This window comes from Dactylosporangium sp. CA-139066, from assembly GCF_050936175.1.
Taxonomy (GTDB): domain Bacteria; phylum Actinomycetota; class Actinomycetes; order Mycobacteriales; family Micromonosporaceae; genus Dactylosporangium.
In genome coordinates this window covers 9,076,223-9,534,298 of the sequence record NZ_JBNJNH010000001.1, presented here as the reverse complement: position 1 = coordinate 9,534,298, position 458,076 = coordinate 9,076,223, and the positions used below count along the sequence as shown (strand labels likewise).

Sequence of the window (458,076 nt, the reverse complement as noted above, 5' to 3'; positions counted from 1 at the left end):
CGGCCCCGGCCAGCCGTCGATGGCGCCCGGCCCGTGGCTGCGCCCGGTCGCGATGTCCACCGCGCCGAGCAGCACGAGATCGTCGAGGCCGCCGTAGTCGAGCACGATCCGGTTGGCCGGGTAGATGATCTCGAACAGCACCGTCCGGCCGGGCGGGGGCGTGAAGCGTCCGGCGTACCGCGAAAGCCACACCTTCGTCGCGTGCCGTGCCTGCTCGGAGTCGAACGAGCCGCGGGTCGCCACCGCGAACCCGTCCGGCGTCGGGAACAGCACGCCGAGCGAGCCGTCGGCCTTGTCCGTCACCGACACCAGCCCCTCGAGGTCGAGCTCCGGCGCGCCCGGCTGCCCGTGGTTGAAGAACTTCGCGAACGGCCGCGCCAGCACCCGCCCGTCGGTGGACACGACGAGCCCGCGGCACGCCAGCGTCGCCGCGTTCCACACGTTCTCGTACTGCGTCTTCTCGGTGTAGTTGTGGATCAGCAGCGGCAGGGACGGGTGGCGCTGGGTGCGGATGTACCCGCCGCCGACCATGTCGGCCAGCAGCTTCGGGTCGCAGAGTTCGTCGATGTGGAGGCTCATAGCGCGGTACAGCGTAGGTGAGCCGCGCTCGCGATCGCGACGTGATAATGGCCGGGAATGCGGGCGGGGGAGGGGGCGTTACAGACACCGGTCGAGGTGCCGTGACACGAGCATGGCAGACTTGACCGACGGCCAACTCAGGTTCCGGTTCACGTCCGAGTGCGGGCGACCCGGCGACCGACTGATCGAAAGGACCGCGGCCATGAAGCCGGACATCCACCCGGAGTACGCGACCACGCAGGTCACCTGCTCCTGCGGCAACTCCTTCACCACCCGTAGCACCGCCAAGGGCGGTCAGATCCACGTGGAGACGTGCTCCGTCTGCCACCCGTTCTACACGGGCAAGCAGCGCGTGCTCGACACCGCGGGCCGGGTCGCGAAGTTCCAGCAGAAGTACGCGAAGGTCCAGGCCAAGAAGGCCGGCAAGTAGCTGCGCTTCCGGCGCCCGCACCGCCCCTCCCCGGGTCGGTGCGGGCGCCGTCTCTGTTTCCCGGTCTGAAAGCGTCGTTGGCGCTCGCTTCGCTCGGGCGCGCCGGGGGGTTCCCACCCCGGACCCCCCATGCTCGCTCCGCTCACATCAAGCTACTGCCCTTCGTGACTAAGGATCTGCGATGAGCACCGACACCCGGCTCGCGACGCTGCTGGCGGAGTACCAGGAGCTGGAACAGAAGCTCGCCGACCCCGGCATCCACGCCGACCAGGCGCTGGCCCGCAAGACCGGGCGGCGCTTCGCCGAGCTGTCGCCGATCGCGAAGACGGCCGGCGAGCTGGAGCAGGCGCGCGACGACCTCTCCGCCGCGCGCGAGCTGGCGGCCGAGGACCCGGCGTTCGGCGGGGAGGCCGACGAGCTCGAGGCGCGCATCCCGCAGCTGGAGGAGCGCCTCGCCGAGCTGCTCGCCCCGCGCGACCCCAACGACGCCAAGGACGTCATCCTCGAGGTCAAGGCCGGCGAGGGCGGCGAGGAGTCGGCGCTGTTCGCCGGGGATCTGCTGCGGATGTACCTCCGCTACGCCGAGCGCCACGGCTGGGTCACCGAGGTCCTCGACTCGCAGGAGTCCGACCTGGGCGGCTTCAAGGACGTCGCCGTCGCCATCAAGACGCGGGGCATCCCCGACGGCGGCAACGGCGTCTGGTCGCGGCTGAAGTGGGAGGGCGGCGTCCACCGCGTGCAGCGGGTGCCGGCCACCGAGTCGCAGGGCCGCATCCACACCTCCGCCGCCGGCGTGCTCGTCACGCCCGAGGCCGAGGAGACCGGCGAGATCGAGGTCGACCCCAACGACCTGCGGGTGGACGTGTTCCGCTCCTCCGGGCCGGGCGGGCAGAGCGTCAACACGACCGACTCCGCCGTACGGATCACGCACCTGCCGACCGGGATCGTCGTGTCCTGCCAGAACGAGCGGTCGCAGCTGCAGAACAAGGACCGCGCGATGCGGATGCTGCGCGCCAAGCTCGTGGCCCTGGCCGAGGAGCAGGCGGCCGCGGCGGCCGGCGACGCGCGACGTTCCCAGGTGCGCACGGTCGATCGGTCGGAGCGCATCCGGACGTACAACTTCCCGCAGAATCGCATTTCCGACCATCGGATTGGTTACACGGCGTACAACCTGGACCTGGCCCTCGGCGGTGACCTCGACGGCGTCCTGGATGCCCTGGCCGAGGCCGACCGCAAGGCCCGCCTCGCGGGTGAGGAGCAGCTCAGCCGAGGGTGATGGGCGTCTAACGCAGACGTCACATTCCGGAAACGGTGCGGGGGCACGCTTGTACCGGGTAGCGTTTCGTGCCGAACGACTTGCACCCAACGTGATCGCCGACACTCCGGGAGGGGTTCGCCATGCCGTCGTCGTCACCCGTCGACATCTCCGCCGGGCCGCGCGCCGTCGTCGCTACCGCCGCGGATTTGATCTACAAGGTGGGTCGCTCGGTGCTCGGTGCCGAGCGCATGCCGACGGCGAAGGCGAACGCTTGGGCGGCGGTTTGTGCGGATCAGGAGCGTGCTCGCATTCGCGAGGAGAACGCTCGCATTCTGCTGTCTCGCTGATCTCGCATCGGCGGCGCGCTGAGGCCGCATCTGCGAGCGTGGCGACGTCGCTTCTCGCGCATTGCGCGACCGTAGGTCGGTCGTGACGCCCGCGAAGACGCCGCCGACCAGGTTGCCGACCGCCGCGTCAACGGGGTCGTAGCCCGGCTCCCTGCGTATTGCCGCGTTGCCTCGCAGTGCATCGCGCGCCCGTGTGCGCAAGCCCTTGAGAGGGGCCTCGTGTGCGCGGCCTTCGCGCGGATTTGTCCCCTGACAGGGTATAAATCCGACAAGTCGTGGCGCGCCAGCGCCCGACTTGTCGCAAAAGTCCACGGACCGAAAGCCAGCGAACACAGTCGAGTCAGGAAGCTGCGCGAGGGCGCGGCGTCTTCGCGCTCAGCATCGCGTGGTCGGCCGCCTCGAAGGCCTCCGCCACGCTCTGGAAGTCCTCGCCCGACAACCCCGCCCAGCCGATCGTCACGCCCACCGGCGTGCCCGGCACCATCGACTGCCAGTCCTCGGCGGCGACCGCGGTGACGATGCGGCGGGAGATCTCGCGGGCCTCGCCCGGCGACGTCGTGGGCAGGACGACGACGAACTCGTCGCCGCCGTACCGCGCGACGAAGTCGCCCTTGCGCATCACGCGGTTGAGGACGGCGGCGACTCGTTGCAGTACCAGATCGCCCGAAAGGTGGCCGTGGACGGTATTGACCTGCTTGAAGCCGTCGAGGTCGCACACGCCCAGGGCTGCGTGGCCGCCGGCGGCGACCAGCTTCGTGATGTGCTCCTCGAGGTAGCGGCGGTTCGGCAGGCCGGTCAGCGGGTCGGTCTGGGCCTCGCCGCGGTGGAAGTCGACCTTGCGCACGAGGTCCTCGTGGTCGAGCAGCGCCGCGATGCCCTCGACGAACAGGTCCCGCAACAGGTCGAGCTGCGCATTGGCGGCCCGGTAGGCGGCGCGGTCCGCGTGGTACGCCGAGCGGTAGTCGGCCGCGCCCAGAAACGCGAGCGCGCGCAGGCGGTGCAGCTCGGCGGCGCCCAGCGAGTCCTCGTTGACCTGCGCGGTTTCGAGGCGCGCGACGGCCTCGATCGGGCGGCGCTCGGCGATCGCCTGGCACGCCAGGCCGAGGGTGCGCAGGTCGCCGGCGCGGGTGGAGAGGCCGGCCGACTCGAGCAGCGGCCACGGGTCGATGTCGGGGGCGGGCGCGCCGAGCGTGCCGAGGCGGACGAGGGCGTACCCCATCGCGCCGCGCGCCACTGGGCGCAGCCGGTCGACCTCGTCGTCGCGGATGCGCCGCTCGAGGTCGGTGGCGATGTCGCGCAGAATGCGCACGCAGCCCTCGCTGTCGCCGCGGTGGTCGAGGTCGACGGCGAGGCGCAGCCGGATCTGCGGCGCGGCGAAGTCGGTGCTGGCCGTCGGCACGCCGGCCTTCTGGGCCACCTGGCGGGCGCGCTCCATGGCGGCGTTGGCGTGGCCGTGGAAGCCGGTGTACGAGTACGCCATCGCGAGGTTGTGCCAGCCCCACGCCGTCGTCTCGTCGGTGAGCTCGACGGCGCCGAGGGCGCGCGAGCCGTGCACGAGGGCGCGCACGCAATCGTCGAGCGTGCCCGTGCGCAGGGCGACGATGGCGGCCAGGGCCTGCAGCTCGCCGTACTGCCCGGGGTCCTGCACCTGGCGGGCGGCGGCCAGGCCGGCGTCGACGGCGCCCGCGTACTCGTCGGTGCGGCCCAGGTTGAGCAGCGCGATCAGGCGCAGCTTCAGCGCCTCGACCCGGTCGTGCGGCGACTGGTCGCCCTCCAGCACCCGCTCGACCACGGCCATCGCCTCGCCGATGTGGTCGTCGAAGAGAAGCCGGCGGGCGCGCGTCAATTCCGACGTGCGGTCGCCAACCGCCATCCGGACCCCCTTCCAGCGCGCCTCATGATTATGAGGTGCACCGACTCGAAGATGACACGCCGGAACGCTCGTTGCCCACGCTTTCGTCGGTGATCGCGGCCGCGGCCGCCGCGCTCGACCGGGCCGGGGTCGGCTCACCGCGGGTCGACGCCGAACTGCTCGCCGCGCATGTGCTCGGCGTCACGCGCGCCCGGCTGCTCACCGCCTCGGCCGGCCGCGAGCAGATCGCCGAGATCCGGCGCCTGGTCGCCCGCCGCGCCGAGCGGATCCCGCTGCAGCACCTCACCGGCACCGCGCCGTTCTACGGGCTGGAGCTCGCGGTCGGCCCCGGGGTGTTCGTCCCGCGGTTCGAGACGGAGCTGCTCGTGGAGTGGGCGCTGGCGCGCCTCGGCTCCGCCGGGCGCGTCGTGGACCTGTGCTCCGGGTCCGGGGCCATCGCCCTGGCCGTCGCCACGCAGCGTCCCGGGCTGCAGGTGTACTGCGTGGAGCGCTCGAAATCCGCCCTCACCTGGCTGCGGGGCAACGTCGAGCGCGTCGCCCCGCGCGTGCGGGTCATCGAGGCCGACGTGTCCGACGATGCGGTGCTGGCCGACATTGCGGGTACCGCCGACATGGTTTTGTGCAATCCGCCCTATGTCCCGGAGACGGCCGACGTCGACGTGGAGGTGGCGCAGCACGATCCGCACGAGGCGGTCTTCGCCGGCGGCGACGGCCTGGACCTGATGCCCGCCGTCGCGCGCGCGGCCGCCCGCCTGCTGCGCCCCGGCGGCGAGCTGGCCGTCGAGCACGACGACACCCAGGGCGCATCGCTGCCCGACCTGCTGCGCGCGACGGGCGACTTCGACGAGATCGCGGACCACCGCGACCTGGCCGGCCGCCCCCGCTTCGCCACCGCCCGCCGGACCGGCGGCACGGCCTGGCAAGATGGCTCCCCGTGATGCTTTACGACTGCAGCCGGCTCGCCGAGCGCGAGCGCGGCATCGCCGCGGCGATCGAGGCCGTCGGCCGCGGTGACCTGATCGTGATGCCGACCGACACCGTGTACGGCATCGGCGCCGACGCGTTCAAGTCCTGGTCGGTGACCGCGCTCAACAACGCCAAGGGCCGCACCACGCCCGTGCCCGTCCTCGTCGGCTCCCGGCACACCCTCGACGGCCTCGTGTTCGGCCTGCCGCAGGCCGCGCGCGACCTGGTCGACGCCTTCTGGCCCGGCGCGCTGACGATCGTGGTCGAGCACGCCCCGAGCCTGCAGTGGGACCTGGGCAGCACTGACGGCACGGTCGCCGTACGGATGCCGCTGCACCCGATCGCGCTCGAGGTCCTGCGCGAGACCGGCCCGATGGCGGTGTCCTCGGCGAACAAGCACGGCCAGCCGCCGGCGGAGACCGCGGCCGAGGCGCGCGAGCAGCTGGGGTACTCCGTGAGCGTGTACCTCGAGGGCGGCCCCTGCCCCGAGCCCGTCGCCAGCACGATCATCTCGGTCGTCGGCGGCGAGCACCGTGTGCTGCGCACCGGCGCGATCCCGATCGAGAAGCTCCGCGAGGTCGTCCCGGACCTCGTCGCGCTCGAGGACTGATGTCCCCGTTCAGCGTCCTGTGCGTCTGCATGGGCAACATCTGCCGCTCGCCGATGGCCGAGCGCCTGCTCGTCGCGGACGCGCTGGCGCTCGGCGCGGGCCCGGACGTGCTGTACGTCCACGGCGCCGGCACCGGCGGCTGGCACGCCGGCGAGCCGATGGACCGCCAGGCGGCCCGGCAGGTGGAGGCCCGCGGCGGCGACGCGACGGGCTTCCGCGCGCGCAAGCTCCTGGCCGAGCACGTGGAGGCGTCGGACCTGATCCTGACGGCCACCATCGAGCAGGTGGACTTCGTCGTCGCCCTGTGCCCGGACGCGGCCGCGCGCACGTTCGTCTTCGGCGAGTTCGGCCGCCTGATCCGCGACGTCGACCTCCCGCCGGGTCTTTCGGACCCGTACGAGCGCGGCGTCGCCCTGGTCGAGGCGGCCGACGCGGCCCGGTCGGGGGAGCGCCCGCGCGAGTCGGACGAGCTGGACGACCCGTGGGGCCGCCCGGACGCCTACTTCAGCCGCGTGGCCGACGAGATCCACGCCACGACGAAGCCCTTGGCCGAGGCGCTGTTCCGGCGCTGAGACTTTGGGGCACGAAAAATCCCGCCGCTCCGCAGCAGGATTTTTCGGACTTATCATCATTTAGCGGGTCGGGGCCTGCCGCGCACCTCCTGGGTACGGTGGCAACCGGTCCGGTCTGGCCTGCTCGCTGAGCGAAAGGTGTCGTCGACGCCACTGCGTCAGCGAACCTCGGGCGGTGGCAACGAGCAGCGGGCTGTGCCGCCAATGTCAAGGTCGGCTGCCCGGAACGGCGTCACCATCGCGGTCGCCCACGGCCCAGTCGTCGCCGTCGCGCCCGTCGGTCCCACCCTCGGAGCCGCCATGGCCGAGCCTGAGCTGTGGCCGAGCCGGGAGTTGCGGTCGAGTTGGGCGAACGCACAAGCAATATCGCCAAGAACCGCGCTGACCGGGCGCCGACCTGCTAAATCATGAAATGTCGGATTTATCCGGTCTAGCGAAGCGGCCGGATAAATCCGTTCAAAGCACCTGCTACCGCTCGGCCGTGCGGGCGATGTTCCGAGCCATGCCGCCGAAGACGAAAGCGTGGAACGGGGCGACCGCCCACCAGTAGAAGTGCCCGGCCAGGCCGCGGGGCAGGAACACCGCCCGCTGCTCGTACACCGTTCGCCCGCGCGCATCCGAGGCCGCGCGCATCTCCAGCCAGGCGCGGCCCGGCAGCTTCATCTCCGCCCGCAGGCGCAGCAGCGAACCCGGCACGATCTCCTCCACGCGCCAGAAGTCGAGGGCCTCGCCGACGTACAGGCGGGACGGGTCGCGGCGGCCGCGGCGCAGGCCGACGCCGCCGGCGAGACGGTCCAGCCAGCCGCGGATCGACCATGCCAGGGGGAAGGAGTGCCAGCCGTTCTCGCCGCCGATCGCCTCGATGACGCGCCACAGGCGCTCCGGCGGCGCGCTGACGCTGCGGGTGCGCTCGTCGCGGTACACCGTGCCGCCCGACCAGGACGGATCGCTCGGCAGCGGATCGCTCGGGGCGCCGGCGAGGGTCGCGTTGGCCCAGCGCGTCTCGACGTCGGCGTTGCGGATCCTGCGCAGGGCCAGGGTGACGGCCAGGTCGAAGCCGGTCAGGCCGTCGTGCGGGTCCGGGACGTACTCGGCGATGTCGTGCTCGTGGCAGACCGCCTCGTGGATGAGGCTGCCGACGAGCGGGCGGGCGATGCGGTTCGGCACCGGCGTGACGAGGCCGACCCAGTGCGAGGACAGCCAGGGGCTGAGCGCGCGGGTCGGGACGAGGATGCGGCGGCGCAGGCCGGCGACCCGGGCGTACCGCTGCATGAGCTCGGCGTAGGTGAGCACGTCCGGGCCGCCGATGTCGAAGGCGCGGTTGACCGGCGGCGGGAAGACCGAGGCCGCCGAGACCAGGTACCGCAGCACGTCCCGGACGGCGATCGGCTGAATGCGGTTGTGCACCCAGGCCGGGGTCACCATGACGGGGAGGCGCTCGGTGAGGTACCGCAGCATCTCGAACGACGCGGACCCCGACCCGATGATGACCGCGGCTCGGAACACGACGGCCGGGACGGCGCAGCGCAGGAAGATGTCGCCGACCTCGCCCCGGGAGCGAAGGTGCGCGGACGCGTGGCCGGCCGGGACCGGGCCGCCGAGGTAGACGATCCGCTCGACCCCGGCCGCCTCGCAGGCGATGGCGAAGTTCAGCGCGCTGAGCCGGTCGACGTCCTCGAAGGCGTCCTGGCCGAGCGCGTGCACGAGGTAGTACGCGACCTCGATCCCGCGCAGGGCCTCGACCAGGCCTGCGTCCTCGGCCACGTCGCCCTCGGCGATCTCCACCTTCGGCGCCCACGGCACGTCGCGCAGCCGGCGGGCGTCGCGGGTCAGGCAGCGCACCTCGTGGCCGGCCGCGAGCAGGCGCGGGACGAGGCGGCCGCCGACGTACCCGGTCGCGCCGGTCACGAGACATCGCATGACTTCATGCTTACCCTGCGCAATCGGCCCCTAGACTCGTTTCATGGGCGACACGTACTGGGGACCCGACTTCCAGGCGCTGCGGGACACCGACCCGGAGATCGCCGACGTCGTCCTCGGCGAGCTCGGCCGCCTGCGCGGCGGCCTGCAGCTGATCGCGAGCGAAAACCTCACCTCGCCCGCCGTGCTGGCGGTCCTCGGCTCGACCCTCACGAACAAGTACGCCGAGGGGTACCCCGGCCGGCGCTACTACGGCGGCTGCGCCGAGGTCGACCGGGCCGAGACGCTCGGCATCGAGCGGGCCCGCACGCTCTTCGGCGCCGAGCACGCCAACCTGCAGCCCCACAGCGGGGCGAGCGCCAACCTGGCCGCCTACGCCGCGCTGCTCATGCCGGGCGACACGGTGCTGGCGATGGAGCTGCCGCACGGCGGGCACCTCACCCACGGCAGCAGGGTCAACTTCTCCGGCAAGTGGTTCACCACGGTCGGGTACCCGGTGCGCAAGGAAGACGAGCTCATCGACTACGACGAGGTCCGCGAGCTGGCCGTGGCGCACCGGCCCAAGATGATCATCTGCGGCGCGACGGCGTACCCCCGGCTCATCGACTTCGCGCGCTTCCGCGAGATCGCCGACGAGGTCGGGGCCTACCTCATGGTCGACGCGGCACACTTCATCGGGCTCGTCGCCGGCAAGGCGATCCCGTCGCCCGTGCCGCACGCCGACGTGGTGTGCGCCACCACGCACAAGGTGCTGCGCGGTCCCCGCGGCGGCATGATCCTCTGCCGGGAGAACCTCGCCCAGCGCATCGACAAGGCGGTGTTCCCGTTCACGCAGGGCGGCCCGCTCATGCACGCCGTCGCCGCGAAGGCGGTCGCGCTCAAGGAGGCCTCCCAGCCGGCGTACGCCGACTACGCGCGCCAGGTCGTGGCCAACGCGCGGGCGCTGGCCGAGGCGATGGCGGCCGAGGGCATGCGGCCCGTCTCCGGCGGCACCGACACCCACCTGGCCCTCATCGACCTGCGGGCGCTGCAGATCACGGGGCGCGAGGCGGAGGAGCGCTGCGACGCCTCGGGCATAACCCTGAACAAGAACGCCATCCCGTACGACCCGGAGAAACCGATGACCGCATCGGGCATCCGCGTCGGCACGCCGTCGGTGACCACGCAGGGCATGAAGGAGCCCGAGATGCGTGAGATCGCCGCGCTGATCGCCGGCGCGATCCGCGGCGAGGACGTCTCGGCCCGGGTGGCGGACCTCGTGGGCGGCTTCCCCGCGTATCCTTGTCCGTCATGACCCAAAGGCCGGCCACCTCGTGACCGAGCGACTGCGCCACCTGCCCACCACGCTGGGCATCACCGGTGTGGTGCTCGTGGTCTCGGTCGTCATCGCCGCGCTGGCCGGCGGCGTCACGCCCGCCCTGGGTGCGGCCGCCGGCGTGGGCCTGGTGCTCGTCAGCCACCTGGTGTCCAACCTGGTGGTGGCGTGGGTCGACATGGTCGCGCGGCACATGCTGTTGCCCGTGGTCCTGATGACGTACGCCGTGAAGTTCGCCGCGTTCGGCATGGTCATGTTCCGCGTGAACCAGGCGCAGTGGCCCGGACTGTTCGCGCTGGGCGTCACCGTCATCGCCGCGACGATCGCGTGGATCAGCGCGCAGCTGTACTGGATTCTCCACGCCAAGATCTACTACGTGGACGTCTAACACACGTTCTTGCGCGGCTCGCTCGTGCGGCTGCCCTTGGTGGTGCCGCTCTGGTCCTGCGCCGACCACTGCACCGCCGTGCGCCAGGTCGCGTTCGCGCACGCGACGCCGGCGGTGTGGCGGCGCGCGCTCGCCGGCCGTTCGCTCGTGGTGTCGGCGCCGGCCGAGGTGTACGCCTGACTGGCCACCGTCGTCCACTGCTTGCCGTCGGGGGAGCGCTGCAGCTGCACGGTCAGCGTCAACTGCTGCGGACCGGGCCGGTCGCACAGCACCTCGCCGGTCGCCACGACCCGGCCGCCCTGCTTCTGCGGCCGGTGCGGTGATACGGAGCACTTCGATCCGGCCTTGCGTATGCCGTCACGCACCGCGTCCGAACCCGACTGGGTCTTGGTCACCGCGAGGGCGGCGACGATGAGAAGAAACGCGACCGCGATGTTGCGCATTGTGATCACCTCGGCCACGGACTGTTATGCTCCAGCGATAGCTAACCGGGCAGAGGGGACCATGCGCAACATTCATTCACGCGTGAGTCGTGTAGTTGACGCCTTCCACCCCGGCGGCGTAGTAACGTCTTTGGCCGCCGGTTGATGGCCCCGAGAGACGGATGAACCCCCGCGCGTCGAGCACGCGGGGGTCGAGTTACTGGTGGGAAAGCCCGGCTGATATCGTCACGGCGTCATGGCGGACAAACAGCAAGAGAAGCGGCCGGACCCCGGCGCCAACGCTGGCTGGTCCGCCCTTGGCACGCTTCTGGGCGGCGTCGTCGCATGGGGCGGCATCGGCTACGCGCTGGACTGGTGGCTCCACATCCCACGCCACCTCGGACTGCTCGTCGGCATGATCGTCGGCATCGCCGGAAGCTTGTACATCGTCATGAAGCGGTTTGGTTGAGCGCGTGAAGGGTGGATCGGTGGGTCAGCCGACTTTCCTCGCTGAGGGGTTCCCTCCTGGCGTCAAGGATTTCGACTTTCAGAGCTGGATCCCGTCCCTGCGGGACTCCGAGTGGGGCCTCGCTTTCACCAAGATCACCTTCATGGTGTGGCTGGCCGTCGCCCTGATCATCATCTTCTTCCTGGTCACCTACCGCAGCCCGAAGCTCGTGCCGGACAAGAAGCAGTGGTTCGCCGAGTCGATCTACGGCTTCGTCCGGGAGGGCGTGGCCAAGGACGTCATCGGGCATGAGGGCCTGCGCTTCGCGCCCTACCTGACGACGCTCTTCCTCTTCATCGCGGTCACGAACGTCTTCGCGATCATCCCGCTGTTCCAGATCTCGCCGAACGCGCACATCGCGTTTCCGATCATCCTCGGCGTGATCAGCTACGTGATGTTCATCTATCTTGGCATCAAGAAGCACGGCGCCGCGAAGTACTTCCGGACCAACCTGTTCATGCCGGGCATCCCCTGGCCGCTGTACTTCCTCATCACGCCGATCGAGTTCATCTCGACGTTCCTGACGCGCCCGGTCACGCTGGCCGTCCGTCTCTTCGCCAACATGTTCGCCGGCCACCTGATGCTGCTGGTCTTCACGCTCGGTGGTGTGGCGATGCTGGGCAGCGCGAACGTCTTCGTGATGGGCCTGTCGGTCTTCTCGTTCCTGATGGCGATCGTCATGACCTTCTTCGAGGTCATGGTCATCTTCCTGCAGGCGTACGTCTTCGCGATGCTGACCGCCAGCTACATCCAGGGCGCCATCGCCGAAGACCACTGAGATCCGAACTTTTCAATCAGCTTCACCAATTGTTCAACCCCGTCGTCACGCGTGACAGTCACGCGCGATCCTCAGGAGGAAACACATCATGGATCTTGCTGCGGTTTCCGGGCAGCTCGGTGCGGTCGGCTACGGTCTCGCCGCCATCGGCCCCGGCATCGGCGTCGGCATCATCTTCGCCGCCTACATCCAGGCGAGCGCCCGTCAGCCTGAGTCGGCCGGTGCCAACCGGACCTGGCTCATCTTCGGCTTCGCCGTCGTCGAGGCGCTCGCGCTGTTCGGCCTCGTGCTCGCGTTCGCGCTTACGTAAGTCTTCTCTGGCATCCATCTAGAGACCGGACAGGAGGTGCGCACATGAACAAGATCCTTGCCGCGGACGAGGGAGGCGGCAACGTCATCCTCCCGCACGTGCCCGAGATCATCGTCGGCACGATCGCCTTCGCGTTGCTGTGCTTCGTGCTGCTGAAGTTCGTCTTCCCCCGTATGGAGGCGACCTTCCAGGCGCGGGTCCACGCGATCGAGGGCGGCATCAAGCGCGCCGAGGCGGCGCAGGCGGAGGCGAACCAGCTCCTCGAGCAGTACAAGGAGCAGCTCGCCGAGGCCCGCACCGAGGCGGCCCGCATCCGCGACGAGGCGCGCGCCGACGCCACGGGCATTCGCGAGGACATCCTCGCCAAGGCCCGCGAGGAGAGCGACCGCATCATCGCCGCGGGGCGCGACGCCCTGCAGACCGAGCGCCAGCAGATTGTGCGCCAGCTGCGGGCCGAGATCGGCTCGCTCGCGGTCGACCTCGCCGGTCGCATCGTCGGCGAGTCGCTCGAGGATGAGGCTCGCCGCCGAGGCACCGTGGAGCGGTTCCTCGAGGAGATCGGCGACGCCGACGCGGCCGGTGCCGCGGGGCGGCGCTGATGGAGGGCACCAACCGCGAGGCCTACGGGGCCGCTGCCGACAAGCTCGCCGAGTTCTCGGCGAGCGCTGACGTTGCGGGGATCTCGAAGGTCGCGGAGGAGATCCTCGCGGTGGCCGGCCTGCTGCGCCGCGAGCCGCGGCTGCGCCGGGCGCTGGCCGACCCCGGCCGCCCCGGCGCGGAGCGCTCGGAGCTGATCAGCTCGATCCTGACCGGCAAGGTCGGGGCCGAGACGGTCGGCCTGGTCGCCGCGCTGGTGTCCGGCCGCTGGTCCGGCCCCGGCGCGCTGCTGGACGGCACCGAGCGGCTCGGCGTCGACGCGCTGCTGGCCGCGGCGGACCGCGGCGGCGAGCTGGCCGACGTGGAGGACGAGCTCTTCCGCTTCAGCCAGATCGTGTCGGGCGACCCCCGCCTGGCCGGCGCGCTCGGCGACTCCACCACGCCGGTCGCCTCGCGCACCGAGCTGGTCACGGATCTGCTCAAGGGCAAGGCCAAGGCGACCACGCTCAGCCTCGCCCAGCTCGCGGTCGCCGGGTTCGGCGGCCGCGGCTTCGACAGCTCGCTGAACCGCCTCGTCGAGCTGGCCGCCGCCAAGCGGGACCGGTCGGTGGCGCACGTGACCACCGCGGTGCCGCTGACCGACGCCGAGGAGGAGCGCCTGGCCGCTCGCCTGGCCGAACTGTACGGTCGAGGGGTATCCCTCAAGGTCGACGTCGATCCGCGCATCATCGGTGGCATGCGGGTCCAGGTCGGCGCAGACCTGTACGACGGCACGGTGTCCCGTCGTCTCGCCGAGGCGAAGACGGCGCTCGGAAAGTAGCTTGGTGTGAGCGGAGCGAGCATGCGGGGTCCGGGGTGGGAAACCTCCGGCGCGCCCGAGCGAAGCGAGCGCCAACAACGCTTTCAGCCAATTTCCCCGAAGCTTTGTTACTCCAGATAGAAGGTTGAGGATGGCCGAGCTGACCATCTCCTCGGACGACATTCGGGGCGCGCTCGAGCGCTACGTCTCGTCCGTTGACTCAAAGATCTCCCGCGAGGAGGTCGGCGTCGTCTCGTACGCCGGCGACGGTATCGCCCAGGTCGAGGGTCTGCCCTCGACGATGGCCAACGAGCTGCTCGAGTTCGAGGACGGCACGCTCGGCGTTTCGCTCAACCTCGACGTCCGCGAGATCGGCGTCGTCGTCCTCGGCAAGTTCGAGGGCATCGAGGAGGGCCAGCAGGTCAAGCGGACCGGCCGCGTCCTCTCGGTCCCGGTCGGCGACGCCTTCCTGGGCCGCGTGGTCAACCCGCTCGGCCAGCCGATCGACGACCGCGGCGACATCCCCAACGAGGGCTTCCGCGAGCTCGAGCTGCAGGCGCCGAACGTCATGGCCCGCCAGCCCGTCAAGGAGCCGCTGCAGACCGGCATCAAGGCGATCGACGCCATGACCGCCATCGGCCGCGGCCAGCGCCAGCTGATCATCGGTGACCGCAAGACCGGCAAGACCACGGTCGCGCTGGACACGATCATCAACCAGCGGGACAACTGGAAGTCCGGCGACCCGAAGAAGCAGGTCCGCTGCATCTACGTCGCGATCGGCCAGAAGGCGACCACCATCGCCGCCATCAAGGGGACCCTGGAAGAGCAGGGCGCCATGGAGTACACGACCATCGTGGCCTCCCCGGCGGACGACCCGGCCGGCTTCAAGTACCTCGCCCCCTACACCGGTTCGTCCATCGGGCAGCACTGGATGTACGGCGGCAAGCACGTCCTGATCGTGTTCGACGACCTGACGAAGCAGGCCGAGGCGTACCGCGCCATCTCCCTGCTGCTGCGCCGCCCGCCGGGCCGTGAGGCCTACCCGGGCGACGTCTTCTACTTGCACTCCCGCCTGCTGGAGCGCTGCGCGAAGCTCTCCGACGAGCTCGGCGGCGGCTCGATGACCGGCCTGCCGATCATCGAGACCAAGGCCAACGACATCTCGGCCTACATCCCGACCAACGTCATCTCGATCACCGACGGCCAGGTCTTCCTGGAGTCCGACCTGTTCAACCAGGGCGTCCGGCCGGCGATCAACGTCGGTACGTCGGTGTCCCGGGTCGGCGGTTCGGCCCAGGTCAAGGGCATGAAGGACGTCGCCGGCCGCCTGCGGCTGGACCTGGCGCAGTACCGCGAGCTCGAGGCGTTCTCCGCGTTCGCCTCCGACCTCGACAAGGCGTCCCGCGCCCAGCTGGACAAGGGCGCCCGCCTGGTCGAGCTGCTCAAGCAGCCGCAGTACTCGCCGTTCTCGGTCGAGGAGGAGATCGTCTCGGTGTGGGCCGGCACGACGGGCCAGCTCGACAGCGTCCCGGTCTCCGACATCCGCCGCTTCGAGACGGAGTTCCTGCAGCACCTGCGCACCAGCCGCAAGGAGTTGCTGGACGCGATCGCCGAGACCAAGAAGCTCGAGGAGAGCACGATCGACGGCCTGACCAAGGAGATCGCGCACTTCAAGGAGGTCTTCTCCGCGAAGGGCGCCGACCTGAAGGTCAACGAAGCGCCGGCGAAGCCGTTCGAGGGTGAGTCGCAGCGCGAGACCGTCACCCGCCAGGTCCGGAAGTCGGGCTGACGCATGGCCGGTCAGGTACAGGCACTGCGCCGTCGGATCCGAACGGTCAAGTCGACCAAGAAGATCACGAAGGCGCAGGAGCTCGTCGCCACGAGCCGCATCGGCAAGGCGCAGGAGCGGGTTGCCGCCGCGCTGCCCTACGCCGAGGCGATCACGGGCGTGCTGACGGCGCTGGCCAGCAACGCGAACGTCGATCACCCGCTGCTGGTGCCGCGCACCCCGGTCCGCCGGGCCGGGGTCCTGGTGATCACCAGCGACCGCGGGCTCTGCGGCGGCTACAACGCCAACGCGCTGCGCACCGCCGAGCAGTTGATCGCCCGGCTGCGCCAGGACGGCAAGCAGGTCGCGCTCTACGTCGCCGGTCGTAAGGGTGTGGCGTACTACCGCTTCCGCGGCCGCGAGATCGCCGGGAGCTGGACGGGCTTCTCCGAGCAGCCGCGGTACGACAACGCGTCCGAGATCGGCGAGACCCTGATCCAGGCGTTCGTCAACGGCGCCGACGACTCGGTCGACGGCCCCGGCCCCGACGGCATCCTCGGCATCGACGAGCTCCACATGGTCCACACGCAGTTCCGCTCCCTGATGACCCAGACCCCGATCGGCCGGATCGTCGCGCCGATGGAGGTCGAGGAGCATGAGGTCAGCGGGCCGCTGCCGGCCTACGAGTTCGAGCCGGAGGCTGAGGAACTGCTCGAGGCCCTGTTGCCGAAGTACATCAACACGCGGATCTTCGCCGCGCTGCTGGACTCGGCGGCCAGTGAGTCGGCCGCGCGCCGGCGGGCCATGAAGAGCGCCTCCGACAACGCCGACGACCTGCTCAAGCGGTACACCCGCGAGATGAACTCCGCGCGGCAGGCGGCGATCACCCAGGAAATCAGCGAGATCGTCGGCGGCGCCAACGCGCTGGCGGCGGCGGGAAGTGATGTGTGATGACTGCACCAGCAGACACGAAGACCGCGGTCGGCCGCGTGGTCCGGGTCATCGGCCCGGTCGTCGACGCCGAGTTCCCGCGTGACGCCATGCCCGACATCTACAACGCGCTCCACGTCGACGTGACCCTCTCCGGGGGCACCAAGACGCTGACGCTCGAGGTTGCCCAGCACCTCGGCGACAACATGGTGCGCGCCATCTCCATGCAGCCGACCGACGGCCTGGTCCGCGGTACCGAGGTTCGCGACACCGGCGCCGGCATCTCGGTGCCCGTCGGCGAGGTGACCAAGGGCCACGTGTTCAACGCCCTCGGCCAGGTGCTCAACGCCGACGAGTCGACGCTGCAGATCAAGGACCGCTGGGAGATCCACCGCTCAGCGCCCGCCTTCGCCGAGCTCGAGCCGAAGACCGAGATGCTGGAGACCGGCATCAAGGTGCTCGACCTGCTCGCGCCCTACGTGCGCGGTGGCAAGATCGGCCTGTTCGGCGGCGCCGGCGTGGGCAAGACGGTGCTCATCCAGGAGATGATCACCCGTGTTGCCCGCAACTTCGGTGGTACGTCGGTGTTCGCCGGCGTCGGCGAGCGCACCCGTGAGGGCAACGACCTCATCCTGGAGATGGCCGAGGGTGGCGTTCTGGACAAGACCGCTCTGGTCTTCGGCCAGATGGACGAGCCGCCGGGCACCCGTCTGCGGGTGGCGCTGTCCGCGCTGACCATGGCGGAGTACTTCCGCGATGTGCAGAACCAGGAGGTGCTGCTCTTCATCGACAACATCTTCCGGTTCACCCAGGCCGGCTCCGAGGTGTCGACGCTGCTGGGCCGCATGCCCAGCGCCGTCGGTTACCAGCCGACCCTGGCCGACGAGATGGGCCTGCTGCAGGAGCGCATCACCTCCGTGCGGGGCAAGGCCATCACCTCGCTCCAGGCGATCTACGTGCCCGCCGACGACTACACCGACCCGGCGCCGGCCACCACGTTCGCCCACCTGGACGCGACCACCAACCTCGAGCGGTCGATCTCGGACAAGGGCATCTACCCGGCCGTCGACCCGCTGGCGTCCTCCTCGCGCATTCTCGCGCCGGAGTTCGTCGGCATCGAGCACTACACGGTCGCCCGCGAGGTGCAGCGGATCCTGCAGAAGTACAAGGACCTGCAGGACATCATCGCCATCCTCGGCATGGACGAGCTGTCCGAAGAGGACAAGGTGACGGTCAACCGGGCCCGGCGCATCGAGCGGTTCCTGTCGCAGAACACCTACGCCGCCGAGCAGTTCACGAGCATCCCGGGCTCGACGGTGCCGGTCAAGGAGACGATCGAGGCGTTCAAGAAGATCAGCGAGGGCGAGTACGACCACTTCCCCGAGCAGGCGTTCTTCATGTGCGGTGGCCTCGACGACCTCGAGAAGAAGGCGCACGAGCTGATGAAGGACTGACCTTCGTCGGTACTTCGAAAGGGCGCGCCATCCGGATGGTTGGCGCGCCCTTTCCGTTCTGCCCAGCTGAAATTTTCGGCAAAGCGCTTCATGAGGCGGTGACGTGCGTCACGCTCTGAAGTGTCCATCGGACGATCCGGCGCACGCCGTCGCGGACTTGTATCGCCACTTGTGCCAACGTGGCGAGGCCCACTGCTCGGCACGTCGGATCATTGACTAGACTCGGCCAAACCGAATCGCGCACACGAGGAGTAACTAGCGTGGCGAGGCAGCTGCACGTCGAGCTCGTAGCCGTCGAGGAGAAAGTCTGGTCCGGCGACGCGGACATGGTCGTGGCGCGCACGACCGAGGGTGAGCTTGGCGTGCTTTACGGCCACACGCCGCTCCTCGGCCAGCTCGCCGAGGAGGGCCAGGTCCGCATCAAGCAGAGCGGCGGCTCCGAGATCGCCTACGACGTGGCCGGCGGGTTCATCTCCGTCACCGGCACCGGGGTGACCGTCCTCGCCGAGAGCTGCGCCCCCGCATCCTCCTCCGCAGCGCACTGACGGCAGGGCGGCGAAGGTGAGGATCGTCGAGTACATCGGCATCGCGGTCCTCATCCTGCTCGCCGCCCTCGCGGTGCTGTTCCTGCGCCGCCTGGTGATCGCCCGCCAGGGTGGCACGATCGAGCTGGGCGTGCGCCTGAGCACCATCGTCCCCGGCCGCGGCTGGTCCGCCGGCCTCGCCCGCTTCTCGGGCGACGAGCTGCGATGGTATCGAATCTTCAGCTTCTGGCCGGGCCCGCGCCGCGTGTTGTCGCGCCGCGGGCTCGCTGTCGATCGCCGCCGCACGCCCGACGCGGCGGAGCTGCTCGTCCTGCCGCCCGACTGGGTGATCGTGCGCTGTATCAGCCGGCAGGCGCCCGTCGAGATCGCGATGGCCGAGCGGGCGCTGACCGGCTTCCTGTCCTGGGTCGAGGCGGCGCCCCCGGGTGAGTCCACCCCGGAGACGCGCCCCTACCGCTACCGTGCGGGCTGATCCCCGCCGCCGGGGACCCATTTCACGTCGCCGTCCGGGTTGGCCGTGCGGCAGAGGATGAACAGCAGGTCGGACAGGCGGTTGAGGTACTGCAGCGCCAACTCGTTCGTCCGCCGCTCGTCGACCTCCCACAGCGCCCAGCCGCTGCGCTCCGCCCGCCGGCTCACCGTGCGGGCCACGTGTAGCAGGGCCGCGCCTGGGGTACCGCCGGGCAGGATGAAGGAGTCCAGCTTGGGCAGCGTCTCGTTGAACTCGTCACACCAGTGCTCCAGCCGCTCCACCTGCGCCGCCGTCACCCGCAGCGGCGGGTGGGCCGGCTCCTCGACGATCGGGTTGCACAGGTCCGCGCCCACGTCGAACAGGTCGTTCTGGACCACCCGCAGGACCGCCGCGACCCGCTCGTCCAGCGCCCCCAGCGCCAGCGCCACGCCGATCGCGGCGTTGGTCTCGTCGACGTCGGCGTACGCAATGATGCGCGGGTCCGTCTTGGACACCCGCGAAAAGTCGCCCAATCCCGTCGTGCCGGTATCGCCGGTCTTCGTGTAGATCCGCGTGAGGTGAATGGCCATGGTTTTCACGGTACGGAATCCCCCTACGATGGCGGACGTGGACGTGATCCGTGTTATGGGCGGGGCCCGGCTCGCCGGTGACGTATCCGTGGTCGGCGCCAAGAACTCGGCGCTGAAACTGATGGCGGCAGCCCTGCTGGCCACCGGTCGCACCACGCTGACGAACGTGCCGCGCATCACCGACATCGCCATCATGGCCGAGGTGCTGCGCCGGCTCGGCTGCGACGTCGAGCAGGACGACGACCGCGTCATCATCGACGTGCCGGACGAGCTCGGCACCGAGGCCGACTACGACCTGGTGCGCCGCCTGCGCGCCTCCATCTGCGTGCTCGGCCCGCTGCTGGCCCGCCGCGGCCACGTCCGCGTCGCCCACCCCGGCGGCGACGCGATCGGCTCCCGCGGCCTCGACATGCACGTCGAGGGCCTGCGCCGGATGGGCGCCGACATCTCGGGCGAGCACGGCTTCGTCATCGCCACGGCCCCGAAGCTGCACGGCGCCACGATCTGGCTCGACTTCCCGTCGGTCGGCGCCACCGAGAACCTGCTGATGGCCGCGGTCCTGGCCAACGGCCGTACCGAGATCGACAACGCCGCCCGCGAGCCGGAGATCGTCGACATCTGCCGCATGCTCACGGACATGGGCGCCGACATCCAGGGCGCGGGCTCGTCCCGCCTCGTGATCCAGGGCGTCCCGGAGCTGCGCCCCGTCAAGCACCGCACGGTCGGCGACCGCATCGTGGCCGGCACGTGGGCCTTCGCCGCCGCGATGACCCGCGGCGACGTCACGGTCCACGGCATCGACCCGGCGTTCCTGGAGATCGCCCTCGACAAGGTGGTCACCGCGGGCGGCGAGGTCACCACGACCCCCGACTCGTTCCGCGTGGTCATGCCGGCCCGCCCGAAGGCCGTCGACGTGGTGACGCTGCCGTTCCCCGGCTTCGCCACGGACCTGCTGCCCATGGCGGTCGGCCTGGCGTCGGTGAGCGAGGGCTCCTCGCTGGTGACCGAGAACATCTTCGACGGCCGCTTCATGTTCATCAACGAGATGTCCCGCCTGGGCGCGGACATCCGCACCGACGGCCACCACGCCGTGGTCCGCGGCAAGGACCGCCTGTCGGGCGCCCCGGTGACCGCCACGGACATCCGCGCGGGCGCCGGCCTGGCGATCGCGGGCCTGTGCGCGGACGGCATCACGGAGATCCGCCACGTGCACCACATCGACCGCGGCTACCCAAGCTTCGAGTCGGACCTGCGCGCGCTGGGCGTGGAGGTCTCGCGCGCCGCGGCCCCGCCGGACCAGTTCGACTTCTGAGGTCGGGGGGCGCGCGTGCCCCCGCCTCGGCGCTCTGCCGGTCGAACGAAAAGTCGGGCGCTCCGCGCCACGACTTTTCGAACTTATGCCCCGGCGGGAGAAATTTCCGTTACGCCCGTTTGTCATGGAGGCGGCGCGTGACGCGGCACCGGGCACGCTGCCGTGCGCGGGTGCGAGGCGGGCCACGGTGCGGCGCGGGCCGTGGTGCGGCGCGGGCCATGGTGCGGCGCGCGGAGCGTGGCGCGCGGGCGCGGAGCGTAGCGCGGACGCGACGTGGCGCGGGCGCGGCGGCGGCGTGGCGCGCGGGCGCGGGGCGTGGCGCGCGGGCGTGGCGCGCGGGCGTGGCGCGGGCGCGACGTGGCGCGTGGCGCGGGCGCGGCGGCGGCGTGGCGCGCGGGCGCGAGGCGTGAGCCACCCCCGCTTTCATGGAGCTTCTTGATCATGGTCTGATGGCCGTGGGGAGGAAGATCCGTGGCACCACCGAAGAAATATCCCGACGAGCTGCGGCAGCGTGCTGTGCGCCTGTATCGGGAGTCGGATCCGAAGCCGGTGATCCGGCGGCTGGCAGCGCAGCTCAACGTGCATCACGAGGCGCTGCGGCACTGGATCCGCCGGGCCGAGGCCGAGGCCGGTGAGCGCACCGACCAGCCCACCAGCGATCTGGTGGAAGAGAACCGCAGGTTGGCGCGGGAGAACCTTGAGCTGCGGCGGGCGAACGAGATCCTGAAGGCGGCGAGCGCGTATTTCGCCTCGGAGCTCGACCCGACCCGGCGACGGTCATGACGTTCATCGACGAACATTCGGACCGCTTCGCGGTCGCGCTCCTGTTACGGGTCCTGCAGATTAGTTCTTCCACCTACTACGCCTGGCTGCGTCAGGCCGTCCAGCCGTGTGACCGAGATCTGGTCGACCGCGGGCTGCTGTCCAACATCTACGAGATCTGGACTGCCTCGGGCTGCACCTACGGCGCGGACCGGGTCCACCGGCAGCTGCGCCGCGACGGCATCCGCGTCGGCCGCAAACGTGTGGAACGGCTGATGGCGGACCAGGGCTGGCAGGGGGCGTTCCTGCGCCGCGGCTGGCGCGGTGGTTCCACCCGTCAGGACCCGCGGGCGACGCCAGCGCCCGATCTGGTCAACCGCCAGTTCACCGCGACCGGCCCGAACCGGTTGTGGGTCGCTGACGCCACCCGCATCCGCTGCGGCGAGGGCGTGTTCTGGCTGGCCGCGGTCCGTGACGCGTTCTCCAACCGGATCGTCGGATGGAAGGCCGGCGACCGCTGCGACACCGATCTGATCCTCGGCGCCCTCGAGTACGGCATCTGGTCCCGCGATGTGCGCGACGGTCAGCTGATTCACCACTCCGACCGCGGGTCGAACTACACGTCGTTCCGGTTTACGCAACGCCTGTCCGACAACGGGATCCTGCCGTCGATGGGCTCGGTCGGCGACAGCTACGACAACGCGCTGATGGAGAACTTCTGGTCCACCCTGAAGATCGAACTCGTCTACCGCACCTCATGGCGCACCCGGGACGAGGCCGAGAACGCGATCTTCGCCTACATCGACGGCTGGTACAACACCCGCCGCATCCAACGCGACCTCGACTACCACAGCCCCGACGAATACGAGACCGCCTGGCACCGCCAAGCGGAGCCAGACAACCTCACCCCTGCACCAACCGGAGGCAGGTAACCACCGCTCCATCAAAGCGGGGGAAGCTCAGCGTGGCGCGGGCGCGACGTGGCGCGGGCGCGGGGCGTGGCGCGCGGGCGTGGCGCGGGCGCGACGTGGCGCGTGGCGCGGGCGCGGCGGCGGCGCGGCGCGCGGGCGCGAGGCGTGGCGCGCGGGCGCGAGGCGTGGCGCGGGCGTGGCGCGGGCGCGACGTGGCGCGGGCGCGGGGCGTGGCGCGCGGGCGTGGCGCGGGCGCGACGTGGCGCGTGGCGCGGGCGCGGCGGCGGCGCGGCGCGCGGGCGCGAGGCGTGGCGCGCGGGCGCGAGGCGTGGCGCGGGCGTGGCGCGGGCGCGACGTGGCGCGTGGCGCGGGCGCGGCGGCGGCGTGGCGCGCGGCGCGGGGCGTGGTGCGGCGTGCGGGCGCGGCGCGGGGGCGTGGTGCGGCGCGAGGCAGGACGCGGCGCGGGGCGTGGTGCGGCGTGCGGGCGCGGCGCGGGGGCGTGGTGCGGCGCGCGAGCGGGGGTGCGGCGCGCGGGCGCGGGCGCGGCGCGAGGCAGGACGCGGGGCGTGGTGCGCGGGGCGAGGCGGCGGCGCGGTGCGGCACGACGCATGGCGCGGGGCGCGGCGCGCGGGGGCACGGGCGACGAGCGTCGAGGCGCTGCGCGAGCTGCGCCAGACCCTCGGCTCGCTGTGCGGCGCGCGGGTGCGAGGCGGAGGTGCGGCGCGGCGGGCTGCTGGCCGAATTACACACTCTAAGCCGATTTAAGAGTCGTCGGGCGAAAAATCCGACAAGTCGTGGCGCGGAGCGCCCGACTTGTCGCAAAAGCCGAGCCGCCGCTAACCGAGAGTGCGTGCTGCCGACAACTACGAGCTGATCAGGCGGCGAGCGCGGTCCAGCTCGTCGGCGAAGACCAGGATGCGCACCATGCCGTCCGGGCCGGTGGCCAGGGTGGCGCGGACGCCGGCGGTGCGGAGGCGATTGCGTACCTCGCGGGCGAAGGCCAGGTCGCCCACCATCGACACCGTGCGCAGCAAGCCGTAGTCCGTTGCGGGTGGTGGGGCCGGCGTCAGGGGGCTGCCGTATTTCAGCAGGCGGATGATGAGCAGCAGCGCGGCCAGGGCGCCGGCCGACGCGGCCCAACCCGCAAGGTACATGAGGGGCACATTTCACAGTCTGCCACCAGTTGATCACCTTTCGGTGGCGGATAAGGTCAACAGCAATTCACGACGGCGTGGAAGGGAACGGGACGAGCATGGCGGGTCGGCTGGCGGTCATCGGGGCGGGGCTCATGGGATCTGGGATTGCCCAGGTCGCGGCGCAGGCCGGGTGGGAGGTGACGCTGCGGGACCTGAACGACGAAGCCGTGCAGCGCGGGCTCACCGGCATCCGGGGGAGCCTGGAGAAGTTCGCGAGCAAGGGCGTCATCGCGGCGGAGGACGTCGACGCGGCGCTCGCGCGGATCACGCCGACCACCGAGCTCGACGCGGCGGCGGAGGCGGACATCGTGGTCGAGGCGGTGTTCGAGCGGCTCGACGTCAAGCACGAAGTCTTCCGGGCGCTGGACAAGATCTGCAAGGCGGATGCGGTACTCGCGACGAACACCTCGGCGATCCCGGTGACCCAGATCGCGACGGCGACCGAGCGGCCGGAGCAGGTGGTCGGGACGCACTTCTTCTCGCCGGTACCCGTGATGAAGCTCTGCGAGCTCGTGCGCGGCTACAAGACGAGCGACGCCGCGCTCGCCACCGCGCGGGCGTTCGCCGAGGAGATCGGCAAGACCTGCATCGTGGTCAACCGCGACGTCGCCGGGTTCGTCACCACGCGGCTGATCGCGGCGCTGGTCGTCGAGGCCGTCAAGCTCGTGGAGAGCGGTGTGGTCAGCGCCGAGGACCTCGACCTGGCGTGCAAGCTCGGGTTCGGGCACGCGATGGGGCCGCTGGCGACGACGGACCTGACCGGGGTCGACGTGCTGTACCACGCGGCCAAGAACATCCACACCGACACCGACGACCCGAAGTTCTTCCCGCCGGAGCTGCTGGCCCGCATGGTCATCGCCGGGGATCTCGGGCGCAAGAGCGGCAAGGGCTTCTACACGTACTCGTGAACCTCCACCGCCGCGGCCACGACCGGCAGCGCGGCGGGGACAGTGAACGCGAACCGGCTGCCGCCGCCGGGGTTGTCGGACACCGAGATCGTACCGCCGTGGCGGTCCACGATGCGGCGGCAGATGGCCAGGCCGAGGCCGGTGCCGCCGTACGACTGGCCGGTGTGCGCGCGGTGGAACGACTCGAACACGTGCGGCTTGTCCGCGTCGGGGATGCCGATCCCGCGGTCGGCGACCTCGACGCGGACCCAGCCGGGGCCGGCCGGCTGGGCGCTGATGTCGATCTTCGGCACGCGGCCGGGCTGCACGTACTTCAGCGCGTTGCCGACGAGGTTGTCGAGCACGTGGCGCAGCATCGCCGGGTCGGCCAGGACGCGGGGGAGCGTGCCGACGTACACGTCGGGCGGCACCCGCAGGTGGTTGACCCGCTCGGCGACGACGTCGTCGACGAGGCCGGCCAGGTCGACCTCGGTGGTCTTCAGCGCGGCGTCGCGCGCGGTCACGTACGCCAGCAGGTCGTCGATCAGCCGCTGCATCCGCACGACGCCGGCGCCGACCCGGTCGAGGCTCTCCGCGGCATGTTCAGGGCGATCCGGCAGGGCGTCGCGGGCCATCTCGGCGTGGGCGCCGATGACGGTCAGCGGGTTCTTGAGGTCGTGGGCGACGATCCCGGCGAACGCGGTCAGGTCGGCCTCGCGCGCGCGGGCCTCGGTGATGTCGTGGAACACCGCGATCGCCCCGCGCCGGCCGCCGGCGTCCAGGGGGCGGCCGCTCACCGACAGGAAGACCCCCTCGGGTCGCTCCGGGTTGCGGATGACCATCTCGACGCGGTCGGTCGACTCGCCGGCCAGGGCGCGCACCAGCGGCAGCTCCTCGGTCGGGAACGCGGTGACGCCGTCAGGCCGGAAGATGCCGTAGTGCTGCTGCCAGTGCTCGGCGCCGTTGACGTCCAGGGCGCCCAGCATCTCCCGGGCCGCCGGGTTGTGCACCAGGAACGCGCCCTGCTCGTCGACCACCCCGACGCCGTCGCTGATCCGCTCCAGGATGCCGTTGAGCAGCGTCACCTGGTGGTAGGCGGTGCGCTCGGCCGCGCGCAGCCCGGCGGTGGCGGCCACGACCCGCGCCTCGGCCCGGCCGCGGGCGCCCGCGAGCGCCCACAGCATCGCGCACACCAGCAGCGTCAGCATGGTGCCGCCGAGCCCGACGACGAACGGCAGCTCGGGCGCGGAGCCGCCGAGGCGCGCCGAGTCGGCGGCCACGACCAGGCGCCACTGCCGGTTGGCGATCGGCACGCGCACGGTGCGCGACATGTCCGGCCGGCCGCCCTGCGCCAGCGCGGCGACCCGGCTCTCCTGGCCCCCGCCGTTCTGCGCCCACAGCTCGGCGTCGGCCTGGCCCTGCGTGGCCCGGCTGAGCACGCCGCCGACGAAGTCCTGCCCGCGCAGGCCGAGCACGACCCAGCCCTTGAACTCCCGGTGCCCGCCGGCGTCCGGGGCGCCGTAGGAGGGTGTGGCGAGCACGAAGGAGAGCTGCTGGGACTCCGGCGGCATGGTGCGGTCGCGCAGCAGCACGTACGTGTCGGAGACGGCCGGGTTGCCGGAGCGGCGCGACTCGTACAGCGCCGCGGTCGGCTCGGCGGCCTGGGCGAGGTCGGTACCGGCCGGGAGCCCCGGGGTGTTGTCGAGGGGCCGGCTGAAGATGGTGTACAGGTGTTCGCGCCCGGCGCCGTCGGGCTTCAGCTGCAGGCCGGCCAGGCCCCGCTCGCGCCAGTACTGCTGGACCGCCGGCGTCTGCGCATCGTCCGCCGCGACCAGGAAGACCAGCGAGGTGGCCCCGACCAGCCCGGCGTCGCTCAGGGGCGCGGTGGTGGCCTGGAAGTCGTCGTAGGTGAGGTCGGTGTGCGTGCCGACGGCGGCGGCGATGGTGCGCAGGGTGTCGAGGTACCGGTGGATCTCGGCCCGCACGGAGGCCTCGGACAGGCCGGCGGCGCGGTCGAGGACGGCCGTGGCACGCTCACGCTGGCCGTCGTGGATGGCGCTGGCGGCCTGCCACGACGCGCCCAGCCCGAGGGCGAGCACGAGCGCGATCGCCAGCGCGCCGGCCACGCCGACCTGCCGGACCGCCTTGTGGAGCCGACCCGTCACCCAACTCTGTTCGGCAGGAGGACGCGGCCGTTGAGGGTCTTGCCACTACGGACGTCGGGATTCCTCGTGGGAAGAACGGACTGGCAAACGCAACTGGCGCTCGCTTCGCTCGGGCGCGCCGGGGGGTTCCCACCCCGGACCCCCCATGCTCGCTTCGCTCACACGAAATCCCGGTGTGCACGGACCCGAGCCATGGAATGGCTCTTAGTCTCTTTCGGTCCACCGGAACGTGAGCAGGCACAGCACCAGACCCGCCACGATCCAGCCGCCGAGCACCAGCGCGATCGTCCCGTGCTGCCAGGCGTGCGACGGCTCCTGGGCGGCGAAGCTGTCCGGCAGGAACACCGAGCGCATGCCCTGGGTCATCCACTTCAGCGGGAAGACCGAGGCGATGCCCTGCATCCAGCTCGGGAGGTCGGAGTACTGGAAGAACACGCCCGAGATGAACTGCAGCACGATCGCGACCGGGGTGACGACCGCGGGGCCGCTGCGGCCGGAGCGGGCCAGCGACGAGAACGCGATCCCGCACAGCGTGCACGCGCTGATGCCCAGCAGCGCCACCCAGGCGAACGTCAGCCACTTCTCGCCGGTCGAGGGCAGCTTCACGCCGAAGAACAGCGCGGCCACGGTGACCAGCAGGACCGTCTCGACCAGGCCGATGGCCAGGACCATGACGACCTTGCCGATGAAGTACGCCGCGCGGGGCATCGGCGTGCCGCGCAGCCGCTTGAGGATGCCCTTCTCGCGCTCCATCGGGATCTGGATCGCCAGGCTCTGGAAGCCGGTCGACAGCAGGCCGGCGGCGATCATGCCGGCCGCGAAGTACTGCGTGAACGTCACGCCCGTGGCGATCTCGCCGCCGAAGACCGCGCCGAACACGGTAAGCAGGATCAGCGGGAACGCGAGGGTGAACACCACCGACTCGCGGCTGCGCAGGAACTGCTTGATCTCCAGGCCGCCGCGCAGGAGGCCGAGCCGCAGCGTGTTCATTCGCCGGCGCCGATCATCCGCAGGTACACATCCTCGAGGCTGGGTCGGGTGACGGTGAGGCCCGGCACCTCGCCGCCGAACTGCTGGGCGAGGCGGGCGACGAGCGCGGTCGGGGCCTCGGTGCGCTCCGCCGCCGGGCCGTCGGGGCCGGTCCAGCTCACCGTGGCGCCGCCCTGGCCGCGGCCGCCCAGGGCCTCGGGTGTGTCGAGCGCGATGAGCCGGCCGCCGGCGAGGACGCCGACGCGGTCGGCGAGCGCCTCCGCCTCGTCCAGGTAGTGCGTGGTCAGCAGGATCGTGGTGCCGGCGTGGGCGAGGTCGCGGATGAGGCCCCAGAACTCGCGCCGGGCCTCCGGGTCGAAGCCCGTGGTCGGCTCGTCCAGGAAGAGCAGCTCCGGCCGGCCGATGATGCCCAGCGCCACGTCGAGGCGGCGCTTCTGGCCGCCCGACAGCGTCCGGGTGCGGTCGTTCTGCTTCTCGGCCAGGCCCACCCGCGCGACGATCTCGTCGGGGTCGGCGGCGCCCGGGTAGTAGGTGGCGAAGTGGTGCACGACCTCGCGCGCGGTCAGGTCGTCGAACTCGCCGGTGCTCTGCAGCACCACGCCGACCCGGGCGCGCCAGGCCGCGTCGGCCTGCTGCGGGTCGGCGCCGAGCACCTTGACGTCGCCGGACGTGCGCTTGCGGAAGCCCTCGAGGATCTCCACCGTCGTGGTCTTCCCGGCGCCGTTGGGGCCGAGGAGCGCAAACACCTCGCCGGCCCGGACGTCGAGGTCGACGCCGTCGACGGCGACATGCTTGCCGTAAGCCTTGTGTAGCCCGCGCACGGTGATCGCATCCGTCACGGCGACCACTATAGGCGGTGACAACTTTCACCGCGGCACCCTAGTTACCGTTCAGTAAGGTGCTCGTATGAGGCTCCCCGAGCGCGACCGCCCGTGGGTCATGCGCACCTACGCCGGCCACTCATCGGCCGCCGCGTCCAACGCACTCTTCCGTCGCAACCTGGCCAAGGGCCAGACCGGCCTGTCGGTCGCCTTCGACCTGCCGACGCAGACCGGCTATGACCCGGACGCCGAGCTGGCTCGCGGCGAGGTCGGGCGCGTCGGGGTGCCGGTCGCCCACCTCGGGGACATGCGGACCCTGTTCGACGGCATCGACCTCGCCCGGGCCAACACCTCGATGACCATCAACGCCACGGCGATGTGGCTCCTGGGGTTGTACGTCACGTGCGCCGCCGAGCAGGGCGTGCCGATCGAGCGGCTGGCCGGCACCACGCAGAACGACATCGTCAAGGAGTACCTGTCCCGGGGCACCCACATCTTCCCGCCCGGCCCGTCACTTCGCCTGACCGCCGACACCATCGCGTGGACGGTCGCCAACTGCCCGAAGTGGAACCCGGTCAACATTTGCTCGTACCACCTGCAGGAGGCCGGCGCCACCCCGGTGCAGGAGGTCGCGTTCGCGCTGGCCACCGCGATCGCGGTGCTCGACGCGGTGCGCGACTGCGGCCAGGTCGCGCCCGAGCGCTTCGGCGACGTTGTCGCGCGGATCTCGTTCTTCGTCAACGCCTCGGTGCGCTTCGTCGAGGAGACGGCGAAGATGCGCGCGTTCACGGTGCTCTGGGACCGGCTGACGCTGGAGCGCTACGGCGTCTCCGCGCGCTTCCGCTACGGCGTCCAGGTCAACTCGCTCGGGCTCACCGAGGCGCAGCCGGAGAACAACGTCCAGCGCATCGTGCTGGAGATGCTCGGCGTGACGCTCTCGCGCGACGCGCGGGCCCGGGCCGTGCAGCTGCCGGCCTGGAACGAGGCGCTCGGCCTGCCCCGGCCGTGGGACCAGCAGTGGTCGCTGCGCATGCAGCAGGTGCTGGCGTTCGAGTCGGACCTGCTGGAGTACCCGGACCTGTTCGAGGGCTCGAAGGTCATGGACGCGCTCGTGGCCGGCATCGTGGACGGCGCCACCGCCGAGCTCGAGCGGGTCCTCGAGATGGGCGGGGTGGTCGCCGCGGTCGAGTCCGGGTACCTCAAGAGCGCCCTGGTCGGCTCCCTCGCCGAGCGCCGCGCCCGCATGGAGCGCGGCGACGACGTCGTCGTGGGCGTCAACACGTTCACCGAGACCGAGCCGTCGCCGCTCAACAGCGCCGGCGCCATCGAGCAGATCGACCCCGCCGTGGAGCAGGCCGCCGCCGACTCGGTGCGCCGCTGGCGGGCCGGGCGCGGCGACGTGACCGCGGCCCTGGCCGGGCTGCGGGCCGCGGCCGAGGGCACCGGCAACCTCATGGCGGCGACGCTGGAGTGCGTCCGGGCCGGCGTGACCACGGGGGAGTGGGCCGGGCAGCTGCGGGAGGTGTTCGGCGAGTACCGCGCGCCGACCGGCCTGGGCGGCGCGGTCCCGGCGTCCGCCGGAAATCTGGAGCGGGTCCGCGCGCGGGTCCGGCAGACCGCCGACGACCTCGGCACCGGCCGGCTGCGCATGCTCGTGGGCAAGCCCGGCCTCGACGGGCACTCCAACGGCGCGGAGCAGATCGCCGTGCGGGCTCGCGACGCCGGCTTCGAGGTCGTCTACCAGGGCATCCGGTTGACGCCGGCGCAGATCGTGGCGGCCGCGGTCGAGGAGGACGTCGACCTGGTCGGGCTGTCCGTCCTCTCGGGCTCACACCTGGCGGCCGTCGCGTCGGTCCTGCGGGGCCTGCGCGCCGAGGGCCTCGGCGACCTGCCGGTGGTCGTCGGCGGCATCATCCCTCCCGACGATGCCGCCGCGCTGCGCGAGTCCGGCGTGGCGCGGGTCTTCACGCCGAAGGACTTCGCCATCACGGACGTGGTCGACGAGCTCGTGACCGTCGTCCGTGAGGCCCACCGTCTCTAATTCGGTCTCCACCCCTGTGCGGCCGCCCACTTCGCGGCCGCCTTCTCCTCCTTGCGGCGCTTGCGGCGGCGCATCAGCCAGCCGAAGCCGACGAACATCAGCAGCAGGAACAGCAGCACGATGACCGGCAGCACGATCGCCACCACCGACAGGGTGGCGCTCACCACGTCCTCGATCGTGCTGGCCACCGGCGCCCCGAAGCCGACCGTCGTGGCGTTGATGACCGGCCGCGACGCCGCCTTCATGCCGTGCACGCCGAGCGATATCAGCCCGCCGACGACTATGGGCACCCATTGATGGCTGCTGAAGAACGAGCCCGGATCGGTCACCGTCACCGTCTCGGAGCTCGACGCCGCGCCGAACGCGAGCCCGCCCGCGGTCGGGCGCACGAAGGTCTGGATGACGTCGTTGACGTGGTCGATCATCGGCACCTTGTCGGCGACGAACTCGATGGCCAGCAGCACCGCGACGATCGCCAGCGTCCAGCCGTTCTCCATCCACGCCCAGTTGGAGGGCAGGGTGATGAGGTCGGTGTATCGGGCGAGCAGGCCGATCGCCAGCAACGGGATATATGCGTTGAGGCCGGCCGATGTGGCGAGGCCGAGACCCGTCAATGACTCCAACACCCCTAAAGCATGACATCGAGGCGCCAGTCGCACCGGTTAGGCTGTCGGCCGTGCGTCTCGTCATCGCCAAGTGCTCGGTCGATTACATCGGCCGGCTCACGGCCCACCTCCCGCCCGCGACCCGCCTGCTGCTCATCAAGGCCGACGGCTCGATCTCGATCCACGCCGACGACCGGGCGTACAAGCCGCTGAACTGGATGAGCCCCCCGTGCCGCCTCGAGGAGGCGGAGGGCCAGTGGCGCGTGGTCAACAAGTCGGGCGAGGAGCTGCGGATCACGATCGAGGAGATCCTCCACGACACCAGCCACGAGCTGGGCGTGGACCCCGGCCTGGTCAAGGACGGGGTCGAGGCTCACCTGCAGGAGCTGCTGGCCGCGGCGCCGGAGACCCTCGGCGCCGGCTTCACGCTGGTCCGCCGCGAGTACATGACCGCGATCGGCCCGGTCGACCTCCTGTGCCGCGACGGCGCCGGCGCCACGGTCGCCGTCGAGATCAAGCGCCGCGGCGAGATCGACGGCGTTGAGCAGCTCACGCGGTACCTGGAACTGCTCGGCCGCGACCCGCTGCTGGCCCCCGTGTCCGGCATCTTCGCCGCTCAGGAGATCAAGCCCCAGGCCCGCGTCCTGGCCGAGGACCGCGGCATCCGCTGCGTGGTCCTGGACTACAACGCCCTGCGCGGCGTGCAGAAGGACGAGCTGACGCTGTTCTAGGTCGCCTCTCCCGGGCGCATCCACTGGTCGAGGTTCCGCCTCGGCCGCCGGACCACCAGGTCGCCGCCCCCGTGCAGCCGCCCGGACACCTCCACCCGGAGGGACACGGGCGTGCCGTCGTCGGGCTCGGTCCCCATGCCCGTGACGCTATTGAGACCGGGGCCGCGCGGGTATCCGCTTGGACGCACGCCCGGGTGGGCCTAGCCCCACACCCGGTGCAGCGCCGCCCGCAGCCGCATCGGCGGGTGGGACAGCCAGGTGCGCCGCCCCAGCCGCTTCGGCAGCTGCCGCCGGCGCCGCAGCGTGGCGACGACCGCCAGGTGATCGGCCGCCCACGCCCGCAGCGCGGCGCCACCCACCTGCCGCACGGCGAACCGGTCGCACGCGGCCTCGGCCCACCACCGCCAGGCGATCGCGAGGGCCGGCGCCCCGATCCCGGCGACCAGCATCGCCCGCGGATCGAAGCTGAGCATGACCCCGGTGAGCAGCCCCAGCCCGAGCAGCCCGGTGACGATCCGCCCCCGGCTGTCCCGCCGCGCGAGGTGCGCGACCTCGTGCCACAGCACGAACCGCACCCGCTGCGCGTCGTGGTCGGTGTGCTCGGATACGAAGATCCACGCCCGCCGCCCGCGCCGGTAGCAGCGATCGGTGGCGAACCCGCCCCCGACCCGCACCTCGAGCGAGCGCAGGCCGAGCCGCTCGAGCAGCGGGCCGGCGTCCGCCGGCAGCGGCACCACCGGCGCCGGGTTCGTGGCCAGCCTGCGGGTCGCCCCGCGTACGCGCACCGCCGCGACCCCCAGCGCCACGACGACCGCCCCGCCGCCGCCGGCCAGGATGATCTCGGGCCCGGCGGTGTCCCAGGCGATGGCGAGCACGATCGCGTACAGCCCCGCCATGAGCGCCACCCGCCCGGCGAGCCCGGCCACCCAGGCCCGGCGCCGCACCTTGCCCGCGCCGCGCACCACCTCCGCGAGCGCCGCCTCGGCATGGCTGGGCACGCTCTCGGGGCAGCACGCGTCGTGGTCGCCGCTCGCGAGCCCGGCCGGGTCGGCGCCGGCGGCCCGCAGCGCCCCGGCCCCTTTCGCGGTCCCCAGGACGCCGTCGAGCAGGTCGATGCTCGTCACGTACCGCCGCCCGTTCGCCGTCGCGCGCCGCGCCGCGGCCTCGATCGCCTCCCGCGCGTCCTCGGCGAATGAAACGTTCTGCGCCCCGTGCGCACCCTGGACCGGCGGCCGCAGCGCCTCGGCAAACGCCCCGAGCGCGTGGCGCGCGCCCCCTTCGGCCCCGGCGAGCCCGGCGAGCAGCAGCGCCCCGTCGATCCGGTCGGCCCCGCTCGCCCACGCGCGCTGCGCCGCCAGCCGCACGGCCTCCCCAGCCGCCCCGCTCAGCCGCATGGTGCCGGATCATCCCACACGGCCGAGGAAGGCCCTACCTGCTGCGGCCGTGTACCAGCCGGACCACGCGCAGGATCTGCTGGATGGTCTTCTCGGTCCGGTCGAACGTCGTGGCCGCGAGCACCGAGGGGCCCCGCCGCTTCACGATCGACTTGGGCCGGGCGAACTCGCGCAGCCCGTCGGCGCCGTGAATCCGGCCGAACCCGGAGTTGCCCACCCCGCCGAACGGCAGCGCCGGCATCCCCGCGAAGGTCAGCGTCGAGTTCACCGACGTCATCCCGGAGCGGACCTGCCGCGCCAGGTCGAGGCCGCCCGACTTGGAGAAGATGGCGCCGCCCAGGCCGTAGCCCGTGCTGTTGGCGAGCCGGACCGCCTCCGCGGCGTCGCGTACGCGCGCGACGGTGAGCGTGGGGCCGAACGTCTCCTCCTGCACCGCGGCCGAGTCCTCCGGCACGTCGACGAGGATCGTCGGGTTCACGAAGGGCGGCTGGACGGCCTCCGCGCCGCCGAGGACGGCGCGGCCGCCGCGGGTGAGGGCGTCCTCGATGTGGCGCCGGATGACGTCGATCTGCGAGGGCATCGTGATCGGCCCGATGTCGTCCGAGGCCGCCGGGCCGACGTTGAGCTTGGCCGCCCGCGCCACGATGCGGTTGAGGAACTCGTCGTACACGGGCTCCGCCACGTAGACGCGCTCGATGCCCACGCACGTCTGGCCGGCGTTGGTGAGGCCGCCCCACACGCAGGCCGAGGCGGCGGCGTCGAGGTCGGCGTCGGCGGCGACGATCATCGCGTCCTTGCCGCCGCACTCCAGCAGCACGGGCGTGAGCGACTCGGCCGCCGCGGCCATGACCTTCTTGCCCGTGGCCGTCGACCCGGTGAACGCGATCTTGTCCACCCCGCTGCGGCACAGTGCGGCGCCGACGTCGCCGAGGCCGTGGACGATCTGCAGGACCGGGTGCTCCGGGACGATCTCGGCGAAGCGGTCGACGAACCACTGCCCGACCGCCGGGGTGTACTCGCTGGGCTTGAACACCACCGCATTGCCCGCCGCCAGGGCGTAGGCGATCGAGCCCATCGGGGTGAGGATCGGGTAGTTCCACGGCCCGATCACGCCGATCACGCCGAACGGCAGGTACTCCAGGTACGACGCGTGCTCCTTGAGCAGGATCGAGCTGCCCACCCGGCGCCGGCCCAGCACCTTGCGCGCGTGCTGTGCGGCCCACGCGATGTGGTCGACCGCCGCGATCGCCTCCACCAGGGCGTCCGCCCGGGGCTTGCCGCCCTCGCGGTGCATGAGCGCGGCGAGTTCGTCAAGGCGGTTGGTGAGCACGCTGCGGTACGCCAGCAGGCGCCGCCGCCGCCCGGAAAACCCGAGCCCGGCCCACCACGCGGCCGCGTCCCGCCCCCGGGCCACGGCCTCGGTGAGATGATCGGTGGAGGCGATCGGGAAGCGGCCGACCTCCTCTCCCGTGGCGGGGTTGGTCGAGATCAGCGAGCCCTCGTCGATGGCGGGGACGCCGGGAGTTCGCGTGGCGGTCATGGCGCGAGTCTAAACCCGGAAATTACTCACGAGTAGATGTCGAATGACCGTGCGCCGCTGCGACCGTTGGGCACATCGACGACAGGAGGAACCCATCGTGAAGACCGAGAAGCTGTCCGTGCCCGGCGCCACGCTGTACTACGAGGTGCGCGGCTCCGGCCCGGTGCTGCTGCTGATCTGCGGCGGCATCTACGACGCCGAGGGCTTCGCGGCCCTGGCCGACGAGATGGCCGCCGACCACACCGTGGTCACCTACGACCGGCGCGGCGTCTCGCGCAGCCCGCTGGCCGGGCCGCCGGCCGAGGTGAACGTCGAGGAGCAGGCCGACGACGCGTACCGGCTGCTGGGCGCGGTCGGCGTCACCGAGGACGACCCGGCCGACGTGTTCGGCAACAGCTCCGGCGCCGAGATCGCGCTCGAGCTGGCCGCCCGGTATCCGGGCATGGTGCGCACCGTGGTCGCGCACGAGCCGCCCGTGTTCGAGCTGCTGCCCGACTTCGACCACTGGCGTTCGGTGATGGCGCAGGTGGCCGAGGTGTACCGCACCGCCGGCGTCGGCGCCGCACTGGGCACGTTCGGCGCGGCGATGGGCGGGAACGCCGACAGCAGGGGCGCGCCGCCGTCGCCGGAGTTCGCCGCCCGGATGCAGGGGAACCTGGAGACGTTCGTGGCGTACGAGATCCCGGGCTTCGGGGCCTTCGTGCCCGATCTGGACGGATTGCGATCGAGCACGGTGCGCATCGTGCCGGCCGTCGGCGCGGCGAGCACGGGGGAGCCGCCCAACCGGGCCGGCCTCGAGCTCGCCACGCGCCTGGAGACGACCGCCGAGGTGTTCCCCGGCGGCCACGGCGGCTTCGGCGACGGCGCCCCCTTCGGCGCCCGCCTCCGCGAGGTCCTCGGCTGATCCCGGAGGCCCTCGGCTACGAGGCGTGCTCCTTGATGATGCGTTCGGCCACGGCGAGGGGATCGGCCAGCCGCCCCTCGTCGTGCGCGTCGAGCCAGCGCTGCTGACCCGGGAAGAAGACGCCCGAGGCCGCGGCCCGGCGGATGTTCTCCTGCATGCGGGTGTCCATCTGGCCGGGGTCGATGTTGGCGATGCTGATCCGCTCGTCGCCCTTCACCTGCGAGGCGACGACGTCGAAGAAGGTCTCGCCGGCGGCCTTGGTGGTGCAGTACAGCGCCCAGCCGTCGATGATGCGGTGCGCCGCGCCCGAGGAGATGAACAGGATGCGGACCTTGGCGTCCGCGGGCGCGGCGCGCAGGAACGCGTTGGTCAGCACGATCGGTGCGGTGAGGTTGACGGCGATCGCGTTGGTGATGGCCTCGGTGGTGAGCCGGCCGACGGCGCCGATCGGGTCGACGACGGCGGCGTTGTGGATGAGCACGACCTCGTCGGCGTCGCGCAGGAACGCGCGCAGCGTGTCGTAGTCGGGCAGCCAGTGCGCGTCGGCGATGTCGGTGGAGAACAACGTGACGTCGACGGGCCGGTCGTCGCGCAGCTGCTGCTGCTCGGGGGTGAAGTGGCGGCCGACCGCCAGGATGCGATCGCCGCGGGCGTTGGACACATCGAAGAGGGCGGCGCCCAGACCGCGGGACACTCCAGTGATCACGACGGCACGCATGCGGTCACTCTATTCCTGTTCGAACCGCATAGGTATTGGCCTGTCGGGACCTCATTCAGATCGCCTGTGTGCCGGGCACGGATGGTCCCTTCGGTGCCCCGGCCTGACCAGGGCACGATTCGCCGAGCTTGCCGGCGATCGCGCCGAGCGCGTCGGCCAGGGCCTCGGTCTGGGCCGCGTCGAGGTGGTCGAAGATGAGCCGGCGCACGTCGGCGACGTGGGCCGGTGCGACCGCCGCGGCGAACTCGCGGCCGGCCTCGGTGATCCGGGCGATGCTGACCCGGCCGTCGCAGGCGTCGCCGGCGATCTCGACGTACCCGAGGTCGAGGAGCTTGCGCATCCGGTGGCTCAGCCGGCTCGGCGACATGTTCATCTGCCCGGCGAGGTCGGACAGGCGCAGCCCCTCGCCGGCGTTGCTCAGCGCGGAGAGGAGCCCGTACTCGACGTGGACGAGGCCGTGCGGGCGGAACGTCCGCTCGAGCTCCGGGAAGCCCACGAGCACGACGGCCAGCAGCGACATCCAAGCGCGGTACTCGGTGTCGTCCAGCCATCGTGGCTCGTCGGTCATGCCATCCATGTTGCCTTGATCTTGTCGGCCGGGGCCAACGACGCGTCCGATACGCGTCAGAAGCGCCCGATCGCAATGACGACGGCGATGGCGCCGAGGATCACGTTGAGGCCGATGACGTTGTACTCCTTGCTGCGCGTGTGGTCACCGATCGCCAGCACCATGATGATCGCCAGCCCGACGGCGGCCAGCGGGGTCAGGATCGTGGCGATCCCGGTCGCCCAGGGCAGGATCAGCCCGAGGCCGCCGAGGATCTCCATCGCGCCGATGAACTTCACGGTGCCGGCCGAGCGGCGGGTCACCCATGTCATGGTCCCCGCGAGTTTCTCCTTGGGCTGCGTCGTCTTCATGATCCCGGCGAGGATGAACGCGGCGCCGAGCAGGCCCTGCAGTACCCACAGGAAGATGTTCATGATGGCCTCCTAATACTTTAACCTTCAAGTTCCACGGATGACGGTACCGACGAGAAACTTGAAGCGTCAAGTACTGCCGAAGTCCCGACCGGCGGGTGATGGGGGCCCACCCCCGGCGCGCCCACCGTGGCCGCATGGAGACGTTGCAGCGTCGGTCCCCGTGGGTCACCGGCTTCGCGGTGTTCGCCGGCAGCATGATGCTCGTCATCGGCATCTTCCAGATCGTCGTCGGGCTGACGGCGATCTTCGAGCGCACCTTCTACGTGCTGGCCGAGAACTACATCTTCGGGTTCAACGTGGGCACCTGGGGCTGGATCCACCTCGCCCTCGGGGTGCTGGTCGCGGTCGGCGGCGGCGCCGTGCTGGCCGGGCAGCTGTGGGGGAGAGTCCTCGGCATCATCCTGGCGTCGCTGAGCGCGGTGGCCAACTTCCTGTTCCTGCCGTACTACCCACTGTGGTCGATGCTCATCATCGCCGCCGACGTGGCGGTCATCTGGGCACTCACGCGGTATGGCCGCGACGAGGCCGTCCTGCGGTAGAGGTGTGTGGGCCGGCCACATGTGACCGGCCCACAACCGATGCGACCATGCGGTGATGCACGTCACCACCCACGGGACCGAGTCCGGCCCGCCCGTACTGCTCATCCATGGCAACTGCTCGTCCTCGGGCTTCTGGGAGCCCCTCGTGCGTCACCTGCCGCCGCACTGGCGGATCGCGGCGCCGGACCTGCGCGGGTACGGCGACAGCCCCGCCCTCGGCGTGGACGCCACCCGCGGCCTGCGCGACTTCGCCGACGACGTGGCGCCGCTGCTGCGGGCGATGGCGGAGGAGTCGGGCCGGCCGGTCACCGTCGTCGGCCACTCGCTCGGCGGCGGCGTCGCGATGCAGCTGCTGCTGGACCAGCCCGAGGCCATCGGCGCGCTGGTGCTGGAGGCGCCGGTCTCGCCGTACGGCTTCGGCGGCACCCGCGACCTGGACGGCACGCCGACCACGCCCGACTACGCCGGGACCGGCGGCGGCTCGGCGAACCCCGACTTCGTGCGCCTGCTCGCCGCCAAGGACCGCGGCACGGACGACCAGGCCAGCCCGCGCAACGTCATGCGCGCGTTCTACGCCGCCCCCGGCTTCGACTTCGGCGCGGACGAGGAACTGCTCCTCGACACGATGCTCTCGACGGCCGTCGCGGAAGACCAATACCCCGGCGGCGGTACCCCCAGTGAGAACTGGCCCGGCATGGCCCCCGGCGAGCGGGGCGTGCTCAACACGCTGTCGCCGCGCTACCTCAACCTGACCGGCATCGTCGACGTCCCGGTCAAGCCGCCGATCACCTGGATCCGCGGCGACCAGGACGCGATCGTCTCCGACAGCTCCTTCTTCGACCTGGCCCAGCTGGGCAAGCTCGGCCTGGTCCCGGGCTGGCCGGGCGACGAGGACTGCCCGCCCCAGCCGATGGTCGGACAGACCAGAGCGGTGCTGCAGCGGTACGCCGAGCAGGGCGGCTCCTTCCGCGAAGTCGTCTACGAGGGCGTGGGCCACAGCCCGCACATCGAGCGCCCCGAGCAGTTCGCGGCCGTCCTGCGCGAGATCGTCGGCGACTGATTCCCCGGAAGTGCGGCGGGACCGGGTCTGCGGCACAGTGGTCGGTGTGGATCCGACCGACAGCAGCGGCCTGGTCTCGCTCATCTCCGCCGTCGCCGTCGTGGCCGGCGTCTTCGGCGTGCTCATCCCCATGCTCCCCGGCCTGCTGCTGTGCTGGGCCGGCATCCTGGTCTGGGCGGTGTTCGGCGGCCACGGCGCGACCGGCTGGGCGGTGGCCGCGGCGGCCACGGTGGTGCTGGCCCTGGGCTTCGGCGCCAAGTACCTGGTCCCCGGCCGCAACCTCAAGCGCGCCGGCGTCTCCAACTTCACCCTGCTGCTCGGCGGCCTGTGCGGCATCGTGGGCTTCTTCGTCGTACCGGTCATCGGCCTCGTCCTGGGCTTCGTCCTCGGTATCTTCCTGGTCGAGCTGGCCCGCCGCCGCGACGGCGCGCAGGCCTGGCAGTCCACGAAGCACGCCCTGAAGGCCGCGGGCCTGTCCACGCTCATCGAGCTGGCCACCGCCCTGCTCATGACCGCGATCTGGCTCGCCGGCGTCTGGCTGGCGTAGCGCCGGCTTTCGCGACCCTCTCCTTTCTCCCATCCGTCCTTCACCCGACCGAAAATGTCGTACCCCTCTGGCACAGTGACGACATGGAGATGGGTCGCCACATCGACGCCCTTGAGCGAGCCGGCCTCGATTTCGTCGACGCCGCCGAGAAGGCCGGTTTCGACGCCCAGGTTCCGACATGCCCGGAGTGGACGGTCCGCGAGCTGGTCCACCACGTCGGCTACGTCCACCGCTGGGCGGCCGCCTACGTCCGCGACGCCCGCACCACGGTCCTGTCCGACGAGGAGGAGGAGATCGCGGTCGGCCCGATGCCGCCCGACGAGGACCTCATCGACTGGTTCCAGACCGGCCACACGTCCCTGGTCGACCTGCTGCGCACCGCGCCCCCGTCCACGCCCTGCTGGCACTTCCTCCCCGCCGACTCCCCGCTCGGCTTCTGGGCCCGCCGCCAGGCCCACGAGACCACCATCCACCGCGCCGACCTGCAGGGCGCAATCGGCGACATCGCCGGCGTCGACGCCGACCTCGGCATCGACGGCATCGACGAGCTGCTGATGGGCTTCTACGGCACCCGCGGCGGCCGCCTTCGCTGCGACCGCCCATGCACGCTGGCCGTCCACGTCACCGACGGCGCCCGCGCCGAGGGCCCGCACTCGTGGACGGTCACGATGTCCGCGAAGGGCGCGTCGCTGTCCCGCGGCGCTTCAACGGCGACGGACTGCACGCTGCGCGGGGCCGCCAGCGACCTGTATTTGGCACTGTGGAACCGCCGCACCACTTCAGACCTGGACGTGGACGGCGACGTGTCCGTCTTGGGGGTGTGGCGGGAGCGGGCGACGATTCGCTGGACGTGAGCGGTTGGTTCTTTTCTCCGGGGGGTGGGGGGCCGGGGGGAAGTGTGCTCTCTCTGCTGGGCGGTGTTTGGGTAGTGGTTGCGGTCGTGGGTCCTGTTGCGGCTCGTCGTGCGGTTTGATGGCGGTGTTTGGGTAGTGGTTGCGGTCGTGGGTCCTGTTGCGGCTCGTCGTGCGGTTTGATGGCGGTGTTTGGGTAGTGGTTGCGGTCGTGGGTCCTGTTGCGGCTCGTCGTGGGGTTTGATGGCGGTGTCCGGGCATTTGGTTCCGGTCGTAGGGCTCGTTGCGGGCCGCTGGGGCTATTGGCGCCTCGCGTCGATGGAAGCTGGTTCGGGACCGTAAGAAAGCCGCGGACCGTGAGCCGGATTTGGCCCCACCGCCTACGGTCTGGGCCACCGACTGATGACCCGCGCGGTCCCGGCGGCGGCAGGCGGCCCGGAGGAATGTCCGGTGGGCAACGACGGACCCGGACCACGCTTATACGGTTAGCGGGCTGCCGGAGGCGCCCGCCACCATCGGCCGAGCGTTGTTTGTCAGCCCCTCGTCCAAGTGAATCCGCGGTCTTGCCACAACGGCCCGCAGCGACCGCGCACCCATGGACGGAGCACGTTGCCTCGGCCGTGTAAGAGCAATCGACCGACCAGTGCCACGTCTCCATTCATGAGGAATATGCGGTGGCCTCGCGTAGTGCATTTTCGAACCAACCTGCGGCGGCGAAGGACGCCTATTCTCGCTGCCATCCGGTCGCCGCGGTGTCGCATCGACCGGTCGGCGCGCTCGTGGCGGTGCCGATCGACGGTTTTCGGCATCGTTCGGTCGAGCGGCATCCTGCGCCTGCTGCGGCACGGACTCGAGGTCGTCCGGGCCGGTGTCGGCCACGAGGCGTTCGGCCTGCTCAGGTGCCATCTCCGGCGGCGCCGGCTCGTGAAGCGAACCGTCCGGCTGATCGTCTGACGCGGCCGCCAACCGGGCGCGTGCGTGGGCGTGGCGCAGCTGTTCGGCATGTCGGCGGGCCAAGCCCCAGGCTCGCTGCCGCGCATGTTCCCGACGGAACCGTTTCACCCAAGGGAGAATAACGACGCGACCTCTTCCGGTCGCGCATGGCAGCCAATTCAGTGCCGGTGAACAACTGCAGCTGCGTGTGTCCTGAACGTGGAGGAGGTTCGGTAGGTCGAGCTTTGGAAGCGGTGCTGCACGGAAGATGAAGGTTGTTGGCCCTTCGGAGTCGCCCGGCGGCGGGAGGCTTCAAACCACCTCATGCTGCGTTGGCTGAAGACCGTCGTGGTGAGCGATGAGGAAAAGGCGCCCGAGAGGTGTCAGGTAGGGATCAGGAAGACGAACGTAAGTGAATCGTTGCTGACGTGTCGAAACAATTACAGACGACATCGAAACCGGGGTGTGCAGCTGATCCCGGGATGAGCCTGGCGGGTGTGCCGCTTTCTGGCCAGGCGGTGTCCGGCATGGAGACGACGTGAGCCTGGTCTGCGGCTTCCGTGTGGAACAGGAGAAGGCGTGCCCGGATACGCCGTGCTCGTGCGGGCAGGGGAGAGGGAGTGTCCCAAGCGGCGACACCGTAAGGGATCGAGTACCGATGCCGGGTGCGCTGGCGGACCGGCCCGTAGTAGTGGTGAGGGCCCTGTAATGGGGCTGGAGCGAAGGGGCCGGGTTGTCCGTGGCTGGTCTGTCCGATCAACCGGATGTTCTCCGGAAGGAGTCGCGTGGGCGAGCTGAAAGCAGCAGACAAGCCGTTTCAGATTTCGAAGCGGGCAGTCTGGGAGGCGTGGGAGAAGGTCAAGGCGAACAAGGGCGCGCCCGGTGTGGACGGACAGACGATCGAGCAGTTCGAGGCGGATCTGAAGAACAACCTGTACAAGATCTGGAATCGGATGTCCTCGGGGTCGTACTTCCCACCACCGGTGCGTGCGGTGGAGATCGAAAAGGCGCATGGGGGCGGCACGAGAATCCTTGGCGTGCCGGCCGTGTCGGATCGCGTCGCGCAGACGGTTGTGGCTATGGAGTTGGAGCGGAAGGTCGAACGGGTCTTCCACCCGGATTCCTATGGCTATCGGCCAGGGCGCTCCGCACTCGACGCCGTGGCTACCTGCCGGACACGGTGCTGGAAGACGGACTGGGTGATCGATCTGGACATCCGCAAGTTCTTCGACAGCGTGCCGTGGGACCTGGTTGTCAAGGCTGTCGAGGCGAACACCGACCTGCCGTGGGTGGTGCTGTATGTCAAACGGTGGTTGCATGCACCGCTGGCACTACCCGACGGGTCGTTGCAAGCCAGAGACCGGGGAACTCCACAGGGGTCCGCGGTCTCACCTGTGCTGGCGAATATGGTCCTGCACTATGCGTTCGACATCTGGATGGCCCGGCAGTTCCCCGGCGTCACCTTCGAACGCTATGTGGACGACGCGGTAGTGCACTGCGTCAGCCAGGCTCAGGCACGGCATGTGCTGGCGGCGCTGCAGGAACGGATGCGTGAGGTCGGCTTGGAACTGCATCCGGACAAGACCAGGATCGTGTACTGCAAGGACAGCAACCGGCGCGGCTCCTACGAGCACACCGCGTTCACGTTCCTCGGGTACACGTTCCGAGGTCGGGAAGTACGGCCCAAGACCGGCAAGCGGTTCACCGGGTTCAACCCGGCGATCAGCAGCGACGCCTTGAAGAGGATCAGTCGTCAGGTGCGGTCCTGGCGGCTGCATCGGCACACCCAGATCTCCGAAACGGACCTCGCAGCATGGGTCAACCCCAAGGTGCGAGGCTGGATGCAGTACTACGGCGCCTTCTACCGTTCAGCGCTGTATCCCCTCCTGACGCGTATCAACGCCTACGTGATGCGCTGGCTCCGCAAGAAGCACAAACGGCTGCGCGAACGAAAGAGAGCACAGGAAGCCTGGACCCGAGCCGTCACCACAAGGCCCCGGTTCTTCGCCCACTGGGCTTGGGTGAACACCGTTCCCGCGGTCTGGTGACCAGGGCAACAAGAGCCGTATAACGAGAGATCGTTACGTACGGTTCTGTGAGAGCCGGGGGCTGAAATGCCCCCGGCTACTCGACCGCATAAACTCATTGTCCCAAAACCCCGCCGCAACCGCTGACCCGACCAATATTCGCAATCTCAGATGGTGCACAACGGGCTTACTCAGGGGAGAGCAGGTTCGACAAGGACTTGGCTAGGAGGGCGACCCGGCGGTCGTCGTCGTGGGTAAGGCGGCGCAAGGTGGGCAGCGCGATGGTGCCCGGCATCTCGGCGAGGGCCTGGGTCAGGCGGATCCGGGACGGTGGGTCCGCGGTGGAGAGTTCGTCGACCAGTGCGCTCATGATCCGGTCCGCCCACGTCGGGTCCCGGGCCAGGGTGCCCAGGAGTTCGGCGGCCTCGACGTCGTTCGTGCCCTCGACCACCATGGCGAGCAGCGTCGGCACTGCCTCGGTCACGCCGCGGGCGGCCAGGGCGAGCGCGGCGGGGCGGCGGATCGTCGGGTCCGGGTCCTCGAGTGCTTCGGTGAGTCGCGCGGTTGCCTCGTTGTCGGGGAGTTCGGCCAAGGCCAGGACCGCGCGCCGGCGGACCTCGGGGTCGGTGGCGGTCAGGCCCGAAGCGAGGCTTGGCACGACGTCGCCGCCGGCCCGGGCGAGGGCCCAGCGCAGGGCGCCGGCGACATTCGGATCCGATTCGGTGAGGACGGCTCGGGCGATCAGGTCGGCGGGGACCGACGTGGGCTCGCCGGAGGCCAGGACGGCCTGCTGGCGGCGAGCGGCGTTCGGCGATGCCAGGCCGTGCAGGAGCTCCACGATGCGGGCGACGTCCGGCCAGCCGGCGGGCTCGGCCGCGCCGACCGTGCGGAGGCGTTCGAGGAGCTCCTGCTCCCGGTGGAGGCGTTCCTCGCTGCGGCGGATGAGGTCGCCGACCAGCGTGGACGGGGCGAAGCCGGGGTCGTCCAGCGTGCGGGCGATCTGGCGCAGCGACAGGCCCAGGGACCGCAGGCCCTCCACGTAGAAGATCCGCCGGACGTCCTCGACGGTGTACTCCCGGTACCCTCCCACGGTCCGGCCCGTCGGGCGGACCAGGCCGAGGGAGTCGTAGTGCCGCAGCATCCGGGCGCTCACCCCCGAGCGGCGCGCGACCTCGCCGATCAGCACGTCGTGGTCTCCGAGCGGTCGGGGCCGAGCGCGGCGACCCGTCTCGCCTCGTGGACGGCGAGGTCGAACGCGGCGTCCGGGTCGCGCACGAGGCGCTGCGTGGCGGCGGCGTGCGCGCGCACCGGCGGCGGGCCGTCGGTCAGCGCCGCGGCCAGGACCGGCTCGACCACGTCGCCGAGGGCGACGAGGGCGCGGCTCAGGCTCAGCTGTACCTCCCGGTCGCCGCGGCCGAGCTGGGTGGCCAGCTCCGCGGCCAGCGCGGCCCGCTCGCCGTCGGGCACGAGCACCACGGCGGTGCGCCAGGCGGCCCGCGCGACCTCGTCGTCGGCGTCGCGCAGCAGCGAACGCGTGATCGCGGGCCACGCGGTGCCGTCGCCGATCTTGGACAGCGTGTGCAGCGCCTGGCTGCGGGCCTGTGGCCGCTCGGAACGCAGCGCCTCGCGCAGCTTCGGGATCGTGACCTGCGGCGGGAGGCGGGTCAGCGCCCACGTCAGCATGTCGCGCACGAAGAAGTCCGGCTCGACCGCGCACCGGGCCACGAGCGCGTCGGCGAACGCGGGCTCCGGGTGCGTGCCGATCGCCAGGGCCGCCTTCAGCCGGGTCGAGGCGCTCCCGGCGGCCAGCGCGTCGAGCTGTGGGTACGAGTTCATGGCAAACCACCTCCGAACGCCAGTCAAAGCCTTGTCACAGTGACAATGTCAAGGCGCCGAGGTCACGCGAGGCCCGCGTACCAGCGGCGGTGTACCCACGGTTCGACGGCGAGCACGCCGGTCGCGGCCAGGATCGCGCAGCCGGCGGTGATGAGGTCGCGGGCCGTCCAGGCGGCGGCGAGCCCGGCCGCGACGGTGACCCAGGGGCGCACAACGGTCAGCGGGCCGAGGCCCAGCAGGATGAGGATCGTCGCCGGGCGCCGGGGCAGGACCAGGTAGCCGACGCTGGACGCCAGCGTGACGGCGGCGAAGGGGCCGATGACCCACAGCATGGCGGAGCCGGCGCGGGTGAGGTCGGCGTAGCGGGCGGCCGGGTCGGGCGCGGCGGCCAGCGCCGCGCCGCGGATGAGGGCCAGGGCGCCGAGCACGGCCGCGCCGGCGGCGAGCCCGCGCCGCATTGCGGCGACGTAGTAGCCGCGCCTGCGGATGCGGCCGTTGCGGCCGGTCGCGGCGCGGTACCCGGCCAGCAGCCCGTCGACGGCGGCGATCGAGGCGAGCAGCGCCGGTACGGCGACCCTCACCATGGCCGCGGCGCCGGCCGGGCCTCGCCGACCAGGTGGCGCGCGGCCGGCCCGAGGGCGGCTCGCAGCGCCGGCGCGTCCTGCGGCCGGACGCCCAGGATCGGCCGGATCGAGGCGCAGAACGGGTTGCTGTGGTGGGTGGGGCGGTAGAGCAGCGGCACCAGGCCGGAGGCCGACCCGGCGGCGGTCACGAGGTCGTGGTCGGCGTGGGCGCGGCGGGCCGAGGCGACGCCGTCGTGGCGGCCCAGTGGCTCGCGCAGTGCGGCCGCGATCCGCGCGCCGCGCCGGTCACCGGCCGCGCGAAGCGCCGCGATCACCTCGTCGCGCCGCACCGGCAGCCGCGCCCCGGTCGTCACGTCGTGACGGACGACGAGATCGGAGATCTCCAGGATCGGCACGCGAGTACGGTACCGGGCTGACCGGCGTGGCGACGGGCCTCGACCGGGCGCGGCGCGACCTGGGTGACGGCGCGGCCCTAGGCCTCTTCCGGGATCGGGGCGCTGCCGCCCCGGCGCAGCAGCGTGGACGGCAGGCGGCGCAGCTGGTCGCGGGGGACCACCAGCGGGACGTAGACCAGCAGGCCCACCGTGCCGCCGGCCAGGAGCTGGACCACCGGGTAGGGCCCGGTGAAGTGGGCCACCACGGCCGCCACGGCGGCGGCCAGAACGGTGGACAGCAACGGGCGGACCAGGGGCGGGCCCATCGGGCGCAGCGCCACCTTCGCGCGCTGCAGGGCTATCGCCGTCAGGGGTACGCCGACCAGCAGGCCTATGCCGGTCTGGGCGATCGCGGCGCCGTTGATGCCCAGCGACTCCGTGGCGATCCACAGCGCGGGGACCAGGGCGATCGACCAGCCGAGGTAGATCCACAGCGTGGACCGGGTGGCGCCGGCGCCCATCAGGGCGTCCATGGCCAGGCCGGTGACCATGCGCACGAATGTCAGGCCCACCAGCAGCATCAGGGCCGGGCCGGCCGGGGACCACTTGCCGCCGTAGAGCAGGGTGACGAGCGGGGTGGCCAGTACCGACATCAGCGCGATGATGGGGGCGACCACGCTCACCAGCATGGGTATGTACTTGTGGACGCCCTGGGCCAGGGCTCTGTCGTCCGTCTCGGAGAGGCGGGAGAAGCCGGCCACCGAGACGTACCGGATGGCGGTGCCCAGGATCGTCTGCGCCCACATCGACATGTTGAACGCCAGCACGTAGAAGCCCAGCTGCTCCTGGCCGCTGATGCGCCCGACGATGGCCAGCTGGACGTTCATCACGATCGCCTCGATGCCGAGGCTCACGGCCAGGGGGAAGCCGTACTTGAGCAGCTTCTTGGCGATCTCGCGGTTGTAGCCGAAGCGCAGCGGGACCTTCGCGAAGATGGTCGTCAGGAGGCCGCCGACGACGGCGCCCGCGACCTGGCCCCAGGCGAACGCGTACGCGTGGGCGCCGGCGATCGCGAGCCAGATCGAGACCACGATCTGGAAGCCGAGGCCGACCGTATTCGCGATGATCATTTTGTCTTGCCGGAACTCGCGCATCAGCGCCGCGCTGCGGACCGCGGTCAGGCCGTCGATGACGATGACGACGGTCAGCAGGCGCACGACTCCCACGGCGTCGGCCTCGCCCGAGAAGGCCGAATAGGCGGGGGCCGTGACGTAGAAGATGCCGTAGACGACGACGCCGAAGACGGCGGCCAAGGTGGCCGCCGTCGGCGCCATGTCCTCCAGCTTGCCGCGCCACTGGACCACGGCGGCGATCAGGCCGACATCGTTGATGTGCATGAGCACGGCGAGGGCCGCGGTGGCGATGCCGAAGGTGCCGTAGTCCGACGGTTCCAGCAGGCGGGCCAGCACGAGGCCCATCGCGAACGAACCGACCTTGGCGCCCAGGGTGCCGACCAGGCTCCACTTCAGGCCGCGTCCAGCCTTGTCGCCGATCTCGGTCTGGATCAGCTGGATTTCTTCGGTATTGGTCACTCAGCAGCTCTCTGCACCGGGATCTTGTTGGGATCCGCTCCGCCGCCGCTGCCCTCCTCGATCTTCTCGAGCCACGCTTCACGCCAGTAAGGGGTGATGGCGCGAGGGCAGTTTGCGTTCAACGCACCCTCGCATATGACGCCCTCCAGAACAAGGCAAGGGCTCTTCATGTGGATCATTCGACCCGTGTTCTCATCCACGATGTGGTCGATCCGGCGGGCGATTCGGGCCGTTCGGCCACACTGCCTGGCCATCTCGGCATCGAAACCCATACCCCGGTTGAGGAGCTGCTCGTTCAGCGTGGGCTCGATCTCCTTGCGGGACAGCACCCGCACGAGGTCGCCGGGCTGCAGTCCCTTGTGGACGTCCGGGGTCTTGCCGACCGCGCGGCCCTTCAGGAAGCCCCAGTGGCGGCCGCCGCGGTGGCGGGCCCACTTGGGCAGGACCTTGGCGCTGAGGCCCTGGAACCGGTTGTACATGCCGGCGCCGACCGCCCGCATCGACCACAGCACGCCGACGTTGCCGGTGCGCACGTCGGTGACGAACTGGCCCAGCTGCATGAGCGGAAGCACCTCGGGCGCGGAGCGCAGCAGCTCGGTGGCCTGGCACTTGTAGCGCTCGGCGCCGTCCTCGAAGCGCGGGCCCCGGGCGTTGAGCGTGATGAGCGGCAGCAGCCGGGCGTCCTCGGGCGCCTCGGCGGTGACCTGAGGCTCGCCGTCGGCGACCTTCTTCAGCCACGCCGTCTTCCAGAAGATCATGCATGCGGCCTGGCACCCGCCGTGCGCGCCGCCGTCGCAGCGCACGCCCTCCAGGTGCACCGCGTTGTCCATTTTGCGGATGCCTGAGCGGGTGAGCGTGTCGCAGGTCTTGTGGGCCGATTTGTACACCCGTAGCCGCTGTCCGCAGTACCTCAGCATTTCGGGCATGAATTGCAGCGACTCGTATTCGCCGTTGGCGTCGAGAGTGGCGAGAATCTCCTCCTGGCTGAGCACCTCGACCAGGTCGCCGGCCCGCAGGTTCAGCGGTTCGCGCTGGACCGATGTTTGCGTGTGCAAGGTCAGACCGCCTCCGTCAGTGGCCCGCGGCCCGCGCCGCGGTAGCCCTACCGAACTCACCCTCTAATCACCCCGGCATCCGTTACGGGAGGCCGACTTGCGACCATCGCCGTCTGCCTCCGGCGCCCGGGCCCGCGGCAGCTTACTCGCTGGAGTTGATTCGTCACGATGAAGCCCGCCGCCGGCCTCGCCGTTGATACCGAACGGGTCCCGCGTCCTCCGGAAAAAACGACATTCCGCGCCGCGGACGACTGATGTCCGGCCGTTATCCGACACTGGACGGGCGTACTCTACGCACGGAAGAACCGCCCTCCGAGAATATGACAAATTTATGACGGAGTTGCCAGTCTTCCGGTCCGCCCGGCCGTCGGCTAGGTTCTCCGCGGTTCTCGGGATCCGCCAAAACCGGCACATGGGGGTCTGGTGACTGCGCAAAAACGCCCATTCCACTTCATCACGTCCATGCCGCGCCTCACGATGCCGTTGCCCGGCTGGCGCGATCGGGTCCGGCGAATCGAGGACCTGGGATTTCACACCGTCGCGATCGCCGATCATGTCGGCGACGGCTGGTCGCTGGACCCTATGACGATGATGACGATCGCCGCGGAGGCGACGACCACGCTGCGTGTCTCCACGATTGTGCTGTGCAACGACTTCTACCATCCGTTCTTCCTCCACCGCTCGATCAGCAACCTGGACATGCTCTCGGAAGGCCGGGTGACGCTGGGGCTCGGTGCCGGGTGGCGGCCGGATGACTATGCGGTTACCGGGCTGAGGTTCGACCCGGCGCCGGTGCGCATCGCCCGGCTCGCCGAGTCGATCGCCGTCCTCAAGGGCCTCTTCTCCGGCGAGCGCTTCACGTTCGAGGGTGAGCATTTCCACATCACCGACGCCCTGGGCGCGCCCCGGCCGGTCCAGGCGCCGCACCCGCCGATCATGATCGGCGGCGGCGGGCGGCGCATGCTTCAGCTGGCCGGCCAGGAGGCCGACATCGTCGGCATCAACCCGCCGCGGCTGAGCGACCGCGCCACCCCGGAGGAGATGGCGCGGGAGATCTCGGCGGCCGGCCTGCGTGACAAGGCCGACATCGCGCTCGCGGCGGCGGCCGCGGCCGGGCGCGACCCCGAGGCCGTGCTGTTGCAGACAAACCTGCTCGAGCTCCGGCTGAGCGACGGGGCCGGCGGCACCGCGAGCCGCTCGACCTCCGATCTGGTCAACTGGCTGCCCGAGGCGGCGCTGGAGAAGTCGCCGCTGGTCGTCCACGGTGACGTGGAGCGCTGCGTCGATGCCCTGCTGGAGCTGCGCGAGACGACCGGGATCACCGAGATCCATGTCGGTCGCGATCCCGAGGGGGTCGCGGAAATCGTCAAACGCCTGGCCTAGATCGGCCTTAATGGAAATATAAGGCGGCACACAACTGCGGCTAACTGCGATATCGAAGATCAGCGCTGCGCAATCATGTCGGCACTTCCCGCAGTCGAGAATGCGGGTATGGTGGTCCGCGGCCTTCACCAATCGAGCCCAAAGCGCGAATGGGACAAGGAGCAGCGATGCACAGAACGTTACGGTTCGCCACGGCCGCCGCGGCGTGCGGGATTCTCATCACGAGCCTCGCGGCCTGCAAGGACGGCCTGGCCACGGCGGGCGGTGGCGCGACACCACCTCCCTCGGCGTCCGCCGAGGCCTCGGCCGGCGCCGGGATCGGTGCCGGTGCGTCGGCGAGCCCGTCGGCCCCGGCGAGCGCCTCGGCCAGCCCGACGCCGAAGAAGCCGACGACGTCCGCGCCGCCCGGTGGCGGTGGCGGTGGCGGGGACAGCACCGGTGGCCCACGCACGTCGGGCAAGCCCGACGCGAGCAGCACGGGCGTGCGGCCGGGCACGCAGCTGACCGTGGTCAACGGTGACCAGACCTACTCGACCGACGGCCAGGTCATCAGCGGCAAGGACTTCCACGGCTTCGTCAAGGTCACCGGCAAGAACATCCGGTTTGTGAACTGCATCTTCCGCGGGCGCGCCACCAGCAGCAACGCCGCGCTGCTGGACACCAACCGCGGCACCGGCACGGTCGTGGAGGACTCCGAGTTCGTGCCGTCCAACCCGTCCGCGACGATCAACGGCATCGACGCCAACAACGTGAGCGTCTACCGGGCCAACATCCACGGCAGCGTCGACGGCGTGCAGACCGGCAGCAACGTGCTGATCCAGGACTCCTACATCCACGACATGCACTGGTTCGCCAGCGACCCCAACCAGGGTGGCGGGCCGACGCACAACGACGGCGTGCAGGGCTTCCTGGGCGACAGCAACGTGGTGCTGCGGCACAACAACATCGACATGTCCACGACCAAGGACGGCAACGCCGCCTTCCAGGACTCGGCCAAGAACTCGCGGGTCGAGGACAACTGGCTCGACGGCGGCGGCTGCACGCTGAACTTCTCCCACGTGAACGCCCCGCTGGGCGGGATCGCGATCGTGAACAACCGGTTCGGCCGGCACTCGGGTTACGTCAACTGCCCGATTTTGGTGAGTACGCAGGTGACGCTGAGCGCAATTTCAGGAAATGTCTGGGCCGACAACGGCCAGCCAATTCCGGCGCCGCAGCGCCACGATTAAGCGCGACCTAAAGAATGCGAAGGGCCCCGCGGGACGACCGCGGGGCCCTTCGTTTGTCACGTGGAATCAGTAGGCGCCGGTGCCCCGGATCACCGCGGTCGCCGTGCGGGCCAGGATGCGCAGGTCCAGCAGCGGCGACCAGTTGTCGACGTAGTTGAGGTCCAGGCGGACCGACTCCTGCCAGGACAGCTCCGAGCGGCCGGAGACCTGCCACAGGCCGGTCATGCCCGGCTTGACCAGCAGCCGCCGGCGCACGTCGTCGTCGTAGCCGGCGACCTCCCGCGGCAGCGGCGGGCGCGGGCCCACCATCGACATCGTGCCGTTGATGACGTTGAGCAGCTGCGGCAGCTCGTCCAGCGAGGTGCGGCGCAGGATCGCGCCGACCTTGGTCACCCGCGGGTCGCGCTTCATCTTGAACAGCACGCCGTCGGCGCCGTGCTGGTTGAGGTGCTCGATCTCGTCCCGCTTCTTGTCCGCGTCCTTGACCATGGTGCGGAACTTGTAGCAGGTGAACTCCTTGCCCCTGGTCCCGACGCGGGTCTGGCGGAACAGGGCCGGGCCGGGCGTCGTCGTGCGGATCATGATCGCCATGACGAGCATGAACGGGCCGGCCAGGATCAGCAGGAGCGTGGCCATGAGCCGGTCGAGCGCGTTCTTGATGGCGCGCTGCGGGCCGGTCAGGATCGGCGCCCGCACGTGCAGCAGCGGGCCGCCGCCGCTCGGGAGCACCGCGACCCGCTCCGGGGCCACCTCGGGCAGGGCCGGGGCGACCAGGAGCTCGATCTCGTTGTCGGACAGCTCCCACGCCAGCCGCCGCATCGCGTAGGGGTCCAGCTCCAGCGGCAGCGCGACGAGGACCGCGGTGCAGCCGGCGCCGAGCGCGGTGCCGGCGACGTCCTTCAGGTCGCCGTACACCGGAATCGAATGCGCGGTGATCTTGCGCGCGTCGTCGAGGTCGGTGATGCAGGCGCCGGCGACGCGCAGCCCGTAGGAGCGGTCGCGCCGCAGCGCGGTCAGCAGCCCGACGACGGAGTCCGCGCCGCCCACGAGCAGCGTGCGCTGCCGCACGTACTCCCGTTGCAGCGTGCTCAGCATGGCCACGGTGGCGTAGCGGCCGGCGATGGTCAGCACCGTCGCGACCGGCACCGCCACGATGAGCGGCTTGAGCAGGTACAGCATGTCGAACAGGACGCAGACCGGAGCGACGACGGCGACGGCGACGACGGCGGCGCGGAGGGTCCGGTAGATCATGCCGGTGCGGTTCTCGAGGAACCACCGGTCGTACATGCGGCAGCTCGCGAGCAGAGCCAGCCAGAACAGCGCGAAACCGGTCACGGAGTACGCCGGCGGGACACCCTCACCGGGGGCGACGAACGCGCCGCCCATCAGGTCCGCGGCCATGAACAGTACGACGGTCGTGATGGCGATCGTGACGGCCAGCACATCGCCGAGGAAGGCGACGAGCAGGTTGCGCCCGGTCGACCTGAGCTGGCGCCGCTGGACTCCAGGGAACGCCGCCATCACCGCGGTCTCGACCGTGGCCGAATCCGCCAGAACCATCCCAACCCCCTTACGTGCCCTGCTCAGATCCACTTATCGAAGGTGAAATGTGGTGACGCACGCCGTCGCGACAGCCGGTGCGCGGTCGACCCCCGGCGGTAAGGTACCGAGGAAGTCGCATAGCCGGTACCGTCGTGCCGCATTCCCGACGTGGCTGAAGGTGCTATTGACACCGCCCGTGCAGGACCTTTGCCGGAACCGTCGTCCAATAAGGGAAAAAAGGACAAGACGCCGCGACTGAATCCCGATCGCCATCCGCCGTGCGCGGTTAACTTCCGGGGTAATCACGCTGTGTCGCCTTAATAGAGTTCTATGGTGGACCTAAAGATCGCAAAGTGATGATCGGCAATGCCACCTGGGGGGTCCGGCCAGGCCGGGCGCATGATCACTGTAAGCACCCTCATGATCACCGTCCGTTCAGCGTTCGTCACGCAGTGCGTTGCCTTAAACCGAGCGTCGCCGTCAAGCCGGGTCACCGGGCCGCACTGGCTCTTTGCGCTTCCACCTTGTTACCGCCTGCCCGCCGAATGGTCCAACGGGGGCAATAGAGCAAGGGATGTTTGAATGCATGAGCACAAATTGCTGGCCGGGCTTTGCTGCGCCGCCTTTGGGAGGATAGCAGCGTCCGGCCAGGTGGCGGCAGGTGGACCCGAGGCAACTTCGTGTCCAGATTCTACGTTTTAGCAGCTCCCACCGCCCGATGGTCGGGATCTGAATCGACCCCGCGGCGGACTTCTGGCGGTACTTTCGGCCAAATCACCCGCGCCGCCGGTACTATCCCGGGCGTGGGAGCAGCTCGTGAGAGCAGTGGTAGCAGAACAGCGCCCGTCGTCAGCATCGTCACCGTCTCGCACAACGCCCGGGAGAGCCTGCTCAAGGGCCTGGCCGCCCTGCAGGCGGGCACCGAGGTGCCGGCCGAGCTGATCGTCGTGGACAACGGGTCGACCGACAACACGGCGGCCGCGGTGCGCCACGCCTTCCGCGGGGTGTCCCTGGTGCGCCGGGAGGCGCCGCTGCACCCGCTGGCCGCGGCCAACCTCGGCGCGGCACAGGCCGGCGCGCCCTGGCTGTTACTGCTGGACCCCGGACTCGAGCCGGTCGGCGACGCGATCCGGACCCTGCTCGAGTACGCCGGCGGCCACCCCGAGTGCCGCCTCTACACCGGGCGCACGATGCGCGACGGCTCCGACGACGGCCGCACGGTCGAGGGCACGCCGACGTTCTGGGGCACGGCGTGCGTGGCGGCGAGCCTGCCGTTCGATCCGGAGCGACTGCCCGGGCTCGACCGCGCCATCGGCGGCGAGGTGCCGGCGCTCACGCCGCGGATGCTGCTCGCCGAGCGCGGCCTGTGGGATGACCTCGGCGGCTTCGACGAGCGCCTGCCGGCGGCCGACCTGTCGGTCCGCGCCCGAGCCTTCGGCGCCCGCCCGGTCCTGGTCCCCGACGCGCAGATGGCGTCCCTGACCCCCGCCCCGGCCGCGCGCCGCGTCACCATCGCCGGACTGGCCGAGCGGATGGCGTTCGCACACCGGCACTGGGCGCCGGGCCGGGCCCGGGCCGCCGGCTGGCTGCTCATCGCCGCCGCCCTGGCCCGCTCGTCCACCGGCGAGCCGTGGCGCTCCGCGTGGCAGGACCGGGCCTGGCTGTCCACGATGGACACCGATGTCCCGGTCGCCGCGCCGCACCTGCCGACGCAGCCGTTGCGGTCGGCGCCGGACGCGACGCAGCCGTTGCGGTCGGCGCCGGACGCGACGCAGCCGTTGCGGTCGGCGCCGGACGCCACGCCCCTGTCGAAGGCTCAGCCGTAGCGCGGCGCGCTGCGCGAACGCTGGACGTTGGGGCCGCGCCGGTCGCGGGCCCGCCAGCAGCCGGTGTGCCAGTGCCGCCGGTCGGTCAGGTCGCCGCGCTCGTCGGCCGGCCACGCCACCACGTGGGGCACGCCCGGCGCGATCTCCTGGTCGCAGCCCGGGCACCGGTAGGCCTTGGTCGCCGCCCCGGCCGGGATGTTGCTGACCTGCCACTCGCCGTCGCTCCACGCCTGCACGGCGCCGACGCCCCGCTTGATGCGCTCGAGGTCGAGCGGCGGCGGATCGTCGTCGCGCTTGGGGTGGTTACGCCGGGGTGACACCCTTCAAGCCTATCGGCGCAATCGGCGCAAAGCCTATGGCGGCTTTCAGCGCTTCGAATAGTCGCGGAAACCGCGGCCGACCTTCCGGCCCAGGTAGCCGGCGGTCACCAGGTGCTCCAGCAGGGGAGCGGGGGCGAAGCCGGGCTCGCGCAGCTCCAGGTAGAGCTCCCGCTGGATCGCCAGCGACACGTCCAGCCCGATGACGTCGAGCAGCTCGAACGGCCCCATCGGGTAGCCGCAGCCGAGCTTCATCGCGTTGTCGATGTCGTCGGCCGTCGAGTAGGAGGCCTCGACCATCTTGACGGCGTCGTTGAGGTACGGGAACAGCAGCGCGTTGACCACGAACCCGGACCGGTCGGCGCACACCACCGCGTGCTTGGCCAGCGCCCGGCAGAGCGCCGTGGCCGTGGCCACCGTCGCGTCGGAGGTGCGGATCGTGCGCACCACCTCGACCAGCCCCATGACCGGGGCCGGGTTGAAGAAGTGCAGGCCCACCACGTCGGCCGGGCGCTCGGTGGCCACCGCGAGCTCGATCACCGGCAGGCTCGAGGTCGTCGTGGCCAGCACCACGCCCGGCTTGCAGATCTCGTCCAGCGAGGCGAACAGCGCCTTCTTGACCGACAGCTCCTCCACGACGGCCTCGACGACGAGGTCGACGTCGGTGAGGTGCTCGATCGTGGCCGACCAGGTCACCCGGCCGACGGCGGCGTCGCGGTCGGCCTCCGTGAGCTTGCCGCGCACGACCCCCTTGTTCAGCGACGTCTTGAGCGCCTCGCAGGTGCGCCCGGACTGCTCGGCGCCGCGGGTCACCGAGACCACCTCGAGGCCGGCCCGGGCGAAGACCTCGATGATGCCGGTGGCCATGGTGCCGGAGCCGACGACGCCGACCTTCGCGATGGTGCGGGCCGCGTCCGCCGCCTCGGCGTCGGGCCGCGGCGTGGCCTCGTCGGCCACCACGACCGGCGAGCCGGGCTTCTCGTAGGTGTAGAAGCCGCGGCCGGACTTCCGGCCGAGCAGGCCCGCGGTCACCATCTGCTTGATGAGCGGCACCGGGGCGTGCCGGCGGTCGCGGCCGCCGCGGCGGTACATCGTGTCGAGGATCTCGTAGGCGGTGTCGAGCCCGATGAGGTCCATGAGCGCGAGCGGCCCCATCGGCAGCCCGCACCCCAGCTTCATGGCGGCGTCGATGTCCTCGCGGGTGGCGTACTTCGCCTCGAGCATCGACACGGCCTGGTTGAGGTAGCCGAACAGCAGCGCGTTGGCGATGAACCCGGCCCGGTCGTTGATCGTGACGTCGACTTTGCCCAGCCGGGCGCACAGCGCCTCGATGTCGGTGACGACGTCCTCGGCGGTGACGACCGTGCGCACGACCTCGACCAGCTTCATCACCGGCGCCGGGTTGAAGAAGTGCATGCCGACGACCTGGTTGGGCCGGCTCGTGGCGACCGAGATCTCGGTCACCGACAGGCTGGAGGTGTTGGTGGCGAGGATCGCCTCGGGCTTGCACACGCGGTCGAGCTCGGCGAAGAGGCGCTGCTTGAGGTCGAGGTGCTCGGGCACGGCCTCGATGACGAGGTCCGCGCCGGGCAGCGCGTCCAGGCCCACGGCGAAGGTGACCCGGCTCAGCAGGGCGTCGCGCTCCTGCTCGGAGAGCTTGCCCTTGCGCACGGCGCGCTCGACCGAGCCGCGCAGCGTCGCCTCGCCGCGCTCCAGGGCGCCGGCGCTCACCTCGACGGCGGTGACGGCGACCCCGTTGCGGGCGAAGACCTCGACGATCCCGGCGCCCATCGTGCCCAGGCCGACCACGCCAACCGATGCAAACTCGCGCGCCATCGCACGGACCTCCCAAACGACCGCTCAAGTTACCGGCGAGTCTGCCATGCCGGAACCGGTCGGTCCCCCAAGGTGTGGGGAACTCCTCGCCCTCTACCGCGTGGGCGTCTTGTTGTTGTCGAGGAACCAGCGCGTGGTCGAGGTGCGCACCTCGCGGGCCGGGTGGGTGAGCCGCCAGACCGTGCCGCACATGCCGCAGGTCAGCGCCAGGATCATCGTGTAGGTGCTGAACGCCCACGAGTCGAACGTGCCGGCCACGACGATGGCGATGAGCTGCGTGGAGATCAGTGCCGCGCAGAGGTGCTTGTCCTCGGGCGTGCTCGAGCGCCGGAACGCCAGGAACGCCAGCACGATGCCGGTCAGGTGCAGCAGGGCCAGTGCCGCCGCGCCCACGTAGCCGTTCTGGATGAGCGTGGCCAGCCACTGGTTGTCGAGGATCTGGTACTGCGGCGGCACCCACGTCCCGGTCCCGCGCCCGAACCACGGCCGCTGGTTGATGTAGTGGAACGCCAGCGGATAGCGGTCCGCGCGCACCGTGAAGGCGGGGTTGCTGTCGGGGCTGTCGAACAGGTTGGTCAGGGTGCGCAGCAGGCCCGGGCTGGCCCCGCCGATGACGGCGAGCATGGCGCCGGCCATGACGAGGATGTTGTACCGCGTCCGCCAGGTCCAGATCGGGATGAGCACGATCAGCATCAGCAGGACGGCGAGAATGCCCGTGCGCGAGATGGTGACCGCGTTGCCGCCGGCGAGCATCACGGCCGCGATCGCGGCGATCATCCGGCGCCGCTTGGTGCCCGCGTGCAGGGCGAAGCTCAGCGCGAAGGGCAGGATCAGCGACATCGTGGCGGCGAACTCGATGTAGTGCGTGGTGGTGGACGCCACCCGCACGCCGCCGCCGCGCGCCTCGAAGCCCAGCGCGTCCCAGTGGGCCTGCAGGCCGGGGATGATGATGTACTGCGTGACGTCGATCTTCGTGACGTACTGCGCGATGCCGATGGCGCCGATGATCGCGCCGCAGACCACGAGGACCTTGAGCACGCCGCGCAGGCGGATCCAGTTGGGTATGCCGTCGGCCGCGGTGAGCATGATGCCGGCGAAGATGCCGTACACCAGAATCGTGCGGTCGGAGTTGTTCGCCTCGATGGACGTGAGCCCGCGCATGAAGCCCACGGCGTAGGAGATCAGGGCCGACACCAGCAGCCCCATGAGGGCCCAGCGCATCGGCTGCGGACCGGTCATCGACAGCGTCGGGGTGAACCGGGCCAGCGTCCACCACAGGAACAGCAGCATGCCCATGACGAGCCCGGGCCGGCCGATACCGGTCAACCCGGGCAGCACGTACCGGAACGGCACGAGCAGGACCAGCGCGATCGTCAGGCTGAGCAGCGCCGCCGCGTCGATGCGGCCGACGCGCAGCCGCGTGACGTACGTCCGACCAGAGACGAACGACGGCTCGAAGTCGGCGGCGTGGTAGTCAGCGAATGAGGAGGTCACTGGGGTTCAGTTGGACTTGCCGCGCTTGGCCGTCGGCTTCGGGGGCATCGCGGACAGCGGCAGCACGACCGTCGAGTCGGCGTCGGGGACCCCGCCCTTGTCGGCGCGGTCGCGGCCGTCCCAGTTGGCCGGCCGCTGATACTCGACCGTCAGCCCGGCGTCGCCCGCGGCCTGCCCGGCCGCGGCGCCGGCCACGACGGGCACCTGCCGCGGCGCGGTGCCGCGCGAGCTCGCCGCGCCGTTGACGCCCCGGTCGCCGCGCCCGGCGTCGGTCGGCAGCGGGGACGTGGTGGACGAGTCCAGGTCGTCGTCGTCGAGCTGCTGGCGGCGGCGGGTGTTGCGGCGGCGCAGCCAGGCGTCGGCGCCGACGGTGGCGCCGGCGGTGAGCAGGATGCCGGCCGCGGCCACGGCGATGAGCGCGCGCTTGACCTTCGACGTCGACTTCTTCACGTTGCCGCCGAGGTCGAGCCGCTTGACGGTGATCAGGTTGCCGTCGGTGACGGCGAGCGAGGTCTGCAGGCGGGCGACGCTGTCGGTGAAGATCGTGACGAGCTTCTCCGCGGTGTCGCGGGCCTGGCGGGCCGAGGTACCCGTGATCTCGAAGGTCACCAGCGGCGAGTTGGAGTTCATGGTGACCGTGTAGGTCTCGGCGTAGCCGGTGCGCTTGAACTCGTCGATGATGCTCTGGTCCTGCGCCTGGACGATGGCGGCGTTGCCCAGCGTCTGCAGGCCCTGCCCGAGCCAGGGGTTGAGCTTGTCCTGCCCGATCTGTGCCTGCTCCGGGTTGGTCGCCTTGATGGCGGCCGGCGGCACGAGTTGGACGTAGGCGGTAGCCACGTAGTCGGGCTTCACCTGACTGACCGTCACGCCGGTGATCACGGCGGACAGCAGCAGCAACGGCAACGCGATCTGCCAACGTCGCACGAGCAGCTTTGTGATGTCCCAGAAGTCCAACGTCGTCCTCTCGATGACCGCGCCGCTTCGTGCTGCTACCCCGGGTTTCCGGCTTAACCCCCGAATTTTCGCTAACAGTGTCCGTTCACCGGTGCTGCACGGCAAGAACGGGGCATGCTCGGGGTTGGTCGCGTGCTCGACACCATACTGCCTTGCCGCGAGCGCGCGAATGGCCCTTCGGCTGGGCGAACCCTGTGAATTAAGCTCATGTCGGGTTGCTGACAAACCTTCGTCCGATCAACCGATTACCCGTTCACCGGCCCGCGGACCACGATCGCGTCGGCCCTAGCGGGGCTTTGCGCGCAGACCGCGCCAGGGCAACAAGTCCATTGGAGGGATCCGCCGGTATGCCGACTTCGGTCGTCAACATCACCGTGCACGGAATCGGCCCGACCTGCAGGACGCTCGACCCCGGCGAAGAAGGAACCTGGGTGCGCGTCGACCAGTACGAGCGGGTTCTCGACGCGGCGGTCGGCCGGGACGACGTGCGGATCACATTCGACGACGGCAACGCCTCCGACGTCGAGGTCGGCCTGCCAAAGCTGGTCGAGCGGGGCCTCAAGGCGCAGTTCTTCGTGCTGGCCGGCGAGTTCGGCAAGCCGGGCCGGGTGTCCGTCGACGGCGTCCGGGAGCTGCTCGCCGCGGGGATGTCCGTCGGCTCGCACGGCTGGGCGCACCGCGACTGGCGGCGCATCACCGACGAGCAGGCCCAGGAGGAGCTCGACGACGCGCACCGGGTGATTGGCGAGCTCACCGGCGAGCCCGTGACCGAGGTGGCCGTACCGTTCGGCTCCTACGACCGGATCGTGCTCAACCGGCTGCGCAAGGCCGGCGTGCGCCGCGTCTACACCAGCGACGGCGGCCGCGCGGCCGTCGGGCGGTGGCTGCAGCCGCGCAACAGCATCCGCCACGACCTTGATCCCGAGTGGATCCGCAACGTGTTCGACGGGAGAACGTCGCCGAAGCTCATCGCGCGCCGTATCGCCGCGCGTAATGTCAAACGACTTCGTGGAGCACCGTGACCAGCATCGCGATCGTCATCGTGACCTACAACAGCGCCGAGGTCCTGCAAGGCTGCCTGGCTTCCCTGCCCTCCGAGGGCGTCGACATCACGCGGGTCGTGGTCGTCGACAACAACTCCCGCGACGACTCCGTCGCGATCGCGCTCGCCGCCGCGGACCGGCTGCCGATCCGCTCGGTGCAGACCGGGCGCAACGCCGGCTACGCCGCGGCCGTGAACGCCGGCGTCGCCACGCTCACCGACGAGAAGTACGACGCGATCTGGGTCATGAACCCGGACACCCGGCTGCGCCCGGACACGCTGCGCATTCTTGCCGAAGCGCTGCGCGAGCCCCGGCGGGGCATCGCCGTGCCGAAGATCCTCAACCCGAACGGCACGCTGCAGCCGTCGCTGCGGCGCATGCCGACGGTCGGGCGCGCCCTGGCCGAGGCGGTCGTCGGCGCCCGGGCCGGGCGGATGCGCATCGGCGAGCTGATCACCGACCCGCGCGAGTACGAGCGGGCCCACGCCGCCGTCTGGGCGACCGGCGCGGCGATGCTGCTGTCGGCCGACATGGTCCGTGAGATCGGCGGCTGGGACGAGTCGCTGCTGCTCTACAGCGAGGAGACCGAGTACGCGCTGCGCGCCGCCGACAACGGCTGGTCGCTGTGGTTCGACCCGGGGGCCGTCGTGGAGCACATCGGCGGCGACTCGGGCACCAACCCGAAGCTCGCGGCCCTGCTCGTGGTGAACAAGGTCCGGCTGTTCAAGCGGCGCCACGCGCTGCCGGTCGCGGGCGCGTACTACGCCGCGGTGATGCTCGGCGAGGGCGTGCGCGCCCTGCAGGGCCGGCGCACGTCCCGCGCGACGGTGGCCGCCCTCATGCACCCCAACCGCCCGCCGACCCTCGGAGACTGACATGAGCGGTACGAAGCGAAGCGGAGTGGCCGCGAAAGATAGGCACAGCTTTGGCTCAGGCCGGCGCCGGAGCGCAGCGGAGGCGGCGGCATGAGCGGTACGGAGCGAAGCGGAGTGGCCGCGAAAGGTAGGCACAGCTTTGGCTCAGGCCGGCGCCGGAGCGCAGCGGAGGCGGCGGCATGAGCGGTACGGAGCGAAGCGGAGTGGCCGCGAAAGATAGGCACAGCTTTGGCTCAGGCCGGCGCCGGAGCGCAGCGGAGGCGGCGGCATGAGCGGTACGGCATTCGACGCCCTCACCCAGGAGGAGCTGGACGCCTGGCACAAGCTGCGGGCGAACAACCCGCTGCTGGACAGCCCGTACTTCCACCCCGGGTTCGCCGCCGCGGTACACCAGGCCGGCAACCCGGTGCAGGTCCACGTCGGTCGCGGCCCGACCGGCGAGGTGGAGAGCCTGTTCCCCGTGCACCGCGACGGCGCCGTCCTGCGCCCGGTCGGCTGGCCCGGCGCCGACTTCCAAGGCCCGATTCTGGCCCCCGGCACCCGGTTCGACCCGGCCCGGCTGCTCGGCGGCGGCGTGAGCACGCTGGAGTTCGACCACCTGCTCGAGCTCGCCGACGACTTCCAGCCCTGGATCACCGGCAGCCGGCCGTCGCCGTACGTCGACACGACCGGGGGCCTGGACGGGTACCTCGCCCGGGCCTCGAAGTCCGGCAAGGACAACATGGGCCAGGCCCGCCGGCGCACCGCGAAGGCCGAGCGCGAGATCGGGCCGATCCGCTTCGTCGCCGACTCGCTCGACGAGGGCGACCTCGCCAAGGTGATCGAGCTCAAGCGCGGCCAGTACGCGGCCACCGGCGCCAAGGACTACTTCGCCGAGGACGGCCGCCGTTCGCTCATGACCGACCTGCTGCGCACCCGCGGCACCGACTTCGCCGGGATCCTCTCGACGTTGTACGCCGGCGACCAGCTGCTCGCCGCGCACTTCGGGATTCGTTCGGGCGCGGTGCTGCACTGGTGGTTCCCGGTGTACGACCCGGCCCACGCCGGCCTCGCGCCCGGCTGGATGCTGCTGCGCGAGCTCGTCATGGCCGCCCCGCAGCTCGGCTTCGCGCGGATCGACCTGGGCCGGGGTGACGACGAGTACAAGCGGCGGGCGAAAACCGGTGAGACCCCGGTCGCGCAGGGCATGGTGACCCGCAGTTCGGCCCGGCGCGCGTTGCGGGCCGCCCGCGAGTCACTCGTCACGGCGGCCAAGGACTCGCCGCTCGGGCCGCAGTTGCGCCGCGTGGTGCGCAAGCTTCGAACCATCAAGCGCTAGCCGCGTTCAACCCTGGGGAGCGACGAGAGCATGGCCGGTAGAAGTGCCCTCATCCTGGTCGAGAACCTGTCCGTGCCGTTCGACCGGCGCGTGTGGCAGGAGAGCCTCGCGCTGCGCGACGCGGGCTGGGAGGTGAACGTCATCTGCCCCCAGGGCACCAAGCGCGACACCGAGCCCTATGCGGAGATCGACGGGATCCGGATCCATCGGTACCCCCTGGAGCCGGCGACCGGCGGCCCCGTCGGCTACGTCAAGGAGTACGGCAACGCGCTGCGCCACACCCTGCGCCTGGCCAAGAAGGTCGGCCCGGTCGACGTCGTGCACGCCTGCAACCCGCCGGACATCCTCTACGTCGTGGCCAACCGGCTGAAGAAGCAGTACGGCTCGCGGTTCGTCTTCGACCAGCACGACCTGGTGCCGGAGCTGTACCTGTCCCGGTTCAACCGCGGCAAGGACCTGCTCTACCGCGGCGTGCTGCGGGCCGAGAAGGCCACCTACGCCGCCGCCGACGTCGTCATCGCGACCAACGAGAGCTACCGCGAGGCGGCGCTGACCCGCGGCGGCAAGCGCCCCGACCAGGTGTTCGTGGTGCGCAGCGCGCCGGTCGTCGAGCGCTTCCACATGGTGCCGCCCGACGAGTCCATCAAGAAGGGCAAGCCCTACCTGCTGTGCTACCTCGGCGTGATGGGCCCGCAGGACGGCGTCGACTACGCGCTGCGCGCCCTGGCCAAGCTGCGCGACGAGGTCGGGCGCACCGACTGGCACGCCGCGTTCGTCGGCGCCGGTGACACGTTCGAGCAGATGCAGGAGCTGGCCCGGGAGCTCGGGCTGGCCGAGATGGTCACGTTCACCGGGCGCATCCCGGACGAGGACCTGCTGCGGTACCTCTCCACCGCCGACGTCTGCCTCTCGCCCGACCCGCTGAACCCGCTCAACGACGTCTCCACGATGAACAAGATCATGGAGTACATGGCGATGTCGCGGCCGATCGTGTCGTTCGAGCTGCGCGAGGCGCGCGTCTCGGCCGGCGAGGCCGCCCTCTACGCGCCGGCCAACGACGAGTCGGAGTTCGCCAAGCTGACCTCGTACCTGCTGGACAACCCGGACGAGCGTCGGCGCATGGGGGAGCTGGGCCGGCAGCGGGTCAGCGGCCCGCTGTCGTGGGAGGTCTCGAAGGCCGCGCTGGTCGCGGCCTACGAGAAGGCGGTCGAGGGCAAGGCCCCGGCGTCAGGCATCCCCGCCCAGCGCAGGGCTGGTGCGGGTGCTGGCGTCGCTGCCCCAGCCGGCGCGGTCCCGGCGCAGTCGGCTCACGGTGCGGTCCAGGACCAGCACGCTCAGGTAGGCGGTGGCGTCGACGGGGCTCACGCTGCGGCGGCGCACCAGGCGGGCCAGGGTGCCCAGGCCCATGCGGGACTCGCCGGCCGGGGCGGCGCCGCGGAGGGCGGCCAGCTGCCGGTTGCCCCGCCGCACGCGGACCCGCCGGTTGAGATGCGCGGCGACGGTCCGGGCCGGTCGTACCAGTGAGCGCGCCTCGGCCACCACGACCCGCTCGTGCGGGGCGAAGCTGGCGTGCACCCAGCCGTCGTCGGAGATCACATCGGGCATCGGGAAGACCCGGCCGTGACCCTCTTCGGTGAGGACGTAGACGCCGGCGCCGGCCAGCGCGCGGGTCGGGGCGATCATGCGGTCGTGCACGCGGTGCACCCGGCCGATGAGCGGCCCGACCTCGCTGAGGTCGAAGTGCGGCACGGGGGAGCAGGCCAGCACGCCGGGGCGGGCGCAAGCGGCCACCAGCGCGCGCACCGAGGCGGCGGACAGCTCGACGTCGGCGTCGAGGTACACCCGGGGGAACGTGCGGCAGGCCGCGTCGCCCAGCCGCAGCGCCGGCACCTTGCCCGGCACCTCGGACTCGATCACTCGCACGCCGGGCACCCGGCGGGCCGCATCCGCGGTCCCGTCGGTGCAGGCGTTCGGCACCACGATGACCTCGAATTCGCCGGGCTCGGTCCCTTCGAGCAGGCGGCGCAGGTTGTGCTCGATCACGGCCGCCTCGTTGTGGGCGGGGATGACGATGCTGACCACCGGAACAAGATAGCGGCCAAGCGCCCGCATCCGATCGGAGTATGTGTGTCATGACCGAACTGGCCGTCATCACCCCGACGTACCGGCCGGATGCCGAGCTGTTCGACCTCCTGCACGCCTCCGTGCTCGAGCACACGCCGGCCGACACGGTGCACCACGTGTTCGTCTCCGAGGCCGACCTGGCGCTGTTCGGCAAGTACGAGGGGCCCCGCTGCCGGGTGCGGGTGAACACGTCGATGCTGCCCCGGCGGTACCGCCCGGTGCCCGGGATGAACTACCACGTGAACCTGCGCCGCCCGTGGCCGCCGGTGCGCGGCTGGATCATGCAGCAGACCATCAAGCTCGCCGCGGCCGGCGAGATCGACGCCGACCTGGTGCTGATGGCCGACTCGGACGTGGTGTTCGTGCGCCCGACAACCGCGGACCGCTTCCAGGTCGGCGGGCGGCGCTGGCTGTACCGCGAGGACGGCGGCGTCACCGCGGACATGGAGCGCCACGTCATCTGGCACCGCGTGGCCCGGGAGCTCTTCGGCCTGCCGCCGGCGCCGCCCCCGCCGCTGCCCGACTACGTGAGCCCGCTCAACGCGTGGGAGCCCGAGGTGGTCCGCGCGATGCAGCGGCACATCGAGAAGGTGACCGGGCGCAACTGGCTGGACGTGTTCAACGGCCAGCTGCACATCTCCGAGTTCATCCTGTACGGCGTGTTCGTCGACGAGGTGCTGCACGCGGGCCGGGAGAAGCTCCCGTCGGACATCACCATCTGCCACAACAACTGGCAGCGCTCGCCGCTGAGCGTCGACGAGGCGGTGAAGTTCGCCGGCGAGCTCGGCCCGGACGCGGTGGCCATGATGATCTCGGCGAAGTCCTCGACGCCGCTGGAGCCGCGCCTGGCCGCGATCAAGCGCGTCGGCGAGGTCGTGGCCGGGTCCTAGCGGGCCCGGGCCCTCGGCGCCTCAGCGGCGCCCGAGGGCCAGCCGGACCAGCTTGCGCGACTTGTGTGAGATGGTGCGCTGCTCGCGGTACATGTACATCCGGCTGACCGCGGCCCGCGCCTCGCGCCGCTGCTGGGCGGTGAGCCCGGGCGCGACGGCGACCCACTGCAGCAGTTCGCGGTACTGCAGCGTGTTGGAGAACTTCGACTGCCACGACGGCACGCCCAGCCGGCGGGCCAGCAGGCCGATCTTCTCGATCTTCGTGTGCCGGTGCGCGAGCACCTCGTTCACGTGCCCCCACGGGCCGGCCATCGCGAGCTTGGCCGCGTAGACCTCGTCCTCGCGCAGCATGTTGCGCCGCGGGATGGCCACGATCGGCTCCCGCCGCATCATGGAGTACAGCGGGTCGATGTACATGGGGCTGGTGTTGAGCAGGCGCAGCATCTCGCGCAGCCGCACGATCGGGTCGTCGGAGCCGAGCTCGGTGGCGTGGTACGGCGACGAGGAGATGCTGCCGTCCTGCGCCTCGTAGGAGATCTGCGTGCTGACGAGGATCAGCCGCGGGTCGGCCTCGAAGACCGCGACGCACTTGGCCGCGAAGCCGGGCTCGAGCGCGTCGTCGTCGCCGATCCAGCGGAAGTAGGTGCCGTTCGCGTTGGCCGCGACGAACATGAAGTTGCGCAGGATGCCGACGTCCTCGGGCTGGCGGTGGTAGGCGATGCGCTCGTCGGCGCGGGCCAGCTCGCGGCAGACCTCCTCCGTGTCGTCCGTCGAGGCGTTGTCGGAGATGACCAGTTGCAGGCTGGGATAGTCCTGCGACAGCACCGACTTGACGACCTTCTCGATGTCGCGGCCGGCGTTGCGGACCGGGAGCCCGATCGAGACGAGTGGCGACGCAGCGTTCGTCATGAGACCTTCCGATTCGGTCCTGGGTCGTCTTCGGTCCTGGGTCGTCGCCTGCCGTGGCGAGCACGCCCAACCTACCAATGCCACCCGGCCCGGGCGACGGGCCGAAGGGTCAGAAGACAGGCGAAAGACGCGGAGCCGCCGTGTGCTCCGCGCCTTTCGTGGCCGTTCAGCCCTGGCAGGGCAGGTCTTTGGTGGGTCCGACGATGTTGTAGTTGTCGTCGATCTGCACCAGCTTGTTGCCCTCCCACTGGATCGAGCCGCAGTCGGCCTCGACCGGCCCGTAGATCCAGGAGTGGTCGACCAGGGAGTTGTTCTTCACGATGACCGTGCCGTGGGCGTTCTTCACCTGGATGCTGTAGGTGCCGCCCATGACCAGGTTGTTGGTGACCGTCAGGTCGACCGTGCCCTTGTCCACGATGAAGATCGGGGCGGTGACGTCCTTGGCGTCGCGCTGGTCGATGACCGTGTTGTTGAGCGTCAGGCCCTTGCCCGTCATGTACGTCTGGATGCCGTCCGAGTGGTCGCCCGGGTTCGAGCACAGGTGGACGTACGAGCTCTGGATGTTGATGTTGTTGCCCGAGGCGCGGAACCCGTCGCCGTGCCCGCGGATGATCACGCGGGTGGCGGTGAAGTCCGACTCGCCGATGCCGGGCGCGCCGACGCAGCCGGTGGCCGGGCCGACCGTGCTGTCGGAGATGCTGAACGAATAGTCCTTGCCGGCGTATTCATCGATGATGCCGCCATCGATCTGGCTGTTCGTAATCTTGACGTTGAACGCCGTGATCAGCAGGTCGCCCTTGATGTGCACCTTGTCCAGGACGGTGCCGTCCTTTTGGACACGATAATTGTTGCCGTCGATGTTTCCGGCGAGTTCGGTCAGCTGCGTGCCCTTCGGCAGGCCGACGTTCGCGGGAGTCGGCCGGGCGCCGGCCTGGGTGCTGCCGGAGTTGGGCGGTTTCGTGGTGGTCTTCGAGCTAGAAGGCTTTGCGCTCGGCGAGGCGGACGGCGATACGGACGCCTGCGCGGAGGTCGATACCGCGGCGGACCCCTCGGAGGACGGGTCGGGCTGTCCGCTGGCGCTGCCGTGCCCGGAGGCCTGTCCGGGGCCTTGGATCTTGCAACTCGCGAGCATCAACGCTGCTGCGGCTACCGCGATGAGTGCCGTGGCAACGCCGAGCCGGTGGGCTCTGCGCTTCCGGTCGATCACGGTCGAAACGCTCCATTTCTGGCGATGTCGTCGGACTGCGGGCGATCCATTTTCGCGCCCCGGTCATGCTACCGTGCCGCCCGAAAGGAATGCCCACTTGTCTTGAGAATGCGGCACAAATGCATTCCGACCTGCGCTTATGTTTCTTTGGTAATTCTTAAGTCATTAAAGATCCTCGAAATGATAGGCAAATTGCCGCCAGATAGCACGGGGCCCGCCCTGCCGCAGCAGAACGGGCCCCGGCCATCCGCCGTTACGCCGGCGGGTGGAAGAGCACGCCGTTGCCGCTGCGCAGCGACGGCTGGTTGAGCGAGTACTGCAGGGCCACCGTGCCGGCCTGGTTCTCGATGCCGACGGTCGCCGAACCGCCCTGCTCGAACGTGGTGCCGTCGATGTCGGTCCAGTTGACGGCGAAGTCGCCGTTCTCCGTGAACACGATCTCGAACGACATCCGGGCGCTGGCGTTGTCGTAGAAGCGGACATTGCGCCATTCCACGACGAACTGCCGGTTGGGGGCGGTTCCGGTCAGCGAGGTGCGGACCGAGGCCGACGAGTCGATCAGCAGGTCGTCCCACAGCGGGTAGATCGCCGCGTTCGCCTTGCCGCCCGCCGCCGCCGACGGGATCGCACCGTGGTTCCAGGCCGAGCCGCCCGGCGACACGAACGTCAGCACGCCGTTGGTGTCGGCCCAGCAGGACGTGTACGACGTCCCGTAGAACTTCACCGGGAACGGCAGGGTGATCTGCTGCGTGGCGTCGTCGCCGTTGAGGGTGAGCACCGTCTGGTCGGCCCGGATGAACGTCCGGGCGCCCGGCGTGGCCGTGTAGCCGAACGAGTCGGTCAGCGCGATCGACAGGTTCAGCGTGGTCGTGCCGGAGGCCGCCACCGTGGCGCTGCCGCTGGTGGTCTGGCCGCCGGGCGCGGTCGCCGTGACCGTGTAGGTGCCCGCCGCGAGGCCGGCCACGGTGTACGTCCCGTCCGCCCCGGTCGTCGCGGTCGCGCCGCCCGGGCTCAGGGCGATCCGGGTGCCGGGGAGCTTGGCGCTGCCCCCGTTCACCGAGACCGAGCCGGTCACCGTGCCGCCCGTGGGGGGCGGCGCCGAGGCCGGCGGGTGGAAGAGCACGCCGTTGCCGGTGCGCAGGTTGGGCTGGTTGAGCGAGTACTGCACCGCCACCGTGCCGGCCTGGTTCTCGATGCCGACGGTGGAGGTGGAGCCCTGCTCCATCGCCACCTGGTCGATGTTGTTCCAGGCGACCGCGATGTCGTTGTTCTCGTACAGCACCGTCTCGAACGAGACCCGGGCGTTGGCGTTGTCGTAGAACCGGTTGTTGCGCCACTCGATGACGAACTGCCGGTTCGGCGCCGTGCCGGTCACCGCGGTGCGCACGCTGGCCGAGGCGTCGACGAGGAAGTCCGACCACATCGGGTACACCGCCGCGTTCACCTTGCCCGAGGCCGCCGCGGACGGGATCGCCGAGTGGTTCCAGGCCGAGCCGCTGGGCTGCACGAACGACATCGCGCCGTTGGTGTCGACCCAGGCGTTGCTGTACGTGGTGCCGTAGAACGTCACCGGGAACGGCAGCGCGACCTGCTGGTACGCGTCGTCACCGGTGAGTGTCAGCACCGTCTGGTCGGCCGGGATCCAGGTGCGGGCCCCGGCGGTGCAGGTGTAGCCGAACGAGTCGCCGCACGGCGGCGCGCTGCTGTTGTAGGTGGCCGTGTACGTCGCCGGGGTCGTCGGTGCGGTGATGACGTGGGTCTGCGCCCCGCTGTCCGACCAGGAGCCGTACGTGTACGTCGAGCCGGCCAGCGTCTGCGGCGTCGGCGCCGAGATCGAGTTGGACGAGCCCTGGATGACCGTCAGGTTGAACGGCGTCGTGTAGCTCGTCGAGCCGACCGTCAGCTGCAGCCCGTTCGGGTTGCTGGTGAAGCCCAGGCTCACCGTCTTGGGCTGCACCGAGACGCTGGACGTGCCGGTGAGGCCGCCGGAGTCCGTGGCCGTCAGGCGGAACTCCAGGTATGACGGGTACTCGTGGTCCGGCGCGGTGATCGTGCCGCCGGCCACCCCGGTGAACGTGTTCAGCGGGTGCTCGTGGCAGTTCGTCGGCGTGAAGCAGTGGTGCAGGATGACGTTCCAGGTGAGCGCCGAGGCCGGCAGCGTGCCGTCCTGCGGGTCGGTCGCGTGGCCCGAGAACGTGATCTGGTCGCCCACCGCCCAGGTGGCCGTGGCCGCCGGGGAGTCGATGAACGCGGTCGGCCCGTCGTTGCCGACGGTGATCGGGATCGTCTTCGTGCCGGTGGCACCCGTCGTGTCCGTCACCGTCAGCTTGGCGGTATATGTCCCGAGGGCGGTATAGGTGAAGTTCGCCGTCGGGCCGGTCGCGTCCGTGGTGCCGTCGTTGGTGAAGTCCCAGGCGTACTGCAGCAGGCCCTGGTCGGCCGGGTCGGCGTCGGAGGACGTGCTGCCGTTGAACGAGACCGCCAGCGGGGCGCTGCCCTGGCTGGGCGTGGCCGTGAAGTCGGCGACCGGCGGCTGGTTGTTCGGGTAGTAGCGGATGCGCCGGATCGTGCCGTTGAGGCTGGCGTAGTACAGCTCGCCGCCCGGGCCCATGGCCAGGTCGACCGGGGCGCTGGCGCCGCCGTCGAACGTGATGATGTTGTTCGGGTCGGGCAGGCCGCCGGCGCCGGGCATCATCGCCCAGATGCAGTTGCGGCTGTAGTCGGCGAAGAACAGCCCGCCGTTGTAGGCCGCCGGGTACGAGCCGCCGGAGGTCGGGGCGAAGGCCAGGCCGGAGATCGAGGAGCCGCCGGACGGGCAGCTCTCGTTGGCCACGACCTTGGCGCCGTGGTTGTAGGTGTAGTACGGCGCGGTCTGCCCGGCGCCCGCGTAGAGGCTCTCGCACAGCGTCAGGTCGGCGCTGTCGTAGCCGCTCTGCCGGGCGTTGCCCTCGTAGCAGGGCCACCCGAAGTTCGTCGGCCCGGTGGTCGGCGTGACCACCCGGTCGATCTCCTCCCAGGTGTTCCAGCCCACGTCGCCGGCCCACACCTCGTTGGTGCCCGGGCGGATCGTGAAGCGGAACGGGTTGCGCAGGCCGTGCGCGACGATCCGCCGGGCGTTGGCGTCGGGCGAGGCGGCCAGCGGGTTGGTCGGCAGGGCGGCGCCGGTGGCCGGGTCGAGGCGCAGGATCGAGCCGTTGAGGCCGGTCGGGTCGCCCGTGGAGCGCACGTCCTGGGAGCGCAGCGCGCCGCCCTCGGCGGTCGGCGGGGTCATGGCGTCGTTCGGCGGGTCGCCGCACGGGTTCTTCGGCGAGCCGAGCTGGCCGTAGTCCACGACGTCGAAGCTGGCGCCGTCGCCGCCGGAGACGTAGAGCGCGCCGTCGGCGCCGAACTTCAGGTCGCCGATGGAGTGGCTCGGGTACTGCTGGCACCAGTCGGAGATGAGCGGCTGCTCGGTGCCGGTCATGTGGTTGCCGGAGGCGGTCAGCTTGGACAGCCGCGCCGAGACCACGCAGGCGCCGCCGTTGGCGTTCGCGCAGACGTCGTTGTAGACGGGCGCGGTCTGGCCGAGCGGGGCGTCGTAGGTGTAGAGCACGTAGACCGAGGGGTCGGTCGGGAAGTTGGGGGCCAGCGCGAGACCGAGAAGGCCGCGGTCCCACTGGTTGTGCACGGACACGGACAAATCGGCGAAGACGTCCGGCGTCGGGTCGGCGAGGTTGTCGTACACCTTGATGGCCCCGCCCTTTTCGGCCACGAAGATGCGGCCGTCGGGCGAGAACTCGATGTTGGTCGGCTGCGTGAGCCCGCTGAACACGATCTGTTCCTGGAACCCGGAGGGTAAGGCCGCGGTCGCGGCCTGACTCCCGGCGATCGGCGTGATGACCGCGGCGACCAGGCTCGCGACCAATGCCGACCGTAACGCGCGTCGCGTCCGCGACATGCGGTCCTCCATTGTGGAGAAAAGGGATGGCGGCCCGGATCCCGTACATATTGGGGAATGAGGATGGATGGGTGCGTGGCCGCGATGTTGGTGGGGACAGACTAGCCACGAACGACACATGAAGATATGTCGACTTCCTGACGCGAAAAGGCCCCGCACCCTCGCCGTGATGCGAGAATGCGGGGCCTTTGTTGAACGCTCGTCCTCAGGCGATGAGGATTTCGGCGGTGACGCCGAGATCGGCCAGGGATTTGGCGATTTCTTCCTTGTACGCCGGGTTGGTGATGACGACCGCTTTGGGCTGCAGCGAGGTGAGTGTCGAGGGCGGGTCGACCCGGTGCCCGGTGACCGGCAGGAACCGTCCCCATTTGCGCGGGTTGAGGTCCACCACGGCGGAAAGCGCGAGCTCGCGGTCGGCGAGGGTCAGGAACTGCACGCCGCGCGAGCCGGCGCCCCACAGCACCGGCCGCGCGCCCTCGGCGTCGAGGCGCGCGATGGTGTCCCGCCACTTCGTGCGCTCGGCGTGGTGGCGCTCGCTGAAGCCGGCGATCGCGGCCAGCTGCTTGTCCCGCGCGCGCAGCGACGGCAGCTCGCCGGTGTGTGCGGCGTGGCCGCCGGCGCGCGGCCGGTTGGCCGAGACCTCGATGTAGCGGAACATGCCGGAGAACAGCGTGCCGGTCGACTCCACCGTCCAGCCCGCGCGGCCGAAGATCGTGGCCAGCGAGTAGGCGTCGAAGTACGACACGTGCGGGTAGATGACCTCCCAGCCGGCGGTGGCGAGGTCGTAGACCGCGTCGGGGACCTCGACGTAGCCGAACACCTCGCGCCCCTGGGCCTGCTCGCGCAGGTCGACGAGGAACTCGTAGGGGTCGTCGATGTGCTCGAACCAGTGCCGGGACGTGAAGAAGTCGTACCGCGGCAGGCCGCTGCCGCGCGGGGCGAAGTCGCTGTGGAAGGTCACGTCGCCCTGCTCGCCGACCTCGCCGGCGTACATGGCGTCGTAGCCGACCCCGGTCGCGCCACTCACGTGGGTGAGCTCGCGTAGGAACTCTCCCTGGCCGCAGCCGATGTCCACCACCAGCTTGCCGCCCAGGTCATAGCGTTCGTTCAGTGACTCGACCAGTTCGGCCGAGAACTTCTGGAACGCGGGCGAGAAATGCAGGTTGGTGTCCATTGTGGTGTCGTAGACGAGCTTCTCCGGCTCGAATGCGATGTTGCGCACGTAGGCGCAGCGCGGGCAGGCCGCCAGGTGCATGCGGCCCACGCCGGAGGCCACGGCGTCGCCGTGCGCCTCCCAGTGCACGCCGCACAGCACCGGGATGTCGCCCAGGTCGGCGAACGGCACCAGCCGGTCCTCGCCGCAGGCGTCGCAGAGGCGGCCGGCTTCGGCGAGGCCCATGTCGCTGGGCCCGGTCACGGGTTGGTCCAGCGCAGGTTGCTGTCGAGCCGCCCGGCCGCCATGAGCGACTGGATCCGCTTGATGCGCTGGTGCTTCTCGCTCTTGAAGTCCTCGATGGTGAGGCCGTGACGGCGATAGTTCTCGACCAGCTGCTCGACGCCGAGCTTGACGTTCCACTTCGGCTGGAACTCGGGGATCTCGCGCTCGATCAGGTCGCACGTGACCCGGTAGTTGCGCAGGTCCGTCCCGGCGCCCTCGGCGAACGTCGGCTCGCTGCCCGGCACCGCCTCGGCGACCAGGTTGGCCACGTCGCGGATCAGGTAGTTCTCACTGGTGCGGCCGATGTTGTAGGCCTTGCCGTGCACCCGGCCGCGGTCGACCTCAATCAGGGCCAGGAACGCGGCGGAGATGTCCTCGATGTGGATGAGCGGCCGCCACGCCATGCCGTCGGAGAGCAGCACGACCTTGCCGGTCAGCACCGCGTGCGCGACGAAGTCGTTGACGGCCAGGTCGCCGCGCAGCCGCGGGGAGAAGCCGTAGGCGGTGGAGTTGCGCAGGAACGTCGGCGAGAAGTCGTCGTCGGCGAGCTCCAGCAGGCCCTGCTCGGACAGGATCTTCGACTCGCCGTAGGGCGTGACCGGGTTGAAGCCGGCCGTCTCGTCCAACGGCGTGTCGTCGTCGCCCTTGCCGTACAGCGAGCAGGACGAGGAGAACAGGAAGCGCTGCACGCCGGCCGCCTTGGCCGCCCTCGCCAGCCGCACCGTCGAGCGGTGGTTGATGTTGTACGTCAGGTCCGGGTCGAGGTTGCCGAGCGGGTCGTTGCTCAGCGCCGCAAGGTGGATCACCGCGTCGAAGCCGGTCACGTGCTCCGGCTCCACGTCGCGCAGGTCTACCCGAAGCGTCTTGACCTCCTCGGGCGCCGGGCCGATCACACAGTCGGCGAACAGGCCGGTGTCGAGGCCCACCACCTCGTGCCCCGCTTCGCGGAGTATCGGCACCAGCACGCTGCCGATGTATCCGTCGTGGCCGGTGACGAGTACGCGCATGAGCTGGCTCCTGAAAGCTCGCGTGGAAGTGCTGTGTCGGACTTTTTACTTTGTCGTTTACCGCCGTGCGGAGGTTCCGGCTAGTTTTCTGGTCGGCCGGTCGGATGTTCAGAGATCTGTTCTAAGCTTGCGCGTCGCCGGCGGCGGGTTGGTTCACCGGCCAGCAGCCTAGCGCCAACAACTCAGTAGGGGGAACGTATGTCCGCTGTCTCGTGCCGGCTGTGTGGGGCCGATCTCACCGAGACGTTCGTCGACCTGGGGATGTCCCCGCTCTGTGAGAGCTACGTCCCGGCCGACAAGGTCGATGCGGCCGAGACATTCTACCCTCTCCACGTGCGCATCTGCGCGGAGTGTCTGCTGGTGCAGCTTCCGGCATATGTCGCGGGGGAGGACATCTTCTCCGACTACCTCTACTTCTCGTCGTACTCGACCTCGTGGGTCGAGCACGCCCGCCGTTACGCCGTGGCCATGATCGAGCGGCTCGGCCTAACGGCGGACAGTCTGGTCGCCGAAGTGGCCAGTAATGACGGGTACCTTCTGCAGCACTTCGTGGCCGCCGGTATTCCGGTGATCGGCGTCGAGCCCGCCGGAAATGTCGCCGAGGTCGCTCGCGAAAAGGGTGTCCGTACGGAAGTGTGTTTCCTCGGGCCGGAAACGGGTACGGCCGTCGCCGAGCAATACGGGCGGGCCGATCTGGTGGCCGCGAACAACGTCTACGCGCATATTCCGGACATCATCGGCTTCTCGCAGGGCCTGGCCAACCTCGTCAAGCCCGAGGGCCTGGTGACGCTGGAGTTCCCGCACCTGCTGCGCCTCATCGAGCGGCGGCAGTACGACACCATCTACCACGAGCACTACCAGTACCTGTCGCTGCTGACCGCCTCGCGCGCGCTGGCCAGGGGCGGCCTCACCGTCGTCGATGTCGAGGAGCTGTCCACGCACGGCGGTTCGCTGCGGGTGCACGCCAGGCACACCGACCACGCCGGCGAGCCCTCGCTCGCGGTCAAGGCGCTGCTGGAGACCGAGGCGGCGGCCGGCCTGCACACGTTCGAGGGCCACCTCGGCTTCGCCGACGAGGTCTTCACGATCAAGCGGGACCTGCTGACGTTCCTCATGCAGGCGCGGGCCGACGGCAAGCGGGTCGTCGGCTACGGCGCCCCCGGCAAGGGCAACACGCTGCTCAACCACTGCGGCATCCGCGAGGACCTGCTCGAGTACACGGTCGATCGCTCGCCGCACAAACAGGGCATGTTCCTGCCGGGCACGCACATCCCGATCTACGCGCCGGAGCGCATCGCCGCGGACCGGCCCGACTACGTCCTGGTCCTGCCGTGGAACCTGCGCACCGAGATCAGCGCGCAGCTGTCCTACGTCAAGGACTGGGGCGGCAAGCTGGTGTACCCGATCCCGGCTCTCGAGGTAGAGGGGTAATCCCGCCCATGAAGGTCGTACTGTTCTGCGGTGGCCTCGGCATGCGCATGCGCGAGGGGACGAGCAACGTGCCCAAGCCGATGGCCCTGATCGGCGACCGGCCGCTGCTGTGGCACGTCATGCGGTACTACGCGCACTTCGGACACACCGACTTCATTCTGGCCCTCGGCTACGGCGCCGCGGTCGTCAAGGACTACTTCCTGCACTACGACGAGACGCTGTCCAACGACTTCACGCTCACCGGCGGCGACCGCGACGTCCAGCTGTTCTCCACCGACATCACCGGCTGGAACATCACGTTCATCGACACCGGCCTCAAGGCCTCGATCGGCGAGCGGCTCATGCGCGTGCGCAAGTACGTCGAGGACGAGCCGATGTTCCTGGCCAACTACGCCGACACGCTCACCGACGCGCCGCTGCCCGAGATGGTGGAGCGGTTCCGCAACTCGCAGGCGACGGTGAGCATGCTCGCCGTTCCCACCGTCTCCACCCACCACGTGGTGGAGATGGACGCCGACGGGTCGGTCGCCCGAGTCCGCGACTTCCGCGAGCTCATGACGTGGGAGAACGGCGGCTACTTCATCATGCGCCCGGAGATCTTCGACGCCCTGCGCGACGGCGAGGACATGGTGCCGCACGCCTTCGACCGGCTCATCCCCGAGCGGCGGCTGCTGGCCCAGCGGTACGACGGGTTCTGGCGCGCGGTCGACACCTTCAAGGACCGCGCGGAGATGGAAGAGGCGTTCAACGGCGGCAACTGCCCGTGGATGCTGTGGGACACCATGCGGGGCCCGGCGAAGTGATCGGATTCTCCCTCGCCGGCGTGCGGTCCGTGGTCGCCCTGGGTGCTCACCCCGACGACCTGGAGATCGCCGCCGGCGGCCTGCTGCTCTCGCTGCCCGAGGGCGTCTCGGTCGACTACGTGCTGGCCACCGGCGTCCCGGCGCGGCAGGCGGAGGCCCGCGCGGCCGCGTCGGCGTTCCTGGCCCACGCCGGGTCCCTCACGTTCCACCTCCACGACCTGCCCGACGGCCGGCTCCCGGCGCACTGGAACGAGACCAAGGAGATCGTCGAGGCCGCCGCCCGCCTGGGCACGCCCGACCTCATCCTGGCCCCGTCCACCGACGACGCCCACCAGGACCACCGGCTGCTGGCCGAGCTCGCCTCGACGGCGTTTCGCAACTCGCTGGTCCTGCACTACGAGATCCCGAAGTGGGACGGCGACCTCTCGCGGCGCAACGTCTACGTCCCGCTGACCCCGGACCAGGGCCGGCGCAAGGTCGAGCTGCTGCACACGCACTTCCCGTCGCAGAAGGCCCGCGACTGGTGGGACGACGAGGTCTTCCTCGGCCTGGCCCGCATCCGCGGGATGGAGTGCCGGGCGCACTACGCCGAGGCGTACACGGTGACGAAGTCCCTCCTTACGTTCTGAATCCGCCCTCCGTTCAGCCCATCTCTTCCGTCAGACCTTTCCGTACGATTGCGCCCGCGCAAGGCATCTCCACCGGATCCATTCGAGAGGGAAACCGTGGTGGCAGCCCCAGAATTCGCCCTTCCGAAGTGGCTCCTCGTGCCCGGCGCGGCGCTGTTCACGGCGTCGATGGCGGGGTTCTTCGGCATCGCCCGCGTGCTCGGCCTGGACGACTACGACCTCCAGGTGTACCTGATGGGCGGCAACGCCTACCGGCACGGCCAGCCCGTCTACGACCAGGTGATGCACAGCGACTACGGGTCCGGGTACTTCACCTACCCGCCGATCACGGTCCTCGTGTTCGGCCCGCTGTCGTACCTGTCGCTCTCGAAGGCCCACGCGATCATCCTGGTCCTCGCGGTCGCCGCGCTGGTCTCGATCGTCTGGCTGACGATGCGCATGATCGGCGCCCGCCCCGGCGCCGGCCTGATCGGCGCGACGCTGGCCATCGCCGGCGCCGTCGTGTGGCTGCAGCCGGTGTACGACACGCTGGTCCAGGGCCAGATCAACCTCTTCATCGTCTTCCTGGTGATCGCCGACTTCGCCTTCGACGGCCGGCGCCGCTGGCCCACTGGCGTGCTGATCGGCGTCGCCGCCGCGGTGAAGATCGTGCCGGGCATCTTCATCCTGTACCTGCTGCTCAACCGCCGCTTCCGGGCGGCGGTCACGGCCGGCGTCACGTGGGCCGTGCTCACCGCGCTCGCGTTCGCCGCGGCCTGGTCGGACTCGGTGCAGTTCTGGTTCCGCGGCACGTTCGCGGACTCGACGCGCGTGGCCAGCCCGCTGACCCCCGGCTCGGTCTACAACCAGTCGATCCACGGCATCACGGTGCGCCTGTTCGGCCAGCACGGCGGGGACCTCGCCTGGTTCCCGCTGGCCGCGATCGTCGGCATCGGCGGCCTGGCCCTCGCGATCGTCGCCAGCCGCGCCGCCGGCCAGCTCGCCGGCGTGCTCATGTGCGCGCTGACCGGGCTGCTCGTCTCGCCGTTGACCTGGCATGAGCATTGGGTGTACATCGTGCCGGTCCTGATCTGGCTCGGCGACGTCGCCCGCCGGCTCAGCCGGACCGCCCCCGTGCTGGCCGGCGCGCTGCCCGCCCTGCCCGGCCTGCCGTTCATGATGTGGCCGCAGCCGATCGGCGGCCCCGGCCAGGTCGGGCCGGCGTCGATCCTCAGCCCGGCCCGTAACCTGTGGGAGGACAAGGGCAACCACAACCCGGTGGTGTTCCTGGCCGGCACCGCGTACGTCGCCGTGGGCCTGCTGGTCATGCTGGTCACCGCCTGGGTCCTGCGCCACGACTTCCGCGGCGGCCGCCCCCGGCCCGCGGTCGGGGGCACGGCCGGGGTGCCCGAGGCCCGCGCCGCCGCCCCCGACGGCCGCGAAACTTCTCGGGTCTAGGGAGAGCTGCGATGGTCGCAACGAAGGTCGGCTTCGCCTGCATCTGGGACGAGCCGGACCCGGTGAAAACCTGGTCGTACACGCCGTGGAGCCTCCGCGAGGCCCTGCGCGCGCAGGCCGACGTCGTCGACGTCGGGGTCCGGATCCCGCCCCTGGCCCGCAAGGCGCTCAAGGCGATGCACGCCCGCCGCCGCGACGGCCGCTGGGTCTCGACGTGGGAGCTCTCGCCGATCACCGACGCCTACATCCACCGGGCGATCGCCGGCCGGGCAAGCGCCGAGAACTGCGACGCGGTGCTGCAGATCGCCGACCTGGCGATCATCGACCGCCCGTACTTCCTCTACCAGGACCTGAGCTTCGACCTCCTGCTCAGGCTGGCCGAGGACGAGGCCGTGGCGTACGGCTCGCTCAACCGCGACGAGATGCTGCGCTGCCGCGACCGCCAGCAGAAGCTGTACGAGAAGGCGAGCGGGGTGCTCGCGATGAGCGGCTGGCTCGCCCGCAGCCTCGTCGAGGACACCGGCCTGCCGCCCGAGAAGGTCCACATCGTCCACCCCGGCCGCTCGTCGGTCGTCTCAGGCGGCGAGCTGCCGGTCCGCTCCGGCCCGCGCCGGCGCCTGCTCATCGTCGGCACCGACTTCATCCGCAAGGGCGGCGAGCTCGTGGTGGCCGCCCTGGCCCGGCTGCGCAAGGAGGTCGACCCCGAGATCACGCTGACGGTGGTCGGCCCGCGCTCCTGGCCGCTGCCGGGCGACGTGCCCGACGGCGTCGACTTCGTCGGCCCGAAGCCGCGCGAGGAGGTCGGCGCGCTGTTCGACAGCCACGACCTGTTCGTGATGCCGAGCCGCAAGGAGGCGTTCGGCATCGTCTTCGCCGAGGCGATCGCCCGCGGGCTGCCGTGCATCGGCCGCAACGCCTTCGCCATGCCGGAGATCATCGAGCCCGGCCTGACCGGCGCCCTCGTCGACGGCGACGACCCGGACGCCCTGGCCGCCACGATCGCCGCGACGCTGGCCGACGACGCGCTGTACGCGAAGTGCCGCGACCGCGCGGAGTGGGTCGGCTCGCACTTCAGCTGGCAGCAGTCGGCGGCGGACGCCCTGGCCGCGATCCACTCCGTCGTGCCCGCCGCCTGACCTCGCATCGCACATGGGCCCGGCCGGCGCCGGGCCCATTCCCATGTCACGTCGGCGTTCGACGCTGTTCCCGATCGGCCGGACCGCGCGCGCTTCGTGTGCGACGGCTGAACGGCCGCGCAAGGGCCCGTGTGTCGCAGTGGCTGAGCTGCGCGGCGCGGCGGCTGGGCGCGCGCGGGGGCTTGCCTGCCGCGGCGGCCGGCGTCGGGTGCGGCCGCCGCGTGGGGGAGGGGCCGAGGGTCAGCGGGTGCCGTTGGCCTCGACAGTGACCTTGCCCTTGCCGTTGGCCGGGGCGGCCGCGGCCGACAGCTCCTGGTTGAGCTCGGCCAGCCGGGCGTCCGCGGCCGCCACCTGGGTGGTCAGCTCGGTCTCCAGCTCGCGCAGCTTGGTCAGCTGGCCGGAGAGCTCGGCCTCCTGCTCGCGCAGGGCCTTGAGGCGCTCCTCGGCCTCGGCCGCCGCCTTGGCCCTGTCCGCCTCTTCCTTCGCAGCGCTCATGGCGATCGTGCGCTCGGTCGCCGACTCCGCGTCCGCCTCAAGCGTCTCGATCCGGGCCTTGAGCTCCTCGGCCTCGGCCCGCAGCTGCTCGCTCTCGGCCCGCAGCTTTGCGGCCTCGGCGGCCTCCGTGCGCAGCTTCTCGGCGTCCTTCTGCAGCTTCTCGGCGTCGGCGCGCAGCTTGTCGGCCTCGTCGGCCTTCGTGCGCAGGGCCGACGTCTCCGTCTCCAGGGTCTCAACGCGGGCCTTCAGGGCGTCGGCCTCCGCGCGGGCGCTTTCGGCCTCCGCCCGGGCCTTCTCGGCCTCGGCGCGGGCCTTCTCGGCCTCCGCCCGGGCCTTCTCCGCCTCGGCCGTGGCGTTGGCCTTGACCGCCTCGGCCTCCGACACGGCGGCGGCGCGAACGCTCTCGGCCTCGGTCGCCGCGCTCGCGCGCAGGTCGTCGGCCTCGGTCGCGGCGGTGGCGCGCAGGCCGTCGGCCTCGGTCACCGCGGCCGCGCGCAGCTCGTCGGCCTCCGACTTCGCCAGGGCGCGCAGGCGCTCGGTCTCGGCGGCCGCGGCGGCGCGCTGCTCGGCCAGCTCGGCTTCGTGGGCGGCGCGCAGGTCGGCGAGCTCCTGCTCCAGCGTCGCGCGGTGCTCGGCGACCTGGGCCTCGGCCGCCTGCTTGGCCGCGCCGGTCTCCGCCTCGAGGCGCTGGCGGGCCTGCTCGGCGGCCTCGGCGGCGGCCCGCTCGGCCTGCGCGATGGCGGCCTCGGCGGCCTCCCGGGCCTGGGCGGTCACCGCGTCGGCGGCCTGCTGAGCCTGGGCGGCCACGGTCGCGGCGTGCTGCTGAGCCTGCGCGGCGACCGCCTCGGCGGCCTCCTGCGCCTTCGCGGCGACCGCGGCGGCGGCCTGCTGGGCCTGCGCGGTCAGCGTGTCGGCCTCGTGCTTGGCCTGGGCGGTGAGCTGGGCGGCCTGCTCCTGGGCCTGGGCCACGATCGCGGCGGCGTGCGACTGGGCGCCGGCCGTCTCCTGCTCGGCAGCGGCGCGCAGGCCGTGGGCGTGCTGTTCGGCGTCGGCCCGTACGGCGGCGGCGTGCTGCTCGGCGGCCGTGCGCACCGAGTGAGCGTGCTCCTCGGCCTGGGCCCGGGCCTGCTCGAGCTGGGCGGTGGTGGCCTGGGCGATGCGCTGCGACTCGTCGTGCGCCTCGGCGACGATGCGCTCGGCCTCGCCGCGGGCCTGGGCGGCGCGCTCCTCGATGCCGCGGGCCTCGGCGTCCAGCGCCGAGCGGCGGTGCGAGACGGCGCGCTCCTCCTCGGCGCGGCGGGCGGCGAGCGCGAGCTCGAAGTCCTCGTTGGCCTTGGCGGCCCGGCTGCGGGCCTCGGCCAGCAGCCGCTCGGCCTCGGCGCGCAGGCCGGCGATCTCCTGCACGGCGCTCGCGCGGATGTCGGCGGCCTGGTCCTCGGCGAGGCCGAGGATCTGCTCGACGCGCGGGCCGAGGTGGCGGTAGGAGAGCGTCTCGCCGCGGGCCGGCGCGTGGCGGCGCAGGTCGGCGAGCTCCATCTGCAGGTCCTGCACCTGCGAGGCGAGGGCCTGGACCTGGCCCCAGACCTCCTCGTTCTCGAGCCTCAGCGCGGCGATCTCGTTCTCGGACTGCGTCCAGTACTTGTCGACCTGATCTCGCCGGTAGCCCCGGATCGCGGTCTCGAAGTCGGGTTCCGAGGACACGCCGGTGCCCGCGCTGAAAAGGTCGCCGCCGTCTGACATGACACCCATCCTCACACGCAACGTCCCGCCCCGCGCAATTACACCCTGCGCGTGACGGGACGTGCGATAGAACTCCCCGTGAATGATTCGAGAAGCGGCACGTCGCCGCGGCTCGACCGACTTACGTCAGGCCGAAACCTTCTCGCCGTCGCCCGACTTGCCCTTCTTACCGTCGCCGCCACCCTGCGCGGGGGCGACCGACGGCATGATTCCGGCCAGGCCCGAGAGCATCTGCCCGAGCTGCGAGGTGACCGCGTCCTTCTGGCGGGTGAGGTCCTCGACCTCGCGCCGGGCGCGCTGCGTGGTCTCCTCGGCCTCGGCGCGGGCCTCGCTGAGCACCCGGTGGGCCTCGGCGCGGGCCTCGTTGACCGTCTTGTCGGCCAGGTTCTTCGCCTTGTCGACCGTCTCGGCGGCGGCGCGCTCGGACTCGACGCGGCGGGTCTCGGCGCGCTGCTCGATCTCCTTGGCCCGGTCCTCGGCGGCCCGGGCGCGCCCCTCGGCCTCGGTGACGAGCTTCTGGGTCGCGGCGACGGCGGAGGCGTGGCGGGCGGACTCGTCGCGCTCGGCCTTCTCCTGCCGCTCGGCGATCTCCAGGGCGAGGGACTGCAGGTCCTTGTCGCGCTTGTCGCGGGCGTCGGTGAGCAGCTTGGTCGCCTCGGCGCGCTTCTCCTCGGCCTCGCGGGCGGCCTTGGCCCGCAGCTGGGTGATCTCGCGCTCGGCGGTGGCCCGCAGCGTCGCGACCTCGCGCTCGACGGTCGCCTTGAGCTCGGCGACCTCGTGCGCGGTGGCGGTGCGCAGCTGCTTGGTCTCGCGCTCGGCGTCGGCGCGCAGCGTGTCGGCCTCGCGCCGGGCCTGCACCCGGACCTCGGCGGCCTCCCGCTCGGCGGCGGTGCGCAGGTTGCCCGCCTCGCGCTCGGCCGTGGCCTTCATCGCGGCGGACTCGGCGCGGGCCTTGTCCGTGATCTCGCGGGCCTCCAGCCGGGCCGCGGAGATGATGCCCTCGGACTCGCGCTTGGCCTCGCCCCGGTGGTCGTTGGCCTGCTCCTCGGCCAGGCGCAGGATCTGCTCGACCCGCGTGCCCAGGCCCGACAGCGTCGGCCGGTTGTTCTCTTCCAGCTGCTTGTTGGTGTCGCTGAGCTTCTGCTCCATCGTGCCGAGGCGCTGCTCGGCCTGGCGGATGCGCCGCTGCGACTCGGCGAGTCGGCCCTCGGCCTCTTCGCGGGCCTGGTTGGCCTGCTGCAGCTGCGCATTGAGGCGCTGCAACTTGCTGTCGACCTGCTGGCGGTCATAGCCGCGCAGGACGACGCTCAGCTCTTCGTGATCCGAGCTGTTTTGGAAGAAGTCTACCGAGGACTGCTGCTGGGGCATTGGCACATACTTGCAGACCACCCGGGGGCTTTCGCAAGGGTGGAACGGCTAACTTCCGCGCGGTACGCATGGTCAACTTCGCCTGGCCAGGACACGCCACGTTTTTGTCATGCTTTATGGGCGTGTCGCATGACCTTCCGTATGCCGGAAACAGCCGTGCCGGGGAGGTCACCACGGCGTGACCGCCCCGGCACGGGGTTCGCGGGGGCCCCGTTACTGGTCGCGGAACCGGTTGATCGCCTGCTCGTGGCGGGCGCGCAACTGCGGGTCACGGACCCCGAGGCCCTCGGCCGGGGCCAGGCCCAGGACGCCGACCTTGCCCTGATGGGCGTTGCGGTGGACGTCGTGCGCCGCCTGTCCGGTCTGCTCCAGGGGGTACACCTTGGAAAGCGTCGGATGGATGCGACCGCGCGCGATCAACCGGTTGGCCTCCCACGCCTCGCGATAGTTCGCGAAGTGACTGCCGACGATGCGTTTGAGGTTCATCCAGAGGTACCGGTTGTCGTACTGATGCACGAATCCCGATGTCGACGCGCACGTGACGATCGTGCCGCCGCGCTTGGCCACGAACACGCTGGCGCCGAACGTCTCCCGGCCCGGGTGCTCGAAGACGATGTCGGGGTCCTCGCCGCCGGTGAGCGAGCGGATCTCGGCCCCGAAGCGCTTCCACTCCGACGGGTCCTGGGTCTCCTCGTCCTTCCAGAAGCGGTACGACGACCGGTCGATCACCAGCTCGGCGCCCATCGCCCGGCACAGGCCGGCCTTCTGCGGGCTGGAGACGACGCAGACCGGCGTCGCGCCCCCGTTGAGCGCGAACTGCACCGCGTAGGAGCCCAGGCCACCGGAGGCGCCCCAGATGAGCACGATGTCGCCCTGCTTCATCTGCGCCCCGTGGTGGGAGACGAGCTGCCGGTAGGCGGTCGAGTTGACCAGGCCCGGGCAGGCCGCCTCCTCCCACGACAGGTGGGCCGGCTTCGGCATGAGCTGGTTGGCCTTGACCAGGGCGAGCTCGGCCAGCCCGCCGTAGTTGGTCTCGAAACCCCAGATCCGCTGCTGGGGGTCGAGCATGGTGTCGTCGTGGCCGGCGGCGTCCTCGAGCTCGACGCTGAGGCAGTGTGCGACCACCTCGTCGCCGGGCTTCCACTTGCTCACCCCGGGCCCGACCCGCAGCACCACGCCCGCCGCGTCCGAGCCGACCACGTGGTACGGCAGGTCGTGCCGCTTGCTGAGCGAGTTCAACCGGCCGTACCGCTGCAGGAACCCGAACGTCGAGACCGGCTCGAAGATCGAGGTCCACACCGTGTTGTAGTTCACGGCGCTGCCCATCACGGCGATGAGGGCCTCGCCGGGCCCGACCTCGGGGGTGGGCACCTCCTGCACGTGCAGGGACTTGCGCGGGTCCTTCTCCCGGGTGGCGAGCCCGTCGAACATGCCGGCCTCGTCGGCCCGCACGACCACGCCCCGGTAGCTGGCGGGCACCGGCAGGTCCGCCACCGCGCGGAGCTCGGCCGCCGGGTCCGAGGCCCCTTCCGCCTGCATGATCGCGTCGAGGATGTACTGCATCGCTGGCGCTCCTAACGTCCGGAAGAGGATCGCCGCGGCGGAGGCGGGCGACCATGGGGGCCGGCAACACATCTCGATGCCCCGGGCCGGACGTTACTGAACGGTAGCTTAATCGGGAATCGGGCTGTGAAGAACTGCACTGGGCTGCACGAGCTCCACCAGCACGCCCCCCGCGTCCTTCGGGTGCACGAAGTTCACCCGGGAGTTGGAGGTACCGCGCTTCGGCTCGTCGTACAGCAGCCGCACACCCCTTTCACGCAGCGCCGCGCAGGCCGCGTCGATGTCCGTCACCCGGTAGGCGAGCTGCTGGATGCCCGGCCCGTTGCGGTCCAGGAACTTGGCGATCGTCGAGGCCGGCGACAGCGGCGCGAGCAGCTGCAGGCACCCGCCGTCGGGGTCGGACCCGACCGCGAGCATCGCCTCGCGCACCCCCTGCTCCTCGTTGACCTCCTCGTGCACGCTGCGCATCCCGAACAGGCGGCCGTAGAACGCGATGGCCTCGTCGAGGTCCGCGACGGCGACCCCGACGTGGTCGATGCGCTCGATGCCGATCGGCGGTGACATTTCCAACTTCGGGCCCGAGGTCTCCATAGCGATAGTCTGAACTTACTCAGCGTTCAGTTGCTTGTGAAAGTTCTCTCGGAGGATCCCGATGACCCAGTCCGTGATCGTCAACGGCGCCCGCACGCCGATGGGGCGGCTGCTCGGCGCGCTCAAGGACTTCCCGGCGACCAAGCTGGGTGAGATCGCCATCCGGGCCGCGCTCGAGCGCTCGGGCGTCGCGCCCGAGCAGGTGCAGTACGTGATCATGGGTCAGGTCCTGCAGGCCGGCAACGGGCAGATCCCCGCCCGCCAGGCCGCCGTCGGCGCCGGCATCCCGATGTCCGTGCCCGCGCTCACGATCAACAAGGTGTGCCTGTCCGGCCTGGACGCCATCGCGCTGGCCGACCAGCTCATCCGGGCGGGTGAGTTCGACATCGTCGTGGCCGGCGGCATGGAGTCGATGACCAACGCGCCGCACCTGCTCATGGGGCAGCGGCAGGGGTACAAGTACGGCGACGTGGTCATCAGGGACCACATGGCCCTCGACGGCCTCACCGACGCCTACGACCAGGTGTCGATGGGTGAGTCGACCGAGCGGCACGTCGCCCGGCTCGGCATCAGCCGGGAGGCCCAGGACGCCTTCGGCGCCGCGAGCCACCAGCGGGCCGCCGCGGCGCAGAAGAACGGCCACTTCGCCGAGGAGATCGTCCCCGTCGAGATCCCGCAGAAGAAGGGTGACCCGCTGCTGGTCACCGACGACGAGCAGATCCGCCCGGAGACGACGGTGGAGAGCCTGGCCAAGCTGCGCCCGGCGTTCACCAAGGACGGCACGATCACCGCCGCGACCTCCTCGCCGATCTCCGACGGCGCCTGCGCCGTGGTCGTGATGAGCCGCGCGAAGGCCGAGGAGCTGGGGCTGACCTGGCTGGCCGAGATCGGCGCCCACGGCAACGTCGCCGGCCCGGACAACTCGCTGACCAGCCAGCCGTCCAACGCGATCAAGCACGCCCTGAGCAAGGCCGGGCTCGCCGCGTCCGACCTCGACCTGGTCGAGATCAACGAGGCGTTCGCCGCGGTCGGCGTGCAGTCCACCGCCGACCTGGGCATCGACCCGGCGATCGTCAACGTCAACGGCGGCGCGATCGCCCTGGGCCACCCGATCGGCATGAGCGGCGCCCGGCTCGCGCTCACCCTGGCGCTGGAGCTGCGCCGGCGCGGCGGCGGCCTCGGCGCGGCCGCCCTGTGCGGGGGCGGCGGGCAGGGCGACGCGCTCCTGCTGCGGGTGCCCAGGCAGTGACCCAGCGCCCGCCGGCGCTGCGCCGCTCCCGGGACGTGCCCGCGCTCGTCGGCGCCGCCCGGGAGGGCGACGCGCGGGCGGTCGCGCGCCTGATCAGCCTGGTCGAGGACGGTGACGAGGCGCTGCCGCGGATCGCGGCGGCCCTCGCGCCGCATACCGGCGAGGCCGCCGTCGTCGGCCTCACCGGTTCGCCCGGCGTGGGCAAGTCGACGACCACCAACGAGCTGGTCCGGGCGTTGCGCAAGGCCGGCCGGCGCGTGGGCGTGCTCGCCGTCGACCCGTCCAGCCCGTTCACCGGCGGCGCCATCCTCGGCGACCGGGTGCGGATGCAGGACCACGCGACCGACCCGGGGGTGTACATCCGTTCGATGTCCAGCCGCGGGCACCTCGGCGGGCTCTCGGCGGCCACCCCGCAGGCCGCGCGGGTGCTCGAGGGCGCCGGCTGCGACCCCGTCGTGGTCGAGACCGTCGGCGTCGGGCAGGCCGAGGTCGAGATCGCCGGGCTCGCCGACACCACGGTGGTGCTGCTGGCCCCGGGCATGGGCGACTCCGTCCAGGCCGCCAAGGCCGGCGTGCTCGAGATCGCCGACATCTTCGTCGTGAACAAGGCCGACCGCGACGGGGCCGACGCGACGTACCGCGACATCACGGGCATGATCGGCCTCGGCGAGCGCGCCCCGGGCGAGTGGCGCCCGCGCGTGGTGCGCTGCGTCGCTTCCCGCGGCGAGGGCATCGACGAGCTGCTCGAGGCGATCGACGCGCACCGGGCGTACCTGCGCGACTCCGGCGAGCTGACCGCGCGCCGCCGGCGCCGCGCGGAGGCCGAGATCGAGGCGATCGCCCTGGGCACGCTGCGCGCCCGGATGCAGGATCTGCGCAGCGGAACCACGCTGCGTGACCTGGCCGGGGAAGTGGCGGAGGGCCGCACCGACCCTTACGCAGCGGCGGAAGCCCTCCTGGCCGACCTCCGCTAAGGTCTGCGGGTCAGTTTCTCCAAACCCGCCAAATTCCGGCTACACCAGCACCAGGGAGCTCACATTGACGGCCTGGACCGTCATGCTGCGCGGCATCCGGTACCGGGCCGGTCGGTCGTTCGTGGTCTTTCTCATCGCCGTCACGGCGACCACGGCGGCCGTCCTCGCACCCGCGTACAGCCGGGCCGCGCAGCAGTCCGTCCTCACCGACGGCCTGTCCGCCGCGTCCACCGACGCGACCGGGCTGACCGTCGGCGCGAAGGGCGGTAAGGACAGCGCCGCCTTCATGGACCTCGCCGAGATCCGGCTGGCCATGAACGCGGCCCTCGACAAGGACAAGTTTCTCGACGAACGCCTCGACCGCCCGGTCGCGGCCATCGACACGGAGGTCACCTACGCCGGCGCGACCGGCCGCCTCGCGTTCCGCCAGGACGTGTGCTCGCAGCTCGACCTCGACGGCGCCTGCCCGAACGAGGCGGGCGAGGTCGCGGTCAGCAAGCGCACCGCGGCCGCGCACAGCCTCAAGACCGGCGACACCCTCACCGTGCACCTCGGCCCGGCCGGCGCCGGCCGGGACAAGAGCTTCAAGATCAGCGGCCTGTACTCCCCGAAGGACGCCAACGCCGCGTACTGGGGCCGCACCGCCTACTTCAGCGCCGGCGCCGACGGCGAGGGGGAGCGGGCCGACTCCCTGTTCAGCCTCACCGAGGACGACCTGCGCGCGGAGGCGTCGGCGACGCTGTCGACGCGGCTGGAGTACCCGCTGCTGACCGGCCGGGTCCACCTCGACGACGTCGCGCCGCTGCGCCAGAGCCTGCAGACCCTCGGCGACCGTATGCGCGGCCACGAGCTCGAGGTCACCACCACCCTGCCGGCGGTCCTGCACGACATCGACACCGACCAGAGCGCGATTGCGCGCACGGCGCCCGTCATTGCCGTACCGCTGCTGCTGCTGTGCTGGTTTGTGCTCTTCCTGCTCGTGGCGTCCCTCACCGAGGAGCGCGCGCCCGAGATCGCGCTGGCCAAGCTGCGGGGGTACGCGTCCGGGCGGGCGGCCCGCTTCGGCCTCGGCGAGGTGGTCCTGCTGACCGCCGCCGCCGTGCCGGTGGGCCTGGCCGCCGGGCTCGGGCTGGTCCAGCTCGCCGCGGACGCGCTGCTCGCGCCCGGCACCGGCGTGGAAGTGCGCTGGCCGGTGTTCGCCGCGGCCGGCGTCGCGTTCGCGGCCGGGATCGTCGCGGCCGCGCTCGCCGCCCGCCAGACGCTCGCCCGCCCGGTCCTCGGCCTGCTGCGCCGCGTGCCCGAGCGCGGCGGCTGGAAGGCCGGCGTCGTCGAGGGCATCGTCGTGGCGCTCGCCGCGGCCAGCCTGGTCGCCGCCGTGAGCGACCGCACGTCGCCGCTGGCCCTGCTCGCCCCGCCGCTGCTGGCCATGGTGCTCGGCATCGGCGCGGCCCGGCTGCTCGGGATGTGGTCGGCCGCCCGGCTGCGCATCGCGCGCCGCCGCGGCCGCATCGTGCCGCTGCTGTCCGCCGCGCAGCTGTCGCGGCGCCCGGGCGGGCAGCGCCTCGTCGTGGTCGTCACCGTCGCCGTCGCGCTGCTGTCCTTCGCCGCCACCGCGTGGGACGTCGCCGCGCGGGCGCGCGCGGACGCCGCCGAGGACGCGCTGGGGGCCGACCGGGTGTACACCGTCAACGCCGCCCACCCCGACGCGCTCGAGGCCGCCGTGGCCAAGGCCGACCCGGGCGGCCACGCGATGGCCGTCGTCCGCGCGAGCCAGCGCTTCGACAACGCCCCGATCGAGCTGCTCGGCGTCCAGGCCGACCGGCTGGCCGCCGTCGCCGAGTGGCGCGGGCACTCCCGCGACCAGCTCGACGCCGTCGCCGGCCGGCTGCACCCGAGCGCGGCCGACCCGCTGCGCCTCGGCCGGGACCTCGCCGTCGAGGCGACCGTCGACGTCCTGCCGGCCAGGCCGGCCCTGCGCCTGGCCGCGGTCGTGGCCAACCCGGGCCAGCCGCCGCGCACCGTCACCCTCGGCGCGCTGGCCAAGGGCACCCGCAGCTACCACGCGGCCCTGCCCGGCTGCACCGCCGACTGCCGGCTCATCGGCCTCGCGGTCGGCCGCGCCGCCGGCGGCAGCGACCCGTACGCGATCACCGTCGCCGTCCGGAGCCTGACCACCGACGGCGGCGCGCTCGTACCGGGCTTCGACCTCGCCGGGCGCTGGCAGGCCCGGCGGCCCGCGAGCGGCGACGCCACGGTCACCGTGCACGCGGGCCCGGCGCTGGGCATCGACGTGTCCGGCGCCGACCCGGCCGACGCGGTCGTCGACCACGTCGACACGCCCGAAGCCCTGCCGGCCGTCCTCGCCGGCGGCGCGCCGACCGACGACGCGAAGGCCGCGAGCTTCAGCCTGCCCGGCTTCTCGGAGCAGCCGCAGCCGTTCCTGGTCGCCGGCCGCACCGACAGCCTGCCCCGGGCCGGCCGGCGCGCGGTCATGTTCGACCTGGACTACGCCACCCGCATGGCCGAGCGCACCGCGAGCCTCGCCGACAACGGCAACCTGCGCTACGAGGTGTGGGCCGCCGCCGGCGCCCCGTCCGACCTCGCCGCGCGGCTGGGCCAGCTCGGCATCCAGGTCCTCAAGAGCGAGTCCCGGCAGCAGTACACCGACCAGCTCGCCCGCCGCGCCCCCGCGCTCGGCCTGTGGCTGTACCTGCTGGCCGGGGGCGCGGCGATCCTGCTCGCGCTCGGCGTGGTCCTGCTCACCGCCTACGTCGGCGTCCGCGCCCGCCTCTACGAGCTCGCCGCGCTGCGGGTCGCCGGGGTGCGGGCCGGCCAGCTGCGCCGGGCGCTGTTCCGGGAGTACCGCGCCCTGCTCGGCCTGCCGCTCGTGGTGGGCCTCGCCGCCGGCATCGTCGGCGCCCTGGTGATGCTGCCGGGCGTGCCGCTGGTGACCGTCGGAGAGCCGGCCGGATCGTTCTCGTACGAGCCGTCGCTCGGCGCCCTGCCGATCGCCCTCGCGGCGACCGTGCTCGGCTTCGCGGTGGTCGTGCTTCTGGTGCTGCGCCTGCTGGGTCGTGCGCGATGAGTCTTTCGATCATGTGCCGCGGCCTGGTGTACATCTACCGCCTCGAGGGCTACGACGTCGTCGCGCTCTCCGGCGTCGACCTGGACATCTCGGCCGGCGAGTCGGTCGCGCTGCTCGGCCCGTCCGGCTCGGGCAAGTCGACGCTGCTGTCGCTGCTCGCCGGGCTCCTGCCACCGTCCGCCGGCCGGCTCATGGTCGGCGACCACGACCTGGTGCGCGCCACCCCCGGCGAGCTGCAGGCCCTCCGCGCCACGGATGTGGGTGTCGTACTGCAGGGTGCCTCGCGCAACCTCCTGCCGTACCTGACCGCGGAGCAGAACGTGCGCTTCGCCCAGCGCGGCGTCCCCGGCGACCGCCGCCGCGACCTGCCGGACCCCCGCGAGGTGCTCTCGATGGTCGGTCTGTCGGGGCGGGGACGCAACCGGCAGCGCCCGCAGCGACTCTCTCCTGGTGAGCGCCAGCGGTTGGCGCTCGCCGTGGGGCTGGCCGGACGGCCGGGCCTGCTGCTCGCGGACGAGCCGACCAGCCAGCTCGACACCCGGGCGCGCGACGAGGTGCTCACGGCCCTCGACGCGGTCCGCCGGGCGGGCACGACCGTCGTGGTCGTGACCCACGACCCGGACGTCGGCCTGCGCATGGGTCGCACCGTCACCATCCGCGACGGCCGGGTCGGCGCCGAGGGCCGGCGAGGAGAGGACTACGCGGTGATCGGTCGCGACGGTACGGTGCACCTGCCGCAGGATGTGCTGCGCATGCTGCCGCCCGGAACGCTGGTGGGCGTCGAGCCCCAGCCCGACGGCACGGTGCTGCTGGTCCCCGCTCGAGCCAATGTGGAGGGTGCTTCGTGAAGACGCTGACGGTCGACGGGGTCACGGTCGCGTACGAGCGGGACCGCCCCGTCCTGCGCGACGTGTCGGTCGTGGTGTCCCCGGGCCAGATCCTGGCCGTCACCGGCCCTTCGGGCGCGGGCAAGACGACGCTGCTGTGGGCGATGGCCGGCCTGCTGCGCCCCGCCGCGGGCGTCGTGTCGGTCGACAGCACGCCGCTGCGCGACCGCGACCACGCCGTGGCCGAGCGCGTGGTACTCATCCCGCAGGACAACGGCCTGGCCGCGATCCTGACGGCCCAGGAGAACATCCAGGTCGCCATGATCGCCGGCGGCGCCGCCCCCGCGGACGCCCGCCGCGCCACCGTCTCCTCCTTGGAGCGCCTCGGCCTGGCCGGCCAGGCGGACCAGCTCGTCGAGGAGCTCTCCGGCGGCCAGCAGCAGCGCACGGCGATCGCCCGCGGACTGGCGCTGCACGGCGCCGTGCTCCTGGCCGACGAGGTGACGAGCGAGCTGGACGCCACGAACCGGCAGCGGGTGATGGAGCTGCTGCAGGACGAGGCCCGGCGCGGCGCCGCGGTCGTCTTCGCCACCCACGACCCGGAGGCCGCCGCGGCTTGCGATCGCGAGCTGCACCTGTCGGACGGCGCGGCCCAGCTCGTGCGCGGCTGAACCTTCCGGCCGCTCGCTGCGCTCGTCCTCGCAGTGTTGGTGCTCTGAGCGCATCCGGCGCCGCCGCGCACGTACGGCGGCGTCGGATGCTGTTACCGCTGCTTTATGCGAAATGTCCAGGCACTTCGTGCCGGACATTTCGCATTTATACCCTGACAGGCGATAAATCGGGCGCCCGGCCACCTCTACCAGCAGGTTCTGCCCGTGCGCCTCCAGCGCCACCTCCGCGTCGACGTCATGGGTGAGCGCACGCCCATCGGCAGGCTCGGCTCGCTGGTTGACGGGCTTCGGCACTCCGCGGCGACGCGGCTGGGCCGCGCTGACGGCATGGTGCCTGGGACGGGCCGCTCCTTCGGCCGGTGCCCGCGGCGTCGCGGCCGGGCCACGGGCTGACGGCATGGTGCCTGGGACGGGCCGCTCCGGCGGCCGGTGCCCGTGGCGTCGCGGCCGGGCCACGGGCTGACGGCATGGTGCCCGGGGCGGGCGGAACGTTCCGGCGGCTGGCTTGACCGAAGGCCGCGACCGCGCCGACAAGGCGGGTTCCCGACGCCGACTCGACGGTCGTGCCGCCGCGCCCGGCAGGTGCGCACAACGATAAGTCGGGCACTCCGTGCCACGACTTATCGGATATTTCGCCTGTCGGGGCATAAGTCCGATAAGTCGTGGCGCGCCAGCGCCCGACTTATCGAAATGAGCACTGTGTCCGGTTGAGGGAGAAGCGCGTATTGTGACGATGATCGATGTGCGTGTGAACGGGGAGGAAGTGGCATGAAACTGCGTCGGCATCTGCTCATCGTGGCCGCGGGGGCTGCGGTCGTCATCGGCAGCGTGGTCGCGGTACCGGCGGCGTCCGCGGCGGCCGCGCCGAGCACGCTGCCCGCCGGTCAGTACACGCTCAGCGCCGACTACCACAAGTACGACGCGCTCAACAGCGCGCTCGTCGCCAAGCTCGGTACCGCGCCCGTGCACACCGTCATGGACAACGCCAACCACGATCGGACGGGGATCACCGACTCGCTGGGGATCGCGGGGTACCAGACCGGGTTCCGCTTCGACGACGGCGACAACGGTGACTGCGCCAACTACCCGCAGGGGATCACCACCAGCCGCGACGCGATCGGCACCGCGAACAGCGGCAACTACGACGGACACCAGCTGGTGCTCGTCAGCTGGTACACCAAGGACGGCTGTGACGGCGCCTCCGCCCGCAGCCGGATCACGCTGGTCGACTGGGATGCGACGTACCCGAACAAGTACCGCAAGATCCTGCTCGTCGAGGCGACCGGCACGACGGCCGCGCCGAGCTTCCGGGACGTCGTGATTCATGCCGGTGGGGTTTCGTGGTACGGCGACTACCTCTACGTCGCCGACACCGCCCACGGCATGCGGGTGTTCGACATGCGCAAGATCCTCAAGACGGACACGGGCGGGACCGCCGGGCAGATCGGGCGGCAGAGCGACGGCGCGACGTACTACGCGCACAACTACGCCTACGTCCTGCCCCAGGTCGGCACGGTCACCGCGGCCACCACCTCCGGCACGGCGCTGGCCTGGTCGTCGATCTCGCTGGACCGGGTCAGCAAGTCGATCGTGATGGTGGAGTACACCTGCGCGTCCGGATGCACCGACTACCCGAACCGCGCGCCGCGGGCCGTGCGCTTCCCCTTCGCCGCCGGCGCCACGACGTTCGCGGCCGCGACGACGGCCTCGCAGGCGCTGCAGCTGCCCTGGTACAAGCTCAACGGCGTCGCCTCGCACAACGGGCGCTGGTGGTTCAACTCCTCGGGATCCAAGCAGCTGTACTACTGGACGCCCGCCGACGGCGCCCACACGTACGGCTGGGTGGGCGGCGGCGAGAGCCTCAGCTACTGGGAGGACGACGCGAACCCGGACCTGCTCTGGTCACTGCAGGAGACGGTCGGGCACCGCAACGTGTTCGCCGTGACTCAGGCGACCTACGGCGCCTGAACGGAGGGTCCCCACCGTGGCGCGGCGCGAGTACGCTGCGGGCGTTTTGAGACCTGGGGACGGGAGAACGACGATGACGCAAGTTGACGACCCCGACATGACCGGCGACGCGCTCGCCGTGGTCGAGCCGGCCTCCACCACGACGTCGGCGCAGGCCGTCGTGCCGGCGCAGGCGGGGGCGCCCGAGCAGGAGCACTCGCGGCTGGACGAGGCGGCCGAGAAGGTCACCACGTTCGCGGCCGGCGCCGCCGACAAGGTCGGCGAGTTCGCCAGCAACACCGCGGCCGCGTCCGGGCGCATCGCCTCGCAGGTGGTCGACCGGCTGCGCAACAACGCGGAGCTGGCCGCCGAGCGCGGCACCACGACCATCGCCGACGAGGTGGTCGAGAAGGTCGCGGGCATCGCGGCGCGCGAGGTCCCCGGCGTGTACGACCTGGGCGGCGACGTTGCGCGGGTGTTCGCGGCGGTGCGCGACCGGATCGGGCTGGGCGACAGCGATGGCGAGTCCTCGAACCGGGGCGTGTCCGTGCGCCTCGAGGGCCGCAACGCGACGGTGCGGGTGACGCTGGTGATCGAGTACGGCTTCGTCGTGTACTCGGTCGCCGAGAAGGTGCGGGCCAAGGTCATCAGCTCGGTGGAGAACCTGCTGGGGCTCGAGGTGACCGCGGTGGACATCGTCGTCGACGACGTGCACGTGGACGAGAAGGACAAGGAGCGCCCGGGCAACGGCGAGGCCCGCGCCGCGGACTACCAATAAAACCCGAGAAAATACGAAATTGGCGATATGTCCGGCGCGCCAGCGCCGGACATATCGGGCAAGACGGCACTGGGCCGAGCCGGGCCAGGCCGGGTCGGGACGAGCCGGGCCGGGACGGGCCTGGACGAGCCGGGCCGGGACGGGCCTGGACGAGCCGGGCCAAGCCGGGCCGGGCCAAGCCGGGACGGGCCAAGCCGGGACGGGCCAAGCCGGGACGAGCCGGGCCGGGACGAGCCGGGCCGGGACGAGCCGGGCCGGGCCGAGCCGGGCCGGGCCGGGCCGTGGCGTGCCGAGGTGGGACGAGTCGGGCCAGGCCGGGGCTGGCGGCGCGCGGCCTTAGCGATCGTTCAGGTGACGGTTAGCATCTAAGGGACGGACATACACCGCCGCACCCGGAGGAGCGCCGACACCTATGGACGCCCACGAGATCGCCGAGGGGCGCGCGCGCTGGCAGCGCCGCTTCGACGAGGCCCGCAAGCGCGGCGCCGACTTCACCACGCTGTCCGGGACCCCGGTCGAGCCCGTGTACGGGCCGCCGGAAGGGGCCGACGTCCCCGGGTTCGAGCGTATCGGCTGGCCGGGCGAGTATCCGTACACCCGGGGGCTGCACTCGACCGGGTACCGCGGCCGCACGTGGACGATCCGGCAGTTCTCCGGGTTCGGCAATGCGCGGCAGACCAACGAGCGATACAAGATGCTGCTCGGCGCGGGCGGCGGCGGGCTCTCGGTGGCCTTCGACATGCCCACCCTCATGGGGCGCGACTCCGACGACCCGCAGTCGCTGGGCGAGGTCGGGCACTGCGGCGTGGCCATCGACTCCGCGGCCGACATGGACGTGCTCTTCGACGGCATCCCGCTCGCCGACGTGACGACCAGCATGACGATCTCCGGGCCGGCCGTTCCGGTCTTCTGCATGTACCTCGTAGCCGCCGAGCGCCAGGGCGCCGACCTCGGGCGGCTCGACGGCACGCTGCAGACGGACATCTTCAAGGAGTACATCGCGCAGAAGGAGTGGCTCTTCCCGCCCGAGCCGCACCTGCGCCTGATCGGCGACCTCATGGAGTACACCGGGCGGAACATCCCCCGCTACAAGCCGCTGTCGGTGTCCGGGTACCACATCCGCGAGGCCGGGGCGACGGCCGCGCAGGAGCTCGCGTTCACGCTGGCCGACGGCTTCGGCTACGTCGAGCTCGGGCAGTCGCGCGGGCTGGACGTCAACGCGTTCGCGCCCGGGCTGAGCTTCTTCTTCGACGCGCACATCGACTTCTTCGAGGAGATCGCCAAGTTCCGCGCGGCGCGGCGCATCTGGGCCCGCTGGCTGCGCGACGTCTACGGCGCGACCAGCGAGAAGGCGCTCTGGCTGCGCTTCCACACGCAGACGGCCGGGGTCTCGCTGACCGCCCAGCAGCCGTACAACAACGTGGTCCGCACCGCCGTCGAGGCCCTCGCCGCCGTGCTCGGGGGCACCAACTCCCTGCACACCAACGCGCTGGACGAGACGCTGGCGCTGCCGACCGACGAGGCGGCCGAGATCGCGCTGCGCACCCAGCAGGTGCTCATGGAGGAGACCGGCGTCACGAACGTCGCCGACCCGCTCGGCGGGGCCTGGTTCGTCGAGGCGCTGACCGACCGCATCGAGGCCGAGGCCGAGGCGGTCTTCGCCCGGATCCGCGAGATGGGCGGCGACGGGACGATCACCAGCGGCATCCTGCGCGGGATCGAGGACGGCTGGTTCATGTCCGAGATCGCCGACAGCGCGTTCGCGTACCAGCAGGCGCTGGAGAAGGGCGACAAGCGCGTCGTCGGGGTCAACGTGCACACCGGCTCGATCACCCGCGACCTGGACATCCTGCGCGTGTCGCACGAGGTCGAGGCCGAGCAGAACAGGCTGCTCGCGGCCCGCCGCGCCGGGCGGGACAACGCCGCGGTCAAGGAGCGGCTGGAGCGCATGGTCGCCGCGGCGAAGAACGGCGACAACATGATCCCGTCCATGCTCGACGCGTGCCGGGCCGAGGCGACCCTGGGCGAGATCTGCGGGGCGCTCAAGGACGAGTGGGGCATCTATCGCGAGCCCGCCCGGTTCTAGTAAGACGGGCGTTATCCAACCGCAATACAGCTCGGCAACCGGTCCCCTCCCTCGCTGGTCTACCTAGGACGACCTTGACCACGGGGAGGGGCCTTGCTCGCACTCGTGCTCGCAGCGTTGCGAGCCCGGCGCGCCCAGGCGCTGACGTTGCTGCTGCTCAGCACGCTGGCCGCGGCCGCTGCGGCGGCGTCGCCCTGGTATGTGCTGGCCTCAACGGAGCGCATCGCGAACCGGCACGTGCAGAGCGCGCCGATCGGGGAGCGATCGCTCGAGACTCTCGGCGAGGGGCCCGTCGAGGGCGGCTCGATCGAGGCGCAGCTGGCCGCCGAGGCGGACCGGACGCAGCGGATCGTCGGGCTGTCCGGCTTCACCACCTACACCGAGGCCTTCCTGCCCGGCCAGGCCGTCATGCCCCCGGCGGACGACCCGGCCAAGACCGGCGCCCCGCACAGCACCGACTCGCCGCTCACGCTGCGCACCGACGCCTGCAACCACGCCTCGATCGAGGGCAGCTGCCCCAGCGCGGCCGGCGAGGTCGCCGTGAGCTACCGCACCGCCCGCTGGCTGCAGGTGCAGCCGGGCGCCACGGTGCTGTACGCCAACTCCGGCCTGCCCAAGCCCATGGTGCTCAAGGTCGTCGGCATCTACCGCCCGGACGACCCCAACGACCCGTTCTGGAGCAGCAACGACCAGCTCGTCGCCAAGTCGCTGCCGACCAGCGCCGACCCGGGGATCACCGAGCCGGTCGACGACGCGATGCTCACCGCGCCGGCGACCTTCGACAAGGGGCTGACGATCCCGGTCCGCACCGTCGTCGACATGGTGGCCGGGCCGACGCTGCTCGTCGACAACGCCCCCGACGAGGTCCGCGACCGGCTCAACGCGGCCACCGTGGAGGCCGGCAACAACCGGCTCACGCTCAACACCCAGCTGCAGTCGACCATCGACAAGGTCGAGCGGGACCGGCGGCTGATCTCGCTCGGCGTGCCGGTAGGCGCCTTCCAGCTGCTGGTGCTGTGCTGGTTCGCGCTGTATCTGGCGGTGAAGTACACCGGCGAGGAACGGCGACCCGACATCGGCCTGGTGAAGCTGCGCGGCGCCACGCGGGCGCGCACCTGGGCGCTGGTGAGCGGGCAGAGCGCCCTGCCGATGCTGGTCGGCGCGGTGCTGGGCCTCCCCGTCGGGTACGCCGCCGCAACCGCCGTCTCCGGCTCCATCCACGACGCCACGGTCAACGAGCAGGCGGCGACGCTGTCCGCCGGCGCGGCCGCGCTGGCCGTGCTCGGCGCACTGCTCGCCGCGATGCTGGCCGAGCGGCGCTCGCTCGCCTCCAGCGTCTCCGAGCTGCTGCGCCAGGGCTCGGCCCGCTCCCGCATCTGGCGCGACCTGTTCGACCTGCTCCTCGTCGCGCTCGCGGTGGCCGCCGTCTACCAGGTCAAGCACCGGGCGGCCGGGGACGCCGCCGGCCTCGCGCTGCTCGCGCCCGGGCTCGCCGCCCTCGCCTTCGCGCTGGTCGCGGCGCGGCTCATCACGTTCACGGCGAGCCGGGCCGTCGAGGGGGCGCTGCGCCACGGCCACCCCGCCCGCGCGCTCACCGCGATCTACCTGGCCCGCCGGCCCGGCGTGCACCGCCTGGCCGCGCTGATGATCGTGACCGTCGCCCTGCTGTGCACCTCCGCGCTGACCTGGAGCGCCGGGCGCGACGCCGGCCGGGCCCGGGCCGAGCTCGAGGTCGGCGCCGACCGGGTGCTCTCCGTGCGGGCCGAAAACCGGCTCGCCCTGCTCAACGCGGTGCGCGCGGCCGACCCGGGCGGCCACAGCGCGATGGCGGTGGTCGAGTCGGTGCGCTCGGGCAACGACCGGGTGCTGCTCGTCGACAGCCCGCGCCTGGCGCAGGTGGCGACGTGGCGCCCGGAGTACGGGGCGAGCGCCGCCGCCACCGCCGCGCTGCTGCACCCCGAGGCCCCGAAGGCCGTCGCCGTCACCGGCGCCACGCTCGAGCTCGACGTCACCAACCACTACACGGTGCTCGACAAGGACCGGCTGGTGTACCTCGACGTCGTGCTCGCCGACCCGAAGGGGGTCCGGCTGACCGCCCGCCTCGGCCCGCTCGCCGAGGGCCGCCACGCGCTGTCGGCGCAGGTCCCGGCGTGCGCGACCGCGCCCGGCTGCCGGCTCAGCTCGCTGCAGATCATGCAGACCACGCTCGCCAAGCAGACGTTCTTCGCCTCGCGGCCCGGGGTCGAGGTGACCGTGCACGGCATGACCCAGGGCGGCGGCTCGGCCGTGCTGGGCCCGGACCTGCTCGGCGACCGCACCCGATGGCGGCTCGGCGTCAACGGCAGCCCGCCCAACCTCATCGTCACCCCGGTCGCCGACGGGCTGAAGCTCACCGTCGCGCCGGTGCGCCCCGGCGGCGCCGCCGACCCCGGCGTGTACCCGCTGGACAGCCCCGCCCCGCTGCCCACCATCCGGGCCACGAAGCTGCAGCCGCGGCTCGTCGGCGACCAGCGGGTCAGCTACGGCTCGATCTCGATCTCCGAGTCGATCGCCGGCACCGCGCTGCGGCTGCCGCGCCTCGGCGACAAGGGCGTGCTGCTCGACCTCGAGTACGCCGACCGGCTGGGCGCCGACTTCGGCGCCGGCGAGTCGCTGCAGGTGTGGCTCAGCAAGGGCGCGCCGGCCGACATGACGAAGCGGCTGCAGGACCAGGGGCTGATCGTGCTCGGCGACGAGTCGACGGCCGGCGTCGCCGACCTCTACGCCTCGTTCGGCCCGCCGCTCACCCTGCAGTTCATGCTGCTCTCGGCGATCGTCGGGGTCATCCTCGCGATCGGCTCGGCGAGCGTGGTGGCCGCCGTGGAGCGCCGGCCGCGGGCCCGCGAACTCGGCGCGCTGCGGGCCCAGGGCGCGCCGGCCCGCCTGGTCAAGCGGGTGAGCATCGAGGGCTACCTCGTGCTGGCCGGCGCGTCCCTGCTCTTCGGGCTGATACTCGCCGCGCTCATCCGCGCCTACATCGGCGACGTCCTTCCCTACTTCGCCGACGGTTGGAGCGCACCGTGAGCGGTCCGGAGCGGAGCGGCGCCCGGTCTGGGTCGATCGGCGCGAAGCCTCATCGAGCCAGACTGGGTGTCGGGGCCGCTCACCATGGGCACAGTTCGGCGATCGCGCCGACACCGGAGCTTGCGGAGGTGGCGGCGTGATCGGGCTGGTCCTGTCGATGGTGCGGGCCCGGCCCGGGCAGGCATTGACGGCCTTCCTGCTGGCCATGTTCGCCATGGCCGCCGCGGTCAGCGCGCCCGTGTACTCGGCGACGGCCGACCGCTCCGTCGTGCGCAGCGAGGTCGCCGCGGCGGCGCCGGCCGAGCGGGTCGTGCAGGCCCGCCTGACCCAGCCGTCGCCCGGCGACCACGACTTCGAGAACCTCGTGCCGCAGATCTTCAGCGGCGGCGGCTTCGCGAGCGTGTTCAGCGCCGAGTACGACCTCGTCATCAACCCGAACGACCCGAAGATCTCCAAGATCGCGCCGCGGTTCGTGTACCGCGACGACGTCTGCGCCCACCTGCACTTCACCGCCGGCCGGTGCTTCGTCAGCGAGACCGAGATCGTGCTGAGCGCCGCGGCCGTCCAGCAGCTCGGGCTGCACATCGGCGACACCTTCGAGGCCGCCTTCGCCGCCACCGACCCGCAGGGCGCCGACTTCGTGGAGGCCGGCCCGCGGGTCACGCTCACCCTGGTCGGGGCCTTCGAACCGAAGAACAAGTCCGAGCAGTACTGGTCCGACGCCGACTACTTCAACACCCGCCCGACCGCGCGTCTGACCACCGAGCCCGCCTTCGCCTCGCGGCTGACGATGGAGGCGTTCCAGCACGGCCCCGAGAAGCAGGCGCTGGACGTCGTCATCGACGGCTCGGCGATCACCCGCGAGTCGCTGGACGGCATCAACGCCTCGGTGCAGAGCGGCAAGGACAAGCTGCAGGCGCTGCCCGGCCACGCGGCCGTGCACACCGAGCTGCCGGCCCTGCTCACCCGGATCAACGGCGACCGTGACCTGGTCGCCGAGGTCGTTCCGGTCGCCGCGGTACCGCTGGTGCTGCTGTGCTGGTTCGTGCTCTTCATCGCCGTGGCCGCCGCGACCCAGGAGCGGCGCGGCGAGCTCGGCCTCTTCTCGCTGCGCGGCGTGACCACCCCGCGGCGCTGGTGGCTCGCGGCCGGGGAGAGCATCGTGCCGATCCTCGGCGGCGCCGTGGTCGGCTTCGTCCTCGGCCACTACCTCGTCCGGCTCGCCGCCTGGGTCCTGCTGAGCTCCTCCGGCGACGTGACGCTCACGGCCGGGCTCAACTGGTGGTCGCTCGCCGCGCTCGGCGGCGCGCTCGTCGCCGCCCTGCTGGCCCAGCGCGCCGAGCTCGCCAAGCGCACCGTCGACCTTCTGCGCAACGTGCCCAGCCGGGTCTCGCGCTGGGGCGCGCCGGTGTTCGAGGTCGTCGTCGTGGTCCTCGCGATCGTCGCCGTCGTGCAGCTGCGCCGGGGCGGGGGCGGGCTGACCGGCTTCGCGCTGTTCGCCCCGTCCGCGATCGTCATCGCCGTCGCGCTGGTGGCCGCCCGGGCCGTGCTGCCGATCGCCGAGCGGGCCGGCCGGCGGGCCATGCGCCGCGGCCGGATCGGGCCCACGCTCGCCGCCTACGCGCTCTCGCGCCGCCCCGGCACCCAGCGCGTGCTGGCGCTGTTCGTCGTCGCCATCGGCCTGCTCGTGTTCGCCTCGACGGCGGCCAGCGCCTCCGCCGACGCCCGCAACCGGCGCGCCCGCGTCGAGCTCGGCGCCTCGCGGGTGCTGTCCGTCGAGCCGATGAGCCGCGCCTCGCTGCTGGCCCGGGTCCGCTCGATCGACCCGGACGGGAAGTTTGCGATGGCGACCGTGATGCTGCCGGTCTCCGAGGACACCGCCGTGCCGCCGATGATGGCCGTGGACAGCCGGGCCCTCGCCGCCACCGCGCTCTGGGACGACCCGAAGCTGCCGGCCGGGAAGGCGGCCGAGCTGCTGCGCCCCGACACCGGCCGCGAGACGATCGAGGTCGACAACAAGGAACTGTCCCTGGACGTCACCATCGACTCGCTCGTCGACGCGTTCCGGGTGCACTGGGTCGCGGTCGTGATCCCCTCCGACGGCTCCGACCCCGGCGAGGTCGACCTCGGCGCCGTGCAGACCGGCCGGCACACGTACACGCGCAACCTGCCGATGTGCGTGAACAAATGCCGGCTCGCGGCCCTGGCGATGCAGCAGCCGGAGGGGCGCGGCTTCGACGTGACCATGACGCTGCACAGCCTCAGCCAGCACGGCGCCAAGGTCGTCGACGAGGAGGCGTTCGCCGACACCGACGGCTGGCGCACCCCGGAGTCGCCCGGGCCCAAGCTGCTCGTGCCGACCCTCACCCGGGCCGCCGACGGGCTGCGGGCCGAGATCAGCGGGTACAAGGGCGCCGACGTGGCCGTGCGGATCATGCCGACCGACGCGCCCTCGCCGCTGCCTGTGATCATGGCCCGCACGGCCGGCATCGGGGACCACATGACCGGCCTCGACGCGACCCGCCAGTCGATCACCATCGCGGGCGAGGTCGACACGGTGCCGAAGCTGGCGTACGGCGGCGGGCTGGTCGACATGGAGTACGCGGAGCGGCTGGCGACCGACGGGGGCGACGCGGAGTACCCGCAGATCTTCCTCGGGCCGAATGCCCCGCCGGACATCCTCGACAAGGTCCGGGCGGCCGGCCTGACGGTCACGGGCGACCGGGCCGTCGGCCCGCTGCGCGAGGCCCTCGAGGAGCAGGGCCCGGCCGTCGCGCTGCGCTTCCACGAGCTCGCCGGCGCCCTTGCGGTCGTGCTCGCCATCGGCGCGCTGTGGCTGGTCGCCGGCCTCGACCGGCTGCGCCGGGCCGGGGAGCTGCGCGCGCTGCGGGCCCAGGGCGTGGCCCGCCGCGACGCCGGCGCCAACGGCTACCTGATCCTGGTCGTCACGGCGGCCGTGCTGGCGCCGTTCGCGGCCCTGGCCAGCTGGCTGCTGGTGCGGGAGTATCTTCCGGTGTTCAGCGACGACCCGCACGGCTTCCAGGCCTCCTACTGGCCGTCGCCCGGGCCGGTCGCCGCCGCCTGGGCCGCGGCCGCGATCGTGCTCGGCGGCGCCGCCGTCGTGGCCGGCGCCCGGCTGCGGGCGGCAACCACCCAGCGAAAGGGACGGGGACGATGAACGGATTGGCGGTCGCCTGCCGGCGGGTCGTGCACATCTACCGCGCCGAGGCCGGCGACGTCGTCGCCCTCGCCGGTGTCGACCTCTCGATCGGGCCGGGGGAGACCCTCGCCCTCGTCGGGCCGTCGGGCTCGGGCAAGTCCACGCTCATCGCCCTGCTCGCCGGCCTCATGCGGCCCTCCGCCGGACGGGTCAACATCGGGACGTACGACATGGGCAAGCTCTCCGACGGCGAGATCGCCCGGCTGCGCGGCACCGAGATCGGCGTGGTGCTGCAGGGCGCCGCGCGCAACCTGCTGCCGTATGCGTCGCTGCACCGCAACATCTGGCTCGCCCAGCGGCGGGCCGCGCGCACCGAGGGCATCAAGCTCGACGACCCCGACCGCATCCTGGACCTGGTCGGCCTGCCCGGGCTGGGCCGGGCCCGCATCGAGGAGCTGGCCCCCGGCGCCCGGCAGCGGGCCGCCCTCGCGGTGGGCATCGCGGCCGGCCCCGGCCTGCTGCTCGTCGACGAGCCGACCAGCCAGCTCGACACGCACGGCCGCGACGAGGTGCTCGAGGCCCTCGAGACCGTCAACCGCGAGCGCAACACCACGATCGTCGTCGTCACCCACGACAGCGAGGTCGGCACCCGGCTGGGCCGCGCGGTGACCATCCGCGACGGGCGGGTCGGCGCCGAGGGCCGCGACGGCCAGGACTTCGCGGTGGTCGCGGGCGACGGCACGGTACAGCTGCCGCCCGAGGTTCTTGGCGACTTCCCGCCCGGAACGCTGTTCACCGTCGAGCACATCGACGGGGCCGTGACGCTGGTGGCGGGTGGATCCGACCGATCACTTGCGGCAGACCACATGGGGCACGTGCAAAACTAGGCCCATGAGCGACCCACGCCAGTCTCAGTCGATCTTCACCCGCGGGGCGGTGGACCTCGGCGCCCTGGCCCGCAGCAATGCGGCCGCAGCGCAGCGCGCCAGCCAGCCAGCCCCCGCGGCATCAGCCGGCGACCATGTGATCGACGTCACGGAGGCGTCGTTCCAGGACGACGTCATCCAGCGCTCGCTGACCGTGCCGGTGGTTCTCGACTTCTATGTCGACATGAGCGCGCCGCACCAGCAGTTCTCTCCGCTGCTGGAGAAGCTGGCCGCCGAGGGCGACGGCGCGTGGGTGCTCGCCCGGGTCGACATCGAGGCCAACCCGCGCCTCGCGCAGATGTTCCGGATCCAGAACATCCCGTTCGTGGTGGCGATCGTCGGCGGCCAGCCCGTCGACGCGTTCAACCAGATGCTGCCCGAGCCGCACCTGCGCCAGTGGATCGACGCGGTGCTCAAGGCGGCCGGCGTCGAGGTCGAGCACCCCGAGGACCCGCGCCTGCTCGCGGCCGACGACGCGATGGCCGACGGCGACCTGGACGCCGCCGAGGCGGCCTACCGCAAGATCCTCGCCGAGACGCCCAACGACGCGGTCGCCGAGTCCGGCCTCGCGCAGGTCGGGCTGCTGCGCCGCACCGAGGGTCTCGACCCGGCCGTCGTGCTCAGCGCCGCCTCGGCCGCGCCCGACGACATCCCGGCCCAGCTGCTGGCGGCCGACGTCGAGGTGCTGACCGGCGAGGCCGAACAGGCGTACACCCGCCTGGTCGACCTCATCCGCCGCACGCCGGGCGACGACCGCGAGACCGTGCGCAAGCACCTCGTCTCGCTGTTCACCGTCGCCGGCCCGGACGACCCCGCGGTCGCCAAGGCCCGCCGGGCACTGGCGAGCGCGCTCTTCTGACGGCGCCCGCATTGCGCCGCATCGCCGTCGTCGACGCGCCGAGCAACCTGGGGTTACGGCCACCGACCGCCACCTCGGTGCCCGGCTGCGCCAAGGCGCCCGGCGCGCTGCGCGACCACAACCTGCTCACGCGCCTGGGCGCGCGCGACGCGGGCTGCGTCACCCCGCCGCGGTACGACCCGGCGGGGTGGCAGCCCGGCGACGGCGTGGCCCAGTCCGCCGAGATCGCCGCCTTCGTGCGCCGCCTGGCCGACCGGATCGGGACCATCCTCGCCTCGGGTGACTTCCCGCTCGTCCTCGGCGGCGACTGCTCCATCCTGCTCGGCGCCGGGCTGGCCATGCGCCGCCACCAGAACGAGGCCGGCGGCCGCATCGGCCTGATCTACGTCGACGGCCACTCCGACTTCCGCCACGAGGGCAACGCCTCCTACGTCGGCGCCGCCGCGGGCGAGGCCCTGGCCCTGGCGACCGGCCGCGGCCAGGCCAACCTCTCCTCGATCGAGCAGCGCCGGCCGTACTTCCGCGACGTCGACGTCGCGCTGCTGGGCATTCGCACCCACGACGAGTACCGCCTGGACCTGCAGGCCGCGGGCATCGTCGCGCGGGCCGTGCCGGAACTGCGCTCGGACGGCGCGGCGCGCTCCGCCCAGTGGGCCCGCGACCAGCTCCGCGACTGCGCCGGCTTCTGGGTCCACATCGACGTCGACGTGCTCGACCCCGCCGTGATGCCGGCGGTGGACGCCCCCGATGTCGGCGGCATCGCCTACCGCGAGCTGGAGATCCTGCTCAGCGGCCTGGTGTCGGACCCGCGCTGCCTGGGCGCCCAGGTGACGGTCTTCGACCCGGACTACGACCCCGACGGCCAGTACGCGGCCGAGGTCACGGACGTCCTCGTCGCCGGGCTGGAGCCGTTGATCACGTCGTCGGCCCTGGTCGCGGCGTCGCCGGACCCGGTGATCTCGGCGCCGCCGTTCGCCGCCCCGGTGTCGGCGCCGCCGATCTCGGCCCCGCCGCTGATCACCCCGCGGGTTCCGAGCCCAGCGCTGCCTCCGGAGGCGCCGCTTCCTCCGGCGGCGGCCGGACTTCGGGTGCTCGAGCCGTTGGAGAGTGACCCCTCGCCGGAGGATGACCTTTCGGCGTCCGCGCCGTTCGAGGATGAGGCCGACGCTGCGCCGCCGGCCCCGTCCGCCGTCGAGACCGAGGCGCCGCGGGCCGGGCTGACCGCGTATTCCCGGGCGATCCTGGGTGCGCGCCTACCGGAAATTTCGGAAATGTCGGATATGGCGGCGACCGTGGATGCGGCGGCCGAGCCCGAGGACGAGGTCGTCGAGACTGTCGCCGAGGCCGTTGACGACGCCGTCGATGACGCACCTGAGATGCCGGCCGAGACGGAAGTCCACGCCCCTGAGATGCCGGCCGAGACGGAAGTCCACGCCCCTGAGATGCCGGCCGAGACGGAAGTCCACGCCCCTGAGGTGGCGGCTGCGACGGAAGCCGACGTCCTTGATGTGTCAGCTGCGACGGAAGCCGACGTCACCGAGGTGGCGCCTGTGACGGAAGCGGGCGCCGACGAGGGGGACGAGCGCGGCGACGGGCGGCCCAGCTGGCTTCGCGGGCGGGGGCGGCGGTCGGCGGGCCTGTCGCTCGAGTCGCTGCCGCGGGACTCGATGGGCCCCGGCGGGCTGCGGCCCGCGGGAGGGAGCGACGCGTCCCCGTTCGTGCCGGCGCAGGGCAGCCGGCGCGGGCCGGGGAGGCTCGCCCGCCCGGCCGACTCGCCCGAGTCGCCGCTGACCGATGTCGTGCCGGCGGCGCGGACGCCGGTCGAGGAAGAAGAGACGACGAGCTAAGGGCACAAACGCGGCGGCCGGCCCGGGGCGAGGACCCCGGGCCGGCCGTTTGTGCGCGTGCGGAGGATCAGCCGGTGGTCTGGAAGAACTTGCCGGCGATCGGGACCGCGGCCGCGGTCGAGGCGCCGCCGTTCTCGACGAAGACGCAGAAGGCGATGTCTCCGCGGTACCCCATGAACCACGAGTGGGTGTGGGCCGGGTTGTTGTCGTACTCGGCCGTGCCGGTCTTGCCCCGCAGGTCGCCCGGCAGGTCCTTCAGCTGGCTCGCCGTGCCGTCCGTGACGACCTGGCGCATCATCGCGCGCAGCGCGTCCAGCGACGCCGGGTTGAGCTGCGGGCCGTCCGGCGCGGGACTCTTCGGGGCCGGCTCCAGGACCAGCTGCGGCTGCTTCCACTGGCCGCGCGCGACCGCCGCCGCGGCGCCGGCCATCACGACCGGGGAGACCAGGTTGGTGCCCTGGCCGAAGGCGGCCGCGGCCTGCTCGGCCTTCGAGCCGTTCACCGACACCTTGCCGGAGAACACGTCCGCGCCGAGGTCCCAGGGGACGCCGATGCCGAGGCTGGCCGCCGTCTTGCCGAGGCCGTCCGGGGCCAGCTGCGGTGCGAGGGAGGCGAAGGCCGTGTTGCAGGACTTCGCGAAGTCGGTGCGCAGCGGTACGTTGCCGAGCTCCTCGTCGTGGGAGTTCTTGAAGGTGCGGCCGTCGACCGTGAGGTTCTTCGGGCAGGCCACCATGCTCTCGCCGGTCATGCCCTTGTCCAGCACGCCCAGCGCGGTGACGGTCTTGAGCATCGAGCCGGGCGGGGTCTGGCCGGTCAGCGCGAAGTTGTTCGGGGCCGCGCCCGGGCCGTTGGCCACCGCCACGATCGAGTTGGTGCTGACGCGGATCGCGACGAGGGCGGAGCGGCGGGTCTCGCCGGCCAGGGCCTGCTCGGCGGCGTTCTGCAGGTTGACGTCGAGGGTGAGCTTGATCTGCGTGCCGGCCGTCGGGTCGGTCGCGAAGAGCTCCTTGTCCGGCGTGCCGGTGGGCATGGGCACGACGACCTTCACGCCGGCCTTGCCCTGCAGGTCGGAGTCGTAGCGCTGCTGGAGCCCGGACAGGCCGACGACGTCGCCGATCTTGTACTTGCCCGGGTTCTTGTCCATGATCTCCTTCGTCACCTCGCCGGTCGTGCCCAGCAGCGCCCGGGCGAACTGCGCCGAGGGGGCGAGGGACTGGGTCGAGTTCCGGGTGATGACGCCGGGCGTGGAGTTCAGCTTGTTGGCGATCCCGTCGTACACCTCCTTGCGCAGCGTGATGATCTGCACGAAGGCGTCGGGCTTGGCGTTCTTGACCTGGTCCGGCAGGCCGCTGAGGTCGACCGCGACATTGGCCTGCTTGAAGGCGTCTGTCAGATTCTTGACGACGATGTTGATGTCGGTGATCGACCGGGGCTGGACGCCGACGATCACGACGGGCTTGCTGCTCACGATCGGCTGGCCGGAGCCGTCGAGGATGCTGCCGCGCGGGCCGGCGCTCTTGCGCACCGAGAGCTTGTCGGTGGCCTCCAGCTGCGGGTTGATGGTCTTCGCGCCGAAGATGACCGTCCACTGCTTGTCGACGCGCTTGGCGTCGACCGTCGTGTCGTACTCCCACGTCGAGTCCGCCACCGGCCACGCCACGTGCACGACGGCGCTGCTGTTGTCGTCCTTGACCACGGGCGAGCCCTTGAGGGTCAGCTTCGGCGGCGCCGCCGCCAGATCGCCCGACACCGTCGTCAGCAGCTTCTGCGCGGCGTCGCCGGTGAGGGCTTTACCGTCCGTACCAAGGAACTTCAGGCCCGCGATGTTGCCCTTCTCCCAGGCCCCGAGGAAGGTCTTGAACGAGTCGTCCGGCGGCTTGCTGGAACACGCGGGCAGCGTGCCGAGCAGCGCCAGGGCGGCGGCGAGGGCGGTGACGCGACGGAGTGAAACGGCCATGTGGGCGATTCTGCGCTATGAAAGCACCGATCTGCACGTCACAAGATCGCATAAGTAGGACAATTCTGTACGCCGTGGCCGGGTTGATCGGGTATTCGACGATGGTGAACCGGACGGCAAACGCTGATCCCCCAAGCACGTGCGGAGCCGCGCGGACGTCTTAGGCTGAGGCAGGACAACCCACAACGTGGTGGGCGAGGGGAGAACAACCGATGAACCGGCCAGGGGCAACCCCGGTGAAGGACGACGCACGAGGCTTACACGGCGCTCGGACCCCAGACGCGGCGGCCGAGGATGATGAGCTGGAGCAGGTAGTGCCCAACGCGGAGCACCTGGTGGCGGAGGCGGTCGTGCTGGCCGCCGCCCAGGATGCCGACCCCGAACTGGTGGCCGCCTATTGGCGCCTGGTTCCCGACGAGGAGCTGGCCGCCTGCAACGTCGCGAAGATGGTGGAGGCGACCAAGTCGCACCTGGAGCTGGCGCAGCAGCGAACGCCCGGGGAGCTCAAGCTCCGGCTCGGGCTGAGCGTCACCGGCGGCACCTCGGTGGAGATCGTCACCGATGACATGCCGTTCCTGGTCGACTCGGTGACCAGCGCCCTGTCCTCGCGCAACATCGACGTCAATCTGCTGGTCCACCCCCTGGTCGTGCTGCGCCGGGCCCCGCTGGGGGCGCTGGAGGAGATCCACGCCGGGGTCGAGCCGGAGGACGCGATCGCCGGGGACATCGTCGAGAGCTGGATCCGCATCGAGGTCGACCGCATCCGCGACGAGGCCGAGCTCGAGGAGCTGCGCACCGACCTGACCCGCGTGCTGACCGACGTGCGCGAGGCGGTCGAGGACTGGCCGAAGATGCGCACGCAGGCCCTCGCGCTGGCCGACGAGCTCGGCAGCGCGCAGCTGCCGGTGCCCGACAAGGACATCACGGACTCCGTCGAGCTGCTGCGCTGGCTCGTGGACGACCACTTCACCTTCCTGGGCTTCCGGCAGTACCGGCTGATCAAGGGTGAGGACGGCGAGGAGCTGCTGCAGGCGGTGCTCGGCTCGGGCCTGGGCATCCTGCGCGCCGACCAGGTCAAGCCGCGGGTGCTGTCGTCGATGACGGCGGAGGCCTACGCCAAGGCGCTCGAGAAACGGCTGCTCATCATCACCAAGGCCAACTCCCGGGCCACCGTGCACCGCTCGGCGTACCTGGACTACATCGGCTTCAAGCAGTTCGACCACGAGGGCAACGTCGTGGGGGAGAAGCGCTTCCTCGGGCTGTTCTCCTCGGCGGCGTATCGCACCAGCGTGCGCGACCTGCCGGTGGTCAAGCGCAAGGTCGCGGAGGTGGTCGAGCGCTCGGGGCTGTCGCCGCGCTCCCACTCCGGCAAGGACCTGATGGAGACGCTGGAGACCTACCCGCGCGACGAGCTGTTCCAGATCAGCACCGAGGAGCTGTACCACTCGGCCATGGGCGTGCTGCGCATGGCCGGGCGCCGCCAGCTCAAGCTGTTCCTGCGCCGCGACGCCTACGGCCGGTTCATCTCCTGCCTGGTGTACCTCCCGCGGGACCGGTTCACCACGGCCAACCGGCTGCGCATCCAGCAGATCCTGCTCGCCGAGCTCAACGGCGTCGGCGTGGACTACACGACCCGGGTGAGCGAGTCGAAGTTCGCCCGCGTGCACTTCATCGTGCGCACCGAGCCCGGCAACCCGCCCGGCGACATCGACGTCGAGGACCTGACCGAGCGCCTGTCCGAGGCGACCCGCCTGTGGGACGACGACTTCCGGCTGGTGCTGGAGCGCAAGCTCAACGACGAGCACCAGGCGAAGGTGCTGTACCAGCGCTACGGCGCGGCGATCTCGGAGACGTACAAGGACGAGCACACGCCCTATGAGGCGGTCAAGGACGTCGCCAAGCTCGAGCTGCTCGACGAGCCCGGGCAGCTGGTCATGCACGTGTACCGCCGGCGCCAGGACGAGTCCGACATCCGCTTCAAGGTGTTCCGGTACGGCGAGCCCATGATCCTCTCGGCCGTCCTGCCGGTGCTGCACTCCCTCGGCGTGCAGGTCACGGACGAGCGGCCCTACGAGATCGTCCGCTCGGACGGCACGATCTACCTGTACGACTTCGGCCTGCAGCTGCCGCCGGACTCCCGCGCGATCGTCGACGTGCGCCCCCACCTGGAGAACGCGTTCTCGGCGACGTGGCGCGGCGAGGCCGAGGTCGACAACTTCAACACCCTGGTGCTCAAGGCCGGCCTCACCTGGCGCGAGGTCGTCGTGCTGCGCGCCTACGCCAAGTACCTGCGCCAGGCCGGCACGGTGTTCTCCCAGGACTACATGGAGACGACGCTGCTGGCGTACCCGGCGATCGCCTCCAAGCTCGTCGCGCTCTTCGCGGCCCGGTTCGACCCCCGGCTGCAGTTGTCCGAGGCGACCCGCTCGGTGCAGTCCAAGGAGCTGGTCGCGGCCATCAACGCCGACCTCGACCAGGTCACGAGCCTCGACCAGGACCGGATCCTGCGTTCGTTCCTGCACCTGATCCAGGCGACGCTGCGCACGTCGTTCTTCCAGCGCGGTGACGGTGGGCGGCCCAAGTCGTACACCGCCTTCAAGCTCGACCCGCAGTCCATCCCGGATCTGCCGGCGCCGCGCCCGCGGTTCGAGATTTTCGTGTACTCGCCGAGGTTCGAGGGCGTGCACCTGCGCTTCGGCGCCGTCGCCCGCGGCGGCCTGCGCTGGTCCGACCGGCGCGAGGACTTCCGCACCGAGATCCTGGGGCTGGTCAAGGCGCAGATGGTGAAGAACGCCGTCATCGTGCCGACCGGCGCCAAGGGCGGGTTCGTGCTCAAGCAGAACGCGGGGGACCGCGACGAGGCGGTGGCCTGCTACCAGCTGTTCATTTCCGCCCTGCTCGATGTCACCGACAACCTCGACGGGGGCAAGGTTGTCGCCCCGCCGGACGTGGTGCGTCACGACCCCGACGACCCGTATCTGGTGGTCGCGGCGGACAAGGGCACGGCGACGTTCTCCGACATCGCCAACGAGATCTCGGTGCGGTACGGGTTCTGGCTCGGCGACGCGTTCGCTTCGGGTGGCTCGGCGGGGTACGACCACAAGAAGATGGGCATCACCGCGAAGGGCGCGTGGGAGTCGGTCAAGCGGCACTTCCGTGAGCTCGGCGTCGACACGCAGACGACCGAGTTCACCGTGGTCGGCGTCGGGGACATGTCCGGCGACGTGTTCGGCAACGGCATGCTGCTCTCGCCGCACATCCGCCTGGTCGCGGCGTTCGACCACCGGCACATCTTCATCGACCCGGCGCCGGACGCCGCCGTCTCCTTCGAGGAGCGGTCGCGGTTGTTCAACCTGCCGCGCTCGTCGTGGGACGACTACGACCGCTCGAAGATCTCGGCCGGCGGCGGCGTGTTCCCCCGCACGGCCAAGTCGATCGCGCTGTCCGACGAGGCCCGGGCGGCGCTGGGCATCACCACCGACGGCCCGCTCGCCCCGAACGACGTCATGCACGCCATCCTCGCCGCGCCGGTGGACCTGTTCTGGAACGGCGGCATCGGCACCTACGTCAAGTCGACCGGCGAGTCGCACGCCGACGTGGGCGACAAGGCCAACGACTACATCCGGGTCAACGGCCGGGAGCTGCGGGCCAAGGTCGTCGGCGAGGGCGGCAACCTGGGCCTGACCCAGGCGGGCCGCATCGAGTACGCGCTGAACGGCGGCCGCATCGCCACCGACTTCATCGACAACTCGGCCGGCGTCGACTGCTCCGACCACGAGGTCAACATCAAGATCCTGCTCGACCGCGCGGTCGCCGCCGGCGACCTCGAGCCGGCCGAGCGCAACCCGCTGCTGGCCGAGATGACCGACGAGGTCGGCGAGCTGGTCCTGCGCGACAACTACGACCAGGCCACGGCCCTGGGCAACGCGCGGGCGCAGTCGCGGTCGCTGCTGCCCGTACACAAGCGGCTCATTGCGGATCTTGAACGCCGCGGCCAGCTGGACCGTGCGCTGGAGGGCCTGCCCACCGACGAGCAGCTCGACGAGCGCGCGGCGATCGGCGTCGGCCTGACCTCGCCCGAGTTCGCCGTCCTGCTCTCCTACGTCAAGATCGTGCTCGAGCACGAGATCCTCGACTCGGACCTGCCGGACGAGGACTGGACCAACGAGGTCCTGGTGGCGTACTTCCCGACGGCCCTGCGCGAGCGGTTCGTCGAGGCGATGGCCGAGCACCCGCTGCGCCGCGAGATCGTCACCACCGCGGTCGTCAACGAGGCGGTCAACCGCGGCGGCACGTCGTTCTTCCACCGCGCCTCGGAGGAGACCGGCGCCGGCGCCGCCGACGTGCTGCGCGCCTCCGTCGTCATCCGCGAGGTCTACGGCCTGGGCGAACTGCGCCGGGCGGTGGAGTCGCTCGACAACCGCATCCCGACCCAGTCCCAGACGGCGGTCTACCTCGAGATGCGCCGCCTGCTCGACCGGGCGGTGCGCTGGCTGGTCTCCAACCGCCGCCTGCCGATCGACGTGCCCGGCGAGATCGCCCGCCTGCGACCAGGCATCGCCCGCCTGCTGCCGCAGCTGGACACCCTCTTCCGCGGCCGCGAGCGCGAGGCGCTGCACGCCAACGCGGAGGGCCTGCGCGAGCTGGGCCTGCCGGAGGAGATCGCCGACATCACGACCCGCATCATGTACGGCTTCGGCGTCCTCGACATCGTCGAGGTGGCCTCGGCCACGGGCCGCGACGTCAGCGAGGTGGCCACGGTGTACTACCTGCTGTCGGAGCGCTTCCGCGTCGACGACCTGCTGTCGCGGATCTCGGCCCTGCCGCGCGAGGACCGCTGGCAGACGCTGGCCCGGATGGCGCTGCGGTACGACCTGTACGCCGCGCTGGCCGCCCTCACGGCCGAGGTGCTCAACGCCACGTCACCGGAGGCGGACCCGGAGGCCCGCGTCCACGAGTGGGAGCAGAGCAACGCGACGTCGATCGCGCGCACGCGCAACGCGATCGGCGAGTTCGGCGAGTCGCCGGGCGACCTGGCCGCGATCTCGGTCCTGCTCCGCCAGATCCGCACGCTGGTCCGCGCTTCGGCCGCGTAGTTCCGCTCGACCCTGGCTCGGGTCCGGCTCCCTCATTGCGGGCAGCCGGACCCGAGCCGGCGTTTGTTGGGCGCGACATGTCGGGCGCTCCGCGCCCGACATGTCGGATTTATACCCCGTCAGGCGGAAAATGATGATAAATCATCGTGTAAGCGTCCGAGGTGCACGATGTTATGGCCTGACGTTATGGCCCGACCGACGTCGGCTAGCGGTGAACCGCTACCGCGGGCACGCCGCCTGGATGCGTGTCGGGGCACGCTCAGTGGGGCTGGCGCTGGATGTGCCGCGTGGGTGCAGTGAGCGGTCGGTTGGGGCACCCTCAGTCGGACCGGCTTTAGGGATGCCGCGGCGTGCGTTGAGCGGACGATTGCGGCGCGCTCAGCTGAACCGGTGACGCTTCGCTCCACGATCATGCGGTTTGCCGGGGTGGAATCGCATGATCGTGGAGCGAAAAGTGCACTCAGGCGGCCAGGCCGAGGGTCTCGGCGGCGGCGCGGCCGTTGGCGTGGCTCGCGCCCCAGGTGGTGATGAACGCCCGCGCGCCGCTCGGCCGCCACGACGACGGCCAGCCCATCTCGACCACCGTGACCGCGTGCGTCGTGGCCAGCTCCTCGACCAGCGCCCGCGCGCCCGTCAGCCGGTGCACGTTGCGGCCGACGACCACGATCGGCCGCGCGCCCGCCCGGGCGCGCAGCTCGGCCGGGTCGGCCTTGGCGGCGACGACGCGCAGCTGCTCGGTGCCGTTGATGTGCGGCCCCAGGCCCCACGGCACCCGCCCGGCGGCGATCGACGACTCGGACTCCAGCTGTACGACGAGCGGCGCCCCGCCCCGCTCGTGGGTGCCCTCGATGCGCACCGCGCCCAGCGCCGCCGGGTAGCCGAGGCCCGGCTCCTCCCGATCGGTGCGCGAGCCGCTGCGGGTCCACGCCGAGAGTTCGGCGACCCGGCCCACGGCCTCCTCGAGGCGGGCGAGTGGCAGCCGCCCGTCCCGTACCGCGGCCACGATCTCCTCGGCGCAGGCGTTCGTGATGTCCTCGTCGATGTCGGCGCCGATGCACAGCAGGTCGGCGCCCGCGTTCAGGGCGAGCACGGCGCCGGCCGGGATGCCGCCGGCGTAGCGGGCCGCGCCGAGCATCTCCAGGGCGTCGGTGACGACCACGCCGGTGAAGCCCAGGTCGCGGCGCAGCAGGTCGACGAGGACGGCGCGGCTGAACGTGGCGGGGGCGTCGCCGGTCAGGGCCGGCACGCGGATGTGCGCGGTCATGATCGACTTGGCGCCGGCCTCGATCGCGGCGACGAACGGCGGCAGCTCCCGGCCGCGCAGCAGGGCGGCGTCGATGTCGACGGTGGGCAGCTCCAGGTGCGAGTCGGCCAGCGTCGCGCCGTGGCCGGGGAAGTGCTTGGCGCACGCCGCGACGCCCGCGCCCTGCAGGCCGAGGACGGCGGCGGCGGTGTGCGTGGCGACGGCGATCGGGTCGGCGCCGAAGCTGCGCGTACCGATGATGGGGTTGTCGTCGGCCGTGTTCACGTCGACGGTGGGCGCCAGGTTGAGGTTGATGCCCAGCTGGTCGAGCTCGGCGCCGATGGTGCGGTACACCCTGCGGGTGACGGCGGGGTCACCCAGGGCGCCGAGCGCCGCGTTGCCCGGGTAGGGGCTGCCGCTGCGGTGCGCCAGCCGTGTGACGTCGCCACCCTCCTCGTCGATGGCGATCAGCACGCCGTCGCGCGCCGCGTGCAGGCTCCGCGTCAGTGCGGCGAGCTGCTCGCGCTCGACGATGTTGAACCCGAACAGCAGGTGTCCGGCCATCCCCTCGGCGAGGAGATCCACGGCCCACGTCGGGGCCTGCTCTCCTCTGAAGGCGCCCAGCAGCGTCCCCAGGGCCAGCCGGCGGAGTCCGGGATCGGTCGACACGATGTTCCCCCCTCAGCACGGACGCGTCCGCCGCATCGGCCGACGGCGTCGTCGAGGCCGGATGCTGCACACTCGTCCGATGCGCTATCCACGATCGTAAGAGCTTTTTGACCGGTTGTGCGTAGGCCGAGTGGGTGGTCCGACCGTACGCTTTCCCAATAGGTTGCTTGTGGCACGCTAATAGGAAAGTTTCCTAAATACTAGGGGTCTTTGTCACGATGAGTTCCGCCCGACTTCCAGGCACGCCCCGACTGCTGCGCGCCCTCAACGACCGAGCCGCCCTGGAGCTGCTACTGAGCCGCGGCCCGCTGACCCGAGCCCAGCTCGGCGAGCTGACCGGCCTGTCCAAGGTCACCGCATCGCAGCTGGTGGAGCGGCTGGAGGAGCGCGGCCTGGTCGCCCGCGTGGGCGAGCAGGCCGGCGGCCGCGGCCCCAACGCGCAGATGTACGCGGTGGTACCCGCCACGGCGTACGTCGTCGGCGTCGACGCCGGCCCGGCCCACGTCGTGGCCGGCGTGGCGGACATCACGGGCAACATCGTGGGCCGCACCGACGTGGCCATCGGCGACGGCGACGACCCGGTCAAGGTCGTCCACGCCGCGGTGATCGAGGCCGCCTCGGCCGCCGGCGCCCCGATCGAGCGCCTCCGCCGCATCGTGCTCGGCACGCCCGGCCTGGTCGACCCGAAGAGCGGCGAGATCACCTTCGCCTGGGACCTCCCGCGCTGGCACCGCGGCCTGCTCACGGCGCTGCGCGAGGACCTCGACCGCCCGGTCGTCTTCGAGAACGACGTCAACCTGGCCGCGATCGCCGAGCAGCACAGCGGCGCCGCGATCGGCGCGCAGGACTTCGTGCTGGTCTGGCTCGACCGCGGTGTCGGCACGGCCGTCGTCCTCGGCGGCCGCCTGCACCGCGGCAGCGTCGGGGCGGCGGGGGAGATCGGCTACCTGCCGGTCGCCGGCACCCAGGTGAGCCGCGACGCCTCCCGCCGCTCGAAGAGCGGATTCCGCACGCTGGTGGACGCGGCGGCCGTGCGCTCCATCGCCAAGACCCACGGCTTCAAGGCGGCCGGCGCCGCGGACGCGGTGCGCGCCGCGATCGCCGCCGGCACCGCGGGCAGCCCGTTCCTGGACGAGCTGGCCCGCCGCATCTCCCTGGGCGTGGCCTCGGTCGGCCTGGTCCTCGACCCGGAGCTGGTGGTCCTGGCCGGCGAGATCGGCCAGGCGGGCGGCGCCGATCTGGCCCAGCGTGTACAGCATGAGGTCGCCGCCATCGCCGTGGTCTCCCCGCGGGTGGTGCCGACGGAGGTGGCATCGGAGCCGGTGCTGAACGGCGCGATCCTGACGGGTCTGGACGCGGTACGCGAGGAGGTCTTCGGCTCCACCGCGTGAAACTTCCACGGCGCGCGAAGGTTGGCACACCGCGTTCATCGCAGCACGGGAGCCGGCGTGCGGTCGCCTCGTCGGCGCAAGCGCGCGGGGTCGGGCGAGAGCCCCGGGGTGTGGAGCCGTGGGTCATTGGCGAGGATGCGTTCCGGGGATGGCCGCGGTCGGGCCGGATGCGGACCGTACGGTTCGGGCGGCCTTGTCGCCGGACGGTCTCCAACGCCAGGTTTCGCAGCGTTTCTCATGTCACGTCCGGTGCACCGCCGTTTCATGCCGATTTATCGCCCGCCGACGTATAAATCCGACAAGTCGTGGCGCGGAGCGCCCGACTTGTCGCAGACGCCCCCCGACAAGAGCGATCAGCGGGCGTCGCGGCGGCGCATCGAGACGAACGAGGCCAGCGCCACGACCGCCACGACCGCGGCGATCACCAGGCCGCCCTGCTCCCAGCTGCCCGAGAAGCCGGCCTTCGGCACGCAGCCCGTGCGGCACGAGGCCACGTCGGCGTCGAAGGTGAAGCTCTTCGTGAGCCAGGCGGCGATGTAGCTGGACAGGCGGTACTGCTGCGAATAGTCGACGGTCTGGATGACGCTGAAGAGGACCAGGGTGCCGAGCTCGTACACCAGCAGGTACGCCATGCCGACGCCCAGAGCCGTGGACGTGTGGCGGCCCAGGGAGGCGATGGAGAAGCCGAGGGTCGTGCCGGCCAGCGCCAGCAGCACGACGCGCACGGCCGTGAGCAGCAGCGAGCCGAACTCCGGGGCCGTCATCTGGCTCACCGTGCCGTTGCCCGCGGCCACGAGCATGAAGGCGCCGGTCCAGACCCCGAGGTACACCACGGAAATGAGGCCGACGCCCGCGCAGGCGGCGAGGAGCTTGGCGGCCAGGACCGAGGTGCGGCGGGGGGCCCACAGCAGCAGGTTGGCCATGCCGCCCGAGCTCCACTCGACGCCCACGAACGAGGCGCCGAGCACGAAGCCGGACACCGTCAGGACGATCGCGGCGGTGTAGAACAGCGACGGCCACTGGCGGTGGAACGAGAAGCCGTAGTCGAGCATCGACTCGGGCGTGGGGCGCGGGCCGTAGTCGCAGCCGCGCGGGAAGCGCTCGCCGGGGCCGGCGGTGTCGGTGCCGGACTGGACGTTGGAGCAGTGCTCGACGTTGTGGTCCCAGATGTCGGCGGCCGACGCGGCGTTCACGCGGGCCGACTCGATCTCGGCTGGGGTCGGGGTGCTGCGGGTGAGGGTGAAGCCGAACGTCAGCAGCGCCAGCAGGGTGGCGATGAGGATCAGGGTGACCAGCGTGACGCGGCGGCTGAACAGGCGCGACCACTCGGCGGCGAAAAGGCGGGTCATACCGATTGCTCCTCGTCTGACCAGTCCGAGTCGTCGACGGGGCGGAACGCGCCGCCGCGCGGGGCGCCGCCGGTGAGGCTCAGGAAGGCGTCCTCGAGCTGGGCGACCGGGGCGAGCTCGCGCACCCACAGGCCGTTGACGCCGAGGGCGTGCGACACCCACGAGGCGTCGGCGAGGTCGTGGACGATGAGGTGGTCGCCGGCCACGCTGACTTCGGCGCCCGCGCCGGTGAGGATCTCGGCGGCGCGGTGGTGGTCGTCGACGCGCACGCGGTAGGCGCCCTTGTCGGCGACGGCGAGCACCTGCGACACCGGGCCGGCGCCGACGGTGCGGCCGCGGGAGATGATCGTGACGGAGTCGCAGATCTGCTGGATCTCGGCCAGGATGTGGCTGGAGATCACCACCGTCATCCCGCGGTCGGCCTGGCGGCGCAGCAGGTCGCGCATCTCGCGGATGCCCGCCGGGTCGAGGCCGTTGTTGGGCTCGTCGAGGATGAGCAGCTCGGGGTCCTTGAGCAGCGCGGAGGCGACCGCGAGGCGCTGGCGCATGCCCAGGGAGTAGGAGCGGACCTGGTCCTCGGCGCGGTCGGCCAGCCCGACCTGGTTGAGCACGGTCCCGATCCGGTCCTTCGGCACGCCGCCGGCCTTCGCCAGCAGTGAGAGGGTTTTGTACCCCGTGAAGTTCCCGAAGAACGCCGGCGCCTCGACGATCGCGCCGACGCGGGGCGCGACGTCGGCCTGGCGGCGCGGGACGGGCTCGCCGAGGATCCGCATCTCGCCGCCGTCGGCGCGCAGCAGCCCGAGCAGGGTCTTGAGCGTGGTCGACTTGCCGGAGCCGTTCGGGCCGAGGAAGCCGTGGATCTGGCCGGGCTCGACGAGCATGTCGAGCCGGTCGATCGCGGCGCGCGGTTTGCCGAACACGCTCTGGTAGGTCTTCACCAGACCGCGTATCTCCAATGCCGGTGTCATCCCCGCGCACAATACGGCCTAGGTCACCCGCGCGGGGCCCCGCCAGTCATCGATGAACCGGCCGTGGTTGGATTGGCACGTGTCAGATGACCTTGTCATCGCGGTGGAGAATGCGACGGTCACCCGCAACCGCAGCGACCTGATCCGTTCGGTGAGCTGGCAGGTCGAGCTCGACGAGCGCTGGGTGATCCTCGGGCCCAACGGCGCGGGCAAGACGACACTGCTCAACCTGGCCGGCGCGCGCATGTTCCCGACGCGCGGCTCGGTCTCCGTCCTCGGCGAGCGCCTCGGGCGCACCAACGTCGCCGAGCTCAGGACCCGCCTCGGCTTCACCTCCAACGGGCTGGCGCTGCCGCCCGACGAGACGGCCCGCGACATCGTGCTCACCGCCTCCTGGGCGGTCGTCGGGCGTTTCCGGGAGCGGTACGACACGATGGACGACGGCCGCGCCCTGGCCCTGCTCGACCAGTTCGGCGTCGCGCACCTCGCCGACCGGACCTACGGCACCCTGTCGGAGGGCGAGCGCAAGCGGGTGCAGATCGCCCGCGCGCTCATGACCGACCCGGAACTGCTGCTGCTCGACGAGCCGACGGCCGGCCTCGACCTCGGCGCCCGCGAGGACCTGGTGCGCCGCCTGGCCGCCCTCGCCGCCGACCCGGACGCGCCCGCGCTGGTGCTCGTCACGCACCACGTCGAGGAGATCCCGCCGGGATTCACCAACGCCATGCTGATGCGCGACGGCGGTGTGGTGGCCCAGGGGCTGCTCCGGGACACCATCACCGCCGAAAACCTGTCCGAGACGTTCGGTATGCCGCTGCGCGTGTCGACGATCGACGACCGCTATCACGCGCAGGCCGCTTAGACGCCCTTGAAGTCCGGCTTGCGCTTCTCGACGAACGCGGCCATGCCCTCCTGCTTGTCCTCGGTGGCGAACAGCGCCGCGAAGAGCTGGCTCTCCAGCCGCAGGCCCGAGGCGAGGTCCATGTCGAGGCCGCCGTCGACGGCGAGCTTCGCCGCGCGCAGGGCCTGCGCCGGGCCGTTGACGTAGGGGCGCACGAGGGCGAGGGCGGCCTCGTAGACCTGCTCCCGCGGTACCACCTTGTCCACCAGGCCCATCGCGAGCGCCTCGGCGGCGGGCACGAAGCGGCCCGTCATGACGAGGTCCTTGGCGCGGGCCGGGCCGACGAGGCGGGCCAGCCGCTGGGTGCCGCCGGCGCCCGGGATGATGCCCAGCGTGATCTCCGGCTGGCCCAGCGTCGCGTCCTCGGCGGCGACGCGCCAGTCCGCGGTCAGCGCCAGCTCGCAGCCGCCCCCGAGCGCGTAGCCGGTGACCGCCGCGACGACGGGCTTCGGGATGCGCGCGACGGCGTCGAAGGCGCTCGTGAGCGCGGCCGCGCGGGCGGCCATCGCGGCGTAGCCCATGCCGGCCATCTCCTTGATGTCGGCGCCCGCGGCGAACACCTTCTCGCCGCCGTAGAGCACCACCGCGCGCACGTCCTCGCGCTCGGTCGCCTCCTGCGCCGCGGCCCGCAACTCCTCCTGCACCTGGATGTTCAGGGCGTTCATCGGCGGGCGGTCCAGGCGGATCGTCCCGATGCCATCGGCGACCTCCAGCCTCACCAGCGGGCTACTCACCGTTTTCACCGGGTCCACAGTGTCTCCTCAACGTCGTTGTCGTTGCCTGGAGCCTATTCGGCGGTACGGTGAGAGGCGCCATGGCCACCACGTACTACCGCGACAACGTGGTGCACATCAGCTCCGGCGGTGTGCGCGTCGCTGAAGCTTGGTACCCGCTGGAAACCCTCACATACATCTGGCACGAGCGCACCGGGCGGCTGCGCCACGGCGCATACATGCTCGCCACCCGCGGCGGCGCCGTGCTGCTCGTCATCGGCCTGCTCATCGCCGCCGGCGTCTTCGCGCGCCGCATCGACATCACCGGCGAGCAGCGCACCATGTACATCGCCGGCGGCATCCTCGCCGTCATCGTCATCGGCGGCATCGTCGCGTTCAGCCTCGAAGGCCTGCTGGACCTGCTCGACCGGGCCCACGACCACGGCAAGGGCGTGCACGAGATCTGGGTGCGCACCGCCGCGGGGGACTCGATGATCTATTCCACAACGGACTCGCCCAAATTCGGGCAGATCTATCGAGCGCTCCAGCGGGCGGTCGAGCAGTCCGCCTAGACTGCGCGGCATGGTGGCCCTGGGCGTCGACTTCGGCACGTCGCACACGGTTGCGGTGGCCCGCTGGCCCGACGGCCGCGCCCGCCCGCTCCTGTTCGACGGCTCGCCGCTGCTGCCCTCCGCCGTGTCGCTGGACCCCAACGGCCTCGTCGTGGGCCGCGACGCCGTGCACAGCGCCCGCCGGGCGCCGGAGCGCTTCGAGCCCAACCCGAAGCGGCGCATCGACGACGGCTCGGTGCTGCTCGGCCCGCGCGACGTGCCCGTGCAGGAGATGATGACCGCGGTCTTCCAGCGGGTGCTGGCCGAGTTCACCCGCACCGCGGGCGGCGCCCCGGACGCGGTGACCGTCACCCACCCCGCCGGCTGGGCCGCCACGCGGCGCAACACGCTCCAGGATGCGGTACGCCGATCCGGCCTCCCCCGCGCCGCCCTCGTCCCCGAGCCGGTCGCCGCCGCAACCTACTTCGTGCGTGTCCTGCGCAACATGGTGCCCGTCGGCTCGTCCGTCGTCGTGTACGACCTCGGCGCGGGCACCTTCGACGGCAGCGTCGTCGCCCGCACCGCGGCCGGCTTCGAGGTCCTCGCCGTCGGCGGCCGCGACGACCTCGGCGGCCTGGACTTCGACGAGCTCGTGGTCGCGATGATCGGCCGCGCGGTGCCGGCCGACGGCTGGGCGCGGGTGACCGCCGACCCGCGGGCCGCCCGCCAGCTGCGCGACGAGGCGCGCGAGGCCAAGGAGCGGCTCTCGCGGGCGGCGTCGGCGACCGTGATGGTGCCGCTGCTGGACGTGGACGTGCCGCTCACCCGCGAGGAGTTCGACGCCGCCGCCCGCCCGCTCGTGGAGCGCTCGGTGCGCAGCCTGGCCGAGACGCTGCGCCTGTCGCGGCTCACGCCGGACCGCATCGCCGGGATCTTCCTGGTCGGCGGGGCGAGCCAGATGCCCCTGGTCGCCACCGAGCTGCACCGCGAGTTCGGGCGGCCGCCGGTGACGATCGAGCAGCCGGAGATGGTGGTGGCCGAGGGCGCGGTGCTGGTCGGCAAGGCGGTGCGGGTCAAGGCGGGCCGCCCGGTCGCGCCGGCGCCGCCCGCGTTGCCGGCCCCGGCGGTCGCGGCGCCGCAGCCGGCGTTGCCCGTCCCGGCGGTCCCGATGCTGCCAGGACCGGTGCCGCCGGCGCCCGGCCTGTCGGTCTCGGGGCCGCCGGTGTCGCCCGCCCCGCCGCGGACCGGCCCGCTGAGCCCGCCGGTGCCGCGCCGGCCGGTCTCGCCGCCGCCGGTCTACTTCCCGCCGCCGCCACAGGTCGTGTACGTGCCGGCGCCGCAGATGGTCATGGCGCCGCGGCCCCTGTCCCTGGGGCCGTGGTCGATCCGGTGGCCGGCGGGATTCATGACGACCTACGGGATCCTGCTGTACATGCTGATGGCCCTGCTGCTGTTCATGGCGATCGTCATCAAGTCGGATCCGGCCTCGGCCGCGCAGAACCTGTCCATGACCCCCGAGGACGCGGCCACCGACTGCTTCGAGTGGGCGGGCATCTGCGCGGTGCTGGCCACGCTGCTGCTGCACGGCGCGATCCGGGCGCGGCGGGCGGCCGGGGGCCACCACTGGTACCCCCTGGCGCTGTGCGTCATCGTCGCGGTGAGCAACGCGGCGCTGATCCGGCCGAGCGAGCATTACTGGCCGTGGGTGTTCGTCCCGGCCGTCATCTTCGGGGCCTCGAGCGCGGCGCTGCTGCTGCCCGCCTCGCGGCGATGGATGCGGCGCCCGCCCAAGCCGCGCCGGCCCAAGCCGCCCCCGCCCGGGCTGGTGCCTTCCGCCTAGACTTCGGGGCATGCCTACGCCAGCGATCCGGCTCGGGGTCGACTTCGGCACCTCGAACACCGTCGCGGTCGTGCGATGGCCGGACGGTCGCTCGCGGCCCCTGCTCTTCGACGGCTCCCCGCTGCTGCCCTCGTCCGTCTACGCGGAGCCCAGCGGCGCGATCATCGTCGGCCGCGACGCCGTGCACAGCGCCCGCCTCGAGCCGGCCCGCTTCGAGCCCAACCCGAAGCGGCGCATCGACGACGGCACGGTGCTGCTCGGCGACCGCGAGATCCCGGTCAACGAGCTGATCGCCGCGGTGCTGCGCCGGGTCCGCGAGGAGTTCACCCGCACCGTCCCCGGCGTCGAGCCCGAGGTGACCGTGACCGTGCCGGCGTCGTGGGGCGCCACCCGGCGCCTGGCGATCGCCGACGCCGCCGCGACGGCCGGGCTGGGCCGGGTGCGCCTCGTGCCCGAGCCGGTGGCCGCCGCCGCGTACTTCACCCAGGTCCTCGGCCACGACGTGCGCGTCGGGAAGGTCGTGGTGGTGTACGACTTCGGGGCCGGCACCTTCGACGCGAGCGTGGTGGCGCGCACCGACGGCGGCTTCGAGGCCCTCGCGGTCGACGGGCGCGACGACATCGGCGGCGTCGACGTCGACAACGCCGTCGTCAAGCACATCGGCACCCTGGTCGAGCCGCGGGCGCCGCAGGAGTGGGCGCGGCTGATGAGCCCCCAGTCCGTCGAGGACCGCCGGCACCGCCGCCTGCTGTGGGACGACGCGCGGGTGGCGAAGGAGCGCCTGTCGCGCCAACCCGCGTCGGACATGACGATCCCGCTGCTCAACGTGGACGTACACCTGACGCGGGAGGAGCTCGAAGCCCTCGCCCTGCCGATGATCAAGCAGACGGTGCGCGTGACCGAGGGCGTGATGCGCTGGGCGCAGCTGCCCGACGACGCCATCGCCGGCGTGTTCCTGGTCGGCGGGTCCAGCCGGATGCCCCTGGTGGCGACGCTGCTGCACCGCGAGCTGCGCCGGGCCCCGGTCGCGATCGAGCAGCCGGAGCTGGTCGTCGCCGAGGGCAGCATGCTGGCCGGCTCGACGGTGGACCCGACCGGCGGCCCGCCCGCGCCCGGGCCGCTGACCGGCGCGCTGCCGCAGGTGACCGGCCTGTCCTGGCAGCCCGGGCCGCCGGCGCCCGGCCCCGTGTCCCCGGCCTCCGGGCCGGTTTCCGCGCCGCCCGCCGAGGTCTTCACGATGCCGCCCGCGGGCGGGTTCAACCCCACGCCCGTGTCGTCGCCCCCGGGCGGCGGCCCGCTGTGGCCCGAGAGTCCCGGCCCGGCGTTCCCCGTCTCGGCCCCTCCGCCCGTGCATCCGGTGTCCGCGCCGCCTCCGATCTCGTCGCCTCCGGTCTCGTCGCCGCCGGTGTCCGCGCCGCCTCCGGTCTCCTCGCCGCCGGTGTCGTCGCCGCCCATCTCCTCGCCGCCCATCCCATCCCCTCCCGTCTCGTCGCCGCCGGTGTCCGCGCCGCCGAACCGGCCCGCGCGCCAGGGCCGGGTGTTCGTGTCCGGCGGGGTGCCCGAGGCATCCACGCGCTACGACGAGTACGGCCAGGCGTTCCGGACCGACAACGCGCCGCCCAAGCCGGCGCCCGTCCGGCCGTCGCCGCCGCCCCCGGTCCCGGCGCCGGCCCCCACGCGACCGTCGGCGGCCACGAAGGTGTACGACGGCTCGCGCCCGCGTCGCAGCCCGGCCGGCCGTTTCATGCTCACCCTGCTGGTGCTCGTGCTGATCGTGGTGACGCCGCTGGCGGCCGGGTGCGTGTCGTACCGGCTGACGACCGACCGCTGGCCGCAGCCGGTCGCGAACTGGCTCGGCTCCGGTAATCCGTGAGTGTGTCTCCGGTCACCCGCGCCGGAGAACGTGAGTAGGATTCGCGCATGACGACGATCGACGGGCACGGCGGGGACCTGGCGCTGGCGGCGCTGCGTGGGTTCGGGGTCACCGAGATGTTCACGCTCTCCGGCGGCCACGTCTTCCCGCTGTACGACGCGGCGAAGAAGGCCGGCGTGCGCATCGTCGACGTGCGCCACGAGCAGTCCGCGGTGTTCGCCGCGGAGGCGGTCGCCAAGCTGCAGCGCCGCCCGGGCCTGGCCGTGCTCACCGCCGGGCCGGGCGTCACCAACGGCGTGTCCGGGCTGACCAGCGCGATGTTCAACGGCGCACCGGTGGTCGTGCTCGGCGGCCGGGCGCCGCAGTTCCGCTGGGGCTCGGGCAGCCTGCAGGAGATGGACCACCTGCCGGTCGTGCGCGCCGTCACCAAGCACGCCGAGACGATCTTCGCCACCGACGAGGTCTACGCGCGGATGCGCGCCGCGGCCCTGACCGCGCTCACCCCGCACCGCGGACCGGTCTTCGTCGACCTGCCCCTCGAGGTGGTCTTCTCGACCGCGGACGGGATCGTGGAGGAGCCTGCTCCCGGTGTACCGCTGGAGGAACCCGATCCGGACGAGGTCCACCGCGCCGTCAGCCTCCTGGCCGCGGCCCAGCGGCCGGTCATCGTCGCCGGATCGGACGTCTGGGCCGGCGACGCCACCGCCGCGCTGCGGGAGGCCGCCGAGGCGCTGCGCATCCCCGTGTTCGCCAACGGCATGGGGCGCGGCACGCTGCCGCCCGATCATCCCCTCGCGTTCGCGCGGGCGCGCAAGCCCGCGTTCGGCGGCGCCGACGTCGTGGCCGTCATCGGCACGCCGCTGGACTTCCGGCTCGGCTTCGGCGACTTCGGCGGCGCGCAGGTCGTGCACGTCACCGACGCGGCCGCGCAGCGGGCCGGGCACGTCACCCCGGCCGCGGCGCCGACCGGCGACCTGCGGCTGGTCCTGACGGCCTTCGCGGCGTACGGCGGCCTCGTCGCCGACCACGAGGAGTGGATCGCCACGCTGCGCGCGGCGGAGAACGCGGCGAGGGCCAAGGAGACCGAGGCGCTCGAGGCCGACACCGACCCGATCAAGCCCGGCCGCGTCTACGGCGAGCTGCGCAAGGTGCTGGCCGAGGACGCGGTCACCATCGGCGACGGCGGCGACTTCGTCTCCTACGCCGGCAAGTACCTCGAGCCGGCCCGGCCGGGCACCTGGCTCGACCCGGGGCCGTACGGCTGCCTCGGCACCGGCATGGGCTACGCGATGGGGGCCCGGATCACGTACCCGGACCGCCAGATCTGCGTCCTCATGGGCGACGGCGCGGCCGGGTTCTCGCTCATGGACGTCGAGTCGCTCGTGCGCCAGCAGCTGCCGGTCGTCATCGTGGTCGGCAACAACGGCATCTGGGGCCTGGAGAAGCACCCGATGCGCCAGATCTACGGCTACGACCTGGCGGCCGACCTGCAGCCCGGGCTGCGCTACGACGATGTCGTCAAGGCGCTCGGGGGCGCGGGCGAGACGGTGGAGAAGCCCGGCGATCTCGCGGGGGCGCTGGGGCGCGCATTCGCCTCGGGCGTGCCGTACCTGGTGAATGTGCTCACCGATCCGGAGGACGCCTACCCCCGCTCGTCGAATCTGGCCTGAGCACCACCTTGTGGGTGGTTGGGCCGGGAACCTTGTGGGTGGGTCTGTGCGGTAACGCCCGGGGGTCTACTCCAGGCCGAGCAGGCGGGGCAGTTCGCCGATCGAGCCGATCACCTCGTTGGCGCCGGCGGCCTGCAGCGCCGCCCGGTCGCCCGCGCCGGTCAGGACGCCGACGAGCAGGCCCGCGCCCGCGCGCTGGCCGGCGATGAGGTCCAGCGGCGTGTCGCCGACGACGAGCATCCGGCGCACGTCCTCGACGCCGAGCTTGAGCGCCGAGACGAGCATGAAGTCCGGGAAGGGCCGGCCGCGGCCGGCGTCGGCGGGGGAGAGCACCAGGTCGACCTGGCCCCACCAGCCGAGCGCGTCGATGATCGCCTCCTGCGTGGCGCGGGCGAACCCGGTCGTCAGCGCCACCTTGATGCCGCTGGCGCGCAGCGTCTTGATCGCCTCTATGGCGCCGGGGATCGGCAGCACGGCGCCCTCGTCGACGAGCAGCCCGTACGCCTCCTCGAACGTCTCGTTGGCGGCCTGGGCGCGCTGCTCGTCGCCGTCCAGCAGCAGCCGGAACACCTCGATCCGGCTCTGCCCCATCGTCTTGCGCACGACGGCGAGCATGCGCTCGTATTGCGGGGTGCCCGGGGCCACGCCCTCTCCGGCGAAGGCCACCGTGAAGGCCTGCTCGACCAGGCCGTCATCACGCACCGTAGTGCCTGCCATGTCAATGCAGGCCAGTTGCCACGCGGTCATCCCGCGATGGGAGCACGGCCAGAAGACCGGAGAGTGAACGGCACAAAACCGTCAGAAGGCACCCGCTCGGCGCAGTGCGCGGGGTCGTCCGTCGGGGTCGTGCACGAAGCGGTAGAGCACTCCCGACCACCGGCGCGTCCACCACCGGAGCGTGGGCGCCTCGTACGGCCGGAGCCGACCGGACGGGCGCGGGCCACGGGATCCGTCGTCGTACCAGGATTGCAGGCCGGCCGCCGAGCGCTCAAATGCATCGATGAATGTTGCCGGATCGTCATCATCGAGATCGATGCCTGTGTGCTCCAGCGCGAGCCGGCGACGCAAACGGCGCGCGTAGCCGCCGGACGGGTCCGCGACCGCGCAGGTGAGCTCCGAGTCGTGCGTCCACGACCGCAGCGACACGTTGTCGGAGCCGATCGTCGCCCACGCATCGTCGATGATGCAGACCTTGGCGTGCACGTAGATCGGCGTGCCCTGCGCGTTCTCCGGCGCGTAGACGTGCACGCGGTCGCCGCCGGCCGCGCGCAGCATCGCCAGGGCGCGCTCCCGGCCGTACAGCTGTGGGGTCCCGCCGATTCGCCCGGGCGCGTCGGGGTATCGGGGCACGAGCGCCACCAGGTGCAGCGTGGGCGTGGCCCGAAGCGCGTCGGCGAAGCAGCTCGCGACCTGCGGTGACCACAGGTACTGGTCCTCGATGTACACCAGCCGCCGCGCCCGCCCGACGGCCTTGCGGTAGCCGCGGGCGACGCTGCGCTCGCCGTCGGGGGCGAACGGGTACGGGCCGGTGCGCAGGTGCGGGTACGTCCGCAGCAGCTGCACGGCGAGGTCACCGGCCGGCGGCGGGTCCGGCAGCTGCGGCGGCAGCGGGTCGGCGTGCAGGTCCTCGTGCTCCAGCCGGTCGTGCAGCCAGAACAGCGGGTTGCGCGACAGGGGCGTCGGGTCTTCCCAGCGCTCCCGGAACGTGGCCTCGACCTGCCCGACGACCGGCCCGCGCAGCTCGAGCTGGATGTCGTGCCACGGCGGGCGCGGCCCGTACACCGGCGCCATCGAGATGGCCTGCGCGTCGCCCTCGTGGGCGCCGGAGTCGCCGCGCCCGTGGCACAGGTCGATCCCGCCGACGAACGCGACGTCGAGCTCGGGCCGGCCCGGGTGGCGCAGGACGATGAACTTCTGGTGGTGCGAGCCGCCCGCGCGCACGCGCATGTCGCGCAGGCACTCGCCGCCGGCCGCCTCGATCTCCTCGCCGAGGTGCTGGTTCTCCTGCTCGTTGAACCGCAGCCGGTCCAGGTGCGAGCGCCACACCAGGCCCTTGACCACGACGCCGCGGCGGGCGGCCTCGCACAGCACCGCGGAGATCTCGGTGCCGGGGCCGTCGAGGCGCTGGTCGGGGTCGCCGCGCCAGTCGGTGAACAGCAGCAGGTCGCCGCGGCGCAGGCGGCGCACGGCCGGCAGCAGCGCGTCGTAGTACGTGCGGCCGTCGATGAGCGGCCGTGCGGCGTTGCCCTCGGTCCACGGCGCGAGCCTGGTGTGTGAGTTGCCGCGCTCCCGGGCGTCGAGGAACCAGTCGGTGAGGTGGCTCACGGCGCGGTCCGGCTCAGCGCGGTCCGGCTCGTGGCGTTCTGGTCCGGGGCTTCGCGGTTTGGGGCGTCCCGGTTCGGGGTCTCGGGGTTCGGGCTGTCGCCGGTGTCGCGGTTCGGCCGGAGGACCCACCACGCGGCGGCCGTCCACAGGGCCGCCAGGACGCAGCTGCCGACGATGTCGGTTGGGTGGTGCATGCCGCGGTACATCCGCGCCACCGCCACCCACAGCGGCATCACGACGGCCGCGGCGACCAGCAGCCAGCGCCACCACGCGCGGGTGTGCCCCAGCACGAGGACGGCCGCGACCGCCCACACGCAGATCGTCGCCGCGACGTGCCCGGACGGGAAGCTCGACGTCGGCAGCTTCCCGTCGAGGTTCGGCACGTCGGGCCGGGCGCGCCCGGTGATCGCGGCCGCGGCCAGGAACAGCGTCAGCTCCCCGAACATGACGACGGCCAGGAACACCACGGGGCGCCAGCGGCGTGTGACGGCGAGCGCGACCGCGCCGATGGCCAGCCCGATCGCGAGGATCGCGTGGGTGTTGCCGACGGTGCCGCCGAGGGAGCCGATCCGGTCCATCGCGGCCGAGCGGTGCGCGGCGAACCAGTGCGGGATCGTGTGGTCGCCGAGCACGTTGCCGTTGCCGTGCCGGTAGTGGGCCAGCGGCAGGCCGAGCGCCACGAGCGCGCCGAAGGTGAACACCCACGCGGCCACGAGCCCGGCCGCGGGCGCGACGTAGCGCTGTTTCGGCTCCGGCCGCGGGTGCTCCGTCAGGTGCAGCTCGGGCGCCGACTCCGGCTCGAGGCCCTCCTCCAGCGGGTGGGTGACGCGGCGCCCCTGCTCGTGCCGTGCCAGCTCGAACGCGGCCGCGCACAGCCCGACCCAGGCCGCGCCCAGCGACCAGCCGCCGATCACGTCGGACACGAAGTGCACGCCCAGCGCGAGGCGGCTGAAGCCGATGAGCACCACGAGCGTGCCCACGCCGATCAGGGCCGGGCGGCGCCACGCGGGGCGCAGCGCCGGCAGGAACACCAGCAGCAGCGCGGTGTAGCAGATGAAGGAGTTGAGGGAGTGGCCGCTGGGGAAGCTGTTGCCGCCCCCGTGCGCGACCGGCTGCTCGACGACGGGGCGCAGCCGGCCCACCGCCAGCTTGAGCGACGGGTCCAGGATGAGGCCGCCGAGGGCGGCGGCCAGGAGGAAGGCGCCCAGGCGGTACCGCCGCCGGAACACCAGCACCGTCGCGCCGATGCCGACGAGCCAGCCGAGGACGCCGAAGCTGCCCAGCCGGCTGATGCCGCCCATGAGCGCGACCAGGAAACGGCTCGGGGCGATGACCGCGTTCAGGTCGTTCGCCACGCCCCGATCGAGCGACTCCATCGGCACCCATCGCACCCGTACGGCGATCACCAGGGCCGTGAACACCAGCGCCGCAGCGCCGAAACCACCCATGCGCCACAGCGTGGCTCTGTCACCCTTCACGTTTGCCGTCATGCCCAAACTGGGGATTGCCAGAACATGACGAACAACGATCTCCTGAAGTGGCTGACGCGGGTCGGCTTCGTCGGCTACGGGCTGTTGCACCTCGCGCTGGCCTGGGTGGCCGCGCAGATCGCCCTCGGCCAGAACAGCGTGGAGGGCGACCAGTCCGGCGCCTTCCAGAAGCTCGCCACGCAGCCGTTCGGCGAGCTCCTGCTGTGGTTCGTCATCGTGTGCCTCGTCGCGCTGGCCGTCTGGCAGGCGATCCTGGCCGTATGGGGCCACCGCGAGTCGCATGGGCGCGACCGCGTGATGGAGCGCGTCTTCTCGGGCGCCCGCGTGATCGTCTACTGCGTCCTCGCCTGGACGGCCGGCAAGGTCGTGGTCGGCGCGCCGTCGTCCAGCGCGCAGCAACAGCAGCAGGCGGCGGCCGGCATCATGGCCAAGCCGGCGGGGGTGTGGCTGGTGGGGCTCGTGGGCCTCGCGGTGCTCGGGTTCGGCCTGGGCATGATGTGGTACGGCTGGAAGCGCAAGTTCGCGCGCAAGCTCGCCGTCGCGCAGGCCCACGCGCGCACGGCGGCGGTGCGGGCCGGGCAGATCGGCTACGTGGCGAAGGGGGCGGCGTTCGGCATCGTGGGGTACCTGCTGGTGGACGCGGCGGTCACCAACGACCCGCAGAAGTCACGCGGGCTGGACGCGGCGCTGCACACGCTGGCCGGGCAGCCGTTCGGGAAGTTTCTGCTGCTGGCGGTCGCGCTGGGCGTCGCCGCCTTCGGGGTCTACTGCTTCTTCCAGGCCCGGTACCGCAAGGTCGGCACATGACGCGCTCTGGCCGGTTTTGTTGGAGGCTGTCTCGGCTTTCTGGGGGCGGCTTCGTGACGCGCTTCGCTGGTGTCGGCATTTTGGGGGCTGCTTCGTGACGAGGTCGGCTGTGATCATCAACCCGGCGAAGGTCGTTGACCTCGACGAGCGGCGCCGTGAGCTCTGCGCCGCGCTGGCGGAGGCCGGCTGGCCCGAGCCGCTGTGGCTGCCCACGACGCCCGAGGACCCGGGCTGCGGCATGGCCCGCGAGGCCGCCGCGGCCGGCGCGGAGGTGGTGCTCGTCTGCGGCGGCGACGGCACCGTGATGGCCGTCGCCGGCGAGCTGGCCGGCACCGACGTCGCGGTCGCGCTCGTCCCGTCCGGCACCGGCAACCTGCTCGCCGCCAACCTCGGCATCCCGCGCACGGTGCCCGAGGCGGTCGCGGTCGCCGTGTCCGGCGTGCGGCGGCGCATCGACGTCGGCGAGGTCGAGGGCGCCGGCGTGTTCACGGTGATGGCCGGCATCGGCTTCGACGCCGCCATGGTCGAGCAGACCCCCGACGAGGCCAAGCGCCGCTTCGGCGTGGCCGCGTACGTCGCGTCCGGGCTGCGCAATCTCACCCGCCGCCGCATGTCGGTGCGCATCCGCCTCGACGGCGGCCGGTGGCACCACCGCACGGCCAGCACGGTGCTCGTGGCCAACGTGGGCCGGCTGCAGGGCGGCATCCCGCTGCTGCCCGGCGCCGAGCCGGACGACGGCCTGCTCGACGTGGCGGTGCTCGCGCCGAGCCACCTGTCGGACTGGGTGCGCCTGGCCGGCGGGGTGATGCTGGGCCGCGGGGGAGCGTCGCACGGCCTGGAGACATTCCGCGCCCGCGCGGTGGAGATCCTCGCGACCCGCGACGAGCCCCGCGAGCTGGACGGCGACGCGATCGCGGCCGAACGGCGTCTGGCCGCCCGCGTACGCCCGGGCGCGCTCATCGTCTGCGTCCCGCGGGTCTGACCCTTTGCCTCCGGCGCCGGTGGCGCTCCTTCCGCGCTATGTGCCGGGGTTCTCGTCGTCGCGGCGTTTCAGGTCTTCCTCCCAGCGGCGCAGCAGCTCAGCGTCGTTGCGCGACTGGGTCGTGTCGATGCCCCGGAGGAAGTCGGGGTCGTCGTCGGGGGCGGTCACCCGGCGGCGGCTGCGGCCACCGGCGATCACCCCCGCCCGCTGCTCGAGCGAGATGGGGCGCCCGGCGAAGAACCACGCCACCGGGCCGATGATCGGCACGAGCAGGATCAGCAGGAGCCAGACGGGCCTGGGCAGCCCGCGGATGTCCTCGCGCTCCGAGGACAGGCAGTCGATCAGTGCGATCAGCGTTGCGACCAGCACGATCAGGAAGGGCAGTGCGCGTCCCATGGCGCCATCATGACTCAGCGAAGGGGGTCATGACATCAGCAACAGGGTGGCCATCACGCAGTACAGCAGAATGAGCGTGACCAGCGCGGGCAGCGATCGCCCGACGGGGGTGGTGACCGAGGTCAGGCGGCGGCGGACGAGCCACACCACGGCGGCCCAGATGAGCGCGACGGCGGCGAGGGCGGCGGCGGCCGGCGCGCCTGTCAGGTGTACGGCGGCCAGGCGCGCCAGCAGCAGCGCGACCACGGTCACCGAGATCAGCGTGCGCCGCCACGACAGCTGGGTGCGCTCCAGCTGCGCGCCCGGTGGCGGCGGTCGCTCGCTCACAGCAGCGTCGCGATCAGCAGCGCGGCCGCGCCGAGGGTGACGACGAGGGCGAGAATGGCCGGGAAGCGCGACGGCGGCAGCGCCTCACCCAGCCGCATCGCCCGCTCGCTGCGGGCCCAGTGATCGACCGCGCGGATCGCCACCAGCCCCCCGAGCGCGAGCAGTGACACCCCGATCACGATGCGCAGCCGGTGCTCGGGCAGGAACTGCGCGACCGCGAGCCCGCCGCCGATCAGCGCCAGCGCGGTGCGCAGCCAGGCCAGGAACGTGCGCTCGTTGGCCAGCGAGAACCGGTAGTCGGGCGTGCTGCCGACCGAGCGCACCTCGTCGGGATCGAACCAGAGCCGGACCGTCGACCACATCGACATGAACTGTCATACCCCCTCAGTACAGTCGCCTCGTGCTCCGAACGACGCTCGCCGGACTGCGTGCTCACAAGGTACGACTTGTGCTGACCGCGGTCGCCGTCATGATCGGTGTGGGATTCCTCGCCGGCACGCTCGTCTACGGCGACACCGCGCGCACGGCGTTCTACGACGACCTCGCCCGCGCCGCCCGCAACGTCGACGCGTCGGCCGGCCCCGAGCGCCTGCCGTTCGGCGACCGCGGCTCCGGCTTCGCCGAAACGTCGCGCCGCCTGCCCTTCGACGCCCTCGACAAGGTCCGTGCGGCGCCCGGCGTCGCCCGCGCCGACGGCCGGCTGGCCGAGCGCCTGTCGATGCTCGACGGCCGCGGCGGCCTGATCGCCAACTTCGGCCGCCCGGGCTGGGCGGTGTCGACCCCGTCCGACCCGGCGCTGTCGATGTTCGACACGTCGGCCGGCCGCCTGCCGGCGCGCGACGGCGAGATCGCGATCGACGCCACCACGTTCGACGCCTACGCCTTCCACCTGGGCGACACCGTGTCGGTCATCGGCCCGGACGCCCGCCCGGTCCCGTTGACCCTGGTCGGCACGTTCGACCTGGGCGCCAACAAGCGCTTCGCGGGCCACAGCGTGGCCGCGCTGACCCCCGCCGACATGCGCACCGTCGCCGGTGCCACCGGTTACGCCGAGATCGTCGCCACGGCCGCGCCCGGCGTGAGCGAGTCGCGGATGGCCGCCACGATGCGCGCGAGCCTGGGCGGCACCGCCCACGTCCTGTCCGGCGACGCGCTGCGCCGGGTGTATGCGGTGGCGGCCGCGAAGTACGTCGACGGCTTCCTGGTCGTGCTCTTCGCCTTCGGCCTGGTCGCGCTGGCCGTCTCCGTCTTCGTCATCGCCAACACGTTCGCGATCCTGGTCGCCCAGCGCGTCCGCGAGCTCGCCCTGCTGCGCTGCGTCGGCGCGTCGCGCCGCCAGCTGTTCGGCTCGGTCGTGCTCGAGGCCCTGGTCGTCGGCGTCGTGGCCTCCACGGGCGGCCTGCTGGCCAGCGCCGCCGTCGGCTGGGTCCTCCTCGTCGGCCGCGACGCGCTCGGCCACGCGGTGCGCATCGACCGCCTCGTCGTGTCCCCGTCCACGATCGTCGTCGGCCTGACCGCCGGCACCGTGGCCACCGCGCTCGCCTCGCTGCTGCCGGCCCTGACCGCGAGCCGCGTCCCGCCGATGGCCGCCCTCAGCAACGCCCCGCTGGAGGCCGCGGTCCCGGCCCACCGCCGCCGCCGGCTGTCGGCCGCGTGGCTGCTGGCCGCCGTGGGCGCCGCCGTGACCGCCGCCGGCACGCGCGCCCCCGGCTTCCTGGGCGTCCCCGTCGTCTTCACGGGCGCCATCGCCCTGTTCGCCGCCGCGGTCGCCGCCGGCCCCTTCGTGATCGGCCGCCTCACGGCCTGGGCGGGCTGGCTGCCGTCCCGCCTCTTCGGCGCCCCCGCCCGCCTGGCCGTCGCCGGCGCCCGCCGCAACCCGAAGCGCGTCGCCGCCACGACCGGCGCCCTCGCGGTCGGCCTGGCCCTGATGAGCCTGTTCGCGGTGCTGCTGGGCACGACCCGCGAGCAGTCCGAGCGCGAGCTGGACGAGAACTTCTCCGTCGACTACGTCGTGACCCGCGCCCTGGAGCCCGGCCCGCAGGGCCCGGAGATCCCGCCGCCCGTCCTGGACGCCCTGCACGCCCGCCCGGAGTTCGCCGCCGTGGCCGGTGCCCGCAGCCGCGACGCCGACGTGGCCGCCCGCCGCGGCGAGGTCTGGTCCATGGAGCCCGGCGCCCTGGACACCTCGCTGCGCCCCGAGGTCATGTCCGGCTCCCTATCGTCGTTCGGCCCCGGCACCGCGGCCGTGAAGATCCCCTTCGCCGCCGGCGCCGCCCTGAAGGTCGGCTCCAGCCTGGTCCTCCACCCCCGCTCGGGCCCGCCGCTCACCCTGCGCGTGGTGGCCCTCTACGACGACGCCCCCACCCCGGGCGAGGTCCTGCTGGACTGGTCCGACTACGCCAAGGCCTTCGGCCCCGCCCAGCCCGACTCCGTCCTGGTCAAGGCCGCCGAGGGCGTCACACCGGAGACGTCGCGCGCCGCCGTCGACGACGCCGTGCGCCAGGACCCCCGCCTCCAGGTCGCCAGCCAGGCCGAGTGGCGCGAACGCCTCACCGAAACCCTGGACCGCCAGCTGCTGGTCTTCTCGGCCCTGCTGGGCATGTCGATCGTGATCGCCCTGACCGGCATCGCCAACACCCTCGCCCTGTCGGTCCTGGAGCGCACCCGCGAGTCGGCCCTGCTGCGCGCCCTGGGCCTGTCCCGCCCTCAACTGCGCGCCACCCTGATCCTGGAGGCGATGCTGATGTCCGCCGTCGGCGCCACGGCCGGCACCGCTCTGGGCGTCCTGACGGGCGCCGCGGCCGCCGTCGGCCTCATCCGCCAGTACGGCCACGGCCACCCGGTCGTGCCGGTCGCGCAGATCGCGCTGTACGCACTGCTGGCGACGTGCGCGGCGGCCCTGGCCGCCCTGCCCCCGTCCCGCCGCGCAACGCGCACGGCCATCTCATCGGCCATGACCGCGGACTAGCTCCGCCCCCTACTCCCGCCCCGCCCTGCTTCCGCCCCGCCCTGCTTCCGCCCCGCCCTGCTTCCGCCCCGCCCTGCTTCCGCCCCGCCCTGCTTCCGCCCCGCACGGCCATTTCGCGAGCCCTGACCGCGGCCTGGTTTCGCTGGCTGCGCCCGCTCCGCTTTCCGGCTCACCGTGCGCCACGCACGGCCATTTTCGCCGGCCATGACTGCGGAGTAGTTCCGCCGCCGGCTCTGCCCGCCCTGCTGCCGCCCCGCTCTGCTGCCGCCCCGCTCTGCTGCCGCCCCGCCCTGCTGCTGCCGCCGCCGCCCGCCGCGCACGGTCATTTCGCCGGCCCTGGCCTCGGAACTGCCTGGTCGGCCCGCCGGCTTGCCTTCGGCCCGCTGCACGCCGCCCACGGCCATTTCGTCGGCCCTGGCCCCGGTGTGGTTCCGTCGGCCCGGCCGGGCCTGGGTTCTGCCCGTGCGCGCCGCGTACGGCGATTTCGCCGGCCCCGGCCGCGGGGTATCGCCAGCCAGGGCCAGCCTGCGCCCGGCTCGCTGTGCGTCGCGCACGGCCACTTCTTCGGCTATTGTCCGCGGACCAGCCGGGCAGCCGCAGGCGCCGGCGTCTGAGGCTGCCCAACCGCGTGCGCGCCGCTTGCGTGCCTGCACCAAACCTCCGATCCCGTCCTCACGGCCCGCGCCCCGCGCCCGCGCTGTGCCGGCGCCACGCCCGTGCCTGCGCCAGCGTCGTGCCCGGCCCGCGCCCCGCGCCCGCGCCGCGTGCCGCGCCCGCTCCGTGCCTGCGCCCCGCGCCCGCGCCCGCGTCGCGCCCTGCGCCTCGCGCCGCGCCCTGCCCGCGCCCCGCGCCCGCGCCGCGCGCCCGCGCCGCTCGCCGCGCCCGCTCCGTGCCTGCGCCCCGCGCCCGCGCCCGCGTCGCGCCGTGCGCCTCGCGCCGCGCCCTGCCTGCGCCCCGCGCCCGCGCCCGCGTCGCGCCTCGCCGCCGCGCCCTGCCTGCGCCCCGCGCCCGCGCCGCGCGCCCGCTCCGCGCCCCGCGCCCGCTCCGCGCCCCCGCGCCCGCTCCGCGCCCCCGCGCCCGCTCCGCGCCCCGCGCCCGCTCCGCGCCCCGCGCCCGCTCCGCGCCCCCGCGCCCGCTCCGTGCCTGCGCCCCGCGCCCGCGCCCGCGCCTGCGCCCGCGCCCGCGCCCGCGCCCGCGTCGCGCCTCGCGCCGCGCCCTGCCCGCGCCCTGCGCCCGCGTCGCGCCTCGCGCCGCGCCCTGCCTGCGCCCCGCGCCCGCGCCTGCGCCCGCGCCTGCGCCCGCGCCCGCGCCCGCGTCGCGCCTCGCGCCGCGCCCTGCCCGCGCCCTGCGCCCGCGTCGCGCCTCGCGCCGCGCCCTGCCTGCGCCCCGCGCCCGCGCCTGCGCCCGCGCCTGCGCCGGCGCCCGCGCCCGCGTCGCGCCTCGCGCCGCGCCCGCGCCCTGCGCCCGCGTCGCGCCTCGCGCCGCGCCCTGCCTGCGCCCCGCGCCCGCGCCGCGCGCCGCGCCCGCGCCGCGCCCCGCGCCCGCTCCGTGCCTGCGCCCCGCGCCCGCGCCCGCGTCGCGCCTCGCGCCGCGCCCTGCCCGCGCCCTGCGCCCGCGTCGCGCCTCGCGCCGCGCCCTGCCCGCGCCCTGCGCCCGCGTCGCGCCTCGCGCCGCGCCCTGCCCGCGCCCTGCGCCCGCGTCGCGCCTCGCGCCGCGCCCTGCCTGCGCCCCGCGCCCGCGCCGCGCGCCGCGCCCGCGCCGCGCCCCGCGCCCGCTCCGTGCCCTGCCCGCGCCCCGCGCCCGCGCCCGCCGCCCGCGTCGCGCCGCGCCCTGCCCGCCCCCCGCGCCCGCGCCCGCGTCGTGCCTCGCGCCGCGCCCTGCTTGCGCCCCGCGCCCGCGCCGCGCCCCGCGCCCGCGCCGCGCCCCGCGCCCGCGCCGCGCCCCGCGCCCGCGCCGCGCCCCGCGCCCGCTCCGTGCCTGCGCCCCGCGCCCGCGCCCGCGTCGCTCTGAGCTTCCCCCGCTTTGATGGAGCGGTGGTTACCTGCCTCCGGTTGGTGCAGGGGTGAGGTTGTCTGGCTCCGCTTGGCGGTGCCAGGCGGTCTCGTATTCGTCGGGGCTGTGGTAGTCGAGGTCGCGTTGGATGCGGCGGGTGTTGTACCAGCCGTCGATGTAGGCGAAGATCGCGTTCTCGGCCTCGTCCCGGGTGCGCCATGAGGTGCGGTAGACGAGTTCGATCTTCAGGGTGGACCAGAAGTTCTCCATCAGCGCGTTGTCGTAGCTGTCGCCGACCGAGCCCATCGACGGCAGGATCCCGTTGTCGGACAGGCGTTGCGTAAACCGGAACGACGTGTAGTTCGACCCGCGGTCGGAGTGGTGAATCAGCTGACCGTCGCGCACATCGCGGGACCAGATGCCGTACTCGAGGGCGCCGAGGATCAGATCGGTGTCGCAGCGGTCGCCGGCCTTCCATCCGACGATCCGGTTGGAGAACGCGTCACGGACCGCGGCCAGCCAGAACACGCCCTCGCCGCAGCGGATGCGGGTGGCGTCAGCGACCCACAACCGGTTCGGGCCGGTCGCGGTGAACTGGCGGTTGACCAGATCGGGCGCTGGCGTCGCCCGCGGGTCCTGACGGGTGGAACCACCGCGCCAGCCGCGGCGCAGGAACGCCCCCTGCCAGCCCTGGTCCGCCATCAGCCGTTCCACACGTTTGCGGCCGACGCGGATGCCGTCGCGGCGCAGCTGCCGGTGGACCCGGTCCGCGCCGTAGGTGCAGCCCGAGGCAGTCCAGATCTCGTAGATGTTGGACAGCAGCCCGCGGTCGACCAGATCTCGGTCACACGGCTGGACGGCCTGACGCAGCCAGGCGTAGTAGGTGGAAGAACTAATCTGCAGGACCCGTAACAGGAGCGCGACCGCGAAGCGGTCCGAATGTTCGTCGATGAACGTCATGACCGTCGCCGGGTCGGGTCGAGCTCCGAGGCGAAATACGCGCTCGCCGCCTTCAGGATCTCGTTCGCCCGCCGCAGCTCAAGGTTCTCCCGCGCCAACCTGCGGTTCTCTTCCACCAGATCGCTGGTGGGCTGGTCGGTGCGCTCACCGGCCTCGGCCTCGGCCCGGCGGATCCAGTGCCGCAGCGCCTCGTGATGCACGTTGAGCTGCGCTGCCAGCCGCCGGATCACCGGCTTCGGATCCGACTCCCGATACAGGCGCACAGCACGCTGCCGCAGCTCGTCGGGATATTTCTTCGGTGGTGCCACGGATCTTCCTCCCCACGGCCATCAGACCATGATCAAGAAGCTCCATGAAAGCGGGGGTGGCTCACGCCTCGCGTCGCGCCCTGCCCGCGCCCCGCGCCCGCGCCGCGCGCCGCGCCCTGCCCGCGCCCCGCGCCCGCGCCGCGCGCCGCGCCCTGCCCGCGCCCCGCGCCCGCGCCGCGCGCCGCGCCCTGCCCGCGCCCCGCGCCCGCGCCGCGCCCCGCGCCCGCGCCGCGCGCCGCGCCCTGCCCGCGCCCCGCGCCCGCGCCGCGCCTGGCGCCGTGCCTGCGCCTGGCGCCGAGCTCTGCGCCGCGCCCGCGCCCGAACCGTGCCCGCTCGCTGCGCCGTGCCTGCTCAGCAAGGTCGCCGCCGAGCCTGTGGAAAGCCGCCTCCGCGCGCTGGCTGCCGTCAGCCGATATTGCGCCTGGCCGCCGATACTTCGGGCATGCGGCATCGGCGAGATGGGCGGAGGGGGTCAGGGGGAGTCGGCGTGGAACCAAAGCTCGCGGATCGTGTTCGAGACGCACGACTCGCGGAGGTGGCCGCAGGTGCATAAGTGATCGTCCGGAGCCTCGCGCCTGCGGTGTGTGACCTTTTCCGCAGCGTGCTGGGCGACGGCGGCGGACAGCGGCCTCAGCGGCTCGGCTATCCCGGATTTTTGCGACATTTCACCCACCTCCGAGGTTTAGAGTGCGCCGGGTCGTGACACTTTTCACCGCCACGGCGAACCTACTGCCCAGTAACCTTTGGGAGGCGCACCTGTTGCGGAGCCCGTTGCGTCGTAACGTGAAGCGCAAGTCGCCAGCGATGGCGCGGTGACTGTCAAGCAGGAGGACCTCGGACCACGATGAAGATCGTCGTACTCGTCAAGCAGGTGCCGGACTCCGGCGCGGAGCGCAACCTGCGCAGTGACGACAACACCGTCGACCGCGCGTCGGCGAACAATGTGATCAACGAGATGGACGAGTACGCCATCGAGGAGGCCCTGCGCCTCCAGGAGGCGCACGGCGGCGAGGTCGTCGTCCTGACCGTCGGGCCCGACCGCGCCACGGAGTCCATCCGCAAGGCGCTGTCGATGGGGCCCGACTCGGCCGTCCACGTCGTCGACGACGCGCTGCACGGCTCGTGCGCCGTGGCCACCTCGAAGGTGCTCGCCGCGGCGATCGCCCAGCAGAACGCCGACGTGATCCTCTGCGGCGCCGAGTCGACCGACGGCCGCGTCCAGGTCATGCCGCACATGATCGCCGAGCGCCTCGGCATCGCGGCGCTGACCGGCGCCCGGAAGCTCACCGTCGACGGCTCGCAGCTCACCATCGAGCGGCAGACCGACGAGGGCTTCGAGGTCGTCACCGCGGCCACCCCGGCGGTCGTGAGCGTGTGGGACACGATCAACGACCCGCGGTACCCCTCCTTCAAGGGGATCATGGCGGCCAAGAAGAAGCCCCTCCAGACGCTCTCGCTGTCGGACCTGGGCATCGCGGCCGGCGAGGTCGGCTCCGACGGGGCGACCAGCGCCGTCGTCGAGCACAACAAGCGGCCGCCGCGCCAGGCCGGCAACAAGATCGACGCGGGTGACGACGGCGGCGCGAAGCTCGTCGAGTACCTCGCCTCCGAGAAGTTCGTGTAAGGGGAGTCGGAAACCATGGCTGAAGTACTGGTCGTCGTCGAGGCCTCCTCGCAGGGCGTGGTCAAGAAGGTCACGCTCGAGATGCTCACCCTCGCCCGCAAGCTGGGCGGGGACGTCGCCGCGGTCGTGCTCGGCGGCTCCGCCGAGGCCCTGAGCGAGAAGCTCGGCGAGTACGGCGCAACCAAGATCTACGCCGCCGCCGGCGCGGACCTCGACGAGTACCTGGTCGCGCCCAAGGCCACCGTCCTGGCCGGTCTCATCCAGCGCGTCTCGCCGTCGGCGGTCCTGCTCGCCTCCACGCAGGAGGGCAAGGAGATCGCGGCGCGCGTCGCGGTCAAGCTCGACAACGGCGTGCTGACCGACGTGGTCGCGCTCGAGGCCGACGGTACGGCGACCCAGGTCGTCTTCGCCGGCTCCACGATCGTGAAGTCCAAGGTCACCAAGGGCCTGCCGATCGTGACCGTGCGGCCCAACTCGCTCACCCCGGCCCCCGCGCCGGCCACCCCGGCCGTCGAGGCGGTCGAGGTCGCCGTCGAGGACCGCGACAAGCTGGCCAAGGTCGTCGAGCGCAAGGTCGAGGCCAAGGGCGCCCGCCCGGAGCTCTCCGAGGCGTCCGTGGTCGTCTCCGGCGGCCGCGGCGTCGGCAGCGCCGACAACTTCAAGCTGGTCGAGGAGCTGGCCGACCTCCTCGGCGGCGCCGTGGGCGCGTCCCGCGCGGCCGTCGACTCCGGCTTCTACCCGCACCAGTTCCAGGTCGGCCAGACCGGCAAGACCGTGTCCCCGCAGCTGTACGTCGCGCTCGGCATCTCCGGCGCCATCCAGCACCGCGCCGGCATGCAGACCTCGAAGACGATCGTCGCGGTCAACAAGGACCCCGAGGCCCCGATCTTCGAGCTCGCCGACTTCGGCGTCGTCGGCGACCTGTTCAAGGTCGTCCCGCAGGCCGCCGAGGAGATCCGCAAGCGCAAGTAGGCGCCGCCGTGAGGGCGCCCGCCCGGCAGCGTGCTGCGCCGGCGGGCGCCCTATGGCAGCCGCCCCCGCAGCACGCTGCGCCCGGAGTGCCCGGCGTCGCCGTCGTGGGGCTCGACCGAGATGTCGACGATGTGGTACTTCGATAGGTCCACCGTCGCGGGCACCGCCAGCGCCAGGTCCGGCCCCGCGCCCAGCAGCCCGAGCGCCGAGACCCGCCGGGTCGGGTTGCTGTCGTCGATGAGCCACGCCTCGTAGTCCGCGCCGATCTGCACGGGCATCCCCTCCGCGCGCACGACGACGCGCCGCTGCCCGTCGATGACGCGCACGCACGCGTAACCCGACGCCCCGACCGGTGTCCCCGGCAGGGCTTCCAGGGGTACACGCGAATCCTGCGCACGGCAGTCGGACGCCGCGTCGCTCGCGCCACCGCGCCCACCGGCCAGCCGCGCGGCGACCCCGGCCCCGGCCAGGCCGGCCAGGACCGCGGCGGCGGCCGCGACGAGCGCCGTGCGCCCCCATCGGCGCCTCCGCGCGCCGCCCGGCGGCGCGGGCGCCGGCTCCACGGCCTCGAGCAGGCCCGGGCGCGGTGGCGGGGGATCGCTGTGCAGGCTGACCGCGGGCGGCGGCTCGCCCCGCCCGGACGCGGCCAGCTCCGCGCGGACGCGCCGCCACACGTGCTCCGGCGGCGGCGGGAGGTCGCGCAGGCGCTGCGTCTGCCGGCCGAGGCCCGCGACGTGCTGCAGCGAGTCCACGTCCGCGCGGCATTGCTCGCACGCGTCCAGATGGCCGGTCTCGTGCTGGTCGAGGGCGTCCTCACCGAGCGCCAGGAGTACCAGCCGCTCGGGCTCCAGGTGCGGCACCGTCCACCTCCCATCGGCTGCGCAGCCTCGCCATCCCGCGCCGCAGGTGGCTCTTGACCGTGCCCAGGGGCAGCCCGGTGAGCGCGGCGATCTGCGGGTGGGTCAGGTCGTCGTAGAACGCCAACTCCAGCACGCGCCGCTGCTCGGCGGGCAGCCGGGCCATCTCGTCGGCCAGCACGAGGCGGTCGACGATGTGGTCCGGTGGCGCGTCGCCGGCGCCGTGGCGGGCCGGGCCGGCCATCCGGCGTACCGAATCGGCAATCCGGTCGTCCCGCGCGGAAGCGCGGATCTGGTCCACGACCTTGCGCCGGGCGATGCCGAGCAGCCACCCGAGCATGGAGCCGCGGGCCGGGTCGAACCCCTCGCGCCCGAGCCACGCCGCGACGAATGTCGCCTGCGTCACGTCCTCGGCGTCGGCGACGCCCGCGACCCCGCGCAGCGCGAGGTGGAACACCGCCGGGCCGAACCGCTCGTACGCCATGCGCAGGGCGCGCTCGTCCCCGGCCCGGAACAGCTCGATGAAGCCGTCCTCGCCGTCGTCGCCGCGCGGGCGCCCGGTGGTCACCGGCGCCGCCCGCCCGAACGCCGCGATCCCCACCATCGCACGGCCACGTCCTGAAGCTAGTGCAGTCGAATCGAACCCGTCCGACCTAGCATTCGGTGCGCAGGGCCCGCGCGGATGCGCGTCGGGGCGTTCCCATACGACGGATCAACCCGGGGTGGTGCCCCTTACCACCCCGTGGGAGTTTCCGCAGATTGCGAGAATGATCGGGGAAGGCCGCACGCGGTCACCGGCCGTGACGGCGCGCACGCCGGGGCGCTATGGTCATCACGGTCCCGACCTCGATTCTTCCGGATCGATGGCCCGCCCGCGTCCGCGCCGCGTGCGCCCGGGTCGGTCACGCGCGGTGTGCCCGCACCCGGTGCGCGCGGTCGCGCACACCACCCGCCGCCCCACCGGAGGGGAGGTAAGGAGCGCCCGGCCGTTAGGCTTGGCCCCGATGCCGTACCTCGACCACGCCGCCACCACGCCGATGCTCCCGGAGGCGCTCGACGCCTACGTCGCGATCGCGCGCGAAGTCGGCAACGCCTCGTCGCTGCACGCCCCCGGCCGCCTCGCGCGCCGCCACGTGGAGGAGGCCCGCGAACGCGTCGCCGCCGCGCTGGTCGCCCGCCCGTCGGAGGTGATCTTCACCGGCGGCGGCACCGAGAGCGACAACCTGGCCGTCAAGGGCATCTTCTGGTCCCGCCGCGCCGCCGAGCCGGGCCGCAACCGCGTCGTGGCCAGCTCGGTCGAGCACCACGCCGTCCTGGACTCGGTCGCCTGGCTGGAGACCCACGAGCGCGCCGCCGTCACGTGGCTGCCGGTCGACGCCGCCGGCCGCATCCACCCGGAGGCCCTGGCGGAGGCCCTGGCGGCCGACGACGTGGCGGTGGCCACGGTGATGTGGGCCAACAACGAGGTTGGCACCATCCAGCCCGTGGCCGAGCTGGCCGAGCTGGCCGCCGGGTCGCGCGTGCCGTTCCACACCGACGCCGTCCAGGCGATCGGCCAGGTCCCCGTCGACTTCGCCGCCAGCGGCGCCGCCGCCCTCACCGTGAGCGGCCACAAGCTCGGCGGCCCCATCGGCGCGGGCGCGCTGCTGCTGGCCCGCGACGTCGGCTGCACCCCGCTGGCCCACGGCGGCGGCCAGGAGCGCGACGTGCGCTCCGGCACCCTCGACGTCCCCGCCATCGTCGCCTTCGCGGTGGCGCTCGAGCTGTCGGTGAAGACGCAGCGCGAGTCCGCCGAGCGCATCGCCCGTCTCCGCGATGCCCTGGTCACCCGCGTCTGCGCGGCCGTACCGGAGGCCATCCTCAACGGCGACCCCACCGACCGCCTCCCCGGCAACGCCCATTTCTCGTTCCCCGGCTGCGAGGGTGACGCGCTGCTGCTGCTCCTGGACGCCCAGGACATCGCCTGCTCGACGGGTTCGGCCTGCTCGGCGGGCGTGGCCCAGCCCTCCCACGTCCTGCTGGCGATGGGCGCCGACGACGCCCGCGCCCGCTCGTCGCTGCGGTTCACGCTCGGGCACACCTCGGACATGGCGGACGTGGACGCCCTGGTCGCCGCGCTCCCGGGCGCGGTCGAGCGGGCCCGGCGGGCCTCGACGAAGAGTCGCTGACGCGATTTTTCGGCCTTCGGCCGTTGAGATTTGTCCTGGCTCGGGTCCGTGCAACGTACGACCGTTGTTCCCACCAGACACCGGTCGGCGCTGGAGCGCCTCCCTGCGGCGTCCGCGGTGCCAAGACCGCAGCCGCCCCCATTGCGGCGGCCTTCGGAAGGGCTCCGTGGGAGCGCTACCAGGCCGGGTGAGCTGCTGATGAGGCACGCCGAACGTGGTCGGCCGTCGGGGTGAAGCCGTTAGGGTGAATTAGCACCGACCGCGGCCAATATTGCCTGCTAGACGCGCCGACGATTTGGTTACGGCAATTCTTTAGCGGTTTTCGTACCGCTTAACTCGGCCGCTCACCCTATGTTTGCGCCGTGCCAGTCGAAACCCCTTTTGTGGATGAGGCCACCGACGTCATTGCCGTTGTTGACTCTTCGTCGCCGGTGTTCGTCGATGCCTCCGGTCGTCGCGGGCGGCGAATCAGAGTCGTATTCGGCATGCTCGGCGCGGCCACGCTGGTGTACGGGGCGCTGGTTGCCACGAGCCTTGCCGGCGGTCCGCTGAAGCCGCAGCAGCTGCTGCCGTTCCCCGATCTGGCGAACAATTTGCCGGTGCTCGACCCGCAGCCCACGCCCAAGCCGGGGGCGAAGAATACGCCGACGGCGAATCGGCCGGCGGGCTCGGGCGCCAAGAAGATCAACAATGGGGCCACGTCTCCGAGCGCCTCCGCGTCGAGCGTTCCCGTGGCGACCACGACGCCGGCCGCCGAGGCGAGCAGCGCCGCGCCGCATCCGTCGACGTCGGCGTCGAAGCCGCCGGAGACGCCGCAGCCCTCCGCGCAGCCGTCCGGGTCGGCGACGCCGGGGCCCACGAAGTCCCCGGGCAACACCGAGGGCACGACCGGCACGGCCCTGCCGGGTCCGTCGGCGTCCGCCACGCCGTCGCGCCTGGCGGGCACCGTGCCGGTCGGCGACACCTCGGTCACGCGACCGGGCGCGTCACCGATTGGTATCAATCAATCCGCCCCGGGCGAGACCGCGAGCGTGAGCGCGGCGTGACCCGGCGGGAGAAGACCGCGAAGAAACGGTTCTCGTACGCCCGCCTCGTCTTCGGCTCCGTCCTGCTGAGCATGCTCGCGGGCGTGCTGTTCGTCGAGGCGTACGTGAACGCCGAGTTCCACCCCGACCACAGCGACAGCGTCGGCCAGCAGACGCACGTGCCGCAGAACGTCATCGACGGCGGCCCGATCATCGAAACGCGCAACGGGGTGACCCACTCGTACGGCCTGCCCGACAAGACCATCGCGCTCACGTTCGACGACGGGCCAGACCCGCAGTGGACTCCGCGCATCATGGAGGTCCTGCGCCGGCACAACGTCAACGCGACGTTCTTCGTCGTGGGCACCCAGGTGACCCGGCACGCCGACATCGTCGCCGAGCTCGCGCAGGGCGGCGACGAGATCGGCATCCACAGCTTCACGCACCCGCGCCTGGACAACCTGTCGCCGTGGCAGCGCGAGCTCGAGTACTCCCAGACCCAGCTCGCAGTCATCCGCGCCACCGGGCGCAAGTCGGCGCTGCTGCGGCTGCCCTACTCGTCCAGCGCGAACGCCATCGACGACGCGAACTGGCCGCTGATCCAGGAGGCCGGCCGGCTCGGGTACCTGTCGATCATGACCGACACGGACAGCCGCGACTGGAGCAAGCCGGGCGTGGACGCGATCGTGCGCGGCGCGACCCCCGAGGGCACCAGCGGCTCGATCGTGCTCATGCACGACGCCGGCGGCGACCGCTCGGAGACCGTCGCGGCGCTGGACCGCTTCATCCCGATGATGCAGCAGCGCGGGTACACCTTCACCACCGTCTCCGGCGGCCTGGCCAAGGCGCTCGCGGGCCGCGACATCGCCGTGGAGGCGGCGGCCGGCCCGGCCGACCGGCGCCGCGCCATCGCGCTCGTCACCGCCGTGTCGGTCGCCGACTGGATCATGGAACTGCTGCGGATCCTGTTCCTGATCGTTGGGATCCTCACGATCGGGCGCACGGCCGCGCTGTTCCTGCTCGCCGGCCGCCACGCCCGCAAGCGCCGCGCGAAGTCGTGGCAGTGGGGCCCGCCGGTCGAGGAGCCGGTGTCGGTCATCGTGCCCGCCTACAACGAGAAGGAGGGCATCGAGGCGGCCGTGCGCTCCCTCGCGGGCGGCGACCACCCCGGCGGGATCGAGGTCGTGGTCGTCGACGACGGCTCCACCGACGACACCGCCGCGATCGTGGAGGCCATGGGCCTGCCCAACGTGCGCGTCGTGCGCATCCCCAACGGCGGCAAGCCCAACGCCCTCAACGTCGGCGTCGCCCTGGCCAAGCACGACCTCATCGTCATGGTCGACGGCGACACCGTGTTCGAGCCGGACTCGCTGCGCCACCTCGTCCAGCCGTTCGCCGACCCCACCGTCGGCGCGGTCGCCGGCAACGTGAAGGTCGGCAACCGCAAGTCGATCGTCGCGCGGTGGCAGCACATCGAGTACGTCATCGGCTTCAACCTCGACCGCCGCCTCTACGACCTGCTGCAGATCATGCCGACGATCCCCGGCGCCATCGGCGCATTCCGCCGCCAGGCGCTGCGCGACATCGGCGGCATCAGCCACGACACCCTGGCCGAGGACACCGACGCGACGATGGCGCTGTGCCGGACCGGCTGGCGCGTGGTCTACGAGGAGCGCGCCCGCGCGTGGACGGAGGCCCCGAGCACCCTGCGGCAGTTGTGGCTGCAGCGGTACCGCTGGAGCTACGGCACCATGCAGGCGATGTGGAAGCACCGGCGCTCCCTCGTCGACAGCGGCCCGTCCGGGCGCTTCGGCCGGATCGGACTGCCGTTCATCGCCTTCTTCAGCATCGCCCTGCCGCTGCTGGCCCCGCTCATCGACATCCTGTTCGTGTACGGCCTGTTCTTCTCCAGCTGGAAGATCACCACGATCGCGTGGCTGGCGATGTTCGCCATGCAGCTGGTGACCGCGATCGTCGCGTTCCGCCTGGACAAGGAGCGCCTGCGCCCGCTGTGGGTGCTGCCGTTGCAGCAGTTCGTGTACCGGCAGCTGATGTACATCGTGCTGATCCAGTCGATGGGTACCGCGCTGACCGGCGCCCGGCTGCGCTGGCACAAGCTGCACCGCGCCGGCTCCGCGGGCGCGAACGCCCCGATCCCGGCCCAGCCCGTGTCAACGCCCACGCCCGCCCCGCCCACGTCCGCCTCGTCCGCGCTTGCGTCGCCGCCTGCGTCGTCGTCCGCGTCGGCGCCGCTTTCGTCGTCGCCCGGGTCGTCGTCCGCGTCGTCGTCGCTTGCGTCGCCCGGCTCTTCGTCCGCGTCGTCGACGCTCGGGTCGCCGTCCGCGTCCTCGCCGGTCGGGTTTTCGCCCGCGGCCGGGCGCGCGGGCACCGGCACGGCCGCGCATCCGAACGGGACGGACGAGGTCGGCTTCAGCTGGCACGAGGCCGGCGGGGACGAGTTCGACGATGCGCGCGCGGGCGCGCACGCGATCGACGGGCCGCGTGCCGGCAGGCTCAACGGGCCACACGCGATCCGGTTCGACGGGCCACATGCGGGCCGGTTCGACGGGCCGCGCGCGAGCCGGTTCGACGGGTCTCGTGCGGTGAGATACGACGGCGCGGCCGGGCCGGACGGGGCGCGCGGGGGCCGGTTCGACGGCGCGGCCGAGCTTGAGGGGCCGCGGGCGGCCAGGCCCGGCGGTGCGGAAGCGGCCGAGCCTGACGGGGCGCGCGCGGGCGCGTCCGGGCGCGGCGAGGGCCATGCGGCGGGCGGGATGACGCGCGGGGTGGCGCAGGTGCCGCACGCCTCCGCGCCCGAGCATCGGGTCTCCGAGCACACCGCCGTGCTCTACGCCGTCTCGCGCAGCAGGCTGCTGCGCTCCTCCAGCTCCACCGACGACGAGGAGGGTTCCTGAGTGCGCCGTACGTCCCTGCGCCGCCACCTCGGCATCGCGGTCTTCGTGATCGCCTCGCTCGCGCTCGCGTCGCTGACTACGCGCGGGCCCGGCCACGCCGCCGGGGAGACGCCCGCCGAGCAGACGGCGGCGCACGCCTCGCCGGCGACGGGCGTCACTGCCGCGCAGCCGGCCGCGAGCGCCTCGGCGGCGGCCAGCCCCGACGGCCGGCGCGCCGCGCGGGTGGGCCCGAACCACACGGTCCGCGGCGACCTGTCCGACCCGCAGAAGAAGGACATCGCGATGCGCCTCGTGTCCAGCGCGGAGAACTCGACGCTGGACTGGTCGGCGCAGTACGCCTACATCGAGGACATCCACGACGGCCGCGGGTACACGGGCGGCATCGTCGGCTTCTGCAGCGGTACCGGGGACATGCGCGCCGTCGTGGACCGGTACACGGCGGCGGTGCCTCGTAACCGCCTCGCCGCGTACCTGCCGGCGCTCAAGCGGGTCAACGGCAGCGCCTCGCACGCCGGCCTGGACCCGAACTTCACCACGGACTGGCGCGCGGCCGCGGCCGACCCGGCGTTCCGCGCGGCCCAGGACACCGAGCGCGACCGCATGTACTTCAACCCGGCCCTGAGCCAGGCCAAGCAGGACGGCCTGCGCATCCTGGGCCAGTTCATCTACTACGACGCGATCGTCATGCACGGCGCCAACGGCCTGGCCAAGCTGCGGCGCACCGCGGCCGCGCAGTCCCCGCCCCCGTCCCGCGGCGGCGACGAGGCCGCGTACCTCGAGGCCTTCCTGAACGCCCGCGTGGACCTGATGGCGTCCGAGCGCGGCCACAGCGACGGGAGCCGCATCAACGACGAGCAGCGCGTCTTCCTGGCCGCGCGCAACTTCGACCTCGACCCGCCGCTGCGCTGGAAGGTCTACGGCGACTCGTACGAGATTGCAGCCTGATCCGCAGCCGCCGCGCCCGCGCGCCTGGACGACGTTCGCCGTTCAGGCACCGCGCGTGCGCTGCTGCCACGGCGCGGCGCGGCGCGGCCGCGCGTCCGAGCAGGCGTTCTCGCTTGCGGTGCGTCCGGGCCGCGCTGAGGCCATGAAGCGAGCGCGGAGCCGAGGGAGCCCGTGCGATCGCGGGTGGGTGGCGCGGCCGCAGGCCGCGCGGGCTTGGCACCGCGGACCTGGCAGGGAGGCGCCCCGGCGCCGACCGGTGTCTGGTGGGAACAACGGTCGTAACTTGCACGGACCCGAGCCAGGGAAGATCTCCGGCGAAACCCGGGAGGTACGCGCGGAGGCCGGCCCGGACGCGCGCCCGGACGCGCGCCCGAACGCGCGCCCGGGGGCGCGGCGCGGCGCGCCGGTAGGCTGGTGGGGTGAGAGTGCTGGCGGCGATGTCCGGTGGGGTCGACTCGGCGGTTGCGGCCGCGCGGGCGGTGGCGGCCGGGCATGACGTGACCGGGGTGCACCTCGCGCTCGCGCGGAACCCGCAGACGTACCGCACGGGCGCGCGCGGGTGCTGCACGCTCGAGGACGCGCGCGATGCGCGGCGGGCGGCGGACGTGATCGGGATCCCGTTCTACGTGTGGGACATGGCCGAGCAGTTCCATGAGGACGTGGTGGATGACTTCGTCGCGGAGTACGCGGCGGGGCGGACGCCGAATCCGTGCCTGCGGTGCAACGAGAAGATCAAGTTCGCGGCCGTGCTGGATCGGGCGGTGGCGCTCGGGTTCGATGCGGTGGTCACCGGCCATCATGCGCGCCTCGGCGGGGACGGGCTGTTGCGGCGCAGCGTCGACCTGGGCAAGGACCAGTCGTACGTGCTCGCGGTGCTGACGCGCGAGCAGCTGGACCGGGCGATGTTTCCGCTCGGCGACTCGACCAAGGCCGAGGTGCGCGCGGAGGCGGCGGGGCGCGGGCTGGCCGTCGCCGACAAGCCCGACAGCCACGACATCTGCTTCATCGCCGACGGCGACACCAAGCGCTTCCTCGCGGAGCGGCTCGGGCGCGCGCCGGGCGACATCGTCGACGCGACGACGGGGGCGGTGATCGGGCGGCACGAGGGGGCGTATGCGTACACCGTCGGGCAGCGCCGCGGGCTCGACCTGCGGGTGTCGGCGCCCGACCGCAGCCCGCGCTACGTGCTGTCGATCACGCCGGTGACCAATACCGTGACCGTGGGGCCCGCGGCCGCGCTGGACGTGACGACGGTGGTCGCGGAGCGGCCGGTGTGGACGGTGCCGGTGGACGGTGACGTCGCGTGCCAGGTGCAGATGCGCGCGCACGGCGAGACGCTGCCCGCGACCGTGCGCCAGCAGGACGGGCGCCTCGTGGCGTCGCTCGGGCGGCCCGCGCGCGGGATCGCGACCGGGCAGGCGATCGTGTGCTACGAGCCCTCGCCGGACGGCGACATCGTGCTCGGCTCGGCCACGATCGCGCAGACCTCCTAGACACCGTGACCACGTAACGGAGCGGACGTGACTGCATTTCCCTGGCCGGTCGGGGCGGCGACCGGCATCGGCTCCATGCCCGGCACCGACGTCGCCGAGGCGCAGCGCATCGTGCTCGGCGAGCTTCCGGACCTGCCGCACCTGCCGGAGCTGCCGGCGCGCGGACCCGGGGCGGACATGATCGGGCGCGGGGGCGCGTTCCTGGTCGAGCTGCCGATCGAGCTGTACGCCGCGCGGTGGCGCGTCGCGTCGCGGCCCGGGCACGACCTGCGCGTCACGCGCGACCTGCTCGAACGCGACCTGGACACGATGACGGAGCAGGCGGGGGAGTACGCCGGGCTGTTCAAGGTCCAGGTGCCGGGGCCGTGGACGCTCGCCGCCTCGCTCGGGCTGCCGATCGGCGGGCAGGTGCTGCGGGACCCGGGCGCCTGCCGCGACCTGGCGGAGTCGCTGGCCGACGGCGTGCGCGCGCACGTCGCCGAGGTGCGGGCGCGGCTGCCGCACGCCACCGTGCTGCTGCAGCTCGACGAGCCGTCGCTGCCGGCGGTGCTGGCGGGGCGGGTGCCGACCGAGAGCGGGTTCGGGACGCTGCGGGCCGTGGACCCGGCCGTCGCGCGGACGGCGCTGTCGGGGGTCATCGCCGCGGCCGGCGTCGAGGTGGTCGTGCATTGTTGTGCCGCTTCGGTACCGCTGCAGCTTCTGCGGGAGGCCGGCGCCCGCGCGGTCGCCCTGGACCTGGCGCTGGTGCGCGACCTGGACGCGCTCGGGGAGCAGCTCGACGACGGGCTGGGGTTGTTCGCGGGGGTGTCCGGGCGTACGGCGGCGGACCTGGCCGGGCAGGTCCGGGACCTGTGGCGCAAGCTGGGTTTTCCGCTCAAGTCGATGGCCGAGCAGGTGGTGGTGACGCCGCCGTGCGGGCTGCCGGAGACGGCGAACGTGCGGGCGGCGCTGACCGCGGTGCGGGAGGCGGGGCGGCGGCTGACGGACGACGCCGAGTAGCCGGCCGGGCCGTCCGTGGGGCCGCCGGACGCCACGGGACGTCGTCCGCACGGCTGAGCGGCGAAGGTCAAGTAGCCCGTTTTTTGTCGTACCCCCGCGGTAAGTTCACAGCCATGACCGACGCAGAGACCGAGCCGACGATCGAGGCGCGTGAGCGGCACGCCGAGCTTTCCCGAGAGCTCGACGAGCACCAGTATCGCTACTACGTGCTGCAGTCGCCGGCGGTGGACGACTCGGTCTACGACCGGCTCATGCGGGAGCTCGAGGCGATCGAGGCCCAGTTCCCGGCGCTGGTCACGCCCGACTCGCCGAGCCAGCGGGTCGGCGGCTCGTTCTCGACCGACTTCGCCTCGGTCACGCACCGGGAGCGGATGCTCAGCCTGGACAACGCCCTCGACGAGGCCGAGCTGGACGCCTGGGCCGAGCGGGTGACGCGCGACGCCGGGAGCCCGCCGAAGTTCCTGTGCGAGCTGAAGATCGACGGGCTGGCGCTCAACCTGACGTACGAGAAGGGGCGGCTCACCCGGGCGGCGACCCGCGGCGACGGGCGCACCGGCGAGGACATCACGCTCAACGCCCGCACGATCCGCGAGATCCCCGAGCACCTGGCCGGCGACCACGTGCCCGACCTGCTCGAGGTGCGCGGCGAGGTGTTCTTCACGCTGGAGGGGTTCCAGGAGGTCAACGCGGCGCAGGTGGAGGCGGGGGAGCGGCCGTTCGCCAACCCGCGCAACGCGGCCAGCGGGAGCCTGCGCCAGAAGGACCCGCACATCACCGCGGGGCGGCCGATGCGGATGCTGGTGCACGGGTTCGGGGCCCGGCAGGGGTTCAACCCGGCGAGCCAGTCCGAGGCGTATGAGCTGATGCACAGCTGGGGGCTGCCGACCTCCCTGCGGTATCGCGTGTGTGACGACCTGGCGGGCGTGAAGGCCTACATCGAGGAGTACGGGGAGAAGCGCCACAAGCTCGAGCACGAGATCGACGGCGTGGTCGTGAAGATCGACCAGATGTCGATCCAGCGGCGGCTCGGCTCGACGAGCAAGGCGCCGCGGTGGGCGATCGCGTTCAAGTACCCGCCCGAGGAGGCGATGACCAAGCTCATTGACGTGCAGGTCAACGTGGGGCGCACCGGGCGGGTCACGCCGTTCGCGGTGATGGAGCCGGTGTTCGTCGGCGGCGTGACGGTGCGGCAGGCGACCCTGCACAACGCCCAGGAGGTCGTGCGCAAGGGCGTGCTCATCGGCGACACGGTCGTCATCCGGCGGGCCGGCGAGGTGATCCCCGAGGTACTCGGGCCGGTCGCCGACCGCCGCGACGGCACCGAGCGGGAGTTCGTGATGCCGACGCACTGCCCGTCCTGTGGCACGGAGCTCGCCCCGGAGAAGCAGAGCGACGTCGACATCCGCTGCCCCAATGCCCGGTTCTGCCCGTCGCAGCTGCGCGAGCGGCTCACCGCCCTCGCCGCGCGCGGCGGCCTGGACATCGAGGCGCTCGGGCAGGAGTCGGCCAATGCGCTGCTCGAGTCGGTCATCCCCAACGAGAGCGAGCTGTTCGACATCGACGCCGAGCGCCTGGCGCGGTCGCCGTTCTTCGTCAACCAGAACGGGTCGCTGACCGCCAACGCGCTGAGCCTGCTGGCCAACCTGGAGGAGGCCAAGCAGCGGCCGCTGTGGCGGGTCCTGGTCGCCCTGTCCATCCGGCACGTCGGGCCGACGGCCGCGCAGGCGCTGGCCATCTCGCTGCTGTCGATGGACGCGATCGCCAACGCCACGACCGAGGAGCTCGTCGCCGTCGAAGGGGTCGGGCCGACGATCGCGCGGGCGGTGCACGACTGGTTCGCCGTCGACTGGCACCGGGAGTGGGTCGAGCGGTGGGCCCGGGCCGGGGTCCGGATGGAGGAGGAGCGGGTCGACACCGGGCCGCGGCCGCTTGAGGGCGTGACGGTGGTGGTGACGGGGTCGCTGGAGCGGTACTCGCGGGATGAGGCGACCGAGGCGGTGACGTCGCGCGGGGGCAAGGTCAGCGGGTCGGTGTCGAAGAAGACGAGCTTCGTGGTGGTGGGGGAGTCGCCGGGGTCGAAGGCTGAGAAGGCGGCGGCGTTGAAGGTGCCGGTGCTTGATGAGGCGGGGTTTGAGGTGTTGCTCAGTTCGGGGGTTGAGGCGGCTCGTGAGGCGGCGCAGGTCGTCGAGGAGTAGGCCGTCGCTGGGGTTAAGAGCTGGGGGGCCGGGGGGCAGGGGTGCGCCTCTTTGCGCCTTGTGGGGGCAGGGGTTGAGGTCTCGTGGTCAGGTGCGGGCCGTCGTTGGTTTGTCGAGCGCTGTGGGGGGAGGGGTTGAGGTCTTGTGGTTGGCTGCGGGGCCGTCGTTGGTTTTGTCGAGCGGCGGCTAGCTCTGCAGACGTCGGAGAGTAACCGAGTAAGTTTGCTCGCGTAGTTGTTACTGTGGTCAATGTCTGGGCGCTACGTACGGTTCGCCATCGGTTACGCGGCAAGGATATTCAAGCTGATCTGTCCACTGTGGCATCGCCCGGTCGGTTGATTAGCGTGGCGTTTCTGCATCGATTCGGCATCCTTTCCTGACTTCTCCCGTGGTGAGGGGCAGGCTCGCTATGCGTCCGAAACGATGTCGTGCGGCCCGCCTGCGGGGGGAGGCCCGCGCCGATCATGGGAAGCGGGTCCGGATGGAGCAGAGCGCGCTGCGCAACACCGCGCCGCCTCGGCATCGTCATCGGTTCTTCGCGTACGTCGCGGTCGTCATCGCGCTCGCCGTGGTCATGCTCGTCATGAGCGTGCTGCACGAAGGGGTGCCGGGGCGCACGGACGCGGTGTTCTGGGTGTTCGCCGCGCTCGCCGTCGTCGCCGACACGCCGCCGTTCGTGCAGGGCGGGCGCGACGAGTCGATGCCCACGTTTCCGTCGGTGTGCTTCACGTTCGCGATCCTGATCGCGTTCGGGTGCGCGTCCGCGGTGCTGGTGCAGGTCGTGGCCGTGGTCGTGGCCGCCGTGTGGTTCAAGCATGCGCTGTGGCGGGCGGCGTTCAACGGGGCGCAGTACATGCTGTCGTTCCTCGCCGCGGGGTCGCTGCTGGCGCCGGAGAAGCCGGCGCCGCTGGAGGGGGCCGGCGCGCTGCTGGTGCTCGCCGCGATCGCCGTGTGGTTCGTGGTCAACAACCTGCTCGTGTCGACCGCCGTGTGGCTGCGGTTCGGGGGCGGCTGGCGCGACGGGCTCTGGCGGGCCCTGGTCGCCGACGCGCTGCCGACCGGGGCGCTGCTGCTGGCCGCGCCGGGGCTGGTCGCGACCGCGCGGGTCAACGTGTGGCTGGCGCCGCTGGCGCTGGTGACGCTGTTCGCGGTACGCCGGATGACCAAGCTCTCCGGGCAGCGCGCCCGGTCGGGCCGGCTCGACCCGCTCACGGGGCTGGCGAACCGCAAGGGGCTGGAGCGCGAGGTCGCGCAGACGCTGCACGAGCACGCCGAGCGGGCGGAGGGCGGGGTGGCCGAGCGGCGCCTCGCCCTGCTGCTGCTGGACCTGGACGGCTTCAAGCAGGTCAACGACGCGCTCGGACACCGGGTCGGGGACCGGCTGCTGATCGAGGTGGGACGGCGGCTGACGGCGGCCGCGGGCGCCTCCGGGGCCGACAACCTCGTCGGGCGGCTGGGCGGAGACGAGTTCGCGGTGGTGGTACCGCATCTTCGTGACACCGCCGACGCGCGGCGCTGCGCGGCCGAGATCATGTCGGCGCTGAGCGAGCCGGTCCTGCTGGACGAGCTGCCGATCGACGTCGGGGCGTCGGTCGGGGTGGCCGTGTACCCGGAGCACGGCACCGACTTCGCCGAGCTGATGCAGCATGCGGACGTCGCGATGTACGACGCGAAAGGCCGCGGCGACAACCTCGCCGTCTATGCGCCCGAGTCCGACCACAACACCCCCGAGCGGCTCAGCCTGCTCGCGGATCTGCGCCGGGCGCTGGAGTCGGGGACGGCCGGCGGCATCGAGCTGTACTACCAGCCGCAGGTCGAGCTGGCCACGGGCACCATGGTGGGCGTGGAGGCGCTGCTGCGCTGGCGGCACCCGCAGCGCGGGCCGATCGACCCCGAGGAGCTCATCCGCGTCGCCGAGCACAGCCCGGTGATGCGCCTGCTGACCCTGCGCATCGTCGACGAGGCCATCGGGCAGCTCGCGGCCTGGCGCAGCACGACGCCGGCGGCCGAGGGCGTGCGCGTCGCCGTGAATGTGAGCGTGCGCGACCTGCACACCGGCGAGATCGCCGAGCGCATCGCGGCGCGGCTCAACCAGACCGGCGTCGACCCGTCGCGGCTCGAGCTGGAGATCACCGAGAGCGCGCTCATGGCCGACCCGCGCCGCGTCCTCGCGACGCTGGCCAAGCTCGAGAAGCTCGGCGTCGCGATCGCGCTGGACGACTTCGGCACCGGGTACTCCTCGATGCTGCACCTGCGCCGCCTGCCGCTGGCCGAGGTGAAGATCGACCGCTCGTTCGTCCTCGGCGTGGCCACCGACCCCGACGACGCCGCGATCGTGCGCTCCATGATCGATCTCGCGCGGGCGCTCGGGCTGCGCGTCGTCGCGGAAGGCGTCGAGGACGAGCGGACCTGGCGGATGCTCGTCGAGGCCGGTTGCGACGTGGCCCAGGGCTGGTACTTCGCCCGCCCCATGCCCCCGGATCGCCTGCTCGACTGGCTGTCGAAGACTGCCGCACGGCCCGTCATCAGCACGAAATAGACTCGTCGGGTCGACGCCGGCATGTCACGCTGCGTCGAAGCCGACGACCTGAAGGAGCAGCGCCGAATGGCCACGATTTCCCGCGAGGAGGTGGCGCATCTCGCCCGCCTCGCGCGGCTCGCCGTCACCGATGAAGAACTCGACACCTTCGCCGGGCAGCTCGACGTGATCCTGCAGGCCGTCGCCCAGGTGGGCGAGGTCGCCGCCGCCGACGTGCCGCCGACCTCGCACTCCGTGCCGCTCACCAACGTGTACCGCGACGACGTCGTCGTGCCCGGCCTGGAGCGCGCGGACGCGCTCGCCGGCGCGCCCGACGCCGAGGAGAACCGCTTCCGCGTCCCGCGGATCCTGGACGAGGAGGCCTGAGCCATGACCGACCTGACGAAGCTCTCCGCGGCCGAGCTCGGCCGCCGCCTGGCCGCCAAGGACGTCTCCGCCGTCGAGGTCGCCACCGCGCACCTGGACCGCATCGAGGCCGTCGAAGGCAAGGTCCACGCGTTCCTCTACGTCGACCGCGACGGGGCCCTGGAGGCCGCCCGCGCCGCCGACGCGCGCATCGCCAAGGGCGAGGCCGCGGGCCCGCTCGACGGCGTGCCGATCGGCGTCAAGGACGTCATCACCACCCGCGGCGTGCCGACGACCGCCGGCTCGAAGATCCTCGAGGGCTGGCGCCCGCCGTACGACGCGACGATCACGACCCGCCTGCGCGAGGCCGGCCTGGTCATGGTCGGCAAGACCAACATGGACGAGTTCGCGATGGGCTCCTCCACGGAGTACTCGGCCTACGGCCCGACGTACAACCCCTGGGACACCACGCGCATCCCCGGCGGCTCCGGCGGCGGCTCGGCGGCCGCGGTCGCCGCCTACGAGGCCCCGCTGGCGATCGGCACGGACACCGGCGGGTCGATCCGCCAGCCGGCCGCCGTCACCGGCACCGTGGGCGCCAAGCCGACCTACGGCGGCACGTCGCGGTACGGCCTCATCGCCTTCTCCTCGTCCCTGGACACGCCCGGCCCCTGCGCGCGGACCGTCGAGGACGCGGCGCTGCTGCACGCGGTCATCGGCGGGCACGACCCGCGCGACTCGACCTCGATCCCGCAGCCGGTGCCCGACGTGGTCGGCGCGGCCCGCCTGGGCGCGAGCGGCGACCTGAGCGGCGTGCGCCTCGGCCTGGTGAAGGAGTTCGCGGGCGAGGGCGCGGAGCCCGGCGTCGCCGCGGCGTACCGCGAGTCGATCGACGCCCTCGTCAAACTCGGCGCCGACGTCGTCGAGGTGTCCTGCCCGAGCTTCAAGTTCGCGCTGCCGGCGTACTACCTCATCGCCCCCAGCGAGTGCTCGTCCAACCTCGCCCGCTTCGACGGCGTGCGCTACGGCCTGCGCACCGGCGACGACGGCAAGCACTCCCTGGAAGAGGTCATGTCGCTGACCCGGGACGCGGGCTTCGGCCCGGAGGTCAAGCGGCGCATCATCCTCGGCACGTACGCGCTCTCGGCCGGGTACTACGACGCGTACTACGGCCAGGCACAGAAGGTGCGCACGCTCATCACGCAGGACTTCACCAAGGCGTTCGAGGCCGCCGACGTGCTCGTCGCGCCGACCACGCCGTTCGTGGCGTTCCCGCTCGGCTCCCGCACGTCGGACCCGTACCAGATGTACCTCGCGGACCTGTACACGATCCCGTCGAACCTCTACGGCGGCCCCGCGATCTCGGTCCCGGCCGGCCTGTCCGAGGGGCTGCCGGTGGGCCTGCAGATCATGGCGCCGACGATGGCCGACGACCGGATGTACAGGGTGGCGGCCGCGCTGGAGTCAGCGCTGCCGCCACTCACCCCGCCGGCGCTGTGAGGACGCCGGGGCTGGGCTCAGCCCCGGCTGCCCTGCCGCCACGAGAACGGGCCGGGCAGGTCCACGCGGTTCTTGCGGCTGCGGGAGTTCCACGACCACGGGCCCAGCTTGAAGCTCCACGAGGAAAAGCCTTCCTGCGTGAAGTGGAAAATGAACGGGCCGAACTTCTTGCTCTTCCGGAACTGCACGGGCATGGTGTCGCTCCTCTCCAGGTGAGCGATGAATACCCAATGTCGTGCGTTGATACACCAAGGCTGAAAGCAGGCAGAAGACAATGAGCACCGTGACTTACCTGTCGTACGAGGAGGCGGTGGCCCGGTTCGAGCCGGTCATCGGCCTGGAGACGCACGTCGAGCTCGGCACCAACACGAAGATGTTCTGCGGCTGCCCGACCACCTTCGGCGCCGAGCCCAACACCCAGGTCTGCCCGGTGTGCCTGGGCCTGCCCGGCGCGCTGCCGGTGGCCAACCGCGCCGCGATCGAGGCGACGATCCGCATCGGCCTCGCGCTGAACTGCTCGATCGCGCCGTGGGGCCGCTTCGCGCGCAAGAACTACTTCTACCCCGACATGCCGAAGAACTTCCAGATCAGCCAGTACGACGAGCCGCTGTGCGTTGACGGGTACCTCGACGTCGAGCTCGACGGCGAGCTCGTGCGCATCGGCATCGAGCGGGTGCACCTGGAGGAGGACACCGGCAAGACGCTGCACGTCGGCGGCGCGACCGGGCGCATCCACGGCGCGACCGAGTCCCTTGTGGACTACAACCGGGCCGGCATCCCGCTCGTCGAGATCGTCACCAAGCCGGTGCCGGGCACGGGCGCCCGCGCGCCCGAGGTCGCCCGCGCGTACGTCACCGAACTGCGCGACGTCATCCGCACCCTCGACGTCTCCGACGTGCGCATGGAGCAGGGCTCGATGCGCTGCGACGTCAACACTTCGCTCAACCGGCCGGGCGCGGAATGGGGCACCCGCACCGAGACGAAGAACGTCAACTCGCTGCGCTCCGTCGAGCGCGCCGTGCGCTCCGAGATCATCCGCCAGGCCGGCGTGCTCGAGGCCGGCGGCACGATCATCCAGGAGACCCGGCACTTCCACGAGGACACCGGCGAGACCACGTCCGGGCGCAGCAAGGAGACCGCGACCGACTACCGGTACTTCCCCGAGCCCGACCTCGTGCCCCTCGCCCCGTCCGCGGAGTGGATCGCCGAGCTCAAGGCCGCGCTGCCCGAGCTGCCGCGGGTGCGCCGCGCCCGGCTGCAGTCCGAGTGGGGCTTCTCCGACCTCGACATGCAGTCGGTCGTCAACGCCGGCGCCGTCGAGCTGATCTCGGCCACCGTCGAGGCCGGCGCGAGCGCCGCGACCGCGCGCAAGTGGTGGCTCGGCGAGCTCGCCCGCCGCGCCAACGAGACCGAGACCGAGCTCGATGCCCTGGGCGTGACCCCGGGCGCGGTCGCGGAGCTGCAGGGCCTCGTCGACGCGGGCAAGATCAACGACAAGCTCGCGCGCGTCGTGCTCGAGGGCGTCATCGCCGGCGAGGGCTCGCCGAGCGAGGTCGTGGCCGCGCGCGGCCTGGAGGTCGTCTCGGACGAGGGCGCGCTGACCGCCGCCGTCGACGACGCGATCGCCGCCAACCCGGACATCGCGGCCAAGATCCGTGACGGCAAGGTCGCGGCCGCGGGGGCGCTGGTCGGCGCGGTGATGAAGGCCACCGGAGGCAAGGCCGACGCGAAGACGGTCCGCGAACTGATCATTGCGCGGCTTTCATAAGAGCCATTCCATGGCTCGGGTCCGTGCAACTTGCGGAACGTTCCTCCCGCGAGGAATCCCGACGTCCGTGGTGGCAAGAGCACGTCGGGGTTTGATGTGAGCGAAGCGAGCATGGGGGGTCCGGGGTGGGAACCCTCCGGCGCGCCCGAGCGAAGCGAGCGCCAGTTGCGTTTGCCAGCCTAAGAACGCGACGGCTCCGGCTCCGGCTCCGGCGTCGACGGCGTCTCTGACGGCGTCGGGGTGGGAGTCGGGGCCGACTTCGTGTCCGGCTGCACCAGGTGGCGCTGGAGCGACACCTCGGTCAGCCCGGTACCGCCGACCTGGATGTCGTCGTAGGCCGACAGGTGGCGCTGCTGGTCGAAGTACAAAATGGAAAGCGCCAGCGGCAAGGGCTTCGTGCTCTCGAGGCCGCGCAGGCCCGCGCCGCCCGTCGAGCCCTCCACCATCAGCAGGGTGCGCTCCGTGGGGGCCTTCGGGGCCGGCGACGCGGACGTCGACGTCGAGGGCGACGGCGAGGTGATCTGGACCGGCAGCGGCAGCGGCGCGGCCGCCTGGTTGGCGTCCAGCCGCTTGACCTGGCGCTCGTGCAGGTGCCCGGCCAGCACCAGCGGGCACACCCCGGCCAGCTCCTGCGCGGCGACCGGGTCGTGGACGAGCGCGACGTCGACCGGCTTGTCGCTGGAGCGGATCTTCGCCGCCAGCGTGTCGCCCGAGGCCACCACCTGCCGGTGCTGCTCCTCGTTGGTCGGGTCCGTCGACTTGTCCGGGGTGAAGCGCGGGTCGCCGATCCCGGCGAACGTCAGGCCCTTCACCGTCACGATCTTGTCGTCGAGCACGATCGCGTTCGGCTGCCGCGCGACCGCGGCCGCGGTGACCGCCGAGTCGTGGTTGCCGCGGATGTAGATGTAGGGGACCTTGAGATCGCTGATGACGTTGACGTACGACGCCTCGGGCTCCGTGCCCCAGTCGTTGATGTCGCCGGTGTCGACGATCATGTCGATGTCGAACTGGTCCGCGACCGAGCGCACCACGCCCCACGCCGCCGGGTTGAGGTGCATGTCGGAGATGTGCAGCACCTTCGTGGCGCTCGTGTTCGGCTCGTACACCGGCAGCGACGAGATCGTGCCGTAGAGCTTGCTGACGTTGAGCACGAGCTTCTGCAGCTGCGCCCGGTACTCCTCGTAGCGGTTGGCGATGCGCTGCGCGTCACCGATGATCGCCGGGGCGTTGACGAGCAGGCCGCGGTACGTGGGCTCCGTGATCGCCGCCGGCTTGAACGTCAGCAGCGTCGCCGCGCCGGTCGAGGCGAGCACCCCGACCACCACGACGCCCGCGATCGCCGTCTCCCGCCGGGCCCGGAAGACCAGCAGGACCAGGATCATGCCGCCGAGGATGCCGCACCCGGCCGTCTGCATCGCCAGCCGCCGCACGCCGAGGTTGAGCTGGTCGACCGCGTCGTGGCTGATCTGCTCGAGGTTGCCGGACTTCGCCGCGAACGCGCGGGTGCGCGCCTCGTCCAGCGACTCCAGCCGGATCCGCAGGTGCGCCGGCCCGTCGTGGGAGTCCAGCTCCAGCGAGCCCAGCGGCGGGATCTCGACCGACGTGTCGCCGGAGAGCGACGGGGTCAGCGACAGCTGCGCGCGGAACGGCCCGATGTCCTGCGTCGTGGTGCCGCCCAGCTGCACGCCGACGAGCATCCCGATCACCGCCACGACGCCGACCAGTATCCCGTGCAGCACGCGCCGCAGCCGCGGGTGCCGCGGCAGCACCCGCGCGCCCGTGGGATGGTGGCGCCGCCCGGCGGCCATGACGACGGCGCGGCGCTGGGCTCGTCGGGAGGCCAGCGCGGCGCGGCGGCGAAACGGCGAGATCAACTCTTGCCGGCCTCACCGACGTCGGAGATGACGAGGCGCAGGATCTTGTCGTCGTCGGGCTTCGGGTCCCCGCGCCCGTCCTTGTTCGACGTCGACACCCACAGGCTCCCGTCGGGCGCGACCGCGGCCGCGCGCAGCCGCCCGTACTCGTCCTTGAGCAACGGCGCGGGCGCGCCGAGCAGCGTGCCGTTGGCGGTGGTCTGCATGACGTACAGCCGCGCGCCCTTGAGGCAGGACGTGACGAGGTAGCCGCTGAGGTACGCCAGCCCGGAACACGACGCGTCGGACGTCTTCCAGGTCTGGATCGGGTTGGTGTACTTCGGGTCCGAGCCCTTGCCCTCGACGGCGGGCCAGCCGTAGTTCTTCCCGGCCTCGATCACGTTGAGCTCATCCTGGTCGCTCGCGCCGTACTCCATCGCGTACAGGCGCCCCTTGGCGTCGAAGGCCAACCCTTGCACGTTGCGATGTCCGTAGCTGTACACCGCGGTTCCGAACGGGTTACCGGGCGCCGGCTTGCCGTCGGTGGTGATCCGCAGGATCTTCCCGCCGAGGCTGTTGAGGTCCTGCGCGTTCTCGGGCTTGTTGGCGTCCCCGGTCGCGACGTACAGGAACCCGTCCGGCCCGAACTTGAGCTGCCCGCCGTCGTGGATCTCGGCTTTCGGGATGCCGGTCAGGATCGGCGTGACGGGCTGCCCGAGCGTGAGCTTGGCGACCCGGTTGTCGTCCTGCGCGGTGTAGTACACGTACACGGTTTTGTCCGTCTCGTACTGCGGCGAAACCGCGATCCCGAGCAGTCCCCCCTCGCCTGCGGGGGAAGCCGCGTCGATCTTCTGCAGCTCGGCCACCAGCAGCCCGTCCGACGTCTGCTCCTTGCCGACCTTGAGCAGCCGCTTGCTGTCGCGCTCCGTCACCAGGGCGGAACCGTCCGGCAGGAACGCGATCCCCCACGGCACCGCGAGCCCCTTGGCCACCACGGTCACCGAGACCTCCGCCCCGCCGTCCTCGCTGGACCCGGAGCTCGAGGGCGACGGATAGGGCGACATCTTGGGCGGCTGCCCGAGCTGGTCGGGCGGCGGCGGCCCGAACGAGCACCCGCCGAGGGCGAGTACGAGGCCGGCCGCGCAGAGTGCGGCCAGCTTCCGGCTTCCATACCGGCGTGCGAAACGGTGCGTCCGGGCGCTCACCGGCCCAAGCGTAGCGTTGCCGACCACGACACCATCTTTTCCCACGGCCGCCCCGTCCCGTCCCACTTCACCGCGCGCGTCGCGCGCGGTCTTCCGGTTTCTTTTTCGTGCAGGTCCCTGTTTCTTTTCGTGCAGATCCCTGCGCGTCCGCGCCGGTTCCTCTCGTTTTTCTCTCGTTGCGCCGCTTCGTCATGCGCTCCCGCGCGCTTCGTCATGCGCTCCCGCGCGCTTCGTCATGCGCTCCCGCGCGCTTCGTCATGCGCTCCCGCGCGCTCCGTCGTGCGCTCCCGCGCGCTTCGTCATGCGCTCCCGCGCGCGGCGTCGCGCGTTCTTAAGTGGCGTCGCGTGCTCCCCGCGGTCGGCGTGGCCGCCTGGCGCCTGGGCGCGGGCCGGCGGCGTTGCGCGCTCCCGCGCCCGGCGTTGTGCGCTCGCGGGCGGTCCCGTGCGTCCCTGCGCGGCGTTGTGCGCTCCCGCGCGGCGTTGTGTGGTCGCGGGCGGCATCGTGCGCTCCCGGGCGGCGTTGTGCGCTTCCGCGCGGCGTGTGCGCTGCCGGGCGGCGTTGTGCGCTCCCGCGCGGCGTGTGCGCTCCCGGGCGGCGTTGTGCGCTGCCGGGCGGCGTTGTGCGCTGCCGGGCGGCGTTGTGCGCTGCCGGGCGGCGTTGTGCGCTGCCGGGCGGCGTTGTGCGCTCCCGCGCGGCGTGTGCGCTCCCGCGCGGCGTTGTGTGCTCGCGGGCGGGGTCGTGCGCTCCCGCGCGGCGTTGTGTGGTCGCGGGCGGCGTCGTGCGCTCCCGGGCGGTGGCCGTTCGTCCCGCCTCGGTTCCCCTCCCGCGCGTTTCTCCCGGATCTCCGGGCGGCATCATCGACGCATGGTGAAGATCTGGGTCGCGCACGACACCGGCTTGGACCCGCTGCGCGCGCAGGCGCCCGCGGAGGCCGTCGTCGAGGTCATGCCTTCGCCCGAGGAGCTCCCGTCCGACCCGGCCGGCGTGGCATTCTGGGTGCCGCCGTTCCTCGCGAAGCCCGAGGTCACCGAGCTGACCGAGCGGATGCCGGACCTGCGCGTCGTGCAGCTGCTGAGCGCGGGCGCGGACGCGTGGGTCGGCCGCCTCCCCGCCGAGGTGACCCTGTGCGACGCGCGCGGCGTCCACGACTCGTCCACCGCCGAGTGGGTCGTCGGCGTCATGCTCTCCTACGTGCGCGACCTGCCGCTGTTCGCGCGGGCGCAGGAGCGGGGCGAATGGGCGTACCGCCGGACGGACGAACTGGCCGGCAAACGCGTCCTCATCGTCGGCTCCGGCTCGATCGGCCGCGCCGTCGAGGCTCGTTTGGCCCCGTTCGAGGTGACGGTGACGCGCGTGGCGAGGCGCCCCCGCGCAGGCGTGCACGGCGTGGACGAGCTGCCGGCCCTGCTGCCCGACGCCGACGTGGTCGTCCTGCTGGTACCGCTCACCCCGCAGACCCGCGCCCTGGCCGACGCCTCGTTCCTGTCCCGCCTGCGCGACGGCGCCCTGCTCGTCAACGCCGCCCGCGGCCCGGTGGTGGACACGGCCGCGGTCACCGCCGAGGCTCTCACCGGCCGTATCGGCTTCGCCACCGACGTCACCGACCCCGAGCCGCTACCGCCCGACCACGCCCTGTGGCGCCTCCCGAACGTCCTGATCACCCCGCACGTGGCCGGCTCCGTCCCGGCGGTGTTCCGCCGCGGCTACGCCTTGGCTGCCGCGCAACTGCGCCGCTTCCTGGCGAACGAGCCCCTCGACAACGTCGTGACCGACGGCTACTGACCGCTCACGCGGCACTCTCGCACCTCCGCACGTCGCGCCGCTCACGCTCCCGGGCGCAGCGTCGCCCTTGCCTTCGCGCCCGCGCCGCGCCTTCGCGCCCGCGCCGTGCCTCCGCGCCCGCGCCCGCGCCGTGCCTCCGCGCCCGCGCCGTGCCTCCGCGCCCGCGCCGTGCCTCCGCGCCCGCGCCGTGCCTCCGCGCCCGCGCCGTGCCTCCGCGCCCGCGCCGTGCCTCCGCGCCCGCGCCGTGCCTCCGCGCGTTCGTGTGCTGCGCGTCCGTGCCCATGTGCTGCGTCCCGGGCGCCGTCGCGCCTCCGGGCGGGTGTGCTGCGCCTCCGCGCGTACGGGACGCCTCGGCGCTACTGGGCGGCCGGCTGCTCTTCTTCGGCGTCGGCGATCTCGGCCTCGGCTTCGGCGTCGGTGCGCTCGGTCTGCGGGTCCTGGCCGCTGGCCTTCACGACGCGGGGGAGGTCGGCGGGGCGGACGGCGTCCAAGGGGACCAGCGCGCCGTTGGCCAGGCGGGCCTGGACCGTGTGGCCGTTCGAGACCAGGCCGTCGACCGCGGTCCACGGGACGGTGCGGCTGCCGAGCAGGGCGCGGACCGTGAAGCCCCGCTGGTCGACGTCGGTGCCGGCCCGCCAGGCCCAGATGGCGATGGCGAGGGGCGCCAGGAGTACAAGCAGAAACCAGACACTCTCGGCGAGCAGCGGGACCGCGCCGATCACGGTGATGCCGGCGGCTACGGCTAGGGCGGCGCTGCGCCGGAATTTAACCTTGACCTGGTTGCTCACCCCGCCATCCTCCCACCTTTCGAGGAACTGCCTCCGGGCGGCGTGGCGGGCATACTGAGCGCCGTGGGGGATGAGAACTGGTGTCCGAGACGGCCCGGCCGCCTCTCGCTAGCACCGCCGCCCGGGGTTACGCTCGGTGCCGTGTTTGACGAGATCGCTCCCGGTCATGGCGGTTTGCCGGGCGATCTGCGGCGATATGTCGAGTTCGCGGGCTTCCGGCCGTGGCGGGAGGCTGGGGCTTGACCACCACATTCCGCCGCGACGCGCCTGTCTCCTCCTGGGCCGCCGGCGTCAAGAGCGGTCGGCGCGTCAGCGTGCGCCCGACCGGCATCGTGGCGGGTGCGATCCTCGTCGCGGCGGTGCTGGCCGCCCTGGTCGTGGCCGGTTGGGGCATCAAGGAGCTCAGCATCCTGTGGGGCGCGGCCGCGATCGCCGCGCTCGCCGGTGTGGTGGTGCTCACGCTGCGCGGTTTCCCACTCTTCGCCATCCTCACGATCATTGCGGGCGCGGTCGCCTGGGGCGCGGCCACGCGCGGTCGCCTGCCGGACAGCTGGTTCGACATCCTCGGCGTCCTGGGGTTCATCGGGACAAATCTGGCATTTGTGGTACCGCTGGCCGGATCTTTCCTCGCCGCCCTCCTTCTTGACGCGCGCCGGGTCGCGCGCCTGTCCATCGACGAGTCCGTGAGCGGCCGCCGGTGGTGGGGCAAGCCCGACGACCACCTGCCGCGCCTGAAGGAGCTCGAGGCGATCCCGAGCGCGCGCTTCTTCGCGCTGGGCGAGGGCGGCTGCACTCACCTGGTCGCGGCCGGTCGCCGCGTGGCCCTGTTCCTGCCCACCGTCTGGCCCCACGGCGAGTTCACGATGGACGCCGCCGGCCAGGTACTGCGCGGCGGCCGCCTGTTCGTCCCCGGCTCGGAGGACGTGGACGGCCTGGCCGCCGAGGTACACACGTGGCGCGAGCAGCTCACCAAGATCGGCGGCCTCGTCCGCGGATATCTGGTGGTCGCCCCCTCGCGCGACGACGCCGCCGAGGACCTCGTGATCTCGGTGGCCCCCGGCGAGCACCTGCACCTGGTCCACGCCAACGAGATGACCGAGGCCGCGGGTCGCTGGCTGGCCGCCGAGCCGTACCGCGTCGACCTCCACGTCATGGAACGCCTCCTGTTCCTCGCGGAGGGCAACAAACTCCCGGAGCCCTTGCCTTCACCGCGTACGTTCGCCAGGGAGGCTTCCGACCCATCGCCCGGACGCACCCCGACGGACGCCGCATTCGCCGCGGCGGCCGGCGAGGACCCCGCACCAACGGCGCCCGTCAGCCCGGGCGCCACCAGCACCGCAACGCCCACGACGACCTGGCGCCCGGGCAACGGCACGATGCGCGCACGCCTGGGCCGCCTGGCCCGGGCCGGCTCCGCCGCGAAGCCCGACCCGCTCGACGACCCCGCCGAGCAGGGCGCCCCCGACTCCCCGGAAGCTGCGTTGCCCACAAATTACGACGACATCGACCCGTACGGCCCGCCACCGAGCACCGAGTGGCCCCCGCCGCCGAGCCGCCGCGACGCCGCCCCGAACTCATGGGACCGCGCCCATGACGGCTCGCGCTCGGACGCGTGGGAAACCCGCAGCCGGGACGGGCGCGACGGCGCCCGCGCGGACGCCTGGGACGCCTCGGGCCCGGACGCCTGGGACCCTTCGCGGCCGGACGCCCGCGACAGCCGCCGCTCGGACGCGTGGGACGCCCCGCGCTCGGACGCCCGCGACGCCGGTCGTTCGGAAGCGTGGGACTCCGGGCGCTCGGACGCCCGCGACCCGGGTCGTTCGGAAGCGTGGGACTCGGGGCGCTCGGACGCCCGCGACGCCGGTCGTTCCGACGCGTGGGACTCCGGGCGCTCGGAGGCGTGGGATTCCTCACGCCCGGACCGGCGCGATGCCCGCCGTCCGGACTCGTGGGACGACTCGCGCTCGGATGCGTTCCGCGCGGAGGCGCCCCGCGGTGATTCGGACCGCAACGACTTCGGCCGCCGTGACAGTCCGGACCCGTCCGACTCGGGCGCGAGCGACTCGTGGGAGGCCCGTACGACCCGCGAGCTGGTCGGCAACTGGGACAACGAGTCGGCGAGCCAGATTGCGGCGTGGGCGGCCGAGGGCGGTACGCCGGAGTCGGCACCGGGCGACGCGCCGCGGGCCGGGCGCGGACGCGCGGACGCGGAGCGGCCCTCGGAGCGCCTGTCCTGGGCGAACTCGGCCGATGACGCCGCGGCGGGCTCCGACGACCGGTTCCGGTGGAGCAGCGCGGCCGATGACTTCCCGGTGACGTACGAGGCGGGTACCTGGCCCAGCGCCTCCTCGGCGCCCGCCGATGACGATGCGGGCGCTCGTCGCCGGTCCTGGACGGAGCCGGGCGAGGCCGCCGTGGACTCGATCGGCAGCGGTGACACGTGGCGCCCGGCCGCCGGGCGTGCATCGGAGTCGCGGACGCCGAGCCAGGCTCCTGAGTCGTGGACGCCCTCCGCGGCGCCCGAGCGTCCGGCGGCGTCGTGGACGCCGGCCCCGGCCTCCGAGCGTGCGCCTGAGTCGTGGACGCCTGGCCTGGCGTCCGAGCGTCCGGCGGCGTCGTGGACGCCCGCCCCGGCGTCCGAGCGTGCCTCCGAGTCGTGGACGCCGGCCCCGGCGTCCGAGCGTGGTCCCGAGTCGTGGACGCCTGGCTTGGCGTCCGAGCGTGCGCCTGAGTCGTGGACGCCTGGCCTGGCGTCCGAGCGTGCCACGGCGTCGTGGACGCCCGCGCCGGCTCCCGAGCGTGCTGCGGAGCCCTGGACCTCGGCTGCCGCCTCCGAGCGGGGCTCGGAGGCGTCCGGCTTGAGCGGTGAGCGCGGCACTGAGGCGTGGGCGTCCGGCTCGAGCGGTGAGCGGGGCACTGAGGCGTGGGCGGCGGGCTCCGTCGGTGAGCCGCGGGGTGACGCGTGGACGCCGGCGGCGGGGGCTGAGGGGCGGGTCGATCCGTGGACCGCCTCCGCGGCCGAGGCGTCGGGCTCCGGGCGTGGGTCTGCGGAGCCGGGGGGCGAGTCGTGGCGGGGTTCGTACGCGGGTGCGGGCGAGCGCGAGTCGCGCGGCGCCTCGGCCGCTCCCGGGCGGGAGTCCTGGCCTACCTCGCCGGCGCCCGGGCGCGAGTCCTGGGGCGGCTCGGCGGCGGCTGAGCGGCCGCAGGAACCGACACGGGACGTCGGGCGGCGGCGGCCCGAGGATCTGCCGGTGGCGGGGCAGCGGCCCTCCTGGGGCGGCAGCCTCTTCGACAAGGACGCGCCCGAACTCGTGGCGCAGCCGCTTGAGCTGCGGCGGTCGTGGGACTCGGATCCCGAGTCGCGGTCGGTGCGGCGGCGGGACCGGGCCGAGCAGGACATGGCGCCGCAGGACCGAGCCGCGCCGGACCGGGGCGGACCGGACCAGGCGGCGCAGGCGCAGGGGCGCGCGGTGCAGGATCGGGGGCCGGACGGCTGGGGTCCGCAGGAGCGTGCGCCGCAGGAACGAGGACAGCAGGGCTGGGGGCAACCGGACCGCGGCTCGCAGGACTGGGGCCAGCAGGACCGGGGCCAGCAGGACTGGCGCGGCCAGCAGGACCGGGGCCAGCAGGACTGGCGCGGCCAGCAGGGGCGGGGCCAGCAGGAGCGGCCCCAGCAGGACGGGGGCCAGCAGGACTGGCGCGGCCAGCAGGAGCGGCCCCGGCAGGACCAGGGACAGCAGGGGTGGGCCCAGCAAGAGCGTGGCCAGCAGGACCGTACGCGGCAGAGCGGTCAGGCGATGGAGCGTGATCAGCCGACCACGGCCTGGGCGAGTGTGCCGAGCAACCGCGACCCGGGCGGGCGAGGCCCGCGCGACGACGCGGCCGCGGACCGTGAGCGGATGGCGGGGGAACGGGACCGGGCCTTCGGTGACCGTGGGGGCTACCGCGCGGGTGCGGGCGGCGAGGGACGCACGGAGGCGTGGCCCCGTGGGTCCGAGGCGCGCGAGCAGCCGGCTGGCGCCCCGCCGGAAGATGCCTGGTGGGACGCGCCGCCCGGGGCGCAGCCGCAGCCGGGCGAGAGTGCCGAGAAGCCCAAGCGTTCCCGGTGGGGGCGGAACAAGGACAAGGACAAGGACAAGGACGCCGCGAAGGGCAGGGTGCCGGACGCGCCGGCCGGCGACGACTGGGCGGCGGGTGCGGCCGAGCGGGGCGAATGGGCGACCGAGCCGACCAGCCGGTGGGACCGGAACGCGGATCGCGACGGTGTAGGTGCCGGTGCGGATCACAACCGGCGCGGACCGCAGGGGCCGGCCGGCTATCCGCAGGCTGGGTACCCGCAGGCCGGCCAGCCGCAGCCGGGTCAGCCGCAGGCGGGTCAGCCGGCGTTCGGCGGGCAGGCGGGGCGCGGGGGCGAGGACAGCTGGGACCGCGGGGGCGCCGGAACCGGTGAGCGGATTCCGGAGCAGCGTAAGCGGGACGCCGGGGCGTTCGACGACCTCGCGCCGCTCGAGCTCAACCTCGACGAAGAGCCGAAGGCCGAGAAGTCGCGGCGGTTCCTGCGGCGTAAGTGAGGACGCTGGAGAAGGGGCGCCCCGGGGAAACGGGGCGCCCCTTCACAGTCGGCGCTCAGTGCCAGCCGGGCATCGGGTAGGCCGAGAGCAGTTCCCGCACCTCGCCGGCGATGGTGTCCAGGGCCGGTGTGTCGTCCTTGATCGCGGCGTCCACCGCGCGGGAGATCCAGTCGGCGACCTGGGGCATCTGGGCCTCCGTGAGGCCGCGGGTGGTCAGGGCCGGAGTGCCCAGGCGCACGCCCGAGGGGTCGAAGGGCTTGCGGGTGTCGTACGGCACGGTGTTGTAGTTCGTCTCGATGCCCGCGCGGTCCAGGGCCCTCGCGGCCGGCTTGCCGCCGATCGACTTGCTGGTCAGGTCCAGCAGGATCAGGTGGTTGTCGGTGCCGCCCGACACCAGGTCGAAGCCGCGCTCCGTCAGGGCCGCGGCGAGGGCGCGGGCGTTGGCGACGGTCTGGTGGGCGTACGCGCGGAAGGCCGGCGTCGACGCCTCGCCCAGGGCCACGGCGATGCCCGCCGTGGTGTGGTTGTGCGGGCCGCCCTGCAGGCCGGGGAAGACCGCCTTGTCGATGGCCTTGGCGTGTGGCTCGTCGCACATGAGCATCGCGCCGCGGGGGCCGCGCAGCGTCTTGTGCGTCGTGGTCGAGATGACCTCGGCGTGGCCGACCGGGGACGGGTGGGCGCCGCCGGCGATCAGGCCCGCGATGTGGGCGATGTCCGCCACGAGCACGGCGCCGGCCTCGCGGGCGATCTCGGCGAAGCGCGGGAAGTCGATGGTACGCGGGATTGCCGTACCGCCGCAGAAAAGGATCTTCGGGCGTTCGCGGAGGGCGATGTCGCGCACCTCGTCGAAGTCGATGCGGCCGTCGGAGCGGCGGACCGTGTACTGCACCGGGCGGAACCACGCGCCCGTCGCCGACACCGGCCAGCCGTGGGTCAGGTGGCCGCCCATCGGCAGGGCCATGCCCATGACGGTGTCGCCGGGCTTGGCCAGGGCCATGTACACGGCGAGGTTGGCCGGGGAGCCCGAGTACGGCTGGACGTTGGCGTGGTCGACGCCGAACACCGAGCGGGCGCGGGCGATCGCCAGCTCCTCGAGCGGGTCGATGAAGCGCTGGCCCTCGTAGTAGCGCTTGCCGGGGTAGCCCTCGGAGTACTTGTTGGTGAGGACGGAGCCGGTCGCCTCGAGCACGGCCTCGGAGACGTAGTTCTCCGAGGCGATCATCCGGAGAGTGTCGTGCTGGCGTTGCGCCTCGGCGCGGATGAGATCGAAGACCTGGGGGTCATGCATGCGCAGCCTCCTGATACGCCGGGGCACCCAGGCGCGCGGTGCCCGCGATCGGAAGCTCCCCGGTGGTCGGTTCCACCTTGATGTGCGCCAGTCGCGGTGACTGACGCACATCGTAGTCGAAACTCAGGGCACGCGGCGGTAAGCCCCGTCACTGGCCGACGTGGCCATCGACGCGTACGCGCGCAGCGCCGCCGAGACGGGGCGCTCCCGGTCGGCCGGGGTGTACGGGCGGTCGCGCTTCTCCTGGGCGATGCGCCGGGCGGTGAGCTCGTCGTCGGGGACCCGCAGCTCGATCGAGCGGGCCGGGATGTCGATCTCGATCGGGTCGCCGTCCTCGACGAGGGCGATGAGGCCGCCGCCCGCCGCCTCCGGGCTGATGTGGCCGATGGAGAGGCCCGAGGTACCGCCGGAGAAACGCCCGTCGGTGATGAGCGCGCACGCGCGGCCGAGGCCGCGGCCCTTGAGGAACGAGGTGGGGTACAGCATCTCCTGCATCCCCGGGCCGCCCTTGGGGCCCTCGTAGCGGATCACCACGACGTCGCCGGCGACGACCTGCTTGGCGAGGATGCCGTCGACGGCCGACTCCTGCGACTCGAAGACCTTGGCGCGGCCGGAGAAGCGCAGGTTCTCCTCCGGGACGCCGGCCGTCTTGACGACGCAGCCGTCGGGCGCGAGGTTGCCGAAGAGGATGGCGAGGCCGCCGTCGGCGGTGTACGCGTGCTCGACGCTGCGGATGCACCCGCCCTCGGCGTCCGTGTCCAGCGAGCTCCACCGGTTCGTCGTCGAGAACGGCTCCGTGGTCCGGACCCCGCCCGGCGCGGCGTGGAACAGCTCGAGCGCCGCCTCGGACGGCGCGGCGCCGCGGATGTCCCAGGTGTCGATCCACTCGCGGAACGTCGCGGAGTGCACGGAGGAGACGGACTCGTCCAGCAGGCCGCCGCGGGACAGCTCACCGAGGATCGCCGGGATTCCGCCGGCCCGGTGCACATCCTCCATGTGGTACTTCTGCGTGTTGGGCGCCACCTTGGCCAGGCACGGCACGCGGCGCGAGATCGCGTCGATGTCGGCCACGGAGAAGTCGAGCTCGGCCTCGCGGGCGGCGGCCAGCAGGTGCAGCACGGTGTTGGTGGAGCCGCCCATCGCGACGTCCAGCGCCACCGCGTTCTCGAAGGCGGGTCGAGAGGCGATCGCGCGGGGCAGGACCGAGGCGTCGTCCTGCTCGTAGTACCGCCGGCAAAGCTCGACGATCAGGGAGCCGGCGCGCTCGAAGAGCCCGCGGCGCAGGGCGTGGGTGGCCAGGGCCGAGCCGTTGCCGGGCAGGGCCAGGCCGATGGCCTCGGTCAGGCAGTTCATGGAGTTGGCGGTGAACATGCCGGAACACGAGCCGCACGTCGGGCAGGCGGAGCGCTCGATCTGGCCGAGCTGCTCGTCCGTGACGGCCTCGTTGGCGGAGGCGATCATCGCGTCGATGAGGTCGAGCTTGGCGTCCTTCTCGTGGACGATGCCCTCGATCGCGATGGTCTTGCCGGCTTCCATGGGGCCGCCGGAGACGAAGACGGTGGGGATGTTGAGGCGGAGGGCGGCGAGCAGCATGCCGGGCGTGATCTTGTCGCAGTTGGAGATGCACACGAGGGCATCGGCGCAGTGGGCCTGCACCATGTACTCGACGGCGTCGGCGATGAGCTCGCGACTGGGCAGCGAGTAGAGCATCCCGCCGTGGCCCATGGCGATGCCGTCGTCGACGGCGATGGTGTTGAACTCCTTGGCGACCCCACCCGCTTCGGCAACCGCGTCGGCGACGATCATGCCGAGGTTGCGAAGGTGGACGTGGCCCGGCACGAACTGCGTGAAACTGTTGGCGATGGCGACGATCGGCTTGCCGAAGTCGGAGTCGGTCATGCCGGTGGCGCGCCACAGGGCGCGGGCGCCGGCCATGTTGCGACCAGAAGTGGATGTCTTGGACCGCAGCTCGGGCATACCTGCGAGTCTGACACGTTCCGCATGCTGGGATCGGTTGACTCAGGCGATGAGATGCGTCAGAGTGGGCTCATGTCGTCGAGGTCGCTCCGAGTACTTATCATCTAGCGCGCCGACGCCTGCCGTCAGCGCGCTAGCCCCTCGTGCCGAGCACGTGGGGTTTTTTCATGTCCGGAGCCTTTGAAATACGACACCTTCGAGCGAAAGTGCGAAAGCGATGACGAGACCCACGCCAGAAGTCCTCGCCCACCGAGCGCATCCCACGCCGCCGGCGGCCGACAAGAAGCCCGCGCCGAACACTCAGGCGGAGCTGCTCACCGGGGCGCAGGTACTCGTCCGCTCGCTCGAGGCGCTCGGCGCCGACGTCGTGTTCGGCATTCCCGGCGGCGCGATCCTCCCGGCGTACGACCCGCTGTTCGACTCCGAGAACGTCCGGCACATCCTGGTCCGCCACGAGCAGGGCGCCGGCCACGCCGCGACCGGCTACGCGCAGGCGACCGGCAAGGTCGGCGTCTGCATGGCCACCTCCGGCCCGGGCGCGACCAACCTGGTCACCCCGATCGCCGACGCCTACATGGACTCCGTCGCCATGGTCGCGATCACCGGCCAGGTCGCGTCGGCGTCCATCGGTACCGACGCCTTCCAGGAGGCGGACATCGCCGGCATCACGCTGCCGATCACCAAGCACAACTACCTGGTCAAGAGCGGCGAGGAGCTGCCGCGGGTGCTCGCCGAGGCGTTCCACCTGGCCGGCACCGGCCGGCCGGGCCCGGTCCTGGTCGACATCCCCAAAGACGTGCTGCAGAAGCAGACGACGTTCAAATGGCCGCCGGTGCTGGAGCTGCCGGGGTACCACCCGACGCTGCACCCGCACGGCAAGCAGATCCGCGAGGCCGCCCGGCTGATCGCCGGCGCCAAGCGGCCGGTGCTGTACGTCGGCGGCGGCGTCATCAAGGCCCACGCCTCCGAGGTCCTGCTCAAGCTGGCCGAGCTGACCGGCGCGCCGGTCGTCACCACGCTCATGGCCCGCGGCGCGTTCCCCGACTCCCACCCGCAGCACCTGGGCATGCCGGGCATGCACGGCAGCGTCGGCGCCGTCTACGCGCTGCAGAAGTCGGACCTGCTGATCTGCCTCGGCGCCCGCTTCGACGACCGCGTGACCGGCGAGCTGTCCACGTTCGCGCCCAACGCGCAGGTCATCCACGCCGACATCGACCCGGCCGAGATCGGCAAGAACCGCACCGCCGACGTGCCGATCGTGGGCGACGCCAAGCACGTCATCGAGGAGCTCATCGCCGCGGTGAGCGCCGAGCAGGCGGCCGGGCACCGCCAGCCGCTCAAGGACTGGTGGGCGACGCTGGACGACATCCGCGGCCGCTACCCCCTCGGCTACGAGGAGCCGGCCGACGGGACGCTGTCGCCGCAGTACGTCATCGAGCGCATCGGCAAGATCGTCGGCCCGGACGCCATCTACACCGCCGGCGTCGGCCAGCACCAGATGTGGGCGGCGCAGTTCATCCAGTACGAGCACCCCGCCACCTGGCTCAACTCCGGCGGCCTCGGCACGATGGGCTACGCGGTCCCGGCCGCGATGGGCGCCAAGGTCGGCATGCCGCACAAGACGGTGTGGGCGATCGACGGCGACGGCTGCTTCCAGATGACCAACCAGGAGCTCGCCACCTGCGCGCTGGAGGGCATCCCGATCAAGGTCGCCGTCATCAACAACGGCAACCTCGGCATGGTCCGGCAGTGGCAGACTTTGTTCTACGACCAGCGGTACTCCAACACCGAGCTCGGCACCCACAAGCACCGCATCCCGGACTTCGTGAAGCTCGCCGACGCGCTGGGCTGTGTCGGGCTGCGCTGCGAGACCAAGCGCGACGTCGACGCCACGATCGAGGCCGCCATGAGGGTCACCGACCAGCCCGTCGTCGTCGACTTCGTGGTCGGCAAGGATGCGATGGTGTGGCCGATGGTCGCGGCCGGCACGAGCAACGACGAGATCATGTTCGCGCGGGGCGTCCGCCCCGCGTTCGACCAGGACGACGTGTAGGAGTCGAGGAAGATCATGGCCAAGCACACGCTCTCCGTCCTGGTGGAGAACAAGCCCGGCATACTGGCCCGCGTCGCCGGCCTGTTCGCCCGGCGTGGCTTCAACATCGACTCCCTGGCCGTCGGCGAGACCGAGCACCCCGAGGTCTCCCGGATGACGATCGTGGTCAACGCGGACGAATCGCCGCTGGAACAGGTCACCAAGCAGCTCAACAAGCTCGTGCAGGTCCTGAAGATCGTCGAACTCGACACCACCGCCAGCGTCCAGCGCGAGCTGCTGCTGGTGAAGGTGCGCGCGGAACGCCCGGTGCGCTCGCAGGTCCTCGAGACCGTGAACCTGTTCCGGGCCCGCGTGGTCGACGTCGCCGCCGACGCCCTCACCATCGAGGCGACCGGCACGTCGGAAAAGCTGGACGCGCTGCTTCGTGATCTGGAGCCGTTCGGTATCAAGGAAATGGTCCAGTCCGGCGTCGTGGCCATCGGCCGCGGTTCGCGCTCCATCACGACCGGTCCGGCGCTCCGCGCCGCTTCATAACGAGGCGCTTCGCGCCGACTCCTTAAGACCCTTTGAAAGGAAAGACACAATGCCCGCCGAGGTGTACTACGACGACGACGCCGACCTGTCGTTGATCCAGGCCAAGAAGGTCGCGGTGCTGGGTTACGGCAGCCAGGGCCACGCGCACGCGCTGTCCCTGCGTGACTCCGGCGTCGACGTCCGCATCGGCCTGCCCGAGGGCTCCAAGAGCCGCGCCAAGGCCGAGGAGCAGGGCCTGCGCGTCCTCACCCCCGGCGAGGCGGCCGCCGAGGCGGACGTGATCATGATCCTCGCGCCCGACACCGTGCAGCGCTCGCTCTACGCCGAGCACGTGGCCCCGAACCTGACCGCCGGCAAGGCGCTCTTCTTCGGCCACGGCCTCAACATCCGCTTCGGGCTCATCACGCCCCCCGCGGACGTGGACGTGTGCATGGTCGCCCCGAAGGGCCCGGGCCACCTGGTCCGCCGTCAGTTCGTCGACGGCAAGGGCGTGCCCTGCCTGGTGGCGATCGAGCAGGACGCGACCGGCAACGCGCTGCAGCTGGCGCTGGCCTACGCGGCCGGCATCGGCGGCACCCGCGCCGGCGTGATCCGCACCACGTTCAAGGAGGAGACCGAGACCGACCTGTTCGGCGAGCAGGCCGTCCTCTGCGGCGGCGCGTCGGCGCTGGTCCAGACCGGTTTCGAGGTGCTCACCGAGGCGGGCTACGCCCCGGAGATCGCCTACTTCGAGTGCCTGCACGAGCTCAAGCTGATCGTGGACCTGATGTACGAGGGCGGCATCGCCCGCATGCGCTACAGCGTCTCCGACACCGCCGAGTACGGCGACTACACCCGCGGCCCGCGCGTCATCGACGCCCGGGTCAAGGAGGAGATGAAGCGCATCCTGGGCGAGATCCAGTCGGGCGAGTTCGCCCGCGAGCTGATCGCCGAGGACGACGCCGGCCGCCCGAACTTCACCAAGTACCGCGAGCAGGGCGCCGCCCACCCGATCGAGGAGACCGGCAAGAAGCTGCGCTCGATGATGAGCTGGGTCGACCGGCCCATCACCGAGACCGCCTGATCGCACGCCAAAAGCCCCCGGCCGTACGCGCCGGGGGCTTTTCTTTCAGCTCATGCGCTCGGCGTTGGCATGGATGGCGTCCCGGATGTACTGCGCCAGCCCCGGCCGGTCGGTGTCGTAGTTGGCCGTGAACCGGGGATCGGCGACGTACATGTCGCCGAGGCCGCGGTGCATGTCGAGCGGGCAGTCGTAGAACCAGCGGCTGATGTGCTGCCGGTGCGCCTCGGCCAGGTCCATGGCGGTGACCGAGTCGGCCGCCTCGCCGGAGGCGAACGCGTCGCCGAAGCGGGCGGTGTTCTCGGCGGCCTCGCTCTTGATCCGCGCCCAGTCGTCCTTCGTGTAGGACGAGGTGCGCCGGGCGGACTCCTTGTAGGCGTCGGTGTCCCCCCAGCGCTGCCGGGCCTCGTCCTCGTACTGGTCGGGGTTGAATTCCCCGAAGAGCTCCCGCTTGTCGTCGGGTGAAAGGTTCATCGTCATGCCCTCAAGCGTGGAGTCTCCAGCGGCTGGAGAGTCAACGCCTTGGACGGAAAAATCCAGACGCTGACGCGTCCGGATTTTTCCGACTTATCACCATAAAGCGGGGCCTCGGGCGGCCCCGGCGGCCTGGGGAGTGGCCGCCGGGGCCGCGGGCTTCCTGATCCGCGCGCGCGATCAGGAACGGACGTAGTCCTTGGCGTCGCCCTCGTACTGCGGCGCGTCGTAGTCCTTGGCGTCCGCGTCGTAGTCCTTGGCGTCCGCGTTGTAGTCCTTCGCGTCCGCGTCGTAGTGCTGCTCGGCGTCCACGTTGTAGTCCTTGGCGTCCGCGTCGTAGTCCTTGGCGTCCGCGTCGTAGTGCTGCTCGGCGTCCGCGTTGTAGTCCTTGGCGTCCGCGTCGTAGTGCTGCTCGGCGTCCGCGTAGTCGTGCGGCTCGTGGGCCTCGTAGCCGTGGACCTGCTCCTCGATGCGCTCGATCGCGTCGTGGATCTTGTCCTCGTACGACTCGTAGCCGGGCGCCTCGTGGCTCGGCTGCTCGTAAACCTCGTGGCCGGGCTGCTCGTAGGCGTTCTCGTGGCCGGCGTCGTAGCCGCCGTCGTCGTACTCGCTCATCCGTTCGCTCCTCGCCGGTTTTGGAAGGTGTCGCTGACGCCGGGAGACACGGGCGGGATGGAGGAGCGGGTTCAGCGCCGTCAAGAGTGTGACACCCGGACGAGTGGCATGTGATCGCGCTCACGTCTTCGCGGTCCTGGGACGTTGCAGCGGCGGGCCTACCATCGCCTGAAGGACCGACCGCCCGGTCCCCGCAGCGTTTCCCGCGTGCGTGGCGGGCAGTGTCGCGCGCCCCGCAGCCAGGGCGGATCGCAGCCAACCGAAGCCCGGAAGTCGAGGACGCATATGACCCTCCCTCCTGACCGCCCGGTAGTGCTCATCGCCGAAGAGCTGGCCCCATCCGCTCTCGAGGTGCTCGCCGACGACTACGACGTCCGCCACATCGACGGCACCGACCGCCCCGCCCTGCTCGCCGCGCTCACCGACGCCAGCGCCGTGATCGTGCGCAGCGCCACCCAGATCGACGCCGAGGCGGTCGCCGCCGCGCCCCGGCTCAAGGTCGTCGCGCGTGCCGGCGTCGGCCTCGACAACGTCGACGTGCCGGCCGCCACCGCGCGCGGCGTCATGGTCGTCAACGCCCCGACGTCCAACATCGTCTCCGCCGCCGAGCAGGCCGTCGCGCTGCTGCTCGCCGTCGCCCGCAACACGGCCGCCGCGTCGGCCGCGCTCAAGGCGGGGGAGTGGAAGCGTTCGAAGTACACCGGCGTGGAGCTGTCCGGCAAGACAGTCGGCGTCGTCGGGCTCGGCCGCATCGGCGTGCTGTTCGCCCAGCGCATGGCCGCTTTCGGTGTACGTCTCGTCGCCTACGACCCCTACATCCAGCCGGCGCGGGCGGCGGCACTGGGCGTACGGCTGCTGGGGTTGGACGAACTGCTGCGGGAGAGCGACTTCATCTCGATCCACCTGCCCAAGACCCCGGAGACCGTCGGCATCATCGGCGTGCGCGAGCTGGGCCTGGTCAAGCCCGGCGTGCGCATCATCAACGCGGCCCGCGGCGGGCTCATCGACGAGCAGGCCCTGGCCGACGCGATCGCGGACGGGCGGGTCGCCGGCGCCGGCGTCGACGTGTTCGCGAAGGAGCCGTGCGTCGCCTCGCCGCTGTTCGCCTTCGACAGCGTCGTCGCCACCCCGCACCTGGGCGCCTCCACCATCGAGGCGCAGGACAAGGCCGGCCTGGCCGTGGCCCGCAGCGTCAAGCTGGCCCTCGACGGCGAGTTCGTCCCGGACGCCGTCAACGTGCAGGCCGGCGGCGTGGTCGCCGAGGAGGTACGCCCCCTGCTGCCCCTGGCCGAGCGGCTCGGCTCGGTGTTCACCGCGGTCGCGGGCGGCATCGCGTCGGCGGTGACCGTCGAGGTGCACGGCGAGGTGGCCAAGCACGATGTGTCGGTCCTCAAGCTGGCCGCGACCAAGGGCCTCTTCGGCGGCGTCGTCGCCGAGCAGGTCACCTACGTCAACGCACCCCATCTGGCAGCGGATCGAGGCGTCGAGGTGGCCCTTGCGGTCTTCACCGAATCGTCCGACCAGCCCAACCTGGTGACCGTGCGTGGAGCGCTGCCGGACGGGCGGGTAGCCTCGGTGTCCGGGACGTATGTCGCCGGGCCGCGCGAGGCGCTGAAGCTGACCGAGATCGACGGTTTCAGCCTGGAGCTCGCGGCGGAGGGTGTACTGCTGTTCTTCCGCTACGCCGACCGCCCCGGCGTGGTGGGCACGGTGGGGTCGATACTGGGTTCGGCGGGGGTCAACATCGCGGCGATGCAGGTCGCCCGGCGCGAGGCCGGCGGGGAGGCGCTCATGACGCTGACCGTTGACACGGCCGTGGCGGCGGACCTGCTCGGCGAGGCCCAGCAGGCCATCGGCGCCACGGCGGCAAGCACGGCGGATCTGTCCGCCGACTAGGGACTTTCCTCTCACGAGGGCGGGGAGCGTGGCGGCGCTCCCCGCCCTCATTCTGTAAGCGTCATTGGCGCCTCGCTTCGCTCGGGGCGCGCCGGGGGGGGTTCCCACCCCGGACCCCCCATGCTCGCTACGCTCCCACTGGCAAGCGCAACTGGCGCTCGCTCCGCTCGGGCGCGCCGGGGGGTTCCCACCCCGGACCCCCCATGCTCGCTACGCTCCCACTGGCAAGCGCAACTGGCGCTCGCTTCGCTCGGGCGCGCCGGGGGGTTCCCACCCCGGACCCCCATGCTCGCTACGCTCGCACAGGGCGGGAACGGCGCTGTTGCTCGTTACGCTCGCACTGAGCCGGGAACGCCGCGTTGCTCGCATCACTCACACCGAATGCTCTCCAGTGGTTCCCATTGGGCGGGACGCGCGTCCACGGAATAGGACGGCGGCGTACCGTTGACGGGTCTACGAAAGGGGCCAGTGGTGGCGAAGATCGCGGTTGTGGCCGGTGACGGCATCGGCACGGAGGTCGTGGCGCAGGCGCTCAAGGTGCTGCGCGTCGTCCTGCCGGGCGTCGAGACGACCGACTACGACCTGGGCGCCGCCCGCTACAACCGCACCGGCGAAGTCCTGCCCGACAGCGTGCTGCAGGAGCTGAGCGGCCACGACGCCATCCTCCTGGGCGCGGTCGGCGACCCGAGCGTGCCGCCGGGCGTGCTCGAGCGCGGCCTGCTGCTGAAGCTGCGCTTCGACTTCGACCAGTACGTCAACCTGCGCCCCTCCCGCCTCTGGCCGGGCACCACCAGCCCCCTCGCGGGCGTGAAGCCGGGCGAGATCGACCTCGTCGTCGTGCGCGAGGGCACCGAGGGCCTGTACGTCGGCGCCGGCGGCAACCTGCACCCGGGCACCGCCGCCGAGGTCGCCACCGAGGAGAGCCTCAACACCCGCCACGGCGTCGAGCGGGTCATCCGCGACGCGTTCGCCCGCGCGGCGAAGCGCCCGCGCCGCAAGGTGACGCTGGTGCACAAGACCAACGTGCTGACCCACGCGGGCGGCCTGTGGGCGCGGACGTTCAACGCCGTCAAGGCCGAGTTCCCCGACATCGAGACCGAGTACCAGCACGTCGACGCGGCGGCCATGTTCCTGGTCAGCAACCCGCAGCGCTACGACGTCGTCGTCACCGACAACCTCTTCGGTGACATCCTCACCGACATCGCCGCCGCCGTCACCGGCGGCATCGGCCTCGCCGCGAGCGGTTCGATCAACCCCGAGCGGGCGTTCCCGTCGATGTTCGAGCCCGTGCACGGCTCGGCCCCGGACATCGCGGGCAAGGGCCTCGCCGACCCGTCGGCCGCCGTGCTGTCCACCGCGCTGCTGCTCGACCACCTCGGGCACCCCGAGGCGGCGGCGCGCGTGACCGAGGCGGTCGGTGCCGAGGTGGCCGCGCGCACCCCGGGTGCCGCGCTGTCCACCGACGCGATCGGTGACCGTCTCGCCGCCGCGGTGGCGTAGGGATCCCTGGTCCGCGGCTGCGATTGAACGTCCGTTCGGGTAAGTTTGCGGCACGGCCCGCGGCGTAAGCGTGCCGGCGCAACCGATTGTGGAGGCATGCATGAACGGCGGTGAAACGCTCGATTTCGAGATTCGTCCGAACCCTCAGCCCGTAGCCGCCGCGGAGCGGTCTGCGCTGATGGCCAACCCGGGGTTCGGGCGGGTCTTCACCGACCACATGGTCACCGTGCGCTACGCCGAGGGCAAGGGCTGGTATGACGCCCGCGTCGAGGCCCGCGCCCCGATCCCCATGGATCCGGCGACCGCGGTTCTGCACTACGCCCAGGAGATCTTCGAGGGGCTGAAGGCCTACCGGGCCGCCGACGGCGGGGTCACCATGTTCCGGCCCGACGCCAACGCCGCCCGGTTCCGGGCGTCCGCGCAGCGCCTGGCGATGGCTCCGGTACCGCAAGGCTTGTTCCTCGACTCGCTCGAGGCCCTCATCCGGATCGACCGCGACTGGGTGCCCGACGACCCCGAGGGCAGCCTCTACCTGCGCCCGTTCCAGTACGCCAGCGAGGTCTTCCTCGGCGTCAAGCCGTCGTCGGAGTACCTCTTCCTGATCATCGCCTCGCCGGTCGGCAGCTACTTCAAGGGCGGCGTGCAGCCGGTCAGCGTCTGGGTCTCGCGTGACTACACCCGCGCGGCGCCCGGCGGCACCGGCGCGGCGAAGTGCGGCGGCAACTACGCCGCCAGCCTCGTGGCGCAGGCCGAGGCCATCGAGCACGGCTGCGACCAGGTCGTCTTCCTCGACGCCGCGCAGCAGCGCTACGTCGAGGAGCTCGGCGGCATGAACGTGTTCTACGTCTTCGACGACGGCTCGATCACCACGCCGCCGCTGACCGGCACGATCCTGCCCGGCATCACCCGGGAGTCCGTGATGCGGCTGGCCGCGGACCGGGGGTTCACCGTGCGGGAGGAGCAGTATTCGTACGACCAGTGGCGCGCCGACGCCGCGAGCGGCCGCCTGCGGGAGGCGTTCGCGTGCGGGACGGCGGCCGTAATCACCCCGATCGGCACGGTCCGCGACGCCGAGGGGGAGTTCACGGTCGGCGACGGCAAGGCCGGCGAGGTGACGATGGGGCTGCGGGAGCAGCTGGTGACGATCCAGCGTGGCACCGCCCCCGACCCGTACGGCTGGGTCCACCGCGTCCTGTAACCGCTGTACATCCCGGGCCCGGCTTTTGCGTGTGTCTTCGCGCGGAAGGCCGGGCCCGAACTTTTTGCGCGGTTGCCGACGGCCGGTTTGGCGGTTTGTGTATTGGCGGTCTGTAACCGTTTCTTCACAAAGCGGCGTGAGCTGTCCGCGGGGCGTGGATTCTGACAGACCGGATATTTCGCTTTCGTCGGGCTTCAGGCCGACCAGCGGCCCAGGTTGGCGCCGCGCCCCGCACCCGTCCGGGAGGGGCGCGGCGCCGGTCTGTCATACGCGAGCTGCAGCGCCTCCTCGGCCAGCTGTGCGTCCGGGCACGGCCAGAACGCCTTGCACTCGCAGAAGTTGTCGGTCCTCGGGCGGTGCGCGTCGTGCAGGGCCCGCGCGACGCGCCACAGCATCGGGTCGGCGCAGCCGAGCGGCGGGTCGACCGGCGGCTCGCTCGGCTCCAGCGGCACTGGGTCGATCATCTTGCCCCCACTTTGGTCCGGGACGATGTCCTGAGCGCAACGGTAGCCGCCGGCCGCCCGTGGGCGCAGACCTGCTGTGCGCAAATTGCACGGTCGAGTTACCGGTCGGCCCGGCTGTGGCGGTGAGTCGCTGGAAATCGCCGGACGGGGTATAAATCCGACATGTCGTGGCGCGGAGCGCCCGACATGTCGGGCTGGGCGCGGGCGCTGCTGGGCGCGGGCGCTGCTGGGCGCGGGCGCTGCTGGGCGCGGGCGCTGCTGGGCGCGGGCGCTGCTGGGCGCGGGCGCTGCTGGGCGCGGGCGCTGCTGGGCGCGGGCGCTGCTGGGCGCGGGCGCTGCTGGGCGCGGGCGCTGCTGGGCGCGGGCGCTGCTGGGCGCGGGCGCTGCTGGGCGCGGGCGCTGCTGGGCGCGGGCGCTGCTGGGCGCGGGCGCCCGTTGCGCGGAGCGCCCGAGATGCCGGGCTGCGCGCGGATGCCGCTGGGCGCGGACGCCCGTGGCACGGAGCGCCCGACGTGTCGCGCTGGGCGTGGGCGCTGCTGGGTGCGGGCGCCCGTGGCGCGGAGTGGCCGACATGTCGCGCTGGGTGCGGGCGCTGCTGGGCGCGGGCGCCGGTGGGCGCGGAGCGCCCGACATGTCGGGCTGGGCGCGGACGCCGCAGGCCCGGGAGTCACGGATCGCGCCCACGACGGACGTCGCGGTAGCTCTGTGCAAAAAATGGTCTGGAAATGCGTACGGGTGCCGGAGCCGCCACTCCGACACCCGTACAAGAGGAAAGCTCCTAGTAGGAAGCCGCCTCTGCATCGAGGGTTACCGCCAGCGCGTGAACAACCGCGGCGACGCGCAACACCTCGTCGATCGACTCCCGGGACACCCCTGCACCGCGAGCCGATCTTTCGTGCGATTCCAGGCACACCCCGCACCCGGTGATCGCGGATACTGCAATGGACCACGCCTCGACGTCGGCGGTGCCGACCCCGGGCGCGGAGGTCACCTGGCGGCGCAGGCGCGCGGGCAGGTGCTGGTAGGCCTCGTCACCGATCAGGTGCTTGGCGCGGAAGTAGACGTTGTGGATCGCCATGCGCGAGGCGACCGCCTTGGCGGCCTCGACGGCCTCCGGCTTGAGGTGCGTGCCGGCCTCGTCGGCGATGTTGCGGATCACCAAGGCGCTGCGGGTCGTCATCGCGCAGGCCAGCGCGGCGCCCCACAGTCGCTGCTCGTCCAGCAGGTCGCCGGCGAGCACCGAGTCGAGGTTGAGCTCGAGGTCGCGTGCGTAGGCCGGCAGGGCCGCCTTCAGCGTCGCCATGGACATCGGAACTCACCCCCTCACCAACGGTGATCGGAGCCCCGCACGGTGCGGCGCTCCCTTGACCGACTCCAACCTTGCCGTGTCCTCGTTACAGGGACGTGACGAACAGGGTGAATCGTGAAGCAGATCACCCCGGATCTCAAAATCCGGAATCACGTGTCACGAGACGGTCGTGCGTGGCAAGCTACCGAACGTGACTCGGCTCATTATTGGCCCCTAGCGCGCCCAGCATCCCTCCGCTGGCCGCGCAGACCTCTCGCATTTCGCGAGGGGTCTTTTTGTTGGTCCCGCCGAGCTTCCGCCCTCTTCCCGCCATTAGGAGCAACCATGCAGGTGTACGACACGACGCTGCGCGACGGGGCCCAGCGCGAGGCGATCAGCTACTCCGTCGTCGACAAGCTCGCCGTCGCGCGGCTGCTCGACGAGTTCGGCGTCGGCTTCATCGAGGGCGGCTGGCCAGGGGCGATGCCGAAGGACACCGAGTTCTTCCGCAGAGCCCGCACCGAGCTCGACCTCAAGCATGCCGTCTTCGTGGCGTTCGGCTCCACCCGCAAAGCCGGCGTCCGCGCGCAGGACGACCCCCAGATCCGCGCCCTGCTCGACGCCGAGACGCCCGCCGTGACGCTCGTGGCCAAGTCCGACCTGCGCCATGTCGAGCGCGCGCTGCGGACCACGCCCGAGGAGAACCTGGCGATGGTCCGCGACAGCGTCGCGTACTTCGTCGGCGAGGGGCGCCGCGTCTTCCTCGACTGCGAGCACTTCTTCGACGGGTACCGGTTCAACCCGGAGTACACCGCCGGCGTCGTCGCGGCCGCCCTCGAGGCCGGCGCGGAGGCGGCCGTGCTGTGCGACACCAACGGCGGCATGCTGCCGTCGCTGATCACCCGGGCGATCACCGAGGTACGCGAGCGGCTCGCCGTCGCGCTCGGCATCACGCCCGAGGACGCGGTCGCCCGCCTCGGCATCCACTGTCAGAACGACACCTCGTGCGCGGTCGCGAACACCGTCGCCGCCGTCGAGGCCGGCGTGCCGCACTTCCAGTGCACCGCCAACGGCTACGGCGAGCGCCCCGGCAACGCCGACCTGTTCGCCGTCGTCGCCAACCTCCAGCTCAAGCTCGGTATGCCGGTCCTACCGGACGGGTGCATCGAGCAGATGGTGCGCGTCGCGCATTCCATCGCCGAGATCGCCAACATCGCACCCGACACCCACCAGGCCTACGTCGGGTCGTCAGCGTTCGCTCACAAGGCGGGCCTGCACGCGAGCGCGATCAAAGTGGATCCGCTGCTGTACAACCACATCGACCCGGTCGTCGTGGGCAACGACATGCGGATCCTCGTCACCGAGATGGCCGGCCGGGCCAGCATCGAGCTCAAGGCGCGCGAGCTCGGTGTCGACCTGGCCGGCAATCCCGACGCCCTGTCCCGGGTCACGAACCGGGTCAAGGAGCTCGAGGCCCGCGGCTGGTCGTTCGAGGCCGCCGACGCCTCGTTCGAGCTGCTGGCCCGCGCCGAGCTCGCCGAGGGCGCGCTGCCCAAGCCGTTCGCGCTGGAGTCGTACCGGGTCCTGGTCGAGCACCGCGAGGACGGCGCCGTGGTCTCCGAGGCGACCGTGAAGGTGCGCGTCCGCGGGGAGCGGGTCATCGCCACCGCCGAGGGCAACGGCCCGGTCAACGCCCTCGACGAGGCGCTGCGCGTCGCCCTCACGCGCCACTACCCGGAGCTCGGCCGCTTCCAGCTCGCCGACTACAAGGTCCGCATCCTCGAGGGCAGCCACGGCACGGGCGCGGTCACCCGCGTGCTCGTGGAGACCCACGCGACCGGCACCGACTGGACCACCGTCGGGGTGCACGAGAACGTCGTGGAGGCCAGCTGGCAGGCGCTCGTCGACGCCCTCAGCTACGGGCTGGCGCATCAGGTGCGGGTCTGAACGTGTGAAAGGGGGCCCGCGGGCCCCCTTTTTCCTGCCTTGCTACGGGCATTTGTTCTGTTTGTACGCCGCGAGCGCCGCCGGGTCGGGCTCGAAGCGCCAGGTCCCGTTCTGGTACTTCACGGTGCTCGACCCGGTCGTCGCCGCCCCGCCCGCCGGGGTGTGCGACCACTTGATCGTCGCGGTCTTGTCGTCGACCGGCGTCACGCCCGTGACCTGATACTGACCCTGCTGCCCCGTGCAGGTCGCCACCAGGTCGATGTACGCGTCCTTGCCGATCGCCGTCTTGGCGCTGTCAGTCCACAAGTCGTAGGCCCCGGCCCAGTCGCCCTCCGACAGGTTGTCGAACACCTGCTCGGCCGCCACCTGCGCCGACTGCACGTCTTGCGGCTGTGCGGTCACCTCCACCGTTGGCCGATCGGACGCCGACTCGGACTTGTTGTCCGCCTTGTCGTCCGAGCAGCCGGCCGCGCCCAGGATGAGCGGCGCCACGGCGATGGCAAGCGCGAGGCCGCGGAACGTTCGTGTCACCCATCTGCTCCAACGTGGTTCCGTTTCGGGCGGGGGCCCGATCCGTACGTGAAGGTACTCCCGGCCAACGAACCGCGCATAGCCGGAGGTACGCCTTCGCCCGGCTTCCGCCGTTGGCCCTTTTTCGGCGTTTTCGCCGTGGTCTACTGGGCTTTCGGCAGGACCAGTTCCGCGAACACCGCCTTGTGGTCGCTGTTCGGCATGAGGTGTACCGACACCTTGCGCACGCCCACCCGCTTGTCCGCCACCACGTGGTCGAGCGTCACGCCCGGGATGAACCACCGCTCGTCGTACGGCCAGGAGGCCTCGAACCCGGCCCCCACCACGTCGGCCGCGTCCCGGTACCCCTTGTCCAGCACCGCCCGGAACTTCTCGTGGTCCAGCGTCGCGTTGAAGTCCCCGATGAGCAGGTTCACGGCCCCGCCGGGCGTGGCCGCGGGCTCCTGCACGATGTCGCGCTCCCAGCACCCGGCCCCGCGCGAGTTGGACGGCGCGCACGGATGCACCGACTCCACCCGCACGTCGACGGCCCCCGGCACCCGCACCGCCGCCTGCGCCTGCCCGAAGCTCGACGGGAACTCGCGGTACCCGAGATCCGACACCGGGAACCGGCTGTACACCGCCGACCCTGTCACGCCCGGCCGCGGGTACGACACCGCGTTGGGCAACACGGCCTCCAGCCCGGTCTGCGCGAGCGCGGCCTTGGCCTCCGCCGTGTACTCCTGGAACGCCACCAGATCCACGTCGTACTGCTTGACCAGGTCCACGATCGTCTTCGGGTCCGCCCCGCCCATGAGCATGTTCACGCTCATGACCCGGATGACGGTCCCCCCGTCCGGCTCCGTGCCGGAGTCCGAGATCCACCGCGGCAGCACACAGGCCGCGAGCGCGATCGTCGCCACCGCCGTGACCACGGCGGGCCACAGCCGCTTGGTCAGGACGGCCACCACCAGCGGCACCAGCGACGCGGCCGCGACATATGGTGTGAAGGCGATAAGTTGTACCGCGGGAAAGCCGCTGTCCAGCCCCAGCACACGAGCGGCAGCCCAGATCACGAACGGCACGGCCATGAGCCAGACCACGGCCGACCACCAGCGCCGCCGTCGCCGGGGCGGCTTCGCAGGCAGCAACGGCAGGGTGTCCTCCGTGGTGACCATCCCGCCAGGGTATGCGACCCGTGCAACCGTTCTGTGACTTGTCGTCCTCGTCGCCCGCGGGTGATGTTTCGGTGGCCGCGGTTTGCGTTACTGGTTGTGGTTTGCCTTGCTGGCAGGGGTTGCGCCACTGGCCGTACTTGCCTTGGTAGCCGCATTTGCCTCGCTGGCGGCGGTTTGCCTGTTGGCCGCGGCTTGCGTCGCTTGGGTGCGGCTCGCGGTTGTTGGGCGCGGCTCAGGCTTGTTGGCCGTGGTTCGCGGCGTGCCTACGTGGCGGGCGCCCTCGCGCCGCGCCCTCGCGCCGTCGCCGTTCCGCGCCCTCGCGCGCCCCGCGCCGCGCCCTCGCGTCCGCGCCCGCGCCCGAGGCCGCGCCCCGGCGCCGTGCCACCGCGCCCCCGCGCCTCCCGCGCCCCCGCGCCTCCCGCGCCCCCGCGCCTCCCGCGCCCCCGCGCCTCCCGCGCCCCCGCGCCTCCTGCGCCGGCGCCCCGCGCCGCGCCCTTGCGTCCGCGCCCCGCGCCGCGCCCTCGCGTCCGCGCCCCCGCGCCTCCCGCGCCGGCGCCCCGCGCCGCGCCCTCGCGTCCGCGCCCGCGCCCGGGCCGCGCCCCGGCGCCGTGCCACCGCGCCCTCCGCGCCCGCGCCCTCCGCGCCCGCGCCGCGCCCTCCGCGCCCGCGCCCTCGCGCCCGCGCCCTCGCGCCCGCGCCCCCGCGCCGCGCCCTTGCCCCGCGCCCCGCCCCGGCGCCGTGCCGCCGCGCCCGCGCCCCCGCGCCCTCCGCGCCCGCGCCCCCGCGCCGCGCCCTCGCGCCCGCGCCCCCGCGCCGCGCCCTCGCCCCGCGCCCCGGCGCCGTGCCGCCGCGCCCGCGCCCCCGCGCCCTCCGCGCCCGCGCCCCGCGCCGCGCCCTCGCGCCCGCGCCCCCGCGCCGCGCCCTCGCGGCCCCACCCGCGCGGACGCGGGCGTGGCCGTTCGGCCAGCGCAGAAGAGCCGCACGACGCGCCCGTGTACCACTAGGCTCGGCTTCCGTGTACCCGGTGATCGCGCGGATCGGCCCAGTAGCGATCCTGTCCCACGACGTGTTCGTGGCGCTCGGCATCGGGGTCGCCGCGCTCGTGCTGCTGTGGGAGATCCGCCGCCGCAACGCACAGGACGAGCGGCTCTGGTACGTGCTGGCCGGCGCCCTCGTCGGCGGCGCGCTCCTGGCCCGCCTGGGCACCTGGGCGCAGCACCTCGACCTCAGGGACAACGCGCCGTTGCTGGAGCAGTGGGCGTACGGCAACCGCAGCATCCTCTCGGGGCTCCTCGGCGCCTATCTGGGCGCGCTGCTCGGCAAACGGATCAGCGGCTACCCGCACAAGACCGGCAACCTGTTCGCCCCCGCCGTCGCCGCGGGCATGGCGGTCGGCCGCATCGGCTGCTTCCTCGCCGAGCCGCCGGGCACCCCGACGAGCCTGCCGTGGGGCATCCGGCTCGACGCCGCGCACGCCGCGGCCATGCACGTGCCGGCCGGCGTGCCGCTGCACCCCTCGTTCGCGTACGAAATCCTCTTCCACCTCGCGGCCTCCGCGACCCTGCTCGCCCTGCGCGGGCGCGTCACCGCGCCCGGGCGTCTCTTCACGCTCTACCTCGCCGCGTACGCCGCGTTCCGCTTCGGCGTCGAGTTCGTCCGCGGCAACGAGGTCGTGTGGGCGGGCCTGACCCGTTCCCAGCTGTTCCTGCTCGCCCTGTTGCCGCTGACCGCGACCCGCTTCGCGTGGCGCCACGCGCGCGGTCGCGCCCGCGACCGTAAGGTCCCGAACGAAGCGCAGGCCGCCACGTGAGGCCCCGAACGCCCCCGCGACCGGAACGTGGGGGCCCGAACGAAGCGCAGGCCGCCACGTGAGGCCCCGAACGACCCCGCGACCGGAACGTGGGGGCCCGAACGAAAACCGTGAGGTCCCGAACGAATTGGAGGAGCTGAGGTGAGCTTGCCGCCCCAGCAAGGCTGGACCGTCCCGCCACCGCCCGGCCCTGAGCGCCCGATCCGCACGCGACGTGTGTTCGCCGGCATCGGCTTCGCGTTCCTCGGCCAGGTCGTCGCGATCCTCCTCGGCGTCCTGGCGGTGTACATCGGCGGCCAGAGCAGCAACTCCGAGAACGCCCTCATCGGCGTGTACCTCGAGATCCTGCTGCAGGTCCTGCTGTTCATCGCCTGCCTCATCGTCGGCATCGTGTGGATCGCGCGCCGCGACCGCGGCATCGGCCTCGGAATACTTATCGGCTGGGGCGTCACCGTCCTGGTCTTCCCCGTCGTCGGCATCGGCGTGTGCCTGGCCCTCGTCAACCAAGGACAGCTATGACCTCCGGAATGCAGCTGCGCGGCGACCGCATCCACCGCTACGTCAACGCGTTCTGCCCGGCCTGCGCGACCGAGGCGCCGGACCGTCCACTGCAGAACGTCCAGCGCCTCTCCGGCTGGCTCGCCGAACGGGACGGCCGGATCTGGCTCGAGCGCGGGTGCCCGAGCCACGGCCTCGTCCGCACCCTCTATGACGAGGAGCCGGAGATTCTGCGGTACCTCGAACAGTGGACCGCCCCCACGAAGACCCACGTCCCCGACGTGGCCGGCAACTTCGCCCCCGTCCCGTCCGCGTACCTGGCGGGCCTGCCCGAGATGCAGACGCAGCACACCTGCATCCTGCTCGCCGACCTCACCGACAGCTGCAACCTGCGCTGCCCGACGTGCTTCACGGACTCGTCGCCGGCGGTGGAGGGCGCGGTACCCCTGGCCGACGTCCTCGCCAGCGTGGACACGAAGCTGGAGCGCGAGAACGGCCGCATCGACGTGCTCATGCTCTCCGGCGGCGAACCGACCCTCTACCCGTGGCTGGAACAGCTCCTCGACGAGGTCTCCGCGCGCAACGTCATCCGCATCCTCATCAACTCCAACGGGGTGCGCATCGCCCGCGACGACGCGCTGCTGGACCTGCTCACCCGGCACCGGGAGCGGGTGGAGGTCTACCTGCAGTACGACGGCGTCTCCGAGCGCGCCGCCCGCCACCACCGCGGCGCCGACCTGCGCCGCCTCAAGGACCAGGCCGTCGAACGCCTCTCCGCGCGCGGCATCTTCACCACCCTGACGATGACCTGCGCGCTGGGCGTCAACGACGACGAGATCGGCGCCGTGATCAAGCGCGCCCTCGACACCCCGTACGTCGGCGGTGTCTCCCTGCAGCCCCAGTTCGGCTCGGGCCGTTCGGGCCCGATCGACCCCATGAACCGCCTGACCCACACGGGCGTCCTGGCGCGCCTCGGCCCCCAGACCGGCGACCTGGTCACCTGGCGCGACCTCACCGCCCTGCCGTGCTCCCACCCGCACTGCTGCTCGGTCGGCTACATGCTGCGCGACGACGCGGGCCAGTGGCGGTCGATGACGGCCCTGATCGGCCACGACCGCCTCCTGTCGTTCCTGGATCTCGCCCCGGACCTGGTGGCCAACCGCATCGCCGACATCCAGCTCCCCGCCGCTCTGCGCACCGCGGTGAAGGACTCTCTGCTGGGCCTGCTGTCCGAGCAGTCGTCCCTGTCCCACCCGGACGTGGGCTCCCTGTGGCGCGACATCTGCGAGAACTGCGACCTCGGCATCTCCACCCTCACGACCCTGGTGTCGTCCTCGCTCCCGGGCGGCCGCAACCGCCTGCGCAAGATGCTCGGCGAGCGCGTCAAGCGCATCACCGTGAAGCCCTTCATGGATCTGCACACGATGATCGAGGAACGCCTCCTGCAGTGCTGCGTCCACGTAGCCACGCGCCGCGAGGACGCGCCGGCCCCGCAACACCAGTGCGCCCCGTTCTGCGCCGTCCAGGCCTGGCCGGCCCTGTCCGCCCAGCGCCTGCCCCGCGCGACGCGCCCGCTCCTGCCCCTGTCCCCACGCGCCGCCACCGCGGAGGCCACCCCGTGACGACCCCACCCACTCCGCCGGGTGCGGCCGCGCCGGCCGCCTCGGCCCCGTACGACCCGCTCCGCCTGTGCATCTACGCCACGATCGCCGCCCTGGCGTGGCTCCTGGGCCCGGTCGCGGTCGTCGGCTTCGCGTTGCTCGGCTTCGCCGGCTACGTGCGCGCCCGCCGCAAGGGCCTGACCCGTTCGAAGTGCGTCCTGCGCGACACCCGCCTGGTCCTGGCGTATCTGGCCGTCCTGGCACTGGCCGGCACTGCCGCGATCGCGTGGCGCATCTACGCCTTGTTCACCTAAGCCCGCGCCCGCGCCTCCGCGCCCGCGCCCGCGCCTCCGCGCCCGCGCCCGCGCCTCCGCGCCCGCGCCCGCGCCTCCGCGCCCGCGCCTCCGCGCCCGCGCCTCCGCGCCCGCGTCCAGCCGCGCGCGGCGCGGAAACGGTCCATGCGCCACACGGCAATCCACGCTGGCCCCCGCGCGACGGCAGGTCTACGGTTGGCTGCCGTGAGTGACCTCCCGCCCGCGCTGGACCTGGGTCCGAACGGTTCGCCGAAACCGGAGAAACCGGCCGCCCAGCTGCCCGGCTGGCTCCGCCGCACGGAGGCGGAGCAGCGCTGGCCCGCCGCTCTCGCCATCGCGGTCGCCATCTTCATTCACCTGGTCCTGCCGCCCGACCTGGCGCCGCACCCACGCTGGATGCTCCCGGGCCTCGAGAGCGCCCTGCTGATCAGCATCGTTGCGGTCAACCCGCTGCGGATCAACCGCCGGACCCGCATCGCGCGCCCGCTGAGCATCGGCCTCGCGGCCCTGCTGACCGTCGTCACCGCCTGGTCGGTCGGCCTGCTGGTGCGCGCCCTGTTCGCCCAGACCCACGGCGAGGTACCGCCCGCCCATCTCCTGCTCTGGGGCGCCGCGATCTGGCTCACGAACGTCATCGTGTTCGCCCTGTGGTTCTGGGAGGGCGACCGCGGAGGCCCCGGCGCCCGCGCGGACGGGGAATCCCCGCACCCCGACTTCCTCTTCACCCAGATGCAGGTCCCCGAGCTGGCGCACCACGACTGGGAACCCGGCTTCTTTGACTACTTCTACCTGGCCTTCACCAACGCGACCGCGTTCAGCCCGACCGACACCCTGCCGATGTCGGCGTGGGCGAAAATGCTGATGGTCGCCGAATCGGTCATCTCGCTGGTGACGGTGCTCCTGGTGGTGGCCCGCGCGGTCAACGTCATCGGCGGCTGATCGCCGAGCATGAGGAACGAGATGCCGCAGCCGTACCTGCACGACCATGTCACCTGCGTTGCCGCCCCCGCGACGTGGCTGTCGCCTCCCTCCGGCCAGCTGAGCGGCGGCGTGGACGGCCTCTACGTGGAGGACCGCCGCGTCCTGTCACGCCTCGTGGTCACGGTGTCCGCCGTGGAGCCGGCGCCGCTCGCAACACACCGCACGGGTGCCGCCTCAGCCATTTTTTCCTCGGTACCGCAACAGCCTCCCCCCACCGGCAGCCCCGCCCTCACCCTCTTGCGTCGCCGCCTCGCCGAGCCGTCCGGCGGCACGGAGAGCATCACCCTGTCCAACGCCTCCCACGCCGAGATCACGGTCGACTTGGAGGTACACGCCGCCACCGACTTCGCCCCCCTGGGCGACATCCGAAACGCCCGCCCCCACGCCCCCGAGCGCGACACCCCCGCGACCGAGCCGCCGGAGGTCCTCGACTGGCGCTCGCCCGACGGGATGTCCGTACGCATCCAAACAACCCCACCGGCCGCGATCACCGCGCATACCGAAACGCCCGACCGCGCGGGCAGGCGCCCGGCCGCGAAGCCGGAGCCGGATGCCCGCGCGGGCGCGGCTGCCAACACGGAGCCGGATGCCGGCGCGGAGGCAAGCACGGAGGCCGAGGCCGGCAGCAGTGCCGAGCCGATGGCCGGGGCCGAGGCGACGCTGCGCTGGCGGGTCACCGTGCCCGCGCGCGGCAGCTGGACCGCCGAACTGCGCATCACCCGCACGGACCGGCCGCCGATCGCGCGCCCGAAGCGGTTCAGCACCCTCCGCGTAGCGGCCGACGACCGCCGCCTGGACGCGCTCGTGCGCGCGAGCGTCCAGGACCTCGACGCGCTGCGCCGCACCGACGGCGCGGAGGCGTACTACGCCGCCGGCAGCCCCTGGTACCTGACCTTGTTCGGCCGCGACGCCCTCTGGTCCGCCCGCCTCGCCCTGCCGCTCGGCCACGACATCGCGGCCGGCACCCTGCGCGCCCTGGCGGCCCGTCAGGGTGCCCGGCACGACCCGGAGACGGAGGAGGAGCCGGGCCGCATCCTGCACGAGGTCCGCCACGCCGGCACCGGGCACACGTTCCCGCCCGTCTACTACGGCACCGTCGACGCGACGCCGCTGTTCCTCAGCCTCGTCGCCGACGCCTACCGATGGGGCATGCCGGCGGCGACCGTGCGTGCGCTCATGCCCAACGTGTGGCGGGCCATGGAGTGGCTGACGCGCCATGACGGCTTCGTCTCGTACGTCACCACCGGCGCCGGCCTCACCAACCAGGGCTGGAAGGACTCCGGCGACGCCGTCCAGCACGCCGACGGCCGCCCCGCGCGGGGCCCGGTCGCGCTGTGCGAGGTCCAGGCCTATTCGTACCGCGCCGCCCTGGACGCCGCGTGGCTGCTCGAACAGTTCCCCGACGCCGCGAGCGACGTGGCGCCCGGCGATGCTGGCGAGGGGGCGTACGACGCGGCCGGCGAAGCGAAGCGATGGCGCGAGTGGGCGCACGACCTCGCCGACCGCTTCCGCGCGCGGTTCTGGACACCCGGCGGCTACCCGGCGATCGCGCTTGACGGCGCGGGCGAACCGGTCGACCTCCTCGCCTCCAACATGGGTCACCTGCTCGGCACCGGGCTGCTCACGCCGGAAGAGAGTGCCGCCGTGGCCGAGCGCCTCGCCGGGCTTCGCTCGCCGTTCGGGGTGCGTACGGTCTCGGCGGCGTCGGCGGGGTACAACTTCCTGGCCTATCACCTCGGCTCCGTCTGGCCGAACGACAACGCGATCGCCTTGCTCGGTCTGGCGCGCGACGGGCACCAGGTGGAGGCGTCGGCCGTCATCGCGGCGCTGCTGGCCGCGGCCGAGCGGTTCGACTACCGCCTTCCCGAGCTGTACGGCGGGGACGACCTGGCCACCCCGTACCCGACGGCGTGCCGGCCCCAGGCGTGGTCTGCCGCGGCCGGGCCGGCGATCCTGACCGCGCTGCTCGGGCTCGAGGTCGACGTGCCCGCGGGCCGCATCACGTTCGCGCCGCTCGCCCCGTCGCCGGTCGGCGCGTTCCGGGTGCGCGGGCTCAAGGTCGCCGACGGCGAGCTCGACGTGAGCGTCACCGCGGCCGGCGAGCTCACGATCCACAATGGACCCGTCGGCGTGACGTTCCACAACGCCGACGGCTCGCCGGCCCGCATCGCCCGCCCGAGCTAGCGGCGGCCCTGAGCGACCCGCGCGGGCGCGGGACCGTACACGGTGACATCGACGCCGCCGGGCCGGCCGGCGCCCCCGCGCGGCACCGCAGATGCCGCGGCGGCGGTCGGCTGGACTAGCCGGCGCTACCGCGCGGGGGCGTCAGGCGCAGCACGGTCCCGCTGCCGTCGTCGCTGATCAGCAGCGTCCCGTCGGTGTCCACCGCGGCATCGACGGGACGGCCCCACCACTTGCCGTCCGGGTCAACGAAGCCGGTCGCCAGGTCCACCGGGTCGCCCGGCCCGGACGCGGTCCACGGGACGTACAACACCTTGTATCCGGCCGGCTTCGTACGGTTCCACGATCCGTGCAGCGGCACGATCGCCGCCCCGTTGAAGAACGTCAGGCCCAGCGGGGCGCTGTGCGGCGGCAGGCCCAGGTCGATCGGGTCGGCCTTGGCGCAGTCGGCTTTCTGCCCGTCGCGGTTGAGCTCGTAGTCGCGCAGGAACGGCATGTTGCGCAGGCCGTTGTCGCTGTTGGGGTTGCAGAACGGCCAGCCGTAGAAGCCGCCGTCGCGGACCTTGATGAACTCCTCCGGCGGGTAGTCGTCGACGAACTGCGCCATCCGCTTGCCCTTGTCGGACTGGCCGTCGCCGTCGACGTCGCGGTCGTCCGGCACGAGGGTGTTGTCGCGGTTGTTGACGACGATCCACAGCTCGTCGGTGCCGGGGCGGAACGCGAGGCCCTCCGCGTTGCGGATGCCGCGGGCCAGGAGGTGCCGCGCGGCGTTGGTGCCCGTCGCGGCGTACGTGTAGATCGTGGCCCGTTGCGGGTCGCTGACGGTGTCCTGCACGCAGGCGTTGCAGGTGGAGGCGATCGACACGTACAGCGTCTCGCCGCGCACCGCGATGTTCTTGAGCACGTGCGCGTACGTCCCGTGCAGCTCGGGCGTGCTGGTGTCGGGCAGCCCGTCGACCACGACCTGGCCGTCGTGGGCCTTGAGGTCGCCGTTGGCGTAGGGGTAGCGCACCACGCGGTTGGACTCGGCGATGAAGAGGTACATCTGGCCGTTCAACGGCGCGAACACCATGTCGTGCGGCTGGCGCAGGCCGCCGGCGAACTCCGTGACCGCGCCCGCGCGCACGAGCTGCACCGTGCCGGCGCCCGGCTGCGACACGAGCAGGTCGCCGCTGGGCGTCAGCGTCATGAAGCGCGCCTTGTCGATGCGGGCGTAGACCGACGCGGTCCAGCCGGCCGGCAACTGGAGGTACCGTTCGCGATCAAACGGCGCGGACGCGAGCGCGGGTGGCACGTCCACCTTGACCCGGGTCGGCTGGCCGAGCCCCGGCGCCGGCGAGGCGGACGGCGGCGCACTCTGCGGCCGCGCGGGGGCGGACTGTGCCGGGCCCGTCGGCTCGTCCGTGCACGCCGCGAGGGTCAGCGAGCAGGCCATCAGCGTTGCCCAAAGCTTGCGCATGGCGCCGACGGTACCCTCCGTAAGCTTGAGCGGTGCAGCTCATCGTTCTGGACCGGCCGACCTGGGAGGCGCGCCGCGCCGCCCACGAGGCGCGGGTGGACGCCTGGATCGAGCCGCACCTCGCCCGACGCCGGCTCGGGCGCAAGCATCCGGTCGAGGACTTCCTGTTCACGTACTACTCGTACCGGCCCGCGCAGCTGCGCCGCTGGCACCCGGGCGCGGGCGTCGCGCTCGCCGAATCGGGCACGGAGGCGGCGACGGTGCCGCCGCAGCGCGCGGACGCGATCGCGTGGATACGTGAGCTGCTCGCCGCCACCGCCGCGCGGTCGCCGCACCTGGGCTGCTTCGGCCTGCACGAGTGGGCGATGGTGTACCGCCAGAGCCAGGACGAGATCCGGCACAACGCCTGGCCGTTGCGCCTGGGCGCGCGCGGCACGGACGCGGTCGTCGAGGCCAGCCGCATCCGCTGCAGTCACTTCGACGCGTTCCGCTTCTACACCGCGCCCGCGCGGCCGCTGAACCTGCTGCAGCCGACCCGGGAGACCCAGGTGGCCAACGAGCAGCCGGGCTGCCTGCACGCCAACATGGACCTGTACAAGCACGCGTACAAGCTCGCCCCGCTCGTGCCGGCCGAGCTCGTCGCCGACTGCTTCGAGCTCGCCCGCGACATCCGCACGCTGGACATGCAGGCCTCGCCCTACGACCTGGCCGACCTCGGCTACGAGCCGGTGCGCATCGAGACCGCCGAGGGGCGGGCGCGATACGTCGAGGCACAGCGATCCTTCGCCGAGCGGGGAGCGCCGCTGCGCGGGCGCCTTCTCGCCGAGTGCGACAGGCTCCTGGAGGCCGTGCGCAACTGACCGCAGGGTGGAGCCCGGGCGCGCGCGCCTAGTGTATAAGTCGGTTTCATGTTGCGGCGGGGACTCGGGCGCGGGGAGTGGCGATGAGCGAGGTACGGCGGCGGCTGGGCCCCCTGCTGGGGATGTGGGACATGACCGCCACCGTGAACGGCCGGGTGACGATGCGGGGGTGGACGAGCTTTGCGTGGGCCGACGAGGGCGAGTTCCTCGTGCAGCGCGCGGACGCGGACCCGCCGGGGGAGGACGTGCCCAAGGAATGGGTCGACAACTCGCCGTTCCCGACCACGTCGGTCATCGGCTTCGATGACGGCAGCAAGACCTTCACGATGCTGTACTCCGACGCGCGCGGCGTCCTGCGCGTGTACGGGATGGACCTCGACGCCGGCGTCTGGCGCATCTGGCGCGCGGCCGAGGGCTTCAACCAGCGCTTCAGCGGCACCGTCGCGGCCGACGGCAAGCGCATCGCCGCCTACTGGGAGATGTCGAAGGACGGCATCCAGTGGGCCAAGGACTTCGACCTGACGTACACGCGCGGCTGAGGGGCGTCACAGCAACTCTTAGCCTCGCCACAGCATCACCCAGTACGTTCCGCTGAGACGGGGGCGCCCGCGCGTGGGGCCGGCCGAGCCAGCGGAAGGAAGCCATCATGATCGAGGCTGTCGGCCTCACGAAACGCTACGGCGAACGGGTCGCCGTCGACCGGCTGTCGTTCATGGTCCGCCCCGGTCTGGTCACCGGGTTCCTCGGCCCGAACGGGGCGGGCAAGTCGACCACGATGCGCATGATCCTGGGCCTGGACGCGCCCAGCGCCGGCGCCGTCACGGTCAACGGCCGCCCGTTCGCCACCCTCGACAACCCGATGCGCGAGATCGGCGCGCTGCTGGACGCCAAGGCCATCCACGGCGGGCGCAGCGCGTACCACCACCTGCTGTGCCTGGCCCAGAGCAACAACCTGCCGCGCCGCCGCGTCGACGAGGTCCTCGAGATCGTCGGCCTCACCGGCGTCGCGCGGAAGCGCTCCAAGGGCTTCTCGCTCGGCATGGGCCAGCGCCTCGGCATCGCCGGCGCGCTGCTCGGCGACCCGAAGGTGCTCATGTTCGACGAGCCGGTCAACGGCCTCGATCCCGAGGGCATCCTGTGGATCCGCAACCTGATGCGCTCCCTGGCCGCCGAGGGCCGCACCGTGCTCGTCTCCAGCCACCTCATGTCGGAGATGGAGCACACCGCCGACCACCTGCTCGTGATCGGACGGGGCCGAATGATCGCGGACTGCACGGTGCGCGAGTTCATCGACCGCAACTCGGCGCTCGCCGTGCGCGCGCGGACGCCCGACGCCGCCCGCCTCGCGGCCCTCGTCACCGGCGCCGGCGGCAAGGTCGCGCCCGAGCCCGACGGTGCGCTGCTCATCACGGAGCTGCCGCTCCCGCGCGTCGGCGACCTCGCGTTCGACCACGGCATCCGCCTGCACGAGCTCGCGCCGCTGCAGGCGTCCCTGGAGCAGGCATTCATGGAGTTGACCAAGGACAGCGTGGAGTACCACGCCGCCATTCCCGGAGAAAAGCCATGACGGATTTGGTACTTGCACGAGCCGGCCTTCCCGGCATGCTGCGCTCGGAGTGGACGAAGCTGCGCACCGTGCGCTCCACCGTGTGGTCGGTCGTCGCGATGGCCGGCATCGCGCTCGGGCTGATGTCCGTCATCGCCTGGGCGGTGATGCGCCAGTGGTCGACTGCCGACCCCGGGAGCCAGAGCTACCTGCGCGAGCACCCGATCGAGATCGTCATCGCCCGCCCCGTCTTCATCGCCCAGCTCGTGGTCGCGGTGCTCGGCGTGATGGCGATCTCGGCCGAGTACACGACCGGCATGATCCGATCCACCCTGCAGGGCCAGCCGCGCCGGCTGACCGTCCTGGCCGCGAAGATCCTGGTGTTCGCGGCGCTCATGCTCGTCGTCGGCGAGCTGCTGTCCTTCGCCGCCTTCTTCCTCGGCCGGGCCATCATCGCCGAGCACATCCCGGTCTCCCTGAGCGACCCGGGCGTGACGCGCTCCGTCATCGGGGCCGGCCTGTTCATGGCGATGCTGGGCCTGTTCTCGCTGGCGTTCGGCGCCATCATCCGCCACACCGCAGGCGCCATCACCGCCGTGCTCGGCCTGGTCCTGATCGTGTCGCAGTTGACGGGGCTGCTGCCCGGGAGCTGGGGCGCCCACGTCAACGCCTGGATGCCGACGAACGCCGGCCAGCGCATCTTCGAGCCGACGCTGCCCCCGGACGCGCTGCTCACGCAGTGGCAGGGCTTCGCGGTCTTCGGCGGCTGGACGGTGCTGCTGCTGGCCGTGGCCGCGTACCTGTTCAAGACCCGCGACGCCTGATCCGGGGCCCATCGCTCGGGCGGCGGCACGTGCCCCGCCCGGGCGCGGCGTCGGCCCGGGCGCGGCGTCGGCCCGGGCGCGGCGTCGGCCCGGGCGCGGCGTCGGCCCGGGCGCGGCGTCGGCCCGGGCGCGGCGTCGGCACGGGCGCGCCGTCGGCCCGGGCGCGGCGTTCAGTGCCCCGTCTGCGCGATGCGGGCCACTTCGGCGGCGCAGCCCCACGACAGGGTCACGCCGGCGCCGCCGTGGCCGTACGCGTGGACGAGGCGGGTGCCGCCCGGGAGCGCCACGGGATCGGCCTCCACGCGAGGCCCGCCGTGCCGCGCCGGGCGCAGCCCCGCCGCCTCCCACAGCGGCCGCGCCCCGGCGAGCTCCGGCACCAGCTCGGCGCAGCGGCGCAGGATCGCCTCGGTCGTGGCCAGGTCCGGCGCTTCGTTCCAGTCGTCCGGCTGGAACGTCCCGCCCAGGACGACGTCGCGGGAGCGCGGATGCACGTACGTCATGCCGTCCGGATGCTCCTCGTCACGCACCGACGTCACCAGGCCCGGGTTGGCCACGCCGACGACCTGGCCCCGGGCCGGGAAGACCGCCGCGTCGCCCGCGAGGACGCGCGCCGCGAGCCCGGTCGCGTTGACCAGCGTCGCCGCCCGGCCGCCCAGCTCGGTCAGCGCACCGACGCGCGCGGCCGTGACCGTGCCGCCGAGCTCGCGGACGCGGTCGGCGAGCCACGGCAGGTACACCGGCATCTCCACCGAAGGCACGGTGAACCGCCACTCGCCCGGGTGCGCCGCGAAGTCCGGCACGGCGGGGGACCACCACGGCGCGCCGGCCGGGGAGCGGACGATCATCCGGGTCGGGCGGGGCGCGACGCCCGGCGCGCCGGCGGCCGCCTGCGCCATGAGCTCGTCGTAGGTCTCGTGCGCCCACGCGAGGACGCGGGGATCGGCCTCGGTGCGGGTCGGGTACCAGACCGCCGCGGCCAGCCGGGACACCGTCCGGGCCGGCTCGTCGGCCGTCACGACCCGCACCCGGGCGCCGCCCTCCAGCAGCCGCACCGCGCAGGTCAGCCCGATCACGCCCGCACCCAGCACGATCACGTCGTCCATGCGTCCAGGCAACCAGCCGCCGGGTCGGATGTCCAAGCGCGCGGGCGCCCGCGCGACGTAGCGGCGGGTGCGCCGGCGGCCGAGCGGTGCCGGCCACCGCCGACGCCGGCGTTCAGTCGCGGACGAACGTGAGCAGGTCGGCGTTGAAGGCCGCCTCGTAGGCGCCGACGATCCCGTGGGAGGCGCCCGGGTACACCTTGAGCGTCGCGTCCTTGAGCAGCTGCACCGTCTTGAGCGCGGCGGCCTGGATCGGCACGATCTGGTCGTCGTCGCCGTGCCCGACGAAGACCGGGATGTCGATCCGCTTCAGGTCCTCGGTGAAGTCCACCTCCGAAAACTCCCGGACGCAGTCGTAGGCGGCCTTCAGCCCGGCCGCCATGCTCTGCAGCCAGAACTCGTCGCGCTTGCCCTGCGACACCGTGCTGCCCGGCCGGTTGGCGCCGTAGAACGGCAGGCTCAGGTCGCGGTAGTACTGCGAGCGATCCGCCGCCAGGCCCGCGCGGATGCGGTCGAACACCGAACGCGGCGACCCCTCGGGGTTGGCCTCGGTCTTGAGCATCAGCGGCGGTACGGCGCCGATGAGCATCGCCTTCGACACGCGCGACGTCCCGTGGCGGCCGAGGTACCGGGTGACCTCGCCCCCGCCGGTGGAGTGCCCGACCAGCACCGCGTTGCTCAGCCCCAGCGTGTCGAGCAGCTCGGAGAGGTCGTCGGCGTACGTGTCCATGTCATTGCCGTTCCACGTCTGCGTGGACCGGCCGTGCCCGCGGCGGTCGTGGGCGATCGCGCGGTAGCCGTTCGAGGCGAGCAGCATCAGCTGGTCGTCCCAGGCGTCGGCATTGAGCGGCCAGCCGTGGCTGAACACGACGGGCCGGCCCGACCCCCAGTCCTTGTAGAAGATCTGGGCACCGTCGGACGTGGTGATGAATGGCATGGCGCCTCCTCGCGGCTCGGTGCTGGTCCCGGTTGCGGCCGGTTCGCGCTGGGCTGCCTGACCGCGATGGGCCGAGATAAACCCGCCCGCGCGGGAATCGGCGCGCTCGCGCCCGGTCGCGGCGTACAGCGGGTGATCCGGGCGGATGATTCGCGCTCAGGCCAGCGCTCGCGCTGTCGCCTCGCGCGCCGTCGCCCCGCGCGTCGTCGGCGCGGAGGCCCCACCGCGGACCGTCGCCTCCGCGCGGTGGCGCCCTCGAGCGCCGTCGGCCCCGCGCGCCGTCGCCGACCGCGCGCCGTTGCCCTCGCGCGGAGGCCCCGCCGCCAGCGTCGCCCTCGCGCGGTGGCGCCCTCGAGCGCCGTCGTCACCGCGGGGCGTCGTCTCTGCGCCGTGGCACCCGGGCGCCGTCGCCTCCGCGCGGATGTCTCACCGCGGCCGTCGCCTCCGCGCGGTGGCCGCTCGTGCGGAGGTGTTTCGCCCAGGTGAACGCCGTCGGCGGGCCTGCGCGCGGGGGCGCCTCAAAGGGGGCGTAACCCTACCTTAAAAGAGAGCGCTCCATTGACCAATATTCATAAAGGTTATTTACTGTTAACAATCCTTCCTTTACATTGGGCGGCATCACCCCCACCGCTGGAAGGAGCGATTGGATGCGCAAAGCGATCGCTGCGGTACCCCTGACGCTGGCCGCCGTGGCCGCCGCACTGCTGGTGACGGCGTCCCCGGCGTCGGCGCACGGGTACATCTCCTCACCACCCAGCCGCCAGGCGATGTGTGCCCAGGGCCGCGTCGCCAACTGCGGCGAGATCGTCTACGAACCGCAGAGCGTCGAGGGCCCGAAGGGCCTGACGAGCTGCAGTGGCGGCAACAGCCGGTTCGCGGAGCTGGACGACCCGAACAAGGGTTGGCCGGCCACCTCGGTCGGCGACACCGTCACGTTCACGTGGGTGTTCACCGCCCGCCACGCCACGACGAACTTCGAGTACTTCATCGGCGGCACCCGCATCGCCAACATCGACGGCGGCGGCCGGCAGCCCGACGCCACCGTGTCGCACACGGTGAGCCTCGGCGGGCGCACCGGACGCCTCCTGGTGCTGGCGCGCTGGAACATCGCGGACACCGGCAACGCGTTCTACTCGTGCGTCGACCTGCAGGTCGGCGGTGGCGGGGGCAACCCCAACCCGACGCCCACGCAGCCGTCGCCGACGCCGACGCGCCCGAGCCCGTCGCCGACCGTCACCCCGACGACGCAGCCGCCGACGGGCACCACCACCTGGGCCGCCGGTACCGCGTACAAGGTCGGCGACCGTGTCACCTACAACGGCGTGACCTACCAGTGCCGCCAGGCGCACACCGCGATCCCCGGCTGGGAGCCGCCCAACGTCCCGGCTCTGTGGCTGCGCGTCTGACCCTCGGTACCGCTGAATGAGCGGTGGCGTCCCGATCGCCGGGACGCCACCGCGCGCAAGGAGACCCCCGGACATGAAACGCTTCGCGTTCCTTCTCGCGGCGTTCCTGCTGGCGGGCTGCGCCGCCGCCCCGGCCCAGCCCGCCCCCGCAGGCACCGCACAACGCGTCTTCAACGACACCGACGTCATGTTCAGCCAGATGATGGCCGCCCATCACAGCCAGGCGCTGGAGATGGTCCGCCTGGCCCGGACGAAGGCGGTACGCGAGGACGTGCGCACCCTCGCGGCCGCGATCGACGTCACGGAGACCGACGAGCTCAAGACGATGCAGGTCTGGCTCGAGTCGTGGGGCCAGCCCCCGGCCGCCGACCCATCCGCGCACGCCGGCCACGGCGGCGCGCACGGCACGAGCCCCGACGACATCAAGGCGCTCGGCGCCAGCAGCGGCAAGGACTTCGAGACCAAGTTCCTCAACATGTTCATCGCCCACCAGCACAACGCGATCGAGATCGCCCGGCTGGAGACCGGCACGGGCGTGAACCCCGGCGCGTTGGACCTGGCCAAGCGCATCGACGAGTCACGGACCGCCGAGATCCAGCAGATGCTTCGGTACCTCGACCAGCCCGCCTGACCCGCCCCCGCGCCCGCCTCGTTCGCGCGTCCGCACCCCGCCCGTCGACCCACCGGCGCCCGCCCGCGCCCGTGCGCCCGCCCGCGCCCGTGCGCCCGCCCGCGCCCGTGCGTCCGCCCGCGCCCGTGCGTCCGTGCGTCCGCCTGCGTTTGGGCAGCCGCTCGCGCCATGGCGCCCGCCGGGGCCTCCGCCCGGCGGGTGCCCGTCCGCGCCTCCGCGCGCCCGTGCGTCCGCCCGCGCCCGTGCGTCCGCGCGTCCGCCCGTGTTTGGGCAGCCGCTCGCGCCATGGCGCCCGCCGGAGCCTCCGCCCGGCGGGTGCCCGCCCGCGCCTCCGCGCGCCCATGCGAGCGCTTCGACTCCGTCCATCAGGTCGTGCGAGCGGTCGTGGCCAGGCCGGGAGTGAGCGCCTTGGACCCACCGCGCTTGTCGGCCTTGGGGGAGCGGCCAACCGGACCGGTCCGGCCTTGTTCGGCGGCGAAGCCTCTATCGTTCGGCGACGAACGGATGCCGGACGGCGACCCGCTTCGACACGATCCCGCGGCCGGCGGTGGACGGTGTGGCACCGTGGGGAGCCGCGCCGGACCGAGCGCATCCGAGCGTCGGGCCGGGCGGTAGGGAAGCGGAGCGCGATCAAGGAGGCGGGATGGGCGACAGGTTGCGGAACTGGGCCGGGAACATCGAGTTCGGGGCGGCGCGGGTGCATCGGCCCGAGACGGTCGAGCAGGTGCAGGAGATCGTGGCGAGCGCGGAGCGGGTGCGGGCGCTCGGTACCGGGCACTCGTTCAACCCGATCGCGGACACGCCGGGCGACCTGATCAGCGTTGCGGGGCTGCCGGCCGACATCCGCATCGACGAGGCGCGGGGGACGGTCAGCGTCGGGGGCGGGGTGCGGTACGGGGATCTGGCGCGGGTGCTGGACGCCGAAGGGTACGCGCTGCACAACCTCGGGTCGCTGCCGCACATCTCCGTCGCGGGCGCGGTCGCGACCGGCACGCACGGGTCCGGCGTCGGGCTCGGGAACCTCGCGACGGCCGTGGCGGGGGTCGAGATCGTCGCCGGCGGGGGAGAGCTGGTGTCGCTCAGGCGCGGGGACGCGGACTTCCCGGGGGCCGTGGTCGCGCTCGGGGCCCTCGGCGTCGTGGTGCGGGTGACGCTGGACGTCGTGCCGGCGTACCGGATGAGCCAGCACGTCTTCGAGCACCTCCCGCGCGCGCAGCTCGACGCGCACTGGGACGAGATCGCGGCGGCGGCGTACAGCGTGAGCCTGTTCACCAGCTGGGCGGGGGACACGGTCGACCAGGTGTGGCTCAAGCGGCGCGTCGGCGACGCGCCCGCGCCCGGCGAGTTGTTCGGGGCCAAACCGGCCGGCGGGGCGCGGCATCCGATCGCGAGCATGTCGCCGGTGCACTGCACGGAGCAGGGTGGCGCGCCCGGGCCGTGGCACGAGCGGCTGCCGCACTTCCGGCTCGACTTCACGCCCAGCAGCGGGGAGGAGCTGCAGACGGAGTACTTCGTGGCGCGCGCGGACGCGCCCGCGGCGTTTGCGGCCGTGGAGCGGGTGCGTGACCTGGTCGTGCCGGCGCTGCAGATCTCCGAGATCCGCACCGTCGCGGCGGACGAGCTGTGGCTCAGCCCGCACTACGGGCGCGACAGCGTGGCGCTGCACTTCACGTGGGTACCGGATAATGATCTTGTTCTTGGGGCGGTTGAGGCGTTGGAGGAGCAGCTCGCGCCGCTGGGGGCGCGGCCGCACTGGGGCAAGGTGTTCCGGCACGCGCCGCGCTACCCGCGCGGTGGCGACTTCGCCGCCCTCGCCGCGCGGATGGACCCGCGGGGCGCGTTCCGCAACGCGTTCGTGGAGCGCTACGTGGGGGCGGAGTAGATTTCCCCCGTGCGTATCGCTCGTTTCGCCCACAACAGTGGCATGTCGTTCGGGGTCGTCGAGGGTGAGCCGTCGGCCGGGCTCACCGGCCTGACCGTCGCCGAGATCGAGGGTCACCCGTTCGGGGACATACGGTTCACGGGGCAGCGCTGGGCCCTGGCCGACGTGAGGCTGCTCTCGCCGATCCTGCCCAGCAAGGTGGTGTGCGTCGGGCGCAACTACGCCGACCACGCGGCCGAGCTCGGCAACGACGTGCCGAAGGAGCCGCTGCTCTTCCTCAAGCCGTCCACGTCGATCATCGGCCCCAACGACGCGATCCGGCTGCCCCCGCAGTCGCAGCAGGTCGAGCACGAGGCCGAGCTCGCCGTCGTGATCGGGGTCACCGGCGCGCGCCGGGTCGACCGCGCGGGCGCGGCGGCGGCCATCTTCGGGTACACCTGCGCCAACGACGTCACCGCGCGCGACCTGCAGCGCAAGGACGTGCAGTTCACGCGCGCGAAGGGGTTCGACTCGTTCTGCCCGATCGGCCCGTGGATCGTCACCGGCGTGGACGTCGGCGACGTCGAGGTGCGCTGCGAGGTCAACGAGGAGGTCCGCCAGCTCGGGCGCACCAAGGACATGGTCTTCGACGTACCGACGCTGGTGTCATATGTGTCACACGTCATGACGCTCCTGCCCGGCGACGTGATCCTCACCGGCACCCCGGCGGGAGTCTCCCCGTTGGTGGCCGGAGACGAGGTCGTGGTCTCGATCGAGGGCATCGGCGCGCTCAGCAACAGGGTCCTGACCTTGGAATAGGCGTGTTGCCGACAACCGATTTGGCTAGGGAGGGGACCTCCGGTAAAGTTCTCTTCCGGCGCGGTAAGCGCCAATGGGGTATGGGGTAATTGGCAGCCCGACTGATTCTGGCTCAGTTAGTCTAGGTTCGAGTCCTGGTACCCCAGCACTGCAGCAAGATCGCGGTGCTGTAGAGTTCCACCGCACGTCGCAGTACTGGGGCCCCGTCGTCTAGCGGCCCAGGACGCCGCCCTCTCAAGGCGGTAGCGCCGGTTCGAATCCGGTCGGGGCTACCATGCAAGGCCGCACCTCTCGGGGTGCGGCCTTTCTGCTTGGTGCCTCCTGCGGCGTTATCCGACCGCTCGCAGGGAGCCGCCGGCCACCGCGCCGCCCGCCACGTACACGGCCGCGCTCGCGGTGCTGATCATGAACGTGTCGTCGCCGTGTGGTTCTCGAACAGCTCCGGGTCGTCGGTAACGGTGACCACGGCCGGACGCGCCGGCGTCCCCGCAGAGGCCGCCGAGAGCGCCCAGGACGTCCGATGGGGCGGCGCCGGTGCCCAGGGGAGGCTACTGAGCCCAATGAGCCGCACGTGGGCGTCGAGACCGTCGTCGCCGTAGGGTCCAGCCTCCTGCGTGGTATGTCCGGTGTGGACGTGGTTGTGCCTCCCCGCGCGATGCAACCGAGGTCGAAACGGGGAAGCGCGCGGCAGATCGGAAAAACGACGCCTCGGATCGGCTCGACGGTCGCGCCCGCGCCGGTGAGGCCCGCGCGGGCGCGCCGCCGACTGTCACAGCTGGGTGGCGATCCCCAGCAGCGCCGCGATGAACACGAACAGGCCGATCATCGCGGTCATGCAGCCGCCGCGGCCGCCGCCGCCGCTCGACTGCGCCGGCGGCGGCAGCTGCGGCTCCTGGGGCTGCTCCGGCGCGGCCGGCGACTCCGGCGCGTCGGGCCTGCTCGGGCCGTGGTCCGAGGCAGGGGTCGACGGGTGGTGGCTTTCCTCCGAGCCGTCCGGCTCGGGGCTGTGAGGAATGGACGAACTGGGCACTGGCGTTCCTTCCAGCCGATGCGCTCCGGGACCGCGCCCCGGATCCGCCGATGCAGTACGCGTCCGCGCCCGGGTCGCCCCGGGCGCTCCGGACGGCACATTCCGCAGATCGTAAGCGCGTCCCCGCAGGGCGCAACCCGTTCGGCGACCGCACCGCCTCGTCGCGGTCAGGTCGCTGTGGGGGCTACAGACCCGACAGGCGCTGCCCCGCGCGCACGACCGCCATCGCGTGCCGATCGCCCGGGCGCCGGCCCAGGCGCTCGATCGGCCCCGAGACGCTGATCGCCGCGATGACCCGCCCCGTGCGGTCGCGGATCGGCGCCGACACGCTCGCCACGCCCGGCTCGCGCTCGGCCACGCTCTGGGCCCAGCCGCGGCGGCGCACCTCGGCCAGCGTGCGCCCGGTGAACTTGCACCGCGGCAGCAGCGGCATCACGGCCTCGGGCGGCTCCCACGCGAGAAGCACCTGCGCGGCCGAGCCGGCCGTCATCGGCAGCACCGCGCCGATCGGCACCGTGTCGCGAAGCCCGCTGGCCCGCTCGGCCGCGGCCACGCACAGCCGCTCGTCGGCCCGGCGCAGGTACAGCTGCGCGCTCTCGCCCGTCGCGTCGCGCAGCGCGGTCAGCATCGGCTCGGCGGCGGTCAGCAGGACGTCCGGTGCGGCGTTGGCGAGCTCGCCCAGCCGCGGGCCCGGGCGCCAGCGGCCCTGGGCGTCACGAACAAGTAAGCGGTGGATTTCCAACGCCTGCGCCAGGCGGTGTGCGGTGGCGCGCGGAAGCTTGGTCCGCTCCACCAATTCCGCCAGGCTGGCGCCGTCGACGCAGGCGGCAAGGATGACAACCGCCTTGTCGAGCACGCCGACACCGCTCATACTGTGTCCCACAGACCGAAACATACCTCCCAAATTTTAGGATGTCCAGATGGTGGGAGAAGCCCAACAGCAGCCGCGTACGCTGGCGGAGAAGGTGTGGGACGCGCACGTCGTGCGGGCCGCCGCCGGTGAGCCCGACCTGCTTTACATCGACCTGCACCTGCTGCACGAGGTCACCAGCCCGCAGGCGTTCGACGGCCTGCGCATGTCCGGGCGCCCCGTGCGCCGGCCCGACCTCACGATCGCGACGGAAGACCACAACACGCCGACCGACAACCTGCTGACGATCAGCGACCCGGTCTCGCGCACGCAGATCGAGACGCTGCGGCGCAACACCGAGGAGTTCGGGATCCGGCTGCACCCGCTGGGCGACGCCCAGCAGGGCGTCGTCCACGTCATGGGACCGCAGCTGGGCCTCACCCAGCCGGGCATGACCATCGTGTGCGGCGACTCGCACACCTCCACGCACGGCGCGTTCGGCGCCCTCGCGTTCGGCATCGGCACGTCCGAGGTCGAGCACGTCCTGGCGACGCAGACGCTGTCCCAGGCGCGCCCGCGCACGATGGCGGTCAACGTCGTCGGCGACCTCGGCCCGGGCGTCACCGCCAAGGACCTGGTGCTGGCGCTCATCTCCCAGGTGGGCACGGGCGGCGGGCGCGGGCACGTTGTGGAGTACCGCGGCCCCGCGATCGAGAAGCTGTCCATGGAGGGTCGGATGACCATCTCCAACATGTCGATCGAATGGGGCGCCAAGGCCGGCATGATCGCGCCGGACGAGACCACGTTCGCCTACATCGAGGGCCGGCAGTACGCCCCGAAGGGTGAGGACTGGGATCGCGCGAAGGAGTACTGGCGCAGCCTGGGCACCGACGAGGGCGCCAAGTTCGACACCGAGGTGACGCTGGACATCTCGCAGCTCACCCCGTTCGTCACCTGGGGCACCAACCCCGGCCAGGGTGCGCCGCTGGGCGGCTTCGTGCCCAGCCCGGACGACTTCGTCGAGAGCGCCGAGCGCGTCGCGGCGCAGAAGGCGCTGGAGTACATGGCGCTGACCCCGGGCACCGCGCTGCGGGACGTCGCGATCGACGTGGTGTTCCTCGGCTCCTGCACCAACGGCCGGCTCGAGGACCTGCGCGCCGCGGCCGAGGTCCTGCGCGGGCGCAAGGTCGCCGACAGCGTACGGATGCTGGTGGTGCCGGGCTCCGCGTCCGTGCGCGTGGCCGCGGAGGAGGAGGGCCTCGACCAGGTCTTCACCGACGCCGGCGCGGAGTGGCGCTTCGCCGGCTGTTCCATGTGCCTGGGCATGAACCCGGACACGCTCAAGCCGGGCGAGCGCTCCGCCTCGACGTCCAACCGCAACTTCGAGGGGCGCCAGGGCCGCGGCGGTCGCACCCACCTGGTTTCGCCGCCGGTTGCCGCCGCGACCGCCGTTGCCGGTCATCTCGCCGCCCCCGCCGACCTGAACTAAAAGGGACACGAACATCATGGAGAAGTTCACCGTCCACACCGGCACGGCGGTTCCGCTGCGCCGGTCCAACGTGGACACCGACCAGATCATCCCCGCCGTCTACCTCAAGCGCGTCACCCGCACCGGGTTCGCCGACGGGCTGTTCAACGCCTGGCGTTCCGACCCCGAATTCGTGCTCAACAATCCGGCGTACGAGGGCGCCTCGATCCTCGTCGCGGGGCCCGAGTTCGGCACCGGATCCTCGCGTGAGCACGCCGTTTGGGCGCTGACGGACTATGGATTCCGGGTGGTTGTCGCGCCGCGTTTCGGCGACATCTTCCGGGGCAACTCGCTCAAGGCCGGCCTGCTGCCGGTCGAGCTCGACCTCGAAAACGTCGAGACCCTGTGGTCCGCGATCGAGGCTGACCCGAAGCTTGCGGTAACGGTCGACCTCGAGGCCCGCCAGTTGCGCGCGGCCGGCCACGAATGGGCCTTCCCACTGGACGATTTCAGTCGCTGGCGGCTGCTGGAAGGCCTCGACGACATCGGTCTCACCCTTCGCCACGAGGACGCTATCAGCGCCTTCGAACAAGGCCGTCCGGAGTGGACACCCGTCGTTCACTAGCCCTCGCAGGGCGTCTCGATGAGCCGTCGGTCAAATCCGTTACTCCACAACGATTTCTTTTCCGTCATATGTTTGTATCCTGTGTGCGTTGGGATACCTTGCCCACAGGGACTTCAATTCTGGTACGGGAGGAAACGTGAACAAGGCCGAGCTCATCGAGGCGCTCAGCGCTCGCCTGGGCGACAAGAAGTCGGCAAACGCGGCGCTGGACGCGGTGCTGGCCGAGATCCAGGCCGCCGTGACCAAGGGCGACAAGGTCGCCATCACCGGTTTTGGCGTGTTCGAGAAGCGCGTCCGTGGTGCGAGAACCGCCCGCAACCCGCGCACCGGTGAAGCGGTGAAGGTGAAGAAGACGTCGGTTCCCGCGTTCCGCGCCGGCGCCAGCTTCCGCGAGATGGTCGCCAGCGGCAAGGTGCCGAAGGTTGCCGCCGCGGCCAAGAAGACCGCAGCGACGAAGGCCACGACGGCGAAGGCGACGACCGCCAAGGCCACCACGGCGAAGGCAGCGGCGACGAAGGCCGCTCCGGCCAAGGCCGCGACCAAGACCGCCCCGGCCAAGGCCGCCGCCACCAAGGCCGCGCCCGCCAAGAAGACCGCCGCCAAGACGACGCGCGCCGCGGCGTCGTCGACGGCTCGCAAGACGACGACGGCGGCCGCCGCCGCCAAGACCACCACCGCCGCGAAGAAGGCGCCGGCCAAGAAGGCCGCCGCCAAGTAAGGCAGGCTACGAAAAGGGCGGCGCCGCGAATCGCGGCGCCGCCCTTTTCGCATTTCTCCGTGGCTACTGCACCGTCATCGGCACGAGGCGGTCCCAGCCGGCGAGGCGGCCCTCCGAGAAGCACAGCACCCAGCCGGTGCCCTTGCGGGTATGGAAATTGAAATCGGCGCGCTTCGTCAGCGCCACCATCAGCGGCGGCATGAGCTTGCCCTGGCTGCACACCACCGTCGTGCCGCCGCGCCGGGCCAGCGCCACCAGCGCCGCCGCGGCGGGATCAGGCGCCTGCAGTTCGTCGAACGTCGCATCGGCCTCGACCGGCAGCCCCAGCGGCTCCACGGTCTGCCGGCAGCGCCTGGGGGTGGCCGACACCACCCGGTCGGGCCGCAGCAGCGTCAGCAGGCCGTTCAGGGCCTGCGCGTCGCGTTCCCCGGACGGCTCCAGGGGCCGCTCGGCGTCCGGGCCGGCCCAGTCGCGCCGCCTGCCCGCCTTCGCGTGGCGAACCAGCGCCACCACGCCCGTCACCGGCGGCAGGGCCAGGAACGCCCGCACGACGCCGCGGTCGTGCGCGTAGCTCAGCAGCGCCTGCGCGTCCGCGGCCGGTACCCACCGCGCCTCCTCGATCTCGTCGTCGGGCGGCCGGGGCGCCCAGGCGGCCGCGCGCATCGACCAGTAGTCGACGCTCTTCTCCACGCCCGGCTCGCCGGTGAGGTACCGGACCGACGGCAGCCGCAGCTGCGGCACCGCCTCCACCGACGTCTCCTCGTAGACCTCGCGCACGGCGGCGGCCAGCTCGTGCTCGCCCGGGTCGAGCTTGCCCTTGGGCAGGGACCAGTCGTTGTACCGCGGGCGGTGCACCAGCACGATCTCCGGCGCCCCGCCCTCGCTGCGCCGCCACACCACGCCGCCGGCCGCGCGGACCACCGAGTTCACTTCAGCCATGCGATGTTCTTATCCTCCACGACCGCCTGCCACACGGCCGGGAACTCGGCGCGGGCGCGCGTGACCGCCGCCCGCTCGCGTTCGAACAACCGCCCCGCGGTCACGGCCAGGGCCACGTCGCCGGGCTCGGTCGCCGCCGCGCCGACCCAGGCGTCCGCGGCGATCGCCGCGTCCTGATGCTCGCCGAGCACACCCTGCGCCCGTGCGATGGCCTTTGCCAGCTGTACCGCGTCGGGGCCCACGACCGCCGCAACCGCGTCGGCGGCGTAGCGGGCCCGCTTGGCCCGCTTGCGGACCTCGTGCCAGTCGTCGTCGGGCAGGTCGGGGGTGAGCCCGCCCGCGCCCGGCGCGCCGCCCCCGCCGAACGCCAGCTTCCGCCACGGCTTGCGCACGATGCCCGGCAGGACCCGGTCGGCCCGCTCCCGCGCCAGCGGCGACAGTCGAGGCGCCTGCACGGCGGCGACGAGCGAGTCGAGCAGCTTCACGTATCGCCGCGAGTGCAGCGCCGCGTCCAGGGTGACCAGCGCCTGCGCCTGCTGCGAGGCCAGCGCCGCGTCGATGCGCTCGACCGCCTCCCGGTCCGGCGGCGACAGTGGGTCGACCGCGGCCGTGCGGTACAGCCGGGCGCGCAGCACCTCGACGTCCCGCGCGCCGCCGAGCGCCGCGGCGAGCCAGGCCAGCTCCGCGCGCAGCCGCGCCGTCCATTCCGGCTCCAGCAGCGCCTGGAACGTCTGCAGGTCGCTGCGCAGCCGGCGGGTGCCGACCCGCATCTGGTGCACCGGGGTGTCGCCGTTGGGCATCAGCTCGCGCAGCCGCGCGAACGGGTCGTGCTTGAAGATGCGCGCCACGTCGCGGCGGATCGCCTCGGTCACGATGTCGCCGGCGCGCGCCTTGCGCTGCAGCGGCGCGGGCGCGACCAGGACCGCCGGCTCCAGCGGCCCCATCGCCCGCACGTGCTTGGGCACGAAGTCGCCCACCTGCGCGCCCGCGCGCAGCAGCAGGCGCTCGATCTTGTCCAGCGTCTTCGTCTCCCCGCCGACGCGCTCGACCTCGATCTCCCGGAAGCTGGAAGCGACGCGGCGGCCGTCCATGACGCTCACCGCGTCGTCGGCCACCTCCGCCAGCACGTTGCCGTCGCGGTCGGTCACGTCGTAGACGGTGCGCGACGTGCGCAGCACCGCCGCCGGCAGCAGGGTGCGCCCGCGCCGGTACGCCGTGACCAGGTCCAGCAGGTCCTCCGGCACGACGCCCGCGCCCGCCGACGGGCGGGAGTGCTCATGGCGCACGCCGGGCCTCGAGGACGGCAGCTTCACCGTCCAGACGCGCGACCGGGCGTCGCTGGTGCGGTACCGAAGCGAAACCCCATGCCGGGCGAGCAGCCGCTCGGTGGTGTCGTAGTAGGTCGCCCGCAACGACACCGGGCCCCGGACGCTCACCCTTCCGGCGGCGCCGAGGTCCGGCATGGTGAATCCGTCGTCGACCAGGTACTTGCGCTCTTCCTCCAGCATCCAGCCACCTTCGACGTTGGACCGGCTACTCAACCCGGTCGACAATGCGGCGCAGCAGCGCCTCCTGCGCGTTCTTGCCCGGACGCCGGTGCCAATCGCCGTTGCCCGACAGCTCGAACGCGCCCGTATCGTCGCTCATCATCAGGGCGAGCACGCGATGCAGTTCCTCGGTCGAGGCCGGGTCGGTCACCTGGACCAGCGCCTCCACGCGGCGGTCCAGGTTGCGGTGCATGAGATCCGCCGAGCCGATCCAGTACTCCGCGCGGGCGCCGTGCCCGAAGCGGAACACCCGCGAGTGCTCGAGGAACCGGCCCAGGATCGATCGGACCCGAATGTTCTCGGACAGGTCCGGCACGCCCGGGCGCAGCGCGCAGATGCCGCGCACGATCAGGTCGACGTTCGTGCCCGCGCGGCTCGCCCGGTACAGCGAGTCGATGATCTCCTCGTCGACCAGCGAGTTCACCTTGATCTGGACCAGGCCGTCGGCGCCGTACGCGACCTCGCGCTCGATCCGCTCGATGATCCCGCGCCGTACGCCGTGCGGGGCGACCAGCAGCCGGCGGTACGACGTCTGGCGGCTGTAGCCGGTGAGCACGTTGAACAGGTCGGTCAGGTCGGCGCCCACCTCCGGGTCGGCGGTCAGCAGGCCGTAGTCCTCGTACAGCCGCGCCGTCTTCGGGTGGTAGTTGCCGGTGCCGATGTGGCAGTACCGCCGGATGTGGTTGCCCTCCTGGCGCACCACCAGGGCCGTCTTCGTGTGCGTCTTGAGGCCCACGAGGCCGTAGACGACGTGGCAGCCGGCGCGCTCCAGCGTCCGCGCCCAGCCGATGTTCGCCTTCTCGTCGAAGCGCGCCTTGACCTCGACGAGCACCACCACCTGCTTGCCCGCCTCGGCCGCGTCGACGAGCGCGTCGACGATCGGCGAGTCGCCACTGGTGCGGTACAGCGTCAGCTTGATCGCCAGTACGTTCGGATCGGCGGCGGCCTGCTCGATGAAGCGCTGCACGCTCGTGGAGAACGAGTGGTACGGGTGGTGCACGAGGATGTCGTGGTCGCGCAACCGCGCGAACACGCTGCGCGGCGTCTCGCCCTCGGCGAAGTGGGGGTGCGTCGCGGGCACGAACGGCGGGTCCTTCAGGTCCGGACGATCGACGCCGTTGTACACCTCCCACAGCGCCGTCAGGTCCAGCCACCCCGGCACGCGCAGCACGTCGTGGGAGTCCATGTCCAGCTCGCGGACGAGCAGCTCCAGCACGTGGTCGGAGATCGACGCGGCCACCTCCAGCCGCACCGGCGGCCCGAAGCGCCTCCGCGCGAGCTCCCGCTCCAGCGCCTGCAGCAGGTCCTCGTCGCGGTCCTCGTCGAGCTCCACCTCGGCGTTGCGGGTCACCCGGAACAGGTGGTGCTCGACCACCTGCATGCCGGAGAACAGCTGCCCGAGGTGCGCGGCGATCAGCTCCTCGACCGGCAGGAAGCGCATGACGCGCGCACCGTCGCGCGCGGCGTGCAGCGCGAAGAACCGCGGCACGTTGTTCGGCACCTTGATCCGCGCGAACAGCTCCGGCCCGCCGTCCTTCTCCCGCACCACGACGGCCAGGTTCAGCGAGAGCCCCGAGATGTACGGGAACGGGTGCGCCGGGTCCACCGCCAGCGGCGTGAGCACCGGGAAGATCTGCTCGCGGAACGACGCGCGCATCCGCTCCCGCTCGGCCGGGTCGAGCTCCGTCCAGCGAACGATGTGGATGTTCTCCTCGGCCATCGCCGGCGCGATCTCCTCGGCGAAGACCCGCGACTGCCGCGACATCAGCGCGGTCGTGCGCTCCGCGATCTGCTCCAGCTGCTCCGTCGGCGGCTGGAACCCCGGCCGCCGCACGGGCAGGCCGGTCTGCAGCCGCCGCTTCAGCCCCGCGACGCGCACCATGTAGAACTCGTCGAGGTTGCTGGCGAAGATGGCGAGGAACTTGGCCCGCTCCAGCAGCGGCGTGCCCGCGTCCTCGGCCAGCGTCAGCACCCGCGCGTTGAAGTCGAGCCAGGACAGCTCGCGGTTGAGATACCGGTCTTCCGGGAGCGGTTTCTCCTCATCCTGTACCCGCAGATCGCCCTCTTCGGACCCGAACCACCCGGCACTCTGGTTCGCGATGGCGGCCTCAAGGTCACCGACAGGCGCGCCCGCGCGGTCTGCGGCGTGCTCGGCGGCGCCGGCCCCTTCGGCCGCCGCGTCCGCGTCCTTGATCACCGCGTCGGTTTGCCCGGCGGCGGCCGGCGCCTCCGCCCGCTGTGGGGCCGGGCTCGTGGGGGCGGCCTGGGCGGCGTTTACGGCCGCATCATGCCCGTCCGCCGGGACCGCGCCGGCTACCTGGCCGTTCGTTGAGCTGGTGGTCCGCGCCGTGGCTCCGTTGACGCCGGTCGTCGGCGGCTTGGTCGCCGATCGCGCGGGGGCGGCCTTCGCCGGCTCGCCGGTCTTGGCAGGCGTAGCGGCGTTGGCGGGCGTCGCGGACTTGGCAGGCGTAGCGGCCTTGGCCGGGGCGGCGGCTTTCGAGGGGGCTGTGGCCTTCGCTGGGTTCGCGGGCCTGGCGGCGGGCCCGCTTCCGGCCGGCGCGTCGGCGGTCGGCCCGCTCGTCGTCGGCTGGGCCGCGGCGGGCTTGGTGCCCGTCGCCTTCGCCGGGGCGGCCTTCGTCGCCGTCGGCTTGGCTTCCGCAGGCTTCGCGGTCTCCGGAGCCTGCGTGCTCCCGGCCGGCGTTGCGTCACCGCCCGTCTCGTCCGCCGGAGCGGCTCCCGCGGGCGTCACGTCGCCGGCTGCGGGCTCCCGATCAGCAGCTGGCGAGTCCGCGGGCAGCTGGTCCGCGGGCTCGGGCGGCGTCGCGGCGGCGGACGATTTCGTTGGGCTCTTCTGCGCGGGCACCCGCTCTGGCGTCCGCGTCGTGTCTGCCGTGGCCTCGTTCACCGTGACCTCGCTCACCGTGGCTCCGTCGGCCGCTGTGGACCGCGCGACCTTTGTGGCCCGACGCGCCCGCGCCGGAGTCCCGTTCTCGCTGGACCTCGTCGTCTTGGGCGGCGAACTTGCCGGATCGGACCGCTGGGCGGCGCTGCGCGGGCGGCTACGACCGGGCTTGCTCTCGTCCACCGGATCATCATGGCCTGTTTGTGCCGGTCTGAACATGAACTTCCCGCTGCCTGGCCCTCACGGAAGGGTCGGGAGTGTGACCTTCGTGATCGTGCCCACATCGTCGTGGTCGAGCCGCACCCGCTGGCCGAGCCGCAGGTGGCGCAGCCCGGATGCGTCGAACGCCGCCGCCGGGAACGAAATCTCGACCCCGTCGTCGAGCAGCACCGTGCCCGTACGACTCTCCTCGTCGAACGTCGCGACCGTGCCCTGCATGCCGATCACGCTACCGTGCAGATGACTTGTCCGGTATGTGCGCCGAGGCCCAAACGCGCCGCGGCATCGAGATCGGCCGCGGTGTCTACGTCGCGACGCAGGCTCGGCCACGCTCCGTCGAGCTGCACCGCGCCCGAGCTCAGGTGCGCCGCGGCCGAGCCGGGGCCGAACAGCGGCGTGAGTGGCTGGCCGGCCGGCGCGGCGAGCAGCACCGTGCCGGTGCCCTCGAGATCGGGCACGAACGCCCGCTGACCCGTCCGCGTGGCCGCGAGCAGCGCGGACTCAAGGTCTTCGGGGCGCATGGCCGGCAGGTCCGCGGTCAGCGCGACCACCGAGAACGCGTCCTCGCGCGCGGCGTCGGTCCACGTCGCGTCCGTGCGTGCCACATAAGCCTGCGCGACGTCGGCGCCGGCTACGTCCATCGGCGCCGCGTCCCCGCGCGTAGCGTCCGCCTGGGTCGCGTCCTCGCGCGTCCCGCCTGCGTGGGCGGCGTCCGCGCGCTCGGAAAGCGCCTCGTGTCCGTGGGCGCCTCGCTCGCCGCGCGTGCCGGGCGCCGCCGGGTCCGCCCGGTCGCGGCGCGACGTGGCGGTGTGCTGGGCCGCCTGGGCGCCGTAGGCCAGGGCGGCGTTGAGGCCGGCGGCCGGGGCGTCGGGCAGGCATAGGGCGCCCAGCTCGGTCAACTCCGCGCACACGGCCGGGTCATCACAGATCACGACGACACGGGCGACCGCGCGGCACGCGAGCGCGGCGGCTACCGTGTCGCGTGCCATGGCCAGGACCAGGTCGGGGTGTACGGCCTCGGGCACGGCGCCGCGCAGGCGCGTCTTGGCCGCTCGCAGGGGCTTGACCGGCACCACGGCAACCCAGGAGGCCGGTCGCTCGGAAGCCGTCGGCTGGGGCGTCGACTGGCCGTGGCAGTGCATGAGCCATCCTGACACGGCCACCCGGCGCCCGGCAGTGGCATGATTCGCAGCAGAACCGTGAGGGGAGGGTGAGATGGTGCGCCGGAGGCTCGGCTTCTGGCGGCGTTTCGCCGTCATGACCGTCAAGCCCGCGATCCAGGTGCTGACCCGTCGCACCTGGCGAGGCATGGAACACATCCCGGCCGAGGGTGGGGTGATCATTGTGGTCAACCACATCTCCCACGCGGACCCGCTGACCGTCGCGCACTACATCTACGACGCGGGGCGGTGGCCCTCGTTCCTGGCCAAGTCCAGCCTGTTCGAGGTGCCGGTGCTGGGGTACCTGCTCAAGGCGGTCCACCAGATCCCGGTGCGCCGCGGGACCACCGACGCGGTCAAGGCGCTCGAGGCCGCCCGGGAGGGCGTGCGCGCGGGCGAGGCCGTGGTCATCTACCCGGAGGGCACCACGTCGCGCGAGCCCGACCTGTGGCCGATGCGCGGCAAAACCGGCGCGGCCCGGCTGTGGCTGGACACTCGCGCGCCCGTGATCCCGATCGTCATGTGGGGGCCGGAGCGGATCTACGACCCGCGGACGAAGAAGCTCAAGCTGTTCCCGCGCGCGATGATCACGATCCAGACGGGCGAGCCGATGGACCTGTCGGCCTGGGCGGACGCGCAGCCGACGGCGCAGACCCTGGGGGAGATCACCGAGCACATCATGCTGCATCTGCGCGACATGCTGGCGGAGATCCGCGGCGGTACTCCACCGCCGCTGTGGACCCCGAAGCGCCCGACGGAGCGATCCGAAGAGCAGGCGGCATGAGCATTCAGCGCGCGGCGGTCCTCGGCGCCGGCTCGTGGGGCACGGCGTTCGCGAAGGTGCTGGCCGACGCCGGCACCCCCGCCGTCACCATCTGGTCGCGCCGGCCCGAGCTGGCCGCCTCGATCCGCGATCAGCATCAGAACCCGGACTACCTGCCGGCCCTGTGGCTCCCGGGCGCTGTCACCGCCACGTCCGACGCGCACGAGGCGATCGACGGCGCCGACCTCGTCGTCCTCGCCGTCCCGTCGCAGACGCTGCGCGCCAACCTTTCGGCCTGGAGCGGCGCGATCGGCGCGGACACCACCCTGGTGAGCCTGATGAAGGGCATCGAGCTCGACACGCTCAAGCGGATGAGCGAGGTGATCGTCGAGGTCGCCGACGTCGAGCCGGACCGCGTCGTCGTGGTCACCGGGCCCAACCTGGCGCCCGAGATCGCCGCCGAGCAGATCGCCGGCACGGTCGTGGCCTGCCGCGACATCCGCCGGGCCGAGCTGGTCCAGCGGGCGATCAGCACGCGGTACCTCCGGCCGTACACGAACGACGACGTCGTCGGCTGCGAGCTCGGCGGCGCCGTCAAGAACGCGATCGCCCTGGCCTACGGCATGGCCTCGGCCCTCGGCTTCGGCGACAACACCAAGGCGACCCTGATCACGCGCGGCCTCGCGGAGACCTCCCGCCTGGGCGCGGCGCTGGGCGCCAACCCGATGACGTTCGCCGGCCTGGCCGGGCTCGGCGACCTCATCGCGACGTGCTCGTCGCCGCTGTCGCGCAACCGCACGTTCGGCGAGCGCCTCGGCCGCGGCGAGACCCTCGAGCACGCCCAGGCGGCGACCCGCCAGACCGCCGAGGGCGTCAAGAGCTGCCTGTCGATCCGTGACCTCGCACACAGCGTCGGCGTCGAGATGCCGATCACGGAGCAGGTCGAGCAGGTCTGCCACGAGGGCGTCGACACGCTCAAGGCCATTGCCGCGCTCATGGCGAGGGAGACGAAGCCGGAGCGCCCGGGCGTCCCCTCGACCGGCCAGTGACCTTCAACGGCCCCGGCTCGGACGCACCCGCGGACCGGCCGGCCCCCGACGTAGCCCCGGACGAGCGCGCGGAGGCGGCAGCGGCGCCGTCCGGCGCGGCCGCAGACGTGCCCTCGGAGGCGCCCGGCACCGTCGCCGGCCAAGGCTCGGACGGGCGCGGGGGCGGCCCCGCAGGTGCCCCTGAGCCGGCCGCAGCGGCGCGCGGAGACGGGACCCGCGTGGTGCATGCCGGCGTGCCCGCGCCGGTCGCGGGGGAGCCGTTCCTGCCGTCGCCGGTGTTCGTCGCGCCGTACCACCTCGATCCGGTCGCCGGGCCGCAGGCGGGCGTGGACGGGTACGGGCGGACGGACAACCGGACGTACCGGATGCTGGAGCAGGCCATCGGCGAGCTGGAGGGCGGCGAGTGCGTCGTCTTCGCCTCCGGGATGGCGGCGATCACGGCGGTGCTGCTGGCCACGCTGCGCAGCGGCGACGCCGTGGTGCTTCCCGCCGACGGGTACTTCCTGACGCGGGCCTTCGCCGGCGAGCACCTGCCCGGGCGCGGGATCGAGGTGCGCACGATGCGGACCGCCGGGCCGTACCCGGACTTCGGCGGCGTCCGCCTCCTGCTGCTCGAGACCCCGTCCAACCCCGGCCTTGACGTGTGTGACGTTGCCGACCTTGCCGCGCGGGCGCACGCGGCCGGGGGCCTCGTCGCGGTCGACAACACCACGCCGACGCCGCTCGGGCAAAGGCCCCTGGACCTCGGCGCGGACTTCTCGGTCGCGTCGGCCACCAAGGCGCTCACCGGGCATTCCGACATGCTGCTGGGCTACGTGTGCGCGCGGGACCCGGAGCTCGTGGCGACGATCCGCACCTGGCGCGCGCGGACGGGCGGCGTGCCGGGGCCGTTCGAGGCGTGGCTGGCCCACCGCTCGCTCGGCACGCTGGACCTGCGCCTCGCCCGGCAGACGGCGAACGCGGCGGCCGTGGCGGAGGTGCTGGCCGGCCATCCGGCGGTCGCGTCCGTGCGGTGGCCCGGTCGCCCGGGCGACCCCGCGTACGCGGCGGCGGCCCGCCAGATGCGCCGCGTCCCCGGCGTCGTGACGTTCACCCTGGCTGGCAAGCCGGCCGTGGACCGCTTCCTCGCCGCGTCCGAGCTGGTGTTCGCCGCGACGTCGTTCGGCGGGCTGCACACCTCGGCGGACCGGCGGGCGCAGTGGGGTGACGACGCGCCCGAGGGCCTGGTGCGTCTCTCGTGCGGCGTGGAGGACACGGCCGACCTGGTCGCGGACGTTCGCCGCGCGCTGGACGCCGCGTCGGGCTGACGCGCCCGCGCCCTGCGCCTGCTCGACATCCAGCTGGCTCGGCTGCCCGTGGGCAGGGGCAAGGGCGCGAATGACAGAGTGCATGGTTGATGTCACTGCGCGCGGACGGTCCGAGCGATGCGGCTTCAAGCAGGTCGCGCGCATCCGCGCGGAGGCGGAGTTGTCCCCCGTTCAGGTGCGAACGGGGCGGCCGCTCAGCAGTGGACCGGGCCCGGTGCCGTGGCGGGCACGGTGGCGACGATCGGCGCTGAAAGATTCACGAGCCAGGAGCCGTCGGCGGCCTTGGGTACCACCACGCGGAGCGCCACCTCGCGGTCGACCGTGTGCCAGACGGTCTCGCCGGAGCGTTCCTCGGGGTACCAGCAGACGTTCGACAGGCCGAGCAGTTGGGCGTCCGGGGGGATCGTGGCCTGTGCTACGCCGCACGAGAGCACGATCGCCGGGTCGCCGAACGCGGCGTTCTGCTCCGCGCCGGCGGTGACGGGGCGGCGGGCGAGGCCGCCGAGTGCGTCCGGGAGCTTCGCCACCAAGGCCCGGCACACGGTGGCCGGGCTCGGGGCGAGCTGGGGCGCCTCAGCGGGTACCGCTGCCGCGCTTGGCTTGTCGGCATGGCCCGGGAAGCCACCCAGGCCCCAGAATGCGACCAGGCCGGCCAACAGCGCGACGGGCAGGGCCGCGAAGGTGGCGATCCGGCCGGGGCTGGGGGCCGGGCGGGTGGTGTCGACGGTCACTACAAGTGCACCACCGAGCACGTGACGGTGCGGGTGATGCCGGGCACGAGCTGGACCTTCGACACGATGAGCTGGCCCAGTTCGTCGATGCTGCGGGCCTCCGTGAGCACGACGACGTCGTAGGGGCCAGTGACCGCGTCCACGCGCACCACCCCGCCGAGGCCGTGGATGGCCGTGGCGACGTCGCGTGCCTTGCCGACCTCTGTTTGGATCAGGATGTAGGCCTGTACCACGACACGACTCCCTCCCTGCCGTACGAGCGCTGACCAGGCGTCAACCTACCGCAAGAATGGAACCGGCAAATCAACCGCCGTGCGTGATCATGCCATGACGCGCGGCTTCGGCGACACTATCGAGCATCAGGTTGGAGGACGGGTGACCGTAGCAACCGCCGGGGAGTTCGGGCTCATCTCGCGGGTGACGGCTCGGCTCGGGGCGGCGTCGCCCTTTGTTCTGCTCGGACCGGGGGACGACGGTGCGCTCGTCGCGGCCCCGGACGCGCGCGTCGTGGCGAGCACCGACGTCCTCGTGGACGGGCGGCATTTCCGCCGCGACTGGTCCAGTGCGCGCGACGTGGGCCACCGCGCGGCCGCGGCAAACCTCGCCGACATCGCCGCCATGGGCGCGCGGCCCACCGCGCTGCTGGTGGCTCTCTGCGCTCCGGCAAACCTGCAGATCTCGTGGGCCGAGGAGTTGGCCGACGGCCTAGCCGCGGAGGCGGCGAAGACCGGCGCGTCGGTTGTGGGCGGGGACACATCCTCGAGCCCGACGCTGACGATCGCGGTGACGGCGCTCGGCGATCTCGAGGGGCGGGCGCCGCTGCTGCGCTCGGGCGCGCGCCCGGGCGACGTCGTGGCCGTCGCGGGGCGTATCGGGCACGCCGCGGCCGGGTACACGATCCTGTCGCGCGGGTTCCGCTCGCCGAAGCTGCTCGTGGACGCGCACCGCCGGCCCGAGGTGCCGTACCACCTGGGCCCGGTCGCGGCGCGGATGGGCGCGACGTCCATGATCGACGTGTCCGACGGGCTGCTCGCCGACCTCGGCCACATCGCGACGGCCAGCGGCGTCGGCATCGATCTGCGGCGCGACGCGTTCAGCGTGCCCGAGCCGATGGTCGCGGCCGCGACCGCGCTGGGCGTCGACCCGTACGGCTGGATCCTTGCCGGCGGCGACGACCACGCCCTCGCCGCCACCTTCCCGGAGGGCACTGAGCTGCCGGCCGAGTGGCTCGTTGTGGGGTCCGTGGTACCGGCCAGTTTGTTCACGGTGGGTGACGGTGTGACGGTGGACGGGCGCAGGTACACGGGCGCCGCCCCCGGCTGGGATCACTTCCGGTGACGGTTTCCCGCCGAAGCAGTAAGGGCCGTTCGGGCCCGTACCCTTTACGCTCGTGACCCAGTTCGACATCCGAATGACCCGCTACGGCTCGCGGGTCGCCACCGAGCTCACCACCGCCGCGCTCGCCGATCTGAGCGAGCGGTACGGCGGCGAGGGGGACTCCACCCCGATCCAGCCCGGCGAGTTCGACCCGCCCGAGGGGGCGTTCCTCGTGGCGTACGTGGAGGACCACGTGCCGGCCGGGTGCGCCGGCTTCCGCACCCTCGCCGAGGACGAGACGACGGCGGAGCTCAAGCGCATGTACGTGGTGCCCCAGTTCCGCGGTCGCGGCCTCGCGAAGGCCCTCCTGGCGGCCGTGGAGGACGCGGCGCGGCAGGCGGGCCGCAAGCGGCTGTGGCTGGAGACGGGGACCGCACAGCCCGAGGCGATCGCGCTCTACGAGGGCAGCGGATATGCGCGGATTGCGGATTTCGGGCATTACAAGGGGTACCCGGACGTGCGCTCGTTCGGTCGTGATCTCTGAGCGTTGCTTTTCCGGGGCGGCGCGCGCCCGGGCGCCGAGGGGGCGGCGTCGGTGCGCGTGCCTACCGGCGCACGGCAAAAGGCCCCGTGACCTGGTCACGGGGCCTTTGCGCTGGCTGAATCAGCCGCGGACGACCTTGCCGGCCTTGAGGCAGGACGTGCAGACCTGCATCTTCCGCGTGGTGCCGCCACCGGCCGGGGTGCGCACCGTCTGAATGTTGGGGTTCCAACGGCGGTTGGTCCGCCGGTGCGAGTGGGACACGTTGTGGCCGAAGCCCGGTCCCTTGCCGCAGACGTCGCACACGCTAGCCACGGGGATCTCCTGGGATTGATTGCAGTCTCGGGTCGGAACGGAACCGCACCGCGGATCTCGTTCCAGGCGTCCCCGGCCGGGTGAGCGGCGGGCAACCCCGCAAGGTTACCTGATGCCGGCCCGGGACACCCAATCGGCCCTGTCGGGGGCGCATCGGTGGGGAATGACGGCGCTCACGGTTAGGCTCTGGCGCGTGCCAGACAGCGTGGACGCCGCCATCGTCCGCCGGTGGTGTGTCACCGGCCTGGGCGCGCTGCGGCGCCATCAGGCGGAGATCGACGCGCTCAATGTGTACCCGGTCCCGGACGGGGACACCGGCACCAACCTCGTGTTGACCATGGCCGCCGCGGTGCAGTCGCTGGGCGACCGCTCGGGCGCGCCGGCCGACGGCGCGGACGCGGTGGTGGTCAGCGGCGCGGGCGCGGTGGCTAGCGGCGCGGACGCGGTGGTGGTCAGCGGCGCGGGCGCGGTGGCTAGCGGCGCGGACGCGGTGGTGGTCAGCGGCGCGGACGCGGTGGCTAGCGGCGCGGACGCGGTGGTGGTCAGCGGCGCGGGCGCGGTGGCTAGCGGCGCGGGCGCGGTGGTCGGCGGCCCGGACGCGTCGGTCGGCGGCCCGGACGGGTCGGTCGGTGGCGCGGCGGCGGTGGTTGGCGGTCGAGGCGCGCTGGCCGAAGGTCCGGATGCGGTGGTTGGCGGCGCGGGTGCGGCGGCCGATGGTGCGGCGGCGGGCGACGGTGCGGGCGTGGCGGGCGGGGGCGCGGCGGCCGGAGGCGCGAGCTCGGGCGCGGACGATTTGGGTGGCGTGCTGCGCGACGTGGCCCAGGGGGCATTGCTGGGGGCGCGGGGTAACTCGGGGATCATCCTGGCGCAGCTGTTCAAGGGGCTCGCCGGTGCGCTGGGCGGCGTGGTCGCCGCCGACGGGCAAGATCTGGCCCGGGCCCTGGACGAGGCGGCCAAGGCGGCCTACCGCGCGGTCGCGGCGCCGGTCGAGGGCACGGTGCTGTCCGTCGGTGCGGCTGCCGCTCGGGCGGCGCTCGCCGCCGCCTCCGCGCCCGACGACGGGGCGGGCGACGCGTCCGGGCGTGATCGCGGCGCGAGTGATGGCACCGCGGGCCGAGACGTGGTCGCGGTGGCACGGGCGGCCGCCGAGGCGGCGCGCGTCGCGCTCGCGCGGACGCCTGAGCAGCTGCCTGCCCTGGCCCGGGCCGGCGTCGTCGATGCCGGTGGCCGCGGCCTGGTCGTGCTGCTCGACGCCCTGGTGGAGACCCTGACCGGCGAGGCGCCGCCCGACATGACGACCGGGGCCGCGAGGCCGGCCCCTGGGCTACCGGGCGGGAGCATGGAGCGGGAGGCGGGCTCGGACGCGTACGGGTACGAGGTGCAGTACCTGCTGCGGGCGGCCGCCGGCGCGGTCGACGAGCTGCGCCGCGTCCTCGCGGGGCTCGGGGACTCCCTCGTCGTTGTGGGGGAGGAGCCCGTCTGGCACGTCCACGTGCACGTCAACGACGTCGGGGCGGCTATTGAGGCCGGGGTTGAAGCGGGGCGGCCGAGCAGGATCACCGTCACGCGGTTCGCCGATCAGGTGGCAGCGCTCGCCAGCGCGGACGTAGCGGCCGTGGGCGCGGCAGACGCAGACGCAGGCGTGGCGCGGGCGGGCGCGGCAGGGGCGGGCGCGGCGGGCGTGCGCTTGGCGGCAGCGGCAGACGGCGCCCGAGACTCGTTCGACGAGGTGCGGGTCGGCGGCGCACGCGGCGACGAGGCGCGGCACGGAGACGAGGCATGGACTGACGCGCCGCGGGACGGCGAGGCGTGGGACCGGAACGTGGTTCGGATCGAGCAGAGCGCCGCGGGGGCGTCCCGGAACGCGGCCGACGGGTCGGACGACGCGACAGAGCGGGCCGTTGTCGTCGTGTGCAGCGGACCCGGGCTGGCCGAGCTGCTCGCGGCCGAAGGCGCCACCGTCCTGACCGGCAGCCCGTCGACCGGGGAGATTCTGGCGGCGATTCGCCGTACCGGGGCGGGGCGTGTCGTCGTGCTGCCCAACGACTCGAACGTCCTCGCCGTCGCCTCCGCCGCGGCGGCCGAGGCGCGGGCGGAGGGCATCCGCGCGGGGGTGGTGCCGACCCGCTCGCCGGTGCAGGCGCTCGCGGCGATGGCCGTGCGCGACGCGGCGCGGCGGTTCGAGGACGACGTGATCGCGATGGCCGAGGCGGCCGCGCGGTGCCGGTCGGCCGAGGTCACGATCGCCGGGCGGGAGGCGCTGACCGTGGCCGGGCGGTGCCAGCCGGGCGACGTGCTCGCGATCGTCGACGGGGAGGTCAACCTCATCGGGCAGGACCTGTCGCGGACCGCCGTCGGGCTGCTGGACCGGATGCTCGGGGGCGGCGGGGAGCTGGTCACCCTGATCGTCGGGCGGGGCGCCCCGGCGGGGCTGAGCGACACCCTGCGCGAACACGTCGAGGGGGCGTGGCCGTTCGTCGAGGTGCAGTGTTACGAAGGGGGCCAGCCGCACTACCCGCTGCTGGTGGGCGTGGAATAGATGTAAATCAGACCGGGGGAAGATAGGTCGAGTGGCCGACATCGACATGACGACGCCGTTGTCCAAGGTGCTCGGGGGCAACGGGGCGAAGCTCCTCGCCGAGCACCTGGACCTGCACACCGTGGGCGACCTGGTGTACCACTTCCCGCGCCGTTATGAGGAGCGCGGCGAGCACACCGACATCCGGGCGCTGGAGATCGACACCGACGTGACGGTGTTCGGGCAGGTCAAACGCGTCAGCTCGCGGCAGTTCCAGCAGCAGCGCGGTGCCGCGCGGGGCAAGCGCGGGTCGTTGGTCGAGGCGGTCATCGGCGACGACAGCGGCGGCGAGATCAGCGTCACGTTCTTCAACCAGCCGTGGCGGGAGAACCAGCTGCGACCGGGCCGGTGGGGGCTGTTCTCCGGCAAGGTCGGGCGGTTCAACAACAAGCTGCAGCTCAACCAGCCCGACTACGTCCTGCTCGACGCCGGCGAGGGCGAGGAGGCGGTCGAGGAGTTCGCGGGGGCGATCATCCCGGTGTACCCGGCGACCGCGCGCGTGCCGACCTGGCGCATCGCGGCGGCGGTGCGCACCGTGCTCGACGTCCTGCCGGTCACGCCGGACCACGTGCCGGCCACGACGCGGGCGAGCCGGCGGCTGACGCCGCTGGACAAGGCGCTGCGCGAGATCCACCGGCCCGAGTCGCAGCAGTCCCTGGCGATGGCGCGGCGGCGGCTCAAGTGGGACGAGGCGTTCGCGCTGCAGCTGACCTTGGTGCAGCGCAAGAAGCGGGCCGAGGACTGGCCGGCGGTGCCGCGCCCGCGCCGCGACGACGGGCTGCTGGCCGCGTTCGACGCGGGGCTGCCGTACGAGCTGACGCGGGGGCAGCGCGACGTCGGCGAGGAGGTCGCGGCCGACCTGGCGCGGGCGCACCCGATGCACCGGCTGCTGCAGGGCGAGGTCGGGTCCGGCAAGACGCTGTGCGCGCTGCGCGCCATGCTGCAGGTCGTCGACGCCGGCGGCCAGGCGGCGATGCTCGCCCCGACCGAGGTTCTGGCCGCCCAGCACTACCGCAACGTGATGGACCTGCTCGGCGGCATGGCGCGGGCGGGCGAGCTCGACGCCGCGCCCGAGGCCACCCGGGTGTCGCTGCTGACCGGCTCGCTGGGCGCGGCCGCGCGGCGCCGGGTGCTGGAGGAGATCCGCAGCGGTACCGCGGGCATCGTGGTCGGCACCCACGCCCTGCTCTACGAGGGCGTCGACTTCGCCGACCTCGGCCTCGTGGTCGTCGACGAGCAGCACCGCTTCGGCGTCGAGCAGCGCGACGCCCTGCGCACCAAGGCCGACCAGCCGCCGCATGTGCTGGTGATGACGGCCACCCCGATCCCGCGCACGGTCGCGATGACCGTGTTCGGCGACCTGGAGACGTCGGTGCTCAGCCAGCTGCCGCGCGGCCGCTCCCCGATTGCCTCTCACGTCGTACCCGTCACCGAGAAGCCGGCGTTCCTGGATCGGGCGTGGCGGCGGCTGCGCGAGGAGGTCGCGAAGGGCCACCAGGCGTACATCGTGTGCCCGCGCATCGGCGACGCGAAGTCCGACGGCGAGGACGTGCCGCCGGTCGGCGACGACGGGCGCCGGCCCCCGGTCGCGGTGCTCGACGTCGCGCCGCAGCTCGAGGAGGGGCCGCTGCACGGGCTGCGCATCGGGGTGCTGCACGGGCGCCTGCCCGCCGACGAGAAGGACGCCGTGATGCGCTCGTTCGCCGCCGGCCAGATCGACGCGCTCGTCGCGACCACGGTGATCGAGGTCGGGGTCGACGTACCGAACTCGACCATGATGATGATCCTCGACGCCGACCGCTTCGGCGTCTCGCAGCTGCACCAGCTGCGCGGGCGCGTGGGCCGGGGCAGCGCGCCCGGGCTGTGCCTTCTGGTCACGGAGTCGGGCGAGGGCACGTCCGCGCGGGCGCGCCTGGACGCGGTCGCCTCCACCACCGACGGGTTCAAGCTCGCCGAGCTCGACCTGGAGCAGCGCCGCGAGGGCGACGTGCTCGGCGCCGCCCAGTCCGGTCACCGCTCGCACCTGCGGCTGCTGTCGCTGCAGCGCGACTCGGAGCTCATCGGCGAGGCGCGCGCGGAGGCTATCGAGCTGATCGACGAGGACCGCGAGCTGGAGCGGCACCCGCTGCTGGCCGCGATGATCGCGCGGCTGGTCGACGAGGAGCGGGCGGAGTACCTGGAGAAAGGCTGAGCGCCGCACGTCCGGCTCCTCGCGGCCGGCGGGTGAGGGTGCCCACTCGATGCGTCAGCCGAGGGCTGATCCGCCCAAAATGGCCGATTTGACCGCCCTGACGTAGCGTGATCGACCACGCAGCGTAGTCGGATCCGGTATGCGTCCGGATTGGTGGATGGCACCGTATTGTCGGAATGTGCAGTGATGCGACTCACTTCCGGCCGCCCGACAGGCCTCCGCCGGTCGATGGACATCGCTTCCGCGGTACCGCCGACCGAGCGCCCGACGCGCCGCGGGCGGCTTCTACCCTGGTCTGCGTGACGCGAATCGTGGCGGGGGTGCTGGGTGGGCGGCGGCTGACGGTGCCGCCCGGGCAGGGCACCCGGCCCACGTCCGACCGGGTCCGGGAGGCGCTGTTCAGCACCCTGGACAACCAGCTCGACCTCGACGGTGCCCGCTTCGCCGACCTGTACGCGGGCTCGGGCGCGGTCGGGCTCGAGGCGTGCTCGCGCGGGGCGTCGCACGTGCTGCTCGCCGAGGCCGACGCCAAGGCGGCGCGCGTCATTCGCGGCAACGTCGCGGCGCTCGGGGTCGGCGACCGGGTGCGGGTGGTGGCCGACAAGGTCGAGCGTCTGGTCGCGGGGGAGCCCGACGAGGCGTACGACGCGGTGTTCATTGACCCGCCCTACGCGATGACCGACGAGCGCGTCCGCGCGGTCCTGGAGGCGCTGGCGCAGCGCTGGCTGGCCCCGGACGCCGTCGTGGTGGTGGAGCGCTCCAGTCGCGGCGCCCCGATGGCCTGGCCCGAGGGGCTGCGGCCGCTGGCCGAACGGCGCTACGGCGAGACGGCGCTGTGGTATGCCCGACGCGATCAGGACGGCTCACGCAACGGCTGAGGATTCCTTTGGTACGGTCCCCGCTCATGAGGCTTGGGCTGGTGCAATGAGGCGCGCGGTCTGTCCGGGTTCGTTCGATCCGGTCACGAACGGGCACCTGGACATCGTGGGTCGGGCATCGCAGATGTTCGATGAGGTCGTCGTCGCGGTGCTGATCAATCAGAGCAAGGCGGGGCTGTTCACCGTCGACGAGCGGCTGGAGATGCTCGCGGCCGTGAGCGCGCCGTACAGCAACGTCCGCGTCGACGCCTTCCAGGGCCTGCTGGTGGACTTCTGCCGGTCGAACGAGATCACCGCGATCGTCAAGGGCGTGCGGGTGGCCGGCGACTTCGACTACGAGCTGCAGATGGCCCAGATGAACTACGGCCTCAGCGGGATCGAGACGCTGTTCATGCCGACCAACCCGAAGTACTCCTTCGTCTCCTCGAGCCTCATCAAAGAGGTCGCGAAGTGGGGCGGCGACGTTTCACCACATGTACCCGATCTCGTGGCGAATCGGCTGCAGGAGCGGTTCGCCTCGGCGCGAAAGTAGATGCAAAACCCGAGTGGCGATGGAGCGGCATCGCACTTTGAGCCGCATGATGGTTACGTCGTTCGACGTTGGGAACAGGAGTGACCGCAGGTGGATCCGCTCGAGAGCATCGACCAGATCATCGCGCTGGTTGAGGGTGCACGGTCGGCGCCGATGTCGCGGAGCAACTTCGTGTTCGACCGCGCCGACATGATCAATCTGCTCGACCAGTTGCGCGCCGACCTGCCGGGGGAGCTGCGCCGGGCGACCGCGCTGCTCGACGAGCGGGACAAGATCGTCGACGCGGGGCGGCGCGAGGCGGAGCGGATCATCGCCGAGGCCGAGGCCGAGCACACGCGGCTCGTGTCGATCAACGAGATCGTCGTGTCGGCCGAGCACGAGGCCTCACGCATGATCAACGAGGCCCGGGCGGAGACGCAGCGGCTGCGCGACGAGGTCGACGACTACGTCGACACGGCGCTGGCCAACTTCGAGCAGTTCCTGACCCGCTCCCTCGCGTCGATCGAGCGTGGCCGGGACAAGATGCACGCGCTGCGCGAGATCGGCTCGTTCACCCCCTCCGGCGAGGACGACCGGCCGCTGCCCTTCTGAGAACCGCGCTAAAGTGGGGGCGATTCGACGGAAGATCTGCCGCTCGGGTAGCCTAGTCCGTCGGCCCTGCCTGGCCGGAGTCTTACGATGCCACATCAACAGCACCCGCACCTGGATCCCCGGTCGCCGCTGGTCCTCGAGACGAGAGACCTCCCACGCCGACCGGGCGCTCTGCATGCGGTCTCGCGGAAGGTGCCGGCACCCGAGGACCTCGGCCTGGAGCTGATCGGCGTGCCCCAGGGCGCCGAGCTCGACCTCCAGCTACGCATGGAGTCGGTTTCCGAAGGCGTTCTCGTCTCCGGCACCGTCACCGGCCCGCTGGTGGGCGAGTGCGGGCGCTGCCTACGCCCGATCAGCGACACGCTGGACGTCCCGCTCCAAGAGTTCTATGCCTACGAGCACAGCACGACGGACGAGACGACGGACGAGGACGAGGTCGGACGGCTGCAGGGAGACCTGATCGACCTGGAGCCGGCACTGCGGGACGCGGTGGTGCTCTCCCTGGCTGCCAACCCCGTGTGCCGTGAAGACTGCCCAGGTTTGTGCCCCGATTGCGGGGTGCCGCTCGACGAACTGCCCGAGGGTCACAACCACGAGCAGCTCGACCCGCGCTGGGCCGCCCTGTCCCAGATCAAGACGTCAGAGGAGTAGGTCCCGTGGCCGTTCCCAAGCGGAAGATGTCGCGCAGCAACACCCGGTCGCGCCGGAGCCAGTGGAAGGCCGTCGCGGTCTCCACCCAGCCGTGCCCGCAGTGCCGCTCGCCCAAGCTGCCCCACGCGGCTTGCACGGTCTGCGGCACGTACAACGGCCGCCAGGTCATCGAGGTCTGACCACCGGATCCGGGTGACGCGATCCGACCGATCGCCGCACGGCGGGGAGTCCCCGTCCGGCGTCGCGCGGATCGCCGTCGACCTCCTCGGCGGGGATGGGGCTCCCGCCGTCGTGGTTGACGGCGCTCTGCGCGCATGCAGCGCCGATCCAGACCTCCACCTCGTCCTCGTCGGGCCGCGCGAAGCGGCCGGCGAGGTCATCGGCGCGCTCGCGGTCTCCGACCGTGGGCGCGTCAGTGTCATCACCGTCGACTCCGCCATCGGCATGGCCGAGTCGCCGCTGCGTAACATCCGCCGCGAGACGACGGTGCGCGCGGCCGCGGAGGCCGTCTACACCGGCCGCGCGGACGCGATGGTGTCCGCCGGGTCCAGCGGCGCCGCCGTCGCCGCCTCCGCGCACGTGCTCGGCCGCCTGCGCGGCGTGCGCCGGCCCGGGCTGGCCGCGCAGCTGCCGACCCCCAACGGCACCGTGCTGCTCGTCGACGTCGGCGTGACGCTCGACGCGACCATGCTCGAGCTCGTCCAGCACGCCGTGCTCGGCACCGCGTTCGCCGCCGTCGCGCTCGGGATCGAGCGCCCGCGCGTCGGGCTGCTGTCCATCGGCAGCGAGCCCGGCAAGGGCGACCGCCTGCGCCGGGCCGTGTCGATCGCGCTGTCCGACATCCCGCTGCCGGCCGGTGGGCGCTACGTCGGGCTCGTGGAGGGCTTCGACGTGCCGCGCGGAGGGCCGGCCGATGTCGTGGTCACCGATGGGTTCACCGGCAATGTGCTGCTCAAGGGCATTGAGGGTGCCCTGACCGGGCGTCCGTCGGACAGATCGGAAATGTCCGGAATCGGAAATGGAGCTTCGCGGCCGCTGCGCGATGCAGCGGCCGCGTCCGGCGAAACGCGCCCGGACGCGGCCGCGGATCCGGCGCAACGGGATGCAACCGCCGACCGGTCGCGCTGGGACGTAGCGCGCCAGGATGCGGCGGCCGACCCGGAGCCGCGCGATCAGGCATCACGGCACGAGACGACCGCGAACGACGGGGCGCGCCGAGACGAGGCGGCCGCGACCGGGCCGGCGCGCCGCGACGGGGGCACCGCGACCGCGCGGGTGCGCCGCCACGAGGCCGCCGCCGTCCTCCTGGGCGTCGCCGGCGACGTCGTCGTCTGCCACGGCTCCGCCGGTGGGGCCGAGGTCGCCGACGGCATCGCCCTCGCCGCACGACTGCACCGCGACCGCATCACCCCGGCGGTCGCCGCCCTCGCCGACGATCTGCTGACCGAACTCTCCTCGGCCGGCGGGCTCACCATCCGTGACGCACTGGGAGAGCGCTCGTGAAGAACCAGAACCATCTCGAGGCCGCGTTCGGCGTCGAGTTCGACCCGGAGATGCTGAAGCGGGCGCTGACCCACCGTTCGTACGCGTACGAGAACGGCGGCCTGCCCACCAACGAACGGCTGGAGTTCCTCGGCGACGCGGTGCTCGGCGTGGTGATCACCACCGCGCTGTTCCAGAACCACCCGAAGCTGGCCGAGGGGCAGCTGGCGAAGCTGCGCGCCAGCGTCGTGAACATGCGCGCCCTCGCGGACGTCGCGCGCCGCCTCGGCCCCAACGGCATCGGGCCGTTCCTGCTGCTGGGCAAGGGCGAGGAGGCGACCGGGGGCCGCGACAAGGCGAGCATCCTCGCCGACACGCTCGAGGCGCTCATCGGCGCGATCTACCTGCAGTACGGCCTGGAGACCACCGCCAAGGTCATCCACAAGCTGTTCGACGGCCTGATGGAGGAGGCCGCGCTGCGCGGCGCCGGCCTGGACTGGAAGACCAGCCTGCAGGAGCTGACCGCCGGGCGCGGCCTCGGCGTGCCCGAGTACCGCATCGACGAGGAGGGGCCCGACCACGCCAAGCGGTTCACCGCCTGGGTGATCGTGGCCAAGCGCCGCTACGGGGGCGAGCAGGGCGGCAGCAAGAAGGAGGCCGAGCAGCGGGCCGCAGAGGCCGCCTGGCGCGAGTTGTCGGGCGTGCAGCCCGAGACCGCGGCTGTCGCCGGATCGGCCGCCACCGTCGCCCAGGAAGCCCCACACGACGACGCCGCCGCCGAAGCCCCCGGGCCGCGCGCCGGCGCGACCTCATCACGCGCGGACGCCTCCGCGTCCATCCCCGCAACGCCGCGCGCCGAGGCCGTCGCCGGCACCCCGGCGACGCCACGCCCGGACGCGTCCGCCGGCACCCCGGCGACGCCGCGCGCGGACGCGACCGCCGACACCCCCGCCACGAACGAGACCGCCGAGGAACCGCCCGCCGATGACGACGATGACCCCGGTCAATGAACAGACGCAGCGCGGGCGCACCACGCTGGTCGCGTTCCCCCTAGGCCTGTACGCCCTGAGCCGTCTGCTGCAGCTGGCGTACCTGTGGTGGATGGCCCCCGACGACAAGATCCGGGACCGGCTGCTCGCCTGGGACGGCGGGCACTTCGTGCGCGTGGCCCAGGAGGGGTACCCGACCGGCTACAGCTTCGACGCCGAGGGCAACCTCACGGGCAACGGCCTGGCGTTCTTCCCCGCCTACCCGATGCTGGTGCGCCTCGTGCACTACGTCACGCGCCTCGACTACGGCACGGCCGCCATCACCGTGTCGTGGCTGGCCGGAGCCGCGGCCGCGGTCCTGCTGTGCGCACTGTTCTCGCGGTTGTACGACGAACGCGTCGGCCTGGTACTCACCGCGCTGTTCTGCGTGCAGCCGATGTCGATGGTCCTGTCGATGGGGTACTCGGAGTCGCTGTTCACGGCGCTCGTCGCCGGCATGCTGCTGTGTGCGCACCGCGGCGACTGGCTGTACGCCGGTCTGCTCGGGCTCGGCGCCGGCCTGACCCGTCCCACGGGCGCGGCCGCGGCGATCGCGCTCGCCGTCGCGGCCGGCATCACCGTCTACCGCACCCGCACCCGCGCGGGCGCGGGTCGCACCGGCGACTCTGCGCAGGACGGGGGCGAGGAGGCGGGCACTACGCGTACAACTGCGGCTTGGAAACCCATCCTCGCGGCCGCGGTGGCCCTCGCGGGGGTGCCCGCCTATCTGCTGTGGGTCGGGTTGCGCGTGGGCGACCTGGGCGCGTGGTTCGACATCCAGACCGCCGGCTGGGGCACCACGTTCGACTACGGCGCGTCCAGCCTGCTGTTCGTGCGCGACGCGCTCAAGGGCGGCGACGGCTGGATCCAGGTCAGCGTCGCGTGGATGCTCATAGGTACCGTCATCCTCGCCGTGGTCGCGCTGAGCCGGCGCGTCTGGGCGCCGCTGGCGGTGTACGGCGTCATCGTGCTCGTGCTGGTCCTCGGCCAGGCCGGCTACTACCACTCCAAGCCGCGGCTGCTCGTGCCGGCGCTGCTGATCCTCGTGCCGCCCGCGGTCGCGCTCGGTCGCGCGCGCCCGCGCACGGCGGCGCTGGTCGTGGCGGGCGTCGGCGCGTTCGGGCTGTGGTACGGCTCGTATCTCATCACCGTCTGGCACTACGCGATCTAGAGGGAGACATGCCCGAGCTGCCCGAGGTCGAGACCGTCCGGCGCGGCCTGGACAAGTGGGTGTCCGGCCGGCGCATCGCCACCGTCGAGGTGCTGCACCCGCGCGCGGTCCGCCGCCACCTGCCCGGCGCCGAGCACTTCGCGGGCGTCCTCGCGGGACGTCGCGTGGGCGCGGTCATGCGCCGCGGCAAGTACCTGTGGCTGCCCCTGGACGACGAGGACGCCCTCGTCGGCCACCTGGGCATGTCCGGGCAGCTGCTGATGCAGCCCGCGGACGCGGCGGACGAGACGCACCTGCGCATCCGCTTCACGTTCGACGACGACGGGCCGCAGTTGCGCTTCGTCGACCAGCGCACGTTCGGCGGCCTCGCGGTCTCCGCGGGCGGCGCGGTGCTGCCGGCCGAGCTCGCCCACATCGCGCTGGACCCGGTCGACCCGCTGTTCGTCGACGACGCGTTCATCGAGCGGATGCGCCGGCGGCGCACCGAGGTGAAGCGGGCGCTGCTCGACCAGACGCTGCTCTCCGGCGTCGGCAACATCTATGCGGACGAGGCGCTGTGGCGGGCCCGCCTGCACGGGGCGCGTGACACGTCGCAGCTTTCCCGGCCGGCGGTACGCCGCCTGCTCGGGCACGTGCGCGACGTGCTCAACGAGGCGATCGGCCAGGGCGGCACCAGCTTCGACGCGCTCTACGTCAACGTCAACGGCGAGAGCGGCTACTTCGAGCGGTCGCTGAACGCCTACGGGCGCGAGGGCCTGCCCTGCAACCGGTGCGGCGCCCCGATCCGCCGGGAGGCGTTCATGAACCGGTCCTCGTACTCCTGCCCGCGCTGCCAGCCGCGGCCCCGTCTCGCACCACGCTGAGCTGCCGGTACGGGCGCGGTCGCCGAGGCGCCGGGGTCGGCTTGCCGACCTCCTCGGCCCCGCCGAGCTCGGCGAGGCCCGGCACGAGGCCGCACCAGGCCGGCAGGTCGGTGTAGGGGTCGGGCGCGCCCAGGTCGGTGACGAGCCCGAAGCCGGCGCCGCGGCTGACCTGCAGCCGGGCCGCCTCGTCGAGCTCCCACGGCGGCACGGCGTGCACCAGGTGCCCGTCGCCCGGGCGCGCGCCCTCGCCGGACCAGCGCCGGTACTCCCGCCAGCTGCCGTCGAACACGCACACCGGCAGGCCCAGCTCGCGGTACGCGTCGTCGGGCGGCTCGCCGGGGTTCAGCACCACGTCGGGCAGCCCGGCCCGCGCGGCCGCCTGCGCGATGACCGCGACCGGGCCGATCGCGTAGGGGCTGGCGGGCGTGCGGTCCAGGAAGACGCCGCGCACGGGGTAGCCGGCCCAGCGGTACACGTCCGCGCGGATGTCCGCGACCGGGCGCGTGCCGCAGTCGACGTCGACGTAGCCGAGCAGCAGCACGCCGGCCGCGTCCAGGCGCGTCATGGCCGCGGTCCAGATCGGGTCGCGGCCGCTGCCGGGCCCGCCCGCGACGTCGACGACGACGGTGAACGCCGGACCGTGTGCCGCGACGATCTCCCATGCGTGTGGCCGGGCCAGCGGATGCGCCCGCAGTGGCAGGAGCGTCGGAACCCGGTCCACGACCGGACTAACGATGCTGGGCCCCCTCAAGCACGGCCGGTGTCCACCGTCCAGTAGGGCGTGCGGCCGCGCATCGCGGCCCCGACACCGATCGATGTGATGCCGCAGTCCAGCAGCTTGTCCTGCGCGTCGCCGTGCATCCAGTGCTTGACGACGTCGCCGGCGTCGCCGCCCTTGGCGGTCAGCTCGTCCGCGAAGCCGGTGAACCCGGCGGCGCGGACGCGCCCGGCCGCGTCGCTGCCGTCGCTGCCGCGGCTGCCGGTGAAGTCCCTCGCCGCCATGTCTGCGGCGTGCGTCCGCGCGGCCCCGCGCAGCCGGTTGTCGACCTTGAGCGCCTCGCACTTCTTCTTGCGCCGCTCGCCGTTGATCAGCTGCACGACGCGGTCCTCGTAGCCGGTGTTGAAGCTCGCGGCGACGAGGGTGGTCTGGGCCGTGGTCGGTGTGGCGGATGTCACTGGCGGGGCGCTCGACGCCGCGGCGGGCGCGCTGGACGGGGCGGCCTGCGGCTGCGCGGCCGGGGGAGCGGCGCGCTCGGCGTTGGAGGTGCCGCCGCCGGCGGTCAGGGACGGCACGACCACCGCGCCGAGGCCGAACAGCACCAGCACGCCGGCGACGATCGCGGCGATTCCTGTGGGGCCGAGCCGGTCGACCAGGCGCCGGGCGGCCAGGCCTCCCGGCAGACGTCCGGTATCGAGGCCGGGCGGCGGTGCCGTCATCGCACTCTCCCGGTCGTGTCGGTCCCCAGAATTCTCGGACAAGACGCTACTTTGCAGTGGCGCCGTCGGGCAACCGGTGGCACACTGCCACGATCGGCGCGGCGGTGCGGATCACGCACCCGGGTGAGTGAGAACACCCTGGCCAGGACGTTTGGCGTGCCGGTTGGCTTGACTAAGTCGCGCCCCGGAAGGAACATGGAGGGGTCGCCAGTCGCGCCCAATCATGCCCTTGTGTTTCGGTTTCGGGTGCTGGGCGCGCGTTTGCCGGAGTCGACCGGCTGCGCTTAACAAGGAGACGATATGGCTAAGGCCCTCTTCGGCCACGTAGGCAGCGCGCCCGACCGGCGCCTTGTCGACGAGGTCACCCAACTGCGCGCCAAGGTTCGGGCGCTCGAGTTCGAGGTCGTTCGGCTCCGCGCCGAGAATGACCGGCTCGCGGCGGCTGCTTCAGAGGCGGACCAGCTGGTCCGGCTCGCCGAGCCGGCAATGGCCTGAAACTCTCAGGTCATCGCGTTAGCGCAGAACTGCACAGTAAACCCGCGCGCCGACATCCAATGGGTCTCGGCGCGCAGTCATGTAACGACCCGGTTGTCCGGTTGGTTGCGCGAGTGGCCTGAGTGGCCTCCAGTGGGCGCTGTGCCCACGACACGCGCATTATGGTGTGCGGTGCTGCAGGGCCGGGTACTCTCCCGGCGGTAGCCTGCCCGGTAAGACACCTCGACAACCGTGGAGATCCGTGCACCTCAAGACCTTGACGGCCAAGGGCTTCAAGTCCTTCGCGTCCACGACCACGCTGAGGCTCGAACCGGGCATCACCTGCGTGGTCGGGCCAAACGGCTCCGGCAAGTCCAACGTGGTCGACGCGATCGCCTGGGTGCTCGGCGAACAGGGTGCCAAGGCCCTGCGCGGCGGCAAGATGGAGGACGTCATCTTCGCCGGGACGGCGAGCCGGGCCCCGCTGGGACGCGCCGAGGTCACGCTCACCATCGACAATACCGACGGTGCGTTGCCAATTGACTACACTGAGGTATCGATCACACGACGGATGTTCCGCTCGGGTGAAAGCGAGTACGAGATCAACGGCAACTCCTGCCGCCTGCTCGACATCCAGGAGCTGCTGTCCGACTCCGGCATCGGCCGTGAGATGCACGTCATCGTCGGGCAGAACCGCCTCGACGGCGTCCTGCACGCCCGCCCCGAGGACCGCCGCGCCTTCATCGAGGAGGCGGCCGGGGTACTGAAGCATCGCAAGCGCAAAGAGAAGGCCATCCGCAAGCTCGAGGCGATGGCGGCCAACCTCAACCGGCTCGGCGACCTGACCACCGAGCTGCGCCGCCAGCTCAAGCCGCTCGGGCGCCAGGCCGAGGTGGCCCGCCGAGCCGCCGGCATCCAGGCCGACCTGCGCGACGCCCGGCTGCGACTGCTCGCCGACGACCTCGCTACGCTGCGTGAGACCCTCGACCGCGAGATCGCTGACGAGACCGCGCTGCGCGCGCGCCGCGAGGAGGTCGAGGCCGAGGTCGAGGCGATCAACGAGCGCCTCGCCGCCCTCGAGGCCGAGCACGCCGCCGACGCGCCCGCGCTGGCCGAGGCGCAGGACACCTGGTACCAGCTGTCCACCCTCCAGGAGCGCTACCGCTCGCTGCACCAGCTGGCCGCCGAGCGCCACCGCAACCTCTCCGCCGCGCCGGTCGAGGAGCGGGCCGGCCGCGACCCCGACCAGCTCACCGCCGAGGCCGACAAGGTCCGCGAGCAGGAGGAGGAGCTGCGCGCCGCGCTCGAGGCCAGCCAGGAGCGCCTCGCCGAGGCCGTCGAGCGCCGCCAGGACCTCGAGCGCCGCCTGGCCTTCGCCGAGAAGGCCATCGTCGCCGCGCACAAGGCCATCGCCGATCGCCGCGAGGGCCTCGCCAAGCTCGCCGGCCAGGTCGAGTCCGCGCGCTCCCGCACGACCGCCGCCGCGGACGAGATCGAGCGTCTTGCGGTACAGCTGGCTGAGGCCGAGGCCCGCTCGGAGGCCGCGCAGGGTCTTTATGACGAGGCGAGCGCGGGCGCGTCCGTCGCCGACAACGCCAACGCCGACCTCGAGATGCGCCACCAGGAGGCGACGCGCGAGCTCGAGGCGATCAACAACGAGGTCCGCCAGCACAGCGACGCCGAGCGCGCCGCCGAGAAGGACGCCGCACAGTGGAAGGCCCGCGAGGAGGCCCTCGCCATGGGCCTGCGGCGCAAGGACGGCGCCGGCACCCTCCTGGCCCGCGCGGACCGCGTCCCCGGCCTGCTCGGCAGCGTCGCGGCGCTGCTGTCGGTCGAGACCGGCCACGAGGCCGCGCTCGCCGCCGCGCTGGGCGCCCTCGCCGACGCGGTCGCGGTCTCCGGCGTCGAGGGCGCGGTCGCGGCCGTCGAGATGCTCAAGCAGGACGACGCGGGCCGCGCCGCACTGCTCATCGCCTCCGCGCCGATGCTCGACGCGCCGCCGGTCGAGCGCGTGCCGCTGCCCCCGGGCGCGGCGTGGGCCATGGACCTCGTCCGCGCCCCCGAGGAGCTGCGCCCCGCGCTGGAGCGCGCCCTCGGCGACGTCGTGTTCGCCCCCGACCTCGCGACCGCGCGGCGCATCGTCTCCTACGCCCCCGCGCTGCGCGCGGTCACGCCCGAGGGCGACGTCATCGGCGCGTACGCCGCGGCCGGTGGCTCCGGCAAGCAGCACAGCTTCATCGAGGTCCAGGCCGCCGTCGAGGAGGCCCGGCAGCAGAAGGTCGACGCCGAGCGGCGCGTCGCCGAGGCGCGGGAGCTGCTCGCCCTGGCCCGCAACTCGGCCGCCGGGGCCAAGCAGGTCGTCGCCGAGACCGCCGCGGCCAAGAAGGAGGCCGACAGCGTCCGCAACGCGGCCGCGCGGCGCCTCGCCGAGCTCGGGGCCGCCGCCAAGTCCGCCCGCGCGGAGGTGGAGCGGCATGCCGCCGCCAAGGCCAAGGCCGAGGCGGCCCGCGAGTCGGGCCTGGCCAGCCTGACCGAGCTCGAGGAGCGCCTGGCGCTCGCCGAGGAGACGCCGATCGACGAGGACCCGTCGACGCTGGAGCGCGACGATCTCGCCGGTGAGGTACCGCTGGCTCGGCAGCAGGAGATGGAGGTCCGCCTCGCCGTGCGCACCGCGGAGGAGCGCGTCGGCGCCCTCGCCGGCCGCGCGGACGCGCTGCTGCGCCAGGCCGCGGCCGAGCGCGCCGCCCGGGAGCGCGCCGCGGCCCGCAAGGCCACCCGCGCCCGCGGCGCCCGCGTCGCCGAGGCGGTCGTCAACGGGGCCGCGTTCGCCCTGGAGCGCCTCTCGGAGTCCATCGCCGAGGCCCAGGAGACCCGCGACACCCTCGCCGCCACGCGCGCCGAGCGCGAGACCGCGCTCACCGACGTGCGCGGGCGCGCCAAGCACTTCACCGCCGAGCTGGAGCGACTCACCAGCGCCGTGCACCGCGACGAGGTCGCCCGCGCCGAGCAGCGCATGCGCATCGAGCAGCTCGAGGCCCGCTCAGCCGAGGAGTTCGGCCTGGACGCCGACACGCTCGTCGCCGAGTACGGCCCGCACCTGCCGGTGCCGCCGACCGCGCCCGAGCTCGCCGCCGCGGAGGCCGACGGCCGCCCCGCCCCCGAGCCGGTGCCGTTCGACCGCGCGACGCAGGAGAAGCGCTCCGCCAAGGCCGAGCGCGAGCTCAACCTGCTGGGCAAGGTCAACCCCCTCGCCCTGGAGGAGTTCGCGGCGATGGAGGAGCGCTACAAGTTCCTCTCCGACCAGCTCGAGGACCTCAAGGCGACCCGGCGCGACCTGCTCACGGTCGTCAAGGACGTCGACGACCGCATCCTCGAGGTCTTCACCAGCGCGTACCACGACACCGCGCGCGAGTTCGAGCAGGTCTTCTCCGTGCTCTTCCCGGGCGGCGAGGGCCGCCTCGTGCTCACCGACCCCGACGACATGCTCACCACGGGCATCGAGGTCGAGGCACGCCCGCCAGGCAAGAAGATCAAGCGCCTGTCGCTGCTGTCCGGCGGCGAGCGCTCCCTGACCGCCGTCGCCCTGCTCTGCGCGATCTTCCGCGCCCGCCCCAGCCCGTTCTACATCATGGACGAGGTCGAGGCCGCCCTGGACGACGTCAACCTGGGCCGCCTCATCACCCTCTTCGAGCAGCTGCGGGAGCGCAGCCAGCTCATCATCATCACCCACCAGAAGCGCACGATGGAGGTCGCAGACGCCCTCTACGGCGTCACCATGCGCGCCGGCGTCACCGAGGTCATCTCCCAGCGCCTGCGGACGGAAGAGGCGGCGTGAGCTCCAGCCAGCGGCCGACGGCCCTGCTCGTCGACTTCGACGGCGTCCTGCGCACCTTCGACGCGTCGATCAATGCCAAGATCGAGCAGCGGTACGGCCTGGAGCCCGGCACGGTCCTCGAAACGGCGCTCGAGTGGGATCGCCTCCTGCCGGCGATCACGGGCCGCATCACGCGCGCCGAGTGGCTCGCGACCGTCGCGGACACCCTGGCCGACCGCGTGGGCGGCCCGCAGCGCGCCGCCGAGCTCATGGACGAGTGGGTGGTGTACCCGGGCGCCATCGACCCGCAGGTCCTGCGCTTCGTCCGCGACGTGCGCGCCGCCGGCCACCCGGTCGCCGTCGCCACCAACTCGACCGCGGAGTTCCGCGACGTGCTGGAGTCGTTCGGCCTCACCGACGAGTTCGACGCGGTCGCCAACTCCGCCGAGCTCGGCGTGCACAAGCCGGCCAAGGAGTACTTCGCCGCGGCCTGCGCCCTGCTGGCGACCCCGCCGTCGCGCTGCATGCTGGTCGACGACATCGACCGCATGATCCGCGGCGCCCGCGCGGCGGGCCTGACCGCGTACCGCTACGAGCCCGGCGACGACCTTTCCTACCCGCGCCGCGCCTTCGGGCTGCCGTCGGCTGCTTAGAGGCTGGCCTCGACGGCCTGAACGACCTCGTCGGCCTTCGGCTGCGTCCGCGGCCCGAACCGCGCCGCCACCGTGCCGTCACCCGCGATGAGGAACTTCTCGAAGTTCCACCGGATGTCGCCGGTGTGTCCTTCGTCATCGGCAACGGGCGTCAGCAGCTGGTACAGCGGGTGCCGCCCCTCCCCGTTGACCTCGATCTTCTCCGTCATGGGGAACGTCACGCCGTAGGTGGTGCTGCAGAACTCGGCGATCTCCTCGGAGGTGCCCGGCTCCTGCCCGCCGAACTGGTTGCACGGCACGCCGAGGACGGAGAACCCACGCTCCGAGTACTGCTCGTGCAGCGCCTCAAGCTCGCTGTACTGCGGCGTCAGGCCGCACCGTGAGGCCACGTTGACGACCAGCACGGGGCGGCCGCGGAACTGGCCGAGGTCGAGCGGCTTGCCCTGCAGGTCGGCGATTTCGACGTCGTAAAAGCTCATGCCAGCGATCGTATGCCCGCGAGGTGGCCGCGACGTTGCGCGCTCCCGCGCCTCATGCCTCGGCGCCTCCGTGCGTCGTGCTACGCCTCCGCGTGCCGCTCCCGTGCCTCTGCGCGCCGCTTCCGAACCTCCGCGCGCTCCCGAGCCTCGGCGCGCCGCTCCCGCCCTCCATGCGTGGGCTGCCTCCGCGCGCGGGCTGTGCCTCCGCGCGTTGTGCTGGCGTCCGGGCGTTTCGGGCGGCTACTGCTCTCCGCGCCTGCGCGGTCTCCGTCGCGGTTCAGCGCCCCCGCGCGGTGTTGCGGTCGCGGCCGCGCGGACGGCCTAAGCCTGGATCCACCGATCGGTGCTGGAGCGCTCGCGTCGTGAGGCATTGCATCGATATGTGCTGATTGAGTTGGTTGGTGGGTGTGATGGACCCGCCGGGCGCTCCGGCGTGCTCCGTGGCGATGGTGGGGCCCGAGGTGGGCGGTTGGTCCGGGTCAGGCTGTGGCGGGTGGTGCGTGGACTCGGTCGAAGAGGGTCTGCCAGGGCTGCTGCCAGGGCCAGTGGGTGGGCAGGTGCAGGATGAGGCGGCGGGCTCGACGGGCCAGCCGGGCCGGGATGGTGATCAGCTGCCGGCGGATGGTGGCGGCCCGGGCGGTGGCGTAGCGGGGGCTGGTCAGGCAGCCGGCGGCGCGGAGCAGGTTGTGGCTCATCGCGGCCAGGGTCAGCCAGGCGGCGTTGGCGGCGAACCGGCCCGAAGGCAGATGCGCGAGGGGTCCGTCGATGAGGTCGGCGAAGACCTGCTCGACGATGGCGTGACCGCGGTGAGTCAGATCAGCATCCACTGTGGATTCCGTGGTGTCGGTGAGAAATGCGTGATACCGCCACAGCGGGAACAACGCCTCCTGACCTTCGGGTGCGGGGTTGCGTTCCTTGACCCGGCGCACGACAAGCCGGGCGGTGATCTTGTAGCGGGTGGACTCGAACGCGGTATAGACCGTTTCGGCGACCTCGGCCTCGGAGATCCAGCCTCCGGTCTCCTCGTCGAACACCGCGCCGGGGTAGCGCACCGGGGTCCACGCGGTCTCGTCGATGCTGGCGATCGCGGCGCGGAGCTTGGGGTTGGACTGCAGGGTGAGCGAGAAGTTCACTCCGGCGTTGCGGCAGGCGGCGGCCACCGGGCCGGAGCCGAACGCCGAGTCGGCACGGACCAGGATCCGGCCGGTGGCGCCGCACGCCCGCGCGGTCGCGATCGCTTGGCGGATGAGGGATGCCGCGCCGCGGGCGGAGCCGGCGTTGCCGCCACGCAGCCGGGTCGTGGCGATCACCGGCGCCGCCGTGGTGGTGCTGATCGTGGCCACCAGCGGGGACAGACCGCGCAGTCGCGCGCTGTAGCCGCCGACCTTGGCGTGGCCGAACGCCGCGCCCTGCTTGGCGTGGCCGTAGACCCGCCGCAGCAACGAGTCCACGTCGACGTACGCCTGCCTGCCCGCGCCGGGCAGCAACGGCGTCGCCGCGGCGAGGGCGGCCAGCAGGTCCCGGGCCGCGGCCTCCAGCTGCAGGGCGTGGCCCCAGGTGAAGAACCGCAGGAACGACCCCAGCGTCGAGGGCGCGGACACCCCGGCGAACAGCGTGGCCATCCCGCCATGCCGCAACACGTCCAGGTCGTCGATGCTGTCCGCGCCGGCAGCCATGCCGGCCACGACGGCGGCGGCCTTGGCGCCCGGGTTCGACCCCGTGGACAGGTCCGGCCGCACCCGGGATGTGACCAACCCGGCCAGATCGACCTGCTCAGCGAGACTCATCACCGGGACCAGGCCGGCGCACGACACCAGATTCGCCTCGTCGAACACCACGTCGACCGCGCGGCGAGCATGCAACAATCGCACCTACGAGATGCCCTCTCGACCAGGGTGATGGAAGCGTAGAGAACTCCCATCCTTCCAGGTCAGAGGGCATTTCCCATACCCTCGCAGCTCACGACGTCATCGTTAGTCGGTGGATCGAGGCTAAGGTGAGGCGTGACCGGTCACCAACTCGCGGTCGGCGCCGTACTGCGCCGCGGCAAGGATGTCCTCCTGATCAGCGACCCGCCGGACTGGGCGCTCCCGGGCGGCGCCGTGGAGGCCGGCGAGCCCCTTATGGCCAAGGTCACTCAGGAGGCCGGCTTTGCGTCGGTGCTGGCGGAGCGCCTCCTATGGGTCGCCCGCTACCCGGCCGGCGGCGTCGAGTACGAGATGCTCGGCTTCGAGGTGACCGGTGTCGGCCCGCACGACGGCTCGGGCGCGTGGGTGCCCCTGACAGATGCCGTCGAGCGCCTGAGCACCATGTGGTTCGCACCGATCCGCGAGCCCGCTGTGGCATATCTCACCGGCCGGGCCCGGGTCGCGACCCTTTGGACCTGGACAGACCTCAACGAACCGCCCGAGATTCACCCCAACGTTCCCTCGTCCTGACGCCGCCTCCGCGCCCGCGCCTCCGGGCCTGCGCCTCCGCGCCCGCGCCTCCGGGCCTGCGCCTCCGCGCCCGCGCCTCCGGGCCTGCGCCTCCGCGCCCGCGCCTCCGGGCCTGCGCCTCCGCGCCCGCGCCTCCGGGCCTGCGCCCGCGCCTCCGGGCCTGCGCCCGCGCCTCCGGGCCTGCGCCCGCGCCTCCGGGCCTGCGCCCGCGCCTCCGGGCCTGCGCCCGCGCCTCCGCGCCTCCGCGCCTCCGGGCCTGCGCCCGCGCCTCCGGGCCTGCGCCCGCGCCTCCGCGCCTCCGCGCCTCCGGGCCTGCGCCCGCGCCTCCGGGCCTGCGCCCGCGCCTCCGCGCCTCCGGGCCTGCGCCCGCGCCTCCGGGCCTGCGCCCGCGCCTCCGGGCCTGCGCCCGCGCCTCCGCGCCTCCGGGCCTGCGCCTCCGGGCCTGCGCCGCGCCTCCGGGCCTGCGCCCGCGCCTCCGGGCCGCTCGGGGCACGCGCCGCAGTCGTCGCTCCGCGCCCGCACCGGCCACGCTGACGCGACCGAGCGTCAGCTCAGCTTCAACGACGCCACCTCGCCAAGCGACTTGTCCGGCCGCGTGCCCTCGATCCGCACATGCGCCGACCGCCCATCCACCAACAGCAGCCCAACGGCGTTGCCGAAGTACGGCCCGGCGGTCTTACGCCACCGAACGACCGGCTTCGGCAGCCCCAGCGTCCGCGCCAGCGACCGCATCATCCGTGCCGCCGGCGGGTTCCAGCCGAACTTCATCGCGGGCCGTACGAGCTTCGGCATGTCGTTGTGGACGGGGGAGCAGGTCAGCTGGTGCACGGCGCTGACGACCTCCGGGCCGAGTTCGGCGCGGGCGGCGTACGAGTGGTGAACATCACCCGACAGGACGCTGATCGTCGCGGGGGCGGGGGAGACGCCGCCGTGGCCGGCGCCGACCTGGGTCAGCAGGGCGCTCAAGGCGTCGAAGGAGCGGCCGAACGCCGCCCAGTGCTCCAGGTCCACCGCTTGACGCAGCTTCTCGCCGAAGCGGCCGACCCAGCCCCGCGGGGACTCTGCCAGGCGCTCGGTCGCGGCCTCCAGGTGATGGATGGCCGGCGGCAGCAGCCACGGCAGCGACGAGCCGATCAGCAGGTGGTCGTAGTCGCCCGGCACCTGCTTGGCGAACCATGCCCACTCGCTGTCCGGCAGCATCGCCCGCTTGCCCTGCTCGAGCTCCCGGGCGGCCCGGTTGTCGACGACCACAAGGCGGGTGCGGTCGATGTCGATGGTGTAGCTCCAGCGGTACGCCGCGCGGTCGTGGTCGGCGCGGGAGCCGAACGCGTCGAGGATCTCGGTTGCGTCGCCGGCCGAGATGACGGCGGAGTAGACGGGGCACTCGGCCAGGGCGCCGGGAGCGAGGTTGCCCATGTGCTGGTACACCCAGTACGACGCGAGCCCCGCCTGGATGCGCTGCGGCCACCAGGACAGCTCGGCCATCTGCTCGCGCCAGCGCTGCGACGTGTTCCAGTCGTCGATGATCTCGTGGTCGTCGAAGATCATCACGCTGGGGACGGTGGAGAGCAGCCAGCGGATCTCCGGGTCGCTCCATGAGTCGAGGTACAGCTTCGTGTACTCGTGGAAGTCCACCACCTGCGTCGTCGGCGCGTCCGCGCGGCGCTGCCGCCGGCGCCTGCGCAGCCAGTGCTGGATCTTTTCGGGGGTCTCGTCGGCGTACACCTGATCGCCGAGTAGCACCAGCAGGTCCGGCCACTCCGTGGGGCCGGCCGCGCGGATCGAGGCGCTCAGCCGGCCGGCGTAGGCGTCCAGCGCGTCCGGCGGGTACCGCGTGACGCTCAGCGGGCTAGCCTCCCGGCACGAGCCGAAGACGAGCCGCACGGGCGCCCCCGTGCGCCGGGTCCGGATGACCGGAGCCGGGAACGGGTCCTCCGGCAGCGGCCAGACCTCGACGCCGTCGATCTTGACCCGGTACGGCGTCTCCGCGCCCTCCGGCAGCCCGGAGACGACGACGAGCGCGTAGTGGTGCCCGTGCACGCTGAACGTCCGCGCGGCGCCGCTACCGGGCGCGGCGTCGACCTCGACGGTCGCGGGGGCGGCCGTCTCGACCCAGACCGTCGCCTGGTCGCCCTCGACCCGCCGCAGCACCGGCCCCAGGACGAGCGGTCCCCGGTCCGTGTCCAGTTCGGTGTCGGACATGACGATGCGACCTCCCGAGGGTGGGGCGGCGAGTGCGAGCGAATGCCATCCGAATGATCCTGCTCGGCCCGCTTCGGCGCCACCGCAGGCCGTTCGCAGCTGCGTCTGGAAGTATTCGTGCCATGGAGTCGTACATCGTCTTCGCTTTGGTGCTGCTCGTCGTGATTATCGGGGGCACCTTAGCGCTGGTCGCGCCCCGTTTCCGCAAGCCACCGACGCTCCCGCCGGCGCCCCCGAAGGCGCCCGAGAAGCCGGAGCAGGCCTCGACGACGGTGGCCCCGCCCAAACCGGAGATCGTCAAGCCGGTCCCGCCCAAACCGAAACTCGAGCCGAAGCTGCCGGCGCCCCCGCCCGTTGCCGAGCCGGCCGCGCCGCCCGTTGTCGAGGCCCCCGCGCCGGCACCGGTGCCCGCGCCCGCGCCGGAGATCGAGGCCCCCGAGCCGACCGCCGGGCGCCTCGTACGCCTCCGTGCACGCCTGTCGCGTTCCCAGAACGTGTTCGGCAAGGGCCTCCTGGCGCTGCTGTCGCGCGACAAGCTCGACGACGACACCTGGGACGAGATCGAGGAGACGCTGATCGGCGCCGACGTCGGCGTACAGGCGACCACCGAGATCGTCGCCAAGCTGCGCGAAGCCGCCCGGATCCATGGCACCGCCACCGCGACCGACCTGCGCTCCATGCTCGCCTCCGAGCTGGTTGCCGCCCTCGATCCCGACCGGGACCGCACCCTGGCCTGCACGCCGCGCGACGGCCGTCCGGCGGTGCTGCTCGTCGTCGGGGTCAACGGGGCGGGCAAGACCACCACGTGCGGCAAGATCGCCCGGGTGCTGGTGGCCGACGGCCACACCGTCGTGCTCGGCGCCGCCGACACCTTCCGCGCGGCCGCGGCCGAGCAGCTGGCCACGTGGGCCGGGCGGGTCGGCGCGGACGTCGTGCGGGGCCCGGAAGGGGCCGATCCGGCGTCCGTGGCGTTCGACGCCGTCAAACGGGGTATTGACGCGGGTGTGGACACCGTCTTGATCGACACCGCCGGCCGGCTGCAGAACAAGGTCGGCCTCATGGATGAGCTCGGCAAGGTCAAGCGGGTCGTGGAGAAGCACGGGCCGGTCGACGAGACGCTGCTCATCCTCGACGCCACGACCGGCCAGAACGGGCTTGAGCAGGCGCGCGTGTTCACCGAGGTGGTGGACGTCACCGGCGTGATCCTGACGAAGCTGGACGGCACCGCCAAGGGTGGGATCGTCATCGCGGTTCAGCGCAAACTGGGCATTCCGGTAAAGCTCGTCGGCCTCGGTGAGGGCCCCGACGACCTCGCTCCGTTCGATGCCCGACAGTTCGTCGACGCCCTGGTTGGCGCGGACGCGTAACCTCGGACGGTACCTTGGGACGGTAAGGCGCGGTCGCGCTCTCTCGGCGACCACCGAACAGCACCACAGCACGGTTCCCCCCGGTCAGGCCAGCGAAGGACGATCACGTGACGCAGCAGGAGATCCCGCTCCACGGCGGGAACACCTCCGTCGTGGTGCGCTCAGGCGACACGGTGCGCCGCAACGCGGGCCCCTGGACGCCCGCCGTGCACGCCCTGCTGCGCCATCTCGAGTACGTCGGGTTCACGGGCGCACCGCGCGCCTACGGCATCGACGAGCGCGGTCGCGAGGTACTGCAGTATCTCGAAGGCGAATGCGGCGAGTATCCGCTCGCGCCGCACTGGGTGACCGACGAGGCGATGGTCACCGTCGCGACCATGCTGCGGATGTTCCACGACGCCCAGGCCGGCTTCCGGCCGCCGCCCAACGCGGTGTGGCGCTCGTTCGGGCCCCCGCCGCCGGACACCGAGGTGATCTGCCACCACGACGCGGCGCCGCACAACGTCATCTGGCGCCCGGACGGCACCCTGTCGCTGATCGACTTCGACCTGGCGTCGCCGGGCGCGCGGATCTACGACGTGGCGTACGCGGCGTGGACCTGGGTCCCGCTCTTCTCCGACCGCGACTCGTACACGCTGGGCTGGAAACGCCCCAACCGCCCGCGCCGGCTGCGCATGTTCGCCGACGCGTACGGGCTGACGCCGCGCGACCGGCACCGCCTCGTGCGTGTCATCCGCAAGCGCATCGTCGACCACATCGAGGGCATCCGGCGCATGGCGGCCGCCGGAGACCCCGCTTTCGTACGCATCGTGCATAAGGGCCATCTGCGTCGCCCGGTGCGTGATCTGCGTCTGATCGATTACGAGCGCCACACGCTGGAATACGCGCTGAGGTAGGCGTTCTTGCAGGTGTGAGCGTTTCTTCACACGCTGGAAACATGACGTGACGCGGTAGAAACCGCGCAACGCCGGTGCGTGAAACGTGGGGCCGGGAAGCTCTCGCGCAACCGGCTGGAGGGCGACGCTGCCTCGAAGGTCGGGAGGGAGGATCTCGACCATCTGGAGGCCCGCGTGCCTGAAGTGAAGATTGACACTGGCCACACCGCGTGGCTCCTTGTATCGACCGCACTCGTGTTGCTGATGACGCCCGGCCTGGCCCTGTTCTACGGCGGCCTGAACCGCGCCAAGGGCGTCCTGAACATGATGATGATGAGCTTCTCGACCATCGGGCTCGTCAGCGTCCTTTGGCTGTTCTACGGCTTCAGCGCGTCATTCGGTACCGACAGCGCCGGGGGCTTCTTCGGCGACCTCGGTCAGTACTTCGGCAGCAAGACCTACATCGACCAGATGTGGGGCGCGACCGCGGACAACCCGAGTGGCATCGGCATTCCGACGTACGTCTTCATGGTCTTCCAGATGACGTTCGCCGTGATCACCGTCGCGCTGATCAGCGGCGCCATTTCCGACCGGGCGAAGTTCGGCGGCTGGCTGCTGTTCGCCCTCGGCTGGGCCACGCTCGTGTACTTCCCGGTCGCCCACAACGTGTGGGGCGGCGGCTGGATCGCCCAGCACCTGCACCCGCTGGACTTCGCCGGTGGTACCGCGGTCCACATCAACGCCGGTGCGGCCGCGCTCGGCGCCGCGCTGGTGCTCGGCAAACGTCTCGGCTGGCCGCGCGAGATCATGAAGCCGCACAACGTGCCCTTCGTGGCCCTCGGCGCGGGCCTGCTGTGGTTCGGCTGGTTCGGCTTCAACGCCGGCTCGGAGCTGACCGTCGACGGCGTCACCGGCCTGGCGTTCGTCAACACCCAGGTCGCCACCGCGGCCGCGCTCCTCGGCTGGGTCATCGTCGAGTGGATCCGCGACCGCAAGCCCACCCTTGTCGGCGCCTCCTCCGGCGCGGTCGCGGGCCTCGTCGCCATCACCCCCGCGTGCGGCTTCATCGACTCGTGGGCGGCCGTGCTGCTCGGCCTCGTCGCCGGCATCGTCTGCGCCCTGGCGGTCAGCCTCAAGTACCGCTTCGGCTTCGACGACTCGCTCGACGTGGTCGGCGTGCACTTCGTCGGTGGGTGGATCGGCTCGCTGTGGCTGGGCTTCTTCGCCAACGACAAGCTGAACTCGGCCATCAGCGGCGCGCTCGGCGCCAAGAACGGTCTGTTCATGGGCGGCGGGGCCGGGCAGCTCGGCTCCCAGGCGGCGGCGAGCGGTATCGTCACCGTCTACTCGTTCGCCATCGCCTTCGCGCTCGCCTTCATCATCGAGAAGACGATCGGCTTCCGGGTGAGCAACGAGGACGAGGTCGCGGGCATCGACATCGCGGAGCACGCGGAGAGCGCCTACGACCTGACCCCGGGCACCGGCAGCACGGGCGGTGGCGCGTTCGCCCTCGCGGGCGTGGGAGCGGGCAAGGCACCCGCGCCGGCGGCGGAAGCCCCGGCGTCGGAAACGGTAGCCGGATAGCGTCGAGGAATGTCGGAGGGAATGGGCATGAAGCTGGTGACCGCGGTCATCAAGCCGTATCAGCTCGACGCGGTGAAGGAGGCCCTCCACGCGCTCGGCGTGGCCGGCCTCACCGTGAGCGAGGTCCAGGGATACGGCCGTCAGAAGGGCCACACCGAGGTGTACCGCGGTGCGGAGTACACGGTGGAGTTCGTCCCGAAGATCCGGGTCGAGATCGTCACCGACGAGCTCGATTTCGAGAAGGTCGTCGACGCCATCGTGACCGCCGCTCGGACGGGCAAGATCGGTGACGGCAAGGTGTGGGTCACGTCCGTCGACGAGGTCGTTCGGGTCCGCACCGGCGAGCGCGGGCTCGACGCCCTCTAAGCCGCCGATCTCTATCCTCATCACATGACGCAACCGTCGGCGCCCGCACCGGTCCTTTCCACCGGGGCGGGCGCCGACGCCCGCACGGAGCGCTCGGCCACGATCGACGAATGGCTCTCGAAGATTTTTTCAGGAGCCGGCGGCGGTACCTCAGGAGCCGCCCTCGTCGCCGTAGGCGGCCTCGGACGGCGCGAATGCGCCCCCCGCAGCGACCTCGACCTGGTGCTGCTGCACGACGGCGGCCCGGGCGCGGAGGCGGCCGCCGACGAGCTGGGCAGCCGCATCTGGTACCAGGTCTGGGACGCCAAGTTCGCCCTCGACCACTCCACGCGCAGCCCCGAGCAGGCGCTCGCCCTGGCCCGCGAGGACCTCAAGGTGGCCCTCGGCCTGCTTGACGCCCGCCTCATCGCCGGCGACGAGGCGCTCATGGCCCGCCTGCACGCCGACGCCGTCGCCCAGTGGCGGCGCGAGGCCCGCCACCTGCTGCCCGCGCTGCGCGCCCTCACCACGCGGCGCTGGGAGGCCCACGGCGAGCTCGCATTCCTGCTCGAGGGCGACGTCAAGGAGTCCCGCGGCGGCCTGCGCGACTTCGGCGTCCTGCGCGGCATCGGCTTCGCCGGTGTCGCCGACGGCCCCCGCCCCGCCGTGCGCGGCGCCCACCGCACCCTCCTCGACGTCCGTGACGCCCTGCACGCCGTGCGCGGGCGCCGCGTCGACCGCCTCCTCGCGCAGGACCGCGACGAGGTTGCCGAGCTGCTCGACTTCGGTGACCGCGACGACCTGCTGCGGCGCATCGCCGAGGCCGCCCGCACCATCGCGTACGCCAGCGACGACGCCTGGCGCGCCGTCGAGCGCTGGTCGGCCCCTCGCGCGCGGGGCCACGAGGAGCGCCGCCCCCTCGCCCGCGACGTCGTCGAGCAGCGCGGCGAGGTCGTCCTCGCCCGCGCCGCCGTCACCCCCCGCCCGGACCCCGCCCTGCCGCTGCGCGTGGCCGCGGCCGCCGCCCGCGCCGACCTCCCGATCGCGCACGCGACGCTGGAGTGGCTCGGCGGCTTCGCCGGCCCGATGCCCCGCCCGTGGCCCGCCCCCGCGCGCGACGCCCTGCTGACCCTGCTCGGCAGCGGCCCGTCGATGATCTCCGTCTGGGAGGCCTGCGACCGCTACGGCCTGGTCGTGAACTGGCTGCCCGAGTGGGCGCGGGTGCGCAGCCTGCCGCAGCACAACCCGGTGCACCTGTACACCGTCGACCGCCACCTGGTCGAGACGGCCCGCCAGGCCGCCCGCCTCACCCGCGACGTCGACCGCCCCGACCTGCTCGTCCTGTGCGGCCTGCTGCACGACATCGGCAAGGGCCTCCCCGGCGACCACAGCGTCGTCGGCGCCCCGATCGCCGCCGCCGCGGCCGAGCGCCTGGGCCTGAGCCCCGCCGACGTCGCGCAGGTGGAGAAGGTCGTCCGCCTGCACCTGCTCCTGCCCGACACCGCCACCCGCCGCGATCTGTCCGACCCCCAGACCATCGCCACGGTCGCCCGCGCCGTGGGCGACGCCTCGACCCTGTCCCTGCTGCACGCCCTGGCCCGCGCGGACGCGGCCGCCACGGGCCCGGCCGCCTGGTCGGACTGGAAGGGCCGGCTCATCGCCGAGCTCGTCCGCCACGTCGAGCGCGCGCTGGACACCGGCGTGATCGACGCCCCGCCCTCGCCCGCCGCCGAGCTTCCGGTTCCGGCGCGCCTGCCGGCGGTACACCTGGAGACCGACTCCGTCGCCGTCACCGCCTCCGACCGCCGGGGCCTGCTGGCGGCGGTGGCCGGCTGCCTGTCGCTGCACCGCCTCGACGTCGTCACCGCCGACACGGTCACCGTGGACGGCCTGGCCCGCATGGTCTGTGCAGTGCAGCCCCGCTACGGCGGCGAGGTCGACCGCGAGGCCGTGGTCTCGGACCTGCGCCGCGCGGTCACCGGCGACCTGCCGGTGGCCGAGCGCCTGGCCGCCCGGGAGCGCTCGACCCGCCGCAGCGCCTCCGCGCCCCCGCGCGTCGTGTGGCAACCGCCGTCTGCGGCGACCGACGCCACGGTCATGGAACTGCGCGCCACCGACACGCCCGGCCTGCTCTTCCGTGTGGCGAGGGCACTGGGCGACGTCGGCGCCGACGTGCGCTCGGCCCGCATCTCCACCCTGGGTGGCGAGGTGGTCGACGCGTTCTACCTGGCCGGCACCTGGGACGCGGACGCCCGCGCCCGCGTGGAGGCGGCCGTCATCCAGGCGGCGACCCCGCACTGAACCGATTACGGCCACCTCGCCGCGCCCGCCAGGCGGTCACCGATCGTTCCTGCCGCTTTCACTCCTAATGTTCCGTATGCGACCGTCTGCGCGGGCCGAGAGCGCGCGCGGAGGCGCCGAACGCCCAGCTGCCGGGCTCGGAGCCGGCGGCGCGCGCGGTCGCGCGGCGACGCGTGGCCGCGACGAGGTGTCGGTGTTCGCGTACCCTTCAAGGGACTCCTACACCCGAGGACGGATCCGTCGTGTTTGACACCCTGAGTGACCGGCTCTCCGGCATCTTCTCGAAGCTGCGGAGCAAGGGGCGGCTCACCGACGCCGACGTCGACGCCACCGCGCGCGAGATCCGCCTTGCGCTGCTCGAGGCCGACGTCGCGCTGCCCGTGGTCAAGGCGTTCATCGCCCGGCTCAAGGAGCGGGCGCGGGGCGCGGAGGTGTCGCAGGCGCTCAACCCGGCCCAGCAGGTCATCAAGATCGTCCACGAGGAGCTCGTCGCGACGCTCGGTGGCGAGGCGCGGCGGCTGCAGTTCGCCAAGAACCCGCCGACCGTGATCATGCTCGCCGGTCTGCAGGGTTCAGGTAAGACGACCCTGGCCGGCAAGCTCGCGCGGTGGCTCAAGGCACAGGGCCACCAGCCGCTGCTCGTCGCCGCCGACCTCCAGCGCCCCAACGCGGTCAACCAGCTGCAGGTGCTGGGCGGCCGGGCCGGCGTCGAGGTGTACGCGCCCGAGCCCGGCAACGGCATCGGCAACCCCGTCCAGGTCGCCCGCGACTCGATGGAGCACGCCCGGCGCCAGATGCGCGACATCGTGATCGTCGACACCGCCGGCCGCCTCGGTATCGACGCCGAGATGATGCAGCAGGCCGCCGACATCCGCGACGCGGTCGACCCCGACGAGGTCCTGTTCGTCATCGACGCCATGGTCGGCCAGGACGCGGTCACGACCGCCGAGGCCTTCCGCGACGGCGTCGGCATCTCCGGCGTCGTGCTGTCCAAGCTCGACGGCGACGCGCGCGGTGGCGCCGCGCTGTCCGTCCGCCACGTCACCGGCCAGCCGATCATGTTCGCCTCCACGGGCGAGAAGCTCGAGGACTTCGACGTCTTCCACCCCGACCGGATGGCCTCGCGCATCCTCGGCATGGGCGACGTGCTCACTCTCATCGAGCAGGCCGAGCAGGCGTTCGCCGATGACGAGAAGGAGCGGATGGCCGCCAAGCTCATGGGCGGCGAGGACTTCACGCTCGAGGACTTCCTCGAGCAGCTGCAGGCCGTGCGCCGCATGGGCCCGATCGCCAACGTGCTGGCCATGATGCCGGGCATGGGCCAGATGAAGGACCAGCTGGCCGAGATCGACGACAAGCACTTCGACCGGGTCACCGCGATCATCCGCTCCATGACCCCGAAGGAGCGCTCCAACCCGAAGATCCTCAACGCCTCCCGCCGCGTGCGCATCGCCAACGGCTCGGGCGTCTCGGTCACCGACGTCAACCAGCTGCTGACCCGCTTCGCCGACGCGCAGAAGATGATGAAGCAGATGGGCGGCATGATGGGCCTGCCCGGCGGCCGCCGGAAGGCGACCAAGTCGCCGAAGAACAAGCGCAAGGGCACCAAGGGCGGCAACAGCGGCATGCGTCAGCCTCGCCTCGGCGGCGGCATGCCCCAGCTCCCGCCCGGCTTCGACCCGGCGACGATGGACCCCAACGCGGCCGGTATGCCGCCCGGCTTCCGCCTGCCGAAGCTCGACTTCTCGAAGCTGCAGAAGCGTGACAAGGACGCCTGAGCCACCCGCCGCGCCGGCGCTGCACGTCCGGGGCACCCTGCTGCCCTCCGGCGAGCGGCGTGACCTCTGGATGGTCGGCGACCGGGTCACGTTCGAGCCGGTCGCGGGCGCGCTGACGGTCGCCGACGAGGGGTTCGTCCTGCCCGGCCTTGTCGACGCTCACTGCCACCTCGGCATCCAGCCCGGCGGCAAGCCCTCGGACGGCGTGGGCCAGGCGCGGTCGCTCGCCGTCGTGGACCGCGACGCCGGCGTGCTCGCGATCCGCGACGCCGGGTCGCCCATCCCGTACGAGTCGCTGGACGACGATCCCGACATGCCCCGCCTCGCGCGGGCGGGGCGGCACGTGGCGCCGCCGAAGCGGTACCTGCGCGACATCGGCGTCGAGGTCGGCGAGGCCGACCTGCCCGGCGAGATCGCGCGCCAGGCGGCCCGCGGCAACGGCTGGGTCAAGCTCGTCGGCGACTGGATCGACCGCGGCAGCGGTGACCTCGCGCCCGCGTGGGACGTCGCCGCGATGGCCGGCGCGGTCGCGTCCGCGCACGCCGCCGGCGCCCGCGTGGCCGTCCACGTGTTCGCCGAGGAGTCGGTTGCCGCGCTGGTCCGCGCGGGCGTGGACTCCGTCGAGCACGGCACCGGCCTGGCGGAGGCCGACATCGAGGAGATGGCCCGCCGCGGCACCGCCCTGGTCCCGACGATGATCAACATCGCGACGTTCGGCGGCATCGCGGCGCAGGCAGAGGACAAGTTCCCGGTCTACGCCAGGCACATGCTCGCCCTGCGTGACCGCTTCCCAACCGTGGTACGGGCGGCGCACGAGGCCGGCGTGCCGATCTACGTCGGCAGCGACGCCGGCGGCGGCATCGATCACGGCCTGGCCGCCGAGGAGATGCTGCTGCTGCACCGCGAGGCCGGCCTGCCCGCCGAGGCCGTTCTGTGCGCCGGCTCGTGGGGCGCGCGGGAGTGGCTCGGCTTCCCCGGCCTCGTCGAGGGCGGCCTGGCCGACCTCGTTGTCTACGCCGAGGACCCGCGCACCGATCTCACGACCCTGCTGCGCCCGCGCCGCATCGTCATGCGCGGTCGCGTGGTCCGCTAGGCCCGGAGCCCAACCCACGCGGCGCCCCGCAATCGTGCGGTGGCGTCCCGCGGCCGAGCGTGGACGTGGGGCGACTCAAAGCCGTGGCCGGCTGGTCGAGACCGGGCTGTTGGCGCACGTTGCTCAACGGGGGAGCACGTGGTTGCTCGACCGGGGGACCGGGTGGGCGAGGCCGTTGTCACACGGCTGGTCGAGTGAGGGGCATCGAGGCGAGGGCGCGTGGCGAATACAATCGCACTCGTGCCGCTGCGTCCCGGAAGACCGGTCCTGCACCGGCATTTCACCCGCGACACGCTGGTCTGGGCGCCGCTGACGCGGGTCGTGGCCGATGACGAGCTGGGCACGCGGCTCTGGCTGGCCACCGGAAGCCCACTGATCCGGCAGGTGACCGAGGACGGTCTTGGGCCGCGGGACATGCCGTTCGGCGAGTGGATCGAGCAGCCGAAGAAGATCATCCAGGATGTGTACCGCGGGCCGAGCACGCTGAAGTTTCATCCGCGCTCGGCCGCGTACTCAGTGTGGTGGCTCTTCGACCCGCAGGGTGGCTTCCGCGCCTGGTACGTGAATCTCGAGGAGCCCGGCGTCGCATGGGACGACGGCGGCGTCGCCGGGATCGACCTGACCGACCAGGACCTCGACATCTGGGTGTGGCCCGACCGGCGCTGGGGCTGGAAGGACGAGGACGAGCTCGAGGAGCGCCTCGCGTACCCGGACGCGTACTGGGTCGGCGACCCCGACGCGGTCTGGGCGCAAGGGCGCGCGATCGTCCCCGCCATCGAGGCCGGCGTGTGGCCGTTCGACGGGACCTGGACCGATTACCGGCCGCCGGCCGACTGGAGCATCCCGGAACCCGTGACAGAGGGCTGGGATCGACCGAGGGAGCGCGCTTGAGCATCGTGTTCACGCCCGGGCAGGTGGTCGTGCACCGCAACGTGCGGCGCGGGCGCATCGGCTGGGTACGGCCCGCGCGGGTGGTGTCCGACGACGAGCGTGGCCTGCTGCTGTGGATCGCCCGCCACACGCCCGTGGTGAACGAGGTGTCCGGCGACGGGCGGGGGATGCGCACGATGCCCTTTGCCGAGTACGTCACCCTCGGCACCGGGCTCAAGCACGGCTCGTGGAACGGCCCCGGGGTGCTGAAGCTGCACCGCCCGGACGATCCCGCGCACTCGGTGTGGTGGTTCCGCAACGACGCCGACGAGTTCACCGGCTGGTACGTCAACCTCGAACGGCCGGCGATCCGCTGGAGCGACCCGGGCGGCGCGGCCGGGGTCGACGTGACCGACGAGGACCTCGACATCGTGGTCGCGCCCGACCGCACGTGGCAGTGGAAGGACGAGGAGGAGTTCCTCGAGCGACTCGCCATTCCGGAGCACTACTGGGTGACGGACGAGGCGGCGGTACGCGAGGAGGGCCTCCGCGTCGTCAAGGAGATCGAGGCGGGTGGGTTTCCGTTCGACGGCACCTGGACGGACTTCATGCCGCCGCCCGAGTGGCAGGTGCCCGCGCTGCCCGACGGATGGGACCGGCCGCCGCTGCGCTGAGCGCCGCGCCCGAGCGGGTTGCGCCGTGACGCGGCCGGCAACAGGGCGGACAGGCGGCCGAACCGGGTTGCGCGGTGGTGAGGACGCGGGTGACGCGGCAAACAGGCGACCGAACGAGGTCGCGCGGTGGTGAGGACGCGGGTGACGCGGCAAACAGGCGACCGAACGAGGTCGCGCGGTGGTGACGACGCGGGTGACGCGGCAACGGGCGGCCGAACCGGGTCGCGCGGTGGTGACGATGCGGGCGACGCGGCAAACGGGTGGCCGAACGAGGTCGCGCGGTGGTGACGATGCGGGCGTGGGGCCGGCGGACCTGTGACAAGCTCCACTGGCGGGGCGCCAGCGAGCCGTCGGGAAGGCGGACGGTGGTGGCAGGGGCGGTTTTTGCACACGGTAGTGGGTCTGGCACAATGGTCTGCTGGTATCCGGTGTGCGTCCGAGCCCTCTAACCCGGCGTCGCGCCAGTCCAACAGAGCAGCCGACGGCACCATCCCCACGGTGTCCGGGCGGTCGCTCGGCTTCCAACAGATCCAGGAGCGAGCAACCAAGTGGCCGTCAAGATCCGGCTCCTGCGGATGGGCAAGATCCGCAACCCGCAGTACCGCATCGTCATCGCCGACTCGCGCACCAAGCGTGACGGTCGCGCGATCGAGTTCGTCGGGCTCTACCACCCGAAGGAGGAGCCCTCGCGCATCGAGGTCAACTCCGACCGCGTCCAGCACTGGCTCTCCGTCGGCGCCCAGCCGAGCGAGGCCGTGCAGGCCATCCTGTCGAAGACCGGCGACTGGCAGAAGTTCAAGGGCCTGCCCGCGCCGGCCGAGCCGCTGAAGGTCGCCGCGGCGGCGCCCGACCGTCGCGCGACGTACGAGGCCGAGGCGCAGGCCGCCGCCGGTCTGGCCGACGCGCCGAAGGCGAAGAAGGCCGCCGAACCGAAGAAGAAGGCCGAGGCCGAGGCTCCGGCCGCGCAGGCGGAGGAGCAGTCCGGTGCCGGCGCCGGCGCGGAGGCCTGACGTGCTGCGCCCGGCGCTCGAGCACCTGGTCAAGGGCATCGTCGACAATCCCGACGACGTCCGTGTGCGCATGGTCGACTCCCGCCGCGGTCAGCGGCTGGAGGTCCGGGTCAACCCGGAGGACCTCGGCACCGTGATCGGGCGCGGCGGCCGCACGGCCAAGGCGCTGCGGCAGGTCATCACGTCGATCGGCGGCCGCGGCGTGCGCGTCGAGATCGTCGACGCGTACTGACCGCATGCTGCTCGTCGTCGGCCAGGTGATCCGCGCGCACGGCGTCCGGGGCGAGGTCGTCGTGGACGTGCGCACGGATGCGCCGGCAGAGCGTTTCGCCGTCGGGTCGGTCCTCGAGACCGACTCGACGGCGGTCCGGCACCTGCAGACCGTGCCCGCGGGCGCGTGGAAGCCCCCGCCGACACTCACCATCGAATCGGTACGGCCGCATCAGGGCCGCCTCCTCGTCGTCTTCGAGGGCATCTACGACCGCAACCTCGCCGAGGACATGCGCGGCGTCCTGCTGTGCGTCGACAGCGCCACGATCCCGCCCAGCGACGATCCCGACGAGTTCAACGACCACGAGCTCATCGGGCTCGACATCGTCGACGCCGCGGGGGAGCGGGTGGGCGAGCTGCTGCGCATCGACCACGCGCCCGCGCACGACCTGCTCGTGGTCCGGCTCACGGACGGGCGGACCGGGCTGGTGCCGTTCGTGCGCGAGATCGTTCCCGAGGTCGACGTGCCCGGGCGCCGCATCGTGATCACCCCGCCGGAAGGCCTGTTCGACCTATGAGGGTCGACGTCGTCACGATCTTTCCCGAGTACCTCGCGCCGCTGGACCTGTCGCTCATCGGCAAGGCGCGGGCGAACGGCACCCTTCAACTGGCCGTGCACGACCTGCGCCGCTGGACCCATGACGTGCATCGCACCGTGGACGACACGCCGTACGGTGGCGGGCCCGGCATGGTCATGCGCCCCGAGCCGTGGGGGCAGGCCCTGGACGAGCTGGCCGGCCCGCAGACCCACCTGATCGTCCCCAGCCCGGCCGGTGCCCCGTTCACCCAGGCGGCCGCGCGCGCCCTGGCCACCGAGGACCACCTGCTGTTCGCCTGCGGGCGGTACGAGGGGATCGACCAGCGGGTCTTCGACTACGCCTCCGCGCGGATGCGCGTGAGCGAGGTCTCCCTCGGCGACTACGTGCTCTTCGGCGGCGAGGTCGCGGTCCTCGTGGTGCTCGAGGCGGTCACCCGGCTGCTCCCGGGCGTGCTGGGCAACGCGGACTCGCTGCTGGACGAGTCGCACGCCGACGGTGTGCTCGAGGCGCCGATGTACACGAAGCCGCCGAGCTGGCGCGGGCTTGACGTGCCCGAGATCCTCCGTTCGGGCGACCATGGCCGCATCGCGCGGTGGCGGCGTGAGCAGGCGCTCCAGCGCACCGCTGAGCGACGCCCTGACCTCATCGCTGCGCTTGAGGAGCGCGCCCGCGGCGCGGAGCAGGGACCGCGCGGTGGTGGGCAGGGCGGCCGCGGTGGCGAGCGAGGCCCGCGTGGTGCCGAGCAGGGCAGCCGCGGGGGCGAGGGCGGGCGGGGCCTGCGCGGTGGCGAGCAGAGCCCGCACAGCGGTGAGCAGAGCTCACGCGGTGGCGAGCAGGGCCCGCGCGGTAGCGAGCAGAGCCCTCACGGCGGCGAGCAGAGCTCACGCAGTGACGAGCAGGGCGGCCGCGGCGGCGAGCAGGGCCCGCGCGGTAGCGAGCAGAGCGCACACAGCGGCGAGCAGGGCTCACGCGGTTCCGAGCAGGGTGGCCGCGATGGCGAGCGGGGACCGCGCGGTGGCGAGCACGGCGCTCACGGTGCTGATCGAGATGCTGACGGTGCCGGTCGAGGTGTTCGCGGTACCGATCAAGGGGCCTGATTTCAGGTTCGGCGTGTCGATGTGGCAAAGTAGTGAGGTTGCCACGGGCCGATGCGCCAGGCACTCATGATCATCTGACCCTAGCGCGCCGCGGTATGCGGGCGTGCCTTGAGTGACGAGGAACAGCCGCGATGAACACGCTGGACGCGCTGGACGCACAGTCGCAGCGGACCGATATCCCGAGCTTCCGCGCCGGCGACACCGTCAAGGTGCACGCCCGGGTTGTCGAGGGCAACCGGTCCCGGGTCCAGGTCTTCCAGGGCGTCGTGATCCGTCGCCAGGGTGCCGGCCTGCGGGAGACCTTCTCGGTTCGCAAGGTGAGCTTCGGCGTGGGTGTCGAGCGCACCTACCCGGTCAACAGCCCGGCCGTCGACCGGATCGAGGTCGTGACGCGCGGTGACGTGCGCCGCGCCAAGCTGTACTACCTGCGCGACCTCCGTGGCAAGAAGGCCAAGATCAAGGAGAAGCGCGAGACCAAGGTCAGCAGCTGACCTTGCGGTTCGCCGGTTCGTCGACGGGGAGGGGCGCGGTGCGTTCCCTCCCTGCGTCGCGTCCGAGATCGGGTTTTTCGGTCAACTGGAGCCGGGCTCCCCAAAGTGGTCTTGTGCATCTAGGCTGACGCCGATGGCAAGCGACCCCTACGGACGCGATGGTTACGACGATCGCTCCGACGAACCTCACCCACGCAACCGCCACCTAGACCAGGCGGGCGACGAGCGTGGGCAGCAGCAACCCTTCGGTGGTGTCAGCTACCCGGGCCACGATTACTGGGCCACCACGGGCCGGCCGGACTCCGTCGAGGTGCAACGCGCGTACGACGGAGGCTGGACGCGCGACGAGCGCGACGCCTACGGCCGCCGCGACACCGGCTCCGGCCATGATCTCGGCCCCGGTCGCGACACAGGCGCCACCCGGGACACGGGCGCCGGCCGCGACGCAGCCTTCGGCCGGGACACCGGGCCGGGCCGCGACGTCGTGCCCGGGCGCGGGGGATACCAGCGCGACGACGGCCGTAGCGACTGGAACCGGCCGAGCCGGGCCTGGGACGACCCGTACGGGTCGCGGCGCGGCCGCTGGGACCGCGACGAGCCGCCGATGGTGCGCGACCGCGCGTTCGAGGACGAGGGCGCCTACGACGAGCCCGGGTACGGTAACCGGCGCGACCGCGGAGACCGGTACGAACGAAGCTATGACCGTGGCGAGCGCTCCCTGGGGTCGGGATCGGGCGCGCGCGGGCGGGGGCGCGGCAACTATGACGACGACTCCGTCTCGTCGTGGCGCAGCAAGGTCCGCCGCAAGCGCAAGAACATGCCGCTGTGGCAGGAGCTGCCGCTGCTGCTGATCGTCGCGTTCTGCCTGGCAGTGCTCATCCGCACGTTCCTGGTGCAGGCGTTCTTCATCCCGTCCGGCTCGATGGAGGAGACCCTCCTCGTCGGCGACCGCGTGCTGGTCAACAAGGTCCTCTACGACGTGCGCGAGCCCGAGCGCGGCGAGGTCGTCGTCTTCACCGGCCCCGACACGTGGGCGCCCGAGAACCAGATCGACAAGGACGCCGGCTTCTTCGCTGAGCTCGGCCGTACCGTCGGGGATCTGGTGGGCTTTTCACAGCCCGGCGAGAAGGACTTCATCAAGCGCGTCATCGGCCTGCCCGGCGACACCGTGGCGTGCTGCGACGTCAACGGGCGGGTCACGGTCAACGGATATCCGCTCGATGAGTCGGCGTACCTCTACGAGGACTCGCCGCTGGACGCCGCCCCCAACCCGAAACAGTGCACGGCGCGCCGCTTCGGCCCCGTGAAGGTCCAGCCCGGCCAGATGTTCGTGATGGGCGACCACCGCGGCGTCTCGCAGGACTCGCGCTGCCAGGGCCAGGTCCCGATCTCCAATGTGATCGGGCGCGCGTTCGTCATCCTGTGGCCGAGCAGCCGATGGGGCTGGCTTCCGGTGCCGGACACGTTCAAGAACGTCCCGAAACCGGCGGCGTTGGGGCCACCGGGCCCGGCCGTCACCCGTGCGCCCGTCGCCCCATTGGTTCCGGACATGGTTATTGCCCCGTTGGCGGTTTCCCTCACGCTTTCGACCCGTTCGGCGCGTCAGCGACGGTTGCGGCGTCGCCGATGGTGACGAACACGTACCCTTCAGGGCGTGATTGACGAGCAGACCAAAAAGCCCAACACCTTTTGGCGCGAACTGCCGATTTTGCTCGCCGTGGCGGTCATCGTCGCCGTGGTGGTCAGGGCCTTCGTCCTGCAGACCTTCTTCATCCCGTCGGAGTCGATGGAGAACACGCTGCTGATCAAGGACCGCGTGCTCGTCAACAAGCTGGTGTACGACTTCCGCTCCCCGCACCGTGGCGAGGTCATCGTCTTCACGGCGCCCGACTCGTGGCGCAACGACCCGTCGGAAGAGGACTTCATCAAGCGGGTGATCGCGACCGGGGGCGACCACGTCGTGTGCTGCGACGACAAGCAGCGCATCACGGTCAACGGCCAGGCCCTCGACGAGTCGTACATCTACGCCAACCCGGACGGGCTGCAGGATCTGCCCAGCGAGGAGCAGTTCGACGTCACGGTGCCCAAGGGGCGCCTGTGGGTGATGGGCGACCACCGCTCCCGGTCGGGCGACTCGCGGTACAACTTCATCCGCACGAAAGATCCGAACCAGGCCACCATCGCGGAGGACGACGTCATCGGGCGCGCCTTCGTCGTCTTCTGGCCGTTCAACCGGGCCAAGTGGCTGAGCGTGCCGGACACTTTCGACAAGGTGCCGGATCCGACACCCAGGTAATGACGCCGTAGTCTCGTCGGTATGACGGAGGCAGCGGCAGAAATCGACCGCCGGGCGGCCCGGGTGCTGCTGCTCGACCCGTCCGGGCGCGTGCTGATGCTGCGCGGATGCGATCCGGCCCGCCCCGAGCACCGCTACTGGTTCACCGTCGGCGGCGGCTTGGAGGCGGGCGAGTCGCTCATCGACGCGGCCGTGCGCGAGGTGTACGAGGAGACGGGGCTGCGCATCACCCGCGACGACCTCGTCGGGCCCGTGCGCACCGACCACGTCGACTTCCCGTTCGACGGCCGGTGGTACTCGCAGGAGCAGTCGTTCTTCGTCGTGCGCGCGGACGCGTTCGACGCCGACCTCAGCCACCTCGCCGACTACGAGGTGACGAGCGTGGACGCCACGCGCTGGTGGTCGGCGGACGAGCTCGCCGCGACGTCGGAGCGTTTCTACCCGGCCGACCTCGCCGACCTGCTGCGGGAGGTGGGCTGAACATGCTCGCGCCTCCGCGCACCGTCGTGCATCGCGCAGCGGGCCTGTGGGCCCTGGAGCGAGCCCTGCAGCGCCGGGGCTTCGCCCGGGTCGCCGGCGCCGACGAGGCGGGTCGTGGGGCCTGCGCGGGCCCGCTCGTGGTCGCCGCGGTCATTCTGCCGCCCGGCCGCCGCGGCGAGATCGAGGAGCTCAACGACTCCAAGCTGCTGACCCCGGCCGCGCGGGAGCGCATCTACGCGCAGGTCGTCAAGCGCGCGGAGGCGTGGAACGCCGTCGTCATCCCGCCCGGCGACATCGACCGCCGCGGCCTGCACGTGTGCAACCTGGCCGGCATGCGACGCGCCCTCGCGGGCCTCGCGGTGCGCCCCGACTACGCGCTCACCGACGGCTTCAAGGTCGACGGCCTCGGCTTGCCCGGCCTGGCGGTTTGGAAGGGCGACCAGGTCGCGGCGTGCGTCGCGGCGGCGAGCGTCGTGGCAAAGGTCACGCGAGACCGGATCATGGAAAAACTGCACGAGTCGTACCCCGAATACGGCTTCGACGAGCACAAAGGCTATTCGACGCCGGACCACGGCGCCGCGCTCGTCGCCCACGGCCCCTGCCCCGAGCACCGTTTCTCCTACGCGAACGTGGCGGCGGTGGGGCAACCAGGGCAACGGCGCGGTAACGTCGGCGTGGCGCCCGGCGAGGCCGCACGGGTTCCGGCGCAAGTGGGCAACAATGTGGCTATGGAAGGCGGACCGCGATGAGCGCCGAAGATCTCGAGAAGTACGAAACCGAGATGGAGCTCCAGCTCTACCGGGAGTACCGCGACATCGTCCGCCAGTTCTCCTACGTGGTGGAGACCGAGCGCCGCTTCTACCTGGCCAACCAGGTCGATCTGCACGTGCGCAACTCGGACGGCGAGGTCTACTTCGAGGTCGAGATGCACGACGCCTGGGTCTGGGACATGTACCGGCCCGCCCGGTTCGTGAAGAACGTCCGGGTGATGACGTTCAAGGACGTCAACGTCGAGGAGCTCGAGAAGCCGGACATCTCGCTGCCCGACAACGGATTCGGCGGCTGAGCCCGCGCCGTCGGGGGCGCGCCGCCAGGTGAAGCGCGACTATGCGCGAGCGTTGAAGGCCCGGGAGTCACGGGCCTCAACCACGGTGGACATCGCGGTAGCTCGGAGAAATTTTCAGCGACGCCGGGTCTGCTCGGGCCGGGCGTAGCGGTTGTACGCGAACCAGACGCCGCCCACGACGAGCGCCCCGATGATGATGTACAGCAGCGCGCTCAACACCAGCTTGAGCAGCCACCATGCGATCATCCCGACCACGATCAACCCGATGACGACGAGCACGGCCTTCAATATGTTCATGCCGGTGTCCTCCCGATTTGTCCGGCGGTTCTAGCACATTTCCAGGCCGCGCGCGGGTTATCCACAAGCACCCGGTTATCCACAGAATAGCCATGATCGCGTTTGCCGGGACGCCCGGTTTGGGTCACGCTGCCCCGCATGTTGAAGAGATTGGCCCGGGTCGGGCTGCTCGTACTTGCCGCTTCCGCCATCGCCGCCGCGAGTGCCGTCGTGGCCGCCGTCAGTTCAGCGCTCGCCACGCCACCGCCCGAGGAGCCGCCTGATCAGGAGGCCCCGGAGTCGGTGTACGAGCCGCCCCTGGACGGTCCCGTGACGGTCACGCGGGGCTTCGAGCCCCCGTCGGACCGCTACTCGGCCGGTCACCGCGGCGTCGACCTGGCCGGCGTGCCCGGTCAGCTCGTGCGCAGCGCCGGCCCGGGGACGGTGCTGTTCGCCGGGATGGTCGGCGGGCGGCCGGTGGTGAGCGTGGAACACCCCGGCGGGGTGCGCACCACCTACGAGCCGGTCGACCCGGATGTCGTTCAGGGCCAAACCGTTTCTACCGGTACCGCGCTGGGTCGCCTGAGACCCGGGCACCCCGGCTGTCCGCTCGCGGCCTGCCTGCACTGGGGCCTGCGGACGGACGAGGGGGTGTATCTCGACCCGCTCACCCTGATCCGCCGCTCCCGCGTGCGGCTGATGCCGGTCACGCCCGCAGCAGCCGCGGCAGGCCCTCCGCGAGGCGCTGATAGTCCTCAGGGCGGTTATACACGTGGGCGGACAGCCGAAGGTACCCGCGCCCGCGCCAGGCGGAAAGCCCGACCTCGGCGGCCAGATCGTCCGAAATCCGCCGGCGCAACGCGGTCGCGGCCGCGGGTTCGGCCGCAACGCCGGGCGGCAATGGCAACAGCGCCATCGGTAGCCCGTTCGCGGCCGGCACCTCCGCGCCGATAGCGTCCGCGACGACGCGGCGCCCGTGCTCGGCGAGCGCCGCGTTGTGCCGCCGCACCAGGTCGATGCCGAGCGTGCGCAGCACGAACAGCCCCGTCGGCGCGGCGAGCCACGACGTGTAGTCGTGCGAGCCGACCCACTCGAGGCTGCCCGGGAAGCCCGCCTCGACCTGCCATGACAGGACCAGGGGCCGGATCCGCCCGCGCCACGCGGGCGCGACGGCCAGCAGCGCCGTGCCGCGCGGCGCGAACGCCCACTTGTGGAGGTTGCCGACCCAGAAGTCCGCGCCGAGCTCGGCCACGGCCGGGTCCAGGTTTCCTGGCACGTGGGCGGCGTCGACGTGTACCGCGACGTGCTCGCCCCACTGCGCCCGCACCGCCGCGACGATGGCCTTCACCGGGAACACGCGCGCGGTCGCGGCCGTGATGTGGTCGACGATCACCAGCCGCGTCCGCGCGGTCACCGACTCCAGCACCGCCGCCACGACGGTGGCGTCGTCGGCGGTCAGGGGTACCCGCGCGACCCGGTGGACCGCGCCCGTGCGCCGGCAGGTGTCCTGCACGGCCAGGTCGACGGCTCCGTAGCCGTGGTCGGTCGTCACGATCTCGTCCTCGGGGCCGAGGCCGAGGCTGCCGAGCACGATGGACGTGCCGGTGCTGGCGTTCTCGACCAGCGCGGTCCCGTCGGGATCGGCGCCGACGAACGCGGCGAGGTGGCGCCGTACGTGGGCGACGCGCTCCTCGAGGCCGACCGCGAAGAAGCGATGGGGGTTGGCGTCCATCTCCTCGCGGAGGCGCTGCTGGGCCCGCTGGACCGGGATCGGCACCATGCCGAACGCCCCGTGGTTCAGGTGCGCGACGGCTGCGTCGTTCGAGAACAGCAGGCGCGCGCCCGGGAGCGGCTCCGGTGCGGACATATCCACGATCTTAGGGCTCCTAGTTTGAGCTTGGGGCCGCTTGCCGGCGTGACCACCCGCGCCGACACCCGCTGCGGGTTGTTGTTGTTGGGCTTTCTACGTCGGCGCGGTCGCCCGGTGTGGCGGAGTCGGGAGTTCTGCCGCGACTCCGCGGCGCGTTGGCGGTCGCGGTCGGCCATCATCCGCGCGGATGTGCCTGCTCGTGCGTGCTGCGCAGCCGCGCGTGGCCGGTCGTCATGCGCGCGGGTGTGCCTGCTCGTGCGTGCTGCGCAGCCGCGTGCGGCCGGTCGTCATGCGCGCGGGTGTGCCTGCTCGTGCGTGCTGCGCAGCCGCGCGTGGCCGGTCGTCATGCGCGCGGGTGTGCCTGCTCGTGCGTGCTGCGCAGCCGCGCGTGGCCGGTCGTCATGCGCGCGGGTGTGCCTGCTCGTGCGTGCTGCGCAGCCGCGCGTGGCCGGTCGTCATGCGCGCGGGTGTGCCTGCTCGTGCGTGCTGCGCAGCCGCGCGTGGCCGGTCGTCATGCGCGCGGGTGCGCCTGCTCGTACGCGCTGCGCAGCCGCTCGATCGACACGTGGGTGTAGATCTGCGTGCTGGACAGCGAGGCGTGTCCGAGCATCTCCTGGACCGAGCGCAGGTCGGCGCCCCCTTCGAGCAGGTGCGTGGCGGCGGAATGCCGGAGCCCGTGCGGCGACGTGTGCGGCAGCCCGGCCGCCCGCGCGTAGCCGTCCACGATCCGACGCGCCGCCCCCGCCTGGAGTCGGCCCCCGCGCGCGCCGAGCAGCAGCGCCGGCCCGCTCTGGGCGTTCTCCAGCGCCGGGCGCCCGTGCCGCAGCCAGGCGGTCAGCGCGTCCTCGGCGGGCAGGCCGTAGGGGACGGAGCGCTCCTTGTCGCCCTTGCCCACGACCCGCACGACGCGCCGCATCCGGTCGACGTCGCCGAGGTCGAGGCCGCAGAGTTCGCTGACGCGGATGCCGGTCCCGTACAGCAGCTCGAGCACCGCGCGGTCGCGCAGCCCGACGGCGTCCGGCCGCCCCGCCGGCGAGGTCACCAGCGTCTCGGCCTGATCGGCGCGCAGCACGGTCGGCAGGTCGCGGTGGGCCTTGGGGCTGGCCAGGCGCTGGCCGGGATCGGCTTCGATGAGCCCCTCCCGCTTCGCCCAGGCGGTGAACGTCCGCGCGGCGGCGGCGTGCCGGGCGAGGCTCGTCCGGGCGTCGCCGCTCGCCCGCCTCCGCGCGAGCCAGCCGCGCAGGACGGCGAGGGTGAGGTCGCTCGGCGCCTCCGCGCCTCCGGCCGAGGCGTGGTCCAGCAACGAGACGACGTCGCCGACGTAGGCGCGGACGGTGTGAGCGGATCGGTTTCGCTCGGCCGCCAGGTGGCGTGCGAAGTCGTCGACCGCGTCCCTCATGGCGGTAGGTAGGCGTTCGTGCATCCCGGCCGTACCGACGCTGGGCTCTTCGGTCGCGTTGCGGCTCGCGCCGCGATCGAGCGGCCGACCCGTGGCCCGTCGGGTTGGCTGGTTCGCGCGGTGCGGCGTCGTTTTGTCCTTGCTTCGTCGCGCCGGTTGAGCCGCGGCCTTGCGTGCGGTCGTGGTTTGTGGCGCGGTCGTGTCGCCCTGCTCGGCCGCGGTGTGCGACGTGCCCGCATCGCCCTGCTCGGCCGCGGCGTTCGGCCTGCCCGCGTCGCCCTGTTTGGTCCTGTCTCGCGGCGTGGCCGCGTCGCGGTCAGCCGTTCTGTCCTTGCTACGGCGCGCCGATGGGGCCGCCGTGTTCCGCGCGGTCGCGTCTTGCGGCGCGGGCGTGCTGCGCTGATTGGCCGCATCTTGTAGCGCGGCCGTGTCGGCCTGTTGGGCCGCGTCGTGCGGCGCGGGCGCGTTGCCCGGCCTGGCCGCATGTTGCGGCGCGATCGTGCCGGCCTGTTTGGCCGCGTCGTGCGGCGTGTTCGGCGTCAACTGCGCTGCTGCTGCTCTTCGAGGAACCGCTCGATCAGCCCGCGCACCACGGCCGCCATCGTGAAGCCGTGCTCGGTGCACCACGCGCGCAGCTCGGCGTGCCGCTCGGCCGGGAGCCGGAACGTCACCAGCTGGCTCTCCTCGCCCGCCGGCAGCGAACCGCCCATGGCGCCGTGGCTGGACTCCGGGCCGAGGTCGGGGACGCCCATGAGATTGCGCCCGCGCAGCGCGGCGCTGGCGAGCAGACCGCCCGGACCCGCCGGGACGGTGCGGTTGAGCAGCCAGACAGTGATCTCTTGGCGTTCGGCGGCCGGAAGCGTCTCGAGCAGCCCGACGAGTTTGTCGACAGGAGCGGTCATACCGCCACGATAGCGCCCGCTATCCCGCTATCAGTATCGGTCGCCGCGATTGCGAGCACGCGGACGCCCTGAATTTCCTCGAGCAGCTCCGGCAGCGTCCGGTCGATCACGGCGCCCGGCACGTTCACCACGAACTCGTCCGTCGCGACCGCGCCGTCGCGGCTCAGCACCCGCATCTGGCGGATGTCGACGCCGAGGCGGCCGAGGAGCGTGGTCACCTGGCCGAGTGAGCCGGGACGGTCGGGGAGTTCGACGATTACGTGACGTAGCGACATGGGGCAAGCCTGACGACGCTGCGTTTCCCGACCGTTACGACGCCACGTCGCTGGGCTTTCGGGAAATCGTTGACAGCGTCAAGGGACTGTATGACGATGTCAACTATGACTATCGAGTCGGTCGCCGCATTCAGGCGGTTCAATCGCTACTACACGAACCTGATCGGTGTGCTGCGGGCCGGGCTGCTCGACTCGCCGTACTCACTGGCCGAGGCGAGGGTGCTGTACGAGCTGGCGGCCGCGCCCGCGCCCGCGCTGGAGGTCGCCGACCTGCGGCAAGGACTGGACATGGACGCCGGCTACCTGAGCCGCATCCTGGGGCGCTTCGAGAATGACGGCCTGGTGGTGCGGGAGCGCTCGGACGCGGACGCGCGCAAGCAGCGCATCCGGCTGACCGACGCGGGACGCGCCGCCCAGGCGGAGCTCGACAAGCGCTCGGACGAACAGGCGGCCACGCTGCTGGTCTCGGTGACCGACGCGGACCGCCGGCGCCTCATCGGCGCCATGGAGGCGATCGAGTCGATCCTCGGCGGCGGCGGTACCGCGTCCGCGCCGACCGTCGTCCTGCGGCCGCCCGGGCCGGGTGACCTCGGCTGGGTGGTGCAGCGCCACGGCGAGCGCTACGCCTCCGATTACGGCTGGAACGACGAGTTCGAGGCCATGGTCGCCCGCATCGTCGCGGACTACGCGGAGTCGCACGATCCGCGCTGGGACCGGGGGTGGATCGCCGAGGTTGACGGCGAGCCTGTCGGCTCGATCTTCTGCGTGCGAGCCGAGCCTGCGGCTGTGCGGTGGGCGGATGAAGTTGCAGTTGAGCGGGATGCCGATGAGGGCGTGACCGTTCCGGCCGGCGACGACGACGCCGGCCGTCGGACGGTGTCGGCCGTGTACGCCACGCCGGTGACGGCCAAGCTCCGGCTCCTGCTCGTCGAGCCGAGTGCCCGCGGCATGGGCATCGGCGCGCGCCTGGTCGACGAGTGCATCCGGTTCGCCAGGAACGCCGGATATCGGGAGATGGTCCTGTTCACTCACGACATCCTCGACGGCGCTCGGCGGATCTACGAGCGCGCGGGCTTCGTGCTGGACAGCGAGGAGCGCAAGCCGGCGTACGGACATGATCTTGTCCACCAGCACTGGCGCAAGAAACTTTGAAATCGGACATGGTGGTGGCCACACGTGGCCTGGCCTGCGGCGCGAGCCGCCGCATATCAAAGTCAAATAACGTGTCCTGATTTCATCCACAAGCACCCCGCTGTCCACAGGTTGATCTTCATCGCGCCGCGATGATCGTCGCGATCGGCCACAGTCGCCGGCATGACGAACCGCAACCAGCTCGTCGGCGGCTTCGGCGAACGCGTCGCCTGCCGATACCTCGTGTCACAGGGGCTCGTGCTGCTCGACCGCAACTGGCGAAGCCGGGCGGGTGAGCTCGACGTCGTTGCCCGCGACGGCGCCGACCTGGTGTTCGTGGAGGTCAAAACCCGCCGCAGCACCCGGTACGGCCAGCCGGTCGAGGCGCTCGTGCCCGACAAGGTCCGGCGCCTGCGCACGCTCGCTCGGATGTGGCTGGCGGCCAACGACGTGCGCGGGGATCGGGTGCGGTTCGACGTGGTCGGCGTGCTCGTCGGGCAGTCCGTGGCCGTCCAGCACGTGCGTGGGGCGTTCTGATGGGGTACGCCCAGATCCGCTCCGTTGCCCTGCAGGGCGTCGCGGGTGAGGTCATCGTGGTCGAGGCCGACGTCGCGCCCGGCCTGCCGAGCCTGGTCGTCTCCGGGTTGCCGGACGCGGCGCTCAGCGAGGCCCGCGATCGGGTACGTGCCGCGGTGCACAACTCCGGGGCGTACTGGCCGCAGCAGCGGGTCACCGTCAACCTTCTGCCCGCCCATGTGCGCAAGCACGGCTCCGGTTTCGACACCGCCGTCGCCATCGCGGTCCTCGCCGCTGGGGCGGACCTGCCGATCGGCCGCCTCGCCGATGCCGTCGTGCTCGGCGAACTCGGGCTGGACGGCACGGTCCGGCCGGTGCGAGGCGTGCTTCCGGCCGTCCTGGCGGCGAGCCGCGCCGGCGTTGGTTCCGCGGTGGTACCCCTGGGCAACATCACCGAGGCGCGACTGGTCCCCGACATCGAGGTCCGCGCCGCCGACAGCCTCGGCCGGATCATCGGCTACCTCTACGGGAGCCAAACCCTCTTGGACCCGGCGATCGAAAGTCCGCCGCCGGAGCAGCCGCCGCTGGATCTCGCCGACGTGCTTGGGCAGGAGCGGGGGCGGCGGGTCATCGAGCTGGCCGCCGCCGGTCGTCATCACGTGGCGATGTTCGGGCCCCCGGGCGCCGGCAAAACCATGCTCGCGGCCCGGCTGCCCGGGGTGCTTCCGCCCCTGGATGATCAGGAAGCCATCGAGGTGACCGCGCTGCACTCGATCGTCGGGAGGCTCGCCCCGAGCGGCACCCTCGTCCGCCGGGCGCCGATTCAGGCCCCGCACCACACCGCATCGGTTGCCGCGCTGGTCGGCGGCGGATCCGGTCTGGCCAAGCCCGGGGCCATCAGCCTCGCCCACCATGGGGTCCTCTTTCTTGACGAGTGCGCGGAATTCACACCCGGAGTGCTCGACGCTCTCCGGCAGCCGTTGGAGCAGGGAGAGGTACGGCTCAGGCGCACCTACGGCGAGACGCTGTATCCCGCACGGGCGCAGCTGGTGATGGCGGCCAACCCGTGCCCGTGTGCAAGGCCAGGCGGTAGGCAGATGTGCCAATGCCCCTCGCTCGTCCGTCGGCGGTATCAGGCCAGGCTCTCCGGGCCGTTGATGGATCGCGTCGACCTTCAGGTGGACCTCGATCCGGTCCGGTCGGCGGCGTTGCTGGATACCGAGCACGTCGAGCCGTCCGCCGTGGTCGCCAAGCGCGTGCTCGAAGCGCGCGGCGCCGCTCGCGAACGGTGGAGCGGACGGGCGAAGACGAACGGCGACGTACCGCCGGCGCTGCTGCGCGACAAGAGGTATCGGCTGTCGAGGGCGGTCCTGCGCCCGCTGACGATCGAGATAGATCGCGGTCGGCTGTCGGCCCGTGGGTTCGATCGATGCGTGCGGGTCGCGTGGACGATTACCGATCTTGATGGGCGGGAGCGGCCCGCTGTCGACGATGTGCGTGAGGCGCTTGAGCTGCGATCGAGGAGCGTGCGATGAGCATTGAGCCGCAGGTGAGTGAGGAGCGGACGGCCCGCATGGCGCTCGGGATGCTGATCGAGCCGGGCTGCCGGGAGTTGGGGGTGCTCGTGCGCTCCGTCGGGGCGGTGGAGGCGCTGGCCCGGGTGGTCGGGGGGTTCGGCATCACGGAGCAGTTGGCGGGGGCCGTGCGGGCGCGGCTGCGCGCGGCGGGGGTGCAGGGGTCGGCGAACGTCGGCGAGCAGGTCGCCGAACAGATGGGCGAACGGGCCGAGCAGCTCGGGGCGCGGATCGTCACCGCCGCCGACGCCGAGTGGCCCGTCTCGTTCGACGACCTGGTGCGGGCCAGCCGCGAGGGCAACATGCTGCGCCGGGACACCGATCCGCCGATGTGCGTCTGGCTGCGCGGGCCGCTGGAGCTCGCGGAGACCTTGGAACGGTCCGTGTCGGTGGTCGGGGCGCGGGCGATCACGGGGTACGGCGGATATGTGGCCTCCGAGTTTGCCTTCGGGCTGGCGGAGCGGGGGTGGACGATCGTGTCCGGCGGGGCGCTCGGGGTCGACGTGACCGCGCACCGCGGGGCGCTGATCGCGGGCGGCAAGACGGTGGCGGTCATGGCGTGCGGGATCGAGCGGGCGTACCCGGCGGCCAACGCGGCCGTGCTCGAGCAGATCGGCGCCGAGGGGCTGGTCGTGACCGAGTGGGCGCCCAACACGTTGCCGCACAAGACGCGGTTCCTGACGCGTAACCGGGTCATCGCGGCCGCCAGCCGGGGGACGGTGATGGTCGAGGCCGGGTCGCGCAGCGGGGCGAGGAACACGCTCGGGTACGCCAGGCTGCTGCAACGCTCGGCGATGGTCGTGCCGGGGCCGATCAACTCGGCGATGTCGGTCGGCTGCCACATCGAGCTGCGCCAGCCGGGCACGGTGCTCGTGACCAGGCCCGAGGAGATCATCGAGGAGGTCGGCAGCGTCGGCGAGCTCGCGACGCCGATCCAGGGCGCGGGGCGGCCCGAGGACGCGTTGGATCCGCTGCAGGCGCGGATCCTCGACGCGGTGCACGCGCGGCGGGCCACGTCGGCGGAGCAGATCGCCGCCGTGGCCGGGGTCAGCGGGCGCGACGCTCGGCGCAACCTGCCGCTGCTGGAGGAGCTCGGGTTCGTGGTGTCGAGCGTGGACGGGTACCGGCTGCGCAGCCACCCGCGCGCCGAGCTCGGCGAGGAGGCGGGCCGATGATGCCGTCAGAGGCGCTGCAGCCGGGTCACCGCCTCGTCGAGGACCTCGTCGCGCTTGCAGAACGCGAAACGCACGAGCCGCCGGCCGGCCGCCACGTCGTCGTAGAAGACCTGCGTCGGTACCGCGACGACGCCGCACCGCTCCGGCAGCGACAGGCAGAACTCGACCCCGTTGGTGCCGCCCAGCGGGGTGATGTCGGCGGTCACGAAGTACGTGCCCTCGGGCTGCAGCACCGCGAACCCGGCCTCCGTCAGGCCCTTGCACAGGCGGTCGCGCTTGCGCTGCAGGTCGTCGCGAAACTCGTGGTAGTACGACGGCGGCGAGGACAGCGCCACCGCGATGGCGGGCTGCAGCGGGCCGGCGTTGACGTACGTCAGGAACTGCTTCACCCGCGTCACGGCCGACACGAGGGCGCGGGTGCTGCAGACCCAGCCGATCTTCCAGCCGGTGCACGAGAACGTCTTGCCGGCGGAGGAGATCTGCACGGTTCGCTCCCGCATGCCGGGCAGGCCGGCGAGGGGGACGTGCGGGGCGGCGGCGTCGCTGAAGACCAGGTGCTCGTACACCTCGTCGGTGACGGCAAGCACGTCGAACTCGATGCACAGCTCGGCGATCTGGGCGAGCTCGGCGGCGGTGAAGACCTTGCCGGTGGGGTTGTGCGGCGAGTTGAGCAGCACCAGGCGGGTGCGCGGGCCGAAGGCGGCGCGCAGCTCGGCGGGGTCGTACGAGTAGCGGCCCTGGTCGACCCGCAGCGTCACCGGGCGGCGGACGGCGCCGGCCAGGGCGATGGAGGCGGCGTAGGAGTCGTAGTACGGCTCGAAGCAGACGACCTCGTCGCCGGGCTCGCAGAGGGCCAGGATGCTGGCGGCGATGGCCTCGGTGGCGCCGGCGGTGACCAGGATCTCGCCGTCGGGGTCGTACTCGAGGCCCCAGAACGCCCGCTGGTGAGCGGAGATCGCGGCGCGCAGCTCGGGGATGCCGGGGCCCGGCGGGTACTGGTTGCGGCCGCCGTGGATCGCCGCGGCCGCGGCCTCGAGCATGGCGGCGGGGCCGTCGGTGTCGGGGAAGCCCTGGCCGAGGTTGACGGAGCCGGTGCGGACGGCCAGCGCCGACATCTCCGCGAAGATGGTCGTGCCGAACGGGCGCATGCGGGCGACGAGCGGGTCACGCGAGGCGTCAGTCACCCACCGAGTATGCGGCCCGGGCCGGGTGGGGTCGTATCGGAGCGTGTTTCGGGGGCCAGAGGGAGTCCGGTACGGCAACGGCGCGGTCGTTCCGCCAGTGCCGGGACGGGTGGTCCGGCCTTACTCGCGGCGGCAACCGGGACGGGGCTGGTCCCTACGGACCTTGCAGGCGCGGACGCGACGGACTTCGCGGGGGCTGCAGCTGCCGAGCGTGCGGGGGAGATTCCGCCGGGGCTGTGGCGGGCGATGGGCTGGCCGGCGGTCGAGCCCTGCTACGGGCGGGCGACCTGGGCGGACGGGAGCCTCCGGCGGCCGCGGGTGTCTCGGCGGCTCTTGCAGGTTCTTGGATGGCCCGGGGCCGAGCCGTGGTGGGGGAGGGCGGCTGCGCGACGAGCCCTGGTGCGGCCGCGCGGTGGTGGCCCGGATCAGGGCCGGAGCGAGTCCGGCGGCGCGATGTCGACAGAACCCACAGGGGACAGCAGGCGATGAGGATGGGAGCGATTGGTGGGCGGCGACGCACATTACACGGACCTTTTGCCGGGTGGCGGGGATGATGCCGAGGGCCTACCGTGACGGACCGTGGATGGACGCCGGAACTTCAACCCGGAACCGGATGCGGATTCCCGCTGGTACCCGGACGACCGTGGATACGACGACCGCGGGTACGAGGACCGCCGCGACGATCGGGCGCGCAGCGACCGGGACTGGGAGTCCCGCGGGCGCGACGACGCCGACCGCGGGTACGGCGACGAGCGTGGGTACGCGGAGGATCGCGGGTACACGCCGACGCGGTATGCGGATGAGCGGGAGTACGACGACGGGTATCGGGTTCCGGAGCCGCGCGGAGCTGGGCGTGGGTACGGTGCCGATGCGCTGAGCTACGGCGAAGGGCCGGGCGGGAGCTACGGCGAAGCGCCGAGCGGGCAGTTCGGGGCGCAGGGCGGTGCCGGTCGCGGGGTGGACCCGGGCGACCTGTCCGGCGAGTTCGGCGGCGGGCGCTCCCGGCGGTCCGAGGCGATCGACCGCAGCGCGCTGCAGCGGCCGGTGTCGGGGGGAGCCGGTGGCGGCGCTCCGGCGGGTGCCGGGCTGTCGACGTCGGGCGCACCGATCCCGGGTCTGCCGCCGCAGGGCGGCGTGCAGGCACCGAGCCTCGCCGGCCAGGGGCTTCCCGGCCCGGGGCTTGCGGGTCAAGGGGCGCCGGGGCAGGGCGTGCCGGGGCAGGGCGTGCCGGGGCAGGGCGCGGCGGTTGCGGGAATGACCGGTGCGGGCCTCGGCGGGGCGGCGACCAGCCCGCTCGGCGGTGGCGCCGGACCCGTCTCCGGAGGGCCCGTGTCGGGGGCGCCCGCCTCCGGTGGGCCGGGCGCGGGCGCGCAGAACGCGTTCGCGGCGCCGACCGCGCTGACGGCGGCCGTGCCGGCGCCGCAGCAGTACGGGGCGGGGGACCCGGGCGGGGCCGTGTACCGCAGCAAACGGCCGGGGCTGGCCGTCGTGCTGGTGCTGCTCACGATCCTGTTCGAGGTGCCGGTGCTGCGGCTGTTCCTCAGCGCGATGACGGCCAAGGAGATTCCGGCCGGGGGGACGCTCGCGAGCATCTTCATGATTCCGGCGTTGCCGATGTTCGCGCTCGGGCTGTACGGGCTGATCGGCGGGGCGGCCGCGGCGGCGCCGGGAGCGCGGGCCTGGCTGCGGACGCCGCTGGCCTACCTGCCCGTCGCGCTCCTGCTGTTCCTCGCCGCCGGCCTCGCTGCTTCATAAACCGCCAAAAAAAGCAGCGAAAAGCGGGCAAAGAGCGGCGGCGCTACGAGCGCTGACCTCGCGAATCGGACAAGAGCCCGCCGCATGACAGTGACGCGGTCCTGAGAACGGGCCGCGTCACTGTCTGTGGCCGGATAGAAACGGACATACGCGGACGAACAACACGCCACCGGGGGGATTCGAGGTGGCGGGGGTGCGGCGCGTACACTTTCCACCGGCGACCGCACACCGTGTGGTCGACCTCGCGCGCCCTCCCGAACCCGCCGCAAAGCGCCGGGTGAACTTCCAAGGGCGGCGGCCGCCCTGGTCCCGAACAGACGCGCCGGCAGAGAGACAGCGCCGGCGTGCCCCGACGGGTGAGAACGGCCGACGACCGGGCGCCAGGACGAGCGGGCCGACCGGTCCGCCGTGACAACCAGGATCGAAGGGATCCCGCCGACATGGCCGTGACCATGCGCCAGCTGCTCGAGAGTGGTGTGCACTTCGGGCACCAGACCCGCCGCTGGAACCCGAAGATGAAGCGCTTCATCTTCACCGAGCGCAACGGTATCTACATCATCGACCTGCGCCAGACGCTCGACTACATCGAGAAGGCGTACGACTACATCCGCAACACCGTCGCCGAGGGCGGCTCCGTGCTGTTCGTCGGCACGAAGAAGCAGGCCCAGGAGGCGATCGCCGAGCAGGCGACGCGGGTCGGGCAGCCGTACGTGAACCACCGCTGGCTGGGCGGCATGCTGACCAACTTCCAGACGGTGTACAAGCGGCTCCAGCGCATGAAGGAGCTCGAGAGCCTCGACCTGACGGGCACCGCGCAGGGGTACACCAAGAAGGAGACCCTGCAGCTGTCGCGCGAGCAGACCAAGCTCAGCCGCACCCTCGGCGGCCTGCGCGACATGCAGAAGCTCCCGTCGGCGATCTGGGTGATCGACACCAAGAAGGAGCACATCGCGGTTGACGAGGCCCGCAAGCTGGGCATCCCGGTGATCGCCGTGCTCGACACCAACTGCGACCCGGACGAGGTCGACTTCCCGATCCCGGGCAACGACGACGCCATCCGCTCCGCGGCGCTGCTGACCCGCGTGGTCGCCGACGCGGTCGCCGACGGTCTGATCGCCCGGTCCGGGCGCGCCACCCGTGCCGACCAGAAGCCCGAGCCGGGCGTCGTGGCCGGCGACGAGCCGCTCGCGGAGTGGGAGCGCGAGCTGCTCGAGGGCGCCAAGTCCGGCGAAGCCGCCGCCCCCGCCGCTGCTCCCGCCGCCGAAGACACCACCCAGGCGTAACTGCCCAGGCGTCAACCCACAGAGCGAGAGAGAGTCATGTCCAACTTCACCGCCGCGGACGTCAAGCGGCTCCGCGAACTGACCGGCTCCGGCATGATGGACTGCAAGAAGGCGCTGGAAGAGGCCGAGGGCGACTTCGACAAGGCCGTCGAGCTCCTGCGCATCAAGGGTGCCAAGGACGTCGGCAAGCGGGCCGGGCGCACCACCGCCAACGGCCTGGTCGCGCACCACCGCTCGGGCCTGGTCGAGATCAACTGCGAGACCGACTTCGTCGCCAAGAACGAGGCGTTCATCGAGCTCGGCCAGAAGCTGGCGGAGCAGGTCGACGCGATCAAGCCGGCCGACGTGGACGCGCTGCTGGCCTCGAAGATCGGCGACGGCACGGTGGCCGACCTGATCCAGGTCGAGTCGGCCCGCATCGGCGAGAAACTCGTCATCAACCGCATCGCGGTGCTGAACGAGCCGGTCGCGATCTACATGCACCGCAAGAGCCCCGACCTGCCGCCGCAGGTGGGCGTCGCGGTCGAGTTCAACGGCAAGACCGACGAGGCGGCCGTGGCCGACGCCCGTGGCGTGGCCATGCAGATCGCCGCGATGCGGCCGAAGTACCTCACGCGTGACGAGGTGCCGGCCGACGTGGTCGAGTCGGAGCGGCGCATCGCCGAGGAGACGGCCCGCGAGGAGGGCAAGCCCGAGGCGGCCCTGCCGAAGATCATCGAGGGCCGGGTGAACGCGTTCTTCAAGGACTTCGTCCTTATCGAGCAGCCCTCGGTCGGCGACAACAAGAAGACCGTCAAGCAGGTGCTGGCCGAAGCCGGCATCGATGTGACGCGCTTCGTGCGGTTCGAGGTCGGCCAGGCCTGATCGGCCGCACAACGGGAAGTGAGGGGGTCACGGTCCACCGAAAAACGGCGGCCGTGACCCCCTTTTCACAAGGTGACAGACAGAAAGGTGCGCACATGACGAACACCGCCGTCGAAGCGGCCAAGCAAGTTCTGACCCCCGCCCCGCACGGGGTGCGGCGCGTCGTGCTGAAGCTCTCCGGTGAGGTGTTCGGGGGCGGCGCCGTCGGCGTGGACCCCACGGTCGTGCGTGGTATGGCCCGCCAGATCGCCACCGTCGTGCGCCGCGGCGTGCAGGTCGCGGTGGTCGTCGGCGGCGGCAACTTCTTCCGCGGTGCCGAGCTCTCCCGAGCCGGCATGGACCGCTCCCGCGCCGATTACATGGGCATGCTGGGAACGGTCATGAACTGCCTGGCGCTGCAGGACTTCCTGGAGAAGGAAGGCATCGACACGCGCGTGCAGAGCGCGATCTCCATGGCCCAGGTCGCCGAGCCGTACATCCCCCGCCGGGCGATCCGCCACCTGGAGAAGGGGCGTGTGGTCATCTTCGGTGCCGGCGCCGGCATGCCGTACTTCTCCACCGACACGGTCGCCGCCCAGCGCGCCCTGGAGATCCATGCGCACACCGTGCTCATGAGCAAGAACGGCGTCGATGGCGTGTACACCGCCGACCCGCGCACCGACCCGACCGCGCGCAAGCTCGACCACCTCACCTTCGCCGAGGCGCTGCTGCAGGGCCTGCGCGTGGTGGACCAGACGGCGTTCAGCCTCTGCCAGGAGAACGCGCTGCCCATGCTCGTCTTCGGCGCGGAGGGGGAGGACAACGTCGCCCGGGCGCTGAGTGGTGAGAGGATCGGCACACTCATCACCGCCGAGCCCATCCCGGATCGAGGAGGACAGACCACGTGATCGAAGAAACACTCTTCGAGGCCGAAGAGAAGATGGAGCGCGCGATCGAGCACGCCAAGGAGGAGTTCGCGGTCATCCGTACCGGCCGCGCCACCCCGGCGATGTTCGGCAAGGTGATGGTCGACTACTACGGCACCCCGACCCCGCTGCCGCAGATGTCCTCGATCGCCATCCCGGAGCCCCGCATGGCGATCATCAAGCCGTACGACGCGTCGCAGATCGGCGCGATGGAGAAGGCGATCCGCGACTCCGACCTCGGCGTGAACCCCAACAACGAGGGCACCCAGATCCGCATCCTGCTGCCGCAGATGACGGAGGAGCGGCGCCGCGACATGATCAAGGTGGCCCGCAACAAGGCCGAGGACTCCCGCGTGGCGATCCGCAACGTGCGCCGCAAGGCCAAGGAGGAGCTCGACCGCATCGTCAAGGACGGCGAGGCCGGCGAGGACGAGGTGCGTCGCGCCGAGAAGGAGCTCGAGGACCTGACCCACAAGTTCGTGGCCCAGGTCGACGAGCTGCTCAAGCACAAGGAAGCCGAGCTACTCGAGGTCTGATGGCCCATATCGACCGGGGGGCGCGGCCGGAAGCCGCGCCCTCTCCACAACCCCAGGAGCAGCGCAAGAGCCGCGCCGGACGCAACCTGCCCGCCGCCATCGGGGTCGGCGCGGGCCTCGGCGGCCTGGTCGTGGTGTCGCTGTTCACGCTGGACAAGTGGCTGTTCCTGGGGCTGGTCATCGCCGCCGTGCTGATCGGCGTGTGGGAGATGGTCCGCGCGGTCAGCGTCCAGAAGGCGCGCCCGCCGCTGGTACCGCTGCTGATCGGCGCCCCCCTCATGGTGTGCCTCGCCTGGTTCGGCGGCGCCCAGCGGCTGCCCCTGGGCCTGCTGGCCACGCTGCTGCTCGTCTTCGTCTGGCGCTTCGCCGACGGCGTGGCCAACTACCAGCGCGACGTCACCGCCGCGGCGCTCATCGCCGTCTACGTGCCCTTCCTCGGCTCGTTCGCCGCGCTGCTGGCCTACCCCGCCGCGGACGGCAGCGTCCGGGTCCTGGTGACGGTCCTCGCCGTGGTGCTGTCGGACACCGGGGGGTACGCCACCGGTGTCTTCCTCGGCAAACACCCCATGGCGCCGTCGGTCAGCCCGGCCAAGTCCTGGGAGGGCTTCGCCGGCTCGATCGTGTGGACCGGTGCCGGCAGTGCCATCGCCCTGCCGCTGCTGCTCGACGACGCGGCCTGGTGGCACGGCGCGATCTTCGGCGTCGCCGTGTCGATCGCCTCCGTCCTCGGCGACCTCGGCGAGTCGCTGATCAAGCGGGACCTCGGCGTGAAGGACATGAGCAACCTGCTGCCCGGGCACGGCGGGCTGATGGACCGCCTCGACTCGGTGCTGCTGGCGCTGCCCACGGCGTACGCCGTCCTGGCGTTCCTGGTGCCGTGGAGCCCGAAATAGTCGCCCTACCGCGCTGAACAGCGGTCTTCGAGATCATGCCGCGCGGCATGGGACACTGGAAACGTCATGACGCAGCTACCCGTACTCAACCTGTCCGACGGCGCGGCCGGCACCACTGGTGACGGCCGCCGCGCCGCCCTGCCCCCACGCCACCTCGCCGACCTGGATCTCGCCGGCCGGCGCGCCGCCGTGGCGGAGCTGGGCGAGCCCGCGTTCCGGGCCGGGCAGGTGTCCGCGCACTACTTCGGCCGCCTTGTCCGCGACCCCGAGGCGATGACCGACCTGCCGGCCCGCGCCCGCGCCGCGATCACCGGCGCGCTGCTGCCGCGGCTGCTGCACCCCGTGCGCGAACTCGCCACCGACAGCGGCACCACCCGCAAGACGCTGTGGCGGCTGCACGACGGCTCGCTCGTCGAGAGCGTCCTGATGGGGTACCCCGACCGCGTCACCGTATGCGTCTCGAGCCAGGCCGGCTGCGGCATGGCGTGCCCGTTCTGCGCCACCGGCCAGGCCGGCCTCACGCGCAACCTGTCCACGGCCGAGATCGTCGACCAGGTCGTGTGGTTCGCCGGCGAGGCCGCCCGCGGCGCGCTGCCCGGCTGCCCGGACCGGCTCTCCCGCGTGGTCTTCATGGGCATGGGCGAGCCGCTGGCCAACTACAACCGCGTCATCGCCGCCGTACGACGGCTGACCGAGCCCGCCCCGGAGGGCCTCGGCCTCTCGCAGCGGCACATCACCGTGTCGACCGTCGGGCTGGTCCCGGCGATGCGGCGGTTGACGCAGGAGGGGCTGTCGGTGACGCTTGCGCTGTCGCTGCACGCACCTGATGATGATCTGCGCGACACGCTCGTACCGGTCAACCAACGTTGGAAGGTCGCCGAAGTGCTGGATGCCGCGTTCGAGTATGCGGCTCGCACCGGCCGGCGCGTGTCCATTGAGTACGCAATGATCCGGGATGTGAACGACCATCCGTGGCGGGCGGATTTGCTCGGTCGGCTCTTGTCCGGCCGTCTCGCACATGTCAATCTCATCCCGCTCAATCCGACTCCGGGTAGCAAGTGGGACGCCAGCCCGAAGCCGGTCGAGCGGGAGTTCGCCCGGCGACTGCGCGCCGCCGGTGTTCCCACTACGGTGCGTGACACCCGGGGTCGGGAGATTGACGGAGCCTGCGGGCAGCTTGCGGCCTCCGGAGGTGGCAAGGTGGGAGAGCGGGAAAGCGGCTTGCTAGCACGGCGAGCGAACGAGGAGACACAGTGAGTCAGGGTCAGCGGTTCCGGCGCCGTGCAATGCGTCGGGGATACAAGGTCGACGAGGTCGACTCGTTCCTCGACCGGGTGGAGGCAACCCTCTCCGGAGACCCGACGGGTGCGCCGGTGAGCGCGCAGGAAGTGCACGACGTGGTCTTCCGCGTGCGCTTCGGCGGATACGACGAGTGGCAGGTCGACCTGCACCTGGATCGGGTCGAGCGGCAGCTCGCGGAGCACGAGGAGCGCGGCAGCGGCGGCGGCGGCTTCGGCCGGGCGCTGGACTCGCGCAGCGGCGAGCTGCGCATGGCGCCCGAGCGGATGCCGGAGCGCATGGAGCCGCAGCGCATGCCCGAGCGCATGGAGCCGCAGCGCATGCCGGAGCGCATGGAGCCGCAGCGGATGCCCGACCGCGCCGGCATGGCGCCCCCGGACCGCATGGGCCCCCCCGGCGACCCCTACGGCCCGCCGCCCGGCGACCGCATGGGCCCGCCCCAGGGCGACCGGATGGGTCCGCCCCCCATGGACCGCATGGGGCCCCCGCCGATGGACCGCATGGGCCCGCCGCCCGGCGCGCCCCTGCCGACCCGGCCCACCCCGCAGCCGGCCGGCCCGCCCCCGCGCGACCCCGGCTACGGCCGCTACGACGAGCCCACTTACGGCGGCGCCTTCGACGACGACCGCAACCCCTATGACCAGGGCCCGCGCGCCCCGCGCGCGGACATGACGGCCGAGATCCGCATGGACCGGCCCGAGCCGGTCACCTATGGCGGCGGCCCCGGCCCGGACCGGGACCCGTATGGCGGCCCGCCCGACCGTGACCCCTACGGCGGCCCGCCGCAGGGCGACCCGTATGGCGGCCCGCCGCCCGGTGGCGACCCCTACGGCCCGCCGGTGCAGCACCAGTCCGGCGAGGTGGCCCGCATCGACCAGCTGCGCCGCACCTTCCAGCTGCGCCGCTTCGGCAGCGGCTACGACCGCGCGCAGGTCGACCGGCTCTTCGAGGGCGTCATGGCGTCGCTGACCGGCCGGGGCGGCCCGCTGACCGACGGCGACCTGGACCCGTCGCACCTCAACCTGGTGCCCGGCGGCTACTTCGAGGCCGAGGTCGACGCGGCGCTCAAGGAAGTCCGCGACATCGTGACGCGGCGCCGCTAGCCGCATACACCAAACAAAAGGGGCGCGCCCAAGGCGCGCCCCTTTGTTATGCAGTATCTGAAGAACCGGGCGAAAGCGACGATCACTCAGCGTGACCGGTTCGAGCGTCTCAGCGAAGGCCGTTGCGGCGCAGCACCCAGTCGCCGACGAGGGCGAGCACCAGCAGCCCGGCGCCGACGATGAGGAAGATGTCCTCGACGTGGCCGCGGTGGTTGCCGACGAGCATCGTGAGCAGGATCAGCGCCGAGACGGCCGCACCGAAGCGCGCCGCGCGCGGGTGACCCGGCTTGTGCTGGTCGGGGGAGGTCACTGGCTCGTGCTCGGACACGGCTCGTCCTTTCGGCAGGCGGCCCCGCCGGCGCGGCGGGCACAGGGTTCCATTCAGAGTCTGGCATGCGGCACCGGAAGGCACGGTTGCGGGTCGGTCGGGTAGCGTCGTGGCGGGCAACCTGCGGTACCAGACAAGGCGGTACCAAACTAGGAGGAAATCCGTGCGCATCACCGGAACGGGCCACGCCAGCCTGCGCATCGACACGCCGGCCGGAAGCATTCTGTGTGATCCGTGGGTCAACCCGGCGTACTTCGCGTCGTGGTTCCCGTTTCCGGACAACTCCCTGCTCGACTGGGAGACGCTCGGCGACTGCGACTACCTCTACGTGTCCCACCTGCACCGCGACCACTTCGACGCCGAGCACCTCAAGCGGTTCGTGTCGAAGAAGGCGACCGTGCTGCTGCCCGAGTTCCCGACCAGCGAGATGCGCGACGAGCTCGAGGCGCTGGGCTTCACCCGCTTCCTGGAGACCAAGACCGAGCAGGTCCACGAGCTCGACGGCGGCCTGAAGATCATGATCCAGGCGCTGACGTCGCCGACCGACGGGCCGATCGGCGACTCGTCGCTCTGGGTGGAGTACGACGGGATCCGGGTGCTCAACCAGAACGACGCCCGCCCGACCGACCTGACCACGTTCAACGCGCTCGGCCACGTCCACGTGCACCTGCTGCAGTTCTCCGGCGCCATCTGGTACCCGATGGTCTACGAGCTGCCCGAGGCGGCCAAGCGGGCGTTCGGCAAGCAGAAACGGGACCGGCAGTTCGACCGCACGTTCCGCTACATCGACGACCTGCGCGCCTCGCACGTGGTGCCGATCGCGGGCCCGCCGTGCTTCCTCGACGACGAGCTGTGGCAGTTCAACGACATCTTCGGTGACGAGGGCAACATCTTCCCCGACCAGTGGGTGTTCCAGGAGGAGTACGCCAAGGTCGGCGGCACCAACTCCACCGTGCTCCTGCCGGGCTCCGTGATGACTGTCACCGCTGACTCCATCGAGACCACGCACCCGGTCGAGCCGGCCGAGTTCTTCGCCCGCAAGGTCGAGCACCTCGAGGAGATGCGCGAGCGCAAGAAGCCGGTGATCGAGGCGGCCAAGGCGACCTGGCGCCACCCCGAGATCGACGTGCTCAAGGAGATGCAGCGGCGCATCGAGCCGCTGCTGGACGAGTCGGTGTACCTCGCCACCGGCGTCGGCGGCCCGGTCCGCTTCGACCTGGTCGGCTACGACGGCGAGTCGGTCGAGTCGATCGTCGTGGACTTCCCGGGCAAGCAGGTGCGCCACTACGCGGACGAGAAGGTCCGCTACCGGTTCCGCACCGAGCGCGCCCTGGTCGAGCACCTGCTCTTCATCGGCGAGGTCGACTGGGTCAACTCGCTGTTCCTGTCGTGCCGGTTCTCCGCGGCGCGCATCGGGCAGTACAACGAGTTCGTCTACGCGTTCTTCAAGTGCCTGTCCGAGGAGCGGCTGCAGTACGCCGAGGGCTGGTACGCCGAGCAGAAACCCGACGCCGAGGACATCAAGCTCGGCGACTGGATCGTGCAGCGGCGCTGCCCGCACCTCAAGGCCGACCTGACCCGCTTCGGCATCGTCGACGGCAAGACGCTCACCTGCCAGCTGCACGGCTGGAAGTTCGACCTGGTGAGCGGCCGCTGCCTGACCAGCGTCGGGCACGAGCTGCGCTCCCGCCCGGCCGGCACCCCGGCCCCGGGCGCCGACCCGCTCGGCGGCGAGCCGGTCGCGGCGGTGGCGGCCGGCGAGCCGGCGGACGGCGAATAAGGGTCCGTGCTCGACAAGGTCCGCAAGCTGCTGGCCAAGGCCGAGGACCCGGCGTGCACGCCGGAGGAGGCCGAGGCCCTCACCGCGAAGGCCGCGGCGCTCATCGCGAAGTACGGCATCGACCAGGCCCTGCTCGACGCGCGCGAGGAGCGCGCGGCCGCGGTCGGCAACCGGCTCGTCGAGCTGGCCGCGCCGTACCTGCGCGAGAAGGCGTACCTGCTGCACGTCGTGGCGGCGGCGCTGCGCTGCCGGTCGATCCGGCTGGAGCGGCGCACCGCCGGCGGCCTGGCGATCTCCGTGCACCTGTTCGGCTTCGAGGCCGACGTGGCCGGCGTCGAGCTGCTGTTCGCGTCGCTGCTGGTCCAGGCGGCGCGCGGGCTGCTGCGCGAGCCGGTGCCCGACGGCCAGCAGGCGGCCGCGTGGCGGCGCTCCTGGCTGGTCGGCTTCGGCGCGGCCGTGGCCGAGCGGCTCGCCGAGGCGTCCCGCGCCGCGTCCGAGCGCGAGTCCGCGGCGCCCGGCACCGCGCTGGTCCTCGCCGACCGCGAGCGCGCCGTCGACCGCGCGGTCGAGGCCGAGTACCCCGACATCCGCACGGGCCGGCGACGCCGGCTCAGCGGCGGCGGCTTCGAGGCCGGCAGCGCGGCCGGGCGCCGCGCGGACCTGGGCGCGCCCCGCGTGGGCCACGACCGCCCGTCCGAGGTCACCGCCGGCTCCTAAATCCGTCGCGGCGCGGGCGCCGACCCGTCATCCTCGAATGAGCGGGGCGGCGACTGACGACCGCCGTGGTGCCCCGCCGGACCGGCCCCACGTCATCGGGGCCGAGAGGCCGCGGCAGTCCCGCCGCGGCGAAGGTGTGGTGGCACCGCGACCGGCCCCATCGCCCACACCTCCGGGGAGCGTCCTTCCCAAGGAGGTGTTTGATGTCGTACCGCGTCATGTCCGCCGACCTCGCAAGACATACGGGTGAGTCGATCCGGCTGTGTGGCTGGGTCCATCGGCGCCGGGTGCTCGCCCGGGTCACGTTCCTGATCGTGCGCGACCGGGCGGGCCTCGCCCAGGTCGTGGTCCCGGCCGGCGTGCCCGTGCCGGGGGAGGAGTCCGTGGTCGAGGTCACCGGCACCGTCGTGGCCGGCGCGGCCGCGCCGGGCGGGTACGAGGTGGCGTACGAGGCGATCGAGGTGCTGTCGGAGGCCGAACCGCCGCCGGTCGAGCTGTTCCGGCCGGCCGTCGAGGCCGGGCTGCCGGCGCTGCTCGACCACGCCGCGGTGGCGCTGCGCCACCCGGCCCGGCGGGCCGTGTTCGCCGCGTCCGCGGCCGCCGTCCGCGCGTTCCGGTCCACCCTCGACGGGCTCGGCTTCACCGAGATCCACACGCCCAAGATCGTCGGTACCGCGACCGAGAGCGGCGCCAACGTTTTCGCCCTCGACTACTTCGGCCGCCCGGCGTACCTCGCCCAGTCCCCGCAGTTCTACAAGCAGACGATGGTCGGGGTGTTCGAGCGCGTCTACGAGGTCGGGCCGGTGTTCCGGGCCGAGCCGCACGACACGTCGCGGCACCTGGCGACGTACACCTCGCTCGACGCCGAGCTCGGCTTCGTCCGCGACCACCGCGACGTCATGGCCGTGCTCACCCGCGTCGTGCGCGCGATGGCGGCCGCCACGGCGGGCCTGGAGGGGCCGGCGCCCGTCCGGATGCCCGACGAGGTGCCGGTCGTGCACTTCGCCGAGGCGCTGCGGCTGGTCGGCGCGCCCGAGGACGAGCCCGACCTCGCGCCCGAGCACGAGCGGGCGCTCGGCGCCTGGGCGCTGGCCGAGCACGGCTCCGACTTCGTGTACGTCGAGGGCTACCCCATGGCGAAACGCCCCTTCTACACCCACCCGCAGCCGTCGGACCCGCGCTGGTCGAACTCGTTCGACCTGCTCTTCCGCGGCCTGGAGCTGGTCACCGGCGGCCAGCGCCGGCACCTGTACGCCGACTATCTCGCCGCCCTCGGCCCGCAGGCCGGGGCGCTGGCGGAGTACCTGGCCGCGTTCCGGCACGGGATGCCGCCGCACGGCGGCTTCGCGATCGGCCTGGAGCGGTTCCTGGCCCGGCTCACCGGGGCCGCGAACGTGCGCGAGACGACCCTGTTCCCGCGCGACCGGCACCGCCTGGCGCCCTAGTAATTCGATTGCCGGGTACCAAGTGATGATCTATAATTGATACATGCGTACGAACGGGGACGGCATCTGGGATTCACCGCGCTGACGGATGGGGTGCGCCGCGCGCGCATCGCATCGGCCCAGCTCGCGCCGCTGTCGAAGCACTCCGGCGGCGACGGGGGAGAGCCAAACGGGGGTGGCCGGCGGGGGGCATACGCCGGCCGCACCCGGGCGCGAATCCACAAAGGACGATTCTTCGGGTGTACCAGTGGTGAAGGTTTGGGGCAGGCCGGGTGCACGGCCCCGATGGGCGCACCGGCGGCCTGACACAATGGGGGAGTGACCCCCCGAGAGATCGTGCTCCTCGGCTCCACCGGGTCGATCGGCACGCAGGCGATCGACATCGTGCGGCGCAACCCCGACCGGTTCCGCGTCGTCGCGATCGGCGCCGGCGGCGGCAACGTCGAGCTGCTCGCCCGGCAGGCGCTCGAGCTCGGCGTCGAGGCGGTCGGGGTGGCCCGCGCCAGCGTCGCCCAGGACCTGCAGCTCGCCTTCTACGCCGAGGCCCAGCGCCGCGGCTGGGCGACCGGCGACTTCCGGCTGCCGAAGATCCTCGCCGGGCCCGACGCGATGACGGAGCTCGCCGAGTGGCCGTGCGACACCGTGCTCAACGGCGTCGTGGGCTCCCTCGGCCTCGCCCCCACGCTCGCCGCCCTGCGCGCCGGGCGCGTCCTCGCCCTGGCCAACAAGGAGTCGCTGGTCGCCGGCGGCCCGCTGGTGCGCGCCGCGGCCGCGCCCGGGCAGATCGTGCCCGTCGACTCCGAGCACTCCGCGCTCGCCCAGTGCCTGCGCGGGGGCGCCCGCGGCGAGGTACGCCGGCTCGTGCTCACCGCCTCCGGCGGCGCCTTCCGCGGCCGCACCCGCGAGCAGCTCGTCGACGTCACCGTCGCCGACGCGCTGGCCCACCCCACCTGGGACATGGGCCCCGTCGTCACCATCAACACCGCCACCCTGGTGAACAAGGGGCTGGAGGTGATCGAGGCGCACGAGCTGTTCGCGGTGCCCTACGCCGACATCAAGGTCATGGTCCACCCGCAGTCGGTGATCCACTCGATGGTCGAGTTCGCCGACGGCTCGACCCTCGCGCAGTGCAGCCCGCCCGACATGCGCATCCCGATCGCCCTCGCCCTCGGGTGGCCCGACCGGGTGGCCGACGCCGCGCCGGCCGTCGACTGGACCCGGGCCCACACGTGGGAGCTGCGGCCGCTCGACGAGGTGGCGTTCCCCGCCGTCGCACTGGCCAAGGCGGCCGGCGAGGCCGGGCGCTGCCGCCCGGCGATCTACAACGCGGCCAACGAGGAGTGTGTCGCCGCGTTCACAGCCGGTGATCTGCCGTTCCTCGGGATCGTCGAGACGCTCGAGCGGACCCTCGGGGACGCACCGGATTTCGCCGAACCAGGTACCGTCGATGACGTGCTCGCCGCCGAGTCCTGGGCGCGGGCCCACGCCCGTGCGCTCATCGCCGCGGGTGCCGACCGGAGAGGGGTCTGATGGCTGCGCTGGGCATCGTCGTATTCGCCCTGGGCATTCTCATTGCCGTTGCGCTCCACGAGGCCGGACACTTCTGGTCCGCCCGCTGGTTCGGCATGAAGGCGACCCGATACTTCATCGGGTTCGGCCCGACGATCTTCGCGTTCACGCGCAAGGGCGTCGAATACGGGCTGAAGGCGCTGCCGTTCGGCGCGTTCGTCAAGATCGTCGGGATGACCCCGAACGAGGAGGACATCGACCCGGAGACCGGTAAACCGGGCTCCGAGGACCCGAAGGCCATGTGGCGCTTCCCGGTCTGGAAACGCACGATCGTGATGGCCGCGGGCTCCATCACCCACTTCGGGCTCGCCCTGATCACGCTGTGGGTGCTGTTCGCCTTCGTCGGCATCCCCGACGTGAGCAAGGTCAACCAGGTGCCCGTCCGCGTCGGCACGGTCAGCGAATGCGTGAGCAAGACCTGGCAGTACGACCCGACCACGCGCACCCAGAAGGCTTGCGAGAAGGGCACCGACCCGCAGAGCCCCGCATCGGCGCTCGGGCTGCAGTCCGGCGACATCATCGTCAGCATCGACGGTCACCCGATCCAGGGCCAGCAGGCGCTGCGCGACGAGCTCAAGAACGACATCGGCAAGACGGTGACGGTGCAGTACCGCCGCGGAAACGAGACCCGCAGCGGCACCGCCGAGATCCCGGCGAGCCAGCGGGTGAAGCTCGACTCGAAGACCCCGGCCGACAAGATCGGGCCGGCCGACCTCGAACAGGCCGGGCTGCTGGGCATCACGGTCGACATCCAGTACAAGGACCTTCCGGTCGTGCGCGACGGCGCGGTCGGCGGCGTCGGCCACACGGCCTCGATGACCGCCTCGCTGGTCGGGCGCACGTTCGCCTCGCTCGGGTCGATCCCGGAGCGCATCCCCAACCTGTTCAGCGCGATCTTCGGCGGCGAGCGGGACCCGGAGACCCCGGTCAGCGTCGTCGGCGCCAGCCGGATCGGCGGCGAGCTGTTCGAGCTCGGCGACTGGCCGTCGCTGCTGCTGCTGTTCGCGACGCTGAACCTGTTCTTCGGCATCTTCAACCTGTTCCCGCTGCTACCCATGGACGGCGGCCACATCGCGATCGCCTGGTTCGAGCGGGTCCGGTCCTTCATCGCCGCCCGGCGGGGCCGGCCCGACCCGGGCCGCGTGGACTACTACAAGCTGGCGCCTTTCACGCTGGCCGTGATAGGCGTGCTCGGCGTCTTCGTCCTGCTGACGGTGACGGCCGACTTCGTCAACCCGATCTCGATCAAGTGACACCTCCTTCGCGAAGGTAAGGGCCCTTTCATGACCGCAGTCAGCCTTGGCCTGCCCGCCGTACCGCCGCCTCCGCTGGCGCCGCGGCGCCAGTCCCGTCAGATCATGGTCGGCTCGGTGCCCGTCGGTGGCGGCGCGCCGGTGTCGGTGCAGTCGATGTGCACGACCCTCACCGCGGACGTCAACTCGACCCTGCAGCAGATCGCCGAGCTCACGGCGTCGGGCTGCCAGATCGTGCGGGTCGCCGTGCCGAGCCAGGACGACGTCGAGGCGCTGCCGGCGATCGCGAAGAAGTCGCAGATCCCGGTCATCGCCGACATCCACTTCCAGCCGAAGTACGTCTTCGCCGCCATCGACGCCGGCTGCGCGGCGGTCCGGGTCAACCCGGGCAACATCCGCCAGTTCGACGACAAGGTCAAGGAGATCGCCAAGGCGGCCTCCGACGCCGGGGTGCCGATCCGCATCGGGGTCAACGCGGGCTCCCTGGACAAGCGCCTGCTGGAGAAGCACGGCAAGGCCACCGCCGAGGCGCTGGTCGAGTCGGCGCTGTGGGAGTGCTCGCTGTTCGAGGAGCACGGCTTCCGCGACATCAAGATCTCGGTCAAGCACAACGACCCGGTCGTCATGATCCGCGCCTACCGGCAGCTGGCCGAGCAGTGCGACTACCCGCTGCACCTCGGCGTCACCGAGGCCGGCCCGGCGTTCCAGGGCACGATCAAGTCCTCGGTCGCGTTCGGCGCCCTGCTCGCCGAGGGCATCGGCGACACCATCCGCGTGTCGCTGTCCGCGCCGCCGGTCGAGGAGATCAAGGTCGGCACGGCGATCCTGGAGTCGCTCGGCCTGCGCGAGCGCGGCCTCGAGATCGTCTCGTGCCCGTCCTGCGGCCGCGCCCAGGTGGACGTGTACTCCCTCGCCGACCAGGTCCACGCCGCCCTCGACGGGTTCCCGGCGCCGCTGCGCGTCGCGGTCATGGGCTGCGTCGTCAACGGCCCGGGCGAGGCCCGCGAGGCCGACCTCGGCGTCGCCTCCGGCAACGGCAAGGGCCAGATCTTCGTCAAGGGCCAGGTCATCAAGACCGTGCCCGAGTCGCAGATCGTCGAGACGCTGGTCGAGGAGGCGCTGCGGCTGGCCGAGGAGATGGGTGTCGACCTGCCCGAGGAGCTGCGCGGTGTCGGCCCTTCGGTGACGGTGCACTGACCCCGTTCTCGTTGGGGTTGCCCGCCCCTCGCGCCGGCTCACCGGCGCGAGGGGTATGTGCAGCCATACTGCTGTGGATCTGGCAGGCTGGTACGCATGCTCACGGTGGCAGCGCGCCTCCTCGGTGACGCCGAGCGCGGTTCGGTCGAGCGCCTCCTCGACCGGGACCCCTACGGCGGTGCCCAGGTCGCCGAGCGCGTCTCGATGGCCGGGCTCGCCTGGTGGCGCCAGGACGCGCGGATCTTCGGCTACGGCTCCCGCCGCAACCTCGAGTCCCTGTGCTGGATCGGCGCCAACCTCATCCCGGTGCACGCCACGCCCGCCGCCGTCGCCGCGTTCGCCGAGATGGTCGCCGGCGAGCCCCGCGGCTGCTCGTCGATCGTCGGCGCGGCCGACGCCGTGCTCGGGCTCTGGTCGCACCTGGCGCCGACCTGGGGCCCGTCCCGCGACGTGCGCCCCAACCAGCCGCTGATGGCGATCACCGCCCCGTCGCCGGTGACGCCCGACCCCGAGGTCCGCCTCGTGCGCCCCGACGAGATCGACTCGCTCTTCCCGGCCGCCGTCGCCATGTACACCGAGGAGGTCGGCGTCTCGCCGACCGCCGACGGCGGCGAGCGGTCCTACCGCGAGCGCATCGGCGAGCTCGTCCGCGGCCGCCGGGCCTACGCGCGTTTCCACAACGGGCGGGTCGTGTTCAAGGCCGAGCTCGCCGTCGTGACCCGCCACACCGCGCAGATCCAGGGCGTCTGGACCGATCCGGAGCTGCGCGGGCGGGGGCTGGCGACCGCCGGGATCGCCGCCGTCGTGCGGGACGCGTTGCGCCGCGTCGCCCCATCGGTCAGCCTGTATGTCAACGACTACAACACGCCGGCCCGCCGCGTGTACGAGCGCTGCGGGTTCGAGCAGGTCGGCACATTCGCGACGGTTTTGTTCTAACTTCGGACAAATCGCCCCGACAGGGCGGATGATCACGAGGGACCCCGCAGGCGCCGAAGAGGGGATGCTCGCCATGGGCCAGATGATCCGGCAGATCGGGCCGAACACGACCCGCTACTACTGGTACCCCGGCGACAAGAAGGAGTGGCTGCGCGCCCTCCTCGCGCTCGCCTCGGGCGGCGCCGTGCTCGGCCTGGCGTACTTCTTCACCCGCAGCTGGCTCGCCGCGACCGTCCTCGGCCTCTCCACCGCCGCCGGCGTCTTCGGCTACAACCTCGGCCGCCGCGACCTCGAGGCCACCGACGCGCTCAACGACCGCACCCCGCGCCGCGAGGCCGCCTCGGCCGCGAGCCGCGCCGCGTGGCGGGGCATCGCCGAGGGCGCCGCGGCCGCGTTCGCCGCCCTGATCATCGTCCAGCTGCCGGCCACCGGCTTCTTCGCCGACTGGGTGCTGCCCCTGGTGCCGCCGATCGTCGGCGGCCTGTCGCGCCAGGCCGCGCTGCTGACGACGCGCCTGAGCAAGCAGTCGCAGAAGGCGTCGGAGTTCGCGGGCCCCGACGCGACCCGCCGCATCGAGGCCGACGAGGACGCCGACGCCACGCACATCGCCCCGGCGACCCCGTCGTCCTAGCGGGCGACGGGTTGAACTGGTGTGTCCGACGTCACAGATCGTCGCCGGGCGGCCGGGCGACCATCAGCTGCCGCACCTCGATGCGCTGCCGCAACGGCACGCCCCCGGGCCCGGGCGCGGCCGACACCAGCGCCGCGATCTCGATCGCGCGCGCCTCGGATTCCACGTCGACCAGCTGGTAGCCGGCCAGCACATCCTTGACCTCGGTGTACGGCCCGTCGGTGACCACCGGGGCGCCCCGGCCGCCGCAGACCACGGTCTTGGCCAGCTCGGGCCCGGTGAGCGCCTGCATCTCCACCAGCTCGCCGTTGTCGATGAGCTCCTGGTTCAGCCTCCGCAGGTACTCCAGGTGCGCCGTCATGTCGCCGGGTCCCCATCCGGACATCGGCCCCGCGCCGAGGTCGTCGTGCTTGGTCAGCAGCATGTACTTAGTCATGGCGTTCCATGTCTCATCTCCCTCGTCGCCGCGTTCTTTGTCGCCGCGTTCTTGTCGTCGCTTGCTTGAGGAAGACGGAGCCGGCCGCGCGATTTCGACATGCCCCCGCGGCTATGCGGTGGCGCTTTCGCGGAGGCCGCACAGGACGTCGGCGGTGCGGGAGCCGGGCGCGCGTTTCGACATGCCTCCGCGGCTATGCGTTGGCGTTCTCGCGGAGGCCGCACAGGACGTCGGCGGTGCGGGAGCCGGGTGCGGCGGTGTAGAAGACGACCCGCTGCCCCTGCTCGTCGGCGTGCAGCAGCTGGCACTCGAGGACGAGCTCGCCGTACTCGGGATGGGTCACGGTCTTCTCGGTCGTGCGCCGCACGCACACGTGGTGCTCCTGCCACCGGCGCGTGAACTCCGGGCTGTTCGCGTGCAGCCGGGCGATCAGCGCGCGGATGCCCTCGTCGTGCGGGTACCGCGCGGCCGCGGCCCGCAGGTCGGCGACCGACTCGTCGGCGAACGCCTGCGCCTCCGGCGGCGAGTCGGGCGCCAGCGGCCACGGCCCGCAGAACGCGTTCCAGATCATGTTCCGCTCGGGCGGGGGCGGCCCCATGAGCTTCACCGCCATGCGGTTCCAGGCCAGGAGGTCGTACTTCACGTCGATCACGAACGCCGGCGTGTCGTCCAGCCGCTCCAGCAGGTGCCGGATGCCCGCCGACACGACCTGGCTGGGCCCCGCCGGCAGCCCCGGCTCCTCGCCGGCGAGCCGGAAGAGGTACGCCCGCTCGTCCTCGAACAGCCGCAGCGCCCGCCCGAGCGCGGTCAGCACCTGCCGCGAAGGGTGCGGCCCGCGCCCCTGCTCCAGCCGCGCGTAGTAGTCCACCGAGATGCCGGCCAGCCCGGCGACCTCCTCGCGGCGCAGCCCCGGCGTGCGCCGCCGCGCCCCCGCGGGCAGCCCCGCGTCGGCCGGGCGCACCCGCGCGCGGCGGTCCTTGAGGAACTCGGCCAGCTGTACCCGGTTCATGCCCTCCATGCTGCGGGATCCGCGCGGGGCCCAACCAGGGACCGGCGATCCGATGTTCCGCACGTCTCTCCCGCCGCGCGCCGCGCGCCGCGACGGTTGGGGGCATGACGACCAAGACCGCCCTCGTCACGGGGGCCAACAAGGGCATCGGCCTGGAGATCGCGCGCGGCCTTCGAGCGCTGGGCATGGACGTGCTCATCGGCGCCCGCGACCCGATCCGCGGCAAGGAGGCCGCCGCCGCGATCGGCGCGACCGCCGTCGAGCTCGACGTGACCGACGAGGACTCGATCGCCCGCGCGGCGTCGCGCATCGAGGTCCTCGACGTCCTCGTGAACAACGCCGGCATCCTGCTCGAGCGCGGCGCCCCGCCGAGCGCGACGCCGGTCTCGATGCTGCGCGACACGTACGCCGTCAACGTCTTCGGCGTCGTGGCCGTGACCACCGCGCTGCTGCCCGCGCTGCGCCGCGCCCCGGCCGCGCGCATCGTGAACCTGGGCAGCGGCCTGGGCTCCCTCGCCTACGCCTCGACCCCGGACCACGTCTACGCCCGCAACACGCTGCTCGCCTACAACTCGTCGAAGTCGGCGCTGAGCGCGGTGACCCTTTCGTTTGCGAACGAGCTGCGCGACACGGCGATCAAGGTGAACGTGGCCGATCCGGGCTACTGCGCGACGGACCTGAACGGGCATGCGGGGCCGCGGACGGCGGCGCAGGGGGCGGTCGCGGCGATCCGCCTTGCGACGCTGCCGGATGACGGCCCGACGGGCCGCTTCTTCGACGACGAGGGCGAGGTTCCCTGGTGACCCCCGCGCCCGCGCACTTCGCAGTTCGGCGGTAACGCGCGCGGTCGCGCGGTGCCGTGGCGCCGCACACGGTGGCGCGCGCGGTGGCGCGGTGGCGCGCGCGGTGGCGGGGTGGCGCGCGCGGTGGCGGGGTGGCGCGCGCGGTGGCGGGGTGGCGCGCGCGGTGGCGGGGTGGCGCGCGCGGTGGCGGGGTGGCGCGCGCGGTGGCGGGGTGGCGCGCGCGGTGGCGGGGTGGCGCGCGCGGTGGCGCGGTGGCGCGCGCGGTCGCGCGGTGCCGTGGCGGCCGCACACGATGGCGCGGTGGCGCGCGCGGTCGCGCGGTGCCGTGGCGGCCGCACACGATGGCGCGGTGGCGCGGTGGCGCGCGCGGTGGCGCGGTGGCGCGCGCGGTCGCGCGGTGCCGTGGCGGCCGCACGCGGTGGCGCGGTGGCGCCGCGGTCGCGCGGTGCCGTGGCGGCCGCACACGGTGGCGCGGTGGCGCGGTGGCACGGTGGCGCGCGGTGCCGCGGTGGCGCGTGTGCGGTGGCGTGGCGGCCGCGCGCGGGGGCGCCACGACGCGCGCGGGGGCGCCACGACGCGCGCGGGGGCGCCCGCGCTCTGCCGGTGACGCGCGGGGGCGTGGTTCAGAGGTACGTGCGGGCGTGGGCGATCCACGCGGCCGCGGCGGGGCTGGTCGGGCCGGACGAGCGCCAGGCCAGCCCCAGGCGCCCGCGCAGGCCGGGGCGCACGATGCGCAGCGCGTGCAGGTGCGCGCGGTGGCGGGCGATCGACGACGGCAAGATCGCCACGCCCAGGCGGCGCGTGGCCAGCTGCTCCAGGACCGCGGGGGAGCCGGCCTCGAACGCCACCCGCGGCGTGAAGCCCGCCTCCGCGCACGCGGCGTCGAGGATGGCGCGGATGCCGCCGCCGCGGGGGAGGCAGATCAGGGCGCGGTCGCGCAGGGCGCTCAGCGGGATCGTGTCGCGGTCGGCGAGGGCGTGGCCGGTCCACACCGCGGCGTCGATCTCCTCGTCGGTGATGACGTGCGCGTCCAGGCCGTCGGGGACCTCGGCGAACGCGACGATCGCGGCGTCCAGGCGGCCCTCGCGGGTCGCGTCGACGAGGCGCTCGGACGCGTCCTCGACCAGCGTGACGTCCACGGCTGGGTGGCGGGCGTTGAAGTCGGCGAGGATGGCGGCCAGGTCGACCGTGTGCGAGGTGACGGTGCCGATGGCCACGCGCCCGCGCCGCAGGCCGGCCAGCTCGTCGACGGCCTGGCGGGCGCCCTCGACGGCGGACAGGGCCGCGCGGGCGTAGGGCAGCACCGCCTCGCCGGCCGCCGTGAGCCGCACGGTGCGCGCGGAGCGGTCCAGCAGCGGCTGGCCGAGTTCGCGCTCCAGCTTGCGGACCTGGGCGCTGACGCCGGGCTGGGCGATGCGCAGGCGCTCGGCCGCGCGGGTGAAGCCGCCCTCCTCGGCGACCGCCAGGAAGTACTCCAGCTGATGCAGCTCCATAACTCCTGATTCTAGATCTGATCAGGAACCGCTCTTGGAGTTCTGGTCGGCGGGCGCGCAGGGTGGAGGCATGAGCAACGAGAAGGCGATGACCCCGGAGGAGATCTCGCGCCAATTCGTCGAGCGCGCCAACGCCGGCGACGCCGCGGGGCTGGCCGCGCTGTACGAGGCGGACGCGGTGCTCGCGTACCCGCCCGGGAGCGAGACGGTCGGGCGGGACGCCATCCGGGCGGTGTGCGAGGAGATGCTGCGGCACGTGCCGCGCTTCGAGGTGGAGGAGGCGCTGCCGACGATCCACCACGGCGACCTGGCGCTCACCTCGACGAAGGCGAAGGACGGCACCGGCGGGCGCGTGCAGGTGGTGCGCCGGCAGGGCGACGGCAGCTGGCTGCGCGTCATCGACCGCCCCGAGCAGCGCGACTGAGCGACGCGCCGCCCAGCACACGCGACCGCGCGGCGCCGAGGCCGGCCCGCGCGGTCGCTGGGTGCGGGCGCGTGGCGTTTAGGACCGCGCCGGCCGCGCGGGAGCGCGGGGCGCGGGCGCGTGGCGTTCGGGCCCGCGGCCGTGCGGGGGACGGGCGCGCGGCGTTAGGACCGGGTCGGCCGCGCGGGCGCGCAGGGTGCGGGCGCGTGACGTTCGCGTCCGCGGCCGTGCGGGGTCGGGCGCCCGGCCGTGCGGGGGTCGGGCGCGCGGCGTTAGGACCGGGTCGGCCGCGCAGGGTGCGGGCGCGCGGCGCGCGGGGGCGGGGTGCGGGCGCGCAGGGTGCGGGCGCGTGACGTTCGCGTCCGCGGCCGTGCGGGGTCGGGCGCCCGGCCGTGCGGGCGCGTGGCGTTCGGGCCCGCGGCCGTGCGGGGTCGGGCGCCCGGCCGTGCGGGCGCGTGGCGTTCGGGCCCGCGGCCGTGCGGGGTCGGGCGTGCGGTGCGGGTGCGGGCGCGTGAAGTTCAAACCGCGGCCGCGCGGAGTGCGGGACCGGTCCAGGTGCGGGCGCGTGGGTCAGGCGCGGACGCGGAGCATTTTGGGGTCGTAGAGGGGCTCCTGGCGTACGACACCGGGAACCCAGCGGTCGAAGACCGACACGTCCGCCGGGGTGCCGGCCGGCACGTCCGCGGGCAGGTACGCGTAGGCGATCGACGCGCCGACCCGGTAGCCGAAGCCGCCCGACGTCACGCGGCCGGCCGGGACGCCGTTGACTCGGACCGGCTCGCCGCCCAGGCAGACGGTGCCGGGGTCGTCGAGCACCAGGCAGCGCAGGACGCGTGGCGGGCCGCCGGCTTCGCGTTCGGCCAGGAGGGCCTCGCGGCCGAGGAAGGGCTTGTCCAGGCGTACGAACGGGTCGAGGGCGGCGGCGAAGGGGGTGGCGTCGGTGGTCAGGTCGCTGCCCCACACGCGGTAGCCCTTCTCGAGGCGCATCGAGTCGATCGCGCGGTAGCCGGCGGGGCGCAGGCCGAGCGGGGCGCCGGCCTCCAGCAGCAGGTCCCACAGGGTGAGGACGTACTCGGTGGGGGCGTACAGCTCCCAGCCGAGCTCGCCGACGAATGTGACGCGCTGGGCCAGGACCGGCACGGGGCCGACGAACAGGCGCGCGGCGCGCATGAAGGGGAAGTCGGGGGCGGCCAGCGACGTGTCGGTGAGTGGCTGCAGGATGTCGCGGGCGCGGGGGCCCCACAGGCACAGGCAGCCGTGGGCGCCGGTGACGTCGTCGACCAGGACGTCGGCGGCGGTGGCCAGGGCGTGCTTGCGGATCCAGTCGGCGTCGCGCACGCCGCTGGCGGTGCTCGTGACGATGCGGAAGTGCGCCTCGCCGAGGCGGGTGACCGTGAGGTCGGCCTCGACGCCGCCGCGGGAGTTGAGCAGCTGGGTGTACGTCATGTGGCCCACGGGGCGGTCGACATCATTCGCGCACAGGTGCTGCAGCAGGCCGAGCGCGCCCGCGCCGCGCACGTCGAGCTTGGCGAAGGACGACTGGTCGAACAGGCCGGCGGCCTCGGCGGTGGCGGCCACCTCGCCGGCGATCGCGGGGGACCAGTTGCGCCCGGCCCAGCCCTTCGGGCGCTGGGCCTGCGGGGTGAGGCCGGCGTTGGTGCCGAACCAGTTGACCCGCTCCCAGCCCGCCTTCTCGCCGAGGGCGGCGTCGAGCTCGGCCAGCCGGGGCCAGATCGCGGAGCGGCGCAGCGGGCGCGCGGTCGACCACTCCTGGCCGGGGTACACGATGTCGTAGTAGCGGGAGTAGCCGTCCAGCGCGCGGGCGCCCGACCAGCGGCGGCTGCCGGCGTAGAGGCCGAAGCGGCGGACGTCCATCGTGGACACATCGTACTCCGGCGTGCCCTCGGCGATCCACTCCGCCATCACCTTGCCGACGCCGCCGGCCGCGGCCAGGCCGTGCACGCAGAAGCCGGCGGCGACCCACAGGCCCGCCACCGGGGTCTCGCCGAGCAGGAACTCGCCGTCGGGCGTGAACGCCTCCGGGCCGTGCACGACGCGCGCGACGTCCAGCGCGCGCAGCGCCGGGATGCGGTGGCGGGCGTTCGCCCACGACTCGGCGAACTTGGCCAGGTCCGGCTCGAACAGGGTGCGCGGCTCGTCCAGCGGGGCGCCGGCCGCCGGGTGCCAGGGCGCGGGGTCGCGCACGTAGCCGCCGACGAGCAGGGCGGTGTCCTCGGCGCCGCGGAAGTACACGATGCGGTCGGGGTCGCGCACCGTCGGGACGTCCATCGTGGACTCGGCGCCGAGCGGGGCGGTCACGACGTACTGGTGCTTGATCGGCACGATCGGCAGCTCGACGCCGGCGAGGCGGCCGACGTGGCCCGCGGCCGCGCCCGCGGCGTTCACCACGACGTCGGCGGCGATCGGGCCGGCCGCGGTGACCACGCCGCGCACCCGGCCGCCCTCGACGGCGATGCCGGTGACCCGCACCCCGGTGGCGATGCGCACGCCCAGCTTCTCGGCGCCGGCGGCGAGCGCGGTGCCGAGGCGGGCCGGCTCGAGCCAGCCGTCGCCGGGCAGCCAGCCGGCCAGGCGGACGTCGGCGACGTTGAGCAGCGGCAGCCGGTCGAGCGTCTCGGCCGGGCCGAGCAGCGCCATGTCCAGGCCGTAGGTGGTGGCCGAGCTCGCCTGGCGGCGCAGTTCCTCGACCCGCTCGGCGGTCGTGGCCAGGCGCAGGCCGCCGACGCCGCGCCAGCCGGGGTCGAGGCCGGTGAGGTCGCGCAGCTCGGCGTAGAGGCCGGACGAGTACATGATCATGCGGGTCTGGCTGACGGTGGAGCGCAGCTGGCCGACGAAGCCGGCGGAGTGCCAGGTCGTGCCCTCGGTGAGCGCGTGCTGCTCCAGCAGCAGCACGTCGGTCCAGCCGAGGCGGGCGAGGTGGTACACGATGGAGCAACCGGCGACGCCGCCGCCGACCACGACCGCGCGCGCGGCGCGGGGCAGGTCCGACTCGATCGACATCGCGTCATTGTGGCCCCGCCGCCCGGCCCCGGAAAAGGTCTGAACATGTGCCAACTGTTTCCGGATCGTAAACGCGAGGATCGCCCTTGACTGGCGACTGACAGGGGCGTTAACTCTGTCCCACCATGACGCCGATCACTTCGACGAAGGCGGGTTAAAGGCCTGGCTTCGCCCGAATTCGATCGGTGGATCGCGGCGAAGGGGCCGGATGCCATGAGTGCGGTGCCGTCGGTCGCGGACCTGCTGGAGCGGGTCCCGTCGTGGGTGGGCCGCGCGGTGGAGTGGCGGCGCCTCGAGGGCGGCCTGTCGCACCACGTGTACCGCATCGACGTCGAGGGCGTGCCGTACGTGCTGCGGGTCCTCGAGCCCGCCGTCTCGGCGGCCGGGCTCGGCATCGCGCCCGAGCGGGAGATCGAGAACACGCGCCTGGCGGCGGCGAGCGTCGGGGCTCAGGTGTACGCCGAGCTGCCCGACGTCCCGGCGGTCGTGCTCGAGTTCCTGCCCGGGCGCACGCTCTCGGCGGCCGAGGTGCGCCGCCCGGAGGTGATCCCGGCGCTGGCCGAGGCGTGCCGGCGGCTGCACGCGGGGCCGGCGTTCGGCAACGACTTCGACATCTTCGCCAAGCGCGCCGAGCTGCTGGAGGTCTGCCGGCGCCACGACCTGCCGCTGCCGCCGGGCTACCGCGACCACGAGTCCGCGGTGGACGCGCTGCGGGCGGCGCTGGCCGCCGATCCGCTGCCCGCCGTACCGTGCCACAACGACCTGCTGGCGGAGAACTTCATCGCCACGTCCAGCGGCGTGCGCATCGTCGACTACCAGCTGTCCGGCAACAACGACCCGGCGTTCGAGCTCGGCGACATCGCCGCCGAGGCCGACTACGACCCGGACCTGACCGGCCGGCTGGCCGGCGCGTACTTCGGCGACGGGCTCACCCCGGCGCTGCTGACGCGGGTCCGGCTGTTTCACATCGCGTCCAACGTGACCTGGGCGCTGTGGTTCACCGTCCACCATGGACTGCTCGCCGCCGCCCGCGGCGAGGGCGCGGTGGGCTTCGACTACGAGGCGGAGGCGGCCGACAAGTGGGGCCAGGCGCGCGACGCGCTGGCGGACCCCGGCTTCGGCGAGCTTCTGGAAACGGTGAGCGGAAGGAAATTCATCACCCCCAACCATTAGGAGGTGCCCATGTCGGCATCGCCGACGCAGGCCGACCTGCCGATCGACGACGACGAGAAGCGACTCGCCGAACTGGGCTACAAGCAGGAGCTCCGCCGCAAGTGGAGCGGGTTCTCCAACTTCGCCATCTCGTTCTCCATCATCTCGATCCTTGCGGGCTGCTTCACGACCTTCGGCCAGGCCTGGAACAACGGCGGACCGGTCGCCATCTCCTGGGGCTGGCCGCTGATCTCGATCTTCATCCTGATCATCGGCTTCTGCATGTCGGAGCTGGTCTCGGCGTACCCGACGGCCGGCGGCATCTACTGGTGGGCGGCCCGGATGGGCAAGCCGATCCATGGCTGGTTCACCGGCTGGCTCAACCTCATCGGCCTCATCGCGGTCACCGCGTCGGTCGACTACGGTTGCGCCACGTTCCTCAGCTACGTGCTGGAGGCCTACAGCGGCTGGGACAGCGGGAACCTCTACCTCACGTTCCTGCTGTTCGTGGTCATCCTGGCCGCGCACATGGCCATCAACATCTGGGGCCACACCATCATCGACGTGCTGCAGAACGTCTCGGTGTGGTGGCACGTCGCCGGCGCGGCCGCGGTCGTGCTGATCCTGGTGTTCGTGCCCGAGAAGCACCAGAGCCTGTCGTTCGTCTTCACCGAGCGGTTCAACCACTCCGGGTACTCCAACGGCACCTACTGGTTCCTGGTGCTGCCGCTCGGGTTCCTCCTTACGCAGTACACCATCACCGGTTTCGATGCTTGTGCCCACGTCTCGGAGGAGACCATCGGCGCCTCGAAGGCCGCGGCGAGGGGCCTGTGGCAGTCCATCTTCTACTCGGCGATCGGCGGCTGGATCCTGCTGCTCGCGTTCCTGTTCGCCGCGACCGACGTCGGCGCCGTCGACGACAAGGCCGGGTCCGTCAACGCCATCTTCTTGACGGCGCTGAGCTCCGGCTTCTACAAGGCCGTCATCATCATCTCCACGGTCGGGCAGTTCTTCTGCGGCATGAGCTGCATCACGAGCATGTCGCGGATGACGTACGCGTTCAGCCGTGACCGCGCGGTGCCGGGCTGGCGGCTGTGGTCCAAGGTGGACCGCAACGGCACCCCGGTCAACGCCATCATCGGCGCGACGATCGCCGGCCTGATCCTGACCCTGCCGGCGCTCTACAAGAGCCCGACCGGCGCGCCGACCGCGTTCTACGCCGTCGTCTCCGTCGCCGTCATCGGCCTGTACGTCGCGTTCCTGATCCCGATCTACCTGCGGATCCGGATGGGCGACCGGTTCGTGCCCGGCCCGTGGACGCTGGGCGGCAAGTACAAGGTGCTCGGCTGGATCGCGGTCGTCGAGATCGTCGTCGTGTCGATCTACTTCATCCTGCCGCTGGGCCCGACGGCGATCCCGGGCAACAAGGGGTTCAGCTGGGTCAATGTGAACTACGCGCCCATCGTGCTCATCGCCGTCATCGGCGGCGCCGCGCTGTGGTGGGCGTTGTCGGCCAAGCACTGGTTCAAGGGGCCGATCCGCACCGTCGACGAGGCCCTGGCCGATGACACGGCGGGGCAGACACAGTAGGAGATGATGGGTCCCGGGCCGGCGAGCGCCGGCTCGGGACCGTCTCGGGGAGGTCGGATGCCGGTGGCGACGGAGCCCCTGTCGGGCGTGCCGATGTGGCGGCCGGTCCGGGGCGGCAACGCCTTCGAGATCACCGTCGCCCGGCTCGCCCAGGCGATCCGGCTCGGCCTGGTGCCGGTGGGCGAGCGCCTCCCGCCCGAGCGGGAGCTCGCCGAGCGGCTACAGGTCAGCCGGGTCACGCTGCGGGAGGCGATCGCCGCCCTACGCGAGGCCGGGTTCCTCGAGTCGCGCCGCGGGCGCTCGGGCGGCACGTTCGTCGTGCGGTCCACCGGCGAGGCCGGCGAGGGCCACACGCAGGACGCGGCCGCGCTGGCCCGCCAGATGGGCGACGCGCTGCACGACGCGCTGGACTTCCGCCGCGTCCTGGAGCCCGGCGCGGCCGCCCTCGCGGCCACCCGGGCGCTGTCGGCGCCCGACCGCGCGCACCTCGTCGCGTGCCTCGCGGCCGCGCGCACGCGCGACCCGCTGACCCGCCGCGTCAACGACTCACGGCTGCACCTGGCGATCGCCGCGGCCAGCGGGTCGACCTCGGTGGCGGCGTCGATCGCCGACGTCCAGCTGCGCCTGGACCGCCTCCTGGCGGCGATCCCGGTGCTGCGGCGCAACCTCGACCACTCCGACGCCCAGCACGAGCGGGTGGTCGAGGCGATCCTGGCCGGCGATCCCGTGGTGGCCCGCACCGAGATGGAGGAGCACTGCGACGCCACCGCGGCGCTGTTGCGCGGCCTGCTCGGTTGAGCTTATGGTTTGGTTCTAGACCTTTAGGGGAACGTTTCGATGCTGACCGTCGAGCAGCTGCGCATCGCCGTGGACGAGGGCGAGATCGACACCGTCATCGTGGCCGTCACGGACATGCAGGGGCGGCTGCAGGGCAAGCGCTTCCACGCCCCGCACTTCATCGCCGACGTCCTGGCGCACGGCACCGAGGGCTGCAACTACCTGCTCGCGGTCGACGTCGACATGAACACCGTCGACGGCTACGCGATGTCCTCCTGGTCCGGCGGCTACGGCGACTTCGCGATGATCCCCGACCTGGCGACCCTGCGCCGCATCCCGTGGCACCCCGGCACCGCCCTGGTCCTGGCCGACCTGCAGCTGCTTGCGGGTGGCCCGGTCGCCGCGTCGCCGCGCCAGGTCCTGCAGGCCCAGCTCGGCGCGCTCGGCGCCGCCGGGTTCACCGCGTGGACGGGCACCGAGCTCGAGTTCATCGCGTTCCGGGAGTCCTATGAGGACGCATTCCGGCGGGGGTACCGCGACCTGACGCCCGTGACCCTGTTCAACTCCGACTACTCGCTGCTGCAGACGGCGCGCGTGGAGCCGCTGCTGCGCCGCATCCGCAACGAGATGGCCGGCGCCGGGCTCACCCCCGAGAGCGCCAAGGGCGAGTGCAACCTCGGCCAGCTCGAGATCGCGTTCCGGTACGACGCCGCGCTGCCCAACGCCGACGGGCACGTGCTGTACAAGAACGGGGCCAAGGAGATCGCCGCGCAGGAGGGCGTCTCCATCACGTTCATGGCCAAGCCCAACGCCCGCGAAGGCAACTCCTGCCACATCCACTTCTCGCTGCGCGGCGCCGACGGGCGCCCGGCCGTGGCCGGCGACGGCGAGCACGGCATCTCCCCGCTGTTCCGCAGCGCGATGGCCGGCATCCTCGCGACCCTGCGCGACTTCACGCTCTTCTACGCGCCCAACATCAACTCGTACAAGCGGTTCCAGGCGGGCTCGTTCGCGCCGACCGCGGTACGTTGGGGATTGGACAACAGGACGTGCGCGCTGCGCCTCGTCGGGCACGGCCCGTCCATGCGGGTCGAGAACCGGGTGCCCGGGGCCGACGTCAACCCGTATCTCGCGATCGCGGCCATGTCCGCCGGGGCCCTGCACGGCATCCGCAACGGCCTGGCCCTCGAGGACGTGTACACCGGCAACGCCTACGAGGACGCCACCGCGCCGCGGGTGCCCGCGACGCTGCGCGAGGCGCTGGAGCTGTGGGAGGCCAGCGCCGCCGCCCGGGAGGCGTTCGGCCCGGACGTCGTCGCGCATTACGCCAACATGGCCCGCATCGAGCTGGCAGCGTTTGACGCGGCGGTCACCGACTGGGAGCTCACCCGCGGCTTCGAACGTCTCTAGAGGGGTTTATCCATGCACGACGTCATCTCGCCGGTCACCGAGGAGGTCGTCGCGACGGTACCGTCGCTCGGCCGCGAGGAGACCGACGCCGCGATTGAGCGCGCCCACGCGGCGTTCCCGGCCTGGCGCGCGGTCACACCCGGCGACCGGGCGCGGCTGCTGCGCCGCTTCGCCGCCGTGGTCGACGCGCACAACGAGGAGCTCGCCCAGCTCGAGGTCCGCAACGCCGGGCACACCATCGGCAACGCCCGCTGGGAGGCGGGCAACGTCCGCGACGTGCTCGACTACTACGCCGGCGCCCCCGAGCGGCTCAGCGGCCGCCAGATCCCGGTCCCCGGCGGCCTCGACGTCACCTTCTACGAGCCGCTCGGCGTCGTGGGCGTCATCGTGCCCTGGAACTTCCCGATGCCCATCGCCGGCTGGGGCTTCGCGCCCGCGCTGGCCGCCGGCAACACCGTCGTGCTCAAGCCGGCCGAGCTCACCCCGCTCACCGCGATCCGCCTCGGCGAGCTGGCCCTGGAGGCCGGCCTGCCCGAGGGCGTCTTCACGGTGCTGCCGGGCAAGGGCTCGATCGTCGGCGAGCGCTTCGTCACCCACCCGCTCGTGCGCAAGGTCTGCTTCACCGGCTCCACCGAGGTCGGCAAGCGCATCATGGCCGGCTGCGCCGAGCAGGTGAAGCGGGTGACGCTGGAGCTCGGCGGCAAGAGCGCCAACATCGTCTTCGCCGACGCCGACCTCGAGCGCGCGGCCGCCGCCGCGCCCGGCTCCGTCTTCGACAACGCCGGCCAGGACTGCTGCGCGCGGTCGCGGCTGCTGGTGCAGGCGAGCGTCTACGACCGGTTCATGGAGCTGCTGGAGCCCGCGGTCCAGGGCTTCCGCTGCGAGGACCCGGCCCTGGAGTCGGCGCAGATGGGGCCGCTCATCTCGGCCGGGCAGCTCGAGTCCGTGCGCGCCTACGTCGACGACGACGCGGTCGCGTTCCGCGGCGCCGCGCCCGCCGGCCCGGGGTACTGGATGGCGCCCACCGTGCTCACCGCGAACGGCGCGCAGGACCGGCACTGGCGCGAGGAGATCTTCGGCCCGGTGCTGTCCGTGCTGCGCTTCGACGACGAGGCCGACGCGATCCGGCTGGCCAACGACACCGAGTACGGCCTGTCCGGCTCCATCTGGACCCGCGACCTCGGCCGCGGCATCCGCGTCGCCCGCGGCGTCGAGTCGGGCAACCTCAGCGTCAACTCCCACTCCTCGGTGCGCTACTGGACCCCGTTCGGCGGGGTCAAGCAGAGCGGCCTCGGCCGCGAGCTGGGCCCGGACGCGGTCGCCGCGTTCAGCGAAGTCAAGAACGTCTACTTCAGCACGGAGGTGTAGAGGTGCAGCCACGTCTGCAGGACCGCGTCGCGGTCATCACCGGGGCCGGCAGCGGCATCGGTCTGGCCACCGCGCGGCGCTTCGCGTCCGAGGGCGCGAAGGTCGTCGCCGTCGACCTGAACGAGGACGCCGGCAAGGCGGCCGCCGACGAGGTGGGCGGCGAGTTCGTCGCCGCCGACGTGGCCGACGAGGCCGCCGTCCGGGCCCTGTTCGACGGCGTCGCCGAGCGCTACGGCCGCCTCGACATCGCCTTCAACAACGCCGGCATCTCCCCGCCCGACGACGACTCGATCCTCGACACCGGCCTCGAGGCGTGGGAGCGCGTGCTGAAGGTCAACAGCACGAGCGTGTACTTCTGCTGCAAGTACGCCATCCCGCACATGCTCGCCCAGGGCAAGGGCTCGATCATCAACACCGCGAGCTTCGTGGCCCTGCTGGGCGCGGCGACCTCGCAGATCGCCTACACCGCCTCCAAGGGCGCCGTGCTGTCCATGACCCGCGAGCTCGGCGTGCAGTTCGCCCGCCAGGGCGTGCGGGTCAACGCGCTGTGCCCCGGGCCGATCGCGACCCCGCTGCTCATGGAGCTCTTCGCCAAGGACCCGGAGCGCGCCCAGCGCCGCCTCGTCCACGTCCCCATGGGCCGCTTCGGTACCCCGGAGGAGATCGCCGGCGCCGTGGCGTTCCTGGCCAGCGACGACGCGTCGTTCATCACCGCCTCGACGTTCCTGGTCGACGGCGGCATCACCGGGGCCTACGTGACGCCGCTGTGAGTGGTCCGGAGCGCAGCGGAGGAGCCACGAGCCAAGAGGCACAGGTGACGGCGTGACCAGGCCATTGGTGGGGATCACCGCCTACGCCGAGCCGGCGCGCTGGGGCGTGTGGGACACCCGCGCGGTGCTCATCCCCGAGGCGTACGTGCGGATGGTCCGCGCCGCCGGCGCCCGCCCGCTGGTGCTGCCGCCCGACGACGTCGGCGGCGCCGCGGACGCGGCCGGGCTCGTCGCCCGCCTCGACGGCCTCGTGCTGGCCGGCGGGGCCGACATCGACCCGGCGCACTACGGCGCGCTCGCGCACCCGGCCACGCGGACGCGGCCGGACCGCGACGCGGGGGAGCTGGCGGTGCTCGGCGCCGCCCTCGACGCGGACCTGCCGGTGCTCGGCGTGTGCCGCGGCATGGAGCTGCTCGCCGTCGCCTACGGCGGCGCGCTCACCCAGCACCTGCCGGACCTGCTCGGCAACGAGCGGCACCAGCCGGCGCCAGGCGTGTTCGGGGCCCACCCGGCCCGCTTCGCGCCGGGCTCCCGCGCGGCCGCCGTGTTCGGGCCGGCCGCGGAGGTCAACTCGTACCACCACCAGGGCGTCGACAAGCCCGGCACCCTGACCGTGAGCGGCTGGGCCGATGACGACGTCATCGAGGCGGTCGAGGACCCGGCCCGCCGCTTCGTCCTCGGCGTGCAGTGGCACCCCGAGGAGGCGGGCGATGTGCGTCCCTTCGCCGCGCTGATCGAGGCGACCTGAACTAGGTTCGTAAGTATGCGAATCGGGTTCGGGCTGCCGGTGTCGGGCACGTGGGCGACGCCGGGGCCGCTGGGGCGGGTTGCGGCGGCGGCGCAGGAGAACGGGTACGACTCCCTCTGGAGCTTCCAGCGCCTGCTGGTCGGCGCCGACCAGCAGGTCGACCCGGTGTATCGCGGGGTCCTCGACCCGCTCGTCGCCCTCGCGTACGCGGCCGCGCGCACCGAGACGATCCGGCTCGGGGTGGCGGTGGTCAACATGCCGTTCGTGTCGCCGGCGCACCTGGCCAAGCAGGCCGCGACGCTCGACGTGCTCAGCGGCGGCCGGTTCGACCTCGGCCTGGGCACCGGCTGGTCGGAGGCCGAGTTCGCCGCCACCGGTGCGCAGGGTGACAAGCGGGCCGCGCGGACCCGCGAGTACGTCGCGGCGCTGCGCACCCTGTGGCGCGACGAGCCCAGCGCGTTCGAGGGGGAGTTCTACCGGGTGCCGCCCAGCCGCATGGACCCCCGCCCGGTGCAGACCGGCGGCGTGCCGATCCTGCTCGGCGGCTCCGTGCCGGCGGCGCTGCGCCGCGCCGGCGAGATCGCCGACGGCTGGATCAGCCGCAGCGCGCACGACCTGTCGGGCATCGGACAGGACGTCGCGCTCGTGCACGAGGGCGCGGAGCGGGCCGGGCGCGACCCGCGCGCGCTGCGCATCGTGTGCCGCGGCGTGCTGTTCCGTCCCGATCGCGACCTGCTGTCCGGGTCGTGGGAGAAGATCCGCGAGGACGTGGCCTGGCTGGGCACCCAGGGCGTCACCGAGGTCTTCTACGACCTCAACTGGGACCCGCAGGTCGCCGGGCCGGACGTCGACCCGGTCGCGGCCGAGGCGCGGGCCATGGACATCCTGCACAACCTCACCCCGGTGGGGCTAAGTTGAGGTCATGTCGCGACCGGTCATCGGCCTGACCACGTACGCCGAGGAAACCCGCTTCGGCCTCAACGACACCTTCTCCGCGGTCCTGCCGCTGTCCTACGTGCACGCCGTGCACAGCTCGGGCGGCCGGGCGGTCCTCGTCACGCCCGACGACCCCGACGTCGACGTGCTCGAGGGCCTCGACGGGATCATGTTCACGGGCGGCTCCGACGTGAACCCGGACCTCTACGGCGAGCCCCCGCACGCCACGACCAAGGTCAAGCCGGAGCGCGACGCCGCCGAGCTGCTGCTGATGCGCGCGGCGCTGGAGGCGGACCTGCCGCTGTTCGGCATCTGCCGCGGCATGCAGCTCATGTGCGTGGCCTACGGCGGGCGCCTGCACCAGCACCTGCCGGACGTGCTCGGCCACCACAACCACCGCCCGGTCAGCGGCCCGAAGTTCGGCGAGCACCCGGTGCGGCTGTCGCACGGCTCCCGCGCGGCGTCGATCCTCGGCGACGCGGTGATCGTGAACTCGTTCCACCACCAGGGCTGCGCCGACCCGGGCCGCCTCGTGCCGACCGGCTGGTGCCCGGAGGACGACCTGATCGAGGTCGTCGAGGACCCGTCGAAGACCTTCGTCGTCGGCGTTCAGTGGCACCCGGAGGACACGACCGACTTCCGCCTCTTCGCCGCGTTCATCGAGGCCGCCCGCGCCCGCCGGGACAACATCGCCGTGCGGCCCTAGCGGGCCGCCTCGTCCGGGTCGCGGTGCTCGATGCGCAGGTCGGGCGCGGTTTCGCGGTACTCCTCGCGGTCGTCGGAGTCCTGCAGTACCGCTTCGGCCTGCGCTTCGGGGTCGTCGCTGCCGGCGGCGCGCTCCTCCGGAAGCAGCCGGGCGCGGTCATGGACTCGTTCCTCGTCGATCATGCCAGGGTGGTTACCCGGACCACCCGGAGTTGATGCGCGTTAGGCTTCTGGCCATGAAGGTTCGTGCACCGCTCGCCCCCGGCACGCAGACGCCCTGGCGTCAGGTTCCCGCCAGCATCGTGCGGCCCGAGTACGTCGGCAAGCGCGCCCCGGCCAAGCACCGCGGGTCCGACGTCCAGCCGCCCGAGATCATCGAGCGGATGCGCGTCGCGTCGAAGCTGGCGGCGCAGGCGACGGCGCTCGCGGGGGAGCACGCACAGCCGGGCGTGACCACGGACGAGATCGACCGCGTCGTGCACGAGTTCCTGTGTGACCACGGGGCCTACCCGTCGACGCTGGGCTACAAGGGCTTCCCGAAGTCGTGCTGCACCTCGCTCAACGAGGTCATCTGCCACGGGATCCCCGACTCGACCGTCATCGAGGACGGCGACATCCTCAACGTCGACGTCACCGCCTACATCGGCGGCGTGCACGGCGACACCAACCAGACCTTCTGCGTCGGCAACGTCGCCGAGGAGGACCGGCTGCTCGTCGAGCGCACGCGCGAGGCCATGATGCGCGGCATCCGCGCGGTGGCGCCGGGCCGGCCGCTCAACGCGATCGGGCGCGTCATCGAGGCGTACGCGAAGCGCTTCCAGTACGGCGTCGTGCGCGACTTCACCGGCCACGGCATCAACGAGGTCTTCCACACCGGGCTCTACGTGCCCCACTACGACAACCCGCGGCTCACCACCATCATGGAGCCCGGGATGACGTTCACCATCGAGCCGATGATCACGCACGGCACGCACGAGTACGACATCTGGAAGGACGGCTGGACGGTCGTCACCAAGGACCGCAAATGGACGGCGCAGTTCGAGCACACGATCGTCGTGACCGAGGACGGGTACGAAATCCTGACCCTGCCGTGAGCCACCCCGCGGCGCAGGATGCGCATCATCACGCGGACGTCTCCGGCGGCTGGCTGCGGGCGGCCGTCTTCGGGGCGATGGACGGGCTCGTGACGAACATCGCGCTCATCGCCGGCGTCGGCGGGGGCGGCGCGGCCCCGCGCGACATCGTGCTGACGGGCACGGCCGGGCTGGTGGCCGGCGCGATCTCGATGGGGCTGGGCGAGTTCACCAGCGTGCGCGCGCAGAACGAGCAGGTCGCGGCCGAGGTGCTCAAGGAGCGTCAGGAGCTTCTGCGGTACCCCGAGGCCGAGGCCGCCGAGCTCGCCCGCATCTGGCAGGAGCGCGGCGTGCCGGAGGACCTGGCGCTGGAGGTCGCCACCATCCTGGGGCGCAACCACGAGGCGGCCGTGCGCGTGCACGCGCAGGAGGAGCTGGGCGTCGACCCGTCCGACGTGCCGTCGCCGTGGACGGCGGCGAGCTCGTCGTTCGTCTGCTTCTCGGTCGGGGCGCTGATCCCGCTCCTGCCGTACCTGGTCGGCTCGGCGTCGTTGCCGGTGGCCCTCGGCGCGGGCGGAGTGGGGCTGTTCGTGGCGGGCGCGTTGATCGCCCGCTTCACCCGGCGCGCCTGGTGGCGATCCGGGACCCGGCAGCTGCTGCTGGGAGCGGCGGCGGCCGGGGCGACCTATCTCATCGGGCATCTTGTCAATGTCGTGGCCTGATCCGTCTCGGGGCCGGTGTGTCCCCGAGACGGCAGGCTCACGAGACGGCGTTACTCGTTAACGACGCGGCTGCATCGTCGGACCGGCCCACGCGGTGCGGCGCATTTCGGGTCCTCCTCTCGTTTGGACGCTCGTGGCGTGATGCATCAATCGTCGCGGAGCGGACAGCCCGATGGGGCGCGGCGGCGTTGCTGTGGCACGCTTTCGGGAGTATCGCGCTCCCGTCCGGTTCTGGCCGGTTTTGCGCGTTTGTTGTCTACTCCGGCTTCCCCGGGAACGCGGGTACCAGCGGCGTGGTCCCCGCCGCCTTGCGAAACCCGACGCCGCGCGTCGTGCAGTCCACGAGCGCCTCGAGCGCGATCTTGCGTACGTCGCCGTCGGTGGCCGGCAGCGCCAGGCGCCACTGGGCGGCGGTGCGGTCCTCCAGCAGTACCGCCAGTTTGAGCGCGGAGGCCTTGTCCGTGACGGCGAACGGCAGCTGGTAGCTCGCCGCGGTCGGCGGCGGCGTCACCCCGGCGCCGGCCAGCCGCACGATGAGCGCGTCGCGCCGCGCGCGGTGCGCGTTGTCGGCCGCGTGCGCCTGCGCGACGGTCGCCGAGTCGAGCTTCGGGCCGAGCACCCCGTACCCGTAGATGGCCGCGTGCTCGGCCTGCAGGGCGGCGACGAGCCGTTCGTCGGCGGGGGTCACTTCAGCACCTCCTGATGCCCGGCGCGGCAGGCGGCGATCGAGCCGAGCAGGGCGGCCCGGTACGACGGCGCGGCCAGGCAGGCCGCCTCCGCCTCCGTGCGGGCCTGCTTCTCGCGCCCGGCGAGGTCGGTCAGCGCCGCGGACTGCTCGGTCGGCACGCCCGTGCTGGGCTGGACGGACCCGCTGGCGTCCGGGAAGGGCCCGTTCTCCGGCACGCCGATCTCCCGGGCCAGTGCGATGACGTGCTGCGCGTGGTCGTCCTTGAGCGGCCCGAGCCGGTCCTGCAGCGCCGGGAACGCCGTCAGAACCTCGGCGTAGCGGTCCCGGAGCGCGACCGTGCTGTGCAGCATCGGCAGCAGTACGTCGGGGGCAGGCGGCGGCTCTTCGGGCTGCTTGGCGCCGCCGAGGGGGTCGCAGGCCGCCAGCGAGCCGGCCGAGAGCGCTGCGGCGGCGAGGAGGGCGCGTCGGCGGATCGGCACGCCGCCTAGTGAACACCATGGAGGCGATTTGTGCGGCACCCGGCCCTTCGTGGCGCTCCCACCCGCGTGGTGATCCGCCCGCCGGCTTCTCGGGCGGCGTGGGGTTGCGTCCCGAAAAGTCGGGCGCTGGCGCGCCACGACTTTTCGGATTTTTCGCCTGCCGGGTCATAAATCCGATTTGAGTGCTGTATCCGGCCGGCTTGTGGCCGCATGGCCGACCCGGCCCCCGCGTGAGCGCGGCGGCGATAGTCGGGCGCAATGCGGGTACCGATGGCGGCTGCGGGTGGCCCGAAGGCCGCTTCTTTGCGCTGCGTGGCGTCGCGGGCCCGGCGCGGCCGGGTGGCGTTCGGAGCGCCGCTGGCACGTCGCGAGTAACGTCGCGTTACGCTCTGGACGAGCCGCCCGCGCGCAGAGACGCAGGCGGCGTTGAGGCGTGCGCCCGTGCGGGTGCCCGAAGGAGGGGTGTCGATCTATGGCGCAGCAGCATCGACAGCGCCTCTTGGCGGTCGTCGAGCCGGTCGTCGCGGCCGGGGGGTACGACCTCGAGGATCTCACCGTCTCCCGGGTCGGGCGGCGGCATCTGCTGCGCATCGCGGTCGACAGCGACTCCGGCGTGGATCTGGACGCCGTCGCCGACCTCTCGCGGGGCATCTCGGCCGCGCTGGACGAGGCGGAGGCGGGCGGCGACGAGCTGATCGCCGGGGAGTACGAGCTGGAGGTCGGTTCGCCGGGCGTCGACCGGCCGCTGACCCTGCCGCGGCACTGGCGGCGCAACCGCGCCCGGCTGGTGAAGGTGAAGGCCGCCGGGAGTGAGGTGACCGGGCGGGTGGTTGCGGCCGACGACGCCGGTGTGACGCTGGACGTTGACGGCGACCGGCGCACCCACGCCTACGCCGAGCTCGGCCCGGGCCGGGTGCAGGTGGAGCTCAAGCGGCTCGCCGAGCTGCCGGACCCGGAAGATGAAGACATCGAAGACGAAGACGACGAGGAAGGGGAGGACGGGGAGTGAACATCGACCTTGCGGCCCTCCGCGCACTGGAGCGCGAGCGCGAGATCCCGTTCGAGACCATCCTCGCGGCGATCGAGACGGCACTGCTGACCGCGTACCGGCACACCGAGGGGGCCAACCCGCACGCCCGGGTCGAGATCGACCGGCGCACCGGCGCGGCGTCCGTGCTCGCGCAGGACCTGGACGAGGACGGGGCGATCGTGCGCGAGTACGACGACACGCCCCACGACTTCGGGCGCATCGCGGCGATGACCGCCAAGCAGGTCATCCTCCAGCGGCTGCGGGAGGCCACGGACGAGGCGCACTTCGGCGAGTACGTCGGGCGCGACGGCGACCTGGTCACCGGCGTGATCCAGGCGCACGAGGCGCGGGCCGAGAAGGGCATTGTGACCATCGATCTCGGCAAGATCGAGGGCATGCTCCCGGCCGCCGAGCAGGTGCCGGGGGAGCGCTACGAGCACGGCCAGCGGATCAAGGCGATCGTCGTGCACGTGGCGAAGGGCTTCCGTGGTCCGCAGGTGACGCTGTCGCGCTCGCACCCAAACCTGGTGAAGCGCCTGTTCGCTCTGGAAGTGCCGGAGATTGCCGACGGTACCGTGGAGATCGCCGCCATCGCCCGTGAAGCCGGACACCGGACCAAGATCGCGGTCCGTTCGACGGTCGCCGGGGTGAACGCGAAGGGGGCGTGCATCGGGCCCATGGGGCAGCGGGTGCGCGCGGTCATGAGCGAACTGCACGGTGAAAAAATCGACATTATCGACTGGTCGGAGGATCCGGCGCAGTTCGTCGGAAATGCCCTTTCTCCGGCGAAAGCGCTCAGCGTTGAGGTCGTCGACGCGGCCAACCGGGCGGCCCGGGTGACCGTCCCGGACTTCCAACTTTCCCTGGCCATCGGCAGAGAGGGCCAGAACGCACGGCTCGCCGCGCGGCTCACCGGATGGAGGATCGATATCAAACCGGACAACGCTTCGGCGAGCTCTGTCGATCACGTCACCGGACCGGGCGCGGCGCGCGCCGAAAGTGCAGGGTAGACTTCTTGACGGTACGTCGCACGCCCCCGGCTGGCATGCCCGTGATTCCGGCTGCATCCAATCGAACTGCATTGAGTCGAGCGGAACCGGTTCGCACCTGCATTGGATGCCGGAAGCGTGCGTCATCCTCCGAGTTGCTGCGATTTGTCGCGATCGAGTCCGGTCCTGGCCAGTTCAGGGCTGTCCCTGATCCGGCTCGCAGACGGCCGGGTCGGGGAGCACACTTGCATCCTGATCCGGCTTGCCTCGCGCTAGCGGAGCGCCGGCGCGCCTTCGGGCGGGCTCTGCGCCTCACCGGGGTCTTCGACACCGGTCCGCTGGCCGAAGCCGTCGCCTCGGCGGCGGTGACGGAGCCGGAGCATACGCAGTGATCGGAACCGCCGATGGTGGGAGCGCGACGCCCCCACCCGGACCCGCAAGGTAGGACGACGGACATGAGCACACGATGAAGTCCCTGAGATGACCAGGCTTCAAGTGCACGAGTGAGGTCGGAGCGGAACTTGCCGCCCGGCCTCGAGGTGAGGAGTGTAGTGGCAGGCAAGGCCCGCGTACACGAGCTGGCGAAAGAGCTCGGGGTCGAAAGCAAGACCGTTCTCGCGAAGCTGCAGGAGCTTGGCGAGTACGTGAAGTCCGCATCCAGCACGGTTGAGGCGCCCGTGGCGCGCCGGCTGCGTGCGAGCTTTGAAAACGGTGGAGGATCCGCCCCGGCGCCCTCCGCGCCTCCTGCGCCGGCCCCGTCGGCACCGTCGGCACCCGTGCCGTCGGCCCCGCGCCCGACGCCGTCCCCGGCCGCCAAGCCCTTTGCACCGCCGAAGCGGCCCCAGCCGCCGACGGGTGGCGGACAGAGCGGATCCGGAGGCGGGGGCGGCCGTGGCCCCGTGCCCGGTCCGCCGCGCCCGGCCCCGCCCGCGGTGCGTCCTACGAGCGCGCACGACATCGAGGTGGCGGCCGCAGAGCAGCGCGCCGCCGCGCTGAAGGCTGAGCAGGAAGCGGCGATGAAGGCCGCCCAGCAGGCCCGTCAGCGTGAGAACACCCGGCGCGAACACCCGCAGCAGCCGTCCAGCGGCGGCGGTGCTGCCCCGACCCCGGGCCCGCGCCCGGGCCCGACGCCCGGCCCCTCGGGGGGTGGCGCCCCGGCTCCGGGCGCGCCGCGTCCCGGCCAGGGTCCCCGCCCCGGCGGCGCCCGTCCGCCCGCGCGGTCCCCGGGCAACAACCCGTTCGGCGTGTCCGGTGGCGCGACCCCGCGTCCGCCGTCGCCGGGCAACATTCCGCGGCCCAACCCGTCCTCGATGCCTCCGCGGCCCAACCCGGCCTCGATGGGCGGCCCCCGGCCGAACCCGTCGCAGATGCCGAGCCAGCGCCCCGGTCGCCCCGGTGGCGGCCCCGGCACTGACCGTCCCGGTCGTCCGGGCGGCGGCGGTGGCGGCTTCCGCGGCCCCGGTGGGGGCGGCGGCGCCGGTCGTCCGGGTGGTCCCGGCGGCGGCGGTGGCGGCGGCTTCCGCGGCGGTCCCGGTGGGGGCGGCGGCGGTGGCGGCTTCCGTCCCGGCGGCGGTGGCGGTGGCGGTGGCTTCCGCGGCGGCCCCGGTGGGGGCGGCGGCGGTGGCGCGCCCGGTGCGGGCGCCGGTGGTGCCGGTCGTCCCGGTGGCGGCGCCGGCGGCCGTGGCCGCGGCGGCGGTGCCGCGGGTGCCTTCGGGCGTCCCGGTGGCCGGCCGACCAAGGGTCGCAAGTCCAAGAAGCAGCGCAGACAGGAGTTCGACAACCTCTCCGCGCCCACCATGGGCTCGGGCGCCCCGCGCGGGCAGGGTCAGGCGATCCGCCTGCCGCAGGGTGCGTCGCTGTCGGACTTCGCCGACCGGATCAACGCCAACCCGGGCTCGCTCGTCCAGGAGATGTTCAACCTGGGCGAGATGGTGACGGCCACGCAGTCGTGCACCAACGAGACCCTGCAGCTGCTCGGCGAGCACCTCGGCTTCGACGTGCAGATCGTCAGCCCCGAGGACGAGGACCGCGAGCTGCTGGCCCGCTTCGACATCGACCTCGACGCCGAGGTCGACGAGGAGCGTCTGGTCATCCGGCCGCCGGTCGTGACCGTCATGGGTCACGTCGACCACGGTAAGACGAAGCTGCTGGACGCGATCCGCCAGACGAACGTCGCGGCGGGCGAGGCCGGCGGCATCACCCAGCACATCGGTGCGTACCAGGTCCGCGTCGAGCACGAGGACGAGGACCGCGCGATCACCTTCATCGACACCCCGGGTCACGAGGCGTTCACCGCCATGCGTGCCCGCGGTGCCCAGGCCACGGACATCGTGGTCCTGGTGGTCGCGGCCGACGACGGCGTGATGCCTCAGACGATCGAGGCGCTCAACCACGCCCAGGCGGCCGAGGTGCCGATCGTGGTCGCGGTCAACAAGATCGACAAGCCCGAGGCCAACCCGGCCAAGGTGCGGCAGGAGCTGACGCAGTACGGCCTGGTCGCCGAGGAGTACGGCGGCGAGACCATGTTCGTCGACATCTCGGCCAAGAGCCGGATCAACATCGACGGCCTGCTCGAGGCGGTCCTGCTCACCGCGGACGCCGCGCTCGACCTGCGCGCGCCCATCGACGGACCGGCCCAGGGCATCGCGATCGAGTCGCACCTCGACCGCGGCCGCGGCCCGGTCGCCACCGTCCTGGTGGAGAAGGGCACGCTCAACGTCGGTGACTCGATCGTCGCCGGCCGCGCCTACGGACGCGTCCGCGCGATGCTCGACGAGAACGGCACGCCCGTCCCGCACGCGGGTCCGGCCCGTCCGGTCCTCGTGCTCGGCCTGACCTCGGTGCCCGGCGCCGGCGACACGTTCCTCGCCGCCGACGACGACCGCACCGCGCGTCAGATCGCCGAGCAGCGGCAGGCTCGCCGCCGCGCGGCCGAGATGGCGGCGCGCACCGGCCGGGTCACGCTGGAGAACCTGTTCGACCAGCTCAAGCAGGGCGAGAAGACCACGCTCAACCTCATCCTCAAGGGTGACGGCTCGGGCTCGGTCGAGGCGCTCGAGGACGCGCTGGTCAAGATCGTGGTCTCCGACGAGGTCCAGCTGCGGATCATCCACCGCGGCGTCGGTGCGGTCACGCAGGACGACGTCAACCTGGCCAGCGCCTCGGACGCGATCATCATCGGGTTCAACGTGCGGGCCGAGGGCCGCACGCGCGACCTGGCCGACCGCGAGGGCGTGGAGATCCGGTACTACACCGTCATCTACCAGGCCATCGAGGACATCGAGTCGTCGCTCAAGGGCCTGCTCAAGCCGGTGTACGAGGAGGTCGAGCTCGGCCAGGCGGAGATCCGCGAGGTCTTCCGCTCGTCCAAGTTCGGCAACATCGCGGGCTGCATCGTCCGCACCGGCCTGATCCGGCGCAACAGCAAGGCGCGCCTGGTCCGCGACGGAGCGGTGGTGGCCGACAACCTGTCGATCGCCGGCCTGCGCCGATTCAAGGACGACGCGACCGAGGTCCGCGAGGGCTTCGAGTGCGGTATCACGCTCGGCACGTACAACGACATCCAGGTCGGCGACGTGATCGAGACGTGGGAACTGCGCGAGAAGCCGCGTACCTGATCGCTCGCACATAGCCGAGGGGCCGTGGACGTCAGTCCACGGCCCCTTCGGCATGCGGCGCTTTTGGCATGCTGGCGGGTCGGCGGTGGGCGCGGGGGAGGCGTAACGTCGGTCACGTTATGGACCTGTGCTGGTGGTCGATCGAGGTCCGCGACGGTCAGCAGCCGGCGCGGCTGTGGCGCGACGCGCACAGCGCCGCCCTCATTGAGTCCGCGGTGACGCACGGGGCGCCCGTGACTGGGCCTGGCGCTCCGAGGAGTTCGGCGTCGTCTTCGAGATCGGCTTCGCCGACGCGGAGGACTGGCAGCGCTTCCGGCGGCTTCCCGCGGTCGTGGCCGCCCTCGACGCGGTGGCGCCTGACTCGCTCTACGTCTATCGCGGCCGTGGCGGCAGCGCCGGTGCGGTCCAGCCTCGCCGTCGTGGGCCGCTGCCCGCGGCGGGCGCCGCCGCCCTGCCGGTGGAGCCGGATCCGGTGATCGTGGCGCACCTGGGTGAGACGCTCGAGCCCGTGTCGCTGGTCGTCGGCCGCCCGGACCTCCTGGTCGCCTGACCGGCCGCCTTCTCGGGCTGGCTGGTCGCCTGACCGGGCCCCGCTGGTCGCCTCTGGCTGGCGCTGCCGGTCGCGTCTGGCCGGCGCTGCTGGTTGCCTGACGCCTCGCGCCTTCCAAGTCTCTTGAAAGCCTCGCCCCACCGCACGGCTGCTTGCCGGTCCCGCCTCATCGTCGCGACTGGGCCCCGTGTTGCCGTTTTACCGGACATTTCCGATATGTCGCCCTGGCTGGGTGCCCCGGGATAACTAGGGGCGGGATGCGGTACCAAGCGGATAGGATCTTGCGCCGTGTATACCGGAACCGCGGTCTTCGACCTTCTTCTGCCCGGTGACTCGCGCTCGCTCAAGGCGAAGCGGTCGTATGTGCGGCCGCTCGTCGCGTACCTGCGCAAGTTCGAGGTCTCCGTCGCCGAGGTCGGGGCGCTCGACCTGACCGGCCGGGCCGAGGTCGGCATCGCCGTCGTCGCCGCCGAGGCCGGGCACGTTCGCGAGGTACTCGACACGTGCGAGCGCGCGGTCGCGGGGCGGCCCGAGTTCGAGCTGCTGTCCGTGCGCCGTCGGTTGCATGGCGACGACGACGAGTAATCCTGGCTTCTCACCCCGGCCCCACCGGCGGGGCGCGGGTACTGTCAAGGCGTTGGTCAGATCTTCTGGTCCCCTAGGCGGCCGTATGGCCGGCGGGCGGGCCGTTTGGCTGCGGAGGTGTTCGAGATGACGGATCCGGCGAAGGTGCGGCGGCACGCGGAGCGAGTGCGCGAACTGGTCGCATCGGTGGTACGGACGCAGATCAAGGACCCGCGGCTCGGCATGATCACGATCACCGACGCGCGGATCACCGCCGATCTGCGCGAGGCGACCGTCTTCTACACGGTGCTCGGCGACGCGGCGGCCCAGGCGGGCACCGCGGCCGCGCTGGAGAGCGCGAAGGGCCTGCTGCGCTCGACCGTCGGCAAGGCCCTGGGCCTGCGGCACTCCCCGAGCCTCGCGTTCGTGCACGACGACGTGTCCGACCAGGTCAAGCACATCGACGAACTGCTGGCCAGCGCCCGTGACGCCGACGCCGAGGTCCAGCGCCTCGCGGCCGGGGCGCACTACGCCGGCGACCCCCAGCCCTACAAGCTGGAGGACGAGGAGGACGCCGGCGACCTGGGAGCCGACGGCGCCGACGACGAGGTCGTCGTCGGCCAGGACCGGCGGTGACCGGGCTCGCGCCCGGCCACGGACCGGGCGCGGGCCCCGACCTCAACACCGAGTCGGCCGCGGACGCCCGGACGGCGCCGTCCGCGGCCGCCCCGGGCACCGGCCCGGGCTCGTCGCACAGCGTCAACCCGGCCGCGGACGCCCGGACGGCGCTGTCCGCCGCCGCGGGCCAGGCCGGGGGTGCCGGCCCAGGCTCGTCGCACGTCAACCCGGCCGCGGAAGCCCGGACGGCGCCGTCCGCGGCCGCCCCGGGCCAGGCCGGTTCGCACATCAACCCGGCTACGGGATCAACCTCCGACCCGGTAATCGTGGAAAACAGCCCTATCGCAAGTTGTGGCCCGGACGCGAAGCCCGGCGGCGTTGAGGCGGCGCCGCGGCCGAGCCCGCAGGAGTGGGACGCGGCCGTGCGGGCGCTGCGCGGCCTGCCAGACGGCGCGCGCGTGCTGCTCGCCTGCCACGTCAACCCCGACGGCGACGCGCTCGGCAGCATGCTCGCGGTCGGGCTCGGGCTGCGGAGCATCGCCGACGAGTTGCGCATCGGGCACCTCGCGGCGACGTTCCCGGGGCCGATACGGCTGCCGGCGCCGTTCGACGCGCTGCCGGGCGCCGAGCTGCTCGTCGCCGAGGAGCTCGCCGATCCGGCGCCCGACGCGATGCTCGTCTTCGACGTGGCCAGCATCGAGCGGCTCGGCGGGCTGGCCGACCGCCTCCGCGCCGCGCCGGTCGGCATCGTCCTGGACCATCACGCCTCCAACCCCGGCTTCGGCGCCATCAACCTCGTGGACCCGGCGGCCGCCGCGACGTCCGTGTTGTCGGACGGGTTGTTGGGGCGTCTGGGTGTACACCTGGACAAGGCAATAGCCGAGTGCCTCTATGTGGCCCTGGCCACCGACACCGGCTCCTTCAAGTTCGCCTCCACCACGCCGGCCGTGCACGAGCTCGCCGCGCGGCTGATCGCGACCGGGATCCCCGTGGGCGAGATCTCCCGGCGGCTGTTCGACACGCGGCCGATCGGCGCCGTGCGGCTCTTCGGCGTGGCGCTGGCCCGCACCGTGCTGGAGCGCGAGGGCGCGGGCGGGGCGGGGTTCGCCTGGACGTACCTCACGCTGGACGACCTGGCCGCCTACGACCAGCCGCCGTCCGCGGTCGAGGCCCTCATCGACACCGTCCGCTGCGTGGCCGAGGCCGACGTCGCGTGCGTCGTGAAGCCCGTACGTGCGGGGGAGTGGTCCGTCTCCCTGCGCAGCAAGGGCGCCGTCGACGTGAGCGCGGTCGCGGTCGCGCTCGGGGGCGGCGGCCACCGGTTCGCGGCCGGGTTCAGCGCCACCGGCACCGTGGCCGACGTCGTGGGGCACATCCGCGCGCTGCTTCCGGCTCCGGCCAGCGCCGCGCCGCGGCCCTGACGGTTCGCCGCCCGCGGTCCTGGCGGTTTGCCGCCCGCGGTCCTGGCGGTTTGCCGCGCTGTCCGTCGGGCGGGCCTGCCGCGCCGCGGCCCTGACGGGCTGCCGCGCCGGGGTCCTGGCGGTTTGCCGCGCTGTCGGTCGGGCGGGCCTGCCGCGCCGCGGCCCTGACGTTCGTGCCGCTGCATTTGTGGTCCTGAGTGACGGAGCGGATCAGGGTTAACTCCGGGGGAATATCGGGGCGACAACGGCTGGCACCTGGGCATCGGCTGCGGTGACAATCGATGTATGGACCGACCCGAGCTGGTTGCGGAGGTTGACCGGGCCTGGGCCCGGCCGGTCGTGCTCACCCCCGTGTTCGCCCTGATCTCTCTCGTCGGCGGGGCCCTGCCCTCGTTCAGCCTCGGCGCCAACCTGCTGGTCCTCGGCGTCGGCGGCGCACTGTTCTGGATCGGCATGTCGTCCGCGGTCCCGCGCCGCCCCGCCCCCGCGCGCCTGCCGCGCCGGGCCGCCTGGTGGCTGCTGCCGCTGCTGCTGTTCGGCGTGGTCGAGGGCGCGACGTTCCTGAACGGCTCGTCGGCGTACCCGACGCTGTCCCGCCTGGCCGACCCGATCCTCGAGCACTACTGGGCCCGCGCCGCCGGGTACTTCGGCTGGCTCTGGGCCTTCTGGGCCATGGTCCGCCGATGACCGCCGGCCAGCTGCTCGTCGCGTCGCTGTTCGCGGCCGCGATCGCCCTGTTCGCCGGGGTCGAGATCATGGCCCGCCGCGAGGGCTCCCGCGTGCCGAGCCTGGGGGACGTGTGCGGGGTCGTCATGCGGTACCGCGTCGGGCCCCTCCCGGTCGGGCGGCTCGCCATGTTCGGGTTCTGGTGGTGGCTCGGCTGGCACTTCCTGGCCCGCTGAACGTGCCCGGCGGGCTCGCCGGGCGGTCGCCGAACGCGGGCCATTTGGGTGAATCGGGGCCGTCCGCCGCGGCCCGCACCGCCGGGCTGAGCTGGGAAATTGATCGTGACGGGGTCACGACACGCCGTTCCAGATTGCGGGATATCGTCGCACATGCTGGAACTGAACGATAACTTAGTCGCATGCGCACAGTACGAATTCTTCGCTGCCCGCCCCGGGCCGACCGCTTCTGACAGCGGATCCCGGTGGCGGGTGAACGGCCCAGCGAACCATGCCGCCGGAAGCGAGGAACCAAGTGCGCCGCAACCAGTGTGATCAGGCCGACACCACCCACGTCGGTCTCCTTGCCGTGCGTTGTGCGTGTCCCCCGGTGACCCCGGGCGGGTCTAGCGCGCGCCGACCATCAGCACCATGCACCAGAGGAGACCAGCGTCATGTCTGAACAGCCCAAGCCGCAGCCCAAGCCGCAGGAGCCGGCCACCGACACCCGGGAGCGCGCCCGCGCGGCGCTGCAGATGTCGATGGACCGTCGCGGCTGAGTCGCCGCGGCGTCGACACAAGCTTCGGGAAGCCGGGACGCCCCCGCAATGACGTCACGGTTTCCCGGAGGTTGTGCCGGTAAGTGCCACCGTCGCGTGGCACGCCTTACGATGACCGGGTGACGGTCGATCAAACGTCCACGACGCGCCGGGTCGCCGCGCTGGCGATCCCGGCGCTCGTGGTACTCGCCGCCGAACCCCTCTACGTCCTCGTCGACACCGCCGTCGTCGGCCACCTCGGGCGCACGCAGCTGGCCGGGCTCGCCATCGGCGGCTCCGTCATGTCGTTCGCGGTGTGGCTGGGGACCGTGCTCGCGTACGGGACCACGGGGCGCGCCGCCCGCCGCTTCGGCGCGGGCCAGCGCACGGAGGCGGTCGAGGAGGGCGTCCAGGCGTCGTGGCTCGCCCTGTCCGGCGGCCTGGTCATCGTGATCGTCCTCGAGGCCGCCGCCGGCCCGCTCACCCGCGCCCTCGCGGGCGGCGCCGGCGAGGTCGCGCGCAACGCCGAGGCCTGGCTGCGCATCGCCGCGCTGGGCGCGCCCGGGCTCATGCTCGGTACCGCCGGCAACGGCTGGATGCGCGGCGTGCAGGACACCCGCCGCCCCCTGTACTTCGTGCTCGCCGCCAACGCGCTGTCGGCCGTGCTGTGCCCGCTGCTGGTGTACCCGGCCGGGCTCGGCCTCAACGGCTCCGCCGTGGCCAACGTGACCGCGCAGACCGTCGTGGGCCTGCTGTTCGTCCGGGCGCTGATCACCGAGCGCGTGCCGTTGCGCCCCCACCTCGCCGTCATCGGCCGCCAGCTGGCGCTCGGCCGCGACCTGCTCCTGCGCGGCGCGGCGTTCCAGGCCTGCTTCCTGTCCGCCTCCGCGGTCGCCGCGCGCTTCGGCGAGGCCGCGCTCGCCGCGCACCAGATCGCGATCCAGCTCTTCTTCTTCACCGCCCTGGCGCTCGACGCCCTCGCCATCGCCGCGCAGGCCCTCGTCGGCGCGGCGCTCGGCGGCGAGCGGGTCGCCGAGGCCCGCGACCTCGCCCGCCGCATCACCTTCGCCGGCCTCGTCGCGGGGCTGGCGTTCGCGGCGCTCGTCGCCGCGGCCCTGCTCGCCATCCGCCCGTGGTTCGGCGCCGATCCCGAGGTGTACACCCAGGCGCGCCACGCCTGGTGGTTCTTCATCGCCATGATGCCGGCCGCCGGCGTCGTCTTCGCCTTGGACGGCGTCTTCCTGGGGGCGGGCGACGTGCGGTACCTGCGCAACCTCACGCTGATCAGCGCGCTCGGCGGCTTCCTGCCCGGCATCTGGCTGGCCTACCTGCTCGACTTCGGCCTCCGCGGCGTCTGGGCCGCGCTGACGCTGTTCATCGCGCTGCGCCTGGCCGGCCTGCTGCGCCGCCTGGCGAGCGACAGCTGGGCGGTCGCGGGCGCGGTGCGCTAGAGGACCACACCGTCGCGCGCTTGCGCGTGGGCGCGGGGTCTGAGTGCGCCGGAGCGCAGCCTTGAGCGCGCCCGGATGCGCGGCGCTGCGCCCAGGCGCGGGCGGAGCCCGCCCGCGGGCGCGGGCTTGAGTGCGCGGGGCGGCGGTGCGGGGGCGGCGTAGCGCGCTGTGGCGGCGCGGCGTTGCGCCACGGGGCGCGCTGGCACCGTGATGCGCGTCGGCCGCGGCGTTGCGCGTGCGGGGGCGCGGCGTTGTGCCAGGGGGCGCGCTGGCCGCGGTGTTGCACGCGCGGGGGCGCGACGTTGCGCGCAGATGCGTTCAACGCGTAGGGGCGGGCAAAAGGCGTGAAGCGGAGACGGGGGCGGCACAATACTGGCCGGCGTGGACCTGACCGATGCGCAGCGCGCCGCGCTGGAGCACGTCCGCGAACGGAGCCCAGGCCGCACTCCGCTCCCGGTCGACGCGCCGATCACCGTCAACTTCCATCCCGACCGCGCGGTCGCGGGACGCACCGTCATCGAGGGGCTGCTGGCCGACGGGTGCTTCCGCAGCCAGTTCGAGACGGGGATTTCCAACGGGGGGCTGACCGCGTACCCGGGCGGGGACCGCGATCGCTGGGAGGAGCGCATGTTCGGCGGGGCCTATCAGCGGCCGGGGGTGCGGGCCGCGGACCGGCCGAAGTACGGGGCGCTCAACCTGCGCCACCACGACGACGGCGCGGCGCCGCGCTTCGGGTCCGCGCACCTGCGGCTGCGGCGGCACGTGCGCGACCGTACGACGTTCACGTTCGGGGACAGCAACAACCATCCGACCGCGGCCGGTACCGCCGACGCGTTCGACGCCGTTCTGGCCGCGCTGCGGGCGCACCACGGCGAGGGCGCGCTGGAGCGCCGCGCGACGCCGGGGCCCGGGCGCGCGCTCGACGACTACGTGGAGGCACAGATCCACGGGCCTCTGAGCCTGCCCGACGACGTCGAGGCCATCGTGCTCGACAGCAGTTTCACAAGCTCCGGCTGCGGTACCGCAGGAGTCGCGGCCCGCCTCGCCGAGCGCTACGGCGTGCGGGTCGAGTGGCGCGCCGGCTTCCGGTTGGCGCCGGGCGCTGTTCCGGCGGAGTTCCGCGGGCCCGAGGTACCGATGCTGGCGCTGTTGCTTTGTGAGCGGCGCGGCGTGGACGCGGTCGATCCGGCGCTCATCGGCGCGGCCGCGCGCGACGTGGTCGCCGATCCGGGCGCGTGGGCCGAGTGGGGCGGGGGCGCGGAGGCGCTGCAACTGCTGAAGTACCTGTGGCACTGCCTGGTGCGGTTCGGCTGAACGTTAGGGTGTCGCGCATGGCACAGAAGGCGGCGACCCAGGGCGGCCTCGTCGTCGTCGACAAGCCCGGCGGCATGACGTCGCACGACGTGGTGTCGCGCATGCGCCGCATCGCGCGGACGCGCCGCGTCGGGCACGGCGGCACCCTCGACCCGATGGCCACCGGCGTGCTCATCATCGGCGTGGAGAAGGCGACGCGGCTGCTCACGTACGTGATCGGGAGCACCAAGCAGTACACCGCGACGATCCGCCTCGGCGAGTCCACCGTCACCGACGACGCCGAGGGCGACGTGGTCGCGCGCGCGGACGCGTCACACCTCACCGACGCCGCGGTCGCCGCCGCCCTCGAGCCGCTGCGCGGCGACATCCTGCAGGTCCCGAGCGCGGTGTCGGCGATCAAGGTCAACGGCGTCCGCTCGTACCACCGCGTCCGCTCCGGCGAGGAGGTCGCGCTCACGGCCCGCCCGGTCACGGTCTCCCGCCTCGACGTGCTGGCCACCCGCCGCGAGGGCGCGCACGTCGACCTGGACGTGGACGTGGCATGCTCGTCGGGCACGTACATCCGCGCCCTCGCCCGCGACCTCGGCACCGCGCTGGGCGTCGGCGGCCACCTGACGGCTTTGCGCCGCACGGCGGTCGGCGCGTTCACGCTCGCCGAGGCGTCCACTTTGGAGGACCTGGCCGAGCGCCCGGATCCCGTGACGTTGCCACTGCCGGCCGCCGCGGACCGCTGCTTCCCGCGCCGCGACGCCACCGAGGACGAGGCCCGCACGCTCTCCCACGGCGGCCCACTGCTCCCGGCCGGCATCCCCGGCCCGTACGCGGTGTTCGCCCCCGACGGCACCGTCCTCGCCATCGTGAGCGAACGCGAAGGGCGCGCCCGCCCGGAAATCGTCCTCGTCCCGTAGCGCCTCGCGCCCGCGCCGCGCCGCGTTTCGCGGGCGCGCCGCGTTTCGCGCCCGCGCCGCGTTTCGCGCCCGCGCCGCGCGCCTTGTCCAGCGCAGTGCCCGCGCAGAGTCGGCCCCGCGCAGAGCCGTGCCCGCCCGAGCCGGCGTCGCGGCTCCGTGCCGCGTCGCGCCTTCGCTTCCCGCGGGCGCGAGTTGAGCTTTTGCCGCCGTGTGGCGTGCCGTTGCTCCAGGGCGGGCGGTGTGAGCGGCCGTAGGCCGCGTGGGCTTGGCACCGCGGACCTGGCAGGGAGGCGCTCCAGCGCCGACCGGTGTCTGGTGGGAACAACGGTCGTCAGTTGCACGGACCCGAGCCATGGAAATCAGTCCGAAGGCACCCAGTACCCTCGGTGGCATGCAGCGTTGGCGGGGAACGCAGGCCGCGCCCGGGGGCTGGGGCCGCGCGGTCGCGACGATCGGCGTGTTCGACGGCGTCCACCGGGGGCACCAGCAGATCATCGGGCACGCCGTGAAGCGTGCCGGGGAGCTGGGGGTGCAGTCGGTCGTCGTGACGTTCGACCCGCATCCGTCCGAGGTTGTGCGGCCGGGGTCACATCCGGCGGTGCTCACCGAGCCGGGGCGCAAAGCCGAGCTTATCGAGGCGCTCGGGGTCGACGTGCTGTGCGTCGTGCCCTTCACGGTGGAGTTCTCGCGGCTCAGTCCCGAGGAGTTCGTGCACGACGCGCTCGTCGAGCATCTGCACACCGCGCTGATCGTGGTGGGGGAGAACTTCCGGTTCGGGCACAAACAAGCGGGGGACGTCGAGCTGCTGCGGCGGCTCGGGCGGACGTTCGGGTTTGGCGTCGAAGGGGCACCGCTCGTCGCCGACGAAGGGACCGTGTTCTCGTCCACCTACATCCGCAGCTGCGTCGATGCGGGAGACGTCGCGGCGGCGGCGCGGGCGCTCGGGCGGGCGCATCGGCTCGAAGGGGTGGTGGTGCGGGGGGACCAGCGCGGGCGTGAGCTCGGGTTTCCGACCGCCAACCTGCTCGTGCCGGCCAATGCCGCGGTGCCGGCCGACGGGATCTACGGCGCTTGGCTCAACCGGGAGCGGGACGGGGCCCGGTACCAGGCCGCGGTGTCGATTGGGACAAATCCCACCTTTTCCGGCAAGGAGCGGCGGGTCGAGGCGTTCGTGCTGGACTTCGAGGGTGACCTGTACGGCGAGAGGGTGAGTCTCGACTTCGCCGCGCGGCTGCGCGAGCAGCGCACCTACCAGGGGATCGAGCCGCTGGTCGCGCAGATCGCCGAGGACGTCGACCAGACGCGCGACGTGCTGCGCGGCGGTCCGATGCGCGCCTGAACGGTCCGGTCTGTTAGCCTTGGATAGACGCCGGGTGACCGGCGGGGGTCAGGCTGCCTGCACGACGCCGCGGGAGCCGGCCGACGAATCCACGGTAAAGGGAGAACATGGCGCTCGATTCTGCGCAGAAGACCGAGATCATCTCGAAGTACGCGACCGTCGAAGGCGACACCGGGTCGCCGGAGGTGCAGGTCGCGATGCTGACGAAGCGGATCGCGGACCTCACCGAACACCTCAAGCAGCACAAGCACGACCACCACAGCCGGCGCGGCCTGCTGCTGCTGGTCGGCCGTCGCCGCCGCCTGCTCAACTACCTGCAGCGCAGCGACATCGCCCGCTACCGCTCGCTGATCGAGCGGCTCGGCCTGCGGCGATAACGACTCGTTCACGGGGGAGTGGCGAAAAACCACCCAAACCGAATCGATGGCGCTTCGCTGGAATCGATTCGGCCCGGGGCCCGGAATTCGCCGCTCCCCCGTCGAGTAGTGACACACTGAAATGGCAGCGCCCCGCCGAGCGGGTCGGCGCACCGGTCCTCGGTAGTGGCTTCCGGGTGAACAACCTCCCCGTGAGCTTCGATCGAAGACCGGCCGCAGACAGCTCCGCCGAGGGCGAACCACGACCCAAAGGGAGCAACAAGACAACATGACCGAGCAGAGCAATCTCGGTACGCACAGCAGCACCGCGGTCATCGACAACGGCGCGTTCGGCACCCGGGAGATCACCTTCTCCACCGGGCGGCTCGCGCGCCAGGCGGCGGGCTCGGCCCTCGCCCAGCTCGGCGAGACCGTGGTCCTGTCTGCGACGACCGCCGGCAAGCAGCCGAAGGACCAGTTCGACTTCTTCCCGCTGACGGTGGACGTCGAGGAGCGCATGTACGCGGCCGGGCGCATCCCCGGCTCCTTCTTCCGCCGCGAGGGCCGGCCCAGCGAGGACGCGATCCTCACCTGCCGGCTCATCGACCGGCCGCTGCGCCCGAGCTTCGTCAAGGGCCTGCGCAACGAGGTCCAGGTCGTCGAGACCGTGCTGGCGCTGGACCCGGCCCACCCGTACGACGTCGTGGCGATCAACGCCGCCTCGATGTCGACCAAGCTGTCCGGCCTGCCGTTCTCCGGCCCGATCGGCGCGACCCGCATGGCCCACGTCGACGGGCAGTGGGTGGCGTTCCCGACGGTCGAGGAGCTCGGCCGGGCCACCTTCGACATGGTCGTGGCCGGGCGGGTCCTGCCCGACGGCGACGTGGCGATCATGATGGTGGAGGCCGAGGCGACCGAGCACACGGTGGCGCTCGTCGCCGGCGGCGCGCCCGCGCCGACCGAGGAGGTCGTCGCCGGCGGCCTGGAGGCGTCCAAGCCCGCGATCCGCGAGCTGTGCCGGGCCCAGTCGGAGCTCGCCGAGGTCGCCGCGAAGCCGGTGCAGGAGTTCCCGGTCTTCCTCGACTACCAGCCCGACGCCTACGAGGCCGTCGCCGGCGCGGTGAAGGACGAGGTCGCCGAGGCCCTGCGCATCGCCGCGAAGGCGGAGCGCGAGGAGGCCCTCGACCGGGTCAAGGAGGCCGCCTTCCAGCGCCTCGCCGGTCAGTTCGACGGGCGCGAGAAGGAGATCGGCGCCGCGCTGCGGTCGCTGACCAAGAACGAGGTCCGCGCCCGCGTGCTGCGCGAGCAGGTCCGCATCGACGGCCGCGGCCCGCGCGACATCCGGCCGCTGACCGCCGAGGTGCAGGTCCTGCCCCGCGTGCACGGCTCGGCGCTGTTCGAGCGCGGCGAGACCCAGATCCTGGGCGTCACCACGCTGAACATGCTGCGCATGGAGCAGACGCTGGACACGCTCGCGCCCGAGAAGTCCAAGCGGTACATGCACAACTACAACTTCCCGCCGTACTCGACCGGTGAGACCGGCCGCGTCGGCGCCCCGAAGCGCCGCGAGATCGGTCACGGCGCGCTCGCCGAGCGGGCCCTGATCCCGGTCCTGCCGGCCCGCGAGGAGTTCCCCTACGCGATCCGGCAGGTGTCGGAGGCGCTGGGCTCCAACGGCTCCACGAGCATGGGCTCGGTCTGCGCCTCGACCATGGCGCTGCTGTCGGCCGGCGTGCCGCTCAAGGCGCCGGTGGCCGGCATCGCGATGGGCCTGATCTCCGACGAGGTCGACGGCAAGACGCAGTACGTCACGCTGACCGACATCCTGGGCGCCGAGGACGCGTTCGGCGACATGGACTTCAAGGTCGCCGGCACGCGGGACTTCGTGACCGCGCTGCAGCTGGACACCAAGCTCGACGGCATCCCGTCGGACGTGCTGGCCGGCGCCCTGCAGCAGGCCCACGACGCGCGCCACGTCATCCTCGACGTCATGGCCGAGGCGATCGAGTCGCCGGCCGGCATGAGCCAGTACGCGCCGCGGGTGACCACGGTGCGCATCCCGGTCGACAAGATCGGCATGGTGATCGGCCCCAAGGGCCAGACCATCAACGCGATCCAGGACGAGACCGGCGCCGAGATCAGCATCGAGGACGACGGCACGATCTACGTCGGCGCGACCGACGGCCCGTCGGCCGAGGCCGCGGTGGAGCGGATCAACGCCATCGCCAACCCGACCATGCCGAAGGTCGGCGACAAGTTCCTCGGCACCGTGGTGAAGACGGCCGCGTTCGGCGCCTTCATCTCGCTGCTGCCGGGCCGCGACGGCCTGCTGCACATCTCCAAGGTGGGCAACGGCAAGCGGGTCGACAAGGTCGAGGACTTCCTCAACGTCGGCGACAAGGTCGAGGTGCAGATCGCGGACATCGACAACCGCGGCAAGATCTACCTGGACAAGGTGCTGGCCGAGGGCGAGCAGCCGCCGGCGCCGGCCGAGGGCGGCGAGCGTCCGCCGCGGGAGCCTCGCGGCGACCGTGGTGGCGACCGTGGCCCGCGCCGCGACCGGGGCGAGCGCGCCGACCGCGGCCCGCGCCCGGCCGAGGGTGAGGGCGCGCCCGCGCCCGCGGGTGACGAAGGTGGCGAAGGCGGGGAGTTCCGCCGTCGGCGTAGCCGGCGCGACTGATCCATGGCGAATCGAGCGCAGACCCAGACGCTGTCCGACGACCCGCTGGGCGGAACGGTGCGCCGCACCGTGCTGCCCAACGGGCTGCGGATCCTGACCGAGTCCATCCCGGCGATGCGCAGCGTGTCGTTCGGCGTCTGGGTCGGCATCGGTTCGCGGGACGAGACGCCCACGCTGTCGGGCGTCTCGCACTTCCTCGAGCACCTGCTGTTCAAGGGCACCAAGCGGCGCACCGCGCTGGACATCTCCGCGCAGATCGAGGCGGTCGGCGGGGAGACCAACGCGTTCACCGCGAAGGAGTACACGTGCTACTACGCGCGGGTGCTCGACGCGGACCTGCCGCTGGCCATCGACGTGGTCTGTGACCTCGTCACCGACTCGGTGCTGGCCGGGGCGGACGTCGAGACCGAGCGTGGCGTGATCCTCGAGGAGATCGCCATGCACGACGACGAGCCCGGCGACGAGGTCCACGACGTCTTCACCGAGGCCGTGTACGGCCACCACCCGCTCGGCCGGCAGATCTCCGGCTCGGTGGCGAGCATCTCGGCGCTGACCCGCAAGCAGATCGACGGGTTCTACCGCAAGCGGTACCGCCCGGAGACCATGGTCATCGCGGCGGCCGGCCACCTCGACCACGCCAAGGTCGTGCGGGCCGTGCGCGCCGCGTTCGAGCGGGCCGGCTGGGGCGACACGCCGGCCGTGCCCGCGCCGCGGCGCTCCCGCACCAACCGCGTGCCGGCCCGCTCCGGGCAGGTCGTGGTGCGCAACAAGGACACCGAGCAGGCTCACCTGGTGCTGGGCTGCAGTGGGTACGCGCGCCAGCACGAGGACCGGTTCGCCCTCGGCGCGCTCAACAACGTGCTCGGCGGCGGCATGTCCAGCCGGCTGTTCCAGCAGATCCGGGAGCAGCGCGGGCTGGCGTACTCGGTGTACTCCTTCACGTCGCAGTACAGCGACACCGGCCTCTTCGGCGTCTACGCCGGCTGCGCGCCGGGCAAGGTCGAGGAGGTCCTCGCGATCACCCGCGAGGAGCTCGCGCGGGTGGCCGGCGAGGGGGTCACCGACGAAGAGGTGGAACGCGGCAAGGGCATGCTCAAGGGCGCCGTCGTGCTCGGCCTGGAGGACACCGGGTCGCGGATGAGCCGCCTCGGCAAGGGCGAGCTGCTGTACGACGAGCTGCTCTCCGTCGACGACGTCCTGCGCCACGTCGACGCGGTCACCCCGGAGCAGGTCCGCCGGGTCGCCGCCGACCTGCTCACCCGCCCGATGTCGCTCGCCGCGATCGGCGATTTCGACGACCGCGCGTTCAAGGGCGCCCTCGACTGACGATAAGTTGGTCGGCGTGAGCGAAGCTGTGGAGCCGATCCGGGTCGGGGTGCTGGGCGCCCGGGGGCGCATGGGGGCCGAGGCGTGCCGCGCCATCGACGCGAGCGACGACCTGGAGCTCGTCGCCATGGTCGACGAGGGCGACTGGCTGTCCAACGTGTCCGACGCCGGCGCCGACGTCGTCGTGGACTTCACCACGCCCGACGTGGTGATGGACAACATCCGCTGGTGCATCGACCAGGACATCGCGATGGTCATCGGCACGTCGGGCTTCACCACCGAGCGCCTCGAGGAGGTGCGCGGCTGGCTGGCCCGCAAGCCCGGCCTCGGCATCGTCGTCGCGCCCAACTTCGCGATCGGCGCGGTGCTCATGATGGAGTTCGCCGCCCGGGCCGCCCGCTTCTTCGAGTCGGTCGAGATCGTCGAGATGCACCACCCGAAGAAGATCGACGCGCCGAGCGGCACCGCGCTGCGGACGGCGCAGCTCATCGCGCAGGCGCGGGCGGAGGCCGGCCTGGGTGCCGTGCCCGACGCCACCAAGGACGAGATGGCCGGCGCGCGCGGGACCGACGTGGAGGGCATCCGGGTCCACGCGCTGCGCGCCACCGGGCTCGTCGCCCATCAGGAGGTTCTCTTCGGTACCGCGGGAGAGACCCTGACGATCCGGCACGACTCCTACGACCGGGCGTCGTTCATGCCGGGTGTACTCCTCGGTGTCCGCTCCGTCGTGAAGCGCCCCGGCCTCACGGTCGGCCTGGGCGCCCTGCTCGACTGAGCGTCCCACATCGTGGGAGCCGGCGGCTCCAAATCGGTCGCAACCGGGTCACGTGGTGATAACGGAATCCTCGGAGTCCTGTTCGAGCGAGGTGTGCCAGCGGATCTGCGGCACCAGCAGATCATCGACGTCGAGCGATCGGCTGACCCCGTCCGGGGCCCAGCCGGCGCCCTCCAGAAATCGACGTGTAACGCGGTCGTCAGCGAACGTCCACGCAAGCGCTGTCGTGAATCCGTCAGTTCGCCACAAATCCACGCTTGCCGCCAGCAATCGGCTGCCGTGGCCGCGGCGCCCCCAGCGGGGCTCGACCAGCAGGTCAGTGATCGCCGCAGTGGCCTCAAATGCCTTGTCAAGGGTGGTGTGATCTTCATCCGGGGCGAGTGCCGTGTCGTCTGCCGGACCTGACGCGGCAAACCCCACGACGTAAGATGACTCGAGTCCGGCGTCGGGCCCTGTTTCCGGCGAAACGACCTCATCTACGGATCTATCGACCTGTTCCACCGCCACCAGGACCCGGTGTGCCGGACTTGGCGGCTCCGCGATTGCCTCCCGCCACCTGCGGGTAATCCAGTCCTCGTCCAGCCGGTCGAGGATGTGTTTCGGCAGGAGTCGCCGATAGGCGACCCGCCAGGTTGTGAGTTGGATGCGCGCGATCTCGACGACGTCGTCGATTCGCGCCGGACGGACGAACCCGAGCGTCATGAAGCAGCACCCTACGGATTTTGTGTGAATCGCAACGCGGCGGGGTAGCGCCCGCTCGTCACAGTTGGACCGGCGGGACCGTTGAGTCTTCTGATGGAACTTCGGCAGCGAGCGACTGGGAGGGCAGAACAGGTGGCGGAGCGAGGACGGGTCGCCGAGTCGACGGCCGTCCGGCCCAAGCTACGGCCCGGAGCCAGGAAGACGCTCATCGTGGTGGCCGTCTGGGCCGTTGTGTGGGCCTTCCTGCTCGCGTGCGCGGCTCACAACGGGTTCTTCGACCTCAAGGTCTACTACGGCGCGATGGACTATTGGGTCAACCGCGGCGGCGACATCTACGACTACCTGACGCCCGGCACCCCCTACGGCTTCACCTACCCGCCGCTCGCGGCCATGCTGATGACGCCCATGTCGCTCATCGGGTGGAACACCGCGATCGTCGTGAGCGTGACGATGAACGTGCTGGCGATGGTCGCGATCCTGACCTGGCTGCTCAGGCCGATCTTCAAGCGGCAGGGCTGGAACTTCTGGTTCGCGATGGGCATCGCGGCCGCCCTGGCCGCGGCGTTCGAGCCGGTCCGCGAGACGGTGAACTTCGGCCAGGTCAACATCCTGCTGCTGTTCCTCGTCGTCGGCGACGTCCTCGTGCTGGTCCGCGGCGGCAGCCGCCTCGGCGGCCTCGGCATCGGCCTGGCCACCGCGATCAAGCTCACCCCGGGCATCTTCATCGTCTACCTGCTCGTCACCCGCCGGTGGCGCGCCGCCGCCGTCTCCGCCGCGACCGCCACGGCCGCGACCTGGGCCGCCGCGACGCTCGCGCCCGACGCCTCGCGCGTCTTCTGGACCGACGCGGTGTGGAACACCGACCGGGTGGGCTCGCCGACCTTCGTGTCCAACCAGGCGCTCACCGGCCTCGTCGGGCGGATCTTCAACCCCGACCCGATGAAGCCGCTGTGGCTGCTGCTCGTGCTCATCACGCTCGCCGTGTGGTACTGGCGGACCCGCCGCGCGATCCGCAACAAGGACGAGGTCGCCGGCCTGGCCCTGACCGGCATCGTCGGCTGCATGGTGAGCCCGATCACGTGGATCCACCACCTCGTCTGGGTGCTGCCCTCGATCGTGGTGCTCTTCGACTACGCCACCGACCGCTCGCTCGACCCGCGCCGGCGGCGCAACCTCATGATCGCGTTCGGGTTCTCGTTCGCGCTGCTGTGCAGCCGCACGCCGTGGGCGTTCCACGCGAAGTTCGACGGGCTGGGCCTGATCGGCGGCAACGCCTACATCCTGCTCATGATCGTGCTGCTGTTCGCCCTGCCGATCCGCGAGCCGGCCGACAGCGGCGCCGGCCAGGGCCTGTCGGCCGACCCCGGGCGCTCCACCGGCCCGGCCGTCGAGGACGTGCCCGACCTCGTCGACCTCGACCGGAAGGTCAGCGCCGCGTTCGACGCGAAGGACGTCGGCGGCACCGTGCGCAGCGAGGCCGGGCCCAACGTGGAGCCCGCACGCCCGCTGGTCGGCGCCTAGCACCCACCGGTCACGCACCCACCGTCACTGCCGGACGGTGGCCCCGAGCAGGGGGCCGCCGTCCGGTTTTTTGTCGTACCCCGGCGATAGCCTCCTTGGCGATGACCGAGTACCTGACACTCACCCAGGCCCGGCGGGTCGCGCTCGCCGCACAGGGCTTCGCCGACCGGGTCCCGGCCGGGGAGCCGGAGCGCCGGCACGTGCGCCGCGTGCTGGAGCGCACCGGGCTGCTGCAGATCGACTCCGTCAACGTCGTGCAGCGCGCCCACTACCTGCCCGCCTACAGCCGGCTCGGGCCCTACGACCCGGCCCTGCTCGACCGGCTCGCCTATCGGCGCCCCCGGGAGCTGTTCGAATACTGGGCGCACGAGGCATCCCTGGTCCCCGTGCGGCTGCAGCCGATGCTGCGCTGGCGGATGAGCTCCGGCGCCGCCTGGGGCCGGATGGTCCGCATCGCCCGGGAGCAGCCCGACCTGGTCCGCTGGGTGCTCGAGGAGATCCGCGCCAAGGGGCCGGTCAGCGCCGCCGAGGTCGAGGGCGACCTCATCCAGCCGAGGCGCAAGGACCACTGGGGCTGGAACTGGTCGGACACCAAGACCGCGATCGAGTGGCTCTTCTACTCCGGCGAGGTGAGCGTCGCCCGGCGCAACTCGTCCTTCGCCCGGGTGTATGACGTGCCCGAGCGCATCCTGCCGCCCGAGGTCGTCAACGCGCCCACGCCGGCGCCGGCCGACGCGTTCCGCGAGCTGGTCCGGGTCGCCGCCCGCGGCCTCGGGGTCGCCGCGGAGGCGGAGCTGCGCGACTACTTCCGGCTGCCCCTCGCGGGCGCCCGCGCGGCGATCGCCGAGCTGGTCGAGGCGGGGGAGCTGGTGCCGGTCGAGGTGCAGGGGTGGCCGCAGCGGGCCTACCTGCACGCCGAGGCCCGGATCCCGCGCCGGATTGCGGCGTCCACGCTGGTCAGCCCGTTCGACCCGCTGATGTGGGAGCGGGGGCGGGTGCAGCGGCTGTTCGGCTTCAACTACCGCATCGAGATCTACGTGCCGCCGTTGCAGCGGCTGTATGGCTACTACGTGCTGCCGTTCCTGCTCGGCGACCGGCTGGTGGCCCGGCTCGACCTGAAGGCGGACCGGAAGGCGGGGGTGCTGCAGGTGCCGGCGGCGTGGATCGAGCCGGGGGTGAAAGCGCCGGGGGAGGTGGCGGAGGCGCTGGCCGCGGAGCTCCGGCGGTTCGCGGGCTGGCTCGGGCTGGGCGCGGTCGACCGGCCCGACCGCGGCGACTTCGCCGAGCAGCTCGGCAAGGCGCTCGTGTAAGCGCCTCGGGAAGGCGCTTGTGTGAGCACCTCGGCCAAACGCTTGTGTGAGCGGCGCGCGAAGGCGCTCGTGTGAGTGCATCTCGGCGAGGCGCTCGTGTGAGCGCATCGGGCAGGCGCTCGTGTGAGTGCTTCGGGCAGGCGCTTGTGCGAGCGGCGCGCGAAGGCGCTCGTGTGAGTGCATCTCGGCGAGGCGCTCGTGTGTGCGGCTCGGGGGGCGCTTGTGCGACGCGGCTCGGCGAGGCGCCTGTGTGAGCGGGTGGCCGCTCGTGTGAGTGGCGCGCCCCGGGGTCGGCAAAAAGCCGACCGTGGGGGCGTGCGTGAGCGGTGTAGCGTATTGAGCGTGACGTCGCCGTTGTCGGCCCCGCTGCCCGGTGTGCTGGGTGAGGAGGCGGCCGAGCAGTCTTCGCAGCTGCCGCCGCCCGTGTACCACTACGCCTATGCGCCGCCCGGGCGGTTTGCGCGGTTCCTGTCACGGCTTCCGGCCTGGGCGGGCCCGGCCGGGGTCGGGGCGCTGATCTCCGGCGGTGTGGCCTACACGCTGCTGATGAAGCCGACCTCCGCGGGCGCGGCCGACACCCCGACGTGCCTGGTCAAGCTGCTGACCGGCTTCGACTGCCCGGGGTGCGGCGGGACCCGCGCCGCCTGGTATCTGCTGCACGGCGACATCCCGGCCGCGGCGCACCACCACGCGCCGCTGGTGTTCGCGGCGCCGTTCCTGGCGTATCTGTACGTCGCCTGGACCGTCAACCGGCTCAACCTGCCGTTCAAGCTGCCGGTGCTGCGCATCTCCAACGGCGCGCTCATCGGCTTCCTCGGCGTGTGGCTGGTGTTCTCGATCCTGCGAAACTTGCCCTGGGCCCCGTTCACCTACTTTTACGTCTAGGTAAGCTCGGCGAATGCTCTCCGTCAAAGCGATCGCGTGGACCCACTTCGAGCCGCCCTCGGACGTGGCCTGGGAGACCGACGCCGACGGGGGCGAGGCGCTGGCCGAGTTCGCCGGGCGCGCGTGCTACCAGTCGTGGAGCAAGCCCAACCCGGCCACCGCGACCAACGCCGGATACCTGCGGCACATCCTCGAGGTCGGGCACCTCTCGGTGCTGGAGCACGGGACCGTCACGTTCTACCTGACCGGCGTGTCGCGCTCGTTCACGCACGAGCTGGTGCGGCACCGGCACTTCTCGTACTCGCAGCTGTCCCAGCGGTACGTGCCGGGGCGGGACCAGGTCATGGTCGAGCCGGCCGTGATCGCCGAGGACCCGGCGCTGCACAAGACCTTCGTCGAGGCGAGCGAGGCCGCGCTGCGGGCCTACAACGAGCTGCTCGAGGGGCTCGAGGCCAAGTTCGCCGACGTCGAGAACAAGACGTCGCGGCGCAAGCAGGCGCGGCAGGCCGCCCGGGCGGTGCTGCCGAACGCGGCCGAGACGAGGATCGTGGTGACCGGCAACTACCGGGCCTGGCGGCACTTCGTGACCATGCGCGCGAGCGAGGGTGCCGACGTGGAGATCCGTGAGGTTGCCGTCGCGTGCCTGCGGGAACTGCAGCGCGTCGCGCCGAGCGTGTTCGGGGATTTCACCATCTCGCAGCTCGCGGACGGCACCGAGGTGGCGTCCCCGCAGTACACCTGGGAATCTTGAGAAATGCGCGCTCGGGCCTTCCGCTAGGTTGTGCGTATGACACGCACCGGTTCCGTCCCCGGTCGGCCGTTCGGCCGGCTGCTCAGCGCGATGGTCACGCCGTTCGGGCCTGACGGGTCGCTCGACGTCGACGGCGCCGCCCGGCTCGCCGTCCACCTGGTGGACGAGCAGCAGCACGACGGCCTGGTGGTCAACGGCACCACGGGCGAGTCGGCAACCACCAGCGACGCCGAGAAGGACCGGGTCCTGCGGGCGGTCGTGGAGGCCGTCGGCGACCGGGCCACCGTCATCGCGGGCGTGGGCACCAACGACACCGCGCACACCGTAGAGCTTTCCCGCGCCGCCGAGAAGGCGGGCGCGGACGGGCTGCTCGTCGTGACGCCGTACTACAACAAGCCGCCCCAGGCCGGCCTGGTCCACCACTTCCGGACCGTCGCCGACTCCTCCGGGCTGCCCGTGATGCTCTACGACATACCCGGGCGCTCCGGCGTGGCGATCGAGACCGAGACCATGTGCCGGCTCTCCGAGCACGAGCGCATCATCGCCGTGAAGGACGCCAAGGGCGACCTCGGCGAGAGCGCGTGGGTGATCAAGCGCACCGGCCTGGCGTACTACTCCGGCGAGGACAAGCTGACGCTGCCGCTGCTGTCGGTCGGCGCGGTCGGCGTCGTGGGCGTGCCCACGCACGTGTTCGGGCCGGACACCAAGCGGATGATCCTGGCGTACGAGGAGGGCGACGTCGCCCTGGCGCGGGAGCTGCACCTGAAGCTCCTGCCGGCATTCTGCGGGTTCTTCCGCACCCAGGGTGTCATCCTGACGAAGGCCGCCCTCACACTGCTCGGCCTGCCGGCCGGGCCGGTCCGCCCGCCGCTCGTCGCGGCGAACGCGGCGGAACTGGGGCGGCTGCGGGAAGATTGCGCCGAGGCGGGGCGCACGATCGGCACCGCCGACCAGATGGCGCACCACAACGAACTCGGAGTGGCCCTATGACGGTGGCGCACGTCGAGCTCGATCCGCCGCCCCCACTGCAGCCCGGCACCCTGCGGGTGACCCCGCTGGGCGGGCTCGGCGCGATCGGCCGCAACATGACGCTGCTCGAGTACGACGGCAAGCTGCTCGTCATCGACTGCGGCGTGCTGTTCCCCGACGTCGAGCAGCCCGGCGTCGACCTCATCCTGCCGGACTTCTCGTCGATCCTCGACCGCCTGGAGTACGTTCAGGCGATCGTGCTCACCCACGGCCACGAGGACCACATCGGCGCCGTGCCATACCTGCTGGCCCACAAGCCGGACATCCCGCTCGTCGGGTCGAAGTTCACGCTCGCGCTCGTCGAGGCCAAGCTCGCCGAGCGGCGCATCGAGCCCTACTCGCTCACCGTCCGCGAGGGCCAGGTGGAGCGGCTCGGGCCGTTCGAGTGCGAGTTCTTCGCCGTCAACCACTCGATCCCGGACGCGCTCGCGGTCGCCGTCACCACGGGGGCCGGCACGGTGCTGCACACCGGCGACTTCAAGATGGACCAGCTGCCGCTGGACGGGCGCATCACCGACCTGGCCGGGTTCGCGCGGCTGGGCGCCGAAGGCGTCGACCTGCTGCTGTCGGACTCGACCAACGCCGAGATCCCCGGGTTCGTCACCCCCGAGCGGGAGATCGGCCCCGTCCTGGAGCGCATCTTCGGCCGGGCCACCGGGCGGATCATCGTCGCGTCGTTCGCCTCCCACGTGCACCGCGTGCAGCAGGTGTTCGACGCGGCACACGCGCACGGGCGCAAGGTCGCCCTCATCGGCCGCTCGATGGTGCGCAACATGGGCATCGCCCGCGACCTGGGGCTGCTGCGCATCCCGCACGGCCTGGTCGTGGCCATAGACGAGGCGATGAGCCTGCCGGCCGACCGGGTCGTGCTCATGTCCACCGGGTCGCAGGGCGAGCCGATGAGCGCGCTCGGGCGCATGGCCAACGGCGACCACCGCCACATCGTCATCGGCGAGGGCGACACCGTGGTGCTGGCCTCGTCGCTGGTGCCGGGGAACGAGACCGCGGTGTACCGCGTGATCAACCAGCTCTCGCGGGCCGGTGCGATCGTGGTGCACAAGGACGTGGCCAAGGTGCACGTCTCCGGGCACGCGCCGGCCGGCGAGCTGCTGTACCTGCTGAACGTCGTCAAGCCGCGCAACTTCATGCCGGTGCACGGCGAGTGGCGGCACCTGCGGGCGCACGCGCAGTTGGCCCGTGAGGCCGGCGTCGCGGACGAGCGCGTCGTGCTGTGCGAGGACGGCGACGTCGTCGACCTGGCCGGCGGCGAGGCGCGCCTCGTCGGGCACATCCGCTCCCGGTACGTCTACGTCGACGGCCTCGCCATCGGCGACGTCGGCGAGTCGCTGCTGACCGAGCGGCGCATCCTCGGCGACGGCGGGTTCATCGCCGCGACCGTGGTCATCGACTCCGTCACCGGCAAGGTCGTGGCCGGGCCGACGGTGTCGGCGAAGGGCTTCTCCGACGACCCGGCGGTGTTCAACGCCGTGCTGCCGCTGGTCACCGAGGCGCTCAACAAGGCGGCGACCGAGGGCATCACCGACCCGCACCAGCTGCAGCAGATCGTGCGGCGCACGGTCGGGCGGTGGGTCAACGAGGCGTACCGGCGCCGGCCCATGATCGTTCCGACGGTGGTCGAGGTCTGAGATGTACGCGGCGCTCGCGACGACGGTCCTGGTGCTGCACTTCTGCTATCTGGCGTACGTCGTGCTCGGCGGGTTCCTCGTCTGGCGGTGGCCCATGGCCTTCTGGCCGCACCTGGCCGCCGCCGCGTGGGGCCTCGCCGTGGTCACGATCCCGCTGACGTGCCCGCTGACCGTCCTCGAGCACTGGGCCCGGCGCAAGGCGGGGCAGGGCATCAGCGACCGCGGGTTCATCGACACGTACATCGAAAACGTCCTCTACCCCGAGCGGTACACCCACTTGCTGCAGGTCCTGGTGGGTGTGCTCGTCGTGGTGTCCTATGCGGTGGCCTTCGTGAAGTTCCGGCACCGGCGTGCCGAGCGAAAAATGTCGGAGCCCCCCGCTACGGTGTGACCATGGCGGGCCGCACCTCCCAGGCCGGCCGCGGCGGAGGCACGTCCAACGCGCGCGGCGGTTCGAACACGCGTGCGACACCGCAGAAGCGGGCGACACCGCGGGCGCGGGCCTCCGGGGCGGCCGCGACGAAGACCACCCCCGCGACGCGCGGGCGGGCCGCGCCGCGCACGACGACCCGCGCCACGCCGGTGCGCCGCCGCCGCACCGGGGCGATGGTCGCCACGCCGCTCGGGCTGTTCGGCCGCGGCATGATCGCCGTCTGGATGGGCCTGGCGCACAGCGTCGGCTGGGGCGCCCGGGCCATCGGCCGGCAGGCCGCCACCGCCCGCGACCTCGACCCCGAGCACCGCCGCGACGGCGCCGGCCTCGCCATGATCGGCGCCGCGGTGCTGCTCACCGCGGCGCTGTGGTTCGAGGCGGCGGGCCCGGTCGGGCGCTGGCTGGCCGGCATCCTCCACACGTTCATCGGCGCCTCCTCGGCGGTCCTGCCGATCCTGCTCATCATCAGCGGCGTGCGCGTCATGCGCTCCGGCGGCGGCGAGCCCGACGAGCGCCGCGGCCGCGGCTTCGTCGGCTGGGGCGCCGTCTTCCTCGCCGGCACCGGCCTGCTGCACCTCATCGCCGGCAGCCCGACGCTGCCGGCCAAGATGGACCGGGCCGGCGGTCTGCTCGGCCGGGGCAGCGGCGGCGGGCTGGAGATGGCCGTCACCGCCTGGGTCGCCGTGCCGCTGCTCGTGCTGCTGCTGCTCTTCGGGCTGCTCGTCGTCACGTCCACCCCGATCAGCCGCATCCCGCAGCGCTGGCGCCAGCTGCGCGACCTTGCCCTCGGCCGGGTCGAGGACCCGACGCTCGTCGACGACGAGGAGGAGTTCGAGGAGCTCTACGACGAGCCCGAGCCGCCCGCCCGGCGCCCTCCGGCCCGGCGCCGGCCGAGCGCCAAGGCCGACGAGCCGGCGCCGCTGCCGCACCCGCTCGGCCTCGACCCGGGCGAGTTCGACGCGGCCGCGCCCGACCTCGACCCGGAGCTCGTCCACGACACCGTCGTGCTGCAGCGCATGCCCGCCGCCGGGCGCCGGCGCTCGAAGAAGGAGGCCGAGCCGGCCCCGGACCGCGAGCCGCCCGAGCACTCGCCGCTGCCCACCCGGGCCGAGCAGCTCGCGCTCACCGACGCCGACTACAAGCTGCCCCCGCCGACCCTGCTCGGCACCGGCGACGCCCCGCGCGGGCGCACCCGGGCCAACGACGAGGTCATGAACGCGCTGCAGGGCGTCTTCGAGCAGTTCGGCGTCGACGCGATGGTCACCGGGTTCACCCGAGGCCCGACAGTGACCCGCTACGAGGTCGAGATCGGCCACGGCGTCAAGGTCGAGCGGATCACCGCCCTGTCCAGGAACATCGCCTACGCGGTGAAGTCGGCGGACGTGCGCATCCAGAGCCCGATCCCGGGCAAGAGCGCGGTCGGCGTGGAGATCCCCAACCCCGACCGGGAAAACGTGGCCCTCGGCGACGTGCTGCGCTCCCGGGCCGCGACCGGCGACCACCACCCGCTGATCGTCGCGCTCGGCAAGGACATCGAGGGCGGCTACGTCGTGGCCAACCTCGCCAAGATGCCGCACATCCTCATCGCCGGCGCGACCGGGGCGGGCAAGTCGTCGTGCCTCAACAGCCTGCTCGTGTCGCTGCTGACCCGGGCCACGCCGGAGGAGGTGCGGCTGCTGCTGGTCGACCCGAAGCGGGTCGAGCTCACGAGCTACGAGGGCATCCCGCACCTGGTCACGCCGATCGTCACCAACCCGAAGAAGGCGGCCGACGCCCTCGACTGGGTCGTCGGCGAGATGGACATGCGCTACGACGACCTCGCCGCGGCCGGCGTGCGCCACATCGACGACTACAACCGCAAGGTGCGGGCCGGGCAGATCACGGCGCCGCCGGGCAGTGAGCGGCAGATCCGGCCCTATCCCTACCTGCTGGTCGTCGTCGACGAGCTCGCCGACCTCATGATGGTCGCGCCGCGCGACGTCGAGGACTCGGTGGTGCGCATCACACAGCTGGCCCGCGCGGCCGGCATCCACCTGGTCCTGGCCACCCAGCGGCCCAGCGTCGACGTCGTCACCGGCCTGATCAAGGCCAACGTGCCGTCGCGGCTGGCGTTCGCCACGTCGAGCCTCGCCGACTCGCGGGTCATCCTCGACCAGCCCGGCGCCGAGAAGCTCATCGGCCGCGGCGACGCGCTGTTCCTGCCGATGGGGGCGTCGAAGCCGGTCCGCATCCAGGGCGCGTGGGTCAGCGAGACCGAGATCAACGACATCGTCAAGTTCTGCAAGGACCAGCGCGAGCCCGAGTTCCGCGAGGGCGTCACCGAGAAGCGCGACGAGGGCAAGAAGAAGATCGACGAGGAGATCGGCGACGATCTCGAGCTGCTGCTGCAGGCGATCGAGCTGGTTGTGACCAGCCAGTTCGGCTCCACCAGCATGCTGCAGCGCAAGCTGCGGGTCGGCTTCGCCAAGGCCGGGCGGCTCATGGACCTCATGGAGACCCGCGGCATCGTCGGGCCGTCCGAGGGCTCCAAGGCCCGCGACGTGCTGATCAAGCCCGACTCGCTGCCCGAGGTGCTCGGCGATCTCCGGTCCGGCGAGGACGACTGAGGTCGCGGTCCCGGTCCGGTGCTCTCCGCGTTCGTCCCGATCTGGGCGCTGACCGCCGTCGGGTACGTCACCGGCCGCGCCGGCGTGCTCGGCCCGGCCGCCGTCGACGTCCTCGGCCGGTTCGTCTTCTACGTCGCCATGCCCGCCGCGCTGCTCGACACGCTGACCCGCCAGCCGATCGGCGGCCCGGCCGGCCGCGCGGTCGCCGCCTTCGCCGCCGCGACCCTGCTCGTCGGCGCGGCCGGGTTCGCCGCGGCCCGCTGGGTGTTCGGCCGCCCCCTCGCCGAGCAGACGATCGCCGCGATGGCCTCCGGATACGTCAACGCCGGCAACCTCGGCATCCCGGTCGCCGTGCAGGTCCTCGGCGACGCGAGCTTCATCGCCGTCGTCCTGCTCATCCAGACCTCGATCCTCACCCCCGTGATCCTCGGCACACTCGACCTGGCCCGCACGGACCACGCCGCCGGCCGCATCCGCCGCCTGCTGACCGTCCCCCTGCGCAGCCCGGTCATGCTGGCCTGCGTGGCCGGCGTGCTGCTCGGCGCCGCCCACGTGCACCTGCCGCCGCCGGCCGGGAACACCGTCGCCCTCCTGGGCCGCGCGGCCGTCCCGTCCGCGCTCATCGCCCTTGGCCTGTCGTTGGTACCGCGGGAGCCGGCCGACGGTGAGCCCCGGCGCCCGGCCGAGGTCGTCCTGGCCGTGCTGCTGAAGTCCGCCGTCCAGCCGGTCGTGTGTTTCGTGCTGGCCCGGCTCGTCCTCGGCGTCACCGGCCCGGCGCTGCTGGCCGCGGTGCTGTGCGCGGCGCTGCCGACCGCGCAGAACACGTTCGTCTTCGCCCGCGCGTACGACATCGACGGCACCTACGCGCGGGACGTGATCGTCGCCTCGACCGCCCTGTCGATGGCGACCCTGACCGTGGCCGCCACGCTGCTGCAATAGTTGACGCGTGCCTGAGGAACTCGATGCGCTCACGGTCCTGGCGGACCCGCGGCGGCGGGCCGTGTACGAGCACGTGGCGGCCGCCGGGGGAGCCCTCAGCCGCGACCAGGTGGCCGAGGCGCTCGACATCGGGCGCAACCTCGCCGCGCACCACCTCGACAAGCTCGCCGAGGCCGGGCTGCTCGAGGTGTCGTTCGCGCGGCTGAGCGGCAAGGCCGGGCCGGGGGCCGGACGGCCCTCGAAGCTGTACCGGCGCTCGCCGGCCGAGCACGCCGTGAGCCTGCCGCCGCGGGGGTACCGGGTGCTGGCCGAGGTCTTCGCCGACGCGGTCGAGGAGGCCGGCGTGGAGCCCGCCCTGTACGCGGCGGCGCGCCGGCAGGGGGAGCGGCTGGGGCGCTCGGGTGCGGGCGCCGAGGAGACGCTGCGGGGGCTCGGCTACGAGCCGTACGCCGACGGGGACGTGTGGCGGCTGCGCAACTGCCCGTTCGACGGGGTGGCGCGCACGCATCCCGGTGCCGTGTGCGGGGCCAACCTCGCGCTGCTGGAGGGGGCGCTCGGCGGCGGGGTGCGGATCGAACCGGGGCCCGAGGGGTGCTGTGTCGTTGTGGAGCGGGGCACAGGGGGTACCAAAAACAATGGCTCTTGGTTTTAGACTCCCGGCATGGTGACGCATCTCGCGCAGCTCAACATCGGCGTGCCCGTAGGCCCCCGGGAGGACCCCAGGATGGCCGGGTTCTACGCCGAAATCGACCGGATCAACGCGATCGCCGACGAATGGCCCGGCTTCGTGTGGCGGCTCGTCGACGACGGCGGGGCGGACGCGACGTCGCTGCGGCCGTTCGGCGGCGACATCATGGTGAACCTCTCGGTGTGGCGCGACGTGGAGGCGCTGCGGAAGTTCACGTTCCGCAGCGGGCACCTCGACATCCTGCGACGGCGGCGGGAGTGGTTCCGTCCGTTCGGCGACGCCATCGCGGTGCTCTGGTGGGTGCCCGAGGGCCACCGGCCGAGCGTCGCGGAGGCCGGCGAACGCCTTGAGCTGCTGCGGAGCAAGGGCGCGACGGCCGAGGCGTTCACGTTCCGGGATCCGTTTCCGGCGCCGTGAGGCCGGGTCCGCTCCGCAAAATGTCAGCCCCGGTCGGTACCCTCGACGCATGTCCACCAACGCCGACCGCCGCGTAGCCCTGCTCACCCTGGGCTGCGCCCGTAATGAGGTGGACTCCGAGGAGCTCGCCGCCCGATTGGCCGACGGCGGCTGGTCGGTGACGACCGACGGCACCGACGCCGACGTCGTGCTCGTCAACACCTGCGGTTTCGTGGCCAAGGCCAAGCAGGACTCGATCGACACCCTGCTGGCCGCGGCCGACACCGGCGCCAAGGTCGTCGCCACCGGCTGCCTCGCCGAGCGCTACGGCGAGCAGCTGGCCGGCGAGCTGCCCGAGGCCCACGCCGTGCTCGGCTTCGACCACTATCCGGACATGGCCGCCCGCCTCGACGCGATCCTCGCTGGCGAGACGGTCAAGTCCCACGCGCCCCGCGACCGGCGCACGCTGCTGCCGATCACCCCGGTCGCGCGCCGCGCCACCGAGGTCGTCACCCCCGGTCACCTGCCCGCCCACCTGCAGGGCGTGCTGCGCCGCCGCCTCGACAACGGCCCGGTCGCGCCCCTGAAGCTGGCCAGCGGCTGCGACCGGCGGTGCACGTTCTGCGCCATCCCGTCCTTCCGCGGCGCCTTCGTCTCGCGCACGCCGGACGAGGTGCTCGCCGAGGCCGAGTGGCTCGGCGCCAACGGCGTGCGCGAGCTCGTCCTGGTCAGCGAAAACTCGACCTCCTACGGCAAGGACCTCGGCGACCCCCGGATGCTGGAGAAGCTGCTGCCGCAGCTGGCCGAGACCCCGGGCATCGTGCGGGTGCGGGTCTCCTACCTGCAGCCCGCCGAGACCCGCCCCGGCCTCGTCGAGGCGATCGCCACCACGCCGGGCGTCGCGCCCTACTTCGACCTGTCGTTCCAGCACTCCAGCGAGCCGGTGCTGCGCCGCATGCGCCGGTTCGGCTCCACCGAGCGCTTCCTCGAGCTGCTCGCCTCGGTGCGCAAGCTCGACCCCGAGGCCGGCGCCCGCAGCAACGTCATCGTCGGCTTCCCGGGCGAGACCCGCGAGGACGTCGACGAGCTCGCCCGCTTCCTCACGGAGGCCCGCCTCGACGCGATCGGCGTGTTCGACTACAGCGACGAGGACGGCACCGAGGCGGCGAGCCTGCCGGACAAGGTGGGCGCGGGGACGATCAAGAAGCGGTACGACTGGATGAGCGCCCTCGCCGAGGAGCTCTGCGCCCAGCGGGCCGGCGACCGCATCGGCTCGGTCATCGAGGTGCTGGTCGACTCGGTCGAGCGGCACGGCCGCGACTTCGACGTCGAGGGCCGCGGCGCCCACCAGGCCCCCGAGGTCGACGGCTCCACCGCGCTCGTGCCCGGCGCCGCGTTCGACCCGGCCACGCTGCGCCCCGGCGACCTCGTGCGCGCCAAGGTCACCGACAGCGTGGGCGTCGACCTGGTCGCCACCCCGATCGAGCTGATCAGCCCGGCGTCGCCATGACGGCGGTGAAGCCCGTCCCCCTGCTCAACGCGGCCAACGTCCTCACGGTCGTGCGGATCGTGCTGGTCCCGGTGTTCGTCGCGTGCGTCGTGGCCAGCCGCATGACCCACGACCTGTGGCAGCTCGCGGCGGGCCTGATCTTCATCGTCGCCTCCGCCACCGACTACGTGGACGGCTGGCTCGCCCGCACGTTCAGCCTGGTCACGTCGTTCGGCAAAGTGGCGGACCCGATCGCCGACAAGGCCCTCACCGGCGCGGCGCTGGTCCTGCTGTCGTCCTACGACAAACTGTCCTGGTGGGTCACCGCGGTCATCCTGGTCCGCGAGTGGGGCATCACGGCGCTGCGCTTCTTCGTGCTGCGCTACGGGGTCATGCCGGCCAGCCGGGGCGGGAAGGCGAAGACCGCCCTGCAGATCCTCGCCATCGGGTGGTACCTCACGCCCCTCCCGCCCCTGCTCGCCGCCATCGGCCCGTGGATCATGTTCGCGGCCGTCGTCGTGACGGTGGTCACGGGCGCCGACTACATCGTTCGGGCGGTCCGCATCCGGCGTGAGGCCCTGATCGCTCGCGGGTCGGCCGCGGAGCCGACGGGTTCGCCGTCCTCCTTTCCGCCCGGGGCGGGGGCGCCACTTGTGGCGCCGGTTACGGCGGCGGAGGCGCCGGCGGTAGCTCCGCAGGCGGACGAGCCGGTCGCCTGACCATTACGGCGGCGGAGGCGCCGGCGGTAGCTCCGCTGGCGGACGAGCCGGTCGCCTGACCCTTCTCCGGGGCGGCTTGCCGGACGCCGGCTGTTCCAAGGTTGCGACGGAAGTCACATCGCATCGCTGCGGGTTGGGTTTGTGCCGCGTGGGCATCGTTTTCAGGCATTGTGGCGAGAGCGCCCCGATATTCGCTGCGATAAATCCGACATATCCGTAAAATTCGGCGGAGTCGCTGGTTTCGTGAGCGGACGGGTGAACCTTCGGGTGGCCGCGGGGCGTTGACCGGGCGGGGCCGCTGGCCGAGTGTGGACCGGGCGCCGTCGCGCGGGTGCGTGCGGCCTTGAGTGGGTGCGGAGCGACGTGAGGGGGAGCGGTGACTGACCGACGGGCGGGCGCGATTCTCGAGGCCCTGCACGAGCGCGGCGAGACCCTGGCCGTGGCCGAGTCGTTGACCGGCGGGCTGCTGGCGGCGGCGTTTGTCCAGGTCCCGGGGGCGAGCCGGGTGTTTCGGGGCGGGATCGTGGCGTACGCGACGGAGCTGAAGGCGAAGCTCCTCGGGGTACCGCCGCCGCTGCTCTCGTCGCGCGGGCCCGTCGATCCGTCCGTGGCCGCGGCGCTCGCCGCGGGGGCGCGGGAGCGGTGCGGGGCCGACTGGGCCGCCTCCACCACCGGGGTCGCCGGTCCGGATCCGCAGGGCGGCCAGCCGGTCGGGCGCGTGTACGTCGCCGTGGTCGGTCCGCCGCCGGGGCATGGCGAGCCCGAGCGCGTTGAGGTGCGGGAACTCACCCTGCCGGGTGATCGGGCGGCCGTGCGGGAGGGCGCCGTCGAGGCCGCCGTCGGGCTGCTGGCGGAGGCGCTTGCTGTCTCATAACGGCGCGGGAAGGGTGTCGATCGGCGCCGCACCAGGTACCGTGACGAGTACCAGTTTTTCGCGGTCTTGCCAGCTGCGTCAGAGGGGGTGCCGCCGTGCTGCTTCGTCGGGTGATCGGTGACGCGCTGCGCGCGCGACGGCAGGCCCAGCATCGGACGCTGCGAGAGGTGTCCACCGCCGCCAATGTCAGCCTCGGATATCTGTCCGAGATCGAGCGCGGGCAGAAGGAGGCGTCCAGCGAGCTGCTGGCCGCGATCTGCGAGGCGCTCGGGGCCGCACTGTCCGAGGTGCTGCGGGACGTGAGCGACACGCTGGCCCTGGCCGAGGACATGCCGCCGGTGCTCGTGCCGGTCGGAGGTGGCTCCGAGGCGACCTCGGACGACGACGGGGCGGGGGCCGTGCCGGCGCAGGTGCCCTCCGGCGAGCCGGTGCCGGCCGCGAGCGGTGCTGCCGAGGCGGCGCAGGCGCGGCTCATGCGCGGCGCGCCCAAGGCCAAGATCGCCGCGGACGCGAAGCTCTCCGTGGCCGTGCACCGCGACGGGCCGCTGCGCACCACGCTGCGCGCCACCCGCGGTCCGGCCGACCGCGGCCGCGACGCCGTCCTCGTCGCCTGAGCCGACCGCGACGCCGTCCTCGTCGCCTGAGCCGACCGCGACGCCGTCCTGGCCGGCTTGGCCGGCCGTAAGAGTGACCAGCACCGACGCGGGTTGATCCGGACCGGGAACGCCCGTGCCCGGCGCGGCTTGATCGGGATTCGACGCGACCTGACACACTGGGGCCGCCCCCGGACGGGGGCGCGTACCGAACGCAGGAGCGCGGAGGACTCGTGAGCTACCCGGCACCGAACCGGCGGCGCAACCCCCTGCCGATCATCATCGCCGCGGTCGTCGGCGTGTTCGCGATCTGCGGGGTGTACCTACTGCTGGTAAACCGCGACGGCGGCGACAAGGGCGGTGACAGCAGCGCCGGCTCCCAGCGTCGCGAGGGGTGCATCGCGCTGAACGTCACCGCGTCCAGCGAGAAGGCCGCGCTGATGTCGCAGCTCGCCAAGAGCTACATCGACTCCAACCGGCGCTTCGACGGCAAGTGCGCCGACCCGATCGTGCAGTCGAAGGCCTCCGGCGCGGCGCTCGACGCGCTGGCCAACGGGTGGGACGTCGGGCGCGACGGGCCGCAGCCGGCGGTGTGGACGCCCGCGTCGGCGTCGTGGGTGGCGCTGCTCAAGCAGCGGCTGGCCACGAGCGACAAGGGCGGCCTCGTTCCCGACGGCAAGCTGCCGACCGTCGCGCAGTCGCCGCTGGTGCTCGCGATGCCCAAGCCGATGGCCGAGGCGCTGGGCTGGCCCGACAAGCCGATCGGCTGGGGCGACGTGCTCGGGCTGACCAGCGACCCCAACGGGTGGGGCTCCAAGGGGCACCCGGAGTGGGGGCGCTTCAAGCTCGGCAAGACCAACCCGCACTACTCGACGTCGGGGCTGAACGCGACCGTCGGCGCATACTTCGCCGCCACCGGGCGCTCGACCGACCTCACCGCGCAGGACCTGTCCGACGCGAAGGTGCTCAACTACGTCAAGTCGGTCGAGTCCGGCGTCGTGCACTACGGCGACATCTCCCTGACGTTCCTGTCCAACCTGGCCGCCGCCGACCAGGCCGGGCGCGGGCTGAACTACATCAGCGCCGTCGCCATCGAGGAGAAGTCGGTGTACGACTACAACACCGGCAATCCGACCGGCGACCCGGCGCTGGCCGGCAAGGGGCCGAAGCCGCGGGTGCCGCTCGTCGCGGTGTACCCCAAGGAAGGCACGCTGCTCAGCGACCACCCCTACGTCGTGCTGACCAACGCCAGCGACGAGCAGAAGGCCGCCGCCGCGGACTTCCTCGCGTTCGTGCGGGACGCGCCGCAGCAGAAGCGCTTCACCGACCTGGCCTTCCGCACGTACGAGGGCAAGCCCGGCGCCGGCCTGACCCGCGACAACGGGCTCTCGCCGGACGCGAAGTTCACGGTCATCGACCCGCCGGCGCCGCAGGTGCTGGAGAAGGCGCTCACGACCTGGGACAACCAGCGCAAGCGGGCCAAGGTCCTGCTCGTGCTCGACGTGTCCGGGTCGATGAACAACGACGCCGGCAACGGCAAGACCCGCATGGAGCTGGCCAAGCAGGCGGCGCTGCAGTCGTTGACGCTGTTCGCCGCGGACGACGAGGTCGGGCTCTGGACGTTCTCGACCGAGGTGGCGGGGGCCGGCACGCCGTACACCGAACAGGTCCCCGTCGGCGCGCTGAGCGCCAACAAGGCGCGCCTGGAGCAGGTGATCCGGGGGCTGAGCGCGGAGGGCGGCACGGCGCTGTACGCGACCACCCGCGCCGCGCAGCAGAAGATGGCCTCGCTGGCCGACCCGAGCCGCATCAACGCGGTGGTGGTGCTGACCGACGGCAAGAACGAGTACCCGAAGGACAGCGACCTCGACGGCCTCGTGCGCGACATCGACACCTCCGACAAGGAGATCCCGGTGCGGGTCTTCACCATCGCGTACGGCGGGCAGGCCGACCTCGGCGTCCTGCAGAAGATCTCCTCGGCGTCCCGGGCGGCGGCGTACGACGCGTCCGACCCGACGACGATCGACAAGGTACTCGTCAACGTCCTGAGTAACTTCTGATACCCAGGGGAAGAGGGCACACTTACGGGCGTGGGCGTCAAGGAGCAGCTGACCGAGCCGTGGGGCCTCGTCGCGGCCGGAGTGCTCGGCGGATTGGCCGGGGCGGTCGCGGCCGCCCCGGCGGGGGTGCTGGTCGGCGTGCCGGTCGGCCTGGCGGTCGCGGGCACGGTGTACGCGATCAGGGTCGGCCTCGGCGCGCTCACCGACCGCGGCGGCTCCTCGTCGGCCCGCGCCGTGACCGCGGCGCCGCCGCCGGACCTGCCCACGCCGCCGCGTGGCAGCGACGCGGACCGCTGGCTGCGCCGGGCCGAGCAGGCGGTGCGCACGCTGCGCCGGCAGTCCGAGGGCACCGGCGACCCGGTCCTGCGCGGCCAGATCGCCGAGATCGACGACCAGGCCGCCGGCGCCGTGTCCGACCTGGCCCGCTTCGCCGGCCAGGTGACCCTCATCGAGCAGACCGCCGGCGCCATCAACACCCAGCGGCTGCGCCAGGACTACAACCAGCTCGAGCGCGGGCTGTCCGGGCTGCCGCCGGGGCCGCTGCGCGAGGAGCGGGAGCGGGCCCGGCGGGCGGTGGCCGACCAGCTCGAGGTCGGCCAGCGGCTGCGCGAGGCCCGCGAGATGCTGCTGGCCCGCATGCAGTCGGCCGTGCTGGGCATGGAGGGCCTGGTGGCTCGCATGGCCGAGCTGGTGGCGCTGCACGCGACCACGGTCGGCGGCGCGCCGCTGACCGCGTCCAAGGTGGCGGAGCTCACGAACGACCTCGAGGGCCTGCGCGCCGGCCTGGCCGAGGCCGAGCGCCTGTCGCGCTCGGCCCTGGCAGGCGGGGATGTCCCGGGCGTCGAGCCCTGACTTCTCCCTGACTTGTGTCCGGAATGATCGGGTTTAGCCGCAATTTTCGGGTCTTCGGCCCCGAAGTGGGCGTGACGCTCTAGCGCGAGCCTGACACGATAGAAGCGCACGTCCGAGTGCTGGCCGAGGAGGACCGCGAAATGGCGAATCCGTTCGCTAAGGGCTGGAATTACCTTATGGCGCTGTTCGGCGCCAAGATCGACGAGTACGCCGATCCGAAGGTGCAGATCCAGCAGGCGATCGAGGACGCGCAGCGTCAGCACCAGGCGCTGGTGCAGCAGGCCGCGGCCGTGATCGGCAACCAGCGGCAGCTGGAGATGCGGCTGTCGCGTCAGATGTCCGAGGTCGAGAAGCTGCAGGGTTCGGCCCGGCAGGCGCTCGTGCTCGCCGACAAGTCCCGCGCCGAGGGTGACGAGGCCAAGGCCACGCAGTACGAGCAGACCGCCCAGGTGTTCGCCACCCAGCTGGTCGCCGCCGAGCAGGGCATGGAGGACCTCAAGACCCTCCACGACCAGTCGCTCAACGCGGCCGCGCAGGCGCGCAAGGCGGTCGAGAACAACGCGATGATGCTCCAGCAGAAGCTCGCCGAGCGCACCAAGCTGCTCAGCCAGCTCGAGCAGGCGAAGATGCAGGAGACCGTCGCCAAGTCGCTGGAGTCGATGAGCGGCCTCGCCGCCCCGGGCAACACCCCGTCGCTGGACGAGGTCCGCGAGAAGATCGAGCGGCGCTACGCCAACGCCATGGGCCGCGCCGAGCTGGCCTCCAACTCGGTGGAGGGCCGCATGCTCGAGGTCCAGCGCTCGACCCTCGACATGGCCGGCAGTTCCCGCCTCGACCAGATCCGCGCGAGCATGGCGGGCGAGAAGCTCGCCGGCGCGCCCGAATCGCCGGCCGTCGCGTCGACCGGCCCCAAGGACGCGAGCATCGCCCGCCTCGACGAGATCCGGGCGAGCATGAAGGACAAGCAGACGGGCGACTCGGCCAGCGCCGGCTGACCGGCACCCGGCACGGCGGCGGATTCCGGGGGGCGGACATGGCCAGCGACCGAACCAAGCATCTGAAGCGGCTGCGGAAGCTGCACCGATCCGCCCGCGGCTGGTCCGTGCGCGCCGGCCTGCTCACCGGCGCAACCGCGATCCTCGCGCCGTACAGCGGCCTCGGCCTGCCCGACGCGTTCTGGGCGGCCGGGGCCGGCGGCTCCATCGCGATCGCCGTCTGGCGGTGGATCGACTACCGCGCCTTCCGGGCTTTGCCGGTACCCCCGGAGCCCGACCCGGCCCTCGCCGGCGCCATGGCCCGTGACAAGCTCGTCGGCCTCGTGCAGCGCCTGCCCGCCGGCCGGACCGCGATCGCCGAGTTCGACCGGCAGCGCGAGTCCTTCAAGCTGCGCGGCCTCACCGTCGCCGAGCCCTGGCGCCGCCTCGACCGCGCCGCGACCATGCTGAGCGGCCTCGTCGGCCGGCTCGGGCCGGCCGCGGAGTCCGCCGTGCTGGACGCCACCGTCGCCGAGCGCCAGCTGCGCGACCTGGCGCAGCGGTGCGCCTCGGTCGAGCGGACCATGCGCCTCGGGCCGGCGGGTGACGCGTTGCGGCCTGCGCACCAGGCGCTGGCCGGGCAGCTTGAGCAGGGCGTGACCGCCTATGAGCAGTTCGTCACGGCGGCGGCCAGCTGTGTTGCGGAGGACAGCGCGGCGGTGGGCAACCTGACGGACGCGACGGCGTTCCTGCGCGGCGTGGCCGAGGGGCTGGCCGACCTGCGCACGCCCCAGGCCGCGCCCCGCCCGCAGACCGCCTGAGCTACTCGCTCGGCAGCAGGTAGCGCCAGCTCGCGCGGACGGTCGTGCCGTCGGGCATGCGGTACGTGGGCCAGGCGCCGCGCTGGTCCAGGTCGCGGGTCAGCATCCGTACCGCCGCGCGGGCCGCGTCGCCGTCCATGTCGGCGCGGCGCAGGCCCTCGGCGTCGGGGGACGGGAGCTTGATGTCCGTCGGCCAGACCACCGCGGCCGAGGCGCTCGGGTCGGCGGCCGGGGTGCCCAGGCCGGAGGAGCCAGCGGTGCCCTCGAAGGCGGGCACGGCGACAACGCGGACGCGGGTGGCCAAGTACGGCTGGGCCGTCGCCGACACCGCCTTGTGCACGGCGGCGAGGCGGTCGCGGGCGTCGTAGAGCACGTCGGCGTACGCGTGATCGGACTTGAGCTCGTCCAGCCCCTCCGCCGTGAAGCTGAGCGGGCCGGTGGGGGACCACACCGAGACCTTCGTCACGGGCGCGTCGGCGATCGTCGGGGTCGAGGTGGGCTTCTTCTGCGTGGCCGCCGTGCGCAGGTCGCCGGCGACGGCGGTGGCCAGGGCGCGGAGCTGGTCCGGGTCGAGGCGGGAGCGGTACGCCGCGTCCGCGATCGTGTCGCCGTCGCCGTAGACGACCAGGCGGGGCGGGCGCAGCGCCGAGAGGCCGGGCAGGGTGTAGCCGCCGGTGAGCTCCCAGGTCGCGAGCGCTTGGTCGGCGGGCGGGTCGAACGAGGGGGTGGGCGTGGGCACGGCGCCGGGGGCGTCGTCGCAGGCGGACAGCGCGAACGTGGCCAGGGTGCCGGCGAGCAGGCCCCGCCGGGTCAGCCGGTGATCCACCGGCTCGCCACCCCGCACGCGCTGACGGACCCCGTTCCGCTCATCGTCCCTCCCCATGAGACGTGCCGGCCGCCGATTACGCCCAGCACACTATCGCGTGCCCGCGAACGGGGCCCCGGCGGTCTTGTGGGATAACGCGGCCTGAAGTTCTGCTTAGGTACCGACCCCGGGCCGGGTGCCGTGCGTAGCTTCATGGTGTGCACATGGGGTACGACAACCAGGGCTTTTGGCTTTTGGACATCGATGCGAATGGCGATCTGATGCTCGTGCGAGGCCGCGATCAGCCTCGCGGCGGGAGGGCGCCGGGCTGGCAGTGGGGGCACCAGTACGTGATGCGGTCGTTGTCGCCGCCCGTCCACCGGCGCACTACGGTGCGGCACCGGCGGCACGGCTGACCGGCGCGTTCGAACACCCAGGTGGTCTCGCCGCGGCGCAGGGAACCGGTGGTCACCTGCGTGAAGCGGCCGCGGTTGGAGTTCATCAGCGCGTGCGCCCGCTCGACCATCGCCGTGAGGTCCGTCACGTCACCCGTCGGGGTCCACGGCGACACGCCGCGCAGGAACAGCGTCTCGGCCTTGTAGAGGTTGCCGATGCCGGCGAGGTTGCGCTGGTCGAGCAGGGCGTCGGCGATCCAGCGCTCGGGCCGCGCCAGCAGCCGCCGGACCGCCTCCGCGGCGTCCCAGTCCGCGCCCATGAGATCCGGGCCGAGGTGCCCGACGAGGCGTGCCTCCTCGCGGGTCGGCACGATGTCGAGCTCGTGCAGGTGGTAGCCGACGGCGACCGCCGCGTCGGTGTGCAGCGCGACCCGGATGAGGTGCGCGGGGCGGCCGCTCCAGCGCTCGCCCGGCCGGTACGTGCGCCACGCCCCGTCCATGCGCAGGTGCGAGTGCAGGGTCAGCGGGTCGCGCCCCTCGCGCTCCAGGCGCAGCAGCAGGTGCTTGCCGCGGCAGGCGGACTCGGCGACGGTCCAGCCGGACAGGTCGGCGGTGGCCAGGCGCGGCACTCGGAAGTCGCTGCGCGCGATCGTGCGCCCGTCGATCGCCTCGCCGAGCAGGCGGGCGGTGTTCCAGACGGTGTCGCCCTCGGGCACCCTGGGCCCTCCGATCCGTGGCACAGTCGCTGGATATGAGCCGACCGTCACTCTACGAGTTCGCCGGCGGGCCCCTGAGCGCCTCCGGTCAGTCGACGCCGCGCTGGGGCTGGGACGGGCCGGCCGGGGCGACGCTGTAGCGCTGCAGGTGCCCGCGCGCCTCGAGCGCGGCGACGACCGACTCGGCGTCGGAGCGCGACTCGAGGCGGGCCACCTCGTACCGCTCGCCGTCGTCGCCCTGGCGCAGCACCGCCCACAGGCCGGCCTCGACCCGGGCGTTGACCTTGCGCGCGTCCTTCTCGGCCTGCCGCATAAGGGCGGCGGCCTGCTCCTCGGCGAGCTTGAGGATCTGCTCGACCCGCGGGCCGAGCCGGGCGAACGTGGCGCCGCCCGCCTCGGCGTCGCCGTCGGGGTCGGGCGACTCGGGCTGGCTGGCGGCGAACATGACCAGGCCGACGACCGTCGCGGCCACGCCGGCCCACACCGCCGTGTCGTGGGCCCGCGACGAGGAGAGCTGGGAGCCGGCGAACAAACCGACACCGAGCCCGATCGCGAGCATTGACCAACGCCTCATGACCCAGTGAGGCTAGCGGACCCGCTCCAGTTGCATGATCCCGTCGCCCCCGGCCAGCGCCGACGTGCGGCCGGTCGGGCGGTACCCGGCCTTCTCGTACAGCCGCCGCGCCCGCGCGTTGCTGACCCGCGTCCACAGGGTGATGCGCGCCCACCCGCCCTCGTGCAGCGCGTCGAGGACCAGGCCGCCGAGCCCCCGGCCCCACCGTCCGGGGTGTACGAAGACCATGGAGACGTGCCCGTACGCGGGGATCGGCGCGCCCGCGCCGTCGTCGGCCCGGCCCGGCTCGGCCAGCCCCATCGCGACGGGCTCGTCGCCGTCGCGGGCGATGACGACGAGCGCGCCGGGGTCGGCCAGCTTCTCGCGGACCCGCTCGACCCGTTCGGGCGAGGGCGCCCGGCCGCGGGCCTCGTTCGCCGCCCGCCACACCCGCAGGGCCGCCTCCAGGTCCGTTGCGGCGGCCCGCCGTACCACCAATGCCATGTCAGGAAATCAATACCTGCCGCCCCTGCGGCGTCAACCGCTGGCAGTGCGCCGGCGGCGGCCAGGTGACGCTGCGCAGCTCGTCGGCGTACGTCATCCAGTAGTGGCCGCTGCCGTCGTGGTCGAAGTAGGCGTGCGACTCGTACGCCATCCGGTGCGCGGGATCCTGAATCCACGCCGTCGGGTGCATCTGCCCCCAGGACGGGGGACCCATCGGGACGTACCCGCTGACCAGGATCGCCCGCCGGTCCCCGGTGGCGCGGATCGCGTCGACCGCCTCCTGCGAGGCCCGCTCCCAGATCAGCGCGCCCGCGCGTCCGTCGGCGGCCAGCCGGGTCGGCTCGTTGAGCAGCCCCAGCCCGACGACGGCGGGGTTGTCGATCGCGCGGCTCATGCGCTGCCAGAAGTCCGCCAGCGCGGTCGTCGGCAGCTCCATGTCGCCCAGCCGCAGCATTCGCGGCGGCCCGTCGGCGCCGCCCCCGAGCGCGTAGTCGCCGTAGTTGTGCAGGTCGATGATGACCGTCAGCCCGGCCGCCTCGGCGTGCCCGAGCGCGTCGCGCACCCTCCCGAGCTCGGCCTCGTCCAGCGGCCCGAACGGCCGCGGCTGCAGCCGCTCCCAGTTCACCGCCAGCCGCACCAGCCGGATGCCGCGCCCGGCCAGGAACGCGTAGCTCGACGGCGTCTCGTACGTGTAGTCCAGCCCGTAGCGGCCCGGATTCCCGGTGCCGAACCCGCCGTTGCTGTCCGAGGCGGCGAACGACCCGGCGGCGAGGTTCACGCCGCGCAGATATCCGGGTGTACTCCCATGCCGCTCGACGACGCGCGCCTGCGGCCCGGCGACGTCGACCCGCAGCCCGTGCGCGACCGGCCGGTACACCGCCATCGGGTAGTTCGCCGGCCACGTCCCCGCCGCCCACGCGGTGACCGGCAGCCCGATCGCGTCGGCCGCCCGGTACCAGACCTCGGCGACCTGGCTCCACTGCGCGGCGTCCTTGTCCGACGGCCACCCGATCTCGCCGATGAACCCGGTCGCGTGGTTGCGGCTCAGCCACCCCGAGAAGTTGGCGAGCCCGGCGACGGCGCGCGCCTGCACGTCGTCATCCACGCACAGGATCTTGACCGGCCGCGGATTCTGCAGCGGTACGACGAGAGCCGCCACCAGCAGCAACACCGCGGCCGCGAGCGCCGGCCCCTTGCGCAATATGGCCGGCTCGTGGTGTGTCGTCCTGCGCCGCGGCGGCGGGTGCCCGATGCGCTCACCCGGCCGCGCCTCCTCGTTCGGCTGCGCCACCGGTGGGTTCTGCCCGGATTCGCCGCTTTAACCGCGGGCCCTGGGTCCGGTCTCGCGGCACTCGCCTTGCGGTCGGGGTTCGCGCGCGCCGGTCGCCTTGGGGTGAGGGGCTAGCTCTCCGGCCTCACGCCGGCCGTCTTGCGGTTCCGCTCGCTCGCCGGATTCTCGCCGGCCGTCTTGCGGTTCCGCTCTGTGGCGTGCGTTGGCCTTTGTGGCGGATTCGGCGCCTTGCTCGAATCGTGGATGCCCGCCCCGGAAACGACAAATCCGGACAGCTTCGCGGTCCGGATTTGTCGGAAATTTCGTATTAAGGCAGCAGAGGGGCGACTTCGGCGGCGAGCAGGGCGATGTGGTCCAGGTCGCGCATGTCGAGGACCTGCAGGAACGCCCGGGACGCGCCGGCCTTGACGAACTCGTGGAGCTGTTCGGCGAGGTGGGAGGGGGTGCCGTACAGCTGCCCGGACTGCGGCCGCTTGGGATCCAGCCCGACCGACTCGGCCCGCCGGCGGACCTCGGCGTCGTTCGCGCCGCACACGATCGTCTGCGCGAACGAGAACACGATCGGCGCGCGCCCGTCGCGCCCCTCGCGCTCGATGGCGTCGACGACGCGCTGGTACTGCGCATCGGTGTCGTCGAGCGACGAGAACGGCACGTTGAACTCATCCGCGAACCGCGCCGCCAGCCGCGGCGTCCGCTTCGGCCCCTTGCCCCCGATGATGACCGGCGGCCCCGGCTGCTGCACCGGCTTGGGCAGCGCCGGCGAGTCGGCGACGTCGTAGTACCGCCCCTCGTAGCTGAACGTCGACCCGGCCGGCGTCGACCACAGCCCGGTCAGGATCTCCAACTGCTCCGCGAGCCGGTCGAAGCGTTCGCCGATGGGCGGGAACGGGATGCCGTACGCCCGGTGCTCCCGCTCGTACCACCCGGCGCCCAGCCCGATCTCCACCCGCCCGCCGCTCATGGCGTCGACCTGCGCGACGGCGACGGCGAGCGGCCCCGGGTGCCGGAACGTCGCCGAGGTCACGAGCGTGCCGAGCCGGATGGTCGACGTCTCGCGGGCGAGCGCCCCGAGCGTCACCCAGGCGTCGGTCGGCCCGGGAAGCCCGTCCCCGGCCATGGTCACAAAATGATCGGACCGGAAGAACCCTTCAAACCCGAGCTCCTCGGCCCGCGTCGCGATGGCCAGCTGATCTTCGTACGTGGCGCCCAGTTGAGGCTCGATGAACACGCAAAGCCGCATGGCACCCGACACTATCCTGATGACGCCGAGCACGATCTCGTTCACCACCGACTACGGCCTGTCCGACGGCTTCGTCGCGGCCTGTCACGGCACGATCGCCCGCCTGGCCCCGCAGGCCCGGATCATCGACGTCACGCACCTCATCCCGCCGGGCGACATCCGCCGCGCGGCGGCCGTCCTGGCCCAGACCGCGCCGTCGCTCCCGCCCCCGTCGGTCCACCTCGCCGTGGTCGACCCCGGCGTGGGCACCGAGCGCCGCCCGATCGCGCTAGCCACCCACAACGGCTTCCTGGTCGGCCCCGACAACGGCCTGCTGATCCCGGCGGCGGAGTCCCTGGGCGGCATCACGACGGCCGTCCACCTCACCAACGAGGAGTGGTTCGCCCCAACGGTCTCCGCGACGTTCCACGGCCGCGACATCTTCGCCCCGGTGGCCGCGCGCCTGGCGACGGGCGCCTCGCTCCTGGCCGCCGGCGACCCGATCGACGACGTGGTGCGCCTCCCGCCGCCGTACGTCGAGCAGACCCCCGGCCGCCTGATCGCCGAGGTACTGACGATCGATCACTTCGGCAACGTGCAGCTGGCCGCCACCCCCGACCTTCTCCCGCCGGACGCCCTCGCCCTGACGGTCGAGTCCGTGGCCGCGGCCCGCACGACAACCTTCGGCGACGCCCCGCCCGGCGCCCTGGTCCTCCTGACGGATTCGGCCGGCTACCTGGCCATAGCGGTGAACGGCGGCAGCGCTGCGGCCCTGCTGTCCTTGACCCCGGGGGACCGCGTGACCATCACCTACTGACGCCCGCGCCGCGTGTGCGCCTCGTTTCCCGTCCTGGCCCGTTTGCCAGCGCCATCACGGTGTCAGCGCGCCATTGGTTCCCAGCGGCCTCCGTGGCCTCAGCGGCGCCGCGGCCTCCGTGGCCTCAGCCTGCGCGGCGGTCGAGGCGGCACGCAGCCCACGGCCGACGTCCGGACGGCATGCATCCCGCAGCCGGCGTCGGCGAGGCAGGCAGCCCGCAGCCGGAGCCGGCGCCGGGACGGCCGGCGACGTCCTTGCTGGCGCCGTGCTGTCGCGAACGGGGCGGCGGGGCGCGGAGGGCGAGGCGCATCGTCAGCCTCGCAGTCTCAGGCCGCGGGGCGTACTGCGGAACCCGGCGCCCGCCAGGGCGTCGCGCAGCGGGGAGTGCAGGATCGACTCGCCGTCGGCGCGTTCGACGGACAGGGCGCCCAGCGCGCCGCCGTGGACCGCGTCCGCCAGGGCCTTGGCGGCCAGGGCGAGGAACTCGGGGTCGTCCGCGTACGACAACAGGGTGCGGCCGCCGCGCTCGACGTAAAGGGTCAGGTCGCCGCCGACGGTGACGACCAGCGCGCCCGCCTTGCGACCGGCGCGGTGGCCGACCCGTTCGCCGTCGCCGGCGTCGATGACCCGCTCCGGCCAGGGCAGCGCCGCGCCATACGGGTTCGCCGGGTCGGTCGCGGCCAGCACGAGCGCGTCGCGGTGCTCGGTGCCGCCGCGCAGCCGGTCGACGGCGCCCGGCAGCGCGAACTGGGCGGCGCCGAGGCCCTCCACGAAGTAGCCGCGGCGGGCCGCGCCGCGCTCCTCCATGGCCGCCAGCACCGGATAGACGCCGGCGAACGCGCCCGGCAGGTCCTCGGCCATGACCGCGCCGCGGGTGACGACGCCGTGCCGGTCGAGCAGCAGCTCGGCGTTGGCGGTCGCGCGCCGGGTCGGGTCGAGGTCGCGGTCGGGCAGCAGATACCAGCGGCCGGCGGCCTGCGGCGGGCCGGTGCGGGCCACGGCGAGCGAGGCCCGCCCGAGCGAGCCGGAGCCGGGCCGCCGGTATCGCGAGCGCGGGGTCGACGGCCGGGACCGGTGCGCCCCGCCGCCGCTGAGCTTGGCCCGCAGCGGCGCGATCGTGTCGTTGGAGAGCCGGCCCGCCCACACGAGGTCCCACAGGGCGGCGATGAGCTCGTCCTCGGGCGCGTGGATGTGCTCGGCGATGCCGCGGAAGAACAGCGCCTGCCCGCCGGAGAGGGCGTCGATCACGGCGTCGTGCAGCGGGCCGCCCACCTCGGTCGGCGGCGGCAGGAGCAGCGGCGCGGCCTCGGCGAAGGCGAGGCTGATCCAGCCGTCGTGCTCGCCGATCGCCCCGGTGCCGGCCCACACCAGGTCGCCGGAGGCGGTGAGCTCGTCGAGATACGCCGCGCTGTAGTCGGCCACGCGGGCCGGCAGGATCAGCCGCTCGAGCGCCGATGCGGGCATGGCGATCCCCTGCAACTGCTCGATCGCGGACGCGACGGCCTCCACCCCGCGGGCCCGGCTGGCGCCGATGTGGTGCCACTGCGGCAGGAACCGCGCGAGCGCACGTGGCGGCACCGGCTCGATCTCGCGGCGCAGCGCGGCGAGCGAGCGGCGGCGCAGCAGGCGCAGGATCTCCGCGTCGCACCACTCGGTGCCGGCGCCGTCGGGGGAGAACTCGCCGGAGACCACGGAGGGCAGCCGGCGCAGCGCCTGCTCGAGCACGAAGACGCCGAGGCCGAACCGGGCCGCGGCCCCGGCGGCGGCGAACGGCGCGTGGGTGCGCGCGTAGCGGCTCACGAGGTCGCCGAGCGGGTCGGCGACCGGTTCGAGATAGGCGGTGGGGAGCCCGACGGGCAGCGCCACGCCGAGCGCGTCGCGGTATCGCCCGGCGTCCTCGACCGAGATCCACCGCGCCTCGCCGGCAATGCGGACCTCGATCGCGCGCCGCTGGGCGGCCAGCTCGGCCGCCCACGCCGGGTCGGCGCCCCGGGCCGTGAGCTCGGCGTCGCTGAGGTCGCCGAGCACCCGCAGCATCTCGGCCACGTCCTCGGCGTCGCGCGGGGTGCGCTGCGCCCCGAGCCACTGCAGCGTCTGCTCGGTCTCGGCGACCACCGCCGGGTCGAGCAGCTCCCGCAGCTCCACCCGGCCGAGCAGCTCCGCCAGCAGGGTCGGGTCGAGCGCGAGCGCGGCCGCCCGCCGCTCGGCCAGCGGCGCGTCGCCCTCGTAGAGGAACGCCCCGACGTAGCCGAACAGCAGCGACCGCGCGAACGGCGACGGCCGCTGGGTCTCCACCTCGACGAGCCGCAGCTTGCGCCCGGCGACGTCGCGCATGACGCCGACGAGCCCGGCGACGTCGAACACGTCCTGCAGGCACTCGCGCGCCGCCTCCAGCGTGATCGGGAAGTCGGCATACTCCCGGGCGACGTCCAGCAGCTGCGCGGATCGCTGCCGCTGCTGCCACAGCGGCTGCCGGCGCCGCGGGTCACGCCGCGGCAGCAGCAGCGCCCGCGAGGCGCACTCCCGGAACCGGGCCGCGAACATCGCCGACGTGCCGACCGTCTCCTCGACGATGCCGGCGATCTCATCCGGGTCGAACGCGACCAGGTCGGCGCCGGGCGGCTCGTCGGCGACGTCGGGCAGCCGGACCACGATGCCGTCGTCGCTGGGCATCACCTGCGCGTCGACGCCATAGCGCTCGTTGAGCCGCTGCGCGATCGCCAGCGCCCACGGCGCGTTGACCCGGGCCCCGAGCACGCAGTGCACGGTCATGCGCCAGTCGCCGAGCTCGTCGCGGAACCGCTCGACCAGCACCGTGCGGTCGTCGGGCAGGTGCCGCGTCGCCTCGCGCTGCTCCCGCAGGTAGGCCAGCAGATTGTCCGCCGCCCAGTCGTCCAGCCCGCCGGCCCGCAGGTGGGCCCGCGCCGCCTCGTCGCCGGACTTGACGAACCCGCGTAGCCGCGCGCCGATCGCCCGGCCCAGCTCGACCGGCCGCCCGGGCGAGTCGCCCTTCCAGAACGGCATCTTCGCCGCCGCACCGGGCGCGGGGGACACCAGCACCCGGTCGGGCGTGATGTCCTCGATGCGCCACGACGTCGAGCCGAGCAGGAACACGTCGCCGACCCGCGACTCGTACACCATCTCCTCGTCGAGCTCGCCGACCCGCGCCGCCTTCTCCGCGCCGGCCAGGAACACCCCGAACATGCCACGGTCGGGGATGGTGCCGCCGCTGGTCACCGCGAGCCGCTGCGCGCCGGGGCGGCCGGTCAGCACGCCGTCGGTGCGGTCCCACACCACCCGGGGCCGCAGCTCCGCGAACGCCGTGGACGGATAGCGCCCGGCGAGCATGTCGAGCACCGCGAACAGGGCCGACTCGGGCAGGTCGGCGAAGACCGCGGCCCGGCGCACCAGCGCCCCGAGCTCGTCGACCTGCCACGGCTCCATCGCGACCATGGCCACGATCTGCTGGGCGAGCACGTCGAGCGGGTTGCGCGGGTAGCGCAGCTCCTCGATGCCGCCCTCCACCATCCGCTCGGCGACGACCGCGCACGAGACGAGGTCGCCGCGGTGCTTCGGGAACACCACGCCCCGCGAGACGGCGCCGACCTGGTGCCCGGCCCGGCCGACCCGCTGCAGCCCGGCGGCGACGCTCGGCGGCGCCTCGATCTGCACCACCAGGTCGACGGCGCCCATGTCGATGCCCAGCTCGAGGCTGGACGTGGCGACCACGGCCGGCAGCTGCCCGGACTTGAGCGCCTCCTCGATGTGCTTGCGCTCCTCACGCGAGACGCTGCCGTGGTGGGCGCGGGCCACCACCGGCGGCGCGCCGTGCGCGGTGCCGGCCTGGGCCATCATCTCCGCCGGGGTGCGGGCGGCATCGGGCTTGGGCACCCCGGCCCGCGTCCCGGCCAGCTCGTTGATCCGGGCACACAGCCGCTCGGCGCCGCGCCGGGAGTTGGTGAACACGATCGTCGAGCGGTGCGCCTCGATCAGGTCGAGGACCCGCTCCTCGACCGCGGGCCAGATTGAGGCCTGCCGGGGCCCGTCCTCGTCGTCCTCGCCGGGCGTGGTCTCGCCGATCGCGGTCATGTCCTCGACCGGGACCTGGACCTCGACCTGGATCGTCTTGGCGCTGGGCGGCTGGACGATCTCGACCGGGGCGGCCCCGCCCAGGAACCGCGCGGTCTCGTCGATCGGCCGCACCGTCGCCGACAGCCCGATCCGCTGCGCGGGCCGCTCCAGCAGCGCGTCGAGCCGCTCGAGGGAGAGTGCGAGGTGGGCGCCGCGCTTGGTCGCGCACACCGCGTGCACCTCGTCGATGATGACCGTCTCCACGCCCCGCAGCGAATCCCGGGCCTGCGAGGTGAGCAGCAGATAGAGCGACTCGGGCGTGGTGATGAGGATGTCGGGCGGCGTGCGGCTGAAGGCGCGCCGCTCATCGGCCGGGGTGTCGCCCGTGCGCATGCCGACCCGGATGTCGGGCGGCTCCTGGCCCAGCCGGGCGGCGGCCTGCCTGATGCCGGCCAGCGGGGCGCGCAGGTTGCGCTCCACGTCGACGGCGAGGGCCTTGAGGGGGCTGACGTAGAGCACCCGGCACCGCCGGGCCGGGTCGGCCGGGGGGCGTGCCGCCAGCTGATCGAGGGACCACAGGAAGGCGGCCAGGGTCTTGCCGGAGCCGGTCGGAGCCACGACCAGCGCGTGCCGCCCGGCACTGATCGCCCGCCACGCTCCCGCCTGCGCCCTGGTCGGCGCCGCGAACGCCGCGCGGAACCACTCGCGCGTCGCCGCCCCGAATCCGTCCAGCTCTGTCATGCCCCCAATCCTGCACCGGGGGTACGACAATTCCTGGAGGCGGCGACGATTTGCCCGAATTGGGAGGATTGGCTACTGTGTCTCAATCCCCACGCGAGACTTGCCTGGCCGGGCAGCGATGGGGTCCCCCGCCGCGCCCCGGCGGGGGACCCCGATGCGTACCCCGATCAGGACAGGCTGGCGGTGGCCAGCTTCACGCTGAAGCCCAGGAACGCGGCCCCGACGAGCCTGGTCAGCCCGGTCGCCAGCCGCCGGCGCGCGCGGAACTGCGCCGCCAGGTACTGCCCGCCGAAGATCAGCGCGGTGAGGTACAGCGCGCTCAGCACCTCGGCGATCGCGCCGAGCACCAGGAAGGCGATCTGCGGGTGCGGCGAGGCCGGGTCGACGAACTGGATGAAGAACGAGACGAAGAACAGGATCGCCTTCGGGTTGAGCAGGCTGATCACCAGCGCCCGGCGGAACGGCCGGTCGGCCCGCGGCTCGGGCGCCGGCGCGTCCGGCTCGGCCTGCCGGCGGCGCCGCAGCGTGCCGATGACCAGCCGGACGCCGAGAAACGCCAGGTACACCGCGCCGAGGTACTTCACGATCGCGAACAGCCACGGATAGGCGTGCAGCAGCGAGGCCACGCCGCCCGCCGACAGCGTCATCAGCACGGCGTCGCCGAGCCACACGCCGGCGGCGCCCCGATAGCCCGCGCGCACGCCCTGCCGGGCCGCGACCGACAGCACGTACAGCGAGTTGGGCCCCGGCAGCAGCACGATCGCCGCCGTGCCGAGCACGTACGTCAGGGGATTGGTGACACCGAGCACGAAACGCCTCCCGCGTTCAGCGCCGCGGCCAGCCGCTCCCGCGCGGTGGGCCATTCGTCGGCGATCATGGAGTACAGCACGGTATCGCGCTGACTGCCGTCCGGGCGACGCTTATGTGCCCGCATGATGCCCTCGCGCTGGGCGCCGAGCCGCGCGATCGCGTTCTGTGACCGCTGGTTGCGGATATCGGTGTGCCACTCCACCCGCAGCGCACCGAGCGTTTCGAAGGCGTGGCGCAGCATCAAGAGCTTCGACTCGGTGTTGACGCCGGTACGCCACCACGCCCGCCCCACCATCGTGTGCCCGATCGCGACCGCGCGGTTGACCGGGTCGATCGCGTAGAACGAGGTCGAGCCGATGATCCGCCCGCTGTCCGGCTCGCGCTGCACGAACGGCACGCGGTCCGGGTCGGCCAGCGCGGCGGCCACGATCTTCGCCATGTCCGGCACGGAACCCGGCCGCGGGCTGCCCAGATGCGCCCAGACCTCGGCGTCGTCGAGCGCCTCGAACAGCCCGGGCGCGTGCGGGTGATCGAGCGGCTCGAGCACGACGTGCCGCCCGCGCAGCGTGGTCGGGCTGTGCCAAGGTCCGAGCTCCGGACGCAGATACCCCGGCAGCGGTACATCCTGTGCCGGGGCGGGCACGGGAAGCCCGCGGGTGAGCTTCAGCGGTACAACTCCGGCCCAATGCGGAAGGTGTGCGTCCTCGGCGTCGTCGATCGCGCCGCCGGTCCGGACCTTCACCGAGACCTCCGTCAGCGGCAGCGCCAGCAGCGCGGTCTGCGCGGACTCGCGGCGGTCCGGCGGCCGGCTGTCGGCGGCGCGCCCGGCCGCGACCTTGTCGACCAGCGCGTCGAACGCCTTGGCCCGCTCCGCCTCGTCGGTGACGAGCCGCGCGGTGCCGTGCACCACGACCGAGCGGTAGTTGGCGCTGTGGTTGAACTGCGCGCGGGCCAGCACGAGCCCGTCGATGAGCGTGACCACGACGCACACCGGCAGGCCGGCGTCGCGCGCCGCGAGCAGCGGGCGGCTGCCGGTGGAGCCGTGCAGGTACAGCGTGTCGCCCACCCGCGCGTGCAGCGTCGGCAGCACGCGGGGCTCGCCGCCGGCCAGGTAGCCGAAGTGGCACACGTACGCCTCGTCGATGACGGCGTGCGCGAGCGCGACGTCGTAGGAGGCCCGCTCGGGCTTGCGCCGCGGCGTGTTCCGCGCGGTCTGCTCATAGGTCTCCACGGCCTGCTCCTTTGTACTAGTACAATCTCGCGTTTGCGGCAGTACAATATCAGCCCGGCCGTGAGCAGCGACAACCAAAAATGTCGGACCCTCCCGCTACTGTCCCCACCGTCGGGGCACCGCGCGCAAAATACGGGGGCGCGCGGTGCCGCACCCAGGGAGGAAGATCAACGTGAAGATCGTCAAGAGCGCCGCCACCGTCCTCGCGGCCGTGGCCTCGCTCGTGCTCATATCGGCGTGCAGCGACAGCGACAAGACGGGCACCGCCGGCGGCGGCGCGACGACCGGGGCGACCGGCACGGCCGCGCCCGCGCCGGCCAAGAGCCTCGCCCCCGCCGATCAGCTCGCGGCGGCCGCCTCGAAGACCGGCGGCGGCACCTACACCTTCACCATGACCTCGGCCAACGCGACCGCTGACGGCGCCGCCGACCCCACCGGCCCGACCAGCACCGGCCGCCTGGTCGTGACCCTCGACAAGGCCAAGGTCACCTTCGAGACCCTGTTCATCGGCGGCACCTACCTGGTGAAGATCAGCGGCCTGCCGGTGCCCGGCCTGGACGGCCGCAAGTGGCTGCGCCTCGACCGCTCGAAGCTCAACGACAACAGCCTGCTCGACGCGTCCAGCGTCAAGGACCCGACCGGCCTGTCCGCCTTCCCCGGCACCGTCAGCCAGGCGAGCACCACGGACGGCCGCCAGTTCAAGGGCATGCTGGACCTCACGAAGCAGTCGTTCACCATCGTCGACAACGACGCCGTCAAGGGCCTGGGCGACCTCGCGAAGGCCGTCCCGTTCGAGGCCACGGTCGACGAGAAGGGCTATCTGACCTCGGTGAAGGTGAGCGTTCCGGCGTACGCGCAGACGAAGGCCGACCAGGTCAGGGTCACGTACAGCGGCTTCGGCACGCCGCTGCAGGCGCAGCCTCCGGCCGCGTCCGAGGTAATCGACGCACCCGAGGCGGCCTATCGACTGTTGAACGGGGTGTAGGCGGCACCGGCACGGGGGCCCGGGCCGCGCGCCGGCCGGCCCCTGAGGGCCGCGCCGCACGCTCATCAAGGAGGAAGAGCATGCGCCCCGACGGCCAGTTCCTTGCGGCCTCGCCCTGTCCGAACTCGCCGGCAGCAGCCGCCGAGGAGCCCGCCTGGGCCGCCCCGCGCCCGCCGTCCGCCACCACGCCGGCCGCCGCTGCGTTCGCCGCCGCGCCCGCTCCGTGTCCGCCGTCGGCCGCCGCCCTGTCGCCCGCCGCCGCGTCCGTAGCCGCGTTCGCTCCGCACCCGGCGTCGGCCGCCGCGTTCGCTCCGCACCCGGCGTCGGCCGCCGCGTTCGCTCCGCACCCGGCGTCGGCCGCCGCGTTCGCTCCGCACCCGCCGTCGGCCGCCGCGTTCGCTCCGCACCCGCCGGCTGCGCCGTCCGTCGCTGCGTTCGTCGGCGCTGTGTCGGCTGCGTGTCCGCCGGTCCGCGCCGGAGCCGTGGCTGCTCGGTCTGAGCTGTCCGCGGTCGGTGCTGCCGTCACAGTGCCCGCTTTGGGCCCGTCGGCTGCCGCGGCGCCGTCGGTCGTCGCGTCCGGGGCCGTGTCCGCTTCGTGCTCGCCGTCCGTCGCCGCGCCGTCCGTTGCCGCGTTCGTCGGCGCCGTGTCTGCTGCATGTGCGCCGGTCCGCGCCGCAGCCGCCGTGGCTGCTCGGTCTGAGCCGTCCGCGGTCGGTGCTGCCGTCACGGTGCCCGCTTTGGGCCCGTCGGCTGCCGCGGCGCCGTCGGTCGTCGCGTCCGGGGCCGTGTCCGCTTCGTGCTCGCCGTCCGTCGCCCCGCCGTCCGTCGCCGCCGTGTCCGCTGCGTGTCCGCCGGTCCGCGCCGCGGCCGCCATGGCCGCTCGGTCTTTGCCGTGCGCGCTGGTCGGGGCTGTCGTCACCGCGCCCGCTCTGCGCCCGCTGGCTGCCGCCGCGCCCGCTCTGCGCCCGCTGGCTGCCGCCGCGCCCGCTCTGCGCCCGCCGGCTGCCGCCGCGCCCGCTCTGCGCCCGCCGGCTGCCGCCGCGCCCGCTCTGCGCCCGCCGGCTGCCGCCGCGCGGTCCGAAGCCGTGTCCGGTTCGTGCGCGCCGCGAATGTCGGTTGGGGGCGCCGTCGCTGTGTCCGGTGTGCGGCCGTTGGTCGGGCGCGCTGGCGAGTCCGGCCTGTCCGGTCCTCGTCCGCTGGTCAGCGACAGCCGGACTGGGGCCGTCCGGCGACCGGCTGTTGGCGCTTCCGAGGCGCGGCTTTCGGGGTCGGGTGCCTCCGGGGAGATTTGGCGGGCAGCGAGTTGTGCTGCTGGAGTGCTGGTAAGGGCACGAACGCGCGGGGTGGGCGTTGTCTCGCGGAGTAGGCGCGGGGTTGCCGCCGTGGTGGCGGTTCTTGCGGCCCTCGTGCTCGCCGGGTGTGGGGGCGCAGGCCGTGACGGGCAGGCGACCTCGGCGGCGGCGTCCGGGGATGCGGGGGACAAGGCCGCGAAGGACGTGCTGGTCGCGGCGGTCAAGGCGCTGGCCGGGTCGAGCTACTCGTACACGATGAAGATCGACGAAGGGACCGTCACCGGGGTGGTGGATGCAAGCGGGAAGCGGCAGGCGCGGCTTGACTCGGTGGCGTCGGGCGTGCGGTTCTCGCTTGAAGGGATTGTGCTCGGCGGGGAGGAGCGGTACTTCCGCACGAGTATCCCGGCCTCGGGGGTCAGCGCGAAGAAGTGGTACCGGTTCGATCGGACCAAGGTGACGAAGACGGGGATCGTCGGGCTGTTCGAGACGACCGATCCCACGAGCAGTCAGGACTTCGTGGGGCGGGTGGGGAACGTCCGGAAGGAGAGTGACGGGCGGATCACCGGGGCCTACGACCTTACGCGCGGCGGGGATCTCGGGGTGGCCGATCGGCAGGTGCTGGCGGCGCTCGGGGAGGCAGCGAAGAAGGCGCCGTTCGTCGTGGTGCTCGACGGGCAGGGGCGGCTGGTGTCGGTGCGGATCACGGTGCCGGCGTACGGGAAGGTGGCGGCTCGGGAGCTGGCCGTCGACTACGTCCAGCAGGGGAAGGCGGTGAAGGTGAGCGTCCCGAAGGCCGGTGAGATCGTGCCGGCCACGGCCGCTGTGTACAACCTGTTGAACAACTGAAACCTGGCTTTCGCGAGCGTCGCGCGGTCACGGAGGCGGGTACGCTCCTGGGCCGTGCGAAGGGTTGCGCTCCTCGTGGTCGTGGGCGTCGTTGCGGGGCTTTCCGGGTGTACCGCGGAGAAGAGCCCGGAACCGCAGACGCCCCGAAGCGGCGTGGTGGCCTCGCCGACGGGGCTGGCCGCGGACGTGCAGGCGTTCGTGGGCGGGAGCTACCGGTTCAAAGTGGTGGCGAACGAGGGGACGTACGTCGGCGGGATCGATCCTGTCGGGGACGTGCTCGATGCGTCCGTGAGCGTGAAGTCGGGGGAGCAGTCGATCAAGATCGACACCGTGCAGGTGCACGGGGTGGCGTACACCCGGCTCGGTACCGCGCAGCCGGTGCCGGGGCTGTCGGGGGATGCCTGGTACCGGGTCGATCCCAGCCGCGTCAGCCGGGCGGGGGCGCTCGGGCTGAGCGCGATCAAGGACCCGACCGGGGTGCGGGCGCTCATCGCGGCCACGCATGACGTACGGCAGGACGGGCGGACGTTCCGGGGGACCGTCGACATGACGCGGGTGGCCGCCTGGGGGCCGGTCAACGTCGGGCAGGTGCTGCAGCTCGGCGATGCCGCGCGGGCAATTCCGTTCGAGGCGGCGGTGGACGAGCGCGAGCGGATCACCAGCGTGAAGGTGAGCATCCCGGGGAACACGGTGCAGGCGACGTACTCCGACTTCGGCGCGGCCGTGAGCGTCCAGGAACCGGCGAACGCGGCGCCGCTTCCGGACTATCTGTACGGGATGCTGGGCCTCTGAAGCCACCCGGCTTCTGGTGACACGACACAGCTAGGCGAGACCGCGTCTCGCCGCGCACACTGGCGCGCATGGAGCAGCACCTGTACGAGGCCGAGCACCATGCGTTCCGGGACCTGTGCCGTGAGTTTCTCGCCCGCGAGGCGGTCCCGCACAACGACGAGTGGGAGCGGGCCGGGATCGTCGATCGGGAGATCTGGCGCAAGGCCGGGGCGGCGGGGCTGCTCGGCACGGACGTCGACGAGGAGTACGGCGGCGGGGGCCAGAAGGATTTCCGCTTCAACGCCGTGGTGGTCGAGGAGATCGTCGCGGCGGGGGCGTCGGGGCTCGGGTTCGGGCTGCACAACGACGTCGTGGCGCCGTATCTGACCGACCTGACGACCGAGGAGCAGCGCAAGCGGTGGCTGCCCGGGTTCTGCTCCGGTGACATCGTGACCGCCATCGCGATGAGCGAGCCGGGGGCCGGCAGCGACCTGGCCGGCATCCGCACGAACGCGGTGCGCGACGGCGACGGCTGGGTGCTCAACGGGCAGAAGACGTTCATCACCAACGGCGAGATGGCCGACCTGGTGGTCGTGGTGGCCAAGACCGACGCGTCGAAGGGGGCGCACGGGATCAGCCTGTTCGCGGTGGAGACCGGCACGCCCGGGTTCACGCGCGGGCGGCGGCTGGAGAAGGTCGGGCTCAAGGCCAACGACACCGCCGAGCTGTTCTTCGACGACTGCCGGATCCCGGCCGACAACCTCATCGGCCAGGAGAACGCCGGCTTCTACCACCTCATGGCCAACCTGCCGCGGGAGCGGCTCGGCATCGCCGTTGCGGCGGTGGCGGCGGCGGAGCACATCCTGGGGTTGACGCTGGAGTACGTCCGCACGCGCGAGGCGTTCGGGCGGCCGATCGGCAAGTTCCAGCACAACCGGTTCCTGCTCGCCGAGCTCGACACCGAGGTCACGATCGCCCGCACGTTCCTCAACCACTGCATCGTCGAGCAGAACGCGGGGCGGCTCAGCGTCGCCGACGCGGCCAAGGCGAAGTGGTGGACGACGGAGCTGCAGAACAAGGTGGCGGACCGCTGCGTGCAGCTGCACGGCGGCTACGGCTTCATGATGGAGTACCCGGTCGCCAAGGCGTGGCTCAACAGTCGCGTGCAGACGATCTATGGCGGTACCACGGAAATCATGAAGGAGATCATCGGCCGGAGTCTCGGGCTGTGACCTCCGCGAGGGCGCCCAGGATGAGCGCGGTGGAGGTGGCGCCCGGGTCCGGGTGCCCCACGCTGCGCTCGCCGAGGTAGGACGCGCGGCCCTTGCGCGCCTGCATCGGCACGGTCGCGCGGACGCCCTCGGCCGCCGCGTCGGCCGCGGCCCGGGCGGCGGCCGCCTCGCCCTCGCCGGCCGCGGACGCGTAGGCGGCCACCGCCGGGGCGAGGGCGTCGACGAGCGTCTTGTCGCCCGCCACGGCCTTCCCCAGCTGTTGTACCCCGTCCAGCGCCGCCTGCAGGCCCTCGGCGAACGAGCCGCCCTGCCGCAGGGTCTTGCCCAGCGCGCGGAACACCGTGCCGTACAGCGGGCCGGAGGCGCCGCCGACCTTCGACAGCAGCGTCGTGCCCGTCTTGCCGAGCACGTCGCCGGCGCCGCCGGCCTCGAACGAGTCGAGCGCGGCGACGGCGGCGTCGAAGCCGCGGCGCAGGTTGACGCCGTGGTCGCCGTCGCCGATCGCGGCGTCGAGGTCGGTGAGCCGTTGCGCCTCCGCGCGCACCACCTCGGCGATGGCGGCGATCCACGCCCGGGCCAGCGCCTCGTCCATGCTCACGCCCCCCAGCGCAGCGCCGGCGTGCGCACGGGCGCGTCCCACAGGCGCAGCAGCTCGTCGTCGGCGCGGCACACGGTGAGGGAGAGGCCGGCCATGTCGAGGCTGGTCACGTAGTTGCCGACCAGGGAGCGGGCGATCTGCGCCCCGGCGTCGTGCAGGAGGCGGGAGATCTCGCCGAACATGAGGTACAACTCCATCTGCGGCGTGCCGCCCAGCCCGTTGACCAGGACGATCAGCGGCTCGGGGCCGATCGGTTTGGCAGAGCGCACGGCGTCGACGACGAGGGCGGCGACCTCGCGGGCCGGGCGCGTCTTCTGCCGGCTGCGGCCGGGTTCGCCGTGGATGCCGACGCCGACCTCCATCTCGTCGTCGGCCAGGTCGAAGCCGGGGCGGCCGGCCGCGGGCGTCGTGCCGGCGGTGAGCGCGACGGCGAAGGACGCGGAGCGCTCGTTGACCAGGCGCCCGACGGCGGCGACGGCGTCGAGGTCCGCGCCCTCCTCGGCGAGCGCGCCGGCGATCTTCTCGACCAGCAGCGTCGCGCCCGTGCCGCGGCGCCCGGCGGTCCACGTGGAGTCCTCGACCGCGACGTCGTCGTCGACGAGCACGGTCTGCACCCGCAGCCCCTCCTCGTCGGCGAGCTCGGCGGCCATCTGGAAGTTCATGACGTCGCCGGTGTAGTTCTTGACCACGTGCACCACCCCGGCGCCGGCGTCGGCGGCCTTCGTGGCGGCGAGGATCTGGTCGGGGACGGGCGAGGTGAACACCTCGCCGGGGCAGGCGGCGTCGAGCATCCCGAGCCCGACGAACCCGGCGTGCAGCGGCTCGTGGCCCGATCCGCCGCCGGAGACGAGCCCGACCTTGCCCGGGCGCGGCGCGTCCGCACGCGCGACGAACTGCTCATCGAGGTCGACCCGCAGCTCGGGGTGGGCGGCGGCGAGCCCGGCGAGCGCCTCCCGGACCACGTCGGCCGGGTCGTTGATGAACTTTTTCATGCCCATAGCATGCCTGGTATGGCGCAACTGGTGGGGATCGTGTTGGTGTCGCACAGCGAGAGGCTGGCGCATGGCCTGCGGGACATGCTCGTTCAGGTGGCGGGCGAGGAAGTTCCGATCGAGGCGGCCGGCGGGACCGACGACGGTGGCCTGGGCACCAGCTACGACCGCATCCTCGTGGCCATCGACCGGGCCGACCGCGGCGCCGGGGTGCTCGTGCTGACGGACCTGGGCAGCGCGGTGCTCACCGCGCGTACCGTGCTCGAGGACCGGGTCGCCAACGACGCCGTGCTCGTCGACGCGCCGTTCGTCGAGGGCGCGGTCGCCGCCGCGGTGCTGGCCGGCACGGGCGCCGGCCTCGAGGAGGTCACGCAGGCGGCGGTGGAGGCCCGCGATGTCCGCAAGCTCTGAGCGCTCCGTCGTGCTGCCCGAGGATCTGCACGCCAGGCCGGCGGGGGCGCTGGTGCGGGTGGCGGCGCGCTTTCGCAGTACCGTCGAAGTGATCTTCAATGAGAAGCGGGCGAACGCGCGCAGCGTCCTGGCGATCATGGGGTTGAACGCGACCGCCGGCTCCACCGTCCTCGTCCGCGCGGACGGGGACGACGCCGACGAGGCGGCCGCGGCGGTGGTATTGGCCCTCTCCGCCGTCGCGTAATGACTGGTGCGGTCTGCGGTCCGTACGCGACGATGGCCGCGTGATCGTTGCCGAGGCACCACCCGTCGATGTCACCGGCCTGCAGCGGCGCACGCTCGGCCTGCTCGTGGGCACCCAGATCGTCGGCGGGCTCGGCGTGGCCAGCGGCGTCTCCGTCGGCGCGCTGCTCGCCGCCTCCCTGGCCGGGCCGTGGGCGGCCGGGCTCGCCGGCAGCTGCTCGGTCGTCGGCGCGGCGCTGATCGCGATCCCGGCGACCCGCCTGATGCGCGCCGGTGGGCGGCGGCCGGGCCTGGTGTTCGCGTACTGCCTCGGGGCGCTCGGCGCGCTGCTGGTCGTGGCGGCGGTGCGGGCCTCGTCGGTACCCCTGCTGTTCCTCGGCACGCTGCTGTTCGGCGGCGCGAGCGCGGCGAACCTGCAGTCGCGCTACTCCGCGGTCGACCTCGCCGCGCCCGACCGGCGGGCCCGCCATCTGTCGATCGTCGTGTGGGCCACGACGGTCGGCGCGGTCGCCGGGCCCAACCTGGCGCCGCTGACCGACCGGCTGCTGGCGCGGTGGGGCGTGCCGGAGTACGGCGGGCCGTACCTGTTCAGCGTCCTCGCGTTCGCCCTGGCCGCGGTCGTGCTGTTCGTCGTGCTGCGCCCCGATCCGCTGCTCACCGCGCGCTCCCTCGCCGGCGACGCGCCCGCGCCGGCCGCGCGCGTCTGGCGGCAGGCGGCGCGGACGATCCGCGACAGTGCGGGGGCGCGCACGGGGGTCACCGCCGTCGCCGTCGGGCACGTGGTGATGGTCGGTGTGATGTCGATGACGCCGGTGCACCTCGGGGCGTACGTGCACGACCATGCCGACCTGCTGCGCATCGTCGGGCTGGTGATCAGCATCCACATCACCGGGATGTACGCCCTGTCGCCCCTCGTCGGCTGGCTGGCCGACCGCGCCGGGCGCCGCCCCGTCATCCTCGGCGGCGCCGCGGTGCTGGGGCTCGCGTGTGTTCTGAGTGGTACCGCGGGGGAGCGCACGTGGCAGCTGTCGCTCGGGATGGGCCTGCTGGGACTGGGGTGGAGCGCCACGATGGTGTCGGGCTCCACGCTGCTTTCCGAGTCGGTACCCCTGGAGGAGCGCGCCGGCGTCCAAGGCCTCTCGGACGTCATCATGGGGGTCGCGGGCGCTTCGGCGGGCGCGCTGTCCGGGGTGGTGGTGGACCTGTTCGGCTACCCGGTGCTGACGGTGCTCGCCGGGGTGACGGTGGTACCGCTGGTCGCCCGCGTACTCCGTTAGGTTTGATCCCGTGCGTTTGACGGATTTCTGGCAGCGGCTGGAGCAGGTCTTCGGAGTTGGCTACGCGCGGAGCATCGCGCACGATCAGGTGTTGTCGCAGCTCGGCGGCCGGACGATCGACGAGGCCCTCGCCGGCGGGTTCGACACCGCCGACGTGTGGCGGGCTGTAGTCGCCGCATACCCGGAGCGTGTTCCAGCCCGTCTGCGCTGAGGTTTTTCGGCGTGTCGGCCTGCCGATCGTACAGATGTACGGGTACTCTTCTCGCTCGTTGGGCGTCTCGCAGGCAGTTTTTGTCATACCCGGCGCTTAACGTGTCAGCGTGACCAAGCGAACGCCGACGAAGACCGCGAACCCAGGGGTGACGGACATGGCAGTGCAACCGGATCGGGAGAAGGCGCTGGGGCTCGCCCTCTCACAGATCGACAAGCAGTTCGGCAAGGGCTCCGTGATGCGGCTCGGCGAGCGCGTCCAGCAGCCACAGGCGATCATCCCGACCGGCTCCATCGCCCTCGACGTGGCGCTGGGCATCGGGGGCCTGCCGCGCGGCCGGGTGATCGAGGTCTTCGGCCCGGAGTCCAGCGGTAAGACGACCGTCGCCCTGCACGCGATCGCCAACGCGCAGGCGCAGGGTGGCATCGCGGCGTTCATCGACGCCGAGCACGCGCTCGACCCCGACTACGCCAAGGCGCTGGGCGTCGACACCGACGCGCTGCTGGTCTCCCAGCCCGACACCGGTGAGCAGGCCCTCGAGATCGTCGACATGCTGGTGCGCTCCGGCGCCCTCGACATCATCGTCATCGACTCCGTCGCCGCCCTCGTGCCGCGCGCCGAGATCGAGGGCGAGATGGGCGACAGCCACGTCGGCCTCCAGGCCCGCCTCATGAGCCAGGCCCTGCGCAAGATCACCGGTGCCCTCAACAACTCCGGCACCACGGCGATCTTCATCAACCAGCTGCGCGAGAAGATCGGCGTCATGTTCGGCAGCCCGGAGACCACGACCGGTGGCCGCGCGCTGAAGTTCTACGCCTCCGTGCGCCTCGACGTCCGCCGCATCGAGAGCCTCAAGGACGGCACCGACGTCGTGGGCAACCGCACCCGCGTGAAGGTCGTCAAGAACAAGGTCGCGTCGCCGTTCAAGCAGGCCGAGTTCGACATCATGTATGGCAAGGGCATCTCTCGCGAGGGCTCTCTCATCGACGTCGGCGTCGAGCAGACGATCATCCGCAAGTCCGGCGCCTGGTACACCTACGACGGCGACCAGCTCGGCCAGGGCAAGGAGAACTCGCGCAAGTTCCTGCGTGAGAACCCGGACGTCGCCGCCGAGATCGAGAAGAAGATCAAGGAGAAGCTCGGCGTCGGCGTGGGCTCCGCCAGCGACGCGGCCGGCGGGCCCGAGGTCGCCCCGGTCGACTTCTGACGGCTTCGCGGCCCTCGTCTGCGCTTGGCGGTTCGTGTGCGCTTGGTGGCGCGTGCGGTCCAGCGCTCGGATGCCCACCGCGTCCGCGCCTGGCACTGCGCGCGTCCCGCGCCCGCCCTGCTCCGCGCCTGGTCGGTCCGCGCTGCGTGACGAGCGCCTGAGCCCGATGGCTGGGTTTGCGTACCGGGCTTCGGTGCGGGGTCGCGTGCTGGGTGACGGCCTGGCTCGCGAACCGGGCGTTCGTGGCGGGCCGTCGGCGGTGTCGGCTTTGCGTCGGTCGCCGCGGCGGCGGTTTGCAGCGTCGGTTGCGAGCCGGGCGTTCGCGGTTCGTATCTGCGGGTGGCGTCGTCCTCCCGCCTGTGACCACCCGGTGCCGGCCCAGTGGGCCAAGCCGCTTCGGCCGGCACCGGGTCATAGGCTCGACTCGCAACGCTGTCGGGCCGTGTTGTCGGAGGTTTGCTGATGTCCGGCGGGGATGACGCCGCCGCTGCCGAGTTCGGTGGGTTCGAGCCCGGCGAGAACCCGTGGCTGACCGCGGATGCGGCGCCATCGGGGGAGCCACCGCAGTCCGGTCAGTCGCGGCGGGTCCGAGGTGCGGCCGTACCGCCGGTGACGCCGTGGGACGACCCGGGCGGCGACAATCCCTGGACCGCTTCGAGTTCGGTCCCGCCGCCTTCGTTGCGCGCGAAGCGCCAGGTGCGGCCGCCTGAGCCCGACAATCCCTGGTCCGCCGCGGATGGCACCTCGCCGTCGCGAGCTTCTTCGCCGGTGGGTGAGTCTGACCCCGGCAATCCCTGGTCCGCCGCGGATGACGCCTCGCCGTCGCGAGCTTCTTCGCCGGTGGGTGAGTCTGACCCCGGCAATCCCTGGTCCGCCGCGGATGGCACCTCGGCGCCGCGAGCTTCCTCCTTGCCGGTCGGCGAGTCTGGCCCTGGCAATCCCTGGTCCGCTACGGATGGCACTCCGTCGCCGCGAGCTTCGTCGTCGGCCGGCTGGCCTTCGTCCTTGCCGGCCGACGAGCCTGGCCCCAGCAAGCCCCGGTCTGCCGGCGGTGCTCCGTCCGCGCGGGGCGGTTCGCGGCGGGACACGTCCGTCGTGCCCTCCGGCGCCGACAATTCGGATTTGTCCGAAACGGACGATGAAAAGCCGAAGCGTGGGCGGCGCGGGGGGCGGGGGCGGCGCGAGCGGGGGGAAGCCGCGGCGGCTCCCGCGGCGCCGAAGGACCCGCGGGAGATGGCGCGGGAGATCTGCCTGCGGCAGTTGGCCGTGCGGCCGCGTACGCGGGCGGAGCTCGCCGCCACGATGCACAAGCGTGGGGTCGAGGAGGAGATCGCGGCGGAGATCCTCGACCGGTACGACGAGGTCGGCATCATCGACGACGCCGCGTTCGCCCGGGCGTGGGTCGCCAGCCGGCATCACGGGCGCGGGCTGGCCAGGCGGGCGCTGGCGGGGGAGCTGCGGCGCAAGGGAGTCTCGCCGGACGAGGTGGGCGAGGCCCTCGAGGAGCTGGCGCCGGACGTCGAGGAGGCCACGGCGCGGGCCTTGGTGGCTCGCCGGCTGCGGGTCGAGACGCGGGGGACGCCCGAGGCGGTGTTCCGGCGGCTGGTCGGCATGCTGGGGCGCAAGGGGTACCCGCCGGGGCTCGCCATCCGGCTCGTCAAGGAGGCCATGGCCGAGCGCGAGGACGCCGCCGAGTTCGCCGACGGCATCGACCCGGACGCGCTGGCCGACGCCGCGCTCGATCCCGACAACCAGTAGCCCGCCGCTCCGTCGGCGGTCGCCCCGCCGCCCCGCCGCTCGGTCGGTCCGTTGCTCGGCGCGCTCCATCATGCGGGCGGCTCCGCCGACCCGCCGCTCTGGCGCTCAGTGGCTCTATTTCGCAGGTCGCTCGGCCGCTCGGCCGCTCGGCGATCCTCCGTTGCTGCTCCATTGGCAATGCCGGCATGGCGGTCGGCCGCCGGGCGCCAGCGAGGTTGTCGCGACGACGCCCTGGCAGATCGTGTATGACGGCGCTGCATGTCGATACGCCAGGTGGCGACGTCACGTTGAGTGTGGTCGCCGGGACCCGGCGAAATGGTTTTCGGACGACAACTGTCGATGGGGGCGTTGGTGGCGGCCACTGTCTGTGGTGGAATGATTGCGCAAGCTCGTCGAGTGAGTCTGCGCTGTGTAGATGGCGCGATCACGGATTGTTGAATGTTTCATCAAGATCGCGACCGACATGCCGGAAAGATCCGCCCAAAAGTTGCTGGTGTGATGTTTTGGCAGGCGACGGTACTTGACGGACTTACGTCCCGTATGGTGCCCGATCATGAGTCCTTGACCGAAGCGGCCTTCACGACCTAGCCTCGGCGTTACCAGATGGAGACCGCCCAACCACCGCGGGTTTACCGCACAACATAGATCGCGTCACAGATCAGCAACACTTACGAGCGTTCATAACGGAATTGAAGCGCCATGTCTTGCGGGAGGCCTGGCGCTAGCGGCGACCTAGCAGCGGGGCTTTCTAAGTCCCGATATCGACGTACCTTGATGCGCAGTGGTCGGGCGTCTCCTCCACATCACCCGCCGCTGCAAGATGCGCGGCGCCGAGCGGAGCGAGGTGACGTCGTGACGGATCGCGCCCATGTCATCCTCTGCGACCCCGTGAGTCCCGATGGCCAGGCGGCCGCGGAGACGGCCGCGGGGCGGGCCCGCAGCGGCGAACGAATCCCGGCCGAGTCCGACGGGGACGAGGGCGGCGAAGCGCGGCGAAACGGTGTGAGTCCGGATGGCCAGGCGGCCGCGGGGCGGGCCCGCGACGGCGGGCGGATCCCGGCCGATTCCGACGGGGACGAGGGCGGCGAAGACCGGCGAAACGGTCATACCGGCCGCGGAACGCCGAGACGCCCGAGGCGCCGGGCGGACGTTGGGCGGATCGGCGGGGCGACCATCGGGCCTGTGCGACTCATCCGGACGGCGGACCCAAGTAGGGTTGCATCCGGGGGCGGGACCGCCCGGGCTGACAGGGCGGTGGGCGTGGACAGAAGGTCGGGTGCCGACCGGGCGGGCGAGTACCGCGCGGTGACCGGTGAGGTGGCGGCGTGACCGGGTTTCAGATCGCGCTGACCGTGGCGATGACCGTTCTCGGCGTCGTCGTGGTCGTGGTGCTGATCGCGGCGCTCAAGGTGATCCGGCGGCTCGGAGTGAGCACGCCGGGCGTGGCGCCCGCGGGGGACGACCCCGCCTTCCTCGCCGAGAAGGATCGGCAGGAGCACTCGCTGGCCTCCCTGCGTACGGCGGCGGAAGACGCCACGGCGGCAGTGGACGAGGCGCGGGCGGCGGCCGCGGCGGCGCGGACCGAGGCGGCGGCGGCCAAGGCCGAGGCCAGCGCGGCGCGGTCGGAGGCGCGGCGGATTCTTGACGCGGCGCGGGCCGAGGCCGACTCGCTGCTCGAACGGGCGCACCGGCAGGCCGAGGTCGACGCCGAGCAGGCGCGCGCGGCCGCGCGGCGGGCGGGGGAGCGCGAGGTCAACCAGCTCACCGCGGTCGCGAAGGAGCAGTCGCAGGACGCCGAACGGCGCCAGCGGCGGCTCGACGAGCGGGAGCGGCTGCTGGCCGAGGAGGCCGAGCGGCTGGCGGAGCGGGACCGGCGCATCAGCAGTACCGAAACCGATTTGTTGGAACGCGAAGCGTCCTTCTCCCGTCGTGAGAGCGAGCTCGCGGAGGGCGAGGAGCGGCACCGCGAGGAACTGGAGCGCATCGCGGGGCTGACGGCCGACGCGGCGCGGGTCGAGGTCGTCGAGACGATCGAGGCGCAGGCCAAGCGCGAGGCGGCGCTGCTGGTGCGCGATATCGAGAACGACGCGCGCAACACCGCCGAGCAGCGGGCCCGGCACATCGTCGTCGACGCCATCCAGCGGGTCGCCAGCGAGCAGACCGCGGAGAGCGTGGTCAGCGTCCTGCACCTGCCCAGCGACGAGATGAAGGGGCGCATCATCGGGCGCGAGGGGCGCAACATCCGCGCGTTCGAGTCGACGACCGGGGTGAACCTGATCATCGACGACACGCCGGAGGCCGTGCTGCTGTCGTGCTTCGATCCGGTACGCCGCGAGATCGGCCGCCTCACGCTGGAGAAGCTGGTGCTCGACGGGCGGATCCATCCGCATCGCATCGAGGAGGTCTTCGAGCAGGCCAAGCACGAGGTGGAGCGGCTGTGCCACCGGGCCGCCGAGGACGCGCTGGTCGAGGTCGGGATCACCGACCTGCACCCGGAGCTCATGACGCTGCTGGGGCGGCTGCGCTACCGCACCTCGTACGGGCAGAACGTCCTCAAGCACCTCGTCGAGACCGCCCACATCGCCGGCATCATGGCCTCCGAGCTGCGGCTGGACCCGGCGCTCATCAAGCGGTGCGCGTTCCTGCACGACATCGGCAAGGCGCTCACCCACGAGGTCGAGGGCAGTCACGCGCTGATCGGCGCGGACGTGGCGCGGAAGTACGGCGAGCACGACGAGGTCGTCCACGCGATCGAGGCGCACCACAACGAGGTGCTGCCGCAGACGATCGAGGCCGTCCTCACGCAGGCGTCGGATGCGTGCTCCGGCGGGCGGCCGGGGGCGCGGCGGGAGAGCCTGGAGGCGTACGTCAAGCGGCTCGAGCGCATCGAGGAGATCGCCGGCGGCAAGTCGGGCGTGGAGAAGGTCTTCGCGATGCAGGCCGGGCGCGAGATCCGGGTCATGGTGCGGCCCGACGACGTCGACGACATCGGGGCGGCGGTGCTGGCCCGCGACGTGGCGAAGCAGATCGAGGAGGAGCTGACCTACCCGGGTCAGATCCGCGTCACGGTCGTGCGGGAGTCGCGCGTCACCGAGATCGCCCGCTAGCCGCAAACACTCACCAACCGGCGGGATTCGCGCGGACGCCGCATATACGAAATGTCGGATAAATCCGGACGCGCCAGCGTCCGGATTTATCCGTTCAAAACGCCCGCACGCCGAAGGCGGTCGCGCACCCGGCCCGCCCGCCGAAGGCGCCCCGTGCACGCGGCCCGGGCACCGAACGCTCCCGCGCCCGACCCGCGCGCTGGTGGCGATTGAAGGCGCGCCGGCACGCCGAAGGCCGTCGAGAGTCGAGAGTCGAGAGACAGTGCGGCAAACGGCCCCGAAGGCGTCGAGAGCCGGCCCGCGCGCAACCGGAGGAGCGCGGGCCGGGTTCGCGCTACGGGGCGATCACCGAGTCCTTCTGGACGCCGTCCTTCTGGACCTTGAACGCCCAGATCACCGGGTCCGGCACCGCCAGGTTGCCGCTGCCGTCGAACTTGATCTGGCGGCCCGTCGTGACGCCCTTGCCGTTGTACGTCGACAGGAACTTCTGCATCTGCTCGCGGGTGCCGTTGCCGGCCTTCAGGCCGTCCAGGTACACCGCGGCGGCGTCGTAGGCCTCCGGGCCGTAGTAGCTGGCCGCCTGGCCGTATGCGCCGCGGTACTTCGAGGCGTAGTCGTTGCCGGCGTCGTTGGAGGGGACGCACGGTGCGGTGATGACCACGCCGTCGGCCTTGCCGCCCGTGCCGCTCACGAACTCCTGCGTGAACAGCGCGTCCGAGGCGACGACCGGCATCGTGGGCTTCGCGGTGCGCAGGGCCTTCACGAAGGCGGTGCCGTCGGTGGACTCGCCGGCGAAGTACACCGCGTCGGCGTTGGAGTCGGTGACCTGCTTGACCGCCGAGGTGAAGTCCGTGTCGGCCTGGCGGATCTGCACGAACTGGCCGGCGGCCGCGCCGAGCCCGTTGGAGACCTCCTGGCGGCCTGTCGTGCCGAAGTCGGAGTCGTCGTACACGATGGCGACCTTCGTCACCTTGAGCGTGTTCTTCAGGTACCGGGCGCCGGCCTGGGCCTGGTCCTCCTCGTCGGCGATGATGCGGTGGAACACGCTCCAGCCCTGCTTGGAGACCTTCATGTCGGAGTCGAACGTGAGCATCATCGGCAGCTTGGCGTCGTCGAGGATCTTGCCGGAGGCCATGATCTCGTTGTCGTACACGGGGCCGACGAGGCCGACGACCAGCGGGTCGTCGACGGCGGCCTGCGCCTTCGACTTCGCGCCGTCGTCGGAGCCGGTGGTGTCGAACTCCTTGAAGTCGACGTGGCAGTTGGGGTTCTTGTCGTTCCAGTCGGCGATGGCGAGCTTGACGCTGTTGCGCAGCAGGACGCCGTCGTCGGAGTTGTCGCCGCTGGACTTGCCCAGGTAGCCGATCTTCTTGCCGCAGGCCGGCGCCGCGGGGCCGGCCTGGTCCGACGGGCCCCCGCTCCCGCCCGGGTTGTTGTCGTCGCCCCGGTTGACCGCCCACACGATCCCGGCGATCACGAGGATCAGCGCGAGGGCGCCGCCGCCGACGGCCGCGACGAGTCCTCCGCGCCCTTGCTTCTGCGGCGGTACGGCGGGAGCCGTCACCGGCCACGACGGCGCGCCGACCGCCGGGCCGCCGGGCTGGGCGACCGGCTGCTGCGGGACGATCGGGCGCTGCTGCTGCGCGTACGCGGCCGGGTGCACGGGCGAGACCGGCTGGCCCGAGACGGGCTGCCCCGAGACGGGCTGGGCCGGCCGCTGCTGCGGCGGGTAACCGGCCGGGCGCTGCGCGGGCGGGGACGTCGGCTGGGTGGGGACCGTGTGCGCCGGCGGCGTCGTGACGGGCGGCACGACCTGCATCGAGGCGGTCTGCAGCAGCGGCGGCAGGTGCGGCGTGTTCGACGGCATGCTGAACGCCGGCGAGACGGGCTGGCCGGAGACCGGGGCGCCCGAAACCGGCGTCGGGGACGCCTCGGCCCGCGGGCCGCCCGAGGCCGGCGGGCCGGAGATCGGCGAGGACGCCCCGCCGGCGGCGCCCGCGACCGGGGCGCGCCCGGTCGGCGGGGCCAGGTGCAGCGCGCCCTCGGCGACGACCAGCTCGGGCTGCTCGATCGCGGTCGGGGCGAGCCCCATCGCGCGGTGCAGCAGCGTCGCCGCGAGCGGGATGCGGCTGGAGCCGCCGACGAGGAACACCGCCGACACCTTGCGCTCACCCAGCGCCGCGGCGGTCACCGCGATCTGGGTCGCCGTCACCGTGCGGGCGAGGATCGGGCCGGCCAGCTGCTCGAGCTGCTCGCGGCCGATCGGCACGCTCTCGTCGAACAGCGGCACGTGGACGTAGGTGGTGGCGGCGCGGCTGAGCATCTCCTTGGCCAGCCGCGCGTCCTCCCACAGCTGCCAGGCGGCGCGGCGGTCGGCCTCGGACTCCGGGTTGGTGAGCCGGCGCCAGTTGTCGCCCTCGCGGTCGGCGAAGTTCCGGCCGAGGTACGCCACCACGGCCGCGTCGACGTCCAGCCCGCCGGCGTCGGGCAGGCCCTCGCTCGCGAGCACGTCGAAGCCCCCGCCGGCGTTGCGGCGCACCACGCTCGCGTCGAACGTGCCGGCGCCGAAGTCGTAGACGACGGCGATCCCGCCGACGGGCACGTGCGCGCCGACGGTGGAGACGAAGTAGGAGGCGGCGGCGACCGGCTCGGAGGCCAGCAGCGGGGCCGGCAGCCCGGCGGCGACGGCGGCCTGCGACAGCGTCTGGCGCCGCTGCGGCGGCCAGGCCGCCGGGTGGGTCATCGTGACGTGGGAGATCTTGGCGCCGGCGACCCGCTCGGCCTCGTTGGCGACCCGGCGCAGCACCGTCGTGACGAGCTCGGCGACGGGCACGTCGCGCTCGCCGAGCCAGACGGTGCCCTCCTCGATGCGGCGCTTCGGGTAGGGCTCGAACCGGTGCGGCTGCAGCCGCGCGGAGTGCACGGCGTCACGCCCGGTGAGGATCGTGCCGTCGGCGTTGACGTACACCGCCGACGGCAGCAACGGGGTGCCGTCGAAGAGCAGCGGCTTGGCGCGCCCGTCCGGCCAGCGCAGGACCGCGACGGTGTTTGAGGTGCCGAAGTCGATGCCCAACCTGAAGCCGGTGTCCGCCACTCGCGCAGCGTACGCACCGGGCGCAACCTTGCCAATCAACTCAAAGTGCCGGGCCCGCCGACCCACTGTCCACGGTCAGCGGCACCGGTGCGGCCGTCGTCTTGCGCCGCCGGCCCCGAGCCAGGCGTTTCTGCAGCCAGAACGCAAACCAGGACAACAGGCCGCAGGTGGTGATGTAGATCGCGGCGACGACGAGGTAGCTCGGGACGTACGGCAGGCCGAACGGCAGCCGGCCGCCGATCTGCTTGCCGACGTACAGCAGCTCCGGCAGCTGGATGATGAAGCCCAGCGCGGTGTCCTTGAGCAGCACGACGAGCTGGCTGACGATGGCCGGCAGCATGGCCCGCACGGCCTGCGGCAGCAGGATCGACCACATCACCTGCGTCTTGCGCATGCCCAGCGCGTAGGCCGCCTCCGACTGGCCCTTCGCGACGGAGATGATGCCGGCGCGGAAGATCTCGGCGAGCACGGAGCCGTTGTACAGCGTGAGGCCGATCACCAGCGGCCAGAACGGATCGACCTTATAGCCCAGCTGGATGGGGCCGTAGTAGGCGAAGAAGATGAGGATCAGCAGCGGGATCGCGCGGAACAGCTCGACCACGAACGTCGACGGCGCGCGGAACGCGACGTGGTCGCTCAGCCGCGCGGTGGCCAGCAGCGCCCCGAGCACCAGCGCCAGGACCGCGGCCGCGCCGGCCGCCCGCAGCGTGGTGAGGTAGCCGTCGAGGAGCTGGTCCTGGATGGCCTTGTACTCGAACTGCTGCCACTTGATGGAGTCGAACTGGCCGGTGTCGTTGAAGCGCTTGACGATGTACGCCAGCAGCGCCACGATCGCGACGACGCTCACGACGCCGAGGATCCGGTTGCGCAGCCGCGCCTTCGGGCCGGGCAGGTCGTACAGGACGTTGGTCATCGTGCGACCCTCCAGCGCCGCTCGAGCATCCGCTGCAGCGCGATCAGCGGTACCACCAGAATCAGGAAGCCGATCGCGACCCACAGCAGGACGTAGATCTGGTTCTCGCTGCGCTCGGACAGGTACGCCTGGATCGCGCCCGCCTCGGCGACCGAGAAGCCGGCCGCGATCGTGGTGTTCTTCAGCATGGCGTTGTACACGCTGATCATCGGCGGCACCACCGTGCGGAACGCCTGCGGCAGCACGACGTTGGACAGCACCTGCGTGAACGTCATGCCGAGCGCGCGGGCGGCCTCGGCCTGCCCGACGGGCACCGTGTTGATGCCGGAGCGCAGCGCCTCGCACACGAACGCGCTGGTGTAGGCGATGAGCGCGACGCACGCCGCGGGGAAGTAGTCCAGGGTGACGTCGAGCTTCGGCACCGCGAACACCAGCAGCGCGAACACCAGCGTCAGCGGGGTGTTGCGCAGCAGCAGCACGTACGAGGTGCCGAACGCGCGCAGCGCCGGGACGGGGGAGACGCGCATCGCGGTGAGCAGGGTGCCGACGACCAGCGAACCCACCGCGGCGATCAGGAACAGCTCGATCGTGGTCAGGAAGTGTGACCCGATGATGTCCCAGTTGTCCGTGAGGACGTGTAGAAAGTCGTTCATCCGCTGCCCATCGGAAGGTCTTCGCCGAATGTGGTGGGACGCCGCCCCTCGCGGAGCGGCGTCCCGGTCACTGCATCAGTACTTCTCGAGCGCGGGAGCCGTGGCCGGGGAGCCCGACTTGCCCAGCGTGCCGTCGTAGATCTTCTGCCAGGTGCCGTCCGACTCGGCCTGCTCCAGCGCGGCGTTGACGAAGTCGCGCAGGGCCTTGTCGTCGTGGGCCAGGCCGATGCCGTACTTCTCCGGGTACGGCTTGCCGGTCGCGGGGTCGGTGAACGGCTTGCCGACGACCTTGAGCGCGCTCGGGTTCTGCGCGGCGTAGCCCTTGAGGATCGCGTCGTCGGTGGTGACGGCGTCGACCTTCTTGTCCAGCAGCTGCGAGACGCACTCGGAGTAGGTCTTGAACTCCACGATGCTGCCGCCCGGGTCGGTCAGCTTCTGGTCGCGCACCCGCTGGATCGGGGTCGAGCCGGTCGCCGAGCACACCTTCTTGCCCTTGAGCGTGTCCGAGCCGGTGATGGACGTGTCGTCCTTGCGCACCAGCAGGTCCTGCGCGGCGACGAAGTACGGGCCGGCGAAGGAGACGTCGGCCTTGCGCTTGTCGGTGATCGAGTACGTGCCGACGTAGTAGTCGACCTCGCCGCCCTTGATCGCCGTCTCGCGGTTGGCCGAGGCGACCTCCTTGTACTCGATCTTCGCCGGGTCGATGCCGAGCTTCGACGCGATCAGCTGGGCGATCTCGATGTCGAAGCCGCAGCGCTTGCCCGAGGCGTCCTTGTAGCCGAGGTTCGGCTGGTCGAACTTGACGCCGATGACGACCTTGCCGGCCGACTTGATCTTCGCGAACGTGGGGCTGCCCGCGATGTCGACGCCGGTGGCCGGCGTGAACGACGTGCCCGACGACGTGCAGGCGTCACCCTGCGCGGCCGGCGCGCCGGACTGGCCGGCCGGCGCCTCGGGCGTGGGAGTGCCCTCCTTGCCGCATGCGGCGAGGCCGAGCGAAAGCGTGGCGACTGCGGCGAAGGCCGCGACTCGCGTGATTCGCATGTTCTGCCCTGCTCCTTCCATTACCTCATGGCCGTCCGGCGGCGTACCGGGCGGCCTCTGGGCGCGCCGGGTGTGGCGCGCCGGTTCTCGTGTGCCGAGATGTGTGTGCCGGAATGTCAGTGGGTGAGGATCTTTGAGAGGAAGTCCTTCGCGCGGTCGCTGCGCGGGTTGGCGAAGAACTCCGCCGGCTCCGCCTCCTCGACCAGCTGGCCGTCGGCCATGAACACGACCCGGTTGGCCGCGTGGCGGGCGAAGCCCATCTCGTGGGTGACGACGACCATCGTCATGCCGTCGCGGGCCAGGCCGGTCATCACGTCGAGCACCTCGCCGACCATCTCCGGGTCCAGCGCGCTGGTCGGCTCGTCGAAGAGCATCGCCTTGGGCTGCATGGCCAGCGCGCGCGCGATCGCCGCGCGCTGCTGCTGGCCGCCCGACAGCTGTGCCGGGTACTTCTCCGCCTGGGTGCCGATGCCGACCCGGTCGAGCAGGCTCATCGCCCGCTCCCGGACCACGGCCGACTTCTCCTTGCGGACCTTGATCGGGCCGATCATCACGTTTTCGAGCACGGTCTTGTGCGCGAACAGGTTGAACGACTGGAAGACCATGCCGACCTCGCTGCGCAGCCGCGCCAGCGGCCGGCCCTCCTCGGGCAGCCGGGTCCCGTCGAAGACGATCTCGCCCTGGTTGATCGGCTCCAGCCGGTTGATCGCCCGGCAGAGCGTCGACTTGCCCGACCCGGACGGGCCCACCACGACGACGACCTCGCCCCGTCCGATCGACAGGTTGATGTCCTTCAGCACGTGCAGCTCGCCGAACCACTTGTTCACGCCACTGAGCACGATCAAAGGCTCGTCCGTCATCATCCGCCCCACTGCCTAGCGATACTCGTCGCTCTTCGGTGCGAACGACGTTAGCGGGGCAAAGGGCCTTGATCCGCGACACAGTGGTCACGGGGCGATAACGACAGCCGATTTGCGTGCGGAGTGCCCGACACGACGCTTTTGGTCACACTAGGCGGCATGCGCATTCTGGTGACCAACGACGACGGCATCGACAGCCCCGGGCTGCACGCCCTGGCCGCGGCGGCCGCGGCGGCCGGGCACGAGGTGATCGTCGCCGCCCCGGCCGAGGAGTCCAGCGGCTCGAGCGCCGCGCTGCTGGCCGTCGAGGCCGACGGGCACATCGCGATGCAAGAGGCGGTGATTGTGGGTACACCTGCGGCCTTTGCGGTCTCCGCCACTCCGGCGTTCATCGTCCTGCTCGCCACGCGGGGCGCCTTCGGCGAGCCGCCCGACGTCGTGCTGTCCGGCATCAACCGGGGCCCCAACACCGGCGCCGCCGTGCTGCACTCCGGCACCGTCGGCGCGGCCCTCACCGCCGTGGCCAACGGCTGCCGGGCGATGGCGGTGTCGCTCGACGCCACCGGCCCCGAGCCGCACTGGGCGACCGCGGCCGAGGTCGCCGTGGACCTGCTGCCGCTGCTCACCGGCCCGTTCGTCCTCAACGTCAACGTGCCCGACGTCGAGGCGGGGTACGTGCGCGGCATCCGGCGCGCCCACCTGGCCGAGTTCGGCATGGTGCAGATGACGCTGCGCGAGCGCGGCGAGGGGTTCGTGCGCATGTCGCTCGAACAGGTCGGCGACGTGGCCGAGCCCGGCAGTGACGACGGCTGGCTGCTGGACGGGTACGTGGCGGTCACGCCGCTCTTCCCGCCGGGCGAGGCCGCCGACGTGGAGCTGCCCGGGCTCGTGGATACGGCCGGTGAGCATGTAGGGGGTTAGTATTTGTGCCGCCATGACTGACACCCGCACCTTCCGCGTCGTGACCTACGGCTGCCAGATGAACGCGCACGACTCCGAGCGCATCTCCGGCCTGCTGGAGGAGGCCGGCTACGTGCCGGCGGCCGGCGACGGCGAGCCCGACGTCGTCGTGTTCAACACGTGCGCGGTGCGGGAGAACGCCGACAACCGGCTGTACGGCAACCTCGGCCACCTGCGCCCGACCAAGCTCGCCCACCCCGGCATGCAGATCGCCGTTGGCGGCTGCCTGGCGCAGAAGGACCGCGGCGAGATCGTGAAAAAGGCGCCCTGGGTGGACGTCGTGTTCGGCACGCACAACATCGGCTCGCTGCCGGTGCTGCTCGAGCGCGCCCGCCACAACGCCGCCGCCGAGGTCGAGATCCTCGAGTCGCTCGAGGTCTTCCCGTCCACGCTGCCGACCCGCCGCGAGTCGACCTACGCCGGCTGGGTGTCGATCTCCGTCGGCTGCAACAACACCTGCACGTTCTGCATCGTGCCGGCGCTGCGCGGCAAGGAGAAGGACCGCCGCCCCGGCGACATCCTGGCCGAGGTGCGCGCCCTGGCCGCCGAGGGCGTCCTCGAGGTCACCCTGCTGGGCCAGAACGTGAACTCGTACGGCGTCGAGTTCGGCGACCGCTACGCCTTCGGCAAGCTCCTGCGCGCCTGCGGCACCGTCGACGGCCTGGAGCGGGTGCGGTTCACCAGCCCGCACCCGAAGGACTTCACCGACGACGTCATCGCCGCGATGGCCGAGACGCCGAACGTCTGCCACTCGCTGCACATGCCGCTGCAGTCGGGCTCCGACACGGTCCTGCGGGCGATGCGCCGCTCGTACCGGGCGGAGAAGTACCTCGGCATCATCGACAAGGTCCGCGCCGCGATGCCGGACGCCGCGATCACCACGGACATCATCGTCGGCTTCCCCGGCGAGACGGACGCCGACTTCGAGCAGACCCTGGACGTCGTGCGCGCCGCGCGGTACTCCAGCGCCTTCACGTTCCAGTACTCCAAGCGGCCCGGCACGCCCGCCGCCACGATGGACGCCCAGGTGCCGAAGGCGGTCGTGCAGGAGCGCTACGACCGGCTGATCGCCACGCTCGAGGAGATCTCGTGGGCGGAGAACAAGAGGCTGGTCGGCTCGACGCTTGAGGTTCTGGTCGCGGTCGGCGAGGGGCGCAAGGACACCTCGACCGGTCGCCTTTCGGGGCGTGCCCGGGACGGGCGGCTTGTCCACTTCGCCGCGCCTTCCGATGCCGGCATCCGGCCGGGGGACGTCGTCCACACGACGGTCACGTACGCGGCGCCGCACCACCTCAATGCGGATGGGGCGCTCGTCTCGCATCGCCGGACTCGGGCCGGCGACGCCTGGGAGTCGGGCCAGGTGACGCGGACGCCGGGGGTGAAGCTGGGCATGCCGACGATCGGCGCCCCGCCGCCGCAGCCCGCCACCCACTGCTGATCGCTCGTTCTGCGGCCGGGCTTTTGCGACAAGTCGGGCGCTGGCGCGCCACGACTTGTCGGATTTATACCCCGTCAGGTCATAAATCCGGGCGAAAGGTTCCTGGGGTCGAGCGGTTGGCCCGCCACGGATGGCCAGACTGGCCGGCGGGCTGGGCGACCGCGCCGCCGGCCCCGAACCGGCGCCGGCGTGCCATGGCCGGCAGAGTCGAGCGGCCTGCGCGGGCACCGTGTGTCGTGGTCGGCGGTTGGGCGCCCGTGGCGGGTCGGCTGCGGGGTTGGCGGCCTGCGTGGGTGCCGTGTGTCGTGGTCGGCGGTTGGGCGCCCGTGGCGGGTCGGCTGCGGGGTTGGCGGCCTGCGTGGGTGCCGTGTGTCGTGGTCGGCGGTTGGGCGCCCGTGGCGGGTCGGCTGCGGGGTTGGCGGCCTGCGTGGGTGCCGTGTGTCGTGGTCGGCGGTTGGGCGCCCGTGGCGGGTCGGGGGCCTTCTGCGAGCGCCAACGCGGCGTGGTTGGGGGAACGGGGCGCATCAACGGTCTCGGATCATGGCGTTGTCCGATTTGTCCCTCATCGACTTTCATGACCATGGAGCGGCAACGTCGCTTCCCTCGCGCTCTGCGCCGGCCCTCGGCCGTCGCCGCCGGAGTGGTCCGCCCGCCGGGCGGCTTCCGTGCGGAAAAGTCGCCTGTCAGGGTATAAATCCGACAAGTCGTGGCGCGCCAGCGCCCGACTTGTCGCAAAAGCCAGCGTGCAGGGCGGTATGAGGGTTCGTGCACGAGGGCAGAAAAGCGTTGACCACTACACGCACGTGGCGTGTAGTGGTCAACTTTTCTATGTCGGACGGGCGAGCCCGTCACTGGGGAAGTCCGTCAGCCGGTGTGCTCCGCCATCGCCAGGAACTTGCGCTTCGACTCCAGGGCCTTCTCGGCCTCCCGGATGCGGCGCTGGTCGCCGGCGGCCTGGGCGCTCGCCAGCTGCTGCTCCGCCCGGGCCACCTGCTCGCGCATCTGGGCGAGCAGCGGGCTGGCCTCCGGCGGGGTGCGGCGCCACGCGGCGTCCATCGCGGCCTTGACCTTGTCCTCGACGGCGCGCAGGCGACGGTCGAGGCCCGCCTGCGACTCGCGGGGGACGCGGCCGACCTCGTGCCAGGTGCCCTGGAGCTCGCGCAGCTTGTTCTGCGCGCCCTTCGGGTCGCCGTCGATGTCGAGGGCCTCGGCCTGGGCCAGGAGCTCCTGCTTGCGCTCGAGGTTGCCCTTGAACTCGGCGTCGCGCGCGGAGAAGACCTCGCTGCGGCGCTTGAAGAAGGCGTCCTGGGCGGCGCGGAAGCGTTCCCAGAGCTTCTGCTCGGTGTCCTTCGCGGCGCGCGGGGCGGTCTTCCACTCGGTCATGAGCTCCTTGAGGCGGGCGGCCGTCGCGTTCCACTCCGTGGACTCCGACAGGCCCTCGGCCTCGACGACGAGCTCCTCCTTGCGGCCCTGGGCCTGCTTGCGCGAGGCGTCGAGGGTCGCGAAGTGGGCGCCGCGGCGGCGGGTGAAGGCGTCGCGGGCGGCCGCGTAGCGCTTCCACAGCTCGCTCTCGGCCTTCTTCTCGACGCCGTGGATCGACTTCCACTCGTCGAGGATCTCCTTGAGCCGGTCGCCGGCCGTCTTCCAGCCGGTCGCGTCGGCCGCGATGAGCTCTGCCTCCTCGACCAGCGCGGTCTTGCGGGCGAGCGACTCGGCGCGGGCCGCGTCGCGGGCGGCCCGGGCGGCGCCGGCCTTCTCCTCCGCGATCGACGTGAGCTTGTCCAGGCGTGCCGCGAGCCCGTCGATGTCGCCGACGACGTGGGCCTCGTCCAGGCCACTGCGCAGGCGGCGGATGGTGGACAGTGACTGGCCGGCGTCGGCGGCCCCGCTGCCGAGTCGCGCCTCGATCAGATCGACCTCGGTCACCAGGTCGGCATACCGGCGCGCGAAGTGGGCCAGGCCCTCTTCGGGTGTCCCGGCCTGCCAGGACCCGATGGCCCGCTCACCGGCGGCCGTCTTCACGAAGACGTTGCCGTCGGCGTCGATCCGTCCAAACTCCGTAGGGTCGCTCATCTGCCCATCCTCGCTCCCGGCGCCCGTAGGATCGGGTATCCCACCGTCACGCCGCCATCGCACAGCAAAGTTCCCCAGGGCATTGTCACAGGTGTGCCCCGGGGCCGGTCGAGGGCCTGCGGCCGAACCGTGACCATTCCGGTGCCATTCACAGGCCCTGCGGCCTGACCGTCGCCGGCCATGCCGCCCTCCGCGGCTGCAAAGAGACCGTCCCCGATAACGTTAGGCCGTGTCACTCGTCGCCGCCGCGGTCTGCCCACATCCACCACTGCTCGTGCCGGAAGTGGCCGCCGGGGCGGCGGGCGAGCTCGACGACCTGCGGGCTGCCTGTCGCGCCGCGGTGGCGCGCCTGAACAACGCCTCGGTCGACTTGCTCATCGTCGTCGGTGCCGATACCACGACGGTACGCCGCATACCCCCCTTTGGGGGAACCCTGTTCCCGTGGGGTATCGATCTGCCGGTGGGTGATCCATCGGGGGAGCAGCTCCCGCTCAGCCTGCTCATCGGCGCGTGGCTGGCCCCGGACGCCGGAAACTTCCAGAGCGTCGCCGCCGACGCCGCGCCCGAGGAGTGCGCCGCGCTCGGCCGGGCGCTCGCCGGCGAGGCCGAGCGGGTCGGGCTGCTGGTGCTCGGCGACGGCTCCGCGTGCCGTACCGAGAAGGCGCCCGGGTACTTCGACCCGCGCGCCGAGGCCTTCGACGCCGCCGTCGCGTCCGCCCTGGCCAAGGCCGACGCCGCCGGGCTGGCCGCGATCGATCCGGGTGAGGCGGCCGAGCTGCTCGCCGCGGGCCGGGCGCCCTGGCAGGTCCTCGCGGGCGCGGCCGGGCGGCCGATGACCGGGGAGCTGTTGTACGACTCCGCTCCGTACGGGGTCGGTTACTTCGTGGCGTCGTGGGTATGACGCGTGTCCTCGCGATCGTCGGGCCGACGGCCGCGGGCAAGTCGGCGCTGAGCCTGCGGCTCGCGGACGCCCTCGGCGGCGAGGTCGTCAATGCCGATTCCATGCAGCTGTACCGCGGGATGGACATCGGCACCGCCAAGCTCACGATCGCCGAGCGGGCCGGCGTGCCGCACCACGTCCTGGACATCTGGGACGTCACCGAGCCGGCCAGCGTCGCCGTCTACCAGCGCCTGGCCCGCGCCGCGATCGACGACATCGCCGCCCGCGGCCGGGTGCCGCTGCTCGTCGGCGGCTCCGGGCTGTACGTCCGCGCCGTCCTCGAGGACTTCGACTTCCCGGGCACCGACCCGCAGCTGCGCGCCGAGCTGGAGCGCGAGCTCGCCGAGGCCGGGCCGGCGCCGCTCTACGCCCGGCTTCAGGCGGCCGACCCGGTCGCGGCCGGGCGCATCCTGCCCAGCAACGGCCGGCGCATCGTGCGGGCGCTCGAGGTGAACGCGCTGACCGGCACGACCTTCACGGCGGCGCTGCCCGAGCCGCGGCCGGTGTACGACGCCCTGCAGATCGGCGTCGACGTGGACACGGCGGTCCTCGACGAGCGCATCGGGGCCCGCGTCGACGCGATGTGGGCGGCGGGCTTCGTCGACGAGGTGCGCGGGCTGCTGGGCCAAGGGCTGCGGGAGGGTCGCACGGCCGGCGGGGCTTTGGGGTACCGCCAAATCATGCAATATCTGGACGGAGAGTGCGGGGCCGACGAAGCGCGCGCGGAGACGGTCCGGGCCACGCGGCGGTTCGTGCGGCGGCAGCGCTCGTGGTTCCGCCGCGACGACCGGATCCGGTGGCTCGACGGCGCGGCGGCGGACATCACGCAGGCGGCGCTGCGCACCGTGCGGCAAGATTGACGCCATGCGCTTCGCGAAAGGCCACGGCACGGGCAACGACTTCGTCATCCTGCCCGACCCCGACGGCACCCTGCCGCTGACCCCGGCCCTCGTCGCCGCCCTGTGCGACCGGCGCCGCGGCATCGGCGCCGACGGCGTGCTGCGCGTGGTGCGCAGCGCCGCCCACCCCGATGCCGAGGCCTCCGCCGCCGGCGCCGAGTGGTTCATGGACTACTGGAACGCCGACGGGTCGCAGGCGGAGATGTGCGGCAACGGGGTGCGCGTCTACGCCCGGTACCTCGCCGAGGCCGGCCTGGTCGACCCGGAGGGCTCGTTCGACCTGGTCACCCGCGCGGGAGTGGTGCCGGTCACCATGGGCGAGGAGATCTCGGCCGGGATGCCGATCCCCCGGGTGTACGTCCAGAGCGAGGCCGCCACCAACGGCACCACCTTCACCGGCACGGCGGTCGACGTGGGCAACCCGCACCTGGTCTGCGCCGTCGACGAGCCGACCCTGGAGCGGCTCGACCTGACCCGGGCGCCCGAGATCGACCCGCTGATCTTCCCGGCCGGGGTGAACGTCGAGTTCGCCGCGGTGGGCCCGGCGCCGGCCGGCGCCGACCTGTACCGGCGGATGCGGGTGTACGAGCGCGGCTCCGGCGAGACCCAGTCGTGCGGCTCGGGCGCGTGCGCGGTCGCGGCGGTCGCGCTGCACCACGCCGGCCTCGACGGCGGCGTGGTCGTCGTCGACCTGCCCGGCGGGCGGCTCACCGCGACCTCGACGCCGTCGGAGTTCCGGCTGCGGGGGCCCGCGGTCATCGTCGCCCACGGCGACGTCGACGCGCAGGCCATCCGCCAGCTGGCGCCCACCTACTCCTGACCGTCGGCCTCCGGCCCGGCGACGCTGATGCCGTCCGGGGTCGAGTCGAGCTGCGGGCCCTTGGCGGCGGCCCGCACCGCCGCCGCGACGGCCGGGGCGACCCGCGCGTCGAACACGCTCGGCACGATCACGGTCGGGTTGAGCTTGTCCTCGCCGACCGAGTCGGCGATCGCCCGCGCGGCGGCCAGGGCCATCGCGTCGGTGAACTCGCGCGCCTGCGCGTCGAGCATGCCCCGGAAGACGCCCGGGAACGCGAGCACGTTGTTGATCTGGTTGGGCTGGTCGGAGCGGCCGGTCGCCACGATCGCGGCGTGCTCGCGGGCCTCCCGGGGGTCGACCTCCGGGTCGGGGTTGGCCAGCGCGAACACGATCGAGTCGGGCGCCATCGTGGCGATGTCGTCGCCGGTGAGCAGGTTGGGCGCGCTCACCCCGATGAACACGTCGGCCCCGCGCACCGCGCCGCGCAGGTCGCCCGCGTAGTTGTCCCGGTTGGTGTGCTCCACCAGCCACTGCCAGCTGCCCGAGAGCCCGGTCATGCCGCGGTGCAGCGCGCCCGGGCGGTCCGTCGCGATCACGTCGCCGACGCCCTGGCGCAGCAGGAGCTTGATGATCGCCGTACCGGCGGCCCCGGCCCCGCTGACCACGACCCGGACCTTCCCGATCGGCTTGCCCACGACGCGCAGGGCGTTGGTGAGGGCGGCGAGCACGCAGATCGCGGTCCCGTGCTGGTCGTCGTGGAAGACCGGGATGTCCAGCTGCTCGCGCAGCCGCTCCTCGATCTCGAAGCAGCGCGGGGCGGCGATGTCCTCGAGGTTGATCCCCCCGTACGCCGGGGCGATCGCCTTCACGATCGAGATGATCTGCTCGGTGTCCTGCGTGTCGAGCACGACGGGCCAGGCGTCCACCCCGCCGAAGCGCTTGAACAGCGCGGCCTTGCCCTCCATGACGGGCATGGCGGCGTACGGCCCGATGTTGCCCAGGCCGAGCACCGCGGAGCCGTCGGTGACCACGGCGACGGTGTTGCGCTTGATCGTCAGCCGGCGGGCGTCCTCGGGGTTTTCGGCGATCGCCAGGCACACCCGGGCCACGCCGGGGGTGTAGGCGCGGGACAGCTCGTCGCGGTTGCGCAGCGCCACCTTCGGCGCCACCTCGATCTTGCCGCCGAGGTGCAGCAGGAACGTGCGGTCGGAGACCTTGCGCACGTCGACGCCGTCGAGCTTCTCGAGGTCGGCGACGACCTGTTCGGCGTGGGCGGAGTCGGCGGTGTCGCAGGTGAGGTCGACGACCACGTTGTTGCTGTCGGAGTCGACGACGTCGACGGCGGTGACGATGCCGCCGGACTCGCCGACGGAGGTGGTCAGGCGGCCGATCGCCGAGGCGTCGGCGATGACGGAAACACGGACGGTGATGGAGAACCCGGCGCTGGGTAGTCTGTGTGTGGCTGGTGTCACCACCCCATTCTCACCCTGCGCATCCCTCCCGCCCTGCCCCGGGTGCGGATATCAAGTGCCGTCGCGGCCGCGAAGTGACAGGATTGACGGGTTCACGCTCATGGAGGAGATCATCTTGCGCGCACAGACGACCTATTCCGCAGACGAGTTCGACGCGGACGAGGTCTTCGACGACGGAGATCTCGCACTCGAGGAGCGGCACGCCCTGCGCCGCGTCGCCGGGCTGTCCACCGAGCTCACGGACATCACCGAGGTCGAGTACCGGCAGCTGCGCCTCGAGCGCGTCGTGCTGGTCGGCGTCTGGACCGAGGGCACCGTCACCGACGCCGAAAACTCGCTCACCGAGCTGGCCGCGCTCGCCGAGACGGCCGGCAGCCAGGTGCTCGACGGCCTCATCCAGCGCCGCGGCCGCCCCGACCCGTCCACGTTCATCGGCCGGGGCAAGGTCGACGAGCTGCGGGCCGTGGTGCAGAGCAGCGGCGCCGACACCGTCATCTGCGACGGCGAGCTCTCCCCGTCGCAGCTGCGCACCCTGGAGTCGCAGGTCAACGTCAAGGTCATCGACCGCACGGCGCTGATCCTGGACATCTTCGCCCAGCACGCCAAGAGCAAGGAGGGTAAGGCGCAGGTCGAGCTGGCCCAGCTGCAGTACTTCCTGCCCCGCCTGCGCGGCTGGGGTGAGGCGCTCAGCCGCCAGGCCGGCGGTTCGGCCAGCGGCAACGGCGGCGTGGGCCTGCGTGGCCCCGGTGAGACCAAGCTCGAGATCGACCGGCGGCGCATCCGCACCCGCATCTCGCGGCTCAAGCGCGAGATCGCCGCGATGGCCACGATCCGCGACACCAAGCGCGCCACCCGCCGGCGCAACCGGGTGCCGGCCGTCGCCATCGCCGGCTACACCAACGCCGGCAAGTCCAGCCTGCTCAACCGGCTGACCGGGGCGGGCGTCCTGGTCGAGGACGCGCTGTTCGCCACCCTGGACACCACGACCCGCCGCGCGCGGGCGGCCGACGGGCGCGTCTACACGCTGTCCGACACGGTCGGGTTCGTCCGCCACCTGCCCCACCAGCTGGTCGAGGCGTTCCGGTCCACCCTCGAAGAGGTTGCCGAAGCCGATCTCGTACTGCACGTGGTCGACGGTTCGCACCCCGACCCCGAGGCGCAGGTCCGGGCGGTCCGCGAGGTCCTGGCCGAGGTCGGCGCCGACGCCGTGCCGGAGCTGCTCGTCATCAACAAGCTCGACGCCGCCGACGAGGAGACCCAGCTGCGGCTCAAGCGGCTGTGGCCGGACGCGGTCTTCGCCTCGGCCCGAACCGGCGCCGGCATCGCCGACGTGCGCGACGCGATCGAGCGCAAGCTGCCGTGGCCGGCGATCGAGCTGACGGCCGTGGTGCCGTACGAGCGCGGCGACCTCGTCGCGCGCGTGCACTCGGTCGGCGAGGTGCTGGAGACCTCACACCTGGCCGAGGGCACCCGCCTGCGGGCCCGGGTGACGGAGGCCCTCGCGGCCGAACTCGCGCCCTATATCGGCTGATTACGCCCTTGCCCGGCCGAATGCGCCTTTCACCGGGTGACTTCACTGAGTCGTCGTTAACCGTTACACCGAGTGACAGCCGGACCGGGGATCCCCAATCCTGGTCCGGCTCTGCCAAACTTGTGCGATGCGACGACGGGTGGTGCTCAGTGCGGCCGCGGTGATGGCTCTGTCGGCCGGCGTCTCCGCAGCACCGGCCGCGGCTTACGCACCGTCACCCTCGGCGGCGCCCGGCCAGACGGTCTGCACTCCGTCCTCGAAGGACGTCACCGAGATCTCGGGCCTGGTCGCCACGCAGAGCGGCTACTACGCGATCCAGGACAGCCAGGCGGGCGGCAACAAGCCGAAGATCTTCGTCCTGGACAACTCCTGCAAGCTGGTGAACACGATCACCTATCCGTCGACGGCGCGGGATCCCGAGGACGCCGCGATGGACAAGAACGGGATGCTGTACATCGCCGACATCGGCGACAACGATGAGAACAGCGGCGGCCAGAAGGAGCCGCGCCCGAGCGTCGCCATCTGGACGATGGCCGCGGGCGCGAAGCAGCCGACGATCAACCGCGTGGCGTATCCGGACGGCAAGAAGCACGACGCCGAGGCCCTGCTGATCAACGGCGACGGCACCCCGATCATCATCACGAAGGCGCCGCCGAGCGAGGTGTGGGTCCCCGAGGGCCCGCTCGTGCCCAACAACGAGAAGAACTTCGTGAAGCTGAAGAAGGTCGGCACGTTCACCGCCCAGGAGACGAAGACGGCCAACCCGCTGGGCCTGCTCGGCTGGAAGCTCGTCACCGGCGCCGCGGCGAGCCCCGACGGCTCCAAGGTCGTGATCCGCACCTACTCCGACGCCTACGAGTTCGACGTCTCGGGCGGCGACGTGATCAAGGCGATCACGACGGGCAAGCCCCGCATCACCCCGCTGCCGAACGAGCCTCAGGGTGAGGCGATCACCTACACCCCGGACGGCAAGCACTACATCACGGCGTCCGACCAGGACAGCTCGAAGAAGGCCCCGCCGCTGCTGAAGTACACCCCGACGGACATCAGCGCCGCGACGGGCGCCGGCGCCGGGGGCAACGCCGCCCCGAAGCCGGCGGACAAGTCGTTCCTGCAGTCGCTGACGCTGCAGGACATCACCTATACGGTCGCCGCGATCGGCATCATCGGCCTGGGCCTGGTCATCGCCGGCGTCATCGGCATCCGCCGCTCAAGGGCCGCCCGCCGGGCCGCCGGCCCGAACACGGGCCCGATCCGCGGCTCGGCCGAGCCCCCCGTGGACGAGTTCAACATCCCGGCCACGGTCGGCGGCGCCCAGCCCTACGACGACGCCCCCTTCGGCCCCCCGGGCAACGTCTACGGCGCCCGCGGCTCCTCACCCGACCGCGGCAACAACGTCTACGGCGCCCCCTCAGACCGCGGCGGCATGTACGGCGGCGGTGGCAGCGGCCCGGACCGCGGCGGCTACGGCGCTGGCGGTGGCGGTGGCGGCTCGGACCGCGGCGGCGTCTACGGCGGCGGTGGCGGCGGCTCGGACCGCGGCGGCGTCTACGGCGGCGGTGGCGGAGGCGGCGGCTCGGACCGCGGCGGCTCGTACGGCGGTGGCGGCGGCGGCTCGGACCGTGGCGGTGGCGGCGGCTCGTACGGTGGCGGCGGCGGCTCGGACCGCGGCGGCGCTCGCGGCCCCGGCGGCGGCAACGTCTACGGAGGCGGCGGCTCAGGCTCGGGCGGCGGCAACATGTACGGCGGCGGAGGCGGCCGCGGCCCAGACCGCGGCGGCTACGGCTATCAGCCCGGCTACGGCGAGCACGCCGGCTACGGCGGCGACTACGGCGGTTACGACCGCGGCTACGCCCCGCGCCGCTGACCGAACTCGGGCCGCCGGTCGGCCTCGATCAGGTCGCTGACCGACGACCGAGCCATGACGCCGCCCCGAGCGGCCGCGCCCGCGGACGGCTTCCCGCACCGCCGGGCCTTGAGTTCCGCATTGAGTCGGCATGCGGCCGCGCCCTGCGTGACGAGCGCGACGTCGGGGCGGGCGTGCCGCGCCTGCCCGATGCGGACCGGTCGCCCGTCGTGTGTCGCGGCCGTGCGCGATGAGTGGAACGTTGGGGCGGGCGTGAGCGGCCGGTCGTCCGCCGGTGTCGCGTGCGTGATCGCGAAGGACCGTGGCCGCGCGGGCATGGAGGGCGCCGTGGCAGCCCTGACGTCGCGGCGCGCCGGTGTCCGCCGGGCCGGGGATGGCCACACGGCACGGGCGGATCGTGGATCGCCGCTGTCCGCGCCACCGGAGGGGCTGCCGGACGGGTCACCGCGGCCACGCAGACCGAGGGTGCCTGCGGCCCGCGAGCCGGGTTGCTTGCGGGCCGGCGGGGATTGCGGTGTAGTGGGCGCCGCCGAGCCTCGCTGCCCCGCAGGTCGTTGGCCCGGCCCAGCCGCCCGCCAAGCCTTCAAGGCCCGCGGGTGGTTGCGATGTGGTGGGTGGTCCACAGGTCAGTGGCCCGGCTCCGGACGCCCGGCCGCCGCCGAGCGTTGCGGTCCCGCAGGTGGTCCCGGTGTGGTAGCCCGGGCCCAGTCGTCCTGCCGCCGAGCCTCGCGGTCCCGCAGGTGGTCCCGGTGTGGTGGCCCCGGCCCAGTCGTCCTGCCGCCGCCGAGCCTTGCGGGTCCGCGCGAGGGCTGGGGGTGTGGTCGGCGTCGCCGAGGCCTGTGGTGGGGGAGGTCAGATGCGGCGGACCACCGTCACGACGCGGCCCAGGATGGTGGCGTGGTCGCCGGCGATGGGGTCGAACGCGGCGTTCTGCGGCATGAGCCACACGTGGCCGTCGCGGTTGCGGTAGGTCTTCACCGTGGCCTCGCCGTCGAGCATGGCGGCGACGATGTCGCCGTTGTTGGCGTTGGGCTGCTGGCGGACCACGACCCAGTCGCCGTCGCAGATGGCGGCGTCGAGCATCGAGTCGCCCTTGACCTGGAGCATGAACAGGGTGCCCTCGCCGACCAGTTCGCGGGGGAGGGGGAAGACATCCTCGACGGCCTGCTCGGCGAGGATCGGGCCGCCGGCGGCGATGCGGCCGAGGACCGGGACGTAGGCGGGGGCCGGGCGGGCGGCGCGGGCGGCCTCCTCGTCGACCGTGACGAGCTCGCTCGGGGGGCGGACGTCGACGGCGCGCGGGCGGTTGGGGTCGCGGCGCAGGTAGCCCTTGCGCTCGAGCTCCTTGAGCTGGTAGGCGACGCTCGAAGGGGAGACCAGGCCGACGGCCTCGCCGATCTCGCGGACGCTCGGCGGGTAGCCGTTGCGCTCGACGGCGGCCCGGATGAACTCCAGGATGCGGCGCTGGCGGACGGTCAGGTCGGCCGCGAACAGGTCGGGGAAGGCGCTCACCACGGCGGTGACCGCGCGCATCTCGGGCTCGCCCCCGCGGCGGCGGGTGGCGCGCTTCGCGCCGGTGCGGCCGGCGATGGCGGTGACCTCGGCGCCGGGCCCGTCGATGAGCTCGTCCGGCTCGCCCGCGGGTGCGTCGGTGCGGTCGTCGGCTGACACGTCGTCCTCCCTCATGTTGGCGGGTGCGGGCTGGCGCCGCCCCCGCTGACGGGCCGGTGGCACGCCACCCGCACGTCTCCCGGGCTTCCGCGGGTGCGGAAACGCCGGTTGTCGCATAGGTCCGGTCATCGCGATCAAAGTCTGATCGTGTGTGGATCACCGTATCGCCGAGGTACGACAGTTTCAAACATCTGTACTACGTGGCGCGGTCTTTTTTCGGCGAGTCTTCTCGACACGGGTCTTCCGGCTCTGATACACAATCGTACGACTGTTCGATCGAACGGGTGTACGCACAAAGGGGACCGACATGGACCACAGGCCGATTCGCCTCACCCGGCGCGGCCGGGTCGTCGTGTTCAGCTTTCTGCTCACCGTGGCCGGGGGGCTGGCCGGGCTCGCGGCGGCGCCCGGGCAGGCGGCCGACCCGCCGGGGGCGGCGCCGACCGTCATCGTCCAGCCCGGCGACACGCTCTGGGGCATCGCGACCGAACACGCCGGGCGGCAGGGGCGCGACGCCACGGTCGAGGAGATCCGCCGTCTCAACCACCTGGACGGCTACAGTATCGACGCCGGGCAGCGGCTGGTGCTGCCGCGCACGCGCTGACCAGTGCGAATATCGCCTCCGCGGCGTCCAGCTATCTGAGACGCGCGACACAAACGTGTCGGGATCCGCGTTTAACTTGCGTTGGCGTAGGCGTCGGCATAGCGTCTACCCCTAGATGTAGTAGTTACAGGGGTGTAAGTCGTCCACAGGTAGTGGAATCGGCACTCCCCTATCACTGAACGTAGTCACTTGGCGAGGTACGCCCATGGCGCACCGAGCCGTCCTTGCTGTGCCCTTTTATCCGGATAATCCCGGCATATTCTGGAGTGAGACATGCGCTGCCCGTACTGCCGGCACGCGGACTCGCGGGTGGTGGACTCCCGCGAAGCCGAGGATGGCCAGATCATCCGGCGGCGCCGGTCCTGCCCGGAGTGTGGGCGCCGGTTCACGACCGTCGAGGAGGCGGTGCTGGCCGTGGTCAAGCGCAGCGGGGTGACCGAGCCCTTCAGCCGGTCGAAGATCATTGCCGGGGTGCGCAAGGCGTGCCAGGGGCGGCCCGTCGACGAGGACGCGATCGCCGTGCTCGCGCAGAAGGTCGAGGAGACCGTCCGCGCCCGGGGCGCCGCCGAGCTGCCGAGCCACGAGGTGGGGCTGGCGATCCTGGCGCCCCTGCGGGAGCTCGACGAGGTGGCCTACCTGCGCTTCGCCAGCGTGTACCGGTCGTTCGACTCGCTCGGCGACTTCGAACGTGAGATCGCGGCGCTGCGTGCGGGGATGCAGTCGCCGCGGGACGAGCCGGGCGAGGGGCCACCGCCCGCGCCGGCCGCGCGGACAGGGGAAGCCGCGGACGGCGCGCTCAGCCCGACCGGCGCCGGGCGTCCGACCCGCGCAACGAGCTGAGAATCCCGGGCGCCGCGGGAAGTTTCACCCGCGGATCTCACCCGGACCTGCAGCAGGGTACGACCGCCACATCGGCACGCTCATGCGGTACCGACGGCGGAACAAAGACGAACGTGAAACATTGAACGCTGATGAGGGGGCCGCGGATGGCGGGGGAGACGAAGACGAAAGCGTCGGCGCGCAAGGACCAGCGGGAGGGGCTGCGGGTCGAGCGCGTCTGGACGACCGAGGGTGTACACCCATATGACGAGGTGGCGTGGGAGCGCCGCGACATCGTCATGACCAACTGGCGGGACGGCTCGATCAACTTCGAGCAGCGGGGGGTCGAGTTCCCGACGACGTGGAGCGTCAATGCCGCCAACATCGTCACCACCAAGTACTTCCGGGGCGCCGTCGGCACGCCGCAGCGTGAGCAGTCGCTGCGCCAGCTGATCGACCGCGTCGTGTCGACCTACACGAAGGCCGGCCAGGACCACGGGTACTTCGCGACCGACCGCGATGCCGAGATCTTCGGCCACGAGCTGACCTGGATGCTGCTGCACCAGGTGTTCAGCTTCAACTCGCCGGTGTGGTTCAACGTCGGCACCGCCTCGCCGCAGCAGGTCAGCGCCTGCTTCATCCTGTCGGTCGACGACTCGATGGACTCGATCCTCGACTGGTACAAGGAGGAGGGGCTGATCTTCAAGGGCGGCTCCGGCTCCGGCGTCAACCTGTCCCGGATCCGCTCCTCCAAGGAGCTGCTCACCAGCGGCGGCACCGCGAGCGGCCCGGTGTCGTTCATGCGCGGCGCCGACGCGTCGGCCGGCACGATCAAGAGCGGCGGCGCCACCCGCCGCGCGGCCAAGATGGTCATCCTCGACGTCGACCACCCCGACGTGGAGGAGTTCATCGAGACCAAGGCCCGCGAAGAGGACAAGATCCGCGCCCTGCGCGACGCCGGCTTCGACATGGACCTCGGCGGCAAGGACATCGTCAGCGTCCAGTACCAGAACGCCAACAACTCGGTCCGCGTCTCCGCCGAGTTCATGCGCTCGGTCGAGGACGACACCGAGTTCGGCCTGCGCTCGCGGCTCGACGGCAGCGTGGTGTCCACGGTCAAGGGCAAGCAGCTGTTCCACAAGCTCGCCCAGGCGGCCTGGGAGTGCGCCGACCCCGGCATCCAGTACGACGACACGATCAACGACTGGCACACGTGCCCGGAGACCGGCCGGATCACCGCGTCGAACCCGTGCAGCGAGTACATGCACCTGGACAACTCCAGCTGCAACCTCGCCTCGCTCAACCTGCTGAAGTACCTCAAGGCCGACGGCTCCTTCGAGATCGAGAAGTTCGTCAAGTCGGTCGAGCTGGTCATCACCGCCATGGACATCTCGATCTCCTTCGCGGACTTCCCGACGGAGAAGATCGGCGAGACCAGCCGCGCCTACCGCCAGCTCGGCATCGGGTACGCCAACCTGGGCGCCCTGCTCATGGCCAGCGGCCTGGCGTACGACTCGGAGGGCGGGCGCGCCGTCGCCGCCGCCATCAGCAGCCTGATGACCGGCACCGCGTACCGCCGCTCGGCCGAGCTGGCCGGCGTCGTCGGCGCCTACGACGGCTACGCCCGCAACGCCACCGCCCACCAGCGGGTCATGCACAAGCACGCCGCGGCCAACGAGGCCATCGCGCTCGTCGGCGGCGTCGACACCGCGATCAAGGAGGCGGCCACCGCGCAGTGGACGCTGGGCAACGAGATCGGCGCCAAGAACGGCTGGCGCAACTCGCAGGCCTCCGTGCTCGCCCCGACCGGCACCATCGGCCTGATGATGGACTGCGACACCACCGGCGTCGAGCCCGACCTGGCCCTGGTCAAGTTCAAGAAGCTCGTCGGCGGCGGTTCGATGCAGATCGTCAACCAGACCGTGCCGCGGGCGCTGCGCACCCTGGGGTACCAGGAGGAGCAGGTCGAGGCGATCGTCGAGCACATCTCGGCGCACGGCCACGTCGTGGACGCGCCGGGCCTGCGCACCGAGCACTACAGCGTGTTCGACTGCGCGATGGGCGAGCGCACGATCGCGCCCATGGGCCACGTGCGGATGATGGCGGCGATCCAGCCGTTCATCTCCGGCGCCATCTCCAAGACCGTCAACATGCCGGAGGCGGCCTCCGTCGAGGACGTCGAGGAGATCTACTACCAGGGCTGGAAGCTCGGCCTCAAGGCGCTGGCGATCTACCGCGACAACTGCAAGGTCGGCCAGCCGCTGTCGGCGGTGTCGTCCAAGAAGGCCGAGGAGCCGGCGCCGGTCGTCCAGGAGGTCGTGAAGACCGAGAAGGTGATCGAGTACCGCCCGGTGCGCAAGCGCCTGCCGAAGAAGCGGCCGAGCTCGACCGTGTCCTTCTCCGTCGCCGGCGCCGAGGGCTACCTCACCGCCTCGTCCTACCCGGACGACGGCCTGGGCGAGGTCTTCCTCAAGATGTCGAAGCAGGGCTCGACCCTGGCCGGCGTCATGGACGCGTTCTCCGTCGCGATCTCCATCGGCCTGCAGTACGGCGTGCCGCTGGAGACCTACGTCTCGAAGTTCGTGAACATGCGCTTCGAGCCGGCCGGCATGACCGACGACCCGGACATCCGCCTGGCCAGCTCGGTCATGGACTACATCTTCCGCCGCCTGGCGCTGGACTTCCTCGACTTCGACACCCGCTCGGAGCTGGGCATCCTGACCTCGTCGGAGCGCGCGGCCCAGCTGCGCGCCGAGGCGGGCGGCGGCGAGTCCGACGTCGACCTCACCGAGATGCGCAACTCGGCCCCGGTCGAGAAGCCGGCGGCGGCCGACAAGGCCGCGAAGACGGTCGAGGTCGAGATCGAGACCCCGCGGCGCGCGGGCTCGTCCACCGAGCTGCTGGAGCTGGTCCAGGGCAAGGCGGCCGACGCGCCGCTGTGCTTCACCTGCGGCACGAAGATGCGCCCGGCTGGCAGCTGCTACGTCTGCGAGGGCTGCGGCTCCACCAGCGGCTGCAGCTGAGCCTGCTCATCACACGGCCGCTCGCCCCGCTCGGGGCGGGCGGCCGTTTCGCTGGCATCATCGACTGGTGGATCGAGTGCTGGGCGGCGGCCCGCTTCGCGAGATCGGCCGGCCCCGCGTTGTCGCCATCGCGCCCGGCGGCGATCGCCTCGCGATCGGCGGCGAGCTGGGGCGGGCCCAGTGGCACGGCCACGACGTCGCCGCGCGGTCGCGCTCACACCGCGGCTGGTATCCGCTGGCCGTGTACCGGGCCGACGACCTGTCGTGCGAGCACCTCGTCACGACCGGCTGGCCGGCGAACGCGATAGCCTTCCATCCGACGCTGCCGCTGGTGGCCGTCGGCACCGGCTCGTACGACGGCGGCTGGTCCTACGAGGGCGAGCTCGTCCTGCTGGACCTGACGACCGGGGCGGCCGTGTCGCTGCTCCAGTATCCCCGCGAGGTGCGGCGCGTCGCCTGGGCCGATCCGCAGACCCTCGACCTGGTGCTGGCGGTTCCCTGCGACGAGGACGAGGAGCAGTACGCCACCACGTCCCTGGCGTGCTCGATCCGCCGCGACGACTGGGACCGGGCCACCGCCCGGATGCTCCGCGCGCCGTACGGGGAGACGCCGGTCCCGGACGGGCCGCGGACGGACCCGGCGGCCGGCGCCGCGATTGTCGAGGAGCTGTGCCGCGAACGCGGCCGGCCCTGGGCGCCCCGGCGCGCGGTGTGGGCGGTGGAGTCGCTGCCCGGCGGGCGCATCCTCGCCGCGCTCGAGGGCGTCCGGCTCGAGTGCTGGTCCCCGACGTCGGACGAGCCGCTGTGGCGGCTGCCGTCCGACGGCACGGGCTGCCAGGTGAAGGTGCGGCCCGGTGCGCGCACCGCGCTGGTGCTGACGCAGACGCCGAACAGGTTCGAGGACCGGGGGTGGACCCACGATCCGAGCGTCGTGACCGAGGTGGACCTGGCGGACGGCGCCGTCCTGGCGACCCACGAGCCCGGCTCACACGTCGTGCTGGTGACGCGGGCCGACGGCGGCTGGGCCTGGCGGGACGCCGAGTTCGTTCCGGAAGCGACCGGCACGGCGGTCGTGCACGCCCCGGGCGCCGCGGAACCGGCCACCGTCGCGATCGGCCGCTACGACCTGTTCAACCACTACTTCGACATCCGCCGCGCGCCCGATCTGCTGTTCCTGCAGGGCCGGGAGGACAAGCCGTCGCTCGAGAAGTGGGTGGTCACCTCCGACGGGCGCCGCCTGTTCCCGCTCGAGTGGGACGCGGCGCGCGGCAAGCACCTGTTCGGCGGCTGCGGCGCGTACCTCGAGGATGCGTCGGGGCCGTCGCTCGTGCACGCCGGCGCGATTCACGACTGGGCCGGCCTGCTGAAGGGCAATGCCTTCGTGGTCCGCCGGGCCTACCCGGGCGGCGAGCTCCAGTGGGTGTTCACGGCCGACTGCAGAGCCACCGCGCTCGACGCCGACGAGGACTTCGTCTACGTCGCGTTCAACGACGGGGAACTGGTGGTGCTGCGCGCCGGGGACGGCTCGGTGTACACCCGGCGGGAGCTGCGGATCGATGGTCACCGGGCGATCCCGCTCTCGCTCGCCCGGCTGGACCCGGGGCGCCTCGCGATCGGCACCCTGGACGGGCGGATCGTGATCTGGCCCGTTCAGGACCAGGCGGCGGCGTAGCGGTCGAGGTCGTCGCGGTACTCGATCCGCTCGAACCAGTCCGCGGGCCAGGCCTGCGTGCCGTGGATGGCGCCGGCCAGGCCGCCCGCGATCGAGGCGATCGAGTCCGAGTCGCCCGAGGACGCCGCGCCGCGGGCGATGGCGTCGACCGGGGAGTCCGGGTACAGCAGGACGCAGTACAGGGCCGTCGCGAGGGCCTCCTCGGCGACCCAGCCCGCGCCGCCGGCGGCGCACGGGTCGGCGTCCTTGCCGATGTAGCGGACCTGGTCCTCGAGGCCGGTCAGCACGTCGAGGCACTCGTCCCAGCCGGTGGCGATGAAGCGCTCCGGGCTGTCGACCATCGGGCGGCGCCACAGGTCGTCGCCGAGCCAGTCGCCGCGGTACACCTTGCGCTGGGACTCGCAACGGGCGCGCAGCGCGGCCGGGAGCTCGGCGACCGGCAGGCCGTCGAGGAGCCAGCGGACCGCGAGGGCGCTCAGCTCGGACGCCGCCAGGCCCGTCGGGTGGCCGTGGGTGAGGGCGGCCTGCAGCTGGGCGGAACCGGCGCGCTCGTCGTCGGTCAGGCCCGGGGCCAGGCCCATCGGGGCGACGCGCATGTTGGCGCCGCAGCCCTTCGAGCCCTGGACCGTCGCCTCGACCCACGGGCGGCCGCGGGCCAGGTCGCCGACCGCGTGCATGCAGGTGTTGCCGGGGGCCCGGTTGTTCTCGGGGCTGAACGCCCACGCGATGAAGGCCTCGCGCAGCGGCGGCTCGAGGGTCGCCGCGGTGAGCGGCGGGTCCGCCTGGGCGCGCAGCAGCGCGTCGGCGACCGCCAGGGTCATCTGGGTGTCGTCGGTGACCAGGCCGTCGGACGGCAGGTCGCGGGGGCCGCCGGGGCCGTACCGCTGCACGATCTCGTCGTAGCGCATGAACTCCGTCGGCTTGCCGAGCGCATCGCCGAAGGCGAGACCGAACAAAGCTCCCCGGACCTTGGTCATGTTGCGGAAGCTATACCCGCACCACCTCGACACGCGACCCGGGGTAGCGGTCGCGCACCGCCACGGCCCGGCGCTCGGCGGCGTCGGACAGCGCCAGCAGGCGCACCGGGCCGGGCGTCGAGGCGACGGAGGCGTCGAGGCGGCCGGGGGCGGTGACCGGCAGGTGGTTGTAGATGGCGCCGGCCGTGTCGCCCGACGTGCGCTGCATCGTCGACAGGAACAGCGTCAGGCGGTACGACTCGTAGCCCCGGTCGTCGCCGACCACGATGACCGGCGCGGTGGCCGGGATCCGCGCGTACGCGGCGAGCAGCAGCCGGGCCTGCGCGACGCGCTGCGCGTCCGGGCCGCGCAGCCACATCCGTCCCCAGGTGCCGTCGATTCGTCGGCCGTCAAAGACGGGATGGTACGGGCTGTCGCCGCGCCCGGCCCCCGTCAGCGCGACGATCGCGACGAGCGCCGGCACCGCCACCGGCAGGGAGCGGCGGCGCGCGGCGGCGGCCGGCGGGGGCAGGTGCAGCGCGACCGCGCCCGCGCCGGCCAGCAGCACCGCGAAGACGAGGTACAGCGCCTTGTTGGCGTAGTAGCCGGAGCCCACGCCGAAGAGGCGCTGGCCGACCAGCAGGACGCCGGCGAACGCCGCCACGGGGACGAAGACCAGCGCGTAGCGCCGCCAGATCCGGCTGCGCCGGCCGCGGCGGGTGAGCAGGCCGGTGGCGACCAGCGCGGCCAGGGCGGCGAGCGCGTCGCGGCTGAGCACGAGGTAGCCGATGGTGAACAGGGCGCTCGCCTGGTCGGCGTAGACGAGGCCGTACACCATCGGGCCGGCCGCGCCGAGGCCGCACGCGGCGGCGAGGGCGAGCGCGACCGGGCGCCGGGCCAGGCGCCGCCAGCGGGTGGCGAGCCAGATCAGCGCGGCCAGGCCGGCCGGCGGCAGGTAGAGGTAGTACGTGAACCCGACCGCGGCCAGCAGCAGCGCGACGAGCAGCAGCTGGTCGCGGGTGCGCGCGACCGGGCGCACGAGCAGGGCGAGCAGCAGCACCGCCTCGGCGAGGCCGAGCACCTGGCTGGGGTAGCCGAAGCTGAGCAGCTCCAGCATCTCGCCGGCGGCGCACGCGGCGGCCAGCACCGCGGCGAGCGTGACCCGCCGGGCCGGGGTCAGGCCGCCCGCCCCGATCCACTGCGCGGCCCACACCAGCACGAGGGCCAGCAGCGCGTAGCCGCCGAGGACGTAGGCCAGATAGTGGGTCAGCATTGCGGTACCGCTGCCGAAATCGCGGGCCGAGGACCGCACGTAGCCGTCGAGCAGGCCGGCCAGCAGGTGCGAGCCCTGCGGGTAGTCGATCATGCCGCCGTAGACGTAGCGCTCGGCGCGGGCGTGGTCGGCGAACAGGTAGCCGCCGGTGCGCCGGATCGCGTCGAACACCGCCGCGTGGCGCGCGAGGTCCTCGCCGTCGAGCATGATCGCGAGGCGGCGGTCGGGGCCGGCCCGCCAGACCGGCCAGGCGGCGACGAGCGCGACGGCGCCGGCCGCGGCGACGGTGACCGCGTCCGGCCAGCGCGGGCGCGGCAGCGACGGGCGGCGCCCGGTCGCGGCGGCGAGCAGGATGAGCGCCGTCGCGGCGGTGCCACCGGCGGCGACCGGGTGCAGGCCCCAGGGCCACGCCGCGAACGCGAGGCCGCCGAGGCACGCCGCGCCCAGCAGGGCGCCCGTCGCGAGCACGAGGCGGTCGAGCAGCGTGCGGCCGCCGCGCAGCAGCGACGCGGTGGCGAGCAGCAGCAGGGGCGGGACGGCGGCGGCGAGGCGCAGCTCGTACAGCCCGGCGACGACGGCCCACGCCGCGGCCACGAGGGCGGGCGCGCGCAGTCGTACACGCCAGGGGGAGGGGTCCGGCACATCGGGTACAACGAACCTTTTGCCCGTTCGTTGTACTGGACGTGGTCACCCTCCGCGACCGGTACGACGCCCGGGCCAACGGCCTGGGGCTGCTGCGGCTGGGGCTGGCGCTGGCCGTCCTGGTCGCCCACGCGTGGCCGCTCGGCTTCGGGGCGCCCAACCCCGGCCAGGGCCTGACCCGCGGGCAGAGCGACCTGGGCTCCCTCGCGGTGGACGGGTTCTTCGTGCTGTCCGGGTTCCTGGTCGCGGCGAGCGCCCGCCGCGGTGGCGCGCTGCGCTTCGCCTGGCACCGGTTCCTGCGCATCTTCCCGGGGCTGTGGGTGTGCCTCATCGGCACCGCGGTGGCCGCCGCCGCGACCGGGCACGGCGGCGCGGTCGCGTTCGCCCGGGCCAACTGGTTCGGGGCGGTGCACCAGTGGGGCATCGACACGCTGTTCCTCGACACGCCCTACGGGCGCCTGACCCGGGGCAGCGTCGTCAACGGCTCGCTGTGGAGCCTGGTGTACGAGCTGCTGTGCTACGCCGGCCTGACGCTGCTCGTCGTCGTCGGGCTGCCGCGCCGCGCCCCGTGGCTCGTGCCGGGGCTGGCCGCGGCCGCGTTCCTCGTCATCGCGGCCGACGCCGCGCACGACCCGACGACCCCGCGCTACCGGGGCGGCCTCGGCCCGTTCCCGCTGCTCGGCTACGTCGACGCGCAGCTGGCCTGCTACCTGGGCTTCCTGTTCCTGCTCGGGGCGTCGGCGCAGCTGTACGCCCACCGCATCCCCCTGCACCCGGCGCTCGCCGGCGCGGCCGCGGCGGTGCTCGCCGCCAGCCTGGTGCTCGGCGGGTTCTTCCTGGTGGGGTACCCCGCGCTGGCCTACCTGCTGCTGTACGCCGCCTGCACCGTCCCGCCGAGACTGCACCGGGTCGGCCGCGAGCACGACTACTCCTACGGCATCTACATCTACGCGTTCCCGATCCAGCAGCTCGTCGCCGACCTCGGCGGCGCCGCGCACGGCGCGCCCGCGTACCTGGCGCTGTGCGTCCCCGCGGTGCTGCTCGTCGCCGCGGCCTCCTGGCATCTGGTCGAGCGCCCCGCCCTGGCGCTCAAGCACCTCGCGAACCCGTCGCGCAAACTACTGTTGGCGCGGTGACCATCACCTATGCCTGGCGCGGCGTCTTCACCGACCAGGAGATGCCCGGCGTCTGGGAGCGGGTGAACGCCCACAGCCTCGGCTGGGTGTGCGCCCGGGACGCCGACGCCGCCCTCGCCGGCTTCGTCAACGTCGCCTGGGACGGCGACCAGCACGCGTTCATCCTCGACACCTGGGTCGACCCGGACCGGCGCCGGGCCGGCATCGGCACGCTGCTGGTGAAGGTGGCGGCCGAGGAGTCGCGCGCGGCCGGCTGCACGTGGCTGCACGTCGACTTCGAGCCCCACCTCACCTCGTACTACCTGGAGTCCTGCGGGTTCCGCCCGACCGCGGCCGGGCTCATCGCGCTCTGATACGCCAGCGCCGCCGCGCCGTAGAGGCCGCCGTCGCGCCCCAGCGTGCTGGCCCGCACCTCGAGGCGGCGCAGGAACGCCATGCCCTCGCGCGCGGCGAGGGCGCGGCGGATCGGGGCGAGCAGCGTCTCCCCGGCCGCGGCGACCCCGCCGCCGACGATGACGCGGTCCAGGTCGACCAGGGCCGCCGTGGTGAGCAGCCCGGTGGCGAGCGCGTCGGCGGCCCGGTCGAACGCCGCCCGGGCCACCGCGTCGCCCGCCCGGGCCGACTCCGCCAGGGCGCGGGCGTCGGCCGGGCCGGCGGGCGGCGACCAGCCCCGCGCGGCCGCCCAGCGGACCATGGCCGGGCCGCTGGCGTACGTCTCGACGCAGCCCGTCGCCCCGCACGGGCAGCGCTCGCCGTGCGGGTCGACGGTGATGTGGCCGATGTGCCCGGCGTTGCCGGTCGGGCCGAGGTGCGGGCGGCCGTCGAGGACGAGGCCGCCGCCGATGCCGGTCGACACGACGATGCCGAGCAGGCAGCCGCCGGCGTCCGCGGCCGGGCCGCGCCACCACTCGCCGAGCGCCATGCACTGCGCGTCGCCGGCCATGGCGACCGGCACGCCCGGCAGCCAGCCGCCGATCGTCGCGGTGAGCGGGAAGTCGCGCCAGGCCGGGATGTTGACCGGGCTGACGGTGCCGCGGCCGCGGTCGAGCGGGCCCGCGGTACCGACGCCGACCGCCTCGACGCCCGTCGTGCCGGCCTCGACGAGGACGCCGCGCAGCACCGCGGTGGGGTCGGCCCCGGCGATCGGCCGCTCGACCCGCGTGTGGATCGCGCCGTCGCGATCGACGACCGCCGCGGCGAACTTGGTGGCGCCGACGTCGACGGCCAGGACGCGCGTCATGACTGGGCCTCGTTGACGCACCGCAGCACCGGGAAGGCGACGAGCGCCGCCCGGTCGAGCGGCGCGTCGCTGCGCACCTCGAAGGTGACCGACTCCCCGGGCAGCAGCGTGACGAGCTGGTCGTCCACCGTGGCCGAGGGGTCCAGCCGGTCGGGGAAGAGCGCCAGCTCCCGCACGATGGTGCGCGCGGTGATGCGCACCGCGTGGCCGCCGGGCACGTCCGTCACGACCGCGTCGAACTCGGCCGGCGGGTAGGGGACCTGCGGATCCTCGGCGAAGAACCGCAGGTCGCGCCGCCCGTCGAACTCGGCGGCGAGCACCTGCGCCGCTGAACCGTGCAAGTCCGCCGGCACGGGCACCAGCGCGACCGCGCGCGGCTCGGCGGTCACCGCGAACGTCGCCGACGCCAGGGCCGTGCCGTCCAGGGCGCGGCGGGTCAGCGTCAGCGTGCCGGCCCACGGCTCGGCGTCGTCGTTGACGACGGCGACCGCGTCCTCGTGGAAGGTGAGCAGGCGCGGGGCGTAGGAGCGGCGCAGCTCGTACCACAGCGGCTTGCGGCGCCGGCCGCCGTCGACCGCGGCCCAGGACGTGACCGGCCAGCAGTCGTTGAGCTGCCAGACGACGGTGCCCATGCAGTACGGCATCAGGGCCCGGAACCGCCGCACGCCGAACGCCATCGCGCGGGCCTGGTTGAGCTGCGTCCAGTAGTGCCAGTCGTCGAAGCTGCGCGGCACGGGCAGGTGTTCGCCCAGCCCGGAGAGCAGCTTCGCGTTGCCGTCGATCGCCTTCTGGTGGTGCATGACGCCGGGCGAGTCGGGGGCGAGCGGCTCGTCGCTGACCGAGGCGCGCAGGGTCGCGTACGTCGGCGGCCCCTGGAAGCCGAACTCGGCGACGAAGCGCGGGGTGTAGTCGGCGTAGTGGGTGTAGTCCCGGGAGCCCCACACGGTCCAGATGTGGATGGTGCCGGTGGACGGGTCGTGCACGTCGCGGTCGGGCGCGCCCGAGTAGGGGCTGCCGGGCCAGTACGGCCGGCCCGGGTCGAGCTCGCCGGTCAGGCGCGGCAGCAGGTCGTAGTAGTAGCCGGCGCCCCAGCTGCGCCCCTCGAGCTCGGCGGGCCAGCCCCAGTGCTGATGGCCCTCGATGTTCTCGTTGTTGCCGCACCACAGCACCAGGCTCGGGTGCCCCATGAGGCGGGCCACGTTGTCGCGTACCTCGGCCTCGACCTCGGCGGCGAACGGCTCCTCCTCCGGGTACGCCGCGCACGCGAACGGGAAGTCCTGCCAGATCAGCAGGCCGAGCTCGTCGGCCAGGTCGTAGAACTCGTCGGACTCGTAGACGCCGCCGCCCCACACCCGCAGCGCGTTCGCGCCGGCCTCGATCGCCTGGCCGAAGCGCTCCCGCAGCTGCGCGGCGCCGGTGCGGGCCGGGAACGGGTCGTCGGGGATCCAGTTGAAGCCGCGCACGAAGACGGGCTCGCCGTTGACGGCGATGCGGAACGCGTCCGGGTCGAGCTCGACGCTGCGCAGCCCGACCCGGCCCGTCCAGGCGTCTTCGGCGGCGGTGACGACGAGGTCGTACAGGTGCTGCTCACCCCGCCCGCGCGGCCACCACAGCCGGGCGCCGGGCACGTCGACCCGCAGCGTCAGCTCGTCCTGCCCGGGCGCGAGCTTGCCGTCGACCCGCACGCCGCCGATCTCGGCGGACACCGCGACGGCGCTGTGCACGGCCCGCTCGACGGCGACGGTGACGTCCACGCCGTCCGGGCGCGACCGCGGCCGCACCTGGGCGATGCGCGCCCCCGACCAGGAGTGCAGGCCGATCGGGCGCCAGATGCCGGACGTGACCAGCGTCGGGCCCCAGTCCCAGCCGAAGTTGCAGGCCATCTTGCGGATGAAGGCGTACGGCTCGTCGTAGGGGCCGGGGCGGGCGCCGAGCCGGGCGGCCTGGGCCTCGGCGTACTCGTACGGCGCGGTGAACTCGATCGCCAGCTCGTTGGCGCCCGGGCGCAGCAGGGCGGCGACGTCGAAGCGGTAGCGGCGGTGCATGTTGCGGGCCGTCCCGGCCGGCCGGCCGTTGACGGTCACCGTGGCGATCGTGTCGAGCCCGTCGCAGACCAGGTCGACCCGCTCGTAGCCCTCGGGCCGCCAGTCGAAGGTCGTGGTGTAGCGCCAGTGCGTCCGCCCGATCCAGCCCAGCGCCCGCTCGTGGTCGTCGTGGTACGGGTCGTCGATCAGGCCGGCGGCGAGCAGGTCGGTGTGCACGCAGCCCGGCACGGCGGCGGGCACGCCCTCGAGCGCGCCGGCCGGCGGGCGGACCCAGGCGGGGTCCTCCACCGTGGCGGCGGCGATACCGGCGGCGGACAGCGTCCAGCCTTCGTGCAACGAGCGGTACATGCGCGGGTCCTCTGGGTAGGCGAGGTGACTAAACCGAGAAAGTAGAGACCGGCTCTCCCGGCTGTCAATGCGGCACGAATCGTGAAAGGCCGCCGGCGCCCCCTTGACCTGCGGTTATGCGGCGGCAAGTCGCTACCCCGTGGTAACGGTTCGGTAAAGAGGACCGAGCGGACCTTGAGCCCGCCGCGAAAGCGGCGCCATGATGCGAGCGCTTCAGCTAAACCGCTTTAGGCCCGAATGGAGCACCCCCCATGTTGAGACGAACGTTCGTCGCCGTCCTGGCCGCCACCGCCCTCGCTGCGGCCGCTTGCGGCGGCTCGAGCACGCCCGCTTCCTCCGACGACGCGCTGCCGCCCGCCGACCCCGGCAGCGTCTCCGGCGACATCACCGTGCTGACCAACCGCACCGACCTGGTCACCGACGGCACGATGCAGAAGTACGCCGACCAGTTCAAGCAGGTCTACCCCAAGGTCAACGTCAAGTTCGAGGGCGTGACCGACTACGAGGGCGAAGTCAAGATCCGCATGAACACCGAGAACTACGGCGACGTCCTGCTGATCCCCAACACGGTCTCGACCGACGACTACCCGAAGTACTTCGCCTCGCTGGGCAGCGCCGCCGACGTCAGCGCCAAGTACAGCTTCACCGACAAGGCGAAGGTCAACGACAAGATCTACGGGGTCGCCGGCTTCGCGTACGTCAACGGCTTCGTCTACAACAAGGACGTCTGGTCCCAGGCCGGGGTCACCAAGTGGCCCACGACGCCCGAGGAGTTCGTCGCCGACCTGCAGGCGATCAAGAGCAGGACCCAGTCCACGCCGTACTACACCAACTACCACGACGGCTGGCCGCTGAGCTCCTGGTCGTCGGTGGTCGGCTCGGTGAGCTGCGACCCGAAGGCCAACGACAGGCTCGCCACCACCGACCCGTGGGCCGCCGGCGCGGACCTCGCCACCGGGGACCAGCTGCTGTACGACATCGTGAAGAACAAGCTGTCCGAGGCCGACCCGACGACGACCAACTGGGAGGACTCGAAGGGCGCGCTCGGCACCGGCAAGATCGCCACGATGTGGCTCGGGTCGTGGTCCATCGTGCAGATGCAGGACGCGGCGAAGAAGGCCGGCAAGGACCCGAACGTGATCGGGTACATGCCGTTCCCGAAGCAGGTCGACGGCAAGTTCTGCTCGGTCGTCGCCCCCGACTACCAGTACGCGATCAACTCGCACTCCAAGAACAAGGCAGCCGCCCGCGCCTGGTTCGACTGGTTCATCGACAAGTCCGACTCGGCCAAGGTCAACCAGGCCGTCTCCGCGGTCAAGGGCGCGCCGATGCCGCCCGCGCTGCAGCCGTTCACCGACGCCGGCGTGAAGTTCATCGAGCTGTCGCAGGCCGAGGCGCCGAAGCTGACGAAGATCGACAACGCCTCCGAGGTCGGCATCAGCAAGCCCGACTACCGCCAGAAGATCGTCGACACCGCGCGCGGCGCGGCGCCCGGCGACCTCAAGGGCATCTTCACCGACCTGTCCAAGCGCTGGACCGAGGCCGCGAAGACCGTCAGCTGATTTCGATGTGGCGGGCCGGCCGCGGCCGGCCCGCCGTTGGAGGATCGATGATCGACTCGTTGCGCAAGGCGCTCACGCCGTGGCTCTACCTGCTGCCGGCGATCGCGCTGCTCGTGGCGTTCACGTACATCCCGGTCGGCAGCATGATCGGCTACAGCTTCACCGACTGGGACGGCCTGGACGCCGACCCGTCGTTCGTCGGCGCCGACAACTACGCCCAGCTGTTCAGCCGGCCCGAGCTGTTCGGCGTGTTCTTCGTCAGCCTGTACTACCTCGCCGCCGCCGCGGTGCAGATCGGCCTGGCGCTGTACTTCGCCTTCACCCTGAGCTTCGCCACCCGGCTGCGCAACCTCTTCAAGGGCATCCTGTTCTTCCCGTACCTCATCAACGGCGTCGCCGTCTCGTTCGTCTTCCTCTACTTCTTCCGCCCGCACGGCACCCTCGACTCGGTGCTCGCGCTGTTCGGCTCGCACCCCGGCAAGCTCTGGCTCGGCGACCCCGACCTCGTGAACTGGTCGCTGTCGGGCGTCTCGGTCTGGCGGTTCACCGGCCTGACGTTCGTGCTGTTCCTCGGCGCGATCCAGTCCATCCCCGGCGAGCTCTACGAGGCCGCCGAGCTCGACGGGGCCGGCCGCTGGCACATCTTCCGCCACATCGTCGCCCCCGGCATCCGGCCGATCATCAGCCTGAGCGTCATCCTCGCCGTCTCCGGCTCGCTGTCGGTCTTCGAGATCCCGTTCGTCATGACCGGCGGCGCGGGCGACAGCAAGACCTTCGTGATCCAGACGGTCAAGCTCGCCTTCCAGTTCAACAAGTTCGGGCTCGCCTCGGCCGCGGCCGTCGTGCTGCTGGTCGTCGTGCTGCTCGTGACGTGGCTGCAGCGCCGGCTGGTGCCGGACGAAAGGACGGACCTGACATGAGGGCCATCTCCGGCGTCCTGAAGTACGCCTCCCTGGTGCTCGCCTCGATCGTCGTGCTGCTGCCGCTGGTGACCGTCTTCGTCACCTCGCTCAAGACGCCGGAGGAGATCGCCGGCGGCGACACCCTGGCGCTGCCGCGCAACTGGCTGAACTTCCACAACTACGCGGTCGCCTTCGACAAGGGCCAGATGCTCACCGCGTTCGCCAACACGGCGATCATCCTCGTCGTCACCATCGGCGGCACCGTGTTCGTCGGGACGCTCGCCGCCTACGCCATCGACCGCATGCGGTTCCGGTTCAAGAAGCTCGTCGTCGCCGCGTTCCTCGTGGCCACCCTCGTGCCCGGCGTCACCACCCAGGTCACCACCTTCCGGGTGGTCAACGCGCTCGGGCTGTTCGACTCGCGGTGGGCGCCGATCCTGCTGTACATGGGCACGGACATCGTCGCCATCTACATCTTCGTGCAGTTCATGCGCGGCATCCCCGTCTCCCTGGACGAGGCCGCCCGCATCGACGGCGCGTCGACCTTCAAGATCTACCGGACGGTGATCCTGCCGCTGCTCAAGCCGGCCATCGCCACGGTCGTGATCATCAAGGGCATCTTCGTGTACAACGACTTCTACATCCCGTTCCTGTACATGCCCTCCGAGGGGCTCGGCACCATCTCCACCTCGCTGTTCCGGTTCAAGGGCCCGTTCGGCGCGCACTGGGAGACCATCTCGGCCGGGGCCGTCCTGGTCATCCTCCCGACGCTTATCCTGTTCCTGCTGCTGCAGCGGTTCATCTACAACGGCTTCACGTCCGGCGCCACGAAGTAGGAATCCTCGTTGAAACGCCCCACCATCAGCGACATCGCGGAGGCGGCCGGCGTCTCCATCGGCGCGGTCTCCTTCGCCCTCAACGACCGGCCGGGCGTCTCCGCACAGACCCGGGAGCGCATCCGCGCCATCGCCGACGAGATGGGCTGGCAGCCCAGCGCCGCCGCCCGCAACCTGTCGGCGGCCCGCGCGGAGGCGATCGGCCTGGTCATCGCCCGCGACGCGGCGACGCTCGGCGTCGAGCCGTTCTACATGAAGTTCATCGCCGGCCTGGAGACCGAGCTGTCGGCGACCGGCACCGCCCTCGTACTGCAGGTCGTCGGCGACCACGACCGCGCGATCGAGGCGCTGCGCTCGCTGTGGGCGGCCCGGCGCATCGACGCGACCATCCTCACCGACCTGTGGGTCGGCGACCCGCGGGTGGCCGCCCTGGAGCGCCTCGGCCTGCCCGGCATCCTGGTCGGCCACCCCAGCGCCCGCCCGGCCGGCTCGAGCGTCCCGGCCATCTGGAGCGACGACGCGGCCGCGCTCAACGAGGCCGTCAACTACCTGGCCGGCATCGGCCACCGCCGCATCGCCCGCGTCGGCGGCCTCGTCTCCCTCGAGCACACCCGCATCCGCACGGCCGCGTTCCGCGCCGCCGCGGCCCGCCACGGCCTGGCCTCGGCCGAGGTGGTGGACACGGACTACACGTGGGAGGCCGGCGCGTGGGCGACCGAGCGCCTGCTGACCGCGGCCACCCCGCCGACCGCCATCACGTTCGACAACGACATCATGGCCACCGCCGGCCTGCACGTGGCCCGCAAGCTCGGCCTGGACGTCCCGCGCGACCTGTCGATCGTGGCCGGCGACGACTCGCAGCTGTGCGAGATGACGTACCCGTCGCTGAGCGCCCTGGCCCGCGACGTCCTCGCGTACGGCGCCAACACGGCCCGGCTGCTGCAGTCGTTCCTGGACGGCGCGGAACCGGCCGACTTCCAGGACGCCACCCCGCGCCTGCTCCTGCGCGACAGCATCGCCCCGCCATAGCTGTGTTGTCAGCTCGCTTCGCTTGTGTCAGGACCGCCGGCGACACGCCCCGACGGCGAACCGTCTGCGCGGAGCCTGCCCGCGCCGGCCAGTTGAGGGCGGTAACCGGCCTCGTCGCCGGGGTTGCGCAGCCCGGACCCCATGATCTCGGCGGTGTCCACGCCGTGCGGCAAACGGCGGCGGCCGCTCGCGCCGAGGTGGGCGAGCGGCCGCGGTGCGAGCGGGCCTACTTCTTCTTGCGCAGGGCCTTCAGGTCGGCGTGTGCGGTCTTCGCGGCCGTGCGGATCGGGTTCACCTGCGCGCGGATCGCGTCGCCGTCCGGGCCGGGCTTGAGCGACAGCAGCGTGTCGGCCTTACCCTGCAGGGACTGGGCGATCGCGTCCAGCTTCGCGGCGTCGGCGCCCGGCTGCGACCGCAGCTTCGTGACCACCGCGAGCTCGGTGTCGATGGCCACGGTCAGGCGCACCTTCGGGCCGGTGAGGATGAAGACGCGGTAGTCGTACACCATGCTCTGCGCGTCGGCCTTCACCGCCGGCGCGGTGGTCTCGGCCTGCAGCCTGGTCTTCAACGCGGCCAGGCCGGACTGCTGGTCGTCGATCAGCTTGGTCAGCGCCGCCTTGTGCGCCGCCGTGAGCTGGCCGGCGCCGTTCACGATGGACTCGAAGCCCTTCAGGGCGTCCAGGCGCTTGTCGATGCGCGCGGCGACGGCGGTCTTCGCGGCGTCCAGGCCGGCCCCGGGGGACGGGGCCGCGCCCGCGGGGGCGGCGGTGACGAGCGTGGCGGCCAGGGTGGCCAGGGCGGCCAGGGCGGTGGTCGCGGTGCGTACGAGCCGGTTCATCTTTCAGTCCTCGTCCTGTGCGGGCTGGCCGTCGTTGCTGAGCTGCTGCCCGACCTGGTCGAGCATGTCGTCCACGCTTGCGTCGCCGGACTGGCCGGCCTTCGTGTCGGTGCCGGTGTTCGCGGTCGTCCCGGCGGGCGCCGTGGTCGTGGCCGCGGGCGGGGGCGCCGGCTCGGCCGGCTGGTGCGGCCGGGCCCGGCCGCAGCCGCCGAGGAACAGCAGCCCGGCCGCCAGCGCGATGGCGAGCGTTCGTCTCATGGTGGACATGCTCGGGGCCGCGGGTAAGCACCACCCGCGGCCCCATGTAAGAAGTTGGTCAGGCGCCGCCCGCGCCCGCGCCCCGCGCCGCCGTCGCGCCCGCGCCCGCGCGTTGCCGGCGCCCGCGCGCCGCCTGCCTGCGCCCGCGCGTCGCCTGCCCGCGCCCGCGCCGCCGTCGCGCCCGCGCCGCCCATGCGCGCCCGCGCCCGCGCCGCCGTCGCGCCCGCGCCGCCCATGCGCGCCCGCGCCCGCGCCGTCGTCGCGCCCGTGCCGCCCATGCGCGCCCGCGCCCGCGCCGCCCATGCGCGCCCACGCCGCCCGCCCGCGCGCCGCCTGCCCGCGCCCGCGCGCCGCCCCGCCCGCGCCGCCCATGCGCGTCCGCGCCCGCGCCGCCCGCCCGCGCGTCGCCTGCCCGCGCCCGCGCGCGGCCTGCCCGCGCCCGCGCGCCGCCCGCTCGCGCCCGCGCCGCCCATGCGCGCCCGCGCCCGGGCCCGCGCCGCCCGCCCGCGCGTCGCCTGCCCGCGCCCGCGCGCGGCCTGCCCGCGCCCGCGCGCCGCCCGCTCGCGCCCGCGCCGCCCATGCGCGCCCGCGCCCGGGCCCGCGCCGCCCGCCCGCGCGTCGCCTGCCCGCGCCCGCGCGCGGCCTGCTCGCGCCCGCGCGCCATGCGCGCCCGCGCCCGGGCCCACGCCGCCCGCCCGCGCGTCGCCTGCCCGCGCCGCCCATGCGCGCCCGCGCCCGGGCCCACGCCGCCCGCCCGCGCGTCGCCTGCCCGCGCCGCCCATGCGCGCCCGCGCCCGGGCCCACGCCGCCCGCCCGCGCGTCGCCTGCCCGCGCCGCCCATGCGCGCCCGCGCCCGGGCCCACGCCGCCCGCCCGCGCGTCGCCTGCGTCCGCGCGCCGTCTGCCCGCACCTGCGCCGCCCGCGCCCGCGCCGCTCGCTCGCGCCCGCGCGGACCCTTCGCACCCGCGCCCGCGCCGCCCGTGCGTGCGCCGTCCGCGCTTACGCCGCCCGCGCCCCCACGCCGCGCGCCGCCCGCGCGCCGCCCGCGCCGCCCGTGCGTGCGCCGTCCGCGCTTACGCCGCCCGCGCCCCCACGCCGCGCGCCGCCCGCGCGCCGCGCGTCAGGTGCAGGCCGTCGCGCGCGTGTCAGGTGCCGACTGCTGCTGTCACCTCCACCTCCAGCAGCGCGCCCGGGCGGAACAGGCGGGACACCTCCACGGTGGTGCTCGCCGGCGGTACGCCCGGGAACAGTTCGCGCCGCACCCGGCCGTAGTCGGGCAGCAGGCCGAGGTCGGTCACGAACGTCCGGATGTGCACGACGTCGCCGAAGCCGGCGCCGTGTGCGGCCAGGATGCCGCCGATCACGTCGAAGATCCGGCGTGCCTGCGCCGCCATGTCGCCCTCGCCGACGATCGCGCCGGCGTCGTCGACGGCGATCTGGCCGGCCAGGAACAGCAGCGCGCCGCCGCCGCCGATGTCGATGCGTGCCACGTGCGAGTAGGGGCCGGACGGCGGGGTTACGCCGGCGGGGCTGTCCAGCGAGACGATCATGGCCGCCTCACCAGGGCCGACAGGTCATCGTCCGGTACGGCCCGAGCCATCATCGTCCGCGCGGCAGCCAGCATCGGCAGGTCGGGGCCGGCGGCGGCGATCGCCAGGTCGGCGTCCTTGGCGGCGAGGGCGACGCGGAAGTGTGCGGCCGGGGCGCCGGGCGCCAGGGTGCGCTCGGTGGCGAAGCCGAGGGGGCCGTCGCGCAGTACCGCCACCGCCGCCTCCCGGTCGAGTCCCACCGCGGCGGCGACGGTCAGCGCGTCGGCCAGGCCGGCGACCGCGGTCACCAGGGCCGCGTTGAGGACCAGCTTGACCGCGGCGCCCGTGCCGAGCGCGCCGCAGCGCCGGACGGTGCCGAGCGCGGCCAGGACCAGCTCCACCCGCGCGACGTCGGCGTCGGCGCCGCCCGCGAAGATGCGCAGCGCCCCGGCGGCGGCCGCGCCCGTGCTCCCGCCGACCGGCGCGTCGACCAAGGCAACGCCGGCGGGGAGTCCGGCGGCGATCCGGCGTACCGCATCCGGGCCGATCGTCGACATGTCGACGACGACGGTTCCGGCGCGGGGGGCGAGCTTCGCCAGGACGGCCTCGACGGCGTCCCCGTCGGTCAGCATCGTGATCACCACGCCGGCGTCGACCGACCCGAGGTCGTCGACGTGGCGGACGCCGGGGATCGGCGGTCTGGGCGAGCGGTTCCAGGCGGTGACGCGGTATCCGGCCGCGGCGAGCCGGCCCGCGATCGCGGCCCCCATGTGCCCGAGCCCGAGCACAGCGATGTCGTTCATGGCACCGACGCTAGGGCCGGGCCCGCGATGCGACCAGCGAATGTCTGGCATGGCTGCGATGCACAATGGGAATGTGCAGACGGAGATGCTCGAGGTGTTCCGCGAGGTCGCGAACCAGCGCTCGATCACGGGGGCGGCGGCGACGCTGCGGTACACCCAGTCCGCCGTCTCCCGGCAGATGGCCGCCCTGGAGGCCGAGTTCGGCGCGCGCCTGTTCGACCGGCTGCCGCGCGGGGTGGCGCTCACCGAGGAGGGCCGCTGCCTGCTGGCGCACGCCGAGGCCGTGCTGGACCGCCTGGCCGCCGCCCGTCGCGAGGTCCACGCCGTGCGTGACGCCGTGACCGGCCGCCTGCGGGTCGGGGCCTTCGCCACCGCGGATGCCGCCGTGGTACCGCGGGCCATGTCCCGCTTCCGCGCCGAGCACCCGGCCGTCGAGGTCTCCCTGGTCGAGGGCCTGACCATGCGCCTGCTGTCGGCCCTGCTGGCCGGCGACGCCGACGTGGTCCTCGTCAACACGAGCGCCGACCGGCCCTTCACCGACGATCGCTTCGGCTGGCACCACCTGGCCGACGAGCCCGTCCTGCTGGCGGTGCGCGCGGATCACCGGCTGGCCGCCCGCGCCGGCCGCCGGCCGGGTCTGCGCGCCGGCGGGCCGCCGGGCGCCCACGCGCCGGTCGTCCGGGCCGCCCGGGCGCGGGCCGCCGGCGCCGACGACGCGCCGGCCGGGCGCGGCGCCGTGGTTCGCTGGGCCGACCTCGCCGGGGAGCCGTGGGTGGCCGGCTCGCTGCGGCCCGCCGAGACGCTGCTCGGGGCGAGCGCGCGGCTCGGGTTCGAGCCGCGCATCGAGTTCGTGGTCCGCGAGTGGACGGCGAAGTTCGGCTTCGTGGCCGCGGGCCTCGGCGTGACCCTGGTCCCGGCGCTGGCCGCCGCCGTCGTCCCGGCCGGTCTGCGGCTGCTTCCGCTCGACCCGGCGGAGTTCCCGCCGCGGCTCATCCAGGCCGCGACCCTGGCCGGCCGCACGGTGCCGGCCACGGTGGCCCGCTTCCTGGCGATCCTGCAGGATGAGACGGTGGCCACACTGCGTCACGTTTCGCCGCCGGGCCCGTCCAAGCTGCCATGAACACGATCCTGGTCACGGGCGCCACCGGAACGCTGGGCCGCCCGTTGATGCGCGAGCTGTCCGCCCGCCACCTCGACGCGCGCGGCCTGAGCCGCCGGGCCCCCGGCCACGCCCACGCCGATCTGCTGACGGGGGAGGGCCTGGCGGCCGCCCTGGACGGCGTCGGCCTGGTGATCCACGCCGCGACGGACGGGCGCCGCGACGTCCGCGCGGCCGAGAACCTGCTCGGGGCCATGCGCCCCGGCCAGCACATCCTGTACGTGTCGATCGTCGGCGTGGACCGCGTGCCGCTGCCGTACTACCGGCAGAAGTACGAGATCGAAACCATGGTGCGGTCCCGCGGCGGGTCGATCCTGCGCGCGACGCAGTTCCACGACCTGGTCTTCACCATGGCCCGCGCCCTGACCGCGGCGCCGGTCGGCCTGTACCCGTCTTGCTCCGTCCAGCCGGTCGAGGTCGGGGAGGTGGCGACGCGCCTGGCCGAGGTCGCCGCGACGTTGGCGGCCGATCCGTCCCCGGTCGTCGAGGACTTCGGCGGCCCCGAGGTCCGCCACGGCCGTGACGTGATCCGGGCGTACACGAAGGCCGCCGGCCGGCGCCGCGTGCTGCTGCCGCTGCGGGTGCCGGGCCGCATCTTCCGCGCCTACCGCGACGGCGGCCACCTGGCCCCGGACCGCGCGCTCGGCACGCGGACGTGGGAGGACTACCTGGCCGGCCGCTTCGCCTCGGGGTCCTGAGCCGGGTCGGGGGTGTGGCGGATCCGGCGCAGGCCCACCGCGGCCGAGACGCCGGCCGCCGCCACGTCCGCGATCGTGAAGAGCAGGCGGGACACGAGCGTCACGGCCCACGCGGCCGGCCACGCCACGCCCAGGCCGGCCAGCGCGATCGCCATCAGGAACTCGCGCGCGCCAAGGCCCGACGGGGCCACGATCACGAAGGTGCTGATGCTCATGGCGAGGGCCATCGCGAACACGCTGCCGATGAGGCCGTGGGCCACGCCGGGGATGTGGGCGCGGACCAGGAACCAGATGTGGACGCCGGCGGCGAGGTAGCCCATCGCGCACCACAGGCTGGAGACCAGCACGGCCCGCCAGGTGATCGGCCGGTCCAGTGCGGGGCGGCGCAGGAGGCGCATCGCGCGGTTGACCAGGTACGTCAGCAGCGGCGGATAGCAGCAGACCAGGCCGAAGGGCAGGAGGATCACGGCGCACCACACCGCGATCGCGGCGAAGGTCTGGTGCGTGGTGGCGTCGGCGCCGTCGAACGCGACGCCGAAGCCGGGGGAGGTCAGCACCAGGCCGACCGTCACGCCCAGGCCCGTGACCACGGCCGAGCCGATGAAGACCTTCGCGCGGGAGACGCCGACCCGCCGGCCCAGCTCCATCTGCACCACGTACGCCCACACCGTGCCCGGCAGGTACTTGCCGAGGGCGCCGATGAGCTGGATCGGGGCGGCGTCGCGGATGCGCAGCGGGTGGTCGAGGCTGCCGACCATCGCCCGCCAGGCCATCATCGTCGCCCACAGGCAGGCGACCGCGGCCGCGAGCGAGGCGCCCAGCGAGGGCCAGGAGAGGTGACGGAACGTGTCCGACACCTCGCTCCACTGCCGGACCGTGGTGGCCACGATGAAGTAGGCGATGCCGAGCGCGGCGAGGATGCGCACCACCTGGATCGCCCGGGAGCGCCACGGCTTCTTGACAGCGGGCGGAGCCGGCGCGGCATCCACTGCAGCTCCACTCACGGTCGGTCACGCTAGCACGGTCCGCACGACCGACTCGGACGGTCACAGAAGAGCCCTAAGATGCGAGCGATCCCAGTCAGAGGAGTCAGCGTGCGATACGTGGTCATCGGTGGGGGAATTGTCGGGCTGGCCACCGCGCACCGGCTGGTGCTGGACCGGCCCGACGCGCGGGTCACCGTCGTGGAGAAGGAGAGCGCCTGGGGCGCGCACCAGACCGGGCACAACTCGGGGGTGATCCACGCCGGGGTGTACTACAAGCCGGGCAGCCTCAAGGCCACCCTGTGCAAGGCCGGCGCCGCATCGATGGTCGAGTTCTGTGCGGAGCACGGGATCGCCCACAAGGTCACCGGCAAGCTCATCGTCGCCACCGACGCGGGGGAGCTGCCGCGGCTGCACGCGCTGTTCGAGCGGGCCCAGGCCAACGGGCTGCCGGTGCGGATGGTGAGCCAGGGCGAGGCGCGGGAGTACGAGCCGGAGGTCGCCTGCGTCGAGGGCATCCACGTCGCCTCGACCGGCATCGCCGACTACAAGGCCGTGTGCGTGAAGCTCGCCGAGATCGCCGAGAAGGCGGGCGCGACGCTGCGGCTCAACACCGCCGTCGTGGGCATCAGGGCGAGCGAGCGCGAGGTGGTGGTGCGCACCACCACCGGCGACATCGTCGCCGACGTGCTCGTGAACTGCGCCGGCCTGCACGCCGACCGGGTCGCCCGGATGGCCGGGATCCGCCCGCCGGCCCGGATCATCCCGTTCCGCGGCGAGTACTACGAGCTGCGCGCCGATCGGCGTCACCTGGTCAACGGCCTCATCTACCCGGTGCCGGACCCGCAGTTCCCGTTCCTGGGCGTACACCTGACGAAAATGGTCGACGGGAGCGTCCACGCCGGCCCGAACGCGGTCCTGGCGATGGCCCGGGAGGGCTACACGTGGGGGAAGATCCGCCCCCGCGACGTGGCCGACGCCGCCACCTACGGCGGCCTGTGGCACCTGGCGCGCAAGCATCTGCGGTACGGCCTCACGGAGGTCCGCCGCTCCCTGTCGAAGCGCCGCTTCGCGCAGAGCCTGGCCCGCCTGGTGCCAGCGGTGACCGCCGAGGACCTGGTGCCGGCCGAGGCGGGCGTGCGGGCCCAGGCGATCACGCCGGCCGGCGACCTCGTCGACGACTTCCTCATCGTGGCCGAGGGCCGCCAGGTCCACGTGCTCAACGCGCCGTCGCCGGCCGCCACCAGCTCGCTGGAGATCGCCAAGTACATCACCGCGCGGCTTCCGGTATAGGGTGCCCGCTGTGCGCCGGGTCCTCCTCGCCCTCCTCGCCCTCGCCGCCGGCCTCGTCGCGGGCTGCGACAACGCCGGTGCCAACCCGTCCGCGCCGGCCACGACCGCCAAGGCGGCCGACGCCGGCGGCGCCTGCCAGCTGCTGGACTTCGGCATGGTCAACGCGAAGCTGGGCCTCAACCTGAGCGTCGCCGCCGGCGCGCAGCAGGACAACACGTTCAGCTGCGTGCTGCAGGCGGCCCACGCCAGCTACCCGGACCTGGTGCTGTCGGTGAGCACCACGACCATCGGCGCGGACGTCTTCGGCACGATGATCCAGCCGAAGGACGCGACCGCGGTCCAGGGCCTGGGCGTCACCGGGTACCAGATGCAGACCCCGCCCACGGACAAGGCCGGCCCCGGCGTCGAGGTCGGCTGGCTGGCCGGCAACAAGCGCATCATCGAGCTGTCCCTGCGCCTGGCGCCCGGCACCCCGGACGAGAAGGCCGGCGAGGCGATGCCGAAGCTCGTCGAGCTGGCGAAGCTGATCGACCTCAGCAGCCTGTGACGCCGGCCCGGCTGCGCGCCCTGGCGAAGAGCCGCTCGGGATCGCCGAAGTAGCGCCAGGGCCAGACGGTGGGCCGGTCGCCGCCCCGCAGCAGGTGCGGCCGCGCCCGCCCGTCGTCGCCGCCCTGGTGGTAGAGCGCCGCGAACGCCTGGTGCGCCGCCATCGCCCAGGGATGCGCGTCGTCGCCGGCGAGCAGCCGGTCGGCGGCCGCGTCGGTCTCGCGCCGCACGTCGGGATCCCCGAGGTACCGCCACGCCCGCCACGCCCGCCCGACGACGTTGCCGCGCAGCAGCCCGTCGACGCACCCTTCGATGTGCGCGAGGGCGATGAGCGCGTGCAGCGGATGCCCGTCGGGCCGCCCGGCCGCGCGGGTGCGGGCAAAGGCGAGCACCCGGTCGGGCGTGCCGTACCACCGCCGGGTGTGCCCGACGAGATGCCGCGCGTGCGCGAGATAGAGGTCGGGCACGAGCACGCAGGCCCGCTTGAACGCGTCGGCCGGCTCGGTCACGTGCAGCGGCGCCCCGATCACGACCCCGGCGAGCTCGCTCCACGCCACGGCGTCGTCCCGGTCGAACGCCGCGGCCTGCCGCAGCGCGGTCCGCGCCTCGGCGACGAGCGCCTGCTGCGCCTGGATCCGCCGGTCGAGGCGCCGGCCGGACCCGCGGCCTTCGCGAACCTCCCAGGCCGCGGCCGCGAGGGCGGCCCCGAGCAGCAGCCACCGCTCGCCCCGGTAGGCCTGCGCGGCGGCGAGACCCCGCAGCAGCTCCAGCCGGGCCACCCCGGCGCCGCCGAGCACGCTGACGACCTGCTCCCGCCGATGTACATCGGAGCCGGTCGAGGCGATCAGCTCGAGCGCCGCGGTGGCATCCCCGTCGTCCTCGAGCGCCACGAGCGCCTTGCCGAGCTCCTCGTCCTCAAACGCCACCGCCTCAACCTAGGAAGCGTCACTCGGCCCGCTCGTCGTATCGCGCCCGCGCATCCGCAATCTCACCCCGATGCCGCTGCGCCCACCCCACGAGCGCCACGAGCGCGGCCTGCAGCTCGGCCGCCATGGGCGTGAGCGAGTACTCGACGCGGGGCGGCATGGTCGGGAAGACCGTGCGCACGATAAGCCCGTCCCGCTCCAGGTTGCGCAGGGTCAGGGTCAGCATCCGCCGGCTGATCCCCGGAATGCTCCGCTCCAGGGCGGTGAACCGAACGGGCCCGGAGGAAGCGGCGATCAAGATGCTGACGCTCCATTTGGAGCCGACTCGATCAACCACTTCCTCGACGGAACAGCCCGACGGCGCACAGGGGGGAGGATCGTCAGGCCAGAGAGCGGACATTCCCCCACCTGCTTACGCCGCCGCGACGAACACCCGCGAAGCGACCTCGCGCGGCAGCCGAATCCGCTCACCGGCGCGGTCGATGCTGACCCCGTCGCGCTCCTGCGCCACCGTCACCGTCGCCCCCGGGTCGATCCCGGCCGTGTGCAGCTGCCGCAGCACGTCCGCGTCCGTCTGCACCGACTCGCAGATCCGGCTCACCACGACGGACCCCGCCAGCCCCGGGAACGCCAGATTCCGCTCCGGGTCCGGCGCCTCGTCCGCCGTGCCGCTGCCCGGCAGCGCGTCCAGGCCCGGGATCGGGTTGCCGTAGGGCGAGCGGGTCGGCCGCCCGAGCAGCTCGTAGACCCGCTGCTCGACGGCGTCGCTCATGACGTGCTCCCAGCGGCACGCCTCCTCGTGGGCCTGCTCGTAGGGCAGCCCGATGACGTTGACGAGGAGCAGCTCGGCGAGGCGGTGCTTGCGCATGACGGCGACCGCGTGCTCGCGGCCCTGGTCGGTCAGCGCCAGGTGGCGGTCGCCCTCGACGATGAGCAGGCCGTCGCGCTCCATGCGGGCGACGGTCTGGCTGACGGTGGGGCCGCTCTGGTGCAGGCGCTCGGCGATGCGGGCGCGCTTGGGCACCACACCCTCTTCTTCGAGCTCGAGGATGGTCTTGAGGTACATCTCAGTCGTGTCAACCAGGTCGTTCACTGCCTTGCCCTCCCGGTACGCGATGCTACCCGCTGCGTACGACAAGATTGGAGCGTGACAACCAACCGGGCGATCTTGAACGTTGCCGTGCTCGCCGAGCTGGTGCGGTCCGTCCAACCGCCGACTGTTCTCGATGTGCGCTGGACCCTCGCGAAGGACGGCCGGGTCGCCTACGCGGCCGGCCACCTGCCTGGCGCGGTCTTCGCCGACCTCGACGAAGACCTCTGTGGACAGCCCGGCGCCGGTGGGCGCCATCCGCTGCCCGATCCCGCCGCGCTGGAGGCCGCGCTGCGGAGACTGGGGGTCCGCGCCGGTCAACCGGTGGTGGTGTACGACGCAGGCGGCGTCAATCCTACCGGTTCCGCCGCGCGGGCCTGGTGGACGCTGCGGTGGGCGGGCATCGAAGACGTCCGCGTCCTCGACGGGGGCTTCGCGGCCTGGGTCGCCGCCGGCCAACCCGTGACGACCGACACGCCGGAGCCGGCCCCGGGCGACGTCACGGTCCGCCCGGGCGGGATGCCGGTGTGGACCGAGGCCGAGGCGGCCGACCCGGGCAATGTGCTCCTCGACGCCCGGATCCCCCAGCGGTACCGCGGGGAGACCGAGCCGGTCGATCCCGTCGCCGGCCACATCCCCGGCGCGCGCAACCTCCCCGCCGCCGAGACCGTCGACGAGTTCGGGCTGCTCCGCCCGCTCGACGTCGCCGGCGAGCGCGTCGGGGCCTACTGCGGCTCCGGCGTCACCGCGTCGCAGCTGGTGCTCGCGCTGTATGAGCAGGGGGTGCCGGCCGCCCTGTACGTGGGATCGTGGAGCCACTGGATCACGGATCCCGGCCGTACCGTTGCGAAGGGCGAATCCGCATGAGCACCTTGGTGGTGTGGGACGAGCGGCTCCTGGCGTACGACATGGGCGATCATCCCCTCGACCCCGTCCGCGTCGAGCTGACCATGGCCCTGGCCCGGGAGCTGGGCGTGCTGGACCGCCCCGGCGTCGTGGTCGAGCCCGTGGAGGCGGCGACCGACGCGATGCTCGCCACCGTCCACGACCCGGACTACATCGCGGTGGTGAAGGCGGCCTCGACGGGCCGCCGCGTGTCGATCATGGGCCTCGGTACGTCGGACAATCCCACGTTCGAGGGCATGCACGAGGCGAGCGCCCTGATCGCCGGCGCGACCCGGCGGGCGGCCGAGGCGGTGTGGCGGGGCGAGGCCGAGCGCGCGGTCAGCATCTCCGGCGGCCTGCACCACGCGATGCCGGCCCGGGCGTCGGGCTTCTGCGTGTACAACGACCCGGCCGTCGCCATCAAGCGCGTCCTCGAGCTGGGCGCCGAGCGCGTCGCGTACGTCGACATCGACGTCCACCACGGCGACGGCGTCCAGGAGGTCTTCTACGACGACCCGCGGGTGCTCACGATCAGCCTGCACGAGTCGCCGCGCACCCTGTTCCCCGGCACCGGCTTCCCCGACGAGACCGGCGGCCCCGCCGCGCCCGGCTCGGCGGTCAACGTCGCCCTGCCGCCCGGCACCACCGACGAGCTGTGGCTGCGCGCCTTCCACGCCGTGGTCCCGGGCATCCTGCGCGCCTTCCAGCCGCAGCTGCTCTTCACGCAGTGCGGCGCCGACACGTACCACCACGACCCCCTGGCCAACCTGCGCCTCACGGTCGACGGCCAGCGCGCGGCGTACCTCGCCCTGCGCGACCTCGCGCAGGAGACCGCCGGCGGCAAGTGGGTCGCCAGCGGCGGCGGCGGATATGCGCTGGTCGAATGCGTCCCCCGGGCCTGGACCCACCTGCTGGCCGTGCTCACCGGCGACCCGCTCGACCCGGCCTCGCCGACGCCGCCGGCCTGGCAGGAGCTGGCCCGGGCCCGCCGCCCGCGCCACCAGGTCCCGGCGACGATGACCGACGGCGGCTCGACCACCTGGACCCCGTGGGTGCCGGGCGACACGCCGTCCCAGGTCGACCGCGCGATCATGGCCACCCGCAACGCGGTCTTCCCGTCCTTCGGCCTCGACCCGCACGACCCCCGCGACTGACGCCCTCAGAGCCGGTCGACCGCCGCCGCCACGTCGCGCCCGGCCAGGTCCAGGCCGGCCAGCGCCCTGACGTCGCGCAGGCAGATCGCGCAGGTGCCCGCCCGCATGAAGTACAGCACCAGCCCCTCGCGGTGCTCGCCGCAGCCGGCGGTCGCGAGCGCGGTTCGAATCAGGTTCTCGTGAAGTGGCCTAGCCACGGACCGCTGCCTCGAGCCGCGTCAGGCGCTGCTTGATCCGGTCGAGCTCGGCGAGCATCTCGGTCTCCGCGGCCGAGGAGGTGCCGTACGGAGCCGGGGCCGCGACGTCGTGCGCGCCGCGCAGCGTGTCGAGCTCGTCGTGCAGGGCGATCAGCGTCTGGGCGACCACGTCGAGAAACTGGTCGACCTCGTCCTCGTCGTACCCGCGCTTGCCGAACGGCGCCTTGGCGAACCGCAGGGCCTGCACATCCGCCGGGGTCAGCATCATGCCAGACACGGTAACCCAAACGGGTGGGAAACTATGCGAGTGAACGACCGCGCCGCCGACGTGCTGCTCTCGGACGGGACCACCGTCCACTTGCGACCGATCCGGCCCGACGATGCCGATCGGATCGTCGCGCTGCACTCCCGGTTCTCCGATCGGACGCGGTATCTGCGGTACTTCTCGGCGTACCCCCGGATCCCCCAGCGCGACCTGGACCGCTTCGTCAACGTCGACCACCACGACCGCGAGGCGTTCGTGATCGAGCACGCCGGCGAGCTGATCGCCGTCGGCCGCTTCGACCGCCTCGGCGCCGGCTCCCACCAGGCCGAGGTCGCCTTCGTCGTCGAGGACGCCCACCAGGGCCGGGGCATCGGCTCGGTGCTCATCGAGCACCTGGTCGCCGCGGCGAGCCAGGAGGGCATCACCGAGTTCGAGGCCGACGTGCTGCCCGAGAACCGGGCGATGCTGCGCGTGTTCATGGCCGCCGGCTTCCACATCGAGCGCCAGTTCGCCGACGGGGTCGTGCACCTGTGGTTCCCGATCGCCGCCACCCCCGACTCGATGCGCGTGCAGCGCGACCGGGAGCAGCGCGCGGAGGCCCGCTCGATCGGCCGGCTGCTCAACCCGCGCGGCGTCGCGGTCTACGGCGCCCGCTCGGGCGGCTCCGGCATCGGCGCCGCGCTCCTGTCCCACCTCAAGGCGGCCGGCTTCGCCGGCAATCTGGTCCCGGTCCACCCGTCCGCCCGGGTCGTGGGCGGCCTGCCCGCCGTGACGTCGCTCAGCGGTACCGCGGGAATCGACCTCGCCGTCGTCGCCGTCCCCGCCGACGCGGTGCCCGCCGTCGTCGCCGACTGCGCCGCGGCCGGCGTCCACGGCCTGGTCGTCGTTTCGGCCGGCTTCGCCGAGTCCGGGCCGGCCGGCGCCGAGGCCCAGGCGGCGCTGCTGCGGGCCGTGCGCGACCACGGCATGCGCCTCGTCGGCCCCAACTGCCTCGGCGTGGCCAACACGGACCCGGGCGTGCGGCTCAACGCCACCCTCGCCCCGCTGCTGCCCCGGGCCGGGCGGGTCGGGTTCTTCAGCCAGTCCGCGGCGCTGGGCACGGCGCTGCTGGCCGAGGCCGACCGGCGGGGCCTCGGGCTGTCGTCGTTCGTGTCGGCCGGCAACCGCGCCGACGTGTCCGGCAACGACGCGCTGCAGTACTGGCGCGAGGACCCGCACACCGACGCCGTCCTGCTGTACCTGGAGACGTTCGGCAACCCGCGCAAGTTCGCCCGGATCGCCCGCGAGCTGGCCCGCCGCAAGCCGGTCGCCGCGGTCGCGAGCCCGGTCCGCCCGCCGGCCCTCGACGCCGTCACGGTGGGGCCGGACGCCCGCGGGGTGGCCGCGCTCTTCGCCAGCTCCGGCGTCATCCGCGTCGACACCGTCGGCGAGCTGTTCGACGTAGGCCTGCTCATCGCCGGCCGCCCGCTGCCGGCCGGCGACCGCGTCGCCGTGGTCACCAACGCCGCCGCCCTCGGCGTGCTCGCCGTGGCCAAGTCCCCGGCGGCCGGCCTGCGCGTCGCCGACGGCTACCCCCTGGACCTGGGCCCGGCCGTGTCGGACGTGGACTTCGTGCGGGCCGTGCACGCCGCCCTCGACGACGAGCGCGCCGACATCGTCCTGGCCGCCTACGCGCCCGCCCTCGCCGAGGACGACAAGCTCGGCGTCGCCGAGCTGCTGCGGGTGTCCACGGCCGGCGCGCCGCGCCCGGTCGCCGTCGTCGCCCCGGCCGACCCGTCGTTCACGGTCGCGCCCGGCTACGGCGACGCCGACCCGCCCGCCCTGCCGATGTTCCCGGCGATCGAGGAGGCGGTGCGCGCCCTTGGCCGCGTCGCCCGCTACGCCGCGTGGCGCCGCGAGCCGGTCGGGGCGCTGCCGTCGCTGCCCGGCGTCGACACCGCCCGCGGGACCGAGGTCGCCGCCCGCCTGGCCGAGCGCGGTGCCCGCGACCGCGGCGAGGCCGACGAGCTGCTGGCCGCCTACGGCATCCCGGTCGTCCCGTCGCGCTGGGCGGCGGGGGAGCGGGTCGCCGCGGTGGCCGCCGAGCTGGGGTACCCGGTCGCGCTCAAGGTCGCCACGAGGCCGTGGCGGCACCGCATCGACCTGGGCGCCGTCCGCCTGAGCCTCGGCTCGGCGGCGGCCGTCGAGGAGGCGTACCGCGAGCTCGAGCGCCTGTTCGGCCTGGGCGTCGAGGTCGTCGTCCAGCCGATGGTCGCCCCCGGCGTGGCCTGCGTGGTCGAGGTCGTCGACGACCCCGCGTTCGGCCCGGTCGTCGGCTTCGGCCTGGGCGGCGAGGCGGCCGACCTGCTCGGCGACCGCGCCTGGCGCCCGGTCCCGCTCACCGACCGCGACGCCGCCGCGCTGGTCCGCGCCCCGCGCGCCGCCCCGCTGCTGACCGGCTACCGCGGCGCCGCCCCGGTCGACCTCGACGCCCTCGCCGACCTGCTGCTGCGGGTGGGCCGGCTCGTCGACGAGCAGCCGTCGCTGTCCGCGCTGACGCTCAACCCGGTGCTGGCCCGCCCGTCCGGCCTGGCGGTGCTGCACGCGAGCGCCGAGCTGGCCACGCACCAGCCGCGCCCCGACAGCGGGCCCCGCCGGCTCTGAGCGGGCCGCCCCGGCCCGGCGCTCACGCGGTCCGGGCGAGTCTGGTGAACGACAGGGCGTACATCGTGCTGAGCACCCAGCCCAGCAGCGTCGCCAGGTTGAGCCACCACTCGGCGAGGCGGCCCAGCGGCGCGTGCGGGTTCGGGTACCAGGTGGAGCGCTGGCCGAGCGAGATCAGCGGGACGACGGTGTCCACGGCGTACAGGACCGGGTCGAAGCAGCGGACCTGACCGTCGCCGCACGGGTCGGCCCGGGGCGCCTGGGCCGACCGCGCAGCGTCCGGGCCCGCCGGGCCGGTGTCGCCGCCGTCGACGGTCACGACGCGCCCGTCGACGGCGTAGGCGTTGCCCCGCGGGTCGGTGGCCCGCAGCGTGTCGCGGATGCCCGGCACGTACAGCGACGCCGACACGGCGACGAGCAGCGCCAGCAGCAGCCACGCGGTGCGGCCCGGGCGGTAGCCGTAGCCGACCAGCAGCCCGTACAGCGCGCTCAGCGCCGCGCGCGGGTGCCACCGGCGGCGGGGAGCGGCGCGGCGCTCCCGGTGGCGGCGCTCGATCAGGATCGCCTCGGCGTCCGAGGTGTACCCGTGCTGGCGGAACACCCGCGCCAGCTGCTCGTAGGGCCCGGCGTCGTACTCGGCCTGCCGGCTCAGCCACCGCAGCCGGGCGGCCCGGTCCCAGCGCAGGTCCCCGAAGCGCTCGTAGGTCATCCCGGACACGACGAACCGCTCCGGCCACTCGTCCGGGTCGTCGTCGAGCACGCTCGTGGTCAGGTTGCGGAAGTCGACGCTGGGCTCGAGGTGGGCCCAGCGCAGCCGCGTGTAGCCCCGCACGGTGAGCCCGACCGCCTGCACCGCGTGCCCGCCCGGGTTGTCGTCGCCGCGCCCCGGGCAGGTGAACCGCCCGCCGCGCAGGCTCAGCCGGCCCTCGATCGCGCACCGGTTCAGCGCGACGAAGCCGGTCGAGGAGAAGTCGTCCACGAGCCGGACCGAGCCGCGCACGACCGCCTGCTGCAGGTCGAGCGTGCGCCCTGCCGGGTTGTCGAGGACCGCGCCGTCGGCGTCGAGCGAGCCGTCGATCGTCGCCCCGACCGCCGACACCAGCGCGTGCCCCGGCCGCGGCGCGCGCAGCCGCACGTCCCGGATGACGACGTCGCCGCGGGCGCGGGCGCCGGCCAGCCGCACCGTGCCCGCGACGGCGACGCGGGCCGCAGCGTGACGTGCGAGCGGACCTCGGCGCCCCGCAGGTCGAGGGCGATGCGCCCGGGCGCGTCGATCGCGCAGTCGCCGCCGATCGTCACGGTGGTGAGGTCGCCGTACGACAGGTCGATCCCGCCCCGGAACCGGCACCCGCCCTCGATGTTCAGCGCGCCACCGACCGTCAGCCGCGGCGCGGTGAGCGCCGGCTCCCCGCCGGGCCCGTGCAGCACCGCGCCGCGGATGACCATCCGCCCGGCCACCGCGAGGTTGCCGCCGACGAACCGGCCCTCCAGCCGGGTCTCGACGGCGCTGTCGGCGGGATGCCCGGCGAGGAACAGGCTGCCGGCGATCGTCGCCTCGCCCAGGTCCACCGCGACGGCGGGCCGCTCGTCCGGCCAGGCGCGCCCGCCGGCGATGCGCGCGCCGCCGAGGTCCAGCGAGCCGCCGATCCGGGCGCCCGGCAGCCGGACGTCGCCGCCGGCCGCGAACCCGTTCGCCAGGCGGGCGTTGCCGCCCACCCGGATCCGGTCGGCGTGCAGCGCCCGGGCGCCGCCGGCGTCGATGGCGGTGCCGAGCAGCAGCAGCCGCCGGCCCACGTCGGCGTCGCGCAGCCACACCGCGGCCGGCACGCGGCCGCCGCCCCGGTGCGCGCCGGCGATCCGCGAGCCGGACAGGTCGAGGTCGCCGGCGACCCGCAGGCCGTCGGCCAGCAGCCCCGGCAGGCGGGGCGAGCCGGTGATGGCCAGCCCGCGCACGGAGGCGCCGGTCAGGTCCGGCGCCTCGTCGAACGTGCAGCCGGTGAAGGCGAGGGGGAACGCGGCGTCGACGCCCGCCAGGTCCAGCCGGCCGCGCACGTGCACGCCGTGCAGCCGCAGGCCCCTCGGGTCGATCGGGCGGGTGGCGTCGAGGCAGCAGTCCCGCAGTACACCCGCGTCGAGGATTCCGCCGCGCAGCTCCCGCCCGTCGCGGCACGCCGCCAGCAGGGCCCGCCGCCGTAAACCGAACGCCACCGGCCGAATTGTAGGACGTCGATGCTCAGGCTGTGCCCAGGCCCTGTCCGGCCGATCTGCGGTGTGCCCGGGCACGCGAAAGGGCCGCCCCCGAGGGGGCGGCCCTTTTCGAAAGCTCAGCTCGCGTACGCCTCCAGGCGCTTGGCCCGCGACGGGTGGCGCAGCTTCAGCAGCGTGACCTTCTCGATCTGGCGGATGCGCTCGCGCGACAGGCCGAACTCGCGGCCGACCTCGTCGAGCGTGCGCTGGCGGCCGTCGTCGAGGCCGAAGCGCAGCCGGATCACGGCCTGCTCGCGCTGGGAGAGCGTCGAGAGCACGATCTCCACCTCGGAGCGCAGCATGCCCTGGGAGACGCTGTCGCCCGGCTCCTCGCGCGGGTCGATGCGGGCCACGAAGTCGCCGAGGGCGCTCTCGCCGTCCTCGCCGACCGCCTGGTCGAGGCTGACCGGCTCGCGGTCGTAGGAGATCAGCTCGATGACCTGGTACTCCTCGATGCCCAGCGCCGCGGCGATCTCGGCGACGACGGGCTCGCGGCCCAGGGTCGCCGACAGGTCGCGCCGGACCCGGACCATGCGGTTGACCTGCTCGACCATGTGCACCGGGATGCGGATGGTGCGGGCCTGGTCGGCCATGGCGCGGGTGATGGCCTGGCGGATCCACCAGGTGGCGTAGGTGGAGAACTTGTAGCCCTTGGTGTAGTCGAACTTCTCGACGGCGCGGATGAGGCCGAGGTTGCCCTCCTGGATGAGGTCCAGGAACGCCATGCCGCGGCCGGTGTACCGCTTGGCGATGCTCACGACCAGGCGCAGGTTCGCCTCGAGCAGGTGGGCCTTGGCGGCGCGCCCCTCGCGGACCACGACCTCGTAGGTGTTCATCCAGGCCGGGTGGACCATGCCGGTGGAGAGCTTCTCCTCCGCGTACAGGCCGGCCTCGATCTTCTTGGAGAGGTCGACCTCCTGCTCGGCGGTCAGCAGCTTGGTGCGGCCGATCGTGTTGAGGTATGCGCGAACCAGATCCGCTGAGACGCCCGTGTTGTCGAGCGGTTGCTCCTGCTCGTGCTGTTCGTCGGCCTCAACGTCGATGGCGTTGAACTCCGTGGTGTCACTCAGCGGCTGGGCCACTTCGCTCGCCTCCCGTGTGGATTGACAAGTGGCGCGATCATTCCTGCGAGAAGTAGCTTCGCTGAGCGGGCGTGAAGTGGCGGTGAGGCGGCGTAGCCGTGGCACGAAACCGTGAGTCTCAGATCTCCAGCAACACCGTCCGCGGTCCGACGTTCACGCTTTCGACGAGCATGTGGGTGCGAAATCGCCCGGTTTCCACGGTTGCGCCCCGGTCTCGCAGGGCCGCGCAGAACGCCTCGATGAGGGGCTCGGCGGCCTCGGGGCGGGCCGCGGCGATCCAGGTCGGGCGCCGGCCCTTGCGCGCGTCGCCGTACAGGGTGAACTGCGAGACGACGAGCAGTGGCGCGCCGGTGTCGGCCGCCGATTTCTCGTCGTCGAGGATCCGCAGCTCGTGCACCTTCCGGGCCAGCGTTCCCGAAATTTCGGAGGTGTCCGAATGGGTCACCCCGACCAGCACCAGCAGCCCGTCAGTGATCGAGCCGACCACCGAACCGTCGACCGTGACGCTCGCCCGGCTGACGGTCTGGACTAGGGCTCGCACGGCAGCAGGATCCCCCGCTCGATGAGATGCGACACCAGCGGGACCGCGACGTCGGCGAGGACCTCGGGGGGTACACCATGGGCGGCCGCCAGGAGGTCGACCTGGGCCTGCAGGGTGACCGAGCCGTCGCACGCGCCGATGAGGGCCAGGGCGACCGGGTCGACCTCCTCGACCCACCGCAGGCCGTCGGGCAGGACCAGCAGCTGCCGCTCGACCTCCCAGCCCTCGGCGCCGAGCCCGGCCTCCTGGCGCAGGCGCAGCCCGGGGGCGGCGGTCAGGCGGCTGGCGAGCAGGTCGGCGCGGCGCAGGAAGTCCTGCCGGTCGAACCAGTCGCCGATCAGCGGGCCGAGATCGCCGTCGACGCCCTGGCGGAGGTCCTCGATGCGCACGGTCGGGTCGTCGTGGCCGGCGGCGCGCAGCGTGATCAGGCCGAAGCCGACGGCGTCGACCTTCTGGGCGTCGAACCAGTCCAGCCACGCCGCGGCCAGCGCGGGCTGGTGGGCCGGGTCCTCGGAGGCGTCGGCGAGCCACAGGTTGACGTACGCGAGCGGGTCCGACACCTCGCGCTGGATCACCCAGGCGTCCAGGCCGGTGCCGGCGAGCCAGTCGTTGACCCGGTCGCGCCAGTCCTCGCCGGCCACGTGCAGCCAGTTGGCCAGGAACTGCATGTGCCCCCCGTCGGCGAGCAGCCCGGGCGCGGCGGCGACGAGCTCGGCGCAGACGGCGTCGCCGGGGCGGCCCGAGTCGCGGTACGTGTGCGCGGTGGTGCCGGGCCCGGCCACGAACGGCGGGTTGCTCACGACGAGGTCGAAGCGGCGACCGGCGACCGGCGCGGCCATGTCGCCGCGCAGCAGCTCCCAGTCCAGGCCGTTGAGCGCGGCGGTGGTGGCGGCGAAGCGCAGCGCGCGGGGGAGCACGTCGGTGGCGGTCACCCGCTGCGCGTGGGTGGACAGGTGCAGGGCCTGGACGCCGCAGCCGGTGCCGAGGTCGAGCGCGGTCGCGACCGGGCGGCGCAGGGCGGCGGCGGCCAGGGTGGTCGAGGCGCCGCCGATGCCGAGCACGTGGTCGCCGGGCAGCGGCCGCCCGGGGCGCATGCCGGCCGACAGGTCGGCGACGACCCACCAGTCGCCGTACGGCTCGAGCTCGATCGCCGCCCGCAGCCCGTCGCCGTCGGGCTCCACCAGCGCCGCCGCCGACTCGAGCGGCAGCGGGGCGAGCGCGGCGGCGACCCGCTCGACCGGCTCCGTCTGCCCGCAGACGAAGAGCCGGATCAGCGTGGCGAGCCGCCCGCCGGAGTCCTCGGTGACGCGCAGCGCGGCGCGGAAGTCGTTGCGCGCGGCGGCCGCCGCGGCGTCCTCGCCGAGGTGGTTCCTGATGCCTTCCGAGGTGTACTGCGCGGAGGCGAGCGCCTCGCGAAGCTGTTGCAGTGCGGCGGGTTCCAGCAGAGCGTCCACACCGACATCCTGGTACTTCAGCGTTGGTCGATGCCTATGCAGGCCACGACCCGGGACGCGTCCGCCGTCAGAAACAGCTGGAAGTGGGTCGGCGGATTCTCGATCTTCGCCTCGCCGACCCGCAGCGGCCGGTCCCCGGAGGTCTCCAGCTCGGCGATCGCCTCGGCGCTGCCCAGCATCGGGTTGCCGATCTTGGCCATGTGCTGCGCGCGGCGCGAGTAGCTGCGGGCGAGCTGGTCGGCGGGCAGCGTGTGATCCCACACCACATACTCCGCGCCGGCGCGAATCGCCGCGCGGCACGCCTCGAAGGCCGCTCCGGGCTCCTCGCCGAGGAGCCGGAGCAGTGCTTCACGCTCCATGCTCAATATGACCATAAAGCGGGACGATTGTGCCAGGGGTCAGGCGCAGTTCTTGAGCTGCTTGCGGACGTCGGCCGGCGCCTGCTCGCACTTGAGGCCGACGAAGGCCCACCGCTGCTGCGCGTTGTCGAACTGGAAGAGGATCACCGCGCGGTCGCCCTCGGTGCGGGCGACGGCCCAGCCCTGGGCGCAGCTGACGTCGGTGAGTCCCTTGCCGAGCTGCACGGCGGCCGCCGCCTCGGCGTTGGCGGTCAGGGCCTTCTCGAGCGCGGGCGCGTCGACCGGGCAGCCCGTCTGCGGGCTCACGCCCGGCTTGAGCGGCGCCGGCCCGGTCTGGGGCGGGAGGGACTGCTGGTCGGCCGTCGGCGCGGCGGGGGCGGCGGCCGGCGGCGCGGATGCATCGCCGGAGCAGGCCGCAAGGGTGGCGGCCGCTCCGGCGACGACGGCGAGGAGTGTGTATCGCACCCCTCGAATCTACGACACTCTATGAGTTAGTTCTGGCATCCCTTGAGGTGTGTCGCGGCCTCTTCGGGCACGGTGTCCCGGCAGACGCCGTCGGTGCCGCCGGAGACGGCGACCCACGACTTCTTCGCGGTGTCGTACTTGAACAGCACCGTCGCCGCCTCGAGGTTGGTCGGCTGCGCGACCGCGGTGGCCCAGCCCTCGTAGCAGCTGACGTCCTTGAGCCCCTTGCCCAGCACGATCGCCGCGGCGACCTTCGGGTTGGCCTTGAACGCCTTCTCCAGGGTGGCCGCGGTGACCGGGCAGCCGGCCGCGGCGGCCGACGGCCGGCCCGAGGGCGCGGCGCTGATCGGCACCGAGCTCGGGTCGGCGGCCGGCGCGCTTTGCGCCGCAGCGCCGGTGGTGGCCGGCGCGCCGGTGGTCGCCGGCTCGTCGTCGGAGCAGCCGGCAAGGACGGTCGCCGCCAGCAGGCAGGGCAGGGCGACCGTGAACGGGATGCGAGTCTTCACATGCGGCATCGTGAGGCTTGGCCGCGCGCCGCGCTTGTCGGCATCACGACACGTCGGCGAGGAACCGCTCGAGCACCTCGACGACCAGCGCATGATCGTCGGCCTGCGGCAACCCTGACACCGTTACGACACCGACGACGCCCACATTGCGGACCCGGATGGGGAACGCCCCGCCGTGGGTGGCGTAGTCGGCCGGGTCGACCCCGTAGTCGGCGTCGAACGTGCGGCCCTTGGCGGCCAGCCGGCGCCCGACGAGGTACGAGGACGCGTGCAGCCGCTCCACCACCCGGATCTTGCGCTCGATCCAGCGGTCGTTGTCCGGCGCCGTGCCCGGCCGCGCCGCGTGGAACAGCTGCTGCCCGCCGCGCCGCACGTCGATCGTGATGGCCAGGTCGCGCTCCCGGGCGACGTCGACGAGCCGGCACCCCAGCGCCCACGCGTCGTCGTTGTCGAACCGGTCGAACACCAGCCGCGCCTCCTGCGCCTCGAGCTCGGCGATCAGATCGTCCACGGTGACGTACCCCTTCTCGTTCTTGCGTCTTTGGTCGGTTGGTTGTTCGGTTGGTCTCCCGGATTCGCGTCAGGACCAAGCGACGCTCAAGTTCCCGGCAAGTCCGGCCCGGAGGATTCTGTCCCATGAGAACCCGGACCTTCACGCTGTACATCGCCGCCACCCCCGACCGCGTGTGGCGGGCCCTCACCGACCCGTCGCAGACCCGCCGCTACTACCTGGGCCTGGCCGTCGACTCGACCTGGACGGCGGGCGCGCCGATCATCTTCCGCACCCAGCAGGGCCCGGTCCCCGACGCGCTGCACGGCGAGATCATCCACGCCATACCCGGCGAGTGCCTGATACACAACCTGTTCACCGGCGTCGGCCGCGAGCAGGAGGCGCACTGCTGGCTGACCTGGACCCTGGCGGCGGTCGACGACCCGTCGCTCACGCGGGTCAGCCTGACCTGCGACGACCTGGACGCCCGCCCGGACCCGGACCGCGACGACGCCTGGTCGCGCATCGTGAGCGGCCTGAAGACCGTCCTGGAGACCGGCGCCTCCCTGCCCGGCTAGACCCAGGGTCAGCCGACCCAGCCCACGAAGGCGCGTCGCGACGGGGTCGCCGCGGCGCGCGGGGGCGCGGGCGTGGCGCCGGACAGGACCGAGGTGAGCGCGCGGGTCAGCCACGCGTTGACCGACAGGCCTTCGCGCGCGGCGGCCTCCTCGATGCGCTGCTTGAGCTGCTCGGGCGGGCGGAAGTTGATCCGGCCGACCGGGCCCTCGGCGGCCGGCTCGGGCGCGCCGGGCTCCGGCTGGGGCTCGGCCGGCGCCTCCAGGTCGGCGTCGGGGGCGGTGACGACGAAGTACGGGTTGCGGTCGCGCACGCGGACCTCGACCGAGCCCGGCGCCAGGTCGCGGGTGATCTCGTCGGCGGCGTCGGAGAGGACGTCGAACATCGCCAGCCGGGTCGCCGACGCGACCGCGGCGGCCAGCCGCTCGGCCAGCGCCGCCTCGTCCGGGCCGGCCGCGGCCAGCAGCTCCGCGCGCAGGCCCTCGACGTACCGCGTGAGGTCCATGGGCCCAAGTATCGCAAATTGATGGCGCCATCGGCGCCATCGATGGCCCCCGCCACGGGAAGATGATGATGGACGGGACGGGGACGGGGAGGGCTCATGATCCAGCTCCTGGCGCCGGACGGCACGCTTCGCGAGGACGGGCGGGCGCCGCTCGACGTGACGCCGGCGCTGTGCCGGGACCTGCTGCGCGACATGGTGCTCGCGCGGCGCTTCGACGAGGAGGCCCTCGCGCTGCAGCGCCAGGGCGAGCTCGGGCTGTGGCTGATGTCGCTGGGGCAGGAGGCGGCCCAGGTCGGCTCGGTGCGCGCCCTCGCGCCGGGCGACTACGTCTTCCCCAGCTACCGCGAGCACGCCGCCGCGCGCTGCCGGGGCGTCGGCGCGGCCGAGCTGCTCGCGCAGTGGCGGGGCGTCATGCACGGCGGATGGGACCCGGCGCGGTACCGCTTCCACATCTACAGCCTGGTCCTGGGCACGCAGGCGCTGCACGCGGCCGGGTACGCGGTCGGCGTCCGGCTCGACGGCGCCGACGAGATCGTGCTCGCCTACTTCGGCGACGGCGCCAGCAGCCAGGGAGACGTGAGCGAGGCCCTCAACTGGGCGGCGGTCGCCGAAGCGCCGATCGTGTTCTTCTGCCAGAACAACCAGTGGGCGATCTCCACCGGCACGAGCCGGCAGATGGCCGCGCCGCTGCACCGCCGGGCCGAGGGCTTCGGCCTGGAGGCGCACCTCGTCGACGGCAACGACGTGCTCGCGGTGCACGCCATAACCGCAAGAGCCGCGGATTCGGTACGCCGGGGAGGGCGCCCGGTCTTCATCGAGGCGACGACCTACCGCATGGCCGGGCACAGCACCTCCGACGACCCGCGCCGGTACCGCTCCGACGACGAGGTCGAGTCCTGGCGCGAGCGGGACCCGATCGCCCGCCTGGAGCGGCTCGTGCGGGCCCGGGACTGGGCCGGCCCGGAGTACTTCGACGAGCTCAAGGCCGAGTCCGACCGGGTGGCGGAGCAGACGCGGGCGGCGTGCCTGGCGCTGCCGGACCCGGCGACGGATGACATCTTCCGGTTCACCCACACCGAGGAGACCGAGCTGCTGCGCGAACAGCGGGAGTGGCTGGAGGTGTACCACTCGTCGTTTACGGCGCACTGATGGCGCCATTTAGCCCCTTGCGTGGCGCCATCGACGGCGCCATAGTGAAGCCATGACTGATGCGGGCATCGCCGTCTCCGGGCTGCGCAAGCGGTACGGCGACAAGATCGTCCTTGACGGCATCGACCTCGACGTCCCGGAGGGCGCGATCTTCGCGCTGCTCGGGCCCAACGGCGCCGGCAAGACCACGATGGTGCACATCCTCGCGACGCTGCTGCCGGCCGACGGCGGCTCGGCCCGGGTCGCCGGCCACGACGTGGCCACCCAGGGGGCCGCGGTGCGCGCCGCCATCGGCGTGACCGGCCAGTTCTCCGCCGTCGACAACCTCCTCACCGGCGAGGAGAACCTGCTGCTCATGGCCGACCTGCACCACCTGGGCCGGCGGGAGGGGCGCCGGCGCGCGGCCGGGCTGCTGGAGCGCTTCGAGCTCACGGACGCGGCCCGGCGTACCCCGGCCACCTACTCCGGCGGCATGAAGCGCCGCCTCGACCTGGCGATGACGCTCGTCGGCGACCCGCGGGTGATCTTCCTCGACGAGCCGACGACCGGCCTCGACCCGCGCAGCCGCCGCACCGTCTGGCAGATCGTGCGCGGCCTCGCCGCCGACGGCGTCACGATCTTCCTGACCACGCAGTACCTCGACGAGGCCGACCAGCTCGCCGGCCGCGTCGCCGTGCTCGACCGCGGCGGCATCGTCGCCGAGGGCGCCCCCGACGACCTCAAGCGCCGCGTGCCCGGCGGCCACGTGCGGCTGCTCTTCGCCGCGCCCGCCGCCCTGTCCGCGGCGGCCGCCCTCCTGCCCGCCGCCGCGCGCGACGACGAGGCGCTCACCCTGCGCGTGCCCTGCGACGGCACCCCCGCCGACCTGCGCGACCTGCTCAACCGCCTCGGCACCGGCGGCGTGGAGCCGGCGGCGCTGACCGTGCACACCCCCGACCTCGACGACGTGTTCTTCGCCCTGACCGGGCATCTGGCCGAGCGGGAGGCCGTGGCATGAGGGACGCCCTGACCATGCTGCGCCGCGACCTGCGCCACCTGCGCCGCAACCCGTCGACCGTCTTCGTCGCGCTGGTCGTGCCGATCATCATGATGCTGCTGTTCGTCTACGTCTTCGGCGGCCCGGCGGCCGTGGACCACGGGCGGTACCTCGACTACGTCGTGCCGGGCGTGCTCGTGATGAGCATCGGGTACAGCGTCGGCCAGACCGCCCTCGCCGTCTCCGCCGACATGTCCGAGGGCATCATCAACCGCTTCCGCGCGATGGGCATCTCCCGCGCCGCCGTGCTGACCGGCCGCGTCCTCGGCACCGTGCTGCGCACGCTCGTCTGCGTCGCGATCATCACGGGGCTGACCGTGCTCATGGGCTACCGCCCGCACGCCACGGCGGCCGGCTGGCTCACCGCCGCCGCGTTCGTGACCCTGGCCGCGTTCGCCGCCGCGTGGCTCACCACCGCGCTCGGCCTGTCGGCGAAGACCCTCGTCGGCGCGAGCTACGCGGCGTTCCCGGTCACCTTCCTGCCCGTCGTGAGCAGCGCGTTCTCCCCGACGTCGGCGATGCCGGCCGGGGTGCGGGCCTTCACGCAGCACCAGCCGTACACGTCGGTCATCGAGACGCTGCGGGCCGCCCTGACCGGCGCCCCGGCCGGCCACGCGCCCTGGATCGCCGCGGCCTGGTGCGTCGCCGTCGCGCTGGCCGGCTACCTGTGGTCGCGGGCCCGCTTCACCCGCCCGCCGCGCCCGCGCTGACGTCCGTGGCGCCGCCTTCCCCGATGGCGCCATGGTGGCGCCAGGGCCGGCGGCGCCGGTGCCGCGACTACAGCGGCCGCCTGAGGTCGACCCGCCGCCCCGCTCTCGCCGGGCGGCGGCCGGCCGGGCAGTATGGGTGCATGGCGTTTGCGCTGCCGATTCCCGACGAGGCCAACGAACTGCTCGACCGCGACCCGCTCGCGCTGCTGATCGGCATGACGCTCGACCAGCAGATCCCGCTGGAGAAGGCGTTCACCTCGCCGTGGGTGCTGGGCCGGCGGCTGGGGCACGAGCCGACGGCGACGCAGATCGCGGAGTACGACCCGGAGGCGCTCGCCGAGATCTTCGCGACGCCGCCGGCGCTGCACCGGTTCCCCAAGGCGATGGCCGCCCGGGTGCAGGAGGTGTGCCGGATGATCGTCGAGCAGTACGACGGCGATGCGGCCGCGCTCTGGACCGGCGTCGCCGACGGCGCCGAGCTGCTGCGGCGGGTGCAGGGGCTGCCCGGGTTCGGCCGGCAGAAGGCGCAGATCCTCGTGGCGCTGCTGGGCAAGCAGTATGGCGTGCAGCCGCCGGGCTGGCGCGAGGCGGCCGGCGCCTACGGCGAGGACGGCTCGCACCGCTCGGTCGCCGACATCGTCGACCAGGACTCGCTGGTCAAGGTGCGCACGTTCAAGAAGCAGATGAAGGCCGAGGCGAAGGCGGCCAAGGGGTAGCCCGGCTCACCCGATCAGGTGAGGTCGCGCCAGGCCGGGGTCGTGGCGAAGAACCGCAGCAGGCCGAGCAGGCGGCTGCCCGGAGGAGCCGACCAGTGCCGCGCCGCGGAGGGCTCGGGGTCGCGCAGGCGGGCGAGCGCCCAGATCAGGTGGTGCCAGAGCACGCGCGGCTCCATGTTGACGCCGTGGTACCCCTTGAGCACCGCCGGCACCACCGTGAGCGGCAGCTTGGCGAACTCGGTCGCCGGGTCGGCGATCATGGCGTCGCCCCAGTCCACCAGGCCCGCCAGCGCGCCGCGGGCGACCATGATGTTCTGCGGGGCGACGTCGCCGTGGATCGCCACCCGCAGCGGCGCGATCGGCACCTTCGGGGCCAGCCGGTCGAACCAGCCGGACAGCCACTCCGCGCCCTCCTGGTCCAGGCGGCCCTCGGCGCGCAGGTCCGACACCAGCGCCCACGGGTCCAGCGGCGCCGCGTCGACCGGCAGCCGGGGCGGCGGCGGGAGCTGGTGCAGCTTCGCAAGCTCCCGGCCGAGCTCCTCGAAGAGCCTCGCGTCCGCGGCGCCCGCAGCCGCCGCGTCGAGGCCGGGGACGCGCTGGGTGAGCAGGTAGGGTACCGAAGCGTCGAACTCCACCACGGCGGGCGTCAGCACCCCGCCGCGGCGCGCCGCCGGGATGATCGCCGCCTCGGCGAACAGCCGGTGCCCGTCGCGCCGCGACCGCGGGATGCGCAGCACGAGCTCGTCGCCGAGCAGAAACACGTGGTTCGCCCCGCCGATCGGCCCGGGCTGCACCTTCTCGGCCGGCACCCCGTGCCGCGCCGCGACCGCCTCCGCCATGCCCTCCACGCCACGAGACTGTCCCACGCCCTCCTGTAGGACGACAACGGATGCGAGTCGACCGATGCGGTCGTAAGGTGCCTACGTGCTGAAGGGTTTCCGGGATTTCATCTCGCGCGGCAATGTCATCGAGCTTGCCGTCGCCGTCGTGATCGGCGCCGCGTTCAACGACGTCGTCAAGTCATTCACCGACGGCTTCCTCAAGCCGCTGATCAGCCTCTCCGGCGGCATCGGCTTCGGCGACCGGCCCGGCCTGAAGATCGGCAGCCAGGTGCTGCAGTGGCCGAACTTCGTCAACTCCGTCATCACGTTCCTGCTGACCGCGGCGACCGTGTACTTCCTGGTCGTCCTGCCCATGAACAAGCTCGCCGAGCGGCGCAAGAAGGGCCTGGAGCCCGAGCCCGCGGCGCCCAGCGACGAGATCCGCCTGCTCACCGAGATCCGCGACCTGCTGGCCACCGGCACCACGGCCCGCGAGCAGGGCGGCGCCCCCGCCGCCCACGCCGTCGACCCCCGGCCGCCGGTCAAGCCCAACGAGGGCGTGGCAGACTCGAGATAATGGCCCGCAGGTCACGACCGCAGCTGATCACCGACGCGGCACGCAGCCCCGAACAGGAGCTCCGCGCCCGCGAGCTGCGCTATGTCTTCATGATGCTGCTGCGCGCCGCGTGCGTCGTGATCGCGGCGATCCTGGTCGCGACCCGCCCGCCGCTGCTGTGGCTGTGGCTGTCGCTGTGCCTGCTGGGCGGCGTCGGGCTGCCGATGGTCGCGGTCCTGCTGGCCAACGACGCGCCGCCGCGCCCGGAAAACCGGCTGCGCAACCGGTTGCACCGACGGCCGACGTCCCATCCGGACCCGGCGCACGCTTTGCCCGACCAGGAACACAAGGTCATCGACGCCGACTGACGAACGCCGCGCCTTCCGCGCGGCGTTCGCTGTTTCTTCGCCCTGCGCCTTCGCGCGGCGTTCGCTGTTTCTCGCCGTGCGCCTTCCGCGCGGCGTTCGCTGTTTCTCGCCGTGCGCCTTCCGCGCGGCGTTCGCTGGTCCACGCGTTTGGCGAGGCTCGTTCGGCTGTTCTGCGGGTTCGCTCGTCTGCGGCTCAGGGTGGGTTTTTGCGACAAGTCGGGCGCTCCGCGCCACGACTTGTCGGATTTATACGGCGTCGGGGTATAAATGCGGTAAGTCGTGGCACGGAGTGCCCGACTTACCGAAAATGCCCGGGTCGCGGTGAGGGCCCCGGATCACGGGCGGGCGCCCAGGCGCGAGACGGCCCGCGCGCCGAGCTCGTTGCCGCGGCGCAGGGCCGCCTCCGGGGATGTGCCCGCCAGCCACTCGGCCAGGAAGCCGGCGGCGAACGCGTCGCCGGCGCCGGTCGGGTCGACCACCGTGGCGAGGGCGATGCCGGGGGACTGGGCGGTGCCGTCGCGGGAGGCCCAGGTCGCGCCCGAGGCGCCGGACTTCACGACCGCGGCGCCTGCGTACGTGAGGAGGCGGCGGGCCAGCTCCGGCGGGGCGTCGGGGCCGGGGGCGATGACGCGGGCCTCGTCCAGGTTGGCGAAGAGGATGTCCGGTCGCGGTACCGATGCCAGGAATGCGCCGGCGCCCAGCCGTTCCAGCGGGGCGGCCGACGCGGCGTCGAGGCTGGTCGTGAGGCCTCGGCGGCGGGCCTCGGCCAGCGCGAAACGGCCGGCGGGGGCGCAGTCGGGGTCGAAGAGGACGTACGCCGAGAGGTGCAGATGCTTCGCGTCCGCGTGGTCGAGGGCGCGCTCGACGTCGGCGCGGTTCAGGAGGCGGTTCGCGCCGCGGTCGGTGAACATCGTGCGCTCGGCGTCGGAGGTGAGCACGACGACCGTGCCGGTGGCGGCGCCCGGTACGCGGCGGACGCTGATCCGCACGCCGTCGGAGCGCAGCTCGGCCAGGCGGGCGTCGCCGGGGCCGTCGTCGCCCGCCACGCCGGCGAAGACGACCGGGCAGCCGGCCGTGGCGAGCCAGGCGGCCGTGTTGGCGGCCGAACCGCCGCCGCTGATGCGCACGCTCGCGATCGTGTCGGAGCCGATCGCGAGCGGGCCCTCGTGCATGGTGAGGATGTCCGTGACGACGTCCCCGATGACGACGACGCTCACCGCGTCACAGCGCGGCGGCGATGCGGGCGGCCAGGTCCGCGTTGCGCAGGATGATGCGCACGTTCACGTCCAGGCTCTTGCCCTCGGTGGCGTGATGGAAGTGCGCCAGGAGGTACGGCGTGACCTCCTTGCCGCTGATCCCCTCCCGCTCCAGCCCGGCGAGGCCCTCGGCGAGGACGCGGTCGTGCAGCGCCGGGTCGAGCTGCTCCGGCTCGGGCAGCGGGTTGGCCACGATCAGGGCGCCCGGGTGCACGTCGTGGGCGCGGGCGGCGCTGATGATGCCGGCGACCTCCTCCGGGGTGCCGGCCGACCAGTCCAGGTCGAAGCCGGCGTCGGTGAGGTAGAAGCCGGGGAAGCGGCGGGTGCCGTACCCGACGACGCTCACGCCCAGGGTCTCGAGGCGCTCCAGGGTCGCGCCGACGTCGAGGATGGACTTCACGCCGGCGCACACGATGGCGATCGGCAGGCGCGACAGGGCGGTCAGGTCGGCGGACTCGTCGAACGTGCTGGAAGCCCCGCGGTGTACGCCGCCGAGCCCCCCGGTCGCGAACACCGCGATGCCGGCCCGGGCGGCGATCGCCGAGGTGGCCGCGACGGTCGTGGCCCCGTCGGCCCCGGCCGCGGCGGCGGGGGCGAGGTCGCGCACGGACAGCTTGACCACGTCGTCGCTCTCGGCGAGGTGGGCGATCTCGCCCTCGCCGAGCCCGACCACGATCTCGCCGCCGATCATGCCGATGGTGGCCGGCACGGCCCCGGCCGCGCGTACGGTCGCCTCGATCTCCTTGGCCACGGTGAAGTTGGCCGGACGGGGCAGGCCGTGCGAGATGATCGTGCTTTCGAGCGCGACGATCGGCGCTCCGGCGGCCCGGGCGGCCTCGACATCGGGCCCGAAGCGGATGACGTGGTTGATCACCAGCCCACGATAGCCCTGCTCCCGCGCGTCACTGTCCGGCGGCGGGCCTCCGCTCGCGCTCTGGTCGCCCGCGCCTCTTCGCGCCCGCTCTCGCGTCGATGCCTGCGCCCGCGCGTCGTGCCCGGGGCGTCGTGCGCGCGTGCCGTGCCCGCATGCCGTGCCCGCGCAGGGTGCCCGCGTGCCGCGCTGGGGCAGCGCGGCGTGCCCGCGTGTCGTGTCGCGCCGTGCCCGCGCGGGGTGCCCGCGTGCCGCGCTGGGGCAGCGCGGCGTGCCCGCGCTTGATGCGCTGCCGGCAACGTTGGCGGCGATGGCGTGTTCTGCGGGTTCGGTCCTTTGCGGCTCAGGGTGGGTTTTTACGACAAGTCGGGCGCTCCGCGCCACGACTTGTCGGATTTATGAGTCGTCGGGGGATAAATCCGGTAAGTCGCGGCACGGAGTGCCCGACTTACCGAAAAACGCGCCGCACGCGCCGTGCCGCACGCCAGGGCCGCGGCCGCGGGACCGGGCGACGGCGTTGTTGGTCCGTCACGCGGCGGCTTACCAAGAACGCGTCGTGCGCCGTGCCGCACGCCAGGGCCGCGAGCGCGGGAACGCGCGACGGCGTTGTTGGTCCGTCACGCGGCGGCTTACCAAGAACGCGTCGTGCGCCGTGCCGCACGCCAGGGCCGCGGCCGCGGGACCGCGCGACGGCGTTGTTGGTCCGTCACGCGGCGGCTTACCAAAAACGCGTCGTGCGCCGTCCCGCACGCCAGGGCCGCGAGCGCGGGACCGCGGAACGGGCGTTGTTGGTCCGGTCACGCAGCGTCGGTGGCGCCTAGGTGTGCGCCGGGTGGCGATACGCGGCCTGCCGAGGGGGCCGAAACGCGGCGGGCCTGGCAGACTGGGAGCCGTGACGACCACTCCAGAGAACGGTGGCGGGACCCTCACCGACGAGCGCGTTGATGAGCAGACCAGCACCGACTATCGCTATGACGCCGGCGACCACGAGAAGTTCTCGCACTACGCGCCGAAGGACAAGATCATGCAGGCCATGATCGAGGGGACGCCGGTGCGGGCGCTGTGCGGCAAGCTCTGGGTGCCCTCGCGTGATCCCAGCCGCTTCCCGGTGTGCCCGGTGTGCAAGGACCTGTACGAGAACGTAGTTCAGAACGACGACCCGAGTTCGTGACGTTCGGCTCGGTTCGGCACGCGCCGGGCCGGGGCCCGCTAGGCTGTTGAGCGCCTTCGCGGTCGCGCTGACGCGAGGGCGTTTTCATGCGCCCGGAGCCGGACCAAACGGGCAATATCGGGCCGAGGGCTGACGTAAGCCGCCGACCCGCCGATGGGCCGGCGGGTGCTGACGTGCGCCGATGCCGGCCGGGCCGGGGTCGACGCGCGCCGATCCGTGGGGGAGCGGGGCGGCGCCGGGGCGAGTGCAGTGCGACGTGGACGAGACGTACGGGGAGGGGTGCCGCATGCCGCCGCGTCCGGTGGTGCAGCAAGGTCAGACGCTCCGGGTGTGGCAGCGCAAGGCCCTGATGGAGTACCTGCGGGGCAATCGCGAGGACTTCCTGGCCGTCGCGACGCCCGGCGCCGGCAAGACCACGTTCGCGCTGCGGGTGGCGCTCGAGCTGTTCGGCGACGGGACCATCGACAACCTCACCGTCGTCACGCCGACCGAGCATCTCAAGAACCAGTGGGCGCAGGCCGCGGCGCGGGTCGGGATCGACCTCGATGCCGGGTTCCGCAACTCCGACGTGCACGCCGCGTCGGACTTCCACGGGACCGTCGTCACCTATGCGCAGGTGGGGATCGCTCCCGCGGTACACAAGCGGAGAACCGTCACCCGCAGAACCCTGGTCGTGCTGGACGAGATCCACCACGCCGGCGACTCGAAGTCGTGGGGCGACGGGGTCAAGGCGGCGTTCGAGCCGGCCGTGCGGCGCCTGATGCTCACCGGCACGCCGTTTCGCTCGGACGACAACCCGATTCCGTTCGTGGAGTACGAGCGCGGGTCCGACGGCATCGCCCGATCGCGCTCCGACACCGTGTACGGCTACTCGGAGGCGCTGCGCGACGGCGTCGTCCGCCCCGTGATCTTCCTGGCTTACTCCGGGGAGACCCGATGGCGCACCTCGGCCGGCGACGAGCTGGCGGCCCGCCTGGGCGAGCCGATGACCCAGGATCTCATCGCGCAGGCGTGGCGCACCGCCCTCGACCCGACCGGCGACTGGATGCAGCAGGTCCTGCGCGCCGCCGACGCCCGGCTGCAGAAGCTGCGGGCCGACGGCATGCCGGACGCCGGCGGCCTGGTCATCGCGAGCGACCAGCAGTCCGCCCGCGCGTACGCGAAAGTCCTGAGCGAGCTCACCGGCGAGAAGGCCGTCGTCGTGCTCTCCGACGACGTGGGTGCCTCCGGCCGCATCGCCGCGTTCTCGGCGTCGAACGAGCGCTGGATGGTCGCGGTGCGCATGGTGTCGGAGGGTGTGGACATCCCGCGGCTGGCCGTCGGCGTGTACGCCACCAGCGCCTCCACCCCGCTGTTCTTCGCCCAGGCCATCGGCCGCTTCGTGCGCGCCCGCAAGCCCGGCGAGACGGCGTCGGTGTTCGTGCCCAGCGTGCCGCACCTGCTGGAACTGGCCAGCGAGCTGGAGGCCCAGCGCAACCACGTCCTCGGCGAGCGCAAGACCAAAGAGGGCTTCGACGACGACGAGATGGAGCGGGCCAACCGCGAGGAGAAGGCCTCCGGTGAGCTGGAGAAGAGCTTCGAGGCCCTGTCCGCGACGGCGGAGCTCGACCAGATCATCTACGACGGCGCGACGTTCGGGCTGCCGGCGCAGACGGGCACGGCGGAAGAGGAGGAGTACCTCGGCCTGCCCGGCCTCCTGACCCCCGACCAGGTTTCCGTCCTGCTGACGAAGCGCCAGGCGGACCAGGCGGCGGCCCAGAAGCGGCGCGCCCCGGTGGATGCGCCCGCGGCGCCCGTCGCGGAGGTACCGCAGCCGCGCACCGCGGGGGAGCGGCGCATCGTGCTGCGGCGGCAGCTCAACACGCTGGTGGCCGCCCACCACCACCGCACCGGGCTGCCCCACGGCAAGATCCACGCGGAGCTGCGCCGGCTGTGCGGCGGGCCGCCGAGCGCGCAGGCGACGATCGAGCAGCTCGAGGAGCGGATCGCCACCATTCAGACCATGTGATTCGTGCATAACCGGAAAATCGGAAATGTCCGTCGCGCGTGCGGCGGACATTTTTTGTTTATTTGGAGTTTGTGCGCGGTGGGCGTCCGTTGACGATGATGGCTCGCTGCGAACCGTGGATGAATGGCCCGGCGTCATAAGCCAGCAGGCACGGGCTTGGGAGTGGACTGAAGCACCCTGGCTCCCCAGGCCGGCGCACGGGCGTGGCATCCAGTCGCTGGCTCAAGCGCACGATGGGTGCGGTTAAGGTCCCTGGCCCGGGCTGAGGAGGCTCCTGGCGCGCGCGTTTGTAGGCGCGGCCACCACTCCCCGCACTGCCGCCCAGGCAAGAACCCGGCACCGGATCTGACGGCGCGGTCGTGGCCCTAGGGGGCCTACAGCGGCCGGAAAACGACCGCAGGGCATCCCGGAGGGACGCCCTGCGGTAACCGTATTGGTCTCAGCTGGCCGAGAGCTCCGAACCGCGCCACGAGAAGTCCGGGGCTACGGCGTACTCGACAGCGATCTTGACCAGCTGGTCGG

General features: G+C 72.6%; 395 protein-coding genes, 2 tRNA genes, 9 pseudogenes and 1 riboswitch (2 of these 407 only partly in view). Of the genes and pseudogenes, 262 read left to right on the top strand and 144 right to left on the bottom strand.

The window, feature by feature from the left end; translation table 11 throughout:
- Window positions 1-579, bottom strand: partial view of an RNA ligase gene (locus ACQEVU_RS43560; RefSeq protein ID WP_433334416.1) — the 5' portion only. It extends 492 nt beyond the left edge of the window; only the first 579 of its 1,071 coding nucleotides appear in the window; its start codon is at window positions 577-579; the stop codon falls past the left edge of the window.
- 202 nt (window positions 580-781) lie between these two features.
- On the opposite strand from ACQEVU_RS43560, the gene rpmE reads away from it, so the two are divergent.
- The 3 genes from rpmE to ACQEVU_RS43545 all read left to right on the top strand — a co-directional run bounded on the left by rpmE (window position 782) and on the right by ACQEVU_RS43545 (window position 2,614).
- Window positions 782-1,009 (top strand): 50S ribosomal protein L31, encoded by a 228-nt coding sequence (gene rpmE / locus ACQEVU_RS43555; protein WP_433334414.1) that lies wholly within the window; start codon window positions 782-784, stop codon window positions 1,007-1,009.
- A gap of 181 nt (window positions 1,010-1,190) precedes the next feature.
- Entirely contained in the window at window positions 1,191-2,285 is a 1,095-nt protein-coding gene (gene prfA, locus ACQEVU_RS43550) for a peptide chain release factor 1 (RefSeq protein ID WP_433334412.1), read from the top strand.
- 122 nt (window positions 2,286-2,407) lie between these two features.
- Entirely contained in the window at window positions 2,408-2,614 is a 207-nt protein-coding gene (locus ACQEVU_RS43545) for a hypothetical protein (protein ID WP_433334410.1), read from the top strand.
- Between the two features lie 340 nt (window positions 2,615-2,954).
- Here the strand turns inward: ACQEVU_RS43545 and ACQEVU_RS43540 are convergent, their stop codons facing one another.
- The gene (locus ACQEVU_RS43540; RefSeq protein WP_433334408.1) at window positions 2,955-4,487 is read right to left on the bottom strand and encodes a diguanylate cyclase domain-containing protein; all 1,533 of its coding nucleotides are present in this window, start codon (window positions 4,485-4,487) and stop codon (window positions 2,955-2,957) included.
- Between the two features lie 35 nt (window positions 4,488-4,522).
- Between ACQEVU_RS43540 and prmC the strand changes: the two genes are divergently transcribed.
- Genes prmC through ACQEVU_RS43525 form a run of 3 tightly spaced genes read left to right on the top strand, consistent with a single transcriptional unit; the run spans window position 4,523 to window position 6,635 of the window.
- Entirely contained in the window at window positions 4,523-5,425 is a 903-nt protein-coding gene (gene prmC / locus ACQEVU_RS43535; protein WP_433334406.1) for a peptide chain release factor N(5)-glutamine methyltransferase, read from the top strand.
- Window positions 5,425-6,063 (top strand): L-threonylcarbamoyladenylate synthase, encoded by a 639-nt coding sequence (locus tag ACQEVU_RS43530; RefSeq protein WP_433335334.1) that lies wholly within the window; start codon window positions 5,425-5,427, stop codon window positions 6,061-6,063. The genes prmC and ACQEVU_RS43530 overlap by 1 nt, the downstream gene beginning before the upstream one ends.
- Window positions 6,063-6,635: a phosphotyrosine protein phosphatase gene (locus tag ACQEVU_RS43525; RefSeq protein WP_433334404.1), complete on the top strand. Its 573-nt coding sequence runs from the start codon at window positions 6,063-6,065 to the stop codon at window positions 6,633-6,635. Before ACQEVU_RS43530 ends, ACQEVU_RS43525 begins: the two co-directional genes overlap by 1 nt.
- A 468-nt stretch (window positions 6,636-7,103) precedes the next feature.
- On the opposite strand, the gene ACQEVU_RS43520 is transcribed toward ACQEVU_RS43525, so the two are convergent.
- Complete coding sequence (locus ACQEVU_RS43520) at window positions 7,104-8,555, bottom strand: SDR family oxidoreductase (RefSeq protein WP_433334402.1); 1,452 nt, start codon at window positions 8,553-8,555, stop codon at window positions 7,104-7,106.
- Window positions 8,556-8,598: 43 nt separating this feature from the next.
- Here ACQEVU_RS43520 and glyA (ACQEVU_RS43515) point away from each other — a divergent pair, with 43 nt between their 5' ends.
- Both glyA (ACQEVU_RS43515) and ACQEVU_RS43510 read left to right on the top strand, forming a co-directional pair.
- On the top strand, window positions 8,599-9,849 hold the full coding sequence (glyA, locus tag ACQEVU_RS43515) for a serine hydroxymethyltransferase (RefSeq protein WP_433334400.1): 1,251 nt from the start codon (window positions 8,599-8,601) through the stop codon (window positions 9,847-9,849).
- Between the two features lie 19 nt (window positions 9,850-9,868).
- The gene (locus ACQEVU_RS43510; protein WP_433334398.1) at window positions 9,869-10,258 is read left to right on the top strand and encodes a hypothetical protein; all 390 of its coding nucleotides are present in this window, start codon (window positions 9,869-9,871) and stop codon (window positions 10,256-10,258) included.
- On the opposite strand, the gene ACQEVU_RS43505 is transcribed toward ACQEVU_RS43510, so the two are convergent.
- Entirely contained in the window at window positions 10,255-10,701 is a 447-nt protein-coding gene (locus ACQEVU_RS43505; protein WP_433334396.1) for a hypothetical protein, read from the bottom strand. The two genes, ACQEVU_RS43510 and ACQEVU_RS43505, sit on opposite strands and share 4 nt — an antisense overlap.
- 235 nt (window positions 10,702-10,936) lie before the next feature.
- On the opposite strand from ACQEVU_RS43505, the gene ACQEVU_RS43500 reads away from it, so the two are divergent.
- The 10 genes from ACQEVU_RS43500 (at window position 10,937) to ACQEVU_RS43455 (ending at window position 18,841) form a co-directional block, all read left to right on the top strand.
- On the top strand, window positions 10,937-11,149 hold the full coding sequence (locus ACQEVU_RS43500) for an AtpZ/AtpI family protein (RefSeq protein ID WP_433334394.1): 213 nt from the start codon (window positions 10,937-10,939) through the stop codon (window positions 11,147-11,149).
- Window positions 11,150-11,168: 19 nt separating this feature from the next.
- Window positions 11,169-11,966, top strand: coding sequence for a F0F1 ATP synthase subunit A (gene atpB, locus ACQEVU_RS43495; RefSeq protein WP_433334392.1), 798 nt, complete (start codon window positions 11,169-11,171; stop codon window positions 11,964-11,966).
- A gap of 88 nt (window positions 11,967-12,054) precedes the next feature.
- Window positions 12,055-12,276, top strand: a complete 222-nt coding sequence (gene atpE, locus ACQEVU_RS43490; protein ID WP_433334390.1) for an ATP synthase F0 subunit C — start codon at window positions 12,055-12,057, stop codon at window positions 12,274-12,276.
- 53 nt (window positions 12,277-12,329) lie between these two features.
- Window positions 12,330-12,875: a F0F1 ATP synthase subunit B gene (locus tag ACQEVU_RS43485; RefSeq protein WP_433335332.1), complete on the top strand. Its 546-nt coding sequence runs from the start codon at window positions 12,330-12,332 to the stop codon at window positions 12,873-12,875.
- Window positions 12,872-13,693 carry a F0F1 ATP synthase subunit delta gene (locus tag ACQEVU_RS43480; protein WP_433335330.1) on the top strand — a complete coding sequence of 274 codons (822 nt, stop codon included), beginning with the start codon at window positions 12,872-12,874 and terminating at the stop codon, window positions 13,691-13,693. Before ACQEVU_RS43485 ends, ACQEVU_RS43480 begins: the two co-directional genes overlap by 4 nt.
- A gap of 130 nt (window positions 13,694-13,823) precedes the next feature.
- Entirely contained in the window at window positions 13,824-15,461 is a 1,638-nt protein-coding gene (gene atpA / locus ACQEVU_RS43475) for a F0F1 ATP synthase subunit alpha (RefSeq protein ID WP_433334388.1), read from the top strand.
- A 3-nt stretch (window positions 15,462-15,464) separates the two neighbouring features.
- The gene (locus ACQEVU_RS43470) at window positions 15,465-16,391 is read left to right on the top strand and encodes a F0F1 ATP synthase subunit gamma (protein ID WP_433334386.1); all 927 of its coding nucleotides are present in this window, start codon (window positions 15,465-15,467) and stop codon (window positions 16,389-16,391) included.
- Entirely contained in the window at window positions 16,391-17,824 is a 1,434-nt protein-coding gene (atpD, locus tag ACQEVU_RS43465) for a F0F1 ATP synthase subunit beta (RefSeq protein ID WP_433334384.1), read from the top strand. Before ACQEVU_RS43470 ends, atpD begins: the two co-directional genes overlap by 1 nt.
- A 260-nt stretch (window positions 17,825-18,084) precedes the next feature.
- Window positions 18,085-18,369, top strand: a complete 285-nt coding sequence (locus ACQEVU_RS43460; RefSeq protein ID WP_433334382.1) for a F0F1 ATP synthase subunit epsilon — start codon at window positions 18,085-18,087, stop codon at window positions 18,367-18,369.
- A gap of 16 nt (window positions 18,370-18,385) precedes the next feature.
- Window positions 18,386-18,841 carry a DUF2550 domain-containing protein gene (locus tag ACQEVU_RS43455; RefSeq protein WP_433334380.1) on the top strand — a complete coding sequence of 152 codons (456 nt, stop codon included), beginning with the start codon at window positions 18,386-18,388 and terminating at the stop codon, window positions 18,839-18,841.
- Here ACQEVU_RS43455 and ACQEVU_RS43450 read toward each other — a convergent pair.
- A complete protein-coding gene (locus tag ACQEVU_RS43450) occupies window positions 18,826-19,410 on the bottom strand; it encodes a cob(I)yrinic acid a,c-diamide adenosyltransferase (protein ID WP_433334378.1) in 585 nt (194 codons plus the stop codon). The genes ACQEVU_RS43455 and ACQEVU_RS43450 overlap by 16 nt on opposite strands.
- A gap of 28 nt (window positions 19,411-19,438) precedes the next feature.
- On the opposite strand from ACQEVU_RS43450, the gene murA reads away from it, so the two are divergent.
- From murA to ACQEVU_RS43435, 3 genes are all read left to right on the top strand, one after another.
- Window positions 19,439-20,722, top strand: coding sequence for a UDP-N-acetylglucosamine 1-carboxyvinyltransferase (murA, locus tag ACQEVU_RS43445; RefSeq protein WP_433334376.1), 1,284 nt, complete (start codon window positions 19,439-19,441; stop codon window positions 20,720-20,722).
- A 471-nt stretch (window positions 20,723-21,193) separates the two neighbouring features.
- A complete protein-coding gene (locus ACQEVU_RS43440; RefSeq protein ID WP_433322591.1) occupies window positions 21,194-21,505 on the top strand; it encodes a transposase in 312 nt (103 codons plus the stop codon).
- Entirely contained in the window at window positions 21,502-22,416 is a 915-nt protein-coding gene (locus tag ACQEVU_RS43435; RefSeq protein WP_433334204.1) for an IS3 family transposase, read from the top strand. The genes ACQEVU_RS43440 and ACQEVU_RS43435 overlap by 4 nt, the downstream gene beginning before the upstream one ends.
- 842 nt (window positions 22,417-23,258) lie before the next feature.
- Here ACQEVU_RS43435 and ACQEVU_RS43430 read toward each other — a convergent pair.
- Window positions 23,259-23,549 (bottom strand): hypothetical protein, encoded by a 291-nt coding sequence (locus ACQEVU_RS43430; RefSeq protein WP_433334374.1) that lies wholly within the window; start codon window positions 23,547-23,549, stop codon window positions 23,259-23,261.
- A gap of 98 nt (window positions 23,550-23,647) precedes the next feature.
- Here ACQEVU_RS43430 and ACQEVU_RS43425 point away from each other — a divergent pair, with 98 nt between their 5' ends.
- A complete protein-coding gene (locus ACQEVU_RS43425) occupies window positions 23,648-24,499 on the top strand; it encodes a 3-hydroxyacyl-CoA dehydrogenase family protein (protein ID WP_433334372.1) in 852 nt (283 codons plus the stop codon).
- On the opposite strand, the gene ACQEVU_RS43420 is transcribed toward ACQEVU_RS43425, so the two are convergent.
- From ACQEVU_RS43420 to ACQEVU_RS43410, 3 genes are all read right to left on the bottom strand, one after another.
- Entirely contained in the window at window positions 24,484-26,643 is a 2,160-nt protein-coding gene (locus tag ACQEVU_RS43420; protein ID WP_433334370.1) for an ATP-binding protein, read from the bottom strand. The two genes, ACQEVU_RS43425 and ACQEVU_RS43420, sit on opposite strands and share 16 nt — an antisense overlap.
- A 204-nt stretch (window positions 26,644-26,847) precedes the next feature.
- Window positions 26,848-27,633 (bottom strand): ABC transporter permease, encoded by a 786-nt coding sequence (locus ACQEVU_RS43415; protein ID WP_433334368.1) that lies wholly within the window; start codon window positions 27,631-27,633, stop codon window positions 26,848-26,850.
- Window positions 27,630-28,472 (bottom strand): ABC transporter ATP-binding protein, encoded by an 843-nt coding sequence (locus tag ACQEVU_RS43410; protein WP_433334366.1) that lies wholly within the window; start codon window positions 28,470-28,472, stop codon window positions 27,630-27,632. Before ACQEVU_RS43410 ends, ACQEVU_RS43415 begins: the two co-directional genes overlap by 4 nt.
- A 67-nt stretch (window positions 28,473-28,539) precedes the next feature.
- On the opposite strand from ACQEVU_RS43410, the gene ACQEVU_RS43405 reads away from it, so the two are divergent.
- Window positions 28,540-30,495, top strand: coding sequence for a protein meaA (locus ACQEVU_RS43405; RefSeq protein ID WP_433334364.1), 1,956 nt, complete (start codon window positions 28,540-28,542; stop codon window positions 30,493-30,495).
- On the opposite strand, the gene ACQEVU_RS43400 is transcribed toward ACQEVU_RS43405, so the two are convergent.
- Window positions 30,492-31,121: a DUF4126 domain-containing protein gene (locus ACQEVU_RS43400; protein ID WP_433334362.1), complete on the bottom strand. Its 630-nt coding sequence runs from the start codon at window positions 31,119-31,121 to the stop codon at window positions 30,492-30,494. The two genes, ACQEVU_RS43405 and ACQEVU_RS43400, sit on opposite strands and share 4 nt — an antisense overlap.
- 50 nt (window positions 31,122-31,171) lie before the next feature.
- Between ACQEVU_RS43400 and nucS the strand changes: the two genes are divergently transcribed.
- On the top strand, window positions 31,172-31,831 hold the full coding sequence (nucS, locus tag ACQEVU_RS43395; RefSeq protein WP_433334360.1) for an endonuclease NucS: 660 nt from the start codon (window positions 31,172-31,174) through the stop codon (window positions 31,829-31,831).
- Here nucS and ACQEVU_RS43390 read toward each other — a convergent pair.
- The 3 genes from ACQEVU_RS43390 to ACQEVU_RS43380 form a co-directional block, all read right to left on the bottom strand.
- Window positions 31,828-31,968, bottom strand: a complete 141-nt coding sequence (locus ACQEVU_RS43390) for a hypothetical protein (RefSeq protein WP_433334358.1) — start codon at window positions 31,966-31,968, stop codon at window positions 31,828-31,830. The genes nucS and ACQEVU_RS43390 overlap by 4 nt on opposite strands.
- A 63-nt stretch (window positions 31,969-32,031) precedes the next feature.
- Window positions 32,032-33,225, bottom strand: a complete 1,194-nt coding sequence (locus tag ACQEVU_RS43385; RefSeq protein ID WP_433334356.1) for a hypothetical protein — start codon at window positions 33,223-33,225, stop codon at window positions 32,032-32,034.
- Window positions 33,226-33,259: 34 nt separating this feature from the next.
- Window positions 33,260-34,765, bottom strand: coding sequence for an aldehyde dehydrogenase family protein (locus ACQEVU_RS43380; RefSeq protein WP_433334354.1), 1,506 nt, complete (start codon window positions 34,763-34,765; stop codon window positions 33,260-33,262).
- Window positions 34,766-34,862: 97 nt separating this feature from the next.
- Here ACQEVU_RS43380 and ACQEVU_RS43375 point away from each other — a divergent pair, with 97 nt between their 5' ends.
- On the top strand, window positions 34,863-35,669 hold the full coding sequence (locus ACQEVU_RS43375; RefSeq protein ID WP_433334352.1) for an alpha/beta fold hydrolase: 807 nt from the start codon (window positions 34,863-34,865) through the stop codon (window positions 35,667-35,669).
- A gap of 16 nt (window positions 35,670-35,685) precedes the next feature.
- Here ACQEVU_RS43375 and ACQEVU_RS43370 read toward each other — a convergent pair whose 3' ends face one another.
- Genes ACQEVU_RS43370 through ACQEVU_RS43360 form a run of 3 tightly spaced genes read right to left on the bottom strand, consistent with a single transcriptional unit; the run spans window position 35,686 to window position 37,368 of the window.
- Complete coding sequence (locus ACQEVU_RS43370; protein WP_433334350.1) at window positions 35,686-36,387, bottom strand: SDR family NAD(P)-dependent oxidoreductase; 702 nt, start codon at window positions 36,385-36,387, stop codon at window positions 35,686-35,688.
- A gap of 55 nt (window positions 36,388-36,442) precedes the next feature.
- Entirely contained in the window at window positions 36,443-36,955 is a 513-nt protein-coding gene (locus tag ACQEVU_RS43365) for a MarR family winged helix-turn-helix transcriptional regulator (protein ID WP_433334348.1), read from the bottom strand.
- Between the two features lie 56 nt (window positions 36,956-37,011).
- Window positions 37,012-37,368 (bottom strand): DoxX family protein, encoded by a 357-nt coding sequence (locus ACQEVU_RS43360; protein ID WP_433334346.1) that lies wholly within the window; start codon window positions 37,366-37,368, stop codon window positions 37,012-37,014.
- Between the two features lie 134 nt (window positions 37,369-37,502).
- On the opposite strand from ACQEVU_RS43360, the gene ACQEVU_RS43355 reads away from it, so the two are divergent.
- From ACQEVU_RS43355 to ltrA, 5 genes are all read left to right on the top strand, one after another.
- Window positions 37,503-37,907: a DUF7144 family membrane protein gene (locus ACQEVU_RS43355; protein ID WP_433334344.1), complete on the top strand. Its 405-nt coding sequence runs from the start codon at window positions 37,503-37,505 to the stop codon at window positions 37,905-37,907.
- Between the two features lie 55 nt (window positions 37,908-37,962).
- A complete protein-coding gene (locus ACQEVU_RS43350; RefSeq protein ID WP_433334342.1) occupies window positions 37,963-38,967 on the top strand; it encodes an alpha/beta fold hydrolase in 1,005 nt (334 codons plus the stop codon).
- A 46-nt stretch (window positions 38,968-39,013) separates the two neighbouring features.
- On the top strand, window positions 39,014-39,514 hold the full coding sequence (locus ACQEVU_RS43345; protein WP_433334340.1) for a DUF456 domain-containing protein: 501 nt from the start codon (window positions 39,014-39,016) through the stop codon (window positions 39,512-39,514).
- An 83-nt stretch (window positions 39,515-39,597) separates the two neighbouring features.
- Window positions 39,598-40,368: a maleylpyruvate isomerase family mycothiol-dependent enzyme gene (locus ACQEVU_RS43340; protein WP_433334338.1), complete on the top strand. Its 771-nt coding sequence runs from the start codon at window positions 39,598-39,600 to the stop codon at window positions 40,366-40,368.
- A 1,715-nt stretch (window positions 40,369-42,083) separates the two neighbouring features.
- The gene (ltrA, locus tag ACQEVU_RS43335; protein ID WP_433334336.1) at window positions 42,084-43,346 is read left to right on the top strand and encodes a group II intron reverse transcriptase/maturase; all 1,263 of its coding nucleotides are present in this window, start codon (window positions 42,084-42,086) and stop codon (window positions 43,344-43,346) included.
- 166 nt (window positions 43,347-43,512) lie between these two features.
- On the opposite strand, the gene ACQEVU_RS43330 is transcribed toward ltrA, so the two are convergent.
- From ACQEVU_RS43330 to ACQEVU_RS43305, 6 genes are all read right to left on the bottom strand, one after another.
- Complete coding sequence (locus tag ACQEVU_RS43330; protein ID WP_433334334.1) at window positions 43,513-44,511, bottom strand: HEAT repeat domain-containing protein; 999 nt, start codon at window positions 44,509-44,511, stop codon at window positions 43,513-43,515.
- Window positions 44,505-45,161: a HEAT repeat domain-containing protein gene (locus ACQEVU_RS43325; RefSeq protein ID WP_433334332.1), complete on the bottom strand. Its 657-nt coding sequence runs from the start codon at window positions 45,159-45,161 to the stop codon at window positions 44,505-44,507. Before ACQEVU_RS43325 ends, ACQEVU_RS43330 begins: the two co-directional genes overlap by 7 nt.
- 62 nt (window positions 45,162-45,223) lie before the next feature.
- Window positions 45,224-45,745, bottom strand: a complete 522-nt coding sequence (locus tag ACQEVU_RS43320) for a hypothetical protein (RefSeq protein WP_433334330.1) — start codon at window positions 45,743-45,745, stop codon at window positions 45,224-45,226.
- Window positions 45,739-46,140: a hypothetical protein gene (locus tag ACQEVU_RS43315; RefSeq protein WP_433334328.1), complete on the bottom strand. Its 402-nt coding sequence runs from the start codon at window positions 46,138-46,140 to the stop codon at window positions 45,739-45,741. Before ACQEVU_RS43315 ends, ACQEVU_RS43320 begins: the two co-directional genes overlap by 7 nt.
- 77 nt (window positions 46,141-46,217) lie before the next feature.
- The gene (locus tag ACQEVU_RS43310; protein ID WP_433334326.1) at window positions 46,218-47,711 is read right to left on the bottom strand and encodes an oligosaccharide flippase family protein; all 1,494 of its coding nucleotides are present in this window, start codon (window positions 47,709-47,711) and stop codon (window positions 46,218-46,220) included.
- Window positions 47,708-48,703, bottom strand: a complete 996-nt coding sequence (locus ACQEVU_RS43305) for a hypothetical protein (protein WP_433334324.1) — start codon at window positions 48,701-48,703, stop codon at window positions 47,708-47,710. The genes ACQEVU_RS43310 and ACQEVU_RS43305 overlap by 4 nt, the downstream gene beginning before the upstream one ends.
- A gap of 525 nt (window positions 48,704-49,228) precedes the next feature.
- On the opposite strand from ACQEVU_RS43305, the gene ACQEVU_RS43300 reads away from it, so the two are divergent.
- On the top strand, window positions 49,229-50,149 hold the full coding sequence (locus tag ACQEVU_RS43300) for a TIGR03621 family F420-dependent LLM class oxidoreductase (protein ID WP_433334322.1): 921 nt from the start codon (window positions 49,229-49,231) through the stop codon (window positions 50,147-50,149).
- A 167-nt stretch (window positions 50,150-50,316) separates the two neighbouring features.
- Window positions 50,317-51,378, top strand: coding sequence for a hypothetical protein (locus ACQEVU_RS43295; protein WP_433334320.1), 1,062 nt, complete (start codon window positions 50,317-50,319; stop codon window positions 51,376-51,378).
- Between the two features lie 66 nt (window positions 51,379-51,444).
- On the opposite strand, the gene ACQEVU_RS43290 is transcribed toward ACQEVU_RS43295, so the two are convergent.
- Window positions 51,445-52,938: a sugar transferase gene (locus ACQEVU_RS43290; RefSeq protein WP_433334318.1), complete on the bottom strand. Its 1,494-nt coding sequence runs from the start codon at window positions 52,936-52,938 to the stop codon at window positions 51,445-51,447.
- Window positions 52,939-53,723: 785 nt separating this feature from the next.
- Between ACQEVU_RS43290 and ACQEVU_RS43285 the strand changes: the two genes are divergently transcribed.
- Window positions 53,724-54,746, top strand: a complete 1,023-nt coding sequence (locus ACQEVU_RS43285; RefSeq protein ID WP_433334316.1) for a glycosyltransferase family 2 protein — start codon at window positions 53,724-53,726, stop codon at window positions 54,744-54,746.
- Here ACQEVU_RS43285 and ACQEVU_RS43280 read toward each other — a convergent pair.
- The 4 genes from ACQEVU_RS43280 to ACQEVU_RS43265 all read right to left on the bottom strand — a co-directional run bounded on the left by ACQEVU_RS43280 (window position 54,737) and on the right by ACQEVU_RS43265 (window position 59,317).
- The gene (locus ACQEVU_RS43280; RefSeq protein WP_433334314.1) at window positions 54,737-55,066 is read right to left on the bottom strand and encodes a hypothetical protein; all 330 of its coding nucleotides are present in this window, start codon (window positions 55,064-55,066) and stop codon (window positions 54,737-54,739) included. The two genes, ACQEVU_RS43285 and ACQEVU_RS43280, sit on opposite strands and share 10 nt — an antisense overlap.
- A 45-nt stretch (window positions 55,067-55,111) precedes the next feature.
- Window positions 55,112-56,899, bottom strand: coding sequence for a 3-hydroxyacyl-CoA dehydrogenase family protein (locus ACQEVU_RS43275; protein ID WP_433334312.1), 1,788 nt, complete (start codon window positions 56,897-56,899; stop codon window positions 55,112-55,114).
- Between the two features lie 93 nt (window positions 56,900-56,992).
- Entirely contained in the window at window positions 56,993-58,393 is a 1,401-nt protein-coding gene (locus ACQEVU_RS43270) for an O-antigen ligase family protein (protein ID WP_433334310.1), read from the bottom strand.
- Window positions 58,394-58,399: 6 nt separating this feature from the next.
- Entirely contained in the window at window positions 58,400-59,317 is a 918-nt protein-coding gene (locus ACQEVU_RS43265) for a hypothetical protein (RefSeq protein WP_433334308.1), read from the bottom strand.
- 377 nt (window positions 59,318-59,694) lie between these two features.
- On the opposite strand from ACQEVU_RS43265, the gene ACQEVU_RS43260 reads away from it, so the two are divergent.
- From ACQEVU_RS43260 to ACQEVU_RS43245, 4 genes are all read left to right on the top strand, one after another.
- The gene (locus ACQEVU_RS43260; protein ID WP_433334306.1) at window positions 59,695-60,369 is read left to right on the top strand and encodes a polysaccharide deacetylase family protein; all 675 of its coding nucleotides are present in this window, start codon (window positions 59,695-59,697) and stop codon (window positions 60,367-60,369) included.
- The gene (locus ACQEVU_RS43255; protein WP_433334304.1) at window positions 60,366-61,265 is read left to right on the top strand and encodes a glycosyltransferase family 2 protein; all 900 of its coding nucleotides are present in this window, start codon (window positions 60,366-60,368) and stop codon (window positions 61,263-61,265) included. The genes ACQEVU_RS43260 and ACQEVU_RS43255 overlap by 4 nt, the downstream gene beginning before the upstream one ends.
- Window positions 61,266-61,533: 268 nt before the next feature.
- A complete protein-coding gene (locus tag ACQEVU_RS43250; protein WP_433334302.1) occupies window positions 61,534-62,583 on the top strand; it encodes a GNAT family N-acetyltransferase in 1,050 nt (349 codons plus the stop codon).
- 30 nt (window positions 62,584-62,613) lie between these two features.
- The gene (locus ACQEVU_RS43245; RefSeq protein ID WP_433334300.1) at window positions 62,614-64,107 is read left to right on the top strand and encodes a glycosyltransferase family 4 protein; all 1,494 of its coding nucleotides are present in this window, start codon (window positions 62,614-62,616) and stop codon (window positions 64,105-64,107) included.
- A 231-nt stretch (window positions 64,108-64,338) separates the two neighbouring features.
- Here the strand turns inward: ACQEVU_RS43245 and ACQEVU_RS43240 are convergent.
- Window positions 64,339-64,695, bottom strand: a pseudogene (locus ACQEVU_RS43240) (glycosyltransferase); the annotation flags it as partial.
- Window positions 64,696-64,715: 20 nt separating this feature from the next.
- On the opposite strand from ACQEVU_RS43240, the gene ACQEVU_RS43235 reads away from it, so the two are divergent.
- Window positions 64,716-65,597 (top strand): DUF6492 family protein, encoded by an 882-nt coding sequence (locus tag ACQEVU_RS43235; protein ID WP_433334298.1) that lies wholly within the window; start codon window positions 64,716-64,718, stop codon window positions 65,595-65,597.
- A gap of 21 nt (window positions 65,598-65,618) precedes the next feature.
- Here ACQEVU_RS43235 and ACQEVU_RS43230 read toward each other — a convergent pair whose 3' ends face one another.
- The 5 genes from ACQEVU_RS43230 to ACQEVU_RS43210 all read right to left on the bottom strand — a co-directional run bounded on the left by ACQEVU_RS43230 (window position 65,619) and on the right by ACQEVU_RS43210 (window position 74,095).
- On the bottom strand, window positions 65,619-66,506 hold the full coding sequence (locus tag ACQEVU_RS43230; protein WP_433334296.1) for a glycosyltransferase family 2 protein: 888 nt from the start codon (window positions 66,504-66,506) through the stop codon (window positions 65,619-65,621).
- 166 nt (window positions 66,507-66,672) lie between these two features.
- The gene (locus ACQEVU_RS43225) at window positions 66,673-67,638 is read right to left on the bottom strand and encodes a hypothetical protein (RefSeq protein ID WP_433334294.1); all 966 of its coding nucleotides are present in this window, start codon (window positions 67,636-67,638) and stop codon (window positions 66,673-66,675) included.
- 328 nt (window positions 67,639-67,966) lie between these two features.
- Entirely contained in the window at window positions 67,967-71,650 is a 3,684-nt protein-coding gene (locus ACQEVU_RS43220) for a PQQ-dependent sugar dehydrogenase (protein ID WP_433334292.1), read from the bottom strand.
- Between the two features lie 205 nt (window positions 71,651-71,855).
- The gene (locus ACQEVU_RS43215) at window positions 71,856-73,067 is read right to left on the bottom strand and encodes a methyltransferase domain-containing protein (RefSeq protein WP_433334290.1); all 1,212 of its coding nucleotides are present in this window, start codon (window positions 73,065-73,067) and stop codon (window positions 71,856-71,858) included.
- A complete protein-coding gene (locus ACQEVU_RS43210; RefSeq protein ID WP_433334289.1) occupies window positions 73,064-74,095 on the bottom strand; it encodes an NAD-dependent epimerase/dehydratase family protein in 1,032 nt (343 codons plus the stop codon). Before ACQEVU_RS43210 ends, ACQEVU_RS43215 begins: the two co-directional genes overlap by 4 nt.
- A gap of 198 nt (window positions 74,096-74,293) precedes the next feature.
- On the opposite strand from ACQEVU_RS43210, the gene ACQEVU_RS43205 reads away from it, so the two are divergent.
- From ACQEVU_RS43205 to ACQEVU_RS43185, 5 genes are all read left to right on the top strand, one after another.
- Window positions 74,294-75,526: a methyltransferase domain-containing protein gene (locus ACQEVU_RS43205; RefSeq protein WP_433334287.1), complete on the top strand. Its 1,233-nt coding sequence runs from the start codon at window positions 74,294-74,296 to the stop codon at window positions 75,524-75,526.
- 8 nt (window positions 75,527-75,534) lie between these two features.
- Window positions 75,535-76,329, top strand: a complete 795-nt coding sequence (locus ACQEVU_RS43200) for a sugar phosphate nucleotidyltransferase (protein WP_433334286.1) — start codon at window positions 75,535-75,537, stop codon at window positions 76,327-76,329.
- Window positions 76,326-76,958 (top strand): PIG-L deacetylase family protein, encoded by a 633-nt coding sequence (locus ACQEVU_RS43195; RefSeq protein WP_433334284.1) that lies wholly within the window; start codon window positions 76,326-76,328, stop codon window positions 76,956-76,958. Before ACQEVU_RS43200 ends, ACQEVU_RS43195 begins: the two co-directional genes overlap by 4 nt.
- Window positions 76,959-77,057: 99 nt before the next feature.
- Window positions 77,058-78,395 (top strand): glycosyltransferase 87 family protein, encoded by a 1,338-nt coding sequence (locus ACQEVU_RS43190; RefSeq protein ID WP_433334282.1) that lies wholly within the window; start codon window positions 77,058-77,060, stop codon window positions 78,393-78,395.
- 11 nt (window positions 78,396-78,406) lie between these two features.
- Window positions 78,407-79,531 carry a glycosyltransferase family 4 protein gene (locus tag ACQEVU_RS43185; protein WP_433334280.1) on the top strand — a complete coding sequence of 375 codons (1,125 nt, stop codon included), beginning with the start codon at window positions 78,407-78,409 and terminating at the stop codon, window positions 79,529-79,531.
- Window positions 79,532-79,771: 240 nt separating this feature from the next.
- Here the strand turns inward: ACQEVU_RS43185 and ACQEVU_RS43180 are convergent, their stop codons facing one another.
- The 4 genes from ACQEVU_RS43180 to mce all read right to left on the bottom strand — a co-directional run bounded on the left by ACQEVU_RS43180 (window position 79,772) and on the right by mce (window position 85,288).
- Complete coding sequence (locus tag ACQEVU_RS43180) at window positions 79,772-81,766, bottom strand: hypothetical protein (RefSeq protein ID WP_433334278.1); 1,995 nt, start codon at window positions 81,764-81,766, stop codon at window positions 79,772-79,774.
- A 126-nt stretch (window positions 81,767-81,892) separates the two neighbouring features.
- On the bottom strand, window positions 81,893-83,134 hold the full coding sequence (locus ACQEVU_RS43175; protein WP_433334276.1) for a cell division protein DivIVA: 1,242 nt from the start codon (window positions 83,132-83,134) through the stop codon (window positions 81,893-81,895).
- Window positions 83,135-83,347: 213 nt separating this feature from the next.
- The gene (gene ccrA / locus ACQEVU_RS43170) at window positions 83,348-84,697 is read right to left on the bottom strand and encodes a crotonyl-CoA carboxylase/reductase (RefSeq protein WP_433334274.1); all 1,350 of its coding nucleotides are present in this window, start codon (window positions 84,695-84,697) and stop codon (window positions 83,348-83,350) included.
- A 108-nt stretch (window positions 84,698-84,805) separates the two neighbouring features.
- Entirely contained in the window at window positions 84,806-85,288 is a 483-nt protein-coding gene (mce, locus tag ACQEVU_RS43165; RefSeq protein WP_433334272.1) for a methylmalonyl-CoA epimerase, read from the bottom strand.
- Window positions 85,289-85,349: 61 nt separating this feature from the next.
- Between mce and ACQEVU_RS43160 the strand changes: the two genes are divergently transcribed.
- From ACQEVU_RS43160 to ACQEVU_RS43100, 13 genes and pseudogenes are all read left to right on the top strand, one after another.
- Window positions 85,350-86,537, top strand: coding sequence for an acetyl-CoA C-acetyltransferase (locus ACQEVU_RS43160; protein WP_433334270.1), 1,188 nt, complete (start codon window positions 85,350-85,352; stop codon window positions 86,535-86,537).
- A complete protein-coding gene (meaB, locus tag ACQEVU_RS43155; protein WP_433334268.1) occupies window positions 86,534-87,511 on the top strand; it encodes a methylmalonyl Co-A mutase-associated GTPase MeaB in 978 nt (325 codons plus the stop codon). The genes ACQEVU_RS43160 and meaB overlap by 4 nt, the downstream gene beginning before the upstream one ends.
- Before the next feature lie 64 nt (window positions 87,512-87,575).
- The gene (locus ACQEVU_RS43150; protein ID WP_433334266.1) at window positions 87,576-90,596 is read left to right on the top strand and encodes an FtsX-like permease family protein; all 3,021 of its coding nucleotides are present in this window, start codon (window positions 87,576-87,578) and stop codon (window positions 90,594-90,596) included.
- Complete coding sequence (locus ACQEVU_RS43145; protein ID WP_433334264.1) at window positions 90,593-91,444, top strand: ABC transporter ATP-binding protein; 852 nt, start codon at window positions 90,593-90,595, stop codon at window positions 91,442-91,444. Before ACQEVU_RS43150 ends, ACQEVU_RS43145 begins: the two co-directional genes overlap by 4 nt.
- The gene (locus ACQEVU_RS43140) at window positions 91,441-92,094 is read left to right on the top strand and encodes an ATP-binding cassette domain-containing protein (protein WP_433334262.1); all 654 of its coding nucleotides are present in this window, start codon (window positions 91,441-91,443) and stop codon (window positions 92,092-92,094) included. Before ACQEVU_RS43145 ends, ACQEVU_RS43140 begins: the two co-directional genes overlap by 4 nt.
- Window positions 92,095-92,862: 768 nt before the next feature.
- Window positions 92,863-94,062, top strand: a complete 1,200-nt coding sequence (locus ACQEVU_RS43135; RefSeq protein WP_433334260.1) for a hypothetical protein — start codon at window positions 92,863-92,865, stop codon at window positions 94,060-94,062.
- A gap of 73 nt (window positions 94,063-94,135) precedes the next feature.
- Complete coding sequence (locus tag ACQEVU_RS43130) at window positions 94,136-94,819, top strand: Asp23/Gls24 family envelope stress response protein (protein ID WP_433334258.1); 684 nt, start codon at window positions 94,136-94,138, stop codon at window positions 94,817-94,819.
- Between the two features lie 412 nt (window positions 94,820-95,231).
- Complete coding sequence (locus ACQEVU_RS43125) at window positions 95,232-96,905, top strand: acyl-CoA mutase large subunit family protein (protein WP_433334256.1); 1,674 nt, start codon at window positions 95,232-95,234, stop codon at window positions 96,903-96,905.
- A gap of 93 nt (window positions 96,906-96,998) precedes the next feature.
- Complete coding sequence (locus ACQEVU_RS43120) at window positions 96,999-99,968, top strand: FtsX-like permease family protein (RefSeq protein WP_433334254.1); 2,970 nt, start codon at window positions 96,999-97,001, stop codon at window positions 99,966-99,968.
- Between the two features lie 136 nt (window positions 99,969-100,104).
- Window positions 100,105-103,146, top strand: a complete 3,042-nt coding sequence (locus tag ACQEVU_RS43115) for an FtsX-like permease family protein (RefSeq protein ID WP_433334252.1) — start codon at window positions 100,105-100,107, stop codon at window positions 103,144-103,146.
- Window positions 103,143-104,015 carry an ABC transporter ATP-binding protein gene (locus ACQEVU_RS43110; RefSeq protein WP_433334250.1) on the top strand — a complete coding sequence of 291 codons (873 nt, stop codon included), beginning with the start codon at window positions 103,143-103,145 and terminating at the stop codon, window positions 104,013-104,015. The genes ACQEVU_RS43115 and ACQEVU_RS43110 overlap by 4 nt, the downstream gene beginning before the upstream one ends.
- Before the next feature lie 4 nt (window positions 104,016-104,019).
- Window positions 104,020-104,913 carry a tetratricopeptide repeat protein gene (locus ACQEVU_RS43105; protein ID WP_433334248.1) on the top strand — a complete coding sequence of 298 codons (894 nt, stop codon included), beginning with the start codon at window positions 104,020-104,022 and terminating at the stop codon, window positions 104,911-104,913.
- 11 nt (window positions 104,914-104,924) lie between these two features.
- Window positions 104,925-105,825: pseudogene (locus ACQEVU_RS43100) on the top strand (arginase family protein); the annotation flags it as partial.
- Window positions 105,826-106,827: 1,002 nt separating this feature from the next.
- Here the strand turns inward: ACQEVU_RS43100 and ACQEVU_RS43095 are convergent.
- Window positions 106,828-108,717: a penicillin-binding transpeptidase domain-containing protein gene (locus tag ACQEVU_RS43095; RefSeq protein WP_433334246.1), complete on the bottom strand. Its 1,890-nt coding sequence runs from the start codon at window positions 108,715-108,717 to the stop codon at window positions 106,828-106,830.
- Window positions 108,718-108,929: 212 nt separating this feature from the next.
- Here ACQEVU_RS43095 and ACQEVU_RS43090 point away from each other — a divergent pair, with 212 nt between their 5' ends.
- Window positions 108,930-113,813, top strand: a complete 4,884-nt coding sequence (locus ACQEVU_RS43090) for an NAD-glutamate dehydrogenase (RefSeq protein WP_433334243.1) — start codon at window positions 108,930-108,932, stop codon at window positions 113,811-113,813.
- 460 nt (window positions 113,814-114,273) lie between these two features.
- On the opposite strand, the gene ACQEVU_RS43085 is transcribed toward ACQEVU_RS43090, so the two are convergent.
- Window positions 114,274-115,725 carry a glycoside hydrolase family 3 protein gene (locus ACQEVU_RS43085; RefSeq protein ID WP_433334241.1) on the bottom strand — a complete coding sequence of 484 codons (1,452 nt, stop codon included), beginning with the start codon at window positions 115,723-115,725 and terminating at the stop codon, window positions 114,274-114,276.
- Window positions 115,726-115,943: 218 nt separating this feature from the next.
- Here ACQEVU_RS43085 and ACQEVU_RS43080 point away from each other — a divergent pair, with 218 nt between their 5' ends.
- Window positions 115,944-117,116, top strand: coding sequence for an ROK family transcriptional regulator (locus ACQEVU_RS43080; RefSeq protein WP_433334238.1), 1,173 nt, complete (start codon window positions 115,944-115,946; stop codon window positions 117,114-117,116).
- A gap of 353 nt (window positions 117,117-117,469) precedes the next feature.
- Here the strand turns inward: ACQEVU_RS43080 and ACQEVU_RS43075 are convergent, their stop codons facing one another.
- Window positions 117,470-118,465: an ABC transporter permease subunit gene (locus ACQEVU_RS43075; RefSeq protein ID WP_433334236.1), complete on the bottom strand. Its 996-nt coding sequence runs from the start codon at window positions 118,463-118,465 to the stop codon at window positions 117,470-117,472.
- Window positions 118,462-119,433, bottom strand: coding sequence for an ABC transporter ATP-binding protein (locus ACQEVU_RS43070; protein WP_433334234.1), 972 nt, complete (start codon window positions 119,431-119,433; stop codon window positions 118,462-118,464). Before ACQEVU_RS43070 ends, ACQEVU_RS43075 begins: the two co-directional genes overlap by 4 nt.
- 79 nt (window positions 119,434-119,512) lie before the next feature.
- Between ACQEVU_RS43070 and ACQEVU_RS43065 the strand changes: the two genes are divergently transcribed.
- Window positions 119,513-120,295, top strand: a complete 783-nt coding sequence (locus ACQEVU_RS43065) for an ABC transporter ATP-binding protein (protein WP_433334232.1) — start codon at window positions 119,513-119,515, stop codon at window positions 120,293-120,295.
- On the opposite strand, the gene ACQEVU_RS43060 is transcribed toward ACQEVU_RS43065, so the two are convergent.
- The gene (locus ACQEVU_RS43060; protein ID WP_433335328.1) at window positions 120,292-121,068 is read right to left on the bottom strand and encodes an enoyl-CoA hydratase/isomerase family protein; all 777 of its coding nucleotides are present in this window, start codon (window positions 121,066-121,068) and stop codon (window positions 120,292-120,294) included. The genes ACQEVU_RS43065 and ACQEVU_RS43060 overlap by 4 nt on opposite strands.
- Before the next feature lie 80 nt (window positions 121,069-121,148).
- Between ACQEVU_RS43060 and ACQEVU_RS43055 the strand changes: the two genes are divergently transcribed.
- Genes ACQEVU_RS43055 through ACQEVU_RS43040 form a run of 4 tightly spaced genes read left to right on the top strand, consistent with a single transcriptional unit; the run spans window position 121,149 to window position 126,981 of the window.
- Window positions 121,149-121,619 (top strand): DUF6232 family protein, encoded by a 471-nt coding sequence (locus tag ACQEVU_RS43055; protein WP_433334230.1) that lies wholly within the window; start codon window positions 121,149-121,151, stop codon window positions 121,617-121,619.
- A gap of 10 nt (window positions 121,620-121,629) precedes the next feature.
- The gene (locus ACQEVU_RS43050) at window positions 121,630-123,438 is read left to right on the top strand and encodes an Hsp70 family protein (protein ID WP_433334228.1); all 1,809 of its coding nucleotides are present in this window, start codon (window positions 121,630-121,632) and stop codon (window positions 123,436-123,438) included.
- A gap of 10 nt (window positions 123,439-123,448) precedes the next feature.
- Window positions 123,449-125,311, top strand: a complete 1,863-nt coding sequence (locus tag ACQEVU_RS43045; protein ID WP_433334226.1) for an Hsp70 family protein — start codon at window positions 123,449-123,451, stop codon at window positions 125,309-125,311.
- Window positions 125,312-125,358: 47 nt separating this feature from the next.
- Window positions 125,359-126,981, top strand: coding sequence for an acetolactate synthase (locus tag ACQEVU_RS43040; RefSeq protein WP_433334224.1), 1,623 nt, complete (start codon window positions 125,359-125,361; stop codon window positions 126,979-126,981).
- A gap of 66 nt (window positions 126,982-127,047) precedes the next feature.
- Here ACQEVU_RS43040 and ACQEVU_RS43035 read toward each other — a convergent pair whose 3' ends face one another.
- Genes ACQEVU_RS43035 through ACQEVU_RS43025 form a run of 3 tightly spaced genes read right to left on the bottom strand, consistent with a single transcriptional unit; the run spans window position 127,048 to window position 130,784 of the window.
- Window positions 127,048-127,728: a phosphonatase-like hydrolase gene (locus ACQEVU_RS43035; RefSeq protein WP_433334222.1), complete on the bottom strand. Its 681-nt coding sequence runs from the start codon at window positions 127,726-127,728 to the stop codon at window positions 127,048-127,050.
- Window positions 127,729-127,779: 51 nt separating this feature from the next.
- Window positions 127,780-129,306 carry a phospholipase D family protein gene (locus tag ACQEVU_RS43030; RefSeq protein WP_433334220.1) on the bottom strand — a complete coding sequence of 509 codons (1,527 nt, stop codon included), beginning with the start codon at window positions 129,304-129,306 and terminating at the stop codon, window positions 127,780-127,782.
- The gene (locus ACQEVU_RS43025) at window positions 129,303-130,784 is read right to left on the bottom strand and encodes a phosphatase PAP2 family protein (RefSeq protein WP_433334218.1); all 1,482 of its coding nucleotides are present in this window, start codon (window positions 130,782-130,784) and stop codon (window positions 129,303-129,305) included. Before ACQEVU_RS43025 ends, ACQEVU_RS43030 begins: the two co-directional genes overlap by 4 nt.
- Window positions 130,785-130,820: 36 nt before the next feature.
- On the opposite strand from ACQEVU_RS43025, the gene ACQEVU_RS43020 reads away from it, so the two are divergent.
- Window positions 130,821-131,603: a DUF1206 domain-containing protein gene (locus tag ACQEVU_RS43020; protein ID WP_433334216.1), complete on the top strand. Its 783-nt coding sequence runs from the start codon at window positions 130,821-130,823 to the stop codon at window positions 131,601-131,603.
- Window positions 131,604-131,697: 94 nt separating this feature from the next.
- Window positions 131,698-132,585, top strand: coding sequence for a diacylglycerol/lipid kinase family protein (locus tag ACQEVU_RS43015; protein ID WP_433334214.1), 888 nt, complete (start codon window positions 131,698-131,700; stop codon window positions 132,583-132,585).
- A gap of 36 nt (window positions 132,586-132,621) precedes the next feature.
- Here the strand turns inward: ACQEVU_RS43015 and ACQEVU_RS43010 are convergent, their stop codons facing one another.
- Genes ACQEVU_RS43010 through ACQEVU_RS43000 form a run of 3 tightly spaced genes read right to left on the bottom strand, consistent with a single transcriptional unit; the run spans window position 132,622 to window position 133,670 of the window.
- Window positions 132,622-132,981, bottom strand: coding sequence for a PLDc N-terminal domain-containing protein (locus tag ACQEVU_RS43010; protein WP_433334212.1), 360 nt, complete (start codon window positions 132,979-132,981; stop codon window positions 132,622-132,624).
- A 27-nt stretch (window positions 132,982-133,008) separates the two neighbouring features.
- Window positions 133,009-133,308, bottom strand: coding sequence for a DUF202 domain-containing protein (locus ACQEVU_RS43005; protein ID WP_433334210.1), 300 nt, complete (start codon window positions 133,306-133,308; stop codon window positions 133,009-133,011).
- The gene (locus ACQEVU_RS43000) at window positions 133,305-133,670 is read right to left on the bottom strand and encodes a YidH family protein (RefSeq protein ID WP_433334208.1); all 366 of its coding nucleotides are present in this window, start codon (window positions 133,668-133,670) and stop codon (window positions 133,305-133,307) included. Before ACQEVU_RS43000 ends, ACQEVU_RS43005 begins: the two co-directional genes overlap by 4 nt.
- Before the next feature lie 38 nt (window positions 133,671-133,708).
- Here ACQEVU_RS43000 and ACQEVU_RS42995 point away from each other — a divergent pair, with 38 nt between their 5' ends.
- Complete coding sequence (locus tag ACQEVU_RS42995; RefSeq protein WP_433334206.1) at window positions 133,709-136,276, top strand: ABC transporter permease; 2,568 nt, start codon at window positions 133,709-133,711, stop codon at window positions 136,274-136,276.
- Window positions 136,277-138,313: 2,037 nt separating this feature from the next.
- Here the strand turns inward: ACQEVU_RS42995 and ACQEVU_RS42990 are convergent.
- The gene (locus ACQEVU_RS42990; protein ID WP_433334204.1) at window positions 138,314-139,228 is read right to left on the bottom strand and encodes an IS3 family transposase; all 915 of its coding nucleotides are present in this window, start codon (window positions 139,226-139,228) and stop codon (window positions 138,314-138,316) included.
- Complete coding sequence (locus ACQEVU_RS42985) at window positions 139,225-139,536, bottom strand: transposase (protein ID WP_433322591.1); 312 nt, start codon at window positions 139,534-139,536, stop codon at window positions 139,225-139,227. The genes ACQEVU_RS42990 and ACQEVU_RS42985 overlap by 4 nt, the downstream gene beginning before the upstream one ends.
- Before the next feature lie 844 nt (window positions 139,537-140,380).
- Between ACQEVU_RS42985 and ACQEVU_RS42980 the strand changes: the two genes are divergently transcribed.
- Complete coding sequence (locus tag ACQEVU_RS42980) at window positions 140,381-141,160, top strand: electron transfer flavoprotein subunit beta/FixA family protein (RefSeq protein ID WP_433334202.1); 780 nt, start codon at window positions 140,381-140,383, stop codon at window positions 141,158-141,160.
- Between the two features lie 15 nt (window positions 141,161-141,175).
- On the top strand, window positions 141,176-142,132 hold the full coding sequence (locus ACQEVU_RS42975) for an electron transfer flavoprotein subunit alpha/FixB family protein (RefSeq protein ID WP_433334200.1): 957 nt from the start codon (window positions 141,176-141,178) through the stop codon (window positions 142,130-142,132).
- Between the two features lie 50 nt (window positions 142,133-142,182).
- Here ACQEVU_RS42975 and ACQEVU_RS42970 read toward each other — a convergent pair whose 3' ends face one another.
- Window positions 142,183-142,992 carry an anti-sigma factor gene (locus ACQEVU_RS42970; RefSeq protein ID WP_433334198.1) on the bottom strand — a complete coding sequence of 270 codons (810 nt, stop codon included), beginning with the start codon at window positions 142,990-142,992 and terminating at the stop codon, window positions 142,183-142,185.
- Window positions 142,946-143,473, bottom strand: coding sequence for an RNA polymerase sigma factor (locus ACQEVU_RS42965; protein WP_433335326.1), 528 nt, complete (start codon window positions 143,471-143,473; stop codon window positions 142,946-142,948). Before ACQEVU_RS42965 ends, ACQEVU_RS42970 begins: the two co-directional genes overlap by 47 nt.
- Window positions 143,474-143,993: 520 nt before the next feature.
- Between ACQEVU_RS42965 and ACQEVU_RS42960 the strand changes: the two genes are divergently transcribed.
- The 10 genes from ACQEVU_RS42960 to gatA all read left to right on the top strand — a co-directional run bounded on the left by ACQEVU_RS42960 (window position 143,994) and on the right by gatA (window position 159,113).
- Window positions 143,994-145,157, top strand: coding sequence for a cysteine desulfurase family protein (locus ACQEVU_RS42960; protein ID WP_433334196.1), 1,164 nt, complete (start codon window positions 143,994-143,996; stop codon window positions 145,155-145,157).
- Between the two features lie 362 nt (window positions 145,158-145,519).
- Window positions 145,520-146,203, top strand: coding sequence for a hypothetical protein (locus ACQEVU_RS42955; RefSeq protein ID WP_433334194.1), 684 nt, complete (start codon window positions 145,520-145,522; stop codon window positions 146,201-146,203).
- Entirely contained in the window at window positions 146,200-149,097 is a 2,898-nt protein-coding gene (locus ACQEVU_RS42950) for a glycosyltransferase (RefSeq protein ID WP_433334192.1), read from the top strand. The genes ACQEVU_RS42955 and ACQEVU_RS42950 overlap by 4 nt, the downstream gene beginning before the upstream one ends.
- On the top strand, window positions 149,098-150,042 hold the full coding sequence (locus ACQEVU_RS42945) for a chitosanase (protein ID WP_433334190.1): 945 nt from the start codon (window positions 149,098-149,100) through the stop codon (window positions 150,040-150,042).
- Between the two features lie 419 nt (window positions 150,043-150,461).
- Complete coding sequence (mnmA, locus tag ACQEVU_RS42940) at window positions 150,462-151,535, top strand: tRNA 2-thiouridine(34) synthase MnmA (RefSeq protein ID WP_433334188.1); 1,074 nt, start codon at window positions 150,462-150,464, stop codon at window positions 151,533-151,535.
- Window positions 151,536-151,610: 75 nt separating this feature from the next.
- Complete coding sequence (locus ACQEVU_RS42935) at window positions 151,611-152,534, top strand: methionine synthase (RefSeq protein ID WP_433335324.1); 924 nt, start codon at window positions 151,611-151,613, stop codon at window positions 152,532-152,534.
- 113 nt (window positions 152,535-152,647) lie between these two features.
- A complete protein-coding gene (ligA, locus tag ACQEVU_RS42930; RefSeq protein WP_433334186.1) occupies window positions 152,648-154,729 on the top strand; it encodes an NAD-dependent DNA ligase LigA in 2,082 nt (693 codons plus the stop codon).
- Between the two features lie 481 nt (window positions 154,730-155,210).
- On the top strand, window positions 155,211-157,268 hold the full coding sequence (locus tag ACQEVU_RS42925; protein ID WP_433334184.1) for a putative bifunctional diguanylate cyclase/phosphodiesterase: 2,058 nt from the start codon (window positions 155,211-155,213) through the stop codon (window positions 157,266-157,268).
- Window positions 157,269-157,334: 66 nt separating this feature from the next.
- On the top strand, window positions 157,335-157,634 hold the full coding sequence (gatC, locus tag ACQEVU_RS42920; RefSeq protein ID WP_433334182.1) for an Asp-tRNA(Asn)/Glu-tRNA(Gln) amidotransferase subunit GatC: 300 nt from the start codon (window positions 157,335-157,337) through the stop codon (window positions 157,632-157,634).
- A gap of 3 nt (window positions 157,635-157,637) precedes the next feature.
- The gene (gene gatA / locus ACQEVU_RS42915) at window positions 157,638-159,113 is read left to right on the top strand and encodes an Asp-tRNA(Asn)/Glu-tRNA(Gln) amidotransferase subunit GatA (protein WP_433334180.1); all 1,476 of its coding nucleotides are present in this window, start codon (window positions 157,638-157,640) and stop codon (window positions 159,111-159,113) included.
- A 17-nt stretch (window positions 159,114-159,130) separates the two neighbouring features.
- On the opposite strand, the gene ACQEVU_RS42910 is transcribed toward gatA, so the two are convergent.
- Window positions 159,131-159,307 (bottom strand): DUF4236 domain-containing protein, encoded by a 177-nt coding sequence (locus ACQEVU_RS42910; RefSeq protein WP_345124978.1) that lies wholly within the window; start codon window positions 159,305-159,307, stop codon window positions 159,131-159,133.
- A gap of 80 nt (window positions 159,308-159,387) precedes the next feature.
- Here ACQEVU_RS42910 and gatB point away from each other — a divergent pair, with 80 nt between their 5' ends.
- A complete protein-coding gene (gatB, locus tag ACQEVU_RS42905; protein ID WP_433334177.1) occupies window positions 159,388-160,881 on the top strand; it encodes an Asp-tRNA(Asn)/Glu-tRNA(Gln) amidotransferase subunit GatB in 1,494 nt (497 codons plus the stop codon).
- 179 nt (window positions 160,882-161,060) lie between these two features.
- Here the strand turns inward: gatB and ACQEVU_RS42900 are convergent, their stop codons facing one another.
- Both ACQEVU_RS42900 and ACQEVU_RS42895 read right to left on the bottom strand, forming a co-directional pair.
- Window positions 161,061-162,755 carry a metallophosphoesterase family protein gene (locus ACQEVU_RS42900; RefSeq protein WP_433334175.1) on the bottom strand — a complete coding sequence of 565 codons (1,695 nt, stop codon included), beginning with the start codon at window positions 162,753-162,755 and terminating at the stop codon, window positions 161,061-161,063.
- Window positions 162,752-163,939 carry a PQQ-dependent sugar dehydrogenase gene (locus ACQEVU_RS42895; protein ID WP_433334173.1) on the bottom strand — a complete coding sequence of 396 codons (1,188 nt, stop codon included), beginning with the start codon at window positions 163,937-163,939 and terminating at the stop codon, window positions 162,752-162,754. Before ACQEVU_RS42895 ends, ACQEVU_RS42900 begins: the two co-directional genes overlap by 4 nt.
- Before the next feature lie 868 nt (window positions 163,940-164,807).
- Here ACQEVU_RS42895 and ACQEVU_RS42890 point away from each other — a divergent pair.
- Window positions 164,808-165,722 carry a 2-hydroxyacid dehydrogenase gene (locus ACQEVU_RS42890; protein WP_433335322.1) on the top strand — a complete coding sequence of 305 codons (915 nt, stop codon included), beginning with the start codon at window positions 164,808-164,810 and terminating at the stop codon, window positions 165,720-165,722.
- 356 nt (window positions 165,723-166,078) lie between these two features.
- On the opposite strand, the gene ACQEVU_RS42885 is transcribed toward ACQEVU_RS42890, so the two are convergent.
- Window positions 166,079-166,510 carry a PH domain-containing protein gene (locus ACQEVU_RS42885; RefSeq protein WP_433334171.1) on the bottom strand — a complete coding sequence of 144 codons (432 nt, stop codon included), beginning with the start codon at window positions 166,508-166,510 and terminating at the stop codon, window positions 166,079-166,081.
- 239 nt (window positions 166,511-166,749) lie between these two features.
- Here ACQEVU_RS42885 and ACQEVU_RS42880 point away from each other — a divergent pair, with 239 nt between their 5' ends.
- The gene (locus ACQEVU_RS42880; RefSeq protein WP_433334169.1) at window positions 166,750-171,081 is read left to right on the top strand and encodes a hypothetical protein; all 4,332 of its coding nucleotides are present in this window, start codon (window positions 166,750-166,752) and stop codon (window positions 171,079-171,081) included.
- Between the two features lie 55 nt (window positions 171,082-171,136).
- Here the strand turns inward: ACQEVU_RS42880 and glyA (ACQEVU_RS42875) are convergent, their stop codons facing one another.
- Window positions 171,137-172,369, bottom strand: a complete 1,233-nt coding sequence (gene glyA / locus ACQEVU_RS42875; protein ID WP_433334167.1) for a serine hydroxymethyltransferase — start codon at window positions 172,367-172,369, stop codon at window positions 171,137-171,139.
- Window positions 172,370-172,387: 18 nt separating this feature from the next.
- A riboswitch (ZMP/ZTP riboswitch) is annotated at window positions 172,388-172,474 on the bottom strand.
- A gap of 18 nt (window positions 172,475-172,492) precedes the next feature.
- Window positions 172,493-174,346, bottom strand: a complete 1,854-nt coding sequence (ilvD, locus tag ACQEVU_RS42870) for a dihydroxy-acid dehydratase (protein ID WP_433334165.1) — start codon at window positions 174,344-174,346, stop codon at window positions 172,493-172,495.
- Window positions 174,347-174,563: 217 nt separating this feature from the next.
- Between ilvD and ACQEVU_RS42865 the strand changes: the two genes are divergently transcribed.
- The 3 genes from ACQEVU_RS42865 to ilvC are packed head-to-tail and all read left to right on the top strand — an operon-like array spanning window position 174,564 to window position 177,996.
- A complete protein-coding gene (locus tag ACQEVU_RS42865) occupies window positions 174,564-176,399 on the top strand; it encodes an acetolactate synthase large subunit (RefSeq protein WP_433334163.1) in 1,836 nt (611 codons plus the stop codon).
- Window positions 176,400-176,414: 15 nt separating this feature from the next.
- Window positions 176,415-176,933 (top strand): acetolactate synthase small subunit, encoded by a 519-nt coding sequence (gene ilvN / locus ACQEVU_RS42860; protein ID WP_344613581.1) that lies wholly within the window; start codon window positions 176,415-176,417, stop codon window positions 176,931-176,933.
- Window positions 176,934-176,982: 49 nt separating this feature from the next.
- Window positions 176,983-177,996: a ketol-acid reductoisomerase gene (gene ilvC / locus ACQEVU_RS42855; RefSeq protein WP_433334160.1), complete on the top strand. Its 1,014-nt coding sequence runs from the start codon at window positions 176,983-176,985 to the stop codon at window positions 177,994-177,996.
- A gap of 45 nt (window positions 177,997-178,041) precedes the next feature.
- On the opposite strand, the gene ACQEVU_RS42850 is transcribed toward ilvC, so the two are convergent.
- Window positions 178,042-178,473: a TipAS antibiotic-recognition domain-containing protein gene (locus tag ACQEVU_RS42850; protein WP_433334158.1), complete on the bottom strand. Its 432-nt coding sequence runs from the start codon at window positions 178,471-178,473 to the stop codon at window positions 178,042-178,044.
- 174 nt (window positions 178,474-178,647) lie between these two features.
- Window positions 178,648-179,082 carry a hypothetical protein gene (locus tag ACQEVU_RS42845; protein WP_433334156.1) on the bottom strand — a complete coding sequence of 145 codons (435 nt, stop codon included), beginning with the start codon at window positions 179,080-179,082 and terminating at the stop codon, window positions 178,648-178,650.
- A 285-nt stretch (window positions 179,083-179,367) separates the two neighbouring features.
- On the opposite strand from ACQEVU_RS42845, the gene serA reads away from it, so the two are divergent.
- The 3 genes from serA to ACQEVU_RS42830 all read left to right on the top strand — a co-directional run bounded on the left by serA (window position 179,368) and on the right by ACQEVU_RS42830 (window position 183,676).
- On the top strand, window positions 179,368-180,978 hold the full coding sequence (gene serA / locus ACQEVU_RS42840) for a phosphoglycerate dehydrogenase (RefSeq protein WP_433334154.1): 1,611 nt from the start codon (window positions 179,368-179,370) through the stop codon (window positions 180,976-180,978).
- Window positions 180,979-181,449: 471 nt separating this feature from the next.
- Window positions 181,450-182,478, top strand: a complete 1,029-nt coding sequence (locus ACQEVU_RS42835) for a 3-isopropylmalate dehydrogenase (protein ID WP_433334152.1) — start codon at window positions 181,450-181,452, stop codon at window positions 182,476-182,478.
- A 100-nt stretch (window positions 182,479-182,578) separates the two neighbouring features.
- The gene (locus ACQEVU_RS42830; RefSeq protein WP_433334150.1) at window positions 182,579-183,676 is read left to right on the top strand and encodes a branched-chain amino acid aminotransferase; all 1,098 of its coding nucleotides are present in this window, start codon (window positions 182,579-182,581) and stop codon (window positions 183,674-183,676) included.
- A gap of 194 nt (window positions 183,677-183,870) precedes the next feature.
- Here the strand turns inward: ACQEVU_RS42830 and ACQEVU_RS42825 are convergent, their stop codons facing one another.
- Together ACQEVU_RS42825 and ACQEVU_RS42820 are read right to left on the bottom strand one after the other, a co-directional pair.
- Complete coding sequence (locus ACQEVU_RS42825) at window positions 183,871-184,140, bottom strand: hypothetical protein (RefSeq protein WP_433334148.1); 270 nt, start codon at window positions 184,138-184,140, stop codon at window positions 183,871-183,873.
- Window positions 184,141-184,918: 778 nt separating this feature from the next.
- The gene (locus ACQEVU_RS42820) at window positions 184,919-185,449 is read right to left on the bottom strand and encodes a carboxymuconolactone decarboxylase family protein (protein ID WP_433334146.1); all 531 of its coding nucleotides are present in this window, start codon (window positions 185,447-185,449) and stop codon (window positions 184,919-184,921) included.
- Between the two features lie 324 nt (window positions 185,450-185,773).
- Between ACQEVU_RS42820 and cimA the strand changes: the two genes are divergently transcribed.
- Entirely contained in the window at window positions 185,774-187,375 is a 1,602-nt protein-coding gene (gene cimA, locus ACQEVU_RS42815) for a citramalate synthase (RefSeq protein ID WP_433334144.1), read from the top strand.
- A gap of 42 nt (window positions 187,376-187,417) precedes the next feature.
- Here cimA and ACQEVU_RS42810 read toward each other — a convergent pair whose 3' ends face one another.
- Both ACQEVU_RS42810 and ACQEVU_RS42805 read right to left on the bottom strand, forming a co-directional pair.
- Window positions 187,418-187,906 carry a hypothetical protein gene (locus ACQEVU_RS42810; protein ID WP_433334142.1) on the bottom strand — a complete coding sequence of 163 codons (489 nt, stop codon included), beginning with the start codon at window positions 187,904-187,906 and terminating at the stop codon, window positions 187,418-187,420.
- A 143-nt stretch (window positions 187,907-188,049) separates the two neighbouring features.
- On the bottom strand, window positions 188,050-189,063 hold the full coding sequence (locus tag ACQEVU_RS42805) for an endonuclease/exonuclease/phosphatase family protein (protein WP_433334140.1): 1,014 nt from the start codon (window positions 189,061-189,063) through the stop codon (window positions 188,050-188,052).
- Between the two features lie 1,015 nt (window positions 189,064-190,078).
- Between ACQEVU_RS42805 and ACQEVU_RS42800 the strand changes: the two genes are divergently transcribed.
- The 6 genes from ACQEVU_RS42800 to ACQEVU_RS42775 all read left to right on the top strand — a co-directional run bounded on the left by ACQEVU_RS42800 (window position 190,079) and on the right by ACQEVU_RS42775 (window position 196,451).
- Window positions 190,079-190,873, top strand: a complete 795-nt coding sequence (locus tag ACQEVU_RS42800) for a prolipoprotein diacylglyceryl transferase (RefSeq protein ID WP_433334138.1) — start codon at window positions 190,079-190,081, stop codon at window positions 190,871-190,873.
- Window positions 190,874-191,014: 141 nt separating this feature from the next.
- Window positions 191,015-191,392 carry a hypothetical protein gene (locus tag ACQEVU_RS42795; protein ID WP_433334136.1) on the top strand — a complete coding sequence of 126 codons (378 nt, stop codon included), beginning with the start codon at window positions 191,015-191,017 and terminating at the stop codon, window positions 191,390-191,392.
- A complete protein-coding gene (locus tag ACQEVU_RS42790) occupies window positions 191,389-192,993 on the top strand; it encodes a radical SAM protein (RefSeq protein WP_433334134.1) in 1,605 nt (534 codons plus the stop codon). Before ACQEVU_RS42795 ends, ACQEVU_RS42790 begins: the two co-directional genes overlap by 4 nt.
- Window positions 192,990-193,286: a hypothetical protein gene (locus ACQEVU_RS42785; RefSeq protein ID WP_433334132.1), complete on the top strand. Its 297-nt coding sequence runs from the start codon at window positions 192,990-192,992 to the stop codon at window positions 193,284-193,286. The genes ACQEVU_RS42790 and ACQEVU_RS42785 overlap by 4 nt, the downstream gene beginning before the upstream one ends.
- A gap of 204 nt (window positions 193,287-193,490) precedes the next feature.
- Entirely contained in the window at window positions 193,491-194,225 is a 735-nt protein-coding gene (locus ACQEVU_RS42780) for a hypothetical protein (protein WP_433334130.1), read from the top strand.
- A gap of 9 nt (window positions 194,226-194,234) precedes the next feature.
- Window positions 194,235-196,451, top strand: a complete 2,217-nt coding sequence (locus ACQEVU_RS42775) for a glycogen debranching N-terminal domain-containing protein (protein ID WP_433334128.1) — start codon at window positions 194,235-194,237, stop codon at window positions 196,449-196,451.
- Window positions 196,452-196,566: 115 nt separating this feature from the next.
- Here the strand turns inward: ACQEVU_RS42775 and ACQEVU_RS42770 are convergent, their stop codons facing one another.
- Entirely contained in the window at window positions 196,567-197,907 is a 1,341-nt protein-coding gene (locus tag ACQEVU_RS42770; protein ID WP_433334126.1) for a PQQ-dependent sugar dehydrogenase, read from the bottom strand.
- Window positions 197,908-197,939: 32 nt separating this feature from the next.
- Between ACQEVU_RS42770 and ACQEVU_RS42765 the strand changes: the two genes are divergently transcribed.
- The 4 genes from ACQEVU_RS42765 to ACQEVU_RS42750 all read left to right on the top strand — a co-directional run bounded on the left by ACQEVU_RS42765 (window position 197,940) and on the right by ACQEVU_RS42750 (window position 201,137).
- Entirely contained in the window at window positions 197,940-198,767 is an 828-nt protein-coding gene (locus tag ACQEVU_RS42765) for a 3-methyladenine DNA glycosylase (protein ID WP_433334124.1), read from the top strand.
- A gap of 83 nt (window positions 198,768-198,850) precedes the next feature.
- Window positions 198,851-199,306, top strand: coding sequence for a hypothetical protein (locus ACQEVU_RS42760; RefSeq protein ID WP_433334122.1), 456 nt, complete (start codon window positions 198,851-198,853; stop codon window positions 199,304-199,306).
- A gap of 107 nt (window positions 199,307-199,413) precedes the next feature.
- Window positions 199,414-200,334, top strand: coding sequence for an ABC transporter ATP-binding protein (locus ACQEVU_RS42755; RefSeq protein ID WP_433334120.1), 921 nt, complete (start codon window positions 199,414-199,416; stop codon window positions 200,332-200,334).
- Window positions 200,331-201,137, top strand: coding sequence for an ABC transporter permease (locus tag ACQEVU_RS42750; protein ID WP_433334118.1), 807 nt, complete (start codon window positions 200,331-200,333; stop codon window positions 201,135-201,137). The genes ACQEVU_RS42755 and ACQEVU_RS42750 overlap by 4 nt, the downstream gene beginning before the upstream one ends.
- Window positions 201,138-201,307: 170 nt before the next feature.
- On the opposite strand, the gene ACQEVU_RS42745 is transcribed toward ACQEVU_RS42750, so the two are convergent.
- Complete coding sequence (locus tag ACQEVU_RS42745) at window positions 201,308-202,240, bottom strand: FAD-dependent oxidoreductase (protein ID WP_433334116.1); 933 nt, start codon at window positions 202,238-202,240, stop codon at window positions 201,308-201,310.
- Between the two features lie 112 nt (window positions 202,241-202,352).
- Window positions 202,353-203,174, bottom strand: coding sequence for an alpha/beta fold hydrolase (locus ACQEVU_RS42740; RefSeq protein ID WP_433334114.1), 822 nt, complete (start codon window positions 203,172-203,174; stop codon window positions 202,353-202,355).
- Window positions 203,175-203,821: 647 nt separating this feature from the next.
- Between ACQEVU_RS42740 and ACQEVU_RS42735 the strand changes: the two genes are divergently transcribed.
- The 6 genes from ACQEVU_RS42735 (at window position 203,822) to ACQEVU_RS42710 (ending at window position 208,166) form a co-directional block, all read left to right on the top strand.
- A complete protein-coding gene (locus ACQEVU_RS42735; RefSeq protein ID WP_433334112.1) occupies window positions 203,822-204,580 on the top strand; it encodes a lytic polysaccharide monooxygenase in 759 nt (252 codons plus the stop codon).
- A gap of 73 nt (window positions 204,581-204,653) precedes the next feature.
- Window positions 204,654-205,211: a DUF305 domain-containing protein gene (locus tag ACQEVU_RS42730; RefSeq protein ID WP_433334110.1), complete on the top strand. Its 558-nt coding sequence runs from the start codon at window positions 204,654-204,656 to the stop codon at window positions 205,209-205,211.
- Between the two features lie 643 nt (window positions 205,212-205,854).
- Complete coding sequence (locus ACQEVU_RS42725) at window positions 205,855-207,093, top strand: FAD-binding protein (RefSeq protein ID WP_433334108.1); 1,239 nt, start codon at window positions 205,855-205,857, stop codon at window positions 207,091-207,093.
- 9 nt (window positions 207,094-207,102) lie between these two features.
- Window positions 207,103-207,891 (top strand): fumarylacetoacetate hydrolase family protein, encoded by a 789-nt coding sequence (locus ACQEVU_RS42720; RefSeq protein ID WP_433334106.1) that lies wholly within the window; start codon window positions 207,103-207,105, stop codon window positions 207,889-207,891.
- A gap of 74 nt (window positions 207,892-207,965) precedes the next feature.
- Window positions 207,966-208,037, top strand: a tRNA-Gln gene (locus tag ACQEVU_RS42715).
- A gap of 53 nt (window positions 208,038-208,090) precedes the next feature.
- Window positions 208,091-208,166, top strand: a tRNA-Glu gene (locus ACQEVU_RS42710).
- 494 nt (window positions 208,167-208,660) lie between these two features.
- Here the strand turns inward: ACQEVU_RS42710 and ACQEVU_RS42705 are convergent.
- Window positions 208,661-208,921 (bottom strand): hypothetical protein, encoded by a 261-nt coding sequence (locus ACQEVU_RS42705; protein WP_433334104.1) that lies wholly within the window; start codon window positions 208,919-208,921, stop codon window positions 208,661-208,663.
- Window positions 208,922-209,105: 184 nt separating this feature from the next.
- A complete protein-coding gene (locus tag ACQEVU_RS42700; RefSeq protein ID WP_223101757.1) occupies window positions 209,106-209,792 on the bottom strand; it encodes an IclR family transcriptional regulator in 687 nt (228 codons plus the stop codon).
- 49 nt (window positions 209,793-209,841) lie between these two features.
- Here ACQEVU_RS42700 and leuC point away from each other — a divergent pair, with 49 nt between their 5' ends.
- The 3 genes from leuC to ACQEVU_RS42685 all read left to right on the top strand — a co-directional run bounded on the left by leuC (window position 209,842) and on the right by ACQEVU_RS42685 (window position 212,582).
- The gene (gene leuC, locus ACQEVU_RS42695; protein ID WP_433334102.1) at window positions 209,842-211,260 is read left to right on the top strand and encodes a 3-isopropylmalate dehydratase large subunit; all 1,419 of its coding nucleotides are present in this window, start codon (window positions 209,842-209,844) and stop codon (window positions 211,258-211,260) included.
- A 16-nt stretch (window positions 211,261-211,276) separates the two neighbouring features.
- A complete protein-coding gene (gene leuD / locus ACQEVU_RS42690) occupies window positions 211,277-211,864 on the top strand; it encodes a 3-isopropylmalate dehydratase small subunit (RefSeq protein WP_433334100.1) in 588 nt (195 codons plus the stop codon).
- Window positions 211,865-212,000: 136 nt separating this feature from the next.
- On the top strand, window positions 212,001-212,582 hold the full coding sequence (locus tag ACQEVU_RS42685; RefSeq protein ID WP_433334098.1) for an HU family DNA-binding protein: 582 nt from the start codon (window positions 212,001-212,003) through the stop codon (window positions 212,580-212,582).
- A gap of 63 nt (window positions 212,583-212,645) precedes the next feature.
- On the opposite strand, the gene ACQEVU_RS42680 is transcribed toward ACQEVU_RS42685, so the two are convergent.
- From ACQEVU_RS42680 to ACQEVU_RS42660, 5 genes and pseudogenes are all read right to left on the bottom strand, one after another.
- Window positions 212,646-213,521 carry an NUDIX hydrolase gene (locus ACQEVU_RS42680; protein ID WP_433334096.1) on the bottom strand — a complete coding sequence of 292 codons (876 nt, stop codon included), beginning with the start codon at window positions 213,519-213,521 and terminating at the stop codon, window positions 212,646-212,648.
- A complete protein-coding gene (locus tag ACQEVU_RS42675) occupies window positions 213,509-215,029 on the bottom strand; it encodes a CHAD domain-containing protein (RefSeq protein WP_433334094.1) in 1,521 nt (506 codons plus the stop codon). Before ACQEVU_RS42675 ends, ACQEVU_RS42680 begins: the two co-directional genes overlap by 13 nt.
- Window positions 215,030-215,054: 25 nt before the next feature.
- Window positions 215,055-217,169, bottom strand: a complete 2,115-nt coding sequence (locus ACQEVU_RS42670) for an RNA degradosome polyphosphate kinase (RefSeq protein ID WP_433335320.1) — start codon at window positions 217,167-217,169, stop codon at window positions 215,055-215,057.
- A 1,041-nt stretch (window positions 217,170-218,210) separates the two neighbouring features.
- Window positions 218,211-218,408, bottom strand: a complete 198-nt coding sequence (locus ACQEVU_RS42665; protein WP_433335318.1) for a cold-shock protein — start codon at window positions 218,406-218,408, stop codon at window positions 218,211-218,213.
- 8 nt (window positions 218,409-218,416) lie between these two features.
- Window positions 218,417-218,854: pseudogene (locus tag ACQEVU_RS42660) on the bottom strand (2-phospho-L-lactate guanylyltransferase); the annotation flags it as partial.
- Between the two features lie 550 nt (window positions 218,855-219,404).
- Between ACQEVU_RS42660 and ACQEVU_RS42655 the strand changes: the two are divergent.
- The 3 genes and pseudogenes from ACQEVU_RS42655 to ACQEVU_RS42645 all read left to right on the top strand — a co-directional run.
- Window positions 219,405-220,133, top strand: a complete 729-nt coding sequence (locus ACQEVU_RS42655) for a lysophospholipid acyltransferase family protein (RefSeq protein WP_433334092.1) — start codon at window positions 219,405-219,407, stop codon at window positions 220,131-220,133.
- Window positions 220,130-221,161: an NAD(P)H-dependent glycerol-3-phosphate dehydrogenase gene (locus tag ACQEVU_RS42650; protein WP_433334090.1), complete on the top strand. Its 1,032-nt coding sequence runs from the start codon at window positions 220,130-220,132 to the stop codon at window positions 221,159-221,161. Before ACQEVU_RS42655 ends, ACQEVU_RS42650 begins: the two co-directional genes overlap by 4 nt.
- Before the next feature lie 203 nt (window positions 221,162-221,364).
- A pseudogene (locus ACQEVU_RS42645) lies at window positions 221,365-222,468 on the top strand (cystathionine gamma-lyase); the annotation flags it as partial.
- Between the two features lie 194 nt (window positions 222,469-222,662).
- On the opposite strand, the gene ACQEVU_RS42640 reads toward ACQEVU_RS42645, so the two are convergent.
- Together ACQEVU_RS42640 and ACQEVU_RS42635 are read right to left on the bottom strand one after the other, a co-directional pair.
- Complete coding sequence (locus ACQEVU_RS42640) at window positions 222,663-223,199, bottom strand: DUF3515 family protein (RefSeq protein WP_433334088.1); 537 nt, start codon at window positions 223,197-223,199, stop codon at window positions 222,663-222,665.
- The gene (locus ACQEVU_RS42635; RefSeq protein WP_433334086.1) at window positions 223,199-223,432 is read right to left on the bottom strand and encodes an Lrp/AsnC ligand binding domain-containing protein; all 234 of its coding nucleotides are present in this window, start codon (window positions 223,430-223,432) and stop codon (window positions 223,199-223,201) included. The genes ACQEVU_RS42640 and ACQEVU_RS42635 overlap by 1 nt, the downstream gene beginning before the upstream one ends.
- A 142-nt stretch (window positions 223,433-223,574) precedes the next feature.
- On the opposite strand from ACQEVU_RS42635, the gene ACQEVU_RS42630 reads away from it, so the two are divergent.
- A complete protein-coding gene (locus ACQEVU_RS42630) occupies window positions 223,575-224,537 on the top strand; it encodes a thiamine-phosphate kinase (protein ID WP_433334084.1) in 963 nt (320 codons plus the stop codon).
- 73 nt (window positions 224,538-224,610) lie between these two features.
- Complete coding sequence (locus ACQEVU_RS42625) at window positions 224,611-225,060, top strand: GNAT family N-acetyltransferase (protein ID WP_433335316.1); 450 nt, start codon at window positions 224,611-224,613, stop codon at window positions 225,058-225,060.
- 120 nt (window positions 225,061-225,180) lie between these two features.
- On the opposite strand, the gene rpmB is transcribed toward ACQEVU_RS42625, so the two are convergent.
- On the bottom strand, window positions 225,181-225,372 hold the full coding sequence (gene rpmB / locus ACQEVU_RS42620; protein WP_223101777.1) for a 50S ribosomal protein L28: 192 nt from the start codon (window positions 225,370-225,372) through the stop codon (window positions 225,181-225,183).
- A gap of 193 nt (window positions 225,373-225,565) precedes the next feature.
- On the opposite strand from rpmB, the gene ACQEVU_RS42615 reads away from it, so the two are divergent.
- From ACQEVU_RS42615 to mutM, 11 genes and pseudogenes are all read left to right on the top strand, one after another.
- Window positions 225,566-227,911, top strand: a complete 2,346-nt coding sequence (locus ACQEVU_RS42615; RefSeq protein ID WP_433334082.1) for a DAK2 domain-containing protein — start codon at window positions 225,566-225,568, stop codon at window positions 227,909-227,911.
- 46 nt (window positions 227,912-227,957) lie between these two features.
- The gene (recG, locus tag ACQEVU_RS42610) at window positions 227,958-230,141 is read left to right on the top strand and encodes an ATP-dependent DNA helicase RecG (protein WP_433335314.1); all 2,184 of its coding nucleotides are present in this window, start codon (window positions 227,958-227,960) and stop codon (window positions 230,139-230,141) included.
- Between the two features lie 299 nt (window positions 230,142-230,440).
- Window positions 230,441-231,019, top strand: a complete 579-nt coding sequence (gene rsmD / locus ACQEVU_RS42605) for a 16S rRNA (guanine(966)-N(2))-methyltransferase RsmD (protein ID WP_433334080.1) — start codon at window positions 230,441-230,443, stop codon at window positions 231,017-231,019.
- A gap of 46 nt (window positions 231,020-231,065) precedes the next feature.
- The gene (gene coaD / locus ACQEVU_RS42600; protein WP_433334078.1) at window positions 231,066-231,551 is read left to right on the top strand and encodes a pantetheine-phosphate adenylyltransferase; all 486 of its coding nucleotides are present in this window, start codon (window positions 231,066-231,068) and stop codon (window positions 231,549-231,551) included.
- A gap of 90 nt (window positions 231,552-231,641) precedes the next feature.
- Window positions 231,642-232,142: a hypothetical protein gene (locus ACQEVU_RS42595; RefSeq protein ID WP_433334076.1), complete on the top strand. Its 501-nt coding sequence runs from the start codon at window positions 231,642-231,644 to the stop codon at window positions 232,140-232,142.
- Window positions 232,143-232,229: 87 nt separating this feature from the next.
- Window positions 232,230-232,793, top strand: coding sequence for a YceD family protein (locus ACQEVU_RS42590; RefSeq protein WP_433334074.1), 564 nt, complete (start codon window positions 232,230-232,232; stop codon window positions 232,791-232,793).
- Between the two features lie 5 nt (window positions 232,794-232,798).
- Window positions 232,799-232,972 carry a 50S ribosomal protein L32 gene (gene rpmF, locus ACQEVU_RS42585; RefSeq protein ID WP_433334072.1) on the top strand — a complete coding sequence of 58 codons (174 nt, stop codon included), beginning with the start codon at window positions 232,799-232,801 and terminating at the stop codon, window positions 232,970-232,972.
- 13 nt (window positions 232,973-232,985) lie between these two features.
- On the top strand, window positions 232,986-234,296 hold the full coding sequence (locus ACQEVU_RS42580; protein WP_433334070.1) for a phosphate acyltransferase: 1,311 nt from the start codon (window positions 232,986-232,988) through the stop codon (window positions 234,294-234,296).
- Window positions 234,297-234,346: 50 nt separating this feature from the next.
- Window positions 234,347-235,015, top strand: a pseudogene (gene rnc, locus ACQEVU_RS42575) (ribonuclease III); the annotation flags it as partial.
- 244 nt (window positions 235,016-235,259) lie between these two features.
- Window positions 235,260-236,474, top strand: a complete 1,215-nt coding sequence (locus ACQEVU_RS42570; protein WP_433334068.1) for a mannosyltransferase family protein — start codon at window positions 235,260-235,262, stop codon at window positions 236,472-236,474.
- Between the two features lie 8 nt (window positions 236,475-236,482).
- Window positions 236,483-237,337, top strand: coding sequence for a bifunctional DNA-formamidopyrimidine glycosylase/DNA-(apurinic or apyrimidinic site) lyase (mutM, locus tag ACQEVU_RS42565; protein WP_433334066.1), 855 nt, complete (start codon window positions 236,483-236,485; stop codon window positions 237,335-237,337).
- Here the strand turns inward: mutM and ACQEVU_RS42560 are convergent.
- Together ACQEVU_RS42560 and ACQEVU_RS42555 are read right to left on the bottom strand one after the other, a co-directional pair.
- Window positions 237,273-238,058 carry a spherulation-specific family 4 protein gene (locus ACQEVU_RS42560; RefSeq protein WP_433334064.1) on the bottom strand — a complete coding sequence of 262 codons (786 nt, stop codon included), beginning with the start codon at window positions 238,056-238,058 and terminating at the stop codon, window positions 237,273-237,275. The two genes, mutM and ACQEVU_RS42560, sit on opposite strands and share 65 nt — an antisense overlap.
- Before the next feature lie 26 nt (window positions 238,059-238,084).
- The gene (locus tag ACQEVU_RS42555) at window positions 238,085-238,774 is read right to left on the bottom strand and encodes a CAP domain-containing protein (protein ID WP_433334062.1); all 690 of its coding nucleotides are present in this window, start codon (window positions 238,772-238,774) and stop codon (window positions 238,085-238,087) included.
- Window positions 238,775-239,074: 300 nt separating this feature from the next.
- Here ACQEVU_RS42555 and ACQEVU_RS42550 point away from each other — a divergent pair, with 300 nt between their 5' ends.
- From ACQEVU_RS42550 to ACQEVU_RS42540, 3 genes are all read left to right on the top strand, one after another.
- Entirely contained in the window at window positions 239,075-239,269 is a 195-nt protein-coding gene (locus ACQEVU_RS42550) for a hypothetical protein (protein WP_433334060.1), read from the top strand.
- A gap of 241 nt (window positions 239,270-239,510) precedes the next feature.
- Window positions 239,511-243,083: a chromosome segregation protein SMC gene (smc, locus tag ACQEVU_RS42545; RefSeq protein WP_433334058.1), complete on the top strand. Its 3,573-nt coding sequence runs from the start codon at window positions 239,511-239,513 to the stop codon at window positions 243,081-243,083.
- Window positions 243,080-243,715 (top strand): HAD family hydrolase, encoded by a 636-nt coding sequence (locus ACQEVU_RS42540; RefSeq protein ID WP_433334056.1) that lies wholly within the window; start codon window positions 243,080-243,082, stop codon window positions 243,713-243,715. Before smc ends, ACQEVU_RS42540 begins: the two co-directional genes overlap by 4 nt.
- On the opposite strand, the gene ACQEVU_RS42535 is transcribed toward ACQEVU_RS42540, so the two are convergent.
- Both ACQEVU_RS42535 and ACQEVU_RS42530 read right to left on the bottom strand, forming a co-directional pair.
- The gene (locus ACQEVU_RS42535) at window positions 243,712-244,194 is read right to left on the bottom strand and encodes a glutathione peroxidase (RefSeq protein ID WP_433334054.1); all 483 of its coding nucleotides are present in this window, start codon (window positions 244,192-244,194) and stop codon (window positions 243,712-243,714) included. The two genes, ACQEVU_RS42540 and ACQEVU_RS42535, sit on opposite strands and share 4 nt — an antisense overlap.
- Window positions 244,195-244,673: 479 nt before the next feature.
- Window positions 244,674-246,065 (bottom strand): IS1380 family transposase, encoded by a 1,392-nt coding sequence (locus ACQEVU_RS42530; protein WP_433334052.1) that lies wholly within the window; start codon window positions 246,063-246,065, stop codon window positions 244,674-244,676.
- Window positions 246,066-246,197: 132 nt separating this feature from the next.
- Between ACQEVU_RS42530 and ACQEVU_RS42525 the strand changes: the two genes are divergently transcribed.
- Window positions 246,198-246,632, top strand: coding sequence for an NUDIX hydrolase (locus ACQEVU_RS42525; RefSeq protein WP_433334050.1), 435 nt, complete (start codon window positions 246,198-246,200; stop codon window positions 246,630-246,632).
- A 546-nt stretch (window positions 246,633-247,178) separates the two neighbouring features.
- Here ACQEVU_RS42525 and ACQEVU_RS42520 read toward each other — a convergent pair.
- On the bottom strand, window positions 247,179-248,834 hold the full coding sequence (locus ACQEVU_RS42520) for an alkaline phosphatase D family protein (protein ID WP_433334048.1): 1,656 nt from the start codon (window positions 248,832-248,834) through the stop codon (window positions 247,179-247,181).
- Window positions 248,835-248,956: 122 nt separating this feature from the next.
- Between ACQEVU_RS42520 and ftsY the strand changes: the two genes are divergently transcribed.
- From ftsY to ACQEVU_RS42425, 19 genes and pseudogenes are all read left to right on the top strand, one after another.
- A complete protein-coding gene (gene ftsY, locus ACQEVU_RS42515) occupies window positions 248,957-250,201 on the top strand; it encodes a signal recognition particle-docking protein FtsY (RefSeq protein WP_433334046.1) in 1,245 nt (414 codons plus the stop codon).
- A gap of 107 nt (window positions 250,202-250,308) precedes the next feature.
- Window positions 250,309-251,097, top strand: coding sequence for an aminoglycoside phosphotransferase family protein (locus ACQEVU_RS42510; RefSeq protein WP_344611383.1), 789 nt, complete (start codon window positions 250,309-250,311; stop codon window positions 251,095-251,097).
- Window positions 251,098-251,271: 174 nt separating this feature from the next.
- Entirely contained in the window at window positions 251,272-252,660 is a 1,389-nt protein-coding gene (locus tag ACQEVU_RS42505) for an ammonium transporter (RefSeq protein ID WP_433334044.1), read from the top strand.
- 27 nt (window positions 252,661-252,687) lie between these two features.
- A complete protein-coding gene (locus ACQEVU_RS42500; RefSeq protein WP_190249674.1) occupies window positions 252,688-253,026 on the top strand; it encodes a P-II family nitrogen regulator in 339 nt (112 codons plus the stop codon).
- Between the two features lie 24 nt (window positions 253,027-253,050).
- A complete protein-coding gene (locus ACQEVU_RS42495) occupies window positions 253,051-255,306 on the top strand; it encodes a [protein-PII] uridylyltransferase (protein ID WP_433334042.1) in 2,256 nt (751 codons plus the stop codon).
- 242 nt (window positions 255,307-255,548) lie between these two features.
- Window positions 255,549-257,084, top strand: coding sequence for a signal recognition particle protein (gene ffh, locus ACQEVU_RS42490; RefSeq protein WP_433334040.1), 1,536 nt, complete (start codon window positions 255,549-255,551; stop codon window positions 257,082-257,084).
- 70 nt (window positions 257,085-257,154) lie between these two features.
- Window positions 257,155-258,177: an amidohydrolase family protein gene (locus ACQEVU_RS42485; protein ID WP_433335312.1), complete on the top strand. Its 1,023-nt coding sequence runs from the start codon at window positions 257,155-257,157 to the stop codon at window positions 258,175-258,177.
- 240 nt (window positions 258,178-258,417) lie between these two features.
- Window positions 258,418-259,068, top strand: coding sequence for a DUF402 domain-containing protein (locus ACQEVU_RS42480; protein ID WP_433334038.1), 651 nt, complete (start codon window positions 258,418-258,420; stop codon window positions 259,066-259,068).
- A 2-nt stretch (window positions 259,069-259,070) separates the two neighbouring features.
- Window positions 259,071-259,721 carry a DUF402 domain-containing protein gene (locus tag ACQEVU_RS42475; protein ID WP_433335310.1) on the top strand — a complete coding sequence of 217 codons (651 nt, stop codon included), beginning with the start codon at window positions 259,071-259,073 and terminating at the stop codon, window positions 259,719-259,721.
- A 548-nt stretch (window positions 259,722-260,269) separates the two neighbouring features.
- Complete coding sequence (gene rpsP / locus ACQEVU_RS42470; protein WP_433334036.1) at window positions 260,270-260,731, top strand: 30S ribosomal protein S16; 462 nt, start codon at window positions 260,270-260,272, stop codon at window positions 260,729-260,731.
- Window positions 260,706-260,963, top strand: a complete 258-nt coding sequence (locus tag ACQEVU_RS42465; RefSeq protein WP_033357826.1) for an RNA-binding protein — start codon at window positions 260,706-260,708, stop codon at window positions 260,961-260,963. Before rpsP ends, ACQEVU_RS42465 begins: the two co-directional genes overlap by 26 nt.
- Before the next feature lie 7 nt (window positions 260,964-260,970).
- Window positions 260,971-261,519 carry a ribosome maturation factor RimM gene (gene rimM, locus ACQEVU_RS42460; protein WP_433335308.1) on the top strand — a complete coding sequence of 183 codons (549 nt, stop codon included), beginning with the start codon at window positions 260,971-260,973 and terminating at the stop codon, window positions 261,517-261,519.
- A pseudogene (gene trmD, locus ACQEVU_RS42455) lies at window positions 261,516-262,196 on the top strand (tRNA (guanosine(37)-N1)-methyltransferase TrmD); the annotation flags it as partial. The gene rimM and the pseudogene trmD, both read left to right, overlap by 4 nt.
- A gap of 572 nt (window positions 262,197-262,768) precedes the next feature.
- On the top strand, window positions 262,769-263,128 hold the full coding sequence (gene rplS / locus ACQEVU_RS42450; RefSeq protein ID WP_350621052.1) for a 50S ribosomal protein L19: 360 nt from the start codon (window positions 262,769-262,771) through the stop codon (window positions 263,126-263,128).
- 718 nt (window positions 263,129-263,846) lie between these two features.
- Entirely contained in the window at window positions 263,847-264,761 is a 915-nt protein-coding gene (gene lepB / locus ACQEVU_RS42445; RefSeq protein WP_433335306.1) for a signal peptidase I, read from the top strand.
- A 21-nt stretch (window positions 264,762-264,782) separates the two neighbouring features.
- Window positions 264,783-265,424: a signal peptidase I gene (gene lepB, locus ACQEVU_RS42440; RefSeq protein ID WP_433334033.1), complete on the top strand. Its 642-nt coding sequence runs from the start codon at window positions 264,783-264,785 to the stop codon at window positions 265,422-265,424.
- 21 nt (window positions 265,425-265,445) lie between these two features.
- Window positions 265,446-265,904, top strand: coding sequence for an NUDIX hydrolase (locus tag ACQEVU_RS42435; RefSeq protein WP_433334031.1), 459 nt, complete (start codon window positions 265,446-265,448; stop codon window positions 265,902-265,904).
- 2 nt (window positions 265,905-265,906) lie between these two features.
- Window positions 265,907-266,653 carry a ribonuclease HII gene (locus ACQEVU_RS42430; RefSeq protein ID WP_433334029.1) on the top strand — a complete coding sequence of 249 codons (747 nt, stop codon included), beginning with the start codon at window positions 265,907-265,909 and terminating at the stop codon, window positions 266,651-266,653.
- Entirely contained in the window at window positions 266,650-266,970 is a 321-nt protein-coding gene (locus tag ACQEVU_RS42425; protein ID WP_033357832.1) for a DUF2469 domain-containing protein, read from the top strand. Before ACQEVU_RS42430 ends, ACQEVU_RS42425 begins: the two co-directional genes overlap by 4 nt.
- 114 nt (window positions 266,971-267,084) lie before the next feature.
- Here ACQEVU_RS42425 and ACQEVU_RS42420 read toward each other — a convergent pair whose 3' ends face one another.
- The gene (locus tag ACQEVU_RS42420) at window positions 267,085-267,267 is read right to left on the bottom strand and encodes a hypothetical protein (protein WP_433334027.1); all 183 of its coding nucleotides are present in this window, start codon (window positions 267,265-267,267) and stop codon (window positions 267,085-267,087) included.
- A 138-nt stretch (window positions 267,268-267,405) separates the two neighbouring features.
- Between ACQEVU_RS42420 and ACQEVU_RS42415 the strand changes: the two are divergent.
- Window positions 267,406-267,900: pseudogene (locus ACQEVU_RS42415) on the top strand (M23 family metallopeptidase); the annotation flags it as partial.
- Window positions 267,901-267,952: 52 nt separating this feature from the next.
- Here the strand turns inward: ACQEVU_RS42415 and ACQEVU_RS42410 are convergent.
- From ACQEVU_RS42410 to ACQEVU_RS42395, 4 genes are all read right to left on the bottom strand, one after another.
- A complete protein-coding gene (locus tag ACQEVU_RS42410) occupies window positions 267,953-269,113 on the bottom strand; it encodes an aminotransferase class V-fold PLP-dependent enzyme (protein WP_433334025.1) in 1,161 nt (386 codons plus the stop codon).
- A 514-nt stretch (window positions 269,114-269,627) separates the two neighbouring features.
- A complete protein-coding gene (locus ACQEVU_RS42405; protein WP_433334023.1) occupies window positions 269,628-270,515 on the bottom strand; it encodes a tyrosine recombinase XerC in 888 nt (295 codons plus the stop codon).
- Window positions 270,516-271,054: 539 nt separating this feature from the next.
- Window positions 271,055-271,417, bottom strand: a complete 363-nt coding sequence (locus ACQEVU_RS42400) for a hypothetical protein (protein WP_433334021.1) — start codon at window positions 271,415-271,417, stop codon at window positions 271,055-271,057.
- Window positions 271,414-271,692 carry an ACT domain-containing protein gene (locus ACQEVU_RS42395; RefSeq protein ID WP_433334019.1) on the bottom strand — a complete coding sequence of 93 codons (279 nt, stop codon included), beginning with the start codon at window positions 271,690-271,692 and terminating at the stop codon, window positions 271,414-271,416. Before ACQEVU_RS42395 ends, ACQEVU_RS42400 begins: the two co-directional genes overlap by 4 nt.
- A gap of 105 nt (window positions 271,693-271,797) precedes the next feature.
- On the opposite strand from ACQEVU_RS42395, the gene ACQEVU_RS42390 reads away from it, so the two are divergent.
- From ACQEVU_RS42390 to dprA, 4 genes are all read left to right on the top strand, one after another.
- Window positions 271,798-272,844 carry a bifunctional helix-turn-helix transcriptional regulator/GNAT family N-acetyltransferase gene (locus ACQEVU_RS42390; protein WP_433334017.1) on the top strand — a complete coding sequence of 349 codons (1,047 nt, stop codon included), beginning with the start codon at window positions 271,798-271,800 and terminating at the stop codon, window positions 272,842-272,844.
- Window positions 272,845-273,006: 162 nt separating this feature from the next.
- A complete protein-coding gene (locus tag ACQEVU_RS42385; protein ID WP_433334015.1) occupies window positions 273,007-273,360 on the top strand; it encodes a YraN family protein in 354 nt (117 codons plus the stop codon).
- Window positions 273,360-274,874, top strand: a complete 1,515-nt coding sequence (locus ACQEVU_RS42380; RefSeq protein ID WP_433334013.1) for a YifB family Mg chelatase-like AAA ATPase — start codon at window positions 273,360-273,362, stop codon at window positions 274,872-274,874. Before ACQEVU_RS42385 ends, ACQEVU_RS42380 begins: the two co-directional genes overlap by 1 nt.
- Entirely contained in the window at window positions 274,871-276,088 is a 1,218-nt protein-coding gene (gene dprA, locus ACQEVU_RS42375) for a DNA-processing protein DprA (protein ID WP_433334011.1), read from the top strand. Before ACQEVU_RS42380 ends, dprA begins: the two co-directional genes overlap by 4 nt.
- A 5-nt stretch (window positions 276,089-276,093) precedes the next feature.
- On the opposite strand, the gene ACQEVU_RS42370 is transcribed toward dprA, so the two are convergent.
- A complete protein-coding gene (locus ACQEVU_RS42370; RefSeq protein WP_433334009.1) occupies window positions 276,094-277,272 on the bottom strand; it encodes a pyridoxal phosphate-dependent aminotransferase in 1,179 nt (392 codons plus the stop codon).
- Window positions 277,273-277,851: 579 nt separating this feature from the next.
- On the opposite strand from ACQEVU_RS42370, the gene ACQEVU_RS42365 reads away from it, so the two are divergent.
- The 8 genes and pseudogenes from ACQEVU_RS42365 to ACQEVU_RS42330 all read left to right on the top strand — a co-directional run bounded on the left by ACQEVU_RS42365 (window position 277,852) and on the right by ACQEVU_RS42330 (window position 285,910).
- Window positions 277,852-279,027, top strand: coding sequence for a hypothetical protein (locus tag ACQEVU_RS42365; protein WP_433334007.1), 1,176 nt, complete (start codon window positions 277,852-277,854; stop codon window positions 279,025-279,027).
- Between the two features lie 440 nt (window positions 279,028-279,467).
- Complete coding sequence (rpsB, locus tag ACQEVU_RS42360; RefSeq protein ID WP_433334005.1) at window positions 279,468-280,310, top strand: 30S ribosomal protein S2; 843 nt, start codon at window positions 279,468-279,470, stop codon at window positions 280,308-280,310.
- A gap of 36 nt (window positions 280,311-280,346) precedes the next feature.
- The gene (gene tsf / locus ACQEVU_RS42355) at window positions 280,347-281,174 is read left to right on the top strand and encodes a translation elongation factor Ts (protein ID WP_433334003.1); all 828 of its coding nucleotides are present in this window, start codon (window positions 280,347-280,349) and stop codon (window positions 281,172-281,174) included.
- A gap of 95 nt (window positions 281,175-281,269) precedes the next feature.
- Window positions 281,270-282,061: a UMP kinase gene (pyrH, locus tag ACQEVU_RS42350; RefSeq protein WP_433334001.1), complete on the top strand. Its 792-nt coding sequence runs from the start codon at window positions 281,270-281,272 to the stop codon at window positions 282,059-282,061.
- Complete coding sequence (gene frr, locus ACQEVU_RS42345) at window positions 282,058-282,615, top strand: ribosome recycling factor (protein ID WP_433333999.1); 558 nt, start codon at window positions 282,058-282,060, stop codon at window positions 282,613-282,615. The genes pyrH and frr overlap by 4 nt, the downstream gene beginning before the upstream one ends.
- A 53-nt stretch (window positions 282,616-282,668) precedes the next feature.
- A pseudogene (locus ACQEVU_RS42340) lies at window positions 282,669-283,508 on the top strand (phosphatidate cytidylyltransferase); the annotation flags it as partial.
- A 66-nt stretch (window positions 283,509-283,574) separates the two neighbouring features.
- Complete coding sequence (gene rlmN / locus ACQEVU_RS42335; protein ID WP_433333997.1) at window positions 283,575-284,765, top strand: 23S rRNA (adenine(2503)-C(2))-methyltransferase RlmN; 1,191 nt, start codon at window positions 283,575-283,577, stop codon at window positions 284,763-284,765.
- A gap of 29 nt (window positions 284,766-284,794) precedes the next feature.
- On the top strand, window positions 284,795-285,910 hold the full coding sequence (locus ACQEVU_RS42330) for a DivIVA domain-containing protein (protein ID WP_433333995.1): 1,116 nt from the start codon (window positions 284,795-284,797) through the stop codon (window positions 285,908-285,910).
- Between the two features lie 109 nt (window positions 285,911-286,019).
- Here ACQEVU_RS42330 and ACQEVU_RS42325 read toward each other — a convergent pair whose 3' ends face one another.
- The gene (locus ACQEVU_RS42325) at window positions 286,020-286,238 is read right to left on the bottom strand and encodes a DUF2631 domain-containing protein (protein WP_433333993.1); all 219 of its coding nucleotides are present in this window, start codon (window positions 286,236-286,238) and stop codon (window positions 286,020-286,022) included.
- A gap of 163 nt (window positions 286,239-286,401) precedes the next feature.
- Here ACQEVU_RS42325 and ACQEVU_RS42320 point away from each other — a divergent pair, with 163 nt between their 5' ends.
- The 8 genes from ACQEVU_RS42320 (at window position 286,402) to ACQEVU_RS42285 (ending at window position 295,766) form a co-directional block, all read left to right on the top strand.
- Window positions 286,402-288,018, top strand: a complete 1,617-nt coding sequence (locus ACQEVU_RS42320) for a Rieske 2Fe-2S domain-containing protein (RefSeq protein ID WP_433333991.1) — start codon at window positions 286,402-286,404, stop codon at window positions 288,016-288,018.
- Window positions 288,019-288,024: 6 nt separating this feature from the next.
- On the top strand, window positions 288,025-288,735 hold the full coding sequence (locus ACQEVU_RS42315; RefSeq protein ID WP_433333989.1) for a DUF2786 domain-containing protein: 711 nt from the start codon (window positions 288,025-288,027) through the stop codon (window positions 288,733-288,735).
- 203 nt (window positions 288,736-288,938) lie between these two features.
- Window positions 288,939-290,180, top strand: a complete 1,242-nt coding sequence (aspS, locus tag ACQEVU_RS42310) for an aspartate--tRNA(Asn) ligase (protein ID WP_433333987.1) — start codon at window positions 288,939-288,941, stop codon at window positions 290,178-290,180.
- Between the two features lie 336 nt (window positions 290,181-290,516).
- Window positions 290,517-291,710, top strand: a complete 1,194-nt coding sequence (gene dxr / locus ACQEVU_RS42305) for a 1-deoxy-D-xylulose-5-phosphate reductoisomerase (protein ID WP_433335304.1) — start codon at window positions 290,517-290,519, stop codon at window positions 291,708-291,710.
- Entirely contained in the window at window positions 291,707-293,002 is a 1,296-nt protein-coding gene (locus ACQEVU_RS42300) for a M50 family metallopeptidase (RefSeq protein ID WP_433335302.1), read from the top strand. The genes dxr and ACQEVU_RS42300 overlap by 4 nt, the downstream gene beginning before the upstream one ends.
- A gap of 30 nt (window positions 293,003-293,032) precedes the next feature.
- Complete coding sequence (gene ispG / locus ACQEVU_RS42295) at window positions 293,033-294,199, top strand: flavodoxin-dependent (E)-4-hydroxy-3-methylbut-2-enyl-diphosphate synthase (protein WP_433333985.1); 1,167 nt, start codon at window positions 293,033-293,035, stop codon at window positions 294,197-294,199.
- A 96-nt stretch (window positions 294,200-294,295) separates the two neighbouring features.
- Window positions 294,296-295,135, top strand: a complete 840-nt coding sequence (locus tag ACQEVU_RS42290; protein ID WP_433333983.1) for a GNAT family N-acetyltransferase — start codon at window positions 294,296-294,298, stop codon at window positions 295,133-295,135.
- A 28-nt stretch (window positions 295,136-295,163) separates the two neighbouring features.
- Complete coding sequence (locus ACQEVU_RS42285; protein ID WP_433333981.1) at window positions 295,164-295,766, top strand: hypothetical protein; 603 nt, start codon at window positions 295,164-295,166, stop codon at window positions 295,764-295,766.
- Between the two features lie 31 nt (window positions 295,767-295,797).
- Here ACQEVU_RS42285 and ACQEVU_RS42280 read toward each other — a convergent pair whose 3' ends face one another.
- Both ACQEVU_RS42280 and ACQEVU_RS42275 read right to left on the bottom strand, forming a co-directional pair.
- A complete protein-coding gene (locus tag ACQEVU_RS42280; RefSeq protein WP_433333979.1) occupies window positions 295,798-296,202 on the bottom strand; it encodes a YciI family protein in 405 nt (134 codons plus the stop codon).
- Between the two features lie 193 nt (window positions 296,203-296,395).
- The gene (locus tag ACQEVU_RS42275) at window positions 296,396-297,211 is read right to left on the bottom strand and encodes a helix-turn-helix transcriptional regulator (RefSeq protein WP_433333977.1); all 816 of its coding nucleotides are present in this window, start codon (window positions 297,209-297,211) and stop codon (window positions 296,396-296,398) included.
- 104 nt (window positions 297,212-297,315) lie between these two features.
- Between ACQEVU_RS42275 and ACQEVU_RS42270 the strand changes: the two genes are divergently transcribed.
- A complete protein-coding gene (locus ACQEVU_RS42270; protein WP_433333975.1) occupies window positions 297,316-298,014 on the top strand; it encodes an SDR family NAD(P)-dependent oxidoreductase in 699 nt (232 codons plus the stop codon).
- Between the two features lie 623 nt (window positions 298,015-298,637).
- Here the strand turns inward: ACQEVU_RS42270 and ACQEVU_RS42265 are convergent.
- Window positions 298,638-299,507 (bottom strand): LysR family transcriptional regulator, encoded by an 870-nt coding sequence (locus ACQEVU_RS42265; RefSeq protein WP_433333973.1) that lies wholly within the window; start codon window positions 299,505-299,507, stop codon window positions 298,638-298,640.
- 88 nt (window positions 299,508-299,595) lie between these two features.
- Here ACQEVU_RS42265 and ACQEVU_RS42260 point away from each other — a divergent pair, with 88 nt between their 5' ends.
- A complete protein-coding gene (locus tag ACQEVU_RS42260) occupies window positions 299,596-299,931 on the top strand; it encodes a YybH family protein (RefSeq protein ID WP_433335300.1) in 336 nt (111 codons plus the stop codon).
- Window positions 299,932-300,501: 570 nt separating this feature from the next.
- On the opposite strand, the gene ACQEVU_RS42255 is transcribed toward ACQEVU_RS42260, so the two are convergent.
- A complete protein-coding gene (locus ACQEVU_RS42255) occupies window positions 300,502-302,952 on the bottom strand; it encodes a GcvT family protein (RefSeq protein WP_433333971.1) in 2,451 nt (816 codons plus the stop codon).
- Between the two features lie 213 nt (window positions 302,953-303,165).
- Here ACQEVU_RS42255 and ACQEVU_RS42250 point away from each other — a divergent pair, with 213 nt between their 5' ends.
- Genes ACQEVU_RS42250 through ACQEVU_RS42210 form a run of 9 tightly spaced genes read left to right on the top strand, consistent with a single transcriptional unit; the run spans window position 303,166 to window position 312,409 of the window.
- Entirely contained in the window at window positions 303,166-304,125 is a 960-nt protein-coding gene (locus ACQEVU_RS42250; RefSeq protein WP_433333969.1) for a choline/ethanolamine kinase family protein, read from the top strand.
- 9 nt (window positions 304,126-304,134) lie between these two features.
- A complete protein-coding gene (locus ACQEVU_RS42245; protein WP_433333967.1) occupies window positions 304,135-305,694 on the top strand; it encodes an amino acid permease in 1,560 nt (519 codons plus the stop codon).
- Between the two features lie 57 nt (window positions 305,695-305,751).
- Window positions 305,752-306,492 (top strand): FadR/GntR family transcriptional regulator, encoded by a 741-nt coding sequence (locus ACQEVU_RS42240; RefSeq protein WP_433333965.1) that lies wholly within the window; start codon window positions 305,752-305,754, stop codon window positions 306,490-306,492.
- A gap of 39 nt (window positions 306,493-306,531) precedes the next feature.
- Window positions 306,532-307,881 carry a glutamine synthetase family protein gene (locus ACQEVU_RS42235; protein ID WP_433333963.1) on the top strand — a complete coding sequence of 450 codons (1,350 nt, stop codon included), beginning with the start codon at window positions 306,532-306,534 and terminating at the stop codon, window positions 307,879-307,881.
- 12 nt (window positions 307,882-307,893) lie between these two features.
- Complete coding sequence (locus ACQEVU_RS42230) at window positions 307,894-309,249, top strand: aldehyde dehydrogenase family protein (RefSeq protein WP_433333961.1); 1,356 nt, start codon at window positions 307,894-307,896, stop codon at window positions 309,247-309,249.
- 2 nt (window positions 309,250-309,251) lie between these two features.
- Entirely contained in the window at window positions 309,252-310,019 is a 768-nt protein-coding gene (locus tag ACQEVU_RS42225) for a 3-oxoacyl-ACP reductase (protein WP_433333959.1), read from the top strand.
- Window positions 310,020-310,071: 52 nt separating this feature from the next.
- Window positions 310,072-310,767 (top strand): gamma-glutamyl-gamma-aminobutyrate hydrolase family protein, encoded by a 696-nt coding sequence (locus tag ACQEVU_RS42220; protein ID WP_433333957.1) that lies wholly within the window; start codon window positions 310,072-310,074, stop codon window positions 310,765-310,767.
- 15 nt (window positions 310,768-310,782) lie between these two features.
- Complete coding sequence (locus ACQEVU_RS42215) at window positions 310,783-311,685, top strand: LLM class flavin-dependent oxidoreductase (RefSeq protein WP_433333955.1); 903 nt, start codon at window positions 310,783-310,785, stop codon at window positions 311,683-311,685.
- 4 nt (window positions 311,686-311,689) lie between these two features.
- Window positions 311,690-312,409 carry a gamma-glutamyl-gamma-aminobutyrate hydrolase family protein gene (locus tag ACQEVU_RS42210; protein ID WP_433333953.1) on the top strand — a complete coding sequence of 240 codons (720 nt, stop codon included), beginning with the start codon at window positions 311,690-311,692 and terminating at the stop codon, window positions 312,407-312,409.
- On the opposite strand, the gene ACQEVU_RS42205 is transcribed toward ACQEVU_RS42210, so the two are convergent.
- Window positions 312,406-312,591, bottom strand: coding sequence for a hypothetical protein (locus tag ACQEVU_RS42205; RefSeq protein ID WP_433333951.1), 186 nt, complete (start codon window positions 312,589-312,591; stop codon window positions 312,406-312,408). The genes ACQEVU_RS42210 and ACQEVU_RS42205 overlap by 4 nt on opposite strands.
- Window positions 312,592-312,644: 53 nt before the next feature.
- Here ACQEVU_RS42205 and map point away from each other — a divergent pair, with 53 nt between their 5' ends.
- Window positions 312,645-313,502, top strand: coding sequence for a type I methionyl aminopeptidase (map, locus tag ACQEVU_RS42200; protein WP_433333949.1), 858 nt, complete (start codon window positions 312,645-312,647; stop codon window positions 313,500-313,502).
- The gene (locus ACQEVU_RS42195; protein WP_433333947.1) at window positions 313,499-314,203 is read left to right on the top strand and encodes a VIT1/CCC1 transporter family protein; all 705 of its coding nucleotides are present in this window, start codon (window positions 313,499-313,501) and stop codon (window positions 314,201-314,203) included. Before map ends, ACQEVU_RS42195 begins: the two co-directional genes overlap by 4 nt.
- Before the next feature lie 256 nt (window positions 314,204-314,459).
- Here the strand turns inward: ACQEVU_RS42195 and ACQEVU_RS42190 are convergent, their stop codons facing one another.
- Both ACQEVU_RS42190 and ACQEVU_RS42185 read right to left on the bottom strand, forming a co-directional pair.
- Window positions 314,460-314,891 (bottom strand): ferritin-like domain-containing protein, encoded by a 432-nt coding sequence (locus tag ACQEVU_RS42190; protein ID WP_433333945.1) that lies wholly within the window; start codon window positions 314,889-314,891, stop codon window positions 314,460-314,462.
- Window positions 314,888-315,370: a hypothetical protein gene (locus ACQEVU_RS42185; RefSeq protein ID WP_433333943.1), complete on the bottom strand. Its 483-nt coding sequence runs from the start codon at window positions 315,368-315,370 to the stop codon at window positions 314,888-314,890. Before ACQEVU_RS42185 ends, ACQEVU_RS42190 begins: the two co-directional genes overlap by 4 nt.
- Before the next feature lie 472 nt (window positions 315,371-315,842).
- Between ACQEVU_RS42185 and rimP the strand changes: the two genes are divergently transcribed.
- From rimP to dapB, 18 genes are all read left to right on the top strand, one after another.
- Window positions 315,843-316,379: a ribosome maturation factor RimP gene (gene rimP, locus ACQEVU_RS42180; RefSeq protein ID WP_433333941.1), complete on the top strand. Its 537-nt coding sequence runs from the start codon at window positions 315,843-315,845 to the stop codon at window positions 316,377-316,379.
- Complete coding sequence (nusA, locus tag ACQEVU_RS42175; protein ID WP_433333939.1) at window positions 316,376-317,410, top strand: transcription termination factor NusA; 1,035 nt, start codon at window positions 316,376-316,378, stop codon at window positions 317,408-317,410. The genes rimP and nusA overlap by 4 nt, the downstream gene beginning before the upstream one ends.
- Window positions 317,317-317,781 carry a YlxR family protein gene (locus tag ACQEVU_RS42170; RefSeq protein WP_433333937.1) on the top strand — a complete coding sequence of 155 codons (465 nt, stop codon included), beginning with the start codon at window positions 317,317-317,319 and terminating at the stop codon, window positions 317,779-317,781. Before nusA ends, ACQEVU_RS42170 begins: the two co-directional genes overlap by 94 nt.
- Window positions 317,782-317,940: 159 nt before the next feature.
- Entirely contained in the window at window positions 317,941-321,006 is a 3,066-nt protein-coding gene (gene infB / locus ACQEVU_RS42165; RefSeq protein WP_433333935.1) for a translation initiation factor IF-2, read from the top strand.
- A gap of 349 nt (window positions 321,007-321,355) precedes the next feature.
- Window positions 321,356-321,556 (top strand): hypothetical protein, encoded by a 201-nt coding sequence (locus tag ACQEVU_RS42160; protein ID WP_433333933.1) that lies wholly within the window; start codon window positions 321,356-321,358, stop codon window positions 321,554-321,556.
- Window positions 321,557-321,844: 288 nt separating this feature from the next.
- Entirely contained in the window at window positions 321,845-322,141 is a 297-nt protein-coding gene (locus ACQEVU_RS42155; RefSeq protein ID WP_433333931.1) for a DUF503 domain-containing protein, read from the top strand.
- 126 nt (window positions 322,142-322,267) lie between these two features.
- Window positions 322,268-322,756 (top strand): 30S ribosome-binding factor RbfA, encoded by a 489-nt coding sequence (gene rbfA / locus ACQEVU_RS42150; RefSeq protein ID WP_433333929.1) that lies wholly within the window; start codon window positions 322,268-322,270, stop codon window positions 322,754-322,756.
- A gap of 323 nt (window positions 322,757-323,079) precedes the next feature.
- Entirely contained in the window at window positions 323,080-324,159 is a 1,080-nt protein-coding gene (locus ACQEVU_RS42145) for a DHH family phosphoesterase (protein ID WP_433335298.1), read from the top strand.
- A 285-nt stretch (window positions 324,160-324,444) separates the two neighbouring features.
- Window positions 324,445-324,846: a hypothetical protein gene (locus ACQEVU_RS42140; protein ID WP_433333927.1), complete on the top strand. Its 402-nt coding sequence runs from the start codon at window positions 324,445-324,447 to the stop codon at window positions 324,844-324,846.
- A complete protein-coding gene (locus tag ACQEVU_RS42135; RefSeq protein WP_433333925.1) occupies window positions 324,843-325,061 on the top strand; it encodes a DUF6186 family protein in 219 nt (72 codons plus the stop codon). The genes ACQEVU_RS42140 and ACQEVU_RS42135 overlap by 4 nt, the downstream gene beginning before the upstream one ends.
- Before the next feature lie 658 nt (window positions 325,062-325,719).
- Entirely contained in the window at window positions 325,720-327,030 is a 1,311-nt protein-coding gene (locus tag ACQEVU_RS42130; RefSeq protein WP_433333923.1) for an MATE family efflux transporter, read from the top strand.
- A gap of 381 nt (window positions 327,031-327,411) precedes the next feature.
- Window positions 327,412-328,344 (top strand): DUF3626 domain-containing protein, encoded by a 933-nt coding sequence (locus tag ACQEVU_RS42125; RefSeq protein ID WP_433333920.1) that lies wholly within the window; start codon window positions 327,412-327,414, stop codon window positions 328,342-328,344.
- A gap of 17 nt (window positions 328,345-328,361) precedes the next feature.
- Complete coding sequence (gene truB, locus ACQEVU_RS42120) at window positions 328,362-329,252, top strand: tRNA pseudouridine(55) synthase TruB (RefSeq protein WP_433333918.1); 891 nt, start codon at window positions 328,362-328,364, stop codon at window positions 329,250-329,252.
- A gap of 391 nt (window positions 329,253-329,643) precedes the next feature.
- Window positions 329,644-330,591, top strand: coding sequence for a bifunctional riboflavin kinase/FAD synthetase (locus ACQEVU_RS42115; protein ID WP_433333916.1), 948 nt, complete (start codon window positions 329,644-329,646; stop codon window positions 330,589-330,591).
- A gap of 107 nt (window positions 330,592-330,698) precedes the next feature.
- Window positions 330,699-330,968 carry a 30S ribosomal protein S15 gene (gene rpsO, locus ACQEVU_RS42110; protein WP_350545513.1) on the top strand — a complete coding sequence of 90 codons (270 nt, stop codon included), beginning with the start codon at window positions 330,699-330,701 and terminating at the stop codon, window positions 330,966-330,968.
- Between the two features lie 268 nt (window positions 330,969-331,236).
- A complete protein-coding gene (locus ACQEVU_RS42105; RefSeq protein ID WP_433333914.1) occupies window positions 331,237-333,627 on the top strand; it encodes a polyribonucleotide nucleotidyltransferase in 2,391 nt (796 codons plus the stop codon).
- Between the two features lie 3 nt (window positions 333,628-333,630).
- On the top strand, window positions 333,631-334,953 hold the full coding sequence (locus ACQEVU_RS42100; RefSeq protein WP_433333910.1) for a M16 family metallopeptidase: 1,323 nt from the start codon (window positions 333,631-333,633) through the stop codon (window positions 334,951-334,953).
- Window positions 334,954-334,969: 16 nt separating this feature from the next.
- Window positions 334,970-335,728, top strand: a complete 759-nt coding sequence (gene dapB / locus ACQEVU_RS42095; protein ID WP_433333908.1) for a 4-hydroxy-tetrahydrodipicolinate reductase — start codon at window positions 334,970-334,972, stop codon at window positions 335,726-335,728.
- A 48-nt stretch (window positions 335,729-335,776) separates the two neighbouring features.
- Here dapB and ACQEVU_RS42090 read toward each other — a convergent pair whose 3' ends face one another.
- Entirely contained in the window at window positions 335,777-336,430 is a 654-nt protein-coding gene (locus ACQEVU_RS42090; RefSeq protein WP_433333906.1) for an N-acetyltransferase family protein, read from the bottom strand.
- A 132-nt stretch (window positions 336,431-336,562) separates the two neighbouring features.
- Between ACQEVU_RS42090 and ACQEVU_RS42085 the strand changes: the two genes are divergently transcribed.
- The 19 genes and pseudogenes from ACQEVU_RS42085 (at window position 336,563) to pspM (ending at window position 357,016) form a co-directional block, all read left to right on the top strand.
- Window positions 336,563-337,951, top strand: a complete 1,389-nt coding sequence (locus tag ACQEVU_RS42085) for a glycosyltransferase 87 family protein (protein WP_433333904.1) — start codon at window positions 336,563-336,565, stop codon at window positions 337,949-337,951.
- A gap of 95 nt (window positions 337,952-338,046) precedes the next feature.
- Window positions 338,047-339,261, top strand: a complete 1,215-nt coding sequence (locus tag ACQEVU_RS42080) for a winged helix-turn-helix domain-containing protein (RefSeq protein WP_433333902.1) — start codon at window positions 338,047-338,049, stop codon at window positions 339,259-339,261.
- Between the two features lie 342 nt (window positions 339,262-339,603).
- Entirely contained in the window at window positions 339,604-340,146 is a 543-nt protein-coding gene (locus tag ACQEVU_RS42075; RefSeq protein ID WP_433333900.1) for a DUF2752 domain-containing protein, read from the top strand.
- Between the two features lie 13 nt (window positions 340,147-340,159).
- Window positions 340,160-340,897 (top strand): FAD-dependent thymidylate synthase, encoded by a 738-nt coding sequence (gene thyX / locus ACQEVU_RS42070; RefSeq protein ID WP_433333898.1) that lies wholly within the window; start codon window positions 340,160-340,162, stop codon window positions 340,895-340,897.
- Between the two features lie 36 nt (window positions 340,898-340,933).
- Window positions 340,934-341,887, top strand: a complete 954-nt coding sequence (dapA, locus tag ACQEVU_RS42065) for a 4-hydroxy-tetrahydrodipicolinate synthase (RefSeq protein WP_433333896.1) — start codon at window positions 340,934-340,936, stop codon at window positions 341,885-341,887.
- Entirely contained in the window at window positions 341,884-343,572 is a 1,689-nt protein-coding gene (locus ACQEVU_RS42060; RefSeq protein WP_433333894.1) for a ribonuclease J, read from the top strand. Before dapA ends, ACQEVU_RS42060 begins: the two co-directional genes overlap by 4 nt.
- Before the next feature lies 1 nt (window position 343,573).
- Complete coding sequence (locus ACQEVU_RS42055) at window positions 343,574-343,963, top strand: DUF2784 domain-containing protein (protein WP_433333892.1); 390 nt, start codon at window positions 343,574-343,576, stop codon at window positions 343,961-343,963.
- A gap of 2 nt (window positions 343,964-343,965) precedes the next feature.
- The gene (locus ACQEVU_RS42050) at window positions 343,966-346,611 is read left to right on the top strand and encodes a DNA translocase FtsK 4TM domain-containing protein (RefSeq protein WP_433333890.1); all 2,646 of its coding nucleotides are present in this window, start codon (window positions 343,966-343,968) and stop codon (window positions 346,609-346,611) included.
- Window positions 346,612-346,629: 18 nt separating this feature from the next.
- Complete coding sequence (locus ACQEVU_RS42045; protein WP_433333888.1) at window positions 346,630-347,550, top strand: AEC family transporter; 921 nt, start codon at window positions 346,630-346,632, stop codon at window positions 347,548-347,550.
- A 7-nt stretch (window positions 347,551-347,557) separates the two neighbouring features.
- Window positions 347,558-348,202: a helix-turn-helix transcriptional regulator gene (locus tag ACQEVU_RS42040; RefSeq protein ID WP_433333886.1), complete on the top strand. Its 645-nt coding sequence runs from the start codon at window positions 347,558-347,560 to the stop codon at window positions 348,200-348,202.
- Window positions 348,203-348,211: 9 nt separating this feature from the next.
- Window positions 348,212-348,655, top strand: a complete 444-nt coding sequence (locus tag ACQEVU_RS42035) for a DUF3291 domain-containing protein (protein ID WP_433333884.1) — start codon at window positions 348,212-348,214, stop codon at window positions 348,653-348,655.
- A 49-nt stretch (window positions 348,656-348,704) separates the two neighbouring features.
- Window positions 348,705-350,144: a 30S ribosomal protein S12 methylthiotransferase RimO gene (rimO, locus tag ACQEVU_RS42030; RefSeq protein ID WP_433333882.1), complete on the top strand. Its 1,440-nt coding sequence runs from the start codon at window positions 348,705-348,707 to the stop codon at window positions 350,142-350,144.
- A pseudogene (gene pgsA, locus ACQEVU_RS42025) lies at window positions 350,141-350,701 on the top strand (CDP-diacylglycerol--glycerol-3-phosphate 3-phosphatidyltransferase); the annotation flags it as partial. The gene rimO and the pseudogene pgsA, both read left to right, overlap by 4 nt.
- Window positions 350,702-351,218: 517 nt before the next feature.
- A complete protein-coding gene (locus ACQEVU_RS42020) occupies window positions 351,219-351,716 on the top strand; it encodes a CinA family protein (protein ID WP_433333880.1) in 498 nt (165 codons plus the stop codon).
- A 95-nt stretch (window positions 351,717-351,811) separates the two neighbouring features.
- Window positions 351,812-352,330, top strand: a complete 519-nt coding sequence (locus tag ACQEVU_RS42015; protein ID WP_433333878.1) for a helix-turn-helix domain-containing protein — start codon at window positions 351,812-351,814, stop codon at window positions 352,328-352,330.
- 212 nt (window positions 352,331-352,542) lie between these two features.
- A complete protein-coding gene (locus ACQEVU_RS42010; RefSeq protein WP_433333876.1) occupies window positions 352,543-354,369 on the top strand; it encodes a substrate-binding and VWA domain-containing protein in 1,827 nt (608 codons plus the stop codon).
- A gap of 30 nt (window positions 354,370-354,399) precedes the next feature.
- Window positions 354,400-355,221 carry a hypothetical protein gene (locus ACQEVU_RS42005; RefSeq protein ID WP_433333874.1) on the top strand — a complete coding sequence of 274 codons (822 nt, stop codon included), beginning with the start codon at window positions 354,400-354,402 and terminating at the stop codon, window positions 355,219-355,221.
- 140 nt (window positions 355,222-355,361) lie between these two features.
- Window positions 355,362-356,216 (top strand): PspA/IM30 family protein, encoded by an 855-nt coding sequence (locus ACQEVU_RS42000; RefSeq protein WP_433333872.1) that lies wholly within the window; start codon window positions 355,362-355,364, stop codon window positions 356,214-356,216.
- 38 nt (window positions 356,217-356,254) lie between these two features.
- Window positions 356,255-357,016, top strand: a complete 762-nt coding sequence (gene pspM / locus ACQEVU_RS41995; protein WP_433333870.1) for a phage shock envelope stress response protein PspM — start codon at window positions 356,255-356,257, stop codon at window positions 357,014-357,016.
- A 1-nt stretch (window position 357,017) separates the two neighbouring features.
- On the opposite strand, the gene ACQEVU_RS41990 is transcribed toward pspM, so the two are convergent.
- The 6 genes from ACQEVU_RS41990 to ACQEVU_RS41965 all read right to left on the bottom strand — a co-directional run bounded on the left by ACQEVU_RS41990 (window position 357,018) and on the right by ACQEVU_RS41965 (window position 362,520).
- Window positions 357,018-357,842 carry a hypothetical protein gene (locus ACQEVU_RS41990; RefSeq protein WP_433333868.1) on the bottom strand — a complete coding sequence of 275 codons (825 nt, stop codon included), beginning with the start codon at window positions 357,840-357,842 and terminating at the stop codon, window positions 357,018-357,020.
- Window positions 357,843-358,122: 280 nt separating this feature from the next.
- Entirely contained in the window at window positions 358,123-358,932 is an 810-nt protein-coding gene (locus ACQEVU_RS41985) for a DNA-formamidopyrimidine glycosylase family protein (protein WP_433333866.1), read from the bottom strand.
- An 88-nt stretch (window positions 358,933-359,020) separates the two neighbouring features.
- On the bottom strand, window positions 359,021-359,506 hold the full coding sequence (locus ACQEVU_RS41980; protein ID WP_433333864.1) for a hypothetical protein: 486 nt from the start codon (window positions 359,504-359,506) through the stop codon (window positions 359,021-359,023).
- A 12-nt stretch (window positions 359,507-359,518) separates the two neighbouring features.
- Window positions 359,519-359,989, bottom strand: a complete 471-nt coding sequence (locus tag ACQEVU_RS41975; protein ID WP_433333862.1) for an N-acetyltransferase family protein — start codon at window positions 359,987-359,989, stop codon at window positions 359,519-359,521.
- 1 nt (window position 359,990) lies between these two features.
- On the bottom strand, window positions 359,991-361,280 hold the full coding sequence (locus ACQEVU_RS41970; RefSeq protein WP_433333860.1) for a glycoside hydrolase family 5 protein: 1,290 nt from the start codon (window positions 361,278-361,280) through the stop codon (window positions 359,991-359,993).
- Between the two features lie 307 nt (window positions 361,281-361,587).
- Entirely contained in the window at window positions 361,588-362,520 is a 933-nt protein-coding gene (locus tag ACQEVU_RS41965; protein ID WP_433333858.1) for an LLM class F420-dependent oxidoreductase, read from the bottom strand.
- 19 nt (window positions 362,521-362,539) lie between these two features.
- Here ACQEVU_RS41965 and ACQEVU_RS41960 point away from each other — a divergent pair, with 19 nt between their 5' ends.
- Window positions 362,540-363,316, top strand: coding sequence for an SAM hydrolase/SAM-dependent halogenase family protein (locus tag ACQEVU_RS41960; protein ID WP_433333856.1), 777 nt, complete (start codon window positions 362,540-362,542; stop codon window positions 363,314-363,316).
- 312 nt (window positions 363,317-363,628) lie between these two features.
- On the opposite strand, the gene ACQEVU_RS41955 is transcribed toward ACQEVU_RS41960, so the two are convergent.
- From ACQEVU_RS41955 to ACQEVU_RS41945, 3 genes are all read right to left on the bottom strand, one after another.
- Window positions 363,629-368,128: an ATP-dependent helicase gene (locus ACQEVU_RS41955; protein ID WP_433333854.1), complete on the bottom strand. Its 4,500-nt coding sequence runs from the start codon at window positions 368,126-368,128 to the stop codon at window positions 363,629-363,631.
- A gap of 167 nt (window positions 368,129-368,295) precedes the next feature.
- Window positions 368,296-368,937, bottom strand: coding sequence for a leucine efflux protein LeuE (gene leuE / locus ACQEVU_RS41950; RefSeq protein WP_433333853.1), 642 nt, complete (start codon window positions 368,935-368,937; stop codon window positions 368,296-368,298).
- Window positions 368,913-370,169 (bottom strand): bifunctional pyridoxamine 5'-phosphate oxidase family protein/GNAT family N-acetyltransferase, encoded by a 1,257-nt coding sequence (locus tag ACQEVU_RS41945; RefSeq protein ID WP_433333852.1) that lies wholly within the window; start codon window positions 370,167-370,169, stop codon window positions 368,913-368,915. Before ACQEVU_RS41945 ends, leuE begins: the two co-directional genes overlap by 25 nt.
- Window positions 370,170-370,341: 172 nt before the next feature.
- Between ACQEVU_RS41945 and ACQEVU_RS41940 the strand changes: the two genes are divergently transcribed.
- The 4 genes from ACQEVU_RS41940 to ACQEVU_RS41925 all read left to right on the top strand — a co-directional run bounded on the left by ACQEVU_RS41940 (window position 370,342) and on the right by ACQEVU_RS41925 (window position 375,295).
- Window positions 370,342-371,154, top strand: coding sequence for a hypothetical protein (locus ACQEVU_RS41940; protein WP_433333850.1), 813 nt, complete (start codon window positions 370,342-370,344; stop codon window positions 371,152-371,154).
- Window positions 371,155-372,497: 1,343 nt separating this feature from the next.
- On the top strand, window positions 372,498-373,292 hold the full coding sequence (locus tag ACQEVU_RS41935) for a hypothetical protein (RefSeq protein ID WP_433333848.1): 795 nt from the start codon (window positions 372,498-372,500) through the stop codon (window positions 373,290-373,292).
- A gap of 54 nt (window positions 373,293-373,346) precedes the next feature.
- Window positions 373,347-374,084 (top strand): hypothetical protein, encoded by a 738-nt coding sequence (locus ACQEVU_RS41930; RefSeq protein WP_433333846.1) that lies wholly within the window; start codon window positions 373,347-373,349, stop codon window positions 374,082-374,084.
- A 68-nt stretch (window positions 374,085-374,152) separates the two neighbouring features.
- Window positions 374,153-375,295 carry an acyl-CoA dehydrogenase family protein gene (locus tag ACQEVU_RS41925; RefSeq protein ID WP_433333844.1) on the top strand — a complete coding sequence of 381 codons (1,143 nt, stop codon included), beginning with the start codon at window positions 374,153-374,155 and terminating at the stop codon, window positions 375,293-375,295.
- On the opposite strand, the gene dhaL is transcribed toward ACQEVU_RS41925, so the two are convergent.
- Window positions 375,270-375,887 carry a dihydroxyacetone kinase subunit DhaL gene (gene dhaL / locus ACQEVU_RS41920; protein WP_433335296.1) on the bottom strand — a complete coding sequence of 206 codons (618 nt, stop codon included), beginning with the start codon at window positions 375,885-375,887 and terminating at the stop codon, window positions 375,270-375,272. The two genes, ACQEVU_RS41925 and dhaL, sit on opposite strands and share 26 nt — an antisense overlap.
- Before the next feature lie 2 nt (window positions 375,888-375,889).
- Window positions 375,890-376,885, bottom strand: a complete 996-nt coding sequence (gene dhaK, locus ACQEVU_RS41915) for a dihydroxyacetone kinase subunit DhaK (RefSeq protein ID WP_433333842.1) — start codon at window positions 376,883-376,885, stop codon at window positions 375,890-375,892.
- Between the two features lie 18 nt (window positions 376,886-376,903).
- On the opposite strand from dhaK, the gene dhaM reads away from it, so the two are divergent.
- From dhaM to rny, 7 genes are all read left to right on the top strand, one after another.
- Window positions 376,904-377,296 (top strand): dihydroxyacetone kinase phosphoryl donor subunit DhaM, encoded by a 393-nt coding sequence (dhaM, locus tag ACQEVU_RS41910; RefSeq protein ID WP_433333840.1) that lies wholly within the window; start codon window positions 376,904-376,906, stop codon window positions 377,294-377,296.
- A gap of 10 nt (window positions 377,297-377,306) precedes the next feature.
- Window positions 377,307-377,540, top strand: a complete 234-nt coding sequence (locus ACQEVU_RS41905) for an HPr family phosphocarrier protein (RefSeq protein WP_433333838.1) — start codon at window positions 377,307-377,309, stop codon at window positions 377,538-377,540.
- A gap of 40 nt (window positions 377,541-377,580) precedes the next feature.
- On the top strand, window positions 377,581-378,816 hold the full coding sequence (locus ACQEVU_RS41900) for an MFS transporter (RefSeq protein ID WP_433333836.1): 1,236 nt from the start codon (window positions 377,581-377,583) through the stop codon (window positions 378,814-378,816).
- Between the two features lie 10 nt (window positions 378,817-378,826).
- Entirely contained in the window at window positions 378,827-379,027 is a 201-nt protein-coding gene (locus ACQEVU_RS41895; protein WP_433333834.1) for a DUF3046 domain-containing protein, read from the top strand.
- Window positions 379,028-379,184: 157 nt separating this feature from the next.
- Window positions 379,185-380,234 carry a recombinase RecA gene (gene recA, locus ACQEVU_RS41890; RefSeq protein WP_433333832.1) on the top strand — a complete coding sequence of 350 codons (1,050 nt, stop codon included), beginning with the start codon at window positions 379,185-379,187 and terminating at the stop codon, window positions 380,232-380,234.
- 1,095 nt (window positions 380,235-381,329) lie between these two features.
- Complete coding sequence (locus tag ACQEVU_RS41885; RefSeq protein WP_433333830.1) at window positions 381,330-381,992, top strand: regulatory protein RecX; 663 nt, start codon at window positions 381,330-381,332, stop codon at window positions 381,990-381,992.
- A 1,358-nt stretch (window positions 381,993-383,350) separates the two neighbouring features.
- Window positions 383,351-385,099 carry a ribonuclease Y gene (gene rny / locus ACQEVU_RS41880; protein ID WP_433335294.1) on the top strand — a complete coding sequence of 583 codons (1,749 nt, stop codon included), beginning with the start codon at window positions 383,351-383,353 and terminating at the stop codon, window positions 385,097-385,099.
- 334 nt (window positions 385,100-385,433) lie between these two features.
- Here rny and ACQEVU_RS41875 read toward each other — a convergent pair whose 3' ends face one another.
- The 5 genes from ACQEVU_RS41875 to ACQEVU_RS41855 all read right to left on the bottom strand — a co-directional run bounded on the left by ACQEVU_RS41875 (window position 385,434) and on the right by ACQEVU_RS41855 (window position 391,666).
- Window positions 385,434-388,193, bottom strand: coding sequence for an ABC transporter substrate-binding protein (locus tag ACQEVU_RS41875; RefSeq protein WP_433333828.1), 2,760 nt, complete (start codon window positions 388,191-388,193; stop codon window positions 385,434-385,436).
- 40 nt (window positions 388,194-388,233) lie between these two features.
- Complete coding sequence (locus tag ACQEVU_RS41870) at window positions 388,234-389,106, bottom strand: amino acid ABC transporter permease (protein ID WP_433333826.1); 873 nt, start codon at window positions 389,104-389,106, stop codon at window positions 388,234-388,236.
- Complete coding sequence (locus ACQEVU_RS41865; RefSeq protein WP_433333824.1) at window positions 389,103-389,759, bottom strand: amino acid ABC transporter permease; 657 nt, start codon at window positions 389,757-389,759, stop codon at window positions 389,103-389,105. Before ACQEVU_RS41865 ends, ACQEVU_RS41870 begins: the two co-directional genes overlap by 4 nt.
- 75 nt (window positions 389,760-389,834) lie before the next feature.
- Window positions 389,835-390,803 (bottom strand): transporter substrate-binding domain-containing protein, encoded by a 969-nt coding sequence (locus tag ACQEVU_RS41860; protein WP_433333822.1) that lies wholly within the window; start codon window positions 390,801-390,803, stop codon window positions 389,835-389,837.
- Between the two features lie 116 nt (window positions 390,804-390,919).
- Window positions 390,920-391,666, bottom strand: a complete 747-nt coding sequence (locus tag ACQEVU_RS41855) for an amino acid ABC transporter ATP-binding protein (protein ID WP_433333820.1) — start codon at window positions 391,664-391,666, stop codon at window positions 390,920-390,922.
- A 156-nt stretch (window positions 391,667-391,822) separates the two neighbouring features.
- Here ACQEVU_RS41855 and surE point away from each other — a divergent pair, with 156 nt between their 5' ends.
- On the top strand, window positions 391,823-392,584 hold the full coding sequence (surE, locus tag ACQEVU_RS41850; protein ID WP_433333818.1) for a 5'/3'-nucleotidase SurE: 762 nt from the start codon (window positions 391,823-391,825) through the stop codon (window positions 392,582-392,584).
- 13 nt (window positions 392,585-392,597) lie between these two features.
- Complete coding sequence (gene miaB / locus ACQEVU_RS41845; protein WP_433333816.1) at window positions 392,598-394,061, top strand: tRNA (N6-isopentenyl adenosine(37)-C2)-methylthiotransferase MiaB; 1,464 nt, start codon at window positions 392,598-392,600, stop codon at window positions 394,059-394,061.
- Window positions 394,062-394,925: 864 nt separating this feature from the next.
- Here the strand turns inward: miaB and ACQEVU_RS41840 are convergent.
- On the bottom strand, window positions 394,926-396,134 hold the full coding sequence (locus tag ACQEVU_RS41840; protein ID WP_433333814.1) for a DUF349 domain-containing protein: 1,209 nt from the start codon (window positions 396,132-396,134) through the stop codon (window positions 394,926-394,928).
- 229 nt (window positions 396,135-396,363) lie between these two features.
- On the opposite strand from ACQEVU_RS41840, the gene ACQEVU_RS41835 reads away from it, so the two are divergent.
- Genes ACQEVU_RS41835 through dapF form a run of 3 tightly spaced genes read left to right on the top strand, consistent with a single transcriptional unit; the run spans window position 396,364 to window position 398,793 of the window.
- The gene (locus ACQEVU_RS41835; protein ID WP_433333812.1) at window positions 396,364-397,035 is read left to right on the top strand and encodes a class III extradiol dioxygenase subunit B-like domain-containing protein; all 672 of its coding nucleotides are present in this window, start codon (window positions 396,364-396,366) and stop codon (window positions 397,033-397,035) included.
- Window positions 397,032-397,934: a tRNA (adenosine(37)-N6)-dimethylallyltransferase MiaA gene (gene miaA / locus ACQEVU_RS41830; protein WP_433333810.1), complete on the top strand. Its 903-nt coding sequence runs from the start codon at window positions 397,032-397,034 to the stop codon at window positions 397,932-397,934. Before ACQEVU_RS41835 ends, miaA begins: the two co-directional genes overlap by 4 nt.
- Window positions 397,935-397,938: 4 nt before the next feature.
- Window positions 397,939-398,793, top strand: coding sequence for a diaminopimelate epimerase (gene dapF, locus ACQEVU_RS41825; RefSeq protein WP_433333808.1), 855 nt, complete (start codon window positions 397,939-397,941; stop codon window positions 398,791-398,793).
- On the opposite strand, the gene ACQEVU_RS41820 is transcribed toward dapF, so the two are convergent.
- The gene (locus ACQEVU_RS41820; RefSeq protein WP_433333806.1) at window positions 398,784-400,244 is read right to left on the bottom strand and encodes an NAD-dependent malic enzyme; all 1,461 of its coding nucleotides are present in this window, start codon (window positions 400,242-400,244) and stop codon (window positions 398,784-398,786) included. The two genes, dapF and ACQEVU_RS41820, sit on opposite strands and share 10 nt — an antisense overlap.
- 100 nt (window positions 400,245-400,344) lie before the next feature.
- Between ACQEVU_RS41820 and hflX the strand changes: the two genes are divergently transcribed.
- Together hflX and ACQEVU_RS41810 are read left to right on the top strand one after the other, a co-directional pair.
- Window positions 400,345-401,775, top strand: a complete 1,431-nt coding sequence (hflX, locus tag ACQEVU_RS41815; RefSeq protein WP_433333804.1) for a GTPase HflX — start codon at window positions 400,345-400,347, stop codon at window positions 401,773-401,775.
- Between the two features lie 127 nt (window positions 401,776-401,902).
- Window positions 401,903-403,642, top strand: coding sequence for a hypothetical protein (locus ACQEVU_RS41810; protein WP_433333802.1), 1,740 nt, complete (start codon window positions 401,903-401,905; stop codon window positions 403,640-403,642).
- A gap of 852 nt (window positions 403,643-404,494) precedes the next feature.
- Here the strand turns inward: ACQEVU_RS41810 and lexA are convergent.
- On the bottom strand, window positions 404,495-405,175 hold the full coding sequence (gene lexA, locus ACQEVU_RS41805; RefSeq protein ID WP_433335292.1) for a transcriptional repressor LexA: 681 nt from the start codon (window positions 405,173-405,175) through the stop codon (window positions 404,495-404,497).
- 445 nt (window positions 405,176-405,620) lie between these two features.
- Here lexA and ACQEVU_RS41800 point away from each other — a divergent pair, with 445 nt between their 5' ends.
- From ACQEVU_RS41800 to ACQEVU_RS41785, 4 genes are all read left to right on the top strand, one after another.
- Window positions 405,621-405,917: a LysM peptidoglycan-binding domain-containing protein gene (locus ACQEVU_RS41800; RefSeq protein ID WP_433333800.1), complete on the top strand. Its 297-nt coding sequence runs from the start codon at window positions 405,621-405,623 to the stop codon at window positions 405,915-405,917.
- Between the two features lie 273 nt (window positions 405,918-406,190).
- Window positions 406,191-406,757 carry a transcriptional regulator NrdR gene (gene nrdR, locus ACQEVU_RS41795; protein WP_433333798.1) on the top strand — a complete coding sequence of 189 codons (567 nt, stop codon included), beginning with the start codon at window positions 406,191-406,193 and terminating at the stop codon, window positions 406,755-406,757.
- Between the two features lie 146 nt (window positions 406,758-406,903).
- Window positions 406,904-409,759: a vitamin B12-dependent ribonucleotide reductase gene (locus ACQEVU_RS41790; protein ID WP_433335290.1), complete on the top strand. Its 2,856-nt coding sequence runs from the start codon at window positions 406,904-406,906 to the stop codon at window positions 409,757-409,759.
- 67 nt (window positions 409,760-409,826) lie between these two features.
- Complete coding sequence (locus tag ACQEVU_RS41785) at window positions 409,827-411,431, top strand: hypothetical protein (RefSeq protein WP_433333796.1); 1,605 nt, start codon at window positions 409,827-409,829, stop codon at window positions 411,429-411,431.
- On the opposite strand, the gene ACQEVU_RS41780 is transcribed toward ACQEVU_RS41785, so the two are convergent.
- Window positions 411,410-412,408, bottom strand: coding sequence for an ADP-ribosylglycohydrolase family protein (locus ACQEVU_RS41780; RefSeq protein WP_433333794.1), 999 nt, complete (start codon window positions 412,406-412,408; stop codon window positions 411,410-411,412). The two genes, ACQEVU_RS41785 and ACQEVU_RS41780, sit on opposite strands and share 22 nt — an antisense overlap.
- A gap of 10 nt (window positions 412,409-412,418) precedes the next feature.
- Window positions 412,419-414,302, bottom strand: coding sequence for a hypothetical protein (locus tag ACQEVU_RS41775; RefSeq protein WP_433333792.1), 1,884 nt, complete (start codon window positions 414,300-414,302; stop codon window positions 412,419-412,421).
- A gap of 41 nt (window positions 414,303-414,343) precedes the next feature.
- Here ACQEVU_RS41775 and ACQEVU_RS41770 point away from each other — a divergent pair, with 41 nt between their 5' ends.
- Both ACQEVU_RS41770 and ACQEVU_RS41765 read left to right on the top strand, forming a co-directional pair.
- Window positions 414,344-415,438, top strand: a complete 1,095-nt coding sequence (locus ACQEVU_RS41770) for an acyltransferase family protein (RefSeq protein ID WP_433333790.1) — start codon at window positions 414,344-414,346, stop codon at window positions 415,436-415,438.
- A complete protein-coding gene (locus tag ACQEVU_RS41765) occupies window positions 415,435-415,791 on the top strand; it encodes a GNAT family N-acetyltransferase (protein WP_433333788.1) in 357 nt (118 codons plus the stop codon). Before ACQEVU_RS41770 ends, ACQEVU_RS41765 begins: the two co-directional genes overlap by 4 nt.
- Here ACQEVU_RS41765 and ACQEVU_RS41760 read toward each other — a convergent pair.
- The gene (locus ACQEVU_RS41760) at window positions 415,737-416,678 is read right to left on the bottom strand and encodes an ROK family protein (RefSeq protein WP_433333786.1); all 942 of its coding nucleotides are present in this window, start codon (window positions 416,676-416,678) and stop codon (window positions 415,737-415,739) included. The genes ACQEVU_RS41765 and ACQEVU_RS41760 overlap by 55 nt on opposite strands.
- Window positions 416,675-419,071: a glycosyl hydrolase 2 galactose-binding domain-containing protein gene (locus ACQEVU_RS41755; protein WP_433333784.1), complete on the bottom strand. Its 2,397-nt coding sequence runs from the start codon at window positions 419,069-419,071 to the stop codon at window positions 416,675-416,677. The genes ACQEVU_RS41760 and ACQEVU_RS41755 overlap by 4 nt, the downstream gene beginning before the upstream one ends.
- 251 nt (window positions 419,072-419,322) lie before the next feature.
- Here ACQEVU_RS41755 and ACQEVU_RS41750 point away from each other — a divergent pair, with 251 nt between their 5' ends.
- The 4 genes from ACQEVU_RS41750 to ACQEVU_RS41735 are packed head-to-tail and all read left to right on the top strand — an operon-like array spanning window position 419,323 to window position 423,400.
- Window positions 419,323-420,633 (top strand): ABC transporter substrate-binding protein, encoded by a 1,311-nt coding sequence (locus ACQEVU_RS41750; protein ID WP_433333782.1) that lies wholly within the window; start codon window positions 419,323-419,325, stop codon window positions 420,631-420,633.
- 47 nt (window positions 420,634-420,680) lie between these two features.
- Window positions 420,681-421,553: a carbohydrate ABC transporter permease gene (locus tag ACQEVU_RS41745; RefSeq protein ID WP_433333780.1), complete on the top strand. Its 873-nt coding sequence runs from the start codon at window positions 420,681-420,683 to the stop codon at window positions 421,551-421,553.
- On the top strand, window positions 421,550-422,371 hold the full coding sequence (locus ACQEVU_RS41740) for a carbohydrate ABC transporter permease (RefSeq protein ID WP_433333778.1): 822 nt from the start codon (window positions 421,550-421,552) through the stop codon (window positions 422,369-422,371). Before ACQEVU_RS41745 ends, ACQEVU_RS41740 begins: the two co-directional genes overlap by 4 nt.
- A 9-nt stretch (window positions 422,372-422,380) precedes the next feature.
- A complete protein-coding gene (locus ACQEVU_RS41735; protein ID WP_433333776.1) occupies window positions 422,381-423,400 on the top strand; it encodes a LacI family DNA-binding transcriptional regulator in 1,020 nt (339 codons plus the stop codon).
- Between the two features lie 226 nt (window positions 423,401-423,626).
- Here the strand turns inward: ACQEVU_RS41735 and ACQEVU_RS41730 are convergent, their stop codons facing one another.
- From ACQEVU_RS41730 to ACQEVU_RS41715, 4 genes are all read right to left on the bottom strand, one after another.
- Window positions 423,627-424,238, bottom strand: a complete 612-nt coding sequence (locus ACQEVU_RS41730) for a hypothetical protein (protein ID WP_433333774.1) — start codon at window positions 424,236-424,238, stop codon at window positions 423,627-423,629.
- A 3-nt stretch (window positions 424,239-424,241) separates the two neighbouring features.
- Window positions 424,242-424,496, bottom strand: a complete 255-nt coding sequence (locus ACQEVU_RS41725) for a hypothetical protein (RefSeq protein WP_433333772.1) — start codon at window positions 424,494-424,496, stop codon at window positions 424,242-424,244.
- Window positions 424,497-425,641: 1,145 nt separating this feature from the next.
- Window positions 425,642-426,046 (bottom strand): RidA family protein, encoded by a 405-nt coding sequence (locus ACQEVU_RS41720; protein ID WP_433333770.1) that lies wholly within the window; start codon window positions 426,044-426,046, stop codon window positions 425,642-425,644.
- Window positions 426,043-426,828 carry an NAD(P)-dependent oxidoreductase gene (locus ACQEVU_RS41715; protein ID WP_433333768.1) on the bottom strand — a complete coding sequence of 262 codons (786 nt, stop codon included), beginning with the start codon at window positions 426,826-426,828 and terminating at the stop codon, window positions 426,043-426,045. Before ACQEVU_RS41715 ends, ACQEVU_RS41720 begins: the two co-directional genes overlap by 4 nt.
- A gap of 73 nt (window positions 426,829-426,901) precedes the next feature.
- Between ACQEVU_RS41715 and ACQEVU_RS41710 the strand changes: the two genes are divergently transcribed.
- Both ACQEVU_RS41710 and ACQEVU_RS41705 read left to right on the top strand, forming a co-directional pair.
- Window positions 426,902-427,948 (top strand): LysR family transcriptional regulator, encoded by a 1,047-nt coding sequence (locus ACQEVU_RS41710; protein ID WP_433333766.1) that lies wholly within the window; start codon window positions 426,902-426,904, stop codon window positions 427,946-427,948.
- Window positions 427,945-428,685 carry an SDR family oxidoreductase gene (locus ACQEVU_RS41705; protein WP_433333764.1) on the top strand — a complete coding sequence of 247 codons (741 nt, stop codon included), beginning with the start codon at window positions 427,945-427,947 and terminating at the stop codon, window positions 428,683-428,685. The genes ACQEVU_RS41710 and ACQEVU_RS41705 overlap by 4 nt, the downstream gene beginning before the upstream one ends.
- Here ACQEVU_RS41705 and ACQEVU_RS41700 read toward each other — a convergent pair.
- Window positions 428,652-429,689 carry a lysylphosphatidylglycerol synthase transmembrane domain-containing protein gene (locus ACQEVU_RS41700; RefSeq protein WP_433333762.1) on the bottom strand — a complete coding sequence of 346 codons (1,038 nt, stop codon included), beginning with the start codon at window positions 429,687-429,689 and terminating at the stop codon, window positions 428,652-428,654. The genes ACQEVU_RS41705 and ACQEVU_RS41700 overlap by 34 nt on opposite strands.
- Window positions 429,690-429,779: 90 nt before the next feature.
- Here ACQEVU_RS41700 and lhgO point away from each other — a divergent pair, with 90 nt between their 5' ends.
- Both lhgO and ACQEVU_RS41690 read left to right on the top strand, forming a co-directional pair.
- Window positions 429,780-430,961: an L-2-hydroxyglutarate oxidase gene (gene lhgO, locus ACQEVU_RS41695; protein ID WP_433333760.1), complete on the top strand. Its 1,182-nt coding sequence runs from the start codon at window positions 429,780-429,782 to the stop codon at window positions 430,959-430,961.
- A 10-nt stretch (window positions 430,962-430,971) separates the two neighbouring features.
- Window positions 430,972-431,508 (top strand): hypothetical protein, encoded by a 537-nt coding sequence (locus ACQEVU_RS41690; protein WP_433333758.1) that lies wholly within the window; start codon window positions 430,972-430,974, stop codon window positions 431,506-431,508.
- Here the strand turns inward: ACQEVU_RS41690 and ACQEVU_RS41685 are convergent.
- The 3 genes from ACQEVU_RS41685 to ACQEVU_RS41675 are packed head-to-tail and all read right to left on the bottom strand — an operon-like array spanning window position 431,495 to window position 433,526.
- Complete coding sequence (locus ACQEVU_RS41685) at window positions 431,495-432,433, bottom strand: hypothetical protein (RefSeq protein ID WP_433333756.1); 939 nt, start codon at window positions 432,431-432,433, stop codon at window positions 431,495-431,497. The genes ACQEVU_RS41690 and ACQEVU_RS41685 overlap by 14 nt on opposite strands.
- Before the next feature lie 19 nt (window positions 432,434-432,452).
- Window positions 432,453-432,833, bottom strand: a complete 381-nt coding sequence (locus tag ACQEVU_RS41680; RefSeq protein ID WP_433333754.1) for a winged helix-turn-helix transcriptional regulator — start codon at window positions 432,831-432,833, stop codon at window positions 432,453-432,455.
- A 12-nt stretch (window positions 432,834-432,845) separates the two neighbouring features.
- A complete protein-coding gene (locus ACQEVU_RS41675; RefSeq protein WP_433333752.1) occupies window positions 432,846-433,526 on the bottom strand; it encodes a metal-dependent transcriptional regulator in 681 nt (226 codons plus the stop codon).
- A 54-nt stretch (window positions 433,527-433,580) separates the two neighbouring features.
- On the opposite strand from ACQEVU_RS41675, the gene ACQEVU_RS41670 reads away from it, so the two are divergent.
- Together ACQEVU_RS41670 and ACQEVU_RS41665 are read left to right on the top strand one after the other, a co-directional pair.
- On the top strand, window positions 433,581-434,390 hold the full coding sequence (locus ACQEVU_RS41670) for a sulfurtransferase (RefSeq protein ID WP_433333750.1): 810 nt from the start codon (window positions 433,581-433,583) through the stop codon (window positions 434,388-434,390).
- A complete protein-coding gene (locus tag ACQEVU_RS41665) occupies window positions 434,381-435,562 on the top strand; it encodes an acetoin utilization protein AcuC (RefSeq protein WP_433335288.1) in 1,182 nt (393 codons plus the stop codon). The genes ACQEVU_RS41670 and ACQEVU_RS41665 overlap by 10 nt, the downstream gene beginning before the upstream one ends.
- 5 nt (window positions 435,563-435,567) lie before the next feature.
- On the opposite strand, the gene ACQEVU_RS41660 is transcribed toward ACQEVU_RS41665, so the two are convergent.
- Window positions 435,568-435,759 carry a hypothetical protein gene (locus ACQEVU_RS41660; protein WP_433333748.1) on the bottom strand — a complete coding sequence of 64 codons (192 nt, stop codon included), beginning with the start codon at window positions 435,757-435,759 and terminating at the stop codon, window positions 435,568-435,570.
- The gene (locus ACQEVU_RS41655) at window positions 435,752-436,027 is read right to left on the bottom strand and encodes a DivIVA domain-containing protein (RefSeq protein WP_433333746.1); all 276 of its coding nucleotides are present in this window, start codon (window positions 436,025-436,027) and stop codon (window positions 435,752-435,754) included. Before ACQEVU_RS41655 ends, ACQEVU_RS41660 begins: the two co-directional genes overlap by 8 nt.
- 33 nt (window positions 436,028-436,060) lie before the next feature.
- Between ACQEVU_RS41655 and ACQEVU_RS41650 the strand changes: the two genes are divergently transcribed.
- Window positions 436,061-438,667 (top strand): GNAT family N-acetyltransferase, encoded by a 2,607-nt coding sequence (locus ACQEVU_RS41650; RefSeq protein ID WP_433333744.1) that lies wholly within the window; start codon window positions 436,061-436,063, stop codon window positions 438,665-438,667.
- A gap of 22 nt (window positions 438,668-438,689) precedes the next feature.
- Here ACQEVU_RS41650 and ACQEVU_RS41645 read toward each other — a convergent pair whose 3' ends face one another.
- From ACQEVU_RS41645 to ACQEVU_RS41605, 9 genes are all read right to left on the bottom strand, one after another.
- Window positions 438,690-439,667, bottom strand: coding sequence for a hypothetical protein (locus tag ACQEVU_RS41645; RefSeq protein WP_433333742.1), 978 nt, complete (start codon window positions 439,665-439,667; stop codon window positions 438,690-438,692).
- Entirely contained in the window at window positions 439,610-440,875 is a 1,266-nt protein-coding gene (locus ACQEVU_RS41640) for a hypothetical protein (RefSeq protein ID WP_433333740.1), read from the bottom strand. The genes ACQEVU_RS41645 and ACQEVU_RS41640 overlap by 58 nt, the downstream gene beginning before the upstream one ends.
- 116 nt (window positions 440,876-440,991) lie before the next feature.
- On the bottom strand, window positions 440,992-441,957 hold the full coding sequence (gene sigB / locus ACQEVU_RS41635) for an RNA polymerase sigma factor SigB (RefSeq protein WP_433335286.1): 966 nt from the start codon (window positions 441,955-441,957) through the stop codon (window positions 440,992-440,994).
- Between the two features lie 157 nt (window positions 441,958-442,114).
- Window positions 442,115-442,537 (bottom strand): D-aminoacyl-tRNA deacylase, encoded by a 423-nt coding sequence (gene dtd, locus ACQEVU_RS41630; RefSeq protein ID WP_433333738.1) that lies wholly within the window; start codon window positions 442,535-442,537, stop codon window positions 442,115-442,117.
- Window positions 442,525-443,991: a DUF7059 domain-containing protein gene (locus tag ACQEVU_RS41625; protein ID WP_433333736.1), complete on the bottom strand. Its 1,467-nt coding sequence runs from the start codon at window positions 443,989-443,991 to the stop codon at window positions 442,525-442,527. Before ACQEVU_RS41625 ends, dtd begins: the two co-directional genes overlap by 13 nt.
- 17 nt (window positions 443,992-444,008) lie before the next feature.
- A complete protein-coding gene (locus ACQEVU_RS41620) occupies window positions 444,009-444,350 on the bottom strand; it encodes a hypothetical protein (RefSeq protein WP_433333734.1) in 342 nt (113 codons plus the stop codon).
- Between the two features lie 39 nt (window positions 444,351-444,389).
- Window positions 444,390-444,815 carry a hypothetical protein gene (locus tag ACQEVU_RS41615; RefSeq protein WP_433333732.1) on the bottom strand — a complete coding sequence of 142 codons (426 nt, stop codon included), beginning with the start codon at window positions 444,813-444,815 and terminating at the stop codon, window positions 444,390-444,392.
- Between the two features lie 26 nt (window positions 444,816-444,841).
- A complete protein-coding gene (locus tag ACQEVU_RS41610) occupies window positions 444,842-445,321 on the bottom strand; it encodes a hypothetical protein (protein ID WP_433333730.1) in 480 nt (159 codons plus the stop codon).
- Between the two features lie 43 nt (window positions 445,322-445,364).
- The gene (locus ACQEVU_RS41605) at window positions 445,365-445,832 is read right to left on the bottom strand and encodes a heme-degrading domain-containing protein (protein WP_433333728.1); all 468 of its coding nucleotides are present in this window, start codon (window positions 445,830-445,832) and stop codon (window positions 445,365-445,367) included.
- Between the two features lie 125 nt (window positions 445,833-445,957).
- On the opposite strand from ACQEVU_RS41605, the gene ACQEVU_RS41600 reads away from it, so the two are divergent.
- On the top strand, window positions 445,958-446,389 hold the full coding sequence (locus ACQEVU_RS41600) for an SRPBCC domain-containing protein (RefSeq protein ID WP_433333726.1): 432 nt from the start codon (window positions 445,958-445,960) through the stop codon (window positions 446,387-446,389).
- An 8-nt stretch (window positions 446,390-446,397) separates the two neighbouring features.
- Here the strand turns inward: ACQEVU_RS41600 and ACQEVU_RS41595 are convergent, their stop codons facing one another.
- The gene (locus ACQEVU_RS41595; protein ID WP_433333724.1) at window positions 446,398-446,892 is read right to left on the bottom strand and encodes a toxin-antitoxin system HicB family antitoxin; all 495 of its coding nucleotides are present in this window, start codon (window positions 446,890-446,892) and stop codon (window positions 446,398-446,400) included.
- Window positions 446,893-446,988: 96 nt separating this feature from the next.
- Here ACQEVU_RS41595 and ACQEVU_RS41590 point away from each other — a divergent pair, with 96 nt between their 5' ends.
- The 4 genes from ACQEVU_RS41590 (at window position 446,989) to ACQEVU_RS41575 (ending at window position 450,503) form a co-directional block, all read left to right on the top strand.
- Window positions 446,989-448,041 (top strand): thiamine pyrophosphate-dependent dehydrogenase E1 component subunit alpha, encoded by a 1,053-nt coding sequence (locus tag ACQEVU_RS41590; protein ID WP_433333722.1) that lies wholly within the window; start codon window positions 446,989-446,991, stop codon window positions 448,039-448,041.
- A gap of 52 nt (window positions 448,042-448,093) precedes the next feature.
- Window positions 448,094-449,038, top strand: coding sequence for an ATP-binding cassette domain-containing protein (locus ACQEVU_RS41585; protein WP_433333720.1), 945 nt, complete (start codon window positions 448,094-448,096; stop codon window positions 449,036-449,038).
- The gene (locus ACQEVU_RS41580; RefSeq protein WP_433333718.1) at window positions 449,035-449,787 is read left to right on the top strand and encodes an ABC transporter permease; all 753 of its coding nucleotides are present in this window, start codon (window positions 449,035-449,037) and stop codon (window positions 449,785-449,787) included. The genes ACQEVU_RS41585 and ACQEVU_RS41580 overlap by 4 nt, the downstream gene beginning before the upstream one ends.
- A gap of 140 nt (window positions 449,788-449,927) precedes the next feature.
- Window positions 449,928-450,503 (top strand): HhH-GPD-type base excision DNA repair protein, encoded by a 576-nt coding sequence (locus ACQEVU_RS41575; RefSeq protein ID WP_433333716.1) that lies wholly within the window; start codon window positions 449,928-449,930, stop codon window positions 450,501-450,503.
- A gap of 14 nt (window positions 450,504-450,517) precedes the next feature.
- Here ACQEVU_RS41575 and ACQEVU_RS41570 read toward each other — a convergent pair whose 3' ends face one another.
- Window positions 450,518-451,342, bottom strand: a complete 825-nt coding sequence (locus ACQEVU_RS41570) for a phosphotransferase family protein (protein ID WP_433335284.1) — start codon at window positions 451,340-451,342, stop codon at window positions 450,518-450,520.
- 85 nt (window positions 451,343-451,427) lie between these two features.
- Here ACQEVU_RS41570 and mscL point away from each other — a divergent pair, with 85 nt between their 5' ends.
- Together mscL and ACQEVU_RS41560 are read left to right on the top strand one after the other, a co-directional pair.
- Window positions 451,428-451,901: a large conductance mechanosensitive channel protein MscL gene (gene mscL / locus ACQEVU_RS41565; protein WP_433333714.1), complete on the top strand. Its 474-nt coding sequence runs from the start codon at window positions 451,428-451,430 to the stop codon at window positions 451,899-451,901.
- On the top strand, window positions 451,901-452,248 hold the full coding sequence (locus ACQEVU_RS41560; protein ID WP_433333712.1) for a DUF3099 domain-containing protein: 348 nt from the start codon (window positions 451,901-451,903) through the stop codon (window positions 452,246-452,248). Before mscL ends, ACQEVU_RS41560 begins: the two co-directional genes overlap by 1 nt.
- 335 nt (window positions 452,249-452,583) lie before the next feature.
- Here the strand turns inward: ACQEVU_RS41560 and ACQEVU_RS41555 are convergent, their stop codons facing one another.
- Window positions 452,584-453,465 carry a carbohydrate kinase family protein gene (locus ACQEVU_RS41555; protein WP_433333710.1) on the bottom strand — a complete coding sequence of 294 codons (882 nt, stop codon included), beginning with the start codon at window positions 453,463-453,465 and terminating at the stop codon, window positions 452,584-452,586.
- A gap of 4 nt (window positions 453,466-453,469) precedes the next feature.
- Window positions 453,470-454,378 carry a pseudouridine-5'-phosphate glycosidase gene (locus ACQEVU_RS41550; RefSeq protein WP_433333708.1) on the bottom strand — a complete coding sequence of 303 codons (909 nt, stop codon included), beginning with the start codon at window positions 454,376-454,378 and terminating at the stop codon, window positions 453,470-453,472.
- 889 nt (window positions 454,379-455,267) lie between these two features.
- Here ACQEVU_RS41550 and ACQEVU_RS41545 point away from each other — a divergent pair.
- A complete protein-coding gene (locus ACQEVU_RS41545; RefSeq protein ID WP_433333706.1) occupies window positions 455,268-455,546 on the top strand; it encodes a DUF3039 domain-containing protein in 279 nt (92 codons plus the stop codon).
- Window positions 455,547-455,832: 286 nt separating this feature from the next.
- On the top strand, window positions 455,833-457,554 hold the full coding sequence (locus ACQEVU_RS41540) for a DEAD/DEAH box helicase (protein WP_433333704.1): 1,722 nt from the start codon (window positions 455,833-455,835) through the stop codon (window positions 457,552-457,554).
- A gap of 439 nt (window positions 457,555-457,993) precedes the next feature.
- Here ACQEVU_RS41540 and ACQEVU_RS41535 read toward each other — a convergent pair whose 3' ends face one another.
- On the bottom strand, window positions 457,994-458,076 hold the end of the coding sequence (locus tag ACQEVU_RS41535) for a DUF7455 domain-containing protein (RefSeq protein WP_433333702.1). The gene runs 151 nt beyond the window's last position; 83 of the gene's 234 nt are visible here — the last part of the coding sequence; its start codon lies beyond the right edge, outside the window — the gene reads right to left on this strand; its stop codon occupies window positions 457,994-457,996.

What these genes read in the sequence shown, in the direction of transcription:
- rpmE (WP_433334414.1), top strand. Translation starts at nt 782, where the DNA reads ATGAAGCCGGACATCCACCCGGAGTACGCGACCACGCAGGTCACCTGC.
- prfA (WP_433334412.1), top strand. Translation starts at nt 1,191, where the DNA reads ATGAGCACCGACACCCGGCTCGCGACGCTGCTGGCGGAGTACCAGGAG.
- ACQEVU_RS43545 (WP_433334410.1), top strand. Translation starts at nt 2,408, where the DNA reads ATGCCGTCGTCGTCACCCGTCGACATCTCCGCCGGGCCGCGCGCCGTC.
- ACQEVU_RS43540 (WP_433334408.1), bottom strand. Translation starts at nt 4,487, where the DNA reads ATGGCGGTTGGCGACCGCACGTCGGAATTGACGCGCGCCCGCCGGCTT.
- ACQEVU_RS43530 (WP_433335334.1), top strand. Translation starts at nt 5,425, where the DNA reads ATGCTTTACGACTGCAGCCGGCTCGCCGAGCGCGAGCGCGGCATCGCC.
- ACQEVU_RS43525 (WP_433334404.1), top strand. Translation starts at nt 6,063, where the DNA reads ATGTCCCCGTTCAGCGTCCTGTGCGTCTGCATGGGCAACATCTGCCGC.
- ACQEVU_RS43520 (WP_433334402.1), bottom strand. Translation starts at nt 8,555, where the DNA reads ATGCGATGTCTCGTGACCGGCGCGACCGGGTACGTCGGCGGCCGCCTC.
- glyA (WP_433334400.1), top strand. Translation starts at nt 8,599, where the DNA reads ATGGGCGACACGTACTGGGGACCCGACTTCCAGGCGCTGCGGGACACC.
- ACQEVU_RS43505 (WP_433334396.1), bottom strand. Translation starts at nt 10,701, where the DNA reads ATGCGCAACATCGCGGTCGCGTTTCTTCTCATCGTCGCCGCCCTCGCG.
- ACQEVU_RS43500 (WP_433334394.1), top strand. Translation starts at nt 10,937, where the DNA reads ATGGCGGACAAACAGCAAGAGAAGCGGCCGGACCCCGGCGCCAACGCT.
- atpE (WP_433334390.1), top strand. Translation starts at nt 12,055, where the DNA reads ATGGATCTTGCTGCGGTTTCCGGGCAGCTCGGTGCGGTCGGCTACGGT.
- atpA (WP_433334388.1), top strand. Translation starts at nt 13,824, where the DNA reads ATGGCCGAGCTGACCATCTCCTCGGACGACATTCGGGGCGCGCTCGAG.
- ACQEVU_RS43470 (WP_433334386.1), top strand. Translation starts at nt 15,465, where the DNA reads ATGGCCGGTCAGGTACAGGCACTGCGCCGTCGGATCCGAACGGTCAAG.
- atpD (WP_433334384.1), top strand. Translation starts at nt 16,391, where the DNA reads ATGACTGCACCAGCAGACACGAAGACCGCGGTCGGCCGCGTGGTCCGG.
- ACQEVU_RS43450 (WP_433334378.1), bottom strand. Translation starts at nt 19,410, where the DNA reads ATGGCCATTCACCTCACGCGGATCTACACGAAGACCGGCGATACCGGC.
- murA (WP_433334376.1), top strand. Translation starts at nt 19,439, where the DNA reads ATGGCGGACGTGGACGTGATCCGTGTTATGGGCGGGGCCCGGCTCGCC.
- ACQEVU_RS43435 (WP_433334204.1), top strand. Translation starts at nt 21,502, where the DNA reads ATGACGTTCATCGACGAACATTCGGACCGCTTCGCGGTCGCGCTCCTG.
- ACQEVU_RS43430 (WP_433334374.1), bottom strand. Translation starts at nt 23,549, where the DNA reads ATGTACCTTGCGGGTTGGGCCGCGTCGGCCGGCGCCCTGGCCGCGCTG.
- ACQEVU_RS43425 (WP_433334372.1), top strand. Translation starts at nt 23,648, where the DNA reads ATGGCGGGTCGGCTGGCGGTCATCGGGGCGGGGCTCATGGGATCTGGG.
- ACQEVU_RS43415 (WP_433334368.1), bottom strand. Translation starts at nt 27,633, where the DNA reads ATGAACACGCTGCGGCTCGGCCTCCTGCGCGGCGGCCTGGAGATCAAG.
- ACQEVU_RS43405 (WP_433334364.1), top strand. Translation starts at nt 28,540, where the DNA reads ATGAGGCTCCCCGAGCGCGACCGCCCGTGGGTCATGCGCACCTACGCC.
- ACQEVU_RS43390 (WP_433334358.1), bottom strand. Translation starts at nt 31,968, where the DNA reads ATGGGGACCGAGCCCGACGACGGCACGCCCGTGTCCCTCCGGGTGGAG.
- ACQEVU_RS43385 (WP_433334356.1), bottom strand. Translation starts at nt 33,225, where the DNA reads ATGCGGCTGAGCGGGGCGGCTGGGGAGGCCGTGCGGCTGGCGGCGCAG.
- ACQEVU_RS43380 (WP_433334354.1), bottom strand. Translation starts at nt 34,765, where the DNA reads ATGACCGCCACGCGAACTCCCGGCGTCCCCGCCATCGACGAGGGCTCG.
- ACQEVU_RS43370 (WP_433334350.1), bottom strand. Translation starts at nt 36,387, where the DNA reads ATGCGTGCCGTCGTGATCACTGGAGTGTCCCGCGGTCTGGGCGCCGCC.
- ACQEVU_RS43365 (WP_433334348.1), bottom strand. Translation starts at nt 36,955, where the DNA reads ATGACCGACGAGCCACGATGGCTGGACGACACCGAGTACCGCGCTTGG.
- ACQEVU_RS43360 (WP_433334346.1), bottom strand. Translation starts at nt 37,368, where the DNA reads ATGAACATCTTCCTGTGGGTACTGCAGGGCCTGCTCGGCGCCGCGTTC.
- ACQEVU_RS43355 (WP_433334344.1), top strand. Translation starts at nt 37,503, where the DNA reads ATGGAGACGTTGCAGCGTCGGTCCCCGTGGGTCACCGGCTTCGCGGTG.
- ACQEVU_RS43350 (WP_433334342.1), top strand. Translation starts at nt 37,963, where the DNA reads ATGCACGTCACCACCCACGGGACCGAGTCCGGCCCGCCCGTACTGCTC.
- ACQEVU_RS43340 (WP_433334338.1), top strand. Translation starts at nt 39,598, where the DNA reads ATGGAGATGGGTCGCCACATCGACGCCCTTGAGCGAGCCGGCCTCGAT.
- ACQEVU_RS43325 (WP_433334332.1), bottom strand. Translation starts at nt 45,161, where the DNA reads ATGAACTCGTACCCACAGCTCGACGCGCTGGCCGCCGGGAGCGCCTCG.
- ACQEVU_RS43320 (WP_433334330.1), bottom strand. Translation starts at nt 45,745, where the DNA reads ATGGTGAGGGTCGCCGTACCGGCGCTGCTCGCCTCGATCGCCGCCGTC.
- ACQEVU_RS43300 (WP_433334322.1), top strand. Translation starts at nt 49,229, where the DNA reads ATGCCGCGCCTCACGATGCCGTTGCCCGGCTGGCGCGATCGGGTCCGG.
- ACQEVU_RS43295 (WP_433334320.1), top strand. Translation starts at nt 50,317, where the DNA reads ATGCACAGAACGTTACGGTTCGCCACGGCCGCCGCGGCGTGCGGGATT.
- ACQEVU_RS43290 (WP_433334318.1), bottom strand. Translation starts at nt 52,938, where the DNA reads ATGGTTCTGGCGGATTCGGCCACGGTCGAGACCGCGGTGATGGCGGCG.
- ACQEVU_RS43275 (WP_433334312.1), bottom strand. Translation starts at nt 56,899, where the DNA reads ATGGCGCGCGAGTTTGCATCGGTTGGCGTGGTCGGCCTGGGCACGATG.
- ACQEVU_RS43260 (WP_433334306.1), top strand. Translation starts at nt 59,695, where the DNA reads ATGCCGACTTCGGTCGTCAACATCACCGTGCACGGAATCGGCCCGACC.
- ACQEVU_RS43250 (WP_433334302.1), top strand. Translation starts at nt 61,534, where the DNA reads ATGAGCGGTACGGCATTCGACGCCCTCACCCAGGAGGAGCTGGACGCC.
- ACQEVU_RS43245 (WP_433334300.1), top strand. Translation starts at nt 62,614, where the DNA reads ATGGCCGGTAGAAGTGCCCTCATCCTGGTCGAGAACCTGTCCGTGCCG.
- ACQEVU_RS43235 (WP_433334298.1), top strand. Translation starts at nt 64,716, where the DNA reads ATGACCGAACTGGCCGTCATCACCCCGACGTACCGGCCGGATGCCGAG.
- ACQEVU_RS43230 (WP_433334296.1), bottom strand. Translation starts at nt 66,506, where the DNA reads ATGACGAACGCTGCGTCGCCACTCGTCTCGATCGGGCTCCCGGTCCGC.
- ACQEVU_RS43225 (WP_433334294.1), bottom strand. Translation starts at nt 67,638, where the DNA reads ATGCTCGCGAGTTGCAAGATCCAAGGCCCCGGACAGGCCTCCGGGCAC.
- ACQEVU_RS43220 (WP_433334292.1), bottom strand. Translation starts at nt 71,650, where the DNA reads ATGTCGCGGACGCGACGCGCGTTACGGTCGGCATTGGTCGCGAGCCTG.
- ACQEVU_RS43210 (WP_433334289.1), bottom strand. Translation starts at nt 74,095, where the DNA reads ATGCGCGTACTCGTCACCGGCCACGACGGATACATCGGCAGCGTGCTG.
- ACQEVU_RS43205 (WP_433334287.1), top strand. Translation starts at nt 74,294, where the DNA reads ATGTCCGCTGTCTCGTGCCGGCTGTGTGGGGCCGATCTCACCGAGACG.
- ACQEVU_RS43200 (WP_433334286.1), top strand. Translation starts at nt 75,535, where the DNA reads ATGAAGGTCGTACTGTTCTGCGGTGGCCTCGGCATGCGCATGCGCGAG.
- ACQEVU_RS43185 (WP_433334280.1), top strand. Translation starts at nt 78,407, where the DNA reads ATGGTCGCAACGAAGGTCGGCTTCGCCTGCATCTGGGACGAGCCGGAC.
- ACQEVU_RS43180 (WP_433334278.1), bottom strand. Translation starts at nt 81,766, where the DNA reads ATGTCAGACGGCGGCGACCTTTTCAGCGCGGGCACCGGCGTGTCCTCG.
- ACQEVU_RS43175 (WP_433334276.1), bottom strand. Translation starts at nt 83,134, where the DNA reads ATGCCCCAGCAGCAGTCCTCGGTAGACTTCTTCCAAAACAGCTCGGAT.
- ccrA (WP_433334274.1), bottom strand. Translation starts at nt 84,697, where the DNA reads ATGCAGTACATCCTCGACGCGATCATGCAGGCGGAAGGGGCCTCGGAC.
- mce (WP_433334272.1), bottom strand. Translation starts at nt 85,288, where the DNA reads ATGGAGACCTCGGGCCCGAAGTTGGAAATGTCACCGCCGATCGGCATC.
- ACQEVU_RS43160 (WP_433334270.1), top strand. Translation starts at nt 85,350, where the DNA reads ATGACCCAGTCCGTGATCGTCAACGGCGCCCGCACGCCGATGGGGCGG.
- ACQEVU_RS43145 (WP_433334264.1), top strand. Translation starts at nt 90,593, where the DNA reads ATGAGTCTTTCGATCATGTGCCGCGGCCTGGTGTACATCTACCGCCTC.
- ACQEVU_RS43135 (WP_433334260.1), top strand. Translation starts at nt 92,863, where the DNA reads ATGAAACTGCGTCGGCATCTGCTCATCGTGGCCGCGGGGGCTGCGGTC.
- ACQEVU_RS43130 (WP_433334258.1), top strand. Translation starts at nt 94,136, where the DNA reads ATGACGCAAGTTGACGACCCCGACATGACCGGCGACGCGCTCGCCGTG.
- ACQEVU_RS43125 (WP_433334256.1), top strand. Translation starts at nt 95,232, where the DNA reads ATGGACGCCCACGAGATCGCCGAGGGGCGCGCGCGCTGGCAGCGCCGC.
- ACQEVU_RS43110 (WP_433334250.1), top strand. Translation starts at nt 103,143, where the DNA reads ATGAACGGATTGGCGGTCGCCTGCCGGCGGGTCGTGCACATCTACCGC.
- ACQEVU_RS43105 (WP_433334248.1), top strand. Translation starts at nt 104,020, where the DNA reads ATGAGCGACCCACGCCAGTCTCAGTCGATCTTCACCCGCGGGGCGGTG.
- ACQEVU_RS43095 (WP_433334246.1), bottom strand. Translation starts at nt 108,717, where the DNA reads ATGGCCGTTTCACTCCGTCGCGTCACCGCCCTCGCCGCCGCCCTGGCG.
- ACQEVU_RS43090 (WP_433334243.1), top strand. Translation starts at nt 108,930, where the DNA reads ATGAACCGGCCAGGGGCAACCCCGGTGAAGGACGACGCACGAGGCTTA.
- ACQEVU_RS43080 (WP_433334238.1), top strand. Translation starts at nt 115,944, where the DNA reads ATGAGTTCCGCCCGACTTCCAGGCACGCCCCGACTGCTGCGCGCCCTC.
- ACQEVU_RS43075 (WP_433334236.1), bottom strand. Translation starts at nt 118,465, where the DNA reads ATGACCCGCCTTTTCGCCGCCGAGTGGTCGCGCCTGTTCAGCCGCCGC.
- ACQEVU_RS43070 (WP_433334234.1), bottom strand. Translation starts at nt 119,433, where the DNA reads ATGACACCGGCATTGGAGATACGCGGTCTGGTGAAGACCTACCAGAGC.
- ACQEVU_RS43055 (WP_433334230.1), top strand. Translation starts at nt 121,149, where the DNA reads ATGGCCACCACGTACTACCGCGACAACGTGGTGCACATCAGCTCCGGC.
- ACQEVU_RS43050 (WP_433334228.1), top strand. Translation starts at nt 121,630, where the DNA reads ATGGTGGCCCTGGGCGTCGACTTCGGCACGTCGCACACGGTTGCGGTG.
- ACQEVU_RS43045 (WP_433334226.1), top strand. Translation starts at nt 123,449, where the DNA reads ATGCCTACGCCAGCGATCCGGCTCGGGGTCGACTTCGGCACCTCGAAC.
- ACQEVU_RS43040 (WP_433334224.1), top strand. Translation starts at nt 125,359, where the DNA reads ATGACGACGATCGACGGGCACGGCGGGGACCTGGCGCTGGCGGCGCTG.
- ACQEVU_RS43035 (WP_433334222.1), bottom strand. Translation starts at nt 127,728, where the DNA reads ATGACCGCGTGGCAACTGGCCTGCATTGACATGGCAGGCACTACGGTG.
- ACQEVU_RS43020 (WP_433334216.1), top strand. Translation starts at nt 130,821, where the DNA reads ATGACGAACAACGATCTCCTGAAGTGGCTGACGCGGGTCGGCTTCGTC.
- ACQEVU_RS43010 (WP_433334212.1), bottom strand. Translation starts at nt 132,981, where the DNA reads ATGGGACGCGCACTGCCCTTCCTGATCGTGCTGGTCGCAACGCTGATC.
- ACQEVU_RS43000 (WP_433334208.1), bottom strand. Translation starts at nt 133,670, where the DNA reads ATGTGGTCGACGGTCCGGCTCTGGTTCGATCCCGACGAGGTGCGCTCG.
- ACQEVU_RS42990 (WP_433334204.1), bottom strand. Translation starts at nt 139,228, where the DNA reads ATGACGTTCATCGACGAACATTCGGACCGCTTCGCGGTCGCGCTCCTG.
- ACQEVU_RS42980 (WP_433334202.1), top strand. Translation starts at nt 140,381, where the DNA reads ATGAAGATCGTCGTACTCGTCAAGCAGGTGCCGGACTCCGGCGCGGAG.
- ACQEVU_RS42975 (WP_433334200.1), top strand. Translation starts at nt 141,176, where the DNA reads ATGGCTGAAGTACTGGTCGTCGTCGAGGCCTCCTCGCAGGGCGTGGTC.
- ACQEVU_RS42965 (WP_433335326.1), bottom strand. Translation starts at nt 143,473, where the DNA reads ATGGCGTACGAGCGGTTCGGCCCGGCGGTGTTCCACCTCGCGCTGCGC.
- ACQEVU_RS42960 (WP_433334196.1), top strand. Translation starts at nt 143,994, where the DNA reads ATGCCGTACCTCGACCACGCCGCCACCACGCCGATGCTCCCGGAGGCG.
- ACQEVU_RS42935 (WP_433335324.1), top strand. Translation starts at nt 151,611, where the DNA reads ATGCCCGGCACCGACGTCGCCGAGGCGCAGCGCATCGTGCTCGGCGAG.
- ligA (WP_433334186.1), top strand. Translation starts at nt 152,648, where the DNA reads ATGACCGACGCAGAGACCGAGCCGACGATCGAGGCGCGTGAGCGGCAC.
- ACQEVU_RS42925 (WP_433334184.1), top strand. Translation starts at nt 155,211, where the DNA reads ATGGAGCAGAGCGCGCTGCGCAACACCGCGCCGCCTCGGCATCGTCAT.
- gatC (WP_433334182.1), top strand. Translation starts at nt 157,335, where the DNA reads ATGGCCACGATTTCCCGCGAGGAGGTGGCGCATCTCGCCCGCCTCGCG.
- gatA (WP_433334180.1), top strand. Translation starts at nt 157,638, where the DNA reads ATGACCGACCTGACGAAGCTCTCCGCGGCCGAGCTCGGCCGCCGCCTG.
- ACQEVU_RS42910 (WP_345124978.1), bottom strand. Translation starts at nt 159,307, where the DNA reads ATGCCCGTGCAGTTCCGGAAGAGCAAGAAGTTCGGCCCGTTCATTTTC.
- gatB (WP_433334177.1), top strand. Translation starts at nt 159,388, where the DNA reads ATGAGCACCGTGACTTACCTGTCGTACGAGGAGGCGGTGGCCCGGTTC.
- glyA (WP_433334167.1), bottom strand. Translation starts at nt 172,369, where the DNA reads ATGCATGACCCCCAGGTCTTCGATCTCATCCGCGCCGAGGCGCAACGC.
- ilvD (WP_433334165.1), bottom strand. Translation starts at nt 174,346, where the DNA reads ATGCCCGAGCTGCGGTCCAAGACATCCACTTCTGGTCGCAACATGGCC.
- ACQEVU_RS42865 (WP_433334163.1), top strand. Translation starts at nt 174,564, where the DNA reads ATGACGAGACCCACGCCAGAAGTCCTCGCCCACCGAGCGCATCCCACG.
- ilvN (WP_344613581.1), top strand. Translation starts at nt 176,415, where the DNA reads ATGGCCAAGCACACGCTCTCCGTCCTGGTGGAGAACAAGCCCGGCATA.
- ilvC (WP_433334160.1), top strand. Translation starts at nt 176,983, where the DNA reads ATGCCCGCCGAGGTGTACTACGACGACGACGCCGACCTGTCGTTGATC.
- ACQEVU_RS42850 (WP_433334158.1), bottom strand. Translation starts at nt 178,473, where the DNA reads ATGACGATGAACCTTTCACCCGACGACAAGCGGGAGCTCTTCGGGGAA.
- ACQEVU_RS42845 (WP_433334156.1), bottom strand. Translation starts at nt 179,082, where the DNA reads ATGAGCGAGTACGACGACGGCGGCTACGACGCCGGCCACGAGAACGCC.
- serA (WP_433334154.1), top strand. Translation starts at nt 179,368, where the DNA reads ATGACCCTCCCTCCTGACCGCCCGGTAGTGCTCATCGCCGAAGAGCTG.
- ACQEVU_RS42830 (WP_433334150.1), top strand. Translation starts at nt 182,579, where the DNA reads ATGAACGGCGGTGAAACGCTCGATTTCGAGATTCGTCCGAACCCTCAG.
- ACQEVU_RS42825 (WP_433334148.1), bottom strand. Translation starts at nt 184,140, where the DNA reads ATGATCGACCCAGTGCCGCTGGAGCCGAGCGAGCCGCCGGTCGACCCG.
- ACQEVU_RS42820 (WP_433334146.1), bottom strand. Translation starts at nt 185,449, where the DNA reads ATGTCCATGGCGACGCTGAAGGCGGCCCTGCCGGCCTACGCACGCGAC.
- cimA (WP_433334144.1), top strand. Translation starts at nt 185,774, where the DNA reads ATGCAGGTGTACGACACGACGCTGCGCGACGGGGCCCAGCGCGAGGCG.
- ACQEVU_RS42805 (WP_433334140.1), bottom strand. Translation starts at nt 189,063, where the DNA reads ATGGTCACCACGGAGGACACCCTGCCGTTGCTGCCTGCGAAGCCGCCC.
- ACQEVU_RS42790 (WP_433334134.1), top strand. Translation starts at nt 191,389, where the DNA reads ATGACCTCCGGAATGCAGCTGCGCGGCGACCGCATCCACCGCTACGTC.
- ACQEVU_RS42775 (WP_433334128.1), top strand. Translation starts at nt 194,235, where the DNA reads ATGAGGAACGAGATGCCGCAGCCGTACCTGCACGACCATGTCACCTGC.
- ACQEVU_RS42770 (WP_433334126.1), bottom strand. Translation starts at nt 197,907, where the DNA reads ATGCGCAAGCTTTGGGCAACGCTGATGGCCTGCTCGCTGACCCTCGCG.
- ACQEVU_RS42760 (WP_433334122.1), top strand. Translation starts at nt 198,851, where the DNA reads ATGAGCGAGGTACGGCGGCGGCTGGGCCCCCTGCTGGGGATGTGGGAC.
- ACQEVU_RS42755 (WP_433334120.1), top strand. Translation starts at nt 199,414, where the DNA reads ATGATCGAGGCTGTCGGCCTCACGAAACGCTACGGCGAACGGGTCGCC.
- ACQEVU_RS42750 (WP_433334118.1), top strand. Translation starts at nt 200,331, where the DNA reads ATGACGGATTTGGTACTTGCACGAGCCGGCCTTCCCGGCATGCTGCGC.
- ACQEVU_RS42745 (WP_433334116.1), bottom strand. Translation starts at nt 202,240, where the DNA reads ATGGACGACGTGATCGTGCTGGGTGCGGGCGTGATCGGGCTGACCTGC.
- ACQEVU_RS42740 (WP_433334114.1), bottom strand. Translation starts at nt 203,174, where the DNA reads ATGCCATTCATCACCACGTCCGACGGTGCCCAGATCTTCTACAAGGAC.
- ACQEVU_RS42735 (WP_433334112.1), top strand. Translation starts at nt 203,822, where the DNA reads ATGCGCAAAGCGATCGCTGCGGTACCCCTGACGCTGGCCGCCGTGGCC.
- ACQEVU_RS42730 (WP_433334110.1), top strand. Translation starts at nt 204,654, where the DNA reads ATGAAACGCTTCGCGTTCCTTCTCGCGGCGTTCCTGCTGGCGGGCTGC.
- ACQEVU_RS42725 (WP_433334108.1), top strand. Translation starts at nt 205,855, where the DNA reads ATGGGCGACAGGTTGCGGAACTGGGCCGGGAACATCGAGTTCGGGGCG.
- ACQEVU_RS42700 (WP_223101757.1), bottom strand. Translation starts at nt 209,792, where the DNA reads ATGAGCGGTGTCGGCGTGCTCGACAAGGCGGTTGTCATCCTTGCCGCC.
- leuC (WP_433334102.1), top strand. Translation starts at nt 209,842, where the DNA reads ATGGTGGGAGAAGCCCAACAGCAGCCGCGTACGCTGGCGGAGAAGGTG.
- leuD (WP_433334100.1), top strand. Translation starts at nt 211,277, where the DNA reads ATGGAGAAGTTCACCGTCCACACCGGCACGGCGGTTCCGCTGCGCCGG.
- ACQEVU_RS42680 (WP_433334096.1), bottom strand. Translation starts at nt 213,521, where the DNA reads ATGGCTGAAGTGAACTCGGTGGTCCGCGCGGCCGGCGGCGTGGTGTGG.
- ACQEVU_RS42675 (WP_433334094.1), bottom strand. Translation starts at nt 215,029, where the DNA reads ATGCTGGAGGAAGAGCGCAAGTACCTGGTCGACGACGGATTCACCATG.
- ACQEVU_RS42665 (WP_433335318.1), bottom strand. Translation starts at nt 218,408, where the DNA reads ATGCAGGGCACGGTCGCGACGTTCGACGAGGAGAGTCGTACGGGCACG.
- ACQEVU_RS42655 (WP_433334092.1), top strand. Translation starts at nt 219,405, where the DNA reads ATGGTGCGCCGGAGGCTCGGCTTCTGGCGGCGTTTCGCCGTCATGACC.
- ACQEVU_RS42650 (WP_433334090.1), top strand. Translation starts at nt 220,130, where the DNA reads ATGAGCATTCAGCGCGCGGCGGTCCTCGGCGCCGGCTCGTGGGGCACG.
- ACQEVU_RS42625 (WP_433335316.1), top strand. Translation starts at nt 224,611, where the DNA reads ATGACCCGCTACGGCTCGCGGGTCGCCACCGAGCTCACCACCGCCGCG.
- recG (WP_433335314.1), top strand. Translation starts at nt 227,958, where the DNA reads ATGACGACGCCGTTGTCCAAGGTGCTCGGGGGCAACGGGGCGAAGCTC.
- coaD (WP_433334078.1), top strand. Translation starts at nt 231,066, where the DNA reads ATGAGGCGCGCGGTCTGTCCGGGTTCGTTCGATCCGGTCACGAACGGG.
- ACQEVU_RS42590 (WP_433334074.1), top strand. Translation starts at nt 232,230, where the DNA reads ATGCCACATCAACAGCACCCGCACCTGGATCCCCGGTCGCCGCTGGTC.
- ACQEVU_RS42570 (WP_433334068.1), top strand. Translation starts at nt 235,260, where the DNA reads ATGACGACGATGACCCCGGTCAATGAACAGACGCAGCGCGGGCGCACC.
- mutM (WP_433334066.1), top strand. Translation starts at nt 236,483, where the DNA reads ATGCCCGAGCTGCCCGAGGTCGAGACCGTCCGGCGCGGCCTGGACAAG.
- ACQEVU_RS42555 (WP_433334062.1), bottom strand. Translation starts at nt 238,774, where the DNA reads ATGACGGCACCGCCGCCCGGCCTCGATACCGGACGTCTGCCGGGAGGC.
- ACQEVU_RS42550 (WP_433334060.1), top strand. Translation starts at nt 239,075, where the DNA reads ATGGCTAAGGCCCTCTTCGGCCACGTAGGCAGCGCGCCCGACCGGCGC.
- ACQEVU_RS42535 (WP_433334054.1), bottom strand. Translation starts at nt 244,194, where the DNA reads ATGAGCTTTTACGACGTCGAAATCGCCGACCTGCAGGGCAAGCCGCTC.
- ACQEVU_RS42520 (WP_433334048.1), bottom strand. Translation starts at nt 248,834, where the DNA reads ATGTCCGACACCGAACTGGACACGGACCGGGGACCGCTCGTCCTGGGG.
- ftsY (WP_433334046.1), top strand. Translation starts at nt 248,957, where the DNA reads ATGGAGTCGTACATCGTCTTCGCTTTGGTGCTGCTCGTCGTGATTATC.
- ACQEVU_RS42500 (WP_190249674.1), top strand. Translation starts at nt 252,688, where the DNA reads ATGAAGCTGGTGACCGCGGTCATCAAGCCGTATCAGCTCGACGCGGTG.
- ACQEVU_RS42495 (WP_433334042.1), top strand. Translation starts at nt 253,051, where the DNA reads ATGACGCAACCGTCGGCGCCCGCACCGGTCCTTTCCACCGGGGCGGGC.
- ACQEVU_RS42485 (WP_433335312.1), top strand. Translation starts at nt 257,155, where the DNA reads ATGGTCGGCGACCGGGTCACGTTCGAGCCGGTCGCGGGCGCGCTGACG.
- rplS (WP_350621052.1), top strand. Translation starts at nt 262,769, where the DNA reads ATGAACACGCTGGACGCGCTGGACGCACAGTCGCAGCGGACCGATATC.
- ACQEVU_RS42435 (WP_433334031.1), top strand. Translation starts at nt 265,446, where the DNA reads ATGACGGAGGCAGCGGCAGAAATCGACCGCCGGGCGGCCCGGGTGCTG.
- ACQEVU_RS42430 (WP_433334029.1), top strand. Translation starts at nt 265,907, where the DNA reads ATGCTCGCGCCTCCGCGCACCGTCGTGCATCGCGCAGCGGGCCTGTGG.
- ACQEVU_RS42425 (WP_033357832.1), top strand. Translation starts at nt 266,650, where the DNA reads ATGAGCGCCGAAGATCTCGAGAAGTACGAAACCGAGATGGAGCTCCAG.
- ACQEVU_RS42420 (WP_433334027.1), bottom strand. Translation starts at nt 267,267, where the DNA reads ATGAACATATTGAAGGCCGTGCTCGTCGTCATCGGGTTGATCGTGGTC.
- ACQEVU_RS42410 (WP_433334025.1), bottom strand. Translation starts at nt 269,113, where the DNA reads ATGTCCGCACCGGAGCCGCTCCCGGGCGCGCGCCTGCTGTTCTCGAAC.
- ACQEVU_RS42405 (WP_433334023.1), bottom strand. Translation starts at nt 270,515, where the DNA reads ATGAGGGACGCGGTCGACGACTTCGCACGCCACCTGGCGGCCGAGCGA.
- ACQEVU_RS42400 (WP_433334021.1), bottom strand. Translation starts at nt 271,417, where the DNA reads ATGACCGCTCCTGTCGACAAACTCGTCGGGCTGCTCGAGACGCTTCCG.
- ACQEVU_RS42395 (WP_433334019.1), bottom strand. Translation starts at nt 271,692, where the DNA reads ATGTCGCTACGTCACGTAATCGTCGAACTCCCCGACCGTCCCGGCTCA.
- ACQEVU_RS42390 (WP_433334017.1), top strand. Translation starts at nt 271,798, where the DNA reads ATGACTATCGAGTCGGTCGCCGCATTCAGGCGGTTCAATCGCTACTAC.
- ACQEVU_RS42385 (WP_433334015.1), top strand. Translation starts at nt 273,007, where the DNA reads ATGACGAACCGCAACCAGCTCGTCGGCGGCTTCGGCGAACGCGTCGCC.
- ACQEVU_RS42380 (WP_433334013.1), top strand. Translation starts at nt 273,360, where the DNA reads ATGGGGTACGCCCAGATCCGCTCCGTTGCCCTGCAGGGCGTCGCGGGT.
- dprA (WP_433334011.1), top strand. Translation starts at nt 274,871, where the DNA reads ATGAGCATTGAGCCGCAGGTGAGTGAGGAGCGGACGGCCCGCATGGCG.
- rpsB (WP_433334005.1), top strand. Translation starts at nt 279,468, where the DNA reads ATGGCCGTGACCATGCGCCAGCTGCTCGAGAGTGGTGTGCACTTCGGG.
- tsf (WP_433334003.1), top strand. Translation starts at nt 280,347, where the DNA reads ATGTCCAACTTCACCGCCGCGGACGTCAAGCGGCTCCGCGAACTGACC.
- pyrH (WP_433334001.1), top strand. Translation starts at nt 281,270, where the DNA reads ATGACGAACACCGCCGTCGAAGCGGCCAAGCAAGTTCTGACCCCCGCC.
- rlmN (WP_433333997.1), top strand. Translation starts at nt 283,575, where the DNA reads ATGACGCAGCTACCCGTACTCAACCTGTCCGACGGCGCGGCCGGCACC.
- ACQEVU_RS42330 (WP_433333995.1), top strand. Translation starts at nt 284,795, where the DNA reads ATGCGTCGGGGATACAAGGTCGACGAGGTCGACTCGTTCCTCGACCGG.
- aspS (WP_433333987.1), top strand. Translation starts at nt 288,939, where the DNA reads ATGTCGTACCGCGTCATGTCCGCCGACCTCGCAAGACATACGGGTGAG.
- ispG (WP_433333985.1), top strand. Translation starts at nt 293,033, where the DNA reads ATGACCGCAGTCAGCCTTGGCCTGCCCGCCGTACCGCCGCCTCCGCTG.
- ACQEVU_RS42290 (WP_433333983.1), top strand. Translation starts at nt 294,296, where the DNA reads ATGCTCACGGTGGCAGCGCGCCTCCTCGGTGACGCCGAGCGCGGTTCG.
- ACQEVU_RS42285 (WP_433333981.1), top strand. Translation starts at nt 295,164, where the DNA reads ATGATCACGAGGGACCCCGCAGGCGCCGAAGAGGGGATGCTCGCCATG.
- ACQEVU_RS42280 (WP_433333979.1), bottom strand. Translation starts at nt 296,202, where the DNA reads ATGACTAAGTACATGCTGCTGACCAAGCACGACGACCTCGGCGCGGGG.
- ACQEVU_RS42275 (WP_433333977.1), bottom strand. Translation starts at nt 297,211, where the DNA reads ATGAACCGGGTACAGCTGGCCGAGTTCCTCAAGGACCGCCGCGCGCGG.
- ACQEVU_RS42270 (WP_433333975.1), top strand. Translation starts at nt 297,316, where the DNA reads ATGACGACCAAGACCGCCCTCGTCACGGGGGCCAACAAGGGCATCGGC.
- ACQEVU_RS42265 (WP_433333973.1), bottom strand. Translation starts at nt 299,507, where the DNA reads ATGGAGCTGCATCAGCTGGAGTACTTCCTGGCGGTCGCCGAGGAGGGC.
- ACQEVU_RS42260 (WP_433335300.1), top strand. Translation starts at nt 299,596, where the DNA reads ATGACCCCGGAGGAGATCTCGCGCCAATTCGTCGAGCGCGCCAACGCC.
- ACQEVU_RS42255 (WP_433333971.1), bottom strand. Translation starts at nt 302,952, where the DNA reads ATGTCGATCGAGTCGGACCTGCCCCGCGCCGCGCGCGCGGTCGTGGTC.
- ACQEVU_RS42250 (WP_433333969.1), top strand. Translation starts at nt 303,166, where the DNA reads ATGAGTGCGGTGCCGTCGGTCGCGGACCTGCTGGAGCGGGTCCCGTCG.
- ACQEVU_RS42245 (WP_433333967.1), top strand. Translation starts at nt 304,135, where the DNA reads ATGTCGGCATCGCCGACGCAGGCCGACCTGCCGATCGACGACGACGAG.
- ACQEVU_RS42240 (WP_433333965.1), top strand. Translation starts at nt 305,752, where the DNA reads ATGCCGGTGGCGACGGAGCCCCTGTCGGGCGTGCCGATGTGGCGGCCG.
- ACQEVU_RS42235 (WP_433333963.1), top strand. Translation starts at nt 306,532, where the DNA reads ATGCTGACCGTCGAGCAGCTGCGCATCGCCGTGGACGAGGGCGAGATC.
- ACQEVU_RS42230 (WP_433333961.1), top strand. Translation starts at nt 307,894, where the DNA reads ATGCACGACGTCATCTCGCCGGTCACCGAGGAGGTCGTCGCGACGGTA.
- ACQEVU_RS42215 (WP_433333955.1), top strand. Translation starts at nt 310,783, where the DNA reads ATGCGAATCGGGTTCGGGCTGCCGGTGTCGGGCACGTGGGCGACGCCG.
- ACQEVU_RS42210 (WP_433333953.1), top strand. Translation starts at nt 311,690, where the DNA reads ATGTCGCGACCGGTCATCGGCCTGACCACGTACGCCGAGGAAACCCGC.
- ACQEVU_RS42205 (WP_433333951.1), bottom strand. Translation starts at nt 312,591, where the DNA reads ATGATCGACGAGGAACGAGTCCATGACCGCGCCCGGCTGCTTCCGGAG.
- map (WP_433333949.1), top strand. Translation starts at nt 312,645, where the DNA reads ATGAAGGTTCGTGCACCGCTCGCCCCCGGCACGCAGACGCCCTGGCGT.
- rimP (WP_433333941.1), top strand. Translation starts at nt 315,843, where the DNA reads ATGGCGCAGCAGCATCGACAGCGCCTCTTGGCGGTCGTCGAGCCGGTC.
- ACQEVU_RS42170 (WP_433333937.1), top strand. Translation starts at nt 317,317, where the DNA reads ATGGAGGATCGATATCAAACCGGACAACGCTTCGGCGAGCTCTGTCGA.
- rbfA (WP_433333929.1), top strand. Translation starts at nt 322,268, where the DNA reads ATGACGGATCCGGCGAAGGTGCGGCGGCACGCGGAGCGAGTGCGCGAA.
- ACQEVU_RS42140 (WP_433333927.1), top strand. Translation starts at nt 324,445, where the DNA reads ATGGACCGACCCGAGCTGGTTGCGGAGGTTGACCGGGCCTGGGCCCGG.
- ACQEVU_RS42135 (WP_433333925.1), top strand. Translation starts at nt 324,843, where the DNA reads ATGACCGCCGGCCAGCTGCTCGTCGCGTCGCTGTTCGCGGCCGCGATC.
- truB (WP_433333918.1), top strand. Translation starts at nt 328,362, where the DNA reads ATGGCACAGAAGGCGGCGACCCAGGGCGGCCTCGTCGTCGTCGACAAG.
- ACQEVU_RS42115 (WP_433333916.1), top strand. Translation starts at nt 329,644, where the DNA reads ATGCAGCGTTGGCGGGGAACGCAGGCCGCGCCCGGGGGCTGGGGCCGC.
- rpsO (WP_350545513.1), top strand. Translation starts at nt 330,699, where the DNA reads ATGGCGCTCGATTCTGCGCAGAAGACCGAGATCATCTCGAAGTACGCG.
- ACQEVU_RS42105 (WP_433333914.1), top strand. Translation starts at nt 331,237, where the DNA reads ATGACCGAGCAGAGCAATCTCGGTACGCACAGCAGCACCGCGGTCATC.
- ACQEVU_RS42100 (WP_433333910.1), top strand. Translation starts at nt 333,631, where the DNA reads ATGGCGAATCGAGCGCAGACCCAGACGCTGTCCGACGACCCGCTGGGC.
- ACQEVU_RS42090 (WP_433333906.1), bottom strand. Translation starts at nt 336,430, where the DNA reads ATGACGCTCGGGTTCGTCCGTCCGGCGCGAATCGACGACGTCGTCGAG.
- thyX (WP_433333898.1), top strand. Translation starts at nt 340,160, where the DNA reads ATGCTCTCCGTCAAAGCGATCGCGTGGACCCACTTCGAGCCGCCCTCG.
- dapA (WP_433333896.1), top strand. Translation starts at nt 340,934, where the DNA reads ATGACACGCACCGGTTCCGTCCCCGGTCGGCCGTTCGGCCGGCTGCTC.
- ACQEVU_RS42060 (WP_433333894.1), top strand. Translation starts at nt 341,884, where the DNA reads ATGACGGTGGCGCACGTCGAGCTCGATCCGCCGCCCCCACTGCAGCCC.
- ACQEVU_RS42055 (WP_433333892.1), top strand. Translation starts at nt 343,574, where the DNA reads ATGTACGCGGCGCTCGCGACGACGGTCCTGGTGCTGCACTTCTGCTAT.
- ACQEVU_RS42050 (WP_433333890.1), top strand. Translation starts at nt 343,966, where the DNA reads ATGGCGGGCCGCACCTCCCAGGCCGGCCGCGGCGGAGGCACGTCCAAC.
- ACQEVU_RS42035 (WP_433333884.1), top strand. Translation starts at nt 348,212, where the DNA reads ATGGTGACGCATCTCGCGCAGCTCAACATCGGCGTGCCCGTAGGCCCC.
- rimO (WP_433333882.1), top strand. Translation starts at nt 348,705, where the DNA reads ATGTCCACCAACGCCGACCGCCGCGTAGCCCTGCTCACCCTGGGCTGC.
- ACQEVU_RS42000 (WP_433333872.1), top strand. Translation starts at nt 355,362, where the DNA reads ATGGCGAATCCGTTCGCTAAGGGCTGGAATTACCTTATGGCGCTGTTC.
- pspM (WP_433333870.1), top strand. Translation starts at nt 356,255, where the DNA reads ATGGCCAGCGACCGAACCAAGCATCTGAAGCGGCTGCGGAAGCTGCAC.
- ACQEVU_RS41980 (WP_433333864.1), bottom strand. Translation starts at nt 359,506, where the DNA reads ATGAGGCGTTGGTCAATGCTCGCGATCGGGCTCGGTGTCGGTTTGTTC.
- ACQEVU_RS41975 (WP_433333862.1), bottom strand. Translation starts at nt 359,989, where the DNA reads ATGGCATTGGTGGTACGGCGGGCCGCCGCAACGGACCTGGAGGCGGCC.
- ACQEVU_RS41965 (WP_433333858.1), bottom strand. Translation starts at nt 362,520, where the DNA reads ATGCGGCTTTGCGTGTTCATCGAGCCTCAACTGGGCGCCACGTACGAA.
- ACQEVU_RS41960 (WP_433333856.1), top strand. Translation starts at nt 362,540, where the DNA reads ATGACGCCGAGCACGATCTCGTTCACCACCGACTACGGCCTGTCCGAC.
- ACQEVU_RS41955 (WP_433333854.1), bottom strand. Translation starts at nt 368,128, where the DNA reads ATGACAGAGCTGGACGGATTCGGGGCGGCGACGCGCGAGTGGTTCCGC.
- ACQEVU_RS41925 (WP_433333844.1), top strand. Translation starts at nt 374,153, where the DNA reads ATGGAGCAGCACCTGTACGAGGCCGAGCACCATGCGTTCCGGGACCTG.
- dhaL (WP_433335296.1), bottom strand. Translation starts at nt 375,887, where the DNA reads ATGGACGAGGCGCTGGCCCGGGCGTGGATCGCCGCCATCGCCGAGGTG.
- dhaK (WP_433333842.1), bottom strand. Translation starts at nt 376,885, where the DNA reads ATGAAAAAGTTCATCAACGACCCGGCCGACGTGGTCCGGGAGGCGCTC.
- dhaM (WP_433333840.1), top strand. Translation starts at nt 376,904, where the DNA reads ATGGCGCAACTGGTGGGGATCGTGTTGGTGTCGCACAGCGAGAGGCTG.
- recA (WP_433333832.1), top strand. Translation starts at nt 379,185, where the DNA reads ATGGCAGTGCAACCGGATCGGGAGAAGGCGCTGGGGCTCGCCCTCTCA.
- rny (WP_433335294.1), top strand. Translation starts at nt 383,351, where the DNA reads ATGACCGTTCTCGGCGTCGTCGTGGTCGTGGTGCTGATCGCGGCGCTC.
- ACQEVU_RS41870 (WP_433333826.1), bottom strand. Translation starts at nt 389,106, where the DNA reads ATGACCAACGTCCTGTACGACCTGCCCGGCCCGAAGGCGCGGCTGCGC.
- ACQEVU_RS41865 (WP_433333824.1), bottom strand. Translation starts at nt 389,759, where the DNA reads ATGAACGACTTTCTACACGTCCTCACGGACAACTGGGACATCATCGGG.
- ACQEVU_RS41860 (WP_433333822.1), bottom strand. Translation starts at nt 390,803, where the DNA reads ATGCGAATCACGCGAGTCGCGGCCTTCGCCGCAGTCGCCACGCTTTCG.
- ACQEVU_RS41855 (WP_433333820.1), bottom strand. Translation starts at nt 391,666, where the DNA reads ATGATGACGGACGAGCCTTTGATCGTGCTCAGTGGCGTGAACAAGTGG.
- surE (WP_433333818.1), top strand. Translation starts at nt 391,823, where the DNA reads ATGCGCATTCTGGTGACCAACGACGACGGCATCGACAGCCCCGGGCTG.
- miaB (WP_433333816.1), top strand. Translation starts at nt 392,598, where the DNA reads ATGACTGACACCCGCACCTTCCGCGTCGTGACCTACGGCTGCCAGATG.
- ACQEVU_RS41840 (WP_433333814.1), bottom strand. Translation starts at nt 396,134, where the DNA reads ATGAGCGACCCTACGGAGTTTGGACGGATCGACGCCGACGGCAACGTC.
- miaA (WP_433333810.1), top strand. Translation starts at nt 397,032, where the DNA reads ATGACGCGTGTCCTCGCGATCGTCGGGCCGACGGCCGCGGGCAAGTCG.
- dapF (WP_433333808.1), top strand. Translation starts at nt 397,939, where the DNA reads ATGCGCTTCGCGAAAGGCCACGGCACGGGCAACGACTTCGTCATCCTG.
- hflX (WP_433333804.1), top strand. Translation starts at nt 400,345, where the DNA reads ATGGAGGAGATCATCTTGCGCGCACAGACGACCTATTCCGCAGACGAG.
- ACQEVU_RS41810 (WP_433333802.1), top strand. Translation starts at nt 401,903, where the DNA reads ATGCGACGACGGGTGGTGCTCAGTGCGGCCGCGGTGATGGCTCTGTCG.
- lexA (WP_433335292.1), bottom strand. Translation starts at nt 405,175, where the DNA reads ATGCGCGCGGTCACCGCCGTGGTGAGCGCCTTCCCCGACCTGTTCGCG.
- ACQEVU_RS41800 (WP_433333800.1), top strand. Translation starts at nt 405,621, where the DNA reads ATGGACCACAGGCCGATTCGCCTCACCCGGCGCGGCCGGGTCGTCGTG.
- nrdR (WP_433333798.1), top strand. Translation starts at nt 406,191, where the DNA reads ATGCGCTGCCCGTACTGCCGGCACGCGGACTCGCGGGTGGTGGACTCC.
- ACQEVU_RS41790 (WP_433335290.1), top strand. Translation starts at nt 406,904, where the DNA reads ATGGCGGGGGAGACGAAGACGAAAGCGTCGGCGCGCAAGGACCAGCGG.
- ACQEVU_RS41780 (WP_433333794.1), bottom strand. Translation starts at nt 412,408, where the DNA reads ATGACCAAGGTCCGGGGAGCTTTGTTCGGTCTCGCCTTCGGCGATGCG.
- ACQEVU_RS41760 (WP_433333786.1), bottom strand. Translation starts at nt 416,678, where the DNA reads ATGACGCGCGTCCTGGCCGTCGACGTCGGCGCCACCAAGTTCGCCGCG.
- ACQEVU_RS41755 (WP_433333784.1), bottom strand. Translation starts at nt 419,071, where the DNA reads ATGTACCGCTCGTTGCACGAAGGCTGGACGCTGTCCGCCGCCGGTATC.
- ACQEVU_RS41750 (WP_433333782.1), top strand. Translation starts at nt 419,323, where the DNA reads ATGTTGAGACGAACGTTCGTCGCCGTCCTGGCCGCCACCGCCCTCGCT.
- ACQEVU_RS41745 (WP_433333780.1), top strand. Translation starts at nt 420,681, where the DNA reads ATGATCGACTCGTTGCGCAAGGCGCTCACGCCGTGGCTCTACCTGCTG.
- ACQEVU_RS41740 (WP_433333778.1), top strand. Translation starts at nt 421,550, where the DNA reads ATGAGGGCCATCTCCGGCGTCCTGAAGTACGCCTCCCTGGTGCTCGCC.
- ACQEVU_RS41730 (WP_433333774.1), bottom strand. Translation starts at nt 424,238, where the DNA reads ATGAACCGGCTCGTACGCACCGCGACCACCGCCCTGGCCGCCCTGGCC.
- ACQEVU_RS41725 (WP_433333772.1), bottom strand. Translation starts at nt 424,496, where the DNA reads ATGAGACGAACGCTCGCCATCGCGCTGGCGGCCGGGCTGCTGTTCCTC.
- ACQEVU_RS41720 (WP_433333770.1), bottom strand. Translation starts at nt 426,046, where the DNA reads ATGATCGTCTCGCTGGACAGCCCCGCCGGCGTAACCCCGCCGTCCGGC.
- ACQEVU_RS41715 (WP_433333768.1), bottom strand. Translation starts at nt 426,828, where the DNA reads ATGAACGACATCGCTGTGCTCGGGCTCGGGCACATGGGGGCCGCGATC.
- ACQEVU_RS41705 (WP_433333764.1), top strand. Translation starts at nt 427,945, where the DNA reads ATGAACACGATCCTGGTCACGGGCGCCACCGGAACGCTGGGCCGCCCG.
- ACQEVU_RS41680 (WP_433333754.1), bottom strand. Translation starts at nt 432,833, where the DNA reads ATGTCCGCTCTCTGGCCTGACGATCCTCCCCCCTGTGCGCCGTCGGGC.
- ACQEVU_RS41655 (WP_433333746.1), bottom strand. Translation starts at nt 436,027, where the DNA reads ATGATGCTGACCCCGGCGGATGTGCAGGCCCTGCGGTTCGCCAAGGCG.
- ACQEVU_RS41650 (WP_433333744.1), top strand. Translation starts at nt 436,061, where the DNA reads ATGCGAGTGAACGACCGCGCCGCCGACGTGCTGCTCTCGGACGGGACC.
- ACQEVU_RS41620 (WP_433333734.1), bottom strand. Translation starts at nt 444,350, where the DNA reads ATGGAGCGTGAAGCACTGCTCCGGCTCCTCGGCGAGGAGCCCGGAGCG.
- ACQEVU_RS41600 (WP_433333726.1), top strand. Translation starts at nt 445,958, where the DNA reads ATGAGAACCCGGACCTTCACGCTGTACATCGCCGCCACCCCCGACCGC.
- ACQEVU_RS41595 (WP_433333724.1), bottom strand. Translation starts at nt 446,892, where the DNA reads ATGGACCTCACGCGGTACGTCGAGGGCCTGCGCGCGGAGCTGCTGGCC.
- ACQEVU_RS41590 (WP_433333722.1), top strand. Translation starts at nt 446,989, where the DNA reads ATGATCCAGCTCCTGGCGCCGGACGGCACGCTTCGCGAGGACGGGCGG.
- ACQEVU_RS41585 (WP_433333720.1), top strand. Translation starts at nt 448,094, where the DNA reads ATGACTGATGCGGGCATCGCCGTCTCCGGGCTGCGCAAGCGGTACGGC.
- ACQEVU_RS41580 (WP_433333718.1), top strand. Translation starts at nt 449,035, where the DNA reads ATGAGGGACGCCCTGACCATGCTGCGCCGCGACCTGCGCCACCTGCGC.
- ACQEVU_RS41575 (WP_433333716.1), top strand. Translation starts at nt 449,928, where the DNA reads ATGGCGTTTGCGCTGCCGATTCCCGACGAGGCCAACGAACTGCTCGAC.
- ACQEVU_RS41570 (WP_433335284.1), bottom strand. Translation starts at nt 451,342, where the DNA reads ATGGCGGAGGCGGTCGCGGCGCGGCACGGGGTGCCGGCCGAGAAGGTG.
- ACQEVU_RS41560 (WP_433333712.1), top strand. Translation starts at nt 451,901, where the DNA reads ATGGCCCGCAGGTCACGACCGCAGCTGATCACCGACGCGGCACGCAGC.
- ACQEVU_RS41540 (WP_433333704.1), top strand. Translation starts at nt 455,833, where the DNA reads ATGCCGCCGCGTCCGGTGGTGCAGCAAGGTCAGACGCTCCGGGTGTGG.